Source organism: Aliicoccus persicus, assembly GCF_900110815.1.
GTDB lineage: Bacteria > Bacillota > Bacilli > Staphylococcales > Salinicoccaceae > Aliicoccus > Aliicoccus persicus.
Genome location: NZ_FOIT01000001.1, coordinates 285,252 through 626,166 on the forward strand (window position 1 = coordinate 285,252; position 340,915 = coordinate 626,166).

341 protein-coding genes, 2 other RNA genes, 6 pseudogenes, 1 riboswitch and 2 other annotated features (1 of these 352 running past the window's edge) are annotated in these 340,915 nt (G+C 37.4%); of the genes and pseudogenes, 75 read left to right on the forward strand and 274 right to left on the reverse strand.

Features of this window, described 5'->3' with window-relative positions; genetic code table 11:
• From tig to BMW30_RS01355, 12 genes are all read left to right on the forward strand, one after another.
• On the forward strand, nucleotides 1-947 hold the 3' portion of the coding sequence (gene tig / locus BMW30_RS01300) for a trigger factor (RefSeq protein WP_091473121.1). The gene continues 334 nt to the left of window position 1, outside the view; only the last 947 of its 1,281 coding nucleotides appear in the window; its start codon lies beyond the left edge, outside the window; it ends in the stop codon at nucleotides 945-947.
• Nucleotides 948-1,056: 109 nt separating this feature from the next.
• The gene (clpX, locus tag BMW30_RS01305; RefSeq protein WP_091473124.1) at nucleotides 1,057-2,310 is read left to right on the forward strand and encodes an ATP-dependent Clp protease ATP-binding subunit ClpX; all 1,254 of its coding nucleotides are present in this window, start codon (nucleotides 1,057-1,059) and stop codon (nucleotides 2,308-2,310) included.
• A 58-nt stretch (nucleotides 2,311-2,368) separates the two neighbouring features.
• The gene (yihA, locus tag BMW30_RS01310) at nucleotides 2,369-2,959 is read left to right on the forward strand and encodes a ribosome biogenesis GTP-binding protein YihA/YsxC (protein WP_091473126.1); all 591 of its coding nucleotides are present in this window, start codon (nucleotides 2,369-2,371) and stop codon (nucleotides 2,957-2,959) included.
• A gap of 110 nt (nucleotides 2,960-3,069) precedes the next feature.
• Entirely contained in the window at nucleotides 3,070-4,392 is a 1,323-nt protein-coding gene (gene hemA / locus BMW30_RS01315; RefSeq protein WP_091473129.1) for a glutamyl-tRNA reductase, read from the forward strand.
• Nucleotides 4,393-4,422: 30 nt separating this feature from the next.
• Nucleotides 4,423-5,343, forward strand: a complete 921-nt coding sequence (gene hemC, locus BMW30_RS01320) for a hydroxymethylbilane synthase (RefSeq protein ID WP_091473132.1) — start codon at nucleotides 4,423-4,425, stop codon at nucleotides 5,341-5,343.
• Nucleotides 5,321-6,043, forward strand: a complete 723-nt coding sequence (locus tag BMW30_RS01325; RefSeq protein ID WP_091473135.1) for a uroporphyrinogen-III synthase — start codon at nucleotides 5,321-5,323, stop codon at nucleotides 6,041-6,043. The genes hemC and BMW30_RS01325 overlap by 23 nt, the downstream gene beginning before the upstream one ends.
• Nucleotides 6,043-7,032 (forward strand): porphobilinogen synthase, encoded by a 990-nt coding sequence (gene hemB / locus BMW30_RS01330; RefSeq protein ID WP_091473137.1) that lies wholly within the window; start codon nucleotides 6,043-6,045, stop codon nucleotides 7,030-7,032. The genes BMW30_RS01325 and hemB overlap by 1 nt, the downstream gene beginning before the upstream one ends.
• Entirely contained in the window at nucleotides 7,025-8,308 is a 1,284-nt protein-coding gene (gene hemL, locus BMW30_RS01335; RefSeq protein WP_091473140.1) for a glutamate-1-semialdehyde 2,1-aminomutase, read from the forward strand. The genes hemB and hemL overlap by 8 nt, the downstream gene beginning before the upstream one ends.
• An 84-nt stretch (nucleotides 8,309-8,392) precedes the next feature.
• Nucleotides 8,393-8,902, forward strand: a complete 510-nt coding sequence (locus tag BMW30_RS01340) for a cytochrome c (RefSeq protein WP_245705607.1) — start codon at nucleotides 8,393-8,395, stop codon at nucleotides 8,900-8,902.
• 61 nt (nucleotides 8,903-8,963) lie between these two features.
• Nucleotides 8,964-10,043 carry an AbrB family transcriptional regulator gene (locus BMW30_RS01345; protein WP_091473143.1) on the forward strand — a complete coding sequence of 360 codons (1,080 nt, stop codon included), beginning with the start codon at nucleotides 8,964-8,966 and terminating at the stop codon, nucleotides 10,041-10,043.
• A 41-nt stretch (nucleotides 10,044-10,084) separates the two neighbouring features.
• Nucleotides 10,085-10,297, forward strand: a binding site (T-box leader).
• A 49-nt stretch (nucleotides 10,298-10,346) separates the two neighbouring features.
• Nucleotides 10,347-12,974, forward strand: coding sequence for a valine--tRNA ligase (locus BMW30_RS01350; protein ID WP_091473146.1), 2,628 nt, complete (start codon nucleotides 10,347-10,349; stop codon nucleotides 12,972-12,974).
• A 1-nt stretch (nucleotide 12,975) separates the two neighbouring features.
• Nucleotides 12,976-14,244 carry a bifunctional folylpolyglutamate synthase/dihydrofolate synthase gene (locus BMW30_RS01355; RefSeq protein ID WP_091473149.1) on the forward strand — a complete coding sequence of 423 codons (1,269 nt, stop codon included), beginning with the start codon at nucleotides 12,976-12,978 and terminating at the stop codon, nucleotides 14,242-14,244.
• A gap of 74 nt (nucleotides 14,245-14,318) precedes the next feature.
• On the opposite strand, the gene mscL is transcribed toward BMW30_RS01355, so the two are convergent.
• Nucleotides 14,319-14,684, reverse strand: coding sequence for a large conductance mechanosensitive channel protein MscL (gene mscL, locus BMW30_RS01360; RefSeq protein ID WP_091473152.1), 366 nt, complete (start codon nucleotides 14,682-14,684; stop codon nucleotides 14,319-14,321).
• A 279-nt stretch (nucleotides 14,685-14,963) separates the two neighbouring features.
• Here mscL and acnA point away from each other — a divergent pair, with 279 nt between their 5' ends.
• The 3 genes from acnA to BMW30_RS01375 all read left to right on the forward strand — a co-directional run bounded on the left by acnA (nucleotide 14,964) and on the right by BMW30_RS01375 (nucleotide 20,382).
• Entirely contained in the window at nucleotides 14,964-17,669 is a 2,706-nt protein-coding gene (acnA, locus tag BMW30_RS01365) for an aconitate hydratase AcnA (RefSeq protein WP_091473155.1), read from the forward strand.
• 66 nt (nucleotides 17,670-17,735) lie between these two features.
• Nucleotides 17,736-18,815 carry an NAD/NADP octopine/nopaline dehydrogenase family protein gene (locus BMW30_RS01370; protein WP_091473157.1) on the forward strand — a complete coding sequence of 360 codons (1,080 nt, stop codon included), beginning with the start codon at nucleotides 17,736-17,738 and terminating at the stop codon, nucleotides 18,813-18,815.
• Between the two features lie 136 nt (nucleotides 18,816-18,951).
• Complete coding sequence (locus BMW30_RS01375) at nucleotides 18,952-20,382, forward strand: YfcC family protein (protein ID WP_245705608.1); 1,431 nt, start codon at nucleotides 18,952-18,954, stop codon at nucleotides 20,380-20,382.
• A 149-nt stretch (nucleotides 20,383-20,531) separates the two neighbouring features.
• On the opposite strand, the gene plsY is transcribed toward BMW30_RS01375, so the two are convergent.
• A complete protein-coding gene (plsY, locus tag BMW30_RS01380) occupies nucleotides 20,532-21,119 on the reverse strand; it encodes a glycerol-3-phosphate 1-O-acyltransferase PlsY (protein ID WP_342707578.1) in 588 nt (195 codons plus the stop codon).
• A gap of 199 nt (nucleotides 21,120-21,318) precedes the next feature.
• On the opposite strand from plsY, the gene parE reads away from it, so the two are divergent.
• Nucleotides 21,319-23,277 (forward strand): DNA topoisomerase IV subunit B, encoded by a 1,959-nt coding sequence (gene parE, locus BMW30_RS01385; protein WP_091473160.1) that lies wholly within the window; start codon nucleotides 21,319-21,321, stop codon nucleotides 23,275-23,277.
• Nucleotides 23,270-25,690 carry a DNA topoisomerase IV subunit A gene (gene parC / locus BMW30_RS01390; RefSeq protein WP_091473163.1) on the forward strand — a complete coding sequence of 807 codons (2,421 nt, stop codon included), beginning with the start codon at nucleotides 23,270-23,272 and terminating at the stop codon, nucleotides 25,688-25,690. The genes parE and parC overlap by 8 nt, the downstream gene beginning before the upstream one ends.
• A 66-nt stretch (nucleotides 25,691-25,756) precedes the next feature.
• On the opposite strand, the gene BMW30_RS01395 is transcribed toward parC, so the two are convergent.
• A complete protein-coding gene (locus BMW30_RS01395; protein ID WP_091473166.1) occupies nucleotides 25,757-26,716 on the reverse strand; it encodes a DUF1002 domain-containing protein in 960 nt (319 codons plus the stop codon).
• An 86-nt stretch (nucleotides 26,717-26,802) separates the two neighbouring features.
• On the opposite strand from BMW30_RS01395, the gene BMW30_RS01400 reads away from it, so the two are divergent.
• The 3 genes from BMW30_RS01400 to BMW30_RS01410 all read left to right on the forward strand — a co-directional run bounded on the left by BMW30_RS01400 (nucleotide 26,803) and on the right by BMW30_RS01410 (nucleotide 29,603).
• Entirely contained in the window at nucleotides 26,803-27,186 is a 384-nt protein-coding gene (locus BMW30_RS01400) for a hypothetical protein (protein ID WP_091473169.1), read from the forward strand.
• A 103-nt stretch (nucleotides 27,187-27,289) separates the two neighbouring features.
• The gene (locus tag BMW30_RS01405; protein WP_091473171.1) at nucleotides 27,290-28,552 is read left to right on the forward strand and encodes a Y-family DNA polymerase; all 1,263 of its coding nucleotides are present in this window, start codon (nucleotides 27,290-27,292) and stop codon (nucleotides 28,550-28,552) included.
• 217 nt (nucleotides 28,553-28,769) lie between these two features.
• The gene (locus tag BMW30_RS01410) at nucleotides 28,770-29,603 is read left to right on the forward strand and encodes an alpha/beta fold hydrolase (RefSeq protein WP_091473174.1); all 834 of its coding nucleotides are present in this window, start codon (nucleotides 28,770-28,772) and stop codon (nucleotides 29,601-29,603) included.
• 94 nt (nucleotides 29,604-29,697) lie between these two features.
• On the opposite strand, the gene BMW30_RS01415 is transcribed toward BMW30_RS01410, so the two are convergent.
• A complete protein-coding gene (locus BMW30_RS01415; RefSeq protein ID WP_091473177.1) occupies nucleotides 29,698-29,994 on the reverse strand; it encodes a type II toxin-antitoxin system RelE family toxin in 297 nt (98 codons plus the stop codon).
• On the reverse strand, nucleotides 29,995-30,315 hold the full coding sequence (locus BMW30_RS01420; RefSeq protein ID WP_091473180.1) for a hypothetical protein: 321 nt from the start codon (nucleotides 30,313-30,315) through the stop codon (nucleotides 29,995-29,997).
• Nucleotides 30,316-30,539: 224 nt separating this feature from the next.
• On the opposite strand from BMW30_RS01420, the gene BMW30_RS01425 reads away from it, so the two are divergent.
• Nucleotides 30,540-31,796, forward strand: coding sequence for an aminoacyltransferase (locus BMW30_RS01425; protein ID WP_091473183.1), 1,257 nt, complete (start codon nucleotides 30,540-30,542; stop codon nucleotides 31,794-31,796).
• A 183-nt stretch (nucleotides 31,797-31,979) separates the two neighbouring features.
• Here the strand turns inward: BMW30_RS01425 and BMW30_RS10480 are convergent, their stop codons facing one another.
• Entirely contained in the window at nucleotides 31,980-32,147 is a 168-nt protein-coding gene (locus BMW30_RS10480) for a hypothetical protein (RefSeq protein ID WP_180366171.1), read from the reverse strand.
• Between the two features lie 258 nt (nucleotides 32,148-32,405).
• On the opposite strand from BMW30_RS10480, the gene pepF reads away from it, so the two are divergent.
• The 5 genes from pepF to BMW30_RS01450 all read left to right on the forward strand — a co-directional run bounded on the left by pepF (nucleotide 32,406) and on the right by BMW30_RS01450 (nucleotide 35,611).
• Nucleotides 32,406-34,211, forward strand: a complete 1,806-nt coding sequence (gene pepF, locus BMW30_RS01430; RefSeq protein ID WP_091473185.1) for an oligoendopeptidase F — start codon at nucleotides 32,406-32,408, stop codon at nucleotides 34,209-34,211.
• A 207-nt stretch (nucleotides 34,212-34,418) separates the two neighbouring features.
• A complete protein-coding gene (locus BMW30_RS01435; protein ID WP_091473188.1) occupies nucleotides 34,419-34,619 on the forward strand; it encodes a helix-turn-helix transcriptional regulator in 201 nt (66 codons plus the stop codon).
• A 3-nt stretch (nucleotides 34,620-34,622) separates the two neighbouring features.
• Complete coding sequence (locus BMW30_RS01440; RefSeq protein ID WP_091473190.1) at nucleotides 34,623-35,015, forward strand: hypothetical protein; 393 nt, start codon at nucleotides 34,623-34,625, stop codon at nucleotides 35,013-35,015.
• A gap of 110 nt (nucleotides 35,016-35,125) precedes the next feature.
• Nucleotides 35,126-35,341, forward strand: coding sequence for a type II toxin-antitoxin system RelB family antitoxin (gene relB, locus BMW30_RS01445; protein WP_091473192.1), 216 nt, complete (start codon nucleotides 35,126-35,128; stop codon nucleotides 35,339-35,341).
• A 3-nt stretch (nucleotides 35,342-35,344) separates the two neighbouring features.
• Entirely contained in the window at nucleotides 35,345-35,611 is a 267-nt protein-coding gene (locus tag BMW30_RS01450) for a type II toxin-antitoxin system RelE family toxin (protein WP_091473195.1), read from the forward strand.
• Between the two features lie 276 nt (nucleotides 35,612-35,887).
• On the opposite strand, the gene BMW30_RS01455 is transcribed toward BMW30_RS01450, so the two are convergent.
• Genes BMW30_RS01455 through BMW30_RS01465 form a run of 3 tightly spaced genes read right to left on the reverse strand, consistent with a single transcriptional unit; the run spans nucleotide 35,888 to nucleotide 37,937 of the window.
• Nucleotides 35,888-36,319: a hypothetical protein gene (locus BMW30_RS01455; protein ID WP_091473198.1), complete on the reverse strand. Its 432-nt coding sequence runs from the start codon at nucleotides 36,317-36,319 to the stop codon at nucleotides 35,888-35,890.
• Nucleotides 36,312-37,193, reverse strand: coding sequence for a CvfB family protein (locus BMW30_RS01460; RefSeq protein WP_091473200.1), 882 nt, complete (start codon nucleotides 37,191-37,193; stop codon nucleotides 36,312-36,314). The genes BMW30_RS01455 and BMW30_RS01460 overlap by 8 nt, the downstream gene beginning before the upstream one ends.
• A 3-nt stretch (nucleotides 37,194-37,196) precedes the next feature.
• Nucleotides 37,197-37,937, reverse strand: coding sequence for an NAD-dependent protein deacylase (locus tag BMW30_RS01465; protein WP_091473204.1), 741 nt, complete (start codon nucleotides 37,935-37,937; stop codon nucleotides 37,197-37,199).
• 84 nt (nucleotides 37,938-38,021) lie between these two features.
• Here BMW30_RS01465 and BMW30_RS01470 point away from each other — a divergent pair, with 84 nt between their 5' ends.
• On the forward strand, nucleotides 38,022-39,626 hold the full coding sequence (locus BMW30_RS01470) for an ABC-F family ATP-binding cassette domain-containing protein (RefSeq protein WP_091473206.1): 1,605 nt from the start codon (nucleotides 38,022-38,024) through the stop codon (nucleotides 39,624-39,626).
• Between the two features lie 237 nt (nucleotides 39,627-39,863).
• Here BMW30_RS01470 and BMW30_RS01475 read toward each other — a convergent pair whose 3' ends face one another.
• A complete protein-coding gene (locus BMW30_RS01475) occupies nucleotides 39,864-41,519 on the reverse strand; it encodes an ABC transporter substrate-binding protein (RefSeq protein WP_091473209.1) in 1,656 nt (551 codons plus the stop codon).
• Nucleotides 41,520-41,739: 220 nt separating this feature from the next.
• Here BMW30_RS01475 and BMW30_RS01480 point away from each other — a divergent pair, with 220 nt between their 5' ends.
• Nucleotides 41,740-42,807, forward strand: a complete 1,068-nt coding sequence (locus tag BMW30_RS01480) for a C45 family autoproteolytic acyltransferase/hydrolase (RefSeq protein ID WP_091473212.1) — start codon at nucleotides 41,740-41,742, stop codon at nucleotides 42,805-42,807.
• Nucleotides 42,808-42,848: 41 nt separating this feature from the next.
• On the forward strand, nucleotides 42,849-44,564 hold the full coding sequence (locus tag BMW30_RS01485) for an ABC transporter ATP-binding protein (protein ID WP_091473214.1): 1,716 nt from the start codon (nucleotides 42,849-42,851) through the stop codon (nucleotides 44,562-44,564).
• A gap of 109 nt (nucleotides 44,565-44,673) precedes the next feature.
• Here BMW30_RS01485 and BMW30_RS01490 read toward each other — a convergent pair whose 3' ends face one another.
• On the reverse strand, nucleotides 44,674-44,874 hold the full coding sequence (locus BMW30_RS01490; protein ID WP_091473216.1) for a cold-shock protein: 201 nt from the start codon (nucleotides 44,872-44,874) through the stop codon (nucleotides 44,674-44,676).
• 147 nt (nucleotides 44,875-45,021) lie between these two features.
• Nucleotides 45,022-45,351 (reverse strand): DUF1033 family protein, encoded by a 330-nt coding sequence (locus BMW30_RS01495; RefSeq protein ID WP_091473219.1) that lies wholly within the window; start codon nucleotides 45,349-45,351, stop codon nucleotides 45,022-45,024.
• A 115-nt stretch (nucleotides 45,352-45,466) separates the two neighbouring features.
• Here BMW30_RS01495 and BMW30_RS01500 point away from each other — a divergent pair, with 115 nt between their 5' ends.
• Both BMW30_RS01500 and BMW30_RS01505 read left to right on the forward strand, forming a co-directional pair.
• On the forward strand, nucleotides 45,467-46,186 hold the full coding sequence (locus tag BMW30_RS01500) for a 5-bromo-4-chloroindolyl phosphate hydrolysis family protein (protein ID WP_091473222.1): 720 nt from the start codon (nucleotides 45,467-45,469) through the stop codon (nucleotides 46,184-46,186).
• Nucleotides 46,170-47,354: a toxic anion resistance protein gene (locus tag BMW30_RS01505; protein ID WP_091473225.1), complete on the forward strand. Its 1,185-nt coding sequence runs from the start codon at nucleotides 46,170-46,172 to the stop codon at nucleotides 47,352-47,354. Before BMW30_RS01500 ends, BMW30_RS01505 begins: the two co-directional genes overlap by 17 nt.
• Before the next feature lie 66 nt (nucleotides 47,355-47,420).
• Here BMW30_RS01505 and brnQ read toward each other — a convergent pair whose 3' ends face one another.
• The 26 genes from brnQ to BMW30_RS01635 all read right to left on the reverse strand — a co-directional run bounded on the left by brnQ (nucleotide 47,421) and on the right by BMW30_RS01635 (nucleotide 71,875).
• Complete coding sequence (gene brnQ / locus BMW30_RS01510) at nucleotides 47,421-48,776, reverse strand: branched-chain amino acid transport system II carrier protein (protein ID WP_091473227.1); 1,356 nt, start codon at nucleotides 48,774-48,776, stop codon at nucleotides 47,421-47,423.
• Nucleotides 48,773-48,991, reverse strand: coding sequence for a DUF6501 family protein (locus BMW30_RS01515; protein ID WP_091473230.1), 219 nt, complete (start codon nucleotides 48,989-48,991; stop codon nucleotides 48,773-48,775). Before BMW30_RS01515 ends, brnQ begins: the two co-directional genes overlap by 4 nt.
• A gap of 92 nt (nucleotides 48,992-49,083) precedes the next feature.
• On the reverse strand, nucleotides 49,084-50,334 hold the full coding sequence (gene odhB / locus BMW30_RS01520; RefSeq protein WP_091473233.1) for a 2-oxoglutarate dehydrogenase complex dihydrolipoyllysine-residue succinyltransferase: 1,251 nt from the start codon (nucleotides 50,332-50,334) through the stop codon (nucleotides 49,084-49,086).
• A gap of 18 nt (nucleotides 50,335-50,352) precedes the next feature.
• Nucleotides 50,353-53,127 (reverse strand): 2-oxoglutarate dehydrogenase E1 component, encoded by a 2,775-nt coding sequence (locus BMW30_RS01525; protein ID WP_180366172.1) that lies wholly within the window; start codon nucleotides 53,125-53,127, stop codon nucleotides 50,353-50,355.
• A gap of 76 nt (nucleotides 53,128-53,203) precedes the next feature.
• Entirely contained in the window at nucleotides 53,204-54,565 is a 1,362-nt protein-coding gene (locus tag BMW30_RS01530; RefSeq protein ID WP_245705609.1) for a HAMP domain-containing sensor histidine kinase, read from the reverse strand.
• Nucleotides 54,562-55,236 carry a response regulator transcription factor gene (locus BMW30_RS01535; RefSeq protein WP_091473238.1) on the reverse strand — a complete coding sequence of 225 codons (675 nt, stop codon included), beginning with the start codon at nucleotides 55,234-55,236 and terminating at the stop codon, nucleotides 54,562-54,564. The genes BMW30_RS01530 and BMW30_RS01535 overlap by 4 nt, the downstream gene beginning before the upstream one ends.
• A 137-nt stretch (nucleotides 55,237-55,373) precedes the next feature.
• Nucleotides 55,374-55,994 (reverse strand): GNAT family N-acetyltransferase, encoded by a 621-nt coding sequence (locus BMW30_RS01540; protein WP_091473241.1) that lies wholly within the window; start codon nucleotides 55,992-55,994, stop codon nucleotides 55,374-55,376.
• A 47-nt stretch (nucleotides 55,995-56,041) separates the two neighbouring features.
• A complete protein-coding gene (locus BMW30_RS01545; RefSeq protein ID WP_091473243.1) occupies nucleotides 56,042-56,668 on the reverse strand; it encodes a phosphatase PAP2 family protein in 627 nt (208 codons plus the stop codon).
• Nucleotides 56,669-56,670: 2 nt separating this feature from the next.
• Nucleotides 56,671-57,744 carry an undecaprenyldiphospho-muramoylpentapeptide beta-N-acetylglucosaminyltransferase gene (locus BMW30_RS01550; RefSeq protein ID WP_091473245.1) on the reverse strand — a complete coding sequence of 358 codons (1,074 nt, stop codon included), beginning with the start codon at nucleotides 57,742-57,744 and terminating at the stop codon, nucleotides 56,671-56,673.
• Between the two features lie 110 nt (nucleotides 57,745-57,854).
• Entirely contained in the window at nucleotides 57,855-59,405 is a 1,551-nt protein-coding gene (locus BMW30_RS01555) for a S41 family peptidase (RefSeq protein ID WP_143248966.1), read from the reverse strand.
• Between the two features lie 51 nt (nucleotides 59,406-59,456).
• Complete coding sequence (deoD, locus tag BMW30_RS01560) at nucleotides 59,457-60,173, reverse strand: purine-nucleoside phosphorylase (protein WP_091473249.1); 717 nt, start codon at nucleotides 60,171-60,173, stop codon at nucleotides 59,457-59,459.
• A 19-nt stretch (nucleotides 60,174-60,192) separates the two neighbouring features.
• Complete coding sequence (locus BMW30_RS01565) at nucleotides 60,193-60,414, reverse strand: YozE family protein (protein ID WP_091473251.1); 222 nt, start codon at nucleotides 60,412-60,414, stop codon at nucleotides 60,193-60,195.
• Nucleotides 60,415-60,427: 13 nt separating this feature from the next.
• Complete coding sequence (msrB, locus tag BMW30_RS01570; RefSeq protein ID WP_091473253.1) at nucleotides 60,428-60,859, reverse strand: peptide-methionine (R)-S-oxide reductase MsrB; 432 nt, start codon at nucleotides 60,857-60,859, stop codon at nucleotides 60,428-60,430.
• Nucleotides 60,859-61,380, reverse strand: a complete 522-nt coding sequence (msrA, locus tag BMW30_RS01575; RefSeq protein ID WP_091473255.1) for a peptide-methionine (S)-S-oxide reductase MsrA — start codon at nucleotides 61,378-61,380, stop codon at nucleotides 60,859-60,861. The genes msrB and msrA overlap by 1 nt, the downstream gene beginning before the upstream one ends.
• Nucleotides 61,381-61,390: 10 nt before the next feature.
• Nucleotides 61,391-61,936, reverse strand: coding sequence for a DUF2140 family protein (locus BMW30_RS01580; protein WP_091473257.1), 546 nt, complete (start codon nucleotides 61,934-61,936; stop codon nucleotides 61,391-61,393).
• Between the two features lie 5 nt (nucleotides 61,937-61,941).
• Nucleotides 61,942-62,415: a dihydrofolate reductase gene (locus BMW30_RS01585; protein ID WP_091473259.1), complete on the reverse strand. Its 474-nt coding sequence runs from the start codon at nucleotides 62,413-62,415 to the stop codon at nucleotides 61,942-61,944.
• 12 nt (nucleotides 62,416-62,427) lie between these two features.
• Nucleotides 62,428-63,381 (reverse strand): thymidylate synthase, encoded by a 954-nt coding sequence (locus BMW30_RS01590; RefSeq protein WP_091473260.1) that lies wholly within the window; start codon nucleotides 63,379-63,381, stop codon nucleotides 62,428-62,430.
• Nucleotides 63,382-63,587: 206 nt separating this feature from the next.
• Nucleotides 63,588-64,025 (reverse strand): BrxA/BrxB family bacilliredoxin, encoded by a 438-nt coding sequence (locus tag BMW30_RS01595; protein WP_091473262.1) that lies wholly within the window; start codon nucleotides 64,023-64,025, stop codon nucleotides 63,588-63,590.
• Nucleotides 64,026-64,041: 16 nt separating this feature from the next.
• Entirely contained in the window at nucleotides 64,042-64,302 is a 261-nt protein-coding gene (locus tag BMW30_RS01600; protein WP_091473264.1) for a NifU N-terminal domain-containing protein, read from the reverse strand.
• A gap of 12 nt (nucleotides 64,303-64,314) precedes the next feature.
• Nucleotides 64,315-64,488, reverse strand: coding sequence for a zinc-finger domain-containing protein (locus tag BMW30_RS01605; RefSeq protein ID WP_091473266.1), 174 nt, complete (start codon nucleotides 64,486-64,488; stop codon nucleotides 64,315-64,317).
• Nucleotides 64,489-64,552: 64 nt separating this feature from the next.
• On the reverse strand, nucleotides 64,553-64,957 hold the full coding sequence (locus BMW30_RS01610) for a ribonuclease HI family protein (RefSeq protein ID WP_091473268.1): 405 nt from the start codon (nucleotides 64,955-64,957) through the stop codon (nucleotides 64,553-64,555).
• On the reverse strand, nucleotides 64,950-65,843 hold the full coding sequence (locus tag BMW30_RS01615; RefSeq protein WP_091473270.1) for a 5'-3' exonuclease: 894 nt from the start codon (nucleotides 65,841-65,843) through the stop codon (nucleotides 64,950-64,952). Before BMW30_RS01615 ends, BMW30_RS01610 begins: the two co-directional genes overlap by 8 nt.
• Nucleotides 65,833-69,201 carry a dynamin family protein gene (locus BMW30_RS01620; protein WP_091473272.1) on the reverse strand — a complete coding sequence of 1,123 codons (3,369 nt, stop codon included), beginning with the start codon at nucleotides 69,199-69,201 and terminating at the stop codon, nucleotides 65,833-65,835. Before BMW30_RS01620 ends, BMW30_RS01615 begins: the two co-directional genes overlap by 11 nt.
• Before the next feature lie 31 nt (nucleotides 69,202-69,232).
• Nucleotides 69,233-69,991, reverse strand: coding sequence for a DUF3307 domain-containing protein (locus BMW30_RS01625; RefSeq protein WP_091473274.1), 759 nt, complete (start codon nucleotides 69,989-69,991; stop codon nucleotides 69,233-69,235).
• On the reverse strand, nucleotides 69,988-70,644 hold the full coding sequence (locus BMW30_RS01630; protein WP_091473276.1) for a SatD family protein: 657 nt from the start codon (nucleotides 70,642-70,644) through the stop codon (nucleotides 69,988-69,990). Before BMW30_RS01630 ends, BMW30_RS01625 begins: the two co-directional genes overlap by 4 nt.
• 103 nt (nucleotides 70,645-70,747) lie before the next feature.
• Nucleotides 70,748-71,875, reverse strand: a complete 1,128-nt coding sequence (locus BMW30_RS01635; RefSeq protein WP_091473278.1) for a THUMP domain-containing class I SAM-dependent RNA methyltransferase — start codon at nucleotides 71,873-71,875, stop codon at nucleotides 70,748-70,750.
• A 92-nt stretch (nucleotides 71,876-71,967) separates the two neighbouring features.
• Between BMW30_RS01635 and BMW30_RS01640 the strand changes: the two genes are divergently transcribed.
• Entirely contained in the window at nucleotides 71,968-72,585 is a 618-nt protein-coding gene (locus tag BMW30_RS01640; protein WP_091473280.1) for a tetratricopeptide repeat protein, read from the forward strand.
• Between the two features lie 61 nt (nucleotides 72,586-72,646).
• Here BMW30_RS01640 and rnpB read toward each other — a convergent pair.
• The 3 genes from rnpB to BMW30_RS01655 all read right to left on the reverse strand — a co-directional run bounded on the left by rnpB (nucleotide 72,647) and on the right by BMW30_RS01655 (nucleotide 73,818).
• An RNA gene (gene rnpB / locus BMW30_RS01645) (RNase P RNA component class B) lies at nucleotides 72,647-73,040 on the reverse strand.
• Nucleotides 73,041-73,062: 22 nt separating this feature from the next.
• Entirely contained in the window at nucleotides 73,063-73,389 is a 327-nt protein-coding gene (gene gpsB / locus BMW30_RS01650; RefSeq protein WP_091473282.1) for a cell division regulator GpsB, read from the reverse strand.
• Between the two features lie 105 nt (nucleotides 73,390-73,494).
• On the reverse strand, nucleotides 73,495-73,818 hold the full coding sequence (locus BMW30_RS01655; protein WP_091473284.1) for a DUF1798 family protein: 324 nt from the start codon (nucleotides 73,816-73,818) through the stop codon (nucleotides 73,495-73,497).
• Between the two features lie 94 nt (nucleotides 73,819-73,912).
• Between BMW30_RS01655 and recU the strand changes: the two genes are divergently transcribed.
• Both recU and BMW30_RS01665 read left to right on the forward strand, forming a co-directional pair.
• Nucleotides 73,913-74,524 (forward strand): Holliday junction resolvase RecU, encoded by a 612-nt coding sequence (gene recU, locus BMW30_RS01660; protein ID WP_091473286.1) that lies wholly within the window; start codon nucleotides 73,913-73,915, stop codon nucleotides 74,522-74,524.
• Nucleotides 74,525-74,532: 8 nt separating this feature from the next.
• Entirely contained in the window at nucleotides 74,533-76,590 is a 2,058-nt protein-coding gene (locus BMW30_RS01665; protein WP_091473288.1) for a transglycosylase domain-containing protein, read from the forward strand.
• Nucleotides 76,591-77,110: 520 nt separating this feature from the next.
• Here BMW30_RS01665 and BMW30_RS01670 read toward each other — a convergent pair.
• From BMW30_RS01670 to cmk, 30 genes are all read right to left on the reverse strand, one after another.
• Nucleotides 77,111-77,371 carry a YpoC family protein gene (locus tag BMW30_RS01670; RefSeq protein WP_091473290.1) on the reverse strand — a complete coding sequence of 87 codons (261 nt, stop codon included), beginning with the start codon at nucleotides 77,369-77,371 and terminating at the stop codon, nucleotides 77,111-77,113.
• Complete coding sequence (gene nth / locus BMW30_RS01675) at nucleotides 77,368-78,015, reverse strand: endonuclease III (RefSeq protein ID WP_091473292.1); 648 nt, start codon at nucleotides 78,013-78,015, stop codon at nucleotides 77,368-77,370. Before nth ends, BMW30_RS01670 begins: the two co-directional genes overlap by 4 nt.
• On the reverse strand, nucleotides 78,008-78,616 hold the full coding sequence (locus BMW30_RS01680; protein ID WP_091473294.1) for a DnaD domain protein: 609 nt from the start codon (nucleotides 78,614-78,616) through the stop codon (nucleotides 78,008-78,010). The genes nth and BMW30_RS01680 overlap by 8 nt, the downstream gene beginning before the upstream one ends.
• A 40-nt stretch (nucleotides 78,617-78,656) precedes the next feature.
• A complete protein-coding gene (gene asnS, locus BMW30_RS01685; protein WP_091473296.1) occupies nucleotides 78,657-79,946 on the reverse strand; it encodes an asparagine--tRNA ligase in 1,290 nt (429 codons plus the stop codon).
• The gene (locus BMW30_RS01690) at nucleotides 79,930-81,135 is read right to left on the reverse strand and encodes a pyridoxal phosphate-dependent aminotransferase (RefSeq protein WP_091473298.1); all 1,206 of its coding nucleotides are present in this window, start codon (nucleotides 81,133-81,135) and stop codon (nucleotides 79,930-79,932) included. Before BMW30_RS01690 ends, asnS begins: the two co-directional genes overlap by 17 nt.
• A 31-nt stretch (nucleotides 81,136-81,166) precedes the next feature.
• A complete protein-coding gene (locus BMW30_RS01695) occupies nucleotides 81,167-83,671 on the reverse strand; it encodes a helicase C-terminal domain-containing protein (RefSeq protein ID WP_091473300.1) in 2,505 nt (834 codons plus the stop codon).
• A gap of 9 nt (nucleotides 83,672-83,680) precedes the next feature.
• A complete protein-coding gene (locus BMW30_RS01700; RefSeq protein WP_180366173.1) occupies nucleotides 83,681-84,640 on the reverse strand; it encodes a biotin--[acetyl-CoA-carboxylase] ligase in 960 nt (319 codons plus the stop codon).
• Complete coding sequence (locus BMW30_RS01705; RefSeq protein WP_091473303.1) at nucleotides 84,627-85,775, reverse strand: CCA tRNA nucleotidyltransferase; 1,149 nt, start codon at nucleotides 85,773-85,775, stop codon at nucleotides 84,627-84,629. Before BMW30_RS01705 ends, BMW30_RS01700 begins: the two co-directional genes overlap by 14 nt.
• Nucleotide 85,776: 1 nt before the next feature.
• Nucleotides 85,777-86,907 carry an N-acetyl-alpha-D-glucosaminyl L-malate synthase BshA gene (gene bshA, locus BMW30_RS01710; RefSeq protein ID WP_091473304.1) on the reverse strand — a complete coding sequence of 377 codons (1,131 nt, stop codon included), beginning with the start codon at nucleotides 86,905-86,907 and terminating at the stop codon, nucleotides 85,777-85,779.
• Between the two features lie 117 nt (nucleotides 86,908-87,024).
• Nucleotides 87,025-87,732, reverse strand: a complete 708-nt coding sequence (locus tag BMW30_RS01715) for a zinc metallopeptidase (RefSeq protein ID WP_281242130.1) — start codon at nucleotides 87,730-87,732, stop codon at nucleotides 87,025-87,027.
• A 60-nt stretch (nucleotides 87,733-87,792) separates the two neighbouring features.
• Nucleotides 87,793-88,404, reverse strand: coding sequence for a DUF1405 domain-containing protein (locus BMW30_RS01720; protein WP_091473307.1), 612 nt, complete (start codon nucleotides 88,402-88,404; stop codon nucleotides 87,793-87,795).
• Nucleotides 88,405-88,455: 51 nt separating this feature from the next.
• Nucleotides 88,456-89,226, reverse strand: a complete 771-nt coding sequence (locus BMW30_RS01725) for a menaquinol-cytochrome c reductase cytochrome b/c subunit (protein ID WP_091473309.1) — start codon at nucleotides 89,224-89,226, stop codon at nucleotides 88,456-88,458.
• Nucleotides 89,227-89,250: 24 nt separating this feature from the next.
• Complete coding sequence (gene qcrB / locus BMW30_RS01730; RefSeq protein WP_091473311.1) at nucleotides 89,251-89,925, reverse strand: menaquinol-cytochrome c reductase cytochrome b subunit; 675 nt, start codon at nucleotides 89,923-89,925, stop codon at nucleotides 89,251-89,253.
• Nucleotides 89,926-89,937: 12 nt separating this feature from the next.
• The gene (locus tag BMW30_RS01735; protein ID WP_091473314.1) at nucleotides 89,938-90,441 is read right to left on the reverse strand and encodes a Rieske (2Fe-2S) protein; all 504 of its coding nucleotides are present in this window, start codon (nucleotides 90,439-90,441) and stop codon (nucleotides 89,938-89,940) included.
• Nucleotides 90,442-90,576: 135 nt separating this feature from the next.
• Nucleotides 90,577-91,002, reverse strand: coding sequence for a DUF2487 family protein (locus BMW30_RS01740; RefSeq protein ID WP_091473315.1), 426 nt, complete (start codon nucleotides 91,000-91,002; stop codon nucleotides 90,577-90,579).
• 1 nt (nucleotide 91,003) lies between these two features.
• Nucleotides 91,004-91,474 carry a YpiB family protein gene (locus BMW30_RS01745; RefSeq protein ID WP_091473317.1) on the reverse strand — a complete coding sequence of 157 codons (471 nt, stop codon included), beginning with the start codon at nucleotides 91,472-91,474 and terminating at the stop codon, nucleotides 91,004-91,006.
• Nucleotides 91,461-92,723, reverse strand: a complete 1,263-nt coding sequence (locus tag BMW30_RS01750) for a tetratricopeptide repeat protein (protein WP_091473319.1) — start codon at nucleotides 92,721-92,723, stop codon at nucleotides 91,461-91,463. Before BMW30_RS01750 ends, BMW30_RS01745 begins: the two co-directional genes overlap by 14 nt.
• Nucleotides 92,724-92,725: 2 nt before the next feature.
• Entirely contained in the window at nucleotides 92,726-93,787 is a 1,062-nt protein-coding gene (gene aroB, locus BMW30_RS01755; protein ID WP_180366174.1) for a 3-dehydroquinate synthase, read from the reverse strand.
• 62 nt (nucleotides 93,788-93,849) lie between these two features.
• The gene (gene ndk, locus BMW30_RS01760) at nucleotides 93,850-94,296 is read right to left on the reverse strand and encodes a nucleoside-diphosphate kinase (RefSeq protein ID WP_091473323.1); all 447 of its coding nucleotides are present in this window, start codon (nucleotides 94,294-94,296) and stop codon (nucleotides 93,850-93,852) included.
• A gap of 56 nt (nucleotides 94,297-94,352) precedes the next feature.
• Nucleotides 94,353-95,303 (reverse strand): polyprenyl synthetase family protein, encoded by a 951-nt coding sequence (locus BMW30_RS01765; RefSeq protein ID WP_091473326.1) that lies wholly within the window; start codon nucleotides 95,301-95,303, stop codon nucleotides 94,353-94,355.
• A complete protein-coding gene (locus BMW30_RS01770; RefSeq protein ID WP_091473328.1) occupies nucleotides 95,300-96,010 on the reverse strand; it encodes a demethylmenaquinone methyltransferase in 711 nt (236 codons plus the stop codon). The genes BMW30_RS01765 and BMW30_RS01770 overlap by 4 nt, the downstream gene beginning before the upstream one ends.
• A complete protein-coding gene (locus BMW30_RS01775; RefSeq protein WP_091473330.1) occupies nucleotides 96,011-96,511 on the reverse strand; it encodes a hypothetical protein in 501 nt (166 codons plus the stop codon).
• Between the two features lie 58 nt (nucleotides 96,512-96,569).
• Nucleotides 96,570-96,842: an HU family DNA-binding protein gene (locus tag BMW30_RS01780; RefSeq protein ID WP_091473332.1), complete on the reverse strand. Its 273-nt coding sequence runs from the start codon at nucleotides 96,840-96,842 to the stop codon at nucleotides 96,570-96,572.
• Between the two features lie 107 nt (nucleotides 96,843-96,949).
• Nucleotides 96,950-97,669, reverse strand: a complete 720-nt coding sequence (locus BMW30_RS01785) for a hypothetical protein (RefSeq protein WP_091473334.1) — start codon at nucleotides 97,667-97,669, stop codon at nucleotides 96,950-96,952.
• Nucleotides 97,662-97,868, reverse strand: a complete 207-nt coding sequence (locus tag BMW30_RS01790) for a DUF2768 family protein (protein ID WP_091473336.1) — start codon at nucleotides 97,866-97,868, stop codon at nucleotides 97,662-97,664. Before BMW30_RS01790 ends, BMW30_RS01785 begins: the two co-directional genes overlap by 8 nt.
• A gap of 6 nt (nucleotides 97,869-97,874) precedes the next feature.
• A complete protein-coding gene (locus BMW30_RS01795) occupies nucleotides 97,875-98,921 on the reverse strand; it encodes an NAD(P)H-dependent glycerol-3-phosphate dehydrogenase (protein WP_091473338.1) in 1,047 nt (348 codons plus the stop codon).
• Between the two features lie 11 nt (nucleotides 98,922-98,932).
• Nucleotides 98,933-100,243, reverse strand: a complete 1,311-nt coding sequence (gene der / locus BMW30_RS01800; protein WP_091473340.1) for a ribosome biogenesis GTPase Der — start codon at nucleotides 100,241-100,243, stop codon at nucleotides 98,933-98,935.
• A 96-nt stretch (nucleotides 100,244-100,339) separates the two neighbouring features.
• Complete coding sequence (gene rpsA / locus BMW30_RS01805) at nucleotides 100,340-101,626, reverse strand: 30S ribosomal protein S1 (protein ID WP_091473341.1); 1,287 nt, start codon at nucleotides 101,624-101,626, stop codon at nucleotides 100,340-100,342.
• A gap of 147 nt (nucleotides 101,627-101,773) precedes the next feature.
• Nucleotides 101,774-102,346: a lysophospholipid acyltransferase family protein gene (locus BMW30_RS01810; RefSeq protein ID WP_091473343.1), complete on the reverse strand. Its 573-nt coding sequence runs from the start codon at nucleotides 102,344-102,346 to the stop codon at nucleotides 101,774-101,776.
• A complete protein-coding gene (gene cmk / locus BMW30_RS01815; protein ID WP_091473345.1) occupies nucleotides 102,346-103,008 on the reverse strand; it encodes a (d)CMP kinase in 663 nt (220 codons plus the stop codon). Before cmk ends, BMW30_RS01810 begins: the two co-directional genes overlap by 1 nt.
• Nucleotides 103,009-103,086: 78 nt before the next feature.
• Between cmk and BMW30_RS01820 the strand changes: the two genes are divergently transcribed.
• Entirely contained in the window at nucleotides 103,087-104,043 is a 957-nt protein-coding gene (locus tag BMW30_RS01820; RefSeq protein WP_091473347.1) for an asparaginase, read from the forward strand.
• Between the two features lie 73 nt (nucleotides 104,044-104,116).
• Here BMW30_RS01820 and BMW30_RS01825 read toward each other — a convergent pair whose 3' ends face one another.
• Both BMW30_RS01825 and BMW30_RS10345 read right to left on the reverse strand, forming a co-directional pair.
• Complete coding sequence (locus tag BMW30_RS01825) at nucleotides 104,117-105,106, reverse strand: YpdA family putative bacillithiol disulfide reductase (RefSeq protein ID WP_091473348.1); 990 nt, start codon at nucleotides 105,104-105,106, stop codon at nucleotides 104,117-104,119.
• A 19-nt stretch (nucleotides 105,107-105,125) separates the two neighbouring features.
• Complete coding sequence (locus tag BMW30_RS10345) at nucleotides 105,126-106,103, reverse strand: LysM peptidoglycan-binding domain-containing protein (protein ID WP_143248968.1); 978 nt, start codon at nucleotides 106,101-106,103, stop codon at nucleotides 105,126-105,128.
• Between the two features lie 199 nt (nucleotides 106,104-106,302).
• Here BMW30_RS10345 and BMW30_RS01835 point away from each other — a divergent pair, with 199 nt between their 5' ends.
• Complete coding sequence (locus tag BMW30_RS01835) at nucleotides 106,303-106,551, forward strand: ferredoxin (protein ID WP_091473350.1); 249 nt, start codon at nucleotides 106,303-106,305, stop codon at nucleotides 106,549-106,551.
• A gap of 13 nt (nucleotides 106,552-106,564) precedes the next feature.
• Here BMW30_RS01835 and BMW30_RS01840 read toward each other — a convergent pair whose 3' ends face one another.
• From BMW30_RS01840 to BMW30_RS01880, 9 genes are all read right to left on the reverse strand, one after another.
• Nucleotides 106,565-107,122: an ECF transporter S component gene (locus BMW30_RS01840; protein WP_091473352.1), complete on the reverse strand. Its 558-nt coding sequence runs from the start codon at nucleotides 107,120-107,122 to the stop codon at nucleotides 106,565-106,567.
• Nucleotides 107,109-108,707 carry an ATP-binding protein gene (locus tag BMW30_RS01845; RefSeq protein ID WP_219314686.1) on the reverse strand — a complete coding sequence of 533 codons (1,599 nt, stop codon included), beginning with the start codon at nucleotides 108,705-108,707 and terminating at the stop codon, nucleotides 107,109-107,111. Before BMW30_RS01845 ends, BMW30_RS01840 begins: the two co-directional genes overlap by 14 nt.
• Nucleotides 108,708-108,817: 110 nt before the next feature.
• The gene (locus BMW30_RS01850; RefSeq protein ID WP_091473356.1) at nucleotides 108,818-109,528 is read right to left on the reverse strand and encodes a response regulator; all 711 of its coding nucleotides are present in this window, start codon (nucleotides 109,526-109,528) and stop codon (nucleotides 108,818-108,820) included.
• An 18-nt stretch (nucleotides 109,529-109,546) separates the two neighbouring features.
• Nucleotides 109,547-110,746, reverse strand: a complete 1,200-nt coding sequence (gene ccsB, locus BMW30_RS01855) for a c-type cytochrome biogenesis protein CcsB (protein WP_091473358.1) — start codon at nucleotides 110,744-110,746, stop codon at nucleotides 109,547-109,549.
• Nucleotides 110,747-110,762: 16 nt separating this feature from the next.
• The gene (locus BMW30_RS01860) at nucleotides 110,763-112,400 is read right to left on the reverse strand and encodes a cytochrome c biogenesis protein ResB (protein ID WP_091473360.1); all 1,638 of its coding nucleotides are present in this window, start codon (nucleotides 112,398-112,400) and stop codon (nucleotides 110,763-110,765) included.
• Between the two features lie 24 nt (nucleotides 112,401-112,424).
• On the reverse strand, nucleotides 112,425-112,955 hold the full coding sequence (locus BMW30_RS01865; RefSeq protein WP_091473362.1) for a redoxin domain-containing protein: 531 nt from the start codon (nucleotides 112,953-112,955) through the stop codon (nucleotides 112,425-112,427).
• A 76-nt stretch (nucleotides 112,956-113,031) separates the two neighbouring features.
• On the reverse strand, nucleotides 113,032-113,751 hold the full coding sequence (locus tag BMW30_RS01870; RefSeq protein ID WP_091473364.1) for a pseudouridine synthase: 720 nt from the start codon (nucleotides 113,749-113,751) through the stop codon (nucleotides 113,032-113,034).
• Nucleotides 113,751-114,284 carry an SMC-Scp complex subunit ScpB gene (scpB, locus tag BMW30_RS01875; RefSeq protein WP_091473365.1) on the reverse strand — a complete coding sequence of 178 codons (534 nt, stop codon included), beginning with the start codon at nucleotides 114,282-114,284 and terminating at the stop codon, nucleotides 113,751-113,753. Before scpB ends, BMW30_RS01870 begins: the two co-directional genes overlap by 1 nt.
• The gene (locus tag BMW30_RS01880; RefSeq protein WP_091473368.1) at nucleotides 114,284-114,988 is read right to left on the reverse strand and encodes a segregation and condensation protein A; all 705 of its coding nucleotides are present in this window, start codon (nucleotides 114,986-114,988) and stop codon (nucleotides 114,284-114,286) included. The genes scpB and BMW30_RS01880 overlap by 1 nt, the downstream gene beginning before the upstream one ends.
• 33 nt (nucleotides 114,989-115,021) lie before the next feature.
• On the opposite strand from BMW30_RS01880, the gene BMW30_RS01885 reads away from it, so the two are divergent.
• Nucleotides 115,022-115,561, forward strand: a complete 540-nt coding sequence (locus BMW30_RS01885; protein WP_091473370.1) for a DUF309 domain-containing protein — start codon at nucleotides 115,022-115,024, stop codon at nucleotides 115,559-115,561.
• Between the two features lie 103 nt (nucleotides 115,562-115,664).
• Here BMW30_RS01885 and deoB read toward each other — a convergent pair whose 3' ends face one another.
• The 4 genes from deoB to BMW30_RS01905 form a co-directional block, all read right to left on the reverse strand.
• Complete coding sequence (deoB, locus tag BMW30_RS01890) at nucleotides 115,665-116,870, reverse strand: phosphopentomutase (protein ID WP_377910850.1); 1,206 nt, start codon at nucleotides 116,868-116,870, stop codon at nucleotides 115,665-115,667.
• Complete coding sequence (gene xerD, locus BMW30_RS01895; protein ID WP_091473372.1) at nucleotides 116,867-117,757, reverse strand: site-specific tyrosine recombinase XerD; 891 nt, start codon at nucleotides 117,755-117,757, stop codon at nucleotides 116,867-116,869. Before xerD ends, deoB begins: the two co-directional genes overlap by 4 nt.
• The gene (gene fur / locus BMW30_RS01900) at nucleotides 117,750-118,208 is read right to left on the reverse strand and encodes a ferric iron uptake transcriptional regulator (RefSeq protein WP_091473374.1); all 459 of its coding nucleotides are present in this window, start codon (nucleotides 118,206-118,208) and stop codon (nucleotides 117,750-117,752) included. Before fur ends, xerD begins: the two co-directional genes overlap by 8 nt.
• A 66-nt stretch (nucleotides 118,209-118,274) precedes the next feature.
• Complete coding sequence (locus tag BMW30_RS01905) at nucleotides 118,275-118,805, reverse strand: NUDIX hydrolase (protein ID WP_091473375.1); 531 nt, start codon at nucleotides 118,803-118,805, stop codon at nucleotides 118,275-118,277.
• Nucleotides 118,806-118,913: 108 nt separating this feature from the next.
• Between BMW30_RS01905 and BMW30_RS01910 the strand changes: the two genes are divergently transcribed.
• Together BMW30_RS01910 and BMW30_RS01915 are read left to right on the forward strand one after the other, a co-directional pair.
• Nucleotides 118,914-119,828 carry an aldo/keto reductase gene (locus BMW30_RS01910; protein WP_091473377.1) on the forward strand — a complete coding sequence of 305 codons (915 nt, stop codon included), beginning with the start codon at nucleotides 118,914-118,916 and terminating at the stop codon, nucleotides 119,826-119,828.
• Nucleotides 119,825-120,751, forward strand: coding sequence for an alpha/beta hydrolase (locus BMW30_RS01915; RefSeq protein WP_091473379.1), 927 nt, complete (start codon nucleotides 119,825-119,827; stop codon nucleotides 120,749-120,751). Before BMW30_RS01910 ends, BMW30_RS01915 begins: the two co-directional genes overlap by 4 nt.
• Here the strand turns inward: BMW30_RS01915 and BMW30_RS01920 are convergent.
• The gene (locus BMW30_RS01920) at nucleotides 120,729-121,652 is read right to left on the reverse strand and encodes an MBL fold metallo-hydrolase (protein WP_091473381.1); all 924 of its coding nucleotides are present in this window, start codon (nucleotides 121,650-121,652) and stop codon (nucleotides 120,729-120,731) included. The two genes, BMW30_RS01915 and BMW30_RS01920, sit on opposite strands and share 23 nt — an antisense overlap.
• A gap of 109 nt (nucleotides 121,653-121,761) precedes the next feature.
• Between BMW30_RS01920 and zwf the strand changes: the two genes are divergently transcribed.
• Together zwf and BMW30_RS01930 are read left to right on the forward strand one after the other, a co-directional pair.
• A complete protein-coding gene (zwf, locus tag BMW30_RS01925) occupies nucleotides 121,762-123,246 on the forward strand; it encodes a glucose-6-phosphate dehydrogenase (protein WP_091473382.1) in 1,485 nt (494 codons plus the stop codon).
• Between the two features lie 12 nt (nucleotides 123,247-123,258).
• Nucleotides 123,259-124,104, forward strand: a complete 846-nt coding sequence (locus tag BMW30_RS01930) for an AraC family transcriptional regulator (RefSeq protein ID WP_091473384.1) — start codon at nucleotides 123,259-123,261, stop codon at nucleotides 124,102-124,104.
• A 224-nt stretch (nucleotides 124,105-124,328) separates the two neighbouring features.
• On the opposite strand, the gene BMW30_RS01935 is transcribed toward BMW30_RS01930, so the two are convergent.
• From BMW30_RS01935 to BMW30_RS01950, 5 genes are all read right to left on the reverse strand, one after another.
• Entirely contained in the window at nucleotides 124,329-124,850 is a 522-nt protein-coding gene (locus BMW30_RS01935) for a hypothetical protein (protein ID WP_091473386.1), read from the reverse strand.
• The gene (locus BMW30_RS01940; RefSeq protein WP_091473388.1) at nucleotides 124,843-125,154 is read right to left on the reverse strand and encodes a hypothetical protein; all 312 of its coding nucleotides are present in this window, start codon (nucleotides 125,152-125,154) and stop codon (nucleotides 124,843-124,845) included. The genes BMW30_RS01935 and BMW30_RS01940 overlap by 8 nt, the downstream gene beginning before the upstream one ends.
• Before the next feature lie 264 nt (nucleotides 125,155-125,418).
• Nucleotides 125,419-125,562, reverse strand: coding sequence for a hypothetical protein (locus BMW30_RS10485; protein WP_180366176.1), 144 nt, complete (start codon nucleotides 125,560-125,562; stop codon nucleotides 125,419-125,421).
• Nucleotides 125,563-125,806: 244 nt separating this feature from the next.
• The gene (gene gndA / locus BMW30_RS01945) at nucleotides 125,807-127,207 is read right to left on the reverse strand and encodes an NADP-dependent phosphogluconate dehydrogenase (protein WP_091473390.1); all 1,401 of its coding nucleotides are present in this window, start codon (nucleotides 127,205-127,207) and stop codon (nucleotides 125,807-125,809) included.
• A gap of 2 nt (nucleotides 127,208-127,209) precedes the next feature.
• Entirely contained in the window at nucleotides 127,210-128,331 is a 1,122-nt protein-coding gene (locus tag BMW30_RS01950; RefSeq protein ID WP_091473392.1) for a M20/M25/M40 family metallo-hydrolase, read from the reverse strand.
• Between the two features lie 75 nt (nucleotides 128,332-128,406).
• On the opposite strand from BMW30_RS01950, the gene prli42 reads away from it, so the two are divergent.
• Nucleotides 128,407-128,508, forward strand: a complete 102-nt coding sequence (gene prli42, locus BMW30_RS10490) for a stressosome-associated protein Prli42 (protein WP_180366177.1) — start codon at nucleotides 128,407-128,409, stop codon at nucleotides 128,506-128,508.
• Between the two features lie 34 nt (nucleotides 128,509-128,542).
• Here prli42 and BMW30_RS01955 read toward each other — a convergent pair whose 3' ends face one another.
• The 8 genes from BMW30_RS01955 to BMW30_RS01990 all read right to left on the reverse strand — a co-directional run bounded on the left by BMW30_RS01955 (nucleotide 128,543) and on the right by BMW30_RS01990 (nucleotide 136,909).
• On the reverse strand, nucleotides 128,543-128,980 hold the full coding sequence (locus BMW30_RS01955; RefSeq protein WP_091473393.1) for a BrxA/BrxB family bacilliredoxin: 438 nt from the start codon (nucleotides 128,978-128,980) through the stop codon (nucleotides 128,543-128,545).
• 96 nt (nucleotides 128,981-129,076) lie between these two features.
• Nucleotides 129,077-130,384: a dihydrolipoamide acetyltransferase family protein gene (locus BMW30_RS01960; RefSeq protein ID WP_091473395.1), complete on the reverse strand. Its 1,308-nt coding sequence runs from the start codon at nucleotides 130,382-130,384 to the stop codon at nucleotides 129,077-129,079.
• Between the two features lie 12 nt (nucleotides 130,385-130,396).
• Nucleotides 130,397-131,380: an alpha-ketoacid dehydrogenase subunit beta gene (locus BMW30_RS01965; protein ID WP_091473397.1), complete on the reverse strand. Its 984-nt coding sequence runs from the start codon at nucleotides 131,378-131,380 to the stop codon at nucleotides 130,397-130,399.
• 2 nt (nucleotides 131,381-131,382) lie between these two features.
• Nucleotides 131,383-132,375: a thiamine pyrophosphate-dependent dehydrogenase E1 component subunit alpha gene (locus BMW30_RS01970; protein ID WP_091473399.1), complete on the reverse strand. Its 993-nt coding sequence runs from the start codon at nucleotides 132,373-132,375 to the stop codon at nucleotides 131,383-131,385.
• Nucleotides 132,376-132,390: 15 nt separating this feature from the next.
• A complete protein-coding gene (gene lpdA, locus BMW30_RS01975; protein ID WP_377910970.1) occupies nucleotides 132,391-133,812 on the reverse strand; it encodes a dihydrolipoyl dehydrogenase in 1,422 nt (473 codons plus the stop codon).
• 9 nt (nucleotides 133,813-133,821) lie between these two features.
• Entirely contained in the window at nucleotides 133,822-134,886 is a 1,065-nt protein-coding gene (buk, locus tag BMW30_RS01980) for a butyrate kinase (RefSeq protein ID WP_091473402.1), read from the reverse strand.
• 5 nt (nucleotides 134,887-134,891) lie between these two features.
• Nucleotides 134,892-135,986: a Glu/Leu/Phe/Val family dehydrogenase gene (locus BMW30_RS01985; RefSeq protein ID WP_091473403.1), complete on the reverse strand. Its 1,095-nt coding sequence runs from the start codon at nucleotides 135,984-135,986 to the stop codon at nucleotides 134,892-134,894.
• 32 nt (nucleotides 135,987-136,018) lie between these two features.
• The gene (locus BMW30_RS01990) at nucleotides 136,019-136,909 is read right to left on the reverse strand and encodes a phosphate acyltransferase (RefSeq protein ID WP_091473405.1); all 891 of its coding nucleotides are present in this window, start codon (nucleotides 136,907-136,909) and stop codon (nucleotides 136,019-136,021) included.
• 147 nt (nucleotides 136,910-137,056) lie between these two features.
• Here BMW30_RS01990 and BMW30_RS01995 point away from each other — a divergent pair, with 147 nt between their 5' ends.
• A complete protein-coding gene (locus tag BMW30_RS01995; RefSeq protein WP_091473407.1) occupies nucleotides 137,057-137,299 on the forward strand; it encodes a DUF2627 domain-containing protein in 243 nt (80 codons plus the stop codon).
• Nucleotides 137,300-137,426: 127 nt separating this feature from the next.
• Here BMW30_RS01995 and recN read toward each other — a convergent pair whose 3' ends face one another.
• The 13 genes from recN to BMW30_RS02060 all read right to left on the reverse strand — a co-directional run bounded on the left by recN (nucleotide 137,427) and on the right by BMW30_RS02060 (nucleotide 149,296).
• The gene (recN, locus tag BMW30_RS02000; protein ID WP_091473409.1) at nucleotides 137,427-139,085 is read right to left on the reverse strand and encodes a DNA repair protein RecN; all 1,659 of its coding nucleotides are present in this window, start codon (nucleotides 139,083-139,085) and stop codon (nucleotides 137,427-137,429) included.
• A gap of 21 nt (nucleotides 139,086-139,106) precedes the next feature.
• Nucleotides 139,107-139,559: a transcriptional regulator AhrC/ArgR gene (gene ahrC / locus BMW30_RS02005; protein ID WP_091473411.1), complete on the reverse strand. Its 453-nt coding sequence runs from the start codon at nucleotides 139,557-139,559 to the stop codon at nucleotides 139,107-139,109.
• A 95-nt stretch (nucleotides 139,560-139,654) separates the two neighbouring features.
• Complete coding sequence (locus tag BMW30_RS02010) at nucleotides 139,655-140,437, reverse strand: TlyA family RNA methyltransferase (RefSeq protein ID WP_091473412.1); 783 nt, start codon at nucleotides 140,435-140,437, stop codon at nucleotides 139,655-139,657.
• Nucleotides 140,424-142,307 carry a 1-deoxy-D-xylulose-5-phosphate synthase gene (dxs, locus tag BMW30_RS02015; protein WP_091473415.1) on the reverse strand — a complete coding sequence of 628 codons (1,884 nt, stop codon included), beginning with the start codon at nucleotides 142,305-142,307 and terminating at the stop codon, nucleotides 140,424-140,426. Before dxs ends, BMW30_RS02010 begins: the two co-directional genes overlap by 14 nt.
• A 112-nt stretch (nucleotides 142,308-142,419) precedes the next feature.
• Nucleotides 142,420-143,292 (reverse strand): polyprenyl synthetase family protein, encoded by an 873-nt coding sequence (locus BMW30_RS02020; RefSeq protein WP_091473417.1) that lies wholly within the window; start codon nucleotides 143,290-143,292, stop codon nucleotides 142,420-142,422.
• The gene (gene xseB, locus BMW30_RS02025) at nucleotides 143,285-143,497 is read right to left on the reverse strand and encodes an exodeoxyribonuclease VII small subunit (RefSeq protein ID WP_091473419.1); all 213 of its coding nucleotides are present in this window, start codon (nucleotides 143,495-143,497) and stop codon (nucleotides 143,285-143,287) included. Before xseB ends, BMW30_RS02020 begins: the two co-directional genes overlap by 8 nt.
• A complete protein-coding gene (gene xseA / locus BMW30_RS02030; protein ID WP_091473421.1) occupies nucleotides 143,494-144,828 on the reverse strand; it encodes an exodeoxyribonuclease VII large subunit in 1,335 nt (444 codons plus the stop codon). Before xseA ends, xseB begins: the two co-directional genes overlap by 4 nt.
• A 12-nt stretch (nucleotides 144,829-144,840) precedes the next feature.
• Nucleotides 144,841-145,230, reverse strand: a complete 390-nt coding sequence (nusB, locus tag BMW30_RS02035) for a transcription antitermination factor NusB (RefSeq protein WP_091474008.1) — start codon at nucleotides 145,228-145,230, stop codon at nucleotides 144,841-144,843.
• A 13-nt stretch (nucleotides 145,231-145,243) separates the two neighbouring features.
• On the reverse strand, nucleotides 145,244-145,594 hold the full coding sequence (locus BMW30_RS02040; protein WP_091473423.1) for an Asp23/Gls24 family envelope stress response protein: 351 nt from the start codon (nucleotides 145,592-145,594) through the stop codon (nucleotides 145,244-145,246).
• 81 nt (nucleotides 145,595-145,675) lie between these two features.
• Entirely contained in the window at nucleotides 145,676-147,028 is a 1,353-nt protein-coding gene (accC, locus tag BMW30_RS02045) for an acetyl-CoA carboxylase biotin carboxylase subunit (RefSeq protein ID WP_091474010.1), read from the reverse strand.
• Nucleotides 147,028-147,456, reverse strand: a complete 429-nt coding sequence (accB, locus tag BMW30_RS02050) for an acetyl-CoA carboxylase biotin carboxyl carrier protein (protein ID WP_091473425.1) — start codon at nucleotides 147,454-147,456, stop codon at nucleotides 147,028-147,030. Before accB ends, accC begins: the two co-directional genes overlap by 1 nt.
• A gap of 155 nt (nucleotides 147,457-147,611) precedes the next feature.
• Complete coding sequence (gene efp, locus BMW30_RS02055; protein WP_091473427.1) at nucleotides 147,612-148,169, reverse strand: elongation factor P; 558 nt, start codon at nucleotides 148,167-148,169, stop codon at nucleotides 147,612-147,614.
• Between the two features lie 71 nt (nucleotides 148,170-148,240).
• Nucleotides 148,241-149,296, reverse strand: coding sequence for a M24 family metallopeptidase (locus tag BMW30_RS02060; protein ID WP_091473429.1), 1,056 nt, complete (start codon nucleotides 149,294-149,296; stop codon nucleotides 148,241-148,243).
• A 101-nt stretch (nucleotides 149,297-149,397) separates the two neighbouring features.
• On the opposite strand from BMW30_RS02060, the gene BMW30_RS02065 reads away from it, so the two are divergent.
• From BMW30_RS02065 to BMW30_RS02075, 3 genes are read left to right on the forward strand one after another with little or no spacing between them, the layout of a single operon-like run.
• Nucleotides 149,398-149,937: a hypothetical protein gene (locus BMW30_RS02065; RefSeq protein ID WP_091473431.1), complete on the forward strand. Its 540-nt coding sequence runs from the start codon at nucleotides 149,398-149,400 to the stop codon at nucleotides 149,935-149,937.
• 14 nt (nucleotides 149,938-149,951) lie between these two features.
• Nucleotides 149,952-150,860 carry a DUF1385 domain-containing protein gene (locus tag BMW30_RS02070; RefSeq protein WP_091473432.1) on the forward strand — a complete coding sequence of 303 codons (909 nt, stop codon included), beginning with the start codon at nucleotides 149,952-149,954 and terminating at the stop codon, nucleotides 150,858-150,860.
• The gene (locus BMW30_RS02075; protein ID WP_091473434.1) at nucleotides 150,857-151,093 is read left to right on the forward strand and encodes an SA1362 family protein; all 237 of its coding nucleotides are present in this window, start codon (nucleotides 150,857-150,859) and stop codon (nucleotides 151,091-151,093) included. The genes BMW30_RS02070 and BMW30_RS02075 overlap by 4 nt, the downstream gene beginning before the upstream one ends.
• A gap of 20 nt (nucleotides 151,094-151,113) precedes the next feature.
• Here the strand turns inward: BMW30_RS02075 and BMW30_RS02080 are convergent, their stop codons facing one another.
• Nucleotides 151,114-151,500 carry a rhodanese-like domain-containing protein gene (locus BMW30_RS02080; RefSeq protein WP_091473436.1) on the reverse strand — a complete coding sequence of 129 codons (387 nt, stop codon included), beginning with the start codon at nucleotides 151,498-151,500 and terminating at the stop codon, nucleotides 151,114-151,116.
• 87 nt (nucleotides 151,501-151,587) lie between these two features.
• Between BMW30_RS02080 and BMW30_RS02085 the strand changes: the two genes are divergently transcribed.
• The 5 genes from BMW30_RS02085 to BMW30_RS02105 all read left to right on the forward strand — a co-directional run bounded on the left by BMW30_RS02085 (nucleotide 151,588) and on the right by BMW30_RS02105 (nucleotide 156,617).
• Nucleotides 151,588-152,421 (forward strand): lipoate--protein ligase family protein, encoded by an 834-nt coding sequence (locus tag BMW30_RS02085; protein ID WP_091473437.1) that lies wholly within the window; start codon nucleotides 151,588-151,590, stop codon nucleotides 152,419-152,421.
• 29 nt (nucleotides 152,422-152,450) lie between these two features.
• Nucleotides 152,451-153,104: a potassium channel family protein gene (locus BMW30_RS02090; protein ID WP_245705610.1), complete on the forward strand. Its 654-nt coding sequence runs from the start codon at nucleotides 152,451-152,453 to the stop codon at nucleotides 153,102-153,104.
• Nucleotides 153,101-154,432, forward strand: coding sequence for a TrkH family potassium uptake protein (locus BMW30_RS02095; RefSeq protein ID WP_091473441.1), 1,332 nt, complete (start codon nucleotides 153,101-153,103; stop codon nucleotides 154,430-154,432). The genes BMW30_RS02090 and BMW30_RS02095 overlap by 4 nt, the downstream gene beginning before the upstream one ends.
• A 245-nt stretch (nucleotides 154,433-154,677) precedes the next feature.
• Nucleotides 154,678-155,331 (forward strand): alpha/beta hydrolase family protein, encoded by a 654-nt coding sequence (locus BMW30_RS02100; RefSeq protein WP_245705621.1) that lies wholly within the window; start codon nucleotides 154,678-154,680, stop codon nucleotides 155,329-155,331.
• A gap of 11 nt (nucleotides 155,332-155,342) precedes the next feature.
• On the forward strand, nucleotides 155,343-156,617 hold the full coding sequence (locus BMW30_RS02105) for an MFS transporter (protein WP_091473446.1): 1,275 nt from the start codon (nucleotides 155,343-155,345) through the stop codon (nucleotides 156,615-156,617).
• Nucleotides 156,618-156,729: 112 nt separating this feature from the next.
• Here the strand turns inward: BMW30_RS02105 and gcvPB are convergent, their stop codons facing one another.
• The 11 genes from gcvPB to BMW30_RS02155 all read right to left on the reverse strand — a co-directional run bounded on the left by gcvPB (nucleotide 156,730) and on the right by BMW30_RS02155 (nucleotide 164,910).
• Nucleotides 156,730-158,208 (reverse strand): aminomethyl-transferring glycine dehydrogenase subunit GcvPB, encoded by a 1,479-nt coding sequence (gene gcvPB, locus BMW30_RS02110; protein ID WP_091473448.1) that lies wholly within the window; start codon nucleotides 158,206-158,208, stop codon nucleotides 156,730-156,732.
• Complete coding sequence (gcvPA, locus tag BMW30_RS02115) at nucleotides 158,201-159,550, reverse strand: aminomethyl-transferring glycine dehydrogenase subunit GcvPA (protein WP_091473450.1); 1,350 nt, start codon at nucleotides 159,548-159,550, stop codon at nucleotides 158,201-158,203. Before gcvPA ends, gcvPB begins: the two co-directional genes overlap by 8 nt.
• 14 nt (nucleotides 159,551-159,564) lie before the next feature.
• Nucleotides 159,565-160,653: a glycine cleavage system aminomethyltransferase GcvT gene (gene gcvT, locus BMW30_RS02120; protein WP_091473452.1), complete on the reverse strand. Its 1,089-nt coding sequence runs from the start codon at nucleotides 160,651-160,653 to the stop codon at nucleotides 159,565-159,567.
• 73 nt (nucleotides 160,654-160,726) lie between these two features.
• A riboswitch (glycine riboswitch) is annotated at nucleotides 160,727-160,812 on the reverse strand.
• Between the two features lie 72 nt (nucleotides 160,813-160,884).
• Complete coding sequence (locus BMW30_RS02125; protein WP_091473454.1) at nucleotides 160,885-161,370, reverse strand: shikimate kinase; 486 nt, start codon at nucleotides 161,368-161,370, stop codon at nucleotides 160,885-160,887.
• Nucleotides 161,371-161,544 carry a hypothetical protein gene (locus tag BMW30_RS10495; protein WP_180366179.1) on the reverse strand — a complete coding sequence of 58 codons (174 nt, stop codon included), beginning with the start codon at nucleotides 161,542-161,544 and terminating at the stop codon, nucleotides 161,371-161,373.
• Nucleotides 161,519-161,941, reverse strand: coding sequence for a ComGF family competence protein (locus BMW30_RS02130; protein ID WP_091473456.1), 423 nt, complete (start codon nucleotides 161,939-161,941; stop codon nucleotides 161,519-161,521). The genes BMW30_RS10495 and BMW30_RS02130 overlap by 26 nt, the downstream gene beginning before the upstream one ends.
• Nucleotides 161,913-162,161 carry a hypothetical protein gene (locus BMW30_RS02135; RefSeq protein WP_091473457.1) on the reverse strand — a complete coding sequence of 83 codons (249 nt, stop codon included), beginning with the start codon at nucleotides 162,159-162,161 and terminating at the stop codon, nucleotides 161,913-161,915. Before BMW30_RS02135 ends, BMW30_RS02130 begins: the two co-directional genes overlap by 29 nt.
• Nucleotides 162,151-162,567 (reverse strand): prepilin-type N-terminal cleavage/methylation domain-containing protein, encoded by a 417-nt coding sequence (locus BMW30_RS02140; RefSeq protein ID WP_091473459.1) that lies wholly within the window; start codon nucleotides 162,565-162,567, stop codon nucleotides 162,151-162,153. The genes BMW30_RS02135 and BMW30_RS02140 overlap by 11 nt, the downstream gene beginning before the upstream one ends.
• Nucleotides 162,560-162,883 carry a competence type IV pilus major pilin ComGC gene (gene comGC, locus BMW30_RS02145; protein ID WP_091473462.1) on the reverse strand — a complete coding sequence of 108 codons (324 nt, stop codon included), beginning with the start codon at nucleotides 162,881-162,883 and terminating at the stop codon, nucleotides 162,560-162,562. Before comGC ends, BMW30_RS02140 begins: the two co-directional genes overlap by 8 nt.
• A gap of 19 nt (nucleotides 162,884-162,902) precedes the next feature.
• Nucleotides 162,903-163,946, reverse strand: a complete 1,044-nt coding sequence (gene comGB, locus BMW30_RS02150) for a competence type IV pilus assembly protein ComGB (RefSeq protein WP_245705611.1) — start codon at nucleotides 163,944-163,946, stop codon at nucleotides 162,903-162,905.
• On the reverse strand, nucleotides 163,918-164,910 hold the full coding sequence (locus BMW30_RS02155; protein WP_180366180.1) for an ATPase, T2SS/T4P/T4SS family: 993 nt from the start codon (nucleotides 164,908-164,910) through the stop codon (nucleotides 163,918-163,920). The genes comGB and BMW30_RS02155 overlap by 29 nt, the downstream gene beginning before the upstream one ends.
• 215 nt (nucleotides 164,911-165,125) lie before the next feature.
• Between BMW30_RS02155 and BMW30_RS02160 the strand changes: the two genes are divergently transcribed.
• Nucleotides 165,126-165,374 carry a DUF2626 family protein gene (locus BMW30_RS02160; RefSeq protein WP_091474013.1) on the forward strand — a complete coding sequence of 83 codons (249 nt, stop codon included), beginning with the start codon at nucleotides 165,126-165,128 and terminating at the stop codon, nucleotides 165,372-165,374.
• 30 nt (nucleotides 165,375-165,404) lie between these two features.
• The gene (locus tag BMW30_RS02165; RefSeq protein ID WP_091473467.1) at nucleotides 165,405-165,641 is read left to right on the forward strand and encodes a DUF2759 domain-containing protein; all 237 of its coding nucleotides are present in this window, start codon (nucleotides 165,405-165,407) and stop codon (nucleotides 165,639-165,641) included.
• Between the two features lie 38 nt (nucleotides 165,642-165,679).
• Here the strand turns inward: BMW30_RS02165 and BMW30_RS02170 are convergent, their stop codons facing one another.
• The 11 genes from BMW30_RS02170 to BMW30_RS02220 form a co-directional block, all read right to left on the reverse strand.
• Complete coding sequence (locus BMW30_RS02170; protein ID WP_091473468.1) at nucleotides 165,680-166,636, reverse strand: ROK family glucokinase; 957 nt, start codon at nucleotides 166,634-166,636, stop codon at nucleotides 165,680-165,682.
• A gap of 1 nt (nucleotide 166,637) precedes the next feature.
• Nucleotides 166,638-166,823 (reverse strand): YqgQ family protein, encoded by a 186-nt coding sequence (locus tag BMW30_RS02175; RefSeq protein WP_091473470.1) that lies wholly within the window; start codon nucleotides 166,821-166,823, stop codon nucleotides 166,638-166,640.
• Complete coding sequence (locus tag BMW30_RS02180) at nucleotides 166,816-168,219, reverse strand: rhomboid family protein (protein ID WP_091473471.1); 1,404 nt, start codon at nucleotides 168,217-168,219, stop codon at nucleotides 166,816-166,818. The genes BMW30_RS02175 and BMW30_RS02180 overlap by 8 nt, the downstream gene beginning before the upstream one ends.
• Nucleotides 168,212-168,784, reverse strand: coding sequence for a 5-formyltetrahydrofolate cyclo-ligase (locus tag BMW30_RS02185; protein ID WP_180366181.1), 573 nt, complete (start codon nucleotides 168,782-168,784; stop codon nucleotides 168,212-168,214). The genes BMW30_RS02180 and BMW30_RS02185 overlap by 8 nt, the downstream gene beginning before the upstream one ends.
• 81 nt (nucleotides 168,785-168,865) lie before the next feature.
• On the reverse strand, nucleotides 168,866-169,501 hold the full coding sequence (gene phoU, locus BMW30_RS02190) for a phosphate signaling complex protein PhoU (RefSeq protein ID WP_091473475.1): 636 nt from the start codon (nucleotides 169,499-169,501) through the stop codon (nucleotides 168,866-168,868).
• A 2-nt stretch (nucleotides 169,502-169,503) separates the two neighbouring features.
• A complete protein-coding gene (gene pstB, locus BMW30_RS02195) occupies nucleotides 169,504-170,349 on the reverse strand; it encodes a phosphate ABC transporter ATP-binding protein PstB (protein WP_091473477.1) in 846 nt (281 codons plus the stop codon).
• 16 nt (nucleotides 170,350-170,365) lie between these two features.
• Nucleotides 170,366-171,247: a phosphate ABC transporter permease PstA gene (gene pstA / locus BMW30_RS02200; RefSeq protein WP_091473478.1), complete on the reverse strand. Its 882-nt coding sequence runs from the start codon at nucleotides 171,245-171,247 to the stop codon at nucleotides 170,366-170,368.
• 1 nt (nucleotide 171,248) lies between these two features.
• Nucleotides 171,249-172,175 carry a phosphate ABC transporter permease subunit PstC gene (gene pstC / locus BMW30_RS02205; protein WP_091473480.1) on the reverse strand — a complete coding sequence of 309 codons (927 nt, stop codon included), beginning with the start codon at nucleotides 172,173-172,175 and terminating at the stop codon, nucleotides 171,249-171,251.
• Between the two features lie 119 nt (nucleotides 172,176-172,294).
• Nucleotides 172,295-173,419 (reverse strand): PstS family phosphate ABC transporter substrate-binding protein, encoded by a 1,125-nt coding sequence (locus BMW30_RS02210; protein WP_091473482.1) that lies wholly within the window; start codon nucleotides 173,417-173,419, stop codon nucleotides 172,295-172,297.
• Between the two features lie 108 nt (nucleotides 173,420-173,527).
• Nucleotides 173,528-175,723, reverse strand: coding sequence for a peptidoglycan D,D-transpeptidase FtsI family protein (locus BMW30_RS02215; protein WP_091473484.1), 2,196 nt, complete (start codon nucleotides 175,721-175,723; stop codon nucleotides 173,528-173,530).
• Nucleotides 175,724-175,825: 102 nt separating this feature from the next.
• Nucleotides 175,826-176,428: a superoxide dismutase gene (locus tag BMW30_RS02220; RefSeq protein WP_091473486.1), complete on the reverse strand. Its 603-nt coding sequence runs from the start codon at nucleotides 176,426-176,428 to the stop codon at nucleotides 175,826-175,828.
• Nucleotides 176,429-176,554: 126 nt separating this feature from the next.
• Here BMW30_RS02220 and BMW30_RS02225 point away from each other — a divergent pair, with 126 nt between their 5' ends.
• Nucleotides 176,555-177,310 carry a DUF1189 family protein gene (locus tag BMW30_RS02225; protein WP_091473487.1) on the forward strand — a complete coding sequence of 252 codons (756 nt, stop codon included), beginning with the start codon at nucleotides 176,555-176,557 and terminating at the stop codon, nucleotides 177,308-177,310.
• Nucleotides 177,311-177,337: 27 nt separating this feature from the next.
• Nucleotides 177,338-178,453, forward strand: a complete 1,116-nt coding sequence (ispG, locus tag BMW30_RS02230; RefSeq protein ID WP_091473489.1) for a flavodoxin-dependent (E)-4-hydroxy-3-methylbut-2-enyl-diphosphate synthase — start codon at nucleotides 177,338-177,340, stop codon at nucleotides 178,451-178,453.
• A 409-nt stretch (nucleotides 178,454-178,862) separates the two neighbouring features.
• On the opposite strand, the gene BMW30_RS02235 is transcribed toward ispG, so the two are convergent.
• From BMW30_RS02235 to BMW30_RS02260, 6 genes are all read right to left on the reverse strand, one after another.
• Nucleotides 178,863-179,399 (reverse strand): hypothetical protein, encoded by a 537-nt coding sequence (locus BMW30_RS02235; protein ID WP_091473491.1) that lies wholly within the window; start codon nucleotides 179,397-179,399, stop codon nucleotides 178,863-178,865.
• A 577-nt stretch (nucleotides 179,400-179,976) separates the two neighbouring features.
• Entirely contained in the window at nucleotides 179,977-180,381 is a 405-nt protein-coding gene (locus BMW30_RS02240; RefSeq protein ID WP_091473493.1) for a Fur family transcriptional regulator, read from the reverse strand.
• Nucleotides 180,365-181,216 (reverse strand): metal ABC transporter permease, encoded by an 852-nt coding sequence (locus BMW30_RS02245; protein WP_091473494.1) that lies wholly within the window; start codon nucleotides 181,214-181,216, stop codon nucleotides 180,365-180,367. The genes BMW30_RS02240 and BMW30_RS02245 overlap by 17 nt, the downstream gene beginning before the upstream one ends.
• On the reverse strand, nucleotides 181,213-181,995 hold the full coding sequence (locus BMW30_RS02250; RefSeq protein ID WP_091473496.1) for a metal ABC transporter ATP-binding protein: 783 nt from the start codon (nucleotides 181,993-181,995) through the stop codon (nucleotides 181,213-181,215). Before BMW30_RS02250 ends, BMW30_RS02245 begins: the two co-directional genes overlap by 4 nt.
• 79 nt (nucleotides 181,996-182,074) lie before the next feature.
• On the reverse strand, nucleotides 182,075-182,986 hold the full coding sequence (locus tag BMW30_RS02255) for a deoxyribonuclease IV (protein ID WP_091473499.1): 912 nt from the start codon (nucleotides 182,984-182,986) through the stop codon (nucleotides 182,075-182,077).
• Nucleotides 182,987-182,994: 8 nt separating this feature from the next.
• Entirely contained in the window at nucleotides 182,995-184,302 is a 1,308-nt protein-coding gene (locus BMW30_RS02260; RefSeq protein ID WP_091473501.1) for a DEAD/DEAH box helicase, read from the reverse strand.
• A gap of 132 nt (nucleotides 184,303-184,434) precedes the next feature.
• Here BMW30_RS02260 and BMW30_RS02265 point away from each other — a divergent pair, with 132 nt between their 5' ends.
• Nucleotides 184,435-185,397 carry a 4-hydroxy-3-methylbut-2-enyl diphosphate reductase gene (locus BMW30_RS02265; protein ID WP_091473503.1) on the forward strand — a complete coding sequence of 321 codons (963 nt, stop codon included), beginning with the start codon at nucleotides 184,435-184,437 and terminating at the stop codon, nucleotides 185,395-185,397.
• Nucleotides 185,398-185,437: 40 nt separating this feature from the next.
• Here BMW30_RS02265 and BMW30_RS02270 read toward each other — a convergent pair whose 3' ends face one another.
• The 6 genes from BMW30_RS02270 to BMW30_RS02295 form a co-directional block, all read right to left on the reverse strand.
• Nucleotides 185,438-186,514, reverse strand: a complete 1,077-nt coding sequence (locus BMW30_RS02270) for a Nif3-like dinuclear metal center hexameric protein (protein ID WP_091473505.1) — start codon at nucleotides 186,512-186,514, stop codon at nucleotides 185,438-185,440.
• A complete protein-coding gene (locus BMW30_RS02275) occupies nucleotides 186,504-187,187 on the reverse strand; it encodes a tRNA (adenine(22)-N(1))-methyltransferase (protein ID WP_091473506.1) in 684 nt (227 codons plus the stop codon). Before BMW30_RS02275 ends, BMW30_RS02270 begins: the two co-directional genes overlap by 11 nt.
• Nucleotides 187,188-187,243: 56 nt before the next feature.
• Nucleotides 187,244-187,633 carry a c-type cytochrome gene (locus tag BMW30_RS02280; protein WP_091473508.1) on the reverse strand — a complete coding sequence of 130 codons (390 nt, stop codon included), beginning with the start codon at nucleotides 187,631-187,633 and terminating at the stop codon, nucleotides 187,244-187,246.
• A gap of 96 nt (nucleotides 187,634-187,729) precedes the next feature.
• Complete coding sequence (rpoD, locus tag BMW30_RS02285; protein ID WP_091473510.1) at nucleotides 187,730-188,836, reverse strand: RNA polymerase sigma factor RpoD; 1,107 nt, start codon at nucleotides 188,834-188,836, stop codon at nucleotides 187,730-187,732.
• Nucleotides 188,837-188,867: 31 nt separating this feature from the next.
• A complete protein-coding gene (gene dnaG / locus BMW30_RS02290; RefSeq protein WP_091473511.1) occupies nucleotides 188,868-190,625 on the reverse strand; it encodes a DNA primase in 1,758 nt (585 codons plus the stop codon).
• A complete protein-coding gene (locus tag BMW30_RS02295) occupies nucleotides 190,622-191,446 on the reverse strand; it encodes a pyruvate, water dikinase regulatory protein (protein WP_091473513.1) in 825 nt (274 codons plus the stop codon). The genes dnaG and BMW30_RS02295 overlap by 4 nt, the downstream gene beginning before the upstream one ends.
• A 286-nt stretch (nucleotides 191,447-191,732) precedes the next feature.
• On the opposite strand from BMW30_RS02295, the gene BMW30_RS02300 reads away from it, so the two are divergent.
• Entirely contained in the window at nucleotides 191,733-193,103 is a 1,371-nt protein-coding gene (locus BMW30_RS02300) for a glycine--tRNA ligase (protein WP_091473517.1), read from the forward strand.
• Between the two features lie 286 nt (nucleotides 193,104-193,389).
• Here BMW30_RS02300 and recO read toward each other — a convergent pair whose 3' ends face one another.
• Genes recO through BMW30_RS02330 form a run of 6 tightly spaced genes read right to left on the reverse strand, consistent with a single transcriptional unit; the run spans nucleotide 193,390 to nucleotide 197,246 of the window.
• On the reverse strand, nucleotides 193,390-194,151 hold the full coding sequence (gene recO, locus BMW30_RS02305) for a DNA repair protein RecO (RefSeq protein ID WP_091473519.1): 762 nt from the start codon (nucleotides 194,149-194,151) through the stop codon (nucleotides 193,390-193,392).
• A gap of 12 nt (nucleotides 194,152-194,163) precedes the next feature.
• Nucleotides 194,164-195,069, reverse strand: a complete 906-nt coding sequence (gene era, locus BMW30_RS02310; protein ID WP_091473522.1) for a GTPase Era — start codon at nucleotides 195,067-195,069, stop codon at nucleotides 194,164-194,166.
• Nucleotides 195,066-195,476, reverse strand: a complete 411-nt coding sequence (gene cdd / locus BMW30_RS02315; RefSeq protein WP_091473524.1) for a cytidine deaminase — start codon at nucleotides 195,474-195,476, stop codon at nucleotides 195,066-195,068. Before cdd ends, era begins: the two co-directional genes overlap by 4 nt.
• A 12-nt stretch (nucleotides 195,477-195,488) precedes the next feature.
• On the reverse strand, nucleotides 195,489-195,836 hold the full coding sequence (locus BMW30_RS02320) for a diacylglycerol kinase (RefSeq protein ID WP_180366184.1): 348 nt from the start codon (nucleotides 195,834-195,836) through the stop codon (nucleotides 195,489-195,491).
• Complete coding sequence (ybeY, locus tag BMW30_RS02325) at nucleotides 195,836-196,300, reverse strand: rRNA maturation RNase YbeY (RefSeq protein ID WP_091473526.1); 465 nt, start codon at nucleotides 196,298-196,300, stop codon at nucleotides 195,836-195,838. The genes BMW30_RS02320 and ybeY overlap by 1 nt, the downstream gene beginning before the upstream one ends.
• A complete protein-coding gene (locus BMW30_RS02330; protein ID WP_091473529.1) occupies nucleotides 196,287-197,246 on the reverse strand; it encodes a PhoH family protein in 960 nt (319 codons plus the stop codon). The genes ybeY and BMW30_RS02330 overlap by 14 nt, the downstream gene beginning before the upstream one ends.
• A 140-nt stretch (nucleotides 197,247-197,386) precedes the next feature.
• Here BMW30_RS02330 and BMW30_RS02335 point away from each other — a divergent pair, with 140 nt between their 5' ends.
• The gene (locus BMW30_RS02335; protein WP_091473531.1) at nucleotides 197,387-197,647 is read left to right on the forward strand and encodes a hypothetical protein; all 261 of its coding nucleotides are present in this window, start codon (nucleotides 197,387-197,389) and stop codon (nucleotides 197,645-197,647) included.
• A 45-nt stretch (nucleotides 197,648-197,692) separates the two neighbouring features.
• Here BMW30_RS02335 and BMW30_RS02340 read toward each other — a convergent pair whose 3' ends face one another.
• The 14 genes from BMW30_RS02340 to lepA all read right to left on the reverse strand — a co-directional run bounded on the left by BMW30_RS02340 (nucleotide 197,693) and on the right by lepA (nucleotide 212,950).
• Nucleotides 197,693-198,475: a hypothetical protein gene (locus BMW30_RS02340; protein WP_091473532.1), complete on the reverse strand. Its 783-nt coding sequence runs from the start codon at nucleotides 198,473-198,475 to the stop codon at nucleotides 197,693-197,695.
• 14 nt (nucleotides 198,476-198,489) lie between these two features.
• Nucleotides 198,490-199,503, reverse strand: a complete 1,014-nt coding sequence (gene floA, locus BMW30_RS02345) for a flotillin-like protein FloA (RefSeq protein ID WP_091473535.1) — start codon at nucleotides 199,501-199,503, stop codon at nucleotides 198,490-198,492.
• Nucleotides 199,504-199,524: 21 nt separating this feature from the next.
• Nucleotides 199,525-200,190: an NfeD family protein gene (locus BMW30_RS02350; RefSeq protein ID WP_091474016.1), complete on the reverse strand. Its 666-nt coding sequence runs from the start codon at nucleotides 200,188-200,190 to the stop codon at nucleotides 199,525-199,527.
• Between the two features lie 883 nt (nucleotides 200,191-201,073).
• Nucleotides 201,074-201,250 carry a 30S ribosomal protein S21 gene (rpsU, locus tag BMW30_RS02360; protein WP_091473539.1) on the reverse strand — a complete coding sequence of 59 codons (177 nt, stop codon included), beginning with the start codon at nucleotides 201,248-201,250 and terminating at the stop codon, nucleotides 201,074-201,076.
• Nucleotides 201,251-201,386: 136 nt separating this feature from the next.
• A complete protein-coding gene (gene deoC / locus BMW30_RS02365; protein ID WP_091473541.1) occupies nucleotides 201,387-202,049 on the reverse strand; it encodes a deoxyribose-phosphate aldolase in 663 nt (220 codons plus the stop codon).
• Between the two features lie 16 nt (nucleotides 202,050-202,065).
• Complete coding sequence (gene mtaB / locus BMW30_RS02370) at nucleotides 202,066-203,424, reverse strand: tRNA (N(6)-L-threonylcarbamoyladenosine(37)-C(2))-methylthiotransferase MtaB (RefSeq protein ID WP_091473543.1); 1,359 nt, start codon at nucleotides 203,422-203,424, stop codon at nucleotides 202,066-202,068.
• A 128-nt stretch (nucleotides 203,425-203,552) separates the two neighbouring features.
• Nucleotides 203,553-204,272 (reverse strand): RsmE family RNA methyltransferase, encoded by a 720-nt coding sequence (locus BMW30_RS02375; RefSeq protein WP_091473545.1) that lies wholly within the window; start codon nucleotides 204,270-204,272, stop codon nucleotides 203,553-203,555.
• Entirely contained in the window at nucleotides 204,273-205,208 is a 936-nt protein-coding gene (gene prmA / locus BMW30_RS02380; RefSeq protein WP_091473546.1) for a 50S ribosomal protein L11 methyltransferase, read from the reverse strand.
• 1 nt (nucleotide 205,209) lies between these two features.
• A complete protein-coding gene (gene dnaJ / locus BMW30_RS02385) occupies nucleotides 205,210-206,343 on the reverse strand; it encodes a molecular chaperone DnaJ (protein ID WP_091473548.1) in 1,134 nt (377 codons plus the stop codon).
• Between the two features lie 83 nt (nucleotides 206,344-206,426).
• Nucleotides 206,427-208,271, reverse strand: coding sequence for a molecular chaperone DnaK (gene dnaK, locus BMW30_RS02390; protein ID WP_091473550.1), 1,845 nt, complete (start codon nucleotides 208,269-208,271; stop codon nucleotides 206,427-206,429).
• A 26-nt stretch (nucleotides 208,272-208,297) separates the two neighbouring features.
• A complete protein-coding gene (grpE, locus tag BMW30_RS02395) occupies nucleotides 208,298-208,861 on the reverse strand; it encodes a nucleotide exchange factor GrpE (protein WP_091473552.1) in 564 nt (187 codons plus the stop codon).
• Nucleotides 208,854-209,855 carry a heat-inducible transcriptional repressor HrcA gene (gene hrcA, locus BMW30_RS02400; protein ID WP_143248971.1) on the reverse strand — a complete coding sequence of 334 codons (1,002 nt, stop codon included), beginning with the start codon at nucleotides 209,853-209,855 and terminating at the stop codon, nucleotides 208,854-208,856. Before hrcA ends, grpE begins: the two co-directional genes overlap by 8 nt.
• Before the next feature lie 91 nt (nucleotides 209,856-209,946).
• A complete protein-coding gene (gene hemW / locus BMW30_RS02405) occupies nucleotides 209,947-211,065 on the reverse strand; it encodes a radical SAM family heme chaperone HemW (protein WP_091473555.1) in 1,119 nt (372 codons plus the stop codon).
• A 61-nt stretch (nucleotides 211,066-211,126) separates the two neighbouring features.
• Nucleotides 211,127-212,950 carry a translation elongation factor 4 gene (gene lepA, locus BMW30_RS02410; RefSeq protein WP_091473557.1) on the reverse strand — a complete coding sequence of 608 codons (1,824 nt, stop codon included), beginning with the start codon at nucleotides 212,948-212,950 and terminating at the stop codon, nucleotides 211,127-211,129.
• A 158-nt stretch (nucleotides 212,951-213,108) separates the two neighbouring features.
• Here lepA and rpsT point away from each other — a divergent pair, with 158 nt between their 5' ends.
• Nucleotides 213,109-213,354 (forward strand): 30S ribosomal protein S20, encoded by a 246-nt coding sequence (gene rpsT / locus BMW30_RS02415; protein WP_091473559.1) that lies wholly within the window; start codon nucleotides 213,109-213,111, stop codon nucleotides 213,352-213,354.
• Nucleotides 213,355-213,411: 57 nt separating this feature from the next.
• Here the strand turns inward: rpsT and holA are convergent, their stop codons facing one another.
• The gene (gene holA, locus BMW30_RS02420) at nucleotides 213,412-214,374 is read right to left on the reverse strand and encodes a DNA polymerase III subunit delta (RefSeq protein WP_091473561.1); all 963 of its coding nucleotides are present in this window, start codon (nucleotides 214,372-214,374) and stop codon (nucleotides 213,412-213,414) included.
• Between the two features lie 101 nt (nucleotides 214,375-214,475).
• On the opposite strand from holA, the gene BMW30_RS02425 reads away from it, so the two are divergent.
• Nucleotides 214,476-214,610 (forward strand): YqzM family protein, encoded by a 135-nt coding sequence (locus tag BMW30_RS02425; protein ID WP_091473563.1) that lies wholly within the window; start codon nucleotides 214,476-214,478, stop codon nucleotides 214,608-214,610.
• A gap of 69 nt (nucleotides 214,611-214,679) precedes the next feature.
• On the opposite strand, the gene BMW30_RS02430 is transcribed toward BMW30_RS02425, so the two are convergent.
• The 23 genes from BMW30_RS02430 to BMW30_RS02540 form a co-directional block, all read right to left on the reverse strand.
• Nucleotides 214,680-216,884 carry a DNA internalization-related competence protein ComEC/Rec2 gene (locus BMW30_RS02430; protein ID WP_091473564.1) on the reverse strand — a complete coding sequence of 735 codons (2,205 nt, stop codon included), beginning with the start codon at nucleotides 216,882-216,884 and terminating at the stop codon, nucleotides 214,680-214,682.
• The gene (locus BMW30_RS02435; RefSeq protein ID WP_091473566.1) at nucleotides 216,885-217,340 is read right to left on the reverse strand and encodes a ComE operon protein 2; all 456 of its coding nucleotides are present in this window, start codon (nucleotides 217,338-217,340) and stop codon (nucleotides 216,885-216,887) included. It lies immediately after the preceding gene.
• A gap of 13 nt (nucleotides 217,341-217,353) precedes the next feature.
• Entirely contained in the window at nucleotides 217,354-217,974 is a 621-nt protein-coding gene (locus BMW30_RS02440; RefSeq protein ID WP_091473568.1) for a ComEA family DNA-binding protein, read from the reverse strand.
• Between the two features lie 86 nt (nucleotides 217,975-218,060).
• Entirely contained in the window at nucleotides 218,061-218,774 is a 714-nt protein-coding gene (locus BMW30_RS02445) for a class I SAM-dependent DNA methyltransferase (RefSeq protein WP_091473570.1), read from the reverse strand.
• Nucleotides 218,767-219,099, reverse strand: a complete 333-nt coding sequence (gene rsfS, locus BMW30_RS02450) for a ribosome silencing factor (protein ID WP_091473572.1) — start codon at nucleotides 219,097-219,099, stop codon at nucleotides 218,767-218,769. The genes BMW30_RS02445 and rsfS overlap by 8 nt, the downstream gene beginning before the upstream one ends.
• A gap of 4 nt (nucleotides 219,100-219,103) precedes the next feature.
• Nucleotides 219,104-219,673, reverse strand: a complete 570-nt coding sequence (gene yqeK, locus BMW30_RS02455) for a bis(5'-nucleosyl)-tetraphosphatase (symmetrical) YqeK (RefSeq protein WP_091473573.1) — start codon at nucleotides 219,671-219,673, stop codon at nucleotides 219,104-219,106.
• 1 nt (nucleotide 219,674) lies between these two features.
• Complete coding sequence (nadD, locus tag BMW30_RS02460; protein ID WP_091473575.1) at nucleotides 219,675-220,226, reverse strand: nicotinate (nicotinamide) nucleotide adenylyltransferase; 552 nt, start codon at nucleotides 220,224-220,226, stop codon at nucleotides 219,675-219,677.
• Entirely contained in the window at nucleotides 220,223-220,516 is a 294-nt protein-coding gene (gene yhbY, locus BMW30_RS02465; RefSeq protein ID WP_091473576.1) for a ribosome assembly RNA-binding protein YhbY, read from the reverse strand. The genes nadD and yhbY overlap by 4 nt, the downstream gene beginning before the upstream one ends.
• A 12-nt stretch (nucleotides 220,517-220,528) precedes the next feature.
• On the reverse strand, nucleotides 220,529-221,317 hold the full coding sequence (gene aroE, locus BMW30_RS02470) for a shikimate dehydrogenase (protein WP_091473578.1): 789 nt from the start codon (nucleotides 221,315-221,317) through the stop codon (nucleotides 220,529-220,531).
• Complete coding sequence (yqeH, locus tag BMW30_RS02475) at nucleotides 221,318-222,421, reverse strand: ribosome biogenesis GTPase YqeH (protein WP_091473580.1); 1,104 nt, start codon at nucleotides 222,419-222,421, stop codon at nucleotides 221,318-221,320.
• On the reverse strand, nucleotides 222,414-222,947 hold the full coding sequence (locus BMW30_RS02480; protein ID WP_091473582.1) for a YqeG family HAD IIIA-type phosphatase: 534 nt from the start codon (nucleotides 222,945-222,947) through the stop codon (nucleotides 222,414-222,416). The genes yqeH and BMW30_RS02480 overlap by 8 nt, the downstream gene beginning before the upstream one ends.
• 171 nt (nucleotides 222,948-223,118) lie before the next feature.
• On the reverse strand, nucleotides 223,119-223,820 hold the full coding sequence (locus BMW30_RS02485; RefSeq protein WP_091473585.1) for a 5'-methylthioadenosine/adenosylhomocysteine nucleosidase: 702 nt from the start codon (nucleotides 223,818-223,820) through the stop codon (nucleotides 223,119-223,121).
• Entirely contained in the window at nucleotides 223,813-224,289 is a 477-nt protein-coding gene (gene greA / locus BMW30_RS02490) for a transcription elongation factor GreA (protein ID WP_091473587.1), read from the reverse strand. The genes BMW30_RS02485 and greA overlap by 8 nt, the downstream gene beginning before the upstream one ends.
• A 17-nt stretch (nucleotides 224,290-224,306) precedes the next feature.
• Nucleotides 224,307-224,930 carry an O-methyltransferase gene (locus BMW30_RS02495; RefSeq protein WP_245705613.1) on the reverse strand — a complete coding sequence of 208 codons (624 nt, stop codon included), beginning with the start codon at nucleotides 224,928-224,930 and terminating at the stop codon, nucleotides 224,307-224,309.
• 96 nt (nucleotides 224,931-225,026) lie between these two features.
• Entirely contained in the window at nucleotides 225,027-226,148 is a 1,122-nt protein-coding gene (gene mltG, locus BMW30_RS02500; RefSeq protein WP_091473588.1) for an endolytic transglycosylase MltG, read from the reverse strand.
• A gap of 56 nt (nucleotides 226,149-226,204) precedes the next feature.
• Nucleotides 226,205-226,501 (reverse strand): DUF1292 domain-containing protein, encoded by a 297-nt coding sequence (locus tag BMW30_RS02505; protein WP_091473590.1) that lies wholly within the window; start codon nucleotides 226,499-226,501, stop codon nucleotides 226,205-226,207.
• Nucleotides 226,491-226,934: a Holliday junction resolvase RuvX gene (gene ruvX, locus BMW30_RS02510; protein WP_091473592.1), complete on the reverse strand. Its 444-nt coding sequence runs from the start codon at nucleotides 226,932-226,934 to the stop codon at nucleotides 226,491-226,493. Before ruvX ends, BMW30_RS02505 begins: the two co-directional genes overlap by 11 nt.
• Nucleotides 226,927-227,190, reverse strand: a complete 264-nt coding sequence (locus BMW30_RS02515; protein WP_091474020.1) for an IreB family regulatory phosphoprotein — start codon at nucleotides 227,188-227,190, stop codon at nucleotides 226,927-226,929. The genes ruvX and BMW30_RS02515 overlap by 8 nt, the downstream gene beginning before the upstream one ends.
• A 47-nt stretch (nucleotides 227,191-227,237) precedes the next feature.
• The gene (gene alaS, locus BMW30_RS02520) at nucleotides 227,238-229,877 is read right to left on the reverse strand and encodes an alanine--tRNA ligase (protein WP_091473594.1); all 2,640 of its coding nucleotides are present in this window, start codon (nucleotides 229,875-229,877) and stop codon (nucleotides 227,238-227,240) included.
• Between the two features lie 208 nt (nucleotides 229,878-230,085).
• Nucleotides 230,086-232,470 (reverse strand): SF1B family DNA helicase RecD2, encoded by a 2,385-nt coding sequence (gene recD2 / locus BMW30_RS02525; RefSeq protein WP_091473596.1) that lies wholly within the window; start codon nucleotides 232,468-232,470, stop codon nucleotides 230,086-230,088.
• Nucleotides 232,471-232,475: 5 nt separating this feature from the next.
• Entirely contained in the window at nucleotides 232,476-233,120 is a 645-nt protein-coding gene (locus BMW30_RS02530) for a tetratricopeptide repeat protein (protein WP_091473598.1), read from the reverse strand.
• A complete protein-coding gene (gene mnmA / locus BMW30_RS02535) occupies nucleotides 233,117-234,223 on the reverse strand; it encodes a tRNA 2-thiouridine(34) synthase MnmA (RefSeq protein ID WP_091473600.1) in 1,107 nt (368 codons plus the stop codon). The genes BMW30_RS02530 and mnmA overlap by 4 nt, the downstream gene beginning before the upstream one ends.
• 26 nt (nucleotides 234,224-234,249) lie before the next feature.
• Nucleotides 234,250-235,377, reverse strand: a complete 1,128-nt coding sequence (locus BMW30_RS02540) for a cysteine desulfurase family protein (protein WP_091473602.1) — start codon at nucleotides 235,375-235,377, stop codon at nucleotides 234,250-234,252.
• A gap of 129 nt (nucleotides 235,378-235,506) precedes the next feature.
• Here BMW30_RS02540 and BMW30_RS02545 point away from each other — a divergent pair, with 129 nt between their 5' ends.
• From BMW30_RS02545 to BMW30_RS02555, 3 genes are all read left to right on the forward strand, one after another.
• Entirely contained in the window at nucleotides 235,507-236,505 is a 999-nt protein-coding gene (locus BMW30_RS02545) for an LLM class flavin-dependent oxidoreductase (protein WP_091473604.1), read from the forward strand.
• A gap of 16 nt (nucleotides 236,506-236,521) precedes the next feature.
• The gene (locus BMW30_RS02550) at nucleotides 236,522-238,207 is read left to right on the forward strand and encodes an ABC1 kinase family protein (protein ID WP_091473606.1); all 1,686 of its coding nucleotides are present in this window, start codon (nucleotides 236,522-236,524) and stop codon (nucleotides 238,205-238,207) included.
• 78 nt (nucleotides 238,208-238,285) lie between these two features.
• Entirely contained in the window at nucleotides 238,286-239,560 is a 1,275-nt protein-coding gene (locus BMW30_RS02555) for a replication-associated recombination protein A (RefSeq protein ID WP_091473608.1), read from the forward strand.
• Between the two features lie 665 nt (nucleotides 239,561-240,225).
• On the opposite strand, the gene BMW30_RS02560 is transcribed toward BMW30_RS02555, so the two are convergent.
• The 3 genes from BMW30_RS02560 to BMW30_RS02570 form a co-directional block, all read right to left on the reverse strand.
• Nucleotides 240,226-240,990 carry a tRNA threonylcarbamoyladenosine dehydratase gene (locus BMW30_RS02560; protein ID WP_091473609.1) on the reverse strand — a complete coding sequence of 255 codons (765 nt, stop codon included), beginning with the start codon at nucleotides 240,988-240,990 and terminating at the stop codon, nucleotides 240,226-240,228.
• A gap of 85 nt (nucleotides 240,991-241,075) precedes the next feature.
• Nucleotides 241,076-241,265, reverse strand: a non-coding RNA gene (gene ssrS / locus BMW30_RS02565) — 6S RNA.
• A gap of 38 nt (nucleotides 241,266-241,303) precedes the next feature.
• Nucleotides 241,304-241,999 (reverse strand): Crp/Fnr family transcriptional regulator, encoded by a 696-nt coding sequence (locus tag BMW30_RS02570; RefSeq protein WP_091473611.1) that lies wholly within the window; start codon nucleotides 241,997-241,999, stop codon nucleotides 241,304-241,306.
• A 117-nt stretch (nucleotides 242,000-242,116) separates the two neighbouring features.
• On the opposite strand from BMW30_RS02570, the gene BMW30_RS10500 reads away from it, so the two are divergent.
• From BMW30_RS10500 to BMW30_RS02580, 3 genes are read left to right on the forward strand one after another with little or no spacing between them, the layout of a single operon-like run.
• Nucleotides 242,117-242,293 carry a hypothetical protein gene (locus BMW30_RS10500; protein WP_180366157.1) on the forward strand — a complete coding sequence of 59 codons (177 nt, stop codon included), beginning with the start codon at nucleotides 242,117-242,119 and terminating at the stop codon, nucleotides 242,291-242,293.
• A gap of 27 nt (nucleotides 242,294-242,320) precedes the next feature.
• Nucleotides 242,321-242,794, forward strand: coding sequence for a cupredoxin domain-containing protein (locus BMW30_RS02575; protein WP_091473613.1), 474 nt, complete (start codon nucleotides 242,321-242,323; stop codon nucleotides 242,792-242,794).
• Nucleotide 242,795: 1 nt separating this feature from the next.
• Nucleotides 242,796-244,460 (forward strand): cbb3-type cytochrome c oxidase subunit I, encoded by a 1,665-nt coding sequence (locus tag BMW30_RS02580; protein WP_091473615.1) that lies wholly within the window; start codon nucleotides 242,796-242,798, stop codon nucleotides 244,458-244,460.
• Nucleotides 244,461-244,507: 47 nt separating this feature from the next.
• On the opposite strand, the gene BMW30_RS02585 is transcribed toward BMW30_RS02580, so the two are convergent.
• The 22 genes from BMW30_RS02585 to BMW30_RS02690 all read right to left on the reverse strand — a co-directional run bounded on the left by BMW30_RS02585 (nucleotide 244,508) and on the right by BMW30_RS02690 (nucleotide 267,143).
• A complete protein-coding gene (locus BMW30_RS02585) occupies nucleotides 244,508-245,179 on the reverse strand; it encodes a YwaF family protein (RefSeq protein ID WP_091473616.1) in 672 nt (223 codons plus the stop codon).
• 430 nt (nucleotides 245,180-245,609) lie between these two features.
• Nucleotides 245,610-246,245 (reverse strand): DsbA family oxidoreductase, encoded by a 636-nt coding sequence (locus BMW30_RS02590; protein WP_091473617.1) that lies wholly within the window; start codon nucleotides 246,243-246,245, stop codon nucleotides 245,610-245,612.
• Nucleotides 246,246-246,362: 117 nt separating this feature from the next.
• Entirely contained in the window at nucleotides 246,363-248,123 is a 1,761-nt protein-coding gene (aspS, locus tag BMW30_RS02595) for an aspartate--tRNA ligase (protein WP_091473619.1), read from the reverse strand.
• The gene (gene hisS / locus BMW30_RS02600) at nucleotides 248,124-249,389 is read right to left on the reverse strand and encodes a histidine--tRNA ligase (protein WP_091473621.1); all 1,266 of its coding nucleotides are present in this window, start codon (nucleotides 249,387-249,389) and stop codon (nucleotides 248,124-248,126) included.
• 276 nt (nucleotides 249,390-249,665) lie between these two features.
• Complete coding sequence (locus BMW30_RS02605) at nucleotides 249,666-250,481, reverse strand: N-acetylmuramoyl-L-alanine amidase family protein (protein WP_091473624.1); 816 nt, start codon at nucleotides 250,479-250,481, stop codon at nucleotides 249,666-249,668.
• Nucleotides 250,481-250,933 (reverse strand): D-aminoacyl-tRNA deacylase, encoded by a 453-nt coding sequence (gene dtd, locus BMW30_RS02610; RefSeq protein ID WP_091473626.1) that lies wholly within the window; start codon nucleotides 250,931-250,933, stop codon nucleotides 250,481-250,483. The genes BMW30_RS02605 and dtd overlap by 1 nt, the downstream gene beginning before the upstream one ends.
• A gap of 9 nt (nucleotides 250,934-250,942) precedes the next feature.
• Nucleotides 250,943-253,117, reverse strand: a complete 2,175-nt coding sequence (locus BMW30_RS02615; protein ID WP_091473628.1) for a RelA/SpoT family protein — start codon at nucleotides 253,115-253,117, stop codon at nucleotides 250,943-250,945.
• 143 nt (nucleotides 253,118-253,260) lie between these two features.
• A complete protein-coding gene (locus BMW30_RS02620) occupies nucleotides 253,261-253,779 on the reverse strand; it encodes an adenine phosphoribosyltransferase (RefSeq protein WP_091473631.1) in 519 nt (172 codons plus the stop codon).
• An 8-nt stretch (nucleotides 253,780-253,787) separates the two neighbouring features.
• The gene (gene recJ / locus BMW30_RS02625; protein WP_091473632.1) at nucleotides 253,788-256,037 is read right to left on the reverse strand and encodes a single-stranded-DNA-specific exonuclease RecJ; all 2,250 of its coding nucleotides are present in this window, start codon (nucleotides 256,035-256,037) and stop codon (nucleotides 253,788-253,790) included.
• A 49-nt stretch (nucleotides 256,038-256,086) separates the two neighbouring features.
• A complete protein-coding gene (gene secD / locus BMW30_RS02630; RefSeq protein WP_091473635.1) occupies nucleotides 256,087-258,366 on the reverse strand; it encodes a protein translocase subunit SecD in 2,280 nt (759 codons plus the stop codon).
• A gap of 109 nt (nucleotides 258,367-258,475) precedes the next feature.
• Complete coding sequence (yajC, locus tag BMW30_RS02635) at nucleotides 258,476-258,751, reverse strand: preprotein translocase subunit YajC (RefSeq protein ID WP_091473637.1); 276 nt, start codon at nucleotides 258,749-258,751, stop codon at nucleotides 258,476-258,478.
• Between the two features lie 12 nt (nucleotides 258,752-258,763).
• A complete protein-coding gene (gene tgt, locus BMW30_RS02640; RefSeq protein WP_091473638.1) occupies nucleotides 258,764-259,912 on the reverse strand; it encodes a tRNA guanosine(34) transglycosylase Tgt in 1,149 nt (382 codons plus the stop codon).
• A gap of 12 nt (nucleotides 259,913-259,924) precedes the next feature.
• The gene (queA, locus tag BMW30_RS02645) at nucleotides 259,925-260,947 is read right to left on the reverse strand and encodes a tRNA preQ1(34) S-adenosylmethionine ribosyltransferase-isomerase QueA (RefSeq protein ID WP_091473640.1); all 1,023 of its coding nucleotides are present in this window, start codon (nucleotides 260,945-260,947) and stop codon (nucleotides 259,925-259,927) included.
• Between the two features lie 11 nt (nucleotides 260,948-260,958).
• Nucleotides 260,959-261,966, reverse strand: coding sequence for a Holliday junction branch migration DNA helicase RuvB (gene ruvB / locus BMW30_RS02650; protein ID WP_091473642.1), 1,008 nt, complete (start codon nucleotides 261,964-261,966; stop codon nucleotides 260,959-260,961).
• 15 nt (nucleotides 261,967-261,981) lie between these two features.
• Nucleotides 261,982-262,560, reverse strand: a complete 579-nt coding sequence (ruvA, locus tag BMW30_RS02655; RefSeq protein ID WP_091473644.1) for a Holliday junction branch migration protein RuvA — start codon at nucleotides 262,558-262,560, stop codon at nucleotides 261,982-261,984.
• A 9-nt stretch (nucleotides 262,561-262,569) separates the two neighbouring features.
• On the reverse strand, nucleotides 262,570-263,856 hold the full coding sequence (gene obgE, locus BMW30_RS02660) for a GTPase ObgE (RefSeq protein WP_091473646.1): 1,287 nt from the start codon (nucleotides 263,854-263,856) through the stop codon (nucleotides 262,570-262,572).
• A gap of 112 nt (nucleotides 263,857-263,968) precedes the next feature.
• Nucleotides 263,969-264,253 carry a 50S ribosomal protein L27 gene (rpmA, locus tag BMW30_RS02665; RefSeq protein ID WP_091473647.1) on the reverse strand — a complete coding sequence of 95 codons (285 nt, stop codon included), beginning with the start codon at nucleotides 264,251-264,253 and terminating at the stop codon, nucleotides 263,969-263,971.
• A gap of 1 nt (nucleotide 264,254) precedes the next feature.
• Nucleotides 264,255-264,575, reverse strand: a complete 321-nt coding sequence (locus tag BMW30_RS02670; protein WP_091473649.1) for a ribosomal-processing cysteine protease Prp — start codon at nucleotides 264,573-264,575, stop codon at nucleotides 264,255-264,257.
• Complete coding sequence (rplU, locus tag BMW30_RS02675) at nucleotides 264,575-264,883, reverse strand: 50S ribosomal protein L21 (RefSeq protein ID WP_091473650.1); 309 nt, start codon at nucleotides 264,881-264,883, stop codon at nucleotides 264,575-264,577. Before rplU ends, BMW30_RS02670 begins: the two co-directional genes overlap by 1 nt.
• Before the next feature lie 11 nt (nucleotides 264,884-264,894).
• Nucleotides 264,895-264,968 (reverse strand) — a sequence feature (ribosomal protein L21 leader region).
• Nucleotides 264,969-265,017: 49 nt separating this feature from the next.
• Nucleotides 265,018-265,551 (reverse strand): rod shape-determining protein MreD, encoded by a 534-nt coding sequence (mreD, locus tag BMW30_RS02680; protein ID WP_091473652.1) that lies wholly within the window; start codon nucleotides 265,549-265,551, stop codon nucleotides 265,018-265,020.
• On the reverse strand, nucleotides 265,551-266,402 hold the full coding sequence (gene mreC, locus BMW30_RS02685) for a rod shape-determining protein MreC (RefSeq protein WP_091473653.1): 852 nt from the start codon (nucleotides 266,400-266,402) through the stop codon (nucleotides 265,551-265,553). Before mreC ends, mreD begins: the two co-directional genes overlap by 1 nt.
• 624 nt (nucleotides 266,403-267,026) lie before the next feature.
• Nucleotides 267,027-267,143 carry an IS3 family transposase gene (locus BMW30_RS02690; protein ID WP_091473655.1) on the reverse strand — a complete coding sequence of 39 codons (117 nt, stop codon included), beginning with the start codon at nucleotides 267,141-267,143 and terminating at the stop codon, nucleotides 267,027-267,029.
• A 31-nt stretch (nucleotides 267,144-267,174) separates the two neighbouring features.
• Here BMW30_RS02690 and BMW30_RS02695 point away from each other — a divergent pair, with 31 nt between their 5' ends.
• On the forward strand, nucleotides 267,175-267,849 hold the full coding sequence (locus BMW30_RS02695; protein WP_091473657.1) for an IS6-like element IS257 family transposase: 675 nt from the start codon (nucleotides 267,175-267,177) through the stop codon (nucleotides 267,847-267,849).
• Between the two features lie 289 nt (nucleotides 267,850-268,138).
• Here BMW30_RS02695 and BMW30_RS10505 read toward each other — a convergent pair whose 3' ends face one another.
• Nucleotides 268,139-268,285 carry a hypothetical protein gene (locus tag BMW30_RS10505; protein ID WP_017176832.1) on the reverse strand — a complete coding sequence of 49 codons (147 nt, stop codon included), beginning with the start codon at nucleotides 268,283-268,285 and terminating at the stop codon, nucleotides 268,139-268,141.
• Between the two features lie 439 nt (nucleotides 268,286-268,724).
• Here BMW30_RS10505 and BMW30_RS02700 point away from each other — a divergent pair, with 439 nt between their 5' ends.
• Together BMW30_RS02700 and BMW30_RS02705 are read left to right on the forward strand one after the other, a co-directional pair.
• The gene (locus BMW30_RS02700) at nucleotides 268,725-269,786 is read left to right on the forward strand and encodes a PTS sugar transporter subunit IIC (RefSeq protein WP_091473658.1); all 1,062 of its coding nucleotides are present in this window, start codon (nucleotides 268,725-268,727) and stop codon (nucleotides 269,784-269,786) included.
• 20 nt (nucleotides 269,787-269,806) lie between these two features.
• Nucleotides 269,807-270,736, forward strand: a complete 930-nt coding sequence (locus tag BMW30_RS02705) for a 2-dehydropantoate 2-reductase (protein WP_091473660.1) — start codon at nucleotides 269,807-269,809, stop codon at nucleotides 270,734-270,736.
• 30 nt (nucleotides 270,737-270,766) lie between these two features.
• Here BMW30_RS02705 and BMW30_RS02710 read toward each other — a convergent pair.
• The 3 genes and pseudogenes from BMW30_RS02710 to BMW30_RS02720 form a co-directional block, all read right to left on the reverse strand.
• A pseudogene (locus BMW30_RS02710) lies at nucleotides 270,767-271,317 on the reverse strand (IS30 family transposase); the annotation flags it as partial.
• A gap of 303 nt (nucleotides 271,318-271,620) precedes the next feature.
• Nucleotides 271,621-272,457, reverse strand: coding sequence for a hypothetical protein (locus tag BMW30_RS02715; RefSeq protein WP_091473662.1), 837 nt, complete (start codon nucleotides 272,455-272,457; stop codon nucleotides 271,621-271,623).
• Nucleotides 272,458-272,551: 94 nt separating this feature from the next.
• Nucleotides 272,552-274,729, reverse strand: coding sequence for an AAA family ATPase (locus tag BMW30_RS02720; RefSeq protein ID WP_091473664.1), 2,178 nt, complete (start codon nucleotides 274,727-274,729; stop codon nucleotides 272,552-272,554).
• Nucleotides 274,730-274,952: 223 nt separating this feature from the next.
• On the opposite strand from BMW30_RS02720, the pseudogene BMW30_RS02725 reads away from it, so the two are divergent.
• A pseudogene (locus BMW30_RS02725) lies at nucleotides 274,953-275,171 on the forward strand (IS3 family transposase); the annotation flags it as partial.
• A 130-nt stretch (nucleotides 275,172-275,301) separates the two neighbouring features.
• On the opposite strand, the pseudogene BMW30_RS10705 reads toward BMW30_RS02725, so the two are convergent.
• The 3 genes and pseudogenes from BMW30_RS10705 to BMW30_RS02740 form a co-directional block, all read right to left on the reverse strand.
• Nucleotides 275,302-275,433: pseudogene (locus tag BMW30_RS10705) on the reverse strand (recombinase family protein); the annotation flags it as partial.
• A 503-nt stretch (nucleotides 275,434-275,936) separates the two neighbouring features.
• Nucleotides 275,937-276,557 (reverse strand): rhomboid family intramembrane serine protease, encoded by a 621-nt coding sequence (locus BMW30_RS02735; protein ID WP_091473665.1) that lies wholly within the window; start codon nucleotides 276,555-276,557, stop codon nucleotides 275,937-275,939.
• Between the two features lie 130 nt (nucleotides 276,558-276,687).
• Nucleotides 276,688-276,873 (reverse strand): annotated as a pseudogene (locus tag BMW30_RS02740) (IS256 family transposase); the annotation flags it as partial.
• A 169-nt stretch (nucleotides 276,874-277,042) separates the two neighbouring features.
• Between BMW30_RS02740 and BMW30_RS02745 the strand changes: the two are divergent.
• Nucleotides 277,043-277,504 (forward strand): annotated as a pseudogene (locus BMW30_RS02745) (recombinase family protein); the annotation flags it as partial.
• A gap of 2 nt (nucleotides 277,505-277,506) precedes the next feature.
• Here BMW30_RS02745 and BMW30_RS10830 read toward each other — a convergent pair.
• The 14 genes from BMW30_RS10830 to BMW30_RS02820 form a co-directional block, all read right to left on the reverse strand.
• Entirely contained in the window at nucleotides 277,507-277,839 is a 333-nt protein-coding gene (locus tag BMW30_RS10830) for a prepilin peptidase (protein ID WP_091473668.1), read from the reverse strand.
• Nucleotides 277,840-277,932: 93 nt separating this feature from the next.
• Nucleotides 277,933-279,615: an IS1182 family transposase gene (locus BMW30_RS02755; RefSeq protein ID WP_091473670.1), complete on the reverse strand. Its 1,683-nt coding sequence runs from the start codon at nucleotides 279,613-279,615 to the stop codon at nucleotides 277,933-277,935.
• 221 nt (nucleotides 279,616-279,836) lie between these two features.
• A complete protein-coding gene (locus BMW30_RS02760; protein ID WP_091473672.1) occupies nucleotides 279,837-280,199 on the reverse strand; it encodes a hypothetical protein in 363 nt (120 codons plus the stop codon).
• 10 nt (nucleotides 280,200-280,209) lie between these two features.
• Nucleotides 280,210-280,893: a RadC family protein gene (gene radC / locus BMW30_RS02765; RefSeq protein WP_091473674.1), complete on the reverse strand. Its 684-nt coding sequence runs from the start codon at nucleotides 280,891-280,893 to the stop codon at nucleotides 280,210-280,212.
• Nucleotides 280,890-281,606, reverse strand: coding sequence for a prepilin peptidase (locus BMW30_RS10835; RefSeq protein ID WP_091473676.1), 717 nt, complete (start codon nucleotides 281,604-281,606; stop codon nucleotides 280,890-280,892). Before BMW30_RS10835 ends, radC begins: the two co-directional genes overlap by 4 nt.
• A 221-nt stretch (nucleotides 281,607-281,827) precedes the next feature.
• Nucleotides 281,828-282,691, reverse strand: a complete 864-nt coding sequence (locus BMW30_RS02775; RefSeq protein ID WP_091474021.1) for a cation diffusion facilitator family transporter — start codon at nucleotides 282,689-282,691, stop codon at nucleotides 281,828-281,830.
• Between the two features lie 172 nt (nucleotides 282,692-282,863).
• The gene (locus BMW30_RS02780) at nucleotides 282,864-283,676 is read right to left on the reverse strand and encodes an SDR family NAD(P)-dependent oxidoreductase (RefSeq protein ID WP_091473678.1); all 813 of its coding nucleotides are present in this window, start codon (nucleotides 283,674-283,676) and stop codon (nucleotides 282,864-282,866) included.
• A gap of 576 nt (nucleotides 283,677-284,252) precedes the next feature.
• Entirely contained in the window at nucleotides 284,253-284,624 is a 372-nt protein-coding gene (locus BMW30_RS02790) for a DUF3221 domain-containing protein (RefSeq protein ID WP_180366186.1), read from the reverse strand.
• Nucleotides 284,625-284,686: 62 nt separating this feature from the next.
• Entirely contained in the window at nucleotides 284,687-285,292 is a 606-nt protein-coding gene (locus BMW30_RS02795) for an SCO family protein (RefSeq protein WP_091473684.1), read from the reverse strand.
• An 88-nt stretch (nucleotides 285,293-285,380) separates the two neighbouring features.
• The gene (locus BMW30_RS02800) at nucleotides 285,381-288,353 is read right to left on the reverse strand and encodes an AAA family ATPase (RefSeq protein WP_180366187.1); all 2,973 of its coding nucleotides are present in this window, start codon (nucleotides 288,351-288,353) and stop codon (nucleotides 285,381-285,383) included.
• Nucleotides 288,340-289,470 carry an exonuclease SbcCD subunit D gene (locus BMW30_RS02805; protein ID WP_091473688.1) on the reverse strand — a complete coding sequence of 377 codons (1,131 nt, stop codon included), beginning with the start codon at nucleotides 289,468-289,470 and terminating at the stop codon, nucleotides 288,340-288,342. Before BMW30_RS02805 ends, BMW30_RS02800 begins: the two co-directional genes overlap by 14 nt.
• A gap of 121 nt (nucleotides 289,471-289,591) precedes the next feature.
• Nucleotides 289,592-289,729, reverse strand: a complete 138-nt coding sequence (locus tag BMW30_RS02810) for a YvrJ family protein (RefSeq protein WP_091474023.1) — start codon at nucleotides 289,727-289,729, stop codon at nucleotides 289,592-289,594.
• Nucleotides 289,730-289,737: 8 nt separating this feature from the next.
• Nucleotides 289,738-289,950, reverse strand: coding sequence for a DUF2922 domain-containing protein (locus tag BMW30_RS02815; RefSeq protein ID WP_091473690.1), 213 nt, complete (start codon nucleotides 289,948-289,950; stop codon nucleotides 289,738-289,740).
• Between the two features lie 38 nt (nucleotides 289,951-289,988).
• The gene (locus BMW30_RS02820; protein WP_091473692.1) at nucleotides 289,989-290,192 is read right to left on the reverse strand and encodes a DUF1659 domain-containing protein; all 204 of its coding nucleotides are present in this window, start codon (nucleotides 290,190-290,192) and stop codon (nucleotides 289,989-289,991) included.
• Between the two features lie 98 nt (nucleotides 290,193-290,290).
• On the opposite strand from BMW30_RS02820, the gene BMW30_RS02825 reads away from it, so the two are divergent.
• Nucleotides 290,291-290,782 carry a DUF2621 family protein gene (locus BMW30_RS02825; protein ID WP_091473694.1) on the forward strand — a complete coding sequence of 164 codons (492 nt, stop codon included), beginning with the start codon at nucleotides 290,291-290,293 and terminating at the stop codon, nucleotides 290,780-290,782.
• Between the two features lie 71 nt (nucleotides 290,783-290,853).
• On the opposite strand, the gene BMW30_RS02830 is transcribed toward BMW30_RS02825, so the two are convergent.
• The 9 genes from BMW30_RS02830 to BMW30_RS02875 all read right to left on the reverse strand — a co-directional run bounded on the left by BMW30_RS02830 (nucleotide 290,854) and on the right by BMW30_RS02875 (nucleotide 302,500).
• Nucleotides 290,854-291,147: a type II toxin-antitoxin system RelE family toxin gene (locus BMW30_RS02830; protein WP_091473696.1), complete on the reverse strand. Its 294-nt coding sequence runs from the start codon at nucleotides 291,145-291,147 to the stop codon at nucleotides 290,854-290,856.
• On the reverse strand, nucleotides 291,147-291,458 hold the full coding sequence (locus BMW30_RS02835; RefSeq protein ID WP_091473698.1) for a hypothetical protein: 312 nt from the start codon (nucleotides 291,456-291,458) through the stop codon (nucleotides 291,147-291,149). The genes BMW30_RS02830 and BMW30_RS02835 overlap by 1 nt, the downstream gene beginning before the upstream one ends.
• A gap of 621 nt (nucleotides 291,459-292,079) precedes the next feature.
• Nucleotides 292,080-292,976 carry a VOC family protein gene (locus BMW30_RS02845; RefSeq protein ID WP_091473701.1) on the reverse strand — a complete coding sequence of 299 codons (897 nt, stop codon included), beginning with the start codon at nucleotides 292,974-292,976 and terminating at the stop codon, nucleotides 292,080-292,082.
• A gap of 62 nt (nucleotides 292,977-293,038) precedes the next feature.
• Nucleotides 293,039-294,463, reverse strand: coding sequence for an ATP-binding protein (locus BMW30_RS02850; protein WP_091473703.1), 1,425 nt, complete (start codon nucleotides 294,461-294,463; stop codon nucleotides 293,039-293,041).
• Nucleotides 294,464-294,486: 23 nt separating this feature from the next.
• Nucleotides 294,487-295,194, reverse strand: coding sequence for a cytochrome c biogenesis CcdA family protein (locus BMW30_RS02855; protein WP_091473705.1), 708 nt, complete (start codon nucleotides 295,192-295,194; stop codon nucleotides 294,487-294,489).
• Between the two features lie 81 nt (nucleotides 295,195-295,275).
• Entirely contained in the window at nucleotides 295,276-297,045 is a 1,770-nt protein-coding gene (locus BMW30_RS02860) for an ABC transporter ATP-binding protein (RefSeq protein WP_091473707.1), read from the reverse strand.
• On the reverse strand, nucleotides 297,032-298,819 hold the full coding sequence (locus BMW30_RS02865; protein ID WP_091473709.1) for an ABC transporter ATP-binding protein: 1,788 nt from the start codon (nucleotides 298,817-298,819) through the stop codon (nucleotides 297,032-297,034). Before BMW30_RS02865 ends, BMW30_RS02860 begins: the two co-directional genes overlap by 14 nt.
• A 96-nt stretch (nucleotides 298,820-298,915) precedes the next feature.
• On the reverse strand, nucleotides 298,916-299,194 hold the full coding sequence (locus BMW30_RS02870) for a hypothetical protein (RefSeq protein WP_091473711.1): 279 nt from the start codon (nucleotides 299,192-299,194) through the stop codon (nucleotides 298,916-298,918).
• Nucleotides 299,195-299,221: 27 nt separating this feature from the next.
• The gene (locus tag BMW30_RS02875; RefSeq protein ID WP_091473713.1) at nucleotides 299,222-302,500 is read right to left on the reverse strand and encodes a CapA family protein; all 3,279 of its coding nucleotides are present in this window, start codon (nucleotides 302,498-302,500) and stop codon (nucleotides 299,222-299,224) included.
• A gap of 100 nt (nucleotides 302,501-302,600) precedes the next feature.
• Here BMW30_RS02875 and BMW30_RS02880 point away from each other — a divergent pair, with 100 nt between their 5' ends.
• Nucleotides 302,601-304,028: an ATP-grasp domain-containing protein gene (locus BMW30_RS02880; protein WP_091473714.1), complete on the forward strand. Its 1,428-nt coding sequence runs from the start codon at nucleotides 302,601-302,603 to the stop codon at nucleotides 304,026-304,028.
• Nucleotides 304,029-304,063: 35 nt separating this feature from the next.
• On the opposite strand, the gene BMW30_RS02885 is transcribed toward BMW30_RS02880, so the two are convergent.
• The 4 genes from BMW30_RS02885 to BMW30_RS02900 form a co-directional block, all read right to left on the reverse strand.
• Nucleotides 304,064-304,324 carry a YneF family protein gene (locus tag BMW30_RS02885; RefSeq protein ID WP_091473715.1) on the reverse strand — a complete coding sequence of 87 codons (261 nt, stop codon included), beginning with the start codon at nucleotides 304,322-304,324 and terminating at the stop codon, nucleotides 304,064-304,066.
• A gap of 65 nt (nucleotides 304,325-304,389) precedes the next feature.
• A complete protein-coding gene (gene tkt, locus BMW30_RS02890) occupies nucleotides 304,390-306,363 on the reverse strand; it encodes a transketolase (RefSeq protein ID WP_091473718.1) in 1,974 nt (657 codons plus the stop codon).
• Nucleotides 306,364-306,379: 16 nt separating this feature from the next.
• On the reverse strand, nucleotides 306,380-306,607 hold the full coding sequence (locus BMW30_RS02895; protein WP_091473720.1) for a DUF896 domain-containing protein: 228 nt from the start codon (nucleotides 306,605-306,607) through the stop codon (nucleotides 306,380-306,382).
• 84 nt (nucleotides 306,608-306,691) lie between these two features.
• Complete coding sequence (locus BMW30_RS02900) at nucleotides 306,692-306,937, reverse strand: hypothetical protein (RefSeq protein WP_091473722.1); 246 nt, start codon at nucleotides 306,935-306,937, stop codon at nucleotides 306,692-306,694.
• Between the two features lie 145 nt (nucleotides 306,938-307,082).
• Between BMW30_RS02900 and lexA the strand changes: the two genes are divergently transcribed.
• Nucleotides 307,083-307,703: a transcriptional repressor LexA gene (gene lexA / locus BMW30_RS02905; RefSeq protein ID WP_091473724.1), complete on the forward strand. Its 621-nt coding sequence runs from the start codon at nucleotides 307,083-307,085 to the stop codon at nucleotides 307,701-307,703.
• Between the two features lie 49 nt (nucleotides 307,704-307,752).
• Here lexA and BMW30_RS02910 read toward each other — a convergent pair whose 3' ends face one another.
• From BMW30_RS02910 to nrdR, 13 genes are all read right to left on the reverse strand, one after another.
• Nucleotides 307,753-310,314, reverse strand: coding sequence for a CBS domain-containing protein (locus BMW30_RS02910; protein WP_091473725.1), 2,562 nt, complete (start codon nucleotides 310,312-310,314; stop codon nucleotides 307,753-307,755).
• Nucleotides 310,315-310,411: 97 nt separating this feature from the next.
• The gene (locus tag BMW30_RS02915) at nucleotides 310,412-311,401 is read right to left on the reverse strand and encodes a CAP domain-containing protein (protein WP_091473727.1); all 990 of its coding nucleotides are present in this window, start codon (nucleotides 311,399-311,401) and stop codon (nucleotides 310,412-310,414) included.
• 66 nt (nucleotides 311,402-311,467) lie between these two features.
• On the reverse strand, nucleotides 311,468-312,697 hold the full coding sequence (locus tag BMW30_RS02920) for a methionine gamma-lyase family protein (protein ID WP_091473729.1): 1,230 nt from the start codon (nucleotides 312,695-312,697) through the stop codon (nucleotides 311,468-311,470).
• Between the two features lie 5 nt (nucleotides 312,698-312,702).
• Nucleotides 312,703-313,950, reverse strand: a complete 1,248-nt coding sequence (hflX, locus tag BMW30_RS02925; protein WP_091473731.1) for a GTPase HflX — start codon at nucleotides 313,948-313,950, stop codon at nucleotides 312,703-312,705.
• A 6-nt stretch (nucleotides 313,951-313,956) separates the two neighbouring features.
• On the reverse strand, nucleotides 313,957-314,694 hold the full coding sequence (locus tag BMW30_RS02930) for a TrmH family RNA methyltransferase (protein ID WP_091473732.1): 738 nt from the start codon (nucleotides 314,692-314,694) through the stop codon (nucleotides 313,957-313,959).
• Nucleotides 314,695-314,697: 3 nt separating this feature from the next.
• Nucleotides 314,698-315,774: a M42 family metallopeptidase gene (locus BMW30_RS02935; RefSeq protein WP_091473734.1), complete on the reverse strand. Its 1,077-nt coding sequence runs from the start codon at nucleotides 315,772-315,774 to the stop codon at nucleotides 314,698-314,700.
• 199 nt (nucleotides 315,775-315,973) lie between these two features.
• Nucleotides 315,974-316,333, reverse strand: coding sequence for a 50S ribosomal protein L20 (gene rplT, locus BMW30_RS02940; RefSeq protein ID WP_091473737.1), 360 nt, complete (start codon nucleotides 316,331-316,333; stop codon nucleotides 315,974-315,976).
• Between the two features lie 23 nt (nucleotides 316,334-316,356).
• Nucleotides 316,357-316,560: a 50S ribosomal protein L35 gene (gene rpmI / locus BMW30_RS02945; RefSeq protein ID WP_091473739.1), complete on the reverse strand. Its 204-nt coding sequence runs from the start codon at nucleotides 316,558-316,560 to the stop codon at nucleotides 316,357-316,359.
• A 20-nt stretch (nucleotides 316,561-316,580) separates the two neighbouring features.
• The gene (gene infC, locus BMW30_RS02950) at nucleotides 316,581-317,114 is read right to left on the reverse strand and encodes a translation initiation factor IF-3 (protein ID WP_180366197.1); all 534 of its coding nucleotides are present in this window, start codon (nucleotides 317,112-317,114) and stop codon (nucleotides 316,581-316,583) included.
• Between the two features lie 189 nt (nucleotides 317,115-317,303).
• A complete protein-coding gene (thrS, locus tag BMW30_RS02955) occupies nucleotides 317,304-319,232 on the reverse strand; it encodes a threonine--tRNA ligase (protein WP_091473743.1) in 1,929 nt (642 codons plus the stop codon).
• 299 nt (nucleotides 319,233-319,531) lie between these two features.
• Complete coding sequence (gene dnaI, locus BMW30_RS02960; protein ID WP_091473745.1) at nucleotides 319,532-320,458, reverse strand: primosomal protein DnaI; 927 nt, start codon at nucleotides 320,456-320,458, stop codon at nucleotides 319,532-319,534.
• Between the two features lie 5 nt (nucleotides 320,459-320,463).
• Nucleotides 320,464-321,762 (reverse strand): replication initiation and membrane attachment family protein, encoded by a 1,299-nt coding sequence (locus BMW30_RS02965; RefSeq protein WP_091473747.1) that lies wholly within the window; start codon nucleotides 321,760-321,762, stop codon nucleotides 320,464-320,466.
• Nucleotides 321,763-321,766: 4 nt separating this feature from the next.
• The gene (gene nrdR, locus BMW30_RS02970; RefSeq protein ID WP_091473749.1) at nucleotides 321,767-322,222 is read right to left on the reverse strand and encodes a transcriptional regulator NrdR; all 456 of its coding nucleotides are present in this window, start codon (nucleotides 322,220-322,222) and stop codon (nucleotides 321,767-321,769) included.
• Nucleotides 322,223-322,410: 188 nt separating this feature from the next.
• On the opposite strand from nrdR, the pseudogene ggt reads away from it, so the two are divergent.
• Nucleotides 322,411-324,168 (forward strand): annotated as a pseudogene (gene ggt, locus BMW30_RS02975) (gamma-glutamyltransferase); the annotation flags it as partial.
• A gap of 443 nt (nucleotides 324,169-324,611) precedes the next feature.
• Here ggt and BMW30_RS02980 read toward each other — a convergent pair.
• The 10 genes from BMW30_RS02980 to polA form a co-directional block, all read right to left on the reverse strand.
• Nucleotides 324,612-325,478, reverse strand: coding sequence for an IS3 family transposase (locus BMW30_RS02980; RefSeq protein WP_143248972.1), 867 nt, complete (start codon nucleotides 325,476-325,478; stop codon nucleotides 324,612-324,614).
• 20 nt (nucleotides 325,479-325,498) lie between these two features.
• Nucleotides 325,499-326,170, reverse strand: a complete 672-nt coding sequence (locus BMW30_RS02985) for a helix-turn-helix domain-containing protein (protein WP_091473754.1) — start codon at nucleotides 326,168-326,170, stop codon at nucleotides 325,499-325,501.
• Nucleotides 326,171-326,268: 98 nt separating this feature from the next.
• Nucleotides 326,269-326,688, reverse strand: coding sequence for an antibiotic biosynthesis monooxygenase family protein (locus tag BMW30_RS02990; protein ID WP_180366188.1), 420 nt, complete (start codon nucleotides 326,686-326,688; stop codon nucleotides 326,269-326,271).
• A gap of 306 nt (nucleotides 326,689-326,994) precedes the next feature.
• On the reverse strand, nucleotides 326,995-327,192 hold the full coding sequence (locus BMW30_RS02995) for a hypothetical protein (protein WP_091473758.1): 198 nt from the start codon (nucleotides 327,190-327,192) through the stop codon (nucleotides 326,995-326,997).
• 127 nt (nucleotides 327,193-327,319) lie between these two features.
• Nucleotides 327,320-334,078 (reverse strand): Cna B-type domain-containing protein, encoded by a 6,759-nt coding sequence (locus BMW30_RS03000; protein WP_091473760.1) that lies wholly within the window; start codon nucleotides 334,076-334,078, stop codon nucleotides 327,320-327,322.
• Nucleotides 334,079-334,093: 15 nt separating this feature from the next.
• Nucleotides 334,094-335,098, reverse strand: a complete 1,005-nt coding sequence (locus tag BMW30_RS03005) for a hypothetical protein (RefSeq protein WP_180366189.1) — start codon at nucleotides 335,096-335,098, stop codon at nucleotides 334,094-334,096.
• A 291-nt stretch (nucleotides 335,099-335,389) separates the two neighbouring features.
• Nucleotides 335,390-336,394 carry a glyceraldehyde-3-phosphate dehydrogenase gene (locus BMW30_RS03010; protein ID WP_091473762.1) on the reverse strand — a complete coding sequence of 335 codons (1,005 nt, stop codon included), beginning with the start codon at nucleotides 336,392-336,394 and terminating at the stop codon, nucleotides 335,390-335,392.
• A 56-nt stretch (nucleotides 336,395-336,450) separates the two neighbouring features.
• On the reverse strand, nucleotides 336,451-337,050 hold the full coding sequence (coaE, locus tag BMW30_RS03015) for a dephospho-CoA kinase (RefSeq protein ID WP_091473763.1): 600 nt from the start codon (nucleotides 337,048-337,050) through the stop codon (nucleotides 336,451-336,453).
• A gap of 3 nt (nucleotides 337,051-337,053) precedes the next feature.
• The gene (gene mutM / locus BMW30_RS03020) at nucleotides 337,054-337,923 is read right to left on the reverse strand and encodes a bifunctional DNA-formamidopyrimidine glycosylase/DNA-(apurinic or apyrimidinic site) lyase (protein WP_091473764.1); all 870 of its coding nucleotides are present in this window, start codon (nucleotides 337,921-337,923) and stop codon (nucleotides 337,054-337,056) included.
• A gap of 8 nt (nucleotides 337,924-337,931) precedes the next feature.
• Nucleotides 337,932-340,529 carry a DNA polymerase I gene (gene polA, locus BMW30_RS03025; RefSeq protein WP_091473766.1) on the reverse strand — a complete coding sequence of 866 codons (2,598 nt, stop codon included), beginning with the start codon at nucleotides 340,527-340,529 and terminating at the stop codon, nucleotides 337,932-337,934.
• Nucleotides 340,530-340,915: the final 386 nt, after the last annotated feature.

Below are 340,915 nucleotides of genomic sequence, written 5' to 3' on the forward strand. Positions count from 1 at the left end.
TCGAACCTGAGGTTAAGCTCGGTGAATACAAAGGATTAAAAGTAGACGAATTAGATACAGAAGTAACTGATGAAGATGTTGAGAACGAAATCAACGCAATGTTAGAGTCACATTCTGATATGGTCATCAAAGAAGATGGCGAAATCGAAAATGGCGACCTCGTAAAATTTGATTTCGATGGTTACGTTGATGGTGAAGCATTCGATGGTGGAAAAGCAGAAGATTATGAATTAGAAATCGGTTCTGGTAACTTCATTCCTGGATTCGAAGAAGGCATGCTTGGCTTAAAAGTTGATGATGAAAAAGATGTTCTCGTGACATTCCCTGAGGACTACCATGCAGAGCATTTAGCTGGTAAAGAAGCAACGTTTAAAGTTAAAGTGCATTCAATCAAAGCGAAGGAAGTACCGGAGCTTGATGAAGAACTATTAAAAGAATTAGATAAGGATGTTTCTTCAGTAGAAGAACTCCGCGAATCAGTGCTTAAAGATTTACAAGCAGAAAAAGAAACTGCGCGCGATAACAAGTTAAGAGAAGATTTGATCATGCTTGCATCAGATAATTCAGAGGTAGATATTCCTGAAGTGATGGTAAAGAATGAAACAGATCGGATGGTTCAAGAATTTTCTCAAAACTTAGCACAACAAGGCTTAAACTTTGAAATGTATCAACAATTCTCTGGTCAAGATGAGAAAGCACTTCGTGAGCAAATGAAAGATGATGCGAGAAAACGTGTGAAAACGAACCTTACATTAAAACAAATTGCAATAGATGAAAACTTCGAAGTGACTGACGAGGAGTTAAATGCAGAAGCTGAAAAGATGGCGACGCAGTTTAACATGAGTGTTGAAGATATCAAACGCACGCTCGGTGATCTTTCGATGTTAAAAGATGACTTAAGATTACAAAAGGTTGTTTCATTATTAGTAGATTCACGTGAACAGTAATTAAAACGATGCTCTGTAGCGTATGTTACAGGGCATTTATTGTGTGCATATTGTTTGAAAAGTAGCATGTGATATTGTATGATTTGTAGAATGAAAAAGAGGTGTTCATGTGTTTAAATTTAACGATGAAAATTCAAATTATACATGTTCCTTCTGTGGTAAGACGGAAGAACAAGTAAAGAAGTTATTTGCAGGTAGCGGTGTGTACATCTGTAACGAATGTGTAGACACATGTCGCGAAATGTTAGAAGAAGAGTTTAAGCATGAGCGTTCATATACATTAGAAGAAATTCCAAAACCGAAGGAAATTCTTGAGAGATTAGATGATTATGTTATCGGTCAAGAAAAGGCGAAGCGTGCACTCAGTGTCGCTGTATATAACCACTATAAGAGAGTCAATCAACAAGTCGATGACGATGTTGAAATCTCTAAAAGTAACATTGCCTTAATCGGTCCGACAGGAAGTGGTAAAACACTACTTGCTCAAACGCTTGCTAGAACACTCAATGTACCATTTGCGATTGCAGATGCAACGAGCTTAACAGAAGCAGGATATGTAGGTGACGATGTAGAAAATATTCTACTTCGTTTAATTCAAGCAGCCGATTATGATGTTGATCGTGCTGAAAAAGGTATTATTTATGTCGATGAAATCGATAAAATTGCACGTAAGAGTGAGAATACGTCAATCACACGTGACGTCAGTGGTGAAGGTGTACAACAAGCATTGTTAAAAATTCTTGAAGGCACAACTGCAAACGTACCACCTCAAGGCGGACGTAAGCATCCAAATCAAGAGACAATTCAAATTGATACGACAAACATTCTATTTATCCTCGGCGGTGCATTCGATGGTATGGAAGAAATCATTTCACGTCGTCTAGGTAGTAAAGTGATTGGTTTTGGTAGCGGTGAAAAAGTCGATCGTGATGAAATATTATCAAAAGTACGTCCAGATGACTTGCAAGCTTATGGTTTAATACCTGAATTTATCGGTCGCGTACCAATTATCTCTCACTTAGAAGAGCTTGATGTTGAATCATTAAAAGCGATTTTAACTGAGCCGAAAAATGCACTTGTTAAACAGTATAAGAAGATGCTAGAACTTGATGATGTTGAATTGGAATTTGACAACGATGCACTCGACGCAATTAGTGAACTCGCTATTGAGCGTAAAACTGGTGCACGCGGTTTACGTTCGATTATCGAAGAACGCATGGTAGATATTATGTTTGATGTCCCATCAAATAATGATATTGCATCAATTAAAATTGTCAGAGGTACAATTGAAAATGATGAAACACCATTGCTATTCGACAAAGAGGGTAAACAAATTGATTTAAATCCTAAGAAAAGTGCTTAAATAGATGAGCTGTCTAAATAACATTTAGACAGCTTTTTAAGTATGGAGAGGTGAATATATGAAAATTAACCCGAATAACGTAGATATAATTATATCCGCAGTATCTAGCAAGCAATATCCAGAAATGAATCTACCAGAAATCGCTTTAAGTGGTCGGTCAAATGTCGGGAAATCTTCTTTTATAAATACAATTGTTGGTAGAAAGAGTTTGGCTAGAACTTCCTCGAAACCAGGTAAAACCGTGACATTAAACTTTTTTAATATCGATGATCAATTCATCTTCGTCGATGTCCCCGGGTATGGCTATGCAAAACAATCGAAAAAAGATCGTGAAAAATGGGGCAAATTCATCGAGGAATATATTACCGAACGTGAGCCGTTGGCAGCTGTTATTCAACTCATCGATTTAAGACATCCTCCAACTCAAGATGATGTGATGATGTACAACTTTTTAAAGCACTATCAATTGCCAGTATTGGTCGTATGCACGAAGATGGATAAAATACCACGTTCAAAAGTCGACAAACATATAAAAATTATAAAAGAGAAGATTGATTTTGATCCGAATGATGTAATCCTTCCGTTTTCATCTGTTGATAAGAAAAATATGGATAAAGTGTTGGATGTAATCAGTAACATCATAGAGTAAAAATAGACAAATTGTGAAAACTGCATGTTTAGTATGTTCTTAGACATATTTTACATGCAGTTTTCATTTTTTCTTTGATAAAATAGAAACATATTTAAAGGAGTGATTTTATGTACGTCATTGCGCTAAGTGTGAATTATAAACAAGCGAGTGTTGATGAACGCGAAAAAGTTTCATTTCAAGATTCACAACTTTCCGATGCATTACATACATTGCGTACACAAAAAAGTATACTTGAAGCATGTCTCTTATCGACGTGTAACCGAACTGAAGTGTATGTTGTCGCAGATCAACTACATACAGGAAAATATTATAGCCAACAATTTTTAGCAAATTATTTTGGATTAGACATTGAAGCGATTAAACGCATTACCACGGTGCGTACAGAAGATGATGCAATCGAGCATTTGTTCCGAGTGACAGCTGGACTCGATTCGATGGTATTAGGTGAGACACAAATACTTGGCCAAATTCGCGATGCGTTTTTACTGGCACAAGTAGAAGGCACGACAGGTACTGTTTTTAATCGACTGTTTCAAAATGCCATTACGATTGCAAAACGCGGTCATCATGAGACAGAAATTTCAAAGAACTCAGTGTCTATATCTTATGCAGCAATAGAACATATTAAATCACAAGTTAAAGAATTAACAGATTCACGAATTCTTGTCGTCGGTGCAGGTGATATGGCAGAGCAATCATTATTAAACCTCAGTGCGACTGGTGCAAAAAATGTTATCGTATTAAATCGTACAGTGGAAAATGCGGCCAAACTTGCGGGACAATTTGGTTATCAGAGTGCTTCGTTAAACGATATTGAGGAATTACTTGTAGACGCCGATATCGTTGTGTCATCGACTGCAGCAGAAGATTTCGTAATTACTAAGGATATGCTGAATAGTAAAAGGGATAACACAAATCCACTGATGTTAATGGATATAGCATTGCCAAGAGATATTGAACCAGAAATTTCAGAATTGGCGCATGTTACACTGTTTAACGTAGATGATTTGGAACATATTATCGATGAAAACCTTGCGCTCCGTAAAAATGAAGCGAAGAAAATTGAAGCGATGATAGTTGAAGCGATGGATACATTTAAAGAATGGATAAAAATGCTCGGTGTCGTACCGGTGATACAAGCCATGCGTTCACGTGCACTGGATATACAAGAATCAACGTTTGAGAGTTTGAACAGAAAACTATCGGATTTAAATGAGCGAGAAAAGAAAGTCATTTCTAAACATATGAAGAGCATCATCAATCAGATGTTAAAAGATCCGATCATGTACACGAAAGAATTAGCTGATCAACCGAATCGTAAACTACAACTCGCAGAAATTGAGAAGATGTTTAACATTGAAGAACGCGTGCATGAACTGAAAGAGGAAGAAAAGAAAAAACTAGAGAAGGTACTAACGACCGTACTTTAAATGTTCAATTAACTAGATTGGAGATAAACAATGAAGAAAATCGTAGTTGGCTCACGTCGCAGTGAGCTTGCATTGACACAAGCAAATCAGTTTTTAGATACTGTCAAAGCAGCGTATCCAGACGTCGAAATTGAAATAAAAGAAATCGTCACAAAAGGCGATAAAATACTCGATGTCCAACTTTCTAAAGTGGGCGGAAAAGGTTTGTTTATAAAAGAAATTGAACAGGCTTTATTAGATGGTGAAATCGATATTGCCATTCACAGTATGAAAGATGTTCCAAGTGAATTACACGAAGATTTGACCATTGCTTGCGTACCACCGCGTGAAGATATGCGGGATGCATTTGTATCGACGGATCACGTTTTATTTAAAGATCTACCTGCAGGCAGTGTTGTTGGAACGAGTAGTTTAAGAAGAAAAGCACAACTGCTTGGTTTAAGAGATGATATTGAAGTCAAATGGATACGTGGAAACATTAATACACGTCTTGGTAAGATGAGAGATGGCGAATACGGTGCAATTATTTTAGCTGCAGCAGGTATTAAGCGCATGGGTTGGGAAGATATCGTAACGGAGTATTTTAGTCCTGAAGAATTTATTCCTGCAGTTGCTCAAGGTGCACTCGGTGTTGAGGTACGAAAAGAAAATAGAGAATTACTAGACATGTTGAAAACATTAGAGAATGCAGAAGACCGCACATGTGTCACTGCTGAACGTACGTTCTTGAATCGTATGGATGGAAGTTGTCATGTGCCAATCGGCGGTTATGCAACATTTGAAGATGAAGAATTGTATTTGACTGGTCTGATTATGGACAATGAAGGCACAGTCAAATACGTCGTTAAAAAATCACATGACAATCCCGTTGAACTGGGTAATATCGTTGCAGATGAGATGGAGAAAATTGGCGCAAAAGCACTGTTAGATGAAATCAATGATGAAGCGTAAGCCAGTCGTCTTTATAACGGGTACACACAGTGATGCTTTGAATGATAACAACATGCTAGATTTATGGTGGTTACCTGTAATTAAAACGGAAATTTTATCGTTTGATAAAATCGTTTTAAAAGAATCATTTGATTGGATCATATTTACGAGTCGGAATGCAGTTGAATATTTCGTACCTTTTATGGACAGAGTTAAGGTTAAAAATATCGCATCGATTGGCAGTAAAACAAGTCATGAGTTAAAAACACATGATATCGAACCAAATTTTGAAAGTGAAGTCTTTTCACAAGAAGGCTTTATCGATAAGTTTCCAGTGGAGAAGGGATTAAAGATTCTCTATCCAGCAAGTCAAAATCGACGTCCGAAATTGGAAAATTATTTACGCGGAAAAGCGTGTGATGTCACTTCAATTGATTTATATCGACCGGTAGATAATATCGAGTCGATTCATTATTTGTTCGACAATTTACATCGTGCTGACGCATTAACATTTGCTTCGCCTAGTGCTGTGCGTGCAATAATGGAAAATCCGCTGATGACAGATGAAATGCGAGAAATATTAAACGATAAAATTCTCGTTTGCATCGGTCCAGTCACAAATAGTGTACTGGAATCATACGGGTTTAAATCTAGCTATCCAGATGTCCATACGAATGAAGAAACAATAAAATTATTATGTAAACTTTTAGAGGTGTCCTAATGCAATTTGATAGACATAGAAAATTAAGAACATCGTCTTATATGCGAGATTTAGTGAGAGAAACACATTTGAGAAAGTCAGATTTAATCTATCCGATATTTGTTGTAGAAGCACCAGATATAAAAAAAGAAGTGTCGAGTATGAAGGGTGTTTATCAGATATCTTTAAATCTACTCGAAAAAGAGTTAAAAGAAGTATATGAACTCGGCATAAAATCCGTTATCTTCTTTGGAATACCAAATCACAAAGATGCTGTCGGTAGTGGGGCATATGATCCAGATGGTATCGTACAAGAAGCATGTAAACTCAGTAAAAAATTATATCCAGACCTAATCGTCATTTTAGATACTTGTTTATGTGAATACACAGATCATGGTCACTGTGGGTTGATACATCCAGAAACAAAAGATGTGGATAATGATTCAACGCTACCATTACTCGTGAAAACGGCTGTTTCTCAAGCACAAGCGGGTGCTGATATTATTGCACCATCAAATATGATGGATGGTTTTGTCGTTGAAATTAGACAAGGGTTAGATGAAGCAGGTTTCGCTCACGTACCAATTATGAGCTACGGTATTAAATACGCATCTAAGTTTTACGGTCCATTTCGTGATGCAGCAGAGAGCACACCTTCGTTCGGTGATCGACGCACGTATCAAATGGACCCAGCAAACCGACTTGAGGCAAATCGCGAACTTCACAGTGATTTAAATGAAGGTGCAGATATGATGATTGTCAAGCCTGCACTGAGCTATTTAGATATCATTCGAGATGTGAGAAACGATACAAATATCCCAATTGTTGCTTATAATGTTAGTGGTGAGTATGCGATGACAGTCAATGCGATTGAAGCTGGTTTGTTAGACAAATCAGTCATTATAGAACAGCTCGATTCCATGAAGCGTGCAGGTGCCGATTTAATTATTACGTATTTCGCGAAAGAAGTATGTTCGATGATTGATAGAGGAGAGTATAACAATGAATGAACAATCAAAAGCACTTTATGAAAAAGCAGTTGATTTAATGCCTGGTGGTGTGAACTCGCCTGTGCGTGCATTTAAAGCGGTCGGAGGTGACCCTGTGTTTATCGATCGTGGTGAAGGTGCACGCATCTATGATGTAGACGGTAACGAATATATCGATTATGTGCTAAGTTATGGTCCACTAATTCTAGGACATGCAGACGATAAAGTCATAGAAGATGTGACAGAAACTGCGAAAAAAGGAACGAGTTTTGGTGCGCCAACTGCACTTGAAAATAAACTCGCAGAACTTGTCATCGAGCGTGTGCCATCAATAGAAATGTTAAGAATGGTATCTTCAGGTACTGAAGCAACACTTGCAGCTTTGCGTTTAGCACGCGGTTACACAGGACGCGATAAAATTCTTAAATTTGAAGGATGCTATCATGGCCATAGTGATTCACTACTAATCAAAGCAGGTAGTGGTGTGGCAACGCTTGGCTTACCAGATTCTCCAGGTGTTCCTGAAGGGATTGCTCAAAATACGATTACTGTGCCTTACAACGATAAAGAAAGTTTACAAGTCGCATTCGATAAGTTTGGTTTTGAAATAGCAGCCGTTATCGTTGAGCCAGTGGCTGGAAACATGGGTGTGGTACCACCTGTCGATAATTTCTTACAATTTGTGCGTGATATAACGAATGAAAATGGCACAGTGCTTATTTTTGATGAAGTTATGACTGGATTTAGAGTCGGTTACAATAGTGCACAAGGTTACTTTGGAATTACGCCAGACCTTACGTGTTTAGGTAAAGTCATCGGTGGTGGTTTACCAGTCGGCTGTTACGGTGGTAAACGTGAAATTATGAATCACATCGCGCCTCTCGGCAGCGTCTACCAAGCAGGTACATTGAGTGGTAACCCAATTGCAATGCAAGCCGGGATATCAACGTTGTCTCAACTTGATGAAAAGAGTTATGATCACTTTAATCATTTAGGTGACTTATTGGAACGCGGTTTAACAGATGTATTTTCTAAACATAATGTACCTCTGACGATAAATCGAGCAGGTTCAATGATTGGCTTCTTCTTGAACGGCGGTCCTGTACAAAATTTTGAACAGGCAAATAGCAGTGATTTGGCATTATACGGTCGATTATTCAAAGCGTTATTATCACATGGTGTATATTTAGCACCAGCTCAATTCGAAGGCATGTTCTTGTCAACAAAACATACAGAAGCTGACATTGAGAAAACAATTGCTGCATTTGACGCAGCGCTGAATGATATTTTAAACTAAATGATGATTTCATGAATTTTGCTATTCATATTGTGTTTATTTCATGTATAATGAAGTAAATGATGTTGATTTGGAGGATGAGCTATGTCTAATCGTAGACCTTTAACAGATAAAGAAATTGCACTGCAAGGCAAAAAGGATGAAGAAAAAATATTTGCCGATGGACAAGGTAGACCAATGGTTAATATGGGTTCAAAAGGAAGTTTCGGAAACCCAGTGATCTGGATGATGGTCATTGCTAGTGTTGTAATTTTATTACCAATACTAATCTATCATATTAGTCCAGGTGGAGATTTAGGTGGCGGTGAGAACACTGCTGGTGCTGGCGGAGATTCTGGAACAGAAGAAGTTGCTGAATCAGATGAGGAAGCAGTAAGCGGTGAATTCGATGCAATCGCATTTGCTCGTGACAACTGTGCATCATGTCACGGACAAGATTTAACTGGTTCTATGGGACCAAGCATTTTAGGTTTAGATGTTGATACATTTGAAACTGCAGTAAGAGAAGGACCAGGTGCAATGCCTGAATATTCTACTGATCAAATTAGTGATGAAGATTTAGCTTTCATGGCTGAGTATTACTCAGGTCAATAATATTTTCTATTCGGACTAGTTCACGCTAGTCCTTTTTTCTTTAATGTCTGGAGTCGAAGAGATGAGAAAAAGAGATATTGCGAATATAATCATATTAATTCTAATCTCACTGGCCGTATCCATAATGCTCGATTGGTTCGGCATGGTGTTGCCGTACCTATTCGGTGCGCTTATAACCGCCGTATTATATACGAAGTTTATTTCGAACGACTTCAAATACCCAACATGGTTACAAAGTGTTGGGTTATTGATAATTGGACTGGAAATCGGTTCGTCATTTAGAAAGGACTCTCTTTCTGAATTACTTGATGATGCATTCAACATCGTCTTGATTACAATCTTCGTCGTACTGCTGAGCATTGGTCTAGCATTAATATTCAAACGATTGACTGGAAGTACGATTGAAACTGCAATTTTATCGTCAATTCCAGGTGCACTTTCTCAAATGCTTGTCATGGCTGAAGAGGACAAACGCGCAGATTTGTTACTCGTTACCATTACACAGACGTCTCGCATTATTTTAGTTGTCGTTTTCGTTCCATTCATCGCTTCCTTTTTTACAGAAAATAATAGTGATCCATCTGCTGTTATGGAATCAATCGCACCATTTACGACGCTCGGTCCGTTAAGCAATGCAATACTTATTGTAGTGGCACTGATTATCACGTACTTTTTATCTAAAATTAACTTTGCTGCACCGATCATTATCGGTCCGGTTTTAGCAAGCGTCATATGGAACTTTACGACAGAAATTGATTTTACAATGGATATGGAACTTATGTATGCCGCACAAATATTATTTGGGATTAAGATTGGTATTCAAATTAGATCATTAATTACAGAATTAAATACGAAAACAATGATGGCGATGCTGTTACATAATGTACTATTAATCATTGGTACGTTAATAATCGTTGTCATTTATATGATGTTTACTACTCACAACTTCAACAACTTATTCCTATCGGCTGCACCGGGTGGTATCGGACAAATTATCATTGTTGCGAGTGAGATGGGCAGCGATATTGCAATGATTTCCACGTATCATCTCTTTAGAATATTTTTTATTATTTTACTCGTTGCACCAATGGTCAGTTGGTATTTGAAGTGGACGCGTAAAAAGGCAGAAAGACATAACTAGCAATTGCAAAAGTTGACTAAATGTATTATTATAATTTTAACTTTATATAGAAGCATAGAAGAGTAAGGTTTGATTGGAACTTAGAGAATATGTGGTGGTGCAAACATATCGATATCAAAATCTGAATGTAATCTATGATCAATCTTTTCTGAATGAAGTAGGAAAAGACGTGACATAAGCGTTAATTATGCATTGAGTTGTAATACGATCATGTATTAAATTTAGGTGGTACCGCGGAAACTTTCGTCCTATGTGTTTAGGGATGGAAGTTTTTTTATATTGTTTTATGAGAGGATGAAAGTTATGGATATGTCTACAAAGTATAATCCAAAAGAAGTTGAACAAGGGAAATATGAGCGTTGGCTAGAAGCTGGTTACTTTAAAGCAGACGTCTCAAGCGATAAAGAACCATTTACAGTTGTTATTCCGCCACCAAACGTGACGGGGAAACTGCATCTTGGACACGCATGGGACAACACATTACAAGATATCATCACGCGTATGAAACGCCTTCAAGGCTACGAAGTACTTTTCCTTCCAGGCATGGACCATGCAGGCATTGCAACACAAGCAAAAGTTGCGGAAAGACTGCGCAAAGAAGGTATAGAAATAAAAGACTTAACACGTGAAGAATTTTTGGAACAAACGTGGAAATGGAAAGAAGAGTATGCAAGTTTCATTCGTGAATCTTGGGCAAAGTTTGGACTCGGACTAGATTATAGCCGTGAGCGTTTTACGTTAGATGAGGGGCTGTCTAAAGCGGTAAATAAAATTTTCGTTGATTTATATAATAAGGGATTAATTTACCGTGGTGAGTACATCATCAACTGGGACCCTTCAACTCAAACTGCACTGAGTGATATTGAAGTCATTCATAAAGAAGTTGAAGGTAACTTCTATCATGTTAAATATGAACTTGAAGATGGTGGTCATGTAGAAATCGCGACGACGCGACCTGAAACGATGTTAGGTGATACAGCAATCGTCGTAAACCCTGAAGATGATCGCTACAAAGATCTTATCGGAAAGTATGCCATCTTACCAATCGTCGGACGAAAGTTACCGATCATTGCTGACCGTTACGTCGATATGGAATTCGGTACAGGTGTAATGAAAGTTACGCCTGCACATGACCCCAATGACTTCGTTTTAGGGGAGACACACAATTTAGAGCGTATCAATGTGATGCATGAGGACGGCAGCATTAATGAACTCGGTGGACAATATGAAGGATTGGATCGTTTCGAATGTCGTAAACAACTCGTTAAAGATTTAGAAGCAGCGGGTCACATGATCAAAATAGAGTCACATGTCCATTCGGTTGGTCACTCGGAGCGTTCAAATGCCATCGTTGAACCATACTTATCAACACAGTGGTTTGTACGCATGGACCCACTTGCTGAGAAGGCGCTAGAAAACCAAGATACCGACCAAGCAATTAAATTTGTTCCTGAACGCTTTGAAGGTACATTCAGTCGTTGGATGAAAGATATAAAAGACTGGGTGATTTCACGCCAATTGTGGTGGGGACATCAGATTCCAGCGTGGTATCACAATGAAACAGGGGAGATTTACGTTGGTGAAACACCACCTGAAGACTTGGAAAACTGGACACAGGATGAAGATGTTTTAGATACATGGTTCTCTAGTGCGCTATGGCCATTTTCCACACTCGGATGGCCAGATGACACTGAAGATATGAAAAAATTCTTCCCGACAAATGTTCTAGTTACGGGCTATGACATCATCTTCTTCTGGGTGGCACGCATGATTTTCTCTTCTCTGGAACAGACGGGTCAAAAACCATTTGATGATGTATTGTTACATGGTTTAGTACGGGACGATCAAAACCGTAAGATGTCTAAATCTCTTGGTAACGGTGTCGATCCACTCGATGTGATTGAAGACTATGGTGCAGACGCACTGCGTTATTACTTAGCTACAGGCTCAACACCAGGTCAAGACATAAAATTCTCTAATGAGCGGGTCGAATCTGTTTGGAACTTTATCAATAAGATTTGGAATGCTTCGCGTTTTAGTTTAATCAATATCGGTGATAACTTTACGATGGATGATATTGATCTCAGCGGTGAGAAATCACTGGCTGACAAGTGGATTCTGACTCGTTTGAATGAAACGATAGATGCGGTAACGCGACTTTCTGATAAGTATGAATTCTCTGAAGCTGGTCGTGTCCTTTACAACTTCATCTGGGATGAATTCTGTGATTGGTATATCGAAATGGCTAAAATACCGATGGCACAAGGCACTGGACAGGAACAGCAAATGACACGTTCAGTACTCCTCTATACGCTCGATAAAATTCTAAAAATGTTGCATCCATTTATGCCGTTTGTAACTGAAGAAATTTATCAGCAAATCAATGGTGAAGCATCGATTGTTGTGAGTGAATGGCCGAAGGTAGATGAGTCTCTGTCAGAACAATCTGCTAAAAAAGAGATGGCGACACTTGTTGAGATTATTAAATCAGTGAGACAGACAAGAAATGAAGTAAACACACCACTCTCTAAACCAATTGATATTCATATCGAAGTAAAAGATGAGTCTCTAAAATCACGCATTGAAGCGAACAGTCATTATATTACGCGTTTCACGAATCCTGAATCACTTGTAATCACTGAAAAAGTAACGCTTGAAGAAGAGACGAAAACAGATGTGTTATCGGACGTGACTGTCATTCTTCCACTCGCTGGACTCATCAATTTCGAGGAAGAAGTTGCACGTCTCGAGAAAGAGTTGAAGCGTTTAGATGGCGAATTAAAGCGTGTGAATGGAAAGCTAAATAATGAGAAATTCACAAGTAAAGCACCTGAGGCTGTCGTTGAAGAAGAAAGACAAAAGCGTGACAGATATACTGCACAATATGAAGAGGTCAACACGCGTTTGACTACACTAAAAAGTAGGTTATAACATGAACTATCAAGAGAGTATTGAGTGGATCCATAGTTTAGGAAAATTTGGGATAAAACCGGGACTAAAGCGAATGGAGTATATGCTCGGACGATTGAACCATCCTGAGAACAATATCGAAGGAATTCACGTGGGTGGTACAAATGGGAAAGGTTCAACCGTCGCATACTTAAGAAATGCACTTGTTGCAAATGGTTATTCAGTCGGCACATTTACATCGCCTTACATCGAGCGTTTCAATGAACGCATTTCATTGAATGGTCAACCTATTTCTGATAAAGAAATCTCAGTACTCGCAACGCGTGTCAGACCGATTGTAGAGGAATTATCTAATGAGACTAGCCTTGGTGAAGCAACGGAATTTGAAGTCATCACACTGATGATGTTTCAATACTTTGGCAAGATCAACCCTGTTGATTTTGTCATCGTTGAAGCGGGTCTTGGCGTCGCATACGATTCAACGAATGTATTTAAACCGATCATGACGATTTTGACGAGCATAGGGCTTGATCATGTGGATATTCTCGGTGATACGTTGCTTGAAATTACGAAGGACAAATCAGCGATTATTAAACCAAAAGTACCGCTCGCATTTAATGTACAAGATTCTACATGTAAGAATTACATCAATCATGTGTTGCATAACCAAGAGTCAAAAGCGATTGAGATGTCGCGCGATATCGTACTTATCCAAAATGGTGACGAGTTTGATTTTCAATATTTGAATTATGATTTTCATGATATAAAACTTAAGATGATTGGAAAACATCAGCAAGAAAATGCGGCACTTGCCATATCAAGTTTGTTGGATTTAATGCAACGCGGATGGGTAGATTTAGATCTAAATAAAATGATCTATGCCATTGAAGAGACAACTTGGGCAGGCCGTATCGAAGTAATTCAAGAAAATCCACTGATCATCATCGATGGTGCACATAACATTGAAGCGATGGAAGTATTGAAGAAAACGATGCAAGAAACATATCCCAATCGGGACATTACAGTCATGTTTTCTGCAATAAAAGGGAAGCCAGTTCAGAAAATGTTGAATATATTAGAGACATTCGCAAATCGCATGATTATTACTGAGTTTGATTTCTTTAAAAAGATGCCTATTACGCAACTCTACCAGTTATCTAACCATATCGATAAAGAGCAGGTTGAAGATTATATTCAATATATTGAAGACTTTGATGGTGATCTGTTACTTGTAACCGGTAGTCTGTACTTTATCAGTACAGTTAAACAACATTTTAATAATAAGATGTAAGAGAACAATAAAACCCGAGTATTCATTTCTATTAAAATGAATACTCGGGTTAAATATTAAACGTAAAATTGGAATTATGGACGACGAAGTGAATCTCTAATTTCTCTGAGAAGCACTGTTTGTTCGTCTTCTTCTTCCTCTTCTTCTTCCGCTTCAAACTTGCCACCAGTCAATTTGTTAAATACTTTAATAAAGACAAATACAGAAGTACCAATGATTAAGAAATCAATGACTGCTTGAATGAACATACCGTAAGTGATACCGTTCCATACCCAATCGGATGTGAAATCAGTGTCACCGAAGATAAGCGCTACAGCTGGCATAATGATGTGTTCTACTAATGCATTGACAATGTTACCGAACGCAGTGGCGATAACAACGGCTACAGCAAGGTCGATGACGTTTCCACGCATCAAAAATTCTTTTAACTCTTGTAACATAAGTTGCCTCCTAATGAAAAAATTTACACTTATTTATGCTTACAAGAGAATTGTACTTATATTAATTGAAAATGCAAGAAGTATTTTATAATTTAACAAAACCTTTAAACGATTTTAATACTTGAAATAATCATAACTTTACCTTTAAATTTTTATAGATAAGATTTACTTATCGTAATATAGTGAATATTTGAATGATTATAGCGAATGATTGAATTGATATACATGATGATTACATATACAATAAGTGTATGAGAGATATTAGGAGGCGGAAGCTTAATGAGTAAAACAGTAAAAGATTTGGCGACGAAAACATTAACAGTAGACGGCAAAGACTACACTTTTTACAGTTTGAAAGATGCAGTAACAAATGGTAGCGAATCGATCAAAAAGTTACCTTACTCAATTCGTGTATTATTAGAATCTGTCATTCGTCAGTACGATGGCACTGTAATTAACAAAAATCATGTGGATACGTTAGCGGCATGGGCGGACGGAAACTTGGAAGGAAATGAAGTACCTTTTAAACCATCACGTGTTGTACTTCAAGACTTCACAGGTGTTCCAGCTGTCGTAGACTTGGCATCACTTCGTAAAGCGATGAGTGAAGCAGGTGGGGACGTTCAAAAAATTAACCCTGAAGTGCCTGTAGATCTCGTTATCGACCACTCAGTACAAGTCGATGAGTACGGTACTCACACAGCATTACAACGCAATATGGAATTAGAATTCGCACGAAACAACGAACGTTACGAATTTTTAAGATGGGCAACAAAAGCATTTGATAACTACCAAGCAGTACCACCAGCAACAGGTATCGTTCACCAAGTGAACATCGAGTACTTAGCAAATGTTGTTCATGTGAGAGATGAAGATGAAGGTTTAGTGGCTTACCCAGATACACTAGTCGGTACAGACTCACATACGACGATGGTTAATGGTATGGGTGTACTAGGATGGGGTGTCGGTGGTATTGAAGCAGAAGCAGGAATGCTTGGTCAACCATCATATATGCCTTCGCCTGAAGTAATCGGTGTGCGTTTGAAAAATGCATTACCTGAAGGTGCAACTGCGACTGATTTAGCACTACACGTTACAGAATTACTGCGTAAAAAGGGTGTTGTCGGCAAATTCGTTGAGTTCTTCGGTGATGGTGTCACAAACTTACCACTTGCTGACAGAGCGACAATTTCAAACATGGCACCAGAATATGGTGCAACGTGTGGATTCTTCCCAGTGGATGATGAAACATTAGATTACATGCGTTTAACTGGTCGTTCAGAAGACCATATCAAAGTGGTTGAAGCATATTTAAAAGAAAACGATATGTTCTTCTCACCAGATGATGAGCCAGTGTATACAGATGTAATTGAGTTAGATTTGAAAACTGTCAAACCAGCACTTGCTGGACCGAAACGTCCACAAGATTTAATTTACTTACCGGATATGAAAAAAGAGTATCGTAAATCTGTCACAGCTAAAAGTGGTAACCACGGACATGGTCTAGATAAAAGCGAATTTGATAAAGTTGCGACAGTTGATTATGCTGACGGTTCAAAAGGCGAGATTAAAACAGGTGACCTAGTCATCGCTGCGATCACGTCTTGTACGAACACGTCAAACCCGTACGTTATGCTTGGTGCAGGTTTACTTGCGAAAAAAGCTGTAGAAAAAGGATTGTCTGTGCCTAAACATGTTAAAACGTCACTCGCTCCGGGTTCTAAAGTTGTAACAGGCTATCTAGAGGACTCTGGTGTGCAACAATATTTAGATACACTTGGATTCCAACATGTTGGATATGGTTGTACGACATGTATCGGTAACTCTGGTCCATTAAAGCCTGAAATTACGAAAGCTGTTGTTGATGAAGACTTACTTGTTTCATCAGTACTTTCTGGTAACCGTAACTTTGAAGGTCGTATTCACCCACTCGTTAAAGCAAACTACTTAGCATCACCACCACTTGTTGTTGCTTATGCACTTGCTGGGACAGTGGATATCGACTTGCAAAAAGAACCGATTGGTACAGATAGCGAAGGTAATGATGTTTATCTTCATGAAATTTGGCCATCACAAGATGAAATTAAAAAGGCTGTTCATGAAACGGTAACACCTGAATTGTTCAAGAAGGAATATGCAAATATCTTTGATTCGAATGAAACATGGAATGCGATTGAAACGACGGATAATCCTTCTTATGACTTCAATGATGAATCAACATATATTCAAAACCCTTCATTCTTTGAAGACCTATCACCTGAACCGAGCACGGTTCAGCCATTGGATGACTTGAAAGTGTTGCTAAAACTTGGTGATTCAGTGACAACTGACCATATTTCACCAGCTGGTGCAATCGGTAAAGATACACCAGCTGGTAAATGGTTGATTGAGCAAGGTGTTTCACCACGAGACTTTAACTCATACGGATCAAGACGTGGTAACCATGAAGTGATGGTACGTGGTACGTTTGCAAACATTCGTATTCGTAATGAAATTGCACCAGGTACAGAGGGTGGATACACGACGTATTGGCCAACTGGTGAAGTGATGAGTGTTTATGACGCATCATTAAAATATCAAGAAGACGGTACAGGACTTGTTGTTATTGCCGGCGAAGACTACGGTATGGGATCAAGTCGTGACTGGGCTGCGAAAGGTACAAACCTTTTAGGCGTTAAGGCTGTTATTGCAGCAAGTTACGAAAGAATCCACCGTTCAAACTTAGTATTCATGGGTGTATTACCACTTGAATTTTTAGATGGTGAAGATGCTGAGACTCACGGATTAAAAGGTGACGAATCATTTGATATTCAAATCGATGAAGGTGTTAAACCTGGAGAGACGGTAGAAGTCGTAGCAGAGAGCCCAGATGGCGAGAAGAAATCATTCAAAGTTAAAGTGCGCTTTGACTCTGATGTTGAAGTCGATTATTATCGTCATGGTGGTATACTCCAAATGGTATTACGTGATAAACTAAAAGCATAAGTTTTAATATGTAAGCGTGTATTGATACATTCAATACACGCTTTTTCTATCGGAGGGGAATCTTGTATGACACTGAAAATAGCAATATGTGGTGCCGGTAACGGTGGTGTATCCGCGGCGCTTGAGATGACAGAGCGCGGCCATGAGGTAACAATTTACCATAGTCAGGGATATTCCAAAGGACTCGACAATTTAAGAGAGAAGAACACGGCTGATTTAAATGGTAAATCAGTCACATTTCATAAGTTTACTGTGGATCCAGCCGAGGCAGTAAAAGATCAGGATGTCATTATGCTGACGATACCCGCAACGGCTATTGAAGATGTTGCGCGCGAAATTATTCCGAGTCTTGAAGAAGGGCAGCTGATTTATATTAACAGTGCTGCTGCTATGGGTGCGCTTAGATTTAGAAACACGATGGATAAAATGAACGTGCATACAAATGTTTTGGTGGGAGAGTCGATGAGCCTCACATATGCATCACGCTATGACAGAGAGAAGAATGCGGCGACGATTTTCGGCCACAATAAACATAACCTGTTCAGTGCATATCCTGCGGCGGACACAGGTGCGATGCTGGACGTTTTATCAAAGATGTACGACTACCTGGTGCCGGCTAAAAATATTGTTGAAGTCGTATTGAATAACGGGAATCCCGAGAGCCATCCGGGCCCGAGTATATTAAATGCCGGACGGATTGACTATGCGGGTGACTCGTTTTACCTATACAGCCAGGGAATGACCGAGCACACGATTAATGTTGTGCACAGTATTGATAAAGAGCGTCAGGAAATATGTGCGAAACTCGGCTTTGAAGTGCTGGATAAGTCAGCGCGAAGCGTGCGTTCAGGCTATTTCGAAGACGGTAAAACATTGCTCGAGCAGTACCATACGTCACCGTTGTTGAAAGACCTGCTCGGCCCTACAAATTTAGAAAATCGCTATATTACAGAAGACGTCTCGAACGGTTTGGTGCTCTGGGCGAGTATCGGTGATACAATCGGTGTCGATACACCAACGATGGATTCGGTCATCCAGCTGACAGGCGTGTTGTTAAATCGCGATTACTTCGATATCGGCATGACGCTAGAAAAACTCGGCATTGACGTAGATTCTGCAAAATCACTGAATGCGTTGATGGAATAAGAATATATCTAATACATTTACAGATGGACTATATCAATCTGTAAATGTATTATTTTTGCATAAATTCCAATTTAATCTTAATCCGTTTCTAATATATGTTATATTTGATAAACCACTATCACTCAGGAGGTTAGATATGACGAACAATTTAGATAAATCTTCTATGAACGAAGTTCAGCCGGATAACAGTAATGATAATAAGTCGTTGAACCCTTTTACGATGTTATTCTCATTTACGATTATCGTGGCCATACTTACATATATTTTACCCTCTGGTCAATACGAGCGGGAAGAAGTAGACGGTAGAACCGTCCTCGTTAACAATTCTTTCGAATTTACAGATCGTACGATTTTAGGTTTCTTCGATATTTTCACAAGCTTCCACGAAGGTTTAATGAATGGTGCTGCGATTGTGTTTACCATTTTCATCTTCGGTGGCGCAATCGGTATCATGAAGAAGACCGGCGCACTTGATTCTTTTATCAAAAAGATTGTAGTGGTGTTTAAAGACTCAGCTATTTTAATTATTCCGGTGCTTGTCTTATATTTTGGGTTACTTGGCTCATTAATCGGTACAGCGGAATCGTCGATTGTGTACCTGCCATTAATTATTCCGGTGATGATTGCGCTCCGTTATGATGCGATTACTGCAGTAGCGGTTGTGTTTTTAGGGGCACTTGCCGTTGGATTTACTTCTGCGATCTTAAACCCATATACAGTCGGAGTAGCGCAGGAGATTGCAGAGCTCCCTTACATGTCAGGATGGGAATTCCGTATACCTATTTTCATTACGTTTTATGTAATTGTTGTCTCGTACATTATGATTTATGCGCGGCGCGTCAAGAAGAATCCGGCGCTTGGTGACTACGGTAACTATTCACCGGAAGATAATCAGGATATCAATTGGGATTTCAAAATGTCCCGGACACACGCGGCTGCACTGTCAGTTTTCGTTGTGGCTATTTTAAGTTTAGTGACTGGTGTCGCATTATTTGGATGGGGCCTGCAGCAGATTGGGGCAGTGATTCTGTTTGCCGGTGTCGCGATGGGTGTTATCTGTCGCTTACATCCAAACGCAATTGGTGACGGATTTGTACAGGGTGTGAAAGATATCTCAACAGGTGCACTCGTTGTCGGTTTCGCACTTGCGATTGTTGAAGTGATGCAGCGTAGTGATTTGCTTGACGTTATGCTGTACTACTCAGCGAACTTACTTGACGGTTTACCGGTCGAGCTTGCTGCTGTCGGGATGTTCATCACGCAGTTATTTATTAACCTGCTTGTGCCGTCAGGATCAGGTCAAGCCGCACTGACAATGCCGATCATGATACCTTTGTCAGATTTACTCGGTGTGACACGTCAAACTGCAGTCATTGCATTCCAGCTCGGTGACGGATTATCAAACGTAATCATACCGACGTTCGGTGTCCTGCTCGCATCACTGTCGATGGCCGGGGTATCGTATATGAAGTGGGTGAAGTGGCTGTTGCCGCTCTTTATAATACTCGTTGTCGTTGGTGCAGGATTTGTCGTGCTCGCCCAAATGATCGAACTCGGACCTTTCTAGATAATTAAAAATTATATATAGTATAGAACTCTGCTGTATTGGCAGGGTTCTTTTGAGTCATTGATCAATGGATAGCGGTCATTGTCAACGCAGTAGTTCATTAAATATAATTCAAGAAATATAAAAAGAGCAGGTATTCCTGCTCTTAATTACATAAACTTAATTTTGTGTTCAGTGCCTGCTTTAATTCGTTTAAAGTTAGAAATATGTTTCGTTATGACAAGTATGGCCACAAGAATTGATAGAATAATCATTAACCAATCTTGAAGGAACAGCGACGCAATAACAAAAGTGATTGCAGCAACACTACTCGCAACAGAAACATATTTAGTTAGTTTTAGCGTGAGAAGGAATGCTGATAATAATACAAGAAACAATATTGGATTAAAGCCAAGTACAGCACCACCGCTCGTTGCGACAGCTTTACCACCTTGAAATTTTATAAAAATAGAAAAGACATGACCAATAGCTGCGGCTAATCCAAATAAAAATACATGAAAATACTCCGGTGCCAACCAATATCCTAAAAGTACAGGTATTGTTCCTTTAAAAAGATCTAACACGAGAATGACGATACCCGCTTTTTTTCCAAGAATTCTGAATGCATTTGAAGCACCTAAATTTCCACTACCATGACGTCTGAGATCTTTGTTAAAAAAGAATTTACCAATGATTAAGCTAAATGGTATTGAACCAATTAAATAACTGACAATGAGTAGCAAAATAATTTCTATCAATGATATACCTCCTTTATTATCAGGTACTAACATATTATCATAAAGCATAAAGTTTAAGTAGTAGAAACAAAATAGGTTATAATAATATTATTATGTAAACTTTTGAGTTGAAAAAATTTATGTTATGATTATTTGCGATTATCATAATGTTAGATTTTTTGCTATAATAATAACGAACGTATGTTTGTAGGAGGTCTACATGTCAGAGCAACATAATTATTCAGATGACTCGATCCAAATATTGGAGGGTCTTGATGCGGTTCGTAAACGTCCGGGTATGTATATCGGATCAACGGACACACGTGGATTACATCATTTAGTATATGAAATCACTGATAATGCCATTGACGAAATCATTAATGGGTACGGTGATGAAATTAAAGTTACATTGAACAAAGATGGAAGTATAACAATCGTCGATAATGCACGTGGTATGCCAACGGGTATGCATGCCTCAAAAAAATCAACAGCAGAAGTAATTTTTACAGTACTTCATGCCGGAGGTAAATTCGGTACTGGTGGCTACAAAACAGCTGGTGGTTTACACGGTGTCGGTGCTTCTGTTGTCAATGCACTGAGCGAGTGGTTAGAAGTTAGAATATTTAGAGATGGTGCCATCCATGAGATTTCATTCCATAATGGTGGTCAATTAAATAGCCAGTTGAAGAAGACTGGAAAAACGAGAAAGACAGGTACTGAGGTGACTTTTAAACCCGACAGTACTATTTTTAAGAGCGGAATTAGTTTCAACTATGAAACGATTGTTGAGCGTTTACGAGAGTCTGCCTTTTTACAAAGCGGATTAAAAATCGAAGTTACGGATAATCGTGCTGAAGAACCAGTTAGTGAGATATTCCAATATGATGATGGATTAAATGCATTCGTTGCTTTCTTAAATGAGGGGAAGTCGACGATTGGTCGTACAGTTAATTTTAACAGTACAGTGAATGAAATAGAAGTAAATATCAGCTTCCAATTTAATGATCAATATTCAGAAACGATATTGTCCTTCGTCAACAACGTTCGAACGAAAGACGGAGGAACGCATGAAGTTGGCTTCAAGACCGGATTTACGAAAGTGTTCAATGAGTATGCTCGCAAAATCAACGCGTTAAAATCAAAGGAGAAAAACCTTGAGGGTAACGATATTCGTGAAGGATTGACTGTTGTTTTATCCGTGAACATTCCAGAACATTTACTGCAGTTCGAAGGTCAGACGAAGAGTAAATTGGGCACGAGTGAAGCACGTCTTGCTGTCGACCAAATGATCAGTGAGCAGCTGCCATATTTCCTTGAAGAAAACAGTCCGTTATCACAACAGCTCGTTAAAAAAGCAATTCGTGCAAGAGATGTGCGTGAAACCGCGCGTAAAGCACGAGAAGAAGCAAGAAACGGTAAAAAGAATAAAAAACGTGACACGCTGCTCAGTGGTAAGTTAACACCGGCACAGAGTAAAGATGCCACGAAAAACGAACTCTTTCTTGTCGAAGGGGATTCTGCTGGTGGTTCAGCGAAACAGGGACGTGATCGTAAGTTTCAAGCGATCCTGCCACTTAGAGGTAAAGTCATCAACACTGAAAAAGCAAAATTTGAAGATATTTTTAAAAATGAAGAAATCAATACAATCATCCATACGATCGGTGCGGGTGTCGGTAATGATTTTAATGTTGAAAACTCGAACTATGACAAAGTTATTATTATGACCGATGCAGATACGGATGGTGCGCATATTCAAGTATTGCTTTTAACATTTTTCTTTAACTACATGCGACCATTATTTGCTGCAGGTAAGATTTACATTGCGATGCCGCCTTTATATCAATTGAAAAAAGGTTCTGGTAAGAAACAAGAGATTCGCTATGTATGGACAGAAGATGAATTGCAAAAAGCAATGGCTGAGATGGGCAAAGGTGTTGAACTTCAGCGTTACAAAGGTCTCGGTGAGATGATGCCGGCTCAGCTTTGGGAAACGACAATGGACCCGAACACACGCACATTGATTAAAGTGAGCATTGATGATGAGGCACTGTCATTAAAACGCATCACGACACTGATGGGCGATAACGTTGAGATGCGTCGTAAATGGATTGAATCTCATGTTAGTTTTACATTAGAAGAAGATCCGAGTATTTTAGAAAGTGGTGAAATCATTGAGTGAAATCATTCAAAACTTAAAACTTGAAGATGTCCTCGGTGAACGCTTTGGACGCTACAGTAAATATGTGATTCAAGATCGTGCGATACCGGATGTTCGAGATGGTTTAAAACCAGTTCAACGTCGTATTCTTTACTCGATGTATCGCGAAGGTAATACATTTGAAAAGCAATTCAGAAAAAGTGCACGAACTGCCGGTGACGTGATCGGTAAGTATCATCCACATGGTGACTCCAGTGTGTATGATGCGATGGTGCGCTTATCTCAAGAGTGGAAGATGCGTCAGGAATTAATCATGATGCATGGTAACAAGGGTAGTGTGGATGGAGATCCACCCGCTGCAATGCGTTACACAGAAGCGAAGTTAGCTGAGATTTCCAATGAATTATTAAAAGATATCAATAAAGATACCGTGCAATTCGTCAACAACTACGATGATACAGAAGTAGAACCGACGGTACTCCCGGCTCGATTTCCTAATTTACTGGTTAACGGATCAACAGGTATTTCAGCGGGTTATGCAACGGATATTCCGCCGCATCATTTAAGCGAAATTATTGATGCGACTTTGAAGATTATCGATAAACCATCGGTTACTGTCGATGAACTGATGAACATCGTGCCTGGTCCTGACTTCCCAACAGGTGGGATTATACAAGGGAAGAAAGGCATTAAACAAGCGTACGAAACAGGTCGAGGCAAGATTATTATTCGCAGTAAAATTAGAACGGAAGATGTGCGTGGTGGTAAAACACACATCATCATCGAAGAGATTCCATTTGATGTGAATAAGGCAATGCTCGTAAAACGCATGGATGAAGTGCGTGCAGATCGACGTGTTGAAGGTATTATCGAAGTGCGAGATGAATCGGACAGACAAGGTTTAAGAATCGTCATTGAAACGCGTAAAGATGCGCAAGTGGAAGGTATCATTAACTACTTGTTAAAGAAAACTGATCTTCAAGTGAACTATCACTTCAACATGGTAGCAATTAGTGATCGTGCACCGAAACAGCTCGGCATCATTGAAATATTAAAGAGCTATATCGAACACCAAAAAGACGTCGTGACACGTCGTAGTCGTTATGACTTAAATGCTGCAGAAAAACGCATGCATATTATTCAAGGGTTGATGAAGGTATTATCGATTTTAGATGAAGTCATTCGAGTCATCCGTGAATCAGATAATAAGAAACATGCAAAAGAAAACTTGATTGAAGCGTTTGATTTTACTGAGCAACAAGCCGAAGCAATCGTTATGTTGCAACTTTATCGTTTAACAAATACGGATATTGTCGAGCTTGAAAATGAAAGCAGTGAGCTGGAGTACACAATCAATCAGTTAAAAGAAGTTTTATCTGATGAAAAAGAGTTATTAAAAGTGATTAAAACTGAACTTCGTCAAGTGCGTAAAAAATATGACAATCCGAGACGTTCAGTGATTGAAGAACAAATTGAAGCAATTGAACTCGATAAGGAAGTCATCGTGCCGAAAGAAGAGACGATGATTACAGTGACAAATGAAGGTTATGTAAAACGCACGAGCTTGCGTAGTTACAATGCATCTGTGCCTGGTGAACTTGGTAAGAAAGATTCCGACTATGTGTTATATAAAGCAGAATCACATACGCTTGCACAGCTGTTGCTATTCACAAATAAAGGAAAGTACATGATTATTCCAGTGCATGAGTTGCCCGAAATCCGTTGGAAAGATGGTGGTCAACACATCAGCATGAACTTCCAATTGGATAGTGATGAACGCGTGATACAAGCACGGGCAATTGAATCATTTGATGAAGAACTATCAGTATTTATGGCAACACGTGGTGGTTCGATTAAGCATACGAAGTTAAAAGACTTGGAAGCCGTTCGAATACGCAGACCAATCGTTGCGATGAAAGTAAAACCAGAAGATGAGATTGTGTCGATTGAAATAACATCATCAATGGATGAAGATATCGTGTTTGTCACGGCTAAAGGTATGACTTTACGTTTTAATTTATCTCAAGTTGGACCGACAGGGTTAAGAGGTCAGGGTATAAAATCAATGAATGTGAAACCAGATGACAATATTGTCGGTGCGCATATCGTTCAAGAACCAAACGCATTGATTACAGTGACACAACGCGGTGCTGTGAAGAAAACTGCACTCGATACGATTGAAGCTGCAAATCGTGCACAAGTGGGTACGATGTTGTATAAAGAGATTAAGATGAAACCACATCGCGTTATAAAATCGTTTATGGTGCCTGGTGATGCTATTATTGAACTCAAGTCAGAAAATGAACACGAGAGTGTTGAGTTAAAACCGGTACGTCCAACAGCAAAATATATGAATGGTTCGTTTATGGTCGATGAAGCATCATTTGGTGTCGTCATCGATGCGTATCAAGATGTGTTGAAAGATCCTTCTTAAGAGAAGGGTCTTTTTTTATCTAAATAAAAAGCCCAACTATTCTCTCATGAATAGTTGGGTTTAAAATTAATTTGATCTAAAGAAGTTTAAAATTAAGTCGATAAAGTCTTGCAGTGCATTTAAGAAGTTCTGCCATACACCGGACTCTTGAATCTCTTTACCAATCTGAGCAGCTTGTTCTTTTGCTTGATCAAATGCATCACTTGAAGTGATTTGATTGACTAAGTCACGTGAACTATCCAATAAGCGATTTGCTTCTTCACTTTGGAAGATTCCAGAGTTTTGAATTTGTATAACGATGTTGATGATATTATTCACCTGAGTTTCAGTTAAAATACCATCCAAACCGTTTCTTTCCATCTGATCATTTACGATATTTCTAATTTGCTCTTCTGATAGATCTCCACCTTCATCGATGATATTGATTTTAATTTCAGTAATCATCTTGTTCAATTGTTCTTGTGAAAATCCATCAACATTAATATTTTGCTGTGTAATGTTGTTGATTACATTTAATTCTTGCTGCGCGTTTTGTGTGTATTCTTCATTCACTTCTTCACCTTGTTCGGCAAACGCTTTGTAAATACCAGCTAAGGCACTTTCACCCGTTACATCTTCAGCAGCCCCGATTACAACGACTGCATCCGTAATACCTGATGTGATTAAAGCATTCTGATACATCTGTGGTGTAATCTGTGTAATGCGGCCCATTTCTTCATTAATTGTTAGATCTAATCCATGACCTTCATTGCGCTGTTGAATTCGGATACTCGATTTCAATATGTTATTTGCATAGTCTTGGTTTAAATATCTCATGCTGTCTTCTCTATACACATAACTGATAATATCATTGTCCTCAACACCGAGAACCTCAGCCGTTTGTGTTTGTAAGTTTTGATCATTTTCTAATGCAGCACCATATACTGTCACTGCTTCATCCCACTCTGACACAGCTTGTGTGTGTTGAGTAAAAAATATAGTTGTCATAAACATAATTACCAATATTGGTATAAAACGCTTTAACATGACATCCCCTCCCTGTTCAAAAATGGTACTATAAATTTTAATAAGTTACAATTAATTATATGCTTCAGTGAATAAGAGGGATAGCGATGTACACGTATTTACAATGTAATATACCAGGTTTGTCATTATTGATCGAAGGTGAAACAAACACAATCGAACTCGGAGTTCCGATAAAGGGCATCATTGAGTTTAATTCATCAGCTCAGGACGTAACAATAAACAAATTAGATATTTCACTTATGGGTGTCAGAGAGAAGGGGAGAGCACTTAAACTCGATCGCTTTAATGTGAATCATAGTGTTGAAATCGAACCGAACAGCTTGCTTAAATACCCATTTAAGATGATGGTAGACAAATCAAAATTCAATATAAATATGATCGTAGAATTTGATGTGCGAATTAATACAAGTATCGGTGATTTTGAGTCATCAAGTACGTTCGTCCATGTACTGCGTGAAGAAACCCAATAAAAATCATATCATCTTCATAAACTTTAATGATGAAATCTAACTAAAAATGATATATAATGATCTTAAATACGAACGTACGTTCGATAATTTGAGAGGTAAACAGATGTATAACTATTATATTTGTCCGCATCGGGATGTGTTGTGCGTCGACTTAAAAAGCTTCTTTGCAAGTGTCTCGTGTATTTTAAAAGGGCTCGATCCATTAACAACGAAACTCGCGGTAGTCGGGGACACGAAGAGTACCGGTTCAGTTGTGCTGGCTGCGACACCGCCGCTTAAAGAGCTCGGCATTAAGACAGGTTCGAGACTTTTTGAAATACCAAGTCGAAAAGATATATTCATTATTAATCCGTCAATGCGTATTTATTTGGATTACTCGCAGCGGATTTCAGAGATTGCACTGCAGTATGTCGCACCGGAAGATTTTCATCAGTATTCGGTGGATGAGTTCTTCATGGATGTGACGGAGAGCTATCATCTGTTTGCGAAAAGCCCGTATGCTTTGGCGAAATTGCTAAAAGATGAGATTTACGCTGAGACGAATATCCACTCGTCGGTTGGGATTGGGGATAATATACTCCTCAGTAAAGTGTCGCTTGATATCGAAGCGAAGAAACAGCCGGACGGGATTGCGGAATGGCGCTATCATGACGTGCCGGAAAAACTATGGCCGATTGCACCACTTAGTAAGTTCTGGGGCATTAACACGAGAAGTGAGAAGAAACTGAATGAGCGCGGAATCTTTACAATCGGTGATTTGGCACATTATACTCCGAACTTTTTGAAACGTGATTTTGGAATCATCGGTGTCGATTGGCATCTGCATGCGAACGGCATTGATTTTAGTGAAATTCGCAATAAGCACGTGGTGCATTCACCGTCAATTGCGAAGAGTCAAATTTTAATGAAGGACTATAAATTTCAGGATACGTATGTCGTGCTGCTCGAGCACGTCGATGAAGTATCACACCGCCTGCGGCTCAGCCATCATCTGGCGAAAACAATTTCTGTATCGTACGGGACGAAGCACGGTCAGGTGTATAGGAAACAATTCACAATTTCGGAAGGTACAAATGACAGTGACGTAATTATGCACGGTATCTGGCAGCGTCTCAAGAAAATTGCAGATCCATTTGAGCTGTACCGGACAATCAGTGTGTCACTGTCGAATTTTATCCCGGACAGCACCACCCAGATGACACTGTTTGATGACACTGATGATATACAGAAAAAAGAAAATCTCACGAAGACGGTGGACCAGCTGAAAGTAAAGTACGGTACGTTGAGCGTGATTCGCGCAATGAGTTCGACCGAACACTCCACACTGCACCTGCGCGCCGGGTTGATTGCAGGGCATAAGCGCTAGCAACCGGTTCCGGGGTAATCGTTCGCTTGTGGAGTCGATAAGCAACCGACAACCATCAAAAAACTGAGATCCGCCCACAGGGCGGATCTCAGTTTACTTTTATTTAAATATTATTCCGACAATCCCAATCTATATAGAAGGTAATCTTCATTATATCCGTACTCCACACTGTAATTAACTACATCAAGAAAATCTAAATAACAAAGGCAGGTCCATTATGTTCGAAACTAAACTCGTGGAATCATCTAGAGGCACTTTTGAAGTATTCACAAGAGGTGAGGGCGAATCACTCATATTCACACATTTATATAGTGAATTTAACAGCTTAGGAAATTTGATGTCACAGCAATTGAGTAAACTATATAAAGTTTACATTATTAATTTGCGGGGCGCAGGGAAATCTGACGATCAAACGGAAGAATATACATACAGCATGGATGATGCAATTCATGACATTGAAGCAGTAAGAGAAGGACTCGACATAAAACAGTGGGCTTTCGCAGGACATTCAACCGGTGGTTTTCTAGCGTTAAAGTATGCGGTGATGTATTCTGAAGCACTAACGAAAATTATTGCGGGTGGATTGTGCGCAACCGGAGAATATATGAATCATCCGGACAGTATATATTCTAAGAAGAATCCGAACAATAAAAGAATGTTAGAGATATTTGAACAGTTAAGAGCGCCTGAAGCAACGCGTGAAGAACGACGCACTTTATCAAAAGAGTGGATTATGATGTCTCTATATAACAAAGATGCTTATTATGACATGTTGACGCGAAAAGAAAACGGCAGAACATTGATGTCGAAGATTGATTATTTTACGGATGAGTTGAAGGATTATGATGTGAGAGAAGAGCTAAAACATACGCCGGTGAGAGCTTATATCTATTGTGGTAGGCACGACGCGCAGTGTCCGCATGTGTTTAGTCAAGAAGCAGCTGACTTAATGCCGAACGGAACTTTAAAAACTTTAGAGTATAGTAATCATATGCCTGACATTGAAGAGGAAGAGAAGTTTGAAGCATTCCTAGAATCGACCTTACAATAAGTGGATAAGACTAATAATTCCTCCAACTGCTCATCTACTAAAGAAAGAGTCCTATATACAAGTACTAAAAAAGTGTTAATATGTAGGACTCGACTTATTCATCTAATCGTTTTTTAGCCGTCTTATAAACCCCGTCATTATCTCGTTTTCCTATCACTACAATTTGAATCACTTGGAGACTACCTTTAACTTCTCTAAAAATTATGCGGAGCCCCATTTTTTTATGCTTTAATTTATTACATTGCTTCAAATCTCCACGTAGCGGGTGACCAGCTTCCATGCCATTTTTTCTGATTCGATTCAGGGCTTTATCGACAAAGATTCTTTGACTACCGTCAAGGTCCTCGTAATCTTTCTTTGAATTTTTAGTCCATTGAATTTTATAAAGCATTTATTCCCAGCCATCATCTTCATCAATGATAGGAGGTTCGTTTGCTATTTTACCTCGAACTTCTTCGTCAGTGAATGTTTCAACATTACCGTACAAAACTCTTTTTTCAGCTACTAAATCTGCCATTTGATCATAGAGTTCTTCTATTTCATTATTTAAAGACTCATATTGTTTTTGAGTTAGCATAACACCAACAACTTTTTCACGGTTGAACACATATACCCCAGTGTTCTCTTTATTTGCTTTTTCAAATGCCTCCATTGGAGAACGCTTAAGATTTGAAATGGATGTGATTGGAACATTAAGAATATTCATACTCATTTATATCACTCCTTAACTAGTATTCTTATTATATCTTTTTTAAAAGTTTTTAAAAAGACTTTAAATGTGCGAAAGTGAAAAATAACAAAAATAATTCGCCAAACTTCTGATATAATAGACAGGATAAATTAATTGCGGCTCTTATAGGTTAGTGTTTAATATAGAGCGGAAATATATTATAATATGGAAGCATAATTAAATTGAACGCAGTAGGGAGAATGAATATGCGATTTACAGAGCTTACTCTTGATGAATTTAAACAGCACACGTCGGAGAACAAAAGTCACTTTACACAGATGGTGGAGAACTATCAAATGAAGGTTGAGACGGGTAAGGAAACGTACCTGGTCGGTGTAAAAAATGACAGCGGTGAGGTGCTGGCATCGTGTCTCGTCACTTTATCGCCGCTCATGCGTGTGATGCGTTATGCATACACAAACAGAGGGCCGGTGATGGACTATTCAAATGAGGGTTTGGTTAAGTTTTTCTTTGCAGAACTCGAGAAATTTTTAAAGCCGCGCAAAGTGGTCAGCCTGCGCGTGGATCCTTACGAAGTCTTGAATGTATGGAATCACGACGGTGAAATTCTTGAGGATAAAGACCAGACGCACCTGTTTAATACGTTTCAGGATATGGGCTACAGCCATACCGGATATCCGACCGGCTTTGATATCAGACACCAGATTCGCTGGCTGTCTGTTCTGAATGTTGAAGGTAAAGATGAGAAAACGCTCCTCAATGATATGGACAGCTTGCGTAAGCGCAATATTAAAAAAGCGCTGAAGAACGGAATGCGCATGCGTTTCCTGGAGCTTGATGAGTTAAATATCTTCAGAGACTTTATGAATCAGACGTCTGAGATGAAGGACTTCTTTGACCGTGATGATACTTTTTACTATGAGCGTAAAAAGTATTATAAAGATAAAGTGCTCGTGCCGCTTGTCTATATTGAACTTGATGAATATAACTCTGTTAATGAAAAGGATCTTAAAAAACTTGAAGCAGATCTTGCAAAGGCGCATAAGGAACTTGAGAAAGATAATGTAAATGTTGAAAAAGTTCAGCGTAAAATTGAAAACTTTGAAGTGCAGGTTAAAAATAAACGTGAGAACTATGAAGAGGGCTTACGTCTGAAAGAAACTCATGGTGATACATTAAACCTGGCGAGCGGTTTCTATTTTGTGAATGATCATGAAGTTGTGTATCTCTCAGGTGGTACAGCGAATGAGTACCGTCACTTTGCCGGCAGTTATTTAATGCAGTGGGAAATGATTAAGTACACGCTCGAGCATAATCTGCCGATCTATAACTTCTATGGAATAACAGGCGTCTTCACTGAAGATGCAGAAGATTACGGTGTGCTGCAGTTTAAGAAAGGCTTTAACGCCGTTGTGAATGAGTATGTCGGTGATTTTATCAAACCACTCAATAAACCGATGAATACATTACATGAAACAATACAAAAAATTAAGAATAGATAGTATAATTATATGAGATTCGTTAAAAACGGATCTCATTTTTATTATTACACTATAAAGTGATACTAACAATTGAAAACAAAACACATTATTTATGTTGCTTTGTATGCGGCACTGATTGCAATACGTGAATATTGTGAGGATTTTAATAAAATTATTTATTATATGAGAGAGATTGAAATACAGTTACCAATAAAATGCGCTGATGAAGATCAGCATGAGTACAGCAATTAAGACAAACACGACGCCGATTGGTTTTAATAAGTGTTGTTTCTTATTGAAAGTGAGTTGTATAAATAGCACGAACTGGATGATAATGAGTATGAGTATTGCGAGTACTATAATAATTTGCATATAATGACTCCTTATTAAGTTTCTTTAAGCTAATCATATCATTATTAAAGTGAATGATTGATTAAATTATCGTAGAGCTAAAAATGAAACAATACATTCAAATAATTTATGTTTGAATTATATAAAAGTTTACATAATATATATTATAGGAAGTAATGTATTATTTTCTGAATACTTAGCCTTTTTCTCTTTTATTTCATAACTCATAATGTATAATTAATATTACGAAATACGAAATTTAAGGAGATGTATTTATTTATGGCACAACTACCACTTAGAAAAGACGTTGATCAATCATTAACATGGGATTTATCTAGTTTGTTTGAATCAGACGAAGCTTGTGAACAAGGCATCGTTAAGTTTTTAGAAACGCTTGCTGACTTTGAATCATCATATTCAGGTAAATTAAATGACGTGAACTCGGCTGTTGAAGCAATCGATCACTTCAGAACATTATCAGAACTTGCTGTACCTATCGGTACATATGCTTCATTACGCATGAGCAGCGACCAAACGGATGAAGACGCACAACGTCTTCAAGGTAAGGTTTCTAACGTTTTAAATCGTTTTAGAAGTGAATCAACATTTTTAGAAAGTGAATTGCTACAGCAAGAAGATGCGCACATTAAAGCAATTAAAGAAGTTAAACCAGAATATACAAACTTTTTAGATGATCTATTAAGAAATAAACCATATACACTTGATGCAAAAGTTGAAAAAACACTCGCTTCATTCGGTACTGTATTCGGCGGTCCATATGGTCTTTACAATAAAACAAAACTATTAGATATCGATTTTGGGACGATCACTGTTAATGGTAAAGAAATTCCTTTATCTTATTTAGCATTTGAAGGTGGTCTAGAAGCACATCAAGATGTGGATACACGTCGTGCGGCCTTCAGAGGATTCTACGATAAATTAGCAGAATATCAACATACGACTGCTGGTACATATGATATTCATTTGAAACAAGAAAAAACTCAAGCAGATTTACGTGGTCATAATTCAGTGATTGACTACCTACTCCACCGCCAAGATGTGTCGGAGGATCTTTATAACAGACAGATTGATTTAATCATGAGTGACTTAGCACCACATATGAGACGCTATGCGAAGTTACTTAAATCAGAACATAATTTAGATGAAATGAAATATGAAGACTTAAAGATTTCTTTAGATCCTGACAGTGAGCCTGAAATCAGTGTTGAAGAGTCTAAAACTTATATTAAAGAAGCATTGAGCATTTTAGGCCCTGAGTATTTAGAAATTGTAAACCGTGCATATGATGAGCGTTGGATTGACTTCGTTCAAAACAAAGGTAAATCAACAGGTGCATTCTGTTCATCACCATACGGTGCACATCCATATATTTTGATTTCATGGACTTCATTAATGGAAGAAGTTTTTGTACTTGCACATGAATTAGGACATGCAGGACACTTCTTTAATGCAAATGCGAATCAAAACATCTTTGATACGAGAAGCTCAATGTACTTCGTAGAAGCACCAAGTACGATTAATGAGTTACTCGTTGCGAACCATTTGCTTAAAAACTCAGACGATCCGAAGTTCAAACGCTGGGTCATCAGTTCAATTATTTCACGTACGTATTATCACAACTGTGTGACACACTTATTAGAAGCTGCGTACCAACGTGAAGTCTATAAACTCGTTGATAATTATGAAACAATTAATGCGAGCGTGTTAAACAAGTTGAAACGTCAAGTGATTGAAGAGTTCTGGGGTGACGATGTCACGATTACAGAAGGTGCAGAGTTAACTTGGATGCGTCAACCACACTACTACATGGGTCTTTATCCGTATACGTATTCAGCAGGTTTAACAATTGCAACTGCAATGAATAAGAGAATCCAAGAAGAAGGACAACCTGCTGTTGATGATTGGATCAACGTATTAAAAAGCGGTGGTACGAAGTCTCCATTAGAACTTGCTAAAATGGCAGGTGTTGATGTAAGTACAGATCAACCATTGAAAGATACGATTGCATACATCGGAAGTCTAGTTGATGAGTTGGAAAAACTGACTGAAGAGATTAATAAATAGAAAAATATAGTTGTTTGAGGAACAGCATTGGAATCTTTGATTTTTAAAGGATTCGGTGCTGTTTTTTTGTTTCGCTTAGTCTGAAAGGTATTAGTCATAATAAATAATGAAGTTATAAATATGTCAAAGATGTTTGACAGATGTCTTGTTATATTTTATGATTAAGTTGTAAAATATCTTTTACACAATAAATGAAGGTGATGCCATATGCAAAATAAAATCAAGGAATACAGGGAAAAGAAAAACATTTCTCAAGGGAAGTTAGCAGAGTATTGTGGTGTAAGCAGGCAAACGATCAATGCAATTGAGAACAACAAATATGATCCGAGTCTTCAGCTAGCCTTCGATATTGCAGACACTTTAGACATTAAGGTCGACAATTTATTTATTTCAGAAAAGGAGCGGTGAGTTATGGGATTCACAAGAAAACACGGTGCTCTTATGTTTGGTACGGTAACTCTATTAACGATCATCAATTTAATTTACAGGGTGATCGTAGGTGATGAATTAGGTTTTATGGAAATAATAATGCCTGCAACATTTATGGTGTTTTTCTTAACTTCTATCATATGGGGAAATGAAGATGAAAAAAATGGGATTTATCAGGATGAAGAGTTAGGAAAGAAAATTATAGAAAAAAGTTCAATGATTAGTTACTTTACTTTGATATTTATAATATTCATTGCTGTGTTCGCTGATCGATTAATCAATGATACATTTAATGTGCTATTGCTCGTTATATTAGCTGTAGCTATGGTTTTACAGCCAATTGTTCAATTTTTCGTTATGAGAAAATATAAATAAGGATATCTATGTAACTGAGTTTTCTATATTATATTCAGATTACTTTTTATATTGACCATTTCATGGTAAAATGTATTACAATGTAATACATGGAAAAAGGAGTGATTGATATGAATTTAGTTACGGTAAGATTAAACGAGGAAGAAGAAAAACTTTATAATGAGTATGCCAAACTCCATGGTATTCCCCTATCAACTCTTTTCAAACAAACCTTGGAATCAAAAATGGAAGACGAGTTAGACATGAAAGCAATCCAAGAGTATGAGGAAAACATGACCGAGGAAACACAAACACACGAAGAGATGAAAAAAACGTTAGGTTTTTAACTTATGGCATACCAGGTTATTTATACGAAAAAAGCAATCAAAAGCTTAAAAAGAATAGACTCTAACCAACAAAAAATTATTATTTCATGGATTGAAAAAAACTTAATCAATACAAACGATCCTAAGCAACATGGAAAAGCTCTCAAAGGAAATTTGAAAGATTACTGGAAATATCGAGTTGGTAACTACAGAATCCTTGCAGATATTGATGACAAACAAATTAAAATTATTATTTTCAATATCGGACACAGAAAAAATATTTATCAGTAAAGGAAATTAAATATACTTTTGGTTTTTACATAGCTGTTTTGCATTTTTCTTCAAATACTACACCATAATGGAAAATGCAAGGCAGCTTTAGTTTGTCTATTTCAAGTATCTCCGTTTATGTGTCTATGAGATGAGTTCATGGACACGCAGATTGATTTGCGTTCCAATGAAACTCGCTCACTGACTCTCAGATTGATCTGCGTTCCAATGAAACTCGCTCACTGACACGCAAACCAATTTACACGCCAATGACCATAGCTCATTGAAACAAAAACCCTATTTCTTCGCATACATCTCACTTGCTAAACTATTTTCATTGCGTTTTACACTGACGGCGTAATTGTATCCAGCAAATGTGTTACCAATCAACGCGGCAGCACCAAGTGTGATCCAAAGCGGTGCCAATGGAATATCGATTGGTGTGACCAACTCTATAACAAGCAGCGCAAAGAACACGATTGTAATCAACATATAGATGAATGACTCGCGAATCGTCACGACATCTCCTGGATTTACTGGAACTACTTTTGACTTGCTAGAAAAGAATCTTGCTTGCATGCGACTGCCTGGATGTGGTATTTCTACTTCTTTTTTTCCGAACAATGGAATTGTCTCTACATGTTCATCATTAATATGGACTTCTACTCGCCTGAACATAGTAAATATACCGATCCCACGTTTTGCTTCAATATTTAAGTGTTTATGCATTACTATTATCCTCTTTCAATACAGTTTGCCCGTCTTCTTGTACAACAACGCCCTCTTTCATCAATTTACCCATTGCACGTTTAAATGCACCTTTAGATATATTAAATGCTTCTGAAATGTCGTCTGGTGATGACTTGTCTGTGAGTGGCATTGTGCCGCCATTACGGGTAATATAATCCAGTATTTTCTCTGAATCTTCATCTCGTGCACGGTATGCTTTTTGTCTAAATGAACCGTTAATCTCACCCTGTTCATTCATACCGATTACTCTAAACTTAACTTTTTCTCCAAGCCTTGGTTCTGTCTGACGTTCGCTTTCATGAATGAATACTTTATAGCCCTCTTCAGTAAGTAAAAATGTGCCGACTTTAAGCAGTCTATACGGTCGCCCTTCTAACCATTTATTATTAAGTTCTTCATACAACTTTTCGTCAACTTTTGTAAACTTTTCAGCAACTTCTGATTCTTGTACAAGTTTACCAAACAGTTGGTTATCCCCTTCTCTGCGCAGTTTTACATACACCTTATCTCCAGATTGTGGCCAAACTTCCTTTAGTTTTGGTAAATCTACCCATGGGATTAGAATATCTCTTGGTGCGCCGATGTTGAGATAAGCACCGTCACGATTTACCTCTGATACTTCAGCATAGCCAAACTTATCGACTGTTACGTCTGGAATGACTGGTGTCGCAAATAATTCACCACGTGTATTTGGGTATATAAATACAACTAATTCTTCACCAACTTCTACTTCACGGTCTAACACCGAACGATTCATTCTGATTGTTTCACCTTCATCAGACTTTAAGTAGTAAGTTGACCCTTCTATTTTTTCAACTGTTAAAAATTGTGTCTTACCTGATAATCTTTCCATATATTAACTCTCTTTCAGTTCGTTTATTTTTTCTATAATTTCAACAACATCTGTATTGAATACAATACTTGCTTGCTCATCATATGGTGTTTTATCTTTATTTATTATTATTAAGTGATCATCATTAAAGTATTCAATGAAGGATGCAGCTGGATGTACAACGAGTGATGAACCGATGACGATGAGCATATCTGCACTTGAAATTTTATTGACTGCAGATAATACGGTCAACTCATCTAACATTTCACCATAAAGTACGATGTCTGGTCTCAAAACATCATTACATTTCGTACAATACTTTAATTTCTCATCTAAAATTCTTCGTTTTGTGTATTGTGCCTTACAACCAATACAATAGTAATCGTTTAAGCTGCCATGTAATTCATCGACATGATTACTTCCTGCATCACGATGTAAGCCATCAATATTTTGAGTGACGACACCGAGTGATTGTCCTGATTGTTCAAGTTCAGCTATGAATGTATGAGCGACATTCGGTTTTTTATTTGCTAGTAACAATCGCTTCTGATAAAAATTCGCAAAGCTTTCCTTATCATCAACCAGATGTTGGTGTGATAATAAGTACTCTGGAGAGTATCCATCTTTAGTTATTTCATCAAATAATCCGCCCATACTACGAAAGTCTGGAATACCACTTGCCACAGATATACCGGCACCTGTTAAAAAGACGATTTTCTTACTGTTTTCTAGCTGTTCTTTGAATTTTAAAATTTGAGTATCCATATGAATCCCCTATGCTCAATATATATTAATGTTACCACAAATATGGTATATTCTTTAAGAATACTTGATTAGGAGAATGTTTAAATGTTACAAGTAACAGATGTAAGTTTGAGATTTGGAGATCGTAAATTATTTGAAGATGTAAACATTAAATTTACACCAGGTAACTGCTACGGTTTAATTGGGGCGAATGGTGCAGGAAAATCAACGTTTTTAAAGATTTTGTCAGGTGATCTCGACGCTCAGACTGGCCATGTATCTATGGGTGCAGATGAGAGATTAGCTGTATTAAAACAGGATCACTTCGGATATGAAGATCATCGTGTACTCGATGTTGTGATGATGGGTCACGAAGATTTATGGAGAATCTCTAAAGAAAAAGACGAGATTTATATGAAACCAGATTTCTCTGATGAGGATGGCATTCGTGCTGCTGAACTTGAAGCAGAATATGGAGAAATGGGTGGCTGGACTGCTGAAAGTGATGCGGAGAGTTTACTACATGGTTTAGGTATTGAGAGTGATTTAGTCGATAAAAACATGAGTGAGCTTGAAAACAACCAAAAAGTAAAAGTGTTACTTGCACAAAGTTTGTTTGGATCTCCTGATGTGTTATTACTCGATGAGCCGACGAACGGTCTAGATATAGAAGCGATTCAATGGTTAGAAGACTTCTTAATTGATTTTGAAAATACAGTTATTGTTGTCAGCCACGACAGACACTTTTTAAATAACGTATGTACACATATTGCAGACTTAGACTTTGGGAAAATCCAATTATACGTTGGTAACTATGATTTCTGGTACCAATCAAGTCAACTTGCCCTATCGATGGCGCAAGAACAAAACAAGAAAAAAGAAGAAAAAATGAAGGAACTTAAAGACTTCATTGCACGATTTAGTGCGAACGCATCAAAGTCAAAACAAGCAACGAGCCGTAAGAAAATGCTCGATAAGATTGAACTGGATGATATCCGCCCATCGTCACGTAAATATCCGTTCATTGGATTTACACCAGAGCGTGAGATTGGGAATGAGTTACTACAGGTCATAGGATTAACGCATTCAATCGATGGTCAAAAAGTATTGGATAATGTGAGCTTTGTTGTAAATCCATACGACAAGGCCGTGTTAATTGGTGGCACTGAAATTGGTCGTACGACCCTACTCCGTATACTTGCTGGTGAAATTAAACCAGACGCGGGTGAAGTACGTTGGGGTGTAACTACATCTCAGGCATATTTCCCGAAAGATAATTCAAAATACTTCGAAGGTGTTAACCTTTCACTTGTTGAATGGTTAAGACAATATGCACCAGAAGATGAGCAAACGGAAACATTCTTAAGAGGATTCTTAGGACGTATGCTATTCAGTGGTGAAGAAGCAAAGAAAAAAGCATCGGTTTTATCCGGTGGAGAAAAAGTCCGTGCAATGATGAGTAAGATGATGTTGACGAAATCAAACGTATTGTTGTTTGATGAACCGACAAACCACTTGGACTTAGAGAGTATTACAGCGGTCAATGATGGATTGAAACGATTCAAAGGATCAATTATCTTTACATCACATGACTTTGAGTTCGTTAATACGATTGCCAACCGTGTGATTGATTTGTCTCCTGCAGGCAGTGTATCTAAGGAACTAACATACGAAGAATATCTACAAGATACAGGTGTACTTTCGAAATAATATATGAAATTTAATTAAGCCTGCCAATTCAAGCCTAGAAAATGACTTGAACTGGCAGGTTTTTAATTTCCCTGCCAATTCATAAGGATAATAAGGGTTGAATTGGCAACGTTTGATTATTTCTGCCAATTCGGATGAAAATAATCGTTTGAATTGGCAGCTTGCATTCTAAATCGAAAACCAAATTAAAAACGGCCTTGGAATTTTCCTAAAAGATTCCAAAGCCGTTTCTTTATGCTATTCTACAAATTCAATATTCATTAGATTGATATAGCCACTCGGGAAGAGTTCTACTCCTGTCACAAAATCCGAATTGTAAGCAATGATGCTCTTCGCATGAATAATATTTGTCATCGGTGCGATTTCAACTAAGTAATTTTGTGCCTCTGTGTAAATCTCATATCTTAAATCTTCATCTGATTCCCCTCGACCACGTTCGAGTAAGTCATCAAGTTCTGGATCTGAGATGAATGTTCTGTTACCCGCTGCACCTTGGTTATCTGTGTGAAGCAGTGAATACGTACCGTAGTCCGCATCGGCCGTTGACGTTGTCCAACCGACAATCATCATTTCATGTTCACCATCTCCCGTACGTTGCCATAATGTACCAAAGTCCATCAATTCAATATTCACTTCAATACCAATCTCAGCTAGATTTTCTTGAATCAATGTTGCCATCTCTACAACTTGTTGGTTATCCGTAACCCAAAGACTTGTCGTAAATCCATCTGCAACATCTGTTTCACTCAGTAACTCAGCCGCATATTCTGGATCATATTGAATCGTATCAACATCTGGGTTATGTCCCCATACAGGTGGTGCTAATGGGCTGATTGCTGGTGACGCATTATCTTCATAGATGTGCGTTGCGATACTCTCTCTATCGACTGCATATGCAATCGCTTGTCTTACTTTAGGATCGTCAAATGGTTCTTTACGAATATCATATGTCATATATGAAAGTCCAAGTCCATCCACTGATAAAAGTTCCATCCCATCTGTCGTTTCAACTTGAGTCACAGATGATGGTGATAATGCATGCAATACATGCGCAGTACCTGTCTGTAGTTCAGCCATACGTGAACCAGATTCAGTGTTTACTGTGAATGTCACTTCTTCAAAAGCTAAATCTTCAACACGATAATCTTCATTTCTTTCAAGTACGACATTATCACCTGGTGCACGGCTTACGAATTTAAGTGGACCTGTACCGTCAGGACTTTCATTCGTTACAGTGTTTAGATCAATACCAATCTCATCTACAATTTCTTGATACTCATCGCCACCCTCTTCACGAAGCTCGTAATACTCTTCGACTGTAATATCTAATCCGGCATTATCAATGGCATACTGATAGTCAGCATCTAATAATTCTTTACTCATAATCCCACCCGTTACGTGAGATAAGTGGTTCAGTAAAGGTGCGAAAGGATACTCAGTAATAATGTTGAACTCATAATCATCAATAATTTCAACTTCGTCTATCATTTCAAATAGGAATGCAACATCGGCAGCGACTGCTTCATCCTTTACACGTTCAAAAGTCGCTTGAACATCTTCTGATGTCAATTCTGATCCTTCATGGAACATTACGCCCTCTTCAAGTTTGAAATTCCAAGTGACATCATCTACCTGTTCCCATTCTGTTGCAAGCATTGGTACGAGATTCATGTCTAAATCATGACCAATTAATCTCTCATATATTTGTGATCTGACTTGTGAAGAATAAACGTCATTCGAACGATGTGGATCAAGCGATGAAATATCACTCGATAATCCGATTACCAAACTACCATCTTCTTGTGCATTTACATCTTCGTGATTTAAAGTCGAAACCAAAACTAAACTAGCGGATGCTAAAGCTAACGTTTTTAGGTGCTTACTTAATTTCATTATGTAATACCTCCATATAGTGATGAGTCGAGTATATCTATATCTGAAAACGATTTCAATAATTATGTGGCATTTTATACATTAAAAATAAACTATATTCATGACATAAAATTACAGCATGATTACTTTTGTAAAAACGATTAAACAATATACTTACAACTTTGTATATAAAATTGAACTGTGATATAAATATTCGTAGAGACAATGAAGGAGAGATACGATGAAGCGGATTACATTAAGTGGAACACCGAGTGAAATTGGATATCAGCATGGAAGTTCTGCAAAAGATAAAGTGCATCTCAGTCTGAATTCATATGAACGATTATTTAGGGAAAACAACGGTTTTACATGGAAAGAAGCTGTCGAGAAAGGAAAGTTTTTCATGAATTATTTAGAAAAAAACTTTCCTCATTTACTTGAAGAAATGGAAGGTGTCGCGAAAGGTGCTGGTGTTGATTTTTATGACATCTTAACACTGAATGCACGGAGTGAGATTGCCCTCACCTCTTCTAAAGATGGCTGTACTTCTCTTAGCTATAGTAAGGGCAACGATAATGATTTATATATTGCACAAAACTGGGATTGGATGAGCGATCAAACTGGAAGCTTAATCTTTGCTGAGATTGAAGGAAAGAATCATTCGATTCGCACTGTGACAGAAGCGGGAATTTTAGCCAAGGTCGGAAGTAACAGCCATGGCTTAGGTATTGGACTCAATGCACTTATGATCCAAGATTATAAGGAAGGTCTACCTATTCATTTGGCGCTTAGAGAAATATTGAATTGTACAGATATTGATGAAGCACATGCACTCGTTCGCGATGAAAAAGTTTCTGCTGCAGGTAACTTCATCATGGCGCAAGATAACGGAGAGACAAAGAGACTCATCAATAATGAAATCACACCAAATCTTGTAACGAGTAAAGGGTTTGTTGATGCAGGTGCATTGTGCCACACGAATCACTTTAATAGTGAAGAAATTAAAAAGAATGTTAAATTGACGCCACTTGAAAATGACAATTCTTATTTAAGACTTGATCGTATTAAACAGTTAATGAATGATGCAATTGAAAATGATAAATTGATCGATGAAGATGTGATCCATTCATGGTTATCGGACCATGAAAATTCACCAATGTCGATCTGTCGTCATATCCAAAACGATGATGGTACAGTTGAAGGTATTACGGTATTTAGTATCATACAAAATTTAACGAAGAAAACTGGAAAAATTTATGTTGGTCAACCGTGTAATCCGAGTGATATTTTCGAAATTTCTTTTCAATAAATAGTATAATAGAAAATATTATGTAAAAAGGGGTTGGACAATTGAAAAAGTTCTTTTCATATTATAGACCGTATAAAGGGCTGTTTACGATTGACTTCGTTAGCGCAGTGCTTGTCGGTCTTTTAGAATTGTCATTTCCAGTCATAGTCAGTGCCTTTATTGATAATCTTTTACCGACTGGAAATTGGCAGTGGATTATACTTGCTGCAATCGGTTTACTTGTGATTTACCTGATTAATACAATACTTCAGTTTGTCGTCACTTATTGGGGGCATATGTTAGGGACCAATATTGAGAGAGACATAAGAAGTGATTTATATGGTCATATTCAAAAGATGTCTTACAGCTTTTTTGACAACACGAAAACAGGAAAGCTTTTAACACGTTTAACGAACGATTTAATGAATATAGGTGAAATGGCGCACCACGGCCCAGAAGATTTATTTATAGCCATTATGACGCTTCTAGGCGCATTTGGTATTATGTACTGGATTCATCCTGAGCTTGCGATCATTTCATTTGTTATTGTGCCGTTGATCTTAGCAATTGCAATTTACTTTAACAAACGAATGACCGTTGCTTTTAGAGAGTTGTTTGGACGTGTTTCTGATTTTAACCACATGATTGAAGATAAGATCGGTGGCATACGATTAGTTCAAGCGTTCGCAGCTGAAGCGCGTGAAATGAAAAGCTTTAAAGAAATTAACGAAGCGTTCAGACGTACGAAGTTAAAGGCATATAAAATTATGTCATTCAACAACTCGAGTACATATATGTTAATGAGACTTGTGACAGTATTCATCTTAATAGCAGGTGCATATTATGTCACGATTGGTGATTTAACTTACGGTGAGTTTGCTGCATTTATTTTAATTTCAAATATATTATTTAAACCACTTGAGAAAATCAATGCGGTCATTGAACTTTATCCGAATGGTATCGCAGGTTTTAAGCATTTCTTAGAAACAATTAGAGAGGTCCCTGAAGTTCAGGAGAGAGATGATGCCAGACCACTAACGAATGTTAAAGGTGAAATCAAATATGAGAATGTGACGTTTGGTTATGAAGATAAGATCGTTCTGAATAACATATCGTTTGATATCAATCCAGGTGAGACGATCGCATTTGTTGGACCAAGTGGTGCCGGTAAAACGACAATCAGTGCCCTACTCCCTAGATTTTATGACGTGAAGAACGGTCGTATCACAATTGATGGTATGGATATTAAAGATGTCACTTTGAAAAGTTTACGTGAAAATATTGGTATCGTTCAACAGGATGTATTCTTATTTGCGGGTACGCTGCGTGAGAATGTTGCATATGGGAAACCGGATGCAACGGATGAGGAAATTTATGAAGCGCTAGATAAAGCCCAACTCAGCGAGTTAGTAGAAAATTACCCTAAAAAGTTGGATACGATTGTTGGTGAACGCGGTGTGAAATTATCGGGTGGTCAGAAACAACGTGTTGCGATTGCGCGCATGTTCTTGAAGAACCCACCGATTCTTATCCTTGATGAAGCGACAAGTGCACTTGATACTGAAACAGAGCGATTTATCCAAACTTCATTAAATCGACTATCTGTCGGTCGTACGACGTTAGTGATTGCGCATAGATTAGCAACAATCAAAAATGCAGATCGTATCATGGTTGTGACGAAACAAGGCATTACAGAAGTTGGTACACACGAAGCGTTGTTAGAGAAAAAAGATGGTCATTACAGAGCATTATATGACGCACAGTTCTCACACGTGTAGAAAAATAAAAAGGTCTTGGAATCTATTTAGATTCCAAGACGTTTTTTATGCACAATATAAAACACCTTACAAATGTAAGGTGTCTAATTGTTTGTTGAATACTTAAAAATTATATTTTAGAAACGTTAGCAGCCTGTGGACCGCGGTCGCCTTCAACTACTTCAAATTCAACTTCTTGACCTTCGTCAAGTGATTTGTAACCATCTTGGTTGATTGCTGAGAAGTGAACGAATACGTCATTCTCGCCTTCGATTTCGATAAATCCAAATCCTTTTTCTGCGTTAAACCATTTTACGATACCTTGTTTCATGTTAAAATCCTCCAAAGACTATATTCAATAAACACTTCACACATAGCCTTTTGTAATACAATACAGTATGACGGTAAAGCTGGTGATACAAAAATGTCTATTGCTATTTAGTATTATACATCAAGAAAGTATAATATGCAATGTTTATTAAAAATTAATTAAATTTTCAGTTTTGTAGTAAGTTTCATCTGTTATCGTCTCATTGCCATACATCATGACTGGACTGACATACATTTGCACATCATCATCACAATCATCACAGTATCTAACGTCACAACAGTTATAAAATGTCATCATATTGTATTTCCCTATTTGATAGCTCGAGAAATGCGTATGCATTTGTTGTGTTAATCGTTGATAAAATTCAAGCATTTCATCGATATTTGAGAATTCATAAATGACAATGACTTGCTCTTGCCAATCATCGAATAACCACCAGCCTTCATAATCGGCTTTCATTATGTTAATTGTGTACATGGCTCTCCCACCAATTTAAATGATTATGAGCTTCATTATATAACCGAATAACTTTTAAATTCAACTATTTATATTTATAATGAAGTTTAAGAGAGATTGAAAGAGGTGTTTTAACATGGATGAAAGTAAATCCAGTTGGATTGCTACGTTGATTGCATTACCCATTGGCATAATCACAGCAACAACGTCTTCCATTGTACTAGATATAAGTAATTTCATAGATATACTGATTGGTGCGGGTGGATTTACAGCGGCATATATTCCATCACAAAACTTCTTATTTAATAAACAACTAAATGAATATGGATTAACACGCAGTGAATATTCATTTATTCGAAACCAATTGAAAGAAGCACGTACTAAAGTAAATCGATTAAAAAAGAGTTATATCAATGTAAGATCATTAAAGGATATAAAGCTCGTCTATGATATAAATAGATTAGTCAGTACGATTCATGATGCAGTAGAAGATGATCCAAAACGATTTTTCGGTGTTCAACAGTTTTATCATGCGCATTTAGATTCAGCGGTCAATACAGTTGAACATTACTTGCATCTTTACAAAATGCCTGGTAAATCCAAGGAAGAGCGCGTCAAACTACATGAAGCACGCATCACATTATTTGAAATAATGCGTTCACTCGAGTCAGATGTTAGTATAATGAATAAGAGCGACTACCAAGCACTTGAACTCGAGAAAAAAGTTGTCAAAAAAAGACGAGATAGAAAAATCAAACAGTTGGGTAATACGCTTCACAAAGAAGAAGTGAACTTAAATAAAACTACAAAAACACATGAGAAAGAAAAGGTGATGCAAAATGAGCAAAAACATTAAAGATGAATTGTTAAACGATCCGTTTCTTAAGGCAAAAGAAGATGTATCAGAAGACTTACAATTACAACCAGAGTTAACACAAACTGAAGATAGTTCAAAGAGTGTCCTTGCGACATACGAAGAACAGTTTAATGAAGCGGACTTAAAGAAAATCAATGAAATCAAAGATAAAATCGTCCCTTTAGATAACAATGCGTTAATTAGTTACGGTGAAAATGCTCAAAGTTCACTTGCTAAATTTTCTCATCAGATGTTGGAGGAAGTTCAATCAAAAGATGTCGGTCCTATCGGTGATACGTTACAAGATTTAATGAAGATGCTAAAGATGGTTGATCCTGATGAACTGACAAACAAAAATCAAAATTTCTTATCGAGATTCTTTAAAAGATTCCAAAAATCAGTGAAGGAATTGATTGCAAAACACCAAAGTGTTGCCTCTCAAGTCGACCGTGTAAGCATTCAGTTAGAACATGCAAAAGAGGTATTGGTAAAAGATGTATTCTTCTTAGATCGTTTATATGATGAGAACAAACAATATTTCGATGCGATCAACATGTATATTGCAGCGGCTGAATTAAAGAAAGAAGAGTTGGAAAACGAAACGATTCCTGAGCTCCGAAAAAAAGCAGAGGAAACAAGCAATCAGATGGATGTCCAAGATGTGAACGATATGCTTCAGTATATCAACCGTCTTGAAAAAAGAATCCACGATCTAAAACTCGCGCGTCAAATGACGCTTCAGTCTGCACCGCAAATTCGTATGATTCAAAACATTAACCAGACGCTTGCAGAGAAAATTCAAAGTTCAATCTTGACGAGTATTCCATTGTGGAAAAATCAAATGGCAATTGCACTTACCCTACTTCGTCAAGAATCAGCATCTAAAGCACAGCAATCAGTGACAGATACAACGAACACATTACTCACGAAAAACTCTGAAATGCTTAAGACAAACTCACTGCGTACAGCGAGAGAAAATGAGCGTGGTATCGTAGACATTGAAACACTAAAAGTCACACAAGAAAACTTAGTCACAACGATTGAAGAAACATTACAAATCCAACGTGAAGGTTCTGAGAAACGTAAACAAGCTGAAACTGAATTGAAACAGATGGAAGCAGATTTAAAAACAAGATTACTACAGATTAAAGAAGACAACCACTTATAAAATTACTAAAACAGTCGAGTATCTAATTTTAGATTCTCGACTGTTTTTATATTCAATACACTGTTTTTAAGAATTTGTTGGTTCTTCAAGTGGTTCCTTTTCACCGAAGTCTACAGGATTTGATTTATCGCCTGCGAAGTAACCGATGAGGTAACCAGCAACTGCAAATAATAACCATTCAAGTTGTTGCGCGTAGAACGGAATTGATTCAACAAATGAAAGCTCAACCCATTCTTGTCTATGAATGAATGTAACCACTGTAATTAGAAATACAAACAGTATTGACAGTTGAATAGATAGTTTTGGACTCTTCACAAAGAATGTTAAGAGTAATAATAAAATAGATGATATTGCTAACGGATATATGAAGAACAAGACCGGTAAACTTGTTTCAATGATCTGTTCCAACCCTTGGTTTGCAAGTCCAAATGAAACGATTGTCGTAAGGATTACAAATACTTTGTAAGAAATTTTAGGGAAAATCTCATTAAAGTACTCACTTACCGCAACGATCAGTCCAATCGATGTCGTTAAACATGCAGATAATACGACAAGACCGAGAAGTACAGTACCAAATGCACCAAAGATATCACCTGAAACAAACGTCAATACATATGTACCTAAGTTTGTACCCTCTTCAAATGAAGTTCTATCGAGAACAACATTGTTACCGATCCATGCAAGTGAAACATAAATCGTACCGAGTAAAATCAGTGCGACAGTACCAGACTTAATTGTACTCGTCAGTAAATCTCTTTGCGTTGATACACCGTATTTCTTTAGAGATGTAATCACAATGACTGAGAACGCCATTGCAGCAATTGCATCAAGCGTTAAGTACCCTTCAGTAAAACCATATCCAAAATAGTTGCCATCGAGTAAATCATCAATGACCATGTAATCATTACCCCAATACGCAACGAAACCACCAATGATAAAAATAATAATCACTGTAAGTAGTATCGGTGTTAAATATTTTCCGATACTGCTCGTGATTTTACCTGGATATAAAGCAACAATAAATGAAGCTAAAAAGAATACAAATGAAAACAATAATAAAGTTAGCTGTGATGCACCATCTAAGAATGGCAAGATGGACATTTCATATGACACCGTCGCGGTTCTGGGAATCGCGAATAATGGTCCGATTACAAGATACAACACAATCATAAATACGAGTGCATATGCTGGGTGAATATTTTTGAGGAGATCTTTATATCCACTTTTAGAAAGTGAACCAACAATTGTTGCCAGAATTGGTAAACCAACACCAGTAAGAATAAATGCAAATACAGTAATCCAGAAATATTCGCCACTAACTAATCCAAGAGCTGGCGGGAAAATTAAGTTACCTGCACCAAAGAACATTGCAAATAGCATAAAGCCGACGATGATCGTTGTCTTAGTACTAACTTTTGTCATATTACATCATCCGCCTCTCTTGAATTAAAATAGGACTTATAGTAGCCCCCTAACTTCTTTGTATCATCGACTACAAAATAGTACTCTTCTGTTTCATGAACGAGCGGATAAGACTTGCCGACTGTTAACATATTCGATACTAAATATTTATCAGCATCGACGTGTTTTACAGTAACGACAGTGGAACGATTGTTAAACCATTTTTCACTCAATATACATTTCCTCCTATTTAAAAATTGTAGCTATCATATGATAGCTACAATTATTTGTCAAGGTAATTTTCAGACTTTTCTAAATCATTGGATAATTAACCCTCAAGAAGTAAATCTTCTGGGTTTTCGATCAATTCTTTTATCGTTTTTAAGAAGCCGACTGCTTCTTTACCGTCGATAATTCTATGATCATAACTCAATGCAATATACATCATCGGTCTAATTTCGATGCTGTCATCTGGCATGGCTACCGGACGTTTTTGAATTGTATGCATACCGAGAATACCCGCTTGAGTACCATTGATAATCGGCGTTGACATCAGTGATCCAAACACACCACCGTTTGTGATTGTGAATGAACCGCCGACCATGTCATCAAGACCAAGTTTTTTATCTCTTGCTTTCGTAGCCATATCAACGATATCACTTTCAATTTGAGCAAACGTCTTTCTATCTACGTTTCTAATCACTGGGACAACGAGACCCTCTTCAGTTGAAACCGCCATACCTATATCATAGAACTGTTTGTAGACGAGTTCGTCTCCTTCAATTTCAGCATTGACTGCAGGATACTTTCTAAGTGCGGCAACTGCTGCTTTAGAGAAGAAGGACATAAATCCTAAACGCACACCATCGTTGCGCTCTTGGAATGATTCTTTCTTGCGCTTTCTCAATTCCATCACGTTTGTCATATCAATTTCATTGAATGTCGTTAACATCGCAGTGGATTGTGATACTTCAAGCAAACGCTTAGCGATTGTTTGACGACGACGTGACATCTTCTCTCTAACCACTGGTTTCTCTGGATTCACGTTTTGTTGTTTTTGTTCTTGTTTCGGTTGTTCAGCCTGTTTCGGTTGAGCCGGTAGATTTTGATGATTCTCAACATCTTGAGAACGTACAAGACCGCGTGGATCTGATGCGTTGATTGATGAAAGATCAATTCCTTTTTCACGCGCTAATTTACGTGCTGATGGCGTCGCAACGATGCGACCTGAGTCATCTGTCGTTTCTTCTTTTACTTCTTCTTGAGCATCTTCTTTTTTATTTTCTGATGGTGCCTCAGATTCTTTTTGATCTTCAGCTGGTTTAGATTCAGCAGGATTTGCATCACCTTCACCAACAACAGCAACGACGTCACCGACACTTACATTGTCGCCTTCGTTCGCACGAATTTCTTGAAGTACACCTGCTGACTCACTGATGACTTCGACATTTACTTTATCAGTTTCTAATTCAAGCAGGACTTCTCCTTGTTCAACTTGGTCTCCGACTTGTTTAACCCATTCGGCAATCGTACCTTCAGTAATAGACTCTGCAAGTTCAGGTATTTTAATTTCAGCCATTTTTAAATTTCTCCTTAATTATTCGAGTGCATTATCGATAATTTTTTGTTGTATTGCTTTGTACGCTTCATTGCTACCTTCAGCAGGTGAAGCACGCTTAATACGGCCAACATATTCTACATCAACATCAGATGGTGCAAGTTCTTGAATCAATGGCAATGCATATTGATACGCCCCCATATTTTCAGGTTCTTCTTGAACAAATCGAATTAATTTTAACGATGGAAGTTCATCTAATATTTCTTTAATTTGTTCATCTGGGAATGGATACAACTGTTCAAGACGAATGAGAAGTTTTGTCTCATCTTTGTTCTTGTCCATCGCATCCATTAAGTCTACTGCCATTTTACCACTTGAAAGCAACACTGTAGATATTTTTGATTTGTCATATTCATCTACGATAATTTCTTTAAATGACCCATCGACAAATGCATCAACTGGCTGAGCCACACGTTGATTTCTTAGCAAGCTTTTCGGTGACATAATGACGAGCGGTCGCATTTTATCTGTGCCTAAATACTTCGCTTGACGACGTAGTAAGTAGAAGTAGTTCGATGTACTAGTTAGGTTCGCGACCGTCATGTTAGATTCTGCAGCGAGATCTAAAAATCTCTCTAAACGTGCAGAAGAGTGTTCTGGCCCCTGACCTTCTTGTGCATGCGGTAATAAGAACGTAATACCTGATGCCTCACCCCATTTGGAACGAGACGAGAAGACGAAGTTATCAAAGTACACCTGTGCCATATTCGCAAAGTCACCAAACTGTGCTTCCCAAATGACCATGGCATCATTATTTTCAATATTATATCCATACTCATAACCGACAACAGCAGCTTCAGTTAATGGAGAGTTATAGATGTTGAATGATGCATTAGAATTTGGTGTATTATGCAATGGATAATGCTTTTCTCCTGTTTCAACGTCATGTAATACTGCATGTCGATGCGCGAATGTACCACGTTCAGTGTCTTGACCACTGAGTCGAATCGGTGTGCCATCTTGATTGATAGTAGCAAATGCGAGTGCTTCAGCATGCGCCCAATCCACACGTTTTTCTTTATCAGTAAAAGGCTCACGTCTTTTTTCCAATACATTCTTTAATTTTTTAAACATATTAAAATCCGATGGTGTTTCAAGCATCGCTTCATTCACTTCATTTAAACGCTCAAAACTCATCTCTTCAACGTCATTGTCATGTCCTGCTAAAATATCTTCTGGTGCAAGCATATCTGTATCCTCGACCATTTCGTCCTTATCAATACTATCTTGTGCTGCACGTAATTCATCGTTGACAGATTGTAATGTCTGGTCAAATTGATCTTGTGTGATTGTCTCATTTTCCACAAGCTGTTTACCGTAAAGTTCTTCGATCGTGTCGTGCTTTTTAACTTCTTGATATAGCAATGGGTTCGTCGGCGTCGGCTCATCCATTTCGTTATGTCCGTGACGACGGTAACCGATCACATCGATAATGATGTCTTTGTTGAACTTTTGACGGTATTTCAGTGCAAATCGCAATGTTTGAATTGCAGCTTCTGGGTTATCCGCATTTACGTGAAGTACTGGCACATCAAACCCTGATGCGTTACTTGTTGAATATACAGTTGAGCGTGAATCTGCTTCATCTGTTGTAAAGCCGATACGGTTATTCGCAACGATGTGTATAGAACCACCGACTTTATAGCCTTCTAAACGTGATAGGTTTAATGTTTCATAGACAACACCTTGACCTGGCATTGCTGAGTCACCGTGAATTAAAACAGCCAGTGCTTTGTTATGGTCATACGATGCAGGTCCAGCACTATTTGTCGTTTCTTGTTGTGCACGTGTTTTACCGAGTACAACAGGTCCGACGACTTCTAAGTGTGATGGATTATTCGCTAATGTTACTGTCTGTTCAATCTTATTGTCATCACGTGTTTTCTTTGCACCTAAATGGTACTTCACATCTTTGTGCCAACCTTGAGTTACAGCAAATGAACCGTCATCCGGTAACATTTTTAACGGATCTTGATGCATGAACTCGCTTAACATCATCGTGTATGGCTTGTTTAAAATGTGAGTGAGTACATTTAAACGCCCTCTGTGGGCCATACCAATTTGCATATGTGGTATACCTTCATCTGCCATCAATCGAAGCAAGTGTTCGAGCATCGGAACAATGACATCTACACCCTCTATAGAGAAGCGTTTTGCACCAACAAAATTCTTATGAAGATATTTTTCAAAACCTTCTACTTTTGCAAGCATTGTGAATAGCTCTAGCTTTTCATCATCAGAAAGAGGATTTTCTTCAGCAGTTTCGATTTCTTTTTTGATCCAATCGCGTTCTTTTAAATCTGTAATATGCATATATTCATATGCGATAGGACCTGTATACAATTTTGTTAACTCAGTAATTGCTTCATAAGCATTGCTATAACGATCTTTTAAATGTTGACTCACGAGTCCAGCATCAAATTTCTTTAAGTCTTCAGGCGTGAGCCCATATTCTTCGATAATAATGCTAGGTAAATCTTCAAACTTCGGCTTAAACAGCGGATAGATATCTGCTTGTAAATGTCCATATAAGCGGATGTTATCAACGAGACGAATCAATCCTTTTACTTTGTTCTGATCAGCGTCTTGTGTTAGAACAGTGCCTGATCCTGTACTTCCAATTTCAGAGAATAGCAACTGCATTTCTTCTGATACACTTGTTGGATCTTTAATATACATATCATGTAAATCAAGAATGTATCCAAGATTCGTACCAAAAGTAATCGGTGCATTTTCAACCTGTTTATCTTGCATAATGACACCCTCTTATAAATTTTAATGATTAACTATTATTTTATCACTATAATATTACGAATTAAAGGTAATCCGACTAAAGTTTGAATTCAATAACGATAATCGTATATTTGCCCTCTTCACTTTCAGCATGCACAGTTCCTTTATATGTATGAATTATTTTTTTAGCAATTGATAAACCAAGTCCATTCCCGCCTTCTTGCCTACTTCTTGACTTATCTACACGATAAAAACGGTCAAAAATAGAATCGATATCTTGCTTCGGAACACCCATACCATTATCTTTTATTTTTATGATTATTGAATCGTTTGTTCTTTCTGTAAATAATTCAATATGCTTTCTTAATTTATCATATTTGATTGCATTATCAATAAAAATAGTGAGCAGCTGATCGAAGTGATGACGATTGATATTGAAGTAAATATCAGAGTCGCTCAAATTAAGTTCAAATTTATAATCTGGATTGACATGTTTAAAAGCTAGTACACGGTTTGTAAGTTCTGTGTTTACTTCAATTTCTTCTAATTCCAAAAATGCTTCGCCATCATTTTTTGTGAGCTGTAACAACTCTTCAACCAGTTTGTTAATTCTTTTCAACTCATCAATTGAAATGCTTAAAGATTCATCCAGTACCTCAGGCTTATCCTTACCCCATCTAGAGATAAGATTTAAGTGCCCATGGATAATTTGCAATGGTGTTCTCAGTTCATGTGAAGCATCTTCAACAAATTGTTTCTGTTGGTTAAAGGAGTCTTCAAGTGTGCTCATCATTGAATTGAATGCTTGAACCATATAATCGGTTTCCTGTGCGCCAGTATTTTCTACAAGGCGTTCGCTAAAACCATTTTGTTCAACATGCTTTAACTGTCTTGCAATGCTTTCAATTGGTCGTACCATTTGGATTGAGAAGAAATAACTGATAACCATAGTTAAGATGACAAATGCAAAGCCGATAACAATCGCGATATATGCCATCATGCTAATAACAGCTTTATATGGTTCTAATGGATGTATAACAGTTAAATAGCCATCATAAAAAGGAGAAGTAATTGGTGCACGGCTTACCAAATAAGATTCTCCTTGATATTCCCAGTTTTCCACAGTTTGTCGATTCGTCGTTTTAAATTCAGGCACGACATCACCTGGAATACCGGTTGTTCTGGAATAGACTTCTTCCCCACTGCTAGAATACAGAATCATCTTTTGACGATCATATAAACTCGTATAAATATCTGAGTTTTTAATCGTGTTATATGGTTCCGTTGTAAATAACGTCTCTAGCTCATCCATTGCACGATCAACGGAGTTAAATTCTTGTTCTTGTAAATATATACTCGTGAAATATATCAAGAGTGAGGCGAACAATACATATGTAATTGAAATGATAAAAGTCGACAGGACTAACCATCTGTTTTTTAATGATTTGGTATTGATCATGAGCGAATCACATACCCGACGCCTCTCACAGTTTCAATTAATTTATCTTTACCAAAAGGTTTCAATTTATTTCTTAGATAACGAATGTAAACATCAACGACATTCGTTTCTACTTCGTTTTCATAACCCCAGATGTGCTGTAAAATCGTTTCTCTCTGAAGCACAATATCAGAATTTTTAAGCAGTAAGTATAGTAATTCATGCTCAGTTTTCGTTAGATTAACCTGTTTATTGTCGATCGTTACGGTGTATGCCGATTCATCGACGACTATATCGTGTAAACTGACTGTTTCTTGTGTATCTTCAACTTGTGATGTACGTCTCAAGTTTACACGAATACGAGCCAGTAACTCTTCGATTTCGAACGGTTTAACGATGTAGTCATCCGCACCATAGTCTAAACCAACCACTTTATCGAATGTTTCTCCTTTAGCGGTAATTATGATAATCGGTGTTTGCTTCGTCTTGCGGATACGACGACACACTTCTAGGCCATTTATTTTGGGTAACATTAAATCAAGTAGAATTAAATCGAAATCTTGAGCTAATGCAGTATCCAGTCCATCTTGACCATTATCTACAAGTGTAATTTCATATCCTTCATACTTAAGCTCTAACTCTAAGAATCTAGCGAGGTTCATTTCATCTTCAACAATTAGAATTTGTTTCATTTAAATCGTCCCTTAGTCTTTTTATTATTATTATCATATCATCAATGCCATTAAGAAAAAATATAAATAAGAAAATAGCATTGTTTGATATGTGATTTACTATATAGAAAAAACTAGGACATTGTCCTAGTTAACAGTTATACGACCGTTTCATCGGGCGTATCTTTCATATAGCTTTGCTGTTTAATCATTAAATTCGTTTTTACTTCTGGCCATTCCTCGTCAAGAATAGAATACACAACAATGTTTCTCGGGACACCGTGAAGACGACGCTCCTTACGGATGACGCCCTCTTTCGTAAATCCGAGTCTTTCTATTGCACGATTACTGCGTTCGTTGCGTTCATCTGCTCTAATTTGCACACGCATCACTTTAAGCACTTCAAAGCAATATTCTAACAAGAGAAATTTGCTATCTGAATTAACGAATGTACGCTGTGCTTTCGTTCCAAACCACGTTGCACCAATTTCACAGCTTTGACGCTCATAATCGATATGTTGGATTCGGGTGCTGCCCATGACTTCGCCTGAAGATTTTAATATGACGATAAATGGTATACTTTTCAATTGGTTTCTAAGTTCAATTGCACTTTGAATCCATTCTTCCATAAGGGATTCTGTCGTCGCTTGAAAAAGCATGTATGACCAAATACTCTCATGGTTAATCTGATGTAATTCTTTCGCATGAGATAGTTGCATTGGAATGAGTTTCAATCGATCATTCTCTAATGTAATCGTCTCAAAAATGTTCACTACCATTACCAACACACCCTTTCATTCAGTTAAATAATTTCTGTGTCAGTCAATTACAATGAATATGGACTCGCTTTTAATTCTTTATGCATAACGATACTTGTGAACGTAAGTACAGCTAGCCCAGCAATTATACCAGCAATGATATCCGTTGGATAATGTACGCCTAAATAAACGCGAGATGATGATATCATTACGATGAATGCCGCACAAAGACTCATTATCAATGCTTTATAGTTGATATCAGTATGCTTAAATATCGTCATTAAACTTCCAAAGAATATGGTTGAACCCATGGCATGACCACTTGGAAAACTAAAGCCTGAAATTTCAATAAGACGTAAAATCGATGGTCGTTCTCTGTCAAAACTATTTTTAAGAACAGGAATGAGTATGCTAGATAGCGTCATCGCAATAACAAAAAATAATGTATGAAAGTTTAATCGATAAAGCATTAAAATTGCAATGACAATTAATGATAGTAATACCATACTCAGTACTTCACCCACTTGAGTGAAGCCTAACATTAGTGCAGTAGTAATGAAGCTTTCTGTCGTATATATAAATTCGTAAACTTCATTGTCAATCCATCGACCGAGTCGAGATTCATGAAAAACTGCGATGACACCAAAAATTAGTGTAAACACAATAAACAATGATATTTTTTTTGATTGTTTCATCATTATCTCCTCGCTACTGTTAATCTGTTTACCAATTCTAGCGGTGTAAATCCACCTTTATATTGTTGCATTTTACCGACCATTTCGACCCGATGATGGTCAATATACTGTATCGCTTGTTGCAAAGTATCAATATTTAGTTCATCTTCATTGATTACTGTCGCCACGCGTTGCTGTTCAAAATATCGTGCATTTTCAATTTGATCACCACGACTTTGACTAGCTGGTAGTGGTATCAGTATCATCGGTTTCTTGCTGAGCAAATATTCAAATATAGCATTGGCACCACTTCGCCCGACGACGATATCCGCAATGGATAATAACGCTGCAAGTTCAGACGTAACAAATTCATATTGTCTGTAATCATTGTGATCAATCGAAGGGTCTAAATTCCCTTTTCCACACAGGTGGATGATCTGATGTGTTTTAGTCAAAATATCTATATTACTTCTAATTAATTCATTGATAACCCGCGCACCTTGAGAACCTCCCATTACGAGCATCACAGGTTTCTCATGATTAAACCCTGTTAGCTGATAGCCACTTTCACTTTTATCGACACGTAAATCTTGACGTATGACAGGGCCTAAAAAATGCGTTTTATTTTCAGGTAAAAACTGTGTTGTAATTCTAAACGTCACATATATTTCTGTTGCAAATTTTGCTGCAATCTTATTTGCTAGTCCAGGCGTTAAATCCGATTCATGGATGTACACTGGTATATTTAATAACCGTGCTGCGATGACAACAGGTACGCTGACAAATCCACCTTTAGAAAAAACAAAGCGTGGCTTTATTTTTCTCAAATGTAGGAATGAATCAATAACCCCTTTGCCAACACGGAAAATATCGAGAACATTTTCAAGCGACAAATAACGTCTAAGCTTACCGCTTGAGATTTGTTTATACGCTATATTTAGTTCACTTATCATTTCTTTTTCAAGACCATTTTTTGAGCCAATATAGACTGGTGTGTAGCCTTTATTTATAAATTCTGGTATCAGTAGCTTGTTCAGCATGACGTGACCGACTGTGCCGCCACCAGTTAACACAACTGTTTTCGATTGATTATCCATAGTACCCTCCAAAAACATACTTACTTCAATAACTTTATACTAATTATTAATTTTTAACAATAAAAAAACACACAGACAAATGATTAAAAGCATGTCTGTGTGTTACACAATTATTCTACATCTTCTGAATTTTCCATCTCTTCATGTAAATCTATCATCTCAATATACTGTGCATTTTCATCAGCAATTGCTTCAATTTCTTCAGCAGTATATTCTCCATTAATGTAATCGATTAAATAATCTAACTGTGCATCATGATCCAAAATGAATGCACGTAATTCAGAAACGAGTGTATCAGTTGTTTCACCCGTCACAACACCAGTAACTTCTAAGTCATTGTCTTCTTGGAAAGCTTCCACTTGCTCAGTTAAGTTACTATCGAATGTCTCATTGATTTCGTCAATTTCATATCCCAGTGCGTCAAGTGCCACTTTTAGTGAAATAATTGTTTCATTCTCTTGGCCTTCAGCAAACAAGTCATCTGGATTTAAAATAGTCACACGATAAAAATCAGGATTGATTAATTCAACATCAGGCTCAATACCTTCATCATGCACCCAAGTTCCGTTCGGTGTTAACCATTTTGAATGTGTGAATTTCAGCAATGATTGATTGCTAAATTGTTCAGTCGTTTGCACGGTTCCTTTACCAAATGATTTTACACCAACAACTTCAACATCTATCAAGTCTTGTAATGCACCGGTAACAACTTCTGATGCACTTGCTGAACCTTCGTTAATCATAATATAAATATTTTCAAATGAATCTGTACTATCATTTTTGTTAAATGTTGTCGTCAACGATACTTGTTGTCCATTACCTTCTTCAAGAATGAGAACTTCCGTATTTCGGTCCACAAACTGATTGATCATATTCACTGCTTCATTTAACAATCCGCCTGGATTGTATCTAAAATCAAGTACGAGATTTGTGTTGCCATTTTCAGCAGCTTCATCTAATGCATCTGCGAACTCATCAGTCGTACCTTCTTGGAATCGGTTGATACTCACATGTGCAATATCATCATATGCTTCATATGTCACACTTTCCACATGAATCGTATCACGCGTAATCGTAATATCAGTCGGTGCATTGTTACCACGGATGACCGTTAACGTAACATCTGTACCTTTTTCACCACGAATTAACTGCACAGCTTCGTTTGCTGTCCAACCTTCAATTGATTCGCCATCAACTGCTGTAATCATATCACCAGGTTCTATACCAGCAGCTTCTGCGGGAGAACCTCTCATCGGAGATACGACAACAATGTAACTCCCTTCTTGACGCACCTCTGCACCGATTCCTTCGAAGTCGCCAGTTACGGATTCATAAAATTCTTCCGTCTCTGAAGCATCCATATACTCTGTATACGGATCATCGAGTCCTTCGATGAGTCCTCTGATTGCAGATTCAACCAAAGCATCCTGGTCTATATCTTCATAGTACTCTTCTGATAATGTGTCGTAGATTTGGAAAAACTGTTCAAACTCTTCATAATCGCTCGTATTTGAATCTGATTGAGCATATAAAGTTAACGTCGTAAGCGCAGCAGTGATAATAATTACCGATAACACGATGAGCGGTAAAAATAGGAATTTTTTGCGCCTTTCTGATTTTCTGTTACGGATTTGCTCTATCATTTCTTCACCTAATTTCAAGTTTATATAGTTAGCGTATCAAGATTTTAGAAATTTTTCCAACACAGATGTTTACTCACCTACAAAAGGGAGCACTGCATCCAATGCAATTTCCATCATTTCATTGAATGTTGTCTGTCTTTCTTCACTCGAAGTTGCTTCACCCGTTAAGATATGGTCGCTCACTGTAAGTATTGTTAACGCACGTGCATCATATTTTTTAGCAATTGTAAATAATGCAGAACTTTCCATTTCAACAGCAAGTACACCATAATCAGCAAGTTGTGCATTGTTCTCTTTCGCATCATAAAAAGAATCCGCTGTAAAGATATTACCAACTCTCACATCAATACCGCGTCTTTTCGCTTCGTTATAACTTGATAGTAGCAAATCAAAGTCTGAAGTCGGTGCATAGTCAATTTCGCTGCCAAACAACTTACGATTTTGACTTGAATCCGTTGAAGCACTTTGTGCAATAATTACATCTCTTACTTTTACATCTTTTTGAATTGCACCACATGTACCCACACGCACGATATTCTTAACGCCATATTCATTCATCAACTCATTGATATATATAGAAATAGATGGCACACCCATACCGCTGCCCATAACAGAAATACGCTTTCCTTTATAAGTTCCTGTGAAGCCAAACATGTTTCGTACATCATTAAATTGTGTAACATCTTCTAAAAAGTTTTCAGCAATAAATTTTGCTCTAAGCGGATCTCCTGGTAACAATACCGTATCTGCGATATCTCCCGCTTTTGCATTAATATGAACACTCATCCAACCGCTCCTTATTATTTTAATGAATTAACCAATTTTTATAAGACTCAAAAGCATCATCGAATATTTCTAACGAAAGACCATCATATGGGTTTTTCTCTAAATAATCACTGATTTCATTATAATCTTTTGAATACTTAGGAAATAATGAATCTGCAATAATTTCTTCAGCAAACTTACCGATATCAGATTTTTCATTTACTCGATTTTTCATAAACTGATAAAAAGAATATTCTTTCATAAAATTCTCCAAACTAGGCTTTAGCCTCAAATATCTTTAACATATCACCATATCCATGCGCTTCCATCTCATCTTTCGGTACAAATTGAATTGCAGCTGAATTGATACAATAGCGCAATCCACCGAGTTCAGTTGGACCATCATTGAACACATGACCTAAGTGACTATCTGAACTATCACTCCGTACTTCCGTTCTTCTCATTCCGAAGCTATCATCAAAATGTTCAGATACGTAATCATCGATTGTTTTAGAGAAACTCGGCCAACCACAGTCACTATCAAATTTGTCCAGAGACGTAAACAACGGTTTTCCACTTAATTTATCGACATATATTCCATCTTCAAAATGGTTGAAGTATTCATTTTGAAATGGTGCTTCTGTGCCGTTTTCTTTCATCACTTGACGCTCCAATGGCGTCAGTTCATCCAATGATTTTTTGACCATTATTTTTCACCCCACACGTTCTCTATAAAACCTTTACGGCCTGACCCTTTAAAATAGGCATTGTAATGTCCACTATTTTTCTTATAGAAGTCTTGGTGGTAATCTTCCGCCATGTAAAAATTCTTAAATGGAAGTACTGGCGTATTAATCGGACCATTAAATATATTTTGACTGTCTAAATCTTTTATTACAGATTCAGCCACTTCTTTTTGCTCATCATCATGATAAAAAATCGCTGGCATGTAATGTGATCCACGATCACCAAATTGACCTTCAATATCCGTTGGATCAAACGTCTTAAAAAATACTCTCAAAACTTCTTCATAACTCATAACGTTTGGATCAAACTCAATTCTCACAGCTTCAACATGCCCTGTTGTTCCTGTTGATACTTCTTCATATGTTGGATTTTCCTTTTCACCGTTCGAATAACCACTTGTGACAGATTTAATACCTAGCCACTCGTCAAACGGTTTCACTAAACACCAGAAACATCCACCCGCTAATGTCGCTTGCTCCATATCTTCACCTCTAATAGTAATTCATGTTAAAGTACCATGCGTTATTTTCATAATCGATATTGACTAGATTTAAATCGTTTACAACAAGATTGTTTGTAATTAAATCCGTATCAAATATTAATGCGTATTGTTCTCTACTGAATTGTATTCCCTCAGGTAATGAACTATTTTCAATGATCATAGTGTATAACATATCTTGAGACAGTGGGAAACCAGCAATATCTATGTTTTGAACACGAAATGTGACGTATTCACCATAAGTCAATGGTTCAAGATTGAATGTCGTCACTACTTCATTTCCATAGATCGTGTTCACACTTCTTACTTCGATATCTTCATTTGTCACAGTAATTGATAAGTTATCATCCACAATTGCTTCATCCAATATATTTTGAATCGTCGAATTATCTAAAATGAATTCGATACCTGTCGGTGCAAATGTTTGCTCCCTTGCTTCTGGAACTTCATAGTTACCGGAGAGTAAATAGTAAATGTATCCGACAACAGCGACGTTGATTACCAATAAAATGACAAACAAATATTTCCATATATTCATGCCAATCACTTCCGTTTTAAGTGTAAGTATTCATGAGGATAGATGTTTTTCTGATCTACCTCGCCCTTTTCTCGTGATATAACAGTCCATTCTTCCAAGTCGTATTCTGGAAAAAAGGTGTCTCCTGCAAATACCTCTTCAATCGACGTGATAAACATCTCATCCACGATATCACGTGTTTCTCTGTAAATATTTGCCCCACCGAAAATAAACACTTTCCCTGGAAGATTTTTAATATCTTCAACAGAGTGAATAACTGTCGCATCTGAATACTCAAGATCTGTATTTCTAGATAAGACAACATTCGTGCGATTCGGAAGTGCTCGACCGAGAGAGTCGTATGTCTTTCGTCCCATAACAATTGTCTGTCCGGTCGTTAATGCTTTTACATGTTTCAAGTCGTTCGGTAAATGCCATGGCATTTTATTTTTAAAACCGATAACATTTTGTTTCGCGTGTGCAACGATAAGTGATACCATGTTACGTTCCTCCTAGACAGCGATTGGTGCAGAAATATAGCCGTGACTTTCATAATCAACCACTTCAAAATCTTCGTATTCTAAATCAAACATTGATTTATCTGAATTGATTTTAATCGTTGGTGGTTTAAAGCTCGTTCTTGATAACTGTGTTTCAACCGCATCGGCGTGGTTATTATAAATGTGCGCGTCTCCAATCGTATGCACATAATCGCCCACTTCTAGGCCACATTCTCTCGCAACGAGTATTAATAATAGACTATAACTTGCGATATTAAATGGTACACCTAAAAATATATCTGCGCTGCGCTGGTAGAGCTGTAAGCTGAGCTTATTATCACTGACATAGAACTGGAATAATGAATGACATGGCGGCAATGCCATTGTTTCAATTTCAGATGGGTTCCAAGCACTTACGATGTGTCGTCTTGAATAAGGATTCGTTTTAATCGCTTCGACAACGTTTTTCAATTGGTCTACGATTTTTCCATCCGGACCTTCCCAATGGCGCCATTGCTTACCATAAACATTACCGAGCGTTCCAAATTTCTCTGCAAACACTTCATCGTTTAAAATATTTTGTTTAAACTGATCCATCTCACGTTTGTAATCTTCGTTAAATGATTCATCTATAAGAGCGCGACGACCAAAGTCTGTCATATCCGGACCATGATATTCGTCACTTTCCACATAGCGCTTAAATGCCCACTCATTCCAAATATTATTATTATACTCAAGTAAATATTTGATGTTTGTGTCGCCTCGCATAAACCAAATTAGTTCTGTCGCAACGAGTTTGAAAAAGACTTTTTTCGTTGTCAGCAGTGGAAACCCCTCAGATAAATCAAAGCGCATCTGATGACCAAATAGTGACGTCGTTCCAGTTCCTGTACGGTCTGATTTCTTAGAACCAGTGTCTCTAACACGTTCAAGTAACTCGTGATATACCTTATCGAAGTTATTCATAGTAATGGCCCCTTTTCTTTCTATTATTAATGAATTATAATAGTATTAATTACTTGAGTCTAGGAGATGTTGTTATGGAAATCATGTTTACTGTTGGTTTAACATTTCTTGTCGGTTACTTTATCTTTTTATGCATTTTCGACTAGAAAATTGAATCGTACGTTTAACCGATAATATTTAAGGAAAGGCCGCGGCCTTTCCTTTTTTTATGAGCAATGAGAATCGAACGATTCTTTGATGTCTTCCATCAAATCTTCGATTTCTCTACCTTCTATATTTGATCTCGGTATAAAATGTACGAGATTTTGTCCTTTAAATAATGCAAAAGATGGGCTCGATGGCGCTTGCATGATGAATTCACGCATCGATTCTGTTGCTTCTTTATCTTGGCCTGCAAATACTGTAACCAAATGGTCTGGTTTAATTGGATTTTGAGAGGCAACAGTCACCGCAGCCGGTCGTGCGATACCTGCAGCACAGCCACAGATGCTGTTTACCATCACAAATGTCGTTGCATCATCATCGACATTTTTCATAAAATCATTGACGTTATCTTCTGTCGTCAATTCAAGAAAACCTTGGTCTGTTAATTCTTTACGCATTGGCACTGCGAGCTCTTTCATATGTTGTTCGTATGCATTCATGTGAAATAACTCCTTTCTATTCTTGATTGTCGATTGTGTCTACCACTTGATCAATGAGTTGCTCCCATTCATAGTCTGGTTTCTTATCGACAGTGACAAAGTTGATTGCGTGAAATAAACTTCTCACACCTTCTATTTGCAATAGATCATTGATAAACTTAGGATTATCCTCTTCTACTCGATCATAAGTTGAAGAACGACTACCTTCCTTATCAAAATCAAGTGTTAACTTCATTGAATCCGGATTCGGTGTTGCATCTATTTGTAAAACTCTCATTTTGACTCTCCTCTAATTTAATTGGTTACCATACTTTTGAATTTTTTGACCGACTGAACATTCAGATATACAAAATTGATGTGCTTCAGTTTTACTTTTCTCACGACGCAACGTTTGTTTTATCAAACAATTTTTACAATAGCGTTGCTCCAACTTATTAATCTGAGTAATCGCATATTCTCTCATATGTTTTCCTCCTTAAATAAGTATACAAAAATTAACCATTCTTTTAAAGAATGACAACCTATAATCATGTATTCAATGCTTTTAAACATTCAAACAGTTGTTGTTTCGCAAGATGATCTGCTTCTGCATTATTTTTTCTAGCAAGATGAGACACAATCATTAATGTAAAGTCATGTTCAAGTTGGAGTACTTGTTGGAGAAACGGTTTAAAGACCTTGTTTTTAACAAATCGTTTCTCTATACTATCGACAATTATTTTTGAATCAGTATAGACGATGACTTGAGTAATCCCTTTTGATTGGCAAAAATTGAGAGCATATATCAATGCGTGCCATTCTGCTTCATGATTGTCTACGGCTCCGAGACAATGACTCAACGTAAATTTTTCATCACCGTCAATGATAACGCCAGCACTTGCAGCAAGTGTTGGCTCCGTTCGTGCTGCGGCGTCTATATACACTTTAGCCATTTAATTCACCAAATATGAGCGAATCCATATATCGACTCGAAATGGTGAGCTCAAAGCGATCGAGTTGTTCTTTTATGTGGGCGATATCGACTGTGTACGCACTTTGCTCTAAAATCTCCTTAATTGGAATTGGAACATTCGTGATCAATGCAGCAAGTTTTAGACTCATGTTTAATGATTCAAAGTCATTTTCTATTTTCTCTCTCATGCGCGGTGTTAATTCATCCATATGAGAAATGATACCTTCGATACTTTGATACTTTTTAATCAATTTAAGCGCTGTCTTCTCTCCAACGCCACTGACGCCAAAGTAACCATCCCCAGGGTCCCCCATCAATGCTTTTACATCGACAAATTGTTCAGGTAGGACACCATATTCTTCTACGAATCGATCAAAGTCATATATGTTATATTCTGTAAAACCTTTTTTAGTGAGCCACAGCTCATTATTCTTATTCTCATCTAAAATTTGGAGTAAGTCACGATCACCACTAACGATAATTGCATTATCAATGATTCGTGTAAGCGTTCCGATAATATCATCTGCCTCATAGCCCTCTGCACCGATTTGGCGAATGCCGAGTGCATGTATCACTTCTTTCACATGATCGAACTGTGGAACCAGCTGTTCTGGTGGAAGCGGTCTGTTTTTCTTATAACCATTAAACCACTCATTACGAATCGTGTGCGCACCCATATCCCAGACGACAATTACGTGTGACGGATTGGTCATTGAAATCAATTTAAACATGTGTCTGACGACACCTTGAATACCATTTGTCGCGATGTTTTTAGAATTATACATATATTGTTCTTTAAAACTCGTTGCGAAAAAGTGTCGGAACAAGAGTGCCATACCATCGATAATCAAATATTTACGTGTCATGAGTAATCTCCTTTAGTTGTTTGTATAAGATTTTATCGTTCTGATAGTGCGCGTCTGATATGCGTTCAATTGGACGTTCTAACGCTAGGATCAAATGTTCCTTTTGTTCATTAAATTGTGATTGTTGTATCTGTAAGTAATCATGCATTTTAGAATGCATTTTTTCTTTTAATGTGTCATTAGATACATCTTTCGCAATCGCTTCAGCAAGCTGTAGTAACATGTCGTTAAATTGTTTAAAGTGATGTCTTGATTGATACAATGGCTTTTCATACTGTGTCAACACTTGTTCATCTAAAATTATTGAAACATCTTCCCAAGACGACGATTCGATAGATAATGTTTCAACTGTATTACTCTCCGTTAGCAATGTGTTGATGTTACTTGTCAGTTTGGATATCTCTTCATCTGCACGGCGATATACGCTGTTAAATGACGTCGCCACTTGAATATAAATAAACTGTTCAATCCCCTGCTTAAGTGCCGTCACATGTTTCGTGATGTAGCGTTTATCATCCATTTCACTAACGCTAAGCTGAGATTTTAAATAATCATATAGTTTTAATGACAATAGTTTCTCTATATGGTTAAGTAACATATCGATTTCAACATCTGTTATTTTCTCCAGAGACATTAAGTGAAGTGATTCTAGCTGTTCAATGCTTTCCTTACGTGTCGTTTGAATTCGATTCAATTCTACTTCTTGATTCTCATATAGATTCAAATTACTCTTCACGGACTCTAACGTTTGCTGATAAAGTACTTCCAAACTCTTCAATTGGTGTGACTCTTTGTGCGCATTTGCTAACTCAATAATCGTCTGTTTCGCCTTATTGAAGTCATCATCATAAGAAGTGAGTGCACGCATGGATGAGACAGGTAAAATTGTATGTGGAATATCCAGCTGTCTTAATGCATTTTTCATGTATTGAATGACTTTATCTAACTCTGTTTCACTCTTCATTAAATCAATCGCATTGATAATAAATACAATCGGAAAATCTTGGCCTTTAATCGATTTAATATAGTTGAGGAAGTCTTCATCAGAGCTACTAAATACATGGTTATAGTATGACACGTAAACGATTTGATCACTATTTGAGATGATATCTTTCGTCTCGTTCGTGTGACGCTGGTTAATCGAGTTAATACCTGGAGAATCGATGATGTTAAAGTTTTCAGTAAATGCTGAATCGATTCGTACACTCGCCTTATGAATAAACGTAGCATCGATATCACTCGCTATTTTCTCTGCAATCCTATCTGTATCCTCATCTACTGTCAGACCTAACAACGGTTCATATTCATCATGCTTCTCTATCAGTCCACGGGCAAATGGTTTATGCATTTCTTTTATATCAGAAATGTTTTTCTTTAACCACTTCACATATTGATCTAACTTGTCGTAACTTTGGTTTGTAATAACTTTTAGCATATTTATGACATCGTCTTTTGATTTATAGACAACAGAAGATGATTGATCGTTAATCTCAGTAATCGTCGCAGTCGTTGGGTTTGGACTCGTTTTTAACATTCTGTTTTGCATTAAGGCATTGATGAATGTTGTCTTACCCGCACTGAACCCACCGAAAATACTTAAGTTCGTCTTATTGTTATGAAGTCGAGAAATTTTATCGGCAATGACTGAATGATATGCATGATACCTATCATTATCTTTAAGTACGTCTCTCAAGTTTTCATAAAATTCAACGGATTTCGTAGATTCATTTGAATAAGTTTTTTCTTGTTCAACCTCTTCTTCTTGGTCGAGTGTGACAAAATCAATTGATACTGCTTCACTAAAAGTGAGCTGCTCTAATTCTTCCTTTAGTCTCACGTGGAAATGTCGATATTGTTTCGTAACGACGGATTGCTTTAAATACTCAGTTTCTTTCATTTCGTTATATATATTAATTCGATTATCGATGTTGTAGTCGTTATTTGAAGATGTCGCTTTTTTATCCATAGAATCGATATGCGCGACGACTTGAGATGTTACTTCACGCATAATTTCCGATTTTAAAGTGTCCATATAGTTCAAAATATAGTCATTCGACAGCGTTGTAATTTCTGATCTGTCGTGCGATTTGTCCCAATTAAACTTAAAAGATTGTCCCACTAATCCAGCATCCATTAACATCGAGTTCACTGGTGTATCAATCTGTGTTTTTAACACATTTTGTAATGCACCATCAAGTGTTTGTTCAGTATCTAAAAATAGTTGATCTAACTTTTTCTTTTTACCAAACAGTCCTTTAACTTGAATATCACCTGATCGTATTTTCAAATGATTCGTAATGGGTGCTTTTACAGCGTGTGGAAATAAATATGCATTTTTTACAATGTCTTTTGCTAAGGTTTTAACATGAGAAATAAGCGTATCATCATCTTGATGAATCGTGTTAATTGTATCCTCATGCCTATCTTGTTCTAACTTTTTCAATTGTTCTTCAATATATGTACTTGTCACATCTTCAACTTCAACATCGTTGTCAGCTTCGGTCAGTTGATTCTCCAACTTATCGTTTAAATAACTGAGTTGTTTTTGTTCTATATTTTGAACAATGCGCTGATGATATTTATCTTGGTATGCATCACGCGCTGCTTCAACATCTTGAATATGCTTAAGTAGTTCATCGACTTGGTTATGTTCTGACTCATATATAGATGTTGTAAAGATTCTATCTAGCTCTATGTCCCAATTCGCTAATGTGTTCTTCACTCGTGATAAAAACATCTCGAAAGAAAGTTCTTCATCGTTGTGTTTATCGACTTGGTTGATAATAAATGAGACTGGTATATTTAAATCTACCAGCTCTTTTAAAAGCGATAAGTTTTTTTCACTCTCAACATGGTTATACTCAACTGTGAAAAATATGTAATCACTGTTTAGTAAAAAGCGATGCATCGACAGACTGTGTGATTTTGTTCTTGAGTCCACACCTGGTGTATCTTGCAAGACAGTATTTAATTTGAAATTGTCATTTTTTACGCGCAATAAAATAGACTGAATATCAACATCCTGTGCGTTGATATCTCTTAATTGCTCGTAGTTCTCTAAATTTACATACTGATACTGATTCACGAATGCTTTAATCTCTTCTTTTTCACTGATCTCAACGGCCACTGTGTTTGACGTTGTTGGTACCGGTGAAGACGGCAGTATTTCAGAGTCAAGTAAATAGTTGATGAGTGATGATTTACCTGCAGAATAATGGCCAATAAAACTAAAAGACAATTGGTCACGATACGTTTTGTCAATCGCATGGTCAATTTGAGACTTTAAATCATCATTATCAGATCGTAATATTTCTTTTCTTAATTTATACAAGATATCCAGTGTTTCTTCGTTTTTCATTTTTTTCTTCCTAACTCATCTAAAAATGTAATCAATAAAAAATTAACTGATATATGATTAGTACAAATAATGTACTTACTAGGGTACCAATTAAATAGTATTCTGCAAATTTAGGTTCTTCGGCTATTTTGTTATAGCGTGCAATCGATTTGGCAGTGAGTACAAAACCGATGGCTGCATATGAACCTGTGGCAAGTAAAACAAGTATAATTACTCGTTCTAAAATCCCAATAAATTCTCCCGCTTGAATAATACCAGGGTTATCTTTTTGAAGTTCTTTCGGTTCAAAGTAACCAAGTGACATCTTCACGACGATACTTGCTGGTTTTATGCTTAGAAGCACTGCGAGTATCCACTGCAATGCAACGTTAGCACTGAATAGATAAGTTGTATCGATAAATGAGACAACATTATTAAACCATGCTGATTCAAGTGTAAATGAATGATAGAAAATAGTAATAAGGCCGATTATTGTCAATACATGGAGTGCCTGATCAAACATAAATAATTGGATATGATTTGCTTTAGTGAGTTGTCTGTTTCGACTATATAAAAACTTACAATAATCAATGAGTGCATGAACGACTGCTAAGCCGAGACCTAACATAAGATATGTAAGATTAGAGAAGAAAGCACTAAAGATTAACATCACGATACTGTAGATGATAATGTGTTGAACAAGCGCGCCTATATACTTTTGCTTATCGTTTGCCAGACGGGTCGACTGTAAGTAAAAATCAGCGATGATGTGAGCAATTAAAAATAAGAGGATTGTTATTGTCATCGTCATAGCAGTGTACCTTCAATGTGGTTGATCAATGCAATTTCAGCCGATTTTACAGAATAATAGTCCGTGCTTTTTAGTGCGCGACTCACAGTCGATTGATTGACCTTTAACTTTGCTGCAGTTTCGTATTGCTTTTCATTCATCTGTACAAATGCTGCAATGACCTCGTGTTGTCGTGTTGTCCAAGATGAACGTACAACATATCTCATACTCAAGAGTGCATTTAATAGCTCATCAGGTTCAGTGTTTGATTTAAGTAAGATGTTTGTTGAAATTGATGAATATTGATCTTCTATTTCTTCGACGCGTGTTAACATTTCATCGGCATAATGATAACTCGGACCATCTATGATTGCAGAATTACTTTCATCAATATCTGTTGCGACCTCCCCTACACCAATACCAAATCTTAACTTTAGTGGTGCTACGGATGATTCTAACAATTGAATGATATCAAAGAAATGTTTCCCACTTGTCATCAAGCCCTGAAAACCATCACCTGATGTAATCATAAATCTAGATGCTATAGATTCACTAAATGTTTCATTTATCGTTTTTAAAACTTTAGAAAGAGACTTTTGTACAGCGTTACGATCCTTAGATTGTCTAGAATTTATAATATCTGCTTTAATCACGATATACTTTTTATTATCCATATCATCAACCTCCTTACGATTATTGTATGAAACAATACATTAACTAAACACATGCACTATTATACACATCTTTTTATTAAATGCACAAAAATATGCATTTAACCTATTTCCTAATTTTACCCCAGTACTGATAAAACGTCGTTTCGATATAACCATTGAATAGTTTTCGACGCTTTGTCGCACGCTTACCGACAATTTCTTCAAATTCCTTATTGGAAGTCATTAAATACACATTTAATGTCGGATTCTCTTGGAGTAATTGACCAATTTTACGATACATTTTTTCAACAGCTTTTGCCTCGCCTATACGTTCTCCATAAGGTGGGTTTGTGACGATTTGAACGTTGTCTTCGTTGATTTCTAGATCATGAATATCTTGAACTGAAAAGTCTATATAACTATCAATACCTATTTCTTCAGCATTCTCCCTTGCGATTTCAATCATACGTGGATCAATATCACTAGCAAGGATTCGGACGTCTTTGTCGTAATCAACTTCATTATCAAGTTGCATACGCATATCATCCCATGCTGATGATTCAAACAGTGACCAAAACTCTGCATCAAATTCACGATTTAATCCCGGTGCCATATTGATGGCCATCATCGCAGCTTCAATCGCTATCGTGCCTGAACCGACAAACGGATCAACCAATGTATTGTTACCATTATATTTCGCTATATGAAGCATGCTCGCAGCCAGTGTCTCTTTTATTGGTGCATCACCTTGACCCAGTCTATATCCACGTTTATGGAGCGCATCGCCACTCGTATCGAGCGTAATTAACGCGCGATCTTTTAAAATGTTTACATCCACTTTAAAGCGTGGTCCATCTTCAGCCAGTCGGCCAGGTACGTCATATGCATCTTTTAAATGTTCCACGATTGCTTTCTTAACGATACGTTGAACATCAGGCACACTATATAGCGTTGATTTATGACTTCGACCTGTTACTGGGAAGTTTGCATTTGCATCTAATATGTCTGACCAATTGAGTGCTTTTGTCATTTCAAATAAATCATCGAATGTATTCACATGAAAATCACCGATAATTATTCGAATTCGGTCTGCTGTGCGTAGCATTAAATTCGTTTTAATGATTGCTTGCTTATCTCCATTAAAGTACACACGACCATTTTCAAGGGTCGTCTGATACCCTAAAGACTCTATTTCATCAGCCACAATACGCTCGAGTCCCATCGGCGTATTCGCGAGTAATTTAAATTCCATAATAATACCTCCACATCTATTCGTTAAGTATACTTTATATAGACCTGTTCGACCATTTGTTATAATAAATAAAAACGTTAGAAGGTGAGAAAGTGTCTAAGATTACAAAAGCATTCGAATATGTAGATTTAGGAAAATATAAAGAAGCTGAAGCACTATATCAAGAACTATTAAATGATGAACTGAATGACAAGGATTACGAGTCCGTGTTGAATGGTGTCGGCTATCTCTACGCGTTTACCGAACGCTATGATGATGCAATCGATGTGTATGAACAATTACTAGCACGCGCTTCAACAGATGAAGATAAAGCGATAGCATATCATCAGATTGGCATGGTATACCGCATGCGACACGATGTCGATAACGCGAAGCGCTACATTGGATATGAACTTGATATTATAAAAGATAAAGACGACAATGACTTATTTGTCTCCGCTAACTTTTATGAATTTGCAGAAGTTTATAAGATTGAAGGCGAACTGCAAAAGGCAGTCGAAATGGGATACGGCGCGCTAGACCATGCGTTAAGAACGGATGATCATGTGGCCATTGGTTGTGCACACAGAGTGCTTGCAGACTGCTTTAACGAACAAGATCAATCGAGTGTTGCAAAATTCCATTATGAACATTCTCTAGAAAGTTTTAAGGCTGCTGATGATGCGGCAGCAATCATGGATTTAAACGATACAATTGATTCAATGTCTTAATACAATTTAATGAAAAGAAAAATAGCACCCAAAATAATTGGGTGCTGTCTAGTTACGGTTATTCTATAAGCCATGTTCTGTACCGCTGTGCTGCAAACGTGTACTAGTCACACTCGCACATTGGTGATAATCATCTGTCTATATTACAAAGTAATATCTTTCTATCCGTTGAATTCCTTTTAGAAAGTGCTCCTACCTAATTTGGATTGCTCACTCGAGGGGTTTACCGCGTTCCACCTTTTATATTTCTATAAAAGCTCCGTCACTGTGGCACTTTTATAGCTAATCTAACCATATGTTTACACACTTAGGTTATTTCGCAGCCGTCAGTCGTATCAAACGAACTGCCTTGACTTATTGTTTCGTCAAGCACGAACACTACGCTCATCTCAGAAACGTGTGAGCATGGACTTTCCTCTACACTGAAAAATTCAGCATAGCGATTATCAGAATACCGTCTATATAATTAATAAAAAATTAATTCACTTTTGTTTGTCCAAACACTTTTTTCTCTAAGTTGCTTAAACGCTTTAAAATATCAATTTGACTATTTTGTGTATGAGAATCTTTCGATTTTGAATTTGTCGCAATTCTTATTCGTAATTCTTCAACTTCTTTTTTCAGTCGAACATTTTCTTCTTCTAGTCTTTTTACATTGCTATTCATGTCAGCCATTTTTTGATAGTCACTAATCACATCATCTAAGAAACTATCTACTTCAATCGGCTTAAAACCACGGATTGATTTCTCAAACTCTTTTTCGAAAATATCTTTAGCGGATAACTTCAAAGTATTTTCATTCAATTGTCTCACCTACCAGATCATTTTCTTAATTACTTTTCAGAGTTAAGTAGTCTTTAACATTATAAGTAGTATACCTCAATTATTCAAGTTAAACTATTACTATTATTATAACCTATTTGATTCAATATGTTTCAACCATACATTAATATACTTCGTCTGTTCCGTAAACAGCTTCAAACTCATACGTTCTGCATGACAGCTCATAATCACTTCGTTAAACGTAGAAATCAGCTTTTCTTTGCTCGGCTCAGTGAAACGTTCATCTGTACGTACTTGAAGTATATCATCTATAATTTTAACAGAAGATTGTAAAAAAGGTTCAATTTCTCGTTTAAAGTCATACTGATAACCATCGCGCATACGTGCATATCTTTGATTGACTTCATCGAGTAGTTTAAAATAGTGAGTATAATTATATTTTCTTGACATCATGTCTTCACCTCATATAATTATGATAGTTTACAGCATTACATACAACACTAAATACATTCTGTGAAATATACAATAGAAATTAGGTTTTATTATGAAATATCCAACAGGTGTAAAACGCAATGCTAATCAGCATATGCACGGACTAAATGATAAGTCTAAAGATAAATCTAATACTGATTATAGTGCGCGTGGTATGACTTTAGAGAAAGATCTTGATGTGACAAATACATACTATTTAAATTCTGACATCGCAGTCATCCATAAAAAACCGACACCAATACAAATTGTCCATGTTGATTATCCTGCTAGAAATCGTGCGAAAATTGATGAAGCATATTTTAAAACACCATCAACGAGCGACTTCAACGGTATTTATCGTGGCAAGTACATTGATTTTGAAGCAAAAGAAACTCGCAACAAAACAAGATTTCCGATGATTAACATCCACGAACACCAAGTCGATCACATGCACGATTGTGAATCCCATGGTGGTATCGTATTTCTTATCGTCCGATTTACTGCTTACGGGGAAACATTTGTTTATCCGTTCAAAGAATTTTATAAACATTGGATGATTTTTAAACAAGGTGGCCGCAAGTCTATTCCATATGCCGATATAAAAGAATCAAGTATTACAGTGCCGATTCGATTAAATCCGAGAGTAGATTATCTTGCTGCTGTCGACGAATTATTTTTTAAGTAGGAGATTTCATGACAGAAAATAACGAAAGTACGAACAATCAACGTACAAGTAAACATAAATTTAATTATGTAACCATCTTAAAACGTGCATTTTTAATTTCAATATTATTAGGTCTTATACTATTAATGTTTGGTACGTTTTTATTTGCTTACTATTCATCAAATGCACCAACATTTACCGATGAGAAACTTAATGATCCGGTCCCCTCTCGCGTCTTTGACGTCAATAATAATTTTGTTTTTGAAATTCATCAAGAACAACCGCGTGAACTCATTGAGATTGAGTCATTACCAGATGATGTGAAAGATGCTGTTTTAGCCGTTGAAGATAATAGATTTTATGATCACGGCGCGATTGACTTCATTCGTCTTGGTGCATCCGTCATTCGAAACTTTCAAAGTGGTTTCGGTGCAGAAGGTGGATCAACAATTACTCAACAGGTCGTTAAGCGTGTGTTTCTAACGGATGATAAGTCGCTCGAACGTAAAGCACAAGAAGCGTATTTAGCATACCGACTTGAACAGGAATACACAAAAGATGACATTTTAGAAATGTATTTAAATAAAATATATTATTCCGATGGGATTTACGGTATCAGAACAGCGAGTATGTATTATTTCAATAAGGAACTTCACGAATTAAATTTAGCGGAGACAGCCTATCTTGCTGGTTTACCTCAATTGCCTAATATTTACAATTTATATATCGATTCAGAAAGTGGCATCAATCGTGCCCATACGGTACTTTATCTGATGAATTATCACGGCAGAATTAGCGATGAACAATATGAAGAAGCACTTGCAATTGATATTACTGCTAATCTAGTTCCAAGAACTGAGGAAGAACGCATCGATTCAGAACCTGATAATCCAGAGTATGCCGCTTATATCGATCTGATTCGTGAAGAAATTGATAACAGCGATGCATTTGGTGAAATGTCGAGTGGAGACGTATTAGCAAGCGGTGTCGATATCTATACAAATATGAATGTTGATGCTCAATTACGCATGTACAACATTACCAATAATAGACAGTATTTTAGTGGCGAAAAATTTGCATCAGATAACTTTGATATGGGTGCGATTTTACTCGATACTAAAACTGGTGGTGTCGCAGCCGTTTCAGGTGGTCGTGATTATAGAGAAATCGTCAAACATAACATGGCCACATACGCACGCAATGTTGGATCTACAATGAAACCATTTCTCTCATATGCACCAGCTATCGAATATTTACAGTTAGGTACGGGACATTTAATACAAGATGAGGAATCATACTCACCAGTTGGAACTGACGGCATGATATATAATTATGATGGCCAGAACCACGGTAACGTGACGATGCGAACATCGGTGTTGAGAAGTTTTAATATCCCGTCAGTAAAAATATTTGAACAAGTCGTCGATGAAGTTGGTACAGAAGGTGTCATGAACTTTGCATCAGAAGTTGGACTGAACTACTCTCATATTGGTGATGGGAATTATGAAGTGAATTTTAATGATGTACTTGGTGGATCAGAGTCTCGATTTAGTCCGAGAGAAATGGCAGAAGCTTACCGTACATTCGGTAACAACGGGGAGTACGGTGAAAGCCATGCCATTCGCTCAATAGTCACATTGGATGAGCAATCGTTTGAATTCGAAAATGAAACACACCAAGCGATGGAAGATTACACGGCTTATATGATGACCGATATGATGAAGCATACGTTCTATAGTTACGGAACAGCTGCAAATGCTTATATCAATGGGTTAAACCTTGCAGGTAAGACAGGAACAACGTCTTATGATACAGCACACGCGAATGAGCTTAATTTACCAAATAACTCCGGTAAAGATGCGTGGATTGTCGGATACACACCAGAATACACAATGAGTGTATGGATGGGCTTCCACGAAGATAGACCGGATGGTGAATCATCATTCGTTGGCGGTAACGAACAGATCATGCCACAGTGGTTCTTTAGGGATGTCATGGCGAATGTATCATCGTACAATGGTGAAGACTTTACGATGCCAGAGAGTGTCAGATGGCAAAATAGTGAAATTGAAGTCAATGTTGAATAGGTTTGATTAGAAGTTGATTACGTGCCTATGAGCGATGCTCAAGGGCACGTAATTTATTTGTGTGGTCAGTGAGCATGTTTCAATGGAACGCAAAACAATCTGCGTGTCAGTGAGCAAGTTTCATTGGAACGCAAATCGATCTGCGTGTCAGTGAGCAAGTTTCATTGGAACGCAAACTAATCTGCGTGTCTGTGAGCAAGTTTCATTGGCACGCAAACTAATCTGCGTGTCTGTGAGCAACTCTCATTGGAACGCAAACTAATCTGCGTGTCTGTGAGCAACTCTCATTGGAACACAAATCAATCTGCGTGTCTGTGAGCGAGTCTCATTGGAACGCAAATCAATCTGCCTGTCCGTGAGCAACTCTCATTGGAACGCAAATCAATCTGCGTGTCAGTGAGTAAGTCTCATAGGAACGTAAATCCATTTGCAAGCCAGTGAGCACATCTCATAGTCCGTCAAATCAATTTGCTCGCCTAAGAGCGAGTCTCATTGGCAAGACAAACAGAAACTTAGATTCCTACGCCTGCTTAACCTTCCACACGGCATACTTTTTTATAAATTCATCGATTAATTCTCTTAATTGAACACGTGCGTGATACCGTGTAGGCTGTGCTTTTATGTACTCGACGCGTTCATCATAATTTATCGGAATAACAGATGAATCACTTTCCTCAATCAATTGATCCATTATCATAATGTATTTATCTGCATCAACCGTTGAATCTTCGAGCAAGTGATCCCATGATTGATTCAAAATATCAAGAAACTCTTCATTCATCGTGCTTTCATTCGCTTCTTACCTTCACGACATTCTTGCAATAACGGACAATCTGCACATTTAGGTGCGCGTGCCGTACAATGATATCTACCGAAGAATATTAATTGATGGTGCGTTTTACTCCACATTGAATCTGGAATTTTTCGCATCAAAGTCTTTTCTACTTCTAGAACCGAATCTTTATAGCGCGCGATACCCAGTCGTTTCGCAACGCGTTCTACATGTGTATCTACTGCGATTCTAGGTACATCAAACGCGACGGACAACACCACGTTTGCGGTCTTGCGCCCGACGCCTGCAAGTCCAACTAAATCATCGTAATTTCCCGGCACCTCACCATTAAATTTGTCGATAAGGTCTCGGCACAAGCTCTGAATATTTTTTGCTTTATTGCGATAAAGACCAATCGAACGTATATCATTTTGCAGTTCTTCTAGTGATACATCCAAATAATCTTGTGGTGTTTTATATTTTTTGAATAAATCTTTTGTAACACGATTCACCATATTGTCTGTGCATTGCGCAGACATCAGCACGGCTATCGTTAATTCAAATGGGTTATCGTGGGTCAGTTCACACTCTGCATCTGGAAACATTTCGTCGATTACAGACAACATTTCTAGTGTTTTTTTATTGCTAATCATTTATGTTATCGCCTTTCAGCCATTCCATCATCGGCAATTCATCCGATTTAGATTGGTCTCTAGTCTTGGTATTTTGTAACACGCGTTCAACGTATTGCAACGATGTGATTTGGTTCGTGTAGGCAAGATCCACAGCTTCTTTAATTGCTGCCGGATCTTTTCCATCCTGCTCCAACCAACTTTTTAAACGCTGGTATTCCGCGCCACTTAACGTACGACCGTAGAGCTGTTCGATATAACTAAATAATTCACCAAGCTCATTTTTATTTTCTTCACCTGTAGCGGTCAACAGATTATATAGTCTGTCGTATAATCCACTAATATCAATGACCTCTGTGTAGTTACCATCCTGACGAACTGTGGACATTTCAATCAGTTGCTTATCGATTAACTTTTGAATAATTGAAAGAATTTGTGGATGTTTTAATGTCGTACGCTCTTCCAAATGTGCAACATCGAGTTGGTAATAATTATCTTGCGATAAATCGATTAATTTTAATAGTAGGACAAGACTTTCTTCATCGATACCGAGCCGTTTATATTCATCAAACAATATTTTATTGATCTGTATATTGATATGTTCAATCAGTTTCTTTTCCATGTGTCTCTCCTTAATAAAAAATCGCCTTGCGGCGATTTAATTATGGATACAAGCGATTTAATAAACGTGGGAACGGTGCAGTTTCTCTGACATGCTTCACACCGGATAACCATGCAACTGTTCGTTCTAATCCTAGTCCAAATCCTGAGTGTGGTACAGAACCATATTTTCTTAAATCTAAGAACCATTGATATGCATCTAAGTCTAAGTTATGTGCTTCAATACGTTCTTTTAACGTATCATAGTCACTAATTCTTTCACTACCACCGATGATCTCACCATAGCCTTCTGGTGCAATTAAATCTGCACAGAGTACTGTTCGTGGATCTTCTGGATTTTCAGGCATATAGAATGATTTAATTTCTTTCGGATAGTTCGTAATAAACACAGGCAACTCAAAATGGTTCGCAATTTCTGTTTCATGCGGTGCTCCAAAATCGTCACCCCACTCGATATCTGTGTACCCTTTTTCTTTTAGTAACTCAATAGCGTCTGTATACGTGATGCGTGGGAACGGTGTTTTTATTTTTTCTAAAACTGAAACATCTCTATCTAGGATTTCTAAATCTAATTTACAATGTTCAAGTACGTTTTGTACAAGGTATGTAACGTACTCTTCTTGAACTTTTAAGCTGTCCTCATGATCATAGAATGCCATTTCAGGCTCGATCATCCAAAACTCAATTAAGTGACGACGTGTTTTAGACTTTTCTGCTCTGAATGTTGGACCGAAAGTAAACACTTTACCATGCGCCATTGCAGCAGCTTCTGCATAGAGCTGACCACTTTGAGATAGATAAGCATCCTCATCAAAGTATTTCGTATGGAACAATTCTGTCGTGCCTTCTGGTGAAGAACTCGTTAAGATTGGTGGATCAATTTTCTTAAATCCATTGTCATAGAAAAAGTCATAAGTACTTTTAATGATTTGGTTACGAATGTTCATCACAGCAAATTGTCTTTTAGAACGCAACCATAGATGACGGTTGTCGAGTAAAAATTCTGGACCATGTTCTTTTGGTGTAATTGGATAGTTTTCAGCTCTTTGAATGACTTCAATCGCAGTAACTTCCATTTCGTAGCCAAATGATGAACGATCATCTTCTTTAATTAAACCTGTCACATACATCGATGATTCTTGTGTTAAATCTTTTGCTACTTCAAATAATGCTTCGTCATTAGCTTTTACAACGACACCTTGAATGAATCCTGTGCCATCTCTAAGTTGTAAAAACTGTATGTTGTTGTTTCCTCTTTTTTGTAATAACCAGCAACCGATTGTTACTGTTTCTCCTAAATGTTTTGGCGATTGGTTAATTGTCGTTTTCATGCGATACTCCTTCTAATTTTGTCTCTACAAATGATTTAATTCTTTTCATTCCCTCAGTGAACTTTTCTTCACTTGTTGCATAGCTCATGCGGATGTTATCTGGTGCAGAAAAACTACTTCCAGCAACAACTGCAACATGCACTTCTTCTAGTATAGCATCGCACATTGCATCTACAGAATCAAACCCGCAGCGTGTTGCACATTCTTTAAAATTCGGGAAGAAATAAAATGCCCCTTCTGGTTTAACACATTCTACATATGGAATCTCTTTTATTAATTTATAGCCAGATTCACGGCGTTTATTGAACAATTGTCTATTTCTCTCTAAATAGTCTTCACCGAGTTCTAAAGCAGTGACAGAACCAAATTGAATCGGTGTTGGCACGTTCGATGTTGAATGCGATACAATGTCCGTCATATGTTTGATCACTTGTGCATCAGCACACGCATAGCCAATACGTAAGCCGGTCATAGCATGTGACTTGCTCAGCCCATTGATTACAATTGTTTTTGCTTTCATTGCAGGAGAACTTTCTGCAATAGAATGATGGGTCTGACCATATGTCAATTTTTCATAAATTTCATCCGACACAACCCAAATGTCTTTATCTTCTAAATAGCTTGCAAGCGCATCAATTTCTTCTTTTGAATAAACGCTCCCTGTCGGGTTACTTGGTGAATTTAGAATAATCGCACGTGTTTTATCTGTGACGACACGCTCAAGTTCTTCGACAGTCACTTTAAATGCATTGGATTCTTTCGTATGAAGTAAAACAGGCGTACCTTGAGCTAACTTCACATGCTCTGGATAACTCACCCAGAATGGCGCTGGAATAATAACTTCATCACCTTCATTAATAATCGATTGAAACGCATTGTACAGTACATGCTTTGCACCAACACCAATAAATATCTCATTTAAGTCATAATCAAGCCCGTGATCATTTTTCATCTTTCTTTGGACACTCTTTTTTAATTCTTTGACACCACTGCCCGCTGAGTATCTATTTTTACCATCCAACATTGCTTGATGAATCGACTCTATAATTTCAGGCGGTGTATTAAAGTCAGGCTCACCGACTGTTAAATTGACGACATCATGTCCTTCTAAAATTAAGGCTGCTGCTTTTGCACTACTCGCCATCGTTTGGCTCGGTGTAATATTTTTTACACGATCTGAAAACTGCATGACTATCGCTCCTCATTGTTTAATAATCTAATTATAAATCAGTCAATGTATTCTTGAAAGTTTCAATTGAGCTGTGGATGATATTTTCTGCTGGAAAATACTTTAAAAAAGCATTTTTGTAATTGCTAAACAATATCCGTTTATCAAATACAATGATAATGCCACGTTTAGAATTTCCACGATTCATTCGCCCGATAATCTGTCTAAATTGAAACACAGCTCTCGGTAATTCTTCATCCATAAACGATGAACTTTTATCGTAAAATCTGAATGGTAACTTTTGCATCATAATTACTTTTTCACCATCGAGTTCAAAATCTACACCTTCAGTAAAGCCACTCGTAACTAATAGTATTGAATGCTTCATCTGTTTAAAGGATCCGAGAAGTTTTGTCGCTGAGACGTGCTTTGTCTGTTTTAAAATTGCATAGTCTTCAAGTTCAGATAATGATTCTAAATAAAACACTGCTTTTTCAATCGCTTCATAGCTCGTCATAAAAACAACCAGTTTCTTATTCGTTTCAGAAACATAAAGTGCAACATATTCAACGAGTTTTTCTATATATTCATCTGTCGATTCAAGTTTTGGCATATCGTTTGGAACAAACAATTTTGTTTCTTTAAACATGGATTCATCTGTTAAAATCCTCGTCTCATACGTGCGATTTCTAAATATTGATTCGATATGCTTAAACTTATTATTGATTTCTAGCGTACCCGACAATAACACCATTGAAGTTACTTGCTGGAATAATTCTTCGTAATCAAGTCCATGATGATTTAAGAGCGAAATTTTAACTTGTTGCAAGTGATTGCGTTTAGATATATGAATATGATTATCCATTATCCCTTCAATCAATCGATCGATAAGCATCTGATAATGCGACACATGATTAAACAAAATATCTGAGTCAGGTTTATCCTTAATCGTAGCTAAAAAACGCGTTAACAATGGTTGCGATAGATTGATATGTTTAACAGCAGCGTCCAGTTGATCATTATTGATGGCATCAAAAATGTCATGTAAATGTATTGAAAGTTGTTCAATAATGTCTTCTAACAAATAGTACGAAACATCTTCTGTGCCTTCATATAAGTGATACAACAGTTTTTCATCAGATAAAGCCCCGACTTGATTGAGCATAAACTTCATCGATGAAAATGTTAACTTTGTCTTATGTTTTTCAATGAGTGCATCAACTAATTGATGTGCTTCATCAATAATTAAATGATGTATATTTGGAAACATCACTAAAACATCTGCCATATAGTAATGATTTGTAATGATAAGTCCATGGTTTTTAACAGCAGTAAACATTCGTTTGAAGTGGTATTTATCTAATTCTGGTTTATGTATTGTTGCAAGATCGTAATACACTTTCTCTGTCGCTTTTAAGTTTAAATCATCCATGTCTCCTGTTTGAGATTCAGCGAGCCAAATGATTAACTTCATCTTGAGCGTCGCATAATCATTATTCTCTGAATGCTGCTCTATTAAATATTGAACAGCATTTAAGTTTATGTAATTCGACTTGCCTTTTAAACTGATAAATGGGATATACATACCCAGCGCATCCAACACATGCCTAAACGCATTTTCAAACAACTCATTTTGTAATATTTTTCGAGATGTACTCAGCAATACCGGTCGTTTTGTTTCTGCATGGAAAACAACAGCCGCAATTAAATAGGCACTTGTCTTTCCTGCACCAGTATATGCTTCGATTGCAATATTTTCGTCATTGATGAGCTTTTCATATACATCTTTGATGATATCGAACTGGATTTCTCGGTATTCTAACTGATGATGTGCTAAATATTTTTCATATGCTGATTTTATGTCCGTCTTATATATATTGACTGTTTCATGCTCCAGTTGTTTTAAGTACAGTTGACCCACCTGATCAAACTTCGAAGTATCGTTCGTTTGATTCGTTTCATAGATGCTGAACAATAATCGATCAAAATCAAATCTCAGCTGTCGACTCTCATGATAGAGTTGAAACAAAATATCTTTTGGTAAAACAGATAACTTCTGTATGATCTTCAGTAATAGCTGCGCAGTAGCGTGCGCATCATCATCTGCACGATGCGCGTTTTTAAGAGGAATACCTAATTCATTTGCAACATTGTTGAGTTGGTGTTTATCAATTTTAGGATAAACGATTTGACTCATCTCTACAGTATCTAACGTCCACTTCGGCTTGAAATCTAGCCCCTCTTTCGCAAATGCGTCTTTTAAGAAAGTCACATCGAAGTGTATATTGTGCGCTACGATGACGCAATCACTCAATTTATTAAACAAGTCATGCGCGATATCTTTAAATTTTGGCTGTCCGATTAGATCTGCCATCGTAATGCGAGTTAACTCTTCAACAAATAAAGGAATTTTATCTGCATCAGAAAGAAAATGTGTCGATGTATCCACAATAGCATTATCTTTAACAAAGACGACACTGATTTGTAAGATATGATCTGTTATTCTATTGTTTCCAGTCGTTTCTAAATCGATTACTGCGAATGTTTTATGTAGCATGTCATTCTCCTAATTGAGTTCGATATCGGCACTGATTACCTTTCTAATCGTACCATCGCTATCCAGCACATCTAAAAATCCATTCTCATCGATGGATAGTGCTTTTGCTCGATATGACTCATTATATGAATTTATCGTCAGTTCTCTTTCAAAGATATTTGCATGTTCAATCCATTCATCTAGTATCTCATTAAATCGATTATTTTTGAAATCGACATACGCTTCTTTCAACGAACGAATCAGTTCATTAAAAAAATCTTCAATATTTATTTCAGATTCTCCTGCACCTTCAAGAGATACTGCAGTTTGGACATCTTTAAGATGCTCTGAGTCAAATAGATTGATACCGATACCACAGATAATTGAATCGATGAGATTGGATTCAGAAATAATCTCAGTTAAAAACCCACACAGTTTTTTTTCGCCGACGTAAATGTCATTTGGCCATTTTATTCTTGCTTCTACATTGGTCACTCTACTGACTGCACGTTGTATAGCAAGAGAAATATGATAGTTAAACTTTCCTATTTCAGTTAAGGGAAGCTGAGGTTTAAAGACAATCGACATATACAGACCTGATTGTTTTGGAGACACCCAAGAACGATTAAAGCGACCTCTACCCTTTTGTTGTTCACTCGCAACGACAATGAAAGTATCATCAAGTTCACGCAGTTTTTGCATCGCATACGTCTGTGTGGAATCCACTGTTTCTAAATAAAACACATGATCTACAAACTGATGTTTCTTCACGATACTCTCTATTAAAGTACCATCGATCTTATTTGGTGTTTGCACAAGTTGATAGCCTTTATTCGTCACTGCTTTAATTTCATAACCATTTTTTCTTAACGATTCAATCGCTTTCCATACACTCGTACGAGATATATTCAAATCTTTAGCAATTTGTCCTCCCGAGATATAGCTTTCTTTTTCTAATGCATTTAGAACATCTTGTTTAATCTTTGACATGTTGTGACACCCATTCATTTAACTGTTCAGTTGTGTTTTCAAGTTGATCGGTAACGACTAAATAGACTATTTTCTGTAATGTTTCTTTTAACCATGGACCTGGACCTCTATTCGTAATAGCCATAATATCTCGCCCATTAATTGCTAAATCTTTGATACTCTTTATCGGTAAATCATCAGAGATACTGATGGCGAATTCCAGATTTGTTGTATCTGTAGAAAGTATCACTTGGTTTTCGTTAATTAATTTCAAACTGCGTTCAAGTAGTGATTTTTCAAAATCATAGCTTAGAATGCGTGCATCTTTATATGATTGATGATGCATTAATATTTTTAAAATCAACTTTATTTCATTAATCTCATCATTTGATATACGTAATTCAGTCAATCTTTCAACATCAACATGTTCAAAATATATTTGAGTCGCAATTTCTTCAGGAAAGTTATTCGTCTTAAAATTGAGATATAGTTCTTGATTAAACTGTTTAAAGACAGGCATGAAATTAAATAAAGATGAGTCGATAATTTGTTGTTTATTTTGATTGATATGATTCGATTCATACATCTTCTTAATTTCAGACATAATGCGTTCAATTGAAACATGTTGTATCGATGATGCATGTTGTATGATTGCTTCAAATGTTGAATGATGAATTTGAAACTTCAACTGTGTGCTAAACCGTAGTGCACGTAACATGCGGAGAGCATCTTCTTCAAAGCGTTCTTTGGCAAAACCGACAGTTTTAATCAATTGATTTTTAATATCTGCTTGTCCTTCATATGGATCATATACGACAAGTTCCTCGTTCATCGCAATCGCATTCATCGTGAAATCACGGTGTTTTAAATCATCATCTAATCGATCTGAATACTCGGATTCTGAACGATACGTCGTGACTTCAATCGGTTCGCCATTCATTACGACGATGATTGTTCCATGTTCCTTGCCAACATCAATGGTTTTTTTAAACAACTGCTCAATCACATCTGGCGTTGCATTCGTCGTAATATCAACATCTTTAATTTTTCGCTTTAACAAATAGTCTCTAACACAACCACCGACAAAATAACCTTCATAATTATTTCGATTCAGTACTTGTATTACAATTTTTCCATTATCAAACACTTGTGTCATTTTAATCACCCAATAGCTGTTTATACATTACTTCATACTGATCAATAATCTTAGTAGAATTAAAGCGTTCCCCCACATCACGTAGTGCAGCATGTTTTAAATGATCTCTTAGCGCATTATCTCTAGATAGCTTTACCATATATTCACTTGCTTTTTTATAATCGTGAACATCAACGATAAATCCCGTTTCTTCATGTTTGATGACTTCAGGAATACCACCTGCATTTGACCCAATGGGTACGAGACCACAGTTCATCGCTTCTAACAGTGATAACCCAAAACTTTCTTTTTCGCTGAGTAACATAAAGATATCACTCATTAAGTAATACATGCCAATGTGCGGCTGTTGACCGACAAACAATACTTTATGTCTAATTTCTAATTCAGTTGCTAAAGCTTTCATTTTTGAAGATAAAGGACCATCACCAGCAAGCACTAATATCATATCTACTTGTTCAGAAGCGAGCTTAAATGCACGTAAAATATCATCGATGCGTTTTATTTCTCTAAAATTACTCGCATGAATGACCACGGTTGTGCCCTCATCGATATGGTATCTTTGACGCATCTCTTTTCTGATGCTTGCATCTAAATAATTAAACTTTTCTTCATCAATGAAGTTAAAAATCGTTTGAATATCTACCTCTGGATTAATTAATTCATAAGTATCACGCTTTAAGCTATCAGATACTGATGTTGTAACATCAGACTCTTCAATACCGAACTTTATTGCTGATTTTAAAGAGAGGTCTTGCCCAAGTATCGTAATATCCGTTCCATGTAATGTCGTCACTATTTTTATATCTCTTTTTGCAATTTGTTTTGCTAATATGCCGCATATCGCATGTGGCACTGCATAATGCATGTGAATGACATCTAACTCATATTCGTCAATGACATTCGCTATTTTGTTCGCTAACGTAATATCGTAAGGTGGATATTTAAATACATTATATGATGTCACATCAATGCGATGTGTATATATATTATGAGATGCATCATTTAACCGATATGGTGTTTCTGATGCAATAAAATGAATTTCATGATCACGTTTTGCTAGCTGTAGTCCTAGTTCAGTCGCAACAATACCGCTACCACCAATACTTGGATAACATGTTATACCAATTTTCATCATGTAGCCTCCTCTATTCTTCATCTTATATATTATCAATAATCATGCTTATTTCATAAAACAAAAGCACAAATAAAAAAAGCTAGGACATATGTCCTAGCAAAAACTTCTTATAAATTAATTTTGTGAACGTGCAATTAATATTAATCGAACAAGTTCTGCGATCGCGACTGCAGTCGCAGCAACGTATGTCATGGCTGCTGCATTTAACACCTTCTTCGAATGTCTGTATTCTTTTTCGTTCACTAAGTTTAACGATTGAATTTGCTTCATTGCTCGACTTGAAGCATCGAATTCAACAGGTAATGTAACGACTTGGAATAATACAGCAAATGCGAACAATCCGATACCTGCCCATAATACATAAACACCAAAGTCTCCACCTGTTTGCATCATACCTGTAATAATAATACCAGCAAGTACAAGTAGCATACCAAAGTTACTACCGATATTCGCAAGTGGAAAAAGTGCAGAACGGAAGTTTAAGAAAGCATAGCCAGTTGCATGTTGAATTGCGTGCCCGACTTCGTGTGCTGCAACTGCTGTACCAGCAACAGTCGGTTTATCGTAGTTGTCAGGTGATAAGCGAATAACCTTCGCACGTGGATCATAGTGATCACTTAAAAACCCACGGCCACGTTCTACCTGAACATCATATATCCCATTCTCTTCTAGAATGATACGCGCAACTTCTGCGCCGGTCTTACCACTCGTTGATCTTACTTTAGAATACTTGTTAAACGTAGATTTTACGTTAAATTGTGCAAACATTGGAATGATGAAAATGATCGCAAAATAAATTATATACTGAAATAAACCTTCCACTTAAACGTCTCCTTTTGTCTTCTATCTTACTTATAATTTTACTGATTACATTTTTTATAGTCAATTAGAATGATTGTTTAAACGATTATTATTGAGATTTTCCTTATTTCTAGTAACGATTGTCATCAATAATACTAGGACAATAATTGTTAGCCAAAATGCAAAGTAACCAATATGTTCAAAATAATGTTGTAAATTACCATAAACAGGATACTGTCTGTAAACATAATCAATGACGTCATTATGGAATAGCCAAAAAGCTGTAACGTAAATATGCCATGTTTTCACTTCAAAGTGTGGTAAAAATAAAAATGCTTGTATTGCCATGATGCCGTGCGAAGCAATCAACATCAAACCGATATTTGTTACCGTGCCAATTTCAATAAACGTAATAAAATTCATGACCACTGCCCATACGCCATATTTAATCAACGTTGTAAATGCAAGTGCATCAATCAAGCCAGATTTTTTATTTAACAACAACAGTAAGATTGAAATACATAAAAATAGTGTTGCAGTCGGACTGTCTGGCACAAACGGGATAAAGTACCATTCTGTCTGTGACAGCTGTCCTCGATACCAATAATAACCATATACTGTACCAATAAAGTTGCCAATAAGGAGTAATATTAAAAATATTCGATTGAACATTAGCTTGTAGAAGAAGTTCATGTGTCACCTCAAAAGAAAGGAGTCCTTTTAAGAAGGACTCCATGTTGTTTATTATTCAGCTGCAGTTAATTCTAAGTTAGCAATGAATTCTGAAATTGCTTGAATTTCTTCTTCAGTTAATGTGTCCTCGAAAGCAGGCATGTTCTCTGAACCGTTTGTAACGAATGCAGAAACATGTTCGACTGACATTTCTTTTTCAATTAACTCAGGTCCTGAACCACCTGTTAATTCACCACCGTGACAACTTGTACAGTTTGTACGAACTAACTCCTGGAATACTGGATCATCTGCATCTAAGTTAGAGAAGACAATTTGACCTTGCTGATTTTGTTGCTCCCAATCGTGATATGCAACCGACTCCCATGTTGTATAGAAGATAAGTCCGACTGCTAAGATCATCATGCTTGAAGCGATTGGTCGCTTTAACCAATGTCTTTCTTTATTTGTATCTAACCATGGTGCAAGTAAAAGCGCACTAAATGCAATACCTGGCATTATTACTGCACCAATGACGTTAAATGGTCCTGATGCATATGTGTATTTTAAGATTTGATAAAGGAATAGGAAATACCAGTCAGGTAATGGCACATATCCAGTATCTGTTGGGTCAGCCATTCGTTCTAGCGGCGCAGGGTGTGCAACCGTTAAACAAAGGAAACCGATTAAAAACACAGCACCTGTCATCCATTCTTTAAGAAGGAAGTCAGGCCAGAATTCTTCGGTACGACCAGGGAATTCTGAATAATCACGACTTAATCTCGGCTTATCATACTTTTGTATACGTGAGTCGCCGACGAAAGTCAAACCTTTTCCACGTTTCATATAAGTCTACCTCCAAATTATCTCTTATAGTGGTCCTGAAATACCTTGCTTACGAATCATAATAAAGTGCAATGCGAGCAAGATGAATAATGCTGCTGGCAAGAAGAACACATGAATTGCAAAGAATCGTGTTAATGTCTGTGCACCGATAATCGTTGCATCACCAGCTAATAACGTTTTAATCCATTCACCAACAAACGGTACTGATTCAGCGATATCTAAACCAACACGCGTTGCGAATAAAGCTTTCATATCCCAAGGTAATAAGTACCCAGTAAATGCGAGACCTAAAATAACTGCAAATAGTAGTACACCGACTACCCAGTTAAGTTCCCTTGGCGCCTTATATGCTCCTGTGAAGAATACACGAAGTGTATGTAAGAACATCATTACAACTGTTAAACTTGCACCCCAATGGTGCATACCTCTAACAATCATACCTGCAGCTACATCATTTTGAAGGTAGTAAACAGAATGCCATGCATTTACAATATCAGGTACATAGTACATCGTTAAAAACATACCCGATAAGATTTGAATCACTACAAGAAAGAATGTAAGTCCACCAAAACAATAGACGAATGCTGAGAAGTGGTACCCAGGGTTCACGTGCTCTGGCACTTCGTGATCCGCGATGTCTCGCCATATCGGATTGATATCAATACGGTCATCTATCCAATCATAAATTTTATTGAACAATGGTATACCCTCCTATCCTACTAATTTATTTGCGCCAAGTGCACCTAGTGCTAAGTATCCATCACTATCAGCTACTTCGAACTGATCTAACGGACCACGCGGTGGTGTACCCGGAACATTATTTCCATCTTTTGTATAATATCCATTATGGCATGGACAGAAGAACATGTCTGGATTTGAAGTGTCTCCACCCCAAGTTACTGTACAGCCTAAATGTTTACAAACTGGTGAGAATGCGATGATATTGTCACCATCTCTATAAACCCAAGCAAAGTCTGAGACTTCACTTTCATACCATCCATCTTTTTGTTCAAATGTAAAGTCAACCTTTACTGGTTCATCTGTTATTTCATCCATTCTAATACTCGTTTGAATGAAATCTCCATCTGCACCGGCTGCAAATAATGGGTCGATTGCAAAGCGTGCCATTGGTAATGTAATACCTGCAACCATAAATGATCCTGTTCCCATCAATGCATAATTTAAAAATTGACGACGTGTCACTCGTTGTGTCATCCGTGCTTCCCTCCTCGTAGAGCAATATACATATTATATACTAAGACATATCAATTTTATCTTATTAAATATAGACGGTCAATATACTATCATCAAATAAAAACAAACAATCTCAAAATATAGACACATTTTACACTACTTATTCCAAATCTGGATAATTGCCTTCATAACAGTCTTCACTTCATCGTTAACCATTTCCATTTTCATATCTTGTGACATGCTTTCAATTGGAATTTGATTAAAGTGTAAGACTTCACCTTCGATCTTATATGACTTGTCACATAAGAAGACAATATTTTTAAACCCATAGTTCTGTAACTGCTCTCGATAATTGTTTGCCGCCGTTAGATCATCATTCACAATTGAAATGCTCGGCGTGATAAACAAGCGTCCTCTGAATTGACGCTCGAGTTGCATCGTGATCATCTGAATCAACTCAATATTGTTCGCATGAATTTTCGCATCACCATTCATGTCGATTTTTTGAAGTGGAATAATAGCAGTATCAATATACTCAAACTCGTCCTTTAATATCGACAAATCTGAAGGATTATAAAACATTTTACCTACTCTTTTCTTCTAGTAATTTTAACTCCATAGTCAATGCATGGAATCGCTCTTGATCTTGAATATCTAGCGCATCGTCAATTTGCCGTAATAAATCTTCTCGCGTTACGATATCCAGTCTTTTTCGCTCTCTGTGCATCATTTCTAAATATTTGTCATCATCGTATTCAAAATTAAACTCAAGTAAGAACAATTCGTCTAGATTAAAACGGAGTTCATGAAATATTGTTTCTCCGTCCGATATGACTAACGGTCCTTTGTTTAAAATAAGCGATGGCCGACCTGTTTCTTTAGTAGAAATTCTAAGTGATTTTTTAATGCCAGATGTTTCAACAAAGCGGACACTTTGAATAAGTGTTGGATGGGATTTGATGAAGTTAATTACCCATACTGCAACGCGGTCTTTAAATTCATAATGATGCAAAACGTAGTTGAGAAAATCTCTTCTGACTTTAATCCCTCTCAAGCGCCAACCTCTCCTTTTCGTGTACCCATTCAATATTATCAGGCTCTAATAATATTAACTGATTAAGTACACTATAACTTTCTTTTGAAGCAATTTCTAACAGAAAGTAATAATAATCTGTCATAAACAGAACAGAATGTGACAGGTGTTCATAAGCACGTTCATAAAGTCTCTCAGCATCATCATAAGATTCATTTTCTGCAGCTACTTTTGCTAACAAATATATGTTTTCTGCCACGAGTTCATCGGTATCAATATATTCCTCAAACTGATCTAACTGTTCAGTGCGACCAGATAGAAGTAAGATTTCCAATATTCTCGTAATCGATTCCTGATATGAACCATCGATTTGTATACTTCTAGAGAGTGTTTCTATTGCTTCAGAAACTTCGTCTATTTTGAAATGAAGTGTGCCGAGCTTTGAATACATCATCGCATTTTGATCATCTTGTACGAGATAACTTTTAATGACATTGATCGCTGACTCTATTTCATTCTCTTTTTCATGAATATCAGCAAGATTGATATAGGCCTGCATCATATGCGGTTCATTGTTAATGACGCGAGTAAACAGTGTTTTGGCCATTTCATATTGCTCATTCAATGATGCGGCAAGCGCCTTGTCATGTAAGTCTTCGTTCTGAAAATGTTCTTCTTCAACTAAATCATAGTGTTCAAGTGCTTTCTCATGATTCATTTGAAGCAGATAAAGTTTAGCTAGTCTAAGATGAATATAAACGCCATTAACTTCTGTTTCTTTTTCTAACACTTTTGTATATGCCTCTTCAGCATCCACAATATTCCCCTCATAGTTATGAAGTTCAGCGATGGCAAAATCTATGATGACATCATCACCGAGCTTACGTGCCTCATGAAGTAAATTAAAACTGATATCCGGCATATTCAGCTGTTGGAAAATCTCTGCTTTGATCATTAGCGTCACGACTGTTTTTGGTGCACTGTTAATCAAACTCAGCGCATCGTCTAGTCTATTATCCGTAATATAGATATCCGTTAAAAACGCGACAATATCATCATCATGTTCGCCATTTTCATGTAAGTATTCAAAAATCTTTTCAGCATCATAAATATGACCGAACGACATCAGCGCATCACCCAGCTGAAACAGCTCGACGAAGTCAGATTCTGACGTATATTGTGTCAGGGCATCAGTTATATTAGAAACATGTGTTTCATCTACGATTTGCTTTTCATTGATCTCGTCAATCAGTTTTGTTATTTCTGACATACTCATACATCCTTAATTAACATTTCATTAAATGTCGTATAGTACTTTTTCACTTCTTCAATCGAAAGGTCTTTAACATAGCATTCTCCGTAATTAGAGAGAAGTACGAAAGAAATTAAATTTTCTGTTGTATTCTTTTTATCTTTAAGTAAGTATTTTAAAAGATCTTCAAAGGCTGTATCTTCAATTTTTGAAAAATCAAGACCGATGGATTGAAAATAAGTTGCGTATCTACTCACATCGAAAATATCTTTCTGATTTAACTGATTAGAAACATAAAGCGCATACAACATCCCAAACATCACTGCGTGTCCATGAAATAGCTTATTATTCAATTCTAGAGCATGACCGAGTGTGTGTCCTAGATTTAAGTAACGTCTCTCATTCGATTCATGTTCATCTTTGTTCACAAACCGTAATTTCGTTTTTATACCCATTTCGATACTCTCAGATAATCGATCTATATCAATCGCCTTATTGTGCAGTGTCATCAGCCTGTCTGCTTCCTCTTCACTGTTTAACATCGCATGTTTAAAAACTTCTGCATAACCACTCAACAGTTCATCATCTGGCAATGTATTAAAAAATAGCGTATCCATAATGACGCACTGTGGTCGGTAAAAACTACCGATTAAATTTTTACCACTCGGTACATTGATTGCCGTCTTACCACCGACAGCAGAATCATGTGCGAGAACTGTCGTCGGCACGTGAATATAATCCACACCGCGCAAAATTGTCGCAGCAATAAAACCAGCTAAGTCCCCTGTTGCTCCGCCGCCAATTGCAACGATGAGACTATTTCTTTTAATGCCACGCTCAATCAATTCTTCGATTGTCCTTGCGTAGCTCTCTACCGTCTTACATGACTCACCCGGTGAAAGTAATATTGGTGCATCAATCGATGACAGTAATATGTCTTGATGTAATTGATAGACATGAGAATCAACAAGATAAAAAACTGACGAATAGCGAGCTGTGTATTCTGTTAAATATTTATTCAATGCGTTATCTTCAACATAAATATTATAATTATCTGTTTTATAATCCGTTGAGATTTTCAATGCTACCACCTCTAAACAATTTATAATTAAAAAAAGCTGAGCAATAGACTCAGCTGTTTATTTTAGTACACCCAGTTTGAATTATTTGAATCGTATTCAACAAGCTCTGATTCATCAAAGAATAATCCGATTTCGCGTTCTGCACTTTCTGGTGAATCTGAACCGTGAATAATATTCTTCGCGACTGACATACCGAAGTCACCGCGAATTGTTCCTGGATCAGCTTCACTTGGGTTCGTCGCACCAACAACTGTACGTGCAACTTTAATTGCGTTCTCACCTTCTAATACCATTGCAAAAACTGGACCAGAAGTAATGAAATCAACAAGTTCCCCGAAGAATGGTCTTTCGCTGTGCTCACCGTAATGTGTTTTTGCAAGGTCTTCAGATACAACCATTAACTTTGCACCAACAATTTTAAATCCTTTGTTTTCTAATCGAGATACAATTGTACCGATTAAATTTCTTTGAACACCATCAGGCTTAATCATTAAAAAAGTCTTTTCCATTTTCCAAACTCCCTTTTTATATGTTGCTATTATCAGTTTACCATGATTATTTTATATTATGAAATACGTTTTTGTAACTTTTCAGCAAATTCGATGAGATAGTGCTTAATTTCATCATCAATACTTTCAATTGCCACAATTGCATCATTGATATGTTGATTGCTGACACTTAATGCCTCATCGATCACATCTGAATCAAGTACCGCATTAATTATATCGTCTACTTGAATCAATTGCTTAGAATATCGATGCAGTTGTTCATGAAATGATGGATCTTTATCTCTCAACAATATGACTGGTAAAGTATAGTGACCATTTTTCAGGTCAGAAAATTTAGGCTTACCGATTTCTGATTCTAAGCCGATAAAATCCAAACAATCATCAATAATTTGAAAACTCATACCGATATGATATGCATATCGCATTAACTTTTCTTTTAGTTCATGCTGCAAATGACTTGCGATTGCACCGAGAGCAACACTTGTTTCTATAAGCAGTGCTGTTTTTCGATATGTTTTTTCAAAATATTCTTCTTTTGTTATATCTGCTTTAAACTGTTGTTCGAACTGATTGAGTTCACCTTCAACAATCGTTTGAATCGCTTGTGCGTATACACGGTGCAATTCCATGTTGTTGACTTCACTGGAAAGTTTTAAAGCGATAGATAATAAATAATTACCAGTTAAAATCGCTTGGTTGTATCCTTCTGAATAATAGACGGTTATGTGACCACGTCTTACATCACTGTCATCGATAATATCATCATGAACCAATGTGGCCATGTGTATTAATTCTAAGCTTGCAGCAATTTTTAAAATATCTTGCGTGTATTTTTTATCGCCAAGTTTACCTACGAGTAATGTAAAGGTTGGTCTAATTTTTTTCCCACCATATAGGAACAGCTCATAGCTTTTCTTTTTTATTAAGACTTTGTCAGGTGATATTTCAGATTCTATTATTGATTGAACCGCTTTAAAATCATCAGACAAAAATGCATTTAAGCTCATTGTCCCAATTCCTTTTCTAGTGGTTTAGTTGCAATGTGTGTTGCTGCAGTCCCGAGTGTATGACTTAAGCACTTTACGAATGTGAATCCTGTTTGTTCAATCATTCTTGACAATTTTTCTTTTGATGGGAAATTACGCGTGGACTCATATAACCACTTGTATTCTTCTTCTTTGCCAACGAGAAGTCCACCGAGTTTAGGCATGATATTACCAAAGTAAAAATTAAATCCTAATCTGATAAAGTTATTTTTCGGTTGTGACGTTTCAAGAATGACTAGTGTACCTCCCGGTTTAAGCACGCGATACATTTCCCGTAAACCAAGCGCGTAATCCGGAAGATTTCTTAATCCGAAACCAATGGTTACAAAATCGAAGGATGCATCTGGAAAATCAAGATTCATTGCATCACCCTGCATTAAAGAAATATTCTTAAGGTGAGCTGTTCTGTGTTTAGCCACCTCTAACATATTCTCACTAAAATCGACACCAACAACTTCAACCTTGTCATTTTCTTCTGCCATTTGAATCGACCAATCACCCGTTCCACAACAAAGGTCTAAGATGATATCTTCATTCTTCAGATGCATGTGCTTCATTGTTTTGTTGCGCCATAATTTATGTTGATTCAGACTGATCACATTGTTTAATTTGTCATAGTCTGCTGAAATTGAATTAAAAAGGTTTTGTATCTTGTTTTCTTGTGACACTTACATCACTTCCTTTAATCGTAAAGTCATCTTGTCCTGCATCAATTGTTGTACGTGGCGCTCTGTCGCACGCTTAACATCTTTAGATAAAAAGAAATGTTCAACTAAGTAATGTAATGGTGCATATAAAAGTGCATCCAATTGACTCTTTTCTATATTACAATTCTCTGATAGATATCGTGATTTCTTATTATGTATTTGTTTAGAAATTTCCATCATATCATTTAGAACAGTTAATTGATTATCTTCGATGACTAACTTGTAAAACTCTGCAAGCAAGTAATCACCGACGAGCACATGCTGTTCACGATCTGATTCTTTCGGCTTAACATCTAAATGCAATAATGCCCAATTAAATAACACTACAGCATCTACTGTTTTACGATACTTATCGGTCATCCGAGAATGTTCGATTGTTGATAATATATCAGCGTTAAAAGGCATTAAATATTCAGAGTTATGTTTAAGTGCTGTCTTTACTTTATGTTCTAAAAAGCTCATGGACAATCCACCTATATAAATTAATAGACCTAACACAAGGTTAGGCCTAGTTGATTAATTATTTTACTGCATCTTTAAGTGCTTTACCTGCTTTGAATGCAGGAACTTTAGAAGCAGCGATTTCAATTTCCTCACCTGATTGTGGATTACGTCCTTTTCTTGCTGAACGCTCACGTACTTCAAAGTTACCGAAACCGATAAGTTGAACCTTATCACCATTTTTTAAAGCGTCTTGAATCGATTCAAATACTGCATCTACAGATGCACCTGCATCTTTTTTAGTTAAACCAGTTTTTTCACTTACTGCATTGATTAAATCTGTTTTATTCAATGAACACACCTCCTTAAGTGCAACAATGATAGAATCATCATTATGATATGACTTTAACACAATGAAAACGGCACTGCAATCAGTTTTTAATGAATTTTGTATAATTTCTATCGGTTTTTATGTTGGTTCGTCATAAAAATTGGTTCGTTATTTTCATCAACTGTAATTTCTGGTGAAAAGACAGGGACTATCGGTGTATATTCGTATAAAATCTCACGTACATCATCACCGGTTTCAAATGTTAATTCCTGATCATTTATAATATGTCCAATATCTGATCGATAATCGATCACCCATTGTTGCCCGCCTGAATAGTAGACGTTTAACAAATTATCAGTATATGGGCTTCTCACCGTTGGATTCTCATCTAACTCATAATACTCTAAATCTAAGGCATACACATTTGGCCCAATCTGTTCACCGAGTTCAACATGTGGCCCCATACCTTGTATTCGCAGTTGTAAACTACGCAGCGCCTCAAACAACTCTAAATCTGCAAGTTTTACTTGAGGGTCTTCTTCTGCATCAATGATTACGTACTGATACGTGCCACCAGCTTCAAATGAATTTGTAGGACGATCAGATATATAATTCGGGACCAAGCGCTCAAATTCAATCTGATATTTCATGTATTCATCGGGAGCTTCGATTGTTTTTATGGGCAATAAACCATCTGTGTTTTCTTGATATTGTTCAATTGCCTGCTGGACTTGATTAATCTGAGTCTCATCCGGTGGCGTGTTTGCCTGACGTTCTGATTCAGGATATAAACAACCACTTAAAAAGAATACAAGTAGTAAAGTTAGTACGCTATACCATCTAGGCATGGGAACTACCACCAATAACAGGAATCATCAGTAAGAATGCAATGATCAACAATATCCATGCAACGATCGACATAATAATCGATATCACTCTATTTTTAATTACAAAACGTGCAACATATATAAGAACTGCTGCGACTGTCATCGCACCTAACGAATAAAAAGAAATCCACATTAAATCTAATCTTGCTATATCAAACATATTAATTTACCTTTCAACTTGTTCATTTAATATTTCTCTTAACTCTTCTGTCTCGCCTGTTTTATCTCTCATCATTAACTTAGTAAATGCTTCTTCCTGTGAAATACCATGGAACAAATAATGATATAAGACATTCGTAATCGGCATTTCTACATTATATTTTTGAGATAAAGCATATGCGGCTTTTGTCGTATTTACGCCTTCAACAACCATTCCCATCTCAGCTTGTGCTTCTTCTAACGACATGCCACTTGAGAGCATAATACCACAGCGATAATTTCTGGAATGCATACTCGTTGCTGTAACGATTAAATCCCCGATTCCAGTTAAACCTAAAAATGTAAGCGGATCTGCACCTATTTTTGTACCGAGTCTTGTGATTTCTTGAAGACCACGTGTAATTGTAGCGGCTTTCGTGTTATCACCAAATCCAAGTCCGTGAAGCAGTCCGATTGACAAGGCGATAATATTTTTAAGTGCCCCACCGATTTCTACGCCAATGATATCATCACTCGTGTAGACTCTAAAATACCGATTCATGAACACATCTTGTATTTTACGTAAATCTGTCGGATACTTTGATGCGAGTACAACGGTTGATGGTTGACGAAGCGCTACTTCCTCTGCGTGTGAAGGACCAGATAATACTGATAAAGAATCAATATATGCTGCATCGATTTCTTCTACAATAACGTCCGACACAAACATATTTGTATTAAGTTCTAGACCTTTCGCAATATGAACGAGGATTAACTTTTTTTTGTGTGTTTGATTTAGACGGTTTATCTCACGACAAACAGGACGCATTGCATTAACTGGTACCGCTAAAACGATTAATTCAGCATGAACTAATGCATCCTCTAAAGATGTTGTTGCTCTAATATTAGAAGGTAAGACCACTTCTTTTAAATATTGTGAATTCGTGTGTTCATTGTTGATCTCATCTACGACTTCTTGATTTCGTCCATACATCAGCGTGTCATTATTATTATCATCAATAACAACAGATAGACTTGTTCCGAAACTTCCAGTACCGATTATTGAGACTTTCACTGAGCGACCTCCTAATTTCTTTTTCTACCCATTATATGGATAGGTGTACCTGTAAAATCAAAAGCGCGTCTAAACTGGTTTTCAATATAGCGCTTATAACTAAAGTGTAGCAATTCTGTATCATTTACAAACAATACAAACGTCGGTGGTGCAACACTGACTTGTGTACCGTAGAATATATTTAATCTCCGGCCTTTATCAGTTGGTGTTGGATTCATGCTTACACTATCCACGATAACTTCGTTTAATGTGCTTGAAGGTATGCGTTTTTTATGCGACTCATCCACTTGACGAATGAGTGGAAATACCGTGTTCAAACGAGATTTTGTCTTTGCTGATACGAACGTAATTGGCGCATAATCCAAAAATTGAAATGCATTGCGAATTTCATCTTCAAATTTCTTCATCGTTTTGTCGTCTTTTTCTACAGCATCCCATTTATTAACAACGATGACGATTGCTCTACCTTCTTCATGTGCAAGACCTGCGACACGTTTATCTTGTTCAATAATACCACGTTCACCATCTAGGATGACAAGTACAACATCAGAGCGTTCAATGGCACGTCGTGCTCTTAAAATAGAATATTTCTCAGTTGCTTCGTAAATCTTTCCTCGTTTACGCATACCCGCTGTGTCAATCAGCGTGTATTCTTCACCATCTACAGTGTATTTTGTATCAATTGCATCACGTGTTGTACCTTCAATATCCGATACAATAACACGTTCTTCACCTAATATAGCATTGATTAGGCTAGATTTTCCGACATTTGGTCGTCCAATTAATGACACTTTTACTGAATCATCAACTGCCTCACCTAAATCTAACATTTTAACGTGATCTATTGCGACATCCAGCACATCACCTAAGCCGAGACCGTGTGATCCTGAAACTGGGTAAGGGTCACCTAATCCGAGTTCATAAAAGTCATAGATATCATTACGCATTTCAAAATTATCAATCTTATTCACGACAAGAATGACGGGTTTACCTGACTTTTGTAGTAGTCGTGCGACAAATCGATCGTCGTCTGTCACACCTTCTCTACCGTTACAAATCATGAGTATGACGTCTGATTCTAATATTGCGATTTCAGCTTGCATTTTAATTTGTACTTGGAATGGCGCATCTTCGATTTCTATACCACCTGTATCAATGACATTGAATTCATAATTTAACCATTCACCACTGCCATAGAGTCTGTCACGTGTGACTCCAGGTGTATCTTCTACAATCGCTTTTCTTTCTCCGATAATACGGTTGAACAGTGTAGACTTCCCTACATTGGGACGTCCGACCACTGCAATCGATGGTCTATGCATTGGCATAACCCTCCTTTTTCACAAAATAAAAGAGCGATTTATATCGCTCTTAATATTATCATATATTGATTTTTCTATCATGAGACAATGTATCGATTAACCTTTGAAGTCCTTAAACTTATCTCCGAACAAATCACCTAGTGTTGGTTCATCAGAATTTGAATCATCTGAGTACACTTTAGGTGTTGATTCTTTTTTCGGTCTAGCCTGTTGCTTTGGACGATCAGCTTGTTCCTGAGTCGCTTTGATTGATAAAGAAATCTTTTCTTCTTCTTCATTAATCGATAAAATTTTGACTTGAATTTCTTGATTCACTTCAAGCACATCACTTGGTACATTGACGTGATCATAGCTAATTTCAGAAACGTGAACTAATCCTTCAACACCCGGTGCAACTTCAACAAAGGCACCAAAGTCAACTAAACGTTTAACGACACCGTCTAACACATCATCTTGAGCATGTTGCTCAACAAACGATGTAAATGGGCTTTGACCCGCTTGTTTAATCGACAAGCTAACGCGTTCTTCTTCAGGTTTAATATCTAAGATTTTCACTTCAACTTTTTGTCCGATTTCAACAGCATCTTCAACTTTTTCAACACGTGAATAACTCAGCTGAGAAATATGCACAAGACCATCAATGTTACCTAAATCAACAAATGCACCGAAGTTTGTCGTACGTACAACTGTACCTTCAACAATATCTCCAACATTTAATGATTCAAGTTGTGCTTTTTTATTCTCATTCTTTTCGCTTTCAACGATGCGTTTTCTGTTTAGGATGACGCGGTTTTTATCGAATTCAATTTCTTCAATTTTTACTTCTAACTCTTGATCCGCAAATTGTTCCAAATCTTCAACAAATGAGTCTGAAATGAGTGATGCAGGAATGAAACCACGCACACCAACATCAAGTACTAAACCAGCTTTAACGACTTCAGTTACTTTACCAGTAATAGTTTCATCGTTATTTTTCTTTTCTTCAAGTGATTCATAAACCTTTGTTTCTTCTAATTTTCTAATTGAAAGAATCACGTTTTGACGATTTTCCTCATTTTCAACCTTAATAACAACGCCTGAAATCTGATCATCGATGTTTACAACTTCTTCTGGTTTTTCAATGCGTTGATTTGTAAGCTGACTAATCGGAACGATACCTTCAAAATCAGTACCATCGATGTGAGCTTTTATAAATTTATCTTCAATTTTATATACAGTTCCTGTGACAACGTCATCGATGTTAAATGGAAGTTCCTCCGTTGACTCAGTGCTCTCAACAGCTTCAACTTCATCCTTTTTCTCTTCTTCTTTCTCGTTGTCTTCAGTCGTATCGTTGTCTACAATGTTCTCTTCATTTTCTTCGTTTAAGTTCTCTATCAGCATGTCGGCTCCTCCAATGGCTATCCATAAATAGAATGATATATATAAACTTCTTATAAATATGAAGTTTTGTCAAGTAAATTCAGACAATTAACGAATAATTTATGATTTCTTAATCATTTGATTACAAAAGATTAAATATGCGGAAATTTACTTTTCGATTAACTTTGAAATTTCTTCGCGCATCAACTGGGTAAGTTCTTTACGTTTCATGCCACCTTCAGCAAGTGAAGGGACATCGATTGGTTTTCCGTAAGTGATTGTAACACCTTCCTTACGGTTGTACTTTCCTGTAATAGCTGTCGGGACAATTTGTGCTTTTGATTTCATTGCAATAAAACTCGCACCTTCTTGAAAGTCACCGAGTTCATCTGTTTTACTGCGCGTACCTTCTGGGAAGATCAGCAACATGTTCCCTTCTTCAAGTACCTCGACTGACTTTTTCAATGCTGCACGATCAGATTTTCCTCGTGATACAGGAAATGCATTTAAATTTTTAATAATGAATCCTAGGACGGGAATTTTGAATAACTCCTCCTTCGCAAAAAATGCAAGTTCACGCTTAATTGTAACACCAATAAGTGGTGGATCTAGCTCAGATTTATGGGATGATGCAATAATAACAGAGCCATCTTTTGGAATGTTCTCTGAACCGTTCACTGTTATTTTAAATCGAATATAAAATGCAATTTTAACGATGTTTTTTATAATAGTATAAAACATTACCTTTCACCTCTGATTGTGTCTTCTGCTAGATGGATTATTTTTGATGTAACTTCTTCAATACTCATGTAAGAAGTATCTAAAAATATCGCATCTTCAGATTTTCTGAGCGGAGATAATGCTCGGTTTTTATCTTGTTCATCACGCTTTCTAATCTGCTCAGTGAGCGTACGCATGTCGATTTCAATTCCTTTTTTCTGTTCTTCGATAAATCGACGTTCTGCACGCACTTCAGGTGAAGCGTTCATATAGATCTTTAGTTCAGATTCCGGTAAAACAGTCGTTCCTATATCACGACCATCCATCACAACACCTTTGTCTTTGGCAATCTCACGTTGCATGCTTACTAAAAACTCTCTAACCACCTGTAAGCTAGACACACGACTGACATTTTGATTGACTTCCATGCTTCTGATTTCAGCAGTCACATCTTCATCATTAACAAACACCTTTTGGTCAGGTAATGGCGTTAATCGTATGTCTAGAAGAGATAAGTCATCCAGCACATCCATGCCATTTCTTAGTGTATGTAATGTGACCGCACGATACATCGCACCAGTATCTATATAGATATAGTTAAAATGCTCGGCCACTTTTTTTGATATTGTACTTTTACCTGCAGCAGCAGGACCATCAATTGCAATATTTATTTTACCAACCATTCCAATACCTACCTTGCTATTTGATTTCAGTTTATTTTATCATATATACGCACGGAAAAGATTCCTAGGAGGGATTTCATGAAACGGATTTTAGCAATACATACTGGTGGGACGATCAGCATGTCGTCACATGACGGCGTCGTGACGACGAATGAAAAGAATCCATTAACATATCAAGATGGCGTGACACTCGGTACAGAACTCGATGAAGTTTACCCGATTCAAAAGCCATCACCACATATAACACTCGAAGATATGCAACATCTGAGAGAAATAATTGAAGAGAACCAAAATGAATACGATGGCTTTGTGATTACACATGGTACGGACACGTTAGAAGAAACAGCGTATTTCTTAGATCTAACACTAAATGTACCATCACCCGTTGTCATCACAGGTGCAATGCGTTCATCAAACGAAATTGGTTCAGACGGGCTGTATAACTATATTTCAGCCATTCGTGTTGCATCTGAATCAAGTTCAGAAAACCGAGGCACACTCGTTGTTTTTAATGATGAAATTCATGCGGCACGCTATGTCACAAAGACGCATACTTCTAATATCGCGACGTTCCAAAGTCCTAATAGAGGTCCGCTAGGCTTTATTACTAAAGATAAAGTGACATATCACCATGAACTCTATGAACAAGATCACTTGGATATATTTAATCCAGATATTAAAGTTGGGATTATAAAAGCGTATGCGGGTATAGAGAACACATTGTTTAACGCTTTACTTGATGCAAAATATGATGGACTAGTTTTAGAGGCGCTTGGACAAGGAAACATGCCACCATCCGCTCTAGAAGGATTAAACGCTTGTATAGACGCAGGAATGAAAATAGTCATTGTGTCACGCGCATTTAATGGTGTTGTTGGAAAATATTATGGTTATGAAGGTGGCGGCTATAATTTAGGAATGCGCGGCGTGATTTTCAGCAACGGACAAAATGCACAAAAAGCACGCATCGCACTCACCCTTGCTCTTTCCAATATTGACAATGATGAAGAAATCAGAGCAATTTTTGAGAAATAGAAATGAATTCCATTTAAATATAAAAGTAATATAAAAGTGCACTTAACTCCTAGGAGTTAAGTGCTCTTTTAATTTATCTTTGCTTTAATTTTACTGATTCTTTATTGATAATATCTTTCGTAATTAATCCACCATGGAATTTACCATTTTCAATGAAGATTGTATTCGCATCATTACCCGCTGCGATTACTCCAGATATATACAAATTCTCAACATTCGTTTCCATCGTCGTCTCATCATATGACGGTCCAACACCGTAAGGCGTTTCATTAATCTGTATGCCAAAAGATTCCATAAATGTATAGTCAGGGTGATATCCAATCATAGCAAAAACAAAATCATTATCGATTGTCACGAGTCCATCTGGCCCTCGAAGGGTAACAGTGTCTTCAGTAATTTCATCAACATCTGTGTCGAACTTCATTTGAATTTTACCGTGTTTTACTAACGATTCAAACTCAGGCAATATCCATGGTTTAATGCTTGGCGAATACTCACTACCACGATAGATAACCGTGACATTCGCTCCTGCATGTTCGAGTTCAATTGCAGCATCGACGCTCGAGTTTTTACCACCGATCACCAGTACATTTTGTTTAAAGTATGGATGTGCTTCTTTAAAGTAGTGATGCACTTTTTCTAAATGAGCTCCTGGTGCATGTAACTCGTTATGCTGGAAATAATAACCAGTCGCAAGCACAAGATACTTACACGTGTATTCACCTTTAGTCGTTTTCAAATGAAACAGATCATCGTTTTTTTCTCCGGACAACACTTCTTCATAGAGATTGATGTTCAAGTCATATCGACTGGCAACTTCTCTATAGTAAACGAGTGCTTGATTGCGCACTGGTTTTTTCTCCACCGTGATAAAAGGAATATCACCGATTCCGAGTTTGTCACTCGATGAAAAGAACGTCTGATGTGTTGGATAATGGTAAATCGTATTGACGACATTACCTTTTTCTATAACTAAGTAATCCTTATCGGCGTCTTGTAAGTCGATTGCTGTAGCTAAACCACATGGTCCTGCACCGATAATTATCGTCTCAATATAAGTCATTTTGTCACCTTTCTAAACCTTATGGAATTGTCAATGTTTGGCCAACTTCTAGATTGTCGCCTGAAATACCATTCGCTTCTCTGATTCTCTGAATGTTCGCAGCCGAACCATCACCATAATATTGAATAGCGATTCTATATAAGTTATCTTCACCAGTTACAGTATGCACTTGACCACCTGCTGATGGTGTTTCTTCTGAATCAGTATCTTTTGTTTCTTCTTCATTTTCTTGCTCTTGTTCTTGTTCTTGTTCTTGTTCTTGCTCTTGCTGCGCTTGTGCTTGTGCTTGTCTTCTGGCTTCTTCTTCAGCTGCTCGTTGACGTGCTAATGCTTCTTGTTCTCTTCTTTCAGCAAGCTCAGCATTCTTTTCATTCACTGCATTTTGTGCAGCACGTTGAAGTTGTTGTCTTTGTGCTGATGAATAATCAGCTGTCGTTTGAATCTCTGGTTCTTCTGTTTGCTCTGGTATTTCTTCAGCAACATCTGTTGATTCTTCATCTTCTTCATCGTCAGTCGCTACATCAGTCTCATCAGATGTCGTCTCTGAATCTTCTGTGTCTATCTCTTCATCTGTAGATTCTTCTTCGGTATCTTCAGTCGCGTCATTTGATGCGATGCGGTTCGTGTCTGTTTCATCCGGCAAGAAATTCGTGATGAGTAAGAATGCAAGCAGTATTGTAATTGGCAACAATAGTATACCTGTTACAATAATTGGAATAATCGGTCGTTTCCGATCCTGATTGTCATTCTGCTCACGATTTCCACTACGAAAATTCGTGAATTTTTCCTTGAGAATTTTGTTCTCTTTTTTTAATTGCGTATTATATGCTGATAGCTTTGTACTTACAAACTTTTTACCCTGTTCTAACTTATCATTTTTGACACTATTCGAGCGTGCTTTGTCCTCGTCAGACTGCGGTTTCATGTTTTCTCGCGTCTTTTCTAAATCATGATCTTGGCTCTCTCTATTTGTTTTATGTCTATCTGATCGTTTCACGAATTTTTCACATCCTTTTAATATCTTATGTATACAACTATTGTAATATTATAATACTTTTTTGTGTACTTTTAAAGTATATCTATTTTTTTATCCGTCGTTTGTATGATTCCATTCTATTTGAGTGGAAAGTATTTGAATGTTTAACTGATTAGCATTACAATAAATTCAGTAAAGTCGAAGTGAAGAGGTGAAACCCATGAAAAAATATACAATTGTTGATATGGACACTTGTATTGCATGCGGTGCGTGCGGTGCGGCAGCACCGGATATTTATGATTATGATGATGATGGCATTGCGTATGTAATATTAGATGATAACCAAGGGACAATGGCCGTACCTGAAGAGTTACATGAAGATCTTGAAGATGCTTTTGATGGCTGTCCAACAGATTCAATTAAAATTGCGGACGAACCATTTGATGGTGATCCGTTAAAATATGAGTAAAAACAAATCAGTGCTATTTTAGCACTGATTTTAATTTTGGAATTAATTTGATATAGACAAAATATGAAACAATGGCAATGATCAATCCTTTAACGATGTTAAAAGGAATGATACTTGCTGCGACTATCATGCGTACATTCTCAACAATATCTGTCAGATCGACAATTGCGCCATACGCTGGCAAGAAGACGAAATAATTTAATAGACTCATCATCACTGTCAATGATAGAATACCTACGACAAAACCGATTATTAATCCTTTTGTCGTTTTATTTTTTAAGTAGATAAAATATACGGGTACGAGCATCGATAATGACGCCAGTAAGTTGGCGATTGGACCGACAGGCTCGCTCGATATCAAAATGCCATATATTAATATTTTTAAACCGATGATTGCAAGTCCAGGTATCCAGCCAAACAAAATAAACCCAATAAATGCAGGGACATCTGATAAATCAACCGTTAAAAACGGCGGTAAGAATGGTAATGGTACTTGGATTAACATCAGTATAAAACTAATCGTTCCGAGTATACTGATCAACGTTAATGTCTTCACACTAGAACGTTTCATGAACGTTTTCCCTCTCTTTAGGCAACCGAATGATGAACGATGTGCCTTTGTTCAGTTCACTATCTACTTCAATCGTGCCTTGATGTTGTTTGATAATTTGTGAAACGATATAAAGTCCTAACCCTGTACCATGTTTACCACGTGTACGCGCTTCATCTACTTTATAAAATCGTTCAAAAATATGCTTTTGATTTTTCTTTGATATACCAGTGCCTGTATCACTGATTATTAATACAATTTCATCCGCTTCTTCACGACCGGTGAATCTGATCTCATCACCTTCCCGTGTATAACGAATGGCATTGTCTACCAAATTCACCAAGACTTGTATCATTTTATCATAGTCAAACAGTGATTCAAGTGATTCTTCAACATCGATAACGAGATTTAAACCATTCGACTCAATTTCTAAACTAAACGTCTTTTCTATCTGTTTAAAGAGATCGAGAACATTGTAAGAAGATATGTTTAAGCTGCTCTGACCTTGCTCAAGTTGTTGCAGCTGTAGCAACTCATTCACCATGTGATTCATGCGTTCGGATTCATCTTTAATAACTGAAATCATCTCTTTTACTTCTTTCGGATCCGTTACCACATCATCTAACAAGGCTTCAGAATATCCGGTCAGCATCACCATCGGTGTTTTTAGTTCATGAGACACCGTAGAGATAAAGTCACTGCGTGTTCTTTGCATGTTCACTTCTTCTGTGACATTTCTAAATACGATAACAAGTCCATCCGTAATGTCTACATTTGAAATCGGGATAGACGTTACATGATAATGCTCATCATCAAAAGTAATCTGGCCTTCCTCACTCGTTTTATTATCAATCATAAAGTTGATGTTTTCGAATAAATTAGAGAGACCTTCTGCGCCTTCTTGATTTCTTTTATCGTAAATATATTGACCTGGTTGATTAGAATATAATAGGTTTTTATCGTGATCAAAATACAATATACCTTCATGGATAGAACTAAAAATAGTTTCTCTCAAATTCTTTTCGTTCGTCAATGCTTCAATATTCTTTGATATGTTTCTATTCATTCGATTAAACGCGAGTGTGAGTTCACCGAGTTCATCTCTCGATTTTATAGGAACGACAAGGTTTGGTTCTTTTAACACGCGATAAGACGCTTCTTTTAAACGGATGAGTGGTGACGTCAGTTTGTGTATCAGATAAAATGCAAAAACAGTTGTAATCAGGTTGAGTATCAATGCACTCAATACGAAGATAGAAACAATCGCTCGTAATGACTCTTTAACTGGTTCTAAATCACGGTACATGATCACTGCAACATCGTCTGAAAAATAATTGCCTAATGAGGATAATTTAACTAAGTAATCTCTCTCTTGAATATCACTTAATATAAATGAATCACCTTCAGGCGTCTCCTCTAAAATCATTGTAAAGATCTCTCTATCAAGGTCTGAATGATTCGAAATCATCTGTCCGTCGATATAGATTATCGTATTATCCTCTAGTAAAGCAACGGATTCAAAGCCCTCGACATAATGCTCTGTCAACATGAATTCCTGAACGCGATTCATCTCTCTAGATAACTCATTATCCAAATTATTCATCATAAAATTCCGAAAGTAAAAAGATAAAATTATCGTTAATATAACTAAAACTGTAGTAACTATTAAAATAATAGTTAACCACAGTTTCGTTACAACACTATTAAAAAACCGCATTATTCTTTTACCTCAAATTTATAACCGATACCCCAAACCGTTTGTATCATTTGACTTGCCTCAGGTGATACTTTATTGAGTTTTTCTCTCAAGCGTTTGATATGTGTATCAACGGTTCTTAAGTCACCATAAAAGTCATATTTCCATACTTCTTTTAATAGTTCCGCACGCTCAAACACTTTGTCCGGTGTACGTGCTAGAAACAGCAACAACTCATACTCTTTCGGTGTTAGATTTATTTTCACACCGTTTGTTGTTACTTTATGTGCGTCATTATCGATCGTTAACTCATCATAAACAATCACATCTTTTGCTGTGCTATCTGTCTTTATAAATGCTGTTTCAGAAGAACGTTTTAATATTGCTTTGACACGCAATACGACTTCTCGTGGAGAAAATGGTTTGACAATATAGTCGTCTGCACCAGATTCAAATCCTTCAACACGATTATTTTCTTCGCCTTTAGCAGTCAGCATAATAATCGGTGTTGACTTAGTTTTGCGCAACGTTTCCGCAACTTCAATGCCATCCATACCTGGCAACATTAAATCGAGCAAGATACAATCAAAATCCATTTCTAGTGCCATATTTAATGCTTCTTTACCATCACCCGATTCAAACAACTCATATGACTCTTCTCTTTCTAAATAGAGTCGAATTAATTTGCGAATACGCTCTTCATCATCGACAATCAATATCTTTTGTGTCATTTATGATTCACCTCTCAATTATGCGTATGAATGCAATCCTGCAACAAGTAAATTGATTGCAATTAAGTTAAACAATATGAGTAAGAAACCTAAAATTGCAAGCCACGCTGATTTTTCTCCCTCGTATCCACGATTTAATCGTAGGTGCAAGAATATCGTGTAGAACATAAATGTAATGAATGCAAAAGTTTCTTTTGGATCCCAGCCCCAGAATCTACTCCATGCAATCTGTGCCCAAATCGCAGCGAAGAATATACCACCGAGTGCGAATAGTGGAAAACCAATAATAACCGAACGGTATCCGATTTCATCCATTAATTCTAAGTTAACTTTTCTTGTTAATGGCTTAATCAATGTAATAATGCGCTGTCTAATGCTCAAACGAACAATACCATAGACGATTAAACCAACGATGAATGACCAAATGACTGTATTGAGTGATTGAGAATTTATGACCGGCGGTAATTCCACACCTGTCATCATATGTTCTGTCGGTTCGTAATTGTTTTCTCCAACGTGCTCTACCGGTATTGCATCTCTAAAGACGATGAGCGCAGGTAAATTATATTCTGCAACTTGTTCATTACCTTGCCGATCCACATAGTAGTAATCGTCTTGATAGCCAACGATACCTGTCATAACAACTGTCATGATGATAAATGAAATGACAACGACAATACCAGCCATCAATGACTCAAGCGCAAATGCACGCTTCGATTTTTCTTTCGGTTCGATAACTTTTAGTAAATAAATTAAACCTGCAACCGCACTCATCGACAGTATCCCGTATGCAAATGTTACAGTAAATACATGGATGAATAACCAGTTACTCTGCAATGCAGGAATAAGTGGTGATGCTTCTCTAGTGAACATACTTCCATATGCAATGAGTAACAACACGATAGGTATTGTAAATAAAGCGAGTGTACGTGTTTTGAAATAGAAATAGGTAATGATTAATCCACCAATAATCATAATTGCAAACACGACGATAAATTCATACATGTTAGAAACAGGTGCATGTCCTTGACCGATCCATCTAAACACAATGTACCCTAGCATTAGGATGAATGACACGATTACCATTGTGAAACCTATATTCCATGCTCTTTTCTTTTCTGTTTTCATACTCATGGCAATCGGAATAATCGCTATTATGAGTAATACAAAGGCGGTGTATAGCAATGTACCGCTTAACGATACGAGTTGTGTGTCCATCATAAGTCTCCTATCTCTATTTATCTTTTTTAGTCTGTTCTATTACAAACTTATCTTCAACTTGTTCAATATCTTCTGATTCTAATACTTTGTTCAATTCTTTCTTTAGGCCAAAGTAGTTTTTGTTCGTATGTGCTGCAAGTTTAAATGCAGTATCATTTTTTATCCAAATACGACGATGATTGATATAGGAACCGATAAACAGTCCAAATAAGAATATTACAAAACCGACCGCAAAGAATGGCATTGTTAAATCTTTTTTCAATGTGAGTACAGAAGCGACTTGATCTTCTGCTTCAAGGAATCGGATGTTGTACTCGTTATTATCAGTAATTGGTGTACTACCCATAATTCGAATAAAACTTCTTTCCGGATCTTCACCTTGTTCGTTTACTTCAAAGACAAACGCTGGGTTTCTCGGAACTGGTGTCTGCGATACAAGCGTACCATTGTCAGCAATTTCTAAGAAATCGGGTGAATATGCTCGCATATCAATCACGATGTCATCCGTGATGTTGTACGTTTCATCTGGAGTTCTTAAATCAACAACAAATGGATCACCAACCTGTTCACCATCAGCATCTTCTAAGAAGAATGTCATCGATCTTAATTGTGAAGAGTCAAAACTCGATTGGAATATCTCATACCCATCAAACCGGTATGGGTGGTTCACTTGAATGCTATAGTCATCAACTTTTTCTAAATCAGGTCGAGAACCAACAACGTTTTGATTGAGGTTTCTATAAATGCTCACATCTGTTTGGAAATTTTGTGTGACCACTGCATTCATCAATGCATCTGAGAAAACATCATGTTCTTCTTGATCATAGTTTTCCACAATGAAGCGATTATTTTCTATATAGAATTCATTTTCTGTTGTCGGAATTGCAACAGTTTCACCCTCAGAAACATAAATGATTTCGTCGATATACAATCCTGGGAAAAATCGCAGCATACTTCCGAATAAAATCAGTATTAAACCACTATGATTGATATAAGGGCCCCATCTAGAGAATCTCCCTTTTTCAAACATGTAGTTTTCTCCATCAGTCCTTACTTTATAGCGCATCTTTTTCAATTTCGAAACAATTGAACTGACTTTATCATCTTCAATCGTCGTCTCTTGAATTGAATATAATCGCTGACGTTTAAAGAAACTATCATGTTTTTTTACATGTTGTTTATAAAGGGTTTTAAACAACGGCACCCCTCTATCGATACTTGCTGCAATGATAGATAATGCGAGCAGTCCATTTAAAATCAAGAACCACCATGATGAATATAAATTATGTAAGCCTAATTGGTAATATAAATAGCCTAGCGTACCATAGTGTTCTTGATAATGTTGCTCTGGATCAGCACCGACAGGAATAAAGTACTCCTGCGGGAAAATCGTTCCAATTGCTGCTGCAATTGAAATCAGGGCGATGATAATAACACCGTTTCTAATTGATGTAAAGAAGTTCCATATCTTATCATAAAGCGTTTGAGAACGAACTTTAGAACGGACAGCTGAACCGTCATATCTCATAACATCTTTAATTTTTTTCTTATCGTAGTCTTCATTGATCAATTTACCACATGACTGACAGAGCTGTGTGCCAGCAGGGTTGACATGACCACATGAACTACACTTTATTTCTTTTAGCGCCATTTCATTTGTCTCCTTAATGAGTCATTACTCTTGAGCCGCCTCTATAAATGCAACAATGTCTTCCCGTGATAATTGAGTCTCTTGTTTTTTAATGACAACACCATCTTGATTGATTGCGATTGTCGTCGGCATCGGTCCAATATTATATGCTCTCGTTACATCACGTTCACGGTCAAGTGCAATCGTAAAATCCATTTCTTCTGGAAGACTGCTTAAAAATTGATTGATCTGTTGATTACTTTCTCTAACGTTTACTGCAATCACTTCAACCTCACGGTCAAATTCATTGTACAGGTCATTGAGATCCGGCATTTCTTCACGACATGGTTTACACCAAGTCCCCCAGAAGTTCAATATAACACCTTGATTTTCAAGTAAATCAGAAACCTTAACGACATCACCATCAAGTGTCTCTAATTCAAAATCAATATAGTCATCACCGACTTCCACAATCTGTGTATCACTGCTTAAATTAAAGTATAAAGTCACGCCAATTAGAGCTGTGATCAAAACAAGAGTCGTAATTCGAACAACTTTTCTTGTACCTTTCTTCATATATATCACCTTTACATACTTTTAATTAAAATTATATCATCTAAACACTGTTAATGATTTGACAGTATTTTGACATTTATGATTGTGATGCATTATGAATGAGCTTTTTCACTTCATGCGGTTTAATAAAACGATACTCACCTTCAGATAATCCGTCTAGTGTCAGAAAATCAAAGTGCGTCCGTGTCAGTTTAACAACTTTTAAATCGAAGTATTCAAACATACGCCTCACCTGACGGTTTCTTCCTTCATGTAATGTGACATCTAAAATCATGTTTCTGTCATTTTTATCGCGGATCACCTTGATTTTACATGGTGCAGTCATACCATCTTCAAGCTTAATCCCACGCATAAATTGACGCTGCTGTTCTCTTTTTAAAATGCCGTCAACTTTTACTCGATATGTCTTTGTAATTTCATATTTTGGATGTGTCATCATCTGTGTAAAGTCACCATCATTTGTCATCAGGAGCACACCTGATGTATCGTAATCCAAACGACCGACTGGGTAAATACGCTCTTCAAACATTTCAAATGTATCCGTAACACTGCGTCTGTCTCGGTCATCACCAACAGACGAGATTTCACCCACCGGTTTATAGTATAAAATATATACTTTCTCTTCTTTCGTTAATGGTACGCCTTCAACTTCAATGATATCTTTCTCACTGACTTTCACACCCATGCTGGTAATCGTTTCACCATTTACAGTAACCAGACCTTTTTCAATCATCTCTTCAGCCTTGCGCCTTGATGCTACGCCGCTTTTTGCGATTACTTTTTGTAATCTTTCCATTATGCCTCATCCTTTAAATGTTTAAAAAATAGGTCAATCTCATCTTTTTCTGACGCGCCATTACGATGTGGTAAGTCATCTAAACTTTCCAAGCCAAACACTTCTAAAAAGTAATTGGTCGTCAAATAATGAAAGTATCGCTGTTCTTTAACTTCTTTTTTATATACTAAGTCTCGATTTGTTAACGTATCAATTGGTCCATCGGAATTTACACCACGAAGTCCTTCAATTTCTGCACGTGAAACCGGTTGGTTATACGCAATGATCGCAAGTACTTCCAGTGATGCTTGTGATAACCTCGATTTATTTTCCACTTTCACCATATCAAAATGATACGGTTCTAGTGCTTCAGTTGTTTGTAAAAAGTATTTATCTCCATACTTTTTAATTTGTAAATGTGGCTTGTCGTAAGAATCAACCAGTTGTTTTAATTCAGTTAAAGTGAGCGGTACATGGTTCAACAACAATTCTTCTCTTATCCCACTATCACCGGCGATATAAAGCAAGCCTTCTACAATATCTATTTTTTTCATTATGCTGGCCTTTCTAAAACAATCGTGTCATCATCCCGTCTACCGATCGTAATTACATGATTTTTAATATGTTCTAATACAACAATAAACACTGTAACAATTCGATGTCTACCTTCTAAGGTCTCAAATACTTCATGTAAGCTCATCTGATGTTTATAATTAAATTGTCTATTTAAGTAGTCCGATGCTTCCTCGTGACTCATCGTATCACGGTGTATGACGAACGACGCTTCCTCTTTCATTTTAATGCGTTGTTCCATCTTATTAAATGCATGAATCAAATCTTGAATATCTACATTCAAAGTCGATGACGCTATGTCTATTTCTTGCATTTCCTGTGGCGCCTTTGTCATAATTTTACTTTGAGAGGCCATGAGTGATTCAAGTGATTCAGCATACGCTTTATAGTTTTGATACTCAAGCAGTTGACCGACGAGTTCGTCTCGCGGGTCACCTTCATCACTGATCGGTGGCTCTGGTAAGAGCATTTTACTCTTTATCTTTAACAATTCACTCGCCATGACTAAATATTCACTTGCGACATTGATTTCAAGTGCTTTCATTGAAGCGATGTAATCCATATACTGCTTGGATAACACTTTCATTGGAATGTCGTATATATCAATTTCAAGTTCTTTTATTAAATAGAGTAATAAATCGAGTGGCCCTTGAAACACATCGAGTTTTACTTTGTAATCAAACATCTTTTCACCACGTTTCAGTTAGGAGGTTGTCGTATGGAACAAAAGTATTTAACGGACTTTTACAATGAACTAATTATAAAACAAGATTACTTTGAATGCCATGAAATCGCAGAGGATTACTGGAAGTCAAATGGCAATTTCAGCAAAGTAGATGCTGAAGTGTTTCTCATTCAAATTTCGACGGGCGAATACCATTATCGACGCGGAAACTTAACAGGTGCAAAAAAGTGTTACTCAAAAGCAATAGAATTGTTGGAAGAACAGCACTATAATCTAGATGATTTAGGACTTACTGAACAGACTAAAGCATTTTTAAATCATCGACTGGCTGATATCTTGAATCACGTTCCTTTTAAACCACCGAATATTCCATTAACTGAATCCATGCTGAATATGCTGTATATACAACACGGTCAACACATAGAAGAACATGCATTCATAGCGTCCATATATGAAAATCACGTCACGCATCACAACATCGTCCATAAACATCTCGTACGAGATCGAACATCAGTAAATCAAGCCCGCGAGGAGGCGTTAAGACTGCGTCAAAAAAGAAGTCATCATTCTTGATTCAAGTCAGAGAATGATGACTTCTTCTATTTAAGCGATGAATACCCAGTATGCAACGCCCCATACGATGGCGAAAATACATAGTAAAATAAATACGACATATTTATTTCGTCTCATTTAAAATCTCCTTTAACTTACTGACACCTGTTGTATTCAACTCTATATTAAAGTTATAAGCAATTGTTGCTGCAACGTCACTGAACGTATTACTATTCTCAAGCTCACGATAATTGAGTTTGCGTTTAGAAGTCATCAACAATGGTACAAACTCTCTCGTATGGTCGGTACCTTTATATGTTGGATCGTTCCCGTGGTCGGCTGTAATGATAAGTAAATCATCTTCTCTTAATGAATCAATAATTTCAGGCAGACGTTCATCAAAAGCTGCAAGTGCCTCACTATACCCTTCCGGGTTACGACGATGTCCATACATCGCATCAAAGTCGACAAGATTTAAAAATGAAATGCCATGGAAGTCTTCCTTCATCACAGTCAATAACTGATTCACACCATCATCATTGCTTTTCGTCTTAACGGACTTTGTAATCCCTTGTTCATTAAAAATATCAGAAATTTTACCAATGGCGATGACATCTTTACCATCGTTTTTAAGTGCATCAAGTACCGTCGGTTCTGGTGGTGATAGTGCATAATCCTTACGGTTTGCAGTTCGTTCAAAGTTATCCTTATTGCTGCCGATAAACGGCCGTGCAATGACTCGACCGACGATATATTCTGGATTTAATGTTTCCTTACGCACAAACTCACAAATTTCATAGAGTTCTTCCAACGGAATAATCTCTTCATGTGCAGCGATTTGAATCACTGGGTCATTGGATGTGTAGATGATTAAATCACCCGTCTCCATCTGATGTTCACCATAATCCTTAATAATTTCAGTTCCACTCGCTGGAATGTTACCGACGACTTTACGACCAGTGTGTGCTTCAATCTTATCGATTAATGATTTTGGAAAACCATCCGGATATGTTTTAAATGCTTCTTGAATGTTTAAACCTGCAATTTCCCAATGTCCTGTCATCGTATCTTTACCGTTTGATTGCTCCATCATTTTGCTATAGAACCCATGTGTTTGATCTGGGCATTCAATCCCTGGTAATTCTTCAATACAACCTAGACCAAGTGTTGTTAAATTAGGTAATTCAACAGGGTGTGCTTCTAGCGTGTGTTTTAGAGTATGCGCACCGATGTCGCCAAACTGATCAGCATCCGGTTGTTCCCCTATTCCTACTGAATCTAAAACGACTAAATGTATACGTTTAAAAATAATAATCACTCCTACTTTCAATTTCTTGGATGATACGTTTTGTACATCTCTCTTATTTTGACATTCGATATTTGAGTGTAAATTTGTGTTGTATTTATATCTGTGTGACCTAACAGTTCTTGGACTGCTCTTAAATCCGCACCATTTTCAATGAGATGCGTTGCAAATGAATGCCTAAACGTATGCGGTGTAATCGCCTTATTAATACCTGAAATCAGCGCATACTTTTTAATCATTTTCCATAAGCCTTGGCGTGTAAAACCCTTTCCTCGATTCGTTAAAAACAACTGATTTGTATTTAATTCTTTTAACAAATCCAATCGCACGCCAGATATATAATCCTTGATTAATCGGCTCACAAAATCAGTAACAGGCACGATTCTTTCCTTACTACCTTTACCCGTTACTTTGATAAATCCCATATCCAAATTTAAATCATCAGTTTTAAGTGCTATGACTTCACTGACACGTAAGCCGCACGCGTATAGAACTTCCATAATGAGTTGGTCACGAATACCTGCCGGTGTGTTGTCAGGCGTCTCAAGCAACCGATTCATTTCGTCGACTGTTAAATATTCAGGGATTGTCGTCTCTTGTTTAATACTTGAAAGTTTAATCGTCGGATTGTGTGTCATCGCTTGCTCATTCATCAAAAATTGATGGAAATTTTTAATCGTTGATTGCATTCGACTCATTGTTTTTTTACTTTTACCATCATCTGAAAGCTGTTTCAAAAACCCAATAATGACATCGGTACTGATCTTATTGATATCTATTATATTTTTATTTTCTATATAGACTTGATATTGTCTTAAGTCTGTTTTATATGCATCAATAGACGTCTGACTTAATCCTTTTTCTACAGTGAGAAACAACACGTATTCATCAATTAAATGATCTTTAATCATCTTTTCCCTCTATGTCCGTTCTGCACCTTCTACAAATTCCATTAAAAATTAGTTTATTATCTGTTATTTCAAACTGATATTCTTTTCTAATTTTTTCTTCTACTTCCCGTAAAAGATATTCTTCAATCTCTTCAACGAATCCACAGTTTGTGCATACTAAGTGGTGATGAAAGTGTGCTGAACCTTCTTTATACAGGTCGTATCGACTCACATTATCTCCAAAGTGAATCTTTTCAACGATTCGTAACTCACTGAGCAGTTCCAATGTACGATACACTGTTGCCAAGCCAATATCAGGGTACTTATCCTTTACCATCATGAATATATTCTCAGCTGTTAGGTGTTCCTCTTCGTTTTCTAGCAACACGCGGACCGTCACTTCACGCTGTGGTGTAAGTTTATATTTAGCATCTTGCAATGCTTTTTTAATTGATTGTATTCTCGTTTCCATCCTTACACCCCGTCCTAAAATATTCATAACAATTATAACAGATATAGTGCATCAATTACATTGTTGTTAACTGTTTAAAAGTACATGTTGTATTGCAATGATTGTCTTCGCATCCCGCACACGTCCGGATTGTAATAGAGCGGGTAAATCATTTACATGTACTTTCTCAATTTCTAAAAACTCATCTTCTTCAAGGGCTTGTTCTTCCAGCTTCACATCGTGAGCAACATATAAATAGACAAGTTCATCAGAAAATCCTGGTGAAACATAGAACTGATGAACATTACTGACATCGCTACATACGCCTCCGATTTCCTCTTTTAATTCTTTAACAACTGTGACTTTTGGCGCTTCATCGACCTCAATTTTCCCGGCTGGCACTTCAAGCAAAGTCTCATTTGGTGCAACTCTGAATTGCTTTACGAAATACATATAATCATCAACAACTGCAATTACGCAAACTGCGCCGCGATGATATACAACTTCTCGACTCGCTTCTTTGCCATTCGGCAGGCGAACTTTGTTATTTTCAACACGTATTACATTACCATCGAAAACAATGTTTTGTTCAACTAATTGCTCATATAATTCATCCATTAGATTACCTCATTTTTAAAAAATCTACTGCAAAATTTCAAGGGCAGATATTTTTATTATACACGTGTTGTTGCTATAATATTCATGAAGTTACGTAGGAGGTCACTTATGAAAATCATTCATACGAAAGATCAACAACCCATTTCACAGTTCTCACTTGGGATGATGAATCTTCCATTAGACAATAAAATAGAAGTCGAAGCCATTATCGAATATGCGCTTTCTGTCGGCATCAATTATTTTGATACGGCTGACTTATACCAGTTTGGAGACAATGAAAAAGTTGTTGGAGAAATTTTATCGAAATACCGTTCTCAATATAATTTCACTGTTGGAACAAAAGTCGGCAACAAGTTCAATGAAATGAAACGAGAACAAATCGGTTGGAATCCGAGTAAAAAACACATTATTGAAAGTGTAAAGGATTCATTACAAAGACTGAACGTCTCATCCATTGACCTGTATCAATTGCATGGCGGAACGATTGAAGACAATAAAGACGAAACAATCGAAGCATTCGAATCGCTAAAGCAAGAAGGCATCATTAAAAGTTATGGCATCTCTTCAATTCGATTAAATGTCATCGACTACTATGCAAAAAATAGTAATATCAGCACACTGATGAGTCAGTTTAATATTTTAGACAATCGTCCACTTGAAACGTTAGACATGATTCAAGATGACATTGTCATGCTTGCGCGCGGACCATTGATGCAAGGTTTGCTGACAGATAAGTACTTAGAAGTACTATCTAAAAAACATAAAGGTGGTGTTCTTGGCATTAATAAAGATGAATTAGTTAATCAACTATCTACTCTACAAGAAAAGTACGACAGTTTAACTGAGCTGTCTTACAGCTTTTTAAAGTATCATAATGCAGTCATTGTAAATGGCGTTAGTTCACTTGAACAGCTAAAAGAGAATGTCACAGCATTTAACAATGCATCATCGCTAGATGCATCTGAATATGATGATCTTTATAAACAGTTGAATATTTTAAAGTATGAGGAACACAGACCATGAGAAAAATTGCATATTTCTTAAGCGGACTTATTTCTCTCATGTTTATTGGTATTGTTGGCCTAAGCTATTATGTCACACAACAGGTGTTATTTTTTAAACTGCGCGATGTCGAAGTCATCATTCGACGAGAGACACGTGCGAAGCGCATGGATATCAATGCGTTTAAAAAGTTACCACAAGAAGTGGTCGATATCGATTCAAAATTTGGCTATAAGTTAAATACGATATTTATTACGCCGAATGAGACGAATAAATGGGTCGTCATTTGTCACGGTGTGACTGAAAATAAAATCAGTATGGTTAAATACGTTAACCTATTTACTGACATGGGATATAACTGTGTCATATTCGATGCGAGACGTCATGGAGATAGTGGCGGTTTAACATCGACATATGGTTACTATGAGAAATTCGACTTAGAATCTGTCATCGACTACTTAATTGATGACTTCAGTGCTGGTCAAGATATTGAAGTCGGTGTACATGGGGAATCGATGGGTGCTGCAACGATGTTACTCTACGCAGGTGAACTTTCAAACCGTGCGAAGTTTTATATCTCAAACGCATCATTCTCAACGTTTGAACAACAACTGTTATCCATCTTTAACCAGAAATCAAAATTACTCGCACCAATCGTGCTAAAAGTAGCAAATGTGTTCTTCCATTTTAGAAGCAAGTTTTCTGTCGATGCTGTCAATCCAGAAGCTGTCGTTCATAAGATAGAGCAACCGATATTTTTCATCCATTCAAAACCAGATAAATTCATCACTGTTGATCAGACGAAACGCCTATATGAATTAAAAAAAGGACCCAAAGTATCTTGGTATCCTGAGCGTGGCGGTCACGTAGAAAGTTATAACCGCAATCCGAAAACATATAAAAAGAAAATTGAAGAATTCCTTACGACTTACGTGGGATGGTAATTTCCATAAAGTCTGAAGCAAAGATACATTCATCTCTATAACGTTCTTGAATCAGTATAAGATCATCACTTTCATAGCGATTGCTAATATGCGTGATCAACAACCGACCGAAATCGATTGACTTAAAATTAGAAAGCACTTCAGATAGTTCCGAATGGTGATACTGATGTGCTTTTTCTATTTCACCATCTAGATATGTGCTCTCGTGAACGATAATATCCGCGCCATCTAACTTTTCTTTGTAGTCATTATCTGTGATGACTCGAGTATCACCGTGTATAATAACTTTACGCCCTATTTTTTCGGGACCGAGAAAATCATTTGTGTCATACACTTTACCATCATGGAGAAAAGTATTACTCTCTTTTATTTCTTTATAAATTGGACCAGGGGTAATACCAATATCACGTAGTTTACTGACGAGTAACTCGCCCTTTTCTGTACGTTCTGTAAATATATAGCCGTAGCATTCGATGTTGTGTTGCATCGATATCACTTCAATCGTCATATTATCAACGTTGAATGTTTGGTTCGGCGCCACTTCGATAATTTCGAGTGGGTATGAAATATGTGAGCGTGACGTTTCAAGCGTGACATCGAGCCAATTTTTAAGTCCTTTCGGACCATAAATCATCAGTGGAATATCTTTTCCACCTTGATGATCTCTAGACGATAAAAATCCAGGTAACCCGTAAATATGGTCCCCGTGAAGATGTGTTATAAAGAGATTTTTAATTTTTGAAGGTTTAATGTTTGTATGCAACATCTGATGTTGCATGCCTTCTGATGCATCGACACAATAGTATTGATTTATCTCATCAACAAGGTCTAAAATAATACATTGTGTGTGCCGATTTTTTGACGGCAATCCAGCACCAGATCCAAGTATCTGAAGTTTCATAATATCACATTCCATCCTAATTAATTACATAATTATAGCATAGTTCATTCTATTGTATTTTTGTATTCCAAGTGGAATAATTAAATTATCTAAAAAAAGGAAGACGAAGATGAGACACAATCCAATTCCAGCAACAATTTTACTTTTTGGTTCAACAGGTGACTTAAGTAAGCGTAAATTAATACCTTCAATCTTTCATCTGTTCCAAGAAGGATCACTTTCAGAGCAATTCGTGTTCATTCCAATTGGAAGAAAAGATATATCGAATGATGAATATAAAGAAATCGTTAAAGCATCCATTCAAGCACACGATAAAATTACTTCATACGATAAAATAGATGAATTTTTATCTCATGTCTATTACCAACAAGTAGATAATGATAATCTCGATGACTTTATACGCTTAAATAAAACTGTACGTGAACATGAAAACAGCTATCAAACAGAAGGTAATCGACTGTTTTACTTTGCCCTACCACCTTCAACATTTTCAACCGTAAGTGACCGATTACGAGATTCTAAAATTACAGAGACAAATGGCTTCAAACGTCTTATTATTGAAAAACCATTCGGTAAAGACTTAGAAAGTGCAACAGCGTTAAGCGAAGCCATTTCAACAACATTTGATGAATCTGAAATATACAGAATCGATCACTATTTAGGTAAAGAAATGGTACAAAACATCGAAGTCATTCGCTTCAGTAACTCGATGTTCGAACCGCTTTGGAACAATCATTATATTTCAAATGTACAGATCACATCATCAGAATCACTCGGCGTACTTGATCGGGGAAACTACTATGATCAGAGCGGTGTCGTTCGTGATATGTTCCAAAACCACATGTTACAGATGGTATCCCTACTCGCTATGGAACCACCTTCAACACTTAGCAGTGAAGATATTCGATTAGAAAAAGTAAAAGTGCTAAAAAGCATCAGACGTTATAAACCTGAAGAAATCAAATCGAATTTTATCCGTGGTCAATATGATGAAGGGACAGTACATGGTGAACCCGTTATCGCCTATCGCGACGAGAAAAACGTTGCAGATGATTCTAACACACCAACATTCATCGCAGCGCGGCTGTACATCGATAACTTTAGATGGGCTGGCGTACCATTCTATGTGCGTACTGGTAAAAGTATGAAAGATAAGCGAACACAAATTGTCGTTGAGTTTAAAGAAGTACCGCGTAACTTATATCATATGGATGACACGCATCATGAACTCGCTAAAAACTTATTGGTTATCAATATTCAGCCTGACGAAAGTATCTCACTACACTTAAATGTAAAGAACGATTCAAGACTAAACGACACAAAAACTGTGAACTTATCGTATACCGTAGAAACTGCTGAAGAAGTGGCGAACGTTGATGCATATGAAAATTTGATATATGATTGTTTAAATGGGGATTCAACGAACTTCACGCATTTAGATGAATTAATGCTCGCTTGGCACATCGTGGATCCAGTTATTAACACATGGGAAACGGATATCGCACCATTCCCGAATTATCGTTCAGGTTCACTTGGACCTGTTAAAAGCCAACTGCTCGCACAGCGTGATGGCTATAAATGGTGGGATGTATAGAAAGAGGATTATATGGAGACTGTAAAATTTATTGAAAAATTCATCGTCTTTATTGAAGACAATTTAAGAGAAGAGATTGATTTTGAACACGAGTTGAAATTGCTTGGTGTTGAACATAAATCATTCAATACGATCTTTTCTTCACTCGTCGGGTCAACACCGCTCGAATATCAAACGAAAAGACGACTGTCTGAAATCGCTTATGAGCTCTATGAAGGACATCGAAGGATGGTTGATATCATCAAATACTATGGCTATCGTGATGTGGATCATTTCAAAGAGATATTTCAAAAGGAGTTTGGCATATCTGCATACGATGTCGAAAAGAATTATAAAACATTGAATGTAACGAACAGCATATCATTTGAAGTTGTGCCGACAGATGCACCGAACCTACCTTCAACGACACGTTATATTCCAAGCTTTAGAATGGTCGGTATTTTTGAAACATTCGATGTAAATAGCTATGGACCAGAGAAAAAGACATGGCTATTAAATGAACTTGAGAAGCACGATATTCTCGATGAGATCTTAGAATACAACAACGGCGAAGTAAAAGGACTTATACTACATGAGCGTTACATTGAAGGCAAGATTGAACTCTTTGTGGGTGTCTCATCTACATATGAAGCACCATTTGATGAAACATATACAGAGTCGAGTCAGTTCGTAATTTTTGAAAGTCATGGCCCGTTGACGACAGCGATACCTGACGTGTACAAATATGTCTACCGCAGATGGCGTTTTAAAACAAACCGCGAATTAAACGCAAATTTCTCGATCGAAGTGTTAAAATCAAGATATAATTTTGATGCACCAGAAACAAAGTTTATCGTTTGGCAACCGATATACGAATAAAAGTCCATCAATAAATTGCTCACTTTTTTAACCAGAAGTCATGTGAATTAACAGTTAAATAATATAAATAAACTGAGATTCGAATACATCAGAATCTCAGTTTTTTATGTTCATAATTATTATTGCTCCACAGTTTACAACAGAATTTTTCCATTAATAATCTTTAGAGTAAACACATCAACCTTAAAAGTACACCATAAATTTTATACAACTAACTTGTACTATCAATCCCTATCTTCCATCTCAATAAACGTAGGATATGTACCCGGACTCATCGTATAGCTGTTCTCAAATTGGCCATTCCCATTACGTCTAAAGTCAAGATACTCCGTAGTAATTACAATCGGATTATGCTCAAGTTGTTGAACATTCTCGAGAGCAAAGGTAACTATAGGTCTATCATTTTCATCATAGATCTCCATCGACATTTGATTTCCAGTGAAATTATACTCACCACGAAATGTATCGTTGTAAAAGTGGACATCAACCTCATTATTTGATTTAAACTCATAAATGGTTGAATTGCTTTTTTGAGGTTCTGCATTTTCAAAAGGTTTTTCTTCTGCTGGAATTTCAATAAACGGTATAATTGCATAGCGGTTACCGACGAATAGGTTATTCTCCTCTCTACTTTCGTCAGTCGTTTCTTCCTCTGTATCGTTGGAAGAATCATTACAAGCGACTAGAAGAACTGTAGCTAGTACTAGGAATAATAGAACAACTTTGTTTGATCTAAATTTATTCATTTATTATCACCGTCTCATGACGTAAAGGGGCAACGTTCCTGTAAAGTGTTCCACCATATGTCGCCAAATACGTATAGTCTCGAGTGATCTCATAGTAGAGTCTAAAAATATAACCTGAATATTCACCTCTAGTCACCCATATCCTATCCGGTATATAACCATACCCATCTTCAATAGGAACTTCTATAGTTGTACTGAAATAAATCTGATGATTTGAATTCATTTCATCTGCGTTAATGTCTTTATAACTGAGTGTAATTGCAATAAAACTTAATATAAACACCACTAAAATTCTTTTAATCATATTAGACATCCCCTTCTGCAGAATCTAGTTTACTAGGAATCGGATGATTTGCACCACATCTATAAATGTAGCCGGAGTAAGTAACATATGGTCCTGGTGTATCATCTGATTGTAGATACCCCTCGTAACAAATATAGTTTACTCCATTTAAATTGTGGAACGGGACATTTTCACGGTAGTACAAATGTGGACCTTCGTTCAGTATATTAGGTAAATATTTCCAAATACGCCATGGATAATCGGATGTGGGTTCGTTTTGTTCGATTACTTGATGATTTCCTTAACGTTGGATATATCTTGAGAGGTATTCACGTCGGCCATAACACTGCTATCGCTAAACACAAATGAAACAACTAAGAGAAAAGCAACTAAAACACTTACAATACCTAGTTTATCTTCTTTCATCATTTTACGCCCCCTTAATAATTGTTCTTATAGAATAACACGAGAAAAGTTATTTTACAATAAAATTTTTCATAATAAATAATATTTCAGTATATTTATACATATTTATAATATTGTTACCATTAAGTATCTTCAACTAAACAGTATTTATTTCATAAAAAAACCTCTTAATGTTACAGATGTTTCTGTTCATCTGTAACATTAAAAGGTAGTACATTAGAGCAATATCTTTTATTTAGTATTTTAGTTAAAACCAATTCGTATGGAAGCTGCCTTCCTTATCCAATCGCTCATACGTATGTGCACCAAAATAATCACGTTGTGCTTGTATCATATTCGCACTCGTTCGTGCTTTTGTAATACTATCAAAATAAGAAATCGCACTATTAAATACTGACATAGGGATGCTATGTTGGATCGCAGTCACAGCAATCACTCTTAAATCTTGCTGATATTTTTCAACAATTGTTTTAAAATAGTCATCCAATATTAAGTTATCGAGTTCAGGATTTTCTATGTAAGCCTGGTTAATCTTTTCTAAAAACTGTGCTCGAATGATACACCCTTTTCTCCAAATCATAGATATTTCACCAAGTTTTAATTCCCAGTTGTGTGCATCACTTGCTTCTTGAAGTAATCTAAACCCTTGTTGATAAGCGAGTATTTTACTTAAGTACAGTGCACGTCTTAATGATTCTAATAAAGTTTCTTTATCTTCTTCTATTATCTTCACTTCATTTTTATACACATCTGAAATACGTCGTCTTTCATCGATTAAGCTCGATAAACATCTCATAAACACACTATCTGTAATCATTGATAATGGTATGCCGAGTGATAATGCTTCAATGCCTGTCCATTTACCCGTACCTTTTTGACCTGCTCGATCAAGTATTAAATCGATGACATATTCGCCATCTTCATTTTTGAATTTAAGAATCTCTGACGTAATCTCAATCAGATAGCTGTTGAGTTCGCCTTTATTCCATTCATGGAAGACATCACTGATTTCTTGATTGGACATATTCAATCCATACTTCATGAAGTAATACGCTTCACTGATGAGTTCCATATCCGCATATTCAATACCATTGTGTACCATTTTTACATAATGTCCGCTACCTTCTGGTCCGATATACGACACACTCGGTCTGCCATCATCAGCCACAGCTGCGATTTGGTTGAAGATGTATGAGACTTTATCGTAGGCTTCTTTATCGCCGCCAGGCATTAATGCAGGTCCATTTAGTGCACCTTCTTCACCGCCACTCACACCCATGCCGATGTAATGAACGCCTTGTTCTTTTAATGCTTTACTGCGTCGATCGGTATTTGTGTATGTTTCATTCCCACCATCAATTAAAATATCGCCTTCATCTAAAAGCTGAACTAATCGATCGATTGTGTTATCCGTCACTTCCCCACTTTTTACAAGCATTAAAATAATTTTTGGAGAAGCGAGTTGATGCACAAAGTTTTCGATTGTATCTGAAATATGTACATCATACTCATTTAACTCTGATTCTCTCGCAACTTTAACTTCATCAAAGAAATCAAACGTCGTCACTTTAAATCCATTTTTAGATATATTTTTAGAAATATTAGCACCCATGACACCTAGTCCAACTACACCAATATCATATTGCATGTTTATTTCTCCTTTTTTGCTTGTACTTGAATAAGTTCAATGATAAGTTCTGTAATTTTAACTAGTTCACTGATTGGCATGCGCTCTTGTTTCGTATGAATTTCTTCATAGCCCAGTCCGAGTATTACTGTTTCAATACCCTTTTCTGAGAATATATTTCCATCACTCCCGCCACCTAAGCTGACGAGTTCTGGTGTGCGACCGATATTATTGATTGCATCGACAACTGTTGTGATCACTTCACGATCTGGACTGACATTAATCGGCGCATACACATTGCGTTCATTGAATGTTACTTGTCCACCCATTTCTGCTGCTGTTTCTGTAAAAACAGTTTTCATATGTTCGACTTGAGCATTTAATTTTTCCATTACTAAGCTGCGCGCTTCTGCTTTTAATTCAACATGTTCTGTCACAACGTTGGTTGAGTCACCACCAGTAATTTTACCGATGTTTGCTGTTGTTTCTTCATTGATTCTGCCGAGTTTCATATTCGCAATTGCACGCGCTGCAATTTCAATTGCACTCACACCGAGTTCTGGTGCAACGCCAGCATGTGCTGTCTTGCCGTGGATGTCGACATCGATTTTACTTTGAGTCGGTGCTTGTGTTACAACTGATCCTACCAAACCTGGCGCATCGATTGCATAGCCAAATTTAGATTTAATTTGAGTTGTGTCAAATGCTTTTGCACCAACTAGACCTGTTTCTTCACCGACAGTGATGATGATTTCGATATCACCATGTTGAATATTTTCTTCTTGTAAGACACGAATTGTTTCGATTAATGCAGCGATACCTGCTTTATCGTCTGCACCTAAAATTGTTGTGCCGTCAGATTTAATATATGTATCATCAACAACTGGTTTTACATTATTACCTGGTTTTACAGTGTCCATATGTACCATGAAGCATACGGGTTCTACATCAAGTGTACCTGGAACTTTAGCGAATAGATTCCCTGCACCGTAACCCGTTTCTATTTGAGAGCTATCCTCAATTACATCAATGTTTAAACCTTTTAATTCCTTTACGAGATGATCTGCAATCAGTCGTTCATCACCAGATTCTGAATTAATTTGAACAAGTGTTAAGAGTGTGTCAATCAATCGTTGTTTATTCATATTTTTACACCTTTCTTGAATGGCTATTTGTGGTAGTATATAATGTATAAAGTAAATTTTTTTGAGGATGATTTCATGCAAAACAAAAGAGTACAACGAATAATCATTTGGGCAATGGTCTTTTTAATCGTCGTATCTGGATTATTGTTTGGATTAAGTATGTTAACGACTATGTAGCATTAAAAAGAGGTCATAATGACCTCTTTTTTATTTATACTTCTTTTCCGTGCTCCATAAACCATGATTGTAAATCTGTAATGACGCTCATCGTTTCATGACCTTCGATATTGTGACGCTCGATCATATCAACAATTTTACCATCTTTAAACAACATAAACGACGGTGAAGATGGAATAAAGTCTGGTGCGAGCTCACGCACTGCTTCTGTTGCTTCTTTATCTTGTCCGGCGAAAACTGTTAATAACTGATCCGGTAAATGGTCGAATGCTGTTGCATGTTTTGCAGCTGGACGTGCAATACCGCCTGCACAACCACACACCGAGTTAACGAATACGACCGATGTCCCATCTTTTGACAGATGATTCTTCACGTCTTCAACTGTACGCATTTGAGTATAGCCTGCTTCATCCATATCATTGCGTGCGTTTGTAACGATATCGTTCATGTACATTTGAAAATCCATTTCCATACAAAATACTCCTTTTATAAAAAACCTTATTATATTAAATAATAAGGTTTTAATAGTCTCTATTAAATTCTATATATGAATGAGAAAAAAGTAAAGTTAGTAGATTGAGCTGCTCTCAATACTCATGTTTTCGATTTTCTCTTTAACAAGCTTTAAGAAGTTACCCGCAACAAGTCCATCTAAAATACGATGATCAATGGATAGACATAGGTTTACCATATCGCGTTGTGCTATCATTCCGTCAATAATTACCGGACGTTTAACGATCGATTCCACTTGTAAAATCGCTGCTTGTGGGTGATTGATAATACCCATGCTTTGGATTGAACCAAACGCACCAGTATTATTTACTGTAATCGTTCCACCACTCATATGAGCAGAAGTTAACTTATGGTTACGACCGAGGTTTGCAAGTTCTGATACTTGTTTTGCGACACCTTTGATTGATAAGTCATCCGCATTTTTAATGACTGGAACATATAGCTTATCGTCGCCAGCAACAGCGATAGATACATTGATGTCTTTGTTCACAATGATTTTATCACCTTGCCAAGAACTGTTCATAATTGGATATTCTTTCACTGCTTCTGCAACGGCTTTTACGAAGAAGCTGAAGAATGTTAAGTTGAACCCTTCTTTTTTCTTAAATGATTCTTTATGATGTGTACGCACTTTCACCAAGTTCGTTGCATCGACTTCCATCATTAACCATGCATGTGGAATTTCAGTGCTCGATTGAACCATCTTGGCAGCAATTGCCTTACGCACGCCTGCTACTGGGATTTCTTCACCCGCTGAAGGCGCAGATGCTGTTTGTGTAGGTGCTGCTTTTTCAGTTGTTGTTGTTTCAGGTGCTTTTGGTTCTTCTTGAACAGGTGCAGATTTTGGACCTTCTTCAATGAACTTAAGAATATCTTTTTTCGTAATGCGTCCTTCAAATCCTGTTCCAGACACTTGATTTAGATCCACATTGTTTTCACTTGCGAGTCGCATCACAACTGGAGAAATTCTTGCGTTTTCTGGTTTCTCCACCTGTTGTGTGACATGTTTTGTTTCTTCTGAAGCACCTTCAGATTTCTCTTCTACGGCAGCTTCTTTAGTCGGTGCAGCCACAGACTCTACATCTTCTTTTTTATCGACTGATGGCGTCTCTGATGATGCACTTCCACCTTCAGTTTCAATCGTACAGATGACACCGCCGACTTCGATTGTGTCACCCTCTTGCGCGATGAGTTCTTTAATTGTACCGGCGAATACTGAAGGTACTTCTGCTGTAACTTTGTCAGAAATAACTTCACAAATCGGATCGTATTCCTCGACCGTGTCTCCTGGCGAGACTAACCACTTTTCGATGGTACCTTCGGTTACACTTTCACCAAGTTTGGGCATTTTAATTTCTTCCATTACATTGACCTCCTAGTGTTCAGCTAGTTCTTTCATCTTGTCGTAAATCTTTTCAGGATTGACCATAAAGAAGTCTTCCATCGGTGGTGAATATGGCATTGCAGGTACGTCTGGACCAGCAAGACGCATAATTGGTGCATCTAAATCATACAGGCAATTTTCACCGATGATTGCAGACACTTCACTCATAATTGAACCTTCTAAGTTATCTTCAGTCACAAGTAATACTTTTCCTGTTTTCTTAGTGGCATTGATGATTGTTTCTTTATCTAACGGATAGACCGTACGCAAGTCGACAATTTCTGCCTCATAGCCAACTTCTTTTAAACGCTCAGCAGCTTGAAGTGCATAGTTCACCATTAAGCCGTAAGTGATGATCGTAATGTCGTCACCTTCACGTTTCACATCAGCCTTACCGATTTCTACAGTATGTTCACCTTCAGGCACTTCTTCTTTCAGCAAGCGGTATGCTTTTTTATGTTCGAAGAATAATACTGGATCGTTATCACGAATCGCTGAGATCAGTAACCCTTTTGCATCTGCTGGAGATGAAGGAATAACAACTTTTAATCCAGGCGTTGAAGCGAAGATCGTTTCGATTGATTGCGAGTGATACAATGCACCGTGAATACCCCCACCAAATGGTGCACGAATGACCATCGGTGCATTCCAGTCTCCATTTGAACGATAGCGGATTTTTGCTGCTTCGTTTAAAATTTGGTTCGTTGCAGGTAAGATGTATTCAGCAAACTGAATTTCAGCAACTGGACGCTTACCCATCATCGCTGCACCAAGGCACATACCGACGATGTTGCTCTCAGCAAGTGGTGAATCTAAACATCTCCACTTTCCGTATTTTTCTTGAAGTCCTACTGTGACACCAAATACGCCACCTTTATATCCAACATCTTCACCGAAAATAAAGACATTTTCATCCTTGCCCATTTCGTAATCAAGCGCATCTGTAATCGCTTGTAAATATGTCATTTTTGCCATGATTAGTTAACCTCCTCATAGACATTTTTCAGTGCATCTTCTGGTGCTGGATACGGTGCTGCTTCCGCTTTTTTCGTCGCTTCTTGGACAACTTTTTTAAGCTCAGCATCAATTGCTTCCATCCACTTTTCGTCTACAATGTTATTTTCAAGCATATATACTCTAAATAATTTAATACAATCTTCTTCTTTCATCGCTTCGATATCTTCTTTCGTACGATATAAGTTGTGGTTATCATCCGAAGAGTGTGCTGTTAATCGTGTGCTCAAAGCTTCGATTAAACTTGCACCTTCATTGTTCACTGCACGCTCACGCGCTTTTTTAACAGATGCATAAACCGCAATCGGGTCATTTCCATCGATCTGTTCACCATGCATACCGTAACCAATCGCACGATCAGATAACTTCTCTGCACCGTACTGCAAGTCAGTTGGTGTACTAATCGCATATTTGTTGTTCTCAATAATACAAATGAATGGTAAATCATGTGTACCAGCAAAGTTCAATCCTTCGTGGAAGTCACCTTGGTTTGATGAACCTTCACCGAGTGTCGTCAGTGCAATATGTGGTTCATTGTCCACTTTGAATTTAAATGCTGTACCAACCGCATGTAACACCTGTGTTGCCACACATGAACCTTGCGTGAGTACGTTTGCTTCTTTTTTACCGAAGTGTGATGGCATTTGTTTACCACCACTGTTGATGTCGCCTTCTTTAGCAAATGCAGATAACATCGTTTCTTCTGGCGTAATACCAAAGTAAGTCACCAATGCTAAATCTCTATAATACGGGCTGATGATATCGTTTGCCTTATCCAGCGCAAAACCAATACCCACTTGAGTCGCTTCCTGTCCTTGACAAGAAATAACGAATGGTAATTTACCCGCACGGTTAAGCAACCACATGCGCTCATCTAGCTTACGTGCAAGTAGCATATAACGATACATTTCTTTTAAATCATCCGGGCTAAGTCCCGCCTCTTTATAATCCATCATCGACTATTTCCTCCTTTATACGTGAATCCCTACGCCTGCTGCATCAAGACCAAGTTCCATTAAAATTTCACCAATTGAAGGGTGTGCATGAACGCTTGTACCGAGTTCAAGTGCAGAAGCATCAACGAATTTTGCGAGTGCAGCTTCATTTATTAACTCCGTAACACTTGGACCAATCATCGTCACGCCAAGAATAGATCCTGTTTCTTTTTCAACGTACATCTTACCGAAACCATTACCGCCACCAGCGATCACAGCTTTACCAACCGCACCAAATGCCACTTTCTTTTTAATGTATGGTACACCCGATTCCTTAATCTGTGCTTCATTCATACCGACTGAAGCAACTTCTGGTTGTGTGTAAATACACTTTGGTACTGTGTTGTAATCAAGCGTAATTGGCGATTGATCTGCCATATGATCTACTGCAATCAATCCTTCTTTAGTAGCCACGTGTGCCAATTGAAGATTACCGATCACATCACCTACTGCATAGATATGTTTGTCTTTCGTCTGGTAAAATTCATTCGTCACGATGAAGCCATTGTTCGTTTCAATTTTCGTGTTGTTCAGTCCAATGTCTTCAGTGTTTGGACTTCTTCCAATTGAAACAAGTACTTTATCGAATTGTTTTGTCTCTTCTTCAAACGTGATCGATACACTACTCTCTTCTACTTTTACCGTATCTTCAGATAAACCAAGTCCAATATGGAACGCAACGCCTTTGTCTGCTAATGCTTTTTGAAGGCGTTTTGAGACGTCTTTATCTTCTGCTGGAATCAATGATTTACCGGCTTCAATGACAGTGACATTCGCACCTAAATCCGTCATTAATGATGCGAATTCTAAACCGATAACCCCGCCTCCGATAATCGCAAGGTTTTCTGGAATCGCTTCTAAATTCATCATATGGTCACTTGAGAGCACAACGTTTCCGTCAAATGGTAAGAATGGTAACTCACGTGGTTTAGAACCTGTTGCAATTAACACGTTGTTGTTAATTAGTATTTCAGCTTCTGCTTCTTCATCATTTGGGTTTTCAACAGCAACAGTACCTGCCATCGGTGAGAAAATAGATGGGCCAAGAATACGTCCGTAGCCTTCAAATACATCTACACCATTTTTCTTCATCAATCCTTGAACACCTTTGAACATTTGATCGACAACGGCATTTTTTCGGTTGACGATATTTTCAATTGAAAATGACGGTGTGTAACTGTCCACACCGTATTTTTCTGCATCTTTCATGTAAGTAATGACTTCTGCTGATTTTAACATTGACTTCGTAGGGATACATCCGTTGTGGAGACATGTACCACCGAGTTTTTTACTCTCAACAATCGCCGTCTTCAATCCGTTTTTACTCGCTTTAATTGCTGCAACATAACCTGCCGTTCCGCCACCTAATATGACTAAATCATAATTATGAGCCAATATAACTGCCTCCTATTCATAGATCTTTGCTTCTTCTTCTTTCATGTACACGCGATACGCACCTTCTGCCAGTGCTTGCATTTCCTCTTCACCAGGGTAAACAGTAATGTCTGCAATAAATGAAATATACGGTTTTACGAGTTCCATCAAGTATTTGCTGTAAGCTAGTCCACCGGTAAAGATAATCTGGTCGACTTCACCTTTTAACACAGCGGCACGTGATGCAACTTCTTTTGCTAACTGTATCGCTAGCACTGAATAGATTTGTTCCGCATATTTGTCCCCTGATAGTGCTTTGTTCTCAAGTTCTAACGCATCTTGTGTATTCGCTAGAGATACAAATCCACCTTCTCTTGTCAGTAACTTATATGCATCATCATATGATAGGTTGTTCGATAACACATGTTTGATCATCAAGTCATTCGGGATTGAACCACTGCGTGTCGGGCTTAATGGACCTTCACCAGCAAGACCGTCGTTCACATCGATGACTTTACCTTTTCTATGTGCACCTACTGTAATGCCACCACCCATATGTGCAACGATTACATTAAGATCTTCATAGTTTTTATTGATTGTTTCTGCAAATTTACGCGCCACCGCTTTTTGATTCAGCGCATGGAAAATTGATTTTCTTTCGATACCTTTAATACCTGTCATGCGAACTTCTTCAAGCAGTTCATCGACGACAACTGGGTCTGTAATCACTGCACTCACACCGATTGTTTCCTTGATGCGATGGGCAATAATACCGCTTAAATTAGATGCGTGCTTGCCAAACTTTTCAGACGTTAAATCTTCCATCATTTTGTCATTGATCTCATACGTACCACCGGCAACAGGTTTTAACAAGCCACCGCGTGCAGAGACAATATCGATATTTTGAATATCAAAGTTATTGTCTTTAAAAAATGCCATAATCGCATCATATCTTTGTTCTGTCTGATCGATCAGTTCTAGAGATGTCACTTCTGTCGGATGTCTGAGCGTCGACTCAAATAGACATGTTTTATTTTCAAAAATTGCGACTTTTGTCGATGTTGAACCCAGGTTTAAGACAAGTATATGAATCCCCAAAGGAATTACCTCCTAGAAAGTGTGTGCATCGGATTTTGTAAAAATTTAGATTTTACATTTTTCATTGCTTCTAAACGTTCTTCAGCAAGTTTGTTCGCTGCAAATGCAGTTGAGATATTATCGCGTTTTGCAATATCAAAGATTTTACCCATTTGCTTGTAGATCCCTTTAACTTTGTGTACAGCACGCTCTTCGTCGTAACCTTCAAGCTCATCAGATACGTTGATAACACCACCGCTGTTTACAACGAAATCTGGTGCATATAAAATCCCACGTTCTTCTAACATTTCAGAATGCTTTTGTGTCGATGCAAGTTGGTTATTTGCAGCACCACATACCGCTTTAACTTTTAAACGAGGAATCGTGTCATCATTTAAAGTTGCACCAAGCGCACATGGTGAATAGATATCAGCTTCAACATCATAGATGTCATCAACACCAACAGCTTCTGCACCAAAGTTATCCACTGCACGTTGAACAGCTTCTTCATTAATATCTGTAACGATTAATTTTGCACCTTCTTTGTGTAAGTACTCACACACTGCATATGCAACTGTACCGACACCTTGAACAGCAATTGTACGATTTTTTAATGAATCTGTACCAAACACTTCTTGTGCTGTGCGTTTCATCGCCATGTAAACACCTAATGCAGTTTTCGGAGATGGGTTACCACTTGAACCATAAGACTCACTAATACCCGTTACATATGGTGTTTCTAAGTAGATATTGTCCATATCTTGTACTGTCGTATTAACGTCTTCTGCTGTAATGTAGCGTCCGTTTAAGCTGTGTACAAAGCGACCAAAAGCTCTAAATAATTCTTCTGATTTAATTTCTTTAGGATCTCCGATAATCACCGCTTTACCCCCACCGATATTTAATCCAGCAGCAGCATTTTTATAAGTCATACCACGTGCTAAACGAAGTACATCTGTGATTGCTTCTTCTTCCGTTTCATAGTTCCAAAAACGCGTACCACCAAGTGCTGGACCAAGCGTCGTATCGTGAATACAAATAATCGCTTTTAATCCAGTCGCTTTGTCTTGGCAAAATACTAACTGTTCATAATCGTGGTGTTCCATTTTTTCAAAAATCATTGTTCATTCTCCTTTATATTTTAAGATTGATTTTATATATTATTCATTGCTAATTTAATCGATAAATATTTCACTTCACTTGAATCCGCACGTGATGTTAAAACGATTGGTACTTTTGCACCAACAATCATCGCTGCAACTTTTGCATTTGCGGAGTACACGAGTGACTTATAAAGCACATTACCTGCATCTAGTGCTGGTGCAATCAAAATATCTGCATCACCAGCAACTGGACTATCCAGCCCCTTAATTTCCGCAGCAGACTTAGAAATCGCAAGATCATATTGCAATGGACCATCAATTACTAAATCTTCATTGTTATTAAAATGAGTTTTCAATTCATCGGCATCCACTGTCGATTGAATTTTTGGATTCACTTTTTCAACTGCACTAAGAAGCGCAACTTTTGGCGTCTTCATACCTATCTTATGTCCAACTTCAACCGCATTTTCAATGATTGCTTTTTTCTGTTCGACAGTCGGTGCAATATTCATTGCACAATCTGTAATTAAGACAGCTTTGTCATAATTCGGAAGATCAAACAGTGCAACATGACTAAGTACAGGTTTTTCAATAAGATTGTGTTTTTTGTTTAATACTTCTTTAAGAATAACAGATGTTGAAACCATGCCCTTCATCAGCATGTGTGCTTCATTAGAAGCGACTAATCCAACAGCAATTTCAGCAGCCTCAACATCAGACGCTGCGTGATGAATTTTAATTCTATCGCTTTGTATGAGTGATGCATCTAAAGATTCTAACAAATGCACTAATTTTTCTTGGTCATCTACTAAATGAAACGTCATGGTGCTCTCTTGATAGAGTTGATACAATGGGTTCAATACGTCCATGTCTGCGGCTTTACAAACCGAAAGCGCTATCATTTGTGTAGATGTGACACTGATATATTCATTAAATTTCATTCAATGACCTCCTTACACACATTATACATAAGTCTAAATAAATTTATATATATTCTATTAAACGTGGAATATTCTAAAAATTCATGAATTGCAAATTATTTTACGTGTAACCTATGATTGTTTATAATATTTAAAGAGGTGTACACAATGAAAAAGTTTATAGCCTTAATGCTCCTTGTTATTCCAGTAATCATTGCAGGTATTGGTATAAAACTCATTCGAGATAGTATGTTTGGAATCATCAATGATCCCTTCACTGTCGTATATATGCAGTTTATTATCGGTGTAATTCTTATGATGCTCGGTATATGGTTTGTTGCCGGTTATATCATGAATCGAGAAAATAAACATAAGCGTTTAAAGGAATCTTTAAGAAAAAAGAATAATTAACCCATATTAAAAAAGCATGCTTACTTTCCTGGGGCGTCGCGTGAGCCTGTAGTCTCACTGCAGACGCTACCCGCCTAGGAGTTAAGCATGCTTTTTTATATTATATCTCAGTATCATATTTAAGTTTTTAGAATTTTTCAATCAATGACAAAGCATTCTGCCTCGCCTCATCTGTAATGTTATTGCCGCTTAATATTCTAGCAATTTCTTCAATATGATCATCATGCCCTAAATATTTAGCAACAGAAACAGTACGATTATCTTCAACTGTCTTATCCACGAACAAATGATGGTCTGCACTCGCAACCGTTTGTGCTAAATGACTAATGACGATTGTTTGCATATGTTCTGATATCTGTTTCATACGCGTCGCCATCTTACTCGCAACAACACCACTTACTCCTGAATCGATTTCATCTAAGATGAGCAACGAATGATCATTATACTGAGAGAAAATCGTCTGGAACGATAACATGACACGGGATAGTTCACCACCAGAAGCGACATCATTTAGTGGTTTTAATGGTTCACCTAAATTTGGTGAAAAATTAAATGTAATTTGAGATATACCGCTCGAACTGAACTTACCTCTTGTGACATCAATTTCAAATCGTGCATGTGTGATATCCAGTGTTTTTAATATCTCAATCACTTTTTCTTCTAACTGATGCTTATGCTTTAGGCGATATGCGTGTAATTTTTCTCCATATGTTTCAGTTTCATTATAGAGACAATCCTTTTCTTTAACGAGATTACTCATTGACTCTGTAATATTTTCAAGTGAGTAAATGTCATTCCTTAACTCTTCTCTATATTCAATCAATTCATCGAATGTCTTATTATGTTTTCTTTTTAAACGATTGATTTCTTGCAATTGTTGTTGTATTTCATTTAATCGAGTACGATCAAAATCCATACTGCTTAAGCTATCTGAAACTTTTAGCTCTAAATCGTTCAGCGTATAATATGCAGCTTCTATCGTTTTAAAATAAGCTTCATAGTCTTGATCAAATGGCACGAGGTCCATCAGTTTTTCTTGAATGTCAAATAGCATCGTGTTCGGAGAATTTTCTTGAGAGAATTTCTCCTTAATGTTTTCTAAACTCATAGAGATCTTTTCGAAATTATTTAAATAATGAAGTTCTTCTTCTAGTCTCTCCTCACTATTTTCTTCCAGTTCAAGTGCTTCGATTTCCGATAAATACGATTTATAAATATCAATCTGTTCGATGCGTGTCTTATTCTTTTGCTCAAGATCAAGCAACTTATTGTGGACTTGTTTAAAGGATTGATAGCTCTCTACATACTTTTTGTAGTCGTCTAGCGCTTCAAGTTCAATAAATTTATCTAAATAGTAGCGTTGACGCTTGTTATCGAGCATCGTCAAGTGACTGCCTTGCGAGTGAATAATCATCACTTCATTCATAATGTCCCTAAGTGCTGTTAATGTAACAACTTTTGAGTTGATTTTAATCATGCTCTTACGAGATGGTAGTATCTCTCGTCTGACGATACACAACTCATCTACTGGAATATCATGACGTCGAAAAAGTGCATCCAACTTTGCCGTTTCAGGCAAGTCAAATACACCTTCTATTACCGAGCGGTCTGTATCATATCGGATATCATCCGTCGATGCTCGTTTACCATATAAATATTTTATCGTTTCAATTATCATCGATTTACCGGCACCTGAACTACCAGAAATGACGGTTAAACCTTGATTGAAATCTAACTCTAAATGTTTTAAAACTGCAAAGTTCTTAATAGATAAATTCAATAACACTCGAACACACCCGCTAGTTTTCTAAATTAAATTAAAGATCTTTTCTTTAATTATCTGTTGTGATTCGTCATCTTTACAAATGATTAAGCATGTGTCATCTCCACAGATCGTTCCAATTACTTCTTCCCATTCTAACTGGTCAATAATCGCACCGATCGATTGCGCGTTACCAGGCAATGTTTTAAGCACAAGTAAATTATTTGCTGTGTCTAACTTGACGAAAGAGTCCATTAAGTAGCGTCCAAGCTTTTCAAGTGGATGGTACTTTCTATCCTTCGGTAAACTGTATACATATGTGCTGTTTGGTGTCGGGACTTTGATCAGTTGTAATTCTTTAATGTCACGTGAAATGGTCGCTTGTGTCACATTAAAGTTGTACTCATTTAACTTATCCACGAGTTCTTCTTGCGTTTCAATTTTGTTGTTACTGATAATTTCTCTAATTTTAATTTGTCTAATTGATTTATTGGACATATTGTCATCCCCTAGTTACGAATATTTATTCAAATATAACATATAAATTCTTTTTATGCATAAAAAATCACTTATAAGTACCCTTATAAGTGAAATTATACAGTATTTATGATAATTTCATTAGAAATTGATGAATAATCATTGCTTTTGAATTCTGCAAACACTAAATATTCAATATTTCCTTTACTTCCTTTAATTGGTGATTGTCTCAGCCCAAGTACGGTATAACCGCATTCTTCTAAATGATCAACGACTCTTTGAATGACATTGATATGTGTTTCTTTGGAAGTAATTATGCCACCAGATTCAGCTTCTTCTAAATATGATTCGAATTGGGGCTTTATAAGTCCAATCAGTATAAACTGGTGGTTAAATAATTTATTAATATGGTTAATGATTGGCACAATGGATGTAAATGATACATCAATTGTGATTAAATCAGGCTGTACTGAAAAATCTTCATACACCGTACCCTTAAAGTTTGTCTGTTCCATGACAGTTACACGCGGATCAATTCTTAACTTGTAATCAAGTTGATTTGTGCCAACATCTACGGCGTATACATGTGCTGCTTGATGTTTTAGTGCACAGTCAGTAAAGCCACCCGTAGAACTTCCAATATCGATAACACATTTATTAGAGAGATCGAGTGAAAACTCTTTGATTGCATGTTCGAGCTTAATCCCACCACGTGACACATATTGTTTCATATTACGAAAACGTATATCTGCCTTTGCTGGATGAATCATTTCAGACGGTTTATAAATCGGCGCATTGTTATTTAAAACTTGTCCAGCCATTATATAGCGCTGAATTTCATCAATGGTTCCAATATTGAAGTGAGAATGAATGTACTCATCAACTCTAATTTTCTTCATTGTCTTGGTTTACCATTTCTTTTGCTTTGGCATAAATGTTATCAAATGAAATGCCAATATCATCGAGTAACTCATTGACGTTACCATGTTCGATGTATTCATTACCGATACCGATACGTTCGATTGAATTTTTGTAATTGTTATCCAACATAAACGATCCAATCATGCTGCCAAGTCCACCTTCAAGCATACTCTCTTCTACAACTAAAATCGGTTGGTTTTTCTGACCGAGTTCATGAAGCATTGATTCGTCGATCGGTTTAATAAATCGTGCATTAACCACATTGATGTTTATGTTTTCTTTCTTAAATGCATCAGCCACATCTTGTACGAGTTCTAATGTTGGGCCAAATGATACGATTGTCAGTGCATCACCTTCGGATATATTTTCCCATTTACCGAGTTCTAATGGTGGATAAGTGACTTCGTCATCGATGCCATTTACATTACCTCTCGGATATCTAAGCGCAATTGGACCATCATGATTAAATGCAAGTTCAATCATTTGGCTGGCTTCTCTTTCATCTTTTGGCATCATCAGGACCATGTTTGGTAACGGCGTGATGAAACTGATATCAAATATACCTTGGTGTGTTTCTCCATCAGCACCTACTAACCCACTCCTGTCAATACCGATAAATACATTTAAATTTTGACGATCGACATCATGTAATAATTGGTCATAGCCACGTTGTAAAAACGTAGAATAAATCGCCAAATATGGTTTCATTCCTGCTGCTGCTAAACCTGCACTCATCGTAATCGCGTGTTGCTCCGCAATACCAACATCAAAGAATCGTTCAGGATACGTACGTGCAAAGTTTGTCAGCTTACTGCCCACCGGCATCGCTGGCGTGACAGCAACGATTCTTTCGTCTTCGTGTGCATGTGAAAGCACTGTATTTGAAACGAACTCGCTCCAAGAGACTGTAGATTTACCACCAAGTACTTCTCCAGTTTCGATCTTATATGGTCCTAACCCATGCCATGTTCCGATTTCATCTGTCTCTGCATGTGTATAACCTTTACCTTTTTTCGTCACGACATGAACGAGTACTGGCCCTTTAAAATCCTTCGCATTTTTTAATGCAGTATCTAACTCTTCGTAATCATGACCATCAACTGGTCCTAAATATTTGATGCCGAGTTCTTCAAAGAATACACCTTCAACAAATAAGTACTTAAAACTGTCTTTTACGCGATCGACGATATCTCTTAATTTAGCCCCCACTTGTGGTACATTCTCAATCATCTCTTCAAAATCATATTTGGCACGATTATAGCTCACATTCGAGCGAATACGTCCAAGCATATTGTGCATTGCACCGACGTTTGGTGCGATACTCATTTCATTATCATTAAGAATAATTATCATTGGCGTCCGCTCGGAGCCGATATTATTTAACGCTTCAAGCGCCATTCCACCTGTTAATGCACCGTCACCAATAATTGGTACGACATAATGATCTTCCTTTTTAATATCTCGAGCAAGCGCCATACCCATCGCTGCCGAAAGTGACGTCGAACTATGTCCGGCTTCCCAAACATCGTGTTCTGATTCCCGCATCTTCGGAAATCCACATAGTCCTTTATATTGACGTAACGTATCGAATTCATTGATACGTCCTGTTAAAATTTTATGAATATATGCCTGATGTCCGACATCAAACAAAATTTTATCTTCTGGACTGTTAAAATGCTTGTGTAAGGCAATTGTCAGTTCTACAACGCCAAGATTTGCACCGATATGTCCACCTGTTTTTGAACATGATTCTATAAGAAAAGCACGTATGTCTGCACTTAGCTTTTCTAATTGTTCTGTATTCATGTCTTCTAAAAAATCAGGGTTTGTTATTTCGTGAATATTCATTCCCATCCGTCCTTTTAATTACTAAACTTAATTATAACAAATCAACCCATACAAAAAAATAAAATAATCATGTAATCTTAACTTGTAAAAAATTACGATAACTATTTTATCTTTATAGATTAATCTTTAATTTTTCTAGAATAGCCATGAGTGGTTCTACGGAAATTAGAGTTTCGATTGATTTCAGATGGTCCATCGCTGTTTCATACAGTGTATCAAATTGCTCATACGCGCCTTCGAGACCATATTCGCTTACATACGTCGTCTTATTATTTGATACATCACTACCAATATTTTTTCCAAGTTCTTCAACATTTGAGACAACGTCGAGTATGTCATCACGAATTTGAAATAACACGCCAACTTCTGTGGCATATCGGTTTAATGTATTTGTAACATCGTCACTCGCCTCTCCGATAATGCATGCCATCTCAATGCATGCACGAATGAGCGCACCTGTTTTATAGTTATGAATTTGAGCGAGCTCATCAAGTGTAATCGGTGACGTCTCTCCTTCAATGTCTAACATCTGCCCACTGATCATACCTTTTTGTCCTGCATTTTTTAGCAAAACACCAAGTACTTTAATCTTCTTATCATCTGAGAGATTGTCATCAGAAATAACGACTCTAGCACTCTCTGTCAATAAGTTATCACCAGCAAGTATTGCTGTTGCTTCACCAAATACTTTATGATTTGTCGGCTGTCCACGCCTTAAATCATCATCATCCATTGCAGGCAAATCATCGTGTATCAGTGAGTATGTATGAATCATCTCTATTGCAGCGGCTGTCGAATGACCATGCTCAAGTGGATACCCAAGTGCTTTTAAAGTCGATAACACCATCGTCGGACGGAATCGTTTCCCACCGGCTTCAATCGAATAAATACTTGCCCGTTTAATTGTTTCTGAAATGTCATTATCTTTTAAATGTGTGATAATCAGTCGCTCCACAGCATCGAGTGATTGTTTAATATCATTCATCACTAGATTCGTCCTCTCCTAAATGATGTAACTCCTCGACTTTCATCTCAGCATTTTTCAAAATCAGTCCACAATCTTTTGCTAACTGAACACCCTGCTGATAAAGTTCGAGTGACTTTTCTAACGTTACATCATCCTTATCAAGTTCGACAACGATTTCTTCTAACGTTTTAATTTTTTCTTCAAATGTCTTTTCTTTCGTCACTTTTTATTCACCCCTATCACTGTTGATCGTATAATACCGTCCGTTACTGTCGTTGAAATTTCATCATCAACTTCGACTTGATCAATACGTTTAATGATTTCACCTTGCTTTTCCGTGTAACTATAGCCACGTAGTAATACTTCAGTTGGACTCAGTGAGTTCAATAATCGTAACAAATGTTCATGTTGTTTTTTCTTACTATCTATATTCTTCTCCGTTTGACGGTTCAATGAAACGTTTAAATTTGCAAGTCGTTCTGAATAATGTCTTATATCTCGTTTCGGAGATAAAGAGAGCAAGCCTTGCTCGACATAAGACAATGCTTTCTTCTTGTCGTGTAAGTTTGAATCGATCGACCGCATCAGTTTTTCAACTAAATGATCGAGATGAATCTTTTGGAACTGATATAGATTAGATGGATGTTCTATTTTGTGTGAAGTCGTTTGCTTCAACAATTGATGTTTCCGATCTAAAATTGTTCGCATGCGTTTGTTCATGTGTAATTTAAACGTCTCAATACGTTCAAAAATATCCACAACATTTTTAACCGCACGCTCTATTGCTGCTGTTGGTGTTGCCGCTCTTAAATCAGACACGTAATCGACGAGCGTCGTATCCGGCTCATGTCCAACACCGGTAATAATTGGTGTGCTCGTATGGAATACTTGCAGCGCAACTTCTTTTTCATTGAATGTCCACAAGTCTTCAATTGAACCACCACCGCGTGCCAGAATTAACACATCAAACCCCAACGAATCTGCATACTTTAAATTCTTAATGACAGAATCTATACTGCCGACACCTTGTACACGCGTGTCAATAATCGTTGCTTGAGCAAGTGGATAACGACGTTCAAGCGTCGTTAACATATCGCCTCTCACAGCACCACTTATCGATGTCAGTATCCCAATTTTCTCTGGATATTCTGGAATTGGTTTTTTATGTTGTAAATCAAAGTAACCGTTTGACTCAAGCTCTTTTCTATCTTTTTCGAGCTTTGCAAACAATTGACCCAGTCCATCGAGTTCAACATGCGTCACGATAAGCTGATAGCTACCCTGTTGCTTATACACACCAATTTTTCCCGTAACGAGTACGCTTTGTCCTTCTTCTAAATCAAATGATAAACCACGCTTATTACGGCTAAATAATGCACAATTAATCACCGCATCCGCATCTTTCAATCTGAAATATACATGACCGGAGCGATGATGATTGACGTTTGACACTTCACCCTTCACATATGCTGTTTGCATATAAGGGTCCTGTTCAAACTTTCTGGATATATATTGAGTCATCACACTGACACTTAAAAACTTATCATTCTGCATCTTAAAACGTCCTTACTTATCTAGGTGATCTGAGTCGATAAAACTCTTCAGTACACCATTAATAAACTTAAAACTATCATTGTCACCATATAGTTTTGCTAAAATTACAGTCTCATTAATGACAACCTTTTTCGGTGTATGATCGAGCAGTATTTCACAAAATGACATTCGAAGCAAACTGCGTTCCACTTTCGATAGTCGACCGATCGTAAACTTTTGCAGATAACTACTGATTGAATTATCGATAGATTCATTATTTTGCACATAATAATCGACCACCGTTTTTACATATTCATAGTCATTATATGCATCTTTAAATTTAACTGAATCCATCAGCTCTTTTGAATCTTCTAACTGAAAAATAATTTGAAAAATTTTCTTGCGCTGTTCGTGTCTATTCATAATTTTCCCTATCTTATGATTTAATGTTAATGATATGAACATTGACATCTTTCACTTCAAAGTTCGTCATGTTCTTGATTGAATTGGTTATATTTTTTTGAATCTTTACTGCAGTTTTGTGCACATTCGCATGACTAAATAAGGATACATATACACTGACAGAAATCGTATCATTTTTCGTATCCACTTTAATACCTTTTCCACGGTACTTTTTCCCGAGCTTCTCAAAATTACCACTCGCAAAGTTATTTTGTAATGCGTGTACGCCTTTCGTTTCTGTCGCTGCGATACTCGCAACAACTTCAATGACTTCCGGAGAAATTTCGACGCGACCTAAATTTTCATTGATTGTCTGTAAGTTCATATCAATCACCTCTTGTTTATTATACCAAACTTAACACGATATTGAATTTGTTACTCAATAAAAAAATCGTGATGTTAATCATCACGATTCGTTCATTACATCGTTTTCCGCTAGGAAATTTGTATTGTAATTATTTTCTATGAAATTTTTGTTATTTAAAAGTTTTTGATGAAACGGAATTGTCGAATCAATACCGTTGATCGTGAATTCTTTTAACGCACGACGTGCACTGTTTATCGCTTCTTCACGACTATCACCATGAACGATTAACTTAGCAATCATTGAATCGTAATATGGTGGAATCGTATAACCAGAGTAACATGCGGTATCAAGTCTTATACCATAGCCACCAGGCGCTAGAAAATCAGTAATCTTACCTGCAGATGGCATGAAGTTTTTCGCTGGGTTTTCTGCATTGATTCTAAACTCAATAGAATGACCTCTAAACGTAATGTCCTCTTGTTTATAAGGTATCTCTTCACGCATTGCAACTTTTATTTGCATCTTGATTAAGTCAACACCTGTAATCATTTCAGTTACAGGATGTTCCACTTGAATACGCGTGTTCATTTCCATGAAATAAAAATTGTCATCATTTAAATCATAAATAAACTCAATCGTTCCTGCACCAATATATTGAATACTGCGTGCTGCGTTTACTGCCGTAATCCCCATTTCTTCCCGCTTTTCTTCTGTCATAATCGGGCTTGGTGCTTCCTCGACAAGCTTTTGCATGCGTCGCTGAACCGTGCAGTCACGTTCTCCCAAATGGATTACATTACCGTAGTAATCGCCGAGCACTTGAATTTCAATATGTCTAAAGTTTTCAATATATTTTTCCATGTAAAGACTGCTATTGCCAAAGGCACTTTGTGCTTCTTTCGTCGTCAATTTATACCCTTGGATTAATTCCTCTTCATTTCTGGCAACGCGAATTCCTTTACCGCCACCACCATGACTCGCTTTAATGATCACAGGGTATCCAATCGTTTCGGCAACTTCTTTGGCATGTTCAATAGAGTTTAGTATACCGTCACTACCTGGTACAGTCGGAACACCTGCTTTTTGCATCGTTTTCTTGGCCACATCTTTAATACCCATTGTTGAAATCGTTTCAGGCATCGGACCGACAAAAATGATATTCATCGCTTCACACATTTCAGCAAAATCATCATTTTCTGCTAAAAATCCGTAACCCGGATGAATCGCATCACAATTCGTCGACTTTGCGATTGTCATGATGCTGATCATATCTAGATAGCTGTCCTTCGACTGTTTCGGACCAATACAGTATGATTCCGTTGCAATTTTTCTATGCAGACTTTCACGATCTGCTTCAGAATAAATACTCACTGTCTCAATGCCAAGTTCATCACACGCACGTATAATTCTAACGGCAATTTCACCACGATTTGCCACTAATAATTTTTTAATCATCGAATTATAAACATCGGCTGATTGTACTCAACCATTTCTCCATCTTCGATTAAAATCTCAACGATCTCACCGCTCATTTCAGCTTCGATTTCATTAAATAACTTCATCGCCTCTAAAATGCACACAACGGTATCATTGTTGACTTTATCGCCTACTTTCACAAAAGCCTCAGCTTCTGGTGAAGGTGCCTTATAAAATGTACCGACCATCGGTGCTTTAATGACCTTGCCACTCGGCTGTTGTTCTTGTGGTGTTGGCGCCTCTTCTTTCACTGGTGCGGGTTGAACAGCAGGCTGAGCTTGTACTTGTGTAGGTGCTACTGCCTTTTTTAATTTGATTTCAACATCTTTGTCTTTATACTCTACTTCAGACAAAGAAGCCTTGTTCATTTTTTCAATCAATTGATCGATATGATTTAGATTCATTTCGAATATCTCCTAGTCGCTCAAATATTGTAATTAATTTTACTTAAAATTTTCTGTATCTTCAAGTCTATTATGTATTTTTGATAAAATCACGTTTAAAATGATGTGATTAAAATTAAAAATTGAGTACATATGTACTCAATTTTTAAAATCAACTATGCTCTTGAAACGTAACTTCCATCTGTTGTACTAATCACGAGCACATCACCTTGGTTAACAAACAAAGGCACTTGAATCTCTAAACCAGTCTCAAGTTTTGCTGACTTAGTAGCCCCTGTTGCCGTGTCACCTTTAATACCTGGCTCTGTTTCAACAACCTCAAGCTCTACAGACTTTGGTAATTCAACGCCGAGCGTTTCGCCGTTGTAACTCATAATTGAAACGTTCATGTTTTCTTTTAAGTAGTTTAACTCATCTTCTAATTGCTCAGCTGGTATTTCCACTTGCTCGTAAGAGTTATTGTCCATGAATACGTGCGTTGCGCCATCTGCGTACAAATATTGCATCTTGTTGTTTTCAATCATCGCTCTCGCAACTTTTTCCCCACCACGGAATGTTTTCTCTTGAATCGCACCGGTTCTTAAATTTCTTAATTTAGAACGTACAAATGCAGCACCTTTACCTGGTTTTACATGTTGGAAGTCCATGACGCGCCAGATGCCACCGTCAACTTCAATCGTTAAACCTGTCTTAAAGTCGTTTACTGAAATCATTATTATTCCCCACTATCCTAAAATGAGATATTACCATTATAAAGTGTTAATTCGTATTGGTAAATGTTTGATTAAAGAATAAACAATTCCTTGCTACTATTCGTCAATCGTTTTAAACCGTCTTTCGTCACTAAGCAATCGTCTTCAATTCTTACACCACCAACACCATCGATGTAAATACCTGGCTCAATCGTAATACACATACCTTCTTCAATGATCGTATCGACGCTTGATGCAATACCAGGGCCTTCATGGACCTCTAACCCAATACCATGACCTAATGAATGTCCAAAGTTCTCACCATATCCATGTGAAGCAATCACATCGCGTGATACTGCGTCAGCTTCTGAAGCTTTCATACCCGGCTTGATTTTTTCTAATGCTAATAGCTGGCTCTCAAGCACGACATCATACACTTTTTTCATTTCATCACTCGGTTTACCGACAGCGAACGTACGTGTAATATCTGAAATATAACCATTGTATAATGCACCGAAATCAAGTGTAACCATATCACCGTCTTCGATGACTTTATCGCTTGCAACACCGTGAGGTAATGCACCGCGTGCACCACTCGCAACGATAATGTCAAAGCTCGCACCAGACGCACCAAGTTCACGCATCTTGCGCTCGAGTTCATTTTTCACATCGAGTTCAGTCATGCCCGCTTTAACAAACGTTAAGATATGTTCGTATGTTTCATCTGCAATGTCACATGCTTTTTGAATGACAGCAACTTCATCATCAGATTTTACCATTCTGATCTTCTCAATTTCAGCAGTCAGTGGTGTGAGTTCAAATGATTTGTCTAATTCAGCATATGTATTATATGTTGTTAAATGGCCTTCAAAGCCTAATTTTTTAATGCCTTTACCCTCTAACAATTCGATCACAAATGGTAAGTGACCGCCTTTTTGAAGTACAAAATCCAGATTTTTTGCTTGTTCTTGACCTTGCGCTTTATATCTAAAGTCTGAAACTAAAATGGCTTCATCTTGAGTCACGATGACAGAACCAGCACTACCCGTAAAATCTGATAAGTAACGTCTGTTGTGTGCGCTCATCACCAATACAGCATCTAAATCTTTTTCTGATAAAATTTCTCTCACTTTTTTTATTTTATCCAATTTGTATCACCTCATTAAATATATTACATTAAATCTTTTTTAATACCAACCCACTACCCTTACGTGGTAATATAAAATAATGATTAGTAAAGGAGCATTATATGAAATACATCGGACTATTATTCGTGCTCATTATAGCAAGCGCTTGTCAAAACGAAGCGACATCTGAAGATCAACAAACGCACAATGCACTAAATGAAGAGTTGATGCTATTACAATCAGAACACAACTATTTAAGCGCATATTTAACAGAACTAAATGCAGATGATAATGATGAACAGACCGAAGCAGAGAGCGACGGTTATGATGCACAAATTGAAACTTTTATTGATTTAATTATTCCTGAACTGTCGAGTATTGCAACTGTGCTTGATGAAACAGAGACGCATAGTATCGCACTTGCCTACTCTACTGTAAACACACATATTCAATCGATAAATAATAGTGTGACTCAGTTACAAGCAGAAATAGAAGGTATGTCTCTAAGCGAATCACAAGAAATACATTTCGATGATTTCCAATCGACGAACAATGAACTCGTTGAAACACTCGAATTGCTAAGACGTGGTGTTGAAACGAACGATATCAATCAAGTCAACGAAGCGATTGAATCTCTAAATCAATTTAGTAATAAATATTAAGGATGAATGCACTGATGACAAAGAATATTTTTGGTGGCCAAGCTGTACCAGAAGGCGTCATGTTCCAAAACAAGGAACATATGGTCACTGCCATACGTAGAACAGATCAATCCATCGATTATTTCCATATGGAAAAACAACCAAAAAAATGGGTGAATACACTTAAGAAAATACCAATCGTACGCGGAAATGTCGCGTTGATTGAAGCAGCAATTTATGGTTCTAAGCACATGGATTTTGCTGCAGATAGATATGAGAGAGATCCAGCAGACGACGCAAAAATTGCCGAAGAGAAACAAAAAGAAAATTTAGCAAAGATGGTACTCTTTACGGTCGTTGTTGCCGTCGTTTCATTTTTAATCGGACAGTTTATTTTCACGCTCATTCCAGCATTTGTGGCGCACATGTTCGGCGGTTGGGTCACTGGTACATTCGGACAAGTGTTTATTGAAACGATGTTCAAACTCGTTGTATTACTCGGATACATCTATGTGTTGTCTCTAACTCCGATGGTCAAACGACTATTCCAATACCATGGTGCTGAACATAAAGTAATCAATGCATATGAAAATGGGTATACGTTAACAATAGATAATGTGATGCAAGCATCAAGATTACACTATCGCTGTGGTAGCTCATTTATTTTGTTTACTGTTCTCGTGAGCTTTGTATTGTACATGTTTGTACCATACGAACCACTTTATGTGAGAATTTTAAATAGAATCGCTTTGATCCCACTCGTTCTAGGATTTTCATTTGAAGTCCTTCAAATTACGAATAAATTAAGAAATATTCCTGTGCTAAAATATTTAGCTTTACCTGGACTTTGGTTACAATTGTTAACAACGAAAGAACCTCAACCTGACCAAGTTGATGTTGCGATCCACTCGTTTAATCGTCTCGTAAGGAAGGTGGAACAGTGAAACGAGTATTATTAATTCTTGCCGGTCTAATTATAGTTATAGGTATTATAGGTAGCTTAGACTTTTTCGTAGCAGCGGTACTTAATTCACTGATATTCATTATGGTACTCGGTGTCGTCGGCTACTTAATCTACTACTTTTTCTTTCTCACAGAATCGCAGAGAAAGTATAAGCGAGCACTTAGAAAGTCGAAACGCACACATAAAAATAGAAGAACAAATAAAAAAATCTGAACCTATAGGTTCAGATTTTTTTATCTTGTCTTTGATTTAATTTTTCCAGTCCATTTGCTAATGCCATTTTTAAGCATATACACATCTTTATGCCCTTTTTTCTTTAATACTTTTGCAGCACGAATTGAAAGACGTCCTGTTTGATCATATAAGTAAACCGGTTGGTCCTTACGTATTGATCCAATGCGTTGTTGTAAGTTCATAAGCGGTATATTTCTTGCACCGATAATATGACCATATTCATACTTTTCTTTTTCACGTAAATCAATCAGCTGTACTTTTCTTAAATCCTTTTTAAATTCTTCTTCAGGTAATGATTTGACATTACGCATATTTAAGATTCCATTAATAATGATTAAGATAACAATTACTGCTAATACGAGTAATACGATGAGCCATGTATCCAATGTTTCACACCCTCTCCAATAAATCACATAAATATATTATAAAGATTTATGATACAATTTTCAAAGAAATACTAGGAGGAGTTTTAAATGCAGAGAGAAAAATGGGTATATTTGAATAGTGGTAAGCAAGATGCCTTTTATAATATGGCAGTTGATGAACTTTTAATGGAAAAACATCGCAACGGCCAGATTCCACCAGTCATTCGATTATACGAATGGCAAGTACCAAGTTTATCACTTGGATATTTTCAAAAAGTTAAAAAAGAAATAGATACAGAAAAAGTAGAAGAATATGGTTATCAGATGGTGCGCAGACTTACAGGTGGTCGAGGCGTCCTGCACGATAAAGAATTGACATATAGCATCGTCGTTTCAGAATCTCATCCAAGAATGCCACATTCAGTATCAGAAAGCTACCGCATCATCTCTAGCGGACTGTTGGAAGGGTTCAAGAACCTTGGATTAGATGCGTACTTTAGCGTACCTGATACAGAAGAGAAAAGGAAATCATTAACGAATATTAGAAGTAGTGTATGCTTTGACACACCGAGTTGGTATGAGCTCGTTGTCGAAGGTAAAAAAATTGCAGGCAGTGCGCAAACACGTCAAAATGGTGTCATTATGCAGCACGGATCTATTTTACTTGACGTCGATGTCGATCACCTATTTGATATGTTTAATTATACGAACCAACGCTTTAAAGAAAAAATGAAATCACAGTTTAAAGAAGTTGCTGTTGCAATAAATGATATAAGTGAAAAGAAATTTACAGTTGAAAATCTCTACCCAGCATTTAAGCTCGGCTTTGAAAAAGGACTTGAGATTGAAACAGAGCCACTTGTTTTAACTGAATCGGATGACAAAAGAATTCAAATGCTGATTGAAAAATATAAATCTGAAGAATGGATGTATCGCAAGTAACGTACACTATATTTACTGGAGTGAATGAATTGAAAAAACAATTTGTAGTAATCGGTCTAGGTCGATTTGGTTCAAGCGTTGCCGACACACTACTCTATCAAGGACATGAAGTCCTGGTTATTGACCGTGATATGAGTAAAGTAGAACCATTTATGTCGACTGCAACACTCGCTGTTCAAGCGGATGCAACAGATGAAAATGTGCTGAATGAGTTGGGAATTCGAAATTATGAACATGCTATCGTCGCCATTGGTGAAGATATTCAGTCAAGTCTACTTGTGACACTATTATTAAAAGAAATCGAAGTAAATACAGTGATTACAAAAGCAAAGGATGACCTTCACGGTAAAATGTTAAATAAAATCGGTGCAGATCGTGTCGTTTATCCAGAGCGAGACATGGGAGAGCGTCTTGCTCACCATCTTGATTCCAGTAACTTAATAGAACATATTCGCCTATCACGTGAATATGACATCATTGAAATTGCAGCACCGAAATCTTTTTACAACAAATCAGTTCAGTCGCTCATGGGTATGACAAAGAAAAAAATGACAATCGTCGCAATTAAAAAAGGTGACTCAGTTGATATTTCACCAATTCATGATGCCATCATCGAACCAAAAGACGTCCTGCTCATCGTTGGTGAAAAAAAGCTACTTCGTAAATTGGAACAAGAGACATGAATAAGACATCGAATATCGGAGCTGCACGAGTCATAGTGATGTTTTTCTTTATATCGATTGGGATTGGAACATTATTACTGATGTTCCCAGTATCATCAAATGGTAGTCATAACATTAATTTTATAGATGCATTGTTCACTGCGACATCAGCAGTCAGTTCTACAGGATTGACTGTCGTAGACACTGGTGAAGCTTTCACTCAATTTGGACAGATCGTCATCATGATTCTCGTACAAATTGGTGGGTTAGGTTTTATGGTGCTCGGTGTACTCGTTACATTGTTGCTTGGCAAAAAGATTGGTATGAAGCAGCGTGCATTTTTACAAGAATCAACACAATCCGTATCCACGCGTGGACTTATTCGATTAAGTATTTATATACTCGCAATTGCACTCGTGTTTGAAATCATAGCAACGGCAATATTAACATTTAGATTTTCTCATGATATGCCGTTATCAAATGCACTGTACAATGGAATGTTTCACGCGGTAACATCATTCAATAATGCAGGATTTACATTATTCAATAATGGATTATCTACGTATAGTGATGACATCATCGTCACGACGACAATTATGTTAATGATTATTTTCGGTGGTCTTGGATTTATTGTCATCGTCGACATTATTTTCAAGAGATCATGGCGTAGCTATACGCTGCATACAAAACTTGTATTAACAGCTTCTGGGGCACTGATCGTAATTGGTACACTCTCCATCTTTATAATTGAACTGTTTAACACAAAAAATGGGACGACGTCACTGTTTAATCAGTTCTACCACGCTTTATTCCAAAGTGTCACTGCACGAAGCGCTGGCTACAATACAGTTGATGTTGGTACGATGCTGTCATCGACACAATTAATCATTATTATTTTAATGTTTATTGGTGCGGCATCAAGTAGTACCGGCGGTGGGATAAAAGTAAACACATTTGTCATCATCCTACTCGCAACGTTAACGACATTTCGCGGTGGTGGTCAAATCAAAGCGTTTAATAGAGCGATTCCGTTAGAAGCCGTCATGCGTGCACTCGCAGTCGTCGTCAGTTCAATCGTTGCTGTAATCGTGCTAACATTAACCCTCTCGATTACCGAAGACATGCTCAATGAGCATTTTCTAGAAGTATTTTTTGAATCTGTATCAGCAGTCAGTACAGCCGGTTTAACGATGGGACTGACACCAGATCTATCAAACAGTGGTAAAATCATCGTTTCAATCACAATGCTCGTCGGTCGTCTCGGTCCATTGACATTGGCATATGCACTCGCGCAGAAATCAAACAATTCAAAGATTAACTACCCAGAAGAAAAAGTAATGATTGGATAATTTCTCGGTTGAACAAATACGCAAACTTATACTACCACAATATATTAGTTAAGGGTTTTTCCATAAATTTTTTGAAATATAATGCGCTCTTGAATAAGTTTGTTCTTTGTATTGAAAACTACAATACTGATATTATTTTTATTTATTATGATAATATTGAAGATATCAATGAAATTACTTCTTCAACATTAAATGTGGAACATCTAGTACTTAATGATGAAACATTTATATACTATAATAGAATAATGAATAAAAATTCATACTCAGATGACAGTAAAATCTTGATTTATTTGCACGGAGGTCCCAATAGCACAGATTTAAACCTGTATAACCCGCTTATATCGGATTTTTTATCTTTGAATTATACTGTATATTCATTAAACTATTATGGTAGTACTCTATTCGGTGAATCATACATGGAAAAAATTCAAGGTGATTGGTTTAATTCCGAGGTTGAACAAGTAATATCTTTTATTGAACAACTTATTGTTGATCAAAAGAAAAAAGTTGTTCTGGTTGGTGAAAGTTATGGTTCTATTTTATCCGTATTCGTCGGTAATAGGTTAATTAATAAAATTGATTCTATCGTTGCGATATCACCAATTTTAAATTTAAGTAGATTGTTAACTTTCAAGAAAACATACTTTGAAAATATAAGTAAAGACAAGGTTAAAAAATATAATAACTGTTTGGTACACTTATTGAATAGTTATAATGGTAATTTATTATTTATTTATGGAGAGAAAGATAAATTCATAACTTCTTCAGATGTCCAAATTTTTTTAAAGCGATTTTCTCAAGATAATAACGAAAAATTACACTTGAAAGTAAATAAAACGAGTGGTCACTACTTTAATTCAGAAGATGATATGGAATATATCAAAAACATAGTCAACTAGGGGATGAATTAATGGAGAAAACATATAATTTTACAAAAAATGAATCCCGTAATTTATACATATACCTCATTAGTATCGTTGTGCTTACTATTGGGAATGGGATATATACATTTTCTATTTCATACTACTTATTAAATGAGACAGGTTCAGCACTTTATTTCTCTATTAATTTAGCCATATCATCAATCACATTTCTAATTGTTACCCCATTTGCAGGTGTAATAACTGATTTCTTTGATCGAAAGAAAATTGTGCTATCTGGGGAATTTCTCATCACATTATTAACATTCATATTACTGCTCCTTGTTTACTTTCACGGTATCTCATTAACAGCAATATTTGTTACAACGTTCTTTAGATCATTAATACTACCATTAGTGAACAATTCCTTCTCTGCTTCGATGTCAAACTTGTTTAATGTAGATAATCTCCAAAGAGTGTTTGGGTTAAATGGAAGCATACAATCATCTGCAGCATTTTTTGGTCCAATACTCGGTGGACTAATTTTTGGTATTTTTAGTCTAGAAGTTACTTTGTTACTTTTTGTTGTCGCATCATTTGTCTCGTTTATGCTTGATTTTTGGTTAAAATTTGACTTGTTTCAACAACAAAAACCAAAGGATATTCTTGAATTAAAAAATAAAAATGTCCTCAAAAACTTTTTCATTGAAATTCGAAAGGGGTTCAAGTATTTACTGAGTATACCAATACTAAGAATCGTAATTTTTGCTGGTATCGGTATAAATTTCTTTAGTGCTGGTGATACCATATTACCTGAAAAAATGATGATTAATGAATTGAATTTTAGTCCTATAACTGTAGGTCTAGTGAATGGTATTATGGCCTTGGGTACGGTTACAGCTGGTATCCTTTTATCTTATAGAAAGAAAATTGTTAATCATGTATCCGTCATGAGATGGTGTTTCATCATTAATGGATTTATTACGATTATACTTCCTTTACCGATATATTTATCCATGGATTTTGTACAAAACATGATATTCCTATCTGTTATGTTATTTTTCAACTATTTCTTTATTGCAATTGCTAATGTGCCATTTATAAGAATTATTCATGAGGAAACTGAGGATCATATGAAAGGCAGAGTATTTTCAAATCTCGGTGTGCTAAGCAGCTCCGTTGTTCCTCTAGCTGTTGTTTTATACGGTATTATTTATGACGCAGGTTATTATATGACTGTAAATATTATTGGGGGAATTACAGTAATAATAATTTCTTTTATTTTCTTAAATCCTTCGCGAGGACATAAGCGAGCTGAAGGTTAATTAATAAATTTTAAAGTCCCATTAACAAAAAAACTGCTTAGAATCTGATTTAGGATTCTAAGCAGGTTAATTTTTTGATTGTACTTATATTCTCAACAATATTATATTTAAATTACTTCTCTTCCTTAATATCCTCTAAGCTAAATCGAAGAACTGGGTTTCTAGCTGCTTGTGTTTCATCTAAGCGACCGATTACTGTCGTATGTGGTGCTTCTAACACAACATCTAAGTTTTCATCGATTTCTTTATCGATTTGAATTAACGTATCGATAAATCCATCTAATGTTTCTTTCGCTTCTGTTTCAGTCGGCTCGATCATCATACATTCCTCAACGTTTGTTGGGAAGTACACTGTCGGCGGATGGTAACCGAAATCAAGCAAACGCTTCGCAATATCTAACGTACGTGCACCACGTTTTTTCTGTGCAGACGCACTTAACACGAACTCGTGTTTACAATGTTGCGGATATGGTACATGGTACGTGCCTTCTAGACGACGCATCATATAATTCGCATTTAATACTGCATAATCTGAAACAGCTTTAAGTCCATCTGGACCCATTGTTCTGATGTACGTATACGCGCGTAAGAATATACCAAAGTTACCGAAGTGTGCTTTAACACGTCCAACTGATTGTGGTACGTCATGCTCTACTTTATAGTTATCGCCATCTTTAACGATTAACGGGCTTGGTAAGAACGGTGCTAAATCTGATTTTACTCCGATTGGACCTGATCCTGGACCACCGCCACCGTGTGGGCCTGTGAATGTTTTGTGTAAGTTTAAGTGAACCGCGTCAAACCCCATATCTCCTGGGCGTACTTTTGACATGATTGCGTTTAAGTTCGCACCATCATAGTAAAGTTTACCACCAGCACCGTGAACGATATCTCTGATTTCAATAATTTCTTCTTCAAAGATACCTAACGTGTTCGGGTTCGTTAACATGATTGCACATGTTTTATCGCCGACTACTTCTTTTAAGTGGTCGATATCGACTTGTCCTTTGTCATTTGAACGTACTGTAACAACGTCAAGACCTGCGACAACCGCACTTGCTGGGTTTGTACCGTGTGCTGAGTCAGGCACGATCACTTCTGTTCTCTCTGTGTCACCGTTTGAATCATGGAATGCTTTGATCATTAATAATGCTGTCCATTCACCTTGTGCACCTGCTGCTGGTTGTAATGAGATTTCATCCATACCAGTGATTTCTTTTAAGTGCTCTTGCATATCATAAACGATTTCAAGTGAGCCTTGGATTTGTGAGTCATTTTGTAATGGATGACTCATCGCGAAACCTGGAATTCTTGCAACTCTCTCGTTAATTTTAGGATTATACTTCATCGTACAAGATCCTAACGGATAGAAGCCAGTATCCACACCGTGGTTACGGTTAGATAACTCTGTATAGTGTCTCATTAAGTCAAGTTCAGCAATTTCAGGTAGTTCAGCTTTTGTTTTACGGATAAACTTATCATCAACAACTGAAGAAAGTTCTTTTTTCTCAACTTCTAACGTTGGTAATGAATAGGCAAATCTGCCAGCAGTGCTTCTTTCAAAAATTAATGGTGAAGATCCCTTAAGCATTCAACTCACCTAACCTTTCAACAAATGTATCAATTTCATCTTTTGTTCTTAACTCTGTAACAGCAACAAGCATGTGGTTTTTGAAGTTGTCATCCACTTTACCTAAATCATAACCACCAATGAATCCATCATCTGCAAGTGTTTCGTTTACATCATGAAGGTTTACATTGTCATTGAATTTAACAACGAATTCATTGAAAGTTGTACCGTCAAGTACGTCAAAACCTTTGCTAGAAAATTGATCTTTCGCATAATGCGCAAGTGATAAATTATTCTCAGCCATCTCAACGAGACCATACTTACCTAATGCACTCATCGCAACTGAAGAACCGAGTGCGTTAAGCGCTTGGTTCGAACAGATATTACTTGTCGCTTTTTCACGACGGATGTGCTGTTCACGTGCTTGTAAAGTTAAAACAAATCCACGGTTACCATCATCATCTGTCGTTTGACCAACAAGACGACCAGGCATTTTTCTCATTAATTTTTTCGTAGCAGCGAAGTAACCACAGTGTGGTCCACCGAATTGTGCTGGAATACCGAACACTTGTGTATCACCAGTAACAATGTCTGCGCCGAACTCACCTGGAGGCGTTAAAATACCTAATGCAAGTGGATTAGAGTTTATAACGAATAAACCTTTGTTTTTATGTGCAATTTTTTCGATTGCTTCAAGGTCTTCAATTGAACCGAAGAAGTTTGGATACTGTACCATTACAGCAGCTGTGTCTTCGTCTGATGCCGCATCAAGTTTTTCTAAATCTGTAACTGTACCGTCAAGATCGATCTCAACGATTTCTAAACCTTGTGCTTCACCATACGTACGAATGATTTGTCTAGACTGAATGTTAACGCCTTTAGACACAAGTAATTTTTTCTTTCTGCTTACACCTGCCGCCATTGTTCCCGCTTCAGCAAATGCCGTTGGGCCATCATACATTGATGAGTTCGCAACTGGCATACCAGTCAGTTCAGAAATTAATGTTTGGAATTCAAAGATTGCTTGTAATTCACCCTGTGAAATTTCTGGTTGATACGGTGTGTACGCTGTGTAAAACTCTGAACGAGAAATTACATGGTCAACAACAGTCGGAACGAAGTGATCATACACACCTGCACCTAGGAATGATGCATGTGTTTCTGATGTGACGTTCTTACGTGCAATTCTTCCAAGCTCTTTTAGTAAAGAAGTTTCATCTTTTTTCGGCTTAATGTTTAGCTCGCCTTTGAAACGAATATCTTCAGGAATCTCACTAAATAAATCTTCGATACTATCAACGCCGATAGTCTCTAACATTTCTTTCTTGTCTTGCTCTGTTAATGGTAAATAACGATGACTCATATTGAGGCTCCTAACTAATTATATTTGTGAAATGGTGTGCTAACAAAACGTGCACGCACTTCATTTTTACGAATTTTAATGTAAAACTCTTTGTCTAATTCATAAGCATCTGTATCAACTAATGCAAATCCGATTGAACGTTTAGATGATGGTGATTGCGTTCCGCTTGTTACTTCACCGATAACGTTACCTTTAGAATCAAGTACTTCATAACCCGTACGCGCAATACCTCGTTCTAATATTTCAAAACCAGCACGCGTGCGTGGTACACCATTCTCTTTTTGTTCAATAAGCGCTTGTTTACCAACAAAGTCACTGTCTTTTTTCAGTTTTACCGCAAAGCCAATCTTCGCTTCAAGTGGTGAAATCTCTTCAGTTAGATCTTGACCATGAAGTGGTAACCCACCTTCAAGTCTTAATGTGTCACGTGCACCAAGTCCACACGGAGTCACACCCGCTTCTATGAAGTGGTTCCATAAGCCAACAGTATCTTCGGCACGACAATAGATTTCAAATCCATCTTCCCCTGTGTAACCACTTTGTGAAAGAATCACGCCATAACCAGCAACTTGAATATTTCTCTTGAAGTTAAACATTTTCATGTCACCAATTGATTCTTCAACAGCTAACTGTACAACTGAACGTGCACGTGGCCCTTGAATTGCTAACTGACCGAACTCAGCGCTCACATTCTCAACCTTCGCATCAAATCCTTCAATCGCAGATAATACTTCAAAATCCTTATCTACGTTTCCAGCGTTAACGACAAGTAGGTATTCGTTTTCTCCCACTTTGTAAAGAACTAAGTCATCAATTGTACCGCCCTGCTCATTTGCAAGTACCGTGTACTGTGCTTTATCGTCTGTCAGTTTAGTTACATCGTTCGTTAAAGCATAATTTAAAAACGCTTCTGCCTCAGGACCTGTTACTTTGATCTCACCCATATGGGAAACATCAAACATACCGACTGCTTCTCTCACCGCTACATGTTCTTCTTTAATACTTGAAAATTGAACAGGTAGTGCCCAACCATGAAAATCCACTACTTTTGCACCAGATGCTTCATAGACATCAAACAAAGGTGTCTTCTTCAAATCACTCATACCGTTCCTCCTTAAAACAAAAATAAACAGAATAGCAATCGTCTGCTACCCTGTTGATTACCCTCCAGGAATGCGTCCCAATGCCTTTCTTTTGCCTGAGAGATTCGCTTACGCTTGCTCCTTCGGCGACGATGACTCGTTCTCTCGAGCATTGTTCAATCGCATATGAAGTTGTTATTCTCATTATAAAGTGAAGTTGTGTTCCATTCAAGTTTATTTAATCTAAGACTCTCATTTTAGAAACTCTAGTATTTCTTTCACACAATCATCAACTGGTTTACGCGTATCAATTCTAATATCAGCTAATGATTTATATTGTTCATGTCTAGATTCGTAACGCGCTATGATATCTTGTCTATTTTGTGCCAGTGGTCGATTCGTATCACCAGAAATTCTATGGAGTAATTTGTCGATCGGTGCATCGAGCCAAACAATTGGCTTTTTCGTAGACTTTAAGAAATCAAATGACGGTGTATAAGTAACGATGCCTCCACCTGTCGCAATGCAATCATATGAGTCATGGGTCTCTTTTAATGCATGGTATTCTAACTCTCTGAAATGAGTTTCACCGTGTGCATTAAAGATATCTGGAATCGATTGTTGTGCATTTGATTCGATCCAGTGATCCATATCGATATATGAAAAGTCATTATTATGTAAACGTTTGGCAATGGTAGATTTACCACTGCCCATAAACCCGATTAGTATCATAGTCATCTATCCCATCAATTCAATTAGTTTTTGATTGTATATTTCGATTAAGTTTTTACGAATCTCAATGATATATATAATCTTATTATAGTAATAGTAGAACACTTGATACAAATAGACGAGAAAGATGTACATCGTTATGCTGACAAATCCATCATTTTTTAAAACTATATGTTTCATTTCCTATTTGTCCCCCTATTATCTCAAGTTGGATACTGTGTTCTGATTCTGTAATGATAAATGCGTCCACATTGAATAGCATTGTAATAAAACCAGTACCATCGATTGATTTAATGACGCGATTATTGTTCAAGCGATAGCTAACGTTTTTTGATTTAGTTGTGAAGTTTATCATTGATTGTCCAGAATTTGTGCTAACCGCTTCGCTGTCTTGGTAAGTTTCCATCAATTCAATGACGAATAAATCGTAGTCAAGATCATATATGACATCATCGGTATGAAAAAATTTTATAAGCATCGGTAAAAAACTGAGGATAAAAGCTAATGTAAATAACGAAAGTATCGCTTCAATCAGTGTAAAACCGGAATCACTCCGTACAAACTTCAATATCTTCATGACGACATATCACTCCAGCATTAAAAAATTCGTCATCAAATAGAACGGCCTCACTGTTTATGAGTGTGATATAAATATCTCTTTTAAATTTCAGTGTTTGCTCAGTCAACGCTTCCGTCTGATGAAGTGCAATCATTGAAGGGACGAGTATTGTCACGATAATACTAAAAGTTAAGATTGCGAGTAATGTATCTATGAGTAAAAACCCTTCATTGTTCAACTCTGAACCGCCCCTTTTGAATTTGGAATATAAAATTGACGTCACTGTTTGCACAATTCAATCGAATCGTACCGAATGCATTTGTATCTCCATTTGGTAAATATGAAAAACGCGTCATGCTGTTTGTCTTAATTGTGCACTGTTCGAGTACTATCGATTCTTCTATCGTTCCATCGCTATTGATTCTCATAATCTCATTAGCAACCTGATAGACGAAAATGACATTTCGCTCCCCTTTTTCTATCGCACTGATCTGTGCATTATGAAAGAAGTATCGAATGTTCTCTATTTCTCTATCGACTAATGATCCTGAATTACTTGGCATTTGTATCATAACAACAAAGGAAATCAAGCTAACTATAAAGAGAGTTAGCATTGATTCCATCAATGAAAAACCGTTATTCAAGACGCGATGCTTCGCCATTTGTTACGACGATTTCATCACCATTTTGACATGTTGTTTGAGACGACGATAAGTAAGTCGGCACTAAGTCATTGATTGTTTGAGGTTGTGTCCCTTCATTCAATGTATATGCTTCTACCTGACTTTGAACCATACGCACTTGTGCCTCACAGCCTGTGTTTTGAACATTCTCACTCTGCGCTGCTATATTTGGAATGATTAAGATGATCAACACAGAGATAACGAGTAGTACGAGTAACATCTCAACAAGTGTAAAACCTTGTTCATCTTTCATTTTTCTTAAAAATAACTTTCTCATTCATATCAACCCTTATCTATTATATTTGGGACATCATTTGAAATATCGGTAATACGATTACGAGATATAAACATGTAATCAGTCCACCCAGGACGGCGAATATTACCGGTTGTATACGCTTGGTGACGAACTCAATATCCATGAGCAGTCGACCTAACACATATTCACTGAATGTAATCAGTTCCTTACCAACTGTTGAATTTTGTTCACCATGACTCACGAATACAGATAATTTCTTATCGATCATGAACAATGATAGAAATGCTTGGCTCAGCGTTTCCCCTCTAAGCAACTGAGTTTCAAGCATTTCCGATTCATATTTCATCTGGTTATCGATTGTCTGGGACTTTAACAATTCGATAATCGCCTTGACTTCCATACCGTTTAAAATAAAGTAGCCAAACTCTCGTGAAAGTTTATATGTCTGTATTTTCATATAAACACTCTTTATGACTGGTATAGACATCAACAATCGGTTCTTACGCTCTATCGTTAAGACGCGCGTGAAAAAGAAAAGATTGATGATTAAAAATAAACAGATGATAAGTGAGATTAGAATGATGCTCGGCAACATTTCTATAAATGTTGTTAAGACGAGAACTGCACCACTAACTTCACTGCCCATACTTTCATAAAGCATTTTAAACTGTGGTATGACTGTAAAATTCAAGATGATCAACATCCCGATAAAGATCACGCTTAAAATGACTGGGTATTGTATCGCCTTAACCACACGTTCGACCATCGTGCGCTTCGTGAACAAAAACTGTGCTGCTTCACGTAACACTTTCGATACCTCACCATGATGTTCACTAAATGTAACCTGCATGATGACTGTGCGTTCAAAATTCAGAATGGTTAAAACATCGCTAATTTTACCTGCATCATGAATTACTGTTAAACATTCTTCTTTCGTCTTTTTGTCAATTACGTCATATTGCTCGAGTAAAAACTCAATCGATTTGGTCAATGTAAATCCACTGTCGAGTAAATCAGCCAAGTTCTCTAAAAAGTGCACATCATACTTTTTAAGTTTATTGGAATTGTTTCGAATATTTTTCATAAACATCTCGGTCGATTACCTTCTCTTTATATAATGTGGCGACCTTATCATTTAACGTTTCATATGATGGATATTCACCATCTAACAGTTGGCATATATCATCATTCGTGATGTGTTCGTAGATGAGATATGACCGATTCTCTGTATGAATGAGTCGCTGATTGATTATGAGTGAGACACTTTGTCTGATCTCTTCTTTAAACAATCCATAATCCTTTAATCGTTCGATCGTTGCGATTGCAGACTTACTATGAAACGTCGATAATACTAAGTGTCCTGATAAGCTTGCCTTAATTAATGATTCAGCGACTTCTTTAGAGCGGATTTCTCCAAATAGTAGAATGTCTGGATCACATCGTAAAGCGCCTTTTAATATATTTTCATGATTCATCTCTGTCTTTTCATTGATCTCAACTTGAATCATATGATCAGATTCATACTCAATTGGATCTTCTATGCTTATAATTTGTTTTTTCGATTGATTGATTTCATTCGTCAGTAACTGATACATCAACGTCGTCTTACCGACACCCGTTGGCCCTGTAAATAATATTAATCCTTGTGATTTACTTACATAGTTTTGGAGAAACATCATATCTTTTTCATCATGAAACAACTCGAGTTGCTTTAAATGGTTTTCAGAAAGTAATAATCGAATAACAATCACTTCGTTCATCATGTCAATTGGGAGTGTACTCACTCGTACTGCGATAGATTCTTGATTATGTGTAATTAATGTTTTTCCACTCTGTGGAATTCGATGTTCATTAATGTCTAGATCTGCCATAAACTTTAAATAGTTAATCATCTTGTTATATTCACTTGTTTTAATGTAATCGTAATCTACCATTTCTCCTTTAATTCTAAATCGGACTAGACCATATGAACTTTCTAAAGTAATATGGATATCACTCGCATGTTGTTCCTTCGCATGTACGATAATTTTTTCTATATTTTGTCTCAAAAATACACCCCCTACTCTATATAAGCCTTTTTTCGGGTGATTTATTTTTTATCGACAACATATTTTCAATTTTTGTACTATATGAACTCAATTGTTGAAATCCTGAATAAATTTCAGATGTTGCACAAGTGCTATTTACAATGTTCATTTTGTTATATATAATTGAATATGATTATAAAAGCGTGAGATACATACGAAAGGACTTGTTTACTATGATGTCAAAAAACGTTAAAACATTAGGCTTTTGGACAGCAATATTTGCAGTTTTATTTTATGTCGGCGACATGCTTGCTGTTTCCGCATTCATGGTCATCCAATCATTATTTTTTGTCATTATTGCCTATATGAATTTAACTGAACGTACTTACTTGTATATATTTTTTGCATATCTCGTTTTATTCTTTGCCGGATTTAGTTTCTACAGCACATTTATTGTAGAACCAAGCTTCGGAAACCAACATTAATTTTAAAAAGAAAAATTAGGGGGTATTTAAATGCCATTTATAGATACAGGAGAATTATTTGAATTTTTTGGAACGACAATTCACATCGGGGTCAATGCAACATCACTTTTGATGTTACTTGTTACAATCATCGCGGGTTGGGGATTTGTATTGGCACTTAGAAATAAGAACATATTAGCGATTTTATTCAGTGCTGCATCCGTGTTAACATTTGGATTTTTCGCACTTGCAACGATATTTACATTCGGATATCCGGACTTTCATTAATTAATAGTAAAAAGGACCAAGCTGCGCTTGGTCCTTTTTTATTTGATATATTGTTCTACGAGTCGTGCTGCACCGTATATTCCTGCATCATTACCGAGTTCAGCAAGCACGATATTTATGCCTTCTGCTGCGGGTGGAAATGTGACCGTAGGAAACTGAGAGATGACTGAGTCTAACAAAATGTGGCCTGCATCTGAAACGCCACCACCGATAACAAAATGCGATGGATTCACAACTGACGCGATATAACTTAATCCGAGTGCAATGAAGTAGCCGACTTTATTCAGTACCTTTAATGCAAGTGGATCTTTTTGACCAGCCGCTGTAATGACATCACGGCTTGATAAGGTACCGGCATCAATGAGTTCTGAAAGTATTGATTCAGGAAAGTCTTTTTGAAAATCATAACATAGATTCACTATACCTGTTGCAGATGCAACAGTCTCTAAACAACCACGGTGACCACAGTTACATTGAAACTGTTCTGTATGATCTACTTTCAAATGACCAACTTCGCCACTTGCACCTTTAAATCCATGCATGAGCTCACGGTTTGAGATAATACCGCCACCAACACCTGTACCGATCGTAAGTACTGCGACGTTGCTGTAGTTTTTACCTGCTCCTTTGTATTGCTCTCCAAGTGCTGCTAAATTCGCATCATTATCCACGATGACTTCTAAATTCATTAGGTTAGATAATATACCTTTTACATCGACTTTACCTTTCCAACCGAGGTTAACGGCACCATTGACCACACCATCTTTAAAATTAACTGGTCCTGGCACACCGATGCCAATTCCGATACACTCATCTACATTACTCTCCATTTTTTCCAACTGTTTTTGGAATGAAGTCGCAATTTCTTTTAATAGTTCTGTTTCACTATTAATACCTGTTGGTATTCTCCACTTTTCGATCAACTCTAATTCTTGATCAAATATTCCGAGCTTACAACTCGTCCCACCTAAATCTGCTGTTAATACATACTTCATATTAAACGCCTCGGTTCCTTAAGATAGTTAGTGACTCTATAAATTCTTCTTTCGATATCAATTGATTTCTATATAATTCTCGAATTTCAAGTTTCATCATTTCTATTTTAGTTTCTTCGTTTTTATCATAGACATAAATACCATATCGCAATAACAATCGATTGATATACGTTAAATCTTTATTCATCGTATTCTCTCGCAATAATTTCCAATCCCTTATCTTCTATATTATCAATATCGAATCGAGACAGTATCGTTCTGATTTCATCGTGCTCACTATCTCTTCTCAACATAATAATCTTCTCTTTAGCAATTTGTTCATTGGTTGGATTGAGTTCAAAACTCTTTTGTAAAAATTCATCGCGCTTGTTATAGTCACCAGTGACCTCAGCTAATATAGCAAGTGAAGCATAGGTTTGGTAACTTTCATTACCATGTCTTAAACCTTCATTAATAATGTCTAATGCTTCCTCATATTGTTCTTGTTCAATATATTCAGCAGCGAGCGTATCAAACGCTGGTACCGAATCATGTGATGAAATAAATACGATATTTAGAATGACAGAAACAATAAACACGACGATGACTAGAAATACGATTTTTAAATTCACTTTTCTGAAATAGATAAAAATACCAAAAATAATACCATATATTAACCCACTAAAATGTGCGAAGTGATTGATGTTTGATGAAAAATGCGTGAACACGGATAGCACCGTGATAATTACTGCAAGCTGAATAACACGCTTTACATCGATGTGCTTATGAATGATCATATGTGCAACGAGTAGACCAAGCAAACCATATATAGATCCGCTCGCACCAAGCATAATGCCTTCTGAAATAAACATAAGGCTAAACATACTTGAGAGTATACCCGTTAAAATATAGGTGATCATCAAGGTAATTTTTCCATATATGACTTCTACAAATTTACCAATGATATAAAGTGCAAACATATTAAACAAAAAGTGTTCAATTGAAATATGTAAAAAACTACTCGTGAGCAAACGGTAAATTTCACCTGATACGACTTCATAATGTGAGACTGACAATATGTTTACGAGAAAGTACGATTGATTGAAATAGATACTTAAACTCGCAATTAAGAAGACAATTAAGTTTAAAGTCAAGAGCACACTCGTCACAGGTGTAAACTTTAACATGTATGATTCAAGTGGATGTTTGCTGCTCACTCGTTTTTGATAGACTTTATCTTCCTTATCTGGCTTATATTTATAATTAAAACGATAAAATAAACTCTTTAATATTTTTTCTGGTTGATTTGTTAAATGCTCAACAACTTTAACACCATCTATGGTCTCTTTGCTCTTTTCTTCGGATGGTGACGGATAAATCATTTTTATTTCAGTAGGTTTAAACCCGATAAAACGACTGAAATCCGTCAATCGACCGGATACTTGGTCCGTGACATTGTAAGTCTCTCTTAGGGCTCCTGAAATACCCATCACAAGTTTATCTTTGTTATTTATGAGCCATATCACATCACCGGACTTATCGAAGGCGTGATACGAATATTTAGAGTGCCTCAGCACTTCATATGCAATTTTCCACTTATTCATCGCGTCTCAATTCCTTTGATGAAATACGTCGTTTCGGTGTAATGATTGCGTCCACTGGAATATCATGAGATTCTATTGGAATTTCATTTTTTAACTGTTCTTCAAACACGATAGAGATTGTATCTCCTTTGAAGTCAGCTAAAAATTTATCGTAGTAGCCACCACCATAACCAATACGGTAGCCGGTTTCACTAAAAATAAGCCCAGGAACGACAACCAATTCCATTTCATCAAAACTTTTCTTTAGATTGTTAGGCACTGGAATACCCTTCTCATCTTGCTTTTTATCTTCACTGTTATGCATCCGATAAAAGTGCATCGTTTTCGTCGCATAATCACAAGCTGGACTATATACGTTAACACCATGCTCATTTAATACATTGATCGCAATGTCCGTGTTGATTTCATGCGGCATCGATATGATAAGCCCCACTGACTTATAACCTTTTTCTAAAACAAAATCGATGAGACTATCCATCAGCACTTCTTCATCTTGAGCGCGCTTATCGTTATCGATTGATTTTAATGTTTGGATCATTTCTTTTCTATAAAGTTTCTTACTCATCACGACATCTCCACTTTTCATAGTTATATCTATATTATCAGAATATAAAAAAAGAAAAAACTTCGGTATGCACCGAAGTTACTATTTTAAGTGATCTGCTGTTAAAACAAAATGCACTTGATATGAAATACTTTTAATATGGTCACCAATACGCTCTAAATATTTCGCAGCGAGTTGAGATTGACCAGTAATGAATGAATCCGGCATATCGAACACGTCTGACGTTGTGATTTGAACAAACAATGCATCAATATCACTATCTCGATCGATAATTTCTTTTAGCAAAGCGATATCTTGTTCGTCATATGCTGTTTTTACATCGACTAACATCAAATGTGCAAGTTTTTCCATCGTTCTTAAGCGAATAATCAACTTATCATTATCGATAATCGTACGTTTTCTGACTTTGTACAAGTTACTGATGTTTTCACTGATTCGAAGCAACTCATAAGAGACCTTTATGCTTGAAATAATGACTCTTAAATCGGTTGCAACAGGCTGTTGTTTCGTAATGATATTAATCGATTTATTATTGATTGCTCTTTCAAGTTCAATAATTTTTTCGCCTTCTTTAATTTTACGTCGCGCAGTCTTCGCATCTTCGTTTTGTATTGTATCTACACAACCGACAAGGCGTTCATTAACAAGAACGCCTAACTCAATGACTGAATCATGTAATTCAGCCATTTCTCGAGTGAATTCTTGTCTAGGCACCATATTTAACCGAACCTACCTGATACGTAATCTTCCGTACGCTTATCGTTAGGATTCTCAAAAATTACATTTGTGTCATCGTGCTCAACGACATAACCTTCATAGAAGAATGCAGTCGTGTCTGAGACACGTGCTGCTTGTTGCATGTTATGTGTCACAACGATGATACTGTAGTTCTTTTTAAGTTCTTTCATTAAATCCTCAACTTTAATCGTTGAAATTGGGTCTAATGCACTCGTTGGTTCATCCATTAAAATAACATCTGGCTCAATTGCTAATGCACGTGCAATACATACACGCTGTTGCTGACCACCAGATAATCCATAAGCATTTTCATGTAATCGATCTTTTAATTCGTCCCAAATTGCAGCATCGCGTAATGAAGATTCTACAACTTCATCAAGAATTTTTTTCTTTTTAATACCATGAACACGTGGTCCATAAGCAACGTTATCATAGATTGATTTCGGGAATGGGTTAGGTTTTTGGAATACCATACCAACTTTAGTTCTTAACTCTTCTTTTGTAAAAGATTTTTCAAAAATGTCACGATCTTTATAGATGATTTGACCTTCCGTTCTAACGATTGGAACGAGTTCAACCATTCTATTTAATGATTTAACAAATGTTGATTTACCACAACCTGATGGTCCAATAATTGCAGAGATATCATTTTCTTTAAAGTCTAAGTTAATATCTTGTAACGCATGGTTATCGCCATACCATAAATTAAAGTTTTTAGATGAAAATACGTTCTTTCTATTATCATTTGAAAGAGTGCCAGCATCCGTTGAACTTACAATGTTTTGCTTTTTGATGTTTTTAGTTTCTATTTTAGTGTCGGGTGTCATAAATATCCTCCTTCAATTAATACTTTCTAGAAAACTTGTTACGTATAAAGATTGCGACTGAGTTCATTGCGAGTAATATCGCTAATAGTACTATGATACCAGTTGCAGCGAGATCTGAGAAGTCGTGCTGTGGCATTTTAACCCACGAATAAATTTGCATTGGCATCGCCTGGAACGGGTCCATCACAGATGATGGTGTTCTGAGCAATGTCGTCGGTACCCCGATTACAACGAGCGGCGCTGTTTCACCGATTGCACGAGATAATGCAAGGATTATACCTGTAATAATACCAGGGATAGCAGCAGGCAGCACAATTCTTGATACGGTTTGCCACTTTGTTGCACCCATACCAATCGATGCTTCTCGCACTGAACTTGGTACAGCTCTGATTGCTTCTTGTGAGGCAACTGCAATAACCGGTAAGATCATTAATGCGAGTGTTAAACCTGCAGCAAGTACTGAGTTCCCCATTGACATCGCACGAACGAATAAACCAAGACCGAGTAAACCGAATACGACAGAAGGTACACCCGCTAAGTTAGAAATGTTGATTTTAATAAAATCCGTCACTCTTCCTTTGCGTGCATATTCCTCTAAGTACAACGCAGTACTTACAGAAAGAATAATGGCAACTGGTGCTGTCACGAGCATGAGCCACAGTGAACCAATAATTGCACCATAGAATCCAGAGACTTCAACATTACGCGCAGAAGCAAAATTTGTAATGAAATCCCATCTCAGGAATCGTAAACCATCGTTCAATGTATCATAAATCAACATTGCGAGTACAAGTAAACCGACGAGCGTACATAGGAAAAATACGACCATTGCTGTGTTGTTCCAGAAGAGGCGTGATGTTCTTTTATTGTCAATAATTTTTTTATCGATTAAACCCATCTTAATACTCCTCTCTAAAACGTTTAGATATCCAGATTGATATCATGTTCATTAAAAATGTAAAGAAGAACAACGTTAAACCAACTGCATATAAACTATAGTAGATATCTGTACCAAATGCAGTATCACCGCTCGTAATTTGAACGATAAACGCTGTCATCGTTTGCAATGTCGACGTAATATCGAGACTGAAGTTTGGATTAGAACCTGCGGCAATCGATACGATCATCGTTTCACCAATCGCTCTAGAAATTGCGAGAACGAATGATGCCATAATACCTGAGATTGCTGCTGGTATAACCACTTTGAATGTCGTTTCTATTTTTGTTGCACCCATTCCGTATGATCCTTCGCGCATTGCACGTGGAACAGAACTCATTGCGTCTTCACTTAAGCTGGCAATCATCGGTATGATCATAATACCAACTACGATTCCTGGTGAAATTGCGTTAAATAAATCAACTTCTGACCAAATACTTCTTAAAATTGGTGTAACGAAGTTTATTGCAAAGTAACCGTAAACAACCGTCGGTACACCAGCTAAAACTTCAAGAATTGGTTTGATAATTCTTCGGATTGTATCACTTGAATACTCACTTAAATAGATCGCTGCGCCTAATCCGATTGGCATAGCAAAAATTGCAGCGATGATTACGATTCTAAACGTACCACTGATCAATGCCCAAATACCATATTGAGCATCGCCTGAATATGGTCGCCAATCAGTTCCAGTAATAAAATCAATGAATGGAATACGTCTAAAGAATTCAATGGACTCTGATGCGAGTATGTAAAGAATTGCAATCGTTGCTAAAATTGAAATTGATGTGATTAAGAACAAAATAGTTGGTATTAACTTTTCTATCGTATTGGAGGAATTACTTTTGTTCTTATCAATCATTTCCTGAACATTATAGTTTTTTGTCATATGATGAACCTCGCTTTCATTTGAAAAGAGCGAGTAAATGTTTCTACTCGCTCTCACCTAGCTTATTATATTATTCTCACATGAAGAATACCAGACATATTTCAGTCTTTTGAAGTCGATTATTCAGCGTCTTCTTCTTCAGCGTCTTCTTCTTCAGTGTCTTCTTCTTCAGTGTCTTCTTCTTCAGTGTCAGCTTCTTCTTCAGCATCTGCATCTTCTTCTGTTTCTTCTTCAGCATCAGCATCTTCTTCATCAGCTTCTGGTGCATCGAATTCTACAGGCTCAACGTTAGGAAGTTTGTTGTACTGCTCTAATACTGCAGCGTCATCTAAAGGTACATAACCAACAGCTTCAGCAGCTTCTTGAGAGTTGATAATTACATACTCTAAGAATGCATGTGCACTCGTGTTTTCAGCTAAAGCACCTTGGTCAGCATATACGTATAATGGACGAGCTAATGGGTAAGTGAAGTCCATAACGTTTTCGAATGTTGGTTCTGCTGGCTCATCCATGTCAGGAGACTGGATAGCAAGTGCAGTTAATGAATCTTGGTTTTCCATGTAGAAGTTGTAACCGAAGAAACCAATTGCAGTTTCGTCGTTAACTACTGAACGAACTACTTCGTTTGTATCTTGGATTAACTGAACGTTGTCACCAACTTCACCGTCTTCACCGAAGATAGTTTCTACGAAGAAACCGTGTGTACCGTGGTCTTGAGTTGGACCGTAAACAGTGATTTCTTGATCAGGGAAGTCATCGCGAACTTCACTCCAGTTCGTTGCTTCACCTGAGTAGATAGCAGCTAATTCTTCAAAAGTTAAATCTTCAACGAAATCGATGTTTTGGTTTACTGCAACAGTTAAACCGTCAGTAGCTACTAGGTATTCTTCCCAGTCCATTTCGTTTTCATCTAATTCAGCAGCTTCTTCTTCTTTAATATCACGAGAAGCGTTAGCGAATTGAACTGATCCATCGATTAAAGCAGAGAAACCAGAACCAGTACCGTTACCACCAAGTTCAACAGCTAAGTCGTACTCAGCAAAGAAATCTTCAACTAATACGTTTAAGATTGGGAATACTGTAGATGAACCTTCACCAGCAACACTTGCTTCTGTATCTACTTCAGAAGTTACTTCTAAACCTTCTAATACTTCACCAGCTTCTTGAGCTGATACGTTGCTTACTGAAAATGCTGTAACTGCTAAACCAGAAAGTAAAGCAAATGAGAATAAACGTTTTTTCATCGTATAATTCCTCCAAAAATTAATTATTAATCTTACACTAGATATAATAAAACATGAATGTAAATCTAGAATGAATTAATTGTAAAGATTAAGTAAAGGTCCATACTTTTAAAATGTACCTCTGACAAAACCTTGATAAATTTCTTCGAAATCATATTGGAAATAAGACTGAGCCGGCTGTCCCTCATAGAGTTCATAATACTTATTGATCACGTCTCTTGAAATGTGATTTGTCGGAAAATACGGAATGACAAGTGGCATGTGTGGGATCACGACAGAAAATGCCATCGATGGTTCCTCATACGGTGCATATCCTACAAAGGTATGGTTTAAAACTTGCTCTCCTTCATAGAATGCTTCAGCTGTACCTGTCTTACCTGCAGCTTCTGGTTCAAGATCACTATGTGTTAAATAAGCAGTTCCCCATAGATTTCTATTCTGATCAGAGCCATGGAACACATCGTGTAAACCGAGTTGAATTTGTCCGAGCTCAGTATCATTCAATTCCAATATATTTAACACTTCAGGACCCTCACTTGCAATGATTGGACTTTCATTATTTGGGTCTCCTTTTCTCACTTCTTTTACGATGTTATGTTTCATGCGTTGGCCATCTGCAGCGATTGTTGAAATATACTGCAATAACTGCATGTTTGAATACGTATCTAACTGACCGATTGAGAAGTTTAAATATTCCATTGCATTGTAATCAAATGGAGGACTGATGCCTTCTGCTTCATTCGGTAAATCTAGACCAGTTGACGAACCAAGACCAAATGACTGGAAAACGCTTCTTAACTGACGTCCAGCCGTCTCTACATTAGCAGGCACTTGCATGCCTTCTACATACGGTTCACCTGCGAGTAACAATGCAGTTTGGAACATATAAATATTTGAAGACACCATCAGTGCTTCTCTATCCGTTACATCATAAACGCTGTTTCTATTAAAGAGAGATGTAACTGAAGTGCCATCTTGGAACACCATGCGTCGATCCGTCACGATGTGTCCGGGTGAATATAAATCATTGATGTAACCTGCTGCGATGACCGCAGCTTTAATGGATGAACCGACTGCATACGTCGTCGTAAAGTTGGCATAATCAAACTCCACAATATTACCATCATCGTTAATCTGTTTGCCGACCATTGCTAAAATATCACCATTGTTTGGATCCTGAACAGCTAACAGTACAGTTGACACATGATCGGGTATAATCGTATAATCAATATTTCCTTGTGCGTCATTTCTCTCCGCTGTGCGCTCTGCAATGCTTCGCAATTGTAAAAGATGATACTCTGCTAAATCTTCTAATTCCTGCTGCAATTCAATATCAATGGTTAAGTAAATATCATCCCCCGGTGCGCCAGGGTCAAATACTTCTTGATTAATGACTGTACCTGAACGGTCCGTGCTATATTTAATTACTTCTTTTTCACCGCTCAGTACTTCTTCATACATGAGTTCTAAATAGCTCTTACCGACTCTATCATTTCTTGAGTAGCCTTGAGCAACATAGTATTCTGCGAGCTCAGCTGGCAAACCTTCTGTTGCAGTAGAGACATCACCGAGAATCACGCGTAGCGATTCATCATAAGGGTATTCGCGTTTCCAGTCCATCCCTGTCGTCACACCGCTAATCGGGTCAATGTTTTCATTGATATCTGCAAATTCTTTTTCAGAGACACCTTCGTTCTTAATAATCGTTGGTTGCAGCTCTTGTGCATTGACCATTTTGATATATATTTTGATGAGATTTAAATCGTCATCATCTAATATACGATCCATATCATCCATCGTTGATACGTCATAAAATTCTTGTGCAAGATCGTTAAACGATAAACTCCCTGTCTGAAACATATCATATTGTTCTGGGATAATATTTGATACATTTTCGAAATAGTTATTCAATACGAAATCTTGTCGATCACGTAAACCGACAGTTTCGTCTGGCATCTCAATTACTTCACTCAATTCTCTAGCGATGCTTAAAATATCATTGGGTAGCATATTGCGGTGTCTTGTGAAAAATACAGTGCGGACAGATTCATTTCCGACGAGTAATTCTCCATTTCTGTCATAAATATTACCACGTGGTGCACTGTTATTTACCTCAACGTATGACGCGTTCTCAATCTGCTCTTGGTATGTATCGCCTTCAACGATTTGAAGTTGTCCTAACCGAATGACAAGAGTTAAACATAATAAAAAAACAATCAAGAGTATGAAGTTAATTCTTGATTTTAATATTTGAGGCGCATTTATTTTATAGTTTTTGATTTTAGTACGTTTCAAAATGCTCATTCCTTCAAAACTTAATAGAATAATTTTAACATAATTCGGGGTGAATAAGATATTTTGAACACAAAAAAAGACGCATGATAATCATGCGCCTCAATTTAAATATTATTTGTTAGCATTGTAAATTTCTGTAACTTTGTCCCAGTTTACTACGTTCCAGAATGCTTTTAAATATTCTGGGCGTTTGTTTTGATATTTTAAGTAGTAAGCATGTTCCCAAACGTCAACACCAAGTAAAGGTGTTTGACCATCAGTTACTGGGTTATCTTGATTTGGTGTAGAAACAACTTCTAGTTCTCCGTTGTTTAATACTAACCATGCCCAACCAGAACCGAATCGTGCAGCACCTGCAGCTTCAAATTCTTCTTTGAATCTATCAACAGAACCGAATTTTGCATCGATTGCGTCTTTTAATTCGCCTGATAATTCATTTTGTTCTGGAGATAATACTTCCCAGAAGAATGAATGGTTATAGTGTCCACCACCGTTATTTCTAACAGCTGTTTGAATATCTGAAGGTAGGTCTTTGTATCCTTTAACAAGATCTTCTAAAGATTTGTTTTCATACTCAGTACCACTTACAGCGTCGTTTAATTTTGTAACGTAAGTGTTGTGGTGTTTAGAGTGGTGAATCTCCATTGTTTCCTTGTCAAAATGTGGTTCTAATGCATCATATGCATAAGGTAAATTAGGTAATTCAAATGCCATAATTATTCTCCTCCAAAAGTTTATTCTATACTAAATATAGCAATTAGATGATAAAATAACAATGATGCAACTCACGGTTATTTAAAATCAACCAAAAGTACGAGATACAAGGATGACATATAAAATATGACAAGCTATTTTAACTACTTTATACGTGCCCTCACTTTTAAAAAGTACCCACTTTTTCGCACAGTAAACTTTAGATACTTACTCTATAATTTAATTTTGATTACATTACTGTTGATATTACCAAGTGCAATTTCATTGCTTTCAACGGTGAATCAGATCAATTCAATTTCAGGCATAGAAGATGAAATTCCATCATTTGAAATTAGAGATGAACAATATTTTGGAGAATCAAAAGAAATAACAATCCGAGAAGAGTCTTTTATCTTTGACGAAGATCTGACAAGTGAAGATGTGGTGACTTTTGACCAACATATTTTTGCAGGATTCATTCAGGATGGCATTTATATCAGAGACCTGCAAAATGATGTGCTTGGATACTTTTATATCGGCGGGATTCAAGATGAGGATGATTTAAAAGCATTCATTGATAGACATCTTTCAAGCATATACTTTTACTATTTCGTGTATCTTACATTACAATTCTTCTTGATGATTGTTATGGCAATCCTATCGCTTACAGTAATTAGTTATGCATTAGATGCGGTCAGTCGTATGATGAAGAAAAAATCACGGTTTATGAATTGGTTTAAATTTGTGACATTTATCTGTATCATATTACTTGTACCTTACGTATTGATTCAGATAATTTTCGGTTACTCATTCTATCTGATTATCTTACTGTCAATTCCGTTTATCGTACACTATTACAATAAGTTGCCAGCAAATCGTAATAAGAAACCAAATATTAATTAAAAATATATGCAAGGAGCACTGATTGATATGACTCAGTTAACAAATAGAAAAGACACACGTCCAGTGCGTGTCGGAAATTTAGTAATCGGCGGAAATGAAGAGATCGTTATCCAAAGTATGACGACGACGAAAACGCATGATGTCGAAGCAACAGTTGCTGAGATTAATCGACTGGAAGAAGCAGGCTGTCAAATCGTACGTGTGGCATGTCCAAAAGAAGAAGATGCCTTAGCGATTCCAGAAATTAAAAAGCGCATCAACATTCCACTCGTAGTGGATATTCACTTTGACTATAAACTCGCACTGCTTGCAATTGAGGGCGGCGCAGATAAAATTAGAATTAATCCAGGTAACATCGGGCGACGCGAAAAAGTAGAAGCCGTTGTCAATGCGTGTAAAGAAAAAGGCATTCCAATTCGTATTGGTGTCAATGCCGGAAGTTTAGAAAAACATATCATTAAAAAATATGGATTCCCTACTGCAGATGGTATGGTTGAAAGTGCGATGCACCACATTAAAATCTTAGAAGAGTTAGACTTCCATGACATCATCGTTTCGATGAAAGCGTCGGATGTCCATTTAGCAATCGAAGCATATACGAAGATTGCAGAACTGATCGACTATCCACTACATTTAGGAATTACAGAAAGTGGTACGCTGTTTGCCGGTACAGTTAAGAGTTCAGCAGGACTCGGCGCAATTTTATCTAAAGGTATCGGAAATACGATGCGTATCTCATTATCAGCAGACCCGGTTGAAGAAGTTAAAGTCGGACGCGAACTATTAAAGACATTCGGACTTGCGAGCAACGCAGCAACATTGATTGCATGCCCTACATGTGGACGAATTGAGATCGACTTAATTTCGATTGCGAATGAAGTCGAAGAATATATCGCAGATGTGAAAGCACCACTAAAAGTTGCAGTCTTAGGTTGTGCAGTTAACGGACCAGGAGAAGCACGAGAAGCAGATATCGGTATCGCGGGTGCACGTGGTGAAGGATTACTCTTCATGCACGGTAAAACAGTTCGAAAAGTACCAGAAGAAACAATGGTTGACGAACTGAAAATGGAAATCGACAAGCTTGCTGAAGAGCACTACAAGAAGTTAGAAGAAGAAAAAGAAGCGTTGGAAAATCAATAGAGTGAGTATGAGAAACGGTCATGGAATCTGAAGTATGGGATTCCGTGGCTGTTTTTTTGTGAGATTATGTTTTGGGTCGCTACTTCAGAGTGATTTTCGAGCGTGACATAGTGGTAATTAAAAATTCACATTCCTTTTCCAAGAGCTGCCAATTCACTAGACTTTTTAAAGTCGAATTGGCAGGAAAATGTAATAAGTGCCAATTCAGACTGTATTTTTATCTTGAATTGGCAGGCAAATCAAAAAGCTGCCAATTCAAATCCAATTTATGATCTGAATTGGCAGACAAGAATCAAGACGTGCTTACTCTCTGCATTTTTTCTCCCTGAGTAAGCTCGAAACATAAAACCGTACTCACTCAACATAATTTTCGAGCTTGAGTAAGCACGGCACACCATTTTTCAAATATTTACATCAACAAGTATCGAACTAATCCCAATATAGCGAAGCACAACAAGATGACACCATTACCTATTCCAGTAATCGTACTATTACCGACTTCAAACTTCTTAGCAAGCCATGGTGAGATGACCGCTATGATTATCATGATTGCAGCTAATAAATATAAACTCGGATCTTCAAAGACATCAACTAGGAAGATAAAGTGGATGCCTACCAAGAGGCCAATCCACGGTGCAACGTAATCTCCCAATTTCTTTCGAATCAATATGAATGCAACAATCGCACCAATAATTAGTTGTGCATAGAAAACAATCAGGTACATAGTAAATGCATCCATCTCTGACAAAGCTGAAGATTCACTCCAGTTCGTCACACTAAAATACACACCAACTGCACTGACTATCAATGCGATTGCAGATCCGATTCCAAGATACTTTCGCCAGCTTTGTCTTGGATTTTCCTGTGCCCATCCAAACCAAACAAAACTGAGTATGCCGAAAATAGCTGCGTACATCACATAGTCTCTTATAAATTCTTGCTCCATCAATCATTCACTCCCTGTTTAAGATATACGTGAATGCTGAGTGAGACAATCCTTCAAAATTCTTTACGATAAATAGCGAAACATTGCCGAGCGTGTTTCGTTGGCACAAAATCCAATTTGCATGTCCGTGAGTAAGTCTCATTGGCACGCAAACCAATCTGCGTGTCTATGAACAAGTCTCATTGGAACGCAAATCAATCTGCGTGTCAGTGAGTAAGTTTCATTGGAACGCAAATCAATCTGCGTGTCAGTGAGCAACTCTCATTGGAACGCAAATCAATCTGCGTGTCTATGAACAAGTCTCATTGGAACGCAAATCAATCTGCGTGTCAGTGAGCAACTCTCATTGGAAAGCAAATCAATCTGCGTGTCTATGAGCAACTCTCATTGGAAAGCAAATTAATCTGCGTGTCTATGAGCAACTCTCATTGGAACGCAAATCAATCTTCGTGTCTGTGAGTAAGTTTCATTGGCACGCAAACCAATCTGCACGCCAGTGAGCAACGCTCATTGGCACGCAAACCACAATAAAATCGAACCACAAAACCTCACTTAACTAACCATACCCCACTAAAACCTACGCACACTTCTCACAATAGCCATACAACTCGACTTTATGACTATTTAATTTCACATCACCAAGCTCATTTTGCCATTTTTCAACTGGGCAGTACTCCACCACTTGCGTGACACCGCATCGCTCGCAAATAAAATGGTGGTGATGGTGTGTCACGCATGCAATTTTATAATGCATCTCTTGATCCAGTGATGTTTGCTCAAACACGCCAATATCCGTCAGTGTATGCAAATTTCTATAAATCGTGTCATAACTGATCGTCGGAAAATAATCTGCCAATTTACTTTGAATCTCTTTGGCACTCATATACTTTTCATCACCTGCAAGCACTTCTATTAACTTTAGTCGTTTATCGGTTAATTTTAAATTATGTTCTTTCAGCTGTTCTTTATACTGATTGATCATCTAATTCACCTCTTTGTTTGTGATTGCTCTTTTTCAACACGGTCGCAAGTAAAATGAGTAATGACACGAGTACGATTGTACCACCTGGTGAGATGCTTAAATAATAGCTTGCTACTAGTCCTAATATGACCGCAATTTCTCCAAATATGACGGAGACGAACATCAGCTGTTTAAAACTTGATGTCACGCGCATGGCACTGGCTACGGGCAGTGTCATCAATGCGCTGACGAGTAATATACCAACAATTCTCATCGACGCACTGATGACAAGTGCTACTACGATGATGAACGCGATTTGAATCCATTTTGGTGCTTTCATCACATTTGCATACTCTTCATCAAATGATAATAAGAACAATTCTTTATAAAGTATAAAAATGAAAAGACATACAATGACTGCGATGATTGCTATTAAATAGAAATCGGTCTTACCGACCGCACTGATGCTACCGAATAAATAGGCAAACAAGTTATTGTTAATACCATCTGCCATCGATAAAAGTACGATACCCATGGCGATACCTGCACTCATAATAATTGGAATCGCAAGCTCTTTATAGTTACTGTACACAGTGCGCAGTCGTTCAATACCGAGCGCCCCAATAACGCTGAACACTATTCCAGTGACAAGTGGGTTTATCGTCACTGCAAATATTGAAGATAACCATACACCAAATGCAATACCGCCGAGTGTGACGTGACTGAGTGCATCCGCAATCAATGACAAGCGTCTGATCACGATAAACGCACCGATCAGTGGTGCAATAATACCGACAATCAAACCGCTCAGTACGGAATAGCGGATGAAATCAAAAGTTAAAAATGCTTCGATCATGAGCAGCACTCCCGGTCATGGTCATGTGAGACGAATTGAATTGGAAATCCATAAATTTTTGATATTTCCGCTTCATCCAACTGTTGGAAGTCATGGTTCGATCCATGGAAGTGCAAGTGCTCATTAATACACGCTACACTGTCTGCCTTATCGACAACGACGCCGATGTCATGTGTGACGAGTAAGATTGTGACTTCTTCATTTTTAAGTCTGCTGAGCACATCATAGAATTCTCTGACGTGTCGCGCATCAATTCCGACTGTTGGTTCATCCAAAACTAAGATTGACGGTTTCGTTACCAACGCACGTGCTATGAATACGCGCTGTGTTTGGCCACCCGATAATGCAGAGATATTTTTATCAGCCAAGTCTTTAATATCGAGTAGCTCTAATACACGGTCACGTGCTGCTAAATCTTGCTTATTAAATGATTTGAATAACCCTTTTTTCTTCGTCAATCCACTTAGTACAACTTCGGAAACAGTCGCTGGAAATCCTTTTTGGAAGCTGTTTGATTTTTGGGAAACATAACCTACTTCATCCCAGTTGTTAAATTTTCTCGAGCGTTTTCCATTGATTAATATTTCACCCGTTTGAATGGATAACAATCCAAGTATCAACTTCACAAGCGTCGTTTTCCCCGAACCATTTGGTCCAACAATTGCTAAAAAATCACCTTTATTAATCTTTAAATTGATATCTTTTAATGCCGGTGTCTTTTCTGGTCTATCTGTATAGACGTAAGATAAATCCCGGACTTCAAATATTGTTTCTGACATTTCATTCTCCTAATTCGTAATCATTCTGATTAAACTATACAAGAAAATTGAATTCTCGTAAATAAAAAAGCAACCGTATTTACGATTGCTCAATATCTTTCATATTTGGATTGATATCAACGAGTAAGTTTTCGTTGAACACGCCACTTTTAATCATTTCAATCTCATGTTTGTATGGTGCACGCTTATCAGTCTTATCAAGTCCCACAAACGGTGTCTCTAAAATCTTAGGCACCGATTTAAACGCATCATGTGTAATGATGTTATGCAGTCGATCAAAACCGATATGACCGAATCCGATGTTCTCGTGTCTATCTTTTCTCGCACCGACTATATTTTTAGAGTCATTCACGTGAACGACTTTAATACGATCTATTCCGATAATTTTATCGAATTCATTTAAAACACCATCAAAGTCATTGACGATATCGTAGCCTGAATCATGAACATGACATGTATCAAAACATACACTCAAACGCTCATTATTCGTGACACCATCGATGATCATTGCGAGTTCTTCAAATGTTCTTCCCATTTCAGAACCCTTACCTGCCATCGTCTCTAGCGCAATCTGTACATCATTTTTATTTGATAAAACTTCATTTAAACCTTCGATAATCTTCTTAATGCCATCGTCTACACCTGCACCGACATGTGCACCGGGATGAAGTACAATCTGTTTCGCACCGAGCGCTTCTGTTCTGACGATTTCGTCTTGTAAGAACTCAACACCTAAATTAAATACGTTTGGTTTAATCGTATTACCGATGTTGATGATGTATGGTGCGTGTACGACAATATTATCAATACCATTTGCAGCCATATGTGCCTTACCCGCTTCAATGTTCAAGTCTTCGATAGGCTTTCTTCTCGTGTTTTGTGGCGCACCTGTATAAATCATAAATGTGTTCGCACCATAACCTGCTGCAATTTCACTCGACTCTTCTAACATTCTCTTACCACTCATTGAAACATGTGAACCTAATAGCATGTTGAATCCTACCTTTTCTTAGATTGTTTTGAATGCTTGCGTCTTGCTTCTCTTTTAAGCTGATTTAACTCTTCTTGGAACTTCTTCTTATAGCCCGGCTTAACCTTTTTGCTACGTCTCACTTTATGAACGAGTTGCTTTTCTAACTCCGCTTCCTTACGGACACGTGTCGAACGTTTCTTTCTCGACTTAACGGGTGCGAGCGCACCGTCGATGATATCTTCATTGTTAAATTTATACCCTTTTTTCTCTAACCGATCGACCAAATTCTCGTCTCTATTCGTATACAGCGTAATTGCCACACCTTCATAGTTTCCACGACCAACGCGACCAACACGGTGTGTGAAGAACTCTTCTTCCTTCGGTATATCATAGTTTATCACATGTGATGCACCATCGATATCCAATCCACGCGCAGCAAGGTCACTTGCCACAACCCATGTATATTCTAAATCACGAATACGCTTGATCTCATTTTTGCGTTCACGTGGTTTTAATCCACCATGGAACAATCCGACGTCTACGCCTTCAGACAACAAGAAATCATAGAGTTCGTCCACACGTTCCTTTGAATTCGCAAAAATGATCCCAATATATGGCGTAATTGTTTTTACGAGCTCCAATGTTTTCTGTTGTTTGTCGTCATCTTTCACTTGAACTAGACTAAAATGTATCGAAGCCTTGTTCTTTGGTGTCTCAATGACAATCACATCAATATCTCCGATATATTTACGTAGAAACACACGAAGCTGCTCTGGAATCGTCGCTGAAAATACTAAAAATTGACTGCCTTGTTTTAAATGTGAAGCAATCTGATTAATCGTATCTAAAAATCCTAAATCAATCATAATATCTGCTTCATCAATAACGATTTTCTGTGCAGCGGATACTTTCAAAGAACCAGACTGAATTAAAGATAAAATTCGATTCGGCGTACCAATTACGATATGCGGTTGCTGTTCTGCGCGCTCCATATCTCGATTTATATCATTACCACCGATAAACAGCTGTGATTTATGCTCAGGGAATTTTTCTAACAATACTTGAGTCATCCCATACAATTGTCTGGCTAACTCACGTGTTGGAGCAAGTATAATCGCTTGCGTTGTATTTTGTTCAGTATCGATATCGTCAACAATCGGAATTAAAAAGGAATGGGACTTACCACTACCTGTCTCAGACTGAACGATCACCTGTTCACCGCGACCTACTTTTGGAATGACACGCTCCTGCACAAGTGTCGGATGTGTAAATCCAATCGATTCAATCGCCTCTAGCATATCATCTGAAATTTGAAATCTTTTAAATGCATTCATGTTACTCACCTACTTTTCTCTATTAACAATATAATATTATACCTTAAGTATGAGTTACATGCGAATTGTGGCGATAACATTTCAAAAACGTATTGGTTTCAGTTATAATCAGGGAGAAGGAGTGGATATCGCATGGATATTATTAAAATCACACCACGTGGATACTGTTACGGAGTTGTAGATGCTATGGTCATTGCAAGAAATGCATCGCTCGACAAATCTTTACCACGTCCAATATACATTCTAGGTATGATCGTACACAACAAACATGTAACGGATGCTTTTGAAGAGGAAGGTATCATTACATTAGATGGACCGAACAGACTAGAAATTTTAGAAACGATTGATGAGGGTACTGTAATCTTCACAGCGCATGGTGTTAGTCCACAAGTAAAAGCACGAGCAAAAGAAAAAGGACTCGTCTGCATCGACGCAACATGTCCAGACGTAGAAGTGACGCATGAGTTGATTCGCAATAAGACAGAAAAAGGATACAAAGTCGTTTATATCGGTAAAAAAGGACATCCTGAGCCAGAAGGTGCTGTCGGTGTTGCACCGGACGACGTATACTTAATCGAAACATTGGAAGATGTTGAGGCCCTGCCATCAACGCTTAATGATTATCCATTGCTTGTGACAAACCAAACGACGATGAGTCAATGGGATGTCAGTCACTTGATGGATGAATTAAAAGTTCAATTCCCGCATATCGAAGTGCATAAGGAGATCTGCTTAGCGACACAAGTGCGACAAGAAGCAGTTGCAGAACAAGCAGGTCAAGCAGAACTCTTAATCGTCGTTGGTGACCCGAAGAGTAATAACTCGAATCGATTAGCACAAGTGTCTAAAGAGATTGCACATACGAATGCATATAGAATTAGCTCATTATCAGAGTTAAATACAGATTGGTTTAAAGGTATCAATTCAGTTGCGATTACAGCCGGTGCTTCTACACCGACACCGCTTGTAAAAGAAGTGATTGATTATATTAAAAATTATGATGAAGCAAATCGCGTACATCCAGAATCAAATGTACCAAACAGAAAAATCTTACCGAAAATTAAAAATCCACAACCAGTTAAGATTATGGATTAATTTTGATAGAAAGAGTCGACTTAAAATATCGGCTCTTTTTTTATTCAAACGGATTCGTATTTACTCTACTTGCTTTCACAGGCAAACCAGAAACTTTATCTTCTAACAGATCTTTAAGTCCATTCATCATCACCACTTCAATAAAATGCCCTACATCGATGATATTTTGCTTGTTCAACTTCGCATCATACGCTTCATGATACTTTACATCTCCAGTAATCAGCACATCAATGCCTGCTTTAAACGCATCATTGACATAACTCATACCTGATCCTCCGATGATACCAATTGACTTGATTGGTGCATCATTCGCTCGCACTAGATTGATTGACCCTGATATTTCTAATACTTTAATTTTTTCAACTAAAGCATCTAATGTTGTTTCATCTGACACTTTAACACCAAGTCCGATTTCAATCTCACGCTCGAGTGTCAGTACATCAAACGCTGGTTCTTCATATGGATGCACTTGATATAATTGTTCGATTACTTGTTTCTTTAAATGCGTTGGGAATATTGCTTCGACAATATATTCCTCAACAACCTCAAGTTCATTGTTTTTACCGATATGTGGATTCGCATTTTCATTCGGTCTAAACTGGCCTTGAACTGGATACTCAAAAAAGCACTCTGAATAATCGCCTTGATTGCCGACCCCGACTTTTGCTAATCCTGTCTTAATCGCTTCGACATTTTCTTTCGGTACATTCACACGCAATTTTTGATAATCCTCTGTCTGTTTAATCAGCACTTCTGATTCATTAAATCCAAGTGCTTTTGCAATCATGTGACTGACGCCATACGGTTGGAAATCAAGTGGTGTATGAATTGAGATTAAGTTAATATCATGCTTGATCAACGTGCGAATAATCGATCCTATTCCATCTTCAGTTACCTTGCTGAGTTTAGAAAAAATTAATGGATGATGGCTGACGATTACATTTATGTTTTGATCAATTGCTTCTTTAACGACATCTGGGTGACAATCGAGCGTTGTCAAAATGCCAGTCACTTCTGCTTGCTCATCTCCAACAAGCAGGCCATTGTTATCCCACGACTCACCGTAATGTAGAGGTGAGATATTATTGACTATATTTAGTAGATCATTAACCTTCATGTTGAATCACTTCCTTTAACTCACTAATTTTTAGTTCGATTTGCTTTATATTGTCTAATGAGGAACCAAGTCTCATCTGCGCTTCAATACGCTGTTGGTGCTCGAGTTCCCGTCTTAGCATGTCTATAAACAATTCATCACGTCGTTTTAGGAATACTGGTCCAAATTTTAGTTCTTGCTCGGTATAATTTATCTGTTCGTCACTCAGCTCAGCCACGATGATTTCGTAATAATGATGTTTATCTTTGACGACTTTTTCATTTAATATTGTGTAATTAAAAGCCTGCAATATTTTTCGTATTGGATATGTGTACGTATTTGCTTGTACGACTATTTTAGGGCGTTGGTTGATTGTTTGTAGACCTTTTTCGAGTATCGAGGCAATGAGTGGTCCACCCATGCCACAGATAGATATCGTATCGATTTGATCTGTAGGTTCGACGACTTCTAGTCCATCTCCAAGTCTTACATCTACACGGTTCGTGTAACCATACTGTGCAACATTCTTTTTTGATGATCTGTATGGACCTTCTACAACTTCTCCGCAAATTGCTTTTTTTATGATATTTTTTTTTAGTGCTTGTATTGGTAAATAAGCATGGTCGGAACCAATGTCGAGTAACGTTGGTCCCTCTACATAACTTAAAACCGTATTTAACCGTTCATCTAACATGCGTAAACCTCCATAAAAAAACTTCTACATGGCCTCATGTAGAAGTTTTATATTAACTATTCGAAGTGTGCAGCTAATACTTCTAAATCTTCGTCACTGATTTGGTCAGTTGAGAATGCTGGCATTGGACCTTGACCTTCACGTACAACTGACATGAATGTTTCTGGATCTTTACCATATATGTCAGGACCCATTCCACCAGTGAAATCTTGACCATGACATGAAGCACAGTTATCACGTGCGAAAGTTTCTGGATCAAAATCGCTAGTAGAAGCAGTTTCGTCTCCTTCTTCACCTGAATCATCAGATTCTTCTGTTGATTCTGAGCTATCTGCAGTATCAGTTTCGTTATTCATCTGATCAGCACCATAAGCAGAAAGTAGGAAAACCAAACCAATTCCTAATAGGATGATTAATAAAAATGGAATCGCAGGATTATTGTTCATCGTAGTTCCTCCTATATTTTTCACTCAATCTTATATACATTGTATAATATCCAACTAGAAAATCAAATACATTTTAACAAAATTATTTTTTTGAAATTAATCCATGAAATCTTTCAAACGTTTACTACGGCTTGGATGACGTAGTTTTCTTAACGCTTTCGCTTCTATTTGACGAATTCTCTCTCGCGTTACGCCAAACACTTTTCCGACTTCTTCAAGTGTTCGCGTATTACCATCATCTAAACCAAAGCGTAAGCGAAGTACATTTTCTTCACGATCAGTCAATGTGTCGAGCACGTCTTCAAGCTGTTCTTTTAATAGTTCATATGCAGCATGGTCGGCTGGACTTTGTGCTTCTTGGTCTTCGATAAAATCGCCAAGATGTGAATCATCTTCTTCACCGATTGGTGTTTCAAGTGATACTGGCTCTTGCGCGATCTTTAAAATCTCTCTTACTTTTTCAGCAGGTAAATCCATCTCTTCACCAATTTCTTCTGGTAAAGGTTCACGCCCTAAATCTTGTAACAATTGACGTTGAACACGGATTAATTTATTGATTGTTTCTACCATATGGACTGGGATACGAATCGTACGCGCTTGGTCAGCAATCGCACGTGTAATCGCTTGTCGAATCCACCACGTTGCATACGTCGAGAACTTAAACCCTTTGTTGAAGTCGAACTTCTCAACGGCTTTAATCAGACCCATGTTACCTTCTTGAATTAAATCCAAGAATAGCATGCCGCGGCCGACGTAGCGTTTCGCAATACTAACAACAAGTCGTAAGTTTGCTTCAGCAAGTCTACTCTTTGCTTCCTCATCGCCCTTTTCAATGCGTTTTGCAAGTTCGATTTCCTCTTGTGCATTGAGTAAGTTCACGCGTCCAATTTCTTTTAAATACATGCGCACTGGGTCATTAATCTTAACCCCAGGTGGTGCACTCATATCGTGTAAATTCAATTTTTCATCAGTGTCTGATGAATCTTTCTCGTTGATCATGTCTATATCATTTTCTTTGATTTCTTCAAAGAATTCATCCATTGCATCTGCATCGAGTTCAAAGTTAGATAGTTTATCGGCAATTTCTTCGTGTGATAAGTGACCTTCCTTCTTACCCTTCTCAATTAATGCCGCTCTCGCTTGTTCAACTGTTGTGAAAATTTCTAGTTCATCTGCTTTTGAAGAAGTGATTTTTTCTGACATAAACTATGCCTCCTAATAGCACATACAGCGATTAATTTTTGTGACGTACGCTGATAATTCTATATTGTTCCGTCAACCGCTTAATCTCATCAATATCCGCTGCTTGTTGTGCAATCTTTAATTGACGAGATAAAAGTTCTCTTTCTTTCTTACTATTACGAATACCACTTAAATCATCAATGTAATCATCAATGATCGATTGATTCACACCATCATTTATTTTCAGCTGTTTAATTTTTTGCAATTCTTCTTGCTCATGGGTTTCTAGTTCTGATTGAAAAGTGGAGAGATCAATAGTTCCGTGGGTTTCGTAGTAAAAGACTAACTTTCTAAATATACTATAAATCACCTCGGAAGTAAAGATTTCTGATGATAGAAATTCTTTATTTTTCATCATTAAATCTGGATCAGTTAGAAATATTTTTAACAGCTGTATTTCTTTAAAATCTCGAGAAAATAAATGTGATGACACGCGTGGTACAACTTGATTATTATTTGGGTAATTCGGCACTCTACTCTGCGATGTAGCTAGTAATTCTGGGCTTACACTGTAAAGTTCACTCACATCATCAAGTAACCGCTGCAACAGAATCGGATCTTTCACGTAACTGAGCATACGTTTTAAAAACTTTATATTTTCATTGAATCGTATATCATTTGAGCGGCTATCATCAATGAGTTGATCTGCCATATACTTAACAGCATGTGTTTTTCCATTTCTAACGAAGTAATTAAACTTCTCTTCTCCATGCTTCTCAATATATTCATCTGGATCTAAGCCATCTGGTACGCTTAACATATATACGTTTAGACCCATTTTTAGTAATTTCTCACCGTGTTTGAATTGAGCATTACGTCCTGCTTCATCCCCATCAAACATCAGTGTGACATTGTCAGTGACGGTTTTTATCGTGTTGATATGAGTATCTGAAAGTGCTGTACCCATCAATCCAACGACATTTTTTACACCGCTAGCTTTCACTTTAACGACGTCTAAATGTCCTTCCATGATGATGAGTTCACGGCTTTCTGCGATTGCGCGTCTCGCATCTGACAGATTGAATAATATTTGTTGTTTTTTGAATATATTCGTTTCACTCGTGTTGATGTACTTAGGATGATCTGAACCGAGTGTACGTGCAGTGAAGCCGATAAACGCTCCTTGATGATTTTTTATCGGTATCGTTATACGTGCTCTGAACTTATCGTAATAATCGTTCCGATTCTCATTTCTACCGATCAGACCACCGCGTACTGCGAGTTCTAAATTCATGCCGCGTTTTTCAAGTAGTTCTGTCGTAAAGTTTTTCTTTTCTGGTGCGAGACCAATCATTTCTGACTTGATTGTCTCAAGTGTGAAGCCACGGTTTATTAAGTAATTAAGTGCTTGTTCACCTTCACGCGTATCTACGAGCACGTGATGATACATCTTCGTCACAAATGCATGCATCTCCATCATCTGAGACTCCGGTGTTTCCGCTTCTGTTACACCTGATACTTCAACACCGATGTGTTTTGCAAGTTGTTGAATCGACTGTTTAATCGTTTTGTTTTCAATTTCAGCAACAAAGTCAATAACACTACCGCTTTTGTTACAACCAAAACAATTGAATACTTTGTATTCTGGATTTACGTGGAAAGACGGTGTCTTTTCATTATGAAACGGGCATAAGCCAAGATAACTCTTCCCCTTTTTCTCCAAATTGACATATTGCCCAATGTATTCCACAAGATCCACCTGATTTTTAATTTCGCTTATTAAATTGTTATTATTGTTCACAATCATCATCCTTTAATATCACGCTGATTGTCGATATATTTAATAATTTCATTTGCTGTCTCTTCAATTGCCTTATCACTCACATCGATAACAGGACAGCCAATACGCTCGATAATCTTTTTAAAATGTGCAATCTCTTCTTTTATTCGCTCATTTTTTGCATACTGTGCTGCACTGTTTAAGCCGAGTTGTTGCAAACGTTCTTTACGTATCTTATTGAGCTTGTTTTCATCGATAATCAGACCGACACACTTTTTAGGATCTATTTCTAATAATTCTTTTGGTATATTTACTTCAGGCAACACGGGCACGTTCATCACTTTATATTTTTTGTGTGCTAAAAACTGGCTGAGTGGTGTCTTGGATGTTCTCGACACACCGATGAGTACGATGTCTGCTTTCTCAAGACCTGACACATCTTTACCATCATCGAACTTTACGGCAAATTCAATCGCTTCAATCTTCTTAAAATAATCTTCATCGAGCTGGTGAACGAGTCCTGGTTCATAGAATGGTACTTCATCCAAACGTACACTCAACATCTCCAGTAATTGTCCCATGACATCGATATGCGGGATGTTTTCTTCAACCATACGGCGCTCCATGTAAGCTTTCATATCCGGTTTTACCATCGTATAAACGACAATTGCATCGTTTTCTTTCGCGACGACAATCATATCATCAATCGTTTCTTCAGAATCGATGTAAGGATAGCGAATCATAACTTCTTTCACACTTGAAATATTAAATTGTGCGAGTGATGCACGTGCTACATTTTCTCCAGTTTCTCCGACTGAGTCTGACGCGATAAGTATTTTTAGTGGACGCATACGTATACCCTTCTTGTTTCATTAGTACAGTAATTATATAACAGCATCTCATGAATTCAAAATGTATGAAACGTTGACAATTTCAGTGTGTCGGTATAATATGTGACTAAGCGAGTTAGGGACAGTGAGAGCTTAACAACATTAAAATGGCAAAGCACGAACACAAAGATTATAAATATTTAAAATGAAGTCTATTTTCAATTAGGGTGGAACCGTGGGTTTTTACTCGCCCCTAGATAACTTAACTGTTGTCTAGGGGTTTTTATATTTTAAGGGGGAAATTATTATGGAAAAGATTGTTAACTTATCTAAGACGCGTGGATTTGTCTTTCCAGGCAGTGAGATTTATGGTGGTTTAGCAAATACGTGGGACTATGGTCCACTCGGAACGGAATTAAAAAATAATGTCAGAAAAGCTTGGTGGCAAAAATTCATTCAAGAATCACCGTATAATGTCGGACTCGATTCTGCAATTTTAATGAATCCAAAAACTTGGGAAGCAAGTGGTCATCTATCGAACTTCAACGACCCAATGATCGACTGTAAAGAATGTAAGAGCCGTCATCGCGCAGACAAATTGATTGAAGATGTCATTCAAAAAGAAGATGAAAACTTCGTCGCGGATGGTTTAAGCTTTGAAAAAATGATTGAAATCATCAACGAAAGAAATATTACGTGTCCAAATTGTGGTCATCACAACTATACGGATATTCGTCAATTTAACCTGATGTTCAAAACATTCCAAGGTGTAACGGAGTCTTCAACAAATGAGATTTTCTTACGTCCTGAAACAGCACAAGGTATTTTTGTTAACTATAAAAATGTACAGCGTACGATGCGTAAAAAACTACCATTCGGTATCGGTCAGGTTGGTAAATCATTCCGTAACGAGATTACACCAGGTAACTTCACGTTCAGAACGAGAGAATTCGAACAGATGGAACTCGAGTTTTTCTGTAAACCCGGTGAAGAATTAGAATGGCAAAAATACTGGATTGAAACAAGTGATCAATGGTTACAAGATTTAGGTTTAAAAGTAGAAAATCGACGTCTGAGAGATCACGATGAAGATGAACTGTCGCACTACTCGAATGCAACGACAGATATCGAGTACAAATTCCCGTTTGGTTGGGGAGAATTATGGGGTATCGCGAGTCGTACTGATTTTGATTTAAAACAACATATGGAACATTCAAACGAAGACTTTAGATATCACGATCCAGAAACGAACGAAAAATATATTCCATATTGTATTGAACCGTCAGTCGGTTTAGACCGTGTGACACTTGCATTTTTATGTGATGCATACGATGAAGAAACATTAGAAGGTGGCGACACGCGCACAGTATTGCGTTTCCATCCACAACTGGCACCATTTAAAGCAGCTGTCTTACCTTTATCTAAAAAGTTAAGTGATGATGCAATTAAAGTTTACGAATTGCTTGCTTCAGAATTCAACGTTGAGTTTGATGAATCACAATCAATCGGTAAACGATACCGTCGTCAAGACGAGATTGGTACACCTTACTGCATTACATTCGACTTTGACTCATTAGAAGATCAGTCAGTGACAGTACGCGACCGCGATACAATGGAACAGACACGTATACCAATTGATGAAGTGAAAGCTTACTTAAAAGAGAAAATGAAATACTAAAATACATCTTGTAGGTTTTGAATAATTTGAAAGCACTTGCCGATAAAGTTTGGCAAGTGCTTTTTTTGTGTGAGTGGGTTGTTTAGTATGGGGTTTGATTTATGAAAATGGATTTGACGGACTGTGAGATGAGCTCATGGACTCGCAAATGGGTTTGACGGACTATGAGATGAGCTCATGGACTCGCAAAAGGATTTGACGGACTGTGAGATGAGCTCACGGACTCGCAAATGGATTTGACGGACTGTGAGACTTGCTCATTGGCACGAAAAAATTAATTCACCTATCACTCTGTCCCCTCTGAATGACCTGTCTCTATCAGCTTCCTCGATTTAAAAAACACACCAGTATATTCATCATAGAGATGCTCAATAAACCGCCTTAAATTCTCACCATTCTCTTGAGACATCTTCACAGAATTCATCTGTAAGATTTTCGTCTTTTTAAACAACTGCGCAAAATATAAAATCTTATTACTCACCGGGACAGTTCTTAAATGTTCGAGTTCATTAAAACAGTTCGTACAGATGATGCCATGATGTTCATAGCTGTAGCGGTCAAATAACTTATAATCCGTCTCACCACATATTTCACAATATTCCGCCTGCAGTTCTACACCGTAAAACTTCATCATTTTAATCAAGATAAAGCTCAAAACAGCATTGCGCTCGCCGCCTGCTTCTAACAGATCAAAGCCTTTTTTCAGCAATACATAAAAACCTTTTGATTCGAGGCCGCCTTCCATACCTCGGATGACAACTTCTTGTATGTAAGACGCATAGTAATACAAATCAAAGTCTTTATTGATCGCTTTATAGTTATGGATGGGCTCCACTTCAGTCAGTGTTCCCATCCCTTTATGTTTGCTATACGTAAACAACGTTTCATTAATGCCTTGTTTTAAAGTTTGAAACGCATTATTCGGTTTATTGAAACCACGCGCCATCATCGGTACTTGAACACCTTGTTCGTTCAGCATCGTGATGATTTTACTTGATTCACTATAATTTGTTTGTCTAATTACAAAACCTTGTTGTTTATACAGCATTTCTTCACCTATTTAATATTCATCATCTTTATAACCTAAACCACGGATAAAGTTCTTCTTGTTCCGCCAATCTTTTTGCACTTTCACCCAAAGTTCTAAATACACTTTAGAACCGAGGAGATGCTCAATATCAACACGTGCAAGCTTACCAATTTCTTTTAACATCTTGCCGCCCTTGCCGATAACCATCCCTTTTTGTGACTCACGTTCAACGAATATCGTCGCTTGAACATGTACTTTATCGCCTTCATTTTCAGCCTTCATTTTTTCTACTTCCACACCGATTGCATGTGGAATCTCTTGGCTCGTTAAATGCAGTGCTTTCTCACGTATCAGTTCACTCACGATAAAGTGTTCCGGATGATCGGTCACGCGGTCCGCAGGATAATACATCGGTCCTGGTGGTAGATGTGACTCAATTACTTCAAGTAAGCGTTCAATATTATTACCTTGCAGCGCTGAAATTGGAACGATATCACTGAAATTTAACTTGTCTTTATAGACATCGATTTGTTTAATTAATTGATCTGGGTGTACCAAGTCAATCTTATTTAACACGAGAATAATTGGCGTCGTCGTATTCTTTAACATATCTATTATGAATTCATCACCACGCCCGATTTCTTCAGCCACATTCACTAAAAATAAAATAACTTCTGTCTCACGAAGTGTATTGCGTGCCACTTTCATCATGTGTTCCCCAAGCTCATGCTTCGGCTTATGAATGCCTGGCGTGTCAATAAAGATCATCTGTGCATTATCTTTCGTGTAAACACCTTGGACTTTATTGCGTGTTGTCTGCGGTTTATCGGACATAATTGCAATTTTTTGACCCAGTACTTTATTCATAAATGTAGACTTTCCGACGTTCGGTCTACCGATAATACTTATAAAACCTGATTTGAATTCTTCACTCATTCATTTAAATCCTTTCCAGAAAAACCAAGCGGTAACAATTCATCTACCGTACGTTTCACGATGTCGCCTTTATGGTTCGTCATATAAACCGGCATTTCATCATGCGTCAGTTCTTTTAGAACTTGTCTGCACACGCCACAAGGACTTGATGGCGTATCAACATCTGTCGTAATCACAATCGCTTTAAACTTCGTAATACCTTGTGAATACGCGCTGACGAGTGCTGAACGCTCCGCACAAATTGTCGGTGAGTACGAAGCGTTTTCAATGTTCGCACCATATACGTATTCATCATCTTCAGTAATTAACAGAGCGCCAACATTAAATTTCGAATACGGTGTATACGCACGAGATTGTGCCACTCTTACTTCTTCTAACCATTCTTCTTTAAAAATACCATCGTTCATTTCCTTCACTCCTTAAAACAAATATGGGATAAAAATAATAAATCCAACGATTAAGGCATATATCGATGCTAAGAGAACTGCAAAAGCACTCACATCTTTAGTTATTTTCGCAAGTGGATGCCTTTTTCTCGTCACCAAATCTACTGCCGTTTCAATCGATGTGTTGACCGCTTCTGTTATAAATACAATCATAATTGCACTGATGATAAACAACCACTCTACTTGTGTAGTACCAATTGCGAAACTAATGATAATGACGATGAATGCAATGATTAAATGAATAAGAAAGTTTGTATCTTTCTTAAATAACGCGATACAGCCATTAAACGTGTTTCTAAATCGTTGTATCACTTTATCCATTACGCATCTCTAGAAATACCAAATTCATTTAATATATCATCTTGTAAACGATTCATTTCAACTTCTTCATCTTTTTCGATGTGATCATAGCCCATCAGATGTAAGAAGCCATGTAATGCTAGAAATAAGTATTCACGTTTATTTGAATGACCATATTCAGCCGCTTGGTTTCTCGCAACGTCATCGGCAATTATAATATCACCAAGCACGCGTTCAGCACCTTCAACATCAATTTCATCATCGCCATCTTCCATGGCAAAGCTGATGACATCGGTTACTTCATCTTTATTTCGATAATCTCGATTGATCTTTTGGATTTCTTCGTTTGTTACATATGACACACTAAGCTCTGCCTCTTCTTCTTGTTTTAAATACGTATAAGCAAACTGTAGCAATGCTTCCGTACTCGTTTTAATGTCATCGTCTAATACGCTGCGATCATCAATAAAATCAATTGTTAGCATCTAGGTTCTCCTTATCGTAAGCACGTATTATTTTTGATACGAGTGGATGTCTCACAACGTCTGAATCATCCAAACGATTGATTGCTACCCCTTTAACATTCTCCAGTTTAGATAATCCATCAACTAAACCACTGCGCGTTCCTTTTGGTAAGTCTATCTGTGTGACGTCTCCTGTCACAACCATCTTTGATTCAAATCCCAAACGCGTTAAAAACATCTTCATCTGCATTTCAGTCGTATTCTGTGCTTCATCTAAAATGACAAACGCTTCATTCAATGTACGTCCACGCATATACGCCAGTGGTGCCACTTCAATCGTCCCGCGCTCAATCAAACGGTCAGTGGTCTCTACACCTAAAATCGTGTGCAAACCGTCATATAAAGGACGCAAATAAGGGTCGACTTTCTCTTTTAAGTCACCTGGTAAGAAACCTAAGTTCTCTCCGGCTTCAACTGCTGGGCGTGTCAAAACGATGCGTTTTACTTTGTTTTCACGCAACATTTGGCATGCGATAACAACCGCTAAAAATGTTTTCCCTGTACCAGCTGGACCGACACCAAAAGTTAAATCACTTCTAAAAATATTTTCAATATAGAGTCTTTGACCTGTCGTTTTCGCACGGATAGATTTACCTTTTGTATCTTTTGCGATCTCTTCGTTATACATGTCAGCTAAATATTCAATTGTTCCTTTTTTAGCCATCGAAGCCGCAGATTGTACATCGCGTAAATTAATAGACATACCACGTTGAATTATTTTTAATAAATTAATCATGATGTCTTCTACCTGCTCAACTGCCTCATCATCACCGGAAACTGTGAATTCATTACCTAGCGTATGAATCTTCACGCCGAACTCTTCCTCTAAATATGTGATGTGTTGGTCATTTGCACCAATTAATTGTTGTGCTTCATCTAAGCTTTCTATATTCAAAATGTTTGGCATTTACAAACCCCTTTTGATTTATTCGTTGATTTAAATTTACCACTTAACATAGAGAATCGCAATTTTAAGAATGGATGTAACAATGATAGATTGCTATTATTTGTGTACAATAAGAGTAATAAATGAAAATGAGGTTGACTATGAAAATTACAGATATGAGAGTGATTGGTGCTGGCCTTTTGGGGATACTTGCAGGACTATTCTTCGATTTAATTTACACATGGGAAAATGCTTCAACACTAATAGTACTGTTACTAAGCGTTGGTGGATTGCTTGCATGCTTCTTCATCATTCAAATGATCGCTAAAAACGATCAAGAAGTGAGTAAGTTTCTGTTCGTTGTATTCTTCATTACGTTTGCCGTAACGTTTATCATCATGTGGATTATATACTACCTATAAGATAAAGTACCCCAACATCCAATGAATGTTGGGGTACTATATTTGTTACTGTCTTGATTTCGGTTTATTTAAAATTTCTGAGAAGATGATCCCATCGAGTACTGTCTTACGGTCCACTCTAAATTGATAGCTACCAATTTCGCCTGTACGGACAAAGTCACTATCTAAGCGATATCGGTTTTGTTCAGCTGTTTCACGTGTGACAGTACGTTCTGTTTTTCCAACACGTTCCACATTAGACTGAACGCGATCCGCCCGATTCTTTTCACGGAGTTCCGCTGGACGTTGTGCAACTTTCTCATTACGCGAACTACGATCCACTGAACTACGCTCAGTTTTTTGTCTTTCAGGTCGACCTGCTGATACATCATCAACATTGATTTCATCCGAAATGGTATTTCCTCGAGAATCAATCATGTCCTGATACGTCGACACTTCGTCTTCAACACGTTGACGTGAGCGTTGATACGTATCTTGAGCGATACGTCGACTCGATTGTTTTGCATCATCAAGTTGTGCACGTCGACGCTCAAACAAACCTTTATTACTATTTTCATCAGAGTTTTGATTCATCTCATCTTGAAACTCTTTAAAACCTCGTTCAAGCTCACCCACCAAATCTCCGAAAATACCGCCGCCGCGATCTGACTCACGATTTGATGAGCGCTGTGTTGTTGGTCGACTGCTTGTCGTCTTTGGACGATTTGGGTTATTCAACTTACCCTGATCAATATTACGAGGGGCAGCATTCTTTTCTTCTTTGTTACCTTTAAATGCAGAAACCAGAATACCCACAGCAACGATTATTAAAGGAATTAAAGCTTCCATATCATCACGCCCTATTAATTATCTTGATCTTTGTTCGGGTCTGTCATTTTATTGATTGAATCTCTCATTGCCGTATCAGCTTCAACGTTCTTCAAATCATAATATTCTTTAACACCGAGATTTCCGCTTTCAAGTGCGACAGCGAATGCTAATGGTACTTTCGCTTCTGCTTCTACAACGCGGGCTCTCATTTCTTCGACGCGCGCCTTCATCTCTTGTTCTTTCGCTACAGCCATTGCACGACGTTCTTCCGCTTTCGCTTGTGCAATGTTTTTATCTGCAACAGCTTGTTCAGTTTGTAAGTCTGCACCGATGTTCTTACCGATATCCACATCTGCGATATCAATCGAAAGAATTTCAAATGCAGTACCAGAGTCTAAACCTTTAGAAAGTACAGTTTGTGAAATGCTGTCAGGGTTTTCTAATACTTTTTTATGACGTTCAGAAGAACCGATTGTTGATACGATACCTTCACCAACTCGGGCAACGATTGTTTCTTCACCCGCACCACCGACTAAGCGTTCGATGTTCGCACGTACTGTAATACGCGCTTTCGCTTTAACTTCAATACCGTCCATCGCAACACCGGCAATGAATGGCGTTTCGATAACTTTCGGATTAACACTCATTTGAACAGCTTCAAGTACGTCACGTCCAGCTAAGTCGATCGCTGCACATCGTTCGAATGTTAAATTGATATTCGCACGTTGCGCTGCAATTAATGCGTCGACAACACGGTCAACGTTACCACCAGCTAAGAAGTGAGACTCTAACTGGTTCGTCGTGACTTTTAATCCGGCCTTGTGACCTTTAATCTGTGGTTCAATAACACGCTTTGGCTTAACGCGACGTAATCTCATCCCGATGAGTGATAAAATATTTACATTAACACCTGCAGATATTGCAGATATCCATAGTCCAACAGGAACAAATGAAAGTAGGAACGCAAGAATTATAAAGACAACAACAACTAAGAAAATAGTTAATATTGTCCCAGTAGCAATTCCTCCAGTAAACAGTAATGACATGTAGCATTCTCCTTTGTTAAATTAATCTTTTATTTCTCTTACAACTATTCGTGTACCTTCGACAAATATAACTCTTACGCGCACATCACTCGGAATAAATGATCCTTCTGCAACAGCATCGATGCGCTTATCATTATATTTAATAATTCCTGAAGGTCTAAGTGGAGTCAGTGTCACTGCTTCTTCCCCAACAAGATGAGAGCGATCATCAAATGATGAATAGCCACTTTCTGCATCCGTATTGTCCGTAAGAATTAATCTGCTTAAAATTGGAATCTTCCGATTTTTGTTTTTCTTCATTAGAATCACCAGGGTTATAATTGATATTATAAAAATTATCAGCAAAAATATACTATACAATGCGACGTTATTTGATACTGTGACGATACTGATTATTAGCAATAGAAGACCAATAAGTCCAAGTAACGTACCGATGACAAATATCTCTATGACAATGAGTACTGCTGCTAAAATAAACAAGATTAAAGAAATCATGCTATTATCACTGACGATAAAGTGCCCTGAATAGAATAATAGAATTGCGATAATTGATAAAATACCATACACATTAATTCTACTTGAAAAGACTTGTAACAGTAGTCCGACAAAGAACACGAGGAGTAAAATAAAAGAAATCACAGGATTCGTTATAATCCCCGAGAAAGAATCGATGAAATGAATTGTCATGAAATTGTAATTAGCAAGTTCCACTATCATTTTCACCTCCCCTTTTTAATAATTATACAGTAATTACATATGAATTAAAATATTTTAAGTATATTATTACAAAATAGTGCTGAGGTAATTAGATGTGTATGTTTGTTGGGTTATTTCGCGTGCGGATCCGAACTTTACCACCTGATTTTTATTGTGAAGTGTTCCACAGAGGCAATTTTTAGTTCGTGAGGAACAGTCGACGACAACCCAAAGTGTTCCACAGCACCATGTTTTTACCTCATGAGGAACAATAAACGATCAATAGTGTTCCACAGCACCATGTTTTCACCTCGTGAGGAACAGTTTACGATCTAAAGTGTTACTCCGAGGAGATAATGTCATGCTGAGTACCGCTATCGATACTTTAGTGGGACTCCCATGGTGAAAACGGTGTGCTGAGTACCACTATAGATAGTTTAGTGGGACTTCCATTGTGAAAACGATGGGCTGAGTACCGCTATGGATAGTTTAGTGGGACTCCCATTGTGAAAACGATGGGCTGAGTACCGCTATGGATAGTTTAGTGGGACTCCCATGGTGAAAACTGTGCGGCATCTCAAGATTTTCCGACTTGACGCACACTTTCACTGTCTAACTGTGCGGCAGCTCAAGATTTTCCGACTTGATGCACACTATCGGTCTCTAACTGTGCGGCAACTCAAGATTTTCCGACTTGACGCACACTTTCAGTCTCTAACTGTGCGGCACCTCAAGATTTCCACACCTGACGCACACTCAAAAAAACAACACAAAAAAACAGCCCCGGAATCTCATATAAAGATTCCAAGACCGTTTCTCTTAGTACTCGAGGACTTTTCAGACCTCATATATTCCATATCGAAGGGGAGGAATATTATTTGAATTTGCGCTTACGCGCAGCTTCTGATTTTTTCTTGCGTCTCACACTTGGCTTTTCGTAAAATTCGTGTTTACGAGCATCCTTGATCGTACCGTTTTTAGAAACTGTACGTTTGAAACGACGTAATGCATCTTCAATTGATTCATTGTTCTTAACAACTGTTTTAGACATTCATTTACCCTCCCCTCGAATAACAACACGCATTGATACACGTAGAATACTCTACGTACTAACGTATTATATTACAATTAAAAAAATCGGTCAAATGAATATTTACAATTTATACTCACAATCTCGGTGGCATAGATTAATAATCACTAGAACCAGTCTCACCTGAAACAATCGCGATACCACTTGATGCACCGATGCGTGTTGCACCCGCTTCAATCATAGCAAGTGCATCTTCTCTTGAACGCACGCCACCGCTGGCTTTCACTTCGATGTTTTCACCAACGACTGTTTTCATTAACTCTACATCTTCTACAGTCGCACCGCCACCGCTAAATCCTGTTGATGTCTTCACAAAGTCACAGCCTGCTTCTTTTGCTAATTGACATGCAACACGTTTTTCATCGTCCGTCAGTAAGCTTGTCTCAATGATTACTTTTACGAGCGTATCATTTGCAGCTTCTACGACTGCAACAATATCTTCACGTACTAAGTCATGTTTACCAGATTTTAATGCGCCAACATTGATGACCATATCGATTTCGTCAGCACCATTCTCGATTGCATCCACTGTTTCATATGCTTTAACAGATGACGTTGATGCGCCAAGTGGGAAACCAATGACTGTACATACTTTAGTCGCGCTACTCTTTAAAAGTTCAGCTGACAATTTAACATGTGTCGGGTTGACACAAACGCTAAAGAATCCGTGTGTATCCGCTTCTTGGCATAGTTTTTCAATTTGTGATTCAGTAGCATCTGGTTTTAATAATGTATGGTCAATATATTTTGCGAGTTCCATTTTTGCACCTCAATGATTATAAGTTTAATTGTCTTTCTAAGTATTCATATTGTTTTACCATCGGTTTTTCCAATACTTTAACGACTTCTCCGACTGATACTGGATATCCTGGTTGCGTCACTTTCACCTTAATAATTTCACCAACTAAACTCTCATCACCATCGATGGCTACTTTGAGATAGTTATCTGAGTGTCCAATTAATTTTCCATCTTTGGTCTCTTCAGGAATGACTTCTAGTACATCATCTCTAAAGCGTTCTGCATATGCTGTCGCTAGTTCATCAGACAGATTAATCAAACGATTTACACGTTCATTTTTCGTATCATCATCGATTTGATCTGTCATGCGTGCAGCTGGTGTACCCGTCCGAATTGAGTATGGAAACACATGAAGTTCACTGAAGTGATGCTTTTTAATAAAATCATACGTTTCCATAAATTCTTCTTCAGTTTCACCAGGGAACCCGACGATGACGTCACTTGTGATTGCGATGTTTGGCATCATTTCTTTTAATTCTAAAATGCGTTTCTCAAAGAATTCCATCGTATACTTGCGTCTCATGCGTTTAAGCACCGTGTCACTACCCGATTGAATCGGAATGTGTAAATGACGCACAATCTTATTTGAACTTTTAATGACGTTCATCACTTCATCCGTCAATTGGCTCGCTTCAATACTAGAAATACGCAAGCGATTCAAACCTTCGACTGCTTCTAGGTCACGGAGTAACTGTGCTAAGTTATAATCTTTTAAATCTTCACCGTATCCACCTGTATGAATACCTGTTAAGACAATCTCTTTATAGCCTTGTTCAACGAGTTGTGCTGCTTGTGAGACAACCATTTCAGGATCTCTTGAACGCAGGAGTCCACGTGCCCACGGGATAATACAGAACGTGCAGAAGTTATTACATCCTTCTTGGATCTTTAATGTTGCACGCGTACGGTCTGTGAAGTAAGGTACATCCATTTCTTCATATGTACGCTTTTTCATAATATTTTTTACACCGTTAATCGGCGCACGTTCTTCGTGATACTGGTTGACGTAATCGAGCAGCATATCCCGATCTGCAGTACCTATGATGATATCCACACCAGGAATCGCTTCGATTTCTTTTGGTGACGTTTGGGCATAACAACCCGTTACACAAATCACTGCATCTGGATTTTGTCTAATCGCACGTCTGATGACTTGGCGACTCTTTTTATCTCCAGTGTTTGTTACAGTACATGTATTTATAACAAATACGTCTGCATTATCGTTAAACGTGACACGCTCATAGTTATCGCCCTTGAACACTTGCCACATCGCTTCAGTTTCGTAGTGGTTTACCTTACATCCAAGCGTATGGAACGCTACAGTTTTTTCAGTCATACAATCAGTCTTTCTATATGAATTTTATCAGTACATAATATCACAAATTCGAATATTTCACCATATGAGCATGTATTATGGATAGAAAAAAACACTACTCAATGATTAGTTGTAGTAGCGTTTATACCTTATTCGTATTTGATTGAAAGTGCACTTAAAAAGTACAGTGGTGCGGTCTCTGCTCTTAATATACGTGGACCAAGTCGTACGGCATTAGCGTCGTGTAATGACTCAACTTCAGCGTTGGAGAAGCCACCTTCTGGCCCAAAGATGCAAGCAATCCTCTTCAAGTCATCTGTGAGCATGCGATTCAATTGTTTAGACGCATCTCCTGACAATCTTTCATACGCGATGAAGAAACGATCATAATCATCAATCGTTAATGACTTCGCATTTCCGACAAACTTTAAGCTCGGTACTTTTAACCGCTTGGATTGCTCAGCAGCTTCTTTCACGATTTTTTCAAATCTTTGAAGTTTCTTCTCTTTCTTTTTTTGATCGAGTTTCACGACTGCACGATCTGCTTCATAAAGTTTGATATGCACAGCACCGAGTTCTGTTGCCTTTTGCAATAACCAATCGAGCTTATCTCCCTTTAACAACGGGACAAACAATGTCGTCTCGACAGGTAGTTCACTTTTATCGACACGTGCTTCAATTACTCTTACACGAACACGTTCATCGATCGTTTCAATTTTCGCGACAAATAATTGGCTCTTATTGTCCACAATCTCAATAGTATCATCCGTCGCCATACGCATAACATTTTTCATGTGATGCGTATCTTCTTGACTCATCACAATCAAATCATCGATTTCAACGTCTTGAGCTGTAAAATAGCGTTGCATCTACTCACCCCTTGAGGCGTATATACTCACCCATCCATTTTCTTCAAGCACGCGTTCTATATTAAAGCCAACTTCTTTCATACGCGTTTGAATGTAATCACTTTTCTCCAAAACAATACCTGAAGCGATAAAATGCCCGTTTGCATTTAATCGTTCAAATGCATCGTCAATCATCTCATCCACGATATGTGCGAGTATATTGGCAATGATGACATCATAATTTGTTGTTTCATCTTTTAACAAGTTTGCTGCGCGCACTTGGATCTTGTCGCTACAGTTGTTCAGTTCAAAGTTCTCTTTAGACACTTTTAAAGACAACTCATCTATATCGGTTGCAGTAATATCACTAGCCCCCATCAGATGTGCACCAATCGATAAAATACCAGAACCTGTACCAACATCGATGACACGGTGTTCCGGTTTTACAATCGATTCGATCAATTCTAGACACATCGATGTTGTTGGATGGTCACCTGTACCGAAAGCCATACCGGGTTCAATTCTAATTAAACGGTCGCCTTCTTTCGGTACATATTGATCCATCTCCCAATCCGGGACGATGACAAACGTGTCAGACACGCGAAAAGCATGGAAGTATTTCTTCCATTCATTTTCCCATGCCTGCTCCTCGATGACATTCGTATTAATCGTAATGTTTTCTTTATCGGCAAGGTCATTTGATGCTATAAATGCGTGGATCAATTCTAGCTTTTCGTCGACATTAATCGTTTCATCAAAATACACTTTAATAGCGATGTCGCTCTCTGGATAGTCTTTAGGATCCAATCGGTACTTCTCTTCGAAGTCATCGATTTTCTGCTTTAAAATATCTAATGAATGTTCGATGGATACGCCTTTAGAAATTGAGTTTAAATAGTTCGATAAAATTGCTTCGTTTTCTTCTTTGGTAGATATGACCACTTCTGTCCAGTTCACATTAATCTCCTTTAAAGAAACGACGTGTGCGATCGAAGATGTTTTCGTTTTGCTCTGTTAACTCATCACCTGAGAGTTCAGCAAGCTTGCGAAAGATTTCTGTTTCTTCATCACTTAGTTTTGTCGGTGTAACGACTTTTACTTTAACGTATTGGTCACCGAAACCGTATCCGTGAACGTTTTTAACACCGCGTTCTTTAATTCTAAACGTCTTACCTGTTTGCGTACCTGAAGGAATCGTTAACATGACGTGACTATTGATTGTCGGCACTTTCACTTCATCACCAAGTGCTGCTTGTGCGAATGAGATTGGCATTTCGTAATGAATGTCATCGCCATCGCGTTTAAAGCGTTTATCCGGTCGCACGCGGAATGAAATATATAAGTCTCCAGCTGGTCCACCATTCACACCTGGTTCACCTTTACCTTGTAGGCGTACTTGTTGACCGTTATCTACACCTTCAGGCACTGTCACTTCAATTTTTACATCTTCCATTTTCGTACCTGTTCCGTTACACACGTTACATGGATCTTCGATTTCTTGTCCGCTACCTTGACATGTTGGGCATGTTCTTTGCGTCTGAACGCGTCCAAATGGTGTGTTTTGTTCTACAGAAACACGACCGGCACCTGAACACATCGAACATGTTTTCTTCGAAGTACCTGGCTTAGATCCACTACCATCACATGTATCACATGACACTTCTTTTTTAATGTTGATCGTTTTGTCTGTCCCAAATACAGCTTCTTCAAAATCAATCGTCATCGTATATTGAAGGTCGTCACCTTTCATTGGTGCATTCGGGTCACGGCGACGCGCGCCACCGCCGAAGAATGAACTAAAGATATCTTCAAATCCACCGAAATCTCCGCCTGCGCCGCTAAATCCGCCACCGAAGCCGCCAGCACCACCGTTCATGCCTGCATGACCAAATTGATCGTATTGCGCACGTTTGTTTTCATCACTTAATACTTCATATGCTTCTGTTGCTTCTTTAAATTTCGCATCCGCACCATCTTCTTTGTTGATATCTGGATGGTACTTTTTAGATAGTTTTCTATATGCACGTTTAATTTCGTCTTTCGACGCACTTTTACTTACACCTAAAACGTCATAATAGTCTTTTTTTGCCATTATTTTTCCTCCAGTTTAAAGCTCAAGGGTTTATCAAAAGAAAAGCCAAAGCCAAATCAGGCTTTGACTATTCTATCATATCATTACTTCTTATCTTCTTCGTTATCTAAGTCATCTACTTCTTTATATTCAGCATCGACAACATCGTCATCAGGATTTGCTTCACCAGCATCACCTTCAGCTGCTTGTTGTTCCTGTGCCATCTGTTCGTATAACTTCACAGACATCCCTTGCAGAATACCTTCTAACGCTTCTTTTTTCTCTTTAATCGCGTCTAGATCGGATTCTTTAAGTGCTTCATTCAGCGCATCTTTTGCTTCATTCGCTTTAGTTTTTTCATCTTCTTCTACTTTGTCACCGAGGTCTTCGATTGTTTTATCTGTTTGGAAGACAAGTTGTTCTGCTTCGTTGCGTAAATCAACTTCAGCACGACGCTCTTTATCTGCTTCAGCATTCGTTTCAGCGTCTTTAACCATTCTATCGATATCTTCATCTGTTAAGTTAGAGCTTGCTTCAATCGTAATCTTCTGCTCTTTACCTGTACCTTTGTCTGTCGCAGTAACGTTGACGATACCGTTTTTGTCGATATCAAATGATACTTCGATTTGTGGTACACCACGTGGTGCTGGTGGAATATCCGTTAACTGGAAGCGTCCAAGAGTCTTGTTGTCCGCTGCCATAGAGCGCTCACCTTGTAATACGTGGATATCTACCGCAGGTTGGTTATCTGCTGCTGTTGAGAACACTTGTGATTTCGTTGTCGGAATCGTCGTGTTTCTTTCGATGAGAACCGTCGATACGCCACCCATCGTTTCGATACCAAGTGATAATGGTGTAACATCAAGTAATACGACATCTTTTACATCACCAGATAAAACCCCACCTTGAACAGCTGCACCCATTGCAACAACTTCGTCTGGGTTCACACTTCTGTTCGGTGTTTTACCTGTTTCTTTTTCAACTGCTGCTTGTACAGCTGGGATACGCGTTGAACCACCAACAAGTAATACTTCATTGATTTCTGATTTAGAAATACCAGAATCTTTAATTGCCTGACGCAATGGAATCATCGTACGTTCTACTAAGTCTTTTGTTAAATCATCGAATTTCGCACGTGATAATGACGTTTCTAAGTGTAAAGGACCTGACTCTCCAGCTGAAATAAACGGTAATGAAATCGATGTTGAAGATACACCAGATAAGTCTTTTTTCGCTTTTTCAGCTGCATCTTTAATACGTTGCATTGCCATTTTATCTTTAGATAAGTCGATGCCATTTTCTTTTTTGAATTCTTGAACTAAGAAGTCCATGATGACATCATCAAAGTCGTCCCCACCTAAACGGTTGTCACCTGATGTAGATAATACTTCGAATACACCGTCACCAAGTTCCATGATCGATACGTCAAACGTACCACCACCGAGGTCGAATACGAGCACTTTTTGATCTGTTTCTTGTTTGTCTAAACCATACGCAAGCGCTGCTGCAGTTGGCTCATTAATGATACGCTCAACTTCAAGACCTGCGATACGACCAGCATCTTTCGTTGCTTGACGTTCAGAGTCATTGAAATATGCAGGTACAGTAACTACAGCTTTCGTTACTTTTTCACCTAAGTATTTTTCAGCTGTTTCTTTTAAGCTTTGTAAAATCATTGCTGAAATTTCTTGTGGTGTATAGTCTTTATCTTCGATTGTTACTTTGTAGTCTGTACCCATATGTCTTTTGATAGACATGACAGTGTTCGGGTTTGTAATTGCTTGGCGCTTCGCAACTTCACCGACTTGACGCTCACCATTTTTAAATGATACGACTGATGGTGTCGTTCTGTTACCTTCTGCATTTTCAATTACTTTTGGTTCTCCACCTTCTAAAATAGATACGACAGAGTTTGTTGTTCCTAAATCAATTCCGATTACTTTACTCATTTAAAATTCCTCCGATTCTTAAAAAATTATTCGCTTACTTTTACCATACTTGGACGAATGACGCGATCTTTTAACATATAACCTTTTTGAAATTCTTCAATCACGATGTTTGAATCAACCGAATCATCAGCTGCAGTCATGACTGCTTGATGGACATTCGGATCGAATTCAACACCGACACTTTCTATCACTGTTACGTCATGATCTTCAAATACTTTGACGAATTCCTTATGCACCATATCGACACCTTTTTTCAGTGAACTAAATGCATTTTCATCGTCTTCAACGGACAGTGCACGCTCTAAATTATCGAGTACTGATAACAGATCTTCTGCCATCTTTTGTTCCTTATACTTATTGCGCGTTTCCGTTTCTTGCTTGTTGCGTCGCTTATAGTTTTCAAATTCCGCAAGCAACTTTAAATACTTATTTTCTTCATCTTCTAATTTGTTTTGTAACGCAGTCAATTCATCAATTTCTTCTGCTTCTGATGTTTCGTCATACGCGACATCTTCATACACTTCATCTGATTCTTCTTCTGAAAACTCAATGTCTTCAGTTTCATGTTCATTTTCAAATTTCTTATCCACTGCTGCTACTCCTCTCGACCGATTGATTTTTAATATCGTACAGCAATCTAATGATGTGTTTATAACTCATTAGTTCAGGTCCAATTATCATTAAATTTCCTGCATGATCGTCGAATGAAAAGTTTGTTGAAATAATTGAAATTGAACGATACTTCTCATCGATTTCTTCACCAAAGAATACATTGACTCCATCATTATTCGCGTCAATCAATTTTTCTAATCGTTGGTTTTGTACATCGCTGTACAAATTTTGCAATGTATCGACGTCTCCAACCATGCTTTCAATGATATGATCAAATCCTGCTGAACCATTTGTTATCGTTAATGAGGCCAAATGGTTTTCTAATGCATTGTACAAATTATTCTTTAAAGTAAACAATACTTTTGGTACTTTCATCTCATTGATTATTTTCGGTAAGTCCGTCAACGGCTTATTTATGACCATTTGATTGATGTAACTCGTATACTGCTCGATATCCCCTAACGATAGCTCAATGTTACATTCAACTGGGATTTTCAAAACTTTTTTAGAAGATAAAACGATCACTGCTAACACCAGTTTCGGTGTGAGATACGTCACGTATAAACCTCTAATATCGTCATCTTGATTCAGCAAAAATACTTGTGTGAGTTGCTTCGTAATGCCGCTGATATAGTTTGCGACTTGTTGCATATCACCCGTATTCAAAAGCTTTGTCATCGTTTCTCCAAGTTGTTCATTGGATTCGAGTGTATCCTGACTATCTTTAAACTGTTGATTAAGCCGCTTTACATAAAAACGCACAGCTTCACGCGTTGGTACACGACCCGCTGAAGTATGTGGTTTATTTAGCAATCCTAAATTTTCAAGTTTTGCCATTTCGTTGCGGACAGTTGCAGGTGATACATCAAGATCATAAGTCTCGATTAAATAATTGGAACTGAGTGGCGTCATATGATTCAAAAAATCATCAACAATCGACATGAGTATCAACTCTAGCCTTTCTGATAACACATAACCACCTCATTAGCACTCCTTGCTGTCGAGTGCTAATGTAAATTTATCAAATAGGTCAAAGAATGTCAACAACTTTGAATAGACTTTTTTATGAAGTTAAAAATTCTGAAAAAACATCATTCCCAACCATGCGTCCATCCTCAGTTAAAGTGATATACTCACCATCATCTTTCAGTAATTTTCTATTGACTAACTGCTCGATTTCTTCACCATAAATTGTTTCAATTGGTACATTAAACTTCTCTTTAAAACGTGATTTTGATACACCTTGATTCAACCTTAAACCTAAAAACATCTCTTCTTCATACTTTTCATTTATTGTTACATCATGACTCTCACGTACCGCATGACCCTTGTCGTTCATTGAGTCAATATAGTGTGTCACAGGCCGAACGTTTGATACGCGTTTGCTATTCACATAACCGTGACTGCCTGCACCGAGTCCATAATACTCATCATTTAACCAATATGTTTTATTATGTTCTGACTCATAATCGTCGATTGCAAAGTTGGAAATCTCATACTGTCTAAACCCGAGACCCTCTAATCCACTCATGACGGCTTCATAAATTTTTGCTTCACCTACACTGTCGGCAATATTTAATTTTCCATCTCTTGCTAAGTTATAAAACACAGTATGCGGTTCAACAATCAACGAGTACCATGAAATATGTTTTGGTTTAAACGCTTTAACGTAACTTAAACTCGTCTCAATATCTTTCAACGTTTCACCAGGTAAGTTGTACATCAGATCAAGCGAGTAATTCTCAAAGCCTATGTTTTGTAAATGTTCAATTAGATTTTCAACATGGTGAACGCTGTGTGTGCGACCTAATATTTTTAAAATATCATTATTAAATGACTGCACGCCGATGCTGAGTCGATTGACACCAGACGATAGTAATAAGTCAATTTTTTCTGTCGTCAATTCATCTGGATTTGCTTCAAATGTAAATTCATCCGTACATTCAAATCGTGACGTAATTGCCTGTAGCAACGTTTCTAACTGTTCCATCGATAACGCTGTCGGTGTACCACCACCAACAAAAATTGTTTTGAATGTCTTCGTCTCTACAGTATCCATCTCTTTGATCAATGCATCGATGTATTCATCTACCGGTTGATTATCAATCAACACTTTCGTAAAGTCACAATACGTACAGATTCGATTACAAAACGGAATATGCATATAGATGCTTTTTATCATACGAATGCCTCCAAAAAATTAGGCTGGACAAGTCAATTACACACTTGTCTCAGCCTTTGAATTAATCATCATCCATTTTAAGCACTGCAAGGAAAGCTTCTTGTGGTATTTCTACACTACCCACTGCTTTCATTTTCTTTTTACCTTCTTTTTGTTTCTCAAGTAACTTACGCTTACGTGAAATATCTCCACCGTAACATTTTGCAATGACGTTTTTACCCATTGATTTTATATTCGTACGAGACACGATCTTATTACCGATCGCTGCTTGAATAGGTACTTCGAACTGCTGACGTGGAATAAGCGTCTTTAATTTTTCAACGATGACTTTACCACGTTCATGAGCGAAATCTCTATGTACGATGATAGATAATGCATCGACTTTTTCTTGATTGAGTAAAATGTCCATCTTAACTAAGCGACTTTCCTTATTGCCGATAAACTCATAATCAAATGATGCATAGCCTTTCGTATTAGATTTCAATTGATCAAAGAAATCAAACACGATTTCTGATAATGGAATTTCATATTGTACATTCACACGAATATCATCGATATAGTCCATCGTTAAGAAGTTACCACGACGTTTTTGACAAAGCTCCATGACAGAACCGACATAATCATTTGGCACCATGATCGTCGCTTTAACATATGGTTCTTTCAAATGTTCTATCTTTTGTGGGTCTGGCATTTTTGATGGGTTATCCACGACAATCGTTTCACCATCCGTCATGTGCACTTCGTAAATTACAGATGGTGCAGTCGCGATTAATTCAATACCAAACTCACGCTCGATGCGCTCTTGAATAATTTCCATATGAAGTAAACCTAAGAAACCTGTTCGGTAGCCAAATCCTAATGCTTGTGATGTCTCTGGTTCATATTCAAGAGAAGAGTCGTTCAACTGTAATTTTTCTAAAGCTTCTCTAAGATCATTATATTTTGCAGAATCAATCGGATAAAGACCACAGAACACCATCGGATTCATCTTCTTGTAACCTTGTAATGGTTCTGCTGCTGGATTGTTCGCAAGCGTAATTGTATCCCCAACATTTGAGTCTGCAACATTTTTGATCGACGCTGTAATAAATCCAACATCACCGACCGTCAGTTCATCCACTGTCATCGGTTTTGGTGTATTGATACCCACTTCAATCACTTCAAACGTTTTACCAGTCGACATCATTTTGATTTTGTCGCCTGCTTTAACCGTTCCATCCATAATTCTTATCGATGAAATAACACCGCGATATGCATCGAATACGGAGTCAAAAATAAGTGCTTTAAGTGGTGCTTCCGGATCACCACTTGGTGGTGGCACGACTTCAACAATACGCTCAAGTATTTCTTCAATACCGATATTTGCTTTAGCCGAAGCAGGAATTGCATCCTCTGCAGGCAATCCAATTACGTCTTCGACTTCTTGAGCGATTCGGTCTGGATCCGCTGCTGGTAAGTCAATCTTATTAATGACAGGCACAAGTTCTAAATCATTATCGAGTGCCAAATAAACATTTGCGAGTGTTTGTGCCTCAATACCTTGCGCTGCATCGACAACAAGAATTGCCCCTTCACATGCAGCAAGCGAACGTGACACTTCGTATGTAAAATCGACGTGTCCCGGGGTATCTATAAGGTGGAATGTATAGTCCTCTCCATCTTTTGCTGTATACTTTAGTTGAACAGCATTCAATTTAATCGTAATTCCTCGCTCACGTTCTAAATCCATGGAATCGAGCAATTGAGTTTTCATATCTCGTGTTGCTACAGATTGCGTATTTTCTAAAATACGGTCTGCTAACGTCGATTTCCCATGGTCGATATGTGCAATTATCGAGAAATTACGTATGTTTTTCTGTCTCTTTAAACGGTCTTCATTGTTCATACTGAGGTACCAACTTTCTTTTTCGCAATGTAATAATTATAACAATTCCATGTTGATGTATCAATTGATTTAAAACTTATGATTGCAAAGACTCTCGAGTTTTGGTAAAATGTTTTTTGTTGCAATAAAAAGTTGTAAATTTTGTTGGAGGTGACATTATGCCGAATATTAAATCATCTAAAAAACGTGTATTAACAAATGAAAAAGCACGTGTTCAAAACATTGCTCAGAAAAATGAAATGCGTACAGCGATTAAAAAAGCACAGGTTGCTAAAGCTGAAGATACTGATAACAGAGAAGAACTTACTTCTGCTGCAGTAAAGCACATTGATAAAGCAGTTAAAAAGAATTTAATTCACAAAAACAAAGGTTCTCGTATGAAATCTCAATTGATGGCTAAATAATTGAGTATTAAAATAACCGATTGTCTCGATTCATTTTCGAGATAATCGGTTATTTTTTTAAACTTCTAATATAAATGTTTCAAACAGTGTTTGGTGATCAAGATAGCTCGATTTCATTTGATAATCGATGTCGCGACACTTCACAATCTTTTTAAACAAACTATCCACACTGACACCACTGACACTTCTTGATGCAAGTTGTACCGGATATGGATGGGATTTAATCGTGCGTGCAATATATGCTTGGTCAAAGCCTTTGCTAGATAACAACTTCACTTGGTACATCAAGCGGAACTGTCTCGTAATAAGTGCTAACAATTTAATCGGTTCTTCTTTTTGTAAGATTAAATGACGAACGAGTTGCACCGCTTCTAACTTTTTACCTGCTATAATCAGTTCTGATAATTTAAATACATTGCTATCTAAACTATCGCTGACGACATCTTCAATATCATCAATATGTAATTCACGATCTCCGTAAAGAACGAGCTTGTCGATTTCATTCATTACCGTTTCATAATCCACACCAGTCTTCGCAATTAAACGATTCAGTGCATTAGGTGTAATTTGGATATCATTCTCTAAAAACACTTCAGAAGCAAACTTCTTCAGTTCGTTTTCACCCATCGGTTTTACTTCATGTACAATGCCGTGCTTGCCCATCAACTTTGTGATTTTCTTTCGCTTATCTAACTTTTCACTGTAAACTTCAAAAATGATTAGTGTATCATCGTTTTTATTTTCTAAATACTCAACAAGCAAGTCTATGTTATGCTTCACTTCAGCGCGTACTTTTTGCCCTGTGAACACAAATGCATCGGTAACAACAATGACTTTGCGCTCAGAAAACATCGGTAAAATTTGTGCTTCATCGACCAATGCTTCAATCGTATGCTCTTTTAAATTCAGTTTTACCAAATTGAAATCATCGATTTCATCGAGATAGTCTTTTGCAAGTTTATTCGACATCTCATTGATGCGTCTTATATTCGTCCCGTGTATCAATTGTAGTAAGTTCATGGAAACACTCCAAATAAATTATAGATATATTATAGCTTTTTTCTTCGTTTTTATATATACTTATTAATGATATGACAAGAGAAACATAGGAGGATATGTTAATGAATAAGTTCGAACATCATAAGCAATCAAAAAGTAACGACGTAATTGATGCAGGTAAAGGCTTTGTTATTGGCTTTCTTGCATTAACAGTAATCTATGCTATTCCTCACATTGTTGAGATCGTTTCGAGATAATCTCTTATAATCTAACCTTAGATTTAAATTTATTAAAGAACACTGCGATGAAAAATTCGCAGTGTTTTTTTATTTCTTAATCATGCACTGCGTGTCATTACCCAGTTTAGACGCCACACATAATGTATCACCATCAATTACCATCTCAACCATCCCGACCTCATTTGTCGAAAGAATTAACATGCCAGAGAGTGTATCTAAGACACTGTCATGTGGGTGGCCGTAGCGATTATCGACGCCTGCAGATATTAACGCAATATTTGGAGACAACCATTCTATAAACTCAGAACTACTTGATGTATCAGACCCATGATGCCCGACCTTTAATATATCTGCTTCAACCGGTTGATAGCTTTCCATTAATAACTGCTCTTCATCTACACCCGCATCGCCTGTAAAAAGTATTGAGAATTTTCCAAGTTGAATATATAGAACAATCGAGCTACCGTTTGAACCTTCTTGTATTTCAGCATCCATTGGTGAAAGTACACGTATATTAATATTTCCAATCTCAAAACTTTGGTTTTCCAAAGGATCAACAAGTGGGATATCATATGCCCAAAATTCATTAAATGCAGGATCTCTCATATTTGCCATGACATAATGAATATTCACCTTGTTTGCAATATGATCAAACTCTCCAACATGATCTAAATCGATATGACTGAGTACAACCATATCTATCTGATTGATCCCTGACTGCTTTAAATATGGCAATAACGTACGATCCGACAGTCGAATGTGTGGGGTATCCATATAAAATCTACCACCTGTATCGATGAGAATCGTCTTGTTTTGTCGCATATCTTGGATTAGAAAAGCATCCCCTTGCCCCACATCAACCATCGTAATTTTAAAATCATGTGATGAATAATATTGATTGAACATTACGGTAGCAAAGAAGATAAGAAGTGAAATAATTGCATGATTAATTTTATTTTTACAAATTGCCATCGTCGATGTCACCGTTGTGATGAGCAAAATTATTATTGCAACATTGGATAAGTTCGTCATAAACATTCGGTGTTGAAAGGCATTAGATAAATATAAAATCACTTGTTTTAAATTTGAGAATATGAAATGAAATAAATAGTCAAATAGTCCATTGATTCCAATTAGACTGGCGATGTTGAAAATAATGACGGATGGAAAAATGACAACGGAAAAAAGTGGTACAAATATGAGGTTCATTAAAATACCACTGATGCTGAGATCATTAAAATGGATGAGTAGAATGAGCAGCGTACTGATTTCTGAAATGACAGTGAACATGAACAGCTGGACGAATGGGCCTCGGTTCAAAATATAGTGTCTGGTTAAGAGGATAAAATAAGTCGTTATATATGAGAGTTGAAATCCCGCATTATAAATAATGTTTGGATGATATAAAAATTGAAATATGGCGGTCAATGATATAATCGTCATGTATGGTCGTGTTCTAAAAAATGATGTGATGAGCAATAGTACAGCCATTAACACAGCACGAACGACACTCGGGCTGAATAGATTTAATAATAAGAAACATAGCAACATAATGATCAATATGATTTTTATCCATTCTAGAGGGATTCTCATACGTTTGAGCACATAATATAAGACACCAGTTAAAAAGGCGACATGGGTGCCAGAAATGACGTATAGATGGTATATGCCTAACTTTTGCAATCCATCAAAAAGTTCTGAATCAATATAGCTCTTAATGCCGATCGAAAGTGTCAGCATATCGAATTTATAATCATGCTCGGTCGCATTGAGAATCCTTTGAATGTATTTATCTCTAAACGCGTTGATCTGCATACCGATTGTAAGTGGTCCATGTTCACACAGTGTCGATGTGTCATCATAAATCCTTCCGTTAATACCATTCATGACCATGCGGAGTGAATCGTCTTCTTTGATCATGTTGCGCTGTGAGTTACCTTGAAATATTTCGTAGTTACCATAACAGCGCATGCCGATTTCATAGTGTTCATCGGAGTACATCTCATAGGTTTCTCGATTTGAATCCACGATATAAATGATATCATCAGTATAATATTTGTAACCAACAACTGTGACTTCTGATAAAGATTCTATAGGGGTCATTTTGGGCATAAAAATAACAGCCATCGTCATGATCGCTGTTAAGAGGATACAATATATTAAACGCCAAAATTGCCTTGTTTGTTGCCATAGGATAAACAACATTGCTGCACATAAAAAGAAACCAATAAACGCATTTTCTACCAACACGACAGCAACGACTATCGTAAGAAAACATACGAATGCAATCATCTATTCACTCAAATATTCAATAATTTGTGATGGCTCAAATGGTATGCGTTCAACATGGACGTTATTTTGTTCAAATAAATATTCTGCATACGGATGATTTTTATAGTCTTCTCTATAGAATATGTTTTTTATACCGGCTTGAATGATTGACTTACTACAGTGCACACAAGGGAAATGTGTAACATATATTGAAGCACCTTCAGTCGACACACCAAATTTAGAACACTGTAAAATCGAATTGATTTCTGCATGAATGGTACGAATACAATGTCCATCTTCCATCAAACAACCGACATCGATACAATGCTCTTCTCCTGAAACAGAGCCGTTGTATCCACTAGAAATGACACGGTTATCTTTAACGATTGTTGCGCCAACTTTTAAACGAGAACATGTTGAACGTAAGCTCAACAATTGTGTTTGTGCCATGAAGTAATCGTGCCAATTTATTCGCATTTATACTAACTCCCTACTCAACAACGATGTGTTGCTCTAAATTTTGAAATTTCTTCTCTCCGATGCCACTCACTTGCATTAGATCAGCTGTATTCATAAACAAACCATTTTGCTCTCGATATTCTATAATCGATTGTGCTGTTTTCTCACCAACACCATTCAATCTCATCAGTACTTCAATGGATGCAGTGTTGATATTGATCAAATCATTATCTACTTCGTGTGCTGAATCGTATTCATTCACATACGTGTTTGGAATCAAATCTGCTTCATCTTCAAATGGAACGTAGACCACCTGTTCATCCTTTAGCTTCATGGATTGGTTTACGTGGAGTAAATCACCTTCCGGTTGTACAACGGCTTTTTCAAGCACATTTTTGACCCGTGCATCTGCTGGCAACTCATACACACCCGGATAAAGCACAGCACCCTTTACTTCGACAAAAATCATATCTGGTAAGGCATAGTTTTCAACAGGTTCTTCAATCTCCTCAATTTCAACAGGTTCATACGACTCAATCGCAACGACTTCGGTTGCAGCTGGTTGCCAATTTTTATACACGAAAAACAGAACAACAGCAACAACACCGACACCAATTAACAAATGTTTATTATTTTGTAAAAATACAATCATTTTATCTCTCCTTTTTTAACCCTCTATCTATATATGCTTAAAAAAGGTGAGTTATTTTTTTAACTTATAAAATTTGTTAATATTTTTTATGATTTTTGCAAAATATAAAAAATTCTTTCGCATTCTGTCGTCACTTTATTGCTCGAATCAAAATCACTAAATGTATGGATAAGTTCTAAAGTACTTTCTTTAATCATGTTCACGATATCTTCGTGTGGATATGTCCGTTGTGAAAATGACTCTGTCGTCTTAACATATGTACCATTCTCTGCTTGATTGAAAAAAATCAGCTCGTGATCAACAGAATACGGTGATTCTCCACGGTGTGCAAACCAAATGTAACTGATTGTTTCTAAATCATCGGCATATGTCTGATCATTAAATTCCGTCATCATTTTATACATGCTATGACTATCGAAAATAAATACGCCACCAGGATCCAAATGTTTTGATACACGTTCGATGAACATGCTGACTTCGTTTAAGTCATCTAGATAGTTAATGACATCACTATTCGCTGTGATGACATCAAATGTACGATCGTAGTCAAATGACTGCATATTTTGTACAGAAAGTTGCAATGATGAATCGTTTTCTTTTGCAATCGAAATCATCTCTCGTGACGCATCAAAACCAAACTTTTCCTCGATATCAAGTGCTGATAAAATGCGACCTGTACCACAGCCTATATCTAAAACAGAATGCTTATGTTCCAAATATGGTGAGATGATGTCTACCCAAAGATTATCCGGCACATCATAGGTCAAGGCATCATACATGCTTGCAAAATGGTTAGTCAAGCTTCTCACCTGACGTAAACAATCGTTCTAAATTATAGTAACTTCTTTCTGGTTTTAAGAAGATATGAACGATGACGTCTTCTGCATCAACGAGTACCCATTTACCTTCTTTCATACCTTCTACAAGTACATCTTTGCCTTGTTCTCTTGCAATTTCAATCACGTGTTCTGAAATTGCTTGAACTTGTCGATCTGAACCTGCATGACAAATGATATAGTAATCTGTTACAGAGCTCGATTCTTTCACATTAAATGTTGCAATATCATCCGCACGTTTATCATCACATGCTTCAACTAAAATATTTAATAGTTCTTTACTTGTCAAAAAATCATTCCTTCACCATATTATAATAATTCAAGCATTCGATTGTTCGCGGGTAAATGGTTTTGTCTGATTTAAGCAAATGTTTAATCGTTGCTTTTGTTATTTCATACACTGCCAAATCCAAGTGTTTGTCTTCGTAAACAATCTTCCGAATGTCATCAACGTTCTTTTGATCTCGTTCAGGTTCAATATAGTCTGCCACATAAATGATTTTTTCATTCAATGTCATGTGGTCACGACCTGAAGTGTGGTTGGAAATTGCCAATAATATTTCATCATTTTTAATACCATAATCATCTCGCATTTTAATTGCCGCAACTGGACCATGTAACAATTCTTTATTGAAACCGAGCAGTGCAGGATCCAGCTTTTCACGAATTACAATCTGATACATCTCACTGAGTTCATCATACTTACAATAGTCATGTAAAATGCCTGCGAGTTCACAGTTATATTTATCGCCGTTAAACATTTCAGCAAGCTTAACTGCTGTCTCAGCAACACGCACGCTATGTTCAAAGCGTTTTTTTGGTAATTTATGACGTACGATTTCCAAAGCTTTTTCTATGTCCATATCAATGATTCTCCTTTAAATACTGATAGACCGCATGCGGTACCAAGTGTTGAAATGGTTCATTGTTCACCATCCGCTCTCGAATTAAAGTGGATGAGACATCAAAAATTGGTATTTCTACTTTCTCAAATGGTGATTGAATTGTGATATCTTCATGATTTCGACTGACGACAACAACTTTATATATCTCGAGTATATCCTTAGACTTGTACCACTTATCAAAATTCTCATACTGATCTGTTCCGATAATAAAAATGATTTCATCATCAGGATATAATTCATTAAAGTATTGAAGCGTATTATACGAATAAATACTCTTCCCTTGGGAAATCTCAAAATCTGTAACCTCAACATCATCATACGCTTCTACAGCGAGTGAAACACACTTCATTCGTGCATCTGCTCCCAATGTTGATGATGTTTTATGCGGCGATAAAAAAGCTGGCACAACGATTATTTTATCTAACCCTAGCGCAAACTTAACCTCTTCAACAACATTCACATGGCCGACATGTATCGGATCGAAAGTTCCTCCAAATATACCTATCTTCATACGAGTTCAATTCGTTTATTGTTCGTAGATTCTCTATACAGAATGATTGTATTCCCAATCACAGTAACGATTTCACTATTCGTTTGCATGGAAATTTGGTCAGCTAAATCTTTTTTATCTTCTTCAGCATTTTGTAATACTGAGATTTTTATGAGTTCACGTTTTTCTAACAAATCATCGATTTGAGAGATGAAGTTATCATTGATTCCATTTTTTCCAATTTGAAACAATGGATTTAAATGATGCGCTTCATTCTTTAATTGACTCACTTGTTTTGATGTCAACGTCATTTGACAACCTCCTTAAATAATCGTTTTAAGCATTTCTTTCACTGCATTCGTCTGACCCACTTTGCCAGTCCAAATAGCGTATGCGTCCATTGCTTGATGGACGAGCATATTTAAACCACCGATACTATTGCCATTAAAGTATGACAAAAACGGTGTTTTCGTATGATAGATTAAATCGATGCCAATCGCATCATTTTTAAAGTTTGGTTCAATACCGAGTGTTTCAATGACATCTTCTCCGTTTAAACCGATCGGTGTTGCATTGATGATGCAGTCATATTGAGACAGATCAACATTACCAAAATGAAGCACTTCATAAGGTAATTCCGAAAATTTTTTCATTTTCTCAACATTTCGCACAGCAACGGTTACAGTTCCACCTAACTGATGATGGACATAGTGCACCGCTTTCGCTGCACCGCCACCACCGAGTATGAGAACTTTCATATCTTTAGCAATATCAAAATGTTCGAGTAACATTTTTTTATAACCGGATACATCTGTATTATAGCCGATTAATCGACCGTCATTCACATGAACAGTATTCACTGCACCGATCGATGTTGCTTCAGGCGATATTTTATCCAAGTATGTCATAATCGTTTGTTTATGTGGAATCGTCACATTGAGCCCAAGCAGATGTTTATCTTCTATCGTTTGTCTAATATTTGGTAACTGCTCTGGTGTAATATGCAGCGCCACATACGTATGGTCATCACCGTTTAACTCAAAGTTATGGTTATGAATGTTCGGTGATAACGTATGTTTAATTGGATCTCCAATTACAGCAAAATTTGTCATTTAGTTCATTCCTTTAAACATTGACGGTCGCGTATACACCTCTACGTGTTCTGGTACCTTAACTTCAATCGTTGCACTATCGCGAATTGCAACAAATCCAAGACCGCTGATTAATACATCGGTTCCGCCTTCTACTTCGAAAGTTTTGACACGCGAATGGTCAAGTACCGGTTCTTCTAATGTTGGTGGAACAAGTAATCCATTAAAATGGTTATCGTAAAACGATTCATGATTTTCATATTTTGTTCTATGAATCTTAATCCTGTCACTCACATAAATCGTAAAACTATTGTCCTGGCCACCGACATATGAAACAGCAGCAAGTGGTCCTAGAAATAGTGTTTGTCCCGCATTCAGCTGGAAAGTTTTCGGTTTTAATTCTTTTGTTGGCATAATATATTTCAAATCTTCTGGCGCAACGTTTCGCGTCATCTGTGATTCAACAACAATACCTGGCGTATCAAAGATAAAACTGCCATCACCGAGTGGTATATCGATCAAATCAAGCGTCGTCCCTGGAAAACGACTCGTCGTAATAATTTCTTTTTCACCGCTCGTATTCTCAATCAACCGGTTGATCAATGTTGATTTCCCGACGTTTGTCGTACCGACGACATAGACATCCTCATTCGTGCGGTATCGATTGATTGTCTTTAATAATTGGTCAATTCCATGATTTTTCTTTGCACTAATAGCCACCGCATCAACGAGTTTAATGCCCTCTTTACTCAGCAAAAACTTCACTTGATGAATCAAGCGCCCGATATTTACAGATTTAGGTAATATATCCATTTTATTTAATACAACGATGACATTCTTATCACCGACGATGCGGTTAAACGATGGGATAATACTACTATCAAAATCAAAGATATCAAAGACTTTAACGATTAAACCGTCTGCCTCGTACAGTGCGTTTAACATCGTTAAATAGTCCCCAGAGTTTACATTGATATCCATGACTTCGTTATAATTTTTTAATCTAAAACAACGCTTACAAATTGCATTTTCATTATCCATCCCGCTCTTCGGAATGAATCCTGGCGCATTTTCATCAACCGTTTGCAGTGTTGCACCACAACCGATACATTTTGCGTTACTCAATCGTCTCCCTCCAATTCACTAGACCTTTTCTATTAAACTGTTTCAAAATTAACGATTCAATAAAACGGTTCAACTTCGTCGCAAGCGCATCCTTATCTTTTATCGGACGCACTAACGCACTATCTACACCGACGCGTCGTGAGCCCAGTACATCCGTCATCACTTGGTCCCCAATCATCAATGTCTCATGCGGATAAACACCGAATGCGCGCATGGCTTTCGTAAATCCTTTACTAAATGGTTTTCTTGCAGAGTCTATGTAGATAAATTCTTCAGGCTCTGAAAATGCAGATACGCGGTCATATTTTCCGTTTGATACGATCATGATCTTAATTTCTGATTCATCAAGTGCATTAAACCATGTATTCACAACTTCATTTGAGTTTGCTTCGTCATAGGCAACTAACGTGTTATCTAAATCAATCATCACTGCTTTATAACCCTTTTCCTTTAATACTTCAGGTGTAATGTCAGAAAAATGATTGACGAAATAAGTGGGTAAAAATAAATCTTCTAAAATTTTCATATATACCTCATATCTAACCTAATTTTAACACAATAAAAGCACCCTTATAAAAGGTGCTTATTCTGTAATGTCTAGCTCTTCTGTTTCTGTATCTGCGTAAATTAAATAACCAATTACGACTGTAATCATAATAGATGCAATCATTAAGAAAACCATATATAGATTCCTCCGTTACATTTGATTCAATAATAATTTTACAACGTTAGACGAGTTAATACAAGCGATCTCGAGAAACTCATCGTATTTCATTTCAGCACGATCATTCGCATCATCCGATATCGAACGGATAATAATGAACGGTACGTCAAACTGATAACAGACTTGCGCAATCGGTGCAGATTCCATATCAACGGAAAGTGAATCACTAAATTTTTCGACGATAGATGCCTTCATCTCAACATCACCTATAAATGAGTCACCACTGACGATAAGTCCTTTTTTCATCTTTACATCTACATGGTTGTCGATGATTTGAGTCACTTTATCGAGGAGCTCAATATCCGTTTTATAACTGAGTGGCATACCGGGAACTTGACCATATTGATAGTTGAAGTTCACCGCATCGACGTCATGATGAATCACATGACTGCTTACAACTATGTCTGTCACACTCACTTCAGCATGTAAGCTACCTGCAACACCCGTATTAATCACATAATCCACATTAAAGTGATGGATTAACAATGTCGTGATTATACTTGCGTTCACTTTACCGATACCAGACTCTACTAAGACAATCGATTGATTATTCAGCATACCTTCATAAAATGACGCATGTGCAATTTTCGTTTCACGCGTAACTTTCATATCTCCAAGAAGTATTTCTACTTCTGGTGCCATCGCACCGATGATTCCTATCGTTTTCTTAGTCAATGCTTACGATTTTCACTTTCATATCATTACCATTTGGTAGCGGCACAGTTACTGTATCGTTTAGTTTTTTACCCATCAAAGCTTTTGCAATTGGTGATTCATTTGAAATCTTACCCTCAAATGGATCCGCTTCAGCAGAACCAACAATTGTGTAAACTTCTTTGTCTCCGTCTGGAATCTCTTCAAAAGTAACTGTTTTACCGATATTTACTGAGTTATTATCGCCATTTTCTGTAATGATTTTTGCATGACGAATCATATCTTCAATTTTAGAAATTTCCTGTTCAACGAAACCTTGCTCGTCTTTTGCTGCATCGTACTCAGAGTTCTCAGATAAGTCACCGAAACTTCTCGCAACTTTGATCTTTTCTACGACTTCTGGTCGCTTAATCGTTTTTAAATACTCTAACTCTTCTTCTAACTTGTTAAATCCTTCTTGCGTCATTGGAAATTCTTTAGTGTTGTTCATAATCCTATCTCCTTAAATTATCTACTTATAATTAAAAGTCCATCCCCCACTGGTAAAAATGACGCGTGGAATTCGGACGTTGCAACAAATTGATTAAATGCATCTACTTTTTTAACCATTTTGTTTAAGTTTTTGTTGGTGATTTCATCTTCAATTACCAGTCCGCGCGCGAGTATATTATCGACAATAATTATTCCAGATTCATCTAGTAATGGTTCAAACTTCTCAAAGAAAAATTGATTGTTTGCTTTAGAAGCATCAATAAATAACATGTCAAAATGACCGAGCGCATCAGGATCGATTTCTTTTGCATCCATACATATTGCATTGACACGGGATAGGGCCCCATGTGTCTTAAAGTTTTCTACAGCAATATCATGCAGTGTTTTATCTTTTTCAATTGTTGTTAAATGTATATCATCAGCCACACTTAGCATGTGGAGTCCACTGTAGCCAATTGCTGTGCCTATTTCTAAAATTCTCTTGCGATTCATTAGACGCAATTGATGTTTTAGCACATTTAGAGAATCGGCATCAATAATCGGTACCTTGTGCTCTTGTGCATAGTCAAACACACTTGGAAACATTTCATTCTGTTCGTTTAATTTTGCACAATAATTTAAAATTGACAACTCAATCACCTATACAAAAAATACAACTGATAACAATAGTTATCAGTTGTTTCAATCATTAAAAAGTATATTAACATAAGTAAGCATCTTTTAAAAGAGTTTTTACTAATCAATATATAGCGCGCGGTTTTCTAAGTGTTGTTCGTACGTTTCAGCGAAGTGGTTGACCCCATCAGAATCTGCTAAGAAGTAATAGTAATCCGTATTTGACGGATTCATTGTACTTTGAATCGATTCAACACCTGGGTTTGAAATCGGTCCTGGCGGTAATCCTGTATTCTGATACGTATTATATGGATCATCGACTTCTAAGTCTTCATAAAGGACTTGATCTCTATGTTCTCCGAGTGCATATAAAACAGTTGGGTCCGTTTGTAATGGCATGCTCGGATTAAGTGCCATACGGTTAATAAATACACTTGCAATTTGAGAGCGGTCAGCAAGCGATGTTGCTTCACGTTCAATGATCGATGCTAATGTTAAGAATTCATGGAATGAACGCTCCTCACTCTGTCCATCAATTGTTAACGTATACGTATTGCTTGATGCAAAGATAGAGAAACTGTTGTTATATGTTGCATCTAACATTTGACGAATCAATGTGTCAGCAGAAGGATCTTCTTCTACGACGTCATATGTTGCAGGGAATAAGTACCCTTCTAACGGGAATTTTACATTTTCATCTAAAATTTCTGTCGTTAACATGTCTGGATAATCATCAATCAATTCCATCAGATACTCTTCATCTTCTGTTTGCTCAATAAATTCAGACGCTGTCATTGGCAATTCATTTGCCCACGTATCTGCAATCTGTTCAAGCGTGAAACCTTCAGGTATCGTCACTCTAAATAATACCTCTTCATAAACCGTACCTGTAGATATCGTTTGTGCGATTGTTTCAAAATCCATCGATGGTGATAATTCATACTCTCCTGCTTGATAATCCGAATAGTTATTTAACTGTAAGAAATACTTGAAGAAAAACCCATTCGAGATTATACCAGCATCTTCCAATTGGTCTGCGAGAACAGCTCTTTCTGTACCTACTTCTATTACTACTGTTTGTGTTTCTGTATCATTCACATCAACCGGACTTGTTTGATTTACAAAATATATGTAAGCAAAAATCGCAAGTGCGACCATCACGACGACTATAATACCAATCACAAACAATGATAAGTATGAAGACACATTTTTTGAGAACTTAATGTCATCTTGTCTACTCATTCATTACTCCATTCCTAAAAATAGCCTCCTAGCGGAAGCTATTCTTAATTTCTATATTATTCTTCAGGCTCGTCCATCTGAGTATTAACAATCTCTTCAATCATATCCCACTCTTCATCTGTTTCGACTGGTAATAGCTGACCTTCTTCATCATCCGTACTAATCATTGGGATGAGTTCGATGTCGCCATCTTCATCAGAAAAGTTCGATTCTTCCGCAAGTATTAAATACTCTTTTTTAAACTCAGGATGGTAAAATTGTAACAACTTACGGTAGAGTACCTCGTTACCTTCATTATCGTAGAGTGTCAATACTTCTTCATCATTGTTGAATTCTAATTCTTCATTTGTCATGTTGAATCTCCTTTTTTGGTTGGTCTAAATAACCTTGTAAAATAAACACAGCCGCCATCTTATCGATGACTTGTTTGCGTTTTTTGCGAGAAATATCGCCTTCAAGCAGCACACGTTCTGCTGCAACTGTACTGAGTCGTTCATCCCACAATGTTATTTTAACACTTGGAAGCTCAGCTTCAAGCATTTTACTAAAATCTATAGAACGCTGTCCACTCTCACCAATCGAGTTGTTCATATGTTTAGGTAATCCAACAACAATTTCACTCACAATATGTTCATCGACAAGTTGTTTAATCGCATCGATGCCATAGTCGTTACTTTGCACATCAATCTTAATCGTCGTTAAGCCTTGTGCCGTCCATCCATATAAATCACTAAGTGCGACACCGAGCGTTTTTGTACCGAGGTCCAAACCTAATACTCTAGTCATTGATAACCTGTTCAATATATGTGCGAACTAATACTTCCATGATTTCATCGCGATCCACATGACGAATTAAATTCCTCGCTTCATTGTGTCTCGGTATATAAGCTGGGTCTCCACTCTGTAAATAACCAACGATTTGGTTGATCGGGTTATAACCGCGCTCGTTTAATGTGTGATAAACTTTCGAAAGAATTTGGTTGATATCTTCAACTGTCAGTTCCTCAACATCAAACTGTCTCGTCTCATCAATATGATTCACAATATACACCTCTATTCGCATTAAGCTTTCACATCATTATAGCACTACTACTCGCCCTTTTGCGAATATTTTATATGGTTTCTTGCATTATTAATCGCATCTGGAACCTTATCGATATCCGTTCCACCACCTTGAGCCATATCCGGACGACCGCCACCTTTTCCACCAAGTGCTTCAGCCATCGTTTTAATGATATCTCCGGCTTTTACAGTATTTGTCAATGACTTCGGTACAGTCACGATCATACTGACTTTGTCATCCACTACTGACACGAGTGCAATCACTGATGATTGATACTTAGATTTAATATCATCCATCATCTCTCTTAAATCTTTTGCAGAGACACCATCCACTGTCACTGGTAAGAACTGAATGTTCTCGATTTCTTCAATTGAATCACCGATATTGCTGTTATTCATATTTTGTAAGCCTTGTTTTAACTGCTTCACTTCTTGCTCTAATGTTTTTTTATCTTTGTTAAGCTGTTCAATGCGCTTCAGTACATTTTCTTCTCTAACATTTAATTTATCTGCAACTTCATTCAGTTTCGTTTCTTTTTCCTGATAATATTGAACTGCTTTTTGACTCGTTACAGCTTCAATACGTCTGATGCCCGCACCGATACCAGATTCGGAAAGTATTTTAAACAAACCGATTTCAGCAGTGTTTGATACGTGGATACCACCACACAGCTCAATTGAATATGTGTCGATATCAACCACGCGTACAACGTCGCCGTACTTCTCACCAAACAGTGCCATCGCACCTTTTTCTTTCGCTTGATCAATTGTCATTTCTTCAATGACAACATTTAAATTATCAAAGATTTTCTCATTGACGATTGACTCTATCGTTTTGAGTTCTTCTTGGCTCAGTCCTGACAGATGTGAAAAGTCAAAGCGCAAGCGGTCTTTCTCAACAAGTGATCCCGCCTGATTGACATGTGATCCAAGTACATCTTTTAATGCTTGGTGAAGCAGATGTGTTGCAGTATGGTTCTTCGTAATATTTTTACGTGCATCCGCTTCAACAGTCAATTCGTATGTGTCTCCAACAGAAAGTGTGCCCGCTTTAATTTGACCGACATGTACATGCTGATTGTGAGGTGCTTTGTAGACACGGTTTACTTCAAATGTACCAGATTTACTTTGGATAATCCCTTTATCTGCGACTTGTCCACCACTCGTTGCATAAAATGGTGTTTGATCAAAAATCAGTTCAATTTCATCTTCACCATCAAATGATTGATGTGTTTGATCATTGTGAACGATGTGTAATAACTTTCCAGTCGATTGCGTTGTTCCATAACCAACAAACGTCGATTGATCCGTAATGTTCGACAATGTTTCTGACTGCACTTGCATCGATTCAGATGATTTACGCGATTTTCTCGCACGTTCGCGCTGCTCTTCCATCGCCAATTTAAATCCAGTTTCATCCACAGTTAAGCCGTCAGCCTCTGCATATTCAACTGTGAGTTCATACGGAAAACCGTACGTATCATAGAGCATGAATGCATCTTTACCACCAATCACACCATTTCCGACTTCTGCTCGTGACTTAATCTCTTCGTAAATCTTTAGCCCTTCATCAAGCGTCGATAAAAATCGCTCTTCTTCTTTTCGAATGACCTCTTTAACAAAATCAGATTTCTCACTGACAACAGGATAAAATTCTTTCATATTTTCAGCAACGACATCGACGAGCTTATACATGAATGATTCATTTAATCCAAGGTCTTTACTGAATCTCACTGCACGACGAATCAGGCGTCTTAATACGTAACCGCGTCCCTCATTTGATGGCAGTGCACCATCAGCAATTGCGAATGACACCGTACGAATATGGTCACTGATTACTTTAAATGCAGTGTCGTGTACTTTATTCTCATCATATTTCTGCTCGCTTAATTGTTCCAATTCACGAATAATCGGCATAAATAAATCGGTGTCAAAGTTCGTTCTAACATCTTGAATAACACTCGTTACACGTTCAAGTCCCATACCCGTATCTATATTTTTCTTTGGCAGTGGTGTATATGTACCATCAGAGTTATGGTTAAACTCACTAAATACTAGGTTCCAAATCTCTAAATAGCGCTCGTTCTCCCCACCCGGATACATCTCTTCTTCTGGATCTTCAGTACCATATGAAGGTCCACGATCATAGAATATTTCACTATTTGGTCCACATGGTCCTTCACCGATATCCCAGAAGTTACCTTCAATTCTAATGATGCGTTCTGGAGATAATCCAATGACATCTTGCCAAATTTGGTATGCTTCTTCATCTTCTGGATGAATCGTTACATAGAGTAAATCCGGATCAAATCCAATCCATTTTTCACTCGTGAGAAATTCCCAAGCATATTCAATCGATTCTTTTTTGAAATAGTCACCGATGGAAAAGTTTCCTAACATCTCAAAAAATGTATGATGTCGTGCAGTAAATCCAACATTTTCAATGTCGTTTGTACGAATTGATTTTTGCGCGTTGACAATTTTCGGATTGTTCGGAATGACACGCCCATCGAAGTATTTCTTAAGCGTTGCGACACCTGAGTTGATCCATAGCAATGAATCATCATCGATTGGAACGAGTGGTGCACTCGGCTCTACCATGTGATCTTTCTCTTTAAAGTAGTCTAAAAATAAACCTCTTATTTCATTACCTGTTAACTGTTTCATTTGCTCACCTCATTAAAATTTGTACAAAAAAAGCCCCTTTCGAAAAGAAAGGGACGAAATTATTCCGCGGTACCACCCAAGTTATACAAAGTATCACTTTAACATATTCTTTCTAACTATTGAGTAGCACGCATATACGAATCTCATTGTTCACACCAACCACAATGTCTCTTTAAATATTCAATATGTACGTTTGTCTCATAGCACATTATACATTTTCATTATATGAATCTGATTCAACACTGTCAATAAAATCATAAGGAGAAATACCTTCCATGCCAATGAGTGCTGGAATCGTATGAATATTTTCCTTCGTTAAATGTTCCGGTAATCCATCACTCGTCTCTTCATCTGCTAGCGTTAAATAATCCATCAGTGACGTGTGACGAACGGGCACATGTTTGGAGAGTGCATTGTAAAATGCTTGACTATCACCACAGAGTACAAGCGACTCTTTCGCGCGTGTAATGCCTGTGTATATAATATTTTTATATAACATCGAATGATAAGCAGAAACGACTGGCATGATGACAATGGAATACTCACTGCCCTGTGCTTTATGAATACTCGTACAATACGCATGAGCAAGCTCAATCATTTCTTTTCTTTCGTATGAAATGAGCTGCCCTTCAAAATCAACAGTGATGACGTCACCTTCTGTTAAGTGAACATCTTTCAGTTTGATCTCTTTAATAATCCCGGCATCTCCATTGAACACATTGTCTTCAAGTCGATTGACAAGCTGCAATACTTTATCGCCTTCACGGAATATCACGTCAGAAAACTCAAGTTCATACTTATCATCGTCTTTTGGATTTAATATTTCTTGCAACACTTTGTTTAAGTTATTGATACCCGCAGCACCTCTATAAATCGGTGCCAACACTTGAATATCTCGCATCGTATATCCCTTTTTAACAGCGCGCATCGTGATTTCGTGCACATAGTTTGGGATGTTACTGATTGAGGACGGCAAGAATGAAACATTGTTCATCTTTTGTGACAGGTCAACAGGTACTTCATTGTTAATCGCATGGGCAAGTTTTACGATACCAGACCCTTCGCCTTGACGATACACTTCAGTTAGTTCAGTCAGTGCGAGTGCGTTCGAATGAATGAGATCATAGTACACATTTCCAGGTCCGACTGATGGTAACTGGTCTTTATCTCCAACAAAAATAATTGAAGTATGGTACGAAATATTGCGCATCAGCTGATAAAAGAGCCACATATCCACCATGGACATCTCATCGATGATGACGACATCCGCTTCAATTTCATTGAATACATCTGCCCATTCTTCCTCTTCCATATCACGCCCCCAACCAATCGAACGGTGGATCGTCGTTCCTCGGAGTCCAGTCAAATCACTGAGTCGTTTTGCTGCACGTCCAGTCGGTGCAAGCAGTTTAATCGGATAATCATCTGGATCGTATTCTTCGACGTCTTCATAGTGATTCAGTCGAGAGAATGCTTCAATGACCCCTCTGACAAGCGTCGTCTTTCCAGTTCCGGGACCACCTGTAATAATAGAAACCCGTTCAGTCAGCGCATTTTGAATGGCTTCTTTTTGAAGTTGATTATATGTAATACCAATGTCAGACTCAATTTCAGCGATTGTTTCATTAATGTCTTTTTCTGTAAAATCTGTATCGAGTGGATTAGATTTCATATCTAAGAGCTGCTCTGCTGCTTTTTTTTCAGAGAAATATAATGATGGGATATACACACGATTGTCTTTTTTTACGAGTTGTTCATCTAGCATCATTGCGTCTACCGCTTCTTCAATGTCATCCTCAGTAAACCACTGTTGTGATGAATTAAGCAGGTGCATGACCGCACCTGAGAGTTGAATCATATCGATATATGTATGCCCCTCACTCATGACATATTCATCGATCGTATGCGTAATACCGGCGTGCAGACGCTCAATAGAATCTGCAGGCAAACCATTCTTCTGGGCAATAAAATCAGCTTTCTTAAAACCGATACCTCGGATATCTTTCACCATTCTATACGGATCAGTATCCAACATGTTTTGTGTTTTCGGTCCATAGGTTGCCATAATTTTAACGGCTAAACGACTACCGAATCCTAAACTATTTAGCGTAAGCAACACATTTTCACTTTCATAATTCTCCACAATATGCGAATGAATCATGTTAATTTTACTCTTTGGTAACCCTTTAATATCTTTTAACACATTGATGTCATCTGCAATTTTTTCAATCGCATTGACACCGAGTTCATTGGCGATATTCGTTGCAGTCTTTTTACCGATGCCAGGGAAGTTATCTCCAGATAAGTATGAAATCACACTATTCAAAGTTTTAACGACGGTTTTTTTGTAGCGTTCACTTTTGAACTGTTCACCATATTTAGGGTGCGATGTGACTTCGCCTTCAAACTGATATGTTTCACCTTCAACGATTTCATGAAAAAAACCAGTCACGATTGTTTCATCTTGAAAATCTGTATTCGTTTCAGTGACGATGACGCGCATGACACCAAAATGATTATCCTGATTCATATAAATTACACGGTCAATTTCACCAATGATATACAATTGATCAAAAATCGTTGACTGGCTCATATTCATTACTCCTTATCTTGCAAATTCTTAAGTCCATTTAACGCGAGATAATGGTCCGGTTGTATCTTTACAGCATGTTCAAAATGACTTTGTGCTGTCTGATTATCATCTTCCATCATGGAAATCAGTCCCAAATTGTAGTAAGCATCTGCATTTTCTTCAATGTCATTGATTGCAGTGAACAGCACTTCACCTTGTGCGTACAATTCTAGATGACAACATGCCAAACCGTACTGCATCATAATATCTATGTCGTGACGACTAGACTGATAGGCCGTTTCAAAAAATGGGAGTGCCATTTTTTGTTGATTCATATTGATATAACACATCGCAATCATGTAGTTTAAATCGCTGTCCGTTGGATTGGATGAATAAGCACGTAAGTATATTTTTATCGCTTCTTCAAATCTATCATTTTCGTAATATAAATTTCCGAGTGTGTACAGTGCTAAAAATGAATTTTCATCGATTGTGATTGCCCGCTGTAAAAACACTTCTGCCTTTTCTATTTCAGAAAATTTTTGTAACAAAATTGCACCATTAATGTAGTGATCTACATTATCCGGTGCAATTTCAATATGTTCGAATACAGACTTGAGCGCTGCTTCGTAATCTCTATTTTCAATTAATGTTTGATAACTATACTTCATCCGAGGTAGTCCAATCTTTTATCTTCAAAGAATACGTCATCAATTGTCGCGCCACCGATAACTGTTTCACCATCGTAGAGCACAACCGCTTGACCGGGCGTAATCGAACGGTTTGGTTCATCAAAGATCACTTTGATATCTCCATCAGCGAGTTTCTCAACTGTAACACCCGAATCCGTTTGACGATATCTAAACTTCGCAGTACATTTAAAACGGTCCGGCATATCCACGATAAAATTCACATCGCTTGCAACGAGGTGTGTCGAATATAATTTCTCATTATCATAGCCAGAAACGACATACAAAATGTTCTCTTTTAAATCTTTACCTGCAACAAAATATGGACCACCTGATCCACCGATTCCAAGACCTTGACGCTGACCGATCGTGTAATACATCAAGCCGTCATGGCCACCTTTATCTTCACCAGTATTCATATCAATCATGCGACCCGGCTTTGCAGGTAAATAACTTTGTAAGAATGTTTTAAAGTCTTTCTCACCGATAAAACAAATACCTGTTGAATCTTTTTTATCTTTTGTCGCTAAGTCGTATTTATGCGCAAGCTTGCGCACTTCGCTTTTTTCTAAATGACCGAGTGGAAACATCGTTTTTGATAATTGCTTTTGTGATAACTGATTTAAAAAATATGTTTGATCCTTGTTGTTATCCACACCGCGAAGCAACTTCGTTCCATCTTCTGTATGTTCAACACGCGCATAGTGACCCGTTGCGACATAATCCGCACCGAGTGCCATCGCATGGTTTAAAAACGCTTTGAATTTAATCTCTTTGTTACACATGACATCAGGGTTTGGTGTACGACCTCTTTCGTATTCATCAAGAAAATAACGAAATACACGGTCATAATATTCTTTTTCAAAATTCACTGAATAATAATCGATACCAATTTGCTCTGCAACCAGTCTTACATCTTCATAATCTTCAGTCGCAGTACACACACCGAACTCATCCGTATCATCCCAGTTCTTCATAAATATACCGATGACACGATATCCTTCATCTTTTAACAGCTTAGCTGTCACAGATGAGTCGACACCACCGCTCATTCCGACGACGACAGTTGGTGTTTTTGTTTCCATAAAATAACTTCCTTTCAATCTTCCCTTTAAGCAGTCGCTTTTAACGACTCATATATGCTTTTCAAGACTTTAACAGTCTCTTTGATTTCTTCTTCTGTATTTAAGTAAGAGAAACTAAATCTTACTGAATGACTTGCACGCGCGTCGTCATACATTGCTGTGATGACGTGAGATGGTTTCACAGATCCTGAATTGCATGCTGAACCACCTGAAATATAGACATCACGTAAATCAAGTGCTGTTAGTAACACCTGTACATCCACCCACGGGAAATACACATTGAGAATGTGTGGTGATGCATGATTCACGTCACCATTGACGTCAAATGGAATTGCATTCACTTGCAATTCATTTAAAAATAATTCTTTCAACTGCATTTCTTTAATATTGCGTTCTGTCTTATTCTCAACGACTTTCTCCATTGCAAGTGCCATTGCACCGGTCCACATATTGTTTTCCGTACCTGCACGGCGACCCGCTTCATGTAGCCCACCCGTAATTAAGGAATTGAGCTTCGTGTTTTTCTTACAATATAAGATACCGACACCTTTCGGTCCATATATCTTATGTGCACTAAGTGATAGTAAATCTGCACCGAGTGCTTCAACATCCACGTCGACATGACCAAATGATTGGACAGCGTCTAAATGTAGTAACGTGTCTCGATCTTTTAATACTTCAGCAATTTCGTATACAGGCTGTATAACACCCGTCTCATTGTTGATCAAAATAATCGACACGAGCACTGTATCTTCTCTCAATGCATGTTTTAAATCTTCAATATCGATTCGACCATTTTCTTTCACTTGTAAGTATGTTACATCACATTGAGATTCTAATAGTTCGTATGTAGACTTTACAGATGAATGCTCAACATTTGTTGTAATGACATGCGGGCGGTCATGCTGATTGACGATGCCCTTTATTGCTAAATTATTTGCTTCAGTCGCACCGCTCGTAATGATGATTTCCTGAGGTGACGCATTGATATATTTTGCTATTTTTGCACGATTTGTCTCGAGCATCGATTTCGCTTCTTTGCCGAGTTTATGTGTACTCGATGGGTTACCATACGTATCCGTTGATTCAAATACTGCAGATAAAATATCTCTATCAAATGGTGTCGATGCTGCATAATCTAAATATATAGCCATTACATTCATACCTCCAAATAAAATTCTAATCAAATTTTATCATCTTTAAATAAAAATTACACGTTAATCAGAATAATGGTATCTTCACAAACGAACTTTTATAATTGATGAGGAATGGAGGCATTGTGAATGAAACATTTAAATATATCAGCGTTAAACTTAGTACCGGTAAGAGAGGGGGGCGGTGTTAAAGAAGCAGTAGAAGATATGGTATCGATCGCGCAACATTTAGACCACAGCTCGTATGAACGCTATTGGATTGCAGAACATCATAATACTACGACTATTGCGTCTTCTGCAACAAGACAGCTCATACATTATGTGCTACAACATACAGAAAATATCCGCGTCGGTTCTGGTGGTGTGATGTTACCGAACCATTCGCCGTTAATCGTGGCAGAAGAGTTTGGGACATTGCATGCAATTTACGGTGACAGAATCGACATCGGGCTCGGTCGTGCACCAGGTACAGATATGAAAACTGCCCGTGCAATCCGTCGCAACATTCATGATGGTGTGTTTAATTTTGATCAAGAGATATCGCAACTACGTGATTATTTAAAAGATGATCATGATGGTGTTATTGCATTCCCTGGCCAAGGATCAGAAATACCACTCTATGTGTTAGGGTCATCGACAGACTCTGCATTTGTTGCAGCGAAACTCGGTTTACCCTATGCCTTTGCCGCGCATTTTGCACCACAGCAAATGAGAGATGCATTTGAAATATATGAACGAGAATTCGAACCGAGTCCACAGCTCAATAAACCATACAAAATCGCATGTTTAAATGTTATCATCTCTGATACGACTGAAGATGCAGAGCATTTATCGACGACGATGAAACAATTCGTGTTAAACGTCGTGCGTCATGGTAGAAAGAAATTACAACCACCAATTGATAATATGGATTTGCTATGGAGTCCGTATGAAAAGAGTGTCGTTGAATCACGTTTCCCTCTTGCAATTATGGGAGATGAAGAAGTCGCAAAAGAACAGTTACGTGCATTTTTAACGCAATACCCAGTCGACGAGATCATGGTGGTCTCTTACATCTATGACGTCGATAAACAAAAGCAATCGTATGACTTATTTGCTAAAATAGTAAATGATATAAACAAACAATAAGAATGGAGGGAAAACAATGTTATTTGAGAAGCGCATCCAATACATCAATCGCTATCGAGAAATTGCGATTGCTTTATCAAAGTCTGGATTCGGATTTATAATAGAAGAGATTGGTCTTGATGAAGTGTTTTCCCTACCAAAGCGTATTTTGCTCAGACAAAAAGAGTCAGATACGAAGGAAAAATCGAATGGTGAGCGCATCGTCGAGTTGCTTGAGTCACTCGGCCCCACTTTCGTTAAAATAGGACAATTGGCAAGTACGCGACCGGATATATTACCACACGACATTGTTAAATCGCTTGAGTCACTACAAGGCAATGTCCATCCGATGGAGACATCAGTCGTAAAAAAACAAATAGAGTTATCACTCGATGCATCTATGGATGATATTTTTCTAGAATTTGACGAAGTCCCTGTTGGTTCTGCCTCGATTGGACAAGTGCATAAAGCAACGCTTAAAACAGGAGAACATGTCGCTGTCAAAGTGCAGCGACCAAACATCGAACGCACGATTCGCAATGACTTAGAAATATTAAATCATATCGCAGTACTTGCTGATAATCGTTTGGAAATTGCTAAACATATCAATGTAACATCAGTCATTGATGAGTTTTCAAAAGCAATTATCGATGAACTCGATTATACGATAGAAGGACGGAATCAAGACAAAATTCGCAAGCAGTTTATCGATGAACCATCCATTAAAGTTCCCGAAGTATATTGGGAACTGACAACTAAAGAAGTACTTGTGATGGAGTTCATTGATGGCAGCAACATTAATGAAATCAATCAGTTGGTAAACGAAGGGTATGACACACATCAAATTGCTGAAAATTTAACGAACGCATTGTTTCATCAAATACTCATCGAAGGCTTTTTCCATGGAGATCCTCATCCTGGAAATATAAAAGTCTTACCTGATGAAACGATTGCCCTCATTGATTTTGGAATGGTTGGACGTTTGAGCCAAGAGATGAAAAGCAACTTAGGCTTTTTAATCATCGCACTGATGCGACAAGATGTTGAGGGTGTCGTCCGTGGGATTACGCGTATGGGTGCCGTGCCTGATACCGTCAATATAAAGGACTTAAGACGAGATGCTGAACAGTTAAAAGACAAATATATTGATGTGCCAGTTTCTCAAATTGATTTAGGTCAAGCTATTCAAGAAATTTTTGACATTGCGCATAAACATAAAATTATTTTACCGACTGACCTGACGATACTCGGTAAAGCCGTACTTTCATTAGAGACAATCGTTACAAAGTTGGAACCAACGTTTAGCATTTTAGATTTCGCTGAGCCATTTGGTAAGTTACTACTAAAGGAACGATTACAGTTAGATAATTTAAAATCATCTGCAAGTCGAAGGCTATACCAAGTCAGCGATAACATTGAAGATATCAGTACAAATATTCATGAATTTACAAAGGGATTAAAACATAAAAAATTACCGATTACTCTAGAACTCGAAACAGCCGATAAGATGCTCAAACGATTTGATAAGCTCGCGAACCGACTATCATTTAGTATCATTTTATTATCGTTTAGTATTATCATGGTCGGTTTGATTATTAGTTCAGCAATGAGTGGACATGATTCAGTCATCTGGCAAATTCCAGTAATAGAAATCGGAACCGTCATTGCAGCGCTGTTATTTATCGGTATGTTTATATCCATTTTAAAGTCCGGGCGATTGTAGCTCGGCTTTCTTTAATCACTGTCATCATTGAGATGATTGATGTAAAATATAGAGCAGTAAATAAAAAGAGGTGTTCTTATGGATCGTCCATTAAGTTATCGCATGCGGCCAACACACTTGGATGAAATCATTGGGCAAACCCATCTCGTCGGACCAGGTAAAATAATCAGACGTATGGTAGATGCACGTCGATTATCTTCAATGATCTTATATGGCCCACCTGGCATCGGTAAAACGAGCATTGCCAGTGCCATTGCAAACAGCACGAAGTATCATTTCCGCAGTTTAAATGCCGTGACAGATACGAAAAAAGATATGCAAATCGTCGCGGAAGAAGGAAAGATGAGTGGCTCAGTCATATTACTCCTCGATGAGATTCATCGGTTAGATAAGGCAAAGCAAGACTTTCTCCTCCCGCATTTAGAAAATGGCACAATCATACTGATTGGTGCAACAACATCAAACCCGTATCATGCGATCAACCCTGCCATTCGTTCTAGAACACAAATTTTTGAACTCAATCCACTCGTGGAAGCAGATATAAAAATTGCAGTAGAACGTGCACTTGAAGATGAAGAAAAAGGCTTAGGAAAAATGGATATCGTGCTTGAAGACAATGCAAAACAACATTTCGTTCAAAGTGCCAACGGTGATGTGAGAAGCGCACTGAATGCACTCGAACTCGCTGCACTGAGTACACCACCAAACGATGATGGTCAAATCATTATCACAGCAGAAGATGCACGAGAGTCATTGCATAAATCAAGCTTCTTACACGATAAAGATGGCGACCAACACTACGATGTCATGAGCGCATTTCAAAAAAGTATTCGAGGCAGTGATGTCGATGCCGCCTTGCACTATCTGGGCCGTCTTATTGAAGCTGGAGATCTCGTCACAATAGCAAGACGATTACTCGTCATCAGCTACGAAGATATCGGTCTGGCAAATCCACAGCTACCAAGTCGAACGCTCGATGCAATCATCTCTGCAGAGCGACTTGGATTTCCAGAAGCACGTATACCCCTCTCGTTTGCAGTTATCGAACTCTGTTTATCACCAAAATCGAACAGTGCGATTTCAAGTATTGATGCTGCTCTATCACCGATAAGAAAAGGGAAAACAGGAGCAGTTCCGAAACATTTAAGAGATGGTCACTATAGCAGTGCAAAAAAACTTGGAAATGCCATAGGTTACAAATATCCACACAACTATCCAAACCATGTTGTGAAGCAACAGTATTTGCCCGATACTCTTCAAAAAGAACGATACTTTGAAACTTCAGATAACAGTAAGTATGAACGCCAGCTTCAAGAAGTGTATGAAAAGTTAAAATCACTGCAATTTGAATAAACTATAAAAAATCACACTTGACTCCTAGGGGAAAAGCGTATGATTAATGAAAATCTTTCCCTGCCAATTCACTACGAGTTTCGAGCTTGAATTGGCAGGGAAATCAAAATAATGCCAATTCAAGTCAATTTTTGATCTCGAATTGGCACGAAAAAGAAAAAGCTGCCAATTCAAGTCATTTTATCGGTCTGAATTGGCAGGAGATACTTTGATCGTGCTCACTCACACTACTTTTCGAGTTCGAGTAAGCATGAAATCATAAACCGTGCTCACTCACACCACTTTTCGTGATCGAGTAAGCATGAAATCATAAACCGTGCTCACTCACACCACTTTTCGAGTTCGAGTAAGCATGAAATCATAAACCGTGCTCACTCACACTACTTTTTGAGTTCGAGTAAGCATGAAATGAAAAAGCCGCACCAACAACAAGTGGTACGCCCCTCAAAAATAATCCTTTTCCAATCTGTTATTCTATTTCACATCAAACAATTTGTTGTTCCACACCAGCGTGATTGTTAGTAAGTAAACCATCGCCGCCTGGTATTGGTATATTCCAGCATGCAACTTTTTCAGTAGATTCGAGAAGCGTCTTCGCGAGCTACAGGCTCTCGCTACGCCCCGGCGAATCTTGTGTAATTTTTTAGTTGGGCTAGATTTTCAAGTTATTTATCTTTAATATGCTTTACTTCAATATCTTTTAAAATTTGTTCATACACCCAACTGCCGGCGATAATACCTGCAACCGAAGGTGTAAACGCATTTGAAGTCGGTGGCAATTGTGATTTTCTCACAGCACTCGATGGATCTGCAATCTTTGCTACTTCCTCCGGTCGCTGTACGACTGGACTCTCATCACTAAATACGACTGGGACACGTGCTTTAATTTTCGACTGTTTCAATCGATTGCGGATGACACGTGCGATTGGATCTGTATGAGTTTTCATAATATCAGTTACAATAAATCGTGTTGGATCTGTTTTGTTCGCAGCACCCATGACTGAAATAATTTTAATATCTCTGTTAATCGCTTCTTCAATAATATGAATTTTATATTGAATCGTATCGGATGCATCAACGATATAGTCAATGTCATCATTTAAAATTTCATCATATGTTTCCTCTGTATAGAACATTTGGTGTTTAATGATTTTACATTCTGGATTAATTGCTTTAATACGTTCAGCCATCATCTCGACTTTTGATTCACCAACCGTTTCTGTTGTCGCATGAATTTGGCGATTGACATTTGTGATGTCTATATCATCCTTATCGACAAGGATGAGCGTACCTACCCCACTGCGGGCAAGTGTTTCTGCTGAAAAAGTACCAACACCACCGATACCGAGGATTAATACTTTACTCTCTTTTAATTTCTCTAGTCCTTCTTCTCCGATAAGAAGTTGGTTTCTTGAAAATTGATGTTTCATTAAAATACCTCTTCGTAATTAATATGTTGATATCTTAACACAAAAAGAAAATAAGTACCGAATAAAATTCGATACTTATTTATAATAGATATCCGAGAATAGCCGTGTGCAGTTGCCGATTAATTTGGCCTGCTATTTGCAGGTGGGTATTCTGTTTCTTGATCCGAACGTCCTACCGAAATAGGCGTGTTCATAACAAGAAAACTACTGAATTCCCGATTTAAAAGGTGTTAGGTCAAAATATAATCAGCGCATCACGAACCGCTCAGACATCTTATTAGAATTATTATAACACAACTGTTATTATCATGCACTAAAAAGCTTGGCAAAATTCGATGCTACATCGCTCACAATGGATGATTTTTCTTAAAGATATCATATCGTGAATGATAATATGCTTGTTATCTATACTAATGATGCCACTTTCTTTCAATTCATTCAATGCACGATTGATTCCTTCTCGTGTCGTACCCGACATGTTTGCGAGTTCCTGATTGGTCAGCTTTGTCTTAATCAAAACATCACCATCTATTTTTGCACCATATGAATTAGAGAGACGGATTAAAATGCCTGCTAGTGCACCATGTTTGCCATGCATTAACATATCTCTAATCTTTGCTGCGTAGCGTTCTGTTTCAATCTCTTGAAATTGAATCAATTCATTTTTTAGATCTATTCTATTGTCCAAATGTGATTTAAATTGTTGCCAGTTTAATCCATGAATCACTGTATCTGTTTTTGCTTTTGCATATGTACCGTATTCAGTTGTCTTCATGTACATTCTTGTCGCACCAAAAATCGAATCTTTACTTAGTAATTTAAGTATCAATTCCTTACCTTCTTCTTGCATCTTGCTTATAAAAACTTCACCAGTGTCAACAAGATAAATCATATTTTCTTCATCATCTGGTAAAAAAATATATTCATTTTTTTGGAAATTGAGTCGCTCACCACGCTGCCTAATTAACTTGATAATGCTTTTCGGTTTAAATATTGTCTCACCTATCATGGAATCACCTCATTTATAGTCAAATTATATCATATTATGTGATTTTTATCACTTTTTCACAGGCGATAATACAATATGATTAATACATATTAAAAAATATTTTAAGGAGGCGTAACAATGACTGAGAACAAGAACCATGAAATTCATGAAGATGATTCACAAGTAGAAACTCATGAAGACCATGACCATGATAGTTTGAATCTTAAGGGAACTTTCCTAATGGTAATGGCTCTTGGCGGAACAATTGTTGTAGGTTGGGTATTGGCGTTTCTATTATTTATGAGTCGCATGTAATGATTATTATAGAAAGGAATGTTAAACATGCATAAATATGAAAAGATTTGGTTGAGTTTCGGTACGGTTTCACTTGCTGTTTTCTTACTTATTTTACTAGTATCGGCACTTCATGGTGGTCACTCACCTGCCGCTAGTGGTATCGAAACAATTCACCCAGAGCACGTTTTAGATGATGAAAGATTTGCAAATCCTGGTCTGTACGAGTCAGATGATCCGGATTATGATTATGATTTATATTTCGTAGCCTCAGCATTCAGATATGATCCAGCTGAAGTAGAAATTCCTGTTGGTTCTCGCGTTAAAGTCTCAGTTGCAACAACTGATGTAATTCACGGTTTTCAAATTACAGGTACTAATGTAAACTTCATGGTTGAGCCTAGTTTAGTTTCTAACTATACATATACATTCAACCATCCAGGTGAATACTTAGTTCTGTGTAATGAATATTGTGGTATCGGTCATACAGATATGACATCAATAGTTAAGGTGGTGGAGTAAGATGGCAAACACAGTCAGAGAAAAAATAGGTGTGGTTAACGCTAAAGATTCAAAATTAGTATTAGCACATATGATTTTTGTCATCATCGCTTTAGCACTCGGTGGTACTGCTGGTTTAATTCAAGTGCTTGAACGTTCGGGTTACTTTGAGTTACCGAGCTGGATCAGTTATTATCAAGTATTAACATTACATGGTGTTGTATTGGCGCTTGTATTGACAACATTCTTCATCATGGGCTTCCAGTTCGCTGCAATTTCACGTGTTTGTGGTGGTTTAACAAATACGGAAAGACGAATTGGTTGGATCGGATTCTTCATGTACGCTACTGCAACAGTTGTCGCAGCAATCATGATTTTACTGAATGAAGCAACAGTATTATATACGTTTTATGCACCATTACAAGCACATGTTATTTACTATATCGCATTAGCTGTACTCGTCGTTGGTACGTGGGTTTCTGCGACAGCACAACTTATGAGTTACTTCAGATGGAAGAGACAGCACAAGGGACAAAAATCTCCTTTACTTTCATACATGGTCGCGATTAACAACGTCATGTGGTACATCTGTACGATTGGTGTCGCGACATCCGTACTTTTCATGCTAATCCCTTGGTCAGTCGGTTGGGTTGAAACAGTTAACGTTTCACTTTCACGTACACTATTCTGGTACTTTGGACACGCTCTTGTATACTTCTGGTTACTTCCTGCTTATATGGTTTGGTATGCAGTATTACCAAAAGTTATCGGTACACTTGGATTCTCAGATAACTTAGCGAGAATGTCATTTATGTTATTCCTGTTCTTCTCAATTCCGGTTGGTATCCACCACCAGTTAACAGAGCCAGGGATCGATGCATTCTGGAAGAGTGTTCAAATTGTCTTAACATTCATGGTTGTTATTCCGTCATTAATGACAGCATTCAGTATGTTTGCAGTATTTGAAACTTATGGTCGTCAGCAAGGTGCTAAAGGACTTGTCGACTGGTTTAAAAAATTACCGTGGACAGATTCAAGATTCGTCTTACCGTTTATCGGAATGTTATTTTTCATTCCAGGTGGTATCGGTGGTATCATCAACGCTTCAGGTCAAATGAACCAAATGGTACATAACACAATCTGGATCGTTGGACACTTCCATATTACAGTCGGAACACCAGTTGTATTAACATACTTCGGTGCGATGATGTTCTTGTTACCGCATATTACAGGTCGACAATTAACACCAGCACTTAATAAGATGGGTCTATTCTTTGCCTATACATGGGCACTCGGTATGACCATCATGTCAGCAGCGATGCACTTTATCGGTTTAACAGGAGCACCACGACGCTCTAACTTCTCAGAGTATGGTGGACACCCAATCGCAGAAACGTGGCAAACGTATCAAATTGTACAAGCCGTCGGTGGTACGTTCTTATTCATTGGTATCATGATCGGTATCGTGCTATTCATCCGATTGATGACATCAGAAAAAACTGGAATCGTCGAAGAATTCCCTGTTGCAACATTCATGGATGAAAACGCACCAGTAACACGATTTGTTGAAAACTGGAAGTTCTTAGTATTAGTAACAGTGTTCTTAGTACTTGTTGCTTACACTGTTCCGATTTATCAGATGCTAACAGAATATACAGTTGGTGCTAAAGGATTTAAACTTTGGTAATAAAATAGTAATTATTAAAGGGTTCTGGATAATTGTCCATAGCCCTTTTAATTTAGTTGAAACTTTCGGAATAATAGTTCACATATTTTAAATAGAACGAAAGAGAATACGAAAGAAGCAGGAATATAAAATATATTTGCTAAATTTGGAAAAACTGGTTTTTCCTTCAAATAAAAGTAATTACCATCTGTGAATATGTTTGTCACGTAAGCGACGATTACATAGAGTATAAACCACGGAAATTCGCGTAAACTGTCCCACCTATTGATCGTCTCGTTATATGCGATGATCCCGTAAAAAGGAAGTAGAATTGTAATTGCATGGTTCACAAAGAAACTGATACCAATCGGATGTGTAATACCATAGACACGACTTGGATATAAAAAGCTTAAATAAGCAAAGGCACTAAACAATGCTAAAACTGTAAATACCTTCTTGTTCTTCGTGATAAAGTATATAATTCCAAGAATAGAATTTATGCGACTGATATGAAGAGGCAAAGATTCTGCAAGGTCAAAATCATAAAGTACAAAGTATGAACCATATAGAACGATCTGTTGAATAATACTTAAAACAAGTATTACGAGAGTTATGATAGCTCGATGTTTTTTTATAAATGAAATGTTTGTAAATAAAAGTATTGCTACGACTATCATGCCTGCGACGTATATTAAATGATCAGGCCCAAACAAAGTGATATATTCACCATATTTCGTCAATCTTTCACTTCCTTTAGAAAGTATTAATTATAAGTTCATTATAGTCTAGAAGTTTAATAATAGAAATCATGAAAATGGGGAGATTATTGGTCATCTCTATTCAATCCAAAAATAGAACTCTTCGTGCTTACTAAGACTAGAAAAGTGTGGTGAGTGAGCACGGTTTCTGTTTTTGTGCTTACTCAGACTAGAAAAGTGTGGTGAGTGAGCACGGTTTCTGTTTTTGTGCTTACTCAGACTAGAAAAGTGTGGTGAGTGAGCACGGTTTCTGTTTTCGTGCTGACCCAGACTCGAAAATCGTTGTTAGTGAGCAGGAGGTATAGTTTCACTCTATTCTTTTAGTGCAAGTCCCTCACTCCACCACTCATCCTACAAAAAACGACGTTGGGATCTTATCAAAGGCCCAACGCCGTTTATCACAAAACAATATCTAATTATTTGCTTCTTCTTTCACTTTCTTCAACACATCTGCAAACACTTCTGTCGGTTGTGCACCGGACACTGCATACTTACGATCAAAGATAAAGAACGGCACGCCTTGGACGCCTAGTTGGCCTGCTTCTTCTTGGTTGGCCACAACGATATCTTCATACTTGTCACTATCTAATAAGGCCTCTACTTCTGCCTGTTCAATGCCAGCGTCAACAGCATTCTTAACTAAAATTTCACGATCATTGACAAGCTCACCTTTTACAAAGTGTGACTCGAACATATTTTCAACGACTTCTTGCATCTTACCATGTTCTTTCGCCAAATGTGTCACTCGGTGTGCATCTAAAGTATTTAAGGTATACACTTTCTCAGCATTAAAGGCTAGCCCGACTTCTGCAGCGGTATCTGCAACTTGTTGGTTCATTTCTCGTGCTCTATCGATTGTCATATTATATTTCTTCGCCAGCACGTCTACTGTTTTCTCAACTGTATCTTTAGGTAATGTCGGATCGAGTTGGAAGCTCTTAAACTCTACTTCCACTTCTCCATCGAATTCTTTTACAGCATTTTCAAATTTACGTTTACCAATATAGCAAAACGGACAGTTAATATCCGACCAAATCTCTACTTTCATATCGTTCTCTCCTTCATCCATAATCGTTATTTCAATTTTAACTGAACGACAATTAAATGAACAAATTATCTGATTGATGATAAAACCCGAACAACGGATGTGTTCGGGCATCATCAATTACTTTTCTTTTTTGTTTACAGTCAAACTCAATTCTTCTAGCTGTGTTTCTGCTACTGCTGACGGTGATTGGTTCATCAAATCCATCGCTGATGATGTTTTCGGGAATGCAATCACGTCTCTAATACTGTCTGTTTGGGCAAGTAACATGACGAAGCGATCTAATCCATATGCAATACCGCCGTGTGGTGGTGTGCCATATTTTAATGCTTCTGTGAAGAATCCAAACTGTGCTTGAACTTCTTCTTCTGTAAATCCGAGTGCTTCGAACATTTGCTCTTGCACATCATTGTTGTGAATTCTAATCGATCCACCACCGAGTTCGTAACCATTTAAGACGATGTCATATGCTTTTGCTTTGACTTCACTTGGTGCACTTTCTAATTTCTCTAAATCATCATCTTGTGGTGATGTGAATGGGTGGTGTGCTGCAAAGTAACGCCCTTCTTCTTCGTCATATTCAAAGAGTGGCCAGTCGACGATCCACACGAAGTTATACGTGTCTTTATCTGTGAGATTTAAGTCTTTACCGAGTTTCACACGCAAGTTACCGAGTGATGCATGGACGACGTCTGCTTTGTCTGCCACAAATACGACAAGGTCATTTTCTTCGATGTTTAAAGTACTTTGTAGCTCTGCTTGCTCTTCTTCATTAAAGAATTTGGCAATTGGGCCAGATAAAGCCCCTTCTTTAAACTTCATCCAGGCAAGTCCCTTAGCACCATATGTCTTTGTGAATGCTTCTAACTTATCGATATCTTTTCTCGAATAGTTATCTGCTTCTCCTTTGATGACGATAGATTTTACGACGCCTCCATTTTCTACTGTTGATTTAAATACATTAAAGTCAACTGTTGAAGCAAACTCTGATATATCTTGCAGTTTTAAATCGAAGCGTGTATCTGGTTTGTCGACACCGTAATTATTCATCGCATCATCATATGTCATGCGTGGAATCGGTAACGTTACATCGACACCTTTAACAGTTTTCATAATGTGCTGAATGAGTTTTTCATTCATCGCGATGATGTCTTCTTGATCAACGAATGACATCTCAATATCGACTTGTGTAAATTCTGGCTGACGGTCCGCACGTAAGTCTTCATCTCTAAAACATTTAACGATTTGATAATACTGCTCAAATCCTGACACCATCAGTAACTGTTTATAGAGTTGTGGGGACTGAGGCAGTGCATAGAACGATCCTACGTGGATACGTGACGGCACCAAATAGTCTCGTGCACCTTCTGGTGTTGATTTAGACAATACTGGCGTCTCAATATCAACGAAATCTTGTTCATCTAAAAATGAACGGAATGCTCGTGTGATTTTATGACGCAATCTTAAAATTTCTTGTAATCTCTTCGTACGTAGATCCAAGTATCTATATTTTAAACGATTTTCCTCAGACACTTCTTTGTCACTTGGTGAAATCGGTGGTGTTGCTGCTTTAGATAAAACTTTAATATCCGTAGCTTCTATTTCAATCTCACCACTGCTGATGTTTTTATTCACTTGTTTTTCTTCTCTAGCGACAACTTTACCTTGTACACTGATGACGTATTCTGAACGTACTTTATCTGCAACTTCGAGAGCTTCTTTGGAATACTCTGGATTAAAGACGACTTGAACGATTCCAGTCTTATCGCGAAGGTCGATGAAAATAAGTCCGCCTAAATCACGTCGTTTTTGCACCCATCCTCTTAATTCAACAGCGTCATTAATTCTATCTTTTGTCATTGATACAGCATATTCTCTCATCTATTTCGCCTCCAATAAGTAGTTTGCAAGTTCATCGAGTTGAACTGTATTAACTTCACGTGTCGCTTGATTTTTAATCTCGACTTGATTTGATTCAATCTCGTTTTCACCGATAACAATTGTATACATTGCACCACGACGATCGGCATCTTTCATCTGTGCTTTTAGCTTTCTTTCTTTATAATCTGTATCCACAGCAAAGTTTTGTTTTCTTAACTCAAAGAGTAACTCTGCTGCTTTATCTCGTGCGGCATCATCAAGCGTACAAATATAGAGATCAAGTCCTTCTGGTTGTGGAATTTCAACGCCTTCAGCTTCTAACGCTAGAAGTGCACGTTCAATACTCAGTCCAAAACCGATACCTGTCTCACTCGGTCCGTCGAGCATTTCAAGTAATCCATTGTAACGTCCACCACCACATAGTGTCGTGATTGCACCAAATCCTCTCGCCTCACTCATGATTTCAAATGCAGTATGTGTGTAGTAATCCAGACCACGAACGAGATTATAATCGATCTCATACGGAATATTGAGTTGTTTCAATCCTTTCTTCACTTTCTCAAAATATGCTTTTGAGTCATCATTTAGAAATTCATAAATATTTGGCGCACTTTGTACTAATTCGTGCTCACGGTCCACTTTACAGTCTAAAATGCGCATTGGATTCGTATCGATACGTGATTGACAATCTGCACAAAACTCGTGGATCGATGGTTTGAAGTGGTTCACGAGCGCTTCGTTATATTCTTTTCTTGAACCCAAATCACCGATACTATTGATATACAATTTTATATCCTTTAGTCCAATCGACTGATAAAAATGCATCGCAACACTGATTACTTCAACATCAACGAGTGGATTTTCGACACCAATTGCCTCAACGCCATATTGAACGAATTGACGATAGCGCCCCTTTTGCTTTCTTTCATAGCGGAACATCGGTGTAATATAATATACTTTTACCGGTTGTTCTAAGTCATGCTGCATCTTGTTTTCTATGTAACTTCTAACAACTGGTGCTGTACCTTCTGGCTTTAAAGTGATGCTGCGATCACCCTTATCAGTGAATGTATACATTTCCTTATTGACGATATCCGTTGAACCACCGACACCTCTAACAAAAAGGTCAGTATCTTCAAACATCGGTGTGCGGATTTCTGTATAGTTAAACGCAGTTGATATATTTCGTAATTTTTCCTCAATGTAGTGCCACTTGTAAATCTCACTAGGTAATATGTCCTGTGTACCTTTTGGAATTTGAATCATGTTAACCCCTCCTATTTTCTATAAAAAAATCCCTTATGCCTAAATAGACATAAGGGACGATATGGATATCGTGGTACCACCCTAGTTCACGTTTAAAAACGCACTCAACATCTTAACGGTTGTCACCGATTCACTGTAAGCAATGTGTCTCTATCAGTTTACTTATCTTACTTTCACCACACGTAAGACTCTCTAAAAAGCGAACGCTCATAGTTCATTGCATGAATAATATTTAGTAATCTAACTATAGTCTCGATTTTTCAGTCCGTCAAGTCTCTAATCTATATAATTTGAAATACCAAGCATAAGGCCTTCGACAATTTCATGCTTATACTCGTATGATGATAATATGTAGTCATCGATTGGATTGCTTAAGTAACCCAGTTCAACAAGGACACCTGGATAATCAATTTGCCAGATGACTTGATACCCATTTTCTCGTATCCCTCGTTCATACATCGGAGAATGCACCGCCATGCCATCTGTAATCGCTTCTGCAAATTCTATTTGAAAGTCGTGCGCATAGTGTACGGTATATCCATGTATGCCAGGGTCTTCGAACGTGTCACTATGCAAGCTTATAAACAAGTCACCTTCAATTCCACGTTCATCCAGTTCGCTAGATTCTTCTAACTCGCGCGTTAAGGTGACTTCTGCATTGCTTTCGAGTAATCGATCTCTCAGTGCATCTGCATATTCGAAAACGATATTTTCTTCGAGCAAACCACTTTGACTGACTGCACCTGGATCATAGCCACCATGTCCTGGGTCAATCACGACATGTACACCATCAAAATCGTAACTTGCGAAATCATATTCAGGCTCTTCTTCAACATCATCTAAGTTCGAAAAATCCATCGTATACGTATCTTCAACATCTTCATAAATATAGTTTTGATACACTTGAACCGCAACAAATATAATTAAGCTTGTGATTAATAAATAAAAAAGTGGTATCGCGTACAGGTGCTTTTTATCGTTGAGAAATTTCAAAACATGACGCGCACCAATCAGTAAATATTTAAGTATGAATTGAATAAATTTCCAAATAGCCGATAACACTTTTTTTAGTTGCTCTGTAAAATTATCCATTAAACAATACTCCCATTTTGCGATTCATAGATGATAGTTATCGGTCCCTCATTTGTCAGTGAGACATTCATCATCTCTCCAAAAAATCCTGTCGTCACATCAAGTCCCTGTTCTTTTAACACTTGATTAAAGTGATCATAAAGTTCCATTGCCTGTTCTCTTTTTGCTGATTTTGAAAACGACGGGCGATTTCCTTTTCTCGTATCTGCAATCAGCGTGAATTGAGATATACTCAGTATCTCCCCACACACCTGTTTGATTGAAAGATTAATTTTTCCATCCTCATCTTCGAAGTTACGGGAGGCAGCAATTTTTTCAGCTAACTTTGTAGCATCTTTTTTGCTTGAGTCTACACTGACACCCACAAGAAGGCAGTATCCTCTCCCGATACTGCGAATGATACCATCTGATTCAACTGAAGCTTCTGATACTTTTTGTAGTACGACTCTCATGTTTTATCCTCACTTAAAAATTCTCTCAACACTATAGATTTCAGGAATCTGTTTAATTTTTTCAACGAGTTTGTAAATGTCAGATACATTATTAATCATCACAGATAAATTCACAATCGCATATGCATCTTCTGTCGTTTTCCCATGAACACTCGTGATTGGGAATTTAGCACTTGAAACGACGTTTAATATTTCATTAACAAGACCAACTCTATCATAACCGGATACTTCTAAGTCAAGTTGGTATTTACGGTCCTTATCCGTATTGCGTACCCATTCGACGTCGATCAATCTTTCTTGTTCATTACGTATATTTGGACACGTACTGACATGCACTTTTACCCCATGCCCTTTCGTAATGTATCCCTTAATATCATCGCCTGGCACTGGATGACAACATTTAGACAACGTGATGAGTAAGTTATCCATGCCTTCGACATACACGCCAGATTCGGTGCTGATATCCTTGTAGTACATCGTGCGGTCGATTTCTTGAACGTTATTCGTCTTCGGTTCATCGCGTTTTAACTTCTCAGTCAATCGATTGACGACTTGTGCTTCCGTCGTGCCACCAAAGCCGACCATTGCAAATAGATCATCTTCACTATCTAAATTATAGCGCTCAAGGACCGGTTTCATATTCGTACTTCTAAATGCATCTTCGACTTTAAAGTCTCGTGCTTTGAGCTCTGCTTCAATTGCAAAGCGTCCCTTTTCAATATTGCTGTCACGATCTTGCTTTTTAAAGAATGATTTGATTTTATTTTTTGCACTGGATGATTTTACGAGTTTTAACCAATCCCGACTCGGACCATATGATTGTTTACTCGTTCTAATCTCAACAATTTCACCTGTCGTAAGCTCATGATCAATCGGCACGATTTTACCATTGACTTTCGCACCAATCATGCGATTTCCAACTTCACTGTGTACTTGATACGCAAAGTCGATTGCAACCGCACCTTGTGGCAACTCAACGACGTCACCTTCTGGTGTGAACACATAGACTTTGTCACTGAGTAAATCCATCTTCAGTGCATCCATAAATTCTTCCGCATCTGGTGTTGATGCTTGGTTATCGACTAAATCTTTAAACCAAGATAAACGACTTTCAAGCGATTTTGGTTTTACAGATTTGCCTTCTTTATATGCCCAGTGTGCGGCAACACCATTTTCTGCAATCTCATGCATCTCATATGTTCTAATTTGAATCTCTAACGGGTCGCCATTAGGTCCAACGACCGTCGTATGAAGTGATTGATACATGTTCGGTTTCGGCATTGCGATATAATCTTTAAATCGCCCAGGCATCGGTCTCCAAATGGTATGAATGACACCGAGTGATGCATAACAATCTTTCACGTTGTCAACGAGTAAACGTACGGCAAGTAAATCAAATATTTGATCAAACTGCTTGCCTTGCTTCATCATTTTTTTGTAAATAGAGTAAATGTTTTTCGGACGACCAGACAGCTCACCTTTAATATTTGTACTCTCTATTTCTGTCTGTATTCTATCTATTGCTTCATTGACAATTGCTTCGCGATCACTGCGTTTCTTTTTCATTAAATTGACGATTTTAAAATAGTTCGGTGGATCAATATAGCGCAGTGAAATATCTTCAAGTTCCCATTTGATACTCGATATACCAAGACGATGTGCGAGCGGTGCATAAATTTCAAGCGTCTCTTGTGAAATACGCAACTGTTTATCTTCTGGCATCGCTTTTAGCGTGCGCATGTTATGCAATCGGTCAGCGAGTTTCACAAGGATCACTCGGATATCTTTTGCGATTGCAATAAATAATTTACGGTGATTCTCTGCTTGTTCTTCTTGCTTCGAACGGAATTTAACACGATCGAGTTTTGTCACACCATCAACGATCACTGCAACTTCTTCGTTAAACATGCTGACTAAATCATCATGTGTGTACGTCGTATCTTCAACGACATCATGAAGAAACCCGGCAACAATCGTCGCTGCATCGAGCTTTAATTCCGCAAGTATCCCTGCGACTTGAACAGGATGAAGAATATAAGGCAATCCGTTTTTACGCAATTGACCCTCATGTGCCTTTTCAGCCAGTTCATATGCTTTTTCTAACATACTGATGTCTTCATCATTCATGTATGTTTTACACAATGCTATTACTTTATCTTTTGTATAAGCATATTCCTTATCCATGACGTGTCATTTCCTTTATGAGAATAATAATCCTATTTTACTATATATACCCATGTCTGTGGTACTTTTAAAAGATTAAAAATGTGTAACAAAAAAACGCATTCCATAAGTTAGACTAATTAGAACACGTTTTTATGTAATTTTTATGATTCGTAAGTAATTAATGATAACTTATCATATCCTTGAATACGTTCTACACCATTTAAATACTTAAGTTCAATTAAAAATGCTAACCCGACGACAATACCGCCAAGTTGTTCAACGAGTTTAATCGATGCTTCAATCGTACCACCAGTCGCGAGCAAATCATCAGTAATCAATACGCGCATGCCTGGTTTGATCGCATCGTTGTGCATCGTTAAAATGTTTGATCCATACTCTAAATCATATTCATATTCGATCACTTCACGCGGTAGTTTACCACGCTTTCTAACCGGTGCAAATCCAACACCCATGCTATAAGCAACCGGGCAACCAATGATGAATCCACGTGCCTCTGGACCGACGACGATATCAATTTCTTTTTTTCTTGCGTATTCAACGATTTGATCTGTCGCATATCTAAATGCTTCACCGTTATCCATTATAGTCGTGATATCTTTAAAGTTGACGCCTGCCCTTGGCCAATCTTGAACTTCTGTTACGTATTGTTTCAAATCCATCTTTACCCTCACCTAACTTGTAATAGTTCTCTTAAATAAGTTTTTAACTCTTCACTTGTAATCATTTTTAATTGAGATTCACTATGTAATTGTCGCACCAACTTATTATAGAGAATCGAATCATTAATGTCGAGTAACGTCTGTCTATCACCTAAGTTAATAATAGCATGCGCTAGGTGAATACGTTTTAAATCTTCGAGAATATCGATAATCATTTTGATCTCTTTCATTGAAACATCTACACGTTTCGCAAGATGTGGTGCATGCACTTTTAAATCAATACTACCATCTTTCGCATTACCGATAATTTCATCTACTTCTATAATCTTAGCCTCTGTTGGTAAACCAGTGAAATAGAGTTCAGTCTGCTGATGAAACAAGACGACGAGTTTTGAAACATAACAACCACGGAGTGATTGTTCTAATGCATCAAGATCACTTGGCAAATCTCGGAGCACGAGTGTATTTAATGTGAATGGTATCTTTTCACCGTAATAATAGTAATTGTCACCGAGTTTCTTTTTATCTACATCGATTAAAAATACTGCTTCTTCCTTATCGATCATATCAAAGTTTTGGTTATGCTTCGCACGCATATCGATAATCTGAACATGATCAATTCTTGAATCCAACAAATTCATTTGTAACGTGCGATTTTGATTGAAATGATTGATGTTTAACGTGCCGATAAAATGTGCTGTATCATGAACGGATAACTCATCTTTTAAATCACCAAAACCAAATCCGATGACACCCATATTTAGTTCTGGAAATTGCATTTTAATATGACTGCGGTCTTTACCCACACGTTTGATCTCACCTATTTTCACATCGTGAGCTAAGACAATCGGTATACCAAACCCTTGGCCGAATGGTTTTAATCGAAGAAATTTTTCATAAGTTTTCAGTGTCACTAACTCTGAATTTAACTTGATATCAATCATTTTAAGTGGTTTTAACTTTAAATAAAGTTTAGCTACATGATCATTCAACGTTGATTTGAATGACTCGATTTCACCTTGATGAACGGACACACCGAGTGCCTGTTCATGTCCGCCAAAATGGACGAGAAGGTCTTTCACTTGGTTGATTTGTTCATAGAGATTAAATCCTTCGATTGAGCGACCAGAACCGACGTACACATCATCTTTTAACGATAAGACAATTGCGGGTTTACCGAAATGTTCACTGATCTTTGAAGCTACGATTCCGAGTACACCATGGTGCCAAGCGTCATTATAAACAACGAGAATATCATCACTTGCATCAACAGCATTCATCGCCTCGGCGGATATCTCTTCAACCAAATGTTTGCGTTGTTTATTCGTCTCTTCAATCTCTATCGCATATTCTGTCAGTTGACTTGTATCTGTTTCAAGTAATAACTCAACACCGATTTCAGCTGCACCAAGTCGACCAGTCGCGTTTAGACGCGGACCGATTGAATAACCGATAATCTCCTCATCGATTACACCACTATGTCCAGACGCTTTTAAGAGTTGTGCAATGCTTCGGTGTGCGGATTGATTAAGTAATTTGATTGCTGCTTTTACAAATGCTTTGTTCTCATCAATCATCGGTACGAGATCTGTCACCGTTGCAATGCCTGCAAGCATTAAATCATCGTCATTAGCAAGATTCATTGCATCGAGTAATTTATAGACAACAGCTGCCGCACAAAGTTGTTGGAATGGATAATCTCCTTCTGGATGTGCAGGGTGTAAAATATGTGCATTTGGCAACACATCTTTGAACTGGTGATGATCAATCACGATTACATCGATATCGCTCATGCGCAACTCTTCAATCTTATCGATTGCAGCCACACCGTTATCGACGAAGATGACGAGGTTTTTATCGAATGCTTCACTTTTCTGTAAACCAACTTCACTTGGCCCATAACCTTCTTCAAGACGATTCGGGATAAAGTACGACATATGATCAGTGAGCGTTCGTAAGTTTTTGTATAACAATGTTGTTGAAATGATACCGTCTGCATCAAAGTCGCCATAGATTAAAATATCTGACTGTGTATCGACATGATATTGGATCACTTCAATGATCTCTTCAATATTGTACAAGCATTCACTATCATAAAATTTTGGATTCATTATGCGATTCAATTGTTCTTCAGTCAAAATACCGCGATTTTCTAATATGGTTACTTCAAGAGGGTCAAGAGAAAATTGTTTTATGAGTTCGGGAGAAATACTCCCTTTCTTTTCTCTTTGTCTCCATTCAAATTTTGATTGCTGCATTTCGTCACATCCTAAAAATACGTCTAAGCACGCTTAGACGTATTTTGTATTATACTAATATTTTTTCTTCGTTCGGATCTTTTTCTTCATACACAACCAGTTCTCCACCTGCTTTATTCAACTGGCGTTTCTTGAACACGCCCCATAGTTGAATGGCAATGAATACTGATGAGTACACACCACTGACAAGACCGATTAACAATGCAATCGAGAAGTTTGTAATCGATGAAGCACCCATGAGTACTAGGAATACAACGACGATGATTACAGTCAGTACTGTATTGATTGAACGAGTCATCGTCTGTCTGAGTGAGCGGTTCATAATCAAATCGATCACCGCTGGATCCTTGATGACCTTTATCTTGCGTAAGTTTTCTCGTAATCTGTCAAAAGTTACAATCGTATCGTTGACGGAGTAACCGACAATCGTCAGCACTGCTGCAATGAACGTAATTTCAACTTCGAATCTAAATACACTGAATATCGCTATCATAAAGAATACATCGTGCAACAGTGATATGATCGTTGGCACTGCCATGCGCCACTCAAATCGTATTGCGACATAAAGGATGATACCAATCGCAGCAAAAATCAGTGCATACACTGCGTTTTTCGCAAGTTCTTCACCGACCGTTGGTGATACTGTACTGATCATTGGCGGTTCACCGTATAATTCATCAAAGTGATCATGTAACATCGTCGAGTTTTGTTGACCGATGTCCTCACCATATCGTGCAACAACTAAGTCATCACCAGATGTTGTGATTGAACTCGGTATTAAATCAAGCGCAACGAGTTCCTCTTCAACATCATCGACTGTCGTCTCTTCTGTAATCGGTATATCTGCACGCGTACCTGAAGTGAAGTCAATCCCGAGATTTAACTGGAATACAGACAAGAACACGATACCGACAGTAATCGTTACAATACTGAAACCAAAGAAGAATTTACTGTATTTCACAAAGTCAAATTTATCGTAAGGTGTTATTAAATCTTCAATGTCTTTACCATCCGACAAGCTGTAGCGATCTTTTTCTTTCACGTTAAACAACCATAGTTTATTGTCAAACATCCCTGAGTTAACAGCTAAGTTCATAAATACGCGTGTGAGGAATACCGCAGTTAAGAAACTCATTAAAATACTTAAAATCAACATCGTTGCGAATCCTTTAACCGAGCTCGTGCCAAAGATAAATAGCACGATTGCACCGATTAACGTCGTTAAGTTCGCATCAAATATTGTCCACAGAGATTGAGATGCTGCCTTTTTATATGCCTGTTTTAATTTACGACCAATTCTAAGCTCATCTTTTATGCGTTCATATAAAATGATGTTCGCATCAACGGCCATACCGACCCCGAGAATGAGCGCGGCAATACCAGGTAAGGTTAACACACCGCTGATTAAGTTAAAGCCTTGCAATGTAACATATATGTAGACTGTTAATGTGATTACAGCAATTAAACCTGGTAATCGATAAAATACGAGCATGAATAAGAAAACCAGCGCTACACCGATTAAACCTGCTGTAACTGTTTCATTGAGTGCTTGTTCACCGAACTGTGCACCGACAGATGTAGAATAGATTTCTTCTAAATGAACAGGCAATGAACCTGCATTTAATAATGCTGCAATGTTTTGTGCACGCTGTAACCCTTCATCACCTTGGAAACCACCTGAAATCATAACTTCTCTTGAGTTAATCGGTTGGTTGACACTCGGTGCTGAAATGAATTTCGGATCACTGCTTTCCACTTCTTCTTTGAAACTATCAACGCCTTCTTCAAAGTCCATCCATATCACCATCAGGTTCTCACCTTGTGGACGCTTTGAAATTTCAGCCGTGATATCTCTAAACTTACCAGCATCTTTAAGTTCTAATGAAACCATCGGTTGGTTCATATCATCAAAGTTCTGACTCGCGCCACCTTCAACTAAGTCAGCACCTGACAGTAACAACTCATCATTGACATCACGAATTGTCAATTCAGCTTGTGTACTTAATAACTCACGAGCTTCCGTTTGATCGGTCACCCCAGCGAGCTGAACACGTACCCGATTACCATCTTCGATTTGTATACTTGGTTCACTGACACCGAGTATGTTTACACGTGAATCTAGCGTATTTGCAGTTGCGCGCATGGCGGTTTCATCTATTGTATCATCGTCATTTATTGGTTCTACTTGGTATAGAACTTCAAATCCACCTTGCAAATCTAAACCTAAATTCACATCATCTAACATGTCTTTCGTCGTTAAACTGATGACTGTTCCTAGGCCAATAATAAGTAATAAAGCAATTATAAAACGGCTATATTTCACTCTCATCTGTAACAACACCTCAAAGTTATATATCAAATACAAATTTCATTATAACACTTGTACTATTTAAAATAATAAAAAAGCTGACAGCGTCAGCTAATTAGTTAAATAAAGATTATAATTCTGAATCTTTAACGATTTCTTTTAATGCAACACGGTCAAATTTAAGTACCGTTCCAGAACCTTCATCCACATTGATGTACATGTGTTTTTGGTCATGAGATTCAACCGTACCATGAATACCACCGATTGTTATAATCTCATCCCCACGTTCTAGCGATTGTTGCATTTCTTGCATTTGTTTCTGACGCTTTTGTGCAGGTCTAATCATGAGTAAGTACATGAGTAACACAATAACAATCAGAGGTAAAATCGCGACTAATGTTTCCATTAATGACACTCCTTAGAAATTTTTAGGATTTTCTATATTTAATTTGTATGCTTCAAAAAACGCTTCTTTAAATTCTAATAAATTATCATTTAAAATAGCCGTTCGAACATCCCTCATTAATTTTAACAGAAAATGTAGGTTATGATAAGACGTAAGCCTTAATCCGAGAATCTCATCTGCTTTAAATAAATGTCGGATGTATGCACGGGAGTAATTTTTACATGTGTAACAATCACATTCAGGATCTAGCGGTCCAAAATCACGCTCGAATTTCTTATTTTTTACAACAAGTCGACCGCCTGAAGTGAAACATGTGCCATTTCTAGCAATGCGTGTTGGCAATACACAGTCAAACATATCCACCCCACGAATGACACCTTCAATGAGTGCATCCGGTGACCCAACGCCCATTAAATAACGTGGTTTATCTTCAGGTAATAGTGGTAATGTTTCCTCAAGTACTTTATACATGATGTCTTTTGGTTCACCGACAGATAATCCACCGATTGCATAGCCTGGGAAGTCCATGGCAATTAAGTCACGTGCACTTTGATTGCGCAGATCTTGGAATTCTCCACCTTGAACAATTCCGAATAGTGCTTGAGTTTTATCTTGTCCGCTCTTTTTATGATGGGTCAAACAGCGTTCTGCCCATCGCGTCGTGCGTTCAATAGATTGTTTGACATACTCATGCGTTGCTGGATATGGCGGGCATTCATCGAACGCCATCATAATATCAGAGCCGAGCGCGTGTTGAATATCCATCGCACCTTCTGGGCTTAAAAATAGTTTAGAACCATCTAAGTGACTTCTAAAATGAACGCCCTCTTCTACAATCTTCCGGTTCTCACTTAAACTGAATACTTGGAACCCACCTGAATCCGTAAGGATCGGTTTATCCCAGTTCATAAATTTATGTAGGCCACCCGCTTCCTTCACGATATCTTCACCAGGACGTAACCAGAGATGATATGTATTCGATAATATAATTTGACTGCCGAGTTCAGTCAGTTCTTCTGGAGACATCGCTTTTACAGTTGCTAGCGTACCGACTGGCATAAATATCGGTGTATCAATCGTGCCGTGTGGCGTGTGTAGCTTACCTAATCGTGCGCCAGTTTGCTTACACGTCTTTATATGTTCATATCGTATAGATGACAAAATTTAACCTCCTTAATGAATGATCATCGCATCTCCAAAACTAAAGAAGCGATATTGTTCGTTCACTGCATGTTCGTATGCGTTCATGACATTTTCTAAGTTTGAAAATGCGCTGACCAACATAATGAGTGATGATTTTGGCAAATGGAAATTTGTAATCAATGCATCCACCGCTTTAAATTCAAAGCCTGGATAGATGAAAATATCCGTATCTCCACTGCTTTCTGTAAATGAATCGTAATCACGAATCACACTTTCTAACGTTCTCGTACACGTCGTGCCAACACTAATAATACGCTTGTTATTGCGACGCGTCTCGTTTAACACATCTGCTGTTTGTTGACTGATATGATAGTACTCACTATGCATTTTATGTGTCGTAATATCTTCTACAGCAACTGGTCTAAATGTTCCAAGACCGACATGAAGCGTAATATATGCGATGTTAACGCCTTTGTCTTCAAGCATACTTAAAATTTCATGTGTAAAATGAAGTCCAGCAGTCGGTGCTGCTGCAGAACCAGCATGCTTGTTAAATACCGTCTGATAGCGTTCTTTTTCCGATAAAACCTCTTTTATATAAGGCGGTAACGGCATTTCACCTAACTCGTCTAACACTGCTTCAAGTACACCCTCGTATTTGAATTTAACACGATGAATCCCTTCAGTATGTTTTTCAACGACGGTAGCGATTAATTCACCATTACCAAATGTAATCTCTGTACCGATTTGGACACGCTTTGCGGGTTTTATTAGCACTTCGTATAAATCTTTCTTTGGTGCGAGTAACAACATCTCGATGTTTGCACCCGTTTCTTTCTTCGTACCGATCAATCGTGCAGGTATGACGCGTGTATCATTTAATACGAGCGTATCACCCGGCTCAAAGTAATCGATAATGTCTGTAAATGTTCTATCTTGAATTTCACCTGTCACCCTATCCATTGCGAGTAACCGCGATGCTTCGCGATCCTCAAGCGGCGTTTGCGCAATGAGCGACTCAGGCAAATTAAAATCAAATTGATTTAGCTCCATCATTTTCTCCTCTAAAACAACGCGTTGTTATCTTTATGTCCGAAATAATCGTAGCTCTTCGCCGTTGCTTTTCTACCACGTTGAGTACGCTCTAAAAATCCTTGTTGTATTAAATACGGTTCGTAAACGTCAAGCAGCGTTATCACTTCTTCACCGATTGACACAGCAACCGTTTCGAGTCCGACAGGTCCACCACTATATACATCGATAATCGTTCTCATGATCTTATGGTCGACTGGGTCTAGCCCGAGCGCATCAACTTCAAGCACTTTTAGCGCATGATTCGTCGTTTCAAGTGAAATAGATTCTTCTTTTTTAACGATTGAAAAATCACGTACACGTCTCAGCAGACGATTGGCAATACGTGGTGTCCCACGAGAGCGGCGCGCCAATTCAACTGCACTTTCCTTATCGATCACAACTTCGAAAATATCTGCAGTTCGATTCACAATCGTAATTAAGCTCTCTAAATCATAATATTCAAGTCGCAGCTGCACACCGAAACGGTCGCGCAGTGGCGCGCTCAAACTACCAAAACGCGTCGTCGCGCCGACCAATGTAAACGGAGGCAAGTCAATTCGAATACTTCGTGCTTCGTCACCTTTACCGATGATAACGTCAATGAAAAAATCCTCCATCGCAGAGTATAAAATTTCTTCAACACTACGCGGTAAACGGTGAATTTCATCAATAAATAAGACATCACCAGTATTTAAACTCGATAAAACAGCTGCAAGGTCTCCTGCACGTTCAATCGCTGGACCACTTGTCGTACGAATGTTTACGCCCAGTTCATTTGCAATGATATTAGACAGCGTCGTTTTGCCTAGTCCTGGTGGTCCATGGAAAATGACATGGTCGAGTGCTTCACCACGTATTTTTGCAGCTTCAATAAACACATTTAAATTATCTTTTAATGTGTGCTGACCGATGTATTGGTTTAAATATTCAGGACGTAAACTCTCTTCGATTTGATTCTCGTCAGGCTTTAGATTTTTATCTAAAATGTTATCATCCATAAACTCACCTTCACATTACTGTATTAAATACTTCAGACCGATGCGCACCGCTTCATCCACTGACGCGAGTGATTGTTTCGCTAGATATTTTTCAATTCTCGTAATCTCACGCTTTGAATAACCGAGTGCTTCAAATGCAAGCTTCGCTTCTTCGATATATGCGTCGTCACTGTTTGCTGGTTCACTCGTATCTGCTTGAGATACAAGCTTACCTTTTAAGTCTAAAATAATCTGACTGGCCGTGCGTTTACCGATACCTGGAAACTTCTGCATAAACGTCATATCTTCATTTTCAATCGCTCGAATGACTTCATTTGGCGTTGCACTAGATAGAATTGCCAATGCGCTCTTTGGTCCAATACCCGTCACTTTCAACAGTGATTGAAACATCGTTTTTTGTTCTTTATCTTTAAATCCATATAATAATTGTGAGTCTTCACGTACGATCAATTCCGTATAAATACGTATCACAGAATCTCCCACTTGATAGCTAAAAGGATTTGGCACAATTAACATGTAACCAATCCCGTTGTTCTCAAGAGAAATAAAATTCGGTGCGATATCTGTTACTTTACCGTCTATATAATGGTACATCTCTTCACCCTATTCTACAAATTCAAATTCTCCACCTAAAATACGCACGGTATCACCATTTTCTATGCCGCGTTCACGCAGCGCATCATCGATGCCTAACGAACGCATCTGACGTGCAAATCGACGTACTGCAGCTTCGTTATTGAAGTCTGTCATCTTAAACACGCGCTCGATTGTATCACCACTAACGACATATGCCGCATCATCATCACGTGTAATGACAAATAAGTCTGGATCTTTCTCATGCTTATAAACAACACGGTGATCGCTGTCATCGATATCCACTTGCGCTTCTAGCTCGTCTGCTTTGTCGAGTAAGTCAGCAACTTTATAGAGTAGCTGTTCAAGATTATCTCGAGTTGCAGCTGAAATCGTGACAATTTCACTTTCAGCGTTTACTTCCGATTTGAACAATTTAATTAAATCATCGTCTTCAAGTAAATCTACCTTGTTCAAAACAATCAATTCAGGCCGAGACATTAACTGCTCATTATAGAGGGCGAGTTCCTGACGAATCGTGTGATAATCTTCAACTGGATCACGGCCATCGGTACTGCTTATATCGATTAAATGAACGATGACTTTCGTGCGTTCAATGTGTCGTAAAAACTGGTGGCCAAGGCCCGTACCTTCGCTCGCACCTTCAATTAATCCTGGTAGATCGGCCATGACAAAACTTCTGCCATCTTTCGATTCGACGACGCCAAGATTTGGTTTGATCGTAGTGAATGGATAGGCACCAATTTTAGGTGATGCACTCGTCACAGCACTAAGCAATGTCGATTTACCAACCGATGGAAAGCCAACGAGTCCAACATCTGCGAGTAATTTAAGCTCTAATGTCACATCGAGTACTTCTCCCGGCTCACCATTCTCAGAAAAATCTGGTGCAGGATTACGTGCAGATGCAAATCTTGAGTTACCACGACCACCGCGACCACCGCGTGCGACGACCGCTCGTGCCTCATGCTGTGTTAAGTCAGCAATGAGTGCGCCAGTCTCTTTGTTGCGCACAATTGTACCTGGTGGCACTTTTAAAATTAAGTCCTTCGCATTTTTACCATGCTTGTTTTGACTTTGACCATTGTCACCATGTGCGGCTTTAAAATGCCTTTGATATCTAAAATCCATCAACGTTCTTAAACCTTCATCGACTTCAAATAATACGTCAGCACCGTCTCCGCCATCACCGCCAGCAGGTCCACCGAGTGGTACATACTTCTCTCGTCGATATGCAACGATACCGTTTCCACCGTTACCTGCTTTTACATTTATATCTACGTGATCAATAAACATTCTGTCTCACCTCATATCTTAAAATTATAGCATATTTCATATGTTCTAAAGCTTGTTCTATTTCACAAAAAAAAGACATCTAGCAAACGATGTCTTTGAGTAATTATTACGATTATTTTGCTTCAGCGTATACAGAAACACGTTTCTTATCTTTACCAACACGTTCAAACTTAACGACACCATCAATTTTAGCAAATAATGTGTCATCTCCACCACGGCCGACGTTCTCACCTGCATGGATTTTAGTACCGCGTTGACGGTAAAGAATCGAACCACCTGTAACAAACTGACCATCTTGGCGCTTCGCACCTAAGCGTTTAGATTCTGAGTCACGACCGTTTCTCGTAGAACCTACACCTTTTTTCGATGCAAACAATTGTAAGTTTAATTTTAACATGTCATTCACCTCTTCGTTTTGAAATACTAATATACTCGCTATACTCTTCTTCTACTGTTTTTAAAGACACTTCTAAGCTTCTCATCAATAATTGAACATCATTTGTCTCAGCGATGTTTTGTACATCCATAAGACCATCCTTGATCTCAACTTCGGGCTTAGTGTTCGTTAATGCGAAGATACTGTTAAAAATGCCATATGCAATTGCTGACGCTCCGGCACATACGATATCTTTACCATGCACATCAAAATCTGCGTGACCTTCCATATGGAAAGCGACATAATGCGCGTTCTCATTAACTGTAAATGTCGCACGTATCATTAAGCATCAATCTTATCGATTGTTAACTTCGTGTATGGCTGACGATGACCTTGTTTACGGCTGTAGTTTTTACGACGTTTAAATTTAATGATCGTAACTTTTTTACCTTTACCTTGTTTCTCAACTTTAGCAGTTACTGTTGCACCCTCAACGAGTGGCGCACCAACTTTAACCGTATCTCCACCGACCATTAATACACGGTCAAATGTGAATGTGTCACCTGCTTCAACGTCCAGCTTTTCAACGTAAATTGTTTGGCCTTCTTCAACTTTAAGTTGTTTTCCGCCTGTTTCAATAATTGCAAACATACTTGCACCTCCTGGATAATAAGACTCGCCATCGAACGGTGGGATAACCACTTGTAAACCGTTGTATGAGCGGTTGATGTTTACAAATTTTCATCAACTCATAGAATTATATATAAATAAACCTCTCATGTCAATCAGTTTGTTGGGTTTTTATCAGAAACTTGTAACCCTTCTTTTAACTTAGATAATCTCAAAACGATAAAGAAAATACCGGTAAAGAATATCGCGTTGACCAACAGACTCGGTGTCGCACGAAGCGCAAGATAATCAAACACTGGCATCGTTGTAATCGCAAGCACTCTATATATCACATAGACGTAAAGATCATATAAGAATGATAGAACGAGCACGACAAACGCGAGTGCGATAAAATCCTTATAAAACACGCGGAATGCAGCGTGCATGAAGACGACAGAAGCAATGAGTCCAAATGTATGTATGCCATAAATCGATCCGATATAAATATCCAACATGAGTCCGGATACACCCGCAATAAAAATTCCCATCCGTTGAGAAATATAAATAGAAACGAGCAATACAAAAATAAGCAATACTCTCGGTACAAAGTAAACATCTAAACCAAACATATGTACAGGACTAAAATTAGCAAACGACATATCTATATACATTGCGATAAAAGCAACAACAAACATCGCGATCGCTTTCATTATTCTTCACCTGTCGAAGAAGGATCACGTTTTAATACAAATACTAAATCCACATGATGGAAATCCGCTGCGAGCGTCACATAAGCACGTTCACTTAAGCCGTACTCGTCACTTTGCACACGGTCAACCTCACCGATGATCAATCCCTCAGGTAAATTACCTGCCAAGCCACTTGAATATACAGCATCCCCGACTTCAACATTACTTCTATTTTGTATGTTCTCAATAATTAAATGATTCTCTACCGGATCATATTCCAAGACGTTTCCATAAACGGTTTCATCAGCCGTTTCAATTTCTACCGACAAACGTGATTGAGAATTATTCGTCGTAATAATTTCAACAAACGAAGAATTTGAGTTGGCGCGTTCAACAATACCGATTAAACCTTCTGTCGTCATCACTGCCATACCCTCAGAAACACCGTCACGTGAACCTTTATCTATCGTAAAGTTATCTTGCCATTGATCCGGCGCACGAGAAATAATACGAGAAGGAATCGTCTCGTAGCTCCATTTAGAACTAACATCTAGCGCTTCACGTAACTCTTCGTTCTCCTCTTGCAGCCTCGCGTTATCTGCTTCCATCTGCGGTGTCATTTCAATTTGCTGACGTAACCGTTCATTCTCACTAATCGATGAAAAGCTGAGACGAATCGTATTAAAAATATTGCCAACAAGTTGGAAAGGAGCGTTGATTATACTTTGAGAAGTTGCAGTAACCTCACCTGTAAACTGTTCAGCAGAAGTTGTTGAGTCGCGATCATTCATAGAAAAGCCAATCAACACGATGAGCACAATGACAGAAAACAATAGTGCCAGCAATCTGTTGCGGTTGATCAATCGATTCATGTTAACAGCTCCTTAAAGAAAAATATCATTAAAATCATACCATAAAATGTTGTGAAACTGAATGAAATAGAGAAGAGAACATAAAAAAGAGAGCTATGAATAGCTCTCACTTAGGTATTGCTGATCCAGTTAAGAAATATATGAATCCTTGGGGGACTCTTGAAGTATCTTAGGAATACTTTTTTATATTAGTTATAAATAGAGTATAAATGATATTTTAATAAATTGCAAGTAATTTCTTAATAATTTTCTAATCATATTTTCATTTTGGAATTGAGAGAAAAAATGAGAGACATCGTGATGTCTCTCAATAGATAAGAAGTTAATATGATATCCAGAACTTTAGTTCTGCCGGAAGGTCGTATTCTATATTTAAATATAAGAATGGTTTCTTTCCATGACCTTATTATGTTTACAGTCATTATAATAGCCCAGTTCAGAATAATATTCAAGTGGTAATCTATTTTGTAAACGAATTGTAATATTGCAGGTGTATTTTTTGGGTATATTCACCAGTCTGAACTGTAGTAAAGATCATACCGGTTGTAGTCTATAAACTTTGGTATGTCAACAGTATTCTAGACAGTTTTTATAGAGTGCTTCCTCATACTCCTTCGGTGTCATTTAACCGAGTGCACTATGTGGTCTAATATTGTTATACCAATTCACATAATCAAATAGTTCAATTTTTAACTGTTGTAGAGATATAAAATGATGGTTCTGTTGCAAAGTTGAATTTATAGTATAATTTTAACAAAAAGGAGTCTTCTGTATGAACTATTTCAGATATAAACAATTTAACAAGGATGTTATCACTGCAGCCGTTGGCTACTATCTAAGATATGCATTGAGTTATCGTGATATATCTGAAATATTAAGTGAACGTGGTGTAAACGTTCATCATTCAACGGTCTACCGTTGGGTTCAAGAATATGCCCCAATTTTGTATCAAATTTGGAAGAAAAAGCATAAAAAAGCTTATTACAAATGGCGTATTGATGAGACGTACATCAAAATAAAAGGAAAATGGAGCTATTTATATCGTGCCATTGATGCAGAGGGACATACATTAGATATTTGGTTGCGTAAGCAACGAGATAATCATTCAGCATATGCGTTTATCAAACGTCTCATTAAACAATTTGGTAAACCTCAAAAGGTAATTACAGATCAGGCACCTTCAACGAAGGTAGCAATGGCTAAAGTAATTAAAGCTTTTAAACTTAAACCTGACTGTCATTGTACATCGAAATATCTGAATAACCTCATTGAGCAAGATCACCGTCATATTAAAGTAAGAAAGACAAGATATCAAAGTATCAATACAGCAAAGAATACTTTAAAAGGTATTGAATGTATTTACGCTCTATATAAAAAGAACCGCAGGTCTCTTCAGATCTACGGATTTTCGCCATGCCACGAAATTAGCATCATGCTAGCAAATTAAGCGAACACTGACATGATAAATTAGTGGTTAGCTATATTTTTTTACTTTGCAACAGAACCGATTTTCTTTTAGCTCTCTTAGCATCTCCAATAAACCAGGAAAAGGTATACAATGATTGGAAAATTCACCCATGTAGTCTAGAAGCAATTCTTCCCACATTATACCCTCTATATTAAATTCTTTTACTAGCTGTTTATATACTTTGTCTTTCCACCTGTAACCGTGATTATCAAGACAAGAAGAAACTCGTTTTCAACTCGTTTCAAAAACCAAAACCAAGAAATCAAATTTAACCTTTTTTATCATCTTTTTCTAAACCAAAAATCAATAAAATAATTACAGACAAAAGCATAAAAGGAAAAAATATAGAAGTAGCTAAAAAACCTATAATCATAATTAACCAAAAAGAATCAATTTTATAATTTCCAAACTTCATACAAGCCCCCCCCCTTTTTTTAATCAAAATAACATAATTGCTTTATTCCAATTGCTTTATTGACGTTGAGCCTCGGAACCCTTAACAATCCCAAAACTTGTCGAATGGTCGGTTTAATAGCTCACGCTATGCCGACATTCGTCTGCAAGTTTAGTTAAGGGTTCTTCTCAACATCAATAAATTTTCTCGGCATAAATGCGTGGTCTACTTCTTTTTATTCTTCTTATTTTTTTCATTTTGATTTTCTTCCATTCAAATCTTCCTTTCTAATAATTGTTCTCTTTTTATTGTAACGCAAATATTATTTTGATTTACCAGGGGGTGGTATTTATTAAACGAGAGAACTGATAATTCAGAATTTAATTCAGGATATTGCCAGACAGCATGGTAAATGGTATATTTATTGTGAACTAAATCACAAATAGAAGGTGGGAATTACATGGATGGAGCTAAAGAAAGAATAACACCAAAAAAATTCTTGTTTAATATACTCAATGGGGTGGCCCTTGCGATTGTTGTTGGTCTAATTCCAAATGCGATCCTCGGAGGGCTGTTTGGGTACCTTGCTCAATACGGAGATATTTTTACTACGCTTCAAAATGTGGTCGTAGGTATTCAATTTACTATTCCTGTCCTGACCGGTGTATTGATTGCAATGCAGTTTGGTATGACTCCATTACAAACAGTCGTCGTGGGAACGGCTGCTTTCGTAGGATCAGGTGCTGCTGAATTCACAGATTCCGGCTGGATTATAACAGGAATTGGGGATCTCATTAACACGATGATTACTTCAGCCATTGCAGTTGGAATCATGTTAATCATCAAAGATAAACTCGGGAGTCTCAGTATCATTCTGCTCCCCATTATTGGCGGGGGGATTGCGGGATTAGCTGGTATATTACTTTTACCATACGTAAACACAATTACCCTTGGACTCGGGCTACTGATTAATAGTATTACAACTACACAGCCTATAATTATGTCTATTCTTATATCAGTATTGTTTTCAATAGTAATTATCTCACCTGTCTCTACTGTGGCAATTGCATACGCAATTGGCATCTCGGGGGTTGCAGCGGGTTCCGCAGCAATTGGAGTCGCTTCAGCTGCAATTATGTTGTTCATTGGCACGTATAAAGTAAATAAAATAGGGGTGCCCATCGCAGTTATACTCGGGGCGATGAAGATGATGATGCCGAACATGATCCGCTATCCAATCCTACTGCTACCAGTAAGTTTAACAGCAGCAGTGTCGGGGCTTGTCTCTGGTTTACTTAACATCCAGGGCACCCCTGCATCAGCGGGATTCGGACTTGTGGGTTTTGTAGGTCCAATTCAGTCCATAGCTTTGTTAGATGGCGGCATTGGGAGTGTCATATTTAAAGTAATCGTTGCATACGTTATTGTCCCTTTAATTTCAGCACTCCTATTCCACTATCTCTTCGTCAAAATACTTAAGATATATAAGCCAACTATTTTCTATTTTGAAGCAGAATCATAATATGGAAGGATGTATAGTAAATGAAAATTGCAGTAGCAGGCGCAGGTGCACTAGGCGGTAGAGTAGGGATACAGCTTCACGAATCAGGCGTTGATGTAACACTCATAGATAAATGGGAGGAACATGTCAACGCCATTAACGAAAAAGGAATGGAAGTACACACAGAGGATAAAGTATATCAAGTTCCTGTAAAAGCAAAATTATTGGAAGATATAGATGAATCATATGATTTAATCATTATTTTAACTAAAGCCATGTATGCAGAAGACATGCTGCAAGCGTTGTATGAAAAAAATTCAATACACGCAGAAACAGCAATCCTCACTATGATGAACGGATTAGGCCATGGGGACCGTCTAGCCAAGTATGTGTCCAAGGATCGCATATACTTGGCAGTGACGATGTGGACCGCTGGACTCAAAGGGCCGGGACAGATTGTATTAACAGGATCAGGTGGCATCCAGATTCAAAGAGCAGATGGCATTGCGTCAAAAATGACAGAGGAAATCAACGATATATTCAACACAGCTAACCTAAACTCTATTATAAGTAGGGATGTTCAACACTCTATTTGGGCTAAAGCAACCTTAAATAGTGTCTTAAATCCTTTATGTTCAATTTTGGATAAAAGGATTGGGGAATTTGCCGCTTACGGTGCCGTAATTGAAATGATCACCCCAATAATTGAAGAAATTATAGAAGTTGCAGGTGCTCGTGGTGTAAATTTAGATTTTGATGCTTCATTAGAAAAAATCAAGGCGGCATTCCCTGACAGTGCGGCGGGACTGCATTATCCATCGATGCATCAAGACTTGGCAAAAGGTGTTCAGACAGAAGTAGATTATCTAAATGGTAAAATCTCTGAATATGGAAAAGAATATGGGATCAAAACCCCGAATAACGATATGATTACTCATCTAATTCATCAATTGGAAATGAAAAATCATTAAAATGGATTGGAAATTACAAGATTTCATTTGTCAAAATAAGCTAGACAGTTGCTTTTCACCCATGTAACTCAAAAAGACTTCCAATGGTGTACGATAGTTCAATGATTTTCTCGGGATATGGTTTCTCCTGGCGCAACCGATGAGATAAAAGCTTGGTCGACCGTGTTGAAATCCATATCTTTAGGCAGGCCATCCCTTCTGAGCAATCCATTTGAATGTTCGTTCAGTCCCCGCTGTGATGGTGTGCCCGGATCGGCAAAATAGATGGCCCAATCATGCTGGTTGCTCAGTGCCCGCCAGTTGTAAAATTCCTTGCCACAATCGAAGGTGATGGACTTGAATAGGTTTCTCGGCACCCAGTGGCACCATGTGTTGATGGCGGTTTCGATATCTTTGGCCGTCCGACCTTCAGGCTTCAAGGTGATGATGGCTTTTGATAGCCGTTCGACCAGCGTGATGACGGCACTTTTATGACGCACACCAACGATAGTATCGCCTTCTAGGTGACCGAATTCTTCATCGAAGGTGGGATAGTCAGCTGCTCTTTCAGAGATATTTCGCCTGAAGGTCTGACGGGCACGGCCAATCCGTTTCGCAATATGAGAAATCGGTGTGTCGTGATGGAAATAGGCTTCTATGATTACCAGTTCATCCGTGGTAATATGGGTATGGGTCATGCATGATCACTCCTATGATTTCTTTGGTCGGAAAACCATTTTGAGTGTATCATGCGTGACCTTTTTATGTGTCTAGCTTAATTTTACAATCGGCGATTGGTATGTCAGCAGTAAACTAGACAGAATTTATCTGATGAATAAATTCTGTTCTGTCTGCTTTAGAAATCGTTTCTGCCACTGTATTATCATATGGATTACATTTTCTACTTAAGTAATAATTGTCCATTTAACGCCAAGATAGTTAGCGATCCATTCTATTGAAAAAATTTGCTTCTCTTTGGGTGAAAGTTCCAATTCATTTACTGCGCTTATATGTTTTTTATAGAAACTATAACTTAAGTTATCATATTTTTCTAAAAAAACTTCCATCGATTTATAAGTTTCATTTAAATTAGTTTCTGTTTCAATGCGCTCTAAATGCTTCTTGAGAGTTTTACTGTTATATTCTTGGGGTTCACTACATCCTACATACATTGTATTATCTCTGTATGCAACATGATTATGACCAACTAATGTTGAAACTTCTGCTATAGAAGATTTCTCTACAACTTCTCTTTGAGTTGCTTGTTCATGTAATTCATCTAAATCACTTGCAGCTGGAGACGCATATATTATCTTAGCAGGAGTATTATCATTTATAAGACTGTTATTTAAACCTAACAAAGTATTTAATTGTTCTTGATACAAAGTATATCTGTAATATGAATTTTGAAAGATATAATATTGTTTTGATTGTGATGTAGTTAAATACTCGGGTTTTTTAAATTGAATAAATAGATTCGCACTATAAGTATTAGGAATATTATTGATATTATTGTGAAACTGATTACAAGTAACACATCGGGTATTGGTTGCTGTAATCGTTCCAGTTCCATTCATACTATTTATAAATTCTGGTAGTACTACGTGTTTTGCATCATAGCCTAAATCATGTTCTTCTCTTTGGCTTGGTATAGTAACTCTTGGATCTACACCGTATGAAGTAACTAATTCTGTATTAAATAGTTGTTCGTACTGTCTCTCACTATAATTAACTCTTACCATCTCTTAATCCCCTTTAAGTTTATATTTAATATCGGTCAATTGATCTCTTAATAAAATTTTAAATCGGCTATATAAACTTAGTCTCATTGCACATTTACCCCCAGTATACTTTAAAGTGACTTTCAAATTTAATAGCTTCAAAAACTTTCTTAAATACTTCTAATAGCTCTTCTTTGGATTTTCCACTTATATCTACATCTGTTTCATAACCTATATGAGAATTTACATGTAAACTTTTAATTAAAGATACAGCTAATATTTTGCCTTCAAATTCTCCAATATTTCTCTCTATATCTCTTGGTTGTTCACTCCCATATACAAACCTATTAAAAGCTTCTAAGATTCTTCTCATATTATTCCACATAAATGTGGTTTTATCATTCTCATATGCAAACTTCAATTCCTCCCACAGTTCATGATACAAAGGCTTCAAATCATCCTTGGGCTCAGTAATTTTAACGAATTCCGTTTTCTCATTCATTTTAATTAGTCTTAAATAATTTTGTTTGTCGTATTTCCTTTTATTTGGACACATTTGAAGATAAAAATGATTGTTATGAGTAAGCACGAATAACTGAGGGTGATTTTGTTGTTCATATAACTTTTGTAAAGCACTTATCATCAAATATTGAACATTATCATCATTACTCGTCATTGGATCATCAAAAATAATAATTTTTCCCTTGTCATATTCCGTGTTCTGATCAACATCTTCAAGTTTGTTCAAAAAATACAAAAATGCTAGAATGTTTTTTTCTCCTTCACTTAACTCTGCTACAGAGCGCAAAGAACCATCTATTCCTTTAACTCTATATTGTCCCCTTTGCTCTCCTTCTTCTTCAACATGCTCTAAAGTAAAGGTGCAATTACCTAAACCATTGAGTAGCTTATTTATATTTTCTGTAGCAATAATATTACTTTTAGAGTTGTTGACCAGTTCAGATTTTTCATTTTTTAACTTGTTTAAGTTCTCTTGTAAGTCATTTAAATATGTTTTAATTTCGATTTTTTTTCCTTTACTCACGTTTAGATGATCATGAAGTTCTTTATAGTCACTACTTTCAATATATAAATTCACAATATGCCAGCGGATTTTATCACGTGCTTCTTTCTTTCTTTGCTCTATATTTTGAGAGAGTTTTATGTTTTCTTCTACTATTTGATTATATTTATTCAATATTTCTTGTCCGTTATTTTGCGCAGATACTTCTATTTCTTTTGACTCTTCAAAAATATTCTGAAGCTTATACTTTAAAGCTCTTTTTAGTTTTCTTAAAAACTCATTTGTATTATTTTTATAATCAAAAATCTCAGCATTCAATTCATTTATCTCTTCCTCGTATGCTAAGTAAAAATCATTTTTGTTTATTTTCTCTACGTCGTTAATTCTCTCGATATGAACGTCAATTTCATTTATTTTTTCGCGCATATCTTCTTCGTGCTTCTTAAAACTTTCCGAAAAATAGTCATCTAACTCTGACCATCGTAATTCAGAGATAGTGTTGCCACAGAAAGCACAACTCTCTTCATGTAATAAGTTTCCAATAGAATCCCTATGAGAGTGAACCTTCATACCTTCTCGTGCAAAACTTTGTTTGCGGTGATCTCTTTCTAACTCATTAATAATCTTTGTAGGCTTTATAGAGGTAGTTAATAAACCATTTATTTCTTCTTGTATCTCTTCCCAATTAATTACAGGAAGTTTTAGATTTACTTCTATATCTTTCCTGTCTTCTTTTATTGTCTTTTCATATTTTCTTATTTCATCTTTTGAAAGTTTCGATACTTTACTCATATCTTCTTTAAAAGACTGTTTATTATATGTAGGAGAAGCAACTTGAGGATTACTACGGTTTTTAATTTCACTTGCGCATTTTGTAAAATACTCTTCAATGTTTTCTTTAATTTTCAAATAATCTTGGAGTGAATCTCTGTGTCTAGAATAAGTGTTTTCTTCATCGTTAACTGGCTCTCTTAAATCTTTACTCAACTCTTTAATAATGCTATTTAACTCTTCAATTTTAGTTTGTACTTCTTTGTTTTTCTCACCAAGTGCAATAGCATCTAACCTTTCATTTTCTCCAAAAACTCTCTTATACCCATTAAACAAGTGTATATCGTACTCAGTAGAATGATTATTCTTTATTGCTTCAGTAATTGAAGACTTTCCTGTTCCATTTTTTCCATATACAAAATTTTTTTGTTTCAATCCTTCTAATTTCATTTCATGAAATCTATCTGAATAAAAGGATAAATCCAGTTCGTTAATCATGTTAAATCCCCCCTCTAAAAGTATAGTTTACTATACATCTCTCAATATATTAATGTATTGCTCCAATCTGTTTGCGTTTTGCCAATAACGATCTGATGTGTCCTCCTCGGAACTGTATAATGGAACAAGACTATAAAGTAAATATAAAATGTTAATTTAAGGCAGACCTTAATCAAGCAATCGAATATCAAATCCGTGAGATCACTTCAGTATATTTGCTCGGCAATCGATGTCCCGTCGGGGAAACTGCTGGGATAACGCGCCAATGGAATCCTTCTTTGGTCACTTTAAAGATATCGTTGATCATAAAGCGTGTGAGACATTTGAAGAATTAAAGCATAAGGTGGAGGACTATATTACGAGGTATAATAATGAACGCTATCAATGGGGATTAAAAAAGATGACTCCGATTCAATACCGGGGCCATCTACTCACTGCATAGGTCTTTTTTTAAACTGTCTACATAATAGGTTACAGTTCATCTTTCTTCTTTAATATTGAGTAACTAATTAGGATAATAACATTAATACTATTATCCTAATGTGTTATATTTTTTTGTGTTGGCACTAGGGAATCTCTTCTTTATCTCGACCAAATCGCTCCAGAGAATGGATGTACAGTATATCTCTTTTTCGGATAATTCTTTTGAGTAACTAATAGTTATCTCGTTCGAAATTTTTGCCACTTTGATTATCCAAATATATATATCATTCACTGTACCGGGCGACACCTGATAAATCATACAACAAACCATTGAACCGACAGCTCTTACGAGATGTAGAGTTTTTTGTGGAATGAACTGGAACGGCTTGTCACACCGAACCAATACTTACAAAGATCACACAACTTAAAACACTGTTCCACAACAGAATCTGTGCATGCCCGGAGAATTATCACCAATCTTTGTAGGGCTTATCGTTGGCACTCAAAAAATTTATATCTATTTAGCAGGGAAAATTTATTTTGAAAATGGAATATAAAGTTACGAATTAAAAGTAATTTGTGATAAATACTATTCACATATACAAAAATTTTGACATTTATTAGCAAACTATTGATTATATTGTTCTTTATATATATTTTGAAAGAAAGATATTTTATAAGAGTAATACAATAGAATTAACAATTCTATTGTATAAATTGAAATTTTAGTTTATTTCCACTTCTTTAAACAAGAAAATAATCAAATTATTGAAGTTATGAAGTACTAATCTAGTATAAATGTTTCTTTGCTCTTATATATATATTTTGAAATAAAGCCAACTAAAGAACCAATCAAAAGCCCCCCCAAATGCCCCGCAATGCTAATATCTGGAACAGTTATCGTAAATATAATTCCAAAGATTAATACAAAATTTAAGAACTGACGATCCTTTCTTCTAAATTTATTGGGATGTAAGTGAGAAAAATATAAAAGAGCACCCAAAAACCCGTAACCTATACCAGAACTTCCTGCTAATGGATATGTACCAGTATAAAAAACTAAGATTGTAATACCTGTAATTATTGAGAGTATTACAGTAATTGATAGAAATTGAAAAGTTCCATAATATTTCTCAATTGGGCGAGCTAATAAGTATATAATGGGAAGATTTAATATTACATGAAAAACACTCATATGACTAATCGAAAATGTTATTAATCTCCAAAGCTCTCCATTAGAAATAACATCCTTGTGTAACCCTCCTAAGATGTAAATAGATTCTTTATTGTATTCTCCAAATATCACTAATACCAATAATGAATGTATTAAGATTAATAATATAATTACTAATGTACCGGGGAATTTTTTAATTGCTTCTTTTAGATTGCTATCTACGGTTAACATGTAAGCAACTCCTTTATAGAACTTTACAATAATTTTAACTTTTTTTATAATAACACAAAATATTCTGTTTTTTTAAGGGACCGTCAATAATTATGTGTAAATGAAGGCATGCCTTTTCTTGTAGTGTGCATTACTCGCTGAACATTTCAGCTAATTCTGCACGGGCCTGGTCAAAACCAATATGACACCGTGTCGCGAACCGTTGGTTATATGCTTCAAATTGAGTGACCAGGAAACGGTCAAGGGAGTCCTCGTTCGGGAACTGCTCTTTGCGCTTACTGTACCGTTTGATTCTCTTATTTCTATTACAAATTAATATAGCATAACCAATCAACTTAAAATCACTCTATTTTTTAGTACACTAGACGTTAACTTTTTGTCTATTTACGGTAGACCCTAAATAGACATTATATATGTATTGATATGCTTAGCTTTACGCTGTATGATTAGGGTGTAAATTAAGTGTTAGAAAAAAGAATGATTTAATGAAAGTTGCATATGCTCGTGTTTCTACACTGGATCAGAATCTCAATAGGCAAATTGAAATGTTTAAAAAATTTGGTGCAGAAAAAATATTTACAGAAAAACTTTCAGGAAAGAATATATCTGACAGGATTGTTTTTCAAGAAGCTATGAGTTTTATTCGTGAGGGCGATCAATTTATTGTAGAAGCGATTGATCGTTTGGGAAGAAATTATGATGAGATTATTCAAACTGTCAATTTCCTCAAACAGAAAAATGTACAGTTGATTATTACCAGTTTACCGATTATGGCTGAAGCGATTGGAAATCCCCTGCTTGATAAGTTTATTAAAGATTTAATTGTTCAGATTCTAGCCATGATTGCTGACCAGGAAAGAACAGAATCTAAAAGAAGGCAGGCACAAGGTATAGCAATTGCAAAACAAAAAAGAGTTTATAAAGGCAGACCTATACTATACTCACCTAACTAGGATACTATGTTTATCGGGTCCAAGAAGATAATCAGCAGGTAGTACATCAAAAAATCATCAAACTGTAATTGAAAAATAACTGGTAATAAGAATAATAAAGCAAGTAGGATCTCACATGCTAAATAAATCACGGGTATCCGTTCCTTACAAGAATTACATTTACCTCGCTGATATAAATAACTGATTATCGGTATCAGCTCGAACCAACTCAATTTTCTCTCACAGTTGTTACATTCACTTCTTCGTGTTAGAATTTTTGAATCATTAGAATGAACAAGCGTATACATAAAGGAAGCAAAAATACTTCCAACTATCCCTAACAAAAACATAATAGCCCCCTCTCAAAGTGAACTATATTTTATGTCGTTGCTAAAGTAAAAAAGCAATATTGTAAATATTGTGCTTAATTTCATACAAATTTGTTAATACATCAAAAAAGGGGCTGGGACAAAAGCTCTAAAGAAATAAGAGAACTGGCTTTGAAATCTTGATTCTAAGATTTCAAAGCCAGTTTTTGTTAGTTTGAGCAAAATATCTACAGAGTGCCGGGTCAGTTTTCTCAAGTTCACTGCCATTAAGGCAATGCCGAGCTCGTTACGCACCGACTGATGCCCGCGAACCGACATCCGAGTGAACCCCAAATTCGCCTTCAAGTTTCCAAAAGTGGTTTCGACATCAATTTTACGTTGCGCATATCGATGACGACCTTCTGGACTTGAAAGCGTCTGCTTCACCTGAGCTTTAAAATACGCCAGGTTCATATTTTTGTGAATTTGTTTGGGTCGATCGGATTCAGATGATTTACACAATGTCATTAACGGACAGCCCTGACACCCTTCACATTCATAGATTTTGATGACCCGTTGATACCCATATTTATCTGTGCGTGTGCTGTGTCGTTTTAAAGGTAACCGGCGTTCGTTTGGACACACATAATAATCATCAATTTCGTTATATCCCCAATGGTCTGGGTGCATCTCATTCTCGAGATATTTCTTTTTCTGTTCCTTGTGGTAAGTATGATAAGGGATTAATGGCTGACGTTCATATTTATCGATGACACACTCATAGTTGGATTCACTACCGTATCCAGCATCTGCGACAATATATTCCGGTAAGTGTTGGAACGTGTGTTGCATTGTATAGAGAAACGGATCCAGTGTCCGGGTATCCGTTGGATTCCAAAAGATATCATAACCTAAGACATACTGATGGTTCGTGGCAATTTGTAGATTATAACCCGCTTTCAACTGACCATTCTGCATGTGATCATCCTTCATCCGCATGAAGGTCGCATCCGTATCTGTTTTAGAATAACTATTCCGTTCTCCCATCAGTGAGCGTTGGGTTTGATAGTTGAGACGTCGGTCCAAGTAGTCTTTCATGGCTTTCTTAGATTGACGAATCTCTGAGCGTGCCGAGCGAGTGGCTTTTCGAGTGGGCATATCTTCAGTCCCGTTAATCTGTTCAGTCAGTTCAGTGTCAATATCATCTAATTGCCTATGAATGTGTGCCAATTCTGATGCCGTCAAGGGCGCATCTGATTCTCGAATCATTTCCGGAATCACTTCTGATTCGACGAGTGCTTCATATTTTGCTTTAGACTTTTCCAGTAATGCCGATTCATGCCGATCGATATTTTTTATAAAGACAAAGGTATACTTGTTGGCACTCGCTTCAATTTTAGTGCCATCTATAAATATCGCATCTGAGTCAATTAAACCATTGGACTCTAGCTGGGTTCTAAATTGAATGAATGCAGATTGAAGCAGTGCCGCCATCTTGGGGTGCACACGAAATCGATTGATGGTTCGGTACGATGGCGTCTGCTCTTGAGCTAACCATCGCATTCGAATACTATCATGAAGTAAGGCTTCGATTTTACGACCGGAAAAAGTCGATTGGCTGTAAGCGCAGAGTAAGATTTTCAGCATCATTTTGGGATGATAAGAAGATGCGCCTTGAGACTGTCTAAAGCCTTCAAATATCGCTTCTGGCATACTCTCGACCAGTGTATGTATGGCTTTCGATATATCGTTATCTGGAATTAGGACTTCTGTTTCCAGTGGTAGTGTGATTTGGTTCATGTTATAATGTTTATACATAAGATTCCTCTTTTCCTTTGGTTGTGGTGACTATATTGTATCTGAGGATCTTATTTTTTTGTAGATAAATTAGGGATTTAATATAAAAAAGCGCACTTGACTTCTTGGGGAGTAGCGTCTGCGTGAGACTACAGGCTCACGCGACGCCCCAGAAAAGCAAGTGCGCTTTTTGATTTAGAGAAAGGACTTATGTCCCAGCCCCAATTTTATCTAACTTATGATTACCAGTCAGAACTATAAAATAAATCGTACCGGTTATAGTCAATAAACTTGGCATGATATAAATCCTTGCTGCACCGGTGGATAAATGAGAAATATAAATCATCATATTCATAATAGCCAAAAAATGGTCCATAAAATACTGGTAGTAGCACATTCGCTTTTTCTGGATTATTACGTATTTTGTTTAGGTTATCAGTTAAATCAGAGAGAATATCTGATGTAATTTGTACTCTACCACAATTGAGGATGTCATGATTTTTCACAAAGTAACCTTGCAATGCATTGAATTTTCTATAATAACTATACTCTATTACTTCTTCAGTGACTTTATCCTTTAAATAAAAGTAAGCATCTAATCCCATCTTACGCCCCCTATTTGATATAACTCATCTCTTTTAAACTGACAAACTTCCCTGCTCCTATAACGATATGATCTAGAAAATCTATTCCAAGAATCTCACTACATTCAATTAAACGTTCTGTCACTTCAATATCTTGTTGAGAGGGCGTAGGATCACCACTCGGATGATTATGAACACATACGATAGCAGCAGCACTTCTCTTCACCGCTTCCTTAAATATTTCCCGAGGATGAACGATCGAAGCATTGAGGGAACCAATGAACATCGTCTGTTGATGTATCACTTGATTTTTAGTCGAGAGAAACAGAACCACGAAATGCTCTTGTTGATAATATCGCATTTTTTCCATTAAAAAATTTGAGACATCTTCCGGACTCTTAATATAGTAGTATTCTTCAGAATTGTGCGTATGCATGCGAATCGCTAATTCTACAACTGCTAAAATAGATATCGCTTTTGCTTCACCAATTCCTTTAATATTCGTAAGCTCTTGGAATGTTATATCTCTAAGATCTCTAATAGACTTCAAGTCTTTAATAATACTATTCGCCAGAGCTATACTTGATTCATTCTTGCTCCCAGTATTTATTAAAATAGCGAGCAGCTCTTTATTCGTAAGATTTTCCGCACCATAAGTTAACAGTCTCTCTCTTGGTTTATCTGATGGGTGAAATTCTTTAATCATCAAGGTCATAGAAGCCCTCCAAAATAAATTTTGTTTAAATCCTCATAAATCAAAAAGGTAAGAATAACAGAAGTAGCAATAAATGGAGCGAGTGGTACTTTTTCTTGTACCATTTTTTTATAAAGCGAGAGTGTAAGAATAAACAATCCACCAATTATAAAAGTAAATAAAAAAGTGTAAAGAATGAAATTTACTGGAGTCAATAAGGTTATGACTGAAAAGAGTTTTATATCTCCATATCCAATTGAATTATTGAATAGAAAATAGATGATGTGAAAAATTGTAATGATTATCAGGTCAACTAATATCTCCACATGAGCGAAACCTGATAGCATCAGTCCACTAACTAATAATATTAATGACATATGATTAGGAATTGTATATGTTTCATAATCATATAATCCTATGGGTACCAGGAAGATGATTAACAAGTAATACAACAGAAAATCATCAAACTGTAATTGAAATATGACTGGTACTAAAAATAATAATCCAAGCAGGATCTCACATACCAAGTAAATTAGAGGTATTTGTTCCTTACAAGAATTACATTTACCTCGCTGACATAAATAACTTACGATAGGTATTAATTCGAACCATTTCAGTTTTCTCTCACAATGGTTACATTCGCTTCTTCGTGTCAAAATTTTTGAATCTTTAGAGTGAATCAATGTATACATAAAAGAAGCAAAAACACTACCAACAATCCCTAATATAACCATAATAGCCCCCTTCCAAAGAGAACTATATTTTATGTCATCGCTAAAGTAAAAAAGCAAAATTTAAAATATTGTATTTAATTTCAAGCTATTTTAATGAAAAAGAAAAAAACACTGACAATAAATACATAATTGTCAGCGTTTTTGTCATAATCGTATGTTTTGAAACTTTTTCTGTTAAAAAAGTTAAATATATCAAATTTAGCTTTTAAAAATTTCATCACCTAATAAGGATTCACATGCACGAACACTTCACTTACCTCTTCATACTTCCTCATCAATTCTGATCGCACAAACTCTGCGATGTCATGCCCCTCTTCTACTGTCAGCGTTTTTTTCACACCGATTTTCATATCAATGACTAGATACGATCCATGTGTTCTCGCATACAATGAATCGATTTGTATGACACCATCAATCGCCTCAACCGTCTCGTAAAATTTCATAGATTCTTCTTTATCTAATATCAATTCTGCACTTAAACGTACTGAATCTTTTGCCAGTCCGTATCCGACATACATGATGATTGCTGCGATAAATGCACCTGCTATGACATCAAAGAAATGAAGATAAGGAATACCAAACTGTCCACCGATCATTGCAATTCCTACACCAATCAAAGCAACGATCGATGAAATTGAATCTGAACGGTGATGCCATGCGTCTGCGATTAATGCGTCACTTTTAATTCTCCGACCAAGTCTTATCTTATACTGATAAAGTCCCTCTTTAACGACTATAGAAATTACGATAATAACAAGTGCAATAACTTTGGGTACTTGCGGTGCTTCATTAGCAAAAATTAATTGAACAGAACTCACTAAGATTTCAATACCAATTACAATAAGCAATATCGCAACGATGAGTGCAGCTACGGACTCATATTTACCATGTCCATATGGATGATCATCATCAGGTGGTTTGTTCGCTGCACGCACACCAAACAACACGACGAAAGAAGAAATTACATCACTGGCTGAATGGACAGCATCGGCAATTAAGGCTCTGGAGTTACCGACGATACCGCCCCAAAGCTTGATAATTGTTAATACTATATTGACTACAACACCAAGTGTTGTTGCGAACATGGCTTGTTTCGCTCTATTTGACAAAATTTACACGACCTCTCAACAGTGACATTTCAATTTTGAATGCATTACTAATATATCAGAAATTAGGTTGTGAAGCTTGAGACATTAGTATTAAAGTATTTCAAAACAAAAACAACATTCCGATTAAGAATGTTGTTTATAAATGTAATTACGACTTAAGACTTGCCATTTTATTCGCAATAAATGCAGCAGCTCTCTTTGGACTGAATCGACTAAATCGATCTAAGAATGTCGCATCTTTACCAACTAATACACGATACTCTTCATTTTCCATTCCTTCAATAATGATTTTTGCTGCTTCACTTGCTGGTAATGGTTTGAAGTCACTTTTCTTAGCTTCGTCTTCTGCCGACTCACTTTTCCCTTCAAGTCCTGAGTTTGTACTAATATTTGTCTCAATTGCTCCTGGAAAAACTACTGTTACTTTCACATTAGTTCCTGTGAGTTCAGAAGACAGTCCTTCAGTTAGCAATTTTACAGCTGCTTTAGATGCACCATAAATAGATTGACCTGGTACTGGAAGAAAACCGCCCATACTTGAAATATTAACAATATGTGCTTCTCTTCTAGATTTTAAGCTCGGTAAAAATGCCTTAATGAAATACAGAGTTCCATAGAAATTTACATTCATGACCTGCTCAATTTTCTCAATATCCAGTTCTTCCACATTAACAAATGGTTGAATAATTCCAGCATTGTTGATGATCCCATCCACTTCATCAAACTCAGTTTTTAATTCTTCTGGTAATTTTAGAACAGCTTCTTTGTCTGTAATATTTAGAACTTTAGTATATAGCCTTTCTTCTTTTACAGGTGATAACGATGCCGTTTCTTTTAACGATTCTTCATTCAAATCGACAGCAACTACTTTTGCACCCATTTCTAGTAGTATTAATGTCAATTCACGACCCATTCCAGATCCTGCACCTGTGACTAAAATTGTTTTACCGTTTACTTTCATTTTTCTCACTCCTTTGTAAAAAGTTTAGTTTATAATATTATACTTTATTTTTCTTTTGTCTATCTAAAATTTTTTCTAACTTTTTGAAAATCGGACTTAACAACAAACCGTGCTACTTCAGCTCCTGATTTAAGCACGAAGTAGCAGGTTAACCATAAACCTGCTACTTTACAACGATTTTTCACCCTGAAGTAGCAGGACAACCAAAAATCTGCTACTTCACGACTATTTTTGAGCTCGAAGTAGCAGGACAATCTAATCCGTGCTTACTCAACACAATTTTTGGACTCGAGTAAGCATGAAATCCGAAACCGTGCTTACTCAACATGATTTTTGAGCTCGAGTAAGCATGAAATCCGAAACCGTGCTTACTCAGCATGATTTTTGAGCTCGAGTAAGCACGAGATCCGGAACTGTGCTCACTCCAGCCAATTGTTGAGACTGAGTTACCACGAAACCAAAATCCATGGTAACTCATCCCGATTTTCGCACTCGAGTTACCACGAAACAAGAAACCGCACCAACTCAACACGATTTACGGGTTTGAGTTAGCACGGCACAACAATCTCTATTAAATTAGTCTTCCTGCACTTCAAAATCCTCAGCAGTACTCTGTGTCGGGTAACTCTCAGCAATGGTCTTCACCCAGACAATGATCTCCGTACCGACTTCAATTTCTTCTATATCCTCTGTTATCGTCACACGATGGGCACCTGTTGCTTCTTCTAGCAACGCTTCGTCATCGAGTTCAAACACTTCATCCACTGAAAGTCCTTCAACCAATAAGACATTTTCTTCAGTCACTTCAGCCACTACACCTTCTAGTGTCGTCTGTAAGTCTTCTTCATCTCTCGGAGAAAATCCCAAAAACAAATAAAAGACGAGGAACAGTCCAAATGGGACACATGCAAGTATTAATAAGAAGACAATCGGGTTCTTTCTTTTCATCATGTCACCTGCTTTTTAGTTTAAATACTAACTTAGTGCAAACGAATGATGCAAAATATCAATTAATTCACATTCGCTAACTTCGTAACATCCGCTACGATTTCTTTCAGTGGGAAACGGCTATCTCCAACATCCACACCAGCATATTGTTTCATGATTTTACCATCTTTATTGAGTAGATAAAATGCTGTTCCATGCGTATATTGGTCACTACCTTCTGGCGGTGGGATAACTAATGTCTTAAAGTTCACTTCTGCAAATTCACGAATAAACTTATCATCGTAGCCAGTGACAAAATGCCACTCTGTATCTTCTGGAATTTCATAGTATTGAATATATTCTTCTAGTGTTTCACTATCGTCACGTTCAGGATCCACAGTAAAACTAATAAAACCGTAGTCTTCCACGCCTGCATCATCTAGTTCTTGTGCAATTTCTGACATGTTTAATGTCATCGGTGGACAAACTGTTGTACAGTTCGTAAAGATAAAGTCTGCAATCCATACTTTCCCTTCTAAATCCTCTTGTGTAACGGTCTCTTCGTTTTGGTTCACCACTTCAAAATCAGTGATTACATTTCCAAATGATGCTTGTGTCTCAACAGGCTCACTATTGCATGCAGCCAATACGAGTAGCATTGGAATCAATGCTAACATGCGCTTTTTCATCGCACATCCCCCTATTTTTGTTTATATATATAAAGCGTACTATAAATTAAGAAGTGATAATTAACAAATTATGAACTAATTGTGAAGTCTAGACATGCAGTTTCGTCGTACTGTTATCATTGTTTGGTATCACTTCTATTTTATGTTCGAGTCGATGTTTTAACTCTTCAACATGCGATATGATACCTACCATTTTTCCTGACATTTCAAGTCCAAGCAATGATTCAATTGCATGATTTAATGCCTCTTGGTCTAGTGTACCAAATCCTTCATCAATCAGCATTGTATCGAGTTGAATACCACCGGATGATTGTATAATGATTTCATTGATTGCGAGCGCTAAAGCAAGGGATGCTTGGAACGTTTCTCCACCTGATAAGGTATCCACATGTCTTGATCTGCCACTGAAACTATCATTGACGCGAATTTCTAAACCAGCTGCAGATCCTTTTCTATTCGCTTCGTTCGTACGTATCAGTGAATAGCGACCGTTCGTCATGTCACCAAGTCTAATATTTGCATGCGTTAAAACGCGATCTAAATGATAAGTTAAAACAAATCGATGTAGTGAAATACCATGTCCACCTTTTCCTGCAATAATTTCATAAACTTTATTTAATCGTTCAAATGTTTTGATATCTTCATTGATCGTCGTTCCAAGTGTGTCGATTTCTTCAAGTAAACGGTTGTTTTCATGCAGATCATTTTTTAACAATGTCGCATGTTTAACAAGTGTTTGATGTGATACTTCTAATTCCTTAAGTAAATCACGTTCATCATCTTGGATTACTTTTCTTTCCGTCGTTTTAGCATCAATATGTGATGCTATTTTTATCTTTATTTCATTCAACTTATTATTGTAATTTTCGACTGTTGTTTCATCTTCGCTTATATCGCTCTCAAGAATATCTCTCAGTACATCAATATTTTCAATCTCTTGTTCACGAAGAAATGCTTCTAAATCTCCTTCTAACCGACGCGTTGCTTCCTCTTCTTTAACAATTTGCTCTTGTAAGTACTTAAGTCGATCTGAAGATACAGCAATATTCTGGTTTACCGTTTGGAGATTTTTACCAAGTGTTTCTCTTTTCGCATAGTGTTTATCAACCTGATTTACAAATGATTTGTGCTGCTCGACGAACTCAGCATACGACTCCATTTTCGTTTCTTTTAAAAATTCTGACCTTGTGGATTCTAGTTTATCTCGTTCATTTTTCTTATCATTATAATCTGATTTCTTTAATGAGAGTGAATTAGATAATTCAGTTATGGATTCAATATTTTTATAATATGCTCTCTCTTTTTCCTTTAGTTCTTTTTTCGAATTCGATAAAGACACTTGTCTTTCCTCAAATTCTTTTAACTGAGCTTGAAGTTCTTCCAGAGAAAGTTCTGCATCTGATTTAAGTTCTTTTTGCAGCAGTTGTTTTTCTATTTCAATTGATTTTCGTTGATCTTTTAAAACCTCTAAATTACGCTGAATCGTGTTTAACTGTTCATTTGTAGCCGCATCATAGAACGCGTATTCTGGTAACTTCTCAATGACTCTTGAACAGATTGGACAATTGTCCCCTTCTTCTAAATGCTTGGTTAAATGCTCAATTGCTGAACGATCTTCAGCTGAGTATTTGCCATTCATCGAATTAAGTAACTCTATTCGTTCGTTTTCTGTGTCAGTAATCTGAGCATCTATCTCTTTAATTTTTGTATCTAGATGCTCATGTTTAATTTGCTTATTCGTTTCTACTATTTCGTTATTCACAGCTTCAAGTTTATTAGCTAGTATTTCTTCTTCATCGTCACCGAATGTCAGTTGCTTCTTTTTCTCTTCAAGATGACTTTGTTCGGTCGTGAGCTTCGCGATTTCTTCCTCTAATTTATTACAAAGCATGACATGCTCTTCTAATTTCTTATCAATATCCTGATAAACGTCCATCTCTACAAATCGTTCAGTTGTGCGTATGTATCGTTCTTTTTCCTCGACAGAAGCAGCGTTTTTCTTCAATGTCTCGAGTTCTCTTTCTACATCATTCTTTTTCGTTTGTAATCCATCAATAGCTTCAGTCAGCTGTGCAATTTTTTCTCTACTATTTTCCATTGATTTTAGATTGCCATCGTATGAACGCAGTGGATGTTTCATTATCAACGCATTTTTATGTTGTTCAATTTTAGTTTTTAATGTCTCAATAACAATTTTCTGTTCATCCAACCTACTTTTTTCAGCAATCAATTGTTCATACTGAGCGACTGCTACATTATGTGTTTCACGACTCTTTATATCTGTTTGTAGCTGTTCTTTCTTTTCTTTAACAGCACCAGCTTCACGCTCTGTTTCCTTAATCTTTTCCTCAATCAACGCATTCACTTTATCAATGAACTCTAGCTGTTGTTCAAATCCTTGTATTTGGTCCAATGATTCTGGTAACGCATCACTTTCAAGTCGCTCATATTTTACTTGTGAGAATATGTGATCGAGCTTTAAATATAGTTTTTCAATCCTCGCTCTTTCTTCTTTCACATCACGTTCTAACGATTTCTCAAAATAGATAAATCGCTCTGCACTAAAGATTGTCGATAAGATTTTTGATTTTTCATCTGAACTCGACACGAGAAATTCTTTAAATGCACCTTGAGGCAGTAACAGTATTTGCTTAAACTGATGTTCATTCAAATGAACCACTTCTAAAATAGCTTCACTCACTGCCTTCATACCACTCGCGATTGTTTTTCCATCCTTAAACATTAACAACGCTTTAGGTGGTACATCTGACTTCTCTTCTCTATAAATCGTCATTGTTCGCTCAACGATGTACACCTTATTCCCCATTTCAAACTCTAACCTAACAACACTTTTTTCATCCTCAGCGGCAAACTGGCTACGCAGCGTTTTGACGCGTGAATCACTCCCGTAAAGGGCATAAAGAATACCATTAAATATCATCGACTTACCTGATCCCGTTGGACCTGTAAGTAAAAACATCTTTCCGTGGAGGTCAGAGAAGTCGATCGTTTCAGATCTAAATGGTCCAAAGTTTTGCAATTCTAATTTAATCGGTCTCATTCTGACCCTCCTTAAAGTATGTGTTGAATACTTTCTTTGCCTCTTCTTGCAGCGCGTCATCTAAGTAGTTCTCCATGAACTGCTCAAATACATTGTGATCACTTGATAACGTGCCTAGCGTTTTATGTTCAACGTCTGACACATTCATGCTTTTACGCTTTAACTCGAGCGCATTCGGATACACATTTTGAATTCTCGACATCGGCTCAGGCACACCTTCTAATCCTTCAAGTACAAACTGATAAAAAGCATCTCGCTCCGTTTCGATGTTTAGTAATTCTTCGACACGTCCGTTGATGACATCTTCAAAAGTGCCTTCAAACACATGTAAATCACGAAGTAAATTAAATGGTATAAATGTCGATTTATCTTGCTCTAAATCGAGCACTCTAAAACCTTTAGGTTGTTGATGTTCTGAAAAAGAATACTTCACTAGTGAACCTGAATAAGATATTTTCGGATGATCTATAGCAAAGGGATGGTGTAAATGCCCAAGTAAAGTATGATCAAATGAATCAAATACAGATTGTGACACTTCACTATTTAACCCTCTAAACAGCGTGCGTTCTGAATCACTTTCACTACCTCCGCGTACAAATAGATGACCCACAAAGATATTCTTCTTCGTTCGATCTAAATTCTCTTCAATTCGTTCAACGATTTTCTTGTACACATCATGATGGGACTCAATACTTTCATCTTCGAAATAGTATCTTGACTCTAACACATCAAAATATGGCACAAGATAAAAATCGACCTCACCCATAGAAATCGGCGTAAACGCTGAATCAAAAGTGGTATGTATGTAGACATCCATCGCTCTAAACCAATCACTGGCATAAGAAAGCCGCGATTGTGAATCATGGTTTCCTGAAATAATGAATATCGGTTTCTTCAACTCAATATTAATCGTACGTAATGTTTCGTTAACCAACTGCATCGCTTCTTTTGAAGGTTGGGTCGTATCATATAAATCACCAGCGATCACAACGACATCAATTGAGTTATTTCTTATGTAGTCTACGATTTGATCAAGTACATGTACTTGATCCTCATATAAATCTTTTCTTAGCAACCGCTTACCGATATGCCAATCCCCTGTGTGCAGTATTTTCATATGTATTACCTGCCTTTTAAATAACTATTAAATCCATTATAAAGAATTCCTGACTTCTTAACATGATGAATTATATAAGTTAAAAACACACCGCTCTAAAATCAGAACGGTGTGCAGTGTATTAATCATCAGTTGTATGAAATTTTATATCCTTAATCGAGTGAATTAAATCATCGAGCTTTCTTTCCATGCGGTGAAGTAAAAAGAAAGTGATTGCCATCGGAAAACCAATATCACCAACAAGGTGAATCCATTCCATATCCATCATTAAATCAATGGTGTTACGTTTGTCTCAACGATTTCCGCTGAGTAAACACTTACAGGCTTACCTTGTGATGGCGCAAGCACACCTGACTCAATAATTTTATCAAGTTCACCTTGAACAATTTCATTTGTTAGATCTTGTTTCGGGTTGTTAAACGTCATTGTAAAACGCTTACCTTCATCCGTATCAAAACGGACAACTAATTTCGAGTTCATAATCATTTCCTCCTTTATTTTTTAATTTTTATTTTAATTTATCGTGCTAATAACGATGTTTCCTGCTTTTCTACTAAATGATAAAGATCATTCGTCAATGCCTCGTACACATTTGCTAAATCTGTAATCGCCTGATCATCTGCTGAAACATCAACATTTGCAATACTACGCATACGTTGTCTTTCCTGCCCTTCCTCGTTCAACTCGTAAAAATAAAACCTTGCACTTGTTTTGAATAACATATCTCCACCTCCTCTCCACACTTCTAATACCGAAGTACGCTGATAAAATAGACAGTCAAAGTTTAATTTTTTATAATGAATGTAATGAGGTGAGCAAGATGGAAGATTTTACATTAATATTAATTGGATTGTGGACATTTATAATGGCCGGGCTTGTTTTTATTGGCGGTTACTTCATGTTTAGAAAGTTCTTAAAGTCCATTCCAAAAGCTGATGGGATGAGTGAACTCGATTGGCAAAAATTTTATATAGATGAAGCATTGCCTTTGTGGAATGATGATGCGAAAGCCATGTTAAATGAACTGGTGTCGCCTGTTCCGGAACTATTTAGAGATGTGGCGAAGGAAAAGATTGCTGGACGAATTTCTAAAATCGCGCTTGATGAGCAGGTGGAGACGATCGAGCTCGAACAAATTATAAAGGGATATATCGTAGCGACGCCGAAGCAAGATCATAAGTTTTTGAAGAAAAAATTAACAGAACTTGAGATCGACTATACTGAGCACGAACCGTTGTTCAACATATCTACTGGTTACAAAGAGGAAAGCAGTATTTTTGAACAATCGGAGCAAGTGAAGCGAAACACGTAAGATAAAAAAGAGATATGAACATGTTCATATCTCTTTTGATTTAATATTTATTTGGTTTAACTGTTTTAAGTCTATTCACTCAATCTTTTGATTGCTTTTTTATACACATCAGAATTATCCCGCTTGCCAATTGCAATGATTTCAATAATTTCTATTCCGCCATCAATCTGGCGAAAAACAATACGCAACCCGGTAGTTCTCATTTTTATCTTTCGACAATGACTTAAGCTACCTCTCAGTGGCTCACCAGCTTGCATCCCTCTCTGTTCTATTCTCTTTAAACCTTTCAGAACAGGAACTTTCATACTACCATCGAGTTTTCGAAAATCATCAGATGAGTAATTTGTAAATCGTACTTGATACATTACTCCCATCCATCATCTTCATCATATTTTATGTCGTCTAGACTGACACCAGTAACTTCCTTTACGGAATATGTCTTAGTATTTTTATATTCTAATCGAGATTTGATAATCATCTCATCTATACGTTCATATAATTTATCAATTTCAGCATTTAGACCTTCATATTGCTCTTGAGTCAACATGACACCAGCTACTTCATTGCGATTCAAAATATATACTGCGTTATCTGATGCTGCTGCTTCTTTAAATGCACTCATCGGTGATCGCTTTACTTCTGAAATACTTTTATATGGTACTTTAAGAACTTCCATGAGACAACCTCCTTTATATTCATTACGATTATAGCACGGAAAGAGTGCTGTTAAAAGTTTTTTAAAAGACTTTTATTAGTACTCCTATATAATAATCTACTAATGATTACAGAGTATTCACTAAGAACACGGGATGTGCTCATCAACCATTTTATTTGTTTGGTCGCTACTTCACAAACATTTCTCATCCTGAAGTAGCGATAGTTTATAAAAGTCGCTACTTCACTGGCATATTTTTGCTTGAAGTAGCGAAAATTTTCAAAAGTCGCTACTTCACAGCCTCTTTTCATACTGAAGTAGCGATGAAAATTTTAATCTGCCAATTCACCACAATTTTTTCAATTGAGTTGGCAGCTTTTATGTAAAGTTGCCAATTCAATACACTTTTTCCATCTGAATTGGCAGGCTAGACTTTGATCATGCTTACTCACATCATTTTTTTCGCCTGAGTGAGCACGAAAGCTGGATTCATGCTTACTCACGACGATTTTTGAGCTTGAGTGAGCACGAAAGCTGAATCCATGCTTACTCACGACGATCTTTAAGCTTGAGTGAGCACGGCACATAATAAAACCTCCTATGTCCACAGATTCTCTCTGTGAACATAGGAGATATCTATAACTACCCTTTGTACGCTTTTTCCAATTCTGCTAAATCAAATTTCTTCATCTTTAAAAATGCTTCTGTCACACGCTTGATCTGTTCTTCACTACCGTTTTCTAGCATCTCATCCATCCGTTTAGGTACAATTTGCCATGATACTCCGTACTGGTCTTTCAACCAGCCACACTGTTCGGATTCTGGCACTGCACTTAACCCATTCCAGAAATGATCGATTTCATCTTGATCTTCACAATTGACCATGAGTGAAATACCTTCATTGAAATTAAATTCATGACTGATTGCACTGTCCTGCACGACGAAACGCTCAGCATCTAATAGAAAGTGACCATTCATCACATGCGATGTAAGATTCGGTTCCATGCCTTCTGGATAGTAACACATATCGAGTGAATTAGTACTGTTAAATAGATCTGTGTATAATTTAGCCGCTTCTTCCGCTTTACCAACGACATCGTTTGTAAAAGTAAGCGTTGGAACGACAGTTGACGGAGGAAAGGTCTCCTTATCATCTACAAGATAAAGTTGCCATGATACATTGTATTTATCTTCAACCCAACCATATTTGCTACTAAATGGATAGTCGCCCAAATCCATCAATGCTTTACCGCCATCTAATAATTTACTCCAAATCTCATCGATTAAATCCTTTTCTTCTGAACGAAATGGAATGAGAAATGAAATTGCTGGGTTTTTCGTGAAGTAAGGTCCTGCACTAATTGCCATAAATCGATAGCCTAAAATTTCAAAAACAACTTGACCTGCATCACCTGAAGGTGTGTCAGAAATCGTGCTTCGCGATAGAATTTTTGAATTAGGAAAAATATCAGTATAAAATTCTGCCGCTTCTTGTGCTTCGGTCTCAAACCATAAATGTGGTACGACTTTCTGATTCATAGTTACATCTCCTTCTCACTTAGTGATTACATCATACTTTAATTTTCACTGAGATATTTATTCTAATCTGCCCTGTTGCTATCTTCGATGTAAATGCCACTTTTTAAAATTCTTTCTGTGCTTTTATCGACTATATAATCTTTAAACAAAAAGCGTTTTTGGAGATGTTCTATCAATGTTTCGATATTCATATCATTTCCTGCAGTTATCGAGAGTTGGTAAGAATTTTCATTATATATTATATTCCCATGGAAATCATGCATCTGCAGCATCGCTTGGATTGTTTTGACATTCGCCCACGGTACGGTCGCTTTAAATGTCAGTTTGTAAGTCTCTTGATCACTGTTAAACGGTTTAATCATTAGGGAATCGTACATACCCGTAGACAGCATTTCAATTGTTTTCACGTAATCAAAGTGTGTGTGACTTCTCTTTTTATTTGTAATGTCAGGGAAATAATATTTAAGGATTTTCTCAGGGATGTCAATTCCTTCATCATGTAATGGAAACACATGCGATGTAATGACAGCGACCGAGTTCATCTCGATAATCGTGAAATCATTCGTCTCATTATTGATCAGGACATCAACCCCAACATTTGGTAATCCATCGATAGACTGTACTGCTTGTACAATATGGTCTTTAATATGTTGAGGAAGTTCGTCAGTCACATCTGTCGGCTCACCACCACGTGATATATTAGGGATGTTCGATAAGTATACGATTTCATTTTCAGACGGAATATCATTCATATCTAACTGTTGATTCTTTAAAAATTGTTTGAGGTTTTCATTGATTTTAATCAACTTGTTTCTCGTGTTTGGATTTTCTAATCGCTCTATATTCTTTCTCTCAATCAATTCTTTAATATTATGTTTTCCATTTCCAGCGACATGACCAGGTACACGTGTATATGTTGCCACAACTTCGTCACCTACAACATAAATTCTATAGTCATCACCCTCGAAATACGTTTCAACGATGACTTCTTCATACTCGGGGAAATGTGTCGTCATATTCTCAATCGCCTCTGTTAGCGCATCAGCGTCTTTAAGATCTATAAAAACACCACGACCCATACTTCCAGCACTTGGTTTTAGTATAACTGGAAAACCGATGTCTATTGCATAATCCATAATTTTATTTTTCTCATAAATATTAAATGTTTCACCGACTGGCGTATTTAAATCATTCTCTATTAAATGCTTTTTTAATGCATCTTTGTCTGCGCATAGCTCGATCGCTCGTTCTGTCGTTTTATCGCCTCTCGTTCTATAAAACGTGTGTGTGCGTGCTCCATCACATAAAGAAAACACAACACCAGGAAACTCATTTGGTATTGTGTTCTCGCCAAAAAAGACGTCTCGAGGACGTCTATTATGAAAGGTCAATTGTAAGCCGTACTGCCACCCACATAAAGCCATGAGGTAAGCATCGATTTGAAAACCATGTAATTGTTTTAATTGTTCTAAAGGATAATGTTTCATACAACCCTCTATTTGTTATGACATTAGAATCCTTGGAAACCGCCAAAGAATGGTGTTAACCAAACGATAATCTGTGTTAGTCCATCGAAGTATAAGAGTACTCCCATTGCAATCATGATGATTCCACCGATTTGCATAATGCGGTGTGAGTATTTCAACATCCATCTTGTTCTTGATACAAAGAAACTTAAGATAAAGAATGGAATCGCAAAACCTAAGCAATAAACAATCATTAAGAACAATGCGTTATTTGGATCTGTTGCACTCATCGCAAATATTGCACCGATAATCGGTCCGTTACACGGTGTCCAGCCGGCACCAAATGCCATCCCAATCAGTACTGAACCAAAGAATCCTGCTGGTCTGTTTTTAAATTCAATCTTTCTATTTTTCTTTAAGAATTCGAATTTTAGGACCCCTGTAATGATTAAACCGAACACGACGATAAGAATCGCACCGAGTTGACGAATTAAGTCTGAATGTTCAATAAAGAATCCACCAAAGAATGATGCACCGAACCCCAGTGCTATATAAATTAAACTAAACCCAATTAAGAAGAATAGTGTATGTAATGTTGTTCTGACGTTAAACTTTTTACTCTCGATTTCATTGTAACTCATACCAGTAATATAAGAGACAAACGCAGGAAACACAGGTAAAACACACGGAGAAATAAAGCTCAACACACCTGCTCCGAATGCGAGAAAGAGAGTCACTTCACTACCTGACATATGAAAACCTCCATTCAACTGTATTGTAACAAATTGGAATGGAGGTTTCTCGTCTTATTTATGAACAAATTTCTACAAAGGCTACACTCTGTTCTGTAGTTGATACATGTTGTTGTATATACCACCGAGGCGGATTAACTCATCGTGTGTACCACGTTCAACTATCTCACCTTTGTTTAACACTAAAATTTGGTCTGCATTTTGAATTGTCGATAGGCGGTGTGCAATTGCTAGAGTCGTTCTATTCTTTCTCATCTTCTCGAGTGCACTTTGTATTTCCTCTTCTGTTTCAGAGTCAATGTTTGCTGTTGCTTCATCTAAAATTAAGATTTTCGGATCAACAGCCATCGTACGTGCGAATGCGAGTAACTGGCGCTCACCGCTCGAGAATGCAGCACCTTTCTCAAGCACTTTATGTTTGTATCGATCCGGCAATCGTTCGATAAATCCATTCGCACTAACAAATTCTGCGGCAGCTTTTACTTGCTCAAACGTCATCGTCGGATGGTACAAGCGAATGTTCGATTCAACAGTACCGTAGAAGATGAATGCGTCTTGTAAGACAAGTCCGACATTTTTCTTGAGCTGTTCTTTCTGATAATCTTTGATGCTATGTCCATCGATTAATATTTCACCACGTTCAAACTCATAAAATCTCATGAAGAGATTGATAATTGAACTTTTACCTGAACCCGTATGACCAACGAGTGCAACCGTTTCACCTGGTTCGGCAACAAAAGAAATATTTTTAAGAACATCGCGTTTGCCATCATAGCTAAATGTTACATCTTTAAATTCAATTCTGGCATCAGTGATTTTTTTATCGATTTTTTCTTGTTGCTCAGGTTGTAACGTTTCGTCATCCATCAATGTGAACACACGGCTCGCAGAGACAAGTGCTTGTTGAAAAATATTTAAACTTTGCGTCACTTGGTTAATCGGTTCGAAGAATCGCTCTAAATACTGAATAAACGCGAATACTACCCCCGCTGTTACAGCACCTTCAAAACTTAAAATACCAAAGTAACCCAAGATGAGTGCAACTCCGATAATATAGATGAAGTTCATCATCGGACTAAGAAGTAACCCGTCCAAACGAATCGTTCTCATATTATAATCAAAGTGTTCCTCATTGATTTTTCTAAACTCACGCTGCAAACGGTCTTCTTGGTTAAAGACTTGGATGATTTTCATCCCTTCAATACTCTCGGCAATCTTCGCATTCAAGTCACTCAATAACTGACGTGTATATGAGAAAAATCTTGCTGAGAACTTACGATATACAGCAATGACGAGAACGATAATCGGAATCATGATACTCGCGAATAATGCTAAGCGAATATCGAGTATGATCATCATGACAAATGAAGATACCATCATAAACGCAGCCATCAAGAATGTCGCAAGTACACCGATGAACATTTCAATGATCGCTTCGGTATCATTCGTCAATCTCGACACGACACTTCCCCCTGGCACGCGATCGAAGTATCGCATACCGAGCTTACCAATCTTTTTAAACGCATCTATACGAATTTGTTGAATGACACGTATCGCCAAATACTGAAGAAAGTACCTTTGGAAATAAGTGGCGATTACACCACCGAGCGTGACAGCTACAAAGGCGATGATCAATAGCATGATCTCATTATCAGGGAACACACGTTGTGTTAAGTAATCATCAATAAAGATCATGACTAAGTAAGGTGTCGCCATACCCGTCAATGTAGAAATCGTCAACATTAGAATTACAATAGTGATGAGACCTTTAAAAGGTAAAGCATATTTAAGTAAACGTATAAGCGTATCTTTTTGGTCTTTAAAGGTTAAATTGACATTATTCTGTTCCATCAACGTCACCTCTTTCCACGATTTCATCTAAGTTAGATTCGAGTGCGCTTCGCAAGCTCTGCGCTTTAAACGTATCGTGATACCAACCTTTTGATACCATCAATTCATCGTGCGTACCCATTTCACTCACAGTACCGCTTTCCATGACGATGATTAAATCAGCATGTGCAACAGCACTCATACGGTGCGCCGTAATAATATTTGTTTTTCTCTCACGTGTTGCTTTTAAGTTATTTAAAATCGCTTCTTCTGTTTCAGCATCAACTGCAGACAATGAATCATCTAAAATCAACACTTCTGGATCAGCCACAAGTGCGCGTGCAATTGAAATACGTTGCTTTTGACCACCAGATAAAGAAACTCCACGTTCACCAACAACTGTGTCATAACCTTCTGTAAATCTTTCGATATCTTCATGGACATATGCAAGTCGCGTTGCATTGAACACGACTTCATCATCCACTTCGGGATTTACGAACGCGATGTTATCTCGAATCGACGTTGAGAATAAGAAATGATCTTGAGGTACATAACCAAATTGTTCTCTTAGTTTATCGATTCTGTAATCACGGATTGGATAGTCACCATAGACGATATCATTTGCGTACAGTGTGTCGAATTCTCTTAACAATAGACGCACAAGCGCACTTTTACCTGAGCCCGTTCGACCGACGATACCGACTGTTGTACCTTCTGCAATCGTAAACTTGACATCGCGCAGCCCCACTTCTTCTTCTTCAGGGAAAGTAAATGATTTAATATCAAATTTAATATCCCCTCTTGGGCGTTCTTCTGTTAAGTAATCTTCACCTATGTTATTTTTCGTATTCATAATTTCTTCAATACGTTCATATGATGCACTACCTCTTTGTACGAGGTTAAAGAACCAACCAAGTGCAAGCATCGGCCAAACCATCATCCCTAAATACGTCGTGAATGTCACGAGTTGACCTAACGTGATGTCATCTGCTACAACCATCTGCGCACCATAGAAAATAGATAGGAAATAACTCACACCGATAACTGCCATAATCGTCGGATCGAATAATGCGTCAATGCGTGATACTTTTAGGTTTTTATCTACAACATCTTCACTGAGTTCGACAAAGTCTTCTTCATCTGCTTTTTCATAGCCAAAGGTTTTGATCACTTTCACACCGGCAATACTTTCCGATGTTTTATCGTTTAATGAACTAAACGCAGCTTGTGCTTTACGGAAGCCCTTATTCAGTAAACGTCCATAATAGCTCGTTAACACAACCATAATCGGCAATGGAATCATCGCGATTAATGTCAGTTTTGGGCTAACAGTTAGCGCCATCGTTACAAGTACAGCACCACCGGTAATCAGTGAGTCTGCGATCGTTAATATACCAGCACCCGCTGTACCTTGAACAGCGTTAATATCATTTGTTGCATGTGCCATCAAGTCGCCTGTTCGACGCTTTTGGAAAAACAAAGTACTCATGTCCGAATACTTTTTGAACAACATTTCACGTAATGTTTTACCTAAACGGTATGCTGCACCGAAAATAAATACACGCCAGAAATATCTAAATATGTAAGTCAGTAAACCGGCGACGATTAAAATAACGAGTAAAATCGATAAAGTATTCATCGTTAATGTTGATTCTGTAATATAGTCAATGACACGACCGATAATCTGCGGCGGAATTAATTCCATCAATGCAACGAGTACGAGTGCAATAACGCCCCCGACATATAACTTCCATTCTCTTTTGAAAAACCAGGACAACTTTTTATATACGTTCATTTTCGACCTCCATTCTATGAAATTGTACCATATGTTTCGGATATTGAAATAAAAAAATGACCTACTTATGAAAAATCATAAGTAAGTCTGATTTACTTAGAAAAAGAACATAACAAAGCTTAGTGTTCTTCCCATTAAACGGAATATCATCATCGTTAAACCGACGATAATTGCGATTAAAATAATTTTATTTCGCCATGCTTTTTTTTCAGGTTTAAGTAACTCATCTGGATCTTCTCCATCCATCTTTTCCTGTTCTTTGAGTAACTCTTCTTCAATCTCTTTATTGATTTCGCTATATTTCTCATCGAGCAGTTCATCATTCAATGGTTGCTTAGATTTTCTTACTTTCGGTACACCACTATATCGAACCATTTCATCACTTCCTTTTCGTGCGCATGTTTATAGTACTAATCGATAGTATGGACGCTCTTTATCTGCGACCGCTTCTAATGGAATTGATCCATACGACTTTAAGATTGTCGTACAATGATCAAATTCATCTTCAGATAAAAACCTCGGCTGCCAGAAAGTCTTCAAGTTATTGCTGTAAAACGGATACAGCAATAGCTCAATTGATTCATCAAAGACAAGTTGAGCAATCATGCTATATGGCGCAACGTGACGACGATTATACTCACCATTACTATTAAATACCCCATTACCAATGCTGTATACCACTTTTGTGCCATCAATTTCTTCCACACTTTGAATCATATGTGCACCATGTCCAATGATGAGATCTGCACCAGCTTCAACAATTGCCTTCGCATAGACGCGTTGCATCGGATGTACATCTAAGAAGTCAACACCCCAATGCGTGATAACAAGTACTTTTCCATTCGGATATTTTTCTTTTTCTGCTCTAATGTTGTTCAATATCTCGCCTGTTAATGATGCAACGCCCGGTTTATTACCAATCGCATAAAAATCAAACTCTTTGTACATCGGACGGCGATACCAATACGCATTAAAGATTGCAAGACGCTGACCATCAACATCTAAGATAAATGATTTCTCCGCTTCGTTTTGAGTGGCACCCGCACCAATCGATGGAATCTTTGCAGCATTAAATGATTCAACTGTTAAACGAAGTCCCTCTTTTTCCATATCCATCAAATGGTTGTTACCCAAAGTCACAAGGTTAAACTTCTCTTTTTTAATGGCTTTGACCGTCTCCTTCGGATCACTGTAAAGTACGAATGGTTTGCGTGCCTTTAGATGATTGTTCGTCTTGTGGCTAATTGCCGCTTCAAAATTAAGAATGTTAAAGTCACCTTCAGAAAATAATGGACGCAATCCATCAAATGAATAGTTTCGCGTCTTCGTCTGAAGTGCATCAATCTGACCTTTACGTTCTCTAATTTCTGTGTAGAATTCTCCAAAGTACGTGTCCCCCATTACATTCATGCGGAATGGTTTATCTTTTACTTTGATGACTTTACTATTCGCTTTCTGAGTTTTTACTTTCGTTGCCTGATCAATTACACGCGTTAACATTTGGTCGCGATTATACGCATCTGTCGCACCGAGTGCGACTGAAATGTATTGATTACCGTCAACAATTGTTTCTGTAATCGCAATTGAGTCCTGGTGACCGAAAAATATACCGCTATTTATTTTACCGTGTGCATACAGGTTTGTCGGTGTGAATAACATTTTATCCTTGTAACTAAATGTTCTTTGTGATAAAAGATCCTGAATAAATGGATATTTGTTAAATAGTACGAGCCCGACTTTATATAAATTCTCCAGCGTCAACGACTGATCTTTGTTCGTTATACGACGACCTGTAATATTTCGAGCTGCAGTCAAATCGACGCCGAGCTTTTCTGCTTGTGCATGGATGACACCCATTGCATTTTTATTGCTTCCGATTACTTCATTTGCAAGCATGAGTAGTGCATTCGGTGCGTGATTAAATAACCCTGCCGATAGTAATGTGTGAAGGTTCACTTGATCTGATTTCTCTAAAGGAATGCTTCTCGGTGCTGAATTACTTTTTATTTCCTTTGCAGTTGGCGTATATGTCTGACTGAGTTCATATTTATTTGCGAACACTGCCGTCAATATATAGTTCATGAGTAAGAGTCCACCGACACCTTGGTTTTGTACAGCATCCACATCACCCGTTGACGCGATTATTTCACCTGTTTTCGTATTGAATGTCACCGCACCTGCACCACTTGCATGTGGATGACTTAGATTTGGAATTTTGATTTTAGGCGTTGCTTTAAGTGCTTCAACGACGTTGTCTCTGACATGTTTAAAGTCCGTCGCACGTGCGGAACCCTTGATTAAGACGACATCATCAGCCCCGATTATGTTTGCGACACGATTAGCTAAGTCTTGGCTGTTCTCAAAATAGCCACCGATCATCGTTTCAGGTAATTCTTTCAAACAGTGCTTCATCTCTTCACCATGACCAAACACCAAATCGACATTTTGTTCGATCAAGCTTTTAGCAACTGCCTGGTGTCGTTTTTTGGCCTCTTTACCTAAGTTGACGATACGACCGAGAATCGCAATTGATTTACCCTTACGTTCTTTATTTATATTTTGAAGGACTTCAATACTTTCAATCATCGAGTTCGGCGTTGCATTCCATGCATCATTTATTAACGTAAATGCCGCACCATCTCTCGTTTGATGTGTTTCGATATTTTGAACACTTTTATTTGGTTCATAACTACTAATCAGTGGCAATGCATCATTGAGTTTAACATCACTCAATTTTAGTGCAGTCAGTACACCTGCGATATTTTGTGCCATACCTTTACCATGCAACCTCGAAGTAAATGTCACGGATTCTCCAAGCACATCGACAGTCGCTTTCGTACCGTCCTGTGTATCTATAAAATCTTTAATCAATACATCACTGTCCGCATGAAAACCATACGTAATGATATTTGTATTGTATTTGCTGACTTCTTCAAATACTGTGTCAAATTCGTTCATATCACGATTTAATAATACGTGACCACTCTTGTTCATACCTTCTGCAATTTTCGATTTGTGAACTGCAGTCTCATATGCTGATTTTTGCTGACCACTATCAATCGATGTAATCATCGCAATATTCGGTGGATACTTTTTCATGATCCCACCCGAACGCATCCATAGTGAAGAGATCGCCACTTCAACGACAAGGTGGTCTGGTTCCGCAATTCCCGTTGCAATCGTCAATGGCACACCTGTACGTGTGTTATGGTTGCCTCGCGTTGCGATTACAGTCGAGATATTTTTCAATATATGTTCAAATAATGATTTCGTTGTAGACTTACCTGCTGTTCCAGTAATCGCAATAACGTTTCCTTTGTACACATCATATGCATGGTCACCAAGTAAGTTTATCGCTTCATACGTATTTTCCATCAAATATTGTGGTATCGATGGATCGAGATTGAGTTCACGCGCTACGATGACACCGTTCACTTTATCGCTAAATTTCGGCACTTTTAAATGCGTATCATTCCACCCAGCATAGATTCCACGGTTACCTGATCCTTTATGCCAAGTGTCTTCATCTAGTGCTATAAACATGACACGCTTACCATTATTGTAATCCGTCTCTGTTTGGGTTTTATTGATTGCAACAGAGTCTACAAACCATTCATCGTTTGGTGGATTAATCCAACGACCCGGTAATATCGTTTCAATCACATCTTTTGAAAAATTCATAAATACCCCTCATTAATTGATAACTTTCTTTAATAAACTGATACAATTATATCACGAAGCATTAATTCCGCATTACATTTACAGGAGTGATTCTACTATTATGAGTAACAAATATCTAGACCCTGCCATCTTTAATGGTATTTTTGGTCATAACATTGATTCTTATTTAATTTCATTGGAAGGTTGGAGACGTGGACTAACGCTCACGTGGTATCGAGAGCAGACACCTGTCAATCCATTCAACCATACGACCGATACAGCAATGAAGCTGTTCAGTTTAGAATCTCATGGTGGTAAAAAACACTTTTTCTATCGATCGCGCGGTGATTTAGTTCACAATGACTCTACTCAGATTTGTATATCCAAGCAAAACACGAAAGATGTGTTAGAAGAACATGGAATTTCAACACCAGAGGGCGATCGGTTTGAGCTAAAAAATCGTGCAGACATTTTAAAATGTGCCAATGAAATCAAGTATCCAGTCGTCGTAAAACCGCTCAGTGAAAGTATGGGACGCGGTGTGTTTACTGATATTAGTAGCGATAAAGAACTGAACGAAATTTTAGATCATTATGAAACATCTCGATATTCAAAGCTTATATTAGAAAAATATTACTATGGGAATGAATATCGTATATATGTCGTCGGTGATGAAGCCGTAAGCTGTGTATATCGTGAGGCTGCGTCTGTTACTGGTGATGGTGAGAAAACGATTCAACAGTTAATTACAGATAAAAACCGAGCGCGTAAAAAGAACCCTAACTTAAAAAATAAACTGATCAAAGTCGACTATGAAATCGAACGAATGCTCAGTCGGCAAGGGTTGATGACTTCTTCTGTCCTTGAAGATGGTCAACAAGTATTTTTACGCTCGACGTCAAACCTATCAATTGGTGGTGAACCTTTCGATGTGACTGATGAAATCTCTGATGAGATTAAACAACTCGCTGTTGACTCATTAAAAGCGATTGGCAATATCCCACATGCGGGCGTTGATATCATCATCGATCCTAATGATGACACAAAAGGCGTGGTCATTGAGCTAAATCCAACAGCTGGGATTACATTCCACGTATTTCCTTACAACGGTAAAACGCGAGATGTACCTGCAAAATTGATTGATTACTATTTCCCTGAAACAAAGGGTATGCCGAAAAACAATTTTATATTCGACTATAAAGAAGCAACTGCCATTCTTAAAGATGGTCAGTATAATCAACTGCAAATCGCACCATGCCCGACCGGTGAAACGATGCATGCGACTGTGAAGATGAGTGGAAAGCCGATTTCTGGTGGCAGAATGTTGCGTATTAAACGCTCTGCATTGATTACACAGTTAAGTGGAAACTTCGAACGTGTTGATAATAGTACGATTCTGATGCACATGATTATTTCAAAAAAGAGTCGATTTGAACTGTTCATTCGACGTATTAAAAAAAGATATCCGGACTACAATATCGAAGTGACAAAAACTCCTGTAAAGACGTCAGCCGGCGAGTACTTCTATAGAGGAATTACATTTAATTAAAAAAGACAGGACCTTTTTGGTCCTGTCTTTTTTAACTATTGACCACGCGCTTTCATTTTCGCACGTGCTTCTTTAGGATTTTCTGCTGATTTGTTCATCATAGCCAACATTTGGTTGATTTTTTTCTGTGATGGTTTTTGACCCATCTGCATCATCATGATACGCAGCATTTCTTCGTTAATCGGTGGATTCTTCTCTAAATAGTTCATCATGTATCTTCTTGCCATGTAGAACCCAAGTGCTAATCCCCCAATAAATACGACGAATACGATTATTATCCATATCCAAGTATCCAAACTTTTCACCTCGTTTAATCTTTAACCCTAATAAATTTTACATGATTCACTCGATGTTGACAACATTAATTCTCTAAAACTTTCTTAACAACATTCTCTACTGTGAACCCTAAGTGCTCGACAACTTCGGCACCTGGACCACTTTCTCCGAATCGATCGATTGTCATCAATTTGCCATCCATACCAACAAATCGGTGCCAACCGATGCTTGCAGCCATCTCTACTGCCAATCTGTTTTCAATGTGTTTATTTAATACAGAATCTCGATATTCTTTATCTTGCGATAAAAATTCACTCATATTTGGAATTGATGCCACTTTAATAAGCACACCTTGTTCTGCGAGTTTTTCAGCTGCATTCACTGCGAGTGATACTTCACTACCAGACGCAAAGATAATCGCATCATCACCTGCATCATAGACGATGTATCCGCCGCGTGCGACACCTGTCTCAACGATATCATAATCCACATCGAGAGTTTTAACATCTTGTCGCGTTAACACGAGTGCTGTCGGTGTAGATTCTGACTCAACTGCAACTTTCCACGCAGCTCTCGTTTCATTTCCATCTGCTGGACGAATCGTTTTTAGATCGGGAATTGCACGTAAACCGGCTAACTGCTCTACCGGTTCATGCGTAGGTCCGTCTTCACCGACAGCAACTGAGTCATGTGTTAATACATATGTGACAGGCAGTCCCATAATCGCACTTAAACGCATTGCAGGTTTTAAGTAGTCACTAAATACGAAGAACGTACCACCATATGGGTAAATTCCGCCATGTGCTGCCATTCCATTTAACGCTGCTGCCATACCAAACTCACGTACACCGAACCAAACGTTACGACCCTCAGGGTTATCTTTAGAAAAGTCTGTTTCATCTTTTACAAGCGTCTTATTACTGCTCGCAAGGTCCGCAGCACCACCAAATAATGTAGGAATAGTTTTTGATAAAGCTTGGATCATATCGCTTGATGTACCACGCGTTGCTTTCTTCTCACCCGCTTGATACATTGGCATTTCTGCATCATAATCACCAGGCAATTCTCCTTCAATCGCATCGACCAACTCTTTATAAAGTTCTGGATGTACACCTTTGTATGCTTCTAATTGTTCGTTCCATTCTGTCTCTTTTTGTTCTGAGCGTGCAAGAAGTGTTTCTTTGAAATGTGCATAGACTTCATCACTAACTTCGAACTGTTTTTTTGGGTCAAAGCCGTAATATTTAAATGCTGCGTCGCGTTCTTCTGCACCGATTGGTGCACCATGTGCAGCGTTTTTACCAGAAACATTTGGCGCACCGTAGCCGATAATCGTCTTCACCTCAATCATCGATGGCTTATCAGAAGATTTTGCACGTTCAATCGCTTCATTAATTGCATCGATATCATTTCCATCACTCACACGTTGATAATCCCAACCGTATGCTGTAAAACGTGCTTTGATATCTTCAGAGAAACTCATGTTTAAATCACCATCGAGTGAGATATCATTTGAATCATAGAGAACAATTAATTTATTTAAGTTCACATGTCCAGCTAATGAAGCTGCTTCATGTGAAACACCTTCCATCAAATCACCATCACTCGCTAGAACATATGTGTAATGATCAACTATATTGAAGTCAATTTTGTTATAGCGCGCAGATAGATGCTTCTCTGCCATTGCAAAACCAACACTCATCGCCAAACCTTGACCGAGTGGTCCAGTTGTTACTTCGACACCTTTCGTATGACGATACTCTGGGTGCCCTGGAGTTGCCGAACCAATTTGTCTAAAGTTTTTAATCTCATCCATATCGAGTCCATCACTAAGATGAAGCAAGCTATACAAAAGCATCGATCCATGGCCAGCACTTAATATGAATCGATCTCTATTGAACCAATCATTTTTCGGTGTAAAGTTTAAATGTTTCGTCCATAACGTATATGCCATTGGCGCTGCACCCATCGGTAAACCTGGGTGCCCAGAGTTTGCTTTTTCAATTGCATCAATGGATAGTGTTCTAACCGTGTTAATTGATAGTTGTTCTATGTTCATCGACTATGCCCCTCACTTAATTATTATTATTTTTCGTATCCACCACTTTTTGTGGTGTCACATCATTTCCTTCTGGATCAATCACAGTCGTATTTTCAATTTGCTTTTTAAATGAAGCTCTAAAGTTCTTTAAATATTTGCCTCTCAGCTTTTGTAGCTCATCAAGCTCTGATTTTGTAATTGCATTCATCTTTTTCTTTTTGGCAAGCACATTCAAACGCGCCAAGTTTTCTTTTTCTAACATTTCATAACCCCCAATACATACTTAAATTTACCATAAAAATAACCCTTCACAAAATAATGTGAAAGGTTACTCCTATTTCAATTATTATTTATTCGTTGACTCATCTGCGAGTAAATAGCCATCATCATAATCGTTCGATTTTTGTTCGACTGCGTTAGCTGTTTCAATATCCATCACTTTGTCTGCAAACACTCCATCAGCATATGTCTGTTCGTATGTGTCATCATAAGAATAAGAAGCAACGTCTTGGTCACTCATCATCGAGAAAGCTGTACTTATCGTAAATACTATACCAAATACCGTTAAAAATGATTGAATTACTTTTTTCATGTAAGTCCCTCCATAGAGAACGTATGTTTGTATTTTTAGAATACCAGAACATATATTCGATGTCAACGAAAATCGAACAAACGTTTGATATGTTTATTTATTAATGGTATAATTTATTTATAAAAGAGGCATGGAGGGTTTAGCGATGCAAGAACCACTAACAGAAAGGCAACAACAGGTCTATAATTTTATAAAGAAAACCGTCACAGCTAAAGGTTATCCACCAAGTGTTCGTGAAATTGGTGATGCAATCGGATTGCAGTCGAGTTCAACCGTTCATAGTCATATCACACGATTGATTGAAAAGGGTTATATTAAACGCGATCCATCGAAACCACGTGCGATTGAAATCATTACAGATGAGAACACACATATGTACGAACCAGTTATTCAAGTCCCTGTATTAGGTAAAGTAACTGCTGGTGCGCCGATTACTGCGATTGAGAATATCGATGAGTACTTCCCATTGCCTGAACATTTCACTGCTGGTCATAATAGTGAGATATTCTTACTGACAGTCGTTGGGGATAGTATGATTGAAGCTGGCATTCATGATGGTGACAAAGTCATCGTAAGGAAGCAAAACATTGCACATAACGGTGATATTATTGTTGCGATGACAGAAGAAGATGAGGCGACGGTAAAAACATTCTACAAAGAACAAGGCTATTACCGACTCCAACCGGAAAATAGTGCTTTGGAACCTATTATTTTAGAACAGGTCTCCGTGCTCGGAAAAGTCGTTGGTTTATTTAGAGAAATGTAGAAAAACACCTGAATCCATTTGTTAAATGGACTCAGGTGTTTTTATCTTGTTATGACTTGCTATGATTTTTAAGCAACCACTCTATTGCGGACTCTCTAGAATCTACTTCACCATTTAATACAGCGACTTCTAGTGCAAGTAGAATATTTCTAAAATATTTACCTGGTTTATACCCTTCATTGATCATATCCTCACCTGTTAAGTAATTCACCAATTTTTGACGACGAACTAAATAATCTACAATTGGCTCTGCATTCGTATCCGGTCTTGCTGTGACAAAAAACAGAATCGCTTCATTGCTGTAATTTTTTAATTTTGGATGTAACTCCCAAGCTGTCTCCATTTCTAACAGTTCAGATTGATTCATGAGTGCTTTAACATCTTGTATGAACTTGCGATCACCCCGACTCATTAAGTATGGTTCGATTTTATCTAGTACTTCACTCTGATAAAACGGTATCGCAAAGTAGTTGATCCAATTGATCGTATATTCTTCCTCGAAAACGCGATCATAAATTCCTTCCAATTGTTTTACATGTATCGTACTCGATTCACGACATTCATCTTGAATATCGAACTGTCTCCAAAAGTGAAGATCAAATAGTCGCAACATTGCTTTACTCGGCGCACGGTCATTAAACAAGGCTTTTATCTGACCAATCATTCGGTCTTCTGATAGGTCCTTTATTCGACCAATTGAGTTGTGGGCTAATGTCAGCGTTTGACTATCCATTTTAAAGTTAAATCGGCTTTCAAATCGAACAGCACGGAAAATACGTGTTGGGTCTTCAATGAAACTCAAGTTGTGAAGAATACGAATCGTATTGCTTCTTAAGTCTTGTTGACCATGGAATGGATCGACAAGTTTACCGAAACTTCTTGGATTTAAACGAACTGCCATTGAGTTGATCGTAAAGTCTCGACGATTCAAATCCATTTTCAGTGAGGCACGTTCGACATCTGGTAAAGACGCTGGTCGCGCATAGTATTCAAGTCGAGTTGAAGTCACATCAATCTGTTCTCCATTTGGATGCGTCCATGTTGCTGTACCGAAAGATTCATGACTAACGATAGTGCCGCCATAATCTTCAACTAATTGTTTAGCAAACGATATCCCGTCACCTTCAACTGTAATATCCACATCATCATTCGGATAGTCTAAGAACAAATCACGTACAATTCCACCGATTAGATAGACATTAACGTGTGATTCCCCTGAACTTTTACTAATATCTTTAAGCAATTGATACGTCGACTCTGGTAACCGTGTCGACATCAACTCTTTTAAATTATCTAATTTTGGTTTCTTAAGTGCTTCCGATAACTGTTTTGAATGCATCACTTCAATAATGTCTGTACGAGTCACGATTCCGATGATTTTGTCGTTGTCCATGATTGGAATACGACCAACATTATGATTGATCACGATGCTTTGCAGCTCTTCAATTGTCGTTTCTGGTTTTGCTGTAATAAGTTCAGTACTCATATATGCTTTTATCGGGGCATGCCCGAGACCGTGGTGATTTGCTTTGTCTAAATCACGTCGCGTTATGATACCGACCAATTTTCCGTCTCGGACAACTGGATAACCGGAGTGCCCGTATCGATACATCTTTTCACCTGCATCCACCATCGTTGTCTCAGGTGTCAATGACTTAACCGGGCTCGCCATGATATCTCGTGCAATCACTGAAGGCGTGAGCAAGAGGTCCTTGTATTTATTAATATCATTTAGAACATCACTTAACTCTGCTTTTTTAACACTTGCAGATCCCGCCTCTCGGTGTCCGCCCCCACCGAACTTACTTAATAATGGTATTAAGTTAATACGTTCAGAATTTGCACGTCCGACGATAAACACAGTGTTTTTCATCTTAACGACGCATAGGACCATGTTCGCACTGCTAACATCGAGTAATTTTTCTGCAACGACTGCTAAACCTTTTATAAATTTCGGATGTTCACAGTATGAAATAACAAACTTTAAACCTTCTCTAACATATGAATTCGATTTAAAATAAAGTGTATTTAACAGATCATCTTGTTCATCTGTTAATTTATGCACAGAAAATTTTTGAATTAAACTTAAGTTCATTCCATTTCGAATGAGATGAGTGGCAGCAGCAAATTCTCGTTCAGTCGTATTTGGATAGGTAAATGATCCTGTATCCGTATATATACCAAGCCCAAACAGCGTTGCTTCAAGTGATGAAATCTGTATGTTCTGTTCTATAATTTTTTCGATTAACATCGTCACTGTCGCACCGATTTCTTCAATTTGTTCATGATCCGCAATTATGTTGTTATCAGACTTTGGATGATGATCGTATATTGTAACTTTTACATCATCAAGATTCAGGTGTTTCGCATGATTACCGAGTCGATTTAACGTCGCAACATCGACCACAATCATTTCAGAAACAAGTGACCAATCGATGTCATCATCAAGTTTCATTTCAAATGTATCACGGTAAATCGTTAAAAATTGTTTAACGAGTGACGTTTGTTTTGTCGTAATAACGAGTGTGGCATCTGGATGTAGCTTGTGCGCTGCGATCATTGAAGCCAGTGCATCGAAATCTGTATTAGTATGTGAGATTATGATTTTCAAAAGAATCGTCTCCAGTAAACATTTAATCTGTGATTATATATTCAATCATACAATAAAAACCCGAACAATGATGTTCGGATTCATTCAATCGAGTGATTTATTTTTGTACATAATTTTCAGTATAGTATGGAACATCCAGTTCATTATAAGCAACCCCTATGCCTAAATGAGTGAAGTCGGGGTGCAGTAAATTTTTACGATGATCCATAGAATTGAGTAAACTGTGATGAACAAATATCGATGACGTATGACCTGTCGCAATATTTTCACCTGCAAATCTAAACGCAACGTTACTTGCCTGAAGGCGATCTTTTAATACTACGCCACTTGGCGAAACGTGTTCGAAGTAATTGTTGGTCGCCATATCTATACTATGACCTCTCGCAGCATCCACTGCTGTCTCATCGCGCTGCAGTATACTGTATCCATATTCTTGGCGCGTTGCATTCACAAGGTAGAACAACATGCGTTCATTATTTTCTTCCGATGGATGATTGTATAGACTATCAAAAATCGTATATTCATCTTTCATGAAAATTAACATCCCATTTGCAGCATAGTCACGATGGATATCATAGAAAAAGTATACGATTCTATCGCCTAAATCGAACACATCATACTCATCATTTTGAACATTCATCCGCTTCATGCCACGTCTTAAATGTGATTCAGGCTCACCATATATTTCACGGATATCTGATTGGAATAACCCTTCAATATTAATGCGATCAAATGCGACATTTGAGCTATTCGTATAACCACCAGTAACAACGCCGTCTTTAACAAGCACCATTCTGAAATGATCATTTTGTTGGATGACTCTAAAGTCACCCACATATTCACTTTCAAGCACATCATGGCCTTCTAAATCTAACGTTTGGCCTAACATATACTCTATAGATTGGGTCTGATTGCTGTTTACTTCTTCAATGATCGTCATATCATATGTTTGATAGACATACTCTTCTGCCCAACTTTGAATCGCGTTATAACTGAATCCTTCATCAAAATCAAATGACTGAATAATCAGAGTGACAAACAGATAAAATACGTATGCAAATAATAAAAATATTAACTTACGAATCATCCTTCATCACTCCTCAATAATTTTTATTGTGTTCATTATACAATATGTGTTTTCACATTTTAAAACTTATGACTTTAAATGTTGCTCCAGAGCTTTCTCTAACGCATAGACAACATGTTCGAATGTGAGTCCACCTTGTAGATACAGTCTGTACGGTGCTCTGATCGGACCATCAGCACTCAACTCTAACGATCCACCTTGCACAAACGTACCCGCAGCCATGATGACCGGTGATGTGTATCCAGGAATAGAATCTGGAATTGGCGCAAACAATGAATTGACTGGTGACGCCTTTTGAATCGATTGTGCGAAGTCAATCATCTCTTCACTGCTATTGAACATAATCGATTGAATAAGATCTGTTCTTGGTTCATTAAATTTTGGATCAGATGTCACATTTACTTTTTCTAACACATGACTTGTCAGTACAGCGCCATTCAATGCTTCTATCACTACGTGTGGTGCTAAAAAGAAACCTTGATACATCGCATGTAGCTCTCCAAGTGAGGCCCCCATTTCTTTACCGATGCCTGGCACGGTTAAGCGATAGCTCACTTTTTCAATAAGGTCATCTTTTCCAACGATATAGCCACCCATTTTCGCAAGACCACCGCCTGGGTTTTTTATCAAACTGCCAGCAATGATATCTGCACCCGCTTCTAATGGTTCTTCTTTTTCTACAAACTCACCATAACAGTTATCAACGAATATGATGATGTCATGATGAACTTTTTTTATTTCAGTGATTACTTCTCTAATCTCATCAATCATGACAGACTTTCTACTCGAGTAACCTCTAGATCGCTGAATGGCTATCATCTTCGTATTTTCATTGATGCTACTTAGAATCTTATCGATATCAAATCTATTATCTTTTAACGGAACGACATTCATATTCACACCGTTATATTTTAATGTGCCAAAGTCTGCCACAGAATCCCCAATCACTTTTTCAAGTGTGTCATACGGTTCACCTGTAATGTATAACAGCTCGTCCCCCCTCTCGAGTAGAGTGAGCAATACTAAACTGATTGCGTGAGTACCAGAGACGATTTGAGTTCTAACAATCGCATCTTCACCTTTAAATACTTCAGCATATATCGCTTCGAGTTTATCTCGACCGAGATCATCATAACCATATCCAGATGTTCCGTTTAAATCGGTATCGGTTACACCATGATTAACAAATGCATCGAGCACTTTGTCGAAGTTAAATTGGCCAATCTGCTTATTGGCATACATAATCTCTTTAATTTCTTGCTTCGATTCTTCGATTAGTTTTGTCCAAGTCTTCATTTATTTCACCTATTTAATATACGATTGATCCAATTTCCATGTGGCTCATAGCCTTTAATATGATAATTTCCATCATCATCTAATTCTTGTTCCATCACAACTGTATGTCTCTTAAGACGATAAAGATGATCTTGTTCTTGAACATTCAGCACAAATTCATATTTCTTCATCTGTTTGATCATGAGCGAAAGCAACGCTTCTCTCACATCGTGTCCTGACATGTTTTTATGCACATACATGTGTGGATAATCCGGAATAAAATGATGCGTATCATCTATATCTGCCTTATTGAATAAAACAATCTGTGGAATATCCTGCATGTTGAGCTGCTTAAGGAGTGCTCCCACCGTTTCATAGTGATGATAACTATTTGGTGCACTGTTGTCGACGACATGAATTAAAAACTCACTATCTTTTGCTTCTTCAAGCGTCGATTTAAAACTCTCAATAAGTGTCGTCGGTAAATTTTGAATGAATCCTACGGTATCGCTAATAATAGCTTGGAATCCATTTGGAAAAACAAGCTGTTGTGTTTTCGGATCAAGCGTTGCGAACAGCTCATCTTTTTCATATGTCTCACTTTTTGCAAGCAGATTAAATAACGTTGATTTACCCGCATTCGTATAACCGACGAGTGACAGTTTAACAACGTCAGTGATTGTTCTTCGAGCACGATATCGCTCACGGTGATCTTCAATCACTTTAAGCTGTGCTCTTATTTCTTTAATTCTCGTGTTGATGTGACGACGGTCGGTCTCAAGTTTTGATTCACCTGGGCCTCTCGTACCGATTCCGGCACCGAGTCGTGACAAGTTGATCCCTTGACCTTTTAATCTCGGCACTAAATATTCAAGTTGAGCAAGTTCTACTTGTAATTGTCCGACTTTAGATTGTGCACGCTGTGAGAAAATATCTAAAATCACTTGTGTTCGGTCAATGACTTTCACATCAAAGCGATTCTCAATGTTTCTATTCTGACTTGCAGATATTTCATCGTTTACAATGACATAATCTATCGAAGACTCATCTTCATTCTCTTCATCAAAATATAGCTCCGCGACTTCATCTAGAAATCCCGTACCGACATATGATTTTGCATTGATTTCATGCATATTTTGAACATGAACGCCTATTACATCAATGTTAATTGACGCTGCAAGCTGCACCAATTCATCCACTTGATCATCTACATGTTCACTTTTTCGCACATTTGCAGAGATAATAATTCCCTTAAAGTTTTCTTCTTTATTAATATTCCATTACTCCCTTTTAAAATGATGCATGATAATACTACCAGCTATTGCAACATTTAAACTTTCTATGTTTGGTGCCATATCAATCTTCAATCGGTTTTCAACAAACGATAAAAGATCATCGGACACACCACTGCCTTCATTCCCTAAGACAACTGCCACAGAATCTTCATTAGTTTTTACTGAATCTATAGATGTAGCATCTTGTAAGGCTGTGACATAAACACGTCCTTCAAATGATTTTACCATATCGAGTAGATTTGCAGTTTCTACATTGACGTGAAATAGCGCACCTTGTGTGCTTCTCAGTACTTTATCGCTGAATACATCTACTGAATTTTCTGAGACATATATCGTATCAAAACTAAATGCAGCAGCTGAGCGAATCAATGTACCCATATTACCGGGGTCTTGAATATTTTCAAGCATTAGCACGCGCTCGTTCTTACTTTCTTTTGGCACATACTGAATAACCGCCATGATACCAGGCGGTGTTTCAAGTGAAGATAATGTTTCCATTACAGCATCTGAAACGGTGATGGTTTGAGATGGGTATGTCGTCTTACCTGTGTAGTTTTCAGCAATAATGACGGTTTCTATTGTTTGATGGCAAGAAAGGGCCTCATCAATAAGATGTTGGCCCTCGATTAAAAATTGTCCGGTTTTAACACGGAATTTTTTTTGTTTTAGTTTACGTAACGTTTTGATTTTTTGATTATCTTTTGAACGTATGATTTCTTGCATAAACTATCTCCCGATAATTTCATCAACGACATCATCAGATAGACTCTTCACAACTTCAGTGACTAATTCAACCACTTTGTTGTAGTCTTGACGATGCATGATTGACACGTTTGAGTGGATGTAACGTGTTGGCACACCAATATTGATTGAAGGCACACCATCGTTTGCAACGTGGAATGAACCAGAGTCCGTACCACCACCACGCAGTGCTGTTAACTGAACATCAATGTTCTTCTCAGCAGCTACTTTTTGGAAGTGTCTTCTGAAACCAACGTGTGCAATGACTGATGAATCCATTAAGAATACCAATGGACCGTCTCCCATTTTGCCAACGCCATCTGCTTCACTCATACCAGGTGAATCATAAGCGAGTCCAACATCAATTGAAATTGCTAAATCTGGTTTTACTTTATGTGCTGCTACTTTGGCACCACGTAATCCAACTTCTTCTTGAACTGTTGCACCACTGACAACGTTAACGTTCACATCTTCACCATCTAATTTTTGTAACACTTCAATTGCTGCTGCACAACCGAAACGGTTATCCCAAGCTTTAGCAAGTAAGAAGTCTTTGTTTGTCATTTCCATGAAATCACAATGCGGTGTAATCATATCGCCGACTTTAACGCCTGCTTCTTCCGCTTCTTCTTTACTCGCAACACCGATATCTAAAAACATATTTTTAATATCTACAGGTTTTTTACGATCTTCAGGTGACAGAATGTGCGGTGGTTTAGAACCAATGACACCATGGAGTACACCTTTGTCAGTCGTTAAGTTCATGCGCTGAGATAACATGACTTGGCCCCACCAACCGCCAACTGGATTGAATTTAATGTAACCTTTGTCATCAATTCTCGTCACCATGAAGCCGACTTCGTCCATATGACCACCGATTAGTACTGTACGCTCACCATTTTTAGCTTTCTTCTTACCAAAAATACCACCGAGATTATCGAATACTAACTCATCACTGACTGGTGTTAAATATTCTCTCATCACGTCTTTAACAGCAGTCTCAAAACCAGCGATACCGTTAACATCTGTAATTTCTTTTAATAGTTGAAGTTGCTTATCCATATGTATTGCCTCCTAAAAGATTATCTTCCATTACTATAGCATAATTATTTCCATAACCGAAATATTTATACACACAATTTTATGCTTTTTTATCTTTAATGTATGGATGAACATAAATAAAACCACCTGTCCATTCTATCATTTACGGATTGAATGAATTGGTGGTTTTTATTTAGTAAGACTGAATTCAAAAGTTAAATTATTTCGCTAATGCGTCTTTAGCTTTTGTTGCTAATTCAGCAAATGCATCTGGGTTAGAGATTGCAATTTCTGAAAGCATTTTACGGTTCATATCGATACCAGCAACTTTAAGACCATTCATTAAACGGTTGTAGCTGATGTCGTTTTGACGCGCTGCCGCATTAATACGCGTGATCCATAAACGTCTGAAATCACGTTTCTTTTGACGACGGTCACGGTAAGCGTACTGACCTGATTTTGTTACAGCTTGTTTCGCTGTTCTATATAATTTAGATTTTGCTCCGAAATAACCTTTTGCTTGTTTTAATACTTTTTTACGTCTCTTGCGAGAAGTCATACCATTTTTTACACGTACCATTTGTAGTTCCTCCTAATTTACGATTATTTAGCCGCTCTAGCCAATAGTTGTGTTAAACGTCTTGCATCACCTTTAGCTACTAAAGTTGCTTTACGTAAATGACGTTTTTGTTTCGTTGATTTGTTCGCGAATAAGTGCGAAGTAAATGCACGATGTCTCTTGAATTTTCCTGTCGCTGTTCTTTTTACACGTTTTGCATAGCCTTTATGCGTTTTCATCTTTGGCATAATAAAATCTCCTCAATTAATTATTTTTCTTTAGGTGGAGCGATGACCATAAACATTGAGCGACCTTCCATTTTTGGATATTGCTCAACCGTTGCTTCTGCTTCTTCTTTAAGCGCATCCGCAAATCTGTTTAATACATCACGTCCAATTTCTTTGTGCGTAATCGCACGGCCTTTAAAGCGAATCGAAATTTTAACTTTATCTTCTTTAGATAAGAATTTAATGGCATTTTTCTTCTTCGTATTAAAGTCATGTTCTTCAATCGTTGGTGATAATCGGATTTCCTTCACACTGATTGTTTTTTGTTTCTTACGTGCTTCTTTGTCTTTCTTCTGTTGTTCATATTTGAACTTACCGTAGTCCATAATTCTTGCAACAGGTGGTTTTGCTTTTGGTGCAACGAGTACAACATCTAAGTTTACGCGTTCTGCAAGTTCAATTGCTTCTGCTTTAGACTTAATCCCCAGTTGGTCACCATTTTGTCCGATTAATCGAAGCTCTTTTGCACGAATCTGATCATTAATAAACGTCTGATCTTTTGCTATTGTTGACACCTCCATAAATTTAAACGAACAAAAAGAGCGAGTTGCATACGCAACCCGCCCCAAAGTTACCTAAACACTTGTTAGGTATTAATAGGATAACCTGCTTGCGCAATTGAGGCGTGCAGGTGAGAAGGGTTGCTTCTTCTTGTTCGTTCATTCAACTCTTATAATGTTACACGAATCATGTATAATTGTCAACTATTTTTTAAGTCTGATCTTATCAACGATTTTCCAGATGAAATCTTCACGCTCCATCGACTCTTGCGATTCCCGTCCATAGCGACGGATATTCACCGATTGATTTTCGAGTTCCTTATCTCCAATCACAACTTGGTATGGTACTTTTCGCATCTGTGCTTCACGAATTTTGTACCCCATCTTTTCATTTCTATCGTCAATATTAACACGTACACCGTATGAACGTAACTCTTCTTGCAATGTTTTTGCATAATCATAGTGAAGGTCGTTATTTACTGGGATAATTTCCACTTGCTGTGGTGCAAGCCATAATGGGAATGCACCTTTGAACTCTTCCGTTAAGTATGCAACAAAGCGCTCCATTGTTGAAACCACACCTCTGTGAATAACGACTGGACGATGGTATTTACCATCTTGACCGACATATGTTAAGTCAAAGCGTTCAGGTAATAAGAAGTCCAGTTGAACTGTCGAAAGTGTCTCATCTTTACCGACTGCTGTTTTTACTTGAACGTCGAGCTTCGGTCCATAGAACGCAGCTTCATCGAGTGCTTCAACGTATTCTAATCCCATTTCATCAACCGCTTCTTTAAGCATCGCTTCTGCATTATTCCACATATCGTCATCATCGAAGTACTTCTCTGTGTTCTCAGGATCACGATAGCTCAGTCTAAATGAGTAATCTTCAAACTGAAAATCTTTGTAGACATCAATAATAAGTTGAACCACGCGTTTGAACTCGTCTTTAATTTGGTCTGGACGAACGAATACGTGCGCGTCGTTTAACGTCATCCCGCGCACACGTTGCAGGCCACTCACTGCCCCACTTGCCTCATAGCGGTGCATTAACCCAAGTTCCGCAATACGCACCGGTAATTCACGATATGAATGTGGCTTTTGTTTGTATACCATCATGTGGTGTGGACAGTTCATTGGACGAAGTACAAGCTGTTCATTACCAATTTCCATCGGTGGGAACATGTCCTCCTGATAGTGTTCCCAGTGTCCACTTGTTTTGTATAAATCAACATTTGCCATAATTGGTGTATAGACATGCTCATAGCCAAGTGATACTTCTTTGTCGACAATGTAGCGTTCAATTTCTCGACGAATTGTCGCACCGTTTGGTAACCATAGTGGTAGTCCCGCACCAACAGCTTGTGACGTTGCAAAGAGCTCCATGTCTTTACCAATTTTTCTATGATCGCGTTGTTTACGTTCTTCAAGTAAATTTAAGTATGCTTTTAAATCTTTTTTATCGAAGAACGCTGTACCGTAAATGCGCTGTAACATCTTGTTATCAGAGTCTCCACGCCAGTATGCACCTGCAGTCGATAATAATTTAAACACTTTAATTTTTGATGTTGAAGGCACATGGACACCGCGACAAAGGTCAGTGAATTCACCTTGTTCATACACAGTCAGTTCGTCACCTTCAGGAATCGCATCGATTAACTCCTGCTTATACTCGTCATCTTTAAACAGTTCACGTGCTTCAGCATGTGATAGCTCATGACGTTTAATCGCCACATTCTCATCAACGATACGCTGCATCTCTTTTTCAATCTTCGGTAAATCTTCTTCTGAGATATTTTCTTCCATATCAAAGTCATAGAAGAAACCTTCTTCGATTACAGGACCAACACCGAATTTAACATCACCGTAAAGACGTCTTAATGCTTGAGCCATTAAGTGTGCCGTTGAATGGCGTAAAACTTCTAAGCCGAGATCATCTTTGTTTGTAATTAGTTCAATCGTTGCGTCACTCTCTATTGGACGCGTTAAATCGTACATCTCTCCATCAAGTTTTGCAGCAAGTGCAGCCTTTTTTAACCCAGGGCTAATCGAAAATGCAATGTCTTCAGCAGTCGTGCCAGATTCAAACGCCTTAATATTTCCGTCTGGAAATGTAATATTAATTTCTGCCATGTCTTTATCCTCCTATGAGCTATAAATAGTAAATAAAAAACTCGCCCCCTATAACAAGGGACGAGTTTCTCGTGGTACCACCCAACTTCGCATATAACTATGCCTAATTGAACCTACGTTATCGGGTAGACCGGCTGGTATTAACCAACACATACGAGGGAGTAACATCAATGACACTCTATGCATTCACACCAACATGCACTCTCTGAAAAAGTAATCATCGTATCATATCCTCTAGATACTATTCATGAAATTAAAGCAATTATACGACGAATTTTGAATATTGTAAATAAGAAGTCTTATTTGTTGCGGTAATTGTCACCTTTTAACTCAACTTCATCACACAGTGCGCGCAAGCGTTCTAAAATACGTCTCGACTTCGTTTCCTCAACGCCATTATCTCGTGTCTTACGGTAATTCATCTCAATTTCTGCCATCGTAAAGTTCGATGAGATGAACGTCGGTAAATGTTCCACCATGCGATAATGCAAAATATTCGAAATGACTTCATCTCGTACCCAAGGCGTAACATCTTCAGCACCAAGATCATCAAGGATCAACACTTCAGCAGTCTTGACCGTATCGAGCAAACGCTGTGTTGAACCGTCGCTAAATCCACCCTTCAATCTGCTGATAAACTCCGGCACATATAACAACACAGAAGAAATATGATATTTTGAGATCTCATTGGCAAGTGCGCCTAAGAAATAACTCTTACCGACGCCAAACTTACCATGTAAGTACAATCCTTTATGGTGTTTCTCATTGATGATATCAAACGCTTTTTTCATCAGTTGCTGATGCACATCTTTACGGTTCGTGTTCGGATAATGCTGAATGGATTCAAATGTTGCATCTTTAATATCTTGTGAGACAAACTGTGCATCGATTAGTTGCTTACGACGATGATATTCATCTTCCCGTTTTTTCGATTCACACGGTTCATAGATCAAATGGATGCGATTGTTGCGGACATCTACTTTCGGTGTATAACCCTTCGGATTATTTGTACAAGCCTCAACTGATTCACATGGTACATCTTCAGAATGGGCACGTATATATTCATCAACGACCAACAGATCATTTTCAATCATCTGCGGTGTCACATTATCATTCTCTTGAATAAGCGCTTTTGTTTTTGGGTGTTGTAACACACGTGTTAATGTTTCTTGGTACATCTCTTCTGTCTCTCTATTAATCGCAAGAAAGTTATTGATTCGCTTCATTCCAATCACTCCCCTTTCTTAAAGTAATTCAAGAGTGCATCAAACTCTTCATCTGCATCGACTGACGCTTGACTACCCTCTGTATTATTATCATCTGTTTGTTGATCGAGCCAAGCCGGTCGTACTTCACCTGGTCGATCTTTTTTGGAATATGTTTTTGATGTTTTAAATTTCTCTTGTTTCTCTTTGAAACTTTGAATTTCTTTTAAAGCATCTTGGGCGTTCGTTACGCCAGCCTCATGCCAGTTGCTCGCAATTTTAATAACGTAGCTATACGGCAATTCACCGTCGAGTTGCTGATACACATATTCTAGCAAAACATTGATTGCCCCATGTGTAAACGAAAACCGTGTCAACAATTCAGTAATGATTTTTAAATCTTCATCATGTGGTGCATGTTGTCTCACAGTTGCAATTCGGTCTAGAGGATTAATCATCTCTAACTTATCAAAGTAGTTATCTGACGTTTCTTCTTTACTTTGGCCGGACACATTCGGTAAGCGATTCTTATTCTCCCGCTGATAATATTTTCTCGCATTCTGCTTTAACTTACGTGCATCAATACCAAACTGTGTACTGGTACTATCCATAAGTATGAGTTTCATATCGTATGCATTCAGTTTAAATAATAGTGAGAGCTGTGCAATTAAAAGACGTGACTTCTTATCGAAAAATGAGCGGTCGATTTTCGTCCCTTTCAAATGCGTGAATAGGACATCAAAATCAAAGTCATCCGGATCAATATTAACCCCTTGACTCACCCTCTGACTACGAAGATTCGGTGAAGTCATTGAGACAGATTCAACATCTGTCGTATCAAACACTTCTTTAAACGTTTTCGATATCTCAACGACATTGCTCGGAAGCTTCGGGTAAGTAAAGCGCTCAAGTAACACTTTGTATGCACCCTTACCGACTTTACGATGCAAATAGAAGCTGAGAATTGTATCGTTAAAAAATTCCGCAGCAGACATCGGCAACTGCAACGCATAAATCAACAGATCATCATGTTCCTTTGTTGACTGATACGTCTTCACTAGTCCTACAGCTTCCAATCGCTCGATTGATAATTGAAGTTTTGACAGTGTCGTGCTTAAACCATCTAGCAGTGTGTGGTGAAGATTGATGGAAAGTGTTTCATTATCCGTTTTAAAATGATTAAAATATAAAAACGTCATGATTGCTTCTGAACCTACAATTGGTAAGTACAGATGGTTGAGTCGTTCAATATCCCCATTATTTAACTCTGAAGGATGATAGATCATAAACTCTGTATTTGGTTTAATTTGTTCATTATAATTCATAGAATCACGATTTCTTTGTTAAATGTATCAGCACTTCTTTGAGCTGATCAATATCTTTAAATTCTTTATAGACCGATGCAAACCTAACGTATGCAACTTGGTCGAGTTCAACTAACTCTTTCATAACCGCTTCACCGATTTCATTCGATGACACTTCGCTTTGGTTTAAGTTACGTAGCTGTTGAATAACCCGCTCCACCAGTTGCTCAAGCTCTGCATAAGACACAGGTCGCTTTTCACACGCACGTATTAAACCATCTAACACTTTCTCTCTATTAAATACTTCTCTCGTACCATCCTTTTTAACAACGACCAAAGGTGATAACTCAATTCTTTCAAATGTTGTAAAGCGTGCATGACAAGATTCACACTCTCTACGCCTGCGAATTGACTCCAAATCTTCAGCATGTCTAGAATCAATTACTTTTGAATTTTGATGTGCACAATTCGGACATTTCATTTGAATTACACCCCCTACATAATAAGTATAACTATACCATAAATTCACTGGTTTTAAGACTGATAAATACCAATCAACCAAATGAAAGAACCTACTGATTTTTAAATATTTATACGCGATTCAGTTGATAAAATTATTTCGTATTGGTAAAATGAAATCGATTTCAAATTTATAGAGGAGCTGATTCAATGAAAAGTTCACCGAAGAAATTATTTACGGTGTTCATGACGTCACTTATTGCCACAAGCGCCCTATCTCCTGTTGTCTCCGCACAAGACGATCGTTACACTCCGGATTACAGCGAAGGAAACAACGAAGCAACAGCAGACAACGGCATGGTCGTATCTGCACACCCTATTGCCTCAGAAGTTGGTTTAGAAGTTCTAGAAAATGGAGGTAATGCAGTAGATGCTGCGATTGCCATGCAATTTGCGCTAAACGTTGTTGAGCCGATGATGTCAGGAATCGGTGGTGGTGGTTTCATGATGGTATATGATGCTGAAACTGGCGAAACGACAATCGTCAACTCACGTGAACGTGCACCAGAAGGTGCAACGCCTGATATGTTCTTAGATGAAGATGGCGAACCAATTCCATTCCAAGAACGCGTGATGAGTGGTACTTCAGTTGGTGTACCAGGAACATTACGTGGACTTGAAACAGCACATGAAATGTGGGGTACTGTTGATTTTGCTGAGCTGATGGAACCATCGATTTATTTAGCTGAAAATGGTTTCCCAATCGATGATTACCTTGCAAACGCGATTGAATCAAGTTCAGAGAAATTGCTCGCTTCACCAGGTAGTGAAGCTGTATTCTTTGTTGACGGTGAGCCACTTGCTGAAGGTGACTTACTCGTACAAACGGATCTCGCTGCAACACTACAAACGGTAAGTGATGAAGGTGCAGATGCATACTTCAACGGTGAAATTGCTGAAGCAATTGCCGCAACTGTTCAAGAGTTTGGTGGTTCAATGACTGTTGATGATTTAGCAAACTATGAAGTCACAGTAGACGATCCAATTTGGGGTCAATACAAAGGTTATGACATTGCGAGCATGCCGCCACCATCATCAGGTGGTATCTTCTTACTCCAAATGTTAGAAATGATGGAACATTTTGACTTAGAAGCATATGACTTCGATTCAGTTGAAAAATATCATATCATGTCTGAAGTGATGCATTTAGCTTACGCTGATAGAGGTATGTACGCGGGTGACCCAGAATTCGTAGAAGTACCAATCGAAGGGTTACTTGATCCAGCTTACATCGAAGAACGTGCTGCAACAATCAGCTTAGATGAAATGAATGAAGAACCAGAAGCTGGTGACCCAACTGCATATGAAGAAGATGTTGCGTTAAATTACGACTTATTTGCAAAAGCAGATGATCGTGAAGTCGGTGAAACGACACACTTTACGGTTGCAGATGGTGACGGTAACGTTGTAAGTTACACGACAACAATCGAGCAAGTATTTGGTTCAGGTATCATGGTCGATGGTCATGGTATTTTACTTAACAACGAGTTGACAGACTTTGATGCAGAGCCAGGCGGTGCGAATGAAGTACAGCCGAACAAACGTCCTTTAAGTAGTATGTCACCAACAATTGTGTTCCAAGATGGCGAACCAGTATTAACAGTCGGTTCACCAGGTGGTCCAACAATTATCACATCTGTATTCCAAACAATCCTAAACGTGTTTGAATATGATATGGCATTAAAAGATGCAATTGAATCACCAAGAATTTACACGAACAATGTTGAATCGTATCGTTTTGAAGAAGGTATCTCTGAAGAAGTACTAGAAGGCTTACGTGAACTCGGTCACCTATTCGAAGAACCGGTTGATATTGGTAACGTCAATAGTATTTTAATTGACCGAGAAACTGGCGAGTATTATGGTGTCGCAGATACAAGCCGTAACGGTGCCGCATTTGGTTTAAGTGGTGCAGCTGAAGGCGACGGCACTGATGATGCAGGTACTGAAGAAGACGGTGTTGAGGAAGAAGATGGTACTGAGGAAGACGACGCTACTGAAGAAGGCGACGCTACTGAGGAAGATGATGCCACTGAAGAAGACGACGCTACTGAAGAAGACGATGCTACTGAAGAAGACGATGCTACTGAAGAAGATGATGCTACTGAAGAAGACGATGCCACTGAAGAAGACGACGCTACTGAAGAAGACGATGCTACTGAAGAAGACGACGCTACTGAAGAAGACGATGCTACTGAAGAAGACGATGCTACTGAAGAAGACGACGCAGCTTAATATATCTATATAATTTAAAACAGGAGTAGGTCAATGTAGTGACCTGCTATCGTTAAAGTTTACAGTGGAATAAAATAAATTTTATCTGAGATTCGAAGTGTTCGAATCTCAGTTTTTTATGCCGCAATACTTCTCAATTCATATGGTGTTAAGCCTGATAACACATCTTGTGGACGTTCATGATTATAAAACTGGATGTATTCGTTCAAATCTTGTACAAGCAGTTCATAAGTCTGGTATCCACTCTGCTTTCTTACAAGATGATATCGTTCTGCTTTAAGCTTACCAAAAAATGATTCCATCGGGCCATTGTCAATACACTTACCGACACGAGACATACTCTGTGTCATGCCATGAGCTTTTAAAATCTTTCTAAAACCATATGATGTGAACTGAAATCCACGATCGCTATGAATCATTGGTGATGCACCTGGATTACTTGCGAGCGCAGCTTCTAATGTCTCAAATACAAGCTTGTTGTTATTCGTGTAACTAAATTGATGGGCTACAATACTGTTATCAAATAGGTCCATAATGGCACACATGAATACACGACGACCATTCTTCAATTTATATTCGGTCACATCTGTTAACCACTTCTCATTCTTAAATTTCGAGATGAATTGTCTGCCCAGACTATTCTCCGCAATACACAGGCCAGCCTTCATTGTACGTGATATCCTCTTTTTTCGGGTCACAGATTTAATTCCCATGATGCGCATGATTCTTAAAATACGTCCCTTACCATAAGATGTGTTGAGTTGACGATTCACTAAGTGGCGCATCGTACGATAGCCCGGTACACCATTATATTTTACATATAAGGTTGCGATAGTTGCGCCAATCGTCTCGTTCTCTATTTCATATAATGGTTTCTTTCTTTTTCGATACTGATAATATGCTTGACGCGTGATGTTAGCGACTTCACACAGTTCTGAGATAGAGTAGCCTGCTCTGTGTAATTCTGTAATCGCATCATGAATACGTCGTCCTCGAACTCGGCTTACTTGCGTCTCCTCTCGAGTTCTTCCAACTTTTTTAAAAAGGCATTTTCAACCTCGACTTTCCGACGTTTACGACGTTCAATTTCCAATTCTCTTTTTAATTGATCAATCTCGGTCCAGTCGCTCTTAGGTTTACGTTTACCGCGCTTATCTTCTAGACCATAGGCACCAGACGTTTGGTATTTTTTCACATAGCTATATGCTTGCTGATATGAGACTTCAAAAAGCTCTGAAAGTTCACGTATCGTAATATCATGACTCTCTTCATATTCTGCTATTTTTAAGCGTTCTTCATACGTAGTTTTTCTAGATTTTGTCATAGTGTGTGAGCCTCCAAAGGTAGACTTAGTTTTCTTACCTTCAGTATACTGCAGAACCCACTTTCTGACTGTTGTACCTGCCGGAATATTATACTTTAAAGCGAGTGTTTGGTAACTATCATCTCCCTGCAAATACTCATGGGCAACCATTTGTTTAAAATCAGAAGAGTAGCTCGTGTGCTGCGATCTAACGACTAATGATGCTTCGCCATAATTAAAATATTTCTTTACCCAATCTTGAAGTGTTGTAGTACCTATATCAAATTTTTCAGCAGTTCCTTCTATGTCGCCATGATTCAGGTAATAGTCGACGATGTATTTCTTTTCTTCAAAACTTCTATGTCGAGCCATAAGAAATCCCCTTAAGTTTACAGATTTTTTATTTCATCTGTAAACTTAAGGGGATGCATGTCAAATGTAGACCGACTCCTGTTTTTCTTATTTTACAACTATCTTTCAACCTTGTAATTTTCTCTTGTCGGCATTGATTCTAAATGATCGCTTCCCTGATTTTTAACACGTTCTTCTTTTTTAACATGAGAGTTTTGGAATGCTTCTGAATTCACCCAAGCTTCAAAATCTTCTGATGACTCCCATCCAGTTAAAACTGACATCTTTTGATCTGCCCTGATTAACATAAATCCTCTAAATCCATCGTACTTATCAACGTTTCCTTTGCGATTAGAAAAACGCTCGACTAATGTTTCATCTTGCCCATGTTTCACAACAAAGTTGTTTGTAGAAATGTGTCCAGCTTGACCAACATCTCCATCATGGATAACGATATCGTACACCTCTCCCCTGTATTCTACTGTCGAATCGTTGATGATTAGCTCCGTATTGTCACCATTTAAACTCACTAATTTCATATGTATGCCTCCGTTCATTGTTTACTTAATTGTAACAAGATAAAAAGCTCCAATGACGATGCTACTTTGTCGTAATTGTTACTAATATATGATGGAAATGGTAACAGTAGAGTTTGCACTTTGTTAGTGTTCAATTTTCGTGTTTGGAATCTTTTTTCTGAACAATTTCTGCTTTAAGTATTCATTTTCTGTATTTGGAACCTCGATATTGAACACCCGCTGACAAAAGCCAACACTTCTTTTTTAGTTTTCCACTTCAATACAGAAAAAAACCAACCAGGCCCCTCCTAGTTGGCAATCAACATATTAATCTTGTTTCTTTTGATCTTCATCGCTTTCAATTCTCTTCGTCATACTACGGAAGAAGTAAGTTGAAATTAAGGCAAAGATAACACTAAATAAAAATGTAACTGGTGCATCAAATTCAAAAAATAAAAGCGTCAGTGCACCATGGAGGAAAGAAAACCATAAAAATCGCATCATAAATTCCTGAAACCAAATCATGATGAAACACCCCTCGCTCAATTAATCTATTGATATAATTCTAACAAGATTTCGTTGTATAAACAAAAAAGAAGCACGAATTCATCGTTTAAAATGAATTCATGCTCTTCCATATCATAAAAGTGTATTAAAAATTGTTAATACGTCTTCTGAATGACATTAAGATTAAAGCGAGACCTGCCATAAGGGTCATAGAAATCAGAGTCCAGTTAAACGGATTATTTAAACCTGTTTGTGGTAACTCTTCTTCAGATGGGTCTTCTCCATCATCTGGAGTGTCGCCACCTCCATCGTCGCCACCTGTTTCAGGATCTTCCGGTATAAATGTATTCGTAATATCGAATCCATTCACTTCAGTTGTGTATCCTTCAACTGCATCTTCAGTTACTGTGTACACGACTTCTACACCGTTACTGAATTTAGCTAAGTTTGTAAATGCATATGACCACTCGTCTGCTTCACTTACTGCTACGCTATCTACAATTTCACCGTCAGCAAGTAGGTTTACAGTGATTGACTCTGGACGAACTTCATCCGCGTTATCATCATCTACCCATGTCTTCACACCGGATACATCAATCACTTCTGGTGTGTAACTGTTCGTGATGTCATAACCCTCAACTGTAGTTGTGTATCCTTCAACTGCGTCTTCAGTTACTGTGTAATCTATTTCTACACTGTCACTGAATTTAGCTAAGTTTGTAAATGCATATGACCATTCGTCTTCTGCAGTTACTGAAACATTATCTACAATTTCACCATCTGCAAGTAGGTTCACTGTAATTGATTCTGGACGGATACCATCTTGGTTGTTACCATCGTTCCAACTCTTCACACCTGTCACTTCTACAGTTTCTGGTGTGTAACTGTTCGTGATGTCATAACCATCAATAGTCGTCTCGTAACCTTCTACTGCTTCTTCAGATACAGTGTAATCAATTTCAACACCGTCATTGAATCTTGGTAAGTCAGCAAATGTGTACGACCATTCGTCTGTCTCAGTTACTTCAAGAGTATCAATCACTTCCCCATTTTCATGAAGATTAACTGTAATTGTTTCTGGGCGAATGCCATCTTGGTTATTTGCATCTTCCCAAGTCTTTGTACCTTCAATATTAATTAACTCTGGGTCATGATGGTTTGTAATATTATAACCATCATAAATTGCTTCATAACCTTCAATAGCTTCTTCTTCAACTGTATAGTCTATTTCTTGACCAACTTCTCCAACTGCAAATCGTGGAACATCTGTAAATTCAAATGTCCAATCATCTGTAGCTGTAACTTCTACCGAATCAACCTCTACACCATCAGCTAATAAATTAACTGTGATACTTTCTGGACGTATACCATCTTGGTTATTTGCATCTTGCCAAGTTTTTGTACCTGAAATGTTGATTAATTCTGGATTATAACTATTCGTTAGAATGATATTTCCATGGTTTCCATCATCTAAGGCAACTGTATACTCTTCTGGGACATTTAATTCTTTAACGGAGTACGTAATTGGTTCTCCTGCTGAATTCAAATCTAATCCCGTCCAAGTGTACGTCCAATCCATATCCGCAGTAAGTTCTACTGGATCGCCTAATTCATTTCCATCGGCTAATAGTTGAACTTCAATGCTTTCTGGACGTATACCATCTTGGTTGTTCGCATCATTCCAAGCCTTTGTTACTGTGACACTTGTTTCTTCTGGTGTGTAACTATTTGTAATTTCGTAACTGTCATTATTGACATCTACAGAATAATGTTCAATCGTATCTTCAGTTACTGTATAGGAAATCTCTTCTCCAGCCTCATTAACTGGTAAATCTGAGAATGTAAACTCCCAATTATTTTCAGCCGTAACTAATATTGACTCTACTAATTCGCCATTCGCTAGTAAATTAACAGTAATTGATTCTGGACGAACACCATCTTGGTTATCTGCGTCATCCCAAGTTTTAGCTCCATTTAAATTAATTCGTTCAACTTCATGCGTATTAATTAATGTGAAGTCATAAAGATCTTCATCACTTGGAATAACTTCTACAGAATAAAGATCTTCATCTAAACTTACTTCCTGAACTGTATAATCGATTTGAATTCCTTCATCACGGTACTTAGGTAGATTAATGAACGAGCCTTCCCAATTCCCATCTTCGTCTGCAACAATAGCAATAACTTTTCCAGTTGCTTCACCATCCGCAATAAGCTCGACTTCTATCTGGTCAGGTCGGAATCCTGCTAAGTTATCTTCATCATTCCACTCTTTAGTGATTGAAACTTCAGCCAATTCAGGATCATAACTGTTAATAATGTTGTTCCCATCGTAATCAACCTCGTAACCTTCTGGAATTTCCGCTTCTACAACTGTATATTCAATTTCTTGACCAACTTCACCTGGTTGATAAACTGGCAAGTCTGTGAATGTATAGCTCCAGTTATCGTCTGCTGTTACATCTTGGCTGTCAATTTCTTCACCATTAGCTAACAAGCTAACTGTAATTTCATCCGGGCGAACACCGTCTTGGTTATCAGCATCTTCCCAAATTTTCTCTCCTGAAACGTCCGTTACTTCTGGTGTATAGCTATTTGTAATAATTACATTACCTAAGTTTTCATTATTGATGTCCACGTCATAATCTTCGTGAACATTCAATTCTTCGATGGTGTAGGTAATCTCTTCACCAGCTGCATTGACAGCCAGTTCCGTCCAAATATGATTCCAGTCGTTTTCTTCACTTAATGTAACTGGGTCACCATGTTCAGCACCATTTGCGAAAAGTTGAACGTCAACAGACTCTGAACGTTTTCCATCTTGATTATTGGCATCATCCCAAGTTTTTGTAACGGTTACGCTACGCTCCTCTGGTGTGTAGCTATTAATTATATCGTGACCATCAACGGCTGGTGTATAATCTTCAACAGTATCTTCTGTCACTGTATAAGTGATTTCTTCACCAGCTTCATATTTAGGCAGGCCTGTGAATTCATAACTCCAATTACCTTCTTCATCTGCGGTTACAACTTGGTCATCCACTTCCGCACCATTTGCTAATAAGTTAACGGTAACTTTTTCTGGTCGGACACCATCTTGGTTATCAGCGTCGTCCCATATTTTTTCTCCTGAAATTTCAGTTAGTTCAGGTTCGCGACTATTTGTAACTACAAAGCCACCTTCTTCATTATCTGATACTTCACTCGTATAGCCATTTTCAACATCAAGTTCTGCGATGGAATACTCTATTGGTTCTCCATCTGCATCAAGTACTGGTAGACCAGTAAATGCACCTTGCCAATTATTATCTGCATTCAAGATTAAATTGTCAAAATCTGTTTCTTTTTTATTAGCTAAGAGTTCGACTTCAATAGATTCTGGACGGATGCCATCTTGATCATTCTCATCTTCCCATACTTTCAGAACTGGAATGCCGATCGTTGCATCACTGATGTTGTTGAATTCTTCTTTGAATACAATTTTGTCGGGACCATATGCTTCGTCCACTTCAATTATGAGCTCTTCTTCAGATTTTAGATATCCCTCTGGTGCTTCAATTTCTTTTAAGATGTAAGTGCCTAAGAATAAATTACCTACTTCTAAAATACCATTTTCAGTAGTAAATTCACCCATTAATACATTCTCATCATTTACAACTCGATATAATTCAAAGGTTGCTTCTGAATCAGTAATAACTTCACCAGTGATTGAATCAACTTTTGAAATTTCAATCGCTCCAAAGTTAGGTTTATAGTCTCCACCTACCCATGAGAATTGTTTTGCCGTTAAGCGGTCTGTTTCTTTTGATTTGTTTTCAATACCATCACCATTAAGTTCTACTTTGTTATTCACTTGTTGTCCGTTTTCTGCTATAACCTCTGTTGTGTAGTTTAATGTTAGAGCTTCTATTACATTATTTTCAAAAACGATTTCTAAATCTGTTTCACCATTCTCATTTGGTGAAACTTCTAGTGTATAGTCTTCATCTTCTATTAATTCAGAACCACTGCCTGAAGTAATTTCTAAACTTCCATCAACATATGAAAGACCTGCACTAATCGTGTCATTAATCACTGCATTCTTGATTATTGATAGACTTTCGTTAACAGTAACTTTCCATTCAAGCTCTGCCCCTATAAAGATTTCAGTACCTTCTTGTCCAAGTGCTTGTTTATCTAGATAGTCATCCCATCTATCATAATCAACTGTTCCAGAGTAAGGATATTCCTTATTGTCAACTTTAAGCCACGCTTCGTTCTTGTAACTCTCTTGCGAGATATCTGGGACTGTAGTCGTAAATTCAACCACATATCTCTCATCTACAACAAAATCATCAGCAAACGTTAGTGTAAACTTGTTACCATCAACAGTAACTGTATAATTAGTTATTGCTTCATCTGTGATTGTAGTCTCTCCATCAGCACTTACTTCATAGATAGAGACCTTAATACTATCTTCATCAATCGTTCCTTCATAAGCAAGAGTATCTGTAATCTCAACGTCTGTTCCAAGATTTTGTTTTTGATAGTTTGTATATAGTTGCCAAGCGATTTTTCGCTCAGAACCATTTTCCCAACCAGCTACTAAATTTCCATCAGAATCTTCATGTACGAGTTGACCTTCTTTTTTACCACTATTCCAAGAGTCTTCTCTTACACGAGTAGATGCATCGTCTTCTTCATCAATATCATGGCCATTTACTGTTTTCCCTGTGAAATCAGCATGGTTTGTATAAAGCGTAGGGTCTCCTATATGATCATCCGCTGTATTGCCTTCTACCTCTAATTGCGGATCATATGAAGTTTTGAAGTCTACAGTTAATTGCTCATTTAACGGCGAATCCTCATCTATATTAATGAGAATAATGGTAAAGCCTTTATTATAGCCTTTATTATAACCTGTATCTTCACCTGCTGTATTTGGTTCTAAGATATAATCTGTGCCTTTTGTAAGTTCTGTGTCGCCAACTTTTACAACAACTGAATCAGGTAGTAAAATCATTCCATTATTAGGGAATGTATCTTTTATTTCGAGCTCTGTAATGGCCTCTCTTCGTGGGTCTACAGTGATCGTCCAATCCATTGTTTTTTCATTGTAATCAATCCCTTTAAAATCTTTCTTGAAGGAATTCCCTGGTGGATTAACAGTTGCATCATCCTTAGGCGTATCTTCCCCAATACCGTCTCCATCTAAAGAAGCTTCGTTTTTAAAATCATCTACTTTAAAATCTTCAACTTCTGTTTCGTAAGTAATTTGTAATGTTTCAGTACCAATATCGCCTAGTTCAATTTTAACTTCTGTTCTTCCATCATCGAGTACAGTAATTGAAATATTTTCGGCTATAACCTCTTCGCCAGCTTCATTTTTAATGACAATATCGCTCTCTTGGATATCTAATCCCGCTGGAAGAATATCTGTTATGACTGCGTTAGAAATTGGATGTTTTGCTTTGTTTACATCGAGTGTCCATGAAAGAACTTTATTGTCATAATTGTAATCTCCGGGACTTCCTGATTTAGATAATAGGCTTTCTCTCCAGAAATTAACTTCTGCATCATCTTCCCCGATTGGATTGTCTCCATCTGTTAATTCTGTTTCATTAACGAATTTATTATTTTGAATATATTCCCCATCATTCACTTTTGCCCAATCAATATCTGTACTGAAATAAATTCGATAGACTTCGTCAGCACTGACTTCTCCTAATTCAATTGGGAAACCTGCTGCATCTATATCTTCTACTTCTTGCCAATTTTTTGTAATTTTAATCGAACCATCTACTAGCGTTAATTCTTCTGGTAATTTATCATGAACAATGGCATTGTCAATTGCCATACCATTTTCATTTACAACAATTGTCCAGTCTATTTGTCCTGTATTCCAATTATAATTTCCACTCTTTTGAATCGGATTACTTCTTTCGCCCGTATAGACAGTAGTGTTTGTTTCTAATTCGCCACCATCATAAGTAAAAGTCGCATCATTCGTAAATTGATTAATAGTATAATCTTCAATAGTGGTTGTATATTCAACTCTATAGCCACCTCTTGCTGGCACATTGTCAAATGTCATTTCAAATTCATTGCCATTTACTGCCGGCTCATTAAATGAAACTTCTTCACCAACAACTTTATTTCCTTCAAAATCAAAAGTAAGTTCTTTCACTATAAAGTCTCTAGGTTCTCCAACACCTTCTGGAAGAACGTCTTTTAAAAGTCCGTTTACTAGAGCTTCTCCGCTACCATTCGTGATATCCACTGACCACGTAATTTCTTTTGCGTTTTTATCACTATCTGGATGACCTTCTTTATCCAAGCTAGTTTCAACTTCGCCAGGTTTTACAACGACGGTTAAATCTTTCTCACCGTCCCCATCGAAATCAATCTCTTGTTCCCATTCTTCTAAGAATTTCTCATTATCAAACTCTACATTAAAACCTACAAATCCATTGTGTACAGCAGCCTCTTCAATTTTTTCATTGAAGACAAAGTGAAGTTCGCCATTGCTAATTGTATACTTCCCAACAACCGTACCATCAGATATCTTTATATCTTGAGCAGGCGTATTATCTGGCCATTCTTTAAACACATTAGGTAATTGTAAAGTAGCTGTGTCTCCTGCTTTTACTTCTAAATCTTTTGTACCCCATTTATATTGCAATTGATAGGGTTGATTAAATTCAATTTCTGCATTATCTTCAATATCTTGACCATTTAATTGGAAGTAGTCAAATGTAAAGATATTTCCTAGTTCCGCCATCGGTTCCATATTAAACGTCGTCATCGATACTTCTGGTGCATTCGTCTTCGTAACAACGGTGTCATCAGCAAACGTAAACACCGCTTCTGAATAGACTGACTCTTCAACATTCTCAGTCGAAGTCAATACCAGCGATTCAGCCAAATCATAACCATCTACTTAGATAGTCTCATCTGGTGTTACACTGATCGTCGCAACTGACGTTTCTTCATTAAACGTCCAACCTTCATTTAATTCTAAATCAAACGATAATGACTCCGGTACAGATACATTAACCGTTACATCTTCAACAGCTAACTCACCTGAACCATTTCCAACACCATTATCATCAAACGAAAAGCGATGTGATAATATTATTTCTGTTTCTTCTTCATCTTCTGTGTACGTCACGTCAGTTGAATACAACGCATCACGTGTTACATAGTTATAATTAACAACTTCCGTTGTAGCAACAATAACACCATTCTCATCTACAACTTCTGCTTTAACCGGGATTACTGTGCCATCAGACAACGTATTATCTAACGTTTTAAACACAAACTCAAAGTTTTCATTATAATCTTCAACTAAATCTTGCGCTGCGACTTCAACAACTAGGTTATCCGTCGAGTCGAAATGTGTATTTGCATCTACGGTTTGGTTCGGAAAGTAATTTGCAACATGTTCATAAGTGTCTATATGCGAACGTGGGAGTGTGACGCGGATAAGAGCTTGGTCTAACGCTGCTTCACTGTTCGTAACATTGAAATTGAAACTTGATTCTGAACCAGTTCTAATATTTGATGTGGTATTTGAATTTGTTGTTATTGCAGTAACTGGTGTATTTTCAACTTCTTCTGCAGTTTTACCTTCTTCAATTTCTTTTGTTTCATCTTGTGTTGATTCTTCTTCTGTTGATTCATCAGTGACTTCCTCTGTATCTTGAGGTGACTCTGTTTCCGGTGATTCTTCAAATTCCGTTTGAACACTTTCTTCAGTGTTTACATTTTCTTCACTTGTCGTATCACTCGGTACTTCTTCTGGTTGATCTTCTGATACAGGGGGCTCTTCTGCTGATTCCTCAACGTTTAACTCTAAATCACCATTGTCATTAACGTCTCCTGAGCCATTATCATTCGCAAATGCTTGTTGTGCGAAGAGAATAGGTTCAAGAAAAATGTTCATGATGATCAGAAAGGCGAAAAACAGACTGGTAGCTTTTCTCATCTAAGTATCATTCCTTTTCTAAGTGTAAATTTTCACAAAATATTTCCGCATCAAAGACATTATACCCATTCACTCATATCAATGCAATCTTATTCTCACATTATTCGTGAGTTTTTCACATTTTTTTAGAAAGTATTTTTATAAATATAATAATACTCTATTAGTGTATTATTATAATTTTTAGCATAAAAAAAGAATACACCTCTAAGATGTATTCTTATAAATTAACAATTTTTGAATTCTGGTTTTCTAGATTTCTTTCGCAATCTTCTCAGCAAGTTCAACAACGCGTGTTGAGTAGCCCCACTCGTTGTCATACCAAGAAAGGACTTTTACTTTAGTGCCGTCCATAACAATTGTCGTTTTACCATCGATGATTGAGCTTCTTGGATCTGTGATGTAGTCAGATGATACTAAAGGTTCGAATGATACGCCTAAGATATCTTTCATGTCCCCTTCTGATTGTTTAACGAATGCATCGTTCACTTCATCAACCGTTACTTCACGCTCAAGGTCAACAACTAAGTCGACAAGTGATACGTTAGATACTGGTACTCGAAGTGCCATACCATGTAATTTACCATCAAGTTCCGGTAATACTAGGCTGAGTGCTTTTGCTGCACCAGTTGATGTTGGAATAATATTTTCCGCACTTGAACGTGCACGTCTTAAGTCTTTATGTGGGTTATCAATGTTATTTTGGTCATTCGTGTATGCATGAACTGTCGTCATTAAACCATTTTTAATACCGAATTCATCGTTTAATACTTTTGCAACGGGTGCTAAGCAGTTCGTCGTACATGATGCATTTGAAATCACGTCGAACTTATCTAGGTCTAACGTATCATCGTTGACACCAAGTACAATTGTTTGCACGTCATCACCTTTACCAGGTGCTGTTAATAATACTTTTTTAGCACCTGCAGTAATGTGTGCCTTCGCTTTTTTACCTTCATTGAATGCGCCTGTTGCTTCTAATACGATTTCTACACCAAGTTCTTCCCATGGTAATTGCTCAGGGTTACGCTCTGATGTAATCAAGATCTCATGGCCATCGACAACTAGTTTGTCACCTTTAGGTTCAACTTTTTTGCCAAACTTTCCATGTGTCGTATCGTAGTTTAATAAGTGTGCGAGGGTTTCTGCGCTGTAGCTTGCATTCACTGCAACAAGCTCTAATTCCTTAGATTCAACAACAATACGAAACACCATGCGCCCAATTCTTCCTAAACCATTAATTGCAACTTTTTTCATTCTTGAATTCCCTCACTTAAAGTCATTATTTTTAGTTATTATATCATATTTACTGGTTAAATTAGGTTATTTTCTAGTTTTGAGATGAATTGATCGACTTGTTTAAACAGTTCTTCCTTTGTCCCGTTGTTGTCAAACACGACATCGCTCATTTTTTTCTTTTCTTCGAGACTCATTTGACTGTTAATTCTACTTTTCGCTTCATCTTCTGTAAATCCATTTCGATTCATTAAGCGCTCAATCTGTGCTTCATAACTCACATAAACGGTGATAACGAGATCGCAAGCTTTGTCACGCTTATTTTCAAAGAGTAATGGGATATCTAGGAATACATGGTTATCTTTGATATATCTATCTTGGTCTTCTTGCATCAATCGCTTCACTTCTGGATGTGTAAATTGATTGAGTTTTTGAAGTTCAGAAGAATCATTAAAAACAATGTGACCGAGTGCTTTTCGATTAATTGTTTTGTCACTGTTTAGTATTTTTTTCCCAAAATAATCAATGATATTGTGATAAGCATTTTGTCCAGGCTCAAGGATTTTCTTTGCGTATTGATCGGCATCTAGAACGATGTATCCTTTTTCTTTTAAATAGTTACTTGTCGTCGATTTTCCACTCGCTATTCCACCGGTCAATCCGATAATTTTACCCATGTGTCACCTCTGGCACTCTGTGCAATAAAATGTATTTCGTGTATTGATTACTTTCGTATGAACGTTTTTACCACAAGTCGGACAAATCTTCTTTTGATAAATGACGAATCGGTCTTGCATCGTTCCGGATCCTCCGCTAGTATTTCTGTAGTCTGAAATTGTGGAACCACCACGTACGATTGCTTCGTCTAATATTTTGACCATTTCTGCGTGAAGGTCTGATAGTCTGGATTTCGAAATCCTCCCGGCCTTTCTCGTCGGTCGTATGCCACTTTTAAACAATGCTTCATTCGCATAGATGTTTCCGACACCTGGAATCACACGTGCATCCATAATCGCTTGCTTAATTGTCATACCTGAGAATCTTTTATCTGTTATTTTTTGAATGAATGCATCTTTACTATGCGCTTCAAAATACTCAGGTGCCATTTCAACGAATGGTTTAAACTCAGATATTTTCGGAACAATTCTGAGCTCTCCAAAACGGCGTATGTCTGCGTACACTAAGTACTGATTGGTTGAGAGTTTGAATGTGACATGTGTATGCGTTCGATAATTCTCTTCAGCTATTTGGTCTGGTGAATCGACGATGAAGTAGCCACCACTCATGCCTAAATGAGACACGAGGTTAAAGTATTGATTTTGTTTTTGTAATGAAAAATTCAAATACTTCCCACGTCTCACAACGGTCAAAATCTTACTGTCTGTCACTTGCTCAGTAAATGATTTCAAATCATTTTTTACAATGGTGCGCTTGTTTTCCTTATGACCCGTGATGACCTTCTCCGAAAGTTTGATATGCTCGATCACTGCATTCTCGATATGCAGTTTTAACTCACGCTTTACGATTTCCACTTCTGGTAGTTCTGGCATTATGTCACCTACTTCACTTCATACCAGTTGTTACCCTGGCCATAATCTACTTTTAGATCAACATCTAAATCTACTGTATGCTCCATAATGTGTTTGATATGCGGGATAAAATCCTCAACATCCTTTTTGTTTACTTCGAAGATCAGCTCATCGTGAATTTGTAACAACAGTGTTGCATCGAACTTCTTTGAGTCTGGATGTTCTACATAGTCCACCATTGCTTTTTTAATGATGTCCGCGGCACTCCCTTGAATCGGTGAGTTCAGCGCGGTACGTTCAGCAAAACTACGTTGGTTAAAGTTCTTACTATGAATATCCGTAATATATCTTCTGCGCTTCATTATCGTCGATACATAGCCATCTCTTCTGGCATCTTGCACGATTGATTTCATAAACGCATCGACTTTCGGAAACGATTCTAAATAGTTATCTATAAACAGGCGTGCTTCTTTTCTTGTAATATGCAAGTCTTGGCTCAGTCCATAATCACTAATACCATAAACAATACCGAAGTTAACTGCTTTCGCATTTCTTCTCATCTCACTGTCAACATCTTCACGCTCAACGTTAAATACTTCCATCGCTGTTTTCGTATGAATATCGACATCTGTATTAAATGCCTCTTGCATCGATTCGTCCCCTGTAATATGCGCAAGGACACGCAGTTCAATCTGTGAATAGTCCAGTGCAACGAGTACCTGATCACTTGTACTTGGTACAAAAGCACGGCGAATTTTACGTCCTTCATCTGTTCTAATCGGAATGTTTTGTAAATTCGGTTCGAGTGATGAGAGTCGTCCGGTTTTTGCTAATGTTTGATTGAATCGCGTATGGATTTTACCTTCATCTGATACTTCATTCTGTAAGCCGATTACATACGTCGATTGTAATTTTGATAACGTTCTATATTCAAGTAAGTATTTGATAATATCGTGCTTTCCATTTAATGCATCGAGTACTTCAACCGATGTAGAATATCCAGTCTTTGTGCGTTTAATTACAGGCAGTTCTAATTTTTCAAACAGAATAACGCCTAACTGTTTCGTTGAGTTGATGTTAAAAGTCTCGCCTGCAAGGTCATGTATTTTAGATTCAATCGCATCGAGACGTTCTCTAATTTCTGTTTCCATCTGTTTTAATTGGTCGAGTTCAACATGAACGCCTCTAAGTTCCATCTTAGCGAGTATCTTTGTGAGTGGAATTTCTAGGTCATATAGAAGTTCATGCATATCATATTCATCAATTTTTGCATTCAGTTTCTCACGGACATGGTGAATTGCAAGTACTTTATCCTGTAAAAACGGAATATATTCTTCAGGTGTCGGTGTTTTTTTGTTACGTCCCTTGCCATAGAAAAACTCATCGTTGTTAATGTTCACACCGAACTGCTCAGCAACTTCAGCGACACCAACGATTGTAATCGACGGTTCAATTAAAAATGCTGCGAGCATCATATCTTCAGTAAAGTCTGTAAAGTCGATGTTTAAGTGATTGAGCAAGCAAATATTTCGTTTAATATCATATGTGTAAATCGCGTCTCTAGAAGTTAGAAATGCTTTGAGTTCATCAATATTAATATCATCCACTGATTTTACAATTGTGTGTTTACCATCCGTTGCAACAACAAACGTCGGTGTTGCTCTTAAATAGTTTTCACCTTCAGCTTCAATGTAAAATGAGATGTTTTTCCCCAACTGGCTGAAATCATCGACCAGCTCTGTCGTAAATTCAATCTTCTCTTCGACTTCCTTAGATTCAACATCTTGGAGTAGAGAATTGAATTCAAACTCTCTAAATATCTCATGCTTCTCATCGGTATTTTCATTGAAGGCCAAATCTTCAATTGAAAAGTCCATCGGCACTTCCGTGTAAATTGTCGCCAAGCGCTTAGATAATATCGCATCTTCTTGGAAATTCGTTAAATTCTCGTTTAACTTTTTACCGCTTATTTCTGGTAAGTTTGACAACACATCTTCAACGGAGCCGTATTGCTTCAGAAGTCTAAGTGCAGTCTTTTCACCGACACCCGGCACACCCGGAATATTATCCGACTTGTCCCCCATTAACCCCTTTAAATCGATGATTTGATTCGGCGTGATTTCCATACTCTCACGGATAAAGTCCGGCGTAATCTTATCGACTTCAGAAATCCCCTTTTTAGTGAAATATATTGTGGTATTGTCACTTGCGAGTTGCGTTAAGTCTTTATCCCCAGTGACGATAATCGTTTCAACGTTTTCTTGATCCGCTTGTTTTGAGAGCGTACCGATGATATCGTCCGCCTCATATTCTTCAGCCTCGTAACGCTTAATGCCATAAGCATCGATGAGACGTCTGATTGGTGCGAATTGCTCACCAAGTTCTGGTGGCGTCTTCTGTCTACCACCTTTATAGTCTTTGTATTCCTTATGTCTGAATGTGGACTTACCCGCATCAAATGCAACTAACATATGCGTTGGCTTTTCGTCTTGGATGATGCGTTCTAGAAGTCTTGCATAGCCAAATAATGCATTGGTATGTAGACCACTTTTGTTGCTGAGTAACGGCAGACCGTAAAATGCACGGAATGCGATACTGTTACCGTCTATCAAAATAAGTTTTTTCATATGATAACCCTACTTTGTTTTATTTATTAACTTAAATTATACTCGTTTTTGCGTAATGATTAAATGATTTCGGGGTAATATGGTGATTGGGTACAATCGGTTTTTGAGAGTCGTGGATTAAACTGCTACAATCACAATGGTTTCGTGTTGGTTCTAGCGACTTTCAGGAATCGTGTATATAACAAGAGTCAGCGAGAATTTTTTGTTGGCAGTAACTCGCCAACAACTGACAGTGAGCAGTTTGCTCGTTGACGGTTGTTTCTGATTAGTGTTCAACTTTCACACGTGAGTTCATTTAAATGAACACTTGATGCGATTAGTGTTCAACTTTCACACGTTAGTTCATTGAAATGAACACTTGATGCAATTAATGTTCAACTTTCACA

Excerpts from the sequence above, each read along its gene's own strand:
- yihA (WP_091473126.1), top strand. The coding sequence starts at position 2,369 with ATGAAAATTAACCCGAATAACGTAGATATAATTATATCCGCAGTATCT.
- hemA (WP_091473129.1), top strand. The coding sequence starts at position 3,070 with ATGTACGTCATTGCGCTAAGTGTGAATTATAAACAAGCGAGTGTTGAT.
- hemC (WP_091473132.1), top strand. The coding sequence starts at position 4,423 with ATGAAGAAAATCGTAGTTGGCTCACGTCGCAGTGAGCTTGCATTGACA.
- BMW30_RS01325 (WP_091473135.1), top strand. The coding sequence starts at position 5,321 with ATGAAATCAATGATGAAGCGTAAGCCAGTCGTCTTTATAACGGGTACA.
- hemB (WP_091473137.1), top strand. The coding sequence starts at position 6,043 with ATGCAATTTGATAGACATAGAAAATTAAGAACATCGTCTTATATGCGA.
- hemL (WP_091473140.1), top strand. The coding sequence starts at position 7,025 with ATGAATGAACAATCAAAAGCACTTTATGAAAAAGCAGTTGATTTAATG.
- BMW30_RS01340 (WP_245705607.1), top strand. The coding sequence starts at position 8,393 with ATGTCTAATCGTAGACCTTTAACAGATAAAGAAATTGCACTGCAAGGC.
- BMW30_RS01345 (WP_091473143.1), top strand. The coding sequence starts at position 8,964 with ATGAGAAAAAGAGATATTGCGAATATAATCATATTAATTCTAATCTCA.
- BMW30_RS01350 (WP_091473146.1), top strand. The coding sequence starts at position 10,347 with ATGGATATGTCTACAAAGTATAATCCAAAAGAAGTTGAACAAGGGAAA.
- BMW30_RS01355 (WP_091473149.1), top strand. The coding sequence starts at position 12,976 with ATGAACTATCAAGAGAGTATTGAGTGGATCCATAGTTTAGGAAAATTT.
- mscL (WP_091473152.1), bottom strand. The coding sequence starts at position 14,684 with ATGTTACAAGAGTTAAAAGAATTTTTGATGCGTGGAAACGTCATCGAC.
- acnA (WP_091473155.1), top strand. The coding sequence starts at position 14,964 with ATGAGTAAAACAGTAAAAGATTTGGCGACGAAAACATTAACAGTAGAC.
- BMW30_RS01370 (WP_091473157.1), top strand. The coding sequence starts at position 17,736 with ATGACACTGAAAATAGCAATATGTGGTGCCGGTAACGGTGGTGTATCC.
- BMW30_RS01375 (WP_245705608.1), top strand. The coding sequence starts at position 18,952 with ATGACGAACAATTTAGATAAATCTTCTATGAACGAAGTTCAGCCGGAT.
- parE (WP_091473160.1), top strand. The coding sequence starts at position 21,319 with ATGTCAGAGCAACATAATTATTCAGATGACTCGATCCAAATATTGGAG.
- BMW30_RS01395 (WP_091473166.1), bottom strand. The coding sequence starts at position 26,716 with ATGTTAAAGCGTTTTATACCAATATTGGTAATTATGTTTATGACAACT.
- BMW30_RS01400 (WP_091473169.1), top strand. The coding sequence starts at position 26,803 with ATGTACACGTATTTACAATGTAATATACCAGGTTTGTCATTATTGATC.
- BMW30_RS01405 (WP_091473171.1), top strand. The coding sequence starts at position 27,290 with ATGTATAACTATTATATTTGTCCGCATCGGGATGTGTTGTGCGTCGAC.
- BMW30_RS01410 (WP_091473174.1), top strand. The coding sequence starts at position 28,770 with ATGTTCGAAACTAAACTCGTGGAATCATCTAGAGGCACTTTTGAAGTA.
- BMW30_RS01415 (WP_091473177.1), bottom strand. The coding sequence starts at position 29,994 with ATGCTTTATAAAATTCAATGGACTAAAAATTCAAAGAAAGATTACGAG.
- BMW30_RS01420 (WP_091473180.1), bottom strand. The coding sequence starts at position 30,315 with ATGAGTATGAATATTCTTAATGTTCCAATCACATCCATTTCAAATCTT.
- BMW30_RS01425 (WP_091473183.1), top strand. The coding sequence starts at position 30,540 with ATGCGATTTACAGAGCTTACTCTTGATGAATTTAAACAGCACACGTCG.
- BMW30_RS10480 (WP_180366171.1), bottom strand. The coding sequence starts at position 32,147 with ATGCAAATTATTATAGTACTCGCAATACTCATACTCATTATCATCCAG.
- pepF (WP_091473185.1), top strand. The coding sequence starts at position 32,406 with ATGGCACAACTACCACTTAGAAAAGACGTTGATCAATCATTAACATGG.
- BMW30_RS01435 (WP_091473188.1), top strand. The coding sequence starts at position 34,419 with ATGCAAAATAAAATCAAGGAATACAGGGAAAAGAAAAACATTTCTCAA.
- BMW30_RS01440 (WP_091473190.1), top strand. The coding sequence starts at position 34,623 with ATGGGATTCACAAGAAAACACGGTGCTCTTATGTTTGGTACGGTAACT.
- relB (WP_091473192.1), top strand. The coding sequence starts at position 35,126 with ATGAATTTAGTTACGGTAAGATTAAACGAGGAAGAAGAAAAACTTTAT.
- BMW30_RS01450 (WP_091473195.1), top strand. The coding sequence starts at position 35,345 with ATGGCATACCAGGTTATTTATACGAAAAAAGCAATCAAAAGCTTAAAA.
- BMW30_RS01455 (WP_091473198.1), bottom strand. The coding sequence starts at position 36,319 with ATGCATAAACACTTAAATATTGAAGCAAAACGTGGGATCGGTATATTT.
- BMW30_RS01460 (WP_091473200.1), bottom strand. The coding sequence starts at position 37,193 with ATGGAAAGATTATCAGGTAAGACACAATTTTTAACAGTTGAAAAAATA.
- BMW30_RS01465 (WP_091473204.1), bottom strand. The coding sequence starts at position 37,937 with ATGGATACTCAAATTTTAAAATTCAAAGAACAGCTAGAAAACAGTAAG.
- BMW30_RS01470 (WP_091473206.1), top strand. The coding sequence starts at position 38,022 with ATGTTACAAGTAACAGATGTAAGTTTGAGATTTGGAGATCGTAAATTA.
- BMW30_RS01475 (WP_091473209.1), bottom strand. The coding sequence starts at position 41,519 with ATGAAATTAAGTAAGCACCTAAAAACGTTAGCTTTAGCATCCGCTAGT.
- BMW30_RS01480 (WP_091473212.1), top strand. The coding sequence starts at position 41,740 with ATGAAGCGGATTACATTAAGTGGAACACCGAGTGAAATTGGATATCAG.
- BMW30_RS01490 (WP_091473216.1), bottom strand. The coding sequence starts at position 44,874 with ATGAAACAAGGTATCGTAAAATGGTTTAACGCAGAAAAAGGATTTGGA.
- BMW30_RS01495 (WP_091473219.1), bottom strand. The coding sequence starts at position 45,351 with ATGTACACAATTAACATAATGAAAGCCGATTATGAAGGCTGGTGGTTA.
- BMW30_RS01500 (WP_091473222.1), top strand. The coding sequence starts at position 45,467 with ATGGATGAAAGTAAATCCAGTTGGATTGCTACGTTGATTGCATTACCC.
- BMW30_RS01505 (WP_091473225.1), top strand. The coding sequence starts at position 46,170 with ATGAGCAAAAACATTAAAGATGAATTGTTAAACGATCCGTTTCTTAAG.
- brnQ (WP_091473227.1), bottom strand. The coding sequence starts at position 48,776 with ATGACAAAAGTTAGTACTAAGACAACGATCATCGTCGGCTTTATGCTA.
- odhB (WP_091473233.1), bottom strand. The coding sequence starts at position 50,334 with ATGGCTGAAATTAAAATACCTGAACTTGCAGAGTCTATTACTGAAGGT.
- BMW30_RS01525 (WP_180366172.1), bottom strand. The coding sequence starts at position 53,127 with ATGCAAGATAAACAGGTTGAAAATGCACCGATTACTTTTGGTACGAAT.
- BMW30_RS01530 (WP_245705609.1), bottom strand. The coding sequence starts at position 54,565 with ATGATCAATACCAAATCATTAAAAAACAGATGGTTAGTCCTGTCGACT.
- BMW30_RS01535 (WP_091473238.1), bottom strand. The coding sequence starts at position 55,236 with ATGAAACAAATTCTAATTGTTGAAGATGAAATGAACCTCGCTAGATTC.
- BMW30_RS01540 (WP_091473241.1), bottom strand. The coding sequence starts at position 55,994 with ATGGTAGTGAACATTTTTGAGACGATTACATTAGAGAATGATCGATTG.
- BMW30_RS01545 (WP_091473243.1), bottom strand. The coding sequence starts at position 56,668 with ATGAAACAATCAAAAAAAATATCATTGTTTATTGTGTTTACACTAATT.
- BMW30_RS01550 (WP_091473245.1), bottom strand. The coding sequence starts at position 57,744 with ATGGATAATCAATCGAAAACAGTTGTGTTAACTGGTGGCGGCACAGTC.
- deoD (WP_091473249.1), bottom strand. The coding sequence starts at position 60,173 with ATGAGTGTTCATATTAATGCAAAAGCGGGAGATATCGCAGATACGGTA.
- BMW30_RS01565 (WP_091473251.1), bottom strand. The coding sequence starts at position 60,414 with ATGAAAGAATATTCTTTTTATCAGTTTATGAAAAATCGAGTAAATGAA.
- msrB (WP_091473253.1), bottom strand. The coding sequence starts at position 60,859 with ATGGTCAAAAAATCATTGGATGAACTGACGCCATTGGAGCGTCAAGTG.
- msrA (WP_091473255.1), bottom strand. The coding sequence starts at position 61,380 with ATGGAGCAAGCGACATTAGCGGGTGGATGTTTCTGGTGTTTAGTGAAA.
- BMW30_RS01580 (WP_091473257.1), bottom strand. The coding sequence starts at position 61,936 with ATGAATATATGGAAATATTTGTTTGTCATTTTATTGGTAATCAACGTC.
- BMW30_RS01585 (WP_091473259.1), bottom strand. The coding sequence starts at position 62,415 with ATGGTATCACTTATCGTTGCACACGCGAAACAAAATGTTATCGGTTTT.
- BMW30_RS01590 (WP_091473260.1), bottom strand. The coding sequence starts at position 63,381 with ATGAATAACTTCGATAAGGTATATCACGAGTTACTTGAACGTGTTAGA.
- BMW30_RS01595 (WP_091473262.1), bottom strand. The coding sequence starts at position 64,025 with ATGAATGCATACGAACAACATATGAAAGAGCTCGCAGTGCCAATGCGT.
- BMW30_RS01600 (WP_091473264.1), bottom strand. The coding sequence starts at position 64,302 with ATGAGAGTTTTACAAATAGATGCAACACCGAATCCGGATTCAATGAAG.
- BMW30_RS01605 (WP_091473266.1), bottom strand. The coding sequence starts at position 64,488 with ATGAGAGAATATGCGATTACTCAGATTAATAAGTTGGAGCAACGCTAT.
- BMW30_RS01610 (WP_091473268.1), bottom strand. The coding sequence starts at position 64,957 with ATGGCTAAAGTGTATATAGACGCCGCAGCACGAACGGAGCCAACACTT.
- BMW30_RS01615 (WP_091473270.1), bottom strand. The coding sequence starts at position 65,843 with ATGACACGTAAATATTTGATTATCGATGGTATGGCACTCTTGTTCCGA.
- BMW30_RS01620 (WP_091473272.1), bottom strand. The coding sequence starts at position 69,201 with ATGAAAAACGAAGAAACACTGGATATCTTGTATAAATTAAGAAAAGAA.
- BMW30_RS01625 (WP_091473274.1), bottom strand. The coding sequence starts at position 69,991 with ATGACGATGACAATAACAATCCTCTTATTTTTAATTGCTCACATCATC.
- BMW30_RS01630 (WP_091473276.1), bottom strand. The coding sequence starts at position 70,644 with ATGGATAATAAAAAGTATATCGTGATTAAAGCAGATATTATAAATTCT.
- BMW30_RS01635 (WP_091473278.1), bottom strand. The coding sequence starts at position 71,875 with ATGGAATTTAAATTACTCGCGAATACGCCGATGGGACTCGAGCGTATT.
- BMW30_RS01655 (WP_091473284.1), bottom strand. The coding sequence starts at position 73,818 with ATGTCAAGAAAATATAATTATACTCACTATTTTAAACTACTCGATGAA.
- recU (WP_091473286.1), top strand. The coding sequence starts at position 73,913 with ATGAAATATCCAACAGGTGTAAAACGCAATGCTAATCAGCATATGCAC.
- BMW30_RS01665 (WP_091473288.1), top strand. The coding sequence starts at position 74,533 with ATGACAGAAAATAACGAAAGTACGAACAATCAACGTACAAGTAAACAT.
- BMW30_RS01670 (WP_091473290.1), bottom strand. The coding sequence starts at position 77,371 with ATGAATGAAGAGTTTCTTGATATTTTGAATCAATCATGGGATCACTTG.
- nth (WP_091473292.1), bottom strand. The coding sequence starts at position 78,015 with ATGATTAGCAATAAAAAAACACTAGAAATGTTGTCTGTAATCGACGAA.
- BMW30_RS01680 (WP_091473294.1), bottom strand. The coding sequence starts at position 78,616 with ATGGAAAAGAAACTGATTGAACATATCAATATACAGATCAATAAAATA.
- asnS (WP_091473296.1), bottom strand. The coding sequence starts at position 79,946 with ATGAAAACGACAATTAACCAATCGCCAAAACATTTAGGAGAAACAGTA.
- BMW30_RS01690 (WP_091473298.1), bottom strand. The coding sequence starts at position 81,135 with ATGCAGTTTTCAGATCGTGTAAAAAATATTACACCGAGCCAAACGATG.
- BMW30_RS01695 (WP_091473300.1), bottom strand. The coding sequence starts at position 83,671 with ATGCTACATAAAACATTCGCAGTAATCGATTTAGAAACGACTGGAAAC.
- BMW30_RS01700 (WP_180366173.1), bottom strand. The coding sequence starts at position 84,640 with ATGTCAAAGATTAAACAAGATGTTCTAAATGCATTAGAAAAAGAAAGC.
- BMW30_RS01705 (WP_091473303.1), bottom strand. The coding sequence starts at position 85,775 with ATGACACAAGTGTTTGATAATGGAAAAATTGTAATACAAGTACTGAAT.
- bshA (WP_091473304.1), bottom strand. The coding sequence starts at position 86,907 with ATGAAAATTGGTATAACATGTTATCCAAGTATTGGTGGTAGCGGTATT.
- BMW30_RS01720 (WP_091473307.1), bottom strand. The coding sequence starts at position 88,404 with ATGAACTTCTTCTACAAGCTAATGTTCAATCGAATATTTTTAATATTA.
- BMW30_RS01725 (WP_091473309.1), bottom strand. The coding sequence starts at position 89,226 with ATGAAACGTGGAAAAGGTTTGACTTTCGTCGGCGACTCACGTATACAA.
- BMW30_RS01735 (WP_091473314.1), bottom strand. The coding sequence starts at position 90,441 with ATGACACAACGAGTGACACGTCGTCAATTTTTAAATTATGCATTGATG.
- BMW30_RS01740 (WP_091473315.1), bottom strand. The coding sequence starts at position 91,002 with ATGTTTTATAATCCTTCAGATTTGTCGATATTAAAGGACGAGTTTGAG.
- BMW30_RS01750 (WP_091473319.1), bottom strand. The coding sequence starts at position 92,723 with ATGTCAGAAATAACAAAACTGATTGACGAGATCAATGAAAAGCAAATC.
- ndk (WP_091473323.1), bottom strand. The coding sequence starts at position 94,296 with ATGGAAAAGACTTTTTTAATGATTAAGCCTGATGGTGTTCAAAGAAAT.
- BMW30_RS01765 (WP_091473326.1), bottom strand. The coding sequence starts at position 95,303 with ATGAGCTTAAATGCATTTTTGTCTGATGATTTTAAAGCGGTTCAATCA.
- BMW30_RS01775 (WP_091473330.1), bottom strand. The coding sequence starts at position 96,511 with ATGAGCTTTTTAGAACATAAAGTAAAGACAGCACTTAAACATAACTCT.
- BMW30_RS01785 (WP_091473334.1), bottom strand. The coding sequence starts at position 97,669 with ATGCCTAGATGGTATAGCGTACTAACTTTACTACTTGTATTCTTTTTA.
- BMW30_RS01790 (WP_091473336.1), bottom strand. The coding sequence starts at position 97,868 with ATGTTTGATATAGCAAGATTAGATTTAATGTGGATTTCTTTTTATTCG.
- der (WP_091473340.1), bottom strand. The coding sequence starts at position 100,243 with ATGCATAGACCATCGATTGCAGTGGTCGGACGTCCCAATGTAGGGAAG.
- rpsA (WP_091473341.1), bottom strand. The coding sequence starts at position 101,626 with ATGCTGATAGAGAACTTAAACGAAGAAAATGAAGAGAACATTGTAGAC.
- BMW30_RS01810 (WP_091473343.1), bottom strand. The coding sequence starts at position 102,346 with ATGTTTTATACTATTATAAAAAACATCGTTAAAATTGCATTTTATATT.
- cmk (WP_091473345.1), bottom strand. The coding sequence starts at position 103,008 with ATGGTTGGTAAAATAAATATTGCAATTGATGGTCCTGCTGCTGCAGGT.
- BMW30_RS01820 (WP_091473347.1), top strand. The coding sequence starts at position 103,087 with ATGAAACGGATTTTAGCAATACATACTGGTGGGACGATCAGCATGTCG.
- BMW30_RS01825 (WP_091473348.1), bottom strand. The coding sequence starts at position 105,106 with ATGACTTATATTGAGACGATAATTATCGGTGCAGGACCATGTGGTTTA.
- BMW30_RS01835 (WP_091473350.1), top strand. The coding sequence starts at position 106,303 with ATGAAAAAATATACAATTGTTGATATGGACACTTGTATTGCATGCGGT.
- BMW30_RS01840 (WP_091473352.1), bottom strand. The coding sequence starts at position 107,122 with ATGAAACGTTCTAGTGTGAAGACATTAACGTTGATCAGTATACTCGGA.
- BMW30_RS01845 (WP_219314686.1), bottom strand. The coding sequence starts at position 108,707 with ATGATGAATAATTTGGATAATGAGTTATCTAGAGAGATGAATCGCGTT.
- BMW30_RS01850 (WP_091473356.1), bottom strand. The coding sequence starts at position 109,528 with ATGACACAAAAGATATTGATTGTCGATGATGAAGAGCGTATTCGCAAA.
- ccsB (WP_091473358.1), bottom strand. The coding sequence starts at position 110,746 with ATGGACACACAACTCGTATCGTTAAGCGGTACATTGCTATACACCGCC.
- BMW30_RS01860 (WP_091473360.1), bottom strand. The coding sequence starts at position 112,400 with ATGGCGCTAAAAGAAATAAAGTGTAGTTCATGTGGTCATGTCAACCCT.
- BMW30_RS01865 (WP_091473362.1), bottom strand. The coding sequence starts at position 112,955 with ATGAAGAAAGGTACAAGAAAAGTTGTTCGAATTACGACTCTTGTTTTG.
- BMW30_RS01870 (WP_091473364.1), bottom strand. The coding sequence starts at position 113,751 with ATGGAAAGATTACAAAAAGTAATCGCAAAAAGCGGCGTAGCATCAAGG.
- scpB (WP_091473365.1), bottom strand. The coding sequence starts at position 114,284 with ATGAAAAAAATAGATATTGTAGAAGGCTTGCTTTATATCGCCGGTGAT.
- BMW30_RS01880 (WP_091473368.1), bottom strand. The coding sequence starts at position 114,988 with ATGTTTGATTACAAAGTAAAACTCGATGTGTTTCAAGGGCCACTCGAT.
- BMW30_RS01885 (WP_091473370.1), top strand. The coding sequence starts at position 115,022 with ATGGAACAAAAGTATTTAACGGACTTTTACAATGAACTAATTATAAAA.
- xerD (WP_091473372.1), bottom strand. The coding sequence starts at position 117,757 with ATGATTAAAGATCATTTAATTGATGAATACGTGTTGTTTCTCACTGTA.
- fur (WP_091473374.1), bottom strand. The coding sequence starts at position 118,208 with ATGGAAACGAGAATACAATCAATTAAAAAAGCATTGCAAGATGCTAAA.
- BMW30_RS01905 (WP_091473375.1), bottom strand. The coding sequence starts at position 118,805 with ATGGATGAATTATATGAGCAATTAGTTGAACAAAACATTGTTTTCGAT.
- BMW30_RS01910 (WP_091473377.1), top strand. The coding sequence starts at position 118,914 with ATGAAAATCATTCATACGAAAGATCAACAACCCATTTCACAGTTCTCA.
- BMW30_RS01915 (WP_091473379.1), top strand. The coding sequence starts at position 119,825 with ATGAGAAAAATTGCATATTTCTTAAGCGGACTTATTTCTCTCATGTTT.
- BMW30_RS01920 (WP_091473381.1), bottom strand. The coding sequence starts at position 121,652 with ATGAAACTTCAGATACTTGGATCTGGTGCTGGATTGCCGTCAAAAAAT.
- zwf (WP_091473382.1), top strand. The coding sequence starts at position 121,762 with ATGAGACACAATCCAATTCCAGCAACAATTTTACTTTTTGGTTCAACA.
- BMW30_RS01930 (WP_091473384.1), top strand. The coding sequence starts at position 123,259 with ATGGAGACTGTAAAATTTATTGAAAAATTCATCGTCTTTATTGAAGAC.
- BMW30_RS01935 (WP_091473386.1), bottom strand. The coding sequence starts at position 124,850 with ATGAATAAATTTAGATCAAACAAAGTTGTTCTATTATTCCTAGTACTA.
- BMW30_RS01940 (WP_091473388.1), bottom strand. The coding sequence starts at position 125,154 with ATGATTAAAAGAATTTTAGTGGTGTTTATATTAAGTTTTATTGCAATT.
- BMW30_RS10485 (WP_180366176.1), bottom strand. The coding sequence starts at position 125,562 with ATGATGAAAGAAGATAAACTAGGTATTGTAAGTGTTTTAGTTGCTTTT.
- gndA (WP_091473390.1), bottom strand. The coding sequence starts at position 127,207 with ATGCAATATGATATTGGTGTAGTTGGACTAGGTGTCATGGGTGCTAAT.
- BMW30_RS01950 (WP_091473392.1), bottom strand. The coding sequence starts at position 128,331 with ATGAATAAACAACGATTGATTGACACACTCTTAACACTTGTTCAAATT.
- prli42 (WP_180366177.1), top strand. The coding sequence starts at position 128,407 with ATGCAAAACAAAAGAGTACAACGAATAATCATTTGGGCAATGGTCTTT.
- BMW30_RS01955 (WP_091473393.1), bottom strand. The coding sequence starts at position 128,980 with ATGGAAATGGATTTTCAAATGTACATGAACGATATCGTTACAAACGCA.
- BMW30_RS01960 (WP_091473395.1), bottom strand. The coding sequence starts at position 130,384 with ATGGAAGAAATTAAAATGCCCAAACTTGGTGAAAGTGTAACCGAAGGT.
- BMW30_RS01965 (WP_091473397.1), bottom strand. The coding sequence starts at position 131,380 with ATGGCAAAAATGACATATTTACAAGCGATTACAGATGCGCTTGATTAC.
- BMW30_RS01970 (WP_091473399.1), bottom strand. The coding sequence starts at position 132,375 with ATGATGGATTATAAAGAGGCGGGACTTAGCCCGGATGATTTAAAAGAA.
- BMW30_RS01985 (WP_091473403.1), bottom strand. The coding sequence starts at position 135,986 with ATGATTTTTGAAAAAATGGAACACCACGATTATGAACAGTTAGTATTT.
- BMW30_RS01990 (WP_091473405.1), bottom strand. The coding sequence starts at position 136,909 with ATGAAATTTAATGAATATATCAGTGTCACATCTACACAAATGATAGCG.
- BMW30_RS01995 (WP_091473407.1), top strand. The coding sequence starts at position 137,057 with ATGAAAAAGTTTATAGCCTTAATGCTCCTTGTTATTCCAGTAATCATT.
- ahrC (WP_091473411.1), bottom strand. The coding sequence starts at position 139,559 with ATGTCCAATAAATCAATTAGACAAATTAAAATTAGAGAAATTATCAGT.
- BMW30_RS02010 (WP_091473412.1), bottom strand. The coding sequence starts at position 140,437 with ATGAAGAAAATTAGAGTTGATGAGTACATTCATTCTCACTTCAATATT.
- dxs (WP_091473415.1), bottom strand. The coding sequence starts at position 142,307 with ATGAATATTCACGAAATAACAAACCCTGATTTTTTAGAAGACATGAAT.
- BMW30_RS02020 (WP_091473417.1), bottom strand. The coding sequence starts at position 143,292 with ATGAATGATATTAAACAATCACTCGATGCTGTGGAGCGACTGATTATC.
- xseA (WP_091473421.1), bottom strand. The coding sequence starts at position 144,828 with ATGCAGAATGATAAGTTTTTAAGTGTCAGTGTGATGACTCAATATATA.
- nusB (WP_091474008.1), bottom strand. The coding sequence starts at position 145,230 with ATGAATAGACACGAACAGCGCAAGAAAATTTTTCAAATTATTTTTCAG.
- BMW30_RS02040 (WP_091473423.1), bottom strand. The coding sequence starts at position 145,594 with ATGAACTTACAGACAATCAATGAAAATTTAGGTCGCGTCGAAATTTCT.
- accB (WP_091473425.1), bottom strand. The coding sequence starts at position 147,456 with ATGAATCTAAATCATATCGATCAATTGATTGAAAAAATGAACAAGGCT.
- efp (WP_091473427.1), bottom strand. The coding sequence starts at position 148,169 with ATGATTTCAGTAAACGACTTTAAGACAGGTTTAACGATTGAAGTTGAC.
- BMW30_RS02065 (WP_091473431.1), top strand. The coding sequence starts at position 149,398 with ATGAAATACATCGGACTATTATTCGTGCTCATTATAGCAAGCGCTTGT.
- BMW30_RS02070 (WP_091473432.1), top strand. The coding sequence starts at position 149,952 with ATGACAAAGAATATTTTTGGTGGCCAAGCTGTACCAGAAGGCGTCATG.
- BMW30_RS02085 (WP_091473437.1), top strand. The coding sequence starts at position 151,588 with ATGCAGAGAGAAAAATGGGTATATTTGAATAGTGGTAAGCAAGATGCC.
- BMW30_RS02095 (WP_091473441.1), top strand. The coding sequence starts at position 153,101 with ATGAATAAGACATCGAATATCGGAGCTGCACGAGTCATAGTGATGTTT.
- BMW30_RS02100 (WP_245705621.1), top strand. The coding sequence starts at position 154,678 with ATGAATAAAAATTCATACTCAGATGACAGTAAAATCTTGATTTATTTG.
- BMW30_RS02105 (WP_091473446.1), top strand. The coding sequence starts at position 155,343 with ATGGAGAAAACATATAATTTTACAAAAAATGAATCCCGTAATTTATAC.
- gcvPB (WP_091473448.1), bottom strand. The coding sequence starts at position 158,208 with ATGCTTAAGGGATCTTCACCATTAATTTTTGAAAGAAGCACTGCTGGC.
- gcvPA (WP_091473450.1), bottom strand. The coding sequence starts at position 159,550 with ATGAGTCATCGTTATTTACCATTAACAGAGCAAGACAAGAAAGAAATG.
- gcvT (WP_091473452.1), bottom strand. The coding sequence starts at position 160,653 with ATGAGTGATTTGAAGAAGACACCTTTGTTTGATGTCTATGAAGCATCT.
- BMW30_RS02125 (WP_091473454.1), bottom strand. The coding sequence starts at position 161,370 with ATGACTATGATACTAATCGGGTTTATGGGCAGTGGTAAATCTACCATT.
- BMW30_RS10495 (WP_180366179.1), bottom strand. The coding sequence starts at position 161,544 with ATGAAACATATAGTTTTAAAAAATGATGGATTTGTCAGCATAACGATG.
- BMW30_RS02130 (WP_091473456.1), bottom strand. The coding sequence starts at position 161,941 with ATGAAGATATTGAAGTTTGTACGGAGTGATTCCGGTTTTACACTGATT.
- comGC (WP_091473462.1), bottom strand. The coding sequence starts at position 162,883 with ATGAGAAAGTTATTTTTAAGAAAAATGAAAGATGAACAAGGTTTTACA.
- comGB (WP_245705611.1), bottom strand. The coding sequence starts at position 163,946 with ATGAAAAATATTCGAAACAATTCCAATAAACTTAAAAAGTATGATGTG.
- BMW30_RS02160 (WP_091474013.1), top strand. The coding sequence starts at position 165,126 with ATGTCAAAAAACGTTAAAACATTAGGCTTTTGGACAGCAATATTTGCA.
- BMW30_RS02165 (WP_091473467.1), top strand. The coding sequence starts at position 165,405 with ATGCCATTTATAGATACAGGAGAATTATTTGAATTTTTTGGAACGACA.
- BMW30_RS02170 (WP_091473468.1), bottom strand. The coding sequence starts at position 166,636 with ATGAAGTATGTATTAACAGCAGATTTAGGTGGGACGAGTTGTAAGCTC.
- BMW30_RS02175 (WP_091473470.1), bottom strand. The coding sequence starts at position 166,823 with ATGAATAAAGATTTAACGTATATCAATCGATTGTTATTGCGATATGGT.
- BMW30_RS02180 (WP_091473471.1), bottom strand. The coding sequence starts at position 168,219 with ATGAATAAGTGGAAAATTGCATATGAAGTGCTGAGGCACTCTAAATAT.
- BMW30_RS02185 (WP_180366181.1), bottom strand. The coding sequence starts at position 168,784 with ATGAGTAAGAAACTTTATAGAAAAGAAATGATCCAAACATTAAAATCA.
- phoU (WP_091473475.1), bottom strand. The coding sequence starts at position 169,501 with ATGGTGCCTAGACAAGAATTCACTCGAGAAATGGCTGAATTACATGAT.
- pstB (WP_091473477.1), bottom strand. The coding sequence starts at position 170,349 with ATGACACCCGACACTAAAATAGAAACTAAAAACATCAAAAAGCAAAAC.
- pstA (WP_091473478.1), bottom strand. The coding sequence starts at position 171,247 with ATGGGTTTAATCGATAAAAAAATTATTGACAATAAAAGAACATCACGC.
- pstC (WP_091473480.1), bottom strand. The coding sequence starts at position 172,175 with ATGACAAAAAACTATAATGTTCAGGAAATGATTGATAAGAACAAAAGT.
- BMW30_RS02210 (WP_091473482.1), bottom strand. The coding sequence starts at position 173,419 with ATGAAAAAACGTTTATTCTCATTTGCTTTACTTTCTGGTTTAGCAGTT.
- BMW30_RS02215 (WP_091473484.1), bottom strand. The coding sequence starts at position 175,723 with ATGAGCATTTTGAAACGTACTAAAATCAAAAACTATAAAATAAATGCG.
- BMW30_RS02220 (WP_091473486.1), bottom strand. The coding sequence starts at position 176,428 with ATGGCATTTGAATTACCTAATTTACCTTATGCATATGATGCATTAGAA.
- BMW30_RS02225 (WP_091473487.1), top strand. The coding sequence starts at position 176,555 with ATGACAAGCTATTTTAACTACTTTATACGTGCCCTCACTTTTAAAAAG.
- ispG (WP_091473489.1), top strand. The coding sequence starts at position 177,338 with ATGACTCAGTTAACAAATAGAAAAGACACACGTCCAGTGCGTGTCGGA.
- BMW30_RS02235 (WP_091473491.1), bottom strand. The coding sequence starts at position 179,399 with ATGGAGCAAGAATTTATAAGAGACTATGTGATGTACGCAGCTATTTTC.
- BMW30_RS02240 (WP_091473493.1), bottom strand. The coding sequence starts at position 180,381 with ATGATCAATCAGTATAAAGAACAGCTGAAAGAACATAATTTAAAATTA.
- BMW30_RS02245 (WP_091473494.1), bottom strand. The coding sequence starts at position 181,216 with ATGATCGAAGCATTTTTAACTTTTGATTTCATCCGCTATTCCGTACTG.
- BMW30_RS02250 (WP_091473496.1), bottom strand. The coding sequence starts at position 181,995 with ATGTCAGAAACAATATTTGAAGTCCGGGATTTATCTTACGTCTATACA.
- BMW30_RS02255 (WP_091473499.1), bottom strand. The coding sequence starts at position 182,986 with ATGCTATTAGGTTCACATGTTTCAATGAGTGGTAAGAGAATGTTAGAA.
- BMW30_RS02260 (WP_091473501.1), bottom strand. The coding sequence starts at position 184,302 with ATGAATGCATTTAAAAGATTTCAAATTTCAGATGATATGCTAGAGGCG.
- BMW30_RS02265 (WP_091473503.1), top strand. The coding sequence starts at position 184,435 with ATGGATATTATTAAAATCACACCACGTGGATACTGTTACGGAGTTGTA.
- BMW30_RS02270 (WP_091473505.1), bottom strand. The coding sequence starts at position 186,514 with ATGAAGGTTAATGATCTACTAAATATAGTCAATAATATCTCACCTCTA.
- BMW30_RS02275 (WP_091473506.1), bottom strand. The coding sequence starts at position 187,187 with ATGTTAGATGAACGGTTAAATACGGTTTTAAGTTATGTAGAGGGACCA.
- BMW30_RS02280 (WP_091473508.1), bottom strand. The coding sequence starts at position 187,633 with ATGAACAATAATCCTGCGATTCCATTTTTATTAATCATCCTATTAGGA.
- rpoD (WP_091473510.1), bottom strand. The coding sequence starts at position 188,836 with ATGTCAGAAAAAATCACTTCTTCAAAAGCAGATGAACTAGAAATTTTC.
- dnaG (WP_091473511.1), bottom strand. The coding sequence starts at position 190,625 with ATGATGATTGTGAACAATAATAACAATTTAATAAGCGAAATTAAAAAT.
- BMW30_RS02295 (WP_091473513.1), bottom strand. The coding sequence starts at position 191,446 with ATGCGTCCACTAAAAATACTTATCGCGTCAGACTCAGTCGGAGAAACT.
- BMW30_RS02300 (WP_091473517.1), top strand. The coding sequence starts at position 191,733 with ATGGAAAAGATTGTTAACTTATCTAAGACGCGTGGATTTGTCTTTCCA.
- recO (WP_091473519.1), bottom strand. The coding sequence starts at position 194,151 with ATGCTGTATAAACAACAAGGTTTTGTAATTAGACAAACAAATTATAGT.
- era (WP_091473522.1), bottom strand. The coding sequence starts at position 195,069 with ATGAGTGAAGAATTCAAATCAGGTTTTATAAGTATTATCGGTAGACCG.
- cdd (WP_091473524.1), bottom strand. The coding sequence starts at position 195,476 with ATGAACGATGGTATTTTTAAAGAAGAATGGTTAGAAGAAGTAAGAGTG.
- BMW30_RS02320 (WP_180366184.1), bottom strand. The coding sequence starts at position 195,836 with ATGGATAAAGTGATACAACGATTTAGAAACACGTTTAATGGCTGTATC.
- ybeY (WP_091473526.1), bottom strand. The coding sequence starts at position 196,300 with ATGCTAACAATTGATTTTATTGATGATCGCAGCGTATTAGACGATGAC.
- BMW30_RS02330 (WP_091473529.1), bottom strand. The coding sequence starts at position 197,246 with ATGCCAAACATTTTGAATATAGAAAGCTTAGATGAAGCACAACAATTA.
- BMW30_RS02335 (WP_091473531.1), top strand. The coding sequence starts at position 197,387 with ATGAAAATTACAGATATGAGAGTGATTGGTGCTGGCCTTTTGGGGATA.
- BMW30_RS02340 (WP_091473532.1), bottom strand. The coding sequence starts at position 198,475 with ATGGAAGCTTTAATTCCTTTAATAATCGTTGCTGTGGGTATTCTGGTT.
- floA (WP_091473535.1), bottom strand. The coding sequence starts at position 199,503 with ATGTCATTACTGTTTACTGGAGGAATTGCTACTGGGACAATATTAACT.
- BMW30_RS02350 (WP_091474016.1), bottom strand. The coding sequence starts at position 200,190 with ATGACAATTCATTTCATCGATTCTTTCTCGGGGATTATAACGAATCCT.
- rpsU (WP_091473539.1), bottom strand. The coding sequence starts at position 201,250 with ATGTCTAAAACAGTTGTTAAGAACAATGAATCAATTGAAGATGCATTA.
- deoC (WP_091473541.1), bottom strand. The coding sequence starts at position 202,049 with ATGGAACTCGCAAAATATATTGACCATACATTATTAAAACCAGATGCT.
- mtaB (WP_091473543.1), bottom strand. The coding sequence starts at position 203,424 with ATGACTGAAAAAACTGTAGCGTTCCATACGCTTGGATGTAAGGTAAAC.
- BMW30_RS02375 (WP_091473545.1), bottom strand. The coding sequence starts at position 204,272 with ATGCAACGCTATTTTACAGCTCAAGACGTTGAAATCGATGATTTGATT.
- dnaJ (WP_091473548.1), bottom strand. The coding sequence starts at position 206,343 with ATGGCAAAAAAAGACTATTATGACGTTTTAGGTGTAAGTAAAAGTGCG.
- dnaK (WP_091473550.1), bottom strand. The coding sequence starts at position 208,271 with ATGAGTAAAGTAATCGGAATTGATTTAGGAACAACAAACTCTGTCGTA.
- hemW (WP_091473555.1), bottom strand. The coding sequence starts at position 211,065 with ATGATAAAAAGCATCTATATGCATATTCCGTTTTGTAATCGAATCTGT.
- lepA (WP_091473557.1), bottom strand. The coding sequence starts at position 212,950 with ATGAACAATGAAGACCGTTTAAAGAGACAGAAAAACATACGTAATTTC.
- rpsT (WP_091473559.1), top strand. The coding sequence starts at position 213,109 with ATGCCGAATATTAAATCATCTAAAAAACGTGTATTAACAAATGAAAAA.
- holA (WP_091473561.1), bottom strand. The coding sequence starts at position 214,374 with ATGAACTTACTACAATTGATACACGGGACGAATATAAGACGCATCAAT.
- BMW30_RS02425 (WP_091473563.1), top strand. The coding sequence starts at position 214,476 with ATGAATAAGTTCGAACATCATAAGCAATCAAAAAGTAACGACGTAATT.
- BMW30_RS02430 (WP_091473564.1), bottom strand. The coding sequence starts at position 216,884 with ATGATTGCATTCGTATGTTTTCTTACGATAGTCGTTGCTGTCGTGTTG.
- BMW30_RS02435 (WP_091473566.1), bottom strand. The coding sequence starts at position 217,340 with ATGCGAATAAATTGGCACGATTACTTCATGGCACAAACACAATTGTTG.
- BMW30_RS02440 (WP_091473568.1), bottom strand. The coding sequence starts at position 217,974 with ATGATTGTATTTTTACAAAATAATAAACATTTGTTAATTGGTGTCGGT.
- yqeK (WP_091473573.1), bottom strand. The coding sequence starts at position 219,673 with ATGGACATAGAAAAAGCTTTGGAAATCGTACGTCATAAATTACCAAAA.
- nadD (WP_091473575.1), bottom strand. The coding sequence starts at position 220,226 with ATGAAGATAGGTATATTTGGAGGAACTTTCGATCCGATACATGTCGGC.
- yhbY (WP_091473576.1), bottom strand. The coding sequence starts at position 220,516 with ATGACGTTGACATCAAAACAAGTGAGTCAATTAAAGAATGAAGCGCAT.
- aroE (WP_091473578.1), bottom strand. The coding sequence starts at position 221,317 with ATGACAAATTTTGCTGTAATTGGAGATCCAATTAAACATACGTTATCA.
- BMW30_RS02480 (WP_091473582.1), bottom strand. The coding sequence starts at position 222,947 with ATGAAAATTTTAGAAGATTTATTTTTACCCACTTATTTCGTCAATCAT.
- greA (WP_091473587.1), bottom strand. The coding sequence starts at position 224,289 with ATGAACAACACTAAAGAATTTCCAATGACGCAAGAAGGATTTAACAAG.
- mltG (WP_091473588.1), bottom strand. The coding sequence starts at position 226,148 with ATGAGTAGACAAGATGACATTAAGTTCTCAAAAAATGTGTCTTCATAC.
- BMW30_RS02505 (WP_091473590.1), bottom strand. The coding sequence starts at position 226,501 with ATGACAAATGAAGAATTAGAATTCAACAATGATGAAGAAGTATTGACA.
- ruvX (WP_091473592.1), bottom strand. The coding sequence starts at position 226,934 with ATGACTAGAGTATTAGGTTTGGACCTCGGTACAAAAACGCTCGGTGTC.
- alaS (WP_091473594.1), bottom strand. The coding sequence starts at position 229,877 with ATGAAACAGTTAACAGGTAATGAAATAAGAGGTTTATTTTTAGACTAC.
- recD2 (WP_091473596.1), bottom strand. The coding sequence starts at position 232,470 with ATGAGCCAGTCAACGATTTTTGATCAATTGTATATCATTGGTGAAATT.
- BMW30_RS02530 (WP_091473598.1), bottom strand. The coding sequence starts at position 233,120 with ATGAAGTATAGTTATCAAACATTAATTGAAAATAGAGATTACGAAGCA.
- mnmA (WP_091473600.1), bottom strand. The coding sequence starts at position 234,223 with ATGGAAACAAAAACACCAACTGTCGTCGTCGGAATGAGCGGTGGTGTC.
- BMW30_RS02540 (WP_091473602.1), bottom strand. The coding sequence starts at position 235,377 with ATGGCTATATATTTAGATTATGCAGCATCGACACCATTTGATAGAGAT.
- BMW30_RS02545 (WP_091473604.1), top strand. The coding sequence starts at position 235,507 with ATGAAACATTTAAATATATCAGCGTTAAACTTAGTACCGGTAAGAGAG.
- BMW30_RS02550 (WP_091473606.1), top strand. The coding sequence starts at position 236,522 with ATGTTATTTGAGAAGCGCATCCAATACATCAATCGCTATCGAGAAATT.
- BMW30_RS02555 (WP_091473608.1), top strand. The coding sequence starts at position 238,286 with ATGGATCGTCCATTAAGTTATCGCATGCGGCCAACACACTTGGATGAA.
- BMW30_RS02560 (WP_091473609.1), bottom strand. The coding sequence starts at position 240,990 with ATGAAACATCAATTTTCAAGAAACCAACTTCTTATCGGAGAAGAAGGA.
- BMW30_RS02570 (WP_091473611.1), bottom strand. The coding sequence starts at position 241,999 with ATGATAGGTGAGACAATATTTAAACCGAAAAGCATTATCAAGTTAATT.
- BMW30_RS10500 (WP_180366157.1), top strand. The coding sequence starts at position 242,117 with ATGACTGAGAACAAGAACCATGAAATTCATGAAGATGATTCACAAGTA.
- BMW30_RS02575 (WP_091473613.1), top strand. The coding sequence starts at position 242,321 with ATGCATAAATATGAAAAGATTTGGTTGAGTTTCGGTACGGTTTCACTT.
- BMW30_RS02580 (WP_091473615.1), top strand. The coding sequence starts at position 242,796 with ATGGCAAACACAGTCAGAGAAAAAATAGGTGTGGTTAACGCTAAAGAT.
- BMW30_RS02590 (WP_091473617.1), bottom strand. The coding sequence starts at position 246,245 with ATGAAAGTAGAGATTTGGTCGGATATTAACTGTCCGTTTTGCTATATT.
- aspS (WP_091473619.1), bottom strand. The coding sequence starts at position 248,123 with ATGAGAGAATATGCTGTATCAATGACAAAAGATAGAATTAATGACGCT.
- hisS (WP_091473621.1), bottom strand. The coding sequence starts at position 249,389 with ATGATTCAAATTCCAAAAGGTACACAGGACATATTACCTAGTGAGATT.
- BMW30_RS02605 (WP_091473624.1), bottom strand. The coding sequence starts at position 250,481 with ATGGATAATTTTACAGAGCAACTAAAAAAAGTGTTATCGGCTATTTGG.
- dtd (WP_091473626.1), bottom strand. The coding sequence starts at position 250,933 with ATGAGAGTCGTACTACAAAAAGTATCAGAAGCTTCAGTTGAATCAGAT.
- BMW30_RS02615 (WP_091473628.1), bottom strand. The coding sequence starts at position 253,117 with ATGGATAAGGAATATGCTTATACAAAAGATAAAGTAATAGCATTGTGT.
- BMW30_RS02620 (WP_091473631.1), bottom strand. The coding sequence starts at position 253,779 with ATGGATTTGAAACAATACGTAACAGAAGTTCAAGATTGGCCAAGGGCA.
- recJ (WP_091473632.1), bottom strand. The coding sequence starts at position 256,037 with ATGCAGCAATCAAAATTTGAATGGAGACAAAGAGAAAAGAAAGGGAGT.
- secD (WP_091473635.1), bottom strand. The coding sequence starts at position 258,366 with ATGAGAGTGAAATATAGCCGTTTTATAATTGCTTTATTACTTATTATT.
- yajC (WP_091473637.1), bottom strand. The coding sequence starts at position 258,751 with ATGGAAACATTAGTCGCGATTTTACCTCTGATTGTTATTGTGTTACTC.
- queA (WP_091473640.1), bottom strand. The coding sequence starts at position 260,947 with ATGGAGCTAAATCAATTTGATTTTAATTTGCCTGAGTCGCTCATTGCG.
- ruvB (WP_091473642.1), bottom strand. The coding sequence starts at position 261,966 with ATGGATGATAACATTTTAGATAAAAATCTAAAGCCTGACGAGAATCAA.
- ruvA (WP_091473644.1), bottom strand. The coding sequence starts at position 262,560 with ATGTACCATTATATAGACGGTAAAGTAACAGATATCGCACCGAATTTT.
- obgE (WP_091473646.1), bottom strand. The coding sequence starts at position 263,856 with ATGTTTATTGATCACGTAGATATAAATGTAAAAGCAGGTAACGGTGGA.
- rpmA (WP_091473647.1), bottom strand. The coding sequence starts at position 264,253 with ATGTTAAAATTAAACTTACAATTGTTTGCATCGAAAAAAGGTGTAGGT.
- BMW30_RS02670 (WP_091473649.1), bottom strand. The coding sequence starts at position 264,575 with ATGATACGTGCGACATTTACAGTTAATGAGAACGCGCATTATGTCGCT.
- rplU (WP_091473650.1), bottom strand. The coding sequence starts at position 264,883 with ATGTTTGCAATTATTGAAACAGGCGGAAAACAACTTAAAGTTGAAGAA.
- mreD (WP_091473652.1), bottom strand. The coding sequence starts at position 265,551 with ATGAAAGCGATCGCGATGTTTGTTGTTGCTTTTATCGCAATGTATATA.
- mreC (WP_091473653.1), bottom strand. The coding sequence starts at position 266,402 with ATGAATCGATTGATCAACCGCAACAGATTGCTGGCACTATTGTTTTCT.
- BMW30_RS02695 (WP_091473657.1), top strand. The coding sequence starts at position 267,175 with ATGAACTATTTCAGATATAAACAATTTAACAAGGATGTTATCACTGCA.
- BMW30_RS10505 (WP_017176832.1), bottom strand. The coding sequence starts at position 268,285 with ATGAAGTTTGGAAATTATAAAATTGATTCTTTTTGGTTAATTATGATT.
- BMW30_RS02700 (WP_091473658.1), top strand. The coding sequence starts at position 268,725 with ATGGATGGAGCTAAAGAAAGAATAACACCAAAAAAATTCTTGTTTAAT.
- BMW30_RS02705 (WP_091473660.1), top strand. The coding sequence starts at position 269,807 with ATGAAAATTGCAGTAGCAGGCGCAGGTGCACTAGGCGGTAGAGTAGGG.
- BMW30_RS02715 (WP_091473662.1), bottom strand. The coding sequence starts at position 272,457 with ATGGTAAGAGTTAATTATAGTGAGAGACAGTACGAACAACTATTTAAT.
- BMW30_RS02720 (WP_091473664.1), bottom strand. The coding sequence starts at position 274,729 with ATGATTAACGAACTGGATTTATCCTTTTATTCAGATAGATTTCATGAA.
- BMW30_RS02735 (WP_091473665.1), bottom strand. The coding sequence starts at position 276,557 with ATGTTAACCGTAGATAGCAATCTAAAAGAAGCAATTAAAAAATTCCCC.
- BMW30_RS10830 (WP_091473668.1), bottom strand. The coding sequence starts at position 277,839 with ATGTTTTTGTTAGGGATAGTTGGAAGTATTTTTGCTTCCTTTATGTAT.
- BMW30_RS02755 (WP_091473670.1), bottom strand. The coding sequence starts at position 279,615 with ATGTATAAACATTATAACATGAACCAAATCACACTACCACTGGAAACA.
- BMW30_RS02760 (WP_091473672.1), bottom strand. The coding sequence starts at position 280,199 with ATGGGATTAGATGCTTACTTTTATTTAAAGGATAAAGTCACTGAAGAA.
- radC (WP_091473674.1), bottom strand. The coding sequence starts at position 280,893 with ATGACCTTGATGATTAAAGAATTTCACCCATCAGATAAACCAAGAGAG.
- BMW30_RS10835 (WP_091473676.1), bottom strand. The coding sequence starts at position 281,606 with ATGGTTATATTAGGGATTGTTGGTAGTGTTTTTGCTTCTTTTATGTAT.
- BMW30_RS02775 (WP_091474021.1), bottom strand. The coding sequence starts at position 282,691 with ATGTTCGCAACAACACTTGGTGTTGTAGTCAATATAGTATTAACAATT.
- BMW30_RS02780 (WP_091473678.1), bottom strand. The coding sequence starts at position 283,676 with ATGAAAGTAAACGGTAAAACAATTTTAGTCACAGGTGCAGGATCTGGA.
- BMW30_RS02790 (WP_180366186.1), bottom strand. The coding sequence starts at position 284,624 with ATGAAAAGAAAGAACCCGATTGTCTTCTTATTAATACTTGCATGTGTC.
- BMW30_RS02795 (WP_091473684.1), bottom strand. The coding sequence starts at position 285,292 with ATGAAAAAGCGCATGTTAGCATTGATTCCAATGCTACTCGTATTGGCT.
- BMW30_RS02800 (WP_180366187.1), bottom strand. The coding sequence starts at position 288,353 with ATGAGACCGATTAAATTAGAATTGCAAAACTTTGGACCATTTAGATCT.
- BMW30_RS02805 (WP_091473688.1), bottom strand. The coding sequence starts at position 289,470 with ATGAAAATACTGCACACAGGGGATTGGCATATCGGTAAGCGGTTGCTA.
- BMW30_RS02810 (WP_091474023.1), bottom strand. The coding sequence starts at position 289,729 with ATGGAATGGATTCACCTTGTTGGTGATATTGGTTTTCCGATGGCAATC.
- BMW30_RS02815 (WP_091473690.1), bottom strand. The coding sequence starts at position 289,950 with ATGAACTCGAAATTAGTTGTCCGTTTTGATACGGATGAAGGTAAGCGT.
- BMW30_RS02820 (WP_091473692.1), bottom strand. The coding sequence starts at position 290,192 with ATGTTATTCAAAACAAGTGCAAGGTTTTATTTTTACGAGTTGAACGAG.
- BMW30_RS02825 (WP_091473694.1), top strand. The coding sequence starts at position 290,291 with ATGGAAGATTTTACATTAATATTAATTGGATTGTGGACATTTATAATG.
- BMW30_RS02830 (WP_091473696.1), bottom strand. The coding sequence starts at position 291,147 with ATGTATCAAGTACGATTTACAAATTACTCATCTGATGATTTTCGAAAA.
- BMW30_RS02835 (WP_091473698.1), bottom strand. The coding sequence starts at position 291,458 with ATGGAAGTTCTTAAAGTACCATATAAAAGTATTTCAGAAGTAAAGCGA.
- BMW30_RS02845 (WP_091473701.1), bottom strand. The coding sequence starts at position 292,976 with ATGAATCAGAAAGTCGTACCACATTTATGGTTTGAGACCGAAGCACAA.
- BMW30_RS02850 (WP_091473703.1), bottom strand. The coding sequence starts at position 294,463 with ATGAAACATTATCCTTTAGAACAATTAAAACAATTACATGGTTTTCAA.
- BMW30_RS02855 (WP_091473705.1), bottom strand. The coding sequence starts at position 295,194 with ATGTCAGGTAGTGAAGTGACTCTCTTTCTCGCATTCGGAGCAGGTGTG.
- BMW30_RS02860 (WP_091473707.1), bottom strand. The coding sequence starts at position 297,045 with ATGGAACAGAATAATGTCAATTTAACCTTTAAAGACCAAAAAGATACG.
- BMW30_RS02865 (WP_091473709.1), bottom strand. The coding sequence starts at position 298,819 with ATGAACGTATATAAAAAGTTGTCCTGGTTTTTCAAAAGAGAATGGAAG.
- BMW30_RS02870 (WP_091473711.1), bottom strand. The coding sequence starts at position 299,194 with ATGGTTCGATATAGTGGTGTACCGAAAGTAAGAAAATCTAAGCAACCA.
- BMW30_RS02875 (WP_091473713.1), bottom strand. The coding sequence starts at position 302,500 with ATGAATTTTTCAAAAGATGTGATTGAAACGATATTACCGGGTCGTTGG.
- BMW30_RS02880 (WP_091473714.1), top strand. The coding sequence starts at position 302,601 with ATGAGTAACAAATATCTAGACCCTGCCATCTTTAATGGTATTTTTGGT.
- tkt (WP_091473718.1), bottom strand. The coding sequence starts at position 306,363 with ATGAACATAGAACAACTATCAATTAACACGGTTAGAACACTATCCATT.
- BMW30_RS02895 (WP_091473720.1), bottom strand. The coding sequence starts at position 306,607 with ATGTTAGAAAAAGAAAACTTGGCGCGTTTGAATGTGCTTGCCAAAAAG.
- BMW30_RS02900 (WP_091473722.1), bottom strand. The coding sequence starts at position 306,937 with ATGAAAAAAGTAATTCAATCATTTTTAACGGTATTTGGTATAGTATTT.
- lexA (WP_091473724.1), top strand. The coding sequence starts at position 307,083 with ATGCAAGAACCACTAACAGAAAGGCAACAACAGGTCTATAATTTTATA.
- BMW30_RS02915 (WP_091473727.1), bottom strand. The coding sequence starts at position 311,401 with ATGATTCGTAAGTTAATATTTTTATTATTTGCATACGTATTTTATCTG.
- BMW30_RS02920 (WP_091473729.1), bottom strand. The coding sequence starts at position 312,697 with ATGAAGACTTGGACAAAACTAATCGAAGAATCGAAGCAAGAAATTAAA.
- BMW30_RS02930 (WP_091473732.1), bottom strand. The coding sequence starts at position 314,694 with ATGCAAGAAATCATACGTTCAAAAGATAATCAAAAAATCAAAACGTTA.
- BMW30_RS02935 (WP_091473734.1), bottom strand. The coding sequence starts at position 315,774 with ATGGATAAGCAACTTCAACTATTAAAAGAAATTACAGATGTTAACGGT.
- rplT (WP_091473737.1), bottom strand. The coding sequence starts at position 316,333 with ATGGTACGTGTAAAAAATGGTATGACTTCTCGCAAGAGACGTAAAAAA.
- rpmI (WP_091473739.1), bottom strand. The coding sequence starts at position 316,560 with ATGCCAAAGATGAAAACGCATAAAGGCTATGCAAAACGTGTAAAAAGA.
- thrS (WP_091473743.1), bottom strand. The coding sequence starts at position 319,232 with ATGGCAGAAATTAATATTACATTTCCAGACGGAAATATTAAGGCGTTT.
- dnaI (WP_091473745.1), bottom strand. The coding sequence starts at position 320,458 with ATGAAGCGAATCAATAACTTTCTTGCGATTAATAGAGAGACAGAAGAG.
- BMW30_RS02965 (WP_091473747.1), bottom strand. The coding sequence starts at position 321,762 with ATGAATTATAATGAACAAATTAAACCAAATACAGAGTTTATGATCTAT.
- nrdR (WP_091473749.1), bottom strand. The coding sequence starts at position 322,222 with ATGAAATGTCCGAATTGTGCACATCAAAATTCAAAAGTAATTGATTCT.
- BMW30_RS02985 (WP_091473754.1), bottom strand. The coding sequence starts at position 326,170 with ATGGCTCGACATAGAAGTTTTGAAGAAAAGAAATACATCGTCGACTAT.
- BMW30_RS02990 (WP_180366188.1), bottom strand. The coding sequence starts at position 326,688 with ATGAAATTAGTGAGTTTAAATGGTGACAATACGGAGCTAATCATCAAC.
- BMW30_RS02995 (WP_091473758.1), bottom strand. The coding sequence starts at position 327,192 with ATGATTTGGTTTCAGGAATTTATGATGCGATTTTTATGGTTTTCTTTC.
- BMW30_RS03005 (WP_180366189.1), bottom strand. The coding sequence starts at position 335,098 with ATGAACATTTTTCTTGAACCTATTCTCTTCGCACAACAAGCATTTGCG.
- BMW30_RS03010 (WP_091473762.1), bottom strand. The coding sequence starts at position 336,394 with ATGAAAAAAGTTGCAATTAATGGTTTAGGAAGAATTGGGCGCATGGTG.
- coaE (WP_091473763.1), bottom strand. The coding sequence starts at position 337,050 with ATGGGTAAAATTATCGGATTGACCGGTGGAATAGCGAGTGGAAAATCG.
- mutM (WP_091473764.1), bottom strand. The coding sequence starts at position 337,923 with ATGCCAGAACTACCAGAAGTGGAAATCGTAAAGCGTGAGTTAAAACTG.
- polA (WP_091473766.1), bottom strand. The coding sequence starts at position 340,529 with ATGAAAAAACTTATTTTGATAGACGGTAACAGTATCGCATTCCGTGCA.